A 461,373-nucleotide genomic window follows, 5' to 3' on the forward strand; every position below is an offset into this window, starting at 1 on the left:
AGTTTGTCCTTTGTCTGGAATTTCATAGCCGACTTTTTCCAATTCAGCATTTAGAGTAATAAATAATTCACTTATAACCGAAAAATAATTTCTATCTAGTTTGTGAAGGTTGTCCTTATACCTTAAGTAAAAATTAGGATATTTACTTCTATCAATTTTTCCATAAAAACCTTTCTTTCTAATTGAAGGGATAACTTCTTCGAATAACCAGTCTTCAAACTTTTCGGCCGATTCTAATTTCGATTTCACTGTAAGCCTATAAACATTTGGCTCATTGATTAGCGTTACTTTTTGGTTTCCTCTTTGAGTCGGGATGTCGTGTTTCACGACACCTTTAATTTTACAGTGCCTACCTATAGCATCTCTGCCGTTGGAATAACCCAACACATTAGTAACGTCAGCCGCTACAAACCATATTTCTCCTTTAATTTCTAATGTCCTAATCTCGTTAAACAAATGTTCTTCTTCTGATTTAAATTTGAATATTTCTACTTGCATTTTTTTAATTTTAAGTTATTATTTACATTATGCGTAAACCCTTTTTTTTATGTTTACACGGATATCTATATGGTTATTCATAAGTAATTCAGATTCATAAAGCCTGAAAAACACTACGAGTTTAAACCATTAATTCGTTTATGGAAATATTTAACTTGGTAGAAATATTCAAATTTCGTTTCTTTGCAGAACGAAAGCGAGACGAGTTAATCTCATTTCTATTTTTTCATACAATATTAGGGGTGTGATCCAAATTTGTATTAAAATAAACCAAGAGGAATGTTTCACGATGTTCCTTTTTTTTATGTCTTTTTTCTACTCTTCATCTTTTCATTTAATTAAACATACTTTTATCATCAATTCAGCTATCATTTCCTAAATAGGTGTGTTAAAATAAATTATTAATAAAATTTATTTTAATACACTGTTTTTCAAGTGATTAAACCAATAATATTATTTTAAAATTTCGCCTAAAAAAACCACTCTACACTATATAGAGTGATCTTTTAATAATTAACGCTTATGTATTTTCCCTAGCTGTTACCCTTCACAGCTAGTACATTCCTTCTTTTGCTTAAACTTCTGTGCAGCATTCATACTATGTTGGTAGTACAATGATTTTACACCTAATTGCCATGCAGTAACATAAAGCTTATTAATATCCTTTACAGGCATATCTGGATGCACCATAATGTTTAATGACTGTGCTTGGTCAATATGATTTTGTCTATTAGCAGCTTGATAGATAATAGTCATTTGATCTATTTCTGAGTAAGTTTTAAACACATCCTTCTCGTGATCTGTAAGACCATCTAAGTGCTGTACTGAACCATCGTAATCTCTAATGCTTCTCCAAATTTCTGATGTATTCATTCCTTTTTCTTCTAATAGAGCTGTTAAAAAAGGATTCTTAATCGTTGTTTTAATTTTAGCAATATCTTTTACATAACTATTAGACCATATTGGCTCAATACCTTGTGATACTTGACCTAGAATAAAAGCTGAAGATGTTGTTGGTGCTACAGCATTTAAAGTGGTATTACGTCTTCCGTAACCTTTTAAGACTTCTGGCTCACCAAATAACTTTGCTAATTCTTCTGAAGCCTTAACCGATTTTGTTTTAATTGTTTTAAATATTTCACTATTTAAATCAAAAGCTTCCTTGCTATCAAAACCAACCATTTTAGATTGTAATAATGAGTGCCATCCTAAAGCGCCTAATCCTAAAGCTCTATTTTCTTTTGCGAAATTGTAAGCCTTCTCCATAAACATAAACGTCTGTCTGTCATCTCTATCTGCAGAATCTCTATAAACCTCTAGCTTAGTGATAAATTCTTCTAAAACAGCATCTAGGAAATAAACCATAGTTTCTACTGCGTCAGTATCTTTCCACTTATCATAATGTAATAAGTTTATAGATGATAATACACATACAAAAGACCATCTTTCGTTGGTTGGCAACATTATTTCAGAACATAAATTACTTGCGTAAATTTCATGTTTATTTTCTCGGTATACTTCTGGAGCATTATTGTTAGCATTATCCTTAAAGAAAATATAAGGATATCCTATTTCGCCTCTACGTTGTAATACTTTGGCCCAAATAGCACGCTTATCTGTATCACCATCAATCATTTCTTGCATCCACTCGTTACCTACAGTAACACCATGCGTTAACTCTTGAATTGGATTCCCTTCTGTTCCTATTTCTAAAAACTCATGGATATCATTATGTTCAATTGGTAAATAAGGAGAAAAACGACCTCTTCTTACAGAACCTTGACTAACTACATCAACCATTTTTTCAAACAATTGCATAATATGTACAGCTCCAGAAGACTCTCCATTATTTTTTACTGGTGCACCTCTATGACGAAGTTTACCAAAATAACCAGAAGTACCACCTCCTAGTTTAGACATCATACCTACTTCAGATTGTGTGTAAAGAATATCACCCATATCATCAGATATATGCGAACCAAAACAACTAATTGGCAAACCTCTCTTTTTACCAAAGTTAGACCAAACTGGCGATGCTAATGAATAATAACCTTCTGCCATATAGCCATAAAACTTATCTGCAAAACCATCAATACCTAAAATCTTTTCTGCGTTGTTCGCAATTTCTCTAATTCGCTCTTCAGGTGTTGTGTCTTCAGTAAGGTAACCAGATGCTAAGAATTGACGACTATGGTCTGTTAACCATTTAATTTCTGGCTCTGACTTTGCTTCTTTTATAGCTTCTTTTCTGGCTTTTAATAATTCATCGTGATTTGAGGTTTTTGTAGTTTCTAAATTTGCTTTTAGTTCAAGGTCTGGATTAATGTGGTCGTTCATAATTTAAAATAGGTCGTCGCTAGTTATACTTTTTGTTCTTTTGCTATAGTTGATAGAACGTTTCACGAAGAAATCTCCATGTTTCGTTCCTATAATTTCATCATCAAACCATTCGGTTTGCTCTAATAGTGTGTCGTTTACATCAAATACTTTTTCAATGCCAATACTTTCTAATGAATTATTGAATCTATTTTTAATAAATTCATTAATCACATCTTTTGGTAAAAATTCTAATTCACCTGCTTCAAAAATCCAATCCACAAGTTTACTTTCAGATTTAAATGCTTCTTCACAAAGTTCTCTTACTAAAGCACTGTGCTCTGCATCAAACCATGTTGGGTTTTCTTCTTTAATAATTCTTATAATGTCAATACCAAAATCACCATGAATTTGCTCTTCTTTTGAAGTTGCTTCTACAACATTAGAAACTCCTTTAAGCATGTTTTTATGCTTATTAAAAGCCATAATAATTAAAAATTGAGAGAATAAAGACACATGCTCAATAAAAAGAGAAAACAATAAAATTGATTCTGCATACTCCTTATTATCTTCACTTTTAGCGTTTTTTAAAGCCGTTTCTAAATAATGAACACGTCTCATTATTACTGGCTTTTTCTTTAAGTGCTTAAATTCATTGTTAAGACCTAATATTTCTAATAAGTGCGAATAAGCATCATGGTGACGTACTTCACTCTCTGCAAATGTTGCACCTACTGCTCCAATTTCTGGCTTAGGCATTTTATTATAAATCTCTCCCCAAAAAGATTTTACTGCAACTTCAATCTGCGAAATTGCGAGCATTGTATTTTTAATAGCATTCTGTTCTACAACAGTTAATCTTGTTTTAAAATCTTGAATATCACTTGTGAAGTTAAATTCAGAATGAATCCAATATGAGTGTCTTATCGCATCAACATATTCATTTAAAGCAGGATACTCATAAGGCTTTAAATTAATACGTTTTTCAAAAATATTTGTTTTTCTGCTTCTGGCTTGTTCATCTCTATACAGTATGTATGCCTTAGCAACACCTGGAAAAGAACTAACCATTAACTTTTCTTCTACAAGATCTTGTACTTCTTCTACAGTAGGCAAGTAATTATGGTCTAAACCTTTTCTTTCTAAAAGCGTTTGTAAAACATTTACAGAAATTTTATTCGCATCTTCTTTTGATCCATTACCAACGGACATCATTGCCTTTTCAATAGCATTAGAAATCTTATTTAAAACAAACGGACTTGTTTCATAATCCCTTTTTATAATCTGCGTAATTTCCATAAATTTTTAGTTTAAAGCCTAACAGTCATTAGAACGATTTTAACCGTTCAAAACCATATTAATAAATCCGTAAAATGTGTTTTATTTTTCCCTAACAAGGAATAACTGAGACAACGTTTGTATAAAATTCAGTTTCTAGATCGAAAAAAATTAGAATGAATGATAATATTTTGTCCTGAACAAAGATTGACATTTGTTGTTAAAAAAGAAAGGGTATGTTATAAACGTTTTCAACAAGTTTTTAACAAACTCTTGTATCGCCCATAAAACGTACATTCTGCATAAAAACTGGTTAACCAATTGATTTACAGTAATTTAAAATAATTTTTAAATTTAAAAAAATGTAGGTTTTATCGTGTTAAAACTAGGCCTAGCAGTGAAGTTTATTAGTGGTGATACTTATAAAATAATGTTAAAATTACAAACAAAAAAGAGCACTGTTTAAGTGCTCTTTTTCCCCTAATAACTAACTTTAAATTAATGCGCATCAATTTTTTCACAAATTGATTACAATAATTAACACTGAAATGAAAAATCAGATTTTCTAAATCGTAATTTTATCAAATTAATAGCTTGAATCCGAAAAAGCAAAACCCTCATTGTGCTTATATACATTCGATTTCATAACTCAAATATCATTATAATATGCTTATAATCATGATTCTAATGTATGATTGGTAAAAAATAATGTATAAATGGTTTTACCTATTTATTCAAATTAATATTTAGCATTCTATACACAAAACTATGCATTGCACACATCTTTACACCCAAAATATTTATTATATACATATATTTATATGAAATAAAAGCACCACATGTTAAAAGCAGTAATTGTAGACGATGAACCTAAGGCTATCCAAAGTTTAATTTGGGAGCTTAGTAATTTTAAACAGGAGGTTGAAATTATGGCATCTTTTTCAAACCCAGATGAAGCCCTAAAGTTTTTAAACTCTAATACTCCAGACTGCTTGTTCTTAGATGTGCAAATGCCAACTATTGGTGGGTTTCAATTTTTAGAACAAATAAATCACTCCGATTTTGCCGTAATTATTACTACTGCTTATGATGAGTATGCTATTAAAGCTTTAAAGCACGAAGCCATAGATTACCTTTTAAAGCCTATTGATTCTGACGACCTAAGAGAGAGCATCTATAAAATTAAAAAACACAACGAGCGCAGCATTAACTCTAATAAATTAGAGCGAATGCTCACAAATTTTAATTCTCAACACGACAAAAAACGGATTACAATAAACACAGATGGTAAATTGCTTTTTTTAGATGTTGATGATATAGTCTACATAGAATCAGACGGCAACTACAGCACATTATTTTTACAGAATCAAAAAAAAATTGTAGTTACCAAAAAACTTAAAGAGGTAGATGCTATTTTACCTGAGCACTATTTCTTCAGGATTCATAACTCCTATATTATTAATTTGAATAAGATTAAGGCATTTATAAAAAACGAAGGCTATGTTATTATGGATAGTGATCAAAAAATTCCTGTAGCACGTCAACGAAAATCAGATTTTTTAGAAAAACTCTAACCTATGAAATCTTTGTACCCAAAGCAAGTATTTTGTCTCTGTTTAATTATCTTACTTATCAGCTTAAATAGTAGTGCACAGCAATTATCATTTGAAAACTCACTATCATTTGTAAACAAAAATCATCCCACTCAATATTCTCAATTAGATTCAATATTAAAGCCGTTTGAACAAGACAGTTTAAAAATGAAACATCTACTCGCAGTTTCTGCAAAGAATCGTAATTACGAGGCCTCATGTTATGCGCTAAATGCTCTTGGTATTGTTAATAGAAATATTTCTAATTACGACTCGTCTATACGATACCATCAAAAAGCTAAAATATATGCAGATTCTGCTAAAAGCATAGAATTAAAAATCATTAGCCTTAATATGATTGGTGTTGCTTACCGAAGAATGGATATTATTAAACCAGCACTAGATTACCACACTGAAGCTCTAAAAACCGCCTATTCTGTTGAAAGCCCTTCACAGACTGTAAAACGGAGTATTGCTGTATCACAAAATAGTATTGGTAATATATATATGGCATTGAAGCAATTTGATTTAGCCATTACCCAATTTAAAAAGTCTCTAAAAATTGAAAAGGATGGCAATAACAAATTAGGACTTGCCATTAACTACCACAACATAGGATATGCAGAGGAAGCAAAAGGCAACCTAGAAGGTGCTTTGACTAATTATCAAAAATCATTAGAATACAATAATGCTATAGACTCTGAAATAGGACGTGTAATTTGTTTCAATAGCCTTGGTGCCATTTACTTAAAACAAAAAAAATACGATGAAGCAGAACCAATTATAAGAACAGCTCTTGATAAAGCCTTAAACCTAGATGACCAGTTCTATATTGCATCTTCGTATCTCAATTTAGGTACATTACAATATAATTTAAAGAACTATGAAACATCGGAAAAAAACTTAAAGAAAGCACTAAATATTGCTAGTTCTTATAATCTTAGATCCTCAGTTGCCGAAGCTAGCAAAATGCTGTCTAAAATTAATGAGGAATATAAAAATTACGAAGTTGCTTTAGATTACTATCATCAGGCCGTAGACATTGAAAACACCATCTTAACCGAGCAAAACTTACAATACGTTAACGACATTGCTGTAGAATATGAAAATGTAAACAAGAATAATCAAATTAAAGCTTTGGCTTTAGAAAACGAATCGGTTAGACTTCGATTAGAGCGTAATAAAAATATACTATTATTTACTTCTCTACTTTTGGTCATTATAGGAACCATTTTATATATCATGAACAGGACCAAGGCTTTAAAACGCGATAAACATATTTTAACTTTAGAGCAAGATATGTTGAGAAGTCAAATGAATCCTCATTTCATTTTTAATTCGCTCAATTCCATAAAGCTTTACATTATTAATAACGAAAAAGAAAACGCTGTTTATTACCTCAACAAATTCTCTAAACTCATTAGAAAGATTTTAATGGCTTCAAAAGAAAAAGAAACATCGCTTAATGATGAACTTGAAACTATGAAACTTTATATGAACATAGAGAACATCCGTTTTTCTAATGAAATAGATTTTAAAATTAATGTAGATCCTTCTATAAACACTGAAATCACTAAAATCCCTTCTTTAGTTCTTCAACCTTTTTTAGAAAATTCCCTATGGCATGGCTTATCTTCTAAAGACAGTAATAAGAAAATAGAACTAAATGTTAGTAAAACGTCTTCAGATTTCATTAATGTTGAAATTATTGATAATGGTATTGGTAGAGCTGCATCACAGAAAATAAAAAAACAAAAGAAACTACAACGAGACTCTGTAGGTATTGACATAACAAAGGCGCGATTATCAAACTTCTCTGAATCTTTTGAAAACTCATACACTCTAAAAATTGAAGATTTATATGAGAATAATCTACCATGTGGTACTAAAATAACACTGCAAATACCTACAAAAAAATTAAAGGAAAATATTCACAAACTAACCTCCAAAAGCGCTTAACATAGAACCATATTTGGTAGTATCAATAGAAAAGTCTGTTTCTTCTAAGCCAACGCACTCCATTGTCATGTTGTTTTTAGATTTCTTTTTGTCTTCATAAATCATTTCCATCATTAACCCATTTTCTGTGTACTTTTTCATAATGTCTGCATCAAGCCCTTTTGGTAAGTTTTTAGAATTAGAAGCAAATGCGCTACTCAGACTTACAGGAACATCATCCGTAATGTAAAATGTAATTTTCATTTTATCATTCTCTGTAACGTAGCCTTCACATTCATAGCCATTGATAGTTTTAGAATCTATTTCAGTAAATGAATAATCAGACATATCATCATTAGAGCTAATATCTGATGCTTTTAATTTAGTCTTTTGTACTACCTTTTTTCCCATCATTTCCATAAACATTGCTGTAATTTGTAGATCAGAATCCATTACCATAAAAATCTCTGAGTCTGAACCAGATTTAGACATTTCTTCGCTGTTAAAACCAAAATAAGATTCATCTTCATTAAGATAATAATCAAAAGTAATATCGCCTTTTTTATGGGTCATTTTTAATTTGTAGATATAATCAAATTCATATGAATCTGGAAGTTCTACTTTACTTGCTTTACCAATTTGAGAGAAGGCAGTTTGAAGCGTTAATAAACAAAATATAAATAGTAAGTTTTTAGAAATAATTGAAGTTTTCACTAGGTTTATTTTTTAGATTAATTACTCTGAAATTAACAATTAAAATCTATATATCAGAAGTTTATGTATAAACAGAGGCCAATATTGTATAATCGGAAGATAAATTTACCACTCTTATTAAAAGAACAAATTAAGATGGAACACAACTAATTGGAAAATATTAATCACTTACGATTATAACCATCGGCAACTTTCTCTAATTCAGCATACCAATCTTCTCCAAATTTTCTAATTAAAGCTTCTTTTACAAATTTGTAAATTGGCACTTGTAATTCTTTCCCCAAAGTACAAGCATCATCGCAGATTTCCCACCTATCGTAATTAACACCAGAAAACTCAGTATATTCTCTAACTCTTATAGGATATAAATGACAAGACACTGGTTTTTTCCAAGTAATCTCTCCTTGGTTATATGCTTCTTCAATGCCGCAAAGTGCCGTTTTTTTCTCATCAAAAATAACATAAGCACAATCCGCTCCATTAATTAATGGTGTCTCCAAGTCACCAAAAGCAGTAACAACAGATGTACCTTGTGCTTCAATAGCTTCAATGCCTTCTTTACGTAAAAATGGTTTTACTTTAGGATATATATCTTCAAGTATTTTTACTTCATCTTTATCTAAAGGCGCACCTGCGTCTCCATCAATACAACAAGCGCCTTTACATGCTGAAAGATTACAGACAAAATCCTTTTCTATGATGTCTTCTGAGACAATAGTTTTTCCGAGTTGAAACATGTTGTAAAAATACTTAAACTTAAACTATTTCAAAGTTGAAATGTTATTTATCATCAATTAATATTGCATATCTCCAATAATGTCGCACCTTTGCAAAAAATTTGAGACCCTAAAGGTTTTATTTGATTTTAAAGCACTAAAAAACAGCAGTTTAAAGTCTATTTTTATATTCTAAAACACATTTTAATATGGAATTACAATTCGATTTTAAAGAAATATTTACAGCCTTTATGGTACTTTTTGCAGTTATTGATATTATAGGTAACATTCCTATTATTATGGATTTAAGACAAAAAGTTGGTCATATACAAAGTGAAAAAGCATCTATCATTGCTGGTGTCATTATGATTATATTTTTATTTGTAGGGAAAAGTCTCTTAAACCTAATAGGTATTGATGTCAATTCTTTTGCTGTAGCAGGTGCATTTGTAATCTTTTTTATTGCACTAGAAATGGTTTTAGGCGTAACTCTTTATAAAGACGATGACCACGATGCTATGACGGCTTCTGTGTTTCCATTAGCGTTTCCTCTAATGGCAGGACCTGGTAGTTTAACAACATTGTTATCTTTACGTGCAGAATTTGCGATCGAAAACATTATTGTTGCTGTTATTTGCAACGTTATTTTAATTTACATTGTATTAAAGACTTCATCTAAAATCGAAAATTTTATTGGAGCTAATGGTATTAAAATAATAAGAAAAGTTTTTGGCGTAATTTTACTAGCGATTGCTGTAAAATTATTTGCTCATAATATTAAAGAATTGTTATCTTAAAAAATTAATCATGAAAATTTTCACAATTATACTAACTGTAATTGCAGTAGCACTTATCATTTTTAATACAACTAAATTAAATTTTGATGCTCTATTAACTGGAGAAAGTCAAACGGCATTAATCACAATTATTACAGCACTTTGTGCAATTATACTGTTACAAATTTTAAGGATATCTAAAAAAATAGAGAAACTTTCAAAAAAAAACAGAGCCTAAATAACTAATTTAAAACTTAGTATTTAGGCTTGTAAAACTGGTGTTCTTATACTAGTTTAACGATGTATAAGTGACATCAAAAGAACCTTCGGTAAAAGTATATGTAGTACCACCAGCTAAAAGAGCCTCTCCTACAAAATTAAATGTACCAGAAACTTTTCTGGCTTCTACATTATGTGCCGTAATGGTTAAACTACCCTCTGATGATATAAAACCATCACCATTACTATCATCATAGCTTGCTACCAATTGTAAACCCTCTACAGTGTATGAATCGCCTGCATTTGCACTAATAGGAAAATTAATAACAACATTATTACCGTTAGCCTCACTACCAGAGATAGAAATTGTGGAGCCTTGAACTGTAATAAAACCGTTTACAAATTCAGGATTGTAATCTGAGCCATTAATTTTTGAATAAAAAGAATTATCATTAACAGAATTTGGAGACGAATTATCATTATCTCCACAAGACGCTATGACAATTGCTAATACCATGCATAAAATTGATTTTAATACTTTCATTTTAAAATAGAATTTAATTTAACTAATTTATTTATTAATGAAAGTTTTCTAAAAATGTAAACATCATAATATTAGATATCCAAATTTAATTTCATTGCAATTCTTTTTCTCTAACTTTGAGTTTACTTTTTAGCTTATGTAACATTAATGGAAAAAGAACCTACACTAAAAGATCTTTTGAAGGATAAGAATAATAGCTTTGAACTGCTTTATAAAAATTATAAAGATGATTTCATTGCCTTTGGTAGAAAGTTCTCATTAAAAGAAAATGAAATAATAGATATTTATCAAGAGAGTTTTTTAACACTTTATGAAAATCTATTGAATGGAAAAATATCAGAATTTACAAGTAGTATAAAAACCTACTTATTTAGCATAGGGAAGTTTAAAATATATGAATACCTGAGAGCTAACTCTAAATTAAAAATTATAGATACTCCAATTAATGAGGAGATTACACTTGATGATTTAACTTTAGAAAATGAACTATTATCAGAAAGAGAACAGCTAATAAAAGCTAATTTCAAAAAATTAGGAAAGAAGTGTCAACGTATTTTAGAACTTTTTTATTTCAAAGGAAAAACATTAAATGATATTAAAGAAATTGAAAACTACGACAACACAGATGTCGTAAAAAGCTTAAAGTCGAGATGTTTAAGAACACTAAAACAACTCGTAAATGCATAGATATGAAAAGAGAAGAATTTATAGCACACTATTTCGATGGTACTCTCAATACCAAACAAAAAGCCTTGTTTATTGAATTAATGACAAATGATAATGAATTTAAAAAGCAAGTTGAATTTGAAGAACAGACGAAAACCGCTATTATTTCTGTAAAAAAAGACGAGCTTAAACAAAAGCTAGAACTATTAGAATCACCTAAAAAACAGTTTAAATTTTATGCTATTGCAATTGCAGCATCATTAATTATTGCATTAGGCATTTTTAGCTTGCTACAACCATCAAACCGCGTTACTAATGAGCAACTATTTGCTAATTATTTTGAGCCTTACCCAAATATCATTTCGCCAGCATCTCGAGGCAACCAAACTAAAAATGCCAAAATTGAGGCTTTTAACTATTACGATGCTAAAAACTATAATCTAGCCTCTCAAAAATTTGAGGCATTGTATAAATCTACCAACACGCCTTATTATTTATTTTATCATGCCATTTGTCAATTACAATTAGGCAAAACCGACAGTGCAATTACTCTTCTTAAAAAACGAGAAGGTGTTACAGATAAATTGAAAATGCATACTAATTGGTATTTGGCCTTAGCTTATTTAAAAACGAATAATACAACAGAGGCTAAAATTTTACTACAAATTATAAGCGCAGAAAACTCGTTTAAACACAAGGCTGCCAAAGATATTCTTAAAAAAATAAAATAAATAAGTTTACTTTTTATCATCATTGTCATTAATAAGAAACCAACAACTTATTAATGCTACATTATATGAAAAAACCACTACTTATTCTAAACCTCAATTTTTCAAAAGTGTAAAAACTGACTCTTCAAAGTATGTAATTACATCGCAACTGCTTTGAGCATTCAATAAAGATTAAAACCTCCTATTTTTTTTTAAAATCAATTTATTATGAAACACTTATACATCCTAATATTTTCAAATGTACTTTTCATTATATCCATAAATGCACAAGCTAGTTTTTTCAAGACTGTAAGTACCACAAGTGAAACTAACCGCACAGTAAGTCCTGGAATAGAATTTAACGGATATCATTATTTTACTGCAGCCACCTCAACATACTTAATGCGTACAACACTTTGGAAAACAAATGGCACAGCAACTGAGACCATAGATTTCATTGATAATGAAGATGACATTTACAGTGCTCAAGCAATGTTTGTGTTTAACAATGAACTCTATTATTTAATAAATGAACTCGGTATTTCTAAAATCTTAAAAACAGACGGAACTACAAGCGTCACATTCTTAGAAGCAACAAATGAATCTCCATATTTAGCTATAGAGAATAGAACAATGGCTGTACTAAATACTAATTTTATTTTTAGTCATGGCTCACAAGCAACAGGCTACGAATTATATATTAGCGATGGAACACCGAACAACCATACTATGGTTAAGGATATTAATCCAGGCTCAAATTCTAGCGCTCCAATTTACTTCTCTAAAATAGCTAATAACAAAGTAGTGTTTATAGCCAACGATGGCAGTAATGGCAAGGAAATTTGGGTAACAGATGGCACAACTACTGGCACTAATTTAGTTAAAGACATCAATCCTAACGGTAATGCCTCTATAAACGGGTTAACAAGCTTCAATGGTAAAGCTTATTTTCAATTAGGAAATGATATTTGGGAAACCGACGGAACAGAAGAAGGTACTATAATCTTCCTCAACCTTAGAGGCCATGATAATTCTGAAACGCCTTTTCATATTTATAAAGATCATATGTATTTTACAGCTTACGATGCTTCATTTAACAAAGTAGATCTTTGGAAAACAGATGGAACTACAGCTGGAAGCACAATTTTAGTTAGCAATCTTAATTATGCTGATGTATTTAAAGGCACAAACGACATCTTATTTTTTGCTGCTCAAGATGATACACATGGTTATGAACTCTGGCGTACTGACGGAACTGTTAGCGGTACACACTTAACAAGAGATATCGTTCCAGGAATAGAAGATGGATTACTATCTAACTTATCTGAAAATGACCTGGGAAACGGAGGTGATCAACTTTATTTTCAAGCAGTATATTATGACGACGACGGAAATACAGATCCAGATTTACATAGAGAATTATGGACATCTGATGGAACGACAACAGGAACAGTTTTACACACAACTATAAATCAAACCTCAACAGGTAGCTATCCAGAATCATTTTTCAATATTAATGACAAACTCCTTTTTAAAGCAGACGTTACTCCAGAAGGTAATTTTTCAAATCAAGGTCTAAATTTATGGAGTGTAGATACCAACCTGCTATCGGTTTTAGAGCAAGAAAATATTTCAAATAAATTAAAAGTATATCCCAACCCAAGTTCAAACTCTATTGCTATTTCTAATAAAGACAATATTAATGAAGTAGTTATCTTTTCTATGGATGGTAGAGAAATCAAAACTATAAATTCAAATTTTGGATATATTTCTATACACGATTTATCATCTGGCACTTATTTACTGTCTGTAAAACTTAAGGATGGGAAACATAGCACTTTAAAATTTTTAAAGCAGTAATTCACAACTTTAAAGTTTTAGACTTGGCGATTAAGATTTCGGTTTTAATCGCCTTTTTATAATAAGAATGATTATTAATAGTATAGCAGAACAAATAATGCCATAAGTCCACGATAAATTGGTTGGTTCAATAATTGCCGAAGTATCACCTGTTAATATAAAACCTGCCCAATAATAAGGGTGCTTTAAATTGGGGTCTTCAGTATTGTTTAAGTAATGTAGTTTAGCATTTTTAAGGGCTACATTCTTTTGTTGTCCTTGTTTTAAATTCTTATAAAACTCCTTCATTATTAAAGAGGTTTCTTTATCAGGAACTCGCCATAAACTTGTTAAGGTAGCATCACTGCCTGCATATTGAAAAGCTCTAGAGAGGCTTAAAACCCCTTCAACTGGATCTATGTCTCCATAAGCAGTGCTACAGGCGCTCAGTGTAGTAAGGTTAGACGACAATTGTAGGTTATAAATATCTTTAATACTCATATAATCTGTCTCTTCGCTTCCTGAGAATAATAGCATTGCCTCCTCATTAGATTCTGGATTAGCAACGGTAGCATGCATCGCTAAATGCACCAATGTGTAGTCATCAACATGCGCAATAAAATTCCCTTTATTTGCATCTTTACCACTAAATAAACGACCATCAAATAATTGTGTAATAAAATAAGCTTCTTCATAAGCATTTGGTAGCTCATAACTACCAGAACGCTCTACATTAGCTATTACTTTAGAATTACTACTATTTTTACTAGAGTATTTTGGTGCGTAAGCAACAATAGAGATCTTATCTGCTTTTTTATTTCGCTTTGTATCTAAAGCTAAAGATGAATTATAACTTATGGCTTTCTCACTGTTTAAAAAGTCGGAGCCTAATAGAGTTTCAAATGGCAAAAAGTTAAGCTCTTCATGAGGTATAATTTTTATTATAGAATACGGCTCAGAATCATCAAAGACTGGCTTTAAATAAGTCTTAATAGCATTAATTTCATTAAATATCTCATCTTTTGATATTATTGATTTTGTAAAGTTATCAATAAGATTATTCAACGTTTCTCGTTCTCCAAGTTTATAAAATTTAAGTTCTTCATTAGTTATTAAATATGCATAAATTTTGGTCTCTGTTACATAAAATCTTAAAACTGCTGAAGCGCTAACCAAAGAAGAACGATAAGTCTCTAAATCAAAACTCGGTGAGGTGTAAAAAACATATTTTGGATATTTTTCTCTGATTATTGAATTAACACTATCTCTATAATTAACAAATTTTAAATACGTTTCATTTTCAGTTATACTAGTATTGTTTACTTTATTTTGATATTGCTTTGTAATTTTAAAGAGTTTTCTAGTTGCCTTTTCACGTTGATCAATCAATAGTTTTAAATCACTATCTCGATTCATAACTATATCCTTATTTTCATTTTTCTGTAGCATTTCAAGAGATTGATTTCCCTCTAAAATTCTGATAATAACGTTATCATTCTCTAAGGATCTTACTCGAGTGGCTAAAATACCTTCATTTATTTCTTTAAGTAATTTAATCTCATTAGGATTGAAACCTTGATTTAACTTTAGTTTATTTAATAAAATTGCTGCTAAAATATAAAGTTGATTACTCTTAGGTTTTAAATAGTCTAAATTAGATTGAGAATAAGTGTTAAAAATATCTGCCAATTTCATTAAACGTTGAATAGTATTTGAGTCTGCTATAATATTTTTAATATCATCATTGTTAGACAGCGCTTTGTCGAGATTATTAATTTTTAGTTGACTTAAATAAACTTTTAGTAGGCTATCTACTTTTTTGAAATCTTTATCTAAAAGATAATTTTCAATCGTATAAATTTCAGCACTCCTAATATTATGAAGCGAATTTAATTCTATAGCTATCGTCTTAAATTTCTTTAAATAGTAATAAGCACTATCACTCTGTTTTTTGCGATTATAGAATGTGATTAAGCCATCGTAAGCATTCAATGGATTTATATGCGCATCATAGTCTAAATGACTAATTAAATCTATTGCGCTATGAAATATTTGTGGAATTTCAGGATCTTTTGGATTAATATTCTCGTGTAAATATCCTTGAATTTGAAGCGCATTTGCCATATTACCTATAGCCAAAAAGTACTCTTCTGTATTTGGAGGAAACTGCTTTAGAGCTATAGCATATAATCTTTTTAGCTCATCTAGCTCTTTATAAAATTTATCTTTTTCTTTTGATTTAGAAAACAAATATAATTTTCTAAAACTTACAAGAATATCATCAATAATATCTACTGGTACCATATACTTCTCATAAAGGTCTAGGAAAATATGCGCCTTTGGTAAGTCTCCCATTCTGATGTATGTACTTGTCATCATACCTAACAAATCTGCTTTATAGAGATTGTAATTTAGAATATCATCATGCTTTTCTTTGACAAGTTTTTCGGAATATCTTAATATTCTTCTCTGCATATCTCCATCTCCCAAATGGCGCGCACATAATAAGTATGGTGTTTGCATATTTATTTTAGAAAGTAATAGAGATTCCTTTTTCTCTTTAGAAGAATCTTCCTCAAGGCTGTTATCAATAATATTAAAAGCTGGAATAAAAACACTTTCGATAGCTTTATCGCATTGACCAGTGTATAATAATTGATTAATCAGTACACTATAGGTCTCTAGTATCAATTCTATATCTAAGTCATTTTCTGTATTACAAAAAGTTATAAAATCTTCCATGCATTTTATAGCATTGGCATGATCACCAATATCTTCGTAAAATCCCCAAATATCTTTATAAAGTTTGAAAGCATAGGTGATATCTTTCTGCTCCACGTTCTCATAACTTATAAGTATTTTTTCAGCCAATGTCATAATTGAATCTATGGGCAAATTTGATCTTCTTTTAATAAGATATTCATTATACAATTTTTTAGTAAACACGAGATTTGTACTATCCTTCCTATTTCCTTGTTTATAAGTTAAATTTACGGCTATGTTAGTTTTAAAAAACTTTTCACGTTTCTCTGTACTTTTATGACTGTAAAAAGTCATTAAAATGACTAAACAAAATATAAATGAGAATAAGTTCTTTATAAATTTCATAATCTCTATTTGTTAGGTATAATGAATTAAGAATAAAAATAAGTTATGTTTCATATAACTAAAAATTAATTTTATAATCTATTTCTATGTTCAACACACTAATTATTGGCGCTGGTGCAGCAGGTTTATCTTGTGCATTAGTATTAGGCTCTGCAAAAAACAAACCTTTTGCAGAAAACAAACACATTGCAATTATAACCCATCAAAAAACATCGCACTTGCAAAATGCATTATTTAATAATGTTCTTGGATTAAAACCAGGAACTTTAGGTGCAGATATTCTAAATGATGGTTTAGAGCAATTGACTAAATTATATCCTCACGTCAACCAAATTCATAAAGAAAAAGTACTGTCGGTAACTAAGCAAGATGAGCACTTTATTATTGAAACTAATAGAAATAGTTACACTTCTACCATTGTAGTTGTTGCTGTAGGATATACCAGCTTAATGCATATTGATGGTTTAAAACCTTATATAGAACCACATCCTAGAGCTGTATTAGAAAAAGATAGAATCTGGTTAAAAAACACAGACCATCGTATTGATAAAAACTTATATGTTGCTGGTACGTTAGCAGGTTGGCGTAGTCAATTTGCTATAGCTAGCGGAAGTGGAGCGCATGTTGCTACTGATATATTAACACTATGGAATAACGGTAAGCATACTAAAGTGCACGATAAAATATAGGATTTAATCTTGTGTGCTATCTGGATATTCTGTACTAAGTAAAATAACTTCTTGTACCATAATATCTTCCTTATTAATTATTTCTTCAAAAGCATTATCATCAAATAATTGTCGTGCTAATGTCGCCTTTATTATGCGTCTTATTTCGTCGTTATAAGCTACAAAAGTGATATTTGTTCGTTCTCTTTCGTTGACATACTCCTCAAATCTTACAACAATATCGTCACTCACTTCAAAATTATTAATAAAGTCATATTTAGAAACATCTTCATATAAAGCTCTAGCCTTATCTAGTTCTTCAAATACAAAATAACCAAAATGTCCTCGTCTTCTCAGGTAATTAATGGTTTCATTATCAAATAAACGGTCTACAGGTACAAATACGTCTGGTATGATGCCTCCTCCTCCATAAACTACTTTTCCTTTAGGTGTTGTAAATTTCAACGAATCGTCAACCTCAATACTTTCTTCTTCTGCTAATTCACCTGTTCTTAAACGCTTGTAATATTCGTTATAATAATCTTCATTTCCACCGTTTACATAAGGTCTTTGTATAGAGCGACCAGTTGGTGTATAATATCTAGAAACCGTTAATCTAACTGCACTTCCATCACCTAAAGACATTTCGCGCTGTACTAATCCTTTTCCATAAGAACGTCTTCCCACTATTGTTCCCTTATCGTTATCTTGAAGTGCGCCTGCAATTACCTCACTCGCAGATGCCGAATTCTCATTAATAAGAATAAAGATTTCACCGTCTTCAAAATCGCCTCGCCTTGTAGCATACGTACGTTCCTCTCTTCCCTTTTTATCTCTAGTAAACAATATCAATTTATCATCTTCTAAAAATTCGTCTGCAATTTGCTCTGCAATTCCTAAAAAACCACCAGGATTATCTCTAAGGTCTAAAGTTAATTTAGTTGCACCTAAATCTTTAAGTTCTTCTAAGGCATCTTTAAATTCTGTAAATGTAGTTTCTGCAAAACGATTCATTTTAATATACCCTAAGTCGTCAGTAAGCATATAAGCTGCATCTATACTTTTAATTGGTATTTCTTTTCGTTTTATTTCAAACTCAAGCAAATCGTCTTCGCCCTTTCTATAAACCGTTAAGTTCACATAGGTGTTTTTTTTGCCTCTTAGCTTTTCACCAATTAAATCGTAATCAAATTTTTCACCATAAATAGTGTCTCCATTAGCGTACAGAATACGATCGCCACTCATAATACCAGCGCGTTCACTCGGACCTCCTTCCGTAGGTTTTATGACGGCAATGGTATCTTTATACGGATAAAAATTAATTCCTATACCTACAAAATTACCTTTCATATTTTCGGTAATTCGTTCTAAATCTTCTTTAGGTATGTATGATGAATGTGGATCTAAATTGTTCAATATGCCATTCACTGTAACATCAACAATACTATCTGTATTTACCTCTTCTACGTATTCGTAATCTATATAATCAATTAATCTGTTGAGTTTATCTTTTTTGCTATTTGTTGAAAAAAGATTATCTGAAGTATCTGTAAAATTTAATCTTCCACCAATAATAACACCAGCTGCAATAGCAACACCAATAATTAGTGGTATGTATTTGTTTTTTGTAGCCATATTTCCCCTATGATTGGGAATCTTCTTTTAAATCTTCAATAAATTCTAATTCAATGCCCGCTTTTTCAAGAAACTTAATCCCAGAATCATCCTTATAACCTTGATGGTAAACTACTCTTACAATACCTGCTTGATGAATTAATTTACTACATTCTTTACAAGGCGATAATGTAATGTATAACGTAGCTCCTTGACAAGATTGTGTGGACGAAGCTACTTTAAGAATAGCGTTAGCTTCAGCATGTAATACATACCATTTTGTGTATCCTTCGTCGTCTTCGCAATAATTTTCAAAACCTGTTGGTGTACCATTGTAACCATCAGAAATTATCATTCTATCTTTTACAATAAGCGCGCCAACTTGTTTGCGTTTACAATGAGATAATTTTCCCCATTCTTTAGCAATGCGTAAATAAGCTTTATCGTAACGTAATTGTTTAGTGTCTGGCATTAAAAATATTCTTAAAAAAGTACACTTGTAAGGAACGAATATAAACGCTTAGTATTTTATAACCAATTTACTCTCCTTAAATTTTAACCAAACTTTAAGTATTACTGAATAATTCGCTACCAATTATCATAGGAATCACTAAACCTGCCACTACTGAAGAAAGCACCAAAACCCAATCGCGTTTAGAGACTCTAAAGATGGTTTGGCATAAAAAACCTATAAATAAGACAATAAACACTATAATAACTTGGGCTAATTCAATACCAAGTGCAAACTCAACGAGGAGTTCTAATCTATTTTCACTTTTGCCAGAAAACATTTTAAACTCTCTTGCAAAGCCCAATCCATGTATAATACCAAAGAATAATGTTGTAAAAAATAATAAGCCTGCTTTGGTGGATTTTGATTTCTTTCCTGAAGTAAAAATGTTATAAATCGCAGCAGCCAATATGGTTACAGGTATTAAAAATTCAACTAATTTTCCGTTAACACCTACAATACCATAAGCCGCTAAAACTAAAGATAGTGTATGACCTAAAGTAAACATTGAAACAAGTAAAAGTACACGCTTCCAATCTTTAAAAAGGTAAGGTACTGCTAATACCATTAAAAAAAGTACATGGTCGTAACCATTGATATCTAAAACATGGTTCATGCCATATTGAACATTAAACCAAAAATTATCTAACATAATTAATTCTTTGGGATTCCTCAAAGTTACAATTAAAACATAATATGATTTTGTTAAATAAAGTGAATATAATTTGCTTTTTGTCGTTTTCTTTCGGAATATTGTACTTCACAAAGTTCAAATAACTTATTGAGATGTTATCCAGAAAGGCAGAGGGATTAGACCCATTGAAGCCTTAGCAACCCTTAAACTTATTAAGAAGGTGCTAAATTCTACGTAATTAACGATTCATTTATCGTTTAATTGGATAGATAACCAAGCCTAATTACCTCATCATGGTAATTTAATTTCTTATAACATTTTTTTATTTACACGTCTTCATAAAGACGATTTGATTTTGAATTATTTAGTAAAAAATAAAATGAGTTCAAAACACATAGAAACAGAAGCCATAAGAACCCAAATTGAGCGTTCACAATATTTAGAACATTCTAGCCCATTGTATTTAACATCGAGCTACGTTTTTGAAGATGCTGAAGATATGCGCGCATCATTTGCAGACGAAAAAGAACGCAACATATACAGTCGTTACTCTAACCCAAACTCTTCAGAATTTGTAGAAAAAGTTTGTAAAATGGAAGGCGCAGAACGTGGTTATGCATTTGCTTCTGGTATGTCTGCAGTGTTTTCTACTTTTGGAGCTTTGTTAGATTCCGATGATCATATTATTTCATCTCGAAGCATATTTGGTTCTACACAAACCTTATTCAATAACATTTTACCAAAGTGGAAGATTTCAACTAGCTATTTTAAAATTGATGAATTAGATGATATCGAAAGCCTAATTCAACCGAATACCAGAGTCATTTATGCTGAGAGTCCTACAAATCCTGCAGTAGATATTTTAGATTTAGAACGTTTAGGCAACATTGCAAAAAAACACAACCTTTTATTTATTATTGATAATTGTTTTGCAACGCCTTATTTGCAACAACCTATAAAGTTCGGTGCAGATTTGGTAATCCATTCTGCTACAAAATTAATGGATGGACAAGGCAGAGTTTTAGGAGGAGTAACCGTTGGAAGTGCAGAATTAATTCAAAAAATATATTTATTCGCTAGAATCAGCGGACCAGCATTATCACCTTTTAATTCATGGCTGTTATCTAAAAGTTTAGAAACCTTACCTGTTAGAGTCGATAGACATTGTGATAATGCTCTTAAAGTGGCAACGTTTTTAGAAAGTCATGATAACGTGAAACTGGTAAAATATCCATTTCTAAAATCACATCCACAATATGAATTGGCAAAAAAACAAATGAAATTAGGTGGAAGCATAGTGGCCTTTGAAATTAAAGGCGGCATTGAAGCCGGAAGACAATTTCTAAATTCTATTAAGCTATTATCGCTTTCTGCAAATTTAGGAGATACAAGAACTATAGTGACACATCCTGCATCAACAACACATGCTAAAATACCAGAAGATATCCGTTTAGAAACAGGAATCACAGCTGGCTTAATTAGAATTTCAGTTGGCTTAGAACATCCTGAAGACATTATTAACGATTTAAAACAAGCATTAAACTAATGGCAAATATTAAAGACGAATTACAAAAGCGAATCTTAGTTCTCGATGGTGCCATGGGAACAATGCTTCAGCAATATAGCTTCTCTGAAGTAGATTTTAGAGGCGAACGCTTTAAAGATTACCCATCGCCTTTGCAAGGGAACAATGATTTATTATCCATAACGCAACCCGAAGCTATAGCAACAATTCATGCTAAATATTTTGAAGCTGGAGCTGATATCGTTGAAACCAATACCTTCTCTGGGACTACCATTGCCATGGCTGATTACGACATGGAAGATTTAGTGTATGAGTTGAATTTTGAATCTGCTAAAATCGCGAGAGAAGTTGCTGATAAATTCACAAAAGAGAATCCTGAAAAACCACGTTTTGTAGCTGGAAGTATTGGACCAACAAACCGAACAGCAAGTTTATCACCAGACGTTAACCGACCAGAATATAGAGCTATAACCTTTAACGAATTACGCGTTGCTTACAAACAACAAGTAGAAGCTCTAATTGATGGCGGTGTTGATATGCTTTTGGTTGAAACTATTTTTGATACGCTTAATGCTAAAGCTGCTTTATTTGCGATTGAAGAAGTCAAAGAGGAACGTCATATTGATATTCCAATTATGGTTTCTGGGACGATTACTGATGCTTCTGGTAGAACCTTATCTGGGCAAACCGTTGAGGCATTTTTAACCTCAGTATCTCATATTCCGCTATTAAGTGTGGGCTTTAATTGTGCACTTGGCGCGCAACAATTAAAGCCATATTTACAACGCTTATCAGACGAAACTGAGTTTTTCACTTCAGCACATCCCAACGCAGGTTTACCAAACGCTTTTGGAGAATATGATGAAACACCAGAACAAATGCAAAGCTATATTGAAGACTACTTAAAAGATAATCTTATCAATATCATTGGCGGCTGCTGTGGCACTAGTCCTGAGCATATAAAAGCGATTGCTGATGTAGCTCAGAAATATAAACCGAGAAAACTTGTCATTCCTGCATAAGCAGGAATCCACTTTGAAAAGACTCACATGACTCAAAATAAAAAATACCTAACACTTTCTGGTCTTGAACCTCTGGTTGTGACGCCAGAATCAAACTTCATTAATGTAGGTGAACGTACCAACGTCACTGGTTCGCGTAAATTTCTTCGACTAATAAAAGAAGAAAAATACGACGAAGCCTTAGAAGTTGCACGAGACCAAGTAGATGGAGGCGCACAAATTCTAGATGTAAACATGGATGAAGGGATGTTAGATGGTGTTTATGCCATGACAACCTTTTTAAATCTCATTGCATCAGAACCCGATATTTCTCGAATTCCGTTGATGATTGACAGTTCTAAATGGGAAATTATAGAAGCTGGCTTGCAAGTGGCGCAAGGTAAATGTGTCGTTAATTCTATCAGTTTAAAAGAAGGCGAAACGCTATTTAAGCATCACGCTAAACTGATAAAACGTTATGGCGCTGCTGTTGTGGTTATGGCTTTTGATGAAGATGGCCAAGCTGATAATTACCAGAGACGTATTGAAATTTGTAAACGTTCGTATCACATTTTAGTCAACGAACTAAAATTTCCTGCTCAGGACATCATTTTTGACCCAAATATTTTTCCGGTTGCTACAGGTATGGACGAGCATCGCAGAAATGCGCTCGACTTTTTTGAAGCTACCAAATGGATTCGTGAAAACTTACCACATGCCAACGTTTCTGGAGGTGTGAGTAATGTATCTTTTTCATTCAGAGGAAATAATGTGGTACGCGAAGCGATGCATTCCGCATTTTTATATCACGCAATTAAAAACGGCATGAACTTAGGGATTGTAAACCCAACGATGCTTGAAGTTTATGATGAAATTGATAAAGATTTATTAGAACGCGTAGAAGATGTTCTCTTTGATAGACGCGATGATGCTACTGAGCGTTTATTAGATTTTGCCGAATCTGTAAAAGGTCAGAAAAAAGAGCAAGACCATAAAGTACAAGAATGGAGAAGCGACCCTTTACAAGATAGAATTACACACGCTTTAGTAAAAGGAATTGATGCTTTTATTTTGGAAGATGTAGAAGAAGCACGTTTAGCTTCAAAGAAACCTATTGAAGTCATCGAAGGGCATTTAATGATTGGTATGAATGTGGTTGGCGATTTATTTGGAAGTGGTAAAATGTTCTTACCGCAAGTGGTAAAATCGGCAAGAGTAATGAAAAAAGCCGTGGCTTATTTGCAACCTTTTATTGAAGCTGAAAAAGATGGTAAACAAGAATTCGCAGGTAAAATACTAATGGCAACCGTAAAAGGCGATGTGCATGATATTGGAAAGAATATCGTGAGCGTAGTTTTAGGTTGTAATAATTATGAAATTATTGATCTTGGCGTGATGGTGCCACCAGAAAAAATTATTGAAACAGCTATAAAAGAAAACGTGGATATCATTGGGTTGAGTGGTTTAATTACACCTTCGCTTGATGAAATGGTTTATGTGTCTAAATCACTAGAGAAACAGAATGTAAAAATCCCATTAATTATTGGTGGCGCAACAACCTCTAGAGCACATTCCGCTGTGAAAATCGCACCACATTACAACAATACTGTGGTTCATATTAATGATGCATCAAGAGCGGTAACCGTTGTTGGAGATTTACTTAAGGAAGACAGTAAAATCTATAAAAATCAAATTAGAGAAGAGTATGATGCCTTCCGAGAGCAATTCTTAAAACGTACCAAGAAAAAGGATTATTTAACGATTGCTGATGCTCGTAAAAACAAATTCAAAATTGATTGGAATACTTCTGAAATTGTAAAACCTGAACAATTAGGGATTCAAATTATAGAAGATTTCGATATTAATAAACTTGAAGAGTTTATTGATTGGTCACCACTTTTTAGAAGTTGGGATTTACATGGTAAATATCCAGCCATTCTAACAGATGATATCGTTGGGGAACAAGCCACAGAATTATTCGCAGATGCACAAGTGTTATTGAAACGTATTTTTGATGAAAAACTGCTTAAAGCCAAAGCAATTTTTGGGCTTTTTGAAGCCAATACTGTAAATGATGATGATATTGAGATTTCATCTGTCAGTTCGAGCGCAGTCGAGAACAAAGAACAAACCTATAAATTCTTAACCCTTCGTCAACAATCCAAAAAATCAGAAGGCAAACCCAATATTGCTCTAGCTGATTTTATTGCACCAAAAACAACCAACAAACAAGATTATATGGGCTGTTTTTGTGTCTCTACAGGTTTTGGAACCGCAGAATTAGCAGCACAATTTGAAGCAGAACACGATGATTATAATTCCATTATGATAAAAGCTTTAGCGGATAGATTAGCCGAAGCCTTTGCCGAATATTTACACAAGGAAGTAAGAATAAAACATTGGAATTATGCCAACAACGAAAACCTTTCTAACGATGAATTAATTAAAGAAAGCTATAAAGGTATTCGCCCAGCACCAGGTTATCCTGCTTGTCCAGACCATTTAGAAAAGAAAACCATTTGGGATATTCTAAAAGTTGAAGAAAACATTGGCGTAAAACTTACAGAGAGTTTAGCCATGTGGCCAGCGGCAAGTGTTAGTGGTTACTATTTTGGTAATCCTGAAGCTCGATATTTTGGTTTAGGAAAAATTAAAGAAGACCAAATTGAAGATTATAGTAAACGCAGAGAGATCTCGAATGAAGAGGCAACAAAATGGTTGAGTCCTAATATTGCGGATTAACTGTCATTCCTGTGAAAACAGGAATCTACCGATAAATATATTATTAATTAAAAAGATTCCCACTTTCGTGGGAAGTAAACATGAAAGTAACAGACCACATAAAAAATGCTAACGGAAAAACCTTATTTTCTTTTGAAATAATTCCACCTAGAAAAGGAAATAGCATACAACAACTCTATAATAACATTGATCCATTAATGGAATTCAATCCACCTTTTATAGATGTGACAACTTCGAGAGAAGAATACCTTTATATTGAAAAACAAGGGCTTTTAGATCGTAAAATTACGCGTATGCGTCCAGGAACTGTTGGTATTTGTGCAGCAATAAAACACAAGTACGATGTAGATACGGTTCCACATGTACTCTGTGGTGGCTTTACAAAAGAAGAAACAGAATACTTGTTGGTAGATTGCCATTATTTAGGCTTAAATAATGTAATGGCTTTACGAGGCGATGCTATGAAACATGAACAATATTTTAAAGCTTGCGATGGTGGTCATCAATTTGCAAAAGGCTTGGTTAGTCAGATTCAAAATCTTAATAAAGGTCAATATTTACACGATGTTCTTGAAGCCGATGATAAGTCTGATTTTTGTATTGGTGTTGCTGGTTACCCAGAAAAACATTTAGAAGCACCTTCATTAAAAACAGATTTAAAACGTCTTAAAGAAAAAGTAGATGCAGGAGCAGATTACGTAGTAACCCAAATGTTTTTTGACAATAAAAAATACTTCGAATTTGTAAAAGCTGCAAAAGCCGAAGGGATTAATGTTCCTATAATTCCAGGTATAAAACCTTTAGCTGTAAAACGCCATTTACAACTATTACCACAAGTGTTCAAAATTGATTTACCAGAAGATTTAATTGATGCTGTAGACGATTGTAAAACCAATCTAGACGTGAGACAAGTTGGCGTTGAATGGGCAATACAACAATCGAAAGAATTACAAGAAGCTGGTGTACCTGTGCTTCATTATTACTCTATGGGAAAAAGTGATAACGTAAAGGCTATTGCTTCGGAATTATTTTAATATTAGGCTTTTTTCTTAGTTACAACATTTAAGGTTAAACCTGTAACTATTAATAATACGCCTACAATACTCCAGATGGTGTACACTTCTTTAAACCAAATGAGTCCTATAATTATTGTGAAGATCACTTCGAGATATTTTAAAGGTGCTACTTGGTTTGTTTCTCCAGCTTGTAAAGCTTTGGTCATGTACAACTGTGCAAAATAGCCAAAAACGCCAAGACTCATTAGAATAAGCCATTCTTTACCTACAGGCGTTATCCAATTATTAATTGATAATAAGCCACCAATTACTGCAGAGATTATCATAAAATAATTCACGATTACCACAGGATGATCTGCATTACCTATTTTACGAATAAAGATGTAAACAAATCCCGCAAATAAAGCTGAAGTTAACGCTAATAATACACCAACAATTTCTATATCTGAATCATCAAAACCTTTTAAAATTAAAACACCTGCAAAAGCGATTGTAAAAAAGAGCCACTGAATAGGTTTAATCTTTTCTTTTAAAATAAATAACGCAAAAACAGTCGCAAAAATTGGAGCTATATATCGTAGGGAAACTGCTGTTCCCATTGCGATGTATTTTATAGACATAAAAAACAAGGTCATAGAAATGAGCCCAACAAGGCTCCGCATAATCATTAAACCTCTTTTATTTCCTAGTAATGAAATCTTATTTTTCAGCAAGAAAGGAATTGTAAAAAACAAAGAGCCTAACGCTCTAAAAAATACAATTTGATATACGCTAAAATCTTTCAGTGATTTTACAAATACATTTAATAATGTAAATGCGAGTGCACTTATTACCATGTATTGAATTGCTTTTTTCAGAATATAAATTTTTGAGGATTATGATTAATTTCTTAGAGACAACAATTTAAATAAAAAAAGGTAACTCAATTAATTAAGTTACCTTTTTTAAAAAATCAAAAATTCTAATTACTCAATTACAATTCGTTTAGTCACTGATTTAGAACCAGCGTTAACTTTTAATAAATATACACCAGAAGCCATCTCTGAAACATTTATTGAATCATTTACTAAACTTGAAGTCGAAAGTACTTTTGAACCAAGAATATTATATAATTCAACAGAATCAATTTGAGTTTGATCTCCTGATTTAATTGTTAAGTTTGATGTTGCAGGATTAGGATATACCTTTAAGCTAGAAGAAAAGAAATCTTGTGTTGAAAGTGCAGTTGTATTCACTAATTGCAAGTTGTCCATTCTAACTTCAGAATCTCCATTCATCCAACCTTTATCTTTACTAGAATCTCCATGAGTAGCTGCATCATATACACCAACGGCTCTTACAAATAAAGCAATACTTGTTTCCGTTCCTGTATTAAAAGTAACTTGTGCAATATCATTTGCATCCGTATTTCCTGGAGGTACTGATGTTGAATACGCTAATTGATTTGCAGTATTCTCAACAGATGCTACGGTTTCATATCCAAACCCATCTTGTGCAGCAGTTGCTGGCAGATCATAAGCTGGTGTGTAACCATCTATGTACGCGCTTCCTTTCAATACAATCACTTCAATATAAAGTGTTGTAGTTGGGTCAATTTTATAAGTGTACTCTAAATCTAAAGTATAATCACTTCCTGCTACAACTTCAACTTCTTGATAAATTCCGTCAGACTCAAAGTCATCTAGTTTTACTACGTCGTTTCCACTTAAGGTAGAAGATTCACCCTGGTCTGCTATATCTTTATTGATCCATCCTGCACATGCACAATCTGAACCAGAAGACTTTGGTATATTATCAAACACAGCATTGTGGACTGTAGGCTGTACTTGAGCAAAGCCAAAAGCACAAATTAAAAAGGATAAAGTAAAAAGTAGTTTTGTTTTCATAATTGTTGTTTTAATTTATTAGTTTTAGTTTGAAATCTATTAAATTAAGGCTTGTTAGTCACCTTAACCCCAATTGGTTTACCAAATTGGTAAACCAAATATAATAAAAAATCATAAGCGATAACGTTTTCGATTGTAGAATTCTTAATAAATGTATTTATTTTAACATAGAGCAGTAATTATTTATAGGGAGTTTTATTTATTACGCATATAATTAACAAATAAATAGATTCAATTCAGCACTGTGTAATATGTACATCAAAAAAATATCTCTACATTATAATTTAGTTTACTCATTAAAAGACAGTGTAATGAATTCAAGAATAATTCTGATTATGATAATTTTTAATTTCATGAATTTAGTTAGAGCACAAGTTGTATTGAGTGCGGATGGACCTGGCTCTACCTATGAAATTATTAATAATGTTTTCGCACCTGGATATAATGCCGTAGAAGTTCCTGATTGTGAACACACTAATTTTGGTAGACATATTGATGAGATATTTGACACTGAATTAAATACAAACGTATTTCGATTTATAGCACACAAAACACCAGATAATGACAGATGTATTAACTTTGATCGACAACGAACCGAAATTAAGACGTATAGTTCTTCTCCTGATAATTTAAAAGCCATAGAAGGTGAAACGGTAGAATACAAATGGAAATTTAAATTAGATATTAATTTTCAGCCTTCTTCGAGTTTTACACACTTGCATCAAATTAAATCAGTGGATGGTGCATATGCATCTATTCCACTTATTACACTTACAGCTCGTAAAGCTAATCCTGATAGAATAGAACTTCGTTATTCAACAACAAATAGCCAAAGTACTATAGTAACGGTAGAATTAGATAATTTTAGAGGGCATTGGATAGAAGTTACGGAGCAAATAACCTATGGCAACAATGGAAGATATGCTATTGATGTTGTCCGTATTTCAGATAATTCTAATCTATTAAGTTATAATAATACGTCAATGGATACTTGGCAAGATGGTGCATCATTTGCAAGACCAAAATGGGGCATCTATAGGAGTCTAAATAATAGTAATGATCTCAGAGACGAAAATGTACTTTTTAATGATTTTAGTATTGAAGAAATTGATCTCCTATCTAACCCAAATGTTGAATTGGAAAATACTGAATTGCAATTAGTGCCTAATCCATCTCAAAATAGTGTCACAATAAAAAAATTAGAAATTAATTACTTTGATACTATCCAAATGTTTGATAATACAGGGAAAGAAATTGAACTAACCTATCGTTTAAAAAATGAAGTCATAGATCTGTCTGGTTTAGAAACAGGAATATATTTCATTTGCCTATCTCGAAATAACGATGGGTCTAAAATTTTAAAGTGTATAGTTGAATAAATGTCTTTAAAAATTGCAAATTTAGCCCTTAAGTACATTTAAAATACTTTGATTAGCCATAGACTTAATTTCCTCTAAAGGTTGATTAAAACTAACATTTAACAGCTCAACTGGAAAAATATCACTTGAATATTTAGATTTTTCTTTAGTCTCTTCAGATGATATTAATATAATACCATCAATAGAGCCATCACTTAAACTTTTGATATAATTTAATTCTTTAGAGCTAGAATCAAAAGATTGATAAAAGAAGATTCTATAGCCTAATTTTTCCGCAGATTTCTGTAAATGACACAATGCGTAATTGTAGCGAGGTTCCGTAACTTTTGGTAGAATAACTGCAATAGAACCTGTTTTTTGCATTCTAAGAGAAACAGCATAACTATTAGGAACATAGTTATGCTGTTTTGCTATATTTTTAATGGCGTCTCTTGTAGCTTTACTAATTTCAAGTTTATTATTCAGTGCTTTTGATACCGTAGATATTGAATATCCAGATATAGAAGAAAGCTCTTTTATAGTTACGCCAGACGACTTCAATTGTTATGATCTTAAATCTTTAATAATACTTAATGCATTTCTTGTATCAGATTCAATCTTTGCTAAATCATAATTACCATCTGCACCTTTCGCTATTAATTTTGAACCCATACCTACACAAGTTACTCCAGCTTTAAACCAACCTTCTAAATTTTCTCTTGTTGGAGAAACACCTCCTGTAGGCATTATGCTTGTCCATGGTTGAGGGCCTTTTATAGCTTTTACGAAATCTGCTCCGTATATTCCACCTGGAAACAATTTAACAACTTCACAGCCTAATTCCTCCGCTCTACAGATCTCAGTTAAAGAACCACAGCCTGGAGACCATGCTACTTTTCTTCTATTACAAACTATTGCAATATCTTCTCTTAATACAGGTGTTACAATAAAATTCGCACCTAAAGCCATAAAGCGTGACGCTGAAGCTGCATCTGTAACTGAACCGACACCCATTATCATACCTGGTAATTCTTTAAGAACCCACTTGTTTAGTTCTCCAAAAACTTCATGAGCGAAATCTCCTCTTGCTGTAAACTCTAATAAACGCGCACCACCATCGTAAGTTGCCTTTATTACTTTTTTACCTATTTCTAAATCTGCATTATAAAACAAAGGCACCATACCTGTCTGTTTCATAACATTCGCAACTTCTATTCTTGTATAATTTGCCATAATTTTATGTTTATTTTTTTTAGTTCCAGTTTAATATTTTTTTGAAATCATATGCCTCTGGATTAGCTATATATGCTTTCGCTTTTTCATAATCTTTTTCTTTTAAAAAGAATAAATTATCTATGAATAGTTGTGCCATATCAGAATCCATATCTACTAATCTAGGTGGAATCTTACCATTTTCATCTTCAAAATCCTTTAAAAATAATGGTTTTATATCTCCACTAGAGTTGGCACTAACGATACAACCTGTAACTCCTTGGTCAAATAGTTTTTTAACACCAATACCTAATAACGTACATAAAGTGAGATCAAATGCTATAGGATTACAACATCTTAATTCATAACCAAGCTCAACTGGTCTCGATTTTATTTCTAAACCAATTTCTTTCAATTTAATTTGAAGTAAATAATTAAAAATATGTGATTTACTCACGTTTCCTAATTCGGGATGTCCATGATCATCATACGTAAAATTAATACCCGAATTAATAATTTCCTCCTCATCCATAAAATGAAAAACACCTTCACTTATCAATGCAACGCCATATTCAACACCCATTATTTTACATTTTACAATTGAAGAAATAATCATATTGATCAGCTTATCAAAAGTAATGTTGGTTTTATTGAACATTTCAGGAATTATCATCATCTGGAAATGACATGCCGAAGCAATACCAAAGGCTAAATGACCAGCTGAACGACCCATTGCCGAAACAACAAACCAGTTTTCACTCGTTCTTGCATCTTCGTAAACCGTATTACCAATTCTAACACCTTCATCTTTTGCCGTATGAAATCCGAATGTAGGATTTCTGTCTGGCAAAGGTAAATCGTTATCAATGGTTTTAGGAACATGAATGTGGGCCACATCTAAACTTTGTGTGCCAAGAAATTTGGTTAACCTATTGGCAGTAGATGCTGTATCATCACCACCAATAGTTACCAATAGTTTTACGTTATTTTTCTTAAAAAAATCAGCTCTAAAATCACTATCCTTAGGCTTAAATCTACTCATAATCAAAGTAGATCCTCCACGACTAAAAATACGATCTGCATGATGAAAATCGAAAATTTTCACTTCTGGCTCCTCTGACAATAAGCCTTGATATCCATGATGAACACCTATAACCTCATAACCATCTTTTAAAAAGGTTTTGGCTAAAGTACTTATTACTGTATTTATTCCAGGAGCAGGACCTCCACCACAAATTATTGCTATTGATTTTTTCATAATTTTAAAAGAACGAAATTGAAAATTATCGAGCTACACGTCCTGACGCATCGCCACCCATTAATTTTTCTACTTCTTCAACAGTTACTAAGTTAGCATCACCCTTAATTGTGTGCTTTAAACAAGACGCTGCCACTGCAAAATCTAATGCATTTTGATCGTTTTCAGGATATTTCAATAATCCGTAAATTAATCCACCCATAAATGAATCTCCACCACCTACACGATCAACAATATCTGTAATTTGGTACTGACGTGTTTCAAACATAGTTTTTCCATCATATAAAACACCAGCCCAAGTATTATGAGATGCAGAAATAGAACCTCTTAATGTGGTAATAACCTTTTTAGCTCTTGGAAATTTCTCCATCATTTGCTTACAAACTGATAAAAATGCTTCTGCTTTTACATCGTGACCATGCTTATGAACATCTAAACCTTCTGGATGAATATTAAAATGCTTTTCGGCATCTTCTTCATTCCCTAAAACAACATCACAATAAGATGTTAATTCAGTCATTATTTTTTCTCTATGTGCATCATCACAGAACGTCCAAAGTTTAGCTCTATAATTTAAATCGGTAGAAATAGTTACTCCCATTTCACTAGCGATTTTTACAGCTTCTAAACATGCATCTGCTGCACCTTGAGAAATTGCAGGTGTTATACCTGTCCAATGAAACCAAGCTACATCTTTAAATACTGCTTTCCAATCTACCATTCCTGGTGTGATTTCTGAAATGGCAGAATGTGCTCTATCATAAACGACTTTAGAACCTCTACTTACAGCACCAGTTTCTAAGAAATAAATTCCTAAACGGTCACCACCATAAATAATTTTATCTACTCCAACTCCTCTTTTACGCATTTCCATCATAGCACATGCTCCAATATCATTTTTTGGTAAACGTGTTACAAAATCGACTGGTACACCATAGTTTGCTAATGATACTGCTACGTTAGATTCTCCTCCACCGTAAATAGCATCAAAACTATTTGCTTGTGAAAATCTTAAAAATTGTTGAGGTGCTAATCTTAGCATAATTTCTCCAAAAGTGACTACTTTTTTCATTCTGAATATTTGTTTATTTAGTTATAAATTTATGTTTGGTTAATCGTTTAAGCAATTGATTTAAAAAATAAAATCAAAACGTTCTAATTTTGATTTTTTTGGTTAAAACAGTATATTTGCTTAATCGATTAAGCAAATATATAAAAACTTGGGGAATAAAAAAAGAATAACAATAAAAGACATTGCAAACGAATTAAATATCTCACCAGCTGCGGTATCTAAAGCTATGCACAATGATTCCCGAATAAGCGAAAAAACGAAGCAAGCTGTAAAACGCGTTGCTAAAGAATTGGATTATCAGCCTAATCATTTAGCAAGTGCACTAAGAAAAGGAAAGAGTAATTTAGTTGGAGTTATTGTACCCAAAACAAATAGTAACTTTTTTTCTTCGGTCATTGAAAGTATGGAAACCGTTCTCAATAAAGCGGGTTACAGTATTATAATTACACAATCTAATGAATCTTTTGAAAAGGAATGTAAGAGTATAGATACCCTTTTATTCACACAAGTAGATGGCATAATTGCTTCCATGGCTAATGAAACTGTTGATCTATCTCATTACGAAAAAATAAAATCGAAAGGAATCCCTTTAGTCCTTTTCGATAGAGGAGAGAATGATCTCAATGTAGACTATGTAGGAATTAATGATTACGATAGTAGTCAAATTATAGTAAAACATCTCGTTGAAAAAGGATGTAAACGAATTGCACATATTGGAGGATTTAGAAGAACACGAATATTTAATAACAGAATTAAAGGATATGTTGATGCACTTATAAAGCACAACCTTCCCATTGATGATAGCCTTATCATTGAAAGCTCTCTGACCCTTGAAGATGGACGACGCGAAATGGAACATCTTCTTAAATTAGAAAATAGACCTGATGCCGTATATGTAGCTAGTGATTATGCTGCTCTTGGCGCATTACAAGTATTAAACGAAAATAATATAAATGTACCTGACTCTGTAAGGTTAATTGGTTTTGGAAACGAACCGTTTACCTCATTAGTTAGTCCTTCAATTACAAGTGTTGCACAACATAGTACCGAAATTGGGAGAATTGCAGCTGAAACTTTTTTGAAACATGTATCCAATGATGTGCTTAAACAGAGTCTAAATAAAATTATTCTTGATGCAGAACTCATTGTTAGGGATTCTTCAAATTAAATTTTTGAATTTACCCATATTCGTATTGTTGAATATTATCAAATCCTAGAATTTACATCAATTTTTAATCATGAAAAAAGCGCTATTATATTTCTATAATAGCGCTTAATATTTTAAAATCTATTTTATTAGATTCCTAATGCTTGTCCTCCACCAATTTGGATAGTTTCAGCAGTTATAAATGCTGCATCCTTACTAGCTAAGAATGAAATTACACCAGCAACATCTTCAGGTTGACCAAGTCTACCTAACATAATGTTATTTGCCCATGAAGCAAAAACTTCTGGCTTTGTTGCTTTAATTTGAGCATGGAATGGTGTATCAATAGTACCTGGAGATACCGCGTTTACTCTAATTCCGTATTCGGCTAAATCTTTTGCTAATGCTCTCGTTATCGCATGAACACCAGCTTTAGAAGTACCATAGATACCTGCACCTGGTCCACCTGCTGTCCATCCAGCATTTGATGTATAGTTAATTATTGATGGGTGCTCTCCATTTTTTAAATATGGGATAGCTGCTCTTGAAGCAAAAAATACAGAATCAAGATTAAGAGCCATAACAAATCTGTAAAAATCAGTTGTCATTTCCTCAAAACGAGATCTTCCACCTAATCCACCAGCATTGTTTACTAGTACATCGATTCTACCATATTTATCACCAATCGCCTTAATGTTAGAAGTTACAGCTTCATCACTAGTTACGTCAAAACCATAGTACTCTGCAGTAATACCTTCATCAGTAAGTTGCTTTACTCTATCTGCACCTGCTTCATCTTCGATACCATTTAATACAACAGTATATCCATCTTGACCTAATCTTTTTGCCACTTCAAATCCTATTCCTCCTGTTGCTCCTGTCACAACAGCTACTTTTCCTTTATTGCTCATGTTTAATAAATCTTAAATTATTCTTGTTTAATTTTATGTTCTAATTGTAATTATGCTTTTGGTTTTAATGGTTCTATTTTAGGGCATAAAAACCAAACGGCTACTAATGCTATAATAGCTAATGCTCCACCAATTAAAAATGCAGGCGTATAGTTACCACCTGTAGTTATGAATGTTACCAAGATAGTTAATCCTGCGGCACCAAGCTTAGCAGCCATACCTGCAAATCCAGATAATGTACCTACTATTTTACCACTAAAAAGATCACTAGGTAGAGTTTGAATATTACCAATAGCAATTTGAAATCCAAAAAGTAATACAGCCATAATTATTACTGCATTAATAGCACTTCCTGGTGCTTTCAATAGAAAAAAGCAAGGGATCATTATTGCACAACCTAAGGTAATTGTCATCTTTCGAGTTTTATCGATTGACCATCCCGCTGATATTCTATTTTTTGCTAATAAGCCTCCGAAAATTGCGCCTATCATTGCACCCACGTAAGGAACCCAAGCAGAGAATGCTATTTCCTTAACATCCATTCCAAAAACTTCAGATAGGTAAATTGGAATCCAAACTATAAACAGCCACCATATAGGATCAATTGCTGCCGAAGCTATAATAACGCCCCAACTTTCTTTATGCTTAAGTAACTCGCCTGTATTTGGTGTATATCCTTCATCGTAGTTACCATCTTTATCAAGATCTTGATTTTTTTGTCCTGAAAGAATATAATCTTTTTCATCAGCTGTTAACCAAGGATGCGTTTTTGGATCACCTTTAACTACATATAACCAAGGTAATAACCATAAAAACCCTAATACGGCTACAACGATAAAAATTGCTTTCCAATCAAAATATACTGATAATAATCCTATTACAGGATATGCTACAATACCTCCAATAGCTGCACCTGAATTAAATATTCCTTGAGCAAGTGCTCTTTCTTTAGTAGGAAACCATTCTGCATTGGCCTTTGCCGCACCTGGCCAATTACCAGCTTCTGCAATACCTAAAATTGATCTAAAAATTGAAAACGTTAATAAACCCTGAGCGAATGCATGTAACATAGTTGCAATAGACCACACACCTATTGAAAGTGCAAATCCTATTCTAGTACCTATCCAATCGAATATTTTTCCAAATAATGCTTGACCTCCAGCATAAGACAAAATAAATACGGTAGAAATAGTACCATAAATAGCTTTATGTCCATCCTTATCCATTTCTGGAAATAAATCATTAGCGATGTCTGGCCATAAAGCACCAAACGCTTGTCTATCAATATAATTTATAACAGCAGCTAATGCAACAAGCCCAACTACCCACCAACGTAAGCCTTTTAATTTCATACTCCCTTTTTTAATTTAAGATGATTATTTAATATTATAACAATATTTATACAGCTCGTTAAAATGCTCTTTCATTTTTTGTTTCGCTAATTTTGGATTTTGAGCCTTAATAGCATTATAAATAGCCTTATGTTCATCAATCCCTACATTAGCTCGATTCTTATCACATACGTGATACTTTTCAAAATTAGTGATTATCTCAGGAGTTATAGTTAACATAAATGTGTTCATTGAGCTATTACCACTAGCTTTTGCAATGGCCAAATGAAACAATAAATCTTCTTGCACTGCATCCTTACCGTCCAAAACTTTTGCAGCATATGCTTCTAATGCATTCTTTATTTCCTTTAAATCTTCATTCGTTCTTCTCAGCGCAGCTAATCTAACAGTTTTAAGCTCTAATAAAATTCTTGTTTCTACTAAAGATTTAAAATCTGGTGTTTCTAGTCTCAAAATATCGTCGATCATTCCATTCATAGCTATGACACCAATGTTTGCAACAAAAGTTCCACTTTGAGGAATAGAATCTAGCAACCCATAAAATTCTAATTTTTGAATTGCTTCTCTAACATTACTTCTAGTAACTCCAAACTTCTCTGATAATGTTCGCTCTGAAGGCAGTTTATCACCAGGTTCAAGATTTTTTAAATTTATTAAATCTCTTATTTTAGAAATAATAGCGTTCTGCGAATCTAAACTTTCCATTTTTGCCAGCATTTCCAATTTCATATCTAAATTTTTAATTTTTAATTACACGATTAATATTGTGCAATATATCTTATAAATATAAGATTATTTAATAGTGCTTAAAGAATTCCACCTGCACAACTAATCAACGGCAGAATTCAATAAGCGACTAACTCAAATAAACTTTAATGACTTACTTCTAATTCGTAAAATCTAACTTTAGCATAAGCGCCTTCATCTCTAGACTGAAAATAGTTTCCTGCTTTAAAGTAATTCTCGAATATTCCCCACTTTTTTATGTGGATGCCCTCGTAAGCTTTATATTCTGTATCATTTAAAATTATCAACATTTTACCATCAGTAACTTGAACTTCTAATGTAAATTTTCTGAAACCAACTTCTTGTTCAAAATTGTATCCTTCATCATTATCCCAAGCATCTTCATGTAAAATTTCAGTATCTGAAGCTGCAAGGTTTTTTAACACTTTAGATTTAATTCTAATTTTACCCTTATCCCAATAAATTTTTAATATTGGTGGTGCATTATTATCGTCCTCACCTATTAAATCTCTCTGTTCATTAGTTAATCTTCCATGGATTTGCATAATAATAACACGATGGTATTTACCTTCATCATCCTTTGTCACTTCCTCCATTTGAATCTTCCCCTTCATATTTGCACCATCTGCAAATGTCCAGTTCACATTATTTTCACCAGGTACCATTTGCTCTCTTAGCTCAGACCTCGTATACTTAGTATTCCTAGTTTTAGATTCCGTTGGCATCGCATGAAATACAATAGCGCCTTTTGTTGAGTCTATGTACATATATGGTTTTGCTATTTCATTATCTGCAAAATCTAAAATCTCTGGCGGATCTATTTCATAAGGTTTTCCTTTTTCATTAGTAACTGGTAATGTAACTTTCCAGTGACTTAAATCAATTTTTGGAAGTTTAACCTTCTTCTTTTTTTTCTTTTTCTTTTTTTTCTTCTTATCAACTTTTTTATCAGATATTTCAGTTTCATTTTCAGAAATATTCTGAGCATCAATACCATTAGTATAGAAGCAAGCGATAAAAATGAAGACTGAAATTTTAATGAAATTCATAATTAATGATTTATTACTCTGAAATTTAATCTAAAGCTGTTATAACAATTGAATCTGTACGAATCTCTTCATCTCCACTATTATATCCAAAGTCTCCACCAGCTCCACCAGTTGCAGGACCACCTAATCCTCTCATAAATAATGCTACACTTGTATTAGCTCCAGAATTAAATGAATATTGATACGATAAGTAACTTGTATCACTAGGATTGTCTTCTACTCTTATCAGAAGATTATTTGCTTCGTCTTCTACTTGCGCAATAGATGTATATCCCCAAAATCCTGAATCACTGTTTCCTTGTGGAAAATCTACCGTATCTGTATAGTAAACAGGTGTATATCCATCTGTATAACCAGTACCTGCTAAAATTCTTAATTCTAACTCACTTGGATATAATCCGCCACTTTCTAAACTCTTAAAAGATGAAACCACTGTTATCAGATAATTAGCATTTGGTACTACTTCGAACTCTTGGTATATAGCATCTGGTTCGTTATTATCAAATTTCAGAACATCTGACCCATTACCTGAACTTGATTCTCCTTGATCTCCTATACTCTTATTTATCCAAGCAGCACATGCACAATCCGAACCTGAAGATTTAGGTAATTTTACAAAATCTGCATTTACCAATGTAGGATCTAAAACTGGTGGTGCTTCTGGCTCCTCTACTACAACCTCCGCGGTGTAAGTATTCACAGCGCCTAATGCATCTGATGCCGTCAACGTTACAGTATATGTGCCTTCGTCTGGATATGTGTTTAAACCATCTACAGATGTTGAACTGTTACCATCACCAAAATCCCATGCATATGTTGTAGCACTTGTAGATTCATTAGCAAAAGTATATGTTAAATAATCTGCTGTAACAGATGCTGTAAATGCAGCTGCAGGAGGTGTTAAATCTTCCTGTGAATTAGCATCTGGCAAATCAAATGCTAAAGAATCAATTGTAGGGTCACAAGCAATTGTAGTAATGCAAGCCACTATGAGTAACGCACCAACTAACTTATTTTTTACCTGTTTTTTTATTCTATTAATATTTTTCATTTTAAAATGTATTAAATTAATATGTTTAGTAACCAGGATTCTGACTCATTAAACCATTACTTAGATTTACTTCATTTTGAGGCATTGGTAATAATAAATCTGATGTTGTATAACCAAATCCATTAAGTTCTGAATAAGCCGAAAGCGTCGTTTCTGCTTCTCCGAATCGTACCAAATCAAACAACCTATGATTTTCAAAAGCTAATTCTACCCTTCTTTCTAATAATAACTCTTCTTTAGTTAAATTAGTCACCACATCTGTAAGACCTGCTCTATTTCGTACTAATTGAAAAGCATTTAATGCTGCCGCATTATTAGTTTCTTGTCCTCCAGCCATAATTGCTTCTGCGTACAACAGCAATATATCAGCATAACGTAAAACAATCCAGTCATTACCTGCCAATTCTGGGTTTCCAGTAAACTCACCTGTGTCTCCTCCATCATCACCATCAGGGAAATATTTAGCACATTGATATCTCACTGAAGTTAAGTGAATAGGATCTTGTCTATAAGTAAATTGTGTTCTGTCACCACCATATAGATCTAAATCTCCTACTAAATCATAAGTTGCATAATTTAGACCACTTGATCTTCCTACAGCATTCATCCATTGTGCAGAAAAGTTTTGACTATCATCAATTGTTTGATACCCAATTGCAAAGATAATTTCATCATTTAATTCTGAATAAAAAACATCATAAAAGTTTACTAAATCAAACTCTTGGCTATTAATAATACTTTCACATAGTATCTGAGCCTTAAGATACTCAGGATTTTCTATTGATAAATAAGCCTTAGCTAATAAACCTTGAGCCGCCGCTTTTGACGCTCTGGTTTTATACGTGTTATCTAAACCATCTTTAGCTGTTTCTAAATCACTTATAATAAGATCGTAAACTAGATTCTTATCTACTCTTATAAATTGAGTATCTGTCTCAGATGCTGTAAGTACATGATCTACTAAAGGAATATCTCCAAACAACCTTACTAAGTTAAAATAAGCGTAAGCTCTAATAAACTTGGCCTCTGCTTCAATTGCAGATGTATCTTCGCTAACGTTTCCTAAATTTTCTAAAACAACATTCGCTCTAAAAATAACTTGATAAAAACTATCGTAATAATTAGCAACTATACCATTGGTTGCAAGTACACTGAAAGATTCAAATTGACCAGAATCAGAAAAATCATCTGCATCTGCAATTTTAGTAGAACTGTTACCACTTCTCATCTCTGTGATATAAAATTCGTATTGTACACCATGATTTTCATCTCTATCGTAACTACCATCTCCCTGTATAGCATCATAAGCTCCAATTAATGCTGATTCAAGCTCTGCTAAAGTTGTATAATAATTATTAGAAGTTGACGCTGAATTTGGTTTTGGATCTAAGAAATCACTACAAGATGATGCCAATACTCCTATAAAAAGGACAGCTATATATTTTACAAATTTCATAATAAAATCGTATTAAATAGTTTATTTATTAATTAAAAGTCTACGTCTAAACCTATTGATATGGTTCTATAAATTGGAGATCCACCTCTTTGGTATCCGTATTGTGTAGGACTTGTTTTATCTAAAGCTTCTGGATTCCAACCTGTATAACCATCCGCTGTTTTATACATTAAATTTTGACCTGATGCATAAACTCTAAATTTAGATATACCAAACTTAGTAACTACATCGCTAGGTAAATTGTAACCAATATTCACATTTCTTAATGCAATATACGATGCATCCTGTATCATACTGTTAGTGAAGTATTTATCTACTAAGAAGTCTGTTTCATATCCTGCTGTTGCAGCTTCTGCATTTAATGTTCTGTTGTTATTATGACTAAACAAATAATGATCTCCAATATTTCTTACTTCTGCACCATGTGATCCTTGAAACATAAATGAAAAATCAAAGTTACCTATAGAAAAATCGTTAGTTAAACTCCAAATTAATTCTGGGTAAGGATTACCTAATATCGTTTTATCTTCATCATCTAAAACACCATCACCATTTAAATCCTTCACTCTAACTAAACCAAACTCGTTACCAACATGTCTGTAAGGTCTATCTCTATATTCAATTGGCACTTCAGAATCTACTACGTATCCATAAAAAGAAGATATTGGTTGCCCTTCTTGATTAATCCATTCTGCTGGTCGTGATGGATCTAAACTCGTAACTTGACCATCTGAATCAGCAAAATCAATTAATGTATTTTCATTCGTAGTAGCTATAATCGACGTTTTCCATGTGAATTTTTCAGAATTAATATTTCTAGTTCTTAACTCAAACTCGAATCCTTCATTCTTTACTTCACCCAAATTAACTAAAGCACTATTAAATCCTGTTGTTGCAGATACTGGATTGTTTAATAATAACTGGTCACTAGTTCTTTGGTACCAATCAATTGATCCTGTAATTTTATTATTTAAGAATCCAAAATCTATCCCTGGATTAATTTCAATTAATCGTTCCCATTTTAGCTCAGGGTTTGCTAGATTTAATGGCGAGTAACCTGTAGTAATTGTTCCGTCGACCACATAAGATGTTAAATCTAATAATGCCAAGTGCGGATAATAATCTTGTAACACATTATCAGAGCTTAAAACCGAACTACTACCTTGAGCATCTGGATTTACACTTCCTGTATTTAGTCTATCATTACCTGTTACACCAAAACTGGCTCTAAATTTAAGTGTTGAAACAAAGTCGCTATCCTCTAAGAAACTCTCTTTAGCAATATTCCAACCTACAGATGCCGCCGGAAAATTACCATATTTAAAATCTGATCCGAAAATTGAACTTCCGTCACGACGCATACTTAAAGATAATAAGTATTTGTCATCATATGCATAAGTTAATCGTGAAATTAAAGACACACCTCTTTTCTTCCATTCTAGCCCATATGTTTCGCCAGATACAATTTCTGTTGCTCCAGAAATTTGTTGTACAGCATCGTTTTCAAAACCAATACCCTTTATAGTAGAAAAGAAATAATCTCTTGTTTCAATTGAATTACCTAATGTCACCCCTAACTCATGTTTACCAAAAGTTTTACTATAATTTAAAAAGTTATCAAAAATATAGTATTGTTCTTTCTGGCTAGTTTCTACCATGTATGCAGAAGCTACGGTTCTACGAGCTAAAGTACCTAAATAATCCGTTCTTTTAGTATCTTGAATTGATCCTGATAAAGTTGTCGTAAAATTTAGTCCTGAAGCTATTTTATATTTACCATATACGCTTCCAAACATCTTAAACTTTTTATCTACTCTGCTTCTCTCTGTAGTTCTACCGTAAGGATTCTGATTTGTACTATTACCAATATTGTTAAGCTCGTCATTAACTAAACCGTCACCATCTAAATCAAAAATTGTGAAATGATCTTGTCTGGCATAATCACCAACTTGTAAACCTGGAAAAGATTCAGGATTTACCATTTGTAATGTCGCTTCAGTATGATAAATAGGCAGCCATGGCTGATGTCTAGCTACATTATGTACAGACTCAGAAAACCTATCTCTATCGGTATATGATGGACTTAAATTTACACCAACAGAAAATTTATCATTTACCTTATTATCAACTTTTAGTCTAATACCATATTTTGTATAATTATCTCCTAACAACACACCTTCATCATCAGAATAATTTAAACTAGCTGTATATTTTGTGCTTTTATTACCACCTCTTAAAGAAAGTGCATGACTTGTAATTGCTCCACCGTCGAAAAAGACATCTTGCCAAGAACGATCTGTACCTGTTTGCAATTGTGCTTGTGTATAAATAGAAACTACACCATTTTCTTCCATTTGCTGCTCTGCCCATTCAGTAGTAGTATAACCATAAGCATCACTTTTTCTGGCGTCTTTAAAACCAGTATATGTATTATAACTAATTTTAGTCTTCCCTTCTATACCAGATTTCATTGTTATCATTATAATACCATTAGATCCTTTTGAACCATAAATAGAAGAAGAGGCGGCATCTTTTAAAATCTCAAAAGATTCTACATCATTCATATTTAAAGATCCTAAAAAATCTGAATCAACAATAACACCATCGACAACAATTAATGGTGTAGAATCACCAGCCATTGAACCAACACCACGAATTGTGATTGTTGGTGCAGCACCAGCCTCACCATCTGTAGCTTGTATATTAACACCTGAAACCTGACCAACTAAGGCATCATCTACCCTAGAAACGGCTATTTGACCTAAATCATCATTTACTACTTTAGAAATAGCACCTGTTGTATGACTTTTCTTTTGTGTTCCGTAACCAATAACAACTACCTCACTCAGAGAGTTATCTGATTCAACCAGCAAAACATCAATAGTCTTTTGACTATCAATTATAAATGTTTGAGTTACATAACCTACATAAGAAAATTGAACAACATCACCCTTAGCTACTTCTAATTGGTATTTACCATCGAAATCCGTAGAGGTTCCTCTGGTTGTTTTAACAATGATGATGTTAGCTCCTGGAATAGGCATATTATCTCCTGCAGAAGTTACGGTTCCGCTTATTGAATACTTTTCTTGTGCGATAAGCGATACACAAAAAAACAAAGCAAAAATCGTTGTTAACCTTATTTTTAAATTCATGTTTAAATATTAGATTAGTTAGTTATTTAGCATTTACCTCACTTTAAACCTATTACTAACTGGTTTACCAGATTGGTTTACCAAATGTATGTTATTTTTTTGTTAAATCAAAATTATTTCTGAGTAATTAAATAGCAGAAGAATTCCCTCAAAAAATAACAGTATATGTACTTTAAAGTCAAGAGATTATACTTAACTAAAGTTATAGCATATACAACAAAAAAATCCCTATGTTTACTTTAAAATAAACACAGGGATAAAAATAATATTTGATCCTAAATTTAATTCGTTAAATTAGGATTTCTATCAATCTCATCCTGTGGGATTGGAGTATCGTAATCAACAGCTGAGTTCCATTCTGGTTTCGCTCCCTCATAACCTGAAGCACTAAAAACCTGGTCTCCTAATTGTCTTCTTTTGATGTCATACCATCTCTTACATTCGAATGCAAGTTCAATTCTACGTTCTTCAAGAACATCTGCAACAGTAATTGAACCAAGATCAGCAGGAACTGCACTAGCTGCTACTGTTTCTTCAACGTAACCACCATTAGTCGTTTCACCACCATTTCTTGCTCTACCTCTTACTTCGTTAAGAAAACCAAGAGCTAATGGGCTTCCTACTTCAACTCCTGCTTCTGCAGCAATCAATAAAACCTCTGCATAACGCATCATAGAATAGTTATGACTTGTTGCTCTCTTACTACCTCTCGCAAATTCTCCTGGATAACGAGAGTACTTTGCCATATAAGGCTGGTTTGCTGCATGCTCATGTCCACTAATATCAAACTGAGTAAAATCTACTGTAGTACCATTAATAGTAGCTTCTGTTTGGAAACTTACACGTGTTCTATAATCATCTGCATCAAATGATTGGTAAACAGCCATTGTAGGCACAGCAACAGACCATCCGTCATCACCTCTAATACCACACATTGGAGATATTTGATCATATGCATTATCTGGAGCTTCTACATTGTTATAATCTAATGCGAAAATTGGCTCTATAGAGTTATCAATTTTATTAGCATTAAATAACGTTTGAAAATCTGGATCTAAAGCATAATTATAAGTCCCTGCATTCTGAATTACTTCATAAGCTTCATCATATGCCATTTGGAAATAAGTCATATCACTTGTTCCTGCTCTAGTTAAATATACTAGTGCTAAATAAGAACTTGCCGCTCCTTTAGAAGGTATAGATCTAGAAGCCTGTGTATTTGGCAACCAAGTTTTAGCCCATTGTAAATCTGCTATTATTCTATCATATACTTCAGATTCAGGTGTATTACTTAGAGAACTAGCTGCTCCGATATCATCAACTGGAGTATCAATGTAAGGAACATCACCAAAAAGTCTTACCAAATGAAAATAATAAAACGCTCTAGCAAAATAAGCTTGTGCCGTAACTGGGTTTTTAACAGCTTCATCAACCGCTACATCCTCAGCACCTGCAATGGCATTATTTGCTGCTGCAATTCCTAAATAAATTCTAGTCCATGGATCATATACCATTTCATTATCACCTGTAATTGTATGTGTATCCATTTCAACTCTACGTGTTTGAGTAGATTGAAGGTTAACCATATCAGAACGTAACATCAATGCAATAGAAAGTTTTCTTCCCCAAATTTCTTCGTTAATAGCATGTGTTAAGGAACCATCTATAGCGGTTTGAATATCCTGAGTAGATGTAAAGAAACCATCTGGCGATAATAAACCAACAGGCTCTTCTTCTAAATCTGAACATCCCATTATTGACAATCCCATTATCAATAACATTAAAATTTTAAAAGTCTTCATAATTTTTTCTTTTTAATTAAAACTGTTTTTTTCTAAAATATACGATTAAAATTTCACATTTAGACTAAAACTCACCGATTTAACTGTCGGGTAATTTCCAAAATCAAAACCTCTAACCGTATTACTTGCTGTATTATTATCACCAGCAGAGCCATAATAGTTAACCTCAGGATCTAAACCAGAATAATCTGTAATCGTTAATAGATTCTGTGCACTAAGTGTTAATCTTAGGTTTTCAATTCCTAATTTTTCAATCATTTCTGTAGGGAAAGAGTAACCAACAGCAATGTTTTTTAATCTGATATAACTACCGTCCTCTACGAAACGAGAAGAAATTTCTCTAAAACTGTTATTCCCTACACGAGGTTGATCAGTGTTAGGGCTAGCAGCCGTCCAAGCACTATTGTAATAATCATAAGTTGTATTAGCATCACCGTTATTTAACTGCACATTAGTCATGTTAAAAATCTCACCTCCTTGAGAACCTTGGAAAAAGACATTTAAATCCCAGTTCTTATACGAAAAGTTGTTTGTAATACCCCAAGTAAAATCTGGGTTTGGATTACCGATAATTGTTTGGTCATCGTTAGTAATATCACCACTTCCATCTATATCAGCAAATAATGGATCTCCTGCTGAAGCTCCTGGCAATGTAGCTGTACCGGCTGGTAACGCACCTCCTTGGAAGACACCTGCATAATCATATCCGTAGAATAAACCTACTTCTTCACCTTCTCTTAAGATAGCCGTGTTATTTACACTAAAATAACTTGGCGCACCATTTTGGAAATAATCATCACCATTAATTAATGTTGTTACAGAGTTTTTATTAGTAGCGAACACTAAATCTGTAGACCAGCTAAAGTTATCGTTAGTAATATTTCTAGTATTTAAAGAAATTTCAAATCCTTTGTTATTTATTTCACCAACATTTTTCAATATTTGATCATTGTAGAAACCTAAATACCAAGGTAATCCTCTATCAACCATGATTAAGTCCTTAGTATCAATGTTATAATAATCTAATGATAAAGAAACTTTACTGTTAAATAAACCTATATCTAATCCAAAGTTAGATTGGTAAGATGTTTCCCATTTAAGATCTGGGTTAGAAGGTTGGTTTGGCGTAATAGCCGGTACAGTTCCACCATTACTAGACGCATAAATACTAGCTAAACTTGCTAACGATTCGTAAGCACCAATTGATGGGTTACCTGTAAGACCATAACTGGCTCTGAATTTTAAGTTAGAGATAGTTTCATTATCACTTAAGAAATCTTCATTTGAAATTTTCCAACCAAACGCAGCTGAAGGGAAAATTGCATACTTTTCATTTTCAGCAAAGTTAGATGCACCATCACGTCTTACTGTAGCAGTTAATAAGTATTTATCATCATAATCGTAGTTTAATCTACCAAATTGAGATTGAATTTCAGTTTCAGTTTCATAGATATCTCCTGATCCACCATTAATTAAATTAGTAGCAGTCCATAAACCGTAGTAAGAGAATGAATCTGATATAGTACCAGTACCTTCGCTGTAAAACCCTTTTCTAACTGTTTTTTGGTAAGAATATCCTGCTAATAAAGTTAAATTACCTTTTCCTATTTCTTTATTGTACGTTAAGTAGTTTTCACTTAAAATAGTTTTAGTTTTATCTTCTGACATGATAGCTCTACCATCTAAGCCTCTACCAGCTGTAACAGCTAAAGTTCTAGGCATGTATATTCCTCTAAACTCATTCTTATTACTTAAACCGAAAGTTGTTTTAAATGCAAGACCTTCAATAATTTCGTAGTTTGCATAAAAATTCGCTCTAAAATCTTCTATTTCAGTATCATCATCTCTTTGTGTAGCAACCGCGTATGGGTTATCTACCTCATCACCAATTAAATCATTTGTTGAAAAAGTTCCGTCATCATTATAGATTCCTTTGTCTGGTGCGAAACGCATTGCTAAAGAAACAACATCATCACCACCCACAGTAACTGATCCATTGGATTGAGTAGATACTCCATCTTTTTTACTCATACGACCGTTTAAGTTAAGACCTACTTTTAACTTATCAGTAACTTGTGCATCAAGATTAGACAAGAAAGAAACTCTCTCGTATCCAGAGTTAACTAAGATACCATCTTGCTGAAAATAAGTACCTGAAGCATAATAATTAACTTTTTCAGAACCTCCTGAGAAAGAAACTTGGTTATTTGAAGTACTACCAGCTCTGTAGATTAAATCTTGCCAATCCGTATCGTAATCTCCTTGTACGTATGGAGTTGTATTACCTTGGTTAGCTCTAATTTGATTTTGGTAATCTGCAAAATCACTAGCATTTAATAAATCTAAGCTATTAGCAGTATTTTGAATTGAATATGTAGAATTAAATTCTACAACCAATTTACCACTTCTACCTTTCTTAGTAGTAACTAATACGACACCATTTGATCCTCTAGAACCATAAATAGCCGTTGCTGATGCATCTTTTAAAACCTGAAGTGATTCAATATCTCCAGCTTGTGGCATTGTACCTCCCACAAAACCATCTACAACAATAAGGGGATCACTACTTGCATTAATTGAAGTATTACCTCTAATATTAATTTTAATTGGTGCTCCTGGCTCACCACCATTATTTGATTGAACAACTACACCAGCTGCACGTCCCTGAAGTGCCTGTTCTGCTTCCAATACAGGAAAAGCAGTTAATTCTTCCTTTTTCAAAGAAGATACAGAACCAGTTACATCACTTTTTTTACGAGCTCCATAACCTACAACAACAACTTCACTTAATGAATTATCATCTTCGGCTAATGAAACATTAACAGTAGTCTGACTATCTATTGTAACAGTTTGAGCTACATAACCAACATAAGAAAACTTAAGAACATCGCCTTTGCTTACTTCCAATTGGTATTTACCATCAAAGTCAGTAGAAGTACCTCTACTTGTATTGACAACAATAATATTTGCACCAGGTATGGGCATATTATCGGATGCTCCAGTGACTACACCTGATACGGTATATGCCTCTTGAGCAAAAGCTACTACACTAAAGAAAAGTGCAATAACAGTAATGAGTTTAAATTTTAAATTCATAATTCATTGTTTAGATTAGATTGTTTTATTATTAGTTTATTTTAATAGTAAAGACTCATATTTTACGTAATAAAATGAGAATCTTTTTAAAGTTTTTTACTGGTAAACCAAATTGGTTTACCAGATTGGAAAACCAAATATATATAAATATTTGTTAAATACAACGTTTTCGTAAAATTTATATGTTAAAATAGTTAATATTTAAGGTAATATAGTAAATAACTTAAGGGCTTAATGGACTATAAGTTTGCTAACAACTATTAGTAAATGGGATAAAATAAATCTTTACGATTCTTTATCTCCAAAATAAGATGGTCCTTCGCCTGTTAAAAAATCTTCTCTCACAGGACTAAAAGTATCAATAAGTTGTCCTGCTTCTAAACATACCGCGCTATGTAATAAGTTTGGCTCTATATATACACCGTCACCTGCTTCTACTATTTGTTTTACACCGTCAATTTCAAACTCAAATTTACCTGACACACAATATGTAGCTTGCGTATGAAAATGTTGATGTGGTGCTCCTAATGCGCCTTCTTCAAACTTTACACTAACCATCATGATTTGATTATCATAACCTAAGAACTTTCTAGAAACTCCTCCTCCTAGTTCTTCCCACTCCATATCCTTTGATACAATATACTTTTCGCTAAATCTTTTCATTTTTATTTAATTTTTGAATTATTGCTTTTTTGAGATTTTTTACAACCCTCTAAATGATATATCTTAATTGAAATAATAAGAACCTGACCATTCGTAATTCTTATCATCAATTTTTACATTATGCTTAACTTCTTTAGACGTATTTGTATTCGAGGTTATAAACAACTTCGTTTTACCATTAATAGTAGTAATTGAAATAGCCGTGTACGCGTCAGAATCTAAAACTGTTTTTATGTCTTTAATATTACTTTTTGAATTTAGAGCGGATTCTGAAACTGCACTATAACTTCCGTGTGATTCTATAACAGAAACAAAGGTTCTATTTTTTGATTTTTTTGCTCTTAGAATTAATGCAGGATCACGACGTAAATTAAATTCTGGATCATTTGCTCCAATTCTTGCGAAGATCAATTCATCTTTAGTATTGGTTACTGTTGTTAATGAATAGAACTTATCATTACTGAACCAAGAAAACTTAGTGTTCTCATCTGAAGCTTTTCCTGATCCTTCTAAATACAAATGCTGATAACCATTTTTTGAACCCAATGGTTTTAATATTTCGGGTGAATTGTATTTAAAATTTGTTTGTAATACTTGTCCAAAATAATAAAATGGAAAGTCATATTGATTTGCAGTGGCAGAAGTCACTTTCATTATGTCTAACACAAATGGTTTCTCAAAATCTTCATCTTTAATGATTGCCATGGTGCGGAGCATAGTTGTTCCTGGATAGGCATTTTTTTCAATTGCACTTACTACTTGAACATTATCATTGTCCGAAGAAAAATATTGTAAATCTGAATGATGTAAGCTTCCTATGTCATATTTACCTGTAAAATGAGAAGTTTCATTTTGCGTTACTGTATTATGTGCAATAGTTTGTTTTGCCCAAGTTTTATTTTCTTTAAGGTAATTACCACCACCTTTTTGTTCGATATTTACAAAACGAGATAATCCATAATCTTGAATTACTTCTTCTCCTTTTTCATATAAAGAATAAGACAATTTATCATAATGTCCGTGGCTAGATCCTTGTGATGCATACTTAAAAACCAATTCAATATCTTGGTTTCTCAATATACCAACACCACCTTGCTTTCCTTCTGGACCATCAGATAAGTTAATTGATTTTTTTGTAAATGGCTTTTCATTTCCATTCTTAATACCAAGGGCAACCGCCAAACCAGAATCGTCTAATAAAACTTTATCTTGTTGCTTTGCTATTGACAATAAACCTGGATCTTGATCTCCAAAATGATAAGATACATCAACTGCAGTTACCAATGCGTTTGTATAATAAGACATTCCTTTTTGACCATCATTTAATGGGAAGAAATCGCCATCAGCATCTGATAAATTCAATAACGCGTTTATAGATTTTAGAAGTACACCTTCTTTATATTCAAATATTTTCAATTCTGGTTTTACGTTGTGCAAACCTTCCGCAAAAACTAAAAAAGGATACATAGCGTAACGTTGATAATATGGCCCTTCATTATAATAACCATCTGGCGAAAAAGGCTCTTCTATGTTTGCTAAAAAACCAGCTTTTCCGTCTTTGTTTAGAAAACCACCATCATCATCTTTTTTAGTTGTGTCTAATTTTAAATCTTTTATTCCGTATAAAGCACGATTGATTAATTCTTCATCATCCATAACTAAACCAATCATTCCGACTGCAGCATTACCCCAAGTACTATGGTTATGAACACGTTGGTAAAATTGCGGACTGTCTACAGAGATATGATCTGCAAATGGTCTAAATAAATTAGTCTCTAGCTTGTTTCTCTCTTCTTCTGTTAAATAATTATATATACAATCGTAAGCCTGACTAACATAGACCAACCAATTAGAATCGTTTAAACATTGCCAGAATAATTTTCCTCTTGCATAAGACCTGGTTTTTGGATGTAATGGCAAAGTTTTATAAAGTGCCTCATATTCCATTAGCATATCTTTTACATATTTGGCATATTTTTCATCATCTAAAATTTGATACAATAAGCCAGCTTTATGGAGAACAAACCAATTTTGCTTGTGTCTAGAATGTGTATAACCACCTGAATAATCTTTAGGAATAGGCACTTCTATACCTGCTTCAATTTCCGCATCAACCTCTTCCTTAACTGCTTCTAAAGATTTATCGAAAATTGGAATTGTTCCTAACTGCGCTCTAATATCTTTTACACCTTGAGCTGTTAAAATAAGTTTTGGATGTTCCTTGTTTGCAATTTTTTCATCGTCATTACCTGTTTGGGTTTTATTCTCATTGGCACATGAAAACAAGAAAAGCATTGATACAATGACAAATGATAAACTGAAGGATAATTTAATTTTCATAATATTATAGTTCTAGAATTGGTTTACCAGATTGGTTTACCAAATATATGGTTATTAGATACCTAAACAAAGTATATTGTTAAAAATTACTTAATTTATAAAGTTAGAAGCATAAAATTATACCTCAGCTAATCTTAATTTATAAATCTAACATTCTTTTAATACCAAACTCTAATCCGCGAAGTTCAGCTAAACCTCTCAATCTTCCGATTCCGGAGTAACCTGGGTTAGTTGATTTTTTTAAATCATCTAACATTTGGTGTCCATGGTCTGGTCTCATTGGTATAGAAGCATCTAACCCACTTGTTTTTGTCCTTCTATCTTCTTCAATTAAAGCGGCTTTTACTATGCTAAACATATCTACGTTGCCCTCCAAATGATTAGCTTCATAAAAATTCCCTTTAGTATCTCTTTGCGTACTTCTTAAGTGTAAAAAGTGAACTCTATCAGCAAACCTTTTAAAGATCTTAACCAAATTATTGTCTTCTCTGACACCCAGAGAGCCTGTACAAAACGTTATTCCATTAGCAATATTAGGTACTTGTTCAAATAAATAAGCATAATCTTCTTCTGTGCTTACAACTCTTGGCAATCCTAAAATTGGCATTGGTGGATCGTCTGGATGAATACACATTAATACATTTTTGGATGCTGCAACTGGAATTATATCATTTAAAAATGAAACCAAATTCTTTTTTAATTGATCTGCATCAATATTACTGTATGTATTTAAAACGTCTTGAAATTGTTCTAAAGAATAACCTTCTTCTGCTCCTGGAAGTCCTGCAATTATATTATTTGATAATTTTTCTCTTTCCGTCTCAGTGAGATTATCAAAATAAACTTTAGCATCCGTTTTTTCTTTTTCAGAATACAGTTTAGAGGCTCCAGGCCTTTTTAATAAATACAATTCAAATGCAGCAAAAGCTGTGCTATCAAAACGTAAGGCTTTAGAGCCATCTTCAACACTAAAATCTAATGACGTTCTTGTCCAATCTAGGACTGGCATAAAATTATAACAGATGATATTAATGCCACATGCTGCTAAATTTAATATACTAGTTTTATAATTCTCAATATACGCTTTAAAATTCCCTGAACGTGTTTTGATGTTTTCGTGTACAGGTATGCTTTCTACAACTTTCCAAGAAAGACCTGATTTTTCGATAATTGCTTTTCGCTCTTTTATTTCATCAATTTCCCAAATTTCCCCATTAGGAATATGATGTAATGCCGTAACGACTCCTGTTGCTCCTGCTTGTTTTATATCTGATAAGGAAACTGAATCATTAGGACCGTACCATCGCCATGTTTGTTCCATAGTATAATTATCTAAAAAAATTAAACGCCACTAAATGCACTAAATCCACCATCTATAGGAATAACAATTCCTGTAACAAATTTAGATGCTTCAGAAGCTAAATAATGAATAGCGCCATTAAGCTCATCTGCATTTCCAAAACGATTCATTGGTGTGTTTTGTATAATAGTATTCCCTCTATCAGTATAACTACCATCTTCATTAGTTAGTAATGCTCTATTTTGATTACCAATAAAGAAACCTGGCGCAATGGCATTTACGCGCATTCCATCACCATATTTTTGAGCCAACTCAACAGACATCCATTTTGTAAAATTGTCTATTGCCGCTTTTGATGCTGAATAACCCATAACTCTGGTTATTGCTCTATCTGCAGCCATGGATGATACATTAATAATTGTTCCTATTTTATTTTGAGCCATCACTTTACCAAAAACTAAAGATGGTATAATACTACCAAACAGATTTAAGTCAATAACTTGCTTAAACTGTTCTACATCAACATCAAAAACAGATTGATTTGGACCAACGGTTGCTCCTGGTTTATTTCCACCAGCAGCATTTATCAGCACATCAATTTTACCATAAGTATCAACAATTTTTTTTGCAACGGTTTGAAGACTATCCTCCTCAACCACGTTACAAACGTAACCTTCTACTTTGGCATTAATACTTTTTAATTTCTGTACAGCGTCGCGTAAAGGTTGCTCTTTGTAATGTAACAAAATTACAGTCGCGTTATTTTCTGCTAAATATTTAGCAATACCACCACCAAGAATTCCGCATCCTCCTGTAATAAGAATTACTTTATTTTCTAAATTAAATAAATTCATTATCTATTTTTTATAATAAAATTAATCTCTATCCCTTAATTTGGAGGATAGCAAAGTAAAATTTTTGAAGCGCTTTTTGACTTAAATGTAATTTCAGAAATTGCTGCAGAGATAAATATTTCATCGCCTTGTTTATAGTCGTAATCTTTTCCATTACATGTTATAATTCCATCTCCTGAATAAATTACAGCAACATAGAAACTAGCATTACCTTGCATCGTATAATTACCATCTAAAAGTAATTCATTTAACCCAAAACAATCGGTATGTTTTTTATTAAACAACGTTCTAAATGTAAATTCATCAGAACTCTCTAAAACTTCTGGTGTAATTTTCCACTCCTTGAGCGCTTGTTCCAAATTATAGGTGTTATAGTGAAAACATTCTAACATGGTTTCTTCTCCAACGCCTTGATGAATTAATTCTGGTCCTATTTTTAATCCAGCAGGTGTTGTTTTCTCAACACGCATTGTATAATCCGTAGGTTCTTGAACTTCCATTAAAAAACAACCAGAACCAATGGCATGAGGAACTCCACCATAAATCATAAAGGCATCTCCTGGTTTTACTTCAATTTTATGTAAACACTCTAACATACCTTGTATGTTTTGAGTTTCAAAATGTGATTTCCAAATTTCTTTAGTTACATGTTCTTTAAATCCCATGTAAACTACAGGTTTTTCTCCATCTATTTCTCGTGTATTTAGCACGTACCAAGATTCTGTTTTACCAAACTCAGAATTTAAAATCGTTTTAGCGTATTTTTTATCTGGATGCACTTGTATGGTTAAGCGCTCCATAGAATCTAACATCTTAATAAGTACACCTGTAGTTCCATATTTTTCTGCTAATTCTTTACCTAAAAACAATTCTGGATTAGAATTAATTATGTCCTTTAATGGTACAACGCCTTGCTCTGTTTCAATTAAAGAAAGTCCTTCGTTTTCTGGTCTACCATTGCCACGTGCTGTAACCGTAGACATAATCCATTGTTCTGGCATTTGGCCATCCTCTTCTGAAGGTGCTTTTTTCCATCTATCAATTAATGCACCACCTTCATAAGTTCTCCAAACTCTATTGGAACGTTGTTTTAATGGTATGTGTGCATAATTTTGCAATTCTTTCATTTTTCTTTTAATTTAAAATTTCTATCACTCCTGTAATACCAGTGTACGATGTGTAAATAGAAAACAACAAAATAAGTCCTAAAAAAATGTTCTCCAATAACGTATTTTTATGTTTTCCCATTAAATCAGATCTGTTACTTAAATATAAAATACCTAAGACTGTAGCTGGTAAAATTACCGCATTAAAAACTTGAGATACAACCATTACAAATATTGGCCTAGCGTTAAAAATTGGCACTACAAGACCCAATATAGAGATTAAAAATACCATTATTCTATATTTTGGCAATGTCATATTTCTTTCAGAATTATTATAATCACAAAGCAACCAAGGTAGCATTAAAATATTTGGAAATTGAGATGAAACACCTGCTGAGATTATACCAATTGCAAATACAGATGTTGCAAAACTTCCGGCTAATGGCTCTAGCAAGCCAATCATTTGTGATGCCGTTGACAAACCAATTCGTTCAACATATAGTGTACCAGCAGCAGCTGCCATTATTGAGGCACTAATAACAAACATTAATGTTACTGATACGATGGCATCATTACGTTGTTTTTTTAGGTCCGATATTTTCCAACCTGCTTCTTTTACCAACGTTGTTCTTATGATGAATAAACCTGAGAAAACAGTCGTTCCAACGAGAGATGCAATTATTAAAAACGGACTTTTATCGTTACCTATAGTTTCTGGAATATTTGGTATGAGACCTTTAATAATATCTATTGGAGGCGGCATCATAATAAAAAAGTTTAAAAGGAAACTTGCCGACATAATGGCCACAATTACTGCTAATGCACGTTCAAAGAACTGAGTTTTTCCATTCCAAAAAATAAAATAGACTAATGCTATAAACGTTATGGCAAAATACACAGGAGAAATCCCTCCGTCTACGACACTTTTTGACCACTCAAAACAAATGTCTGCCACAATACCCATTACACCCATTACACTACCACAAACACCAACGGTTAATGCAACAATGAAAAAAATACCAACACCAGGATGTATATGTTTCCTGAAGGCTTGTAAAGCAGTTTCACCAGTGACTAACGTATATTTTCCATATAAATTAATCATAAAAAATGTTGTCAAACAAGATGCTACAATGGTCCACAATAAAGACATTCCATATTCTGCACCAGCTTTAGCCATAGTTGTCACACTACCAGTACCAATATTTAAACCAAGTAAAAATATACCTGGAAGAAATAATGCCATCCATTTTGAAAATTTATTTTTAAAAGTTTGTTTCATAACTAAATTTCTAATTTGGATTAATAATTAAATACATATACTCACACTTGTTTGATTTCATTCTGTAGGACGCGTGCCTTCACCTACTGTAGCCTCTTTAAACCAAACCTCAGCATAAGAACCATTAGCATATTGTTTTGCTATATCGCCATTGTAAGTATCTGAACCAGTGTACCACACGATGTTATCATCAGGACTTTTACCATTAGTTTGGTTGTATGCACCTTGCTTAAAATAATTGAGTTCTCCGGCATAAGCACTGTCGCGCTCTATACCATCACGACCAATTGAAGCGTATAAGGACCATATTTGATCAGGAATATTTTCTTTTGTTGCAAAATCTGACTTTACTAAGTTTTTAGTGAACTTAATGGTTTCATGACCTTTACTGGTAAACGTTAAGTACATAATTCCTTTATGAACATTTATCTCGTAGCTAAACTCTTTACCCAATGCAATACCATCTTTTGGTTCTTCCGGATAAGTATCTGGAGTTTCTCCAACTACTGACATATCATATCCCCAAACTGCTGTTGAAAAATCCCAACGAGCAGAATTGTCTTCACCATCTGTATTTATTTCGTAGTTCCAAAACACAGAACCTTTAGTATGACCAGGAAATTTCTTGTAAAAAATCTTTATAGGTTCGTTTTCATGACCTTCATCACTATGAATTTGCCCAACCACTACAGAATAAGAGGCTGCTACTCTTGCATCACCAGATGTTGACACATGTTGAACTTTTAAGGTTCCTGTTAATTTACCTCCAATTTCTGGTGTCCAATGTTTTTTCTGACCTAATTCCGTTCTTGTATTACTTGAAGTACGTGATGTAATCCCAGAATTTGGCGATTTATAAACTACCCAATCCGTTTCATCTTTTGTTTCAACATAAAAGAAATCTTCCTTTGAAAAATTTACCAATGAATCATTGAAAGTACCATCTCCTAATAATATCTTCCATTCATCCATAAAAGGAATAACATCACTAGGATAAGTTATCGTTTTCTCAGTGTCTTGCTTTGCTTCTGAAATCGATTTACTGTTCTCTTTACAAGCAACTATTACTAATAATGTTAGTATTGTTAATAGTTGTTTTTTCATTTCAATTTTTTGTATGGTTATAACGTATTAGATTCTTGACTTTCGGAAGAATTTATTAATACATTAACTTCTGCTTCAAGTTTTCTTCAGTTTTTATTTGACCTGAATTAGACAGCGTATTATCAGATTCTACATTGTTCTTTGCGCCCCAAAGAATAGATACAAACTGTACATTGTTATTTTTAAAGGTGTTGTTATTGATATTTACATTTACGATACCTCTGTGATTTAATAACATTCCGTTTTTCTCTTTGGCTCCACAATTGGTAAATGTACTATTTGTTACAAGTAAGTTTCCTCCAATTGTAGACTCATCGTAACCACCTCTGTAATAATCAATAACATTTTGTTTTACGTTGGTAAATTGACAGTTATCTATTGTTAAATACTCCGTATTGTAATCACCTCTATCGTTTGTTTCTTCTGACAATTCAATTCCGTTTTCACAGTTAGAAATTGCTGTGTTTTTAAAGGTAATTTCTTCAGAAAAAGATTGCTTATACACTTTTAAAGCGTAATTAAAATTACTGATTTCAGCATCTAACACCTCTAAGCCAAAGTGATTAGACATATTCTCTTTTAAGCTAGCAAAAGCATATTGAGAACCAGTTCCTTTTAATTTTATTCCTTTTAAGGTTAATTTACCATAAGGCTGTAATTCTATAGCTGGTGTATTTGCTGCTCCTGAATATTCAATTTCAACATTTCCTTTAGATTGAATGGTAATGGAATTATTAATGACTAATGATTTTGAAATTTCATAAACACCTTCATTTAAGACAATGACATCACCACTTTCCGCTTCTTTTAGCTTAGCTGTTAATTCTGAAGCATTTGTTACTGCATGTTTTTTAGATGCTTTAGCTTCAACTTGATCTAAATACCAATCTGCACCATATTTAGACTTATCTAATAAGTTTAAACTAATGTTTTCAGCATTTAAAATAGCACCTATTTGGTTTGATTTTTCTCTAGAGTTATTTAACAAATCAGTTTTAATAGTTTCAAAATCATACCCTTTGTAAACTTCTACATCACCAAAACCAGTTGTTGGCACAGCAAGTTCTGTTCCTATATCTGTTAATGACAGTTCTTTAGTAATTAAACCATGGCTGTTTTTAATTTCTACACCATTGTTATCAATTACGTTACTTGCAAAGGTTACACCATCTGCTTTGTCGTGCTCAATAATTGGGTTGGCATCACCTTTAGAGTTATAAATAACATTATTTACAACTTCGGTTCTTAATGGTCTTGCAGATCTAATTTCAGATTTTGGTAATACATCTGCTTGTGCAATGTTTGTACCTACACCAAATTGCCATGGCGAATCTGAATCTACAAATGTATTGTAAGCCACAACAACATCGGTAACTTGATTATATCTGTTTAATGGCGATTTTGGAATTCCGTTCATAATAGCAATCGGACTTCTAAAATTCTTTCCTTTTATTTTGTAGAATAAGTTATTAATGACCCAATGACCTGTGTTAATAATTCTGATTCCACCATATTGGTCATTAACGCCATCTCCAATAAAATAATTTCCGTCTACAGTAACATAGTTTCCATGACGCGTTACAACAGAACCTTCACTTTTATAAAACACATTATTCTTTATAATATTGAAATTGGTTTTACTCGAAATAATTTCTACTTCACCATTACACTCTTCAAATAAGTTGTTTGCAATTAACGTATTACTTGGCGACATAGACGTAAAACTACTTCCTAACTGAATAGTTTCTCCTCTTGCTCCACCTTTTCTTGGTCTGGGCCCAAAGTGATTATTAACAATTTTGTGATAGTTTCTAATACTTTGGTTTCCTTTTAAATCTACTCTTACTGTTGGTCCTCCATTGGTTTTACCAGCAATGTAACAGTTGCTTAATTCATTATGTTTTCCGTAGAATTGTACCCAAAGATTATCTTGGTCTCGCTCTAGATTATTAAAATCTAAAATAACACAATTGGTTACTTTTGAATGATTTGCAACTTCTTTTTCACTTGTTCTAAAGGCGATAACATTAGTTTTCGGTGAATGTCCGTTTCTAAAAAACAAGCCATCTACTACTAAATAATGACCACTAATTTCTAAACTAGACTCTCCTTCTATAAACACTTTTCCTGGTGTTTCTGCTTTTAAAGTAATAGGACTATCTTCTGTACCTTCTCCTACCAATTTAATTTCGAGATTATTATAAGTACCATTTTTTAATACAATATCGTCTCCTGGTTCCGCATTTTTAATAGCGTTCTGTAATTCTTCACTAGTTGAAACTAATAAATTAGATTCTGTATTTGAGTTCGTTTTTTCTCCACAAGAAATAAGTGTGATTAATAAACTAAGAATGATTAAATAATTTTTCATTTGATGTTGTATTGTGTATTATTAATGTGTGACTTGAAGTTCGTAATATTTTACTTTTGAGAATGCTCCGTCTGCTGTTGAACCTAAATAATTACCAGCTTTAAAATAATTTTCAAAAGGCCATTTGCTCATACTTATATCTTGATAAACCAAAGGCGTTTCATCATTTAATTGTAACTCTAACTTTCCTGTAGATGCTGTAATTCTAAATTCAAATTCTTCAAAACCAACATAACCCATATTGGTTGATGCATCTACCCAAACATCACTTGAGTTAATTAACAAATCATCGCCAGATGTATTCTCATCTACCAATGATTTTTTATAGGCATAGATGTAACCATCTATCCAACGCATTTTAATTAAAGGCGGACCATTATTAGAAGAAAAACTATGAATTGCCATATCGTCTAAAGAAATAATACCATGAATCTGCATTACTATAGTATTATGATATTGTCTGCTGTTACTTTCATTATCTTCAGATATATCCACTACTTTTAATCGTCCTGTCATCGTACCACCTTCATCTAACGTCCAATTTTCTCTTGCATTCTCAGGATTAATAAGTTCTCTTAACTCCGTTCTAGAATATGAACTGTTTGTGGTTGAAACTCCAGGAACTGTGTAAAATTCTATTGATGAATCTGAAGCGTCATCATACATATAAGGTAGAATTGAAGAATTTGTTCTGTAGCCTCCATTAATTAATTCTGAAGGTTGATACTCATCTGGACCACCATTATTATTTTCATCAACAGGTAATGTGACTTTCCAATTAGAAAAATCTATGTTAGCATAGATTACAGGATCATCGTCGGTACTTTCAAAGATAAACTCAACATCTTCATCTTTATCATTTTTAGCACATGCAACTATAAAACCTGAACAAATAAGAGATATAACTATCAATCTTAAACTCATGAATTGCTTATTTACAATTGGTTAACCACTTTGGTTAACCAAAAATAGATTAATTTTTTCTACTAAAAGAATCAATTCGGTTAAATTTGCATACAATAGTGGTAATTAACTAAACAATCAGATTTTAACTGTTCTGGATTACTTCCAGAAAGACTCTATTTCTTCGAGTGACTTCCCTTTTGTTTCTGGAATAAACTTGTACGTTATAATTACGATAATTAAAATAAACGCAATAAAAATGTAATAAGGAAGTGAACCACTCCAAGTTGCACTGTTATTCATTTCACTTTCCATAACAACAGGAAATGATTGCGAAACAACATAATTAGCTGCCCATTGTGCTGCAACGGCAACTGACATGGCTGCGCTTCGTATTTTATTTGGAAACATTTCTGACAGCAACACCCAAACAACTGGTCCCATAGACAAGGCAAACGAGGCAATAAATATTAAAACACCTATTAATGAAATTACACCAACGGCATCTAATTGTAATGAGACTGCTAACAACAAAAATCCTAAAATCATACCAACAGACCCTATATATAAAAGTGGTTTTCTACCAAACTTATCTACAGTGTACATTGCTATAAATGTAAATACAAGGTTTACAAATGCTAATAAAATTTGTTGTTTTAATACATCATCCTTACCAAAACCTAGTGCTTTTTCAAAAATATCTGCACCATAATATAATACAGCATTAATTCCTGTAAACTGTTGCAAAACCGAAAGCACAGTACCTATTACGATTATACCTAATATTGCTTTAGAAAAATAATTAACTTTTATCTTGCTGTTACCTTCTGCTTTTAAAGAATTTTTAATTTCTTCAATTTCTACTAGAGCATCTTTCTCGTTATGTATTTTATTTAAAACTTCTATAGCTTTTTCTTCTTTTCCTTTTAAAGCCAACCATCTTGGACTCTTTGGTATAAAAAACATGAGCACCAAAAACAAGCCACTTGGTATAAGCTCTGACCAGAACATACGTTTCCAACCAAAAGCAATATTCTCTACTTCCGATAGACCATTACCAATAAAGTAAGTTGCTAAAAACACTACAAAGAAGCCTACCACAATTGCTAATTGATAGTAAGTAACCATGCGACCTCTAATGTTACTTGGAGCAATTTCTGCAATGTACATTGGCGCATTCATTGAAGCAATACCAATACCTAAACCACCAATTATTCTAAATACTACAAGTACACTGACCGTTTCTGGTAAAAACGAAGGTAGACCAGATCCCCAAGCTGACAACGAAAACAGAATTGCAGATATGATTAATGACCATTTACGTCCAATTTTTATACTAAGAGGTCCTGCTACAATAGCACCAACAAAACAACCTAAAAGTGCACTGCCAACAACCCAACCTTTTGTAGCTGCATCGAGTTCAAAATATTTACTTAAATAAAATTGAGCACCATTAATAACTCCTGTATCATATCCAAAAAGTAATCCTCCTAATGCAGACACTGCTGCGATTAGAATTAGGTATGTTTTCTTATCCATTTTATAATCGTTGTTTAGTTTATTTAGAGCACTAAATGTAACACAATTATATTGATAAAATTGCTATCTAAACTGAGTAAAATGTTAAATGAATAATTTTTCAGTAAAAAATAGAACCACAACAAAAAAAAGAATGCAGAAATTAGAAGTTTTTTACGAATTACATAAAATAACAAATCATGAATGAGCAGTAAATATGTTACCTGCAGTATATAGCACCTAATATGAGCTTAAGAATAAAAAAAAGGGCTTTAACAAAATTGTTAAAGCCCTTAGTACTCAAGGTGGGAATCGAACCCACACGTCTTGCGACATTGGATTTTGAATCCAACGTGTCTACCAATTCCACCACTTGAGCGAATTTAATTGGTCATGTTCAATACCAAAACTATCTTTGATATCTAATCCAATAACGGATTGCAAAAATAGAAAATTAATTCAGTGAAACAATCAAAATTAACTGAGATTTATACTATTTGAAGTAAAATAATTTTCTAAATTTGAATCGAACTAGAAGCATACCAAACCATCAACTAAACAACTGATACCAAATGTTACCTGAAACTAAAGAAGCTAAATTTTTTGCATGTACTCAAAGTACGGAACTTGCTGAGCAGATTGCTAAAGCCTATGGCGCTAAACTAGGTAATGTGATTACATCTACTTATAGTGATGGAGAGTTTCAACCGTCTTACGAAGAATCAATAAGAGGTACGCGAGTTTTTATTATTGGATCTACACATCCTGGTCCAAAAAACTTAATGGAATTATTATTAATGATAGATGCTGCAAAGCGTGCATCTGCAAGACATATTACAGCAGTAATGCCATACTTTGGTTGGGCAAGACAAGACAGAAAAGACAAGCCTAGAGTTCCAATCGCTGCTAAATTAGTAGCTAAAATGTTAGAAGCTGCTGGTGCAACCCGCATTATCACAATGGATTTGCATGCAGACCAAATTCAAGGTTTCTTTGAGAAACCTGTAGATCATTTATTTGCTTCTACTATATTTTTACCTTATTTGAAGAGTCTAAATTTAGATAATTTAACTATTGCTTCGCCAGATATGGGTGGATCTAAGCGCGCATATGCATACTCAAAAGCTCTAAAAAGTGATGTTGTAATTTGCTATAAGCAACGTGCAAAAGCTAACGTTATCTCACATATGGAACTTATTGGTGATGTAACGGGGAAAAACGTAGTGTTAGTAGATGATATGGTTGATACTGCAGGTACATTAACTAAAGCTGCAGATTTAATGATGGAACGTGGAGCGCTTAGTGTAAGAGCAATATGTACACATCCTATTTTATCTGGTTCTGCTTATGAAAAGTTAGAAAACTCAAAACTTGAAGAATTAATAGTTACAAATTCTATTCCTCTAAAGAGTGAAAGCAAAAAACTAAAAGTTCTAAGTTGTGCAGATTTATTTGCTGAAGTAATGCATCATGTGCACCACAATGAATCTATTAGTAACAAATTTGTAATGTAATTCAGAACCTAAGCTACATTATAATTTCCTAAACAAATAGCAAAACGTTTACCTTGAGAGCATAATAGAATCAACTATTAATTGCTAATCATTCACGTTATCATTTTCAAATTATAGTCTAAATCAAAAAATACTACGTTAATACTAGTATTTTCAAAGAATATGTCTAAATTTGCAGCCCTCTTAAGCAAAATAAGCTTTAGAGTTCAAGCCCTTACAATGAGGGAATTAAATTTTATTAAACAAACATTTTAAAAATGAAATCAATTACAATTAACGGATCTCAAAGAGAAAGCGTGGGCAAAAAGGCAACTAAAGCTCTACGTAATGCTGGTCAGGTTCCTTGCGTTATATACGGAGGAGACAAAGCTTTGCATTTCTCAGCACCAGAATTAGCTTTTTCAAAACTTGTATACACTGCTAGCGCACATACAGTTGTGATTACTTTAGATAATGGTGAAGAGTATAATGCAATAATGCAAGATATTCAATTCCACCCAGTAACAGACAAAATTACACACATTGACTTTTATCAAATTTTTGAAGATAAAGCAATTTCCATGGAAATTCCTGTACGTACAATAGGTTCTTCTAAAGGTGTAATGAATGGTGGTAACTTAAGAATGCCTTACCGTAAACTTAAAGTAAAGGCTATTCCTTCTAAACTTCCAGATTTTATTGAGGTAGATATTACACCTTTAAAAATTGGTAGTAAACTTTACATTACTGAGTTAGAAAACGAAGATTATTCTTTTTTACACCCAGAAAACACAGTAGTATGTCAAGTAAGACGTAGTAGATTAGCTGTGGTTGATGCCGACGATGAAGATGAAGACGAAGAAGGAGATGTACCAGCAACGGAAACTGATGACGTGGCTGCAGTAAAAGAATAGATAAGACCTATTTCAAATATTTAAAAAGCATTCTATTTATAGGATGCTTTTTTTATTTTTACAGAAATTGAAATTATGTGGAAGGCTATTAAAAGCTGGCTTGGTTTTAGTGAAAACATTGTACTAACAGAAGAAGATAAAATGAAAAAATTCTTAATCGTTGGCTTAGGAAACATAGGTAATAAATACGAAAACACCAGACACAACATTGGATTTAAAATACTTGATCATTTAGCAGATTCTAATGATATTACTTTTGAAACCGTAAAGCTAGGTGATATTGCTACACTAAAAGTAAAAGGTAGAACATTAATACTTTTAAAACCTAGCACATTTATGAACCTGAGTGGAAAAGCCATAAAATACTGGTTAGAAAAAGAAAAAATACCATTAGAAAATTTACTAGTTATCACTGATGACTTAAATCTTCCTTTTGGTTCGCTTCGCCTTAAAACAAAAGGAAGTGATGGTGGACATAATGGTTTAAAAGACACGCAAGACAAGTTACAAACGGTAAAATACAATAGGTTTAGATTTGGTATTAGTGATGAGTTTACCAAAGGCAGACAAGTTGATTATGTATTAGGTGAATGGACTGATGACGAAAACACTAAACTGAAAGAACGTTTAAAAATTTCAGCAGAACTTGTTAAATCTTTCGCACTTGCAGGTGTAAGTAATACAATGAATCAATTTAATGGAAAATAAAATGTAGCTTCGTTCTTAAAGCAATTTTTAAAAAATAGCAATACTTTAAAGATTTGAATTCAACACTACCAAAAGTAACAACTATAGGCACATTTGATGGCATACATATAGGGCATCAAAAAATATTAAAACAAGTGGTGCAATTAGCGAAAGCTAAAGGCTATATTCCTGTGGTGTTGACTTTATTTCCTCATCCAAGAATGGTGCTTCAAAAAGACGATTCTATTAAACTGCTTAATACTATTGAAGAGCGAATAGAGTTATTAAAAACCTTTGGAATAAAAGAAGTTATCGTTAAAAAATTTACTAAGGATTTTGCCAATCTTTCCGCCAGAGACTACGTAAAACAAATTTTGGTAGATGAACTAAACACTAAAGAAATAGTCATTGGCTACGATCATCATTTTGGAAAAAATAGAAGTGCCAATATTACTAATTTATTAGATTTTTCTAAAATCTATGATTTTAATGTTGAAGAAATACCTGCACAAGATTTAGAGGAAGTTACTGTAAGTTCTACAAAAATTAGAAATGCACTAAACCAAGGACAGGTTGCCCTAGCAAATTCATATTTAGGTTACAATTTCTTTGTAACTGGAAACGTCATAAAAGGCAAAGGATTAGGCAGAACAATTGATTTTCCTACAGCAAACATTGGCATTATCGCATCCTATAAACTCATTCCTTGTAATGGTGTATATGTTGTAAAATCTAAGATTAATAAAAAATTAGTCTTCGGTATGATGAATATTGGTACCAACCCAACAGTTAATGGAAAAACTCAATCTATTGAAGTTCATTTTTTTAACTTTAATGAAGACATTTATAATTCTGAACTAAAAATTGAATTCCTTAAGCGTTTAAGAAGCGAAGAAAAATTTAAAAATCTTGAAGCTTTAAAAATTCAGCTTAATAAAGATAGGGAAAATGCATTGTCATTTATAAAAGAGCTAGATGACTAAATTATTATTTAAGCATATAGACAACTCCGGACTCATAGTTTTTAGAATCATCTTTGGTTTATTATGTGCCTTAGAAGCTTTTGGCGCCATTTTTACAGGTTGGGTAAAAAGAACCTTAATAGATCCACAATTTACATTCTCATTTATTGGTTTTGAATGGTTACAACCACTACCTGGTAATGGCATGTATATCTATTATATGGTTATGGGATTTTTAGGAATTTGTATAATGTTGGGCTATAAATACAGGTTGAGTATGCTAACTTTTGCGGTGATGTGGACAGCAACATATCTCATGCAAAAATCATCTTATAATAATCATTACTACCTTTTAGTTTTGCTTAGTTTTATTATGGTTGTTATGCCAGCGAACCGCTATGCCTCTATTGATGCCAAATTAAATCCTGCTCTAAAAAGTATCTCAATGCCTAGTTGGTGTAAATGGGTTTTTGTTCTGCAATTATTTATACTATACACCTATGCTTCTTTAGCAAAACTATATCCAGATTGGCTAGATAGTTCTGTGATAGCTATCCTAATGAGAAATAAAGCAAATTATCCTATAATTGGCGAACTATTGCAACAAAACGCAGTGCATTATATTTTGGCATATGGTGGTATATTATTTGATGGCCTCATCATTCCACTATTACTTTTTAAGCCTACCAGGAAATATGCTTTCTTCATTTCTATTTTCTTTCATTTATTTAATTCAATCGTTTTTCAAATTGGCATATTTCCTTATATGTCATTGGCATTCAGTTTATTCTTTTTTGACCCTAAACTTATCCGTAAATTTTTCTTAAAAGAAAAACCATTTTATGATGGGAATGCTATTAGTGTACCTAAATACAAACCCATTTTACTATCCGTATTTACTGTTTATTTTATCATTCAAATCGTGCTTCCAATGAGGCATCATTTTATTGAAGATAATGTTCTATGGACAGAAGAAGGTCATAGACTCTCATGGCGAATGATGCTGAGAGCAAAAAATGGAAGCACTAGATATACTGTAATCAATGCTGATACAGATAAAAAAATTAAAATTAGATTAGATGATTACCTAACCAAAAAACAACAAAGAGGCGCTACTACAAAACCAGACATTATGTGGCAATTTGCTCAACATCTTAAGCAAGATTTTGGTAAAAAAGGAATCTCAGTAAAAGTGTTTGTAAACGCTCACGTAAAGGTAAATGGCAGATCTAGAACTAGACTTATAGACCAAAAAGTAGATTTAGCGAACGAGGAATGGTCGCATTTTAAACATCATAATTGGATATTACCATCAAAACTAGATTAGTTTTATGTCTAACAAAATTCAATTAAAAAAACATAAACTCGATAAAGCCCTAATTCACACGTCAAAATAGCGATAATATAATTTTTATCTGCTTAAATTATTTTTACATTTGTTCCTTGCTCTTACTGAGCTTTATTGGTATAAAAACCTAAATTAAAAGATATGTTACAAGTTGCTTTTATTAGAGAAAATAAAGAAGACATCATAGCACGTTTAGCAAAACGAAATATTGATGCAACCGAAATGATTAATAACGCTATTGCGTTTGATGAAGAACGTAAAGCACTTCAAACTTCTTTAGATAATTCTAAAGCAGAATCTAATGCCCTTTCTAAAGAAATAGGTAATTTATTTAAATCTGGAGAAGTACAAAAAGCAAATCTTTTAAAAGAAAAAACAACGCAATTAAAAGAAGCTACTAAAGGGTTTGAGCAAGAACTCAATGACAAAGTAGAAGCACTCTCTGAGTTATTATATAAAATTCCTAACGTACCAAACACAATTGTACCAGCAGGTAATACTGATGAAGATAATGAGGAGACTTTTAGAGAAGGAGATATTCCTACTCTACACAATGGCGCTTTACCACATTGGGAATTAGCAAAAAAATATAATATCATAGATTTTGAACTAGGTAACAAAATTACAGGTGCTGGTTTCCCTGTATATATTGGTAAAGGTGCAAGATTACAACGTGCGCTTATTGCCTATTTCTTAGACAAAAATACTGAAGCTGGCTACACAGAATACCAAGTGCCACATTTAGTAAATGAAGCGTCTGGTTTTGGAACTGGTCAATTACCAGATAAAGAAGGACAGATGTATCATGTTACCCTAGATAATCTATATTTAATACCAACAGCAGAAGTACCTGCAACAAATATTTTTAGAGATACATTATTAAACGAAAGTGACTTACCAATTAGCATCACAGGTTACACACCTTGTTTTAGACGAGAAGCTGGTAGTTATGGTGCTCACGTTAGAGGGTTAAACAGATTACACCAATTTGATAAAGTAGAAATATTGCGTGTAGAGCATCCTGATAATTCTTACAAAGCATTAGACGGCATGGTAAATCATGTAAAAGACATATTGAAAGATTTAAAACTTCCATATAGAATTCTAAAATTATGTGGTGGTGATCTAGGATTTACATCTGCGCTTACTTATGATTTTGAAGTATTCTCAACAGCTCAAGACCGTTGGTTAGAAGTATCTTCTGTTTCTAATTTTGAAACCTTTCAGGCTAATCGCTTAAAACTTCGTTTCAAAAATAGCGATGGTAAAAACGAATTATGTCATACACTAAACGGAAGTTCATTGGCACTACCGAGAATTTTAGCTGGTATTTTAGAAAATTACCAAACTGAAGATGGTATAAAAATCCCTGAAGCTTTGATTCCTTACACAGGTTTTGACATGATTTCCTAAACCTTAGCAAGTCTAATCAAATTCCATAATTGTTAAAAAAAAGTGTGTTTCGTCGATTTTATAAGTATTTCTTCGGTTTAATTCAATTATTTTTCAGAAATTCGTAATACCAAATTTAGAAAAACCTATTTATGAAAAATTTAAAACGAATTGTTATACTCGTATCATTGATTGCAATGGTATCCAAAGTTTTGTTTTAACTATTTATTCATTTCAAAATAATAAAGCAAAACCACGTCGGAATAACTGAATCATATTTATAAAATAATGGTTAATAGCACATTTATTTTGCTGGTAAAATGCCTAAACGATTTGTTTAGGCATTTTTTTATGACTTTTTTTATAATATCTCGATTTTGCATTTGTTATATTTGATGTAGTACACCATATAAAGACAAATGACAAAAATTTTTATTGCATCGTTACTGACTTTTTTAGTTTTTTCATGTAAAGAAAGCACAACGGAAAAGATTAACACCGAAGACATTAGTATAGAAAACTTAATTCAATCACCTATTGTTAATGACACTTTAAGCGATGAGCAACTAAGTCATATTTCTTATATCCATAAGACCTTCAACGAGGTCTTTCCTGTCTCACTAGAGGAAACCATTACCAATTTTAAAAGGGATGAAAATCCAAGTGAAGAAATATCAATTTGGTTGGCTATGGCTAATGCTTATGAAAGCTTTGTTGCAAAGGATTCTAATAACCTAACCTTAGATGATAAAAAAGAAGTATTTAAAGTAGTATTTATACGATCTATGATGTCTGAAGATGAATTCATGGACAAGGAAATTGATAATTTTAGACTCTTATCTAAAGATGATATAAAATACATTTTACAGCATTATAAATTAGAACCTAAACCAATCGTTATTGCCAAATAAATTTAAAAACTCCATTAAATTCTCAGTATTAAAGCTCTTCAAAAAAACATGCGTCAACAAATTATAGCCATATTATTAATTTTTACATCTTATTTTGGTTTCACTCAAAACAGTGAAATACAAGCAGAAAGCTATTATAAAAAAGGAGAGTTTAGAAAAGCACTTATTATTTACCAAAATCTATATAAAGAAAAGCCAAGAAGTTTAAAGTATGTAGATAAGTTAATAGATATTCATCAGCAGTTAGAAGAGTACAACGAAGTCCAAAATATTATAACAACGCAACTTACCAAGAAGAGAGATCCTGAACTTGTTGTTGCTTTAGGCTATAATTACCAGCTTATAGACAGTCTAGATCGTGCTAACGAACTCTATGAAGAAGCCGTCGCTTTTGCAGAAACAAAACCGTACTACGTTTATACCATTGCAAAAAAATTCGAAGACTATTCACTTTTAGACCATGCCATTCGTTTATATGAAAAAGGGAAAAGTAATACTATAGATAGAAATTACAATATTCAATTAGCTCGTATATATGGAGATCTTGGCAACGTTGAAAAAATGTTTGAAAACTACATCGAATACGTAGAATACAAACCTAATTACTTAAGTAATATTAAGCGTGCTATTAGTGATTTCATTTCAGAAAATAGAGAAAATGAAAACAACTTATATTTAAGAAGGGCTTTATTAAAAAAAATACAGCAACAACCACAGCCGTATTGGTATGAAATGCTCAGTTGGCTTTATGTTCAAGAAAAGGCATACAGCAAATCCTTTATACAAGAAAAAGCATTATACAAACGTAATCCCGAAAGTTTAGATCGTATAATTGACCTTGCTAATATGGCACGCAAAGACAATGACGATGATACAGCCAAAGACATTTTTAACTATGTATTAGAGACTACACAAGATAAAACAACAGCAGTAACTGCGCATCAATATATTTTAGAAATTGACACTAAAAATGCAGACAAAAAAATGTTGATTCAAATTGATGAAACCTATCAAAAACTATTTGAAAACTATGGAAAATCAGCATTTACAATTCCCTTACAATTAGCTTATGGCAAGTTCTTAGCATTCAACAAAAAGGACACAAAAGCAGCCACTGACTTTTTAAAAGAGAGTCTTAAATTAGACATTAGATATTATAGAAAGGCAAAAATAAAATTACTACTTGCCGATATTCTGGTGCTTCAAGAAAAGTTTAATGAAGCTTTAATTTTTTATTCTCAGATTCAGGCAGAAATGAAGAATAGTACCATTGCACAAGAAGCAAGATTTAAAGTTGCTAAAACGAGTTATTATAAAGGCGATTTTGATTGGGCAGAATCACAACTAAAGATTTTAAAATCTTCAACATCACAACTTATTGCTAATGATGCTTTAGACTTAAAACTATTAATTACGGACAATAAATTTGAAGACAGCCTTCAAACATCACTAAAACTATACGCAAAAGCAGATTTATATGCTTTTCAGAATAAAATAGATGATGCTATTTCGCTTTTAGACATAATTTTAGAAGAACATAAAACCGAAAATATCATTGGGCAAGCACTTTTTCAGCAAGCAAAACTATACGAATCAAAGCAACAATATTTAAAGGCTGAAGCCAATTACCAAAACATTCTAACTAATTATGGTGAAGGTATTTTAACTGATGACGCCAAATTTTATTTAGCGGAACTTTATAACACACATTTAGTAAAACCTGAAGAAGCCAAAGAGCTCTACGAAAAAATAATCTTTGAACATCAAGACAGCATCTACTTCATTGAAGCTAGAAAGAAATTTAGGATGTTACGTGGTGATAGTATTAATTAAAATCTACATTACGTTTTGAAAAAGCAAATTCTATTTTTAATATTACTTTATTGCTGTTCCTGCTCAAATAAACCAAAGCTTATTGGAATTCAACCATATGATGAAATTGATTCTACCACTATTAATTCAATTTCAGAAAGTTTAAAACAAGCATATGATGCAAAAATTATTATTTTAACTAACAAAACGCTACCTAAAACCGCATTTATCAATATTAAAAGCCCAAGATATAGGGCAGATTCACTCCTGATAGATTTATCTAAAAATAGACCAGATTCCATAAATTATATCATTGGCATTACCACCAAAGATATATCAACATCTAAAAGAGATAATGATGGCAATATAAAAAAACCTGAATCTAAATATTCAGATTGGGGAATTTTTGGTTTAGGCTATAAGCCTGGCAATAGTTGCGTAATTTCAACTTATAGATTAAAAAATAAGAATTTAAAGATTTTTGATAGTCGAGTACGTAAAATTTCAATTCATGAAATAGGACACAATCTTGGTCTTGACCACTGTTCTGCAAAAAAATGTGTGATGCAAGATGCTGTAGAAACCATTAAAACTGTAGATTTAGCTGGCCTTGATTTATGTACAGATTGTTATAATGAGATAAATTAGACTTTCTAATTATTCTTAATTCAAATTCTACAAGAATCTCTCAATCTTCGAAACTTTGAAACTTTGAAACTTTGAAACTTTGAAACTTAAATAAGTTCTAAATCCATATTTTTGCATCAAAATTCTAAAGCATGATTATATATAACGTTACCCTAAACATTGATAAAAGCGTTCACGCAGAATGGTTAGAATGGATAAAAGACCACATTCCACAAGTATTAGCAACGGGTAAATTCAAAGAAGCTAAACTCACTAAAGTATTAGTGGATGATGACGAAACAGAAACCTATTCTGTACAATATAGAGCACACTCTAGAGAAGCTTTAGATAGTTATTACACAGAACATGCAGAACAATTGAAACAAGAAGGGTTAAAACGTTTTGCGGATAAAGTATTATCTTTTAGAACGGAACTTGAGGTTGTAGATGAATATGTTGTAAATTACAATTAATATCAATTTAACCAGCAACTCTGCTAAAGTCCACAATCATCAACGTATCTTTACAAAACACCAGCTTTACGCATTTGCGTCTTCGCTAAAAAAATAAAATTATCATGACAGTTAAAGCAAAAAAACATCTCGGACAGCATTTCTTAGAAGATGAATCAATTGCTAAAGATATTGCAGATAGTTTATCTTTAGAAGGCTACAATGATGTGTTAGAAATTGGTCCAGGAATGGGTGTTTTAACCAAATACCTTCTAAAAAAAGACACCACTACGCACGTCATTGAAATAGACACAGAATCTGTAGATTACTTAAAAAATAATTATCTCAATCTTGCGGATAGAATCATAGAAAAAGATTTTTTAAAATACGATTTAAATCTCGTTTTTAAAGACAAACCTTTTGCTATTATAGGTAACTTCCCTTATAATATTTCCTCTCAAATTCTATTTAAAACCTTAGAATTAAGACATCAAATTCCTGAGTTTTCAGGTATGTTTCAAAAAGAAGTTGCCATGCGTATTTGCTCTAAAGAGGGTTCAAAAGTTTATGGTATTCTATCTGTTTTAACGCAAGCGTTTTATGATGCAGACTATTTATTTACGGTTCCTCCTACGGTTTTTAATCCACCACCAAAGGTAGATTCTGGTGTGTTATTACTTAAAAGAAAAGAGAATTTTACATTGCCTTGCGATGAAAAATTATTCTTTAGAGTTGTAAAAACTGGTTTTCAGCAACGTAGAAAAACATTACGTAACAGTTTAAAAACATTCAATCTATCGGATAATTTAAAAGCAAATACTATATTTGGGCAGCGACCAGAACAATTAAGTGTTTCACAATTTATTGAACTAACTACACTAATTGAAAATGATTCAATTTAAACTCTAAACTAAGAGTGGAAGACATCCAAGAAAACATACAATTTCAGCTTACTGATGCCCTTATTGAAAAGGTAGAAGTTCTTATCGAAGACGAAAACGATAACGAATTAAAAACCCTTTTAAATGAGTATCACCATGCAGATATTGCCGAAATTCTTGATGATTTAAATCTTGATGATGCTGTCTATGTCATAAAACTTCTCGATTCTGAAACGACTTCAGATATCTTAATGGAGCTTGATGAGGACATTAGAGAAAAAATTCTAGAAAAACTTTCTACCAAAGAGATTGCAGAAGAGGTTGAAGAATTAGATACTGATGATGCGGCAGATATGATTGCCGAGCTTCCTGAAGAACGTCAAGCAGAAGTGATCTCTCAAATTGAAGATGATGAACACAGAGAGGAAATTCAAGAACTTTTAGCCTATGATGAAGATACAGCTGGTGGACTAATGGCAAAAGAATTGGTTAAAGTCTATGAAACTTGGACGGTTGCTGGATGTTTGCGTAGAATTAGAGGACAAGCTAAAGATGTCACAAGAGTACATTCTGTATACGTGGTAGATAAACAAGACAAACTCATTGGAAGACTATCACTAAAAGATTTAATCATTTCTAAAAGCGACATAAAAATTGCAGACATTGCCAAGGACAACGTAGACTGGGTAAATGTTAATGACGATGTAGAAGATGTTGCAAAAGTAATGTCTAAATACGATTTGGAAGCAATACCAGTAGTAGATGACAACCAAATTTTATTAGGTAGAATTACCATTGATGATATTGTAGATGTTTTAAAAGAAGAAGCCGATAAAGATTACCAATTAGCAGCTGGTATTACACAAGATGTAGAAGCAGATGATAGCGTTTGGGAACTCACAAAAGCACGTTTACCATGGTTAGTTTTAGGTCTTTTTGGTGGACTAGGAAGTGTTTTTATAATGAAAGGCTTTGAGGAGGTTATGGAAACCGTTCCCTCTCTATTTTTTTACACACCATTAATAGCTGCAATGGCTGGTAATGTTGGTGTACAATCTAGTGCCATTATTGTGCAAGGTATTGCCAATGATAATGTAAAAGGAAGCATAGGCAGTAGACTTTTAAAAGAAATTGGGCTAAGCCTTATCAATGGTTTTGCTTTAGCCTTATTAGTAATTTTATTCGGTTTTTTAATTAACCAAAACCCAACAGAAAGTTTGGCTATTGCAGTATCTATGATGTCTGTTATTGTTGTTGCTGCCTTAGTTGGCACATTTGTACCAATTATATTAGACAAAAGAGGTATAGATCCAGCGATTGCAACGGGACCTTTTATCACTACAAGTAATGATATTTTAGGTATTTATTTATTCTTTGTCTTATCCGGATTAATTATTGGTTTTTAAAATCAAAAAGAGTACATCAATTAAAAAGTCTTCCTTAATTTTAAGCATTTAATTTAAGGCAAATTAATTTACAATTGATTGATGAAAATATTACACCTAGACTCTAACCATCCACTACTATTAAATCAGCTTAACGATTTAGGATTCACAAATCACATAGATTACACATCTTCTAAAACCGAAATCGAAGCCAAAATTGCAGATTACGATGGCTTTATAATTCGCAGTCGTTTCTCTATAGACCAACACTTTTTAGATGCAGCTAAAAACCTTAAATTTATAGGACGTGTTGGTGCTGGTTTAGAAAATATAGACTATGATTATGCCACAGCAAAAGGTATTCATCTCATTTCTGCACCAGAAGGTAACCGAAATGCGGTTGGCGAACATGCTTTAGGAATGCTACTCTCAATTTTCAATAAATTGAGCAAAGCTAATAACGAAGTAAGACAAGGCAGATGGTTACGAGAAGAAAATAGAGGTTTAGAATTAGATGGTAAAACCGTTGGACTCATTGGCTATGGAAACATGGGAAAAGCATTCGCTAAAAAATTAAGAGGTTTTGATGTAGAAGTATTATGCCACGATTTAAAAGACAATGTTGAAGATGCGAATGCTAAACAAGTGTCTCTAGAAGTATTACAAGAAAAAGCAGATGTGCTAAGTTTACATACACCACAAACCGAGTTAACCATAAACATGGTAGATTCAACATTTATAAACGGATTTCAAAAACCATTTTGGTTAATTAATACAGCACGTGGCAAATCTGTAGTGACCAAAGATTTAGTTTCAGCATTAAAATCTGGTAAAATCTTAGGTGCAGGTTTAGATGTTTTAGAATACGAAAAATCGTCGTTTGAAAATTTATTCTCATCCAATAATATGCCAGAAGCTTTTCAATATTTAATAGAAGCTGAAAACGTTTTACTAACACCACATGTTGCAGGTTGGACGATTGAAAGCAACATAAAACTTTCGCAAACTATTGTAGATAAGATTAAAGCTAAATTTTGCTAACTTGTAGTATTAAAATCATATAATTTATGACCTATAAAGCCGAAACACCAGAAGAATACATCAATCAACTTCCCGAAGACAGAAAAGAACCTATCATAAAATTAAATAAGCTTATAAAAAAACATATGCCTAAAGGCTTAGAAGCAGGTATGAGTTATGGCATGCTAGGCTATTATGTTCCAAAATCAATTTATCCAGATGGCTACCATTGTAAACCTTTTCCGCCTTTACCTTTTATAAATTTAGCATCTCAAAAAAACTTTATTGCATTATATCATTCTGGTATGTATGCTAAAAAGGAATTATACGATTGGTTTGTAGAAGAATATCCAAAGCATTGTAAATACAAATTAGACATGGGAAAAAGCTGTGTTAGATTTAAAAAAATGGAGGACATACCTTATGATTTAATTGAACAACTATTAGGAAAAATGTCTGTTGAAGAATGGATAGAAATCTACGAAAAGGCAATAAAAAAATAATGTTTCCTGCAAGGTTTTAAAACCCTTGTAGATATAAGTTTAATTAGATTCCCTTTTTCAAGGGAATGAAAATAAAATTTCGATGAAAAAAAGAGTTACAGGCATTGGTGGATTATTTTTTAAAACAAAAGATCCTAAAGCAACAAAAGACTGGTACAAAAAACATCTAGGTTTTAATACAGACGATTACGGTTGCACCTTTTGGTGGAAAGATAAGCAAGGTAAAGATTGCTCTACACAATGGAGTCCGTTTGCAGAAGACACCAAATATATTGAGCCTTCTAAAAAAGACTTTATGTTTAACTATAGAGTTGAAAATTTAGAAGAATTATTAAAAGCCTTAAAAGAAGAAGGTGTTACTATAGTGGGTAAAATGGAAGAATACGACTATGGGAAATTTGGTTGGATCTTAGACAACGATGGCAATAAAATTGAACTCTGGGAACCCGTTGACGAAGCTTTTCTATAACGTAATTATAATCTTTAATCATTGACCTATTTAGATATACTTCAGTCTTATAATTTAACTGCGCTGCAATGGATTGCCATTAGTTTCGCAGTTTTTTTATTGGGTTTATCTAAATCTGGTATTAAAGGCATTGGTATTATTCTCATTGTAATATTAGCCTTTGTATTTGGAGAAAAAGCCTCAACAGGTATATTATTACCTATGCTCATTTGTGCAGATATCTTAGCCGTTCTGTATTACAACAGGCATGCAGATTGGGGAATTATTAAAAAACTAATCCCTTGGATGATTGTTGGTGTTTTAGTCGGTGTTTGGGTTGGTAATGATATCTCAGAATATGTGTTTAAAAAGCTTATGGCTGTAATAATCATAGTCTCTGTTTTTATAATGTTATTTCTTGAGAGAATTAAATCTACAGAACCACCAAAGCACAAATTATTTTCTTCAAGTATGGGATTTTTAGCTGGTTTCACAACTATGATAGGAAATTTAGCAGGTCCTGTTGCAAACATTTACTTTTTAACCATGCGGTTTCCAAAAAATGAATTTATTGGCACAGCAGCTTGGTTATTTTTTATCATTAATATCATTAAATTACCCTTTCATATTTTTGTTTGGAAAACCGTTTCAGTAGATTCTTTGGTATTAAATTCAGTATTAATTCCAGCTGTATTAATTGGTTTTTTTATTGGAGTAAACATTGTAAAACTAATTTCTAATGTTAACTACAGACGCTTCATTTTGATTGTTACGGCAATTGGAGGCATTATTATGTTGTTTAGATAATTAGCTATTTTATACTTGAATATATACAACACGCTTATTTTAGTAACTTTACGGTCTTAACTAAAACTAAAATCGATGTCAGACGAAACTAAAAACTTAAGTGATGACACTCTAGATTCTGCAAAAGAAGGAGTACACAACACATCAGAAAAAATTAATGATGCAACCAACGAATTGGTAAATGAGACCAAAGACACTTTAAATACTGCAAAAGAAAAAACATCTGAGTTAGCTGAAAATACCAGCGAAAAACTAAATGACTTTAAAGACTCTGCAAAAGAAACATTTTCTGAAGCAAAAGATAAAGCTGGAAAGTATGCTGATGAAGCTGGCGAAAAATTAGATCAATTCACTGATGCTGCAAAAGAAAAGGCTTCTGAATTAGCCGATGATGCTAAAGAAACTTACAACGAAACGAAAGCAAAAGCTAAAGAATTTGCTAATGAAGCTGGAGAAAAACTTGATGAGTATACAGATGCAGCAAAGGAAAAGGCATCAGAACTAGCTGAGGATGCTAAAGAAACCTACCAAGAAACAAAAGCAAAAGCAAAAGAATTTGCTGGTGAAGCAAGTGAAAAAATAAGTGAGTTTGCTGATGATGCTAAAGAAAAAGCTTCAAAATTTGCGGATGCAGCAGAAGATAAATTTGAAGATCTATCAGAAGACGCTAAGGAAACTTACACTGAAGCGAAGCAAAAAACTAAAGGCTTCTTCCAAAAGTTATTTGGCAAGAAATAAAAACTATTCGCAATTTTTACTAACTTTATAATCTAACCAATACTAATAAATTAAAGAATGTCAGACGATAACAAAAATTTAAGCGATGACCTAGAAGATATGATAGGTGATGCAAAAGAAGGTGCAAAAAAAGCAGGAGATAAGATTAGCCAAAAAGCTAGTGAATTATCTGATGATGCTAAAGAGTTTGCTGATGACGCAAAAAAAGCAGCCAGTGATTTTGCAGATGATGCTAAAGAAGTTTTAAGTGATGGAAAAAATGTAGGTATCATTGCCCATATTACGTTTATCGGTTGGGTAATCGCTATTATTATGAATAGCAGTAACAAAACTGAATTTGGTTCTTTTTATGTTAGACAAATGCTAGGATTAATTATCATAGCTATGGTAACTTCATGGATTCCGTTTTTAAATTTAGTAATGTGGCTAGTATTACTTGTAGCTTGGATTATGAGTTTAGTTGCTGCATTAGGTGGTGAAATGAAACCAACATTTTTACTTGGTAAGCAATTTCAAGAATGGTTTAAAGGCATTTAGAGAGATATAAATTACAAACCCAGAATTAACATTCTGGGTTTTTTATTTACTAATTCCATAATCTAGAGGTAAGGTATCTCCAACACGCTGTATACCCATAGAGCCACTAAAATAAATCCCTTCGATAGGTGAATAATTCCCGTAAATATCCACGTAAAATTCATCAATATCTACCTGTAATTCTGATTGAAAATCTTTATCATACAAAATAGAAACTTTGTCTTTTAAGGTTACTTTTTTTAAATTAGAGTCTACAATTGCATCTACATTAAAGTAAGACCATTCTTTTACAACGAAGCCATCAAAAAAGATGAAATAGTCTTCATCTCTTAAATTCTCGTTATATAAAGATCGCATAAAATGCTGTATAGACCCATTATAAACGCGTTCTCTGTTTTTAATTGTTTTAGGTTTATCTGAGTCCTCTAAATTTCTATAAAATGAAGTGCCGTAATAAAAAACTGACTTCACAGTAAATTCTACAGTATTTAAATTTGCGTATTTAAAGTTAATTTCAAAATCAATTAAGTCATAAGTAATTTCATAGTTAAGCGCTCTGTTTTCTATTTTAAGAGCCACTTTAGAATTTGCGTATAAGGCTTTATTCTTCTTGTCGTATTTTAAGACTAAATCTTCTTCATTTAAAATCTTACATGATTTGCCATACTTTGAGACACCAAGAAATTCTTTTTTAAATAATCTTAATTTTTGTCGTCTTGTTAAACCATCATCATATTCTATATGCACCTCATCTAATGCATTATCTGCTTCAATGAGTTCGATTTTCATATTAGTTTTTAATCTATAATCTGATATAAAAATCTTTTCGTAACCTAAATATGAAATTACTAATGTAGACTGTACTGCATCTGTATAGGTTATAGAAAACTCGCCATTACTATCTGTTGTGGTACCAAGAGTTGTATTGTCAAAATAAATGGCAACAGTTTCAATAGGTTTTTGTGTGGTTTTATCTACAACAGTTCCTGTTAGTGTTTGAGTGAAACAAAACAAGGGTAAAAGAAATACAAAACTGCAAAGTTTAATTGTTTTGTTGCTCATGATTATCCATAAACTTTCGTTCTAATTCCGCTTGAAATTCTTCCATCACAGGCCTTACTGTACTTTCAGGTAAATCAGCAATTTTAATATACATTAAACCATCAACAGCATTGTTAAATAAAGGGTCTACATTAAAAGCGACAAGTCTCGCATTTTGCTTTATGTATTTTTTTAATAAAACAGGAAGTCGTAATGCTCCTGGTTCTACTTCATCAATAATTTTATCAAATTTATTTAAATCCGCTTCAGTTTCGTCAAACACAAATTCTTTATCCGCATCCTGTAACTTTACTTTAAATTCTTTTTTAGGATGAACATATTGCGCTACATAAGGATCGTAATAATGTGATTTCATAAACTCAATCATCAGACTTTTAGAAAAGTTAGAAAACTGGTTACTTATACTTACACCACCTATTAAATATTTATGCTCTGGATAACGCAATGTTGTATGCACAATACCTTTCCAAAGTAAAAATAATGGCATTGGTTTTTGCTGGTATTCTTTAATGATAAATGCTCTACCCATTTCTATGGATTGGCTCATCATTTTATGCAATTCTGGCTCAAAGCGAAATAAGTCTTGTAGATAGAACCCATCAATTCCATAACGTTCAAAAATTTGAGATCCTAAGCCCATTCTATAAGCGCCTGCCATTATATTTTTATCGTTATCCCATAAAAACATGTGGTGGTAATAGGTGTCAAAAGTATCTAAATCAATAGCTTCATTGGTACCTTCACCGACTTCTCTAAATGTAATTTCTCGTAATCGACCAATTTCTCTTAAAATGTTAGGAATGTCTTTTGCAGATGCCAAAAACACTTCATAATTTTTACTTTCTAAGAGTCTACAATTCTCATCCCTTAACTTATCTACCTCAGCAATCATCACTTCTGGTGCTATTGGTGTGACAATACGTTTTGGTAATTTTACGGGTTTTAATTGTGATTGCAGATTGTCTAAAATCTTAGGTTTATCTTCAAAAGTTTTAGATAACATATAAGTTTTTCGTCTCAAAAAATCTGAAAAATCTTTTAAATTACTATGTTCTTTTTGATCTTTTACAGAAATAGGTTTACCAACTCTAACTTTTATTACACGACGCTTTTGTGTTAAAAGTTCTGACGGTAATTTTGCCGTTCTTAGTGTATCACTAATCTTAGAGAGTCTATAAAACAAACGACTATTTTTAGCATGAAAATAAATAGGAACTACTGGAACTTCTGCTTTCTGAATTAATTTCATTGCTGCTACTTCCCATTCTTTATCAACTACTAATTTACCATCACGATAGGTGGAAACTTCTCCGGCAGGAAAAACACCTAAAGGATGCCCTTCTCTTAAATGCAAAATAGCGTTTTTAAAACCTGCAATACTACTCTTTACATCCTTTCGTTCTTCAAAAGGATTTACTGGCATTATATATGGTTTTAAGGGCTCAATTCTATGTAGTAAAAAGTTAGCGATGATTTTAAAATCACTTCGCTGTTCCATCATTAATTTTAACAATAGAATACCATCTATACCTCCAAGTGGATGATTAGAAACTGTGATGTAAGGCCCTTCTTTTGGAAGTCGCTTCATATCCTCTTCTGGGATCTCGAACTTTATCTGAAATTCATCTAAAATACCATCTAAAAATTCAACATTACTGAGGTGTTTATTACGATTATAAACCCTGTTTAATGTTGATATTTTGAGAACTTTCATCAAAATCCAACCAAAAAAAGTACCCAAGAAGCCATACTTATCAGCATGTATTGCCTTAGCGACTTCTTTTGCGGTTACCAAACCAGTATCAGATGATTTACCCATAAAACAAATGTATGAAAGTTTATTTTGTTACAATTTGCACAGTGCCTTGTGTTAATTGCTTTAATAATACTGTTTTATCTTTTTCTAGCTCTTGTATTGCATCGTCATTGTAGTGCCTAATAGTGTATAGACTGACATTATCGTTGCATGTTACATTAAATTTTGCTTTTAAATGCTGTAGTAGTTTTTCTAAATTATCGTATAAATTTTCGATACAAACGGAAAAACTAATTGCTGAATTTTGAATAACATCAACCTTCATTTTATATAAGTGTAATAAACTGAATATTTCACTTATATTTTCTTCCATAATGTATGAAAAATCGAGTGAAGATAATGATATTAATACTTGATTCTTCTTTACAATAAAACATGGAATTTCAGGCACTAAGGCTTGTCCTTTGCTCACACAAGTGCCTGCTTCTTCTGGGTTTAAAAAAGACTTGACGTATAACGGAATTTCCTTTCTTTGTAACGGCTGAAGTGTTTTTGGATGAATTACAGAAGCGCCATAAAAAGCCAATTCTATAGCTTCTCTATATGATATTTGATGTAATAATTGCGTGTTATCAAAATATCGAGGATCTGCATTAAGTACACCTGGAACGTCTTTCCAAATAGTTACACTGTTAGCATTTAAACAATAAGCAAATATTGCAGCTGTATAATCACTACCTTCTCTACCCAACGTAGTTGTAAAATTATTGGCATCACTTCCCAAAAATCCTTGGGTTATATTTAAAACATTAGCATTTAATTTAGAACTAATGTTTTCTTGCGTTGCTTCCCAATTGACATTAGAACGTCTGTAATAATTATCTGTTTTTAAAAACTCTCTAACATCTACCCAATTACTTTTAAGACCTATTTCATTTAAATAATGACTAATAATTGTAGTAGAAATCAATTCTCCGTAACCAATAACTTGATCATAAACATAATTATAATCTGGAGATTTATTACTCTTAAAAAAAGCATTTAATTCATCAAAAAAAGATTTGACATCAACAAATACTTGATGTCTATTGTTTTCAAATAAATCTACCAAAATGTCATTGTGGTACTTAATAACGTCGTGAATAGCGCTTTGTAAATTGGCTTTATTTTCAAAATAATTTTTGACCACCAATTCCATACTATTCGTTGTTTTTCCCATGGCAGAAATTACAACTAATGTTTTCTCATGTCCTGTGGTTTGTAAAACTTTTGCTATATTTTTTACACCATTTGCATCCTTTACAGATGCACCTCCAAATTTATAAACTCGCATACGTGTTTCCCGAATTTAAGGGAACATTTTTAATTAATAATTGATAAATAATTTTCAATTCCTTTTTCATTTAATTGAACTACGTTCCAATCTCTCATTACGTTTGCACCTTTACTTTCGTAAAACTTAATTGCAGTTTCATTCCAATCTAAAACCTCCCAACTTACGCGTTTTACTTTTATCTGTTTCGCGTACTGTACAACCGTATCTAGCAGTAGAGTTCCTAAACCTTTTCCTCTACATTTTTCACTTACAATGAGATCTTCTAGATGCAATACTTCTCCTTTCCAAGTAGAATATCTCGGATAGACTAATGCGATGCCTTCAATAGTGTTATTCACTTCCATAACAAAACAAGTAAATTTTGGATGAGCGCCAAAACCATCATTTTCTAAATCGGAAATACTTACCTCTACAGCATCAGATTCTTTTTCAAAGGTTGCCAATTCTTGAATAAGCTCTAAAACTCTTGGCATATCTTGTTTTTGGGCTAATCTTGGTTGATTCATTTGGTTAATTATAAAGAATACTCAAATATAATTCAACTTAGCAGACATCACAATAATTTTAAAGTACGAAAACGTTATAGTTTGTTAAAAAATGCGATATTTGTATGCTACTAATCAATATATTACTTCATGTCTAAAAGAAATCAAACCTTAGGGGAATTCATAATTGAAAATCAAACATCGTTTAAATATTCTTCAGGAGAACTTTCAAAACTAATTAACTCTATACGTTTAGCTGCGAAAGTGGTAAATCATGAAGTGAACAAAGCTGGTCTTGTTGACATTATTGGTGCTGCTGGTGATACTAATATACAAGGCGAAGATCAACAAAAACTTGATGTATATGCCAATGAGAAATTCATTCAAACTTTAACCAAAAGGAATATTGTTTGTGGTATTGCAAGTGAAGAAGAAGATGACTTTATCACTATAAATAGCCAAGATGAAAACCACCAAAACAAATATGTGGTACTAATAGATCCTTTAGATGGTTCTTCTAATATTGATGTTAATGTTTCTGTTGGAACGATCTTTTCAATTTATAGACGTGTTACACCTTTAGGAACACCTGTTTCTATAGAAGATTTTCTTCAAAAAGGAAGTGCGCAAGTTGCAGCAGGTTACGTAGTATATGGAACATCTACAATGTTAGTGTACACAACAGGCGATGGTGTAAATGGATTTACTTTAAATCCTGCAATTGGATCTTATTACCTATCGCATCCAAACATGCAATTCCCAGAGGATGGAAATATATATTCTGTAAATGAAGGTAATTATTCAGACTTTCCTATTGGAATAAAAAAATACATTAAATACTGTCAGGAAGATGAGAACGAAAGACCATACACAAGTAGATACATTGGTAGTTTGGTTTCTGATTTTCATAGAAATATGATTAAAGGTGGTATTTATATGTATCCTAAGAGTACTAAAAACCCGAAAGGAAAATTACGCTTACTTTATGAGTGTAACCCTATGGCTTTTATAGCAGAACAAGCTAATGGTAAAGCAAGTGATGGATTAACAAGAATTATGGATATAGAACCTACCGAATTACACGAGCGTGTACCATTTATTTGTGGCAGTAAAAATATGGTTGAAAAAGCTGAAGAATTCATTAGAGACAACGCTTAGTTTCCTTGTAATTACACATAAAAAAAGCAACCTAGATTTAGGTTGCTTTTTTTATTTAAAATAGTGTTCTAACTATCTATTCATATTTTTCATTTCTTCAATAAACGTATCAGAATCTACATCATCATGTGCTAATGCCAACGCTTTATCTGCAATGTATTTTACATTCTGAGCATGAAAACCTAAACCAACGCATAACTTCTCTAGTAAACTATGTTGATTTGGACCTTGTATATCATCTGCCCAAACCATACGTGCTAAATCATACAGACGCTCTAAACGCGTTTCGTAAGACAGTGGTGCATTCAGTGGATGTGTTCCATAATTCTCAACAATTTCTTTGTAATCGTGTTCTGTAATATCTAAACGAGTAGCTAAACGATCTAAAAATAATTTTTCAGTATCCGTAATAACACCATCACTCATTGCAACTTTAACTATAGATGCAAAATGGTTTTTATTTCGCTTTTTAAATCCGCTATCAAATAAATTTGAAAATGACATATATTGTTTTATTTATTATCTAATTATTAATTCTGAACAAATATAATTCTATTCAAAGAATTATCAGTATTGAAGACTTCAAAAATTTTATATTTGCAACTTCAAATAAAGAAACTTGAGTAAAGTATCTATCACCCAAACATTCGCACAGACTTTGCAACTGCAAAATCTGCAAACTGCTATTGCCCAAAGCGAAACCAAAACTCATATTAAAGGTCTAGTTGGTTCGTCGTTTTCTATAACAGTTGCTGAAGCATTTAAAACAGCTGATAAACCATTTTTATTAATTTTTGATGATAAAGAAGAAGCCGCTTTTTATCTCAACGATTTAGAACAACTCATCAATGACAAAGATGTATTGTTTTATCCTGGAAGCTACAGAAGACCATACCAAATAGAAGAAACTAATAATGCCAACGTCCTTTTACGTGCCGAAGTTTTAAACCGAATTAATTCGCGTAAAAAACCGTGTATTATTGTTACCTATCCTGATGCGCTTTTTGAAAAAGTAGTAACTAAAAAAGAGCTAGAAAAGAATACGTTAAAAATTTCTGTTGGTAATGAATTGAGTATTGATTTTGTCAACGAAGTTTTATTTGAATACAAGTTTAAACGTGTTGACTTTGTTACAGAGCCAGGCGATTTCTCAGTAAGAGGTGGCATTGTAGATGTATTTTCATTTTCTCATGATGAACCTTACCGAATTGAATTCTTTGGTGACGAAGTAGATAGCATAAGAACTTTTGACGTAGAGACACAACTTTCTACCGAGCGTATTAAAAAGGTCAGTATTATACCTAATGTGGCGAATAAAATGATCGCAGAGCAACGCGAAAGTTTTCTAAAATATATTTCTAACAAAACAGTTATTTTCTCTAAAAATGCATCGCTTACATTTTCTCGAATTGATAATTTTTATGGGAAAGCTGAAGATGCCTTTAAAAACTTATCTGGTGATATAAAACATGCGTCGCCAGAAGAGTTATTTTGTAATTCAGAATTACTTAAAAGACAATTTTTAGAATACTGTTTAGTAGAGTTTGGTTCTGAAGCCGTATTTGCAAAACAACTTATAGCTTTCTATACCAAACCGCAGCCAGCATTCAATAAACAATTTAATTTGCTGATTGAAGATTTAAATGACAATCACAACAACGGAATAACCAACTATATTGCCTGTGTAAGCGAGCAACAAGCCAAGCGTTTTCACGATATTTTTGATGATGCAGAACAAACAGTTCATTATAAAACCGTTGTACTCTCATTGTATCAAGGTTTCATAGATACTGAACACCATATTGCTGTATATACAGATCATCAAATTTTTGATCGTTATCACAAATTCCACCTTAAAAATGGCTACGCCAAAAAGCAAGCTATTACTTTAAAAGAATTAACCAATCTTGAAATTGGAGATTATGTTACACACATAGATCATGGGATTGGAAAATTTGGCGGATTACAAAAAATTGATGTTGAAGGTAAAAAGCAAGAAGCCATAAAATTAGTCTATGGCGAACGCGATATTTTATACCTCAGCATTCACTCTTTACATAAAATCACCAAGTTTAACGGTAAAGATGGAAAACCACCAACGGTTTATAAACTAGGAAGCAAAGCTTGGAAAACCTTAAAGCAAAAAACAAAAACTAAGGTTAAGGAAATTGCCTTCAACCTTATTAAACTATATGCCAAACGTAAATTAAAGAAAGGTTTTCAATACGCTCCAGATAGTCATATGCAATTGGAGTTAGAAGCTTCATTTATTTATGAAGACACACCAGATCAAATTACATCTACTGCAGATATAAAAGCTGATATGGAAAGTGAACGACCAATGGATCGTTTGATCTGTGGTGATGTTGGTTTTGGAAAAACCGAAGTTGCCATAAGAGCGGCATTTAAAGCTGTAGATAATGGTAAACAAGTTGCTGTTTTAGTACCAACAACGATATTGGCTTATCAACATTCACGAACGTTTAAAGAACGACTAAAAGATTTCCCAGTAACTGTAGATTACGTTAATCGTTTTAGAACTGCCAAAGAAAAACGAGAAACTTTAGAAGGCTTAGAAAAAGGGCGTGTAGATATTATTATAGGCACACATCAACTCGCTAGTAAAAACGTAAAATTTAAAGATTTAGGTTTATTAATTGTAGACGAAGAGCAGAAATTTGGCGTGGCCGTAAAAGAGAAATTAAGAACCATTAAGGAAAATGTAGATGTATTAACTTTAACGGCAACTCCTATACCAAGAACGCTTCAATTCAGTTTAATGGCTGCACGAGATTTATCTGTCATTAATACAGCACCACCAAACCGATATCCTATTGAAAGTCATGTAATTCGTTTTGGAGAGGAAACTATAAGAGATGCTGTAAGCTATGAAATACAACGTGGCGGACAAGTATTTTTTATTCATAATAGAATTGAAAATATAAAGGAAGTTGCTGGTATGATTCAGCGTTTAGTACCTGATGCTAAAATTGCCATTGGTCATGGCCAAATGGATGGTAAAAAGCTAGAGCAACTTATGCTGGCTTTTATGAATGGTGAATTTGATGTTTTAGTAAGTACTACCATTATTGAAAGTGGTTTAGATGTACCAAATGCAAACACCATTTTTATTAATAATGCTAATAATTTTGGATTGAGTGATTTACATCAAATGCGTGGACGTGTTGGGCGTAGCAACAAAAAAGCATTCTGTTATTTTATTACACCAGAACATTCTGCAATGACTAATGATGCCAGAAAACGTATTTCTGCTTTAGAACAATTCACAGAATTAGGAAGCGGATTTAATATTGCCATGAAAGATTTAGAAATTCGTGGAGCAGGCGATTTATTAGGTGGTGAACAAAGCGGATTTATTAATGATATCGGCTTTGACACTTATCAGAAAATCTTAAATGAAGCTATTGAAGAATTAAAAGAAACCGAATTTTCAGATTTATATAAAGATGATGGTAAGCCTAAGCAGTATGTAAAAGATATGACTATTGATACTGATTTTGAATTACTTTTCCCAGATGATTACATCAATAATATCACTGAGCGATTAAATCTATATACCAAACTAAACGCCATAAAAACAGAAGAAGAACTCCATAAGTTTGAATTAGATATTATTGACCGTTTTGGAGAATTACCTATTCAAGTTTCAGATTTATTAGATAGCGTACGATTAAAGTGGATTGCAACGAAAATGGGTATTGAAAAACTGATTATGAAACAAGGAAAGATGATTGGTTATTTTGTTCAAGATCAGCAAAGTGGATTTTACCAAAGTCCGTCCTTTACTAAAGTACTGCAATTTGTACAGCATAATGTAGGTAAATGCAAAATGAAAGAAAAACAAACTAGAAAGGGTTTGCGTTTATTACTCACTTTTGAAAACATTAAGTCAACAAAACAAGCATTGGCTGCTTTATCTGATATGCAATGAGTGAAAAAAGCCATTTAAATAATCTATTATTATTAATCGTTGCAACCGTCTTTATAAGTACTTCTGGCCCATTAGGAAAGTTTATAGATATGCCAACGGTTGTAATAATTTTTTGGCGCTCCATTTTAGCCGCAATATTTTTGTTTGCGCTTTGTTTGTTTAAAGGTATTAAGCTCAAAATCAACTCTAAAAAAGATCGGCTTACTTTTTTCATTGCCGCCTTTTTAATGGGCGCACATTGGGTAACCTATTTCTATGCATTAAAATTATCTAATGTTGCTATTGGTATGATTTCAGTATTTACGTTTCCGGTAATAATAGCCTTATTAGAACCTTTATTCTCAAAAACAAAATTAGATCCTATTCATATTTTATTAGGGATTATGGTGTTACTAGGAATCTATATTCTAGCGCCAGAGTTTGATATAGAAAACAATTATTTACAAGGCATTCTATTTGGTTTACTTTCGGCTGTATGTTATGCATTACGCATTTTAATGCTAAAAGAACACGTTACCAATTATAACGGAACTATGCTTATGTTCTATCAAGTGATAATTATAGCAGCATTGCTTGTTCCTGTCCTATTTTTTATGGACACTTCTAATATTACAACACAATATCCTTATGTTTTATTATTAGCTATAGTAACTACGGTCATTGGTCACACTATGTTTGTAAATAGTTTAAAATATTTTAAGGCAAGTACAGCAAGTATTATTGGTAGTTTACAACCTATATTTGGAATCATAATTGCATTCTTTTTCTTGAATGAAATACCAACATTACATACATTTGTTGGAGGCATGCTAATACTAGCAACAGTTATTATTGAAAGTATAAGATCTAAAGCTAAATAATGGCTTAATTATTGAAGTCATTTCCAAGATAAAAAACACCGTGTAATGAAAAACATATTATTTCTATTTTTGATTTTACCTATGCTAACTATAGCACAAAGTGTAAAAGGAACATTCTCGCCTGCAGAAGATTATTCATATGCGTTTTTATATAAAGCAACACCAGAAGGCGCCAATTATATAGACAGAGGGCAATTAGATAAAAATGGTCAGTTTGAAATAAAACTAAGCGACTCTTTAGAAGCAGGTATTTATAAAATTGTATATGCAGTTCCGCCAGAGGAGAATAATTTTGATGTAATCTACGACGGAAAGGAAACCGTTGCCTTTGATTTTAATCAAGAAAGTGGTGTCAACTTCACAGAATCTGAAGAGAATAAACTTTTTGCTTCTTACCTAAAAAGTATGGAAATGGTAAACCATACCATCAGTAACTATTACAATAAAGGTATTAAAGATGAAAAAGGGTTTAACGCTATCTTTAAAACTTTAAATGATACGCAGCTGGCTTATGAAGACTTAGCTAAAGATAAATTAGTGAGCAGTTTCATTATAGCTAATAGTCCATATATGCCTAAAGAATATGAAGATATCTCAACGTATTCTAATAACTTAAAACAACATTATTTAAGTCATGTAAATTTTAGTGATTACTTACTTCAGAGCTCAACGTTTTTAGTAGATAGAGTAAATGCCTATGTTTTTAATATGGTAGATAACCCAACAAATGCCATACTTAAATCTCATATTGATGATGTTGCCGCAGCTATACCTAATAATGATTTAATTATTAAAACAAGCTTACTTGAAATGTTATGGCACCAATTTGTAAGCGGAGAAAATCATGAAGTTGCTAATTATATCACGGACAATCATCTTCTTGAATTAGCAAAATCAACAAATAACAAGGTATTAGAAGAGATGGTAACCTCATTCAAAAACACATCTATTGGTACTGTAGCGCCTAATTTTGATATCACTTCTAATGGACAAGATACTAGTTTACACCAATTAAAAGGGTCGGAATATTATTTACTTGTTTTTTGGAGTAGTGCTTGCGGTCATTGTTTAGACGAGTTACCTAAAGTAAAAGAGATGGTAGCCAACAAATCTAACCTTAAAGTGGTTGCATTTGGTTTAGAAAACGAGGATAACAATTGGGATAAAGAAATTAAAAACTATCCAGATTTTACACACCAGATTGGTTTAGGTAAATGGGAAAACCCAACAGTTAAAACATATGGTGTTTCTGCCACTCCTATGTACTTTCTATTAAGTGCGGATAAACTTATTATGGCTAAACCATACGAGATTGAAGACTTAAAAGTTTTAATTGAAGGTTTGTAGAATCTTTTTTACAACTCTAAATTCAGATTTACATATTTTAATTTAGAAGAACTATATTTCATATTAAACGTTAGGCAACATTTGAGAAAAATCGCAATCTGAATGGAATTAAAACAAATATCAGGACAACAAAGCAGAACATTACTTGAGTTTTACGACCCAAAAGAATGGCCTTCTCAATGGAAAAAAATGCCTGAAATGATGTGTGAATTAATAAAATCGTTAGAATTAATTAAGCACGAACCTGTTTGGGTATTTACATCTCACGCTGAATTATTGTTTACGAATAAAAATGATTATCAAGATTGGCAAGTGCTAGTCAAAGTAATTGAAATGAATGAAAAACAATATTATAAAATCACAGCAACTCAAGAAAGTCCTTGGCATCATTTAACTGGATTTGCGGAAAATCATAATCTAGCATCTGAATTAATTATAGCCGGACTTTCAGTTTCTATTACTGGAAAAAATCGGAATATATTTCTGGACTCAAATTGATTAGAGAAATAAACATAGACGAATTAAAAACGGAATATCTAAATCTGACTAAAATCTGTGCAGAAATAGATTACTCGGACAAAAAATCTGTAAAAAGAAATAATTCTGCTGTTACCAAAATGTATAAGATTGTGCATTTACTTTCGGAAAACAATAACGAAACTGAGATTCTAAACTTTTCGGAATTGCTTAATGTTGAGGAGAACAAAACTAATCTTTGGGTTGCTACACAAATACTTGAAAAACTAAACGTTGACAAAAAAACTGAACAAAACGCATTGAAAATAATAAAAAAAGTTGCTGACGGAAATGGAACTCAAGCAATGGGATTTCAAATTTGGTTATCTGAATATAAATTAAAGAATTGAAAAGAATAAAAAACGTTGCCTAACACCTTGTATAATTAATAAAAAGAAAACGCTCAGAAAAACAAGTGTTTTGTCTGAGCGTTTTGAAACTAAATAACCAACCAAAATTTAGCTTCTTTTGTATCTATATATTCCTAAATACTTCTTGTATTTTCTCTAGTATTCTCTACTCTATTTGTTGTTTGCTTACGCTTTTTAAGTTCGTCTGTCTGTATATTTGATTTACCTTCTGTTGGTGCATCTCTGTAATACTGAATATATCCTCGGCCTTTAAACTCGTAAACTGTACCAGAATTTGAGTGGTACAACTCTATCTTACTATCATTAATAACGCTCAGTTCGAAGAATTCATTGTCAAAGAAATCATAATCTAATGTTAATGTTTTTTGGTACATATTACCAGACATGTTTCCTACACTATAATTCCCAATGAAATCCCAATAAATATTATTGATGTTGTTAATATTAGCATCTTGAGAACTTCTAAAAGTGTCATCATTTCCACCAGATAAGAATTGTAAATAATTTTCATTATCAAAATCATTTAAGGCTCCATAATTGCTTGTATATGTTTTTTCCCATGCTTCATATTCTTGTAAGAAATAATGAATATTGTCATAAAACACAAAATCGTAATCAAAATTAGAACGTTGGTAGCCTTCTAAAAAATATGATGTATCGTTAAACGGATTATACAATTCAATAGTGTTGTAATCTACTTGGTAAACATCGAAACTATCATAACCGTCAATAATATGGTTAACGTCTAAAATCATATCGTAGGCATCATATGTACCTATCTGTACACCATAACCATTCCCTTGACTTCCTATACCAACTAAGTTATTATTAGCATACATTACACCATTTTGAAATGATACTGTAAAAGCTATCTGTAAAAACGGTGTTTCTCCATAACCTTGTGTTTGGTTAATATCAACATACCATAAATCATATGAATTTAATAACTGATTTAATGAAATTGCTGGTTCATCATTATAATGTACGTCTTCTACATAACAAGATGTAAAAAGTGTTGCAACTAATGCAAATCCTAATAGTAATTTTAAAGTTTTCATAATCTAACGGTTTTAGGGTTACATTATGTATAGTTTCAAAACGCGTGCCAAAAAAATAATTGCAGAGGTAATTAGTGGTCTTTTTTGTAAGACATAAAATGAATAACACCAAGCAACACAAAGCTTAATTGCTGATAATCAAAGTAAAATAAAGCAAATTTTAATTCTTTAAATTTTCCTTACATTTGATATACTAAATCGATTTAATTCTATGATTAATACCACAAAATATGCTGTTTTTGGTGCCGGAAGTTGGGCGACTGCCATTGTAAAAATGCTATGTGAAAACCAAAATGAAATTGGCTGGTATATGCGAAGTGTTTATGCAAAAGAACATATTCTAAAAGAAAAACACAATCCTAGTTATTTGAGTTCAGTAGAGTTTCATACTGAACAATTAAAACTAAGCAATGATATTAATGAAATTGCAGATTGGGCAGATATACTCATTTTTGTAATCCCATCTGCATTTATTCATGCAGAGTTAGAAAAACTAAACACAGATATTAGCAATAAAACCATTGTATCTGCTGTAAAAGGTATTATGCCAGAAACAGGAAAATTAGTTGGTGAGCATTTTCATGATGTCTATAATATTCCATTTGAAAACATTGCTGTTATTGCTGGTCCATGCCATGCTGAAGAGGTGGCTTTAGAACGTTTATCTTATTTAACGATTTCTTGTGCTGATGCAGAAAAAGCACAAAACATAGCAGATAATTTATCGAGTAATTATATAAAAACAAAAATTAGTGATGATATCATTGGTATAGAATACGCTGTGATGCTTAAAAACATTTATGCTATTGCTGCAGGTATTGCACATGGTTTAGGCTATGGCGATAATTTTCAAAGTGTATTGATGAGTAATTCCATTAGAGAGATGAAACGCTTTATCAAAAAAATGCACAAGATGAAGCGTAATATTAACAACTCAGCGTACTTAGGCGACTTGTTAGTAACGGGATATTCTGTATTCTCAAGGAACCGAATGTTTGGTAATATGATTGGTAAAGGTTACACTGTAAAATCTGCTCAGATGGAAATGAATATGGTTGCAGAAGGCTTTTATGCGACCAAAAGTGCTTTTGAATTAAATAAAAAGAACAAGAAAAAAACGCAACTTCCTATTATTAATGCTGTTCATGCTATTTTATATGAAGGAAAAGATGCTAAGAAGGTGTTTAAGAAATTGACGGATAAGCTCGATTAGCTTTAGACATTAGCCATTCACTTTTAGCACAATATTAAGTGTGAAATATTCAAGAATTATTTTACTAACACACCTTTTAATTGCATTAAAGGAATAGTTTGTAATGCCTTTTCATTGATGGTGTTTTTTCTAAACACGTAGGTCTTATCGAACATTTGATTACTTTCAAAAAACGTGATTTTAAACTCGTTATTGAGTTCTAGTACCTTTTCTTGAAGATATTCAATTTTAGCGTAGCTTCTTGCAGGTAATTTAGCAATGGTATGTCGCATTAAAGGCGTTAACTTTTTATCGTTGTAACCTCTAGATACAATAAGAACTGTTTCTAAATCTTTATCGCTATTGTTGATGATGTAAGCGTTCCAGTCTTGAGTTTTATATTCTAAATGTTGTTCTTTTACGACTGCAACATGAACATCTTTTACTTCTGGTATTTTAATATCTTTCTTCAAAGCTTATAAGGCTGACTTAAATTGCTCTAAAAAACGGACGTCATTTTCGCTTAACAATCTAATATCACTAATTTGGTTTAATAACATAGCAATACGATCTATACCAACACCAAAAGCAAATCCTGAGTATTCATTAGCATCAATGCCACAGTTTGCCAATACATTTGGATCTACCATTCCACAACCTCCAATTTCTAACCAACCAGTTCCTTTGGTTATTTTATAATCTGTTTCAGTTTCTAATCCCCAAAACACATCTATTTCTGCACTAGGCTCTGTAAATGGGAAGTAAGATGGGCGCAATCTAATTTTAGATTTTCCGAATAGTTCAGTCGTAAAATACTGTAGCGTTTGCTTTAAGTCTGCAAAACTCACATCTTTATCAATATACAAACCCTCTAATTGGTGGAAAAAACAGTGAGAACGTGCTGAAATCGCTTCATTTCTATACACTCTACCTGGCGAAATTGTTCTAATTGGTGGTTGATTATTTTCCATGTAACGTACTTGTACAGAACTTGTATGCGTACGTAATAATATATCTGGATCTGTTTGAATAAAAAACGTATCCTGCATATCTCTAGCAGGATGATATTCTGGTAAATTCAATGCAGTAAAATTATGCCAATCATCTTCAATCTCTGGTCCTTCACTTACGTTAAAACCAATACGCGAAAAGATGTCAATTATTTCATTTTTTACTATAGAAATAGGATGACGTGCTCCAATAGAAATTGGCTCTCCAGGACGAGACAAATCGCCATAAATACCTTTATCTTCCTCTTCACTTTCTAGAGCTTCTTTTAAGGCACTAACTCTATCTTCAGCCGTTTTTTTAAGCTGATTAATAGTTTGGCCAAACTCTTTCTTTTGATCGTTTGCTACATTTTTAAACTCAGCAAAATATTCTTTTAAAAGGCCTTTAGACCCTAAATATTTAATTCTAAAAGCTTCAACCTCTTCTTTAGATTGCGCTTTAAAAGCTTCTGCTTCTGCAATAAGTTCTTTTATCTTGTCTATCATCTTGTGCTGAATTTAATTCAGTATCTCTATAAGAGTCGGCAAATTTAGTTTTTTTTTACGAGTTATTGTAGTTGTATACCTTTGAAACTAGTCTATATATTCCGTTTCTACAAAATAATTTACAATAGCTTCTTTCATTAATATACTTTGCTCTCCTGCTTTTAGATGCGGTAATTGAGCTAAAACTTTATAATGTGGCCAACCGTCATCATCAACAAAATCAAATTCATAAAAACCGTAAGGTTCTAAAATTTTACAAATTGCAATATGCATTAAATCTAACTTATGGTCTTTTTTATATTCTCTATGAAGCTGCCCTAGTTCTTGTACGCCTATTAAGTAAATTATAGAATCGAGATCTAACTGATCTCCATCAGCAAATTGGTTAGAGAGTTTTTCTACCACTAAATTCCATCGCTCTTTTAATTGTTCGTCTCTTGCCATGTTTACGTCCTGCGAAAACAGGAATCCTTTTTATTATTGTTTCAAAACTCAAAGTTATGAGTTGTATATAATTACAACTTTAAGTTCAAAATCGTATCAAGCTTCAAAGTTAATAAACTAAAGTATCTTCAATTACGTTATTATATTAAAATGACAAAATTCACGTACTTTTGTCTAAACCGCTAGTTGTATGAGTATTATTGATATTGTTTTAGCAGCCCTTTTACTATTTGGATTTATTAGAGGTTTATTTAAAGGCCTTTTTGTTGAAGTTGCGTCTTTAGTTGCATTGGTTCTAGGTGTTTATGGCGCAATTCATTTTAGTGGTTTCGCTGCAGAATTTTTAGAGTCTAAGGTTGATTGGGAAGAAAGAACCATCAATATCGTTGCTTTTGCTATTACATTTGTTGTTATAGTTTTGGCTATTGGGTTAGCTGGTAAAGCATTGACCAAACTAGCAGATTTTGCTGCGCTTGGTATTATTAACAAACTAGCAGGTGGTGTTTTTGGAGCGCTTAAAATAGGCTTAATTCTAAGTGTTGTTTTAATTGTATTTCATAAAATGAACAATACGTTGCCTTTTATGGAACAAGAAGATTTAGAAGAAAGTATGCTTTACAAACCTGTAAAATCTTTGGCACCTATGATTTTCCCTAATTTAATTAAGAGTGAAGACGAGCCTATAATTAGCGATGAAGCTTCCTCTTAAAACTCCAACCATAGCTTTAAACACCTATTCTACCTGAAATAATGTTCTGTTTTCTAATTTAAATGATTTGCACTAATATATATCATCAACGTTATCCTTTACCCAATTTAAACAGGTTTTGAAATCTTCGAAAATATGTTCATTCGGGATGAAATCTGGAATAATATCAATACGTTCCATCATATATCTTGGTTGTTTTAGAAGTCCTACAAATAAGACTTCAACATTGTTTTTCTTTAATTCTTGTAGCATATCTTCCATGGCATAAAGACCAGATTGATCCATATATTGCATACGTCCTAATCTTAAAATTACGGTTTTAGCCGTTTGCGGTATCTGCTCTGTTAAAGCTTGAAAATCACTAGTAGAACCAAAAAACAAAGGTCCTTTTACGTGTTTAATAAAAACCTCTTCTTTTAAACTTTCTGGAAATTTACCTTCATCTGCCCACGCTTCTTCTTTTAGAGATTTTACATCAGAGCGTTCTGCCGTTAAATCACCTATCTTTTTCATAAACATTAGCGATGCTATGACTAATCCAATACCAACTGCATAAATTAAATCCCAAAATGTAGATAACACTAAAACAACCAGCATTATTAATACTTCAGAACTTAATTTTAAAGGTCCAAATTTAATATCCTTAGGCAAACTTGGTATTGCTCTTAATCCTTTATAATCCATAACACCAATACCTACTGTAATTAATATACCTGCTAAAACGGCTGCTGGAATTTTTGAAGCTACATCACTCAAGGCTAGCATAATCAAAAGAAGCATAACACCTGCAATCATACCAGATAATTTGGTTTTTCCTCCTGCATTAATATTAACAACCGTTCTAATGGTTGCTCCTGCACCTGGAATTCCACCAAAAACAGCTGCAATACTATTACCAATACCTTGACCAATTAATTCCTTATTTGGTTTATGTTTCGTTTTTGTCATATTATCGGCAACCACACTTGTTAACAAGGAATCTATTGCTCCTAAGAGCGACAAGGTTAATGCTGTGAAAATGTATGGCGTAACACTCGTTAAACTAAACGTCGTAAACATTTCTAATCTAGGAACTGGAATGCCTCCTGGAATTTCGGAAATAGGCCTATAACCTAAGTTGAAACCATAAGCAATTCCAGACATAACAACAAGCGCTACCAACGTACTTGGTATTACAGTGGTAATGCGTTTAAAACCATAAATAATAAATATAGTTCCTAATGCCAAAGCAAGCTCTAGCCAATTAATATGTTTTAAAGCTCTAGGCAACACCTTAATGGCGCCAACAGTACCAGAAGCATCTTTGGCTGCTAAGGTTTGTGATTCAGTTAAAATTTGAGCTGGAGTAATCTGGTCGGACCGTTTTATGGTTTCTTTAAAATTTTCGAGCACTAAAATACCTTCGCCAGCTTCTTCCTTTAAAATATTTTCGAGTATTACTTCCTCAGCTTGAGGCTTAAAATTTTCTACAAATGCCTCATCTTCTTTAGGGTAATAACCTATTGATGGTAATATCTGTGTTAATAGAATAATGACACCAATTGCCGTCATAAAACCAGAAACTACGGGATAAGGAATGTATCTTATATATTTTCCCAAACCTAAAAAGCCCAAGCCTATTTGTATCAGTCCAGCCATTAAAAACACAATTAATATGGCTGGTAAGGCTTTTTCAACACTACCGTCGTTAGCAGCTACAATACCTGCAATGACAACCATACTTACAGCAGTCATAGGTGCTGTTGGACCAGAGATTTGTGTGGCTGTACCTCCAAATAGTGCTGCAAAGAAACTTATAAAAATTGCACCATAAAGACCTGCTTCTGGTCCTAAACCAGACGAAACTCCAAAAGCTAACGCTAAGGGTAAGGCAACTATTCCGGCAGTTATTCCTCCAAATGCATCACCTTTTATATTCGAAAACAAATTCTTCATAACTGATTGTTAGTTTTTATTAAAGTAATCTAAATCTTATAGAACATAAAATTAAAGCGAATTATTTTTTTAGAAATTAACAAAGGCTATTACATTAACTTGATCTCTGCTAGAATTTTCAAAGAATTGGTTCATATAACCTAATTCTAACCTAAGTGCGTCAGAAAATTTATAACCTATACCACCAAATACTCTATTTCTATCAAATACTGAAGATTTTGAATTTAAAAAAATCTCATTGTACATAGAGGCATATAACGGGTTCTCACCTTCTTCTTTATATTGCAACGGAATTTTTACGCCTAAAAAATACCTAAAACGCATTTTATAATCACTCTCCACAAAACGTTGTTCAAATCGGTAACGATGACTAAGAGCTACCTTACCAACTTTTTGCTTAGTAGTATATTGTTGAAATATACGATGTTCATTCACCGACACTTTATCATCTGATTCACCTATATAATTCTCAGATAAAATATAGCCATATCCTAACAAAATATTATCATTTTCAGTAATATTATAGCCAACACCTGTTCTCAAGAGTAATTGCTCTAAGTCGCCAATTGCATTATAATTTCTATACTGAACTTCATTATGGATATTCCATTTAGAGTTCAATTTTTTATTACCAATATAAATTAACCAATTTCCTAAGTTACTATCTTGGCTTAATGCAAAAAAAGGCAGCATTAATCCCAAGATTAATGCTGCAATATTTACTTTCTTTTTCATCTTCCTCATAAAATAGAGTTTTAATAAAAATCTACCTTACCTGAGTGAATATCGTACATAGCGCCAACTATCTTAATTTCTCCTGCTTTTTCCATTTCTGATAAAATTGGGCTTTCAGCATGAATTCTATCAATAGTTAACTCAACATTTTTCTTTGAAACCTCGTTGACGAAATCTAAATTTTTAGACGTTCTTGAGCTTTCATCTTCTGGTGAAGATACTGCGTTCACTGCAGGAGTAATTTTTTCAATTAGCTTAGTTAAATTACCCATTTCTGCATGATCACATGCGCCTTTTATTGCACCACAACTTGTGTGACCTAATACAACAATAAGTTTAGTACCTGCAAGTTTACACGCAAACTCCATACTTCCTAAAATATCTTCGTTAACAAAGTTACCTGCTATTCTTACACTAAAAATATCTCCTAAACCTTGATCGAATACTAATTCTGCTGAAACTCGTGAGTCTATACAACTTAAAATTGTAGCAAAAGGAAATTGACCTTCACTTGTATCATTCACTTGCTCCAATAAATTACGATTAGCCTTTAAATTCTTTTGAAATCTTTCATTTCCTTCTTGCAAAAACTGTACAGCCTTTGCAGGTGTCATAGTGTCTTGTGTTTCTTTTGTATGTGCTTTCATGTGTTTTGTTTTTTTATGTTTTAATATACCTCTTTTTTATTACGCTCTAGATACTAATAACGAAACATTTAGCTTACTCAGCACGTCTTTTAATGGTGCTGGTTTAGTATTGCTTTTGTTTTCTGGTGTTCTATCTACGCATAATAAATTCACATTATTCTTTAAAATAAAGGATGAGAGTGTTGTTAATGTATTAGAATTTTGTTCAAAAATGTACTCTACCATGTCTTGTTTTTTAATAACATTACTATTGGTGTCTACATTTTGACTATTTGTAATTTTAAAAGATTTTAATGGCGATTCTGTATGTGTTATAACATCTTTTGAAAATTCAGTTTCAAAAAATTTATTTGAATCATTAAAAACTCCTAAGGTTAATTTTTTATTAGGTTGTAATACGTTCTTATCTGAAGATATCATTATTGGACCCTTAAATTTTTTTAAAATAAACTTAGTTAAACTATCTCCAATAAATTGAATAGGATTAGCTACTCTATGGCCTACAACAATAACATCTGGCTGATAACTCTCTATTTGCTTAAGAATCTCTTCTTTTATTTTGCCAAAGGCATAACTACCACTAATTTTTAAATCGTAATCTTGTCTGTACGTATTTACAACTGTATCAATCGTTTTTTTGGTTGAATTATGCTCTTCGTTTAAGGCTCTAATAGCAGATAATTGATTGTCTCCACCTACGATATCAATATGTTTTTTAACATGAAATAATGATACTTCTGCATTAATCATTTTTGCTAAACTAACACTGTTATCTAATAGCGTATTTACCGTCTTTTTAAAATCTGAAAGCACTAATATTTTATATTTTGCCGCTTTCATATTCTTAACTTAAACTAATATTAGATTTTGGCCTCAATTGAAAAAACTCAATAAAACTAGGTGGATTTTCTACAATCCCTCGTTTAGAAATTAACTTAATATCAATATTTCTTTCTTTTGCTTTAAATGCAAAATCATCAAGAATTTCAATAATATCATGATCTAAATACCTTGTTTTAGTAACATCGAGTTCTAAATATGTATCTCTTGGTAAACTATCTAATTCTTTTAAAATAGCACCTTTGTTAAAGAACGTTACTTCTTCTGCAAGATCCATTTTAATTCTATGTTTCCCGTTACTCTTATCTTGTATATGAAGGAAGTGAGAGTTTTGGTAGCTTTTTAATAAAATTACAATGATACCTACTAACAACCCTAAACCGATTCCGTATAATAAATCGATAAATACAATTCCTAATACAGTTACTGTAAAAGGGATAAATTGTTTCCAACCTAAATCGTACATCTTTTTAAACAAGGCAGGTTTTGCTAACTTATAACCAACAATGAATAGAATTGCCGCCAATACTGATAAAGGAATTTTATTTAAAAGGGTAGGAATTAAAATAACAGAAATTAATAATAAGAATCCATGAATTATTGCTGATAATTTTGATCTACCACCAGATTGAATATTAGCAGAACTTCTTACAATTACTTGTGTGATTGGTAAACCTCCAATAAGTCCAGAGATAATATTACCTGTTCCTTGCGCAAACAACTCTTTATTCGTTGGTGTAACATTTTTATGAGGATCTAATTTATCTGTAGCTTCCACACATAATAAAGTTTCTAAACTTGCCACTAATGCAATTGTAAATGCCGTAACCCAAATTGCAGGATTGGTGATTGCTCCAAACTCCGGAAAATTAAATTGACCTAAAAAGCTATCAAAATCATCTGGTACTGGTACTGCTACCAAGTGATCCATAGAAATATTTAAACTTGTATCTAACGTTAAAACATAAAAAATTATACCAACAGCCACTGCAACTAATGGTCCTTGAACAATTTGAAAAAACTTTCCTTTTTTAGAAAGTACATTAGACCATAACAATAAAATAACCATAGCGATTAATGCAACAACGGTTGCACCAACACTTACGTTACCACTAATTAATGCATTTATAGCTTTCAAAAGCTCTGTAAATGTATTTTCACCATCTATTTGTAGAAAGGCAAAATCTCCTTGAGGATCTTTGTCCATCCCAAAAAAGTGAGGAATTTGCTTTAAGATAATTATAATTCCAATACCTGTTAGCATGCCTTTAATTACAGAAGATGGAAAATAATACCCAATAACTCCAGCTTTTAGAATACCAAAAACTAATTGAATAACACCTCCTAAAACAACAGCTAATAAAAAGCTTTCATAACCTAAATCTTGAATGGCAGTGAATACAATGGCAGCTAAACCTGCAGCAGGTCCACTAACTCCAATTTTAGAACCACTTAAGGCTCCTACTACTATTCCTCCAATAATACCTGCAATTAAACCAGAGAATAGAGGCGCTCCACTAGCTAAAGCAATACCTAAACATAAAGGTAATGCGACGAAAAATACAACGACACTTGCTGGTAAGTCGTTTTTTAATGTTTTAAACATTTGTTATAATGATTTATACTATTGAATTCTTTTCAATAGTTGATTTAATAATTAATTAGGGACAGACACTGTAGGTCTAACAATACAATTACTAAATAAAATCGGGTGGTGGAGAAATTAAATTGAGATGTGGTATTGAGTAGTTTTTAAAGGTGTACCCAATGAAATTTGTAGGTAAAGGATCTTCAAATAACGATTCTGAAATTTGATGATCTTTATCAAAAAGAAGTTTTGCATTATTATTTTCTTCTTCTTCACTTATACTAAAAAAACACGTAATATCTATAGTATCATCGATAGATGAAATTATAGTTGGTGCCGATATAAGAGCCATAAAAATTATGGTGAAAAAAACGGCAATTCTATATTTCGTACTTTTTTGCATAAGCCGCAAATATAATATGCAATTACTGTTTTTGTGTTAAAAAATCTTTAATAATTTAATATCTTTTGCAGGAATCCATCCTGTTGAGTTATCTGAAAGTTGAATTTTACTCCAATCTTCATAAGATTTTATAACGTGAACTTTGGTACCTTCATGCAACCTAAACACTTCTTCACTTGCCTGGTTAGGATCTGTTTTTACTCTGCTCTCTTGAGTAAATACAATAGCTGGATTATCCTTTTTATCTATTGCTGATTTCTGAAATGCCATAGCAACCGAAAAACAAGCTATTAGTAAACTAACAATGCTCGTTACAAAGGCTATTCGTTTTTTGGAAGTATTATAAGAAAAATGATAAGCCAAAAATATAACTACAAATAATAAAACGCCAGCCACAGCTATTTTCGCCCATGTATCTGTATTAAATGTGTTTACTAAATTATTGATAAGTCTAGAAAAGCCAACTTTAGGAACGCTGTCTATAGCATCTATGGTCATGTTTTGAGCAAACGCTAAATTGTTTTGTATTTCCTTATCATTAGGATTTAGTAGTAAAGCTTTTTCAAAATAATAAATACTAGGAGCAATGTTATTCAGTTTATAATTTGCATTACCAAGGTTATAGTACAACTCCGCAGAATGTTGTTCTGAACCTAAGATAGATTCATATTTATCTATAGCTTCGGCGTATTTACCGTTATTATACAGTGCATTTGCCTCAGCAAAAATAGCGTCATTTTGCGAAAAGCCCATAAAACTTAAACAACATAGAAGTAAGAAGGTAATAGCTCTCATATTATCTCAATTGTTTATCAATTAACGAAATTGTTTTAGCCGCTTTATCATAATCATTCTGCATTGTCACTTGTTCAATTGGCGTGTATCGTGCCAATTCACAATTTTCTAAAATGGAAATAAAATCTGAAACCACAGAGCTTTCAACCTTACGTTCGGTTAACAATCCTTCAATTTTTTCCTTATTAAAATCGCTTGTTTCTATATTCAATTTTGATTTCAAATAATTATGAAGTGCTTTTTCTAAAGCTAAATAAAACGACTCTTTTTGTCCCATCGTTTTTTTAGCTTCACTCAAATACTTTTTAGCTAAACGATCTGCTTTTCTTATTCTATTACCTTGTACATCTGCATTACGTTCATCACGTTTGCGTCTTATAACAATAGCTAAAGGAATTGCTAAGAATGGTAATAAGGTTAATGTCCAAAAGGCTGATGATTGAAAAAATGGCTCTGATTTTTGATCTACCCAATTAGATGACGTTTTAATAAAAGAAAATGTATTTGCGTTGGCATTGACTGTTTGCTTCGTATTTGCTGTCACATTTTCTGCTGTTCCGCTTGTGGCTGTTGGACCGCTTATAACATCTATAATTATCTCATCTGATGTAATACGATTATAACTCTCCTTTTCTGGATCAAAATATGAAAACGAAATACTTGGCACAGGGTATTTACCTTTATATTGAGGCACAATAGTATATGTATCTGAAATACCACCTTGCATACCACCTAAATTAGTACGTACACTTTCTTTATGTTCTGGCTCATAAACTTCTAATGAACTCGGAACCGTTAGTTTTGGTAATTCAAATAACTTTAAATTCCCTTTTCCTTTTACTTCTATTTTTGCTTGCAATGATTCTGAAGCATTTAATTCTGTTTTAGAAGTTGTTACCTTAAAAGAAAAATCACCTACTGCTCCTTTAAAATCTGATGGTTTCCCTTCTTCTGGTAAAGGCTTTACATTTATTATTCTGCTTCCTGCTGTAACCTCTTTTGGAACTTTGGTCATTAGTGCTCTACCAAAAATATCTCTTTTATTTGAAGGTACTTCAGCTGTGATATCCATCACTAAAGGTTCAATTTTTAAACGTCCAGATTTTTGAGGATAAAGTACTGTTTTTCTTAAAACCACATAACGATATTCCTTACCCTTATACTCACCTGTTAATACGTTAAGACCTTTTATTTCAATATTTTGATTCCAAAAATCATTAAATCTAGGAATTTCCTTTTCACGCCAATTACTGCTTACACCAATATCTGGTGACACATATAATTTATACACAACGGTTATGGCTTCATTAAGATAAGGATTAGAATTAGAAACCTCAGCCACCAAATGAATATTTTCTGAGGCTGCATCTGAGGCTGCAGTATTTCCATTAGGCTTACTTACAGCTTTAGTAACCTCTATTGTTATAGGAAAGGTTTTATAAGTTTCGCCATCAATCTCAATCTTAGCTTGTTTAATTGTGAATTTTCCTCGTTTTTTTGGAGCTAAAAAGTAACTGTATGTTTTATTATAAGAGCGTTGACCATTTCTAGAATAATTACTTACTGAAGTATTAGGACCACCAACAACATCAAAATCTGCAAAACTTGGAGGATCAAAATTATCGCCATCTTGATTCATCTCAAAATCGATTCTAAGTCGCTCATTAACGCCTAATTTCTTCTTACTGACTTTAGCTTCAAATTTTACTTGTGCAGAAGCTACACTTGCTGCAAGTATTAAAAATAGTATTGATATGTGTTTTTTGATGTACATAATGTGGACGACTCTAAATTTTTGTTTTAAGATTCAGTTTATTTAAATCAAAAATTGTAATTCTATAATCGTAACTCGTTTTACCAGTCTTTCTCTGTTTTTACTTTAACGCCTTTTTGTTTCTCGGCATTCATTTTTTCTTGAACCTTTTGCTCTTGATTTTGCATAGCTTCGAGAATATTCTTTACCTGTTGAGGAGACATTTTTCCTGGCTGTGGTTTCGGTTTCTGATTTGGATCTTTATTGTCTTTATCTCCTTTACCATCATTCTTATCTTCGTCTTTAGGCTTACCGTCCTCATCTTTTTCCTTGTCACCATCCTTTTTATCTTGGTCGCCTTCGTCCTTTTTATCTTTATCGTCTTTATTTTCGTCTTCTTTCTTTTGCTCGTCTTCCTTATCTTGTTCTTCGTCTTTATTCTCGTCTTCCTTGTTATCTTCACCTCCTCCATCGTTTTGCTGATCTGCACACTCCTTTGCTAACGCAAAATTATAACGTGTTTCTTCATCATTTGGATTATTTCTTAATGCATTTTTAAAAGCTTCAACGGCTTCTTTACAAGCTTCGTTTTGCATTAAAATATTACCCATATTATGAAATGCTCTGTGTTTTTCATCTTTAGTAGTTGCATTCTTAGCTGCTTCTTGACTTCTAAATAAGGATTCTTCAAAATTACCTTTTCTAAAATACGAGTGCGATAAGTTATAGGCACCAACAGCTTTATTTGGTGCTTCTGAAATGGCTTTTCTATATTCCATTTCTGCTTCTATATAATTATCTGAACCTACAAGCTCATTAGCTTTATAAACAAGGTCTGTTGCGCTTTTTTCTGCTTTTAATTGTAACTCGTCTTGATTTTGTGAAAAACCAAGTCCACCAATTAAAATTGTAATAATGAATATATAAAATCTCATATTGTAATAATTTTAAAAAACGATCTCTAAATTACTAAAGCCTTTAACGACTTAGCGTTAAAGAAATTCTAAAAATTTTCATTGAATAAGTTAAGTTTTTTCAACCATGCTGTCTTTCGCTCCAAGAAAAATATATCAATAAACAATAAAAAGATGCCTAATCCAAGAAACCATTGAAATTGATCTTTAAAATCTGCTATTTGCTTAGACTCAAATTCTTGCTTATCCATTTTTGCTAATTCACCTGTAAGGGTTTTAACGACCTCAGACGTGTTGCTGCCATTAATATAAACGCCATTCGCTTCTGATGCAATCTCTTTTAAGGTTGTTTCATTAAGACGCGTAATTACGGTTTCGCCTTGGTTATCTTTTTTATAATTTAAGATAACTCCATTACGTTTAATAGGAATTGGACCTCCTTTTAGGTCACCTACGCCAACGGTATAAATTCTTATGCCTTGCTCTGCAGCTTCTTCTGCAACATCCATAGCATCACCATCATGATCTTCTCCATCTGAAATAATAATTAACACACGGTTGGCTTGATCTTCATTATCAAAATACGTTTTTGAAAGCTGAATAGCTTCGCTAATTGCCGTTCCTTGTGAAGATAGCATATCTGTATTCATGTTCTGCAAAAACATTTTTGCAGAGGCATAATCTGTTGTTATAGGCAATTGCGGAAATGCTTTACCTGCATAAGCGATAATACCAACTCTATCACTAACTAAACTGTTAATGATTTGCGTTACCAATTGCTTAGATTTATCTAATCTGCTTGGTGCAATATCTTCTGCTAACATACTTTTAGATACATCTATTGCAAATACTACATCTACACCTTCACTACGTACAGTTTCTAATTTTGTTCCTATTTTGGGGTTTACTAAAGCTAATGACAAACAAGCAAAAGCACCACAAAGTACTATTATCTTTAATATACTTTTAAATAATGATTGATTAGGACTAAGGCGTTTTAACAATGCAGAATCCGCGAATTTTCTTTGTGCAGAACGTCTCCATAATTGTAAAACTACAAATAGCAAAATTATTACCGGAATTACCAGTAACGTCCAAAACCATATTGTTTCATCGAGTCTAAACAAAGCTTCTAAATATTGTGTTTCTTAATAATAATTCTATCAATAATAACAAACCAGCTAAAAGAATGAATGGCCTGTATTTTTCATCGTAATTGTAATATTTCTTTTCTTCAATTTCGGTTTTTTCGAGCTTATTAATTTCGTCGTAAATCTGAGCCAACTTGTCGTTATTAGTCGCTCTAAAATACTTTCCACCTGTTTCTTCGGCTATTTCTTTTAACAAATTTTCGTCTATTTCTACTTGTGCTCTACCGTATCTAAAAGTTCCGTTAGGATTAAAGCCAATTGGAGATAAAGCCATTCCATTTGTTCCTAAACCTATGGTGTACACTTTTATTCCATATTCTACAGCTAATATACTTGCTGTTTTTGGATCTATCTGTCCTGATGTATTTACACCATCAGTCAACAAAATGATAACTTTACTTTTTGCTCTGCTATCTTTTAACCTATTTACAGAGGTTCCTAAACCCATACCAATTGCGGTACCACTTTCTATAATCGTATTGTATTTTATATCTCTTAGCGAACGTTGTACTATTGATTTATCACTAGTAATTGGCGTTTTTGTAAAGGCTTCACCTGCATATTCTACCAAACCAATTCTATCATTTGGTCGCCCATCAATAAAATCTGCTGCTACTTCTTTTAAGGCATCTAATCTATTTGGTCGTAAATCTTTGGCTAACATACTTGCAGACACATCAATTGCCATAACAATATCAATACCACTAGTTGTTTTTGTCTTTGTTGATACATCTACAGTTCGTGGTCTTGCCAATGCTGTAATTAAAAGTGCCAAAGCAATTAAGCGTAAGGCAAATAATAAGTGCTTAAATTTTGTCCAAAAAGAAGAGGTGTTTTTAAATCCTTTCGTACTCGATATTTTTAACTCAGCAGTTTGTTTGCTGTGTTTTAAAACATACCAAATTATGGCTAGTGGTAAAAGCAACAACAGCCAAAAAAATTCTTTATTTAAAAATTGTATTTGCTCTAACATTAATTCTCTTTTTCTTCTTCCGCTGGTTTTAACTCAATAGAATCTGTAATACGCTCAATAATATCTTCAGCATAGGCATCATCTGTTCTCCAAATTAAAACGATCTGTTGAATAACGTTCTCTGTGGTAAAACTAAAGAGTGTATACTCTCCTTTTTCAAAACTATTAGGTGTTATCCCAGGGAACTGAGCTGTTCCATACGTTTTAACGCCTTCTGCACCATTTGGCGTTACAAATTTTTCATTTTTGGTAATAATATTTTCGACACCACTTGCTTCCCAAGATTTTAAGTTACCCTCTACAACAGTTTCAATATTTATTGCTTTTTGCTCATCTGGATTTTCGCTTTCTGGCTTATTCAATAATGTTGTACTTGTTAGAATATAGAAACGCTCTATTAAACTTCCGTAGCCAAAAACGCTCATTTTAGCTTTACCTGCTAATACTTCTGGTAATTTAACTTCTTGTCGTTTTAAAACCCTTGGTGTTTCAATCCAAATAGGTGGAAATCCGTAAGCACTTTCTACCCATTTGCCTTCTAACAGCTCTTTACTCTCGTGACCTATTATTGTATCTTTTACATAACCAAAACCATATTTCATTCCAAAACCAACAAGAGTTGCTAAGATTAAGAACACGGAAATACCTACTGTAATCCAGATTTTTTTACGTTTCTTTTTACGCTCTTGTTCTTCCTTATATTTTTGGTCTAATAGTTTTTCTTCCTCAGATGGTTCTGGCAGGCTAATTTTTACATTATCTATAGCTTTATCAATGGTTAATTTGTCCATTTCAGCAAGCTCAATATCTGGCGCAGATTTTGCAAACTTCACTAAATCTGCACGTTGTAAAATTGATTCTATATGTAGAATGGTCTCCTTAGATAAAGGTACCTGATTACCATCTTTTAATAGGTTTAATCTCTTAATAAGTTCTGCTGTTGTACTCTCGAGCGCTCGATCATAAACTTTCTCATCTAAGTATTTTCTGATAATAAAGGTTAATTCTGAGTAATATTCTTTTACCTCTGAGCGTATTAAGTAATCGCTTTCATCGAGTTTTTTAATCGCTAATTTTGCACGGTCATATGGTGGTAATAGGGCAATTTTAGCTTCTTCAGAAAGCGGTTTTTTTCGCCAAATAATCCAATACAACAAAAATGCAACTAACGCTATTATTGCTAACGCAATTAAAAGCCACTTCCACCAATTACTTGAGCTTTTGTTTACTTCGATAATAGGTTTTATATCGTAAAGTTTTTGTTTTGAAGTGTCAACCTCAATGGTATTTACAACGACTCTTAGTGAATCCGTTAAGAAGGGTTTTTCATCAATAATGATTTTTTGTCTTGGAATGGTATAAACACCAGAATCAAACTGTGTTAATTTATAAACTCTAGATAACAAGAATTTTGAGTCTTGTTTTATAGTATCTATCTTTAAAGCTTCTACAGATTCTAATGGTGTAAATGTTTGCCCTTCAGGAAAAACAACGAGTGATAACGAATCTGCTTCAACATTTATTTGATAATTGATTTGCTCACCAATTCTAATTTTTGTGGTATCAACAGCAGAAGTTACTTGAGCAGACATTACAAAAGAAGACAAGAAACAGAATATAGAAAATAGCCCAATTACTGAAGATTGTAAACGGCATACAGATGCACTATTACTTTCTACTAATATACTTGCTTTATACTTTATACTTTTCACTTCTTTCTTTGTTCTTTTCTCTTTAACCTTAACACTTCACACAAATAATTACCTTTGCTTAAAATATCCCAGCAATTTCTTCACATAACTTTCGTCTACTCTACAATCTATTGCTCCAGAACCAGACTTAGCAAAACTTTCTTTAAAATAATGTACCTTTTCGTTATAAAATTTACTGTAGTTCTGTCTTACTTTTTTAGAGGCTGTGTTAACTAACATTACTTCACCAGTTTCTTCATCTTCCATTTGTACCATGCCAATGTTAGGAATTTCGGCTTCGTGTTTATCGTAAATTCTTATGCCTGTAATATCGTGTCTGCCTGCTGCTATTTTTAAATTATGTTTATAATCATCTGCTACAAAATCTGAAAGCACAAAAACAATGGCTTTCTTCTTCATTACATTAGATAAAAACTTTAGGGCTTCAGAGACATTAGTCTCTTTACTTTTAGGTTGAAATTCTAATAACTCACGGATAATTCTTAGAACATGAGAACGTCCTTTTTTTGGTGGAATGAATAATTCAATTTCATCTGAAAACAAAATCAAACCTATTTTATCATTATTCTGAGTAGCAGAAAAGGCTAATGTTGCAGCTATTTCTGTTACAATTTCATCTTTAAATTGATTTTTTGTTCCAAATAATTTACTGCCAGAAACATCTGCCATAAGCATCATGGTAAGCTCTCGTTCTTCTTCAAAAACTTTTATGTGAGGTAGATTAGTTCTTGCGGTTACATTCCAATCTATATTTCTTACATCATCGCCAAACTGATACTGACGTACTTCAGAAAAAGTCATACCACGACCTTTGAAAGTCGAATGATATTCACCTCCAAATATATGATCAGACAAGCGACGTGTCTTAATCTCTATTTTTCGTACTTTTTTAAGTAATTCCTTAGTGTCCATTATTTAGTAAACAGTTTTCTGTCGCAGTTTTCAGTTTAGTGCGGTTGTACCTTTTATATTTAGTATCAGTCTTCAGTAAACAACTCCTCACTATGACTGACTAAATATTAAAAACTCATTTATGGTACTTCGATCTCGTTTACAATCTTATTAATAATATCTTCAGAAGTAACATTTTCAGCTTCAGCTTCATAAGTAATACCTATTCTATGACGTAAAACATCATGCACAACTGCACGTACATCTTCTGGTATTACATAACCTCTTCGTTTTATAAAAGCATAACATTTAGCAGCAGTTGCTAAGTTGATACTTCCACGAGGTGAAGCACCAAATGATATTAAAGGTTTTAAATCTCCTAGTCTATATTTTTCTGGGTAACGCGTAGCAAAGATGATATCGAGAATATACTTCTCAATTTTTTCATCCATATAAACTTCTCTAACTGAGTTTTGAGCGCTTAAAATCTGAGCAATAGACACTACTGGGTTAACTTTTTCGTAAGACCCTTTTAAATTGGCTCTTACAATCATTTGTTCTTCTTCAATTTTTGGATAATCGATAACTGTCTTTAACATAAAACGATCCACTTGTGCTTCTGGCAATGGGTATGTTCCTTCTTGCTCAACCGGATTCATTGTTGCCATTACCAAAAATGGTTTATCTAAGATAAAGGTTTCATCACCAATAGTTACTTGTTTCTCTTGCATCGCTTCTAACAAAGCAGATTGCACTTTTGCAGGTGCTCTGTTAATCTCATCTGCTAAAACAAAATTGGCAAAAATTGGTCCTTTTTTAATTGTGAAGTCATTCTCCTTCATATTAAAGATTAATGTACCTACAACATCTGCAGGTAACAAATCTGGAGTAAACTGTATTCTACTAAAACTAGCATCAATTGCTTTAGATAATGTATTAATGGCTAACGTTTTTGCTAAACCAGGAACACCTTCTAATAAAATATGCCCTTGACCTAATAAACCAATTAGTAAACGCTCTACCATGTGCTTTTGCCCTACAATAACCTTATTCATTTCTAAGGTTAATAAATCGACAAATGCACTTTCTTTTTCAATCTTTTCATTAATTGACTTTATGTCAACTGTACTCGTTTCTTCCATTATTTTAAAGGGTTTAAGAACAAAACTAATGTAATACCATTTTGAGATATTTACAACTAGTGACTTATTAATTTTTTAGAGGATGCAAAATGTTAAAATTTTTCGTGGCATGCTGTTAACAATTGGTTAAAAAAAATGAGTAACACCGAAGTATCACTCATTTTAAGAATTAATTATGGGTTAGGGCTAACTAATCCTAAAATTTTCTGATTTCAGTTTGTAGCTTAGGATCTAAAATCAAAGTGTTTTCTTCGCTATTGAATTGCACAGATTGATCTAAATCTAATTCTAAAATCACTTGGTAAATATGATTCCCTTCAAATTCTCTTTGTACTAAATTAGAAGCTATAGTATTTTCATCTACCTCTAAATTAATTATTACGTTATTAATATCCATAAAGTTAGTATCACCAAGTACTAATTTTATTTCATAAATGTAACTAGGATCAATTTCTATGTGATCTACTAATAACAGTTCAGTATCAGCTGCTAAGTCAGATATGTTATGAGTTCCTGTGTTAATGGCATTTAAACTTACCCAAGAGTTAGACGAATTATTATCAACTCTTATTTGCACATCTTCAATATCGAGAAAAACCTTACTAAGCTCATCTGTAGTACTTTTTAAGCTTACTGATATCGCTGCTTTGTTCTCACTTCTACCTAAATCATCTTTGGTGCAACTAGAAAAACTTAATGAAATTATTAAGAATAGGACAAAATATTTTATTGGTTTCATAGATTTCATGATTTGGGCTAATGAATTATTCTCCCTCAATAATATTGAATTATTAATGTTTTCAGTATTTTTATGCTCCAATTGCAAAAAAAACCATATAAACTGACAATTAAGTGACATATTCTCGATTAATAGCAGGCACCATGACTTGGGGAAGTTGGGGAAAACAACTCTCAAAAAAAGAAATGGCAGCCTTAATGAACTTCTGCACTGAAAACCAAATAACTACCTTTGACCATGCTGATATTTATGGTGCATACACCACAGAAGCAGACTTTGGTAAAGCATTTGCTGAATCTGGTCTAAAACGCGAAGATGTACAACTCATCTCTAAATGTGGAATTCAATATGTTTGTGATAACCGAAATAACAAGGTTAAGCATTACAACTATGGCAAAGACTATATTATATGGTCTGTTGAAGAATCTCTTAAGCATTTAGCAACTGAATACTTAGATTTATTACTACTTCATAGACCTAGCCCTTTAATGGTTGCGGAAGAAATAGCTGAAGCGATAACAATTTTAAAGAAAGACGGTAAAATTAGAGATTTTGGTGTATCTAACTTTACGCCATCTCAAATGGATATGATTGGTTTACGGATGGATATCGATGTCAATCAGATTGAATTTTCTATTACAGAACACTCCTCAATGCACAACGGCACTCTAGATTTCATGAAAACAAATGGCATTAAACCAATGGCTTGGTCTCCTTTAGGTTCTGTGTTTAGAGAAGACACTGAACAAACCAGACGCATTCATAAACAATTAGGTGAGCTAATGGATAAATATAGCGCAACCGAAGATCAACTATTGTTGGCTTGGATTATGAAACATCCTGCAAATATTCACCCTGTAGTTGGCACAACCACAAAAGAGCGTTTAAAACAAGCCATTGAAGCCTCTAAAATCAATTTAGAATTAGAAGATTGGTTTTTAATCTTAACAGTTGCGCAAGGACATAAGGTTCCTTAATAAAAACATGCTTAACTCTTTATTAAATAAAGACTTAATAAGTTTGTTGCTCATATATTGGTGGATAGGTAAATAAAATTTACTCAGGTTTTCTATGGATAATCATTTAAATTAGTATTCCTAATACAACCTTCATCATATATGAGCAACAGTATTTTACCTCAAAAAGAAACTAAAAAGAGCTATTTAACCGCATTAATAACAGGAGCAACCAGTGGAATTGGCAGAGCTACAGCTCACGAATTTGCTAAGAACGGTATTAAACTTATACTTTGTGGACGTAGACAAGAGCGACTAGATAGTGTACAGAAAGCATTATCTAAAGAAACTATTGTACATACGCTTAATTTTGATGTGCGAGATAGACAACAAACTTTTGAAGCCATCGCGTCTTTACCAGAAGAATTTCAAGACATTGACATACTAATTAATAATGCCGGAAATGCACATGGATTAGACCCAATACAATCCGGAAATTTAGACGATTGGGATGCTATGATGGATATTAACGTAAAAGGATTGCTATATGTAAGTAAAGCTATTATTCCAAGAATGACAGAACGGAAATCCGGACATATAATTAATATTGGATCCTCAGCCGGAAAAGAAGTTTATCCAAACGGCAATGTATACTGTGGTAGTAAGCACGCTGTTTTAGCAATAACAGAAGGTATGCGAATTGATCTAAATCCTTTTGGAATTAAAGTAGGTGCTATTAATCCTGGCTTGGTAGAAACCGAATTTTCTAAGGTTAGATTTAAAGGCGATGCTGCTGCAGACAATGTCTACAAAGGTTATAAAGCATTACAACCAGAAGATGTTGCCGAAGTTATTTACTTTGCAATCACTAGACCAGCACATGTAAATATTGCAGATGTTCTTATGTTTTGTACAGCGCAAGCAAGTTCCACTATCGTTAATAAAGAATTATGATAAAGTGGCTAGAGGATTATTGGCGAGCTTTAGTTTCGGAATATACTGATGATGCTTTAATAAATTCACTTTGGCAAGACATTAAATTACATTACACTTCCAAAAATAGAAATTACCATAATTTATCGCACTTACATAATATGTTTCTTCAATTGGAAGCATTTGAAACTAAAATTGAAGATTTAGAGTGTTTAAAATTTGCCATTTGGTATCATGATATTATTTACAAATCTACCAATAAAGACAATGAAGAGCGAAGTGCTACTTTTGCCGAAAACGCCTTAATGTTATTAAATTTTGATGATTCTAGCGTAAAAAAGGTAAAAAAACTCATCCTTTCAACCAAAAAACACAAATTACTTCTAACTGAAAACATGGATAATGCATACCTTTTAGATTTAGATTTATCCATTCTAGGAGCGGATTGGGAAATTTATAAGTTATACATTCAAAACATTAGGAAAGAATATAAGATCTATCCAAATATAATCTATAAACCTGGACGAAAGAAAGTACTTCAACATTTTTTAGAAAGAGATTCGTTATATTTTACAGAACGATTTAAAACAAAATTTGAAAAACAAGCACGAAACAATTTAAATAGGGAAATTAAAATGCTTTAAAAAAGAGATTCCCACTTTCGTAAGAAGCAAACATGATTAATAAAAGACTACTCATAAAAAATCTATTGGCTCATAACGATGAGAACAGCTTTTATGACAAAAAACGAAAGATTGACATAAGCCAAAAAGAAGGAAAAGGTAAGTTTTTAAAACATATTTGCGCACTTTCTAACAGCAATCCCAAGAACAACTCTTATATTGTAATTGGCGTTAAAGATGATGACAACAACATAATTGGTGTCGACTTTTTTGATGATAGTAAAATTCAAAACCTCATAAACGCTTATCTCAACAATCCACCAATTGTAGAATATGAGAATATTCCGTTTCCGCATTTACCAGATGATAAAGTTGTAGGACTAGTAACCATAAGACCAATAGATGTCATTACTTCTCTTAAAAAAAACATCTGGAAATATTATGGTGGCTCTGTATTTTTTAGAGATGGCAGCATTAGCATGCCTAAAGTTTTTGATATTGAAATTAAAGATGTTAATTCTAAAATAGTTTCAGCCATTGAAAACCATGCACAAAATAATATAGAATTAACGTTGGATGGTGTTTTTGATTTTATGAACAAGCGCCAAGATTATAATCCGCAATACAAAGTTTTTAAAGAATACTTTGTGTTATGTTGGTCTGGCGACAAAAAAGTGGTTAAGAACGAAACCTTCTTCTCAAGGGTTGATATTGAATTAATAAATGAACAAGTACGACTCTTTTATTCTACTCTAGATGAAGATTCGATTTCTTATAATGAAGATCAATTTAAAATTATAGAATACGTAAAACTAGGATTACAAAACTCATACAAATATTACAAACTCGAAGAAAAAACGATTCGGTTTGAAAATAACGCACAGTATTCTATTGAAGCAAATCTTATTTTTGAACCACCACAATTTGATAGAAAAGTTTTGCATCATATTTATAATTCTAATAATACAATTCTAGAAAAACTCGAAAAAAAACGAGAATTAAACCAAAACGAAAACGAAGATTTAAAGAATTTAGCGGCAAGTTATTTAATCTGTTACCTCAACGGATTTAATGATGCATTAATGAAATTAGAAATCTTAAAACCGTATGTAAAAAGCTACAATTCAGAGCTGTATACCTCATATAAAGAAACTATGCGAATTTTCAGAAAAGTGAAATATAATTAGTTCGTCGGAAATAATGGGTTTTTAACCTTGTTTTTATGCACCTTATCGGAGACCTATTAAAAACCATACTGATTATACATTTTTTTTAACCATTCATCAAAAAATTTGTTGAGCAATGAATTTATTATACATCTTTGTATTGCTATTAATCAATTACTAAACCTTGTTTCTATAAAGCCTAAAGCTGATATTGAAACAAGGTTTTTTTTATGTCTTATATGAATTTTAGTGATTTTTGTTCTTTAGGAATGATTCCTTTTGCAGATACATTCATCCAATTTTTTAGAATTGTTGAATAAATAGATCTAAAATCTACACTATATTTTAAATCACCATTATCGTCTAAATCACTTAAACTCGCTAGGTTATTATAGAAACCAGCTTGTTTTAAATTTTTTCCAATTATAAAAACATTATTTGCTGATCCATGATCTGTACCATTAGCGGCATTCTGTTTTACACGTCTACCAAATTCAGAAAAAGTTAAAATCAAAGTATTTTCAAACGCGTTGTTTTGTTTTAAATCATTTACAAAAGCAGAAACACTTTTAGCATATTGAGAGAGTAATTGGGTTTGTTTTTTATTTTGATTAGCATGCGTATCAAAACCACCTAAAGACGTGTAAAACACCTTCGTATCTAGACCAGAATTGATGAATTGGGCTACATTTTTAAGTTGTTTTGCAAAATTGTTTTGAGGGTAATCTTCACTAGATGATTTTACGTTGGTATTTTCAAAAATATAATTAGCGGATGACTTCGCCTCAATCATAGTTTGATATAAGTAACCTAAATTATGTTCGCTCAAGTGCGCATCGTTATAATGACTTAAAACATTTTTAAAATAAGGATCTTTAGCCGTGTTGTACAGCACTTTATAATCGTTTGTAGCGATACCGTTAAAATATTCTCCTTTCATAGCCAAACTAAGTTGCTCGTCCATTTCCATTGCATTGTACGGCTTTTCACCATGTTGATCTAAGTAACGACCTATCCACCCACTTTGTAAATACTCACCTGACCCACTTGCTGTTTGCCAAATATCCATGGATCTAAAATGTGACCTTACCGGATTTGGGTAACCAACATTATTAATTATAGATAATTCGCCGTTATCAAACAAAGAACGTAATGGATCGAGACTTGGATGAAACCCTAAATCATCGTTAAGCTTAATAATATCTTTTGTTATTGCTAATTGTGGTCTGGCATTATAATACAAATCATTATTGTGCGGAATTATAGTATTTAACCCATCGTTTCCTCCTGCGAGTTGAACTATCACCAAACGTTTATAGCCTAACTGATTTGTGGCAACATTTTCGAATGCTTTTACAAAATTTGGCACAAAAAACAAACTGCTTGCTAAAGCGGAATTTTTAATAAATTTACGTCTATCCATAATTATAATCGCTTTAACACATTTGATATTCTGGCAACGACATTAACTGAATGCAATACTCCTTTTTGGAAGCTTTATTCAGTGTTTTTAAATAGTCAGCGGTTCCTTTATTAATGCTTCCTTGAATAATAAAGTCCTGAAGGTTCTTGGAGCTTACGTTTTCAAAATCTGATAGAAATGTATCCCAAGCTGCTGTGATTCTAAAAGGTAATTTTCCTTTGTTCTTTCTTAAATAATTTCGTTTTAAATCATCTGATATATCTGTATCTCCTTCTTTTAGTGAAATCATTGCATTATTCAACATTACGGAAGGTAATTTTAAACGTACCATAATTGTGTTTGCATCTATCCAAGCTTTATCTCCTTTCCAACCAGCGACATTAGGTGGTGACAACAAGGTTTGACCTAACAATTTCTGTATTTTTAGTAAATCCTTTTCTCTTTCGTATTTAATTGGAATTATATGTGACATACCAACCAAATACTCTATTGGAGATTTTATTTTTACACCAATATTAACCTCATCATAAAACCAATCTGAAAGGAACACAAAACGCATTAAATTTTCAATATTGTAATCCTTAAAAAACACATTTGCCATTTCCTCAATATGCTTTTTATTAGGTTTTGGGTTAACAAAATAGCGATAGATTTTAGTAGATATGAAAATAGCACATTGTTTATCTTCAAGTATAATATCTACTATATCATCTCCTGAAAAATTTCCTGTTTTACCGAAAAATGTTTTTAAATCCTCATCGTGATGCTTAGGTCGCATTCTAAAGTTACCATCAAAATCATGATTATAACCTGTAAAGGCTCTAGCACTTTCTTTTATATCCTTCTCAGAGTAATGACCTTCACCTAAAGTGAACAGTTCCATTAGTTCACGTGCAAAATTCTCGTTAGGTTGATTTTTTCTATTATGTTTTCCGTTTAAATACTTAAGCATTGCTGCTTCTTTTGATATAGCTTTTACAAAGGTTTTAAAATTACCTAAAGCATGTGTTCGTAAAGTATTATTAAACATTTGGGTAAAAATGACATGATTCTCTTTACACACAAAATGATTGGCCCAAAAAAGCGTCATTTTTTCCCTTAGCAGCTCCTTAGATTGCCCTAATCGATCAATCCATGCAACGTTAAGATTTTTAAGCTTTTCACGACTCTCCCTTCTAATTTTTTGAGCTAATTTAGGATTGTCTTTTAATTCTTTTTGAGTAACACCACTCATGAAAGAAAGATCAATCTCTAATGGCGTTATTGATTGAGAATCTACAAATATTTGTTCTACAACGTGAATTCTACTTTTAGGCAACAAATTGATAGTGTTTGGATTACTACCAAAACCTATACGCCAATACAAATGCTGAAATTCTGCTGCTGTCATATCTTATAAGACTAATTAATTACCAAAAGGTTTAACTGAAAAAAACCGCTTCTATAAAAGAAACGGTTTTTAGACTTAAATATTTTGACGTGATCATTTACCACCATCAAGTTCATCTTGCCACTTTAATAGCTCTGCCCATTTGCCTTCGTAAGCAAACTTTGCTTGTGCAGGCCATGTTCCCGGCTTATGTACTTTAAAACGATCACCACCACTATCTAACACAGATTGACATTTCTCTACACTACACTCAGATAATGCTTTCCATGTTTTTACATCATGGTTATGAAATAATTCTTGGATTTTTGGTCCAATACCCTCAACAACTGTTAAGTCATCTTGTTTTATTTTTTTACCAAAAACAGCCTTTGCTGCATCGGCATTAAACGGAATTAAAGCAACAGCAGGAGCGGCAAACGAAGCCGCCAAATTAGCATTTTCTGTTTTCGCTGAGGTTAAATCTGCCTGCAAAAGAGAAGCCCTATTTTTAGACGCACTTAAGTCTGCCTCTAATGCTGTTCTTGCTTTTCTACATGTGGCTAAATCTGCTTCTAGCTTAGCAACTCTTTCTTCACAGTCATCACAGTTTCCTCCTCCTAGAAGTTTTCCAAGTAAATAGCCTAGTAGCGCACAAATAGCACCTACAAGTAATGGGATTAATATACACCAATTCATAATTTATAATATTTTAAGTTAGTTAGTTTATTGTTATTACGGTCCGTCTGTTTTTAGCTTGACCATCTTTGGTACTGTTATCTGCAATAGGACTATTTGGTCCTTCTGAAGACGTTTCTATATTAGTCCCTAGAATGCCATTTCTTACTAAATAACCTTTAGCAAAGTCTGCACGTTCTTGTCCTAATCGCATATTTGTTGCAGCACTACCTGTATTATCTGTATGACCTATAGCCTGTATTTTTAAACCAAGCTTATCTACACAATGAGAAATAACCGCAATCTTTTTACGCTGTTCTGCTGTTAAATTTATCTGAGCTTGACCTGTATTAAAATATAATACAATAGGGTTTTTTCTAATCGCTTCACAAGCTGCCTCTAATGCTTCGTCTGTAGCATCACTTTCTGCTGTTAACATACCGAATTCTAAAGGACCAAATAATGTATTAGTATCATCAGGAATGATACTATCATTTAATTTCCCTAAAGTATTTATCTGCTTCGCTGATATTCCTTGAGATACTAAATAGTTCTTCACTGCATTTGCTCTTGCTATTCCTAAATTAGGAAATGCAGAATCATTGGTTTCATCACTTTTATAATAACCGGTAATATCGATTGTTTTTAAAGGATTAGCTGCGAGATAATCTTTTAATCTCATCACTTCTGAAGATACATTTTCTGAAAGTGGATCTAAGATTGAAAAATTAGAGGTTTTAAAATTAAAGTTATCGTTAATTTTAATGTTGAAGTCTCCATTGGCATCAGATAGACTAAGGCCATTTTTGGTTACTGACTCCATTTCGGGTTCTGGCACTACAATATTGGTTTCTGTACTCGTTTCTGTAACATTGTCTGGAGGGCAACAATAACAACTATCACATAAATAACAATACAATAAGGTTCCAATAATAATAGTAATCAAAATACCTAAAAGGTAAGCTGTTTTTTTACTCATTGGTTAGTGTTTTTAGTTAATTGACTGTCAAGATATTAAAAAATTTAACATCTTTAGTCAATTATATGAAACACAATTCTTAAATGAGTCACAATAATCTAGTTTTTTTGGTCTATAAATCGCGACACCAAATCTCTTTTACCTAAAAGAAACATAATTCCAAAACCAATTGTATTATATGATCCAGTTTTAAAAAAAGAATCTAGTTCTTGAGGTGCATTTATGTTTGTCTTAATTCTTCTAAATGAATAATCTACGTAAAAAGCAACGTGCGACTGTATTTCATAAGTCAAATACAATCCATAACTAGACATGGTGCCAGAGTCTCGCTGAATACCTTCTCCTAAATTAAAATCACTGTTTATAATATCTGACTCACCAAATAAGGCAGCATTAATACCTAATCTAAAACCTGGAGCAGGTAAAAACTCATAACCTATGTAGAGAAAATTATTCTCAATTCTACTTTTATTATAGTTCCCAACCAGTTCTTTATTTTCCACTTTAAAATAACTTATAGAGTTATTATACTCCATAAAAAATTGTTTGTACACATATAATTTAATCTTCAAATCATAACCGCTACTTCCGCTATACGCACTCCCAATAAAATTATTGCCAGTTGATATTGGATTTTGATATCCAATAGAAAACCCAAAATATTTTTGCCGTTCAACTGAACTTAAAATACTTGATTTCTCTTCTGCTTCATACTCTTTATCACTATCCTCTTGTGAAAAGGAAAGACAACCACTTAGCAAACAAAAACTAATAAAAACCTTTTTAATAACTAAATGTAAATTCATAATTCGATTGATCAATGGTAAAAGTTTCAGTGATTTCTGATTGGTTATTAATAGAATATGTAAATTCTATGATTGTACCCAAAACAGTATTTAAACTATGCTCTACTTCAGTATTGTTATCATTTAAAAACCCAAAATCTAATAAATCATTATAGCAATAACTTTGGTTCTCATCAAAACTGCCTTGTTCATAATATTCTACACAATTGATATTTGTGTATTTAAATCTATAATCTAATGTCGTTCCTTCTCCACTTGTTCGTGTAATATTGTAATTTAAAGTTCCCAACGCTTTTAACTCAATAATGTTAAGATCATAAACTAAACTTGGTGGAACATAATTAATTGTACTTGTATAATATCTATATTTTGACAGCTCATCTTCTGCGTCAATTTCTATAGAAAACTCATCATCTAAATCTAAAACTGAAGTTACAGAGAACTCGCCACTTTCATTTGTATAACCTCTTCCTAATACATACTCATCAAAACCAGAGCTCACAAAAATACCACGAGGTCGTCTTGTATAAACACTTATTATCGCATTCTCTACTGGATCACCTGCTTCATTTATAACTTGGCCTGTTACTAAAATCCTTGTATCATCCTCAAACCGATCTACGCAACTAAAAGTTGATAAAAAAAGACATAAAACGGGAAGAATTATTAATTTTCTTTTCATGTTTATATTTTAATAATAAATATGTAACTACAAGATGAAAAATATAAGAAATGGTTGCGTCTCACAGCGTTAAAAATAAAAAAAGCCGCTTCTTACGAAACGGCTTTTTTTTCTTAAATAGTTAAGAGTAATTTACAAATCAAATTTAATTCCTTGAGCTAAAGGCAACTCGTCAGAATAGTTAATTGTATTGGTCTGTCTTCTCATGTAAACTTTCCAAGCATCAGAGCCAGACTCGCGTCCTCCTCCAGTTTCTTTTTCACCACCAAAAGCACCTCCAATTTCTGCACCAGATGTTCCAATATTTACATTTGCAATACCACAGTCTGAACCAGCATAAGACAAGAATTTCTCTGCTTCTTTCATTTCGTTAGTCATAATGGCTGATGATAAGCCTTGAGCAACACCATTTTGTTTAGAGATCGCATTTTCTACCTCTCCAGAATATTTCATTAAATATAGAATTGGTGCAAATGTTTCGTGCTGTACAATTTCAAAATGATTTTCTGCTTCGATAATTGCTGGTTTAACGTAGCAACCAGATTCGTAACCTTCGCCTTCTAAAACGCCACCTTCTACTAAAACATTTCCACCTTCTGCTTTTGCTTTTTCAATCGCAGCTAAATATGTGTTTACTGATTCTTTGTCAATCAAAGGTCCAATATGATTTTTTTCATCTAAAGGATTCCCTATGGTCAATTGTCCATAAGCACCAACAATGGCATCTCTTACTTTATCGTAAACGGATTCGTGTATAATTAATCGTCTCGTTGATGTACAACGTTGCCCACAAGTTCCAACAGCACCAAAAACAGCACCAGGAACAACCACTTTTAAATCTGCAGTTGGTGTGATTATTATCGCATTGTTTCCTCCTAATTCTAATAATGATTTTCCGAAACGTTCAGCAACTGTTGCACCAACAATTCGTCCCATTCTTGTAGAACCTGTAGCAGACACTAGAGGAATTCTAGAGTCTGTTGTCATCATTTCTCCAACTTTATAGTCGCCATTAATGATACAAGATATTCCTTCTGGTAGGTTATTTTCTTTTAAGATACCTGCTATAATATTCTGGCAAGCGATAGAACACAAAGGTGCTTTTTCTGATGCTTTCCAAACACAAACATCACCACAAATCCATGCTAAAGCCGTATTCCAAGCCCAGACTGCAACCGGAAAATTAAAAGCTGAGATAATACCAACTACACCTATGGGATGCCATTGCTCTCTCATGACGTGACCAGGACGCTCTGAAGGAATCGTTTGTCCATTTAGTTGACGTGATAAACCTACTGCAAAATCACAGATATCAATCATTTCTTGTACTTCACCATAACCTTCTTGTAAAGATTTACCCATTTCGTAAGACACCAATTTCCCTAAGGGTTCTTTTAAGTCTCTTAGCTTATTCCCAAACTGACGTACTATTTCGCCACGTTGTGGTGCAGGCTTGTCTCTCCAAGATAAAAATGCACGTGTTGCAGCATCCATTACCTTATCGTAATCTGCTCTTGTCGTAGATTTTACTTTGCCAATTAATTGGCCATCTACAGGAGAATAACTTTCAATAATCTCTCCATTAGAAAAATTATCAGAGCCTGTTGAAGTACCTTCATTTAAATCCTTAACACCTAACTGATTTAAAGCGTCTTTTATTCCGAAATCGGTAGCAATTGCTTCCATATATGATTAAATTTTATGAATTATTAAATTTTGACACGAAGTTACTAATAAAAACTCAATTTTAACCGTAGCAATTGTTGCAAATAGTATTAATTTATATAAGGTTGAGATTATGGTTTTTTTTACAGCTTTTATCTCAGATAAAAATGCTCTTTTTAAGATTATTAAAAAATGTAGCCTCTTTATATGTAACAATTTAATATCTTTAAATACAAATAGTTAACCAACCTCAACTACAACCATCAACCTAATTTACTTTCAACCTAAAAGAAAGTAAATGATAACATTATTTCGTCGTTTTAGACAACGGCTTCTAACCGAAAACAAATTTTCGAAATACCTGATCTATGCCATTGGAGAAATTATCCTTGTGGTAATTGGTATTCTCATTGCACTAGGTATTAATAATAACAACAACTTCAATGCGCAAAGAAAGGTAGAACGCGAATATTTAACGTCTCTTCAATCAGAATTTGAAATTAATCTACAAAAAATAAACACTTCAATTAAAGTCAATGAACAACGTGTACAAACCTTAGAAAAGGTTTTAACCTTATTCAATGACAATGTACTCGATACTATTAGACCACAGACAATCTCTCAATTACTTGGACCTATTTTAGGTAGTGATATTCAATATGTACCAGCTACAGGAGTGTTAAATGATATTATTAGTTCTGGTAAACTCAATCTAATTTTAAATAAAAACTTAAGAAAAGATCTAGCCTCTTTTGAAAGCACTATAAACTATTTAAGCACCCAATTAAACGATGCCGATTTTACACAACGAAAATTAACCAGTCTTTTTTTTAAAAACGGAAGTGCTAAAACTATTGTTATGGATTTAAAAATGATTGATTCAGAGTTGCAATCCATATCTGCAAAAACAAATAATAAGGACATCTTCACTTCTATTGAATTTGAAAACTATTTAGTGGATTATTATTTATTAGCTAAGGCTACAAATGGTCCTCGATTATTTAGCGGCATTAAATCGCAAATAGAAAACATATTAAAAGAAGTTGAACACGAATTAGAAAACACTGAAAGCTATTAATTGAATATAAACATCATGAAAACTAAAAAACCAAACTGGACTAAAAGTGAATTACAAGTTTACATTATGCTACTCTGTGCTAATGCAGATAAAACCGAAACTGAAGAAGAATTAGATATGATACAAAAGAAGACTAGCAAAAAAACATTTTTAAAAATGCATAAAAAGTTTCATAAACACGCTTCCAAAAAGCGACTAGATAAAATTGAATCTTGCATTGACAATCACAATTATAGCCAAATGGAATTAGCTGCTTTTAGACGAGAAATGTATAAGATATTTTTTTCGGATTGCAGTTTTAGTATGATGGAAGAACGTTTAGACATGACCTTAGATAATATACTTTACTAATGATTAAATTTTTTAGAAAAATAAGATTCAACCTTTTAGAAAAACGCAAATCTAGCAAGTACTTTAAATACGCCATTGGCGAAATTTTCCTTGTGGTTATAGGCATTCTCATTGCGGTAGGCATAAACAGTATTTATAATGCATCCCAAAATGAAAAAAAAATAAAAGCTATCCTTACTCAAGTACAGCAAGATTTAAAAACAGACATTATAGATGCCAAACGTATTTATAACGTTTATATCGGAAAAGATTCACTATTTCAAAAAATAATGAATGATTCCATCACTTTTGAGGTGTATAAAAAGAATCCATATCCATTGCCAATTACTGGAAATTATGTCTCTTTCAGTAATAAAAAAGGCGGTTATAATCGATTATTAAATAACCTGGAAAATTTACCCGAAAAATATAATTACCTTATTCCTTATTTGAATAATTTATACGTTGAAATTCAAAACGAAATCGACGATTACAACACCTTTATTAAAAATACAGTGATGATAGATGGTCGTAAAGACCTAATGGCAAACCCAAAAATTGCCGACTACAGTATGGGAAGATATCTTGATGAGGCGATGGCCTATTATTTTAACGACCCATTTCTTAAAAACAAATCGTCAATATACATGAACGATTTAGGAAACATCTCTAATGCCGCTAATGAATATAGAGTTGAGAGTATCATACTCTATAAAAAAATAGATTCCTTATTGGATAAAACATCTACTGAATATAATGAACCGTTTATGCTATGCCCTAAAAAAGAAAGCATAAAAGATTTTTTAGGCGATTACAAAGGTGCTTCAGCAGCACTTGGTGTAACAGTCTCTGTTAGTATGGAAAATGAACGATTAGTATTGAAATCACCAATTATGCCAGACGTAAAGCTATACTGGCATGAGGGCGATTATTATTTTATTAAAGAAGCTAGTGTTATTGTTAAATTGTATAAAAACAAGCAAAACCAGGCTATTATTGAATTTAGTGGCTTTGGAGGGAATGATAGATTTATAAAAAACAACAAAGAAACTTCTAACTAAAAGGATTCCCTAATACAAGGGAAATAGATATGATAAAATTCTTTAAACATATTCGTAAATCGTTACTCATGGAAAACAAAACTTCCAAGTACTTGAAATACGCCCTTGGAGAAATCATCCTCGTGGTTATTGGGATTTTGATTGCCCTTTCAATTAATAACTGGAATGATCGACGCAATAATGACATCAAGGAATACAAGTTACTAAATGAAATGCACGATAATCTCAAAAACGATTCAATAGATATGGCGGGCAATATAGTGCGCAACACAAGAGTGCTTCATTCTGCAGAAGCAATTCAATATCAACTTGAAAACAACATAGCCTGGAACGATTCTATGGCTACACATTACAGCCATTTAAACACCTACACAAGTAAGATCGCTATTGTTAAATCGAGTTATGAAAATCTCAAATCCATAGGCTTTGATCTCATCAAAAATGATAGTCTTCGTGGTAAAATACATGAGTTGTATGCACAACAATATCCTTTTGTAGAGCGTATGGAATCCGAACATATGGAAGCAATGAAATATTCTTTACTATTACCACAATTAACATCAAAAGTTAAGAGCGTTTCTAAATGGAAAGCTAAACCATTAGATCTAAATACACTCGTCTTTGATAATCAATTTAAAGAAACAGTTATTTTATTCATAAAGGCGCAGGAAGGATTTATTGGCTTGTATAAATATCTACAACAATTACAGTCTGAACTTATTGAGATGATTGAGAAAGAAATTGCAATTAAAACATTACCAAACTAGCAATCAATCCATGATAAAATTCTTTAGAAAAATTAGACAAAATCTACTCGCAGAAGATAAAACTGGCAAATATTTTAAATACGCCATTGGCGAAATATTCCTCGTGGTTATTGGTATCCTCATTGCACTTCAGATTAATAACTGGAATGAAAAACGGCTTCAAAAACTCACATTAAGTAACTACTACAAACGCATGCATGAAGAGTTAGAAAGTAGTCGTGATGAACTAGACAATTTTATCATTGGAATTGATAGTTTAGTAATGCTAAATAGAAAAACACTTGAAATATTAAGTTCTAACAACAAAGATTCTATACCAACGCTACAAAAAACCTTAGGTGCATTAGGCACAGCTTGGGTCACTAATTTTAATTATCCAATTGTTGAAGAATTTATGAATGAAGGCTATTTAGCTAAAGTAAATAACACCAAAATTAAAGATGAGTTGCAAGCATTTAGTATTCAACTGAACCGTTTTAATAGTCTCGATACAGGCATTGTTGATCAATATTCTTTAACTATAGAACCTTTTATTAACAACCATCTTAATTACTCACAAATTGCTCTAGACATGTATAAAGAAAGCCTCGTACCTGGAGGACCTGAAACTGATTTTGAAAAGCTATTTAATAATTTAGAAGCATGGAATATTATAACACTTAAGTTAGAGATGCTTGTTTATCAAAAGTACGCTTTGCAAGAATTTAAAGCCATGAGAGAGCGCCTAACCAACTTATTAAATTCAGAGCTAAACTTGAAACCATGATAAAATTTTTTAGAAAAATAAGATACAACCTAATGGAAACAGGCAGAACAAGTAAGTACTTTAGATACGCCATCGGAGAAATTGTGCTTGTAGTAATAGGAATTTTAATTGCCCTGCAAATTAATAATTGGAACGAAAACAGAAAAAATACCCAATACGAACAAAACTATCTGCAAAGAATTCTATCTGATTTAAACAAAGACCAAAAAGAACTTGAGATGCATTTTAATACAGACACACTAAAACTAGATGCATTTACTCAGATAATGCGTACGCTAAGGACCAATTCAATTAAGTTAAACCAACAAGCTTTCTTAGGAGCTTTAAGTAACACTCAGAAAACCAACTGGTTTGAAGGAAATGATGTGGTATTCAGTGAAATGAAATTTTCTGGTAAGCTAGCGCTAATCGCTTCGGAGGAATTAAAAGAAAGTATACAAAGCTATTATAAGCAAGTAGAAGAAGTTATAAAACAAGAAAACACCTACGTTGCCATACAAACAGACACCTATTACAGCATGGGTAATTATATAGACAATGCCTTTATATATGAAGCTTCATTAGCACCTAGATGGAATTCAAATACTAACGCGGTAACTTATGAAGACATCATTAACTTTTATGATAATTTTAATGAAGATCAAAAAAAAGAAGGACTCAAAGATTTAACAACACTAAAAGCAAACATTGTGTACAGTAACAATGTTAGAAATACCCTTTACGTAAAAGGTAAAGCAACAATTAAACTCATTAATGATTATTTAGAAAAGAAGAAATAATAAAAGTAAAATCTCGTAGACCTTTGGTTATGATAACCGCTTGCGGAAACTTTAAAAACCTTTTATATGATTAAGTTTTTTAGACACATTAGAAAAAAACTACTCTCTGAAAACAAATTCAGTAAATATCTAATTTACGCCATCGGAGAGATAGTATTGGTAATAATAGGTATTCTCATTGCTTTAGCCATTAACGAAAATGCAAAAGACAAAAATAATTTAGAATTACGTAATCTATATGTAAATCAACTAAATGATGAAGCCAATCGTAACATAGACCGACTAAAAGAGCTTCATGATTTTACGATTATAATGCTTAAAGAGGTTGATACATTAAGCATCATATTATACACAAAAGACTACGATAACCCAAAATTGCCAACAAAAGCATTTCTTCTAATGGATACAGACTATCTTAACCCATCAACGGTAACCTACGAAAACTTAAAGTTCTCTGGTGATCTAAAATTGTTTGATGATTTAAGCTTGCGCAACTCTATATCAGAAGCTTACGAAACATTAAATGAAGTTAAAATTTCTGAAGATTTAGATTTTAGCGGATTTGAAGATTATTATTTTAATTTTTTAATTAAAAATGTGAGCTTTTTTGAAATGCAGTTAACCGCAAAAAATTATGCAAAAGAAATCCATTTTCAGAATTATATTTTAGCCCGACGAACCTCTTTAAATCTAAATAAAGAAGCCTATGAGCGTTCAATAAAATCCTTTAATAAACTAAAGTCTGTTTTTGCAGAATTAAAAGATGAAAAATAAATATAGAAAGCACAACAATATAAATCTTATTCATGCCCTAAGGCTTGAGACCAAACACTAACAAATGATAAAATTCTTCCGAAAAATCCGCCAAAACTTACTCTCAGAAAACAAAACTGGAAAGTATTTTAAATATGCCATTGGCGAAATCATCCTTGTGGTTATTGGAATTCTCATTGCGCTTCAAATAAATAATTGGAACGAAAAAAGGAAAACTAATACTGTTTTAGAAAATTACTACCATCAAATTATAACAGACTTAGCCAAAGACTACAATCGCATGCATTATGATATCAACACTTTGGAATCAAATTACTTATCATCATACAACGAATTTGTAAAAAAATTACCATCTCAAAACAGTCCAGAAGCCATTATATTAAGTTCCCTAGAACTTGAATACACTACAACTGCTTACACTAATTTTAACACCAATACTATAGAGACTTTACAAGCCACAGGTGATATAAAATTAATACCAACAGAAATTAGAAATAAACTCATTGAACTAAAAAATGACCAAGACAGATCTTATAAAGCGAGTAATAATAATTATGATAATTTTTTAAATGAAATAAGTAGAGCTACAGTTTTAGGCTATAATCCTAATCTTATTTCATTTAATGGAAAGAACACATTAAATGAGCAACTTTATAAAGATTTAGAAATAGAAGATAATTATTCAGAAATTGCTCTAATTATAGTGTCATCCTATTTTGCCAAAAACATAGGAGAACTTGATACCTTTAGAAATTTAAAATCTATACAAGAAGATGCTAATAATCTATTTTTATTAATCAATGAGGAATTAGGCAATCCGTACAAGGATCTTGAAAGGGTTGTAACGGAATTTAAAACTTTAGATAAACTTGTAAATACAGGTAAAACAGCAGACGAGATTATTGCAGTTATAGAAGCCCAAGATAGAGACAATCCGGATTATAACATTTCAGAACGCTATATAAATTCTTTAGGTTATTATTACTTAAATACATTCAAAAAGCCAGAAGATGCTATAAAAATTTTTAAACTCAATATAGAGTTATACCCAGACTCTTGGAACCCTTATGATAGTTATGGCGAGTGCTTAGTACGTATGGGAGATTTAGAAAATGGCATTAAAAACTATAAGAAATCACTAGAATTAAATCCAGAAAATGAGAATGCAATAAAAGTACTTAAGGAATTGAAAGTAGAAAATTGAAGAGGAATAAATAAAGTGTATTAACTGCTATAAATCATTGAGTGTTTTGGCTAATTCCATAAAATAATTAATTATTCATTGTATCGTAGCACGTTTTTATTTTTGTAGTAATTTGAATGTTGCTTTCCTCAACTTTTTATTCAAATTAAATGTCAAAGCAACTCTGTGGTTACTTACATTCTTTAAATTTTCATCTTTTAATGCAATTCCATATCCATATGTCAAATTAACCCATCCACCAAGGCTAAATCCTAATTCAGGTAGAACTCGAAACTCTGAATTGCCATTTTGAAAATAATTAACAGCCGAAAGTCTCATTGTAAAAAACATGGGTGATATTTCATATCCAATTTTTGGTGCTATAGTAAAGTTTTCGTTAGTCAGAAAATTTGATTCAAATCCTAACCTAAATCCACTAATTCCAACAATAGGGACTTTAGATTTAAAATCTACAGTTACTTTTCCTATTAAAACATTTACATCGGCAAATAAATTTCCTTGTAAAATAAGACCTGGTGAAAAAGCAAAATCAGTTTTAGATTCAGTTAGGCTTTTCTCTTCTTGAGAATAGCAGAGAAATGAGCTTAAAATCAAAAAAAAGAAAGTAACACTTTTAATCATTGCTCAATTTTTACTTAAAGGTATATCAATTTAAATCTATAACTCCTCATTTACTTCTATCTATAAAACAAAAATCTACAAAAATTTTATATTAAGCAGTTATTTGCTAAATTACATCTTATACGATGTAGCCATAAACATACAAACACCTATGTTATCTTTAAACACGTGTTTAAAGGATAAAATTTATGATATCTCGTAGAAATCTAATTGACACATAGAATAACCACAGATAAGAATCTGTATTTTTAACTCAAAACCCAAAATTTATATGAAGTCATTTTTACCTACACTTTTCTTGCTATTTGCTTTTAACTTAACCTTTGCCCAATTAGGTTTTGAAGCACATTACGTATATGGTGAAGCCTCCTACAACGAATCACTTTGTGTAGAGGACATAACAAATAATGGACATTTAGACATTATTTACTCTACAACTTATGCAGGTAGTGGTGACAGCGTAAAATTTGTTACTAATGTAAATGGCGAAGGTAGTTTTTCCTATCCATCTTATATCTCTAGTTTAAACTTTGCAACCTCTATATATGCTGCAGATTTAGATGGTGACAATGATTTAGATATTATTACAGCAAACTCATTAGAAGATAAGGTCTCTTGGCATAGAAATGAGTACAATGGTTTTGTATATTTTGATACTGATGCTGAGGAGATAATAACAGAAACTCAAAATGCACCTTCTTCTGTATTTGCAGAAGATATAGATGGTGATGGTGATTTAGATGTCCTTGTAACTTCTGCTTATGATGATACTGTGGCATGGTATGAAAACACAGATGGCTTAGGTAACTTTGGAGCTAAACAAGTTATCTTTAATAATGCAGATGGTGCAAATTATATTGAGAGTGCAGATGTTGATGGCGATGGAGATATGGATATACTTGTAGCCTCAAACTACGACAACGTAATAAGATGGTTTAAAAATACCGATGGGCAAGGCACTTTTGTATTAGGCGAAGTTATTACCACATTTGTAAGTTATGTTTATAAAGCTACGTTTGCTGATGTAGATGGTGATGGCGATTTAGATGTACTCTCGGCATCTTCTAGTGATAGTAAAATTGCCTGGTACGAAAACACAGATGGTCTTGGTTCTTTTGGTGCACAACAAATTATTAGTACCGAATTAAGCTTTCCGAAAGAAATTGAAAGTGCCGATTTAGATAATGATGGCGATCTGGATATTATTGCATCCTATGGTAGCTATGGCGGAACTGTTGAAACTGCTGAAATAGTTTGGATCGAAAACCTAGATGGACTTGGTACTTTTGGAAGTATACAAAGTATTAGTGGTCCTGGTCATGGTGCTCATACTATTTCTGTAAAAGATATAGATGAAGATGGTATTCTAGATATAGCTTTTGTCAGTTCTTTTGATATGGGTTGGTATAAAAACCTTGGTATTTCAAGTAATGAAATTTCAGGATATGTAAAACTAGACACTAACCTCACTGGTTGTACAAATCCTAATATTGACATACCTAATATATTTATAACAACCACAAATGGCACAGAAACTTTGACATCAATGACCTTAAATAATAGTTTGTATCAATTATTTCCAGGTGAAGGCGATTATACGACAACTATTGCCTCTCAATTACCAAGTTATTTTAATGTATACCCAAGCTCGTACGACTCCTCTTTTACAGGTTATAGCAGTACTGATACAGCCAATTTTTGCTTGCAACGTTCTGGTGTTGTAGATGATTTAAGTATATCGCTATATCCATTATCTGACCCTAGACCAGGATTTGATATTATTTACAAACTCGTCTATCGTAATAACGGTAACACACAATTAACTGGTAGTGTAACATTAGACTTTGATGATGAAAAAATACAATATATCACTGCGAATGAAAATGTTGTTCAAGATTCAGATACCTCATTGAGTTTAAGTTTTACAGACCTCAGCCCTTTTGAAATTAGAACCATTGATTTAAGATTTAATGTTTTTCAGATACCAACAACTAATATTGACGATGTTATAGAATTTACAGCAACCGTAAATCCAATAGCAGGAGATGAAACACCAGATGACAATGTTTTTCTCTTCAAAGATCTTGTAATTGGTGCTTATGACCCTAACGATATTAGAGTTTTAGAGGGTGAAACTGTTCATATTGATGATTCAGATGAATATTTACATTATATCATTCGTTTTCAAAATACAGGTACTGCAGAAGCAATAAACGTTAATGTAGAAAACACATTAGATGACAAACTAGATTGGACAACCATGCAGCTAGAATCCTTAAGTCATGATGGTCGGGTGGAAATAACGAACAACACGCAAGTTAATTTTATATTTAACGATATCAATCTACCAGATAGTACTAACGATGAACCTAATTCCCATGGTTATATTGCTTACAAAATAAAACCAATAAATTCGGTTCAGATCGCTGATATTGTTAATAATACAGCAGACATTTATTTCGATTTTAATCCTGCAATAACAACAAACACCGTATCTACAGAATTTGTTGAGCAACTCTTTAATGCAGATTATGATATAAATAATTTCTCAATTTTTCCGAACCCAACTTCTGGTTTAATAAATATATCTAGTAAAACAGCATTACTTACAATTTCAGTAATTGATATAAATGGTAGAAATCTAAAAGAAATTCAATTTAACAATCACACATTGAATACTGAACTCGACTTATCTCATTTAAAAAGTGGCGTTTATTTTTTAAATATAAATTCAAACCTTAAAACAACCAATATTAAAGTGATGGTTAAGTGATAGCGTTTACTTCATGAAAATTGAAACAATAAGCGAATAAAATATTTAAAGCCAAATACTAGCCGATTTTGATTTAGTTAAAGGCACAAAAAAATTAATTTAGGGGTACCAAACTAGAAACTATCAGTTTACACTTTTCAAATGATGCTCAATTAGAAAGTGCCATTATATAATGCGCAACCTATACAAAACTTATAAATAGTAAGGCTGTGAGCTTAACACAACGTATCCTTGAGATTTTAGACTTAATAGAGCAAAATTGAGATTAATACTGCTATTAAGTCCTCTAAAAGATAATTGTAAATAATTACATATTATTTACAAATATCAATACTAAAACAATCCTAATTTACTCCCTTCATTTCATAACAATTCTTAACTTTAAGAACAATTTAACAACCAGCCAAAGTCTAAACCCATAAAAATCACAGTACTTATTTAACAAGAATGCACCTACCCTTCTTTTTTAAATCGTAGTTTTACTCTTTAACCCATCAACATCATGAACATTAAAAAGCACCTCGTCCTACTCCTAATTGTCATTTCTGCATTCTCTTGTAAGGATAAAACTATTGAAACCGATAATGTATTTAAGTACAGAAATTATATAAGTTATACCACTTCTGGATTAGTTTCTATTGCAGAACCCATAAAAATTAGTCTTTCTGATACGGTTGCTGGATGGGAAATTGATAAAGTATTACCAACAGATCTTATAAAAATTACACCGCACGTTCAAGGCGAATTAAAAGCCATGAACAATCACACTGTGCTTTTTACACCAGACGAAAATTTAGAACCAGCTACAGAATACACGGTAAAAGTAAAGTTATCTGAGGTTTACGATGATATTCCAAAGGAGTTTGAAGATTATACATTTCAGTTCAAAACCATTACACCAAGCTTTAATATTACAACGCAAAACTTGCAATCTTACAGTAAAGAATGGCAATACCTTTTTGCGGATTTAAGATCTGCAGATGTCATATCGCTTGCTGATGCTAAAAAGTTAGTTTCGGCATCTCAAAACTCAAAAAATTTAAAATTAGTTTGGAATGAGGAATTAGAATATTCAAAATACTTCGAGTTTAAAATAGACAGTATCAATCGTTTAGTTGAAGACAGTAAAATTGATATCGCTTGGGATGGTTCTGCGATAAAAGCAGAAAACAAAGGCGAGAATTTTTTAACCATTCCAGGAAAAAACAACTTTGTCATTGTAAATACAGAGGTTGTTCAAAGTCCTGAGCAATATTTATCCCTAAATTTTTCAGACCCTTTAGTAAAGCAACAAAACTTTGCTGGTTTAATTTCAATTCAAGGTGTAAAAAATCCAAAATATATTGTAGATGGCAATGTGTTAAAAGTCTATCCAAACACTAAATTAGTTGGCACAATTCAGGTTGATGTTTTTAAGGGTATCAAAAATACAGATGGCTTCAAATTAAAAAAACCATTTTCAGAAACGATCACTTTTGAAGAAATTAAACCCGAAGTAAGACTCATCAGTAATGGAAGTATTCTTCCAAATTCAAATAACTTAAAATTCAATTTTGAAGCTGTTAACTTGAGTAAAGTCGATGTGAGGATTATTAAAATATACGAAGACAATGTGCTTCAGTTTTTACAAGATTATAACATTGGTAGCAATGATCAATATGCTATTAAAAAAGTAGGAAGGCGCATAGCTAAGGAAACCATAACTTTAATTCAAGAAGACAACCAAAACACCGGTAAATGGAAAGCCTACAGCATAGATTTATCTAAATACTTATCAGCAGATCCTGGTGCTATTTATCGTGTAGAATTGAGCTATAAAAAGTCGTACTCGTTATACAATTGTTCTATAAAAGCTGAAACCACAAATGTTGATGAAGATGATTACTACGACGATTATTATGGCGAAGATTATTATACCTCAGAAGAGCTCACTGAAGAAGAAGAAAATTATAGGGAAGAACTATATTGGGACAACCTAAATTATAGCTACAGAAACAATAATTACCGCTGGAGAGATAGAGATAACCCTTGCACAGATTCTTATTTTAACTACGGAAACCGTGTTGTATCTCAGAACTTAATAAGCTCAAACCTTGGTGTAATTGTAAAACAAGGAAACGACAATAACTACATGTTTGCGGTTACTAATATTTTAAATACAGATCCAGAAAATGGCGCTAAAGTAACCTTATACAATTATCAACAGCAAGAACTTGCAGAAGGTATTACCAACCAAGAAGGTATAATAAAAATTGATGCAAAAAACAGAGCTGCTTTTGCAATTATATCTAAAGGAAAAAGTGTTAGTTATGTAAAATTACATGATGGCATGTCTTTATCTCTTAGTAAATTTGATGTGTCAGGAAGCAGATTAAAACGCGGATTAAAAGGTTATATCTATGCAGAACGTGGTGTTTGGAGACCAGGAGACAGCTTGTTTTTAACATTTATGCTTAATGATAATGCTAACAAATTACCAAAACGTCATCCTGTAAAATTAGAAATCACTGATCCTGTAGGTAAATTAGTTTACAGAAAAGTCTCTGTAGATAATCTTAATAATTTCTACGATTTTATAGTACCAACTTCAACAGATTATAAAACAGGAAATTATAATGCTAAAGTATCTGTTGGAGGCGCAACCTTTTCAAAAGGTTTAAAAATTGAAACGGTAAAACCAAATAGACTTAAAATTAGAATAGATTTTGAAAACGAAATTTTAACCAACAATAAACCTCTTCAAGGCGACTTAAATGTCAGTTGGTTACATGGTGCACCTGCAAAAAATTTAAAAGCCGAAGTAAAAGCAAAATTCACATCATCGTATACAAGTTTTGAAGGTTTTAAGGATTACGTTTTTAACGATCCTACAAGAACATTTAATTCAGAAGAAACTAATGTTTTTGAAGGTAATTTAGATGAAGATGGAAACGCAAAAATTAATTCAAAATTAAATATTGGTAAAAATGCACCAGGCATGTTAAGAGCGCAATTTTTAGTAAGAGCTTTTGAGAATGGAGGCGATTTTTCTCTAGATGCTTTCTCAATGCCTTACGCACCTTACGAGAGTTTTGTTGGCTTAAAATCGCCAAAGGGAAATAATTATGGCTCATTCTTCACAGACGAAAATCACACCTTTAATGTCGCTACTGTAACTGCAGAAGGCAAACCTGTACAACGTAAAAATCTCGAAGTTAAAGTTTATAAGGTTGAATGGCGTTGGTGGTGGAATTCTTCTTACGACAACTTATCGAGTTACGTATCGAGTAATTACCATAGACCAGTTCAAACATTTTCTGTAAACACAGATGCGAATGGCAAAGCAAATTTCAAACTTAAAATTCCTGAAAACGAACGTGGTCGTTATTTAATTAGAATAGTAGATCCTGTAAGTGGACATGCCACAGGAAGAACTGCATATTTTTATAAAAATTGGTGGTCCACAAACCCATCTAACGATAAAGAGGCAGCTAAAATGTTGGTATTCTCTACAGATAAGGAAAACTATAATGTTGGCGATACGGCGAAGTTAACCTTCCCTTCTGGCACTGAAGGAAGAGCATTAGTTAGTATAGAAAATGGGACCGAAGTATTACAGCACCAATGGGTAAAAACTAAAAAAGGCGAAACAACAGTTGACATTCCTGTGACATCAGAAATGGCACCAAATGTATTTATTAATATTTCATTATTGCAACCACATGCTATTACATCTAATGATTTACCAATTCGATTATATGGTGTTATTCCGATGATGGTTGAAGATCCATCTACAAAATTAGAACCTAAAATTGAGATGCCAGATGTTATAAGACCAGAACAATCTTACGAGATAAAAGTGTCTGAGAAAAACAACAAAGCTATGACTTACACTATCGCAGTTGTTGAGGAAGGCTTGTTAGATTTAACCCGTTTTAAAACACCAAATGCTTGGGATAGCTTCTATGCTCGCGAAGCTTTAGGTGTAAAAACTTGGGATATTTTTGACGATGTTGTTGGTGCTTACTCTGGTAGTATTGATCAAGTTTTTGCTATTGGAGGCGATGGCAGTGCAGCAGGTGGAAAAAACAAAAAAGCCAATCGTTTTAAACCTGTAGTAACGTATTTAGGTCCATTCCTTTTAGGCGAAGGCAAAACCAAAACACATCAACTTAAAATGCCAAATTATATTGGTGCAGTTAGAGCAATGGTTATTGCTGGTAATAACACATCTGAAGCTTACGGAAGTGCAGACAAATCTGTACAAGTTAAACAGCCGTTAATGGTATTGGCAACCTTACCTAGAAAGTTAAGTCCAGGTGAAAAAGTAACATTACCTGTTACGGTTTTTGCTATGGAAGATAAAGTGAAAAACGTTAATCTGTCTTTAAAACTTAGTGATGGCATAACCGTAAAAGGCGAATCGTCTCAATCCTTAAAATTTAGTAAACCAGACGAAAAAATGGTATATTTTGAATTGGATGTCACTAAAGCTAAAGGTATCAATACCATTGAAGTCATCGCAACAGGAAATGGCGAAAAATCAACCTATAAAGTTGAAATTGATGTAGAAAACCCTAATCCATTTACGTCTAAAGTCATTGACCATGAGTTAGAAGCTAACGCAAAACAAACAATAAATGTAACCACATTTGGTGTATCAGGAACTAACTCAGCAACGGTAGAATTTTCAACTTTACCACCAATGGATTTTACACGCAGACTACAATATTTAATTCGCTATCCACATGGTTGTTTAGAGCAAACGACATCTAGTGTTTTCCCTCAATTATTTTTAGCAGATATTTTTGATTTGTCAGCAAAAAAGAAAAAAGAACTTCAAAGTAATATTGAAAATGGTATTAAACGATTAGGTAATTTTCAGCAACCAAATGGTGGCATGAGTTATTGGATGGGAGAAAACACAGCCAATGATTGGAGTACTAGTTATGCAGGTCATTTTATGATTGAAGCAGAGAAAAAAGGATTTGTTCTGCCATTAACTTTTAAAAGTAATTGGTTGGCTTACCAAAAACAAGCAGCTAGAAATTGGCGACCAAGCTATAAAATTTATCATTCAGATTTAGCACAAGCGTATCGTTTATACACGTTGGCTTTAGCAGGAAGTCCTGATTTAGCAAGCATGAATAGATTACGTGAGTTTGAAGAAATTTCAAACGAGGCCAAATGGCGACTAGCAGCGGCTTACGCTTTAGCAGGACAAAAAGAGGCTAGTGATGCTATTTCTAAGACAGCAAATATCAATTTTCAGCCACCTAGATCTAATTATTATACTTATGGTTCGGTGGACAGAAATAGAGCCATGGCTTTAGAAACGATGATTATTACTGGCAATCCAAAGGCTAGAGATTTAGCTAAAACAATTGCTAAGGATTTATCTAGCGATAATTGGATGAGTACACAAACCACAGCATATAGTTTGTTAGCAATGGGAAAAATGGTCATAAAAAATGGTGGTAAAGATTTAAAACTATCGTACAGTATTAATGGAAAATCGGAGACTATAGATACTAAAAATGCTATTGCTCAACGTAGTATTCCTATTAAAGATGGTACTAACCAAATTTCAATTAATAATGCCAAAGATAATTTGGTCTATGTTAGAGTCGTAAGTTCTGGTAAGCTAAAATTAGGTAAGGAATTAGCAAAGCAAAGAGGTTTTACTATTTCTACAATCTATAAGGATCTGCAAGGCAATAAAATTGATGTAAGTAAATTACAGCAAGGGCAAGATTTTGTCGCAACAGTTAGTATTTCAAACTTAACAAACGACTACGTACGAGATGTTGCATTGACACAAATTTTCCCATCTGGTTGGGATATTGTTAATACAAGATTCACAGCTTTTGGAGACACTACTGTAAGCCAAGCGCGATATACAGATATTAGAGATGATCGTGTCAATTTCTATTTTGATATAAATAAGAAAGGAAAATACGGTACTAAAACATTTACTGTTTTACTAAATGCGTCTTATTTAGGCACCTATTATTTACCAGGCACACAAGCAGAAGCCATGTATGATAATGATTATTTGGTTCGTAATAAAGGCGAATGGATCACGGTTGAGAAGTAAACAAATTCCTGCGAAAGCAGGAATCTCATTCTATGAATAAAGAGATTTTAAATAGCATATTATTTTTAAGTTTCTCAATCCTAATAGGATGTAAAAGTGATAATGTTGAAGGAATAATTCTAGAAAACACATTAGTGGTTCATCAGAGTTTTTCTGAAAACAGGAGAATGGAATCATTAATTAAATCTTCTTTAGACAAGGAATCAAATGCGTTTAATCAGTTGATTCATTTTCCAAATGGAGGAGGAGAAAGTTCTTATAATTTTGGATTTGTAATTACTCAAATTATATATAAAAACAATGATGATGAAATCATAAAAATGATTCGTAATTATGATAAAAAAGATATAAAATTATTGGAAAGCTATATTGCAGTTGGGCTGGAGTATGGAGATAACAATTATGATGGAAATATGGACGAATCCAATATTAAAGACGAATTTCCGAGATTATTTAATTTCATAAATAATAGAATATACTGAAACAAGTTCAGCATGACAAATTAAATAAACTAAAACACTTGTCGGTCGACAGACAAGAATCCTAAAATGAAAACCGCTAAAAAAATGTTTAACCCAAAAACAAAAAATTATGAACAATTTAAAACAGATTTTAGCGATCGCAATGCTTGTAAGTGTTGCATTTGTAACAGCACAACAAACAGCATATGTTGCTGCTGAAAGTGGATTATCTCTTAGAGACCAACCAGATATTAGCGCAAAACTTTTGAGTAAATTATCCTACGGCGAAGCCATTGGTGTTATTGAAAAAACAGATAAAGATTTAGTAGTCGTAGAGGCTGGAGAAAAAATAAGTGGTCAATGGGTAAAAGTTGAAACTAGAAACCATATTGGTTATGTTTTTAACGGTTACTTATCGGCAACAAAAATTTCTAAAACGATTAGAATAGGATTAGAAAAACTAAATATTGAAATAAAAAATCTAGCCACAAGTGACAACAAAAGAATTCACAAGCTAAAACAACAAGATTCATTAAGGATAAATGTAGATAAAGGTGCCACACCAGAACAAAAGCAAGTTGTTTTGGTCGAGAATGACTATAAACATGTGAGTATTTTTCAACGTTATGAAAATAGCATATCCTTTATGAGTGCAGATAAAAAATGTGACACAAATGAATGGAAACATTTTGACTCTGAATGGAAACCTATAAAACAGTTAAGATCTAATACATTCGAAACTCTAACATATACTGAAGACGATTGGAAAAAATTTATTAAAACATCAATTGAAGACTTAAAAACAGAAGTTATTGACAAATGTGGAGACAAATGGCTAGCGTACGTTGAGAATATAAAAAACGTGAAAAATTATCCTGTTGCTGTATCCACAAACCGAATTTTTCTTAAATTTATTATCACTGATTTTGAAGATAATATCACAGAAAAAATAATTGAATTTGATATACCAAAAGGTTATTAATAGAAAAACTTATTTAGAGACCTGCAAAGTTTTAAAAACCCTGTAGGTCTTTTTCTTTATAATTTAATTTCTTGAAATATTAATACATTACAACATGACGAACGACAAACCATACTACGCTGTAATTTTTACCTCAACACAAACTGAAAACACAGAAGGTTATACAGAAATGGCTGATGAAATGGAAAGTTTAGCTAAAAAGCAAAATGGGTTTTTAGGCATCGATTCTGCAAGAAATGAAGTTGGCATTACAGTAAGTTATTGGAAAGATTTAGAAGCAATTAAAAATTGGAAAGCTAATACTGCGCATCTGTTTGCACAGCAAAAAGGACGCAATGAATGGTACAATTGGTACAATGTGAAGATTTGTAAAGTAGAACGTGAATATGAGTTTTTAAAATCCTAAAAACCGTGTTAAGTGTATTTATTTTTAAATTCTAGAACGTGGTCAGGATCTAAAAAAACTTTTAATAAATCAGCGTTTTAAAGTAAAATGACCAACATATTTTTTGTCATCTAAAACGATGCGATACCAATAATCTGATGTTGGTAATTTAGCATTATTAAAAGTTCCATCCCAAAACCCATTACTGTTTTTTACGGAGTACAACAACTTACCATAACGATCAAAAATTGAAACCTCTGAAGTTGCAAAATACTGAGCTACATTAAATATAAAAACATCATTAATACCATCGCCATTTGGCGTTATAAATTTTTGAGTATAAAAGTGAAAATACTCTTGAGTGACCACAAAATCGCAACTATTAGATTTTATGTATATAGTATATAATTCACTTTGTACGTTTCCAAAACTATTAGTGTATTGATAATTTATGCCATCAATAGAGTACACATAATCTCCATCATTAATAAGACTTACAATAATAGAACTTCCATCTGAACTCACACTTTCAATCTGTGGAATTTCAATTAATGTAACGATAAAATTTATAATTTCGGTAAGGCAACCATCTGTTACCTCAACAGTATAAATGCCCTCTGAATCAATTATAATAGAAGACGTTATTTCTCCAGAACTCCATAAGTAACTCGGATTGTCAATAGTTGAAATAGCTTCTATTTCTATCGTTTCATCTTCACATAAAAACAAAAACTCTTCGCTGTATACTAATGGTTGTTCTCCTAGTATTTCCCATTCACATATAGATGAATTAAAAGCTGTCGTTTGCCAGCAAAACAAATCTACAGGTGCATTGGGTTGCTCTCCTATAATTTCCCATTCGCAAACTAAATCATTAAAGGTTGTAGATTGCCAACACTCTAAATTTGTAGGTTGTACTGGCTGTGTTCCAGAAACCTCCCAAACACAAGCTGAAGAATTAAAAACTGTAGTTTGCCAACATGCAACAATTGGCTCTTCTGGTTGTTCTCCCGTAATTTCCCAATCGCAAATGGTTTCATCAAAAGCTGCCGTTTGCCAACACTCTAAATCTATAGGTTCGTTAGGCTGAGTACCTGTTATATCCCAAACACACGTTATATTGTTAAATGTAGTTGTTTCCCAACATTCTATTGTTGGCTGTATTGGTTGCGTGCCTGAAACTTCCCAAACACAACTTACTGTATTAAAGGTTGCTAATTCCCAGCATTCTGTTGTTGGTTCTACTGGTTGCACACCAGTTACATCCCAATCACAAGTAGAATTATTAAAGATAACGGATTGCCAACACTCCAAATTTGTTGGTGCTAAAGGTTGAGATCCTGTTATCGTCCAACTACAAGTAAGATCACTGAAGGTAGCGGTTTCCCAACATTCTGTTGCAGGTTCAGGTGGTGCTTGATTAATAATGATTTCATAAACATCAGAAAATGTTATACAATCATTATTATTTAAGTTAGAAGGATATTCAGCTACTTTAGCTCTATAATACGTTGTTGTTATAATGTCAATAACTGAAATTGAAGCACTCGTTTCACTCGGAATGTCAACCCAATTAAGATTATCCGTACTGAACTGCCACTGATAAAAATGGTCATTAAATACAACATTGTCTGGTGCAGCGGTAATAATTTCTGAATAAGGCGTTTGTGTACTACACAGTGTAACAGAATTACTGCTTGTACCATCGTTAACATCAATAGAATCGCCACAACTCTTAAATACTATGTCATCAATAGCCAAATCATTACCGCAGCCTCCTGGTGCATTATTAATCATTTTTAGCACTACTGATGTTTGCCCTATTGTAGATTGAAAAACTAATGCATATTGATTCCAGTCCGTTGCAGTTGTTCCAAATATATTTCCAGTAGTACCTGAAGCTAAAAGAGTGGTTTCTGTAGTATCCCAAATTTCAAAACTTACATTGATAGGAATAGCTCCTGCACCACAAAAACCATTTGGAGGTGTTAAATTTACGAGCCACGAAGAAAATTCATATGTCGTATTTTCACAAAGTCCATTTATGGTAGTTTTGTAAAACTCTCCTGCTGAGAAACTAGAATTAACAATGAGCATTCTTCCGTTCGTATCATTTTCAGTATGATCAGTAACAGTAAACCAATCGAAATAATTAGATGTGCTAGACACTGTATAAAATCCATCATTTGGATTTTGATTACCAGCGTATGAATACGTTGTAGTACCTGCAGGTAAAGCTATGTTTTGTGCTCCTGTACCAAATGTTTCTGTAAAAATTGGATCACCTGAATTCCCTTGACAAAAACCTAATTGTGCATTCGCAGTTTTAAATGCAAAAATTATGCAAAAAATTATGACTACCTTAAGACTTATAAATGATTTTCTCACGTATAAATATATAGATAACTTTGTCTAACAAAATTCATTTTTCTTCTAAATAAAAGTAAAAACTACAATTGTATAGGTTATGTATAGGTTAATAAGATACTTTAAACAAAATAAGATTAAATCTGTAGTGGTTTTAGTCTTCATTGTATCCTATTATTTCTGTTTACCTCAACAATTATTTAAAGATCCAACGGCAACTGTAATAACTAGCGAGTCAAATGAATTATTAGGTGCATTGATTGCAGATGATGGTCAATGGCGTTTTCCTGCAAATGACAGTATACCAGAAAAATTTAAAACTTGTATTCTTCAATTTGAAGATGAATATTTCTACAAACATCCTGGTTTTAATCCAGTTTCAATATTTAAGGCTATAAAAGGTAATATCAGTTCTGGTTCTGTAAAAAGAGGTGGCAGCACATTAACGCAACAAGTTATTAGACTTTCGAGAAAAGGACAATCGCGTACATACTTAGAAAAGGTAAAGGAAATTATTTTAGCCACGCGATTAGAGTTTAAATTATCAAAAGAAGAAATTTTAAACTTATACGCAAGTCATGCTCCATTTGGAGGAAACGTCGTTGGGATAGACGCGGCATCTTGGCGTTACTTTAATAGAAATGCCTCAAACTTATCTTGGGCAGAAAGTGCCACTTTAGCTGTTTTACCTAATGCACCGAGTTTAATTTATCCTGGAAAAAACCAAAAACACTTGTTAGACAAACGCAATCGATTGTTAAAAAAAATATACAATAATGGCACAATTGACGAGCTTACTTATGAGCTTTCCATTGCAGAAGGTTTACCACAAAAACCATATCCATTACCACAAATTGCACCACACCTATTGCAAAAAGTAGCAAAAGACAGTAGAGGAAAACGTATTAAGACAACTATAAATATAGCGTTACAAGAACAAGCTAATACCATAGTAAAGCAACATTATAATCTACTAAAGCAAAATGAAATTTATAACATGTCTGTTTTAGTATTAGATGTAAAAACTAGAAAAGTATTGACGTATATAGGTAATTCTCCTACAGATAATGCGCATCAAAAAAGTGTAGATATTATAGACAAACCTCGAAGTACTGGTAGTATTTTAAAACCATTTTTATACGCAGCAATGCTAGATGCTGGCGATTTATTACCAAATACTTTAGTTGCGGATGTGCCAACACAGTTTGGTAGCTATCAACCCGAGAATTATAATCAATCTTATGATGGTGCCGTTTTTGCAAACGAAGCTTTATCCCGTTCACTTAATGTCCCTATAGTGAGGATGCTACAAGAATTTGGTCTAGATCGGTTTTATCATTATCTAAAAGCATTAAAACTAAAAGATTTAAAATACAACGCTAATCATTATGGTTTATCTCTAGTTCTTGGTGGCGCAGAAAGTAATCTTTGGGATTTATGTAAAAGTTATGCTGCAATGGCTTCGACTTTGAATCACTTTAATGACAATTCTAGTCAGTATTTTACAAATGAATTTTGCCAACCGATTTACAATTCAAATAATACTATTGACTTAGGAAAACAAACCACTCAAAAAGATGTTTTTGATGCTGCATCTATATATCTCACTTTTGAAAGCATGAAACAGGTTAATCGACCAGAAAGTGATGAAAGCTGGGAATATTATGATTCTTCTCAAGAAATTGCATGGAAAACAGGCACCAGCTTTGGTTTTAGAGATGCATGGGCAATTGGCACAACAAAAGATTACGTCGTTGGTGTTTGGGTTGGGAATGCTGATGGTGAGGGACGTCCTGGTTTAGTTGGTGTACAAACCGCAGCACCAGTTCTGTTTGATGTTTTTGATTTGCTACCAAAAACCAATTGGTTTGCACAACCATATGACGAAATGTTAGAAGTAGACATTTGTAAAAAAAGTGGCTATAGAGCCTCTTCAATTTGTGATGATACTGAATTACGATTTATACAAACTAGTGGAAAAAAAACAGAACCTTGCCCTTATCATAAAATTATACATGTAGATGCTACTGAGCAATTTCAGCTAAATTCCTCTTGTGAACCTGTTTCACAAATTAATACCAAATCATGGTTTGTATTACCACCTTTACAAGCCCATTATTTCAAAAATAAGAATCCATTCTATAAACCTTTGCCACCATTTAGAGCAGATTGTGCAACGTCTGTAGATGTTTCCATGGAATTTATATACCCAAATCAGCAAAGTACTATTTATTTGCCTAAAGATTTTAACGGAAAAGTGAACGATTTAATACTTAAAGTAGCCCACTCAAAACCAGAATTAGAAATTTACTGGTACATTGACAGTGAGTATATTGGCAGCACTAAAGACATTCATGATATGGCTGTTTTACCAACCTCAGGAGAGCACGTAATTACAGTAATGGACGAATTAGGAAATAGTTTGAAACATAAAATTACAATTTCCAAATAAACGTGTTAGCTTTCAAATTACTACTTTTGCAGAAATCAATCAACTTATTCTTTATGGAAACACTTCAATTTTTACATTCAAAATGGGCTTATTTAGTTCTAATCGTTTTAGTACTTGCCACAATCAATGCACTCATTAAGTTTTTTGGAGACAAAGAGTTTGATGCCAAAGATTTTAGAATTTCTTTGTTTGCACTTATAACAATGCATATTCAGCTACTTTTAGGTATTATTTTATATTTCACAAAAGGCTATTTCTCTACTATAGAACAAGTAGGTGGTATGGGTGAAGTAATGAAAAACTCAGCATTAAGAAACTTAATTATTGAGCATCCATTAACAATGATAATTGCTGTGACATTAGTAACTATAGGCTATTCTAAACACAAAAAGAAACTGACTTCTAAACCAAAATTTAAAATGTTAGCTATTTTTTATACTATAGCTTTAGTATTAGTTTTAGCAAAAATCCCTTGGAGTATTTGGTTTTAGAATTTAACGAAACCGCATAAAAAAGCGTCTAGAATTAAATTCTAGACGCTTTTTTATTACGTGAGACTATTAATTTTTTGTCTCAGTTTCCATTTTCTCTACAGGTTTAGTTTCCTCAGCTTCTTTTACTAAATAAATATAAACTGGAAAATGATCACTAAAGCCATCGGTAAATCCACCATCTGCAAAACTTCTTAATGGATATCCTTTGTATCTGCCATGTTTGTTGCTTAAATAGTGTTTATTAAATATTCCTGACTTGTAATAACGAAATGAAGAATAATCTTTATCTAAAAAAGGTTTTGTTACTAATACCTGATCAAATAAACTCCAAGCATCTCTATATCCTGTTGTTCCTAATCCTTGTTTCTTATATTGGTTCTCAAACGGATTATAGATCCCTTTAAGTGGAACTTTTTTCTTATCTGCTGTGGTTTTAAGCGCTTTTTTGAAACTTGCATTTGTTGGGTCATCATTATAATCACCCATTGTAATTATCTTAGCGTAAGGATCTATAGATTGTAATGAATCCATAATTCTTTTATTTAGCTTTGCAGCACCAACCCTTTTAGATCTACTACGTGCCTCTCCACCACTTCTAGATGGCCAGTGATTTACTATAATATGCATTAAGTCACCTTCTAACTTACCTGAAACCAGTAACTGATCTCTAGTAAAAACACGTTTTCGTGTTAAGTCATCATATATAAGAAGTTCATGAGAACTCGTCTCTATAGGTGTAAAAAGCGCTTTTTGATAAAGTAATGCGACATCAATACCTCGTTTATCTGGCGATTCATAATGAATAATTCCATAATCTTTATCTAATAACTGAGGATCATTAACCAAATCCATAAGAACTTGTCTATTTTCAACTTCAGAAACCCCAATTATTGCAGGTGTATTTCCTGTAGCGTCAGAGCCAATATCAGCAACCACTCTCGCCATGTTTTTAACTTTATTCTTGTAAACCTCTCCACGCAATGATTCATTCATTTCCATTATAGGACTTGCTTCATCATATTTTGTAGGGTCATTAATAGTATCAAAAAGGTTCTCTAAATTATAGAAAGCTACCGTGTGAATTTTAAACTTCTTTTTTTCTTGAGCATTTAAATTAACAAATGCTATAACAGATAGCACAAGTAATCCTAGTTTTAATTTTTTCATTTAGCGTATGTTATGTTAACATTAATAACGTTACAAATCTTAAGCCAAAAGTATATATTTATTATAAATAATGTAAATTTGCACGCCTTAAATAACTATTTTTTAATCTACAAAGACTATTAACTTTAAAATTAAGTATGAAAAGAAGTTTAATTATTTTATTATTTGGAATTTTCTCTTCCTTCACAATGATGGCTCAGAATACCATTATAAAAGGTAGTGTTAAAGACGCTGTGTCTTTTGAACCAATTCCGGATGTAACAATTACAATTGAAGAAACTCAACAATCCACTTTAACAGATGGATTGGGTGAATTTATTTTTTCAAGCAATGTACCATTGGGAGAACAAGTTCTTAAAATCTCTAAAACAGGTTACGAAACAAAGCGTTATCCTATTATTGTTAATGAAGGTGGTGTTGTAAATATTACCGACATGACTTTAGAGATAGATATTACTGGAGCGCAAGATTTATTTACTATCACTTTATCAGACGATGAATTAAACGATGATACAAGTGGAGCAGATAACATTTCTGGTTTATTGTCTTCTTCATTAGATGTTTTTCAAAGAACTGCGGCTTTTGAATTTAGCTCTTCATTTTTTAGAATTAGAGGTTTAGATTCAGATAATAGTTCTGTTTTAATGAACGGAATTGAAATGAACAAGATGTATAATGGTAGACCTCAATGGAGTAATTGGGGCGGATTAAATGATATGATGCGTAACCAAGTATTAGCTACTGGCTTATCGGCTTCAGAATATAACTTTGGAGGTATTTTAGGAACGTCTAACATCATTACAAGAGCATCTAGTTACAGAAAAGGAAGTCGTATTACCTATTCTTCTTCAAACCGAAGCTACACAAACAGAGCTATGGTTAGTTATGCTTCTGGCTTAATGGAAGGCGGCTGGTCTTATGCTTTTATGGTAGGTAGACGTTGGGGAGAAGAAGGTTACCAAGATGCTACCTTATATGACTCTAACTCGTTTTTTGGGTCAGTTGAAAAGAAAATTAACGACAAGCATAGCATTAACTTCACATCTATATACACACCAAATAGAAGAGGTAAATCTTCTGCAAACACGCAAGAAGTTTACGACCTTAAAGGAATTAAATACAACGAATTTTGGGGTAATTTAGATGGTGAACAACGAAACTCACGTATTAAAGAAGTTGAAGAACCAATCTTAATGTTAAATCATTATTGGGATATTAATAGTAAAACAACTTTAAATACTAATGTTGGTTACCAATTTGGAAAAATAGGAAATAGCCGATTAGATTATGCTGGTGGCGTAAATCCAAGTCCGGCATATTACCAAAACCTACCAAGTTACTTTTTAGAAGATGATGATTTAGCAGGTGCATATGAAGCTCAACAAGAGTTTATTAATGACGGTCAAATAGATTGGGAAAGAATTATTGATGCTAATTTAACTAACAATATTTCTGGAGCAAGCGCTGCCTATGTATTGTATGAAGACAGAAATGACGATAAACAATTAACGTTAAACACCATTTTCAACACAGAGTTAAATGATAATATACTTTTAAATGGAGGTATTAATTACAAAAGATTAGATTCTGAAAATTTTGCTCAAATCATTGATTTATTAGGAAGCACAACAGGAGCATTGAATGTAGATTCATTTAGCCAAAATCAATTTGATTTAAACAATCCAAACCAAGTTGCATTTGAAGGCGATAAATTTAGATACAACTATAACATCTATGCAAACGAACTAAAAGGTTTTGCTCAAGCTCAGTTTAAATACAATAAAATTGACTTTTTTGTAGCAGGTAGTATTACAAAAACGGATTACCAACGTGAAGGTCTATATAAGAATGAAAACCAGATTTCATATATTGATGGTGTAGAATACGATAATTCATTTGGTAAAGGAGATAAATTAGAGTTTACAGGTATAGGCGCTAAAGCCGGCTTCACCTACAAAATCACTGGTAAACACTTATTAAACTTTAATGGAGGCTATATTACTAAAGCACCTTCAATTAGAAATACGTATACAAACTCTAGAGAGAGTCATGATTATGTAGGTACTATAAATGGTGTTGACAATCCGAACATTAATATCACTGAAGAAAAAATTACATCTGTAGATGCGAGTTATATCTTTAGATCTCCAATTGTCAAAGCAAAATTAACAGGTTATTATACGACGTTAGAAGATGCAAATGAGATTTCATTCTTTTTCACTCAAGGTAGTACAACAGGTTTTATTCAAGAGGTTTTATCTGGTGTAAACAAAGAACATTTTGGTGGAGAATTAGGGATTGAAGCACAGGTTACACCAACAATTAAATTAAAAGGTGCCGCTTCAGTTGGTCAATATACTTACAGTAACAACCCAAATTTATACGTTACTTCAACCTCAGATGATTTTACAACTAGTGAGACAGATGAAAATGGTAATTTAACTGACACTGTAAATACATCTGGAGTAGTTAGTACTTCAAATTTAGAAAACTATAAAGTAGCTGGTGGACCACAAACAGCTTATTCTGTAGGTTTTGAATATAGAGATCCTGATTACTGGTGGTTTGGAGCAACAGCTAACTTCTTTGATAATGCTTATATTGACATAAGTCCTTTATCTAGATCTACTGAGTTTTACACAGATGTTGATGGTTTACCTTATAATGACTATGATCCAGAAGTAGCGGACGAGTTATTAAAACAAGAAAAATTTGCTAGCTATATGGTCATAAATTTAGTAGGTGGTAAATCTTGGAAAATAAAAGACAAGTATATTGGATTCTTTGCTAGTGTAGGTAATTTATTAGACAAAGAATACAAAACAGGAGGATTTGAGCAAGGAAGAAGAGCTGATTATAGAGCTCTTAGAGATGACGTTAGCAATGACACAAGAGTCTTTGGTTCTAAATATTGGTATGGTAGAGGCGCAAACTATTTTTTAAATGTGTATCTTAGATTCTAAAAAAAAGAAAAATTAATAAACAATATTACAATTATGAAATGTGTAACATTCATGAATTTAAAAATTACAAACAAAAACGCTATGAATAAAACGATTAAATTATTATTGGTTTTAATGGCATCAATTGCCATTACATCTTGTGTACAAGATGACGATTATGATGTTCCTACTAGCTTAGGAAATGAAGAAAATGAAGCATTGAATGAACTATTAGCTCGTGTAGATAATGGACAAGATGATGAAATTCAAATGAAAACAATCACCGAAGTTAGAGCTTTAGCTGTACAGTATGAAGCTATTGAAATAGCATCCGATATTATGGTAAAAGGATATGTATCTTCTAGTGATGAAACAGGAAACTTTTATAAGGAATTCTTTATTCAAGATAGTCCTTCAGATCCTACTTCTACACTTAAAGTTGTATTAAACCAGGCAGATACATATAACCAATTTAACCAAGGTAGAGAGGTTTATATCTATTTGAAGGATTTAGTAATTGGTGAAACTAACACTGGTGATGATGTAATTACTATTGGAGGAAAAATTGATGATTTTGATAATGACGTTCTTGCAATGACAGCAAATCAAATTCCTTCGCACCTTTTTAGATCAAGCGTAACTGAAACACTTACACCTGTAGAGTTAAATCTTTCTGAAATTACAGAATCTCACTTAGGAATGTACGTTAAGTTAATTGACGTTCAGTTTCCTGTAGGATTAGCTGGTTTACCTTATGTAGATCCAACTGATGATTACGATTCTTCTAGACCTATTGAAAGCTGTGGAGAATCTGCAACGTTTGTAATGGAATCTAGCACATTTGCTAACTTTAAAGACATTACATTACCAACGGATGGAAAAGGTTCTATTGCTGGAATTATCAACAAAACTTATGATGGATACGATTTAGTATTACAACTTAACACTACTGACGATGTTGTTATGGATGGTGTTCGTTGTGATCCTTTATTTGTTGAAGCATTTGAAACTGATTTTTTAACATGGACTAATTATAGCGTAACTGGTGCTCAAGTTTGGTCTCCAAACACTTACGGTAACCCAGGAAAGTGTGCAGCAATGTCTGGATATGCTGGTTCTAACCAAAACAATGAAGACTGGTTAATTACACCTGCAATTGATTTATCTTCAGTTGGTGGTGCTGTATTAACGTTTCAAACTGCAATGAATTATACTGGCCCTGTATTAGAAGTATATATGTCTACTGATTATGCTGGTGGAAACCCTAATGATAGTGGATCTTGGACACCACTTTCTGCAACTTTATCTTCTGGTAGTTGGAACTGGACAGATTCTGGAGAGATAGACGTATCTGCAGCAGCAGGAGAAAATTTATATATCGCTTTTAAATATACCTCTACAACGTCTGGTTCTGCAACTTACGAAATAGACAATGTAAAAGTGATAGCACAATAATATTTAAAATTAATATTTTTAATCAAAAAACCTGCTAACATAAATTGGCAGGTTTTTTATTTCACAATTTATTCTTACATGTTAGATACCTTATACATTACAATCTTTAATTACTACAAGAAAACGCTTGGTAAAAACAGCTTAAAGATTGCCTTAATTTACATTAATCTCCTTGAGATATCTATCATTCTAGCGTTGTCTGCATTTTTTATGGCATTTGCGAAACAAATGAAAATGCAAATAATGTCTAATACTAAGTTTTGGGCAATACTAACTATTGTAGCTCTATTTATTGTATTTAAAAATTGGATGCGTTATAATGGAAAGAAAAGAACCATTTTAAATGCAAAATCTAAGCGGGTAAAAACATCTATAATCGTCTTATGGTTAGTTCCAATAGCATGTTATTTAATTACCTTTATTCTTTTGCAAGTGTAAAATTCTAACAACACTTTAATAAAAAAAAGCTACCAAATTGGCAGCCTTTTTTTTATGGATATTTTACACTAATTTTATTTAGCTTTCTTTACTTCACTGCAGCACTTCTCTTTGCAATCTTCCTTACAAGCTTTCTTTTCTACTTCTGTTTTATTAGCGCATTTTTCTTTACAAGCCTTCTTTTCAGCTTCAGTCTTATCTGCACAACATGATTTTTTCTCACTACCAAAAGACTCTACTTTCTGCATGTCTTTTACTATATATGTCTTTGAAACCTTACCTACAGTTTCTTCTAAAGATTTAGGAGTAACCTTAGCATCATCATACTCTACCATAGCTAAACGCTTATCAAAATCTACTTTAGCAGATTTTACACCTTCCATTTTAGCCATTTTCTTTTCAATGGTTTTAGCACAACCCATCGCACAAGTCATACCTTCAATACCAAACTCTACTTTTGCGTAAGTTGCATTAGGATCTAATGATTGAGCGACATCCTTTTCAGAAACTTCAATACCTGCAGTGATAACTTCTGGTTCAGATTCATTTTTACATGATGTAAAAACCAATGCTATTATAGCAACCAAACTTATTGTCTTAAATGTATTCATAGAATTAAACTATTATTATTTTGGTTAAAACTAATAAATAATGACGAATCTTGTGAGATAATTAACGAATTTTGTGATTAATTGAGTAACCCTTACTATGAAAAATTTAAACGTTAAGTGGATATATTTATTAGTGCTTTCTATTATTTGGGGAAGCTCATTCATCTTAATAAAAAAATCGTTAATTGGATTAACTCCGTACCAAATTGGTGCCCTTAGAACGTTATTTACAGGGATTCTTTTACTCGCTTTTGGATACAAAAAGCTAAAAACCATACACAAATCTAAATGGAAATGGCTTTTACTATCAGGATTATTAGGCTCATTTATTCCTGCCTTTTTCTTTGCCATAGCAGAGACAGAAATTGACAGTGCAGTAACTTCTATATTAAACTCACTTGTGCCACTTAACACCATATTATTGGGTTTTGCTGTGTTTAAAATAGCATCTAACAAACGACAAGTATTAGGTGTCATAATAGGTTTTATTGGTACTGCTATTTTAATATTAAAAGGCTCTGAACTTAATCCTGATCAAAATTATCTATATGCTGGCTATATAATAGCGTCTACACTAATGTATGCAGCCAATGTAAACATTATTAAACGCTATCTTCAAGATGTAAAACCTCTAGCAATAGCTACAGGCAATTATGTATTTATTGTAATTCCGGCGCTTATTGTTCTAATATTTAGTGATTTTTTTACTATTGAGCACTTTAAAAATCCTGCTTTACCTGAAGCATTGATGTACATTACTATTTTATCAGTATTTGGCACTGCATTAGCTAAAATATTATTCTTTAGGTTAGTACAAATGTCAACACCTGTATTTGCATCTTCCGTAACTTATATAATGCCCATTGTAGCTTTAGTTTGGGGTGTATTAGACGGAGAATCTTTCAATAGTATTCAGTTATTGGCATCACTACTTATTCTTTTTGGAGTCTATTTAGCAAATAGAAAAAAAGCATAAAAAAACCGAAGCTTTCACTTCGGTTTTTAGATATTTAACAATTGGTATTCTTAATTAAAATCTGCATCAGTAACACCTTCGTTTAACTTAGCTTCTAAGAGCTTAAAAACAACCAATTGTCCCATTTGAGAACCTTCTCTTGTACCTGGAAATTTAATCCCTTCAAATTCTTGGTAGTCTTTTAAAAACGTTTCTTGAGATTGAGATTGTCCTTGCATAGACGTTGTTTGAATCTCTTTCACTTTTAATCCCGATTCTACATCGTAGAAAAATGTTAATGAAACTGCTTCACCTGGAAACTGCACTTTGTAAGCTTCCTTACCATCAACTTTCTCCACACCTGTTATTTTAGCTGTTTCAGAATTTAATAGATTTAATTCAGTTATCAAACCACCTAATTGTTTCATATCATTTGCCATTCCTGGAGGAAGTGGATTTTTATTAATTGTAACAGCATCTTGTGTCGCTAAGATGGCCATCATAGGGTTTCCATTCATATATAACGTCTGCGAAAGTTTACCACTCATTCTCTTTTCTTCACTTATTACGGCAGAACCTTGTACACTTGCTTCGTACTTCAGTAAAATTGAATTTAAAGCTTCAATCTTATCTTTTCCACCGATAGCATCAAAATATTTATTTAATACAGAACTTACGTTTACACCTTCTGGTAATTTAACTTCGAATTTTGGCTTTTTTGTAGCATTAGCATATTTATCGAAATATTTAATAGGTATTTCTGTCTTCTCTAAATTTTCTAATACTTCAGACCCATTACCAACAACAATAATTCTTAAGTTATCTGCTTGAAAGTATTTATTAGCGACACGCATGATGTCTTCTACAGATACATCTTTAATTTTTTGAAGATATGTAGAATAAAAATCCTGCGGTAAGTTATTTAATTTAATGTTTAAAGCATAATCAGCTATAGTTTGTGGACGCTCTAATGCCATTACAAAATTTCCAATATACTTTTGTTTAGCATCTTTTAAAAGTTGTGCGTCTACAGGCTCTGTTCTAATCCTTTTTATTTCTTTTAAGGCTTCAACCACAGCACTATCAGTAACTTCATTTCTTACTTTTGCTGTAGCATTAAAACGAGATGCACCATATCTACTATTTCCTAATCTAGAATAAGCACCATAAGTATAACCCTTATCTTCTCTTAGGTTCTTAAATAAGTAGCCTTCTCCACCACCACCTAAGATATTATTTGTAATTAAAGCCGCGTGATAATCGTCATCACTCATTTTTAATTTTACATTGTTAGTAATAGAAAGGTTAGATTGTGTTGCATCTGGTACATCAACAAAATTAATTTGTGTGTACTGAACATTAGGACTAGGATTTGGTACTACAGAATTTACATCAACAGACTTCGTCCAATCCTTAAAGTATTTTTTTACTTGCTTCTTTACATCTTTATATTCAACATCACCAATAACCACTAAATAAGCACTATTTGGATTGAAATATTTTTCATAAAAAGCTACAACATCACCAAAAGATACATTATTAATAGTTTCTTCTGTTACAAACTCACCATATGGATGTTTTTTACCATAAGATAAAGCCGATCCTACTCTACCAGCTATGGCATCTGAGCTTTTTTCCTCACTTTTTAATCCTTCTAGTAATTTAACTTTTTCTTTTTCAAATTCTTCTTCAGTTAATAATGGATTAATAGCTGCGTCAGATAACAATTCTAATATTCTATCTGAATACTTTGTTAAAGAACTCGCATAACCACCAGTAAAACCAAAGTTTAAATTTGCACCTAAAAAGTCTACTTCTTCATTAAATTCATCTTTTGATATAGATGTAGTTCCGTTACCTAACATACTACCTAATAAACTCTCAACACCAGCTTTATCTCCTGTGGCAATTGGTTTATTATCTATTCTAAGAGAATATGTTACTTTAGGCAACTTATGATTTTCTACAACCAATACCTTTAAACCATTCTTCAATTCAAATTCCTTAGGCTCTTCAATTGTAATTTCTGGTTCAGGACCAGCAACAGGTGGCTGAGATCTATCTATCTGTGCACTTGCACTAATAGTTATAATAAATAATGCGAAAAACGCTACTATTTTAGTTTTCATACTTAATGTTGTTTTCATATTATTGATCTTCTTTTTTTGGAAGGTATTGTACTTCTACTCTCTGATTTGGGCTTAAATATTTTTTAGCCACTGACTGTATTTCTTCTCTAGTAATTGATCTGTAAATCTCTAATTGATTATTAATGATATTTACATCACCATATAATAAATAATAACTCGCTAAAGAACCTGCTATACCAGCTACACTAGAGTTAGAATTAACAAAGTCATTTTCAAATTGATTTAGTAACTTATTATAGTCACGTTCGCTGATAAGTTCATTCTGAATTTTTACAATTTCTTCATCCATATCAGCTAATAAAGTTTCTAAACTAACGTCTCCTGATGGTAATGCAAATAATGCAAAAATGTTATAATCTACTTGACCTAAGTTTACCGCCTGTACAGTTAAAGCTTCTTTCTTTTCATCAATTAATTTTTTGTATAACACTGAACTTTTTCCGCCACTTAAATAACTAGATATCATATCTAAAATATAGGCTTCTCTTGTAGACTGACCAGGTAATCTATAAGCTGCAATAATTGCAGGAATCTGAATATTTTTATCGTAAGCCACCGCCTTTTTAGTTTCCGTAATAGGCGCTTCCATTTTAAAATCACGAACTACTTCTGGTTTTTTCTTTACAGCGCTAAAGTAATCTATTACCATTGCTTTGGTCTTCGCGTAATCTATATCACCAGCAACAACTAATACAGCATTGTTTGGTCCATAATACTTATCAAAATAAGCATTAAACTCTTCTAAAGTTGCAGCATCTAAATGATCCATTTCACCAATTACAGTATCTTTATAAGGATGTTCACTAAAAAGGTTTTCCCCAATTGCTTTCAATAAACCACCATATGGTCTATTGTCCATACTTTGTCTCTTTTCCTCTTTTACAACTTCATTCTGAGTATCTACACCAACTTGGTCAATTACTGGGTGAAGCATACGCTCTGACTCTAACCATAAGCCTAATTCTAACTTATTAGATGGAAATATTTCGTAATAATATGTTCTATCATTATTGGTATTGGCATTAAAAGTTCCGCCATTTGCAGGAATAATTTTCATAAATTCTCCACGCTCTATATTTTCAGAACCTTCGAATAAAAGGTGTTCAAAAAAGTGAGCAAATCCTGTTCGTTCTCTGCTGCCATCTTTTCCTCCAACATCATACATTACAGATGTTATTACAACAGGCGCTGTATTATCTTTGTGCATAATAACGTGCAAGCCATTGTCTAAATCAAATTCTTCAAATTCAACTTTTTGTGCTATTGCCTGATGGCTAATAAACAACAAAGAAGCCAAAGCCATAAAATAGTTTTTCATTGTAGTTTTGTTTAAATTAAAATGTTTTAAGTGTTAGTCTTTGCGTAATGTAATTTGTTACAACTAGCCTAACAAAAATACATAATGATTGTCTCATTTTATAGTAAATAATTGTGAAAACTATCAGAATCATACAATGAATAGTCATTTTAGATTATCAACTTTTAAAAATTTAAAGTTAAAACCTCTTGAAAACCCCAAAAACGTTTGTATATTAAGAATATAGGCGTATATTTGCATCCGCTTTCTGAGAAGGAAAGTGATTTGATTATAAACAAATTAATAAAAACGTTACGCTATGTACGCAATTGTAGAGATAGCAGGGCATCAATTCAAAGTTGAAAAAGACCAAAAAGTTTTTGTTAACCGTTTAGCAACAGAAGAAGGTAAGAAAGTAGATTTCGACAACGTTCTTTTAATTGGTGATGGTAACAATGTAACTGTAGGCGCCCCAGCTATAGACGGAGCACAAGTAAGTGCTAAAGTCTTAAGTCACCTTAAAGGTGATAAAGTAATAGTCTTTAAAAAGAAAAGACGTAAAGGTTACCGTGTAAAAAACGGACACAGACAATCTTTAACTGAAATCGTAATTGAAGGTATTACTACTTCTGGAGCTAAGAAAGCTGCTCCAAAGAAAGAAACTAAAAAAGCTGAACCTAAAGTAGAAGCGAAAGCTGCTGCTCCTAAAGCTAAAAAAGCTACAGGTAAAGCTGATGATTTAAAGAAAATTGAAGGTATTGGACCAAAAATCGCATCTACGTTAGTAGAAGCAGGTATCGCTACTTTTTCTGATTTAGCTAAAGCTACACCAGAAGCAATTTCTGAAATCATTGCAGGTGTTCGTGGAAATCACGTTACAGACACATGGCCAGCACAAGCTCAATTAGCTGCTGATGGTAAGTGGGATGAGCTTAAAAAATGGCAAGACGAATTAGATGGTGGTAAAGCATAATTGCTAAATCACTTAAGTATAACAATATAAAACCTTAAGATCATGGCTCATAAAAAAGGAGTTGGTAGTTCGAAGAATGGTAGAGAATCAGAATCGAAACGTTTAGGCGTTAAGATATTTGGTGGACAAGCTGCTATTGCTGGAAACATTATCATAAGACAACGTGGTAACACACACCATCCAGGTGAAAACGTTTACCAAGGAAAAGATCACACTTTACATGCTAAAGTTGACGGTCTAGTAAAATTTACTAAGAAAAAAGACAACAAGTCTTACGTTTCTATAGAGCCTTTTGAGGCTTAAGAAATATAATTTCTTAACAAATTTAAAAGTACCTATTTTTTAGGTGCTTTTTTGTGTTTAATAACAATATGATTATAAAAAAAGTATGTTAGATTAACATACGCTCACTTAATTTGTTGTTTAACCAAATTAAGCGACAAACTTGTTAAGAATAAAATCCTTCCTATTTGTTTTTTTCACTTTTATAGCACTGAGTTATGCCCAAGATTCTCATCCTATAAATGATAAACTTTATCAATTAAAGAGTGAATTAGAAATAGCTAAAAAATCTAAAGACTCCACTAAGATTGCAATCACTTATATTAAGCTTGGTAATTTTTTTCAGCAATTAGGCTTATATAGCGAAGCCATTAAAAACTATCAATTTTTTCAGAAGACTTATACTAAAAAAGATACGTCCCTTGTTAATGTTCAAAATGCATTGGCAAATATTAATTTAGATTTAAAAAAATATAAAGAAGCTAAAAAACATACTTTAGCAAGTCTAGAAATTTCAAATGAGCTGAACTATATTAAAGGTAAAGCAAATGTGCATGCACTATTAGGAAGTATAGCCGAAAAACAGAAGGATTACAAATTAGCCTTAAGGCATCAAAACAAAAGTTTATCTATTTTTAAACTGTTAAAAGATAGTACAGGCCTTGCCATTTCTAACGAAAACATTGGCAGCATTTATGAAGATTTAGAACATTACGAAAAAGCGAAGTCCTATTTTAAAAAAGCAAAACGTTTTTCCAATTATTGTAATTCTGATATTCGTATTAATATAATTAACAATTTAGGAGACGTCAACAGAAAAACAGGCAATTTTGATAAAGCAATTCGTTATACAAATCATGCATTAAAACTTTCTAAAACCACCAAAAATGAATCACAACTAGAAAGCGCTCTTAAAGATTTATCTAGAACTTATGCAGAGTTAGGAGATTATAAGCGTGCTTATGAATATCTCAACAATCAAAGCGTCGTTAACGAACAAGAACTAAAAAGAAAAAATATTGAAGTAGTAAGTACAATGGAAGTACTTTATGAGGTTAATAAAAAAGAGGCTCAATTACAGTTATTAAATAAACAAAATCAAATAAATAAGGTACGACAATACATCATCCTAGTTTGTACACTATTTATAATTTTAGCATTAACGCTTGCCTTTCTGTATTGGAAAAAAAGAAGAAAACACGAAAAACGAATTTTAGAATATAGACAACAGCTACTTCAGGTTGATTTAGATAAAAAGACTGCTGAAGAAATTGCCTTAAAAAAAGAAATAGAAACTAAAGTTTCATCACTAACCAATTACAGCCTAAATATTGCCCATAAAAACAAATTATTATCTGATGTTTCTAAAACCCTTTTTAAACTTAAAGACAGAAATATTAACCTTGTTAAATCAAAATTAAAAGAGGTTATTAAAGAAATTGATACTGATTTAGCAAACCATAATGAATGGACTGAACTTATGGGATATTTTGGTCAAATTCATCCAGAATTCTTTGAAAACATCAAGCAAATAACGTCAGTAAAGTTGTCATCTTCAGAAATGCGATTAGCAATGCTACTTCGGCTAAATTTATCTTCAAAAGAAATTGCAAACATTTTACATATTACGTCAGATAGTGTGAGAATAGCTAGATATCGACTCAGAAAAAAATTGCCAATTAATTCTAAAGACGATCTTCAGTCCTTTCTTCAAAATTTATAACACATATTTCCTATTTATGTTTTACATGTTATGAGATTGTAAATGTTGCTCTCTTATATAGCCATTTTAAAGGGTTTTATTACTTTTTGTTAACATATTCTTCAGGTTCAAAAAGTCGTATAAACATAGCTTTGTACAAAACAAAAACCAACTAATAATGAAACATTACATTACCCTTTTATTATTAATAACAGTAACCTTTTTTAGTTATTCCCAAACTGGAAATGTACAAGGTGTTATTACAGATCATAATGGACTAACCGTTCCTGGAGCCACACTTGTAGTAGATTCTACTAATAAAGGTGTCGTATCAGACTTTAACGGAAAATATACAATTGTAGATATACCAGAAGGTGTACAAACCATAACCGTAAAATATCTAGGTTATGCAGATGTAACTAACGAAGTCATAGTGATAGCCAATACAACAACAGTCTTAAATTTTATACTTAACTCTGAAGACACAGCGTTAGATGAAGTATTAATTTCTGGATTTGGATTAAGTGGGCAAGCAAAAGCGCTTAATACACAAAAGAATAAACTGAACATTACTAATATTGTTTCTACAGATCAAATAGGAAAATTTCCAGATGCAAATATTGGTGACGCCGTAAAGCGTATTCCTGGTATTACAATGCAAGTAGATCAAGGAGAGGCTCGTACAATTGTTATTCGAGGGTTAGCACCTCAATTAAATTCTGTAACGCTTAATGGAAGTAGAATTCCATCTGCAGAAGGCGACAATAGAGAAGTACAGATGGATTTAATCCCTTCAGATATGATCCAAACCATAGAAGTAAATAAAGCAGTTACACCAGATATGGATGCCGATGCTCTTGGTGGTTCGGTTAATTTAATAACTAAAACTTCTCCTCAAGGTTTTCGTCTATCAGCGACTGCCGGATCAGGTATCAATTCTATCTCTGACAAAAGAATATTAAATGGTTCTTTTTTAGTTGGTGACCGATCTAAAAATGACAAATTTGGTTGGGTAATATCGGCCTCTGTAAACGATAATGATTTTGGAAGCCATAATGTGGAAGCAGAATGGACAGACGAATTTGAATATAATGCTGGTGACGAAGATAATTTAGTAGAAGTAGATGTAAACCCATATGCTAATGTATTTGAAATTAGAGAATACAAAGTGCAACGTATTAGAAGAAGTTTTTCTGCAAATTTCGATTATAAATTAAACGACAATAATAGTATCTATTTTAAATCTATTTATAACTGGAGAGACGACAGAGAAAACAGATTACGTTTAGAACATGAAATTTTAGATGGTAAGGATATAGGAGCAGGTGATTTTACAGTAGATACTAATGGAAACCTTACCAGCTTTCTTGTTGAAGCTAAACGCCAAACAAAAGGCGGTATTGACAATGACCGAAATAAAAATACGCGTCTAGAAGACCAGAGAATGCAAAATTATAGTTTAGGAGGCGACCATTTATTAGGCAATGTTCAATTCGATTGGATGGCATCGTTCTCTAAAGCTTCAGAAGAGCGTTTAAACGAAAGGTATATTGAATATGAAAGTGAATATGGTGTTGCATTTAATAATAACGAAGACAAACCACTATTTACACCATTAACTGGAGAAGGTAACTTTGAAGATTTTGAATTTGGTGAGTTATCCGAAGAAAATCAATATACAGAAGAAAAAGACTATAACATTTCGGTTAATGCTCAAATACCATTATCTATTATCGATGGTAAAGATGGAAGTTTAAAAATTGGAGCCAAAGCCAGACTAAAAAATAAAAATAGAGTCAACGATTTTACAGAATATGGTGACGAATCTGGAGCTCTAGAGTTTTTAGGCTCAGTTCCTACAAAAGATTATTCCGACTCAGATTTCCTTGCTGGCAGCCAATATCAAATTGGAAATTTTGTTGATACTGAATTTTTAGGAAGTTTAAATCTAAATGATACCGACCTTTATGATGGTGAAGATTTACCAGAAGAATACATTACAGCAAATTTTGATGTTGACGAAAATGTATACGCAAGTTATGCAATGCTTAATCAAAATTTATCTAATAAATTTAGTGTTTTAGCTGGTGTAAGATTAGAACATACGTCTATTGATAGTGATGGAAATGAGCTAGAATTTGATACAGATGGTGATATCTCAGGAATTAATGTTGTTAAAGAAAGCAATTCTTATACTAATATATTACCTGGCTTACATCTTAAGTACAATGTTTCAAACAATACTATCTTAAGATTTGCCTGGACAAACACATTGGCAAGACCTAATTATGTAGATTTAGTGCCTTACCGTGAAATAAATAACGAAGACGAAGAAATCTATTTAGGAAACTCAGAATTAGACCCAACAACATCAATGAACTTTGATATTATGGCAGAGCATTATTTTAAATCTGTTGGTATTATTTCTGGTGGTTTATTCTATAAAGACCTCCAAGATTTTGCTTATACGTTTCAAACCGAAGATGAAAATGGCTATGAGGTTTACCAACCTTTAAATGGTGACGAAGCTTCTGTTTTTGGTGCTGAATTTTCATTTCAACGTCGTTTAGATTTCCTTCCAGGTTTTGCAAAAAACTTTAGTGTTTACTTAAATTACACATATTTAACATCTAGTACAGAAGGTATAAGAAATGAAGATGGTGAAGAACGTACAGATTTAGATTTACCACAAACAGCTCCTAACATGTTTAACGCCTCTTTAGGTTATGCAGCTAAGAAATTTAGCATACGCTTATCTGGTAACTACTCTGATGCCTATATCGATGAAATAGGTGGTAATGCTTTTGAAGATAGATACTACGATGAGCAATTTTTCTTAGACTTAACAGCTAACGTTGCATTGAATAAGAATTTAAGTTTATACCTAAACATTAATAATATTACTAATCAACCCTTACGTTATTACCAAGGTGTAGCAAGCAGAACTATGCAAATGGAATATTACGAAAAGCGTTTAACTTTTGGATTGAAATATGATTTATTTAAAAAGTAAAATGATGAAGAAAGTAATATTATTAGGCATTTTTACATTAACATTAGTGTCTTGCGGAAACAAACTACCAGAAATTGCGCCAACGCTTGTAACAGAAAAGTTACCACACGATAGTGATGATCCTGCAATTTGGGTTAACCATAAAAACCCAGAAGCAAGTATTGTATTTGGTACTGATAAAGATGACGTTAATGGCGGAATTTACGCCTTTGATTTAGATGGAAAAATAATAAAGGATAAAAGCATAACTGGCATCAGTTACCCAAACAATGTTGATGTAGAATACGGCTTTAAAATCAATGATTCTACAACAATAGATATCTTAATGTTTACAGAGCGCGAAAAAAATCAAATACGTTTGTATTCCATTCCAGATATGAAACCTTTAGATAACAATGGTTTCAAAGTATTTACAGATGAAACCATTGTTGAATATAAAAGACCAATGGGAATTTCATTGTTTAAGAACCCAAAAACAGGTAACATATCAGTTTTTGTAAGCAGAAAATCTGGTCCAACAGAAGGCTACCTTTATCAGTATGGTTTAGCTTCAGATTCTACAGGTGTACATGCCAACCTATTAAGAAAAGTTGGTAAATTTAGTGGTACAAAAGAAATAGAAGCGATTGCTGTAGATGATGAGTTAGGTTTTCTCTATTATTCAGATGAAGGTGTCGGTATTAGAAAATATTACGCTGACCCCAAAATGGGAGATGAAGAAATAGCATTATTTGGTGGCGAATTTTTTAAAGATGATATTGAAGGTATTGCTATTGCAACCTACCCAAATGGAAAAGGTTATATTATTGTATCTAATCAACAAGACCATACTTTTAATTTCTTTAAACGAAGTGATAATAGCTTTGTTAAAACCTTAAACTTAGGTACTATTGAAACTGACGGTTGTGATATTGTTACAAAGAGTTTAGGAAAAAAATTCCCTAATGGTTTATTTGTATCTATGAACGATAAAAAAGACTTCTTCTTTCACGCTGTAGATTCTTTAAAGTTGAAATAGGAATTCCGTATTTAAATATTAAAAAGCCTTTCCTCTTATTCGGAAAGGCTTTCTATTTATACAATCTCCATCTTCTTCAACAAAAAGCTAGCATTCATATTTTGGCAAACACCTTGCTTTAGTTTGTAATCAAAAAAGAGTTCATCATTTATAATTTCTGCATCGAAGTAATAGTTTTTCACGGCTTCAAGTTCAGTTTCAATTTCTGTGAGACTTAAATCATGTGTAGCTATAATTCCTGTAGCATTTTGTTTTACTATCTTTTCAACAAATTTTCTTGAGCCTATGGCTTTATCTGTACTATTGGTTCCTTTTAAGATTTCATCTAAAATGACGAAGTAGTTCTTATCATGTTCAATAGTATCTACTACAAATTTTAAACGTGTAAGCTCGCTAAAGAAGTACGAACTATCATCGGTTAACGAATCTGTTGTTCGCATACTTGTAATAAGTTTTATAGGCTTGTATTTACTTTGTTTAGCACAAATAGGCAAGCCAACATTAGCCATAACGATATGAAGCGCTACAGTTCTTAAAAATGTACTTTTTCCGGCCATGTTTGCACCTGTAACAATGAAGAATTGCTCTTCTTCAAGTTTTAAGTCACTATCGACTCGTTTTTCAGAATTTAAAAGAGGATGTCCTAAACCTTCTGCTAGCATGGTTACAGGCTCTTCAGTTAAAATAGGATAAGTAAATTCTTGATGATTAAAGGCATAATTACCAAAACTATTAAATGCGTCAAAAAAGGTAACCACCTCAAACCAATCTTCTACTTTACTACCATATTGTGTCATCCATTTTTCTACATTATAACTACTTCTTATGTCTATTAATGAAAAGCCGTTACCAAAAATTGCAGAGATTAGATTGTTTCTATTATCTAAAGCATCGAGTGTTTTAGAGAATTTTGAAAATATTTCTGAAGCTTTTAATCCTTCTGATTGAATACGTTTTTGCTTCTTTTGTAATAATTCTGACTTAAATTCAGTAGTTTCAATTGCATTTAGCAACAAGGCATATTGTCTAAAGGTATCTTTTGCTCGTCCTGTATGCTGAGCCAAAATGTTTATTTTCTTTAAATACAAACCTGTAATCCCTAAGCCCAAGAGCAACCAGTAACCAGCTATTGAAATCGGAATAATCTCAGCAATTCCAAGACCAATAAGCACCACAGAAGCTATAGTAAAACCAATAGTTAGCCAGTACTGAGCTTTTCCCAAAAAGGGTTTGTAATCTTTTAACCACGTGATAATAGATTTTGCGGAATGCTCAATTTCTACACCTTGTGCAACAGCTGAATAATTTTGTCTCCATTCCGACAGAGCCGCTAATTCTTGTATAGCCTGTTGTCGCTCTTCAATATTTGTAATATCATTAGCGAGTAAATTTTCAGTCAGTTTTTGCGTGCCCTCTTTTATTGCTGTTCTATTTATATATTGAAAGAAAGACCCTTTACCGAATAAATCAATATCTAGACTAAAATAATGTTTTGGATTTTGAAATTCTTCGCCATCTAACCTTTCGTAAAAATCGCCATTTGAAATCTTTATTTCATCTTGATTGATGGCAATAAGTCGTTTATGAAGATTTCTTTTTGCTTTTAAATCTGTATATCTTGAAAGCAAAAAAAGAAAACTTGCTATTCCAAAAACACCAATGCACAAGGCTAGTTGCCAATTTTGAAACGTAAAATAAACACCTATTGCCGTAAGCACAAAAATTGAAAGTCGTAAAATACTATACAAACTGAGTTGCTTAAAAATACGTTTAGATTCCGTTTGATTGGTTTCTAATTGCGCTTTATAAAATGTATTTGGGTTTTGCATAGTGCTAAATTATAGGCGAAATATAGTAAAAGTAAAAATCCCAAACATAATTATGCTTGGGATTTATATATCATTTAACGTCTTCTAATTAACGAAGACTACATTGTTGTTAACCTTTTAGTGTTGCGGCTAAATACTCACGATTCATACGTGCAATATTCTCTAAAGAAATACCTTTAGGACATTCCACTTCACATGCTCCTGTATTAGTACAGTTACCAAAACCTTCTAAATCCATCTGTGCAACCATGTTTTGTACACGATCAGCTGCTTCCACTTGCCCTTGTGGTAATAGAGCATACTGTGAAACTTTTGCACCAACAAATAACATGGCTGAAGAGTTTTTACACGTTGCTACACATGCACCACAACCAATACAAGTTGCCGCATCCATAGCCTCATCTGCTGCATGTTTAGAAATTGGAATAGAGTTAGCATCTTGAGTATTACCTGATGTATTTACAGAAATATAACCACCAGCCTGCTGAATTCTTTCGAACGATGTTCTATCTACCACTAAATCTTTAATGACAGGAAATGCAGCTGCTCTAAATGGCTCGATGGTAATAGTATCTCCATCATTAAACATACGCATGTGTAACTGACATGTTGTAATACCTCTATCTGGTCCATGTGCTTCTCCATTGATGTACATAGAACACATTCCACAAATTCCTTCACGACAATCATGATCAAAAGCTACAGGTTCTTCCCCTGAATTTACTAACTGCTCATTTAAAACATCCATCATTTCTAAGAAAGACATATGTTCTGAAATATCAGTTACTTTATAATCTACCATTTGACCCTTTGAACTAGCGTCTTTTTGTCTCCAAATTTTTAATGTTAAATTCATTCCTTTTCCTGACATAACTTTCTTATTTGTATGAACGTTGTTTTAGTTCAATATCATTAAACTCTAATTCTTCTTTATGTAAAACAGCATCAGCTGGTTCACCTTTATATTCCCAAGCAGAAACAAATGCAAAATCTTCATCATTACGTTTAGCTTCCCCTTTCTGAGGACCATCTAATTCCGCAGATTCTTCTCTGAAGTGTCCTCCACAAGATTCAGCTCTTACTAAAGCATCTTTTGCGAACAATTCACCTAATTCTAAGAAGTCAGCAACACGGCCAGCTTTTTCAAGCTCAGGATTCATTTCATTTGCTCCACCAGGAACTGAAACTTCTTTCCAGAATTCTTCTCTTATGGCTTTAATTTCTGCCATAGCTTCTGTTAAGCCTTGTGCGTTTCTAGACATTCCTGCCTTGTCCCACATGACCTTTCCTAATTTCTTATGGAAGTAGTCTACAGATTTTGTTCCTTCATTATTAACAAAGAAGTTGATTCTTTCTGTTACTTCTTTTTCAGCTATATCAAATTCTTCAGTATCCGTTGAAATTTTCCCTGTACGAATATCATCAGCTAAATAATCACCAATTGTATAAGGTAATACAAAATAACCATCTGCTAAACCTTGCATTAAAGCTGAAGCTCCAAGTCTGTTGGCACCATGATCAGAGAAATTAGCTTCACCAATACAGTAACAACCAGGAATTGTAGTCATTAAGTTATAGTCAACCCAAACACCACCCATTGTATAGTGTACAGCTGGATAAATCATCATTGGTGTCTCGTATGGATTTTGATCTATAATCTTCTCATACATTTGAAACAAATTCCCGTATTTAGCTTCTACAATAGCCTGTCCAAGTTCTTTAATTTTTGCAGGACTTGGATTTTGTATATTATGAATCTTAGCTTGCTCTTTACCATAGCGTTCAAAAGCAGAAGCAAAATCTAAATAAACTGCTTCACCTGTAGCATTTACTCCATAACCAGCATCACAACGCTCTTTTGCTGCTCTAGATGCAACATCTCGCGGTACTAAATTACCAAATGCAGGATAACGTCTTTCTAAGTAATAATCTCTTTCATCTTCTGACAAATCAGTTGGTTTTTTACGACCTTCTCTAATTGCCAAAACATCTTCCATGTTTTTTGGCACCCAAATACGTCCATCATTACGCAACGATTCTGACATTAATGTCAGTTTAGATTGGTAATCACCAGAACGTGGAATACATGTTGGGTGAATCTGTGTGTAGCAAGGATTTGCGAAATACGCTCCTTTTTTATGTATTTTCCAGGCTGCAGTTGCGTTAGAACCCATAGCGTTTGTTGATAAGAAATATACATTTCCGTATCCACCAGAACCTACTACAACAGCATGTGCTGAATGTCTTTCTATTTCACCAGTAATTAAATTACGAGCAATAATACCTCTTGCTTTTCCGTCTACAATAACAACGTCAAGCATTTCGTGACGGTTAAACATTTCAATTTTACCACGAGCAATTTGTCTATTCATTGCAGAATAGGCTCCTAATAATAATTGTTGTCCTGTTTGACCTTTAGCGTAGAATGTTCTAGATACTAAAACACCACCAAAAGAACGGTTATCTAATAATCCACCATAATCACGTGCAAAAGGAACACCTTGTGCCACACATTGGTCAATAATATTAGAAGAAACTTCAGCTAAACGATAAACATTTGCTTCACGAGAACGGTAATCACCACCTTTTACAGTATCGTAAAATAAGCGGTAAGTGGAATCACCATCACCTTGGTAATTTTTTGCTGCATTAATACCTCCTTGAGCAGCAATTGAATGTGCTCTACGAGGCGAATCTTGATAAGCAAATGCCTTAACATTATATCCTAATTCTGCTAAAGTTGCAGCAGCAGAACCACCAGCAAGACCAGTACCAACAACGATAACATCAATATGACGTTTGTTAGCTGGGTTTACTAAATCAATTTTATTTTTATAATCAGTCCACTTATTTTTAATTGGACCCTTTGGTACTTTTGAATCTAAAGCCATATTAGATATTTTTTAGTGAGTAAAGTGATGGAATAACGCGATGAAAATAAATCCTAATGGAACTAAAATCGCATAAGCTTTTCCGAATCCCTGTAATCCTTTTGTGTATTTGTTGTTTGCACCAGTAGATTGAAATGCAGACTCAAAACCATGTAATAAGTGCAGTGCCAAAAACACAAAACCTACTATATAGAGTGCAACTCTCCAGATAGGAACAAACTTTTCTTGTAACTCGTGAAAATATCTAAACTCACCATTGTGCATTCCAGACATATCACCAACGATATACTTAGTATTAATCTCTGGAATCCAGAAATCAATAACGTGTATAATCAAAAACGCTAGGATAAATCCGCCACTCCAAATCATGTTTCTGCTCATCCACGTAGAATTGGCAGCGCCATTATTTTTAGCGTACTTAACACCGTTTGCTTTCTTGTTTTTGATTTCTAATACAAAACCCATTACAAAGTGAAAAATCACTCCAATAATTAAGATAGGTTGAATAACATACTGAATTACCCAAAATGTTCCCATAAAGTGCGATATCTCGTTAAAGGTATCTGGACTTATCACAGAAAATAGGTTAATCACAAAATGTTGTAGTACAAAAATCATGAGGAAGAGTGCCGAAAGTGCCATGGCAAACTTTCTTCCAATCGACGAATTTAGAATTCCGCTCATTGTAGTTCTAATTTATTTTAGTCTAACAAAGATACAGCGCAAATGACTTTTAGGCAACTGCGCTGAGTGATTATTAATTTATTTAGAATGAATTTAATCTAGGACCAAATTATTTAATTTCTAATTTGGTTTTGGCATTATCTATCCTTATCTCATAAACACCTTTTGGTAGATAAATTTTCTTATTTCCTGTTTCTTTAAATTCAATATTTTTGTCTTCTTTCATTAAAGCTTTTTTTCCTTTTTCCGTAAGCTCTAAATTATAATCTAAGTAGTTAAAACCTTTGCCAATAGCTATTGATCTTGAACTTAATATAGTACCTTTTTCAGAGACAATTTTTAAAGTTTTTTGACCAGCAGTATGACTAAAAAACTTAATGGTAGTTTCTGGTATATAAGCTTCAGACCAAGGGCTCCAAGAACTTCCCCATCGACGAGAATATTTAATAGGCTCTATCTCCATAAATGAAATATTATTATCAGAATCTTCAATATTCATCGATTGAAGCGCTTCAATATTAGTTTTATAAATGCTTCTTCCGTGTGTTCCTATCAATAAATCTTTAGCTTCAGGTTGAATAACGATGTCATGCACAGCAACATTTGGAATACCATTTGAAAATGCTTCCCATAATTTTCCTTTGTTAAATGAAACATACGCACCATTATCGGTTCCTAAAAATAATAGATTCTCTTTTGAAGGGTCTTCTCTAATCACGTTGACTGGAGACGACGGAATATTACTGTTTATTGCTTTCCAAGTTTGTCCATAATCGTCACTGACATAAACATAAACTTTAAAGTCATCCCAACGATATCCATTTAAAGTGACATAAACACGTTCTTTTTTATGTTGAGATGCAACCACTCTACTAACCCATAAATTTTTTGGTAGGTTATTTGAAATTGTAGTCCAGCTTCCTCCTGCATCTTTGGTAACACTAACAACACCATCATCACTTCCTGTATAAACTAAGCCAAACTGAAATGGACTCTCACTAATAGTTGTTAAAGTACCATAAGCTACGTTTCCTTTTTTTCCTCCATTGGTTAAATCTTTACTTATAGCTTCAAAATCATCGCCTTTATTCATAGAACGCATCAATTTATTGCCTCCTAAATATAAAATGTCTTGATTATGTGGTGATAACAATATTGGTGTTTGCCAATTGAAGCGATAAGGCGTTTCTCCTAAGGTATGTTTAGGCTGAATATATTTACGCTTACCTGTTTCACGATTAATTCTAAAATAATTTCCAAATTGAAATCCTGTGTAAACAATATTTGCGTCTCTGCTATCTACTTGAATTTGCATGCCGTCGCCTCCCATTATTGATTCCCATGGATATTGACCACTTTGGTGCCAGCTTTTATCTTCTCTTGCATTATGTGCACCAACCCAAACACCATTATCTTGCAAACCACCATAAACATTATATGGTTTTTCATTATCTACATTAATAGCGTAAAATTGACCTACACTAGGCGAATTTAATTTCACCCAACTCTCACCATCATCATAACTCATGTTTAGTCCTCCATCATTTCCATTAATAAGATGACCTTGCATTTTAGGGTTTACCCAAAGTGCCTGATGATCTGCATGTACATTTTCGCGGCTAATGGATGTAAACGATTTACCAGCATCTTTAGATTTAAGAATAGGAACTCCCATTATATAAATGCCATTAGCATCTTGTGGATCTACTCTTATTTCTCCAAAATAATAACCGTAACTATAGTATAAACCATCTATATAATCATCGTGTGTTTTTTTCCAAGATTTTCCACCGTCTGTGCTTTTATAAACCTCAGCTCCAATAACTGGTGTATCAAAAAGTAAAGCATTTGCATCTTCTAAATAATGTGCTAAATCAATTGGCTTTACCGTCCCACTACTTACGAGTTGCTTAACGTTGGATGCTCTATATTTTTCTTGAAATCCATTGGTTTTTAAATAAGCATTTAGTTTTTTGTCTTCAAGCTTCATAAAAGCCTCAACACTCATGGTTTTAAAATCTTCTTTTGTTAATCCTGAAGATTTACTCTTTTTAGATTGAGCTTTTCTATGAAACTGACTATCGTGAATAGTATAAATAGTGTTTTCATCATAAACTGCAATTCCTATTCTACCAACACCTTCTCCTGTTGGGAATCCACTTTTTTTAATTGATACTTTTGTCCAAGTAGCTCCTGCATCTGTACTTTTATAAATTGCAGAGTTATTTCCATTTCCTGTAAAATTCCATGCCTTTCTATCTCTAGTCCAAGAGGAAGCAAACATTATATTAAAATTATCTGGCGCATGTTGTACATCAATAATACCGCTCATATTATCCACAAATAATGTTTTAGTCCAAGTTTTACCGCCATCTGTAGTTTTATAAATGCCACGCTCGTCGTTTGGCGAATACAAATGACCAGTCACTCCAATGACAACTTCATTAGGGCTTTTAGGATTTATAAGAATACGACCAATATGATGTGAATCTGGTAAACCAACATTCTGCCATGTTGCACCATTATCTGACGATTTTAAAATTCCAATACCAGCATAACTAGACCTTGAGCTGTTATTTTCGCCTGTACCAACCCAAATGGTTCTGTTTTTCCAATCTACTGCAATATCGCCAACATTTTGAGTATCTGAACTGTCTAAAATCGGCGTAAACGTTGTCCCATTATTAGTAGTATGCCAAACACCACCTGATGCATAACCAACATAAAATTCTGAAGGTTCATCCGGATTTACATCTACATCTACCACACGACCACTCATAACAGTTGGTCCTATATTTTTAAAAGGTACATTTTTGACTAAAGATGTTTCTTGCATTTTTTGCTTTTCAATTAAAGCATCTTTAATGGTTTCTGCAGAAGTAGCAGGTTGCTGAGAAAAAGTAAAAAAAGAACTTAAAAATAAGGCAAACGAGAGGAATTTGGACATAATTATTGTGGTTGGATTTTTAATGCTATGAAATTAAGCATTTCAAAACGAACCGTCATAAAAGACTCTTAAATTTTAACAGATTCTAGTCTTGGACTTTTGCTTGCATTTTTAGTTTCATTACCTTTGAGATTGAACTGAAATTAATAACCATACACATTTACAAAGAATTCATTTTTAATGAACACCTTGTGATTACCTATAAATTTTACAATCATGAAATACGATTTAATAGACTCAAAACTCTTCATAAAAAATCGCAAAAATTTTGCTTCGCAAATGAAGCCTAATAGCTTAGCTGTTTTTAATTCTAACGATATTTATCCCATTAGTGCAGACAGCACCATGCCTTTTGAGCAGCACAGAGATATTTTTTACTTAAGTGGTGTTGACCAAGAAGAAAGTGTTTTGGTGTTATTTCCAGATTGTCCAAATGAAGATTTTAAAGAAGTTTTATTTGTTAGAGAAACTAATGCGCATATCGCAGTTTGGGAAGGCGAAAAATTAACTAAGGAAGCTGCATTTAAAACTAGTGGAATTAAGACCGTTTTATGGCTTCAAGATTTAGAGAAAACAATCGCTGAACTTTCTACATATTGCGATACATTCTACATCAACACTAATGAGCATTACAGAGCTAATGTAGAAACTGAAACTAGAGAAGACCGTTTTACAAAATGGTTATTGGCTAAATATCCTGCGCATAGCGTTGCAAAAAGCAATCCTATTTTACAACGTTTACGTTCTGTAAAAGACCAGATTGAAATAGATTTAATGCAGCATGCCTGTAATATTACTGAAAAAGGATTCAGAAGAATTTTACCATTTGTAAAACCTGGTGTTTGGGAATATGAAATTGAAGCTGAATTATTACATGAGTTTGTTAGAAACCGCTCTAAAGGGTTTGCATATACGCCAATTATTGCAAGTGGAAACAACGCTAATGTTTTACATTATATTGAAAACAACCAAGAATGTAAAGCTGGCGATTTAATCTTATTTGATATTGCTGCAGAATATGCCAATTATAAAAGTGATTTATCGCGAACGATTCCAGTGTCAGGAAAATTTACAGACCGACAAAAAGCGGTTTACAATGCTGTAAATCATGTTAAAAAAGAGGCTACAAAATTATTAGTGCCTGGTACGCTCTGGAAAGCATACCACGTAGAAGTTGGTAAAATTATGACAGACCAACTATTAAACCTTGGCTTATTAGACAAAGCTGATGTGCAAAATGAGGATCCAAAATGGCCAGCGTATAAAAAATATTTCATGCACGGCACAAGTCATCATATCGGATTAGATACTCACGATTATGGTTTACTGCACGAACCTATTAAAGCCAATATGGTATTTACGGTAGAACCTGGAATTTATATTCCTGATGAAGGTTTTGGTATTCGTTTAGAAGATGATGTCGTTGTGCAAGAACAAGGCGAACCATTTAATTTAATGGGAAATATTCCTATTGAAGCTGAAGAAATTGAGGATTTGATGAATGCTTAATTCTAATTAATAACAAAAAAAAAAGCGCTTTTTAAAAAGCGCTTTTTTTTATTTATATCTCTACTGTAGTAGACTCAAAAACATAACGTTGTAGTTTCTGTAAGGTTTCTAATTTATCACTAGAGTTTACTAACAATGAAATATTGTTATTACTTCCACCATACGCAATCATTCGTACATTAACGTCTTGCAGTACTTGAAAAAGTTCTGGCGTATCAGGATGATATATAATATGATTACCTACCAAACAAACAATACTCATATAATCATCAACCTCAACGGTTGCAAACTTCTCTAGTTCTTCAGTTATAGCTTCTAAATGCGTTGTGTTATCAATGGTCAATGACACCGCAATTTCAGACGTTGTAATCATGTCGATAGACGTTTCGTACTTCTCAAAAATTTCAAATACTTTCTTTAAAAATCCGTGTGCCAATAACATACGTACTGACTTAATTTTTATTGCTGTAATTCCATCTTTTGCTGCAATAGCTTTTATGCCTTCGCCATGAATTTTATTTGTTATTAATGTTCCATGCGCATTTGGTGCCATTGTATTTTTTAATCGCAAAGGAATATCTAAATTACGAACAGGCATTACGGTTTGTGGATGTAAAATCTTGGCTCCAAAATAAGCCAACTCAGCAGCTTCATCATAAGACAAATGCGATAATGCTTTGGTATCATTTACAAAACGAGGGTCGTTGTTATGAAAACCATCAATATCTGTCCAAATTTGAACTTCTTCAGCTTCAATGGCCGCACCAATAATGGTTGCTGTGTAATCACTACCTCCTCGTTGTAAATTTGCAATATTTCCATCAACATCTAAACAAATAAAACCCTGTGTTATATAAACATCAGCGTCATTTTTATTTTGCATTAAACGTTCTAAATTCTGTTTGATGTAGAAATTATCAGGTTCATTTGCTCTATCAATTCTCATAAACTCTAAAGCAGGTAAAAGCGCAGCACTGACTCCATGTTGTTGCAATAACTTACTAAACATATAAGTTGAAAGCAACTCTCCATTAGCTAAGATTGAATTATGAAGTAATTCTGAATGCGATTGAGAAACATTATCTAATAATGACACAAAAATAGAATTGACATAATCAATAACATCTTTTTGCAAACCGTTATCTTGTATTAAGTTAGAAACGGTTTCTTTATAGGTTTCGTTTAATTCTATAATCTGTTTTTGGGCTAACTCAGTATTCCCTTCTTTTATTAAATCAGAAATTTCTACCAAAGCATTTGTTGTACCAGACATTGCAGACAGCACCACAATTTTTTTACCATTAGTACCAATGATTTCTTTTACATGGTTCATGTTTTCTACAGAACCAACAGAAGTACCTCCAAACTTATATACTAACATAACTTTTTAAATATTTAGAGAACAAATGTAGAGTTGACATTTGTAATAAACATAAAAATTAAAAAAATAGTTGCTTTTTACACAAATTGTTAATTATATAACAAAATTATCTTTTGAAATATTTACTATTCGGAATGAAAGAGATTCCAAAAAATGAAATTACAGCAGGTAAAACCCATCCTAAACTATAGTTTGCAAAAGGAATATAGCTGGTTATTGATTTTAATTCTTCTGATGGACTCATAAAACCTATCACATCTGGAATACTAAATAGAAGCGTCATTATAACTACAACTCTAAAGACCAAAGGTGTCGCCAATTTCTGAGGCAAAACGTTCAATAAAATTAAGACTATAGTGATAGGATAGATTAATAACAAAACTGGTACAGCCACAACAATTATAGAGTTAAAATCTAATTGACCAACACCAACACCCAAAACACATGCTAATATCGCAGTGATAACATACACCAACTTAGAGTCGTTAAGTAAACCTTTAAAATAATCTGCTGTACCTGCAACAATACCAATAGCTGTTGTAAAACATGCCAATGAGATAAGAATACTTAAAACAGTATTCCCAAATTTACCTAAAGACGAAATACTAATAGCTCGTAATAAGTTTGCGCGTTGCATATCATTACTCAACGCTCCATTTACCGTAATATCTGAACTATAATAAGCTCCAATTGCTATTAAACCTGCATATATAACAAACAGCCCTACACCTGCGATAATACCAGATTTTCTAATTAACGTACGTTTAGATGCATAGGCTTCAACAGCCATGTTATCAAAATTTAAAGACACAATGATAACTGCTCCAACAACGACTGCTCCAATAGCATCAAAAGTTTGGTATCCTTCTAATATTCCGGTAACAATTGGTGTTTCAAATTGTGAAGTTCCTGTATTAAATTCTGAAGAAAATAAAGCTATACCAATAACAGCCAATAACATGATGACGATAAATGGCGTTAGAAATTTTCCGATGAGATTTAATATTTTTGAACGATTAAGCACAAATACTAATACTAAGGAAAAATAGATGGCACTAGTTAATAATGGACTCGTACCAAAAGCTGGAAAAACCGCAATCTCATGAGTGGCAGCTGCTGTTCTTGGCGAAGGAATGGCCACAGCAATCACATAAATTAGAATACAATAGATTAAACTAAATGTAGGCGATACTTTTTTACCAAAATCAAATAATGTTCCTTGAAGTTTAGCGTGAGCAAGAATTCCTAAAATTGGAATCACTACTGCTGTTATCATAAAACCAATAGTAACCCAAAACCAATTTTCGCCAGCTTTGTAACCCAATAAAGGTGGAATTAATAAATTACCAGCTCCAAAAAACAAGGAGAACAATGCAAAACTAGTAACTAATAATTCTTTGCGTTTTATATCCACTATTTTGTCTTCTTGAGTTTTAAATCTTCAAAATCGAAACTAAAATCTGTTATTGGTGCAATGTATTTCATAGTTGCTGAAACAGCTTCTTCGTTCTCATTGAATGTAAAATTCACATATACATCTGCATCGTAACTTCTATCATTCCATTTTGCAACAAAAGTTGTTGCATTTAATGGTAATAATTCTCCAAACAATCTTGAGGAACGTTTACTCTTTATAGCATATCCTTTTTTTGCTTGATGTGAAATTATAACATCTCCAAACCAATCATCTGTATACGTACCAACTATATGTTCTGGTTTTGGTAGGGTTTTAAGTTTTTGGGCTTTATATATTTTAGTGTAAACATCAGCTTTTAAACTATCGTTATATTTTATATAATCAGCATTTCGTTTTCCGTATTTCTCTAACCAATTTCGGTTTTCATAACCCAAATAGGCATCCTTGATAGTATTGGTAATGGTATTAAAAGCAGAACCATTCATTTGGTTGGTTAATACTACAATCCCTAAATCTAAATCTGGAATCATAGTAAACTGAGTTACCGTACCCAATAAACCACCTGTGTGATATACTTGTTTGTGTCCGCCTTTTACATCAGTTAAAAACCAACCGAGTCCATAACCTTTAAAATTAGAATTATAAGAATCATTAGGATACACATTTAAAGGTGTTTGTAATTGCCACAGTTGATGAAATTGTTCTTTGCTTAGCAAACGTTCTCCAGTATTGGTTACTGCATCATTCATTAAAAAAGCTGCCCAAGTTAACATATCTGGAACGTTACTTACAATACCACCTGCGGGATTTGCAGTTTCACTCCAATCATGCGGAATTTGCACAACCTTACCTTCAGCCATAGTGTGTGCATCAATAATATTAGATTTATCTGTAACACGATTATAAGAGGCCTTACTATTAATCATTCCAACCGGTTTCATAATTTTAGTCTCTATAAATTCTTCCCAAGACAAACCACTTACACGTTTTAATACTTCGCCAGCGATGATAAACATGTTGTTATTGTAGGCAAATTTGCTTCTAAATGAAGTTTCAGGTTCTAAGTATTTAACGTTATTGATGACATCATTAACACCAAAATCACTGCCTTCCGGAAAAAACATTAAATCGCCAGCACCTAATCCCATGCCACTTCTGTGAGTTACTAAATCTCTAACCGTAAAATTTTCCGTAACCCAAGCATCGTGCAATTGAAATTCTGGTATATGTTTTCTTACCTTATCATCCCAATTTAATTTCCCTTCATCAATTAACATTGCTAAAGCAAAGCACGTAAAACCCTTACTATTAGAAGCTACACCAACTAAGGTTTCATCATTCATACCCTTTTTATTGGTTAATGAACGCACACCATGTCCTTTAGAATACACAACCTTTCCATCTTTATAAATACCAACAGAAATTCCTGGAACGTCAAACGTTGTTAAGGTTTCTTGAACGAGTTTATCTAAGTGCGCTTCTTCAATTTGAGCGTTTAATAGATATGCAGAAATAAAAAATATGGTTAAAAAAAGACGTTTTAAAATCATCGAATTCAATTTTCAGGTTTGATTATTTTCAAAGATACTAAAATGTTATAAGGGAATTTAGAAGAGAAAACAATTGCAAAAATTATCTTTGCCATATGACACTTAGCTACAAGAATAGTAATATTAATTACACCATTACAGGTATAGGTAAAACCATTGTTCTACTTCACGGTTTTTTAGAAACTTTAGAAATGTGGAATGATTTTATTCCTCAATTATCAAGTACCAATCAAGTAGTAAGCATTGATTTACTTGGTCACGGCAAAAGTGATTGCTTAGGTTATGTGCACACAATGCAAGATATGGCCGAAGTGGTAATTGCAATTTTAGACCACAACAACATGAATAAAGCAAAAGTTATTGGTCACTCAATGGGTGGCTATGTGGCATTAGCAATAGCAAAACTTAAACCAAATCTGTTAGATGGTTTGTGTTTAATGAATTCTACCTTTGAAGCCGATGATGCTGAAAAAAAAGCACTCAGAACTAGAGCCAATCAAATGGTAAAAACAAATTTTAATAACTTGGTAAGTATGTCTTTTGCGAATTTATTTTCAATTGAAAGCAAAATGAAATACAAGACTGAATACAATAATGCCTTAAAAATAGCATTGAAAACACCTGTTCAAGGTTACATTGCTGCTTCAGAAGGCATGAAACTTAGACCAGACTATTTTGAGGTCTTTAAAAGTTTAAAATCGAAAAAAATAATAATCATTGGGAAGAAAGATCCCTTGATAAATGGAGAAAGAATAAAATCTCAAATTGAAAATACGGATATCATTTACCACGAACTTTCTGAAGGGCATATGAGTCATATTGAAAATAAATCAGAATTATCTTACTTATTGATGCGTTTTGTCGAAAAATAAACCCTTTTAACGTTTTGTTTTTGCTTTTTTCCATAAGTTTACATTCCTCTTAACAAATAATTTGTAAACAATTTATTATGAAACTTACAAAAGTATATTGCGATTTATTTGGTCATAATTATAAATTAACCAAAAAAGTAACTCATCATGTAAAAGAGTACACATGTAGCTGTTGTAAAAAACAATTAACCACAAGTAGTACAGGGAAACTTACGGAGTTAACAGAAAAACGTCAAGAAATCAATCTAGCATTAGAACGTATTTATAATAACAGAACAGTACGTTTACAGCAAAAACTAATCAGTTCGTCGATTTATTAAGTGTTGATAACTTATTAGCAACTTAAATTCATATATTTCTACACCCTCAATTATATTAATCCCTCTATAATTAAGAATTAATGAAACACGTTTATTGCTCATTATTTGGTCACGACTATAAAGTCTCCAAAAATGTTACTTATCATGTAAAAGAGTATAAGTGTAAAAACTGCAAATCTGAAATGACTATCGATGGTGATGGGCATTTTATTCCACTAACACCAAAATTCAAAGAAATCAATGCTGTTTTGCACAGGGTGCATAACAAACGTTTAGAAAAGGGTCGTAAACTTTTTATGATTGATCTTTAAGTGCATTCCAACCTTTTGCTATTATAGGAATCTTTTCATCTGCTCTCGTTACGAGATGCATACCTCTATCTTCTTCTGTTATATAACCAATAACGGTTAAATTAGGATTGCCTTTTATTTTAGGAAAATCTTCTTGAGCCACTGTCATTAACAATTCATAATCTTCTCCTCCATTTAAAGCAATCGTAGTGCTATCAACATTAAATTCCTCGCATGTAGAGATTACTTGAGGATCTAAAGGAATTTTGTTCTCATAAACATCAGCTCCAACTTTACTTTGTTTACATAAATGTAAAATTTCAGAAGATATTCCGTCACTAACATCAATCATACTTGTTGGCTTTACCTTCAGTTCTTTCAATAATTCCACAATATCTTTTCGAGCCTCAGGTTTTAATTGACGTTCTATAATGTAAGTATACATTGATAAATCTGGCTGATTATTCGGGTTAACCTTAAAAACTTCTTTTTCACGTTCTAAAACTTGTAATCCCATGAAAGCACCTCCTAAATCACCAGTAACCACCAATAAATCGTTAGGTTTAGCTGTGGATCTTAAAACCTCATTTCCTTTTTCAACTTTACCAATTGCTGTTACGGAAATTATTAATCCAGAAGTTGAAGATGTTGTGTCTCCACCTATTACATCAACATTATATATTTTTGCAGCAGTAGTAATACCTGCATATAATTCTTCTAACGCTTCTAAAGAAAAGCGATTAGAAACCGCAATTGATACCGTAATTTGAGTAGCCATGGCATTCATAGCATAAACATCAGATAGATTAACGACGACGGCTTTATAACCAAGATGCTTTAATGGTGCGTAGCTTAAATCGAAATGCACACCTTCCACTAATAAATCGGTTGATACAACAATTTGACTCTTACCAAAATTTAAAACTGCAGCATCATCACCAATTCCTTTAATAGTAGATTTTTGCGTAATTTTAAAATGATCTGTTAAATGCTCTATAAGTTTAAATTCACCTAATTCACTCAAAGGTGTTCGCTGTGGGTTTTTATCTTCAATCATATTGCAAAAATATTATGCTTTTTTTTAATAGTATGTATTAATAACATTATTTATAACTATTTCTCCGATTTTGTAGTGAACCACCTCAATTCCTTATAACTATGTACTAAAAATAGCCAATTGCTCATTATAAATAAACCTAAAATTATCCTTCAAAATTGACTAAAACACTCAAAAATCACAAATCACAATGCATTTCATCGAAAATTTAAGCATTTTAACTCTTTTTAATATTGATTTTATAAATTGGTCATCCCAAGTTTAGATAATTAATAGAATGAAACCTACATCAACAGAGTTATTACCCTGTGCCATCTTTGGGCATAATTATGTGAGATCTAAAACCAATATAGATTATTCATTAGAACTCACTTGCACGCATTGCGATGCTGTGGTTAATACGGATTCTCATGGAAATTTTGAAAATAATACAGTTCACAATTCACAGTTAAAAAACACGCTCCAAGAGCTATATAGACTTACAAAACGGTTTAATAAACTCAAAGCAACTTCTTAGCTAAATTTTATTCGCACAACTTCAATAGACAAATCTTATCAAATCATATACTAATATAATGTTAGTGCCTATGGTTTAACCTTTGTTATATCGTATATTTGCACTCAATTTAAACCAATTTATTTTAGAACAAAGTAAACTGGTATCAGAACAAATTTATTAAACGATATGATTAAAGTCTCAGATCACGCTAAAAAGAAAGTCATAGAGCTTATGACAGATGACGGCTTCAACCCAAATACAGACTACGTTAGAGTAGGCGTAAAAAGCGGTGGATGTTCTGGCTTGTCTTATGATTTAAAATTTGACAAATCACAAGCAGAAGAGGACAAGGTTTTTGAAGATAACGACGTGAAAATTATTGTAGATAAAAAGAGTTTTTTATACCTCATTGGTACAACTTTAGAATATTCAGGTGGATTAAACGGAACTGGTTTCGTTTTTAATAACCCTAATGCCAACCGAACTTGTGGATGCGGTGAATCTTTTTCACTTTAAAATTAAAACGAAGACATGTCAAAATATACAGAAGACGACTTAAGGGAAGAGCTAAAAACCAAAGAATACGAATACGGTTTTTACACAGATATTGAATCTGAAACATTTCCTGTTGGGCTTAATGAAGAAATTGTAATTGCTATTTCTAAGAAGAAAGAAGAACCAGAATGGATGACCCAATGGCGACTTGAAGCATTTAAAGTTTGGAAAGAAATGGAAGAGCCAGAGTGGGCTAACGTTCGCTATCAGAAACCAGATTTTCAAGGGATATCTTATTATTCTGCACCAAACAGTAAACCAAAGTACGATAGTATTGACGAAGTAGATCCAGAATTATTAGCCACTTTTGAAAAACTTGGTATTTCCCTAGATGAGCAAAAGAAATTAGCTGGTGTTGCTATGGATGTCGTTGTAGATTCAGTTTCTGTAGCTACAACTTTTAAAAAGACTTTAGGCGAAAAAGGCATTATTTTTATGAGTATTTCTGAAGCCATTAAAGAACATCCAGAATTGGTAAGAAAACATCTAGGAACAGTAGTTCCACAAAAAGATAACTTTTACGCAGCTTTAAATTCTGCTGTATTTAGTGATGGTAGTTTCTGTTATATCCCAAAAGGTGTACGTTGCCCAATGGAATTGTCAACGTACTTTAGAATTAACCAAGCAGGTACAGGACAGTTTGAAAGAACACTTGTTATTGCTGATGAAGGCAGCTATGTATCTTATTTAGAAGGCTGTACAGCACCAAGTAGAGACGAAAATCAATTACACGCAGCTGTTGTAGAGTTGATAGCATTAGATGATGCCGAAATAAAATATTCTACTGTACAAAACTGGTTTCCAGGAACTGCTGAAGGAAAAGGTGGTGTATTTAACTTTGTTACTAAAAGAGGACTTTGTGAGAAAAATGCAAAAATCTCATGGACACAAGTTGAAACAGGTTCTGCAGTAACATGGAAATACCCTTCTTGTGTTTTAAAAGGTGATAATTCAGTAGGCGAATTTTATTCTATCGCTGTAACAAATAATTATCAGCAAGCCGACACTGGTACTAAAATGATTCACTTAGGTAAAAACACAAAATCAACAATTATATCTAAAGGAATTTCTGCTGGTAAGTCACAAAACTCTTATCGTGGATTGGTTCAAATTAATTCTAGAGCTGAAAATGCTCGTAATTTTTCGCAATGCGATAGTTTGTTAATGGGTAACGAATGTGGTGCACATACCTTCCCATATATTGAAGCGAAAAATAAAAGTGCCATGATTGAGCACGAAGCAACTACAAGTAAAATTGGTGAAGACCAAATATTTTATTGTAATCAAAGAGGTATCGATACTGAAAAAGCAATTGCGTTAATCGTTAATGGATTTAGTAAAGAAGTCCTAAATAAATTACCGATGGAGTTTGCTGTAGAAGCTCAAAAATTATTAGAAATAAGTCTAGAAGGTTCTGTTGGATAGTAACAATGGACATTAGCCTTCGCAGGAATGACAACATATTATGAAAAAAGTACATTTAATTATCATTTTAGCTTTAGTGATGTTCTCTTGTAAGAACGAACCTAAGCAAGACATTGACCTCGAAGAAAACCGAGCAAAATCGTATGACGAAAATGATGGTTTTATAACCATGAAAGGAGACTACGTTTATTTTGAAGACGCAGCAGTTTTACAAACGGCTAGTGAAATTTATGGTGTTGTCATTGATGATAACTTACAACTTTTAGAAAAGGAAGTTAAGCCTCTAAAGAAAGAATCTACAGATATGGTTTCTGTAACTGTTAGAGTAAGAAAATTTAAAAAACCAGAAGGCGAAGAGGGTTGGCCTTTTAGAGTTGAAATAAAAGAAATATTAAAGGTGGAAACACTAGACCCAGATTCAAAAGACGTTATAAAATTAGCAAAATAAGATTATGTTAAAGATCAATAACTTGCACGCAAGTATAGAAGACAAAGCCATATTAAAAGGTATTAATCTAGAAGTAAAAGCAGGAGAAGTTCATGCTATCATGGGACCAAACGGTTCAGGTAAAAGTACTTTAGCTTCCGTAATTGCTGGTAAAGAAGAATACGAAGTTACAGAAGGAAATATCTTATTAGAAGATGAAGATATTGAAGAATTAGCTGCTGAAGAACGTGCTCACAAAGGTGTGTTTTTATCATTTCAATATCCTGTAGAAATCCCTGGAGTTAGCGTCACTAACTTTATGAAAACTGCAATCAACGAAACACGTAAGGCTAAAGGTTTAGAAGATATGCCTGCCAAGGACATGTTGAAAATGATTAGAGACAAATCTGAGCTTTTAGAAATTGATCGTAAGTTTTTATCACGTTCTCTAAACGAAGGATTCTCTGGTGGAGAAAAGAAACGTAACGAGATTTTTCAAATGGCCATGTTAGAGCCAAAATTAGCCATCTTAGATGAAACGGATTCTGGTTTAGACATTGATGCACTTCGTATTGTAGCCAATGGTGTCAATAAATTAAAATCTAAAGACAACGCTGTTATTGTAATTACCCACTACCAACGTTTATTAGACCATATTGTACCAGATTTTGTTCATGTTTTATACAACGGAAAGATTGTAAAATCTGGAGGAAAAGAATTAGCACACGAGTTAGAAGCTAAAGGTTACGATTGGATTAAAGAAGAAGTTAACGCATAGCGCTCTGCGCTAGTTGCAGTATTCAGTCTCAGTTTGTAAGTGCTAACTCAGAACTGATTACTCAATCTTTTTGTAACTTCTTTAAATAATAACATAGGACACAGATTACGATCCCAGTTTATACAACTAAAACTGCGACTGAAACCTGAAAACTGAACAAGAATGAGTTTAAAAGAAAAATTAGTATCGTCATTTATGGCATTTGAAGACACAGTAGATGTGCACTCTTCCATACATGATATTCGTACTGAAGCCATAAAGACGTTTGAAGTAGAAGGATTTCCAACTAAGAAATTAGAAGATTGGAAATACACATCCTTAAATTCTGTTTTAAAACAAGATTACAGCGTATTCCCTAAAAATGAAAATGCGTTAGAATTTAAAGATATCAAGAAGTATTTTATTCATGAAATCGATTCATATAAAATCATCTTTATAGATGGTAAGTACTCTTCGCATTTATCACAAACCACGCATGATGGTTTAGACGTTTGCTTAATGTCTGCTGCGCTTACAAAACCAAAATACAAAGTAATTATTGATAATTACTTCAATAAAATTGCTAGTAAAGATGGTTTATCTTCTTTAAATACGGCATTTTCACAAGAAGGTGCATATATCAATATCCCAAAGCATAAAGTTGTAGATAAACCAATTCAAATTATTCATTTTTCAACAGGAAATGAGGCTGCAGTAATGTTACAACCACGTAACTTAATTATAGTTAACGAGAATGCACATGTTCAGATTATAGAGCGTCATCAGAGTTTAACAGACAATCCTGTTTTAACGAATTCTGTAACTGAAATCTTTACTAATAAACGTGCTATTGTAGATTATTACAAAATTCAGAATGATAAGCAAAGTGCGTCCTTAATTGATAACACTTACGTAAATCAGAAACAAGAGAGTTTAGCCAAAGTGCATACCTTTTCTTTTGGTGGTAAATTAACGAGAAACAATCTTAACTTTTATCAAAATGGAGAACGTATAGATTCTACCATGAAAGGGATTACCATTATTGGAGATAAGCAACACGTAGACCATAACACATTAGTACACCATATAGAACCAAATTGCGAAAGCCACCAAGATTACAAAGGTATTTTTGATGACAACGCAACAGGTGTATTTAACGGAAAAGTGGTTGTTGAAAAATTAGCACAGAAAACCAATGCGTTTCAAGCTAATAACAACATTTTAATGAGTGATAAAGCAAGTATCAACACGAAACCACAGCTTGAAATTTTTGCAGATGATGTAAAATGTTCTCACGGCTGTACTATTGGTCAGTTAGATGAAAGTGCTATGTTTTATTTACGTTCTAGAGGAATTCCAGAAAAGGAAGCACGCGCTTTATTGATGTTTGCATTTAGCAACAACGTTATGGATTCGGTTAAAATACCAGAACTTAAAAATAGAATTACCTCTATAATCGCTAAGAAATTAGGCGTTAACCTTGGGTTTGATTTGTAAATAGTTTAGAAAAAAACTGTCTGGTTCTGGAAACCTTACAGGTCCAAATATTATATAAAAAAGGATTGCTATTTAGCGATCCTTTTCTTTTTTAAATACTATCTCCTTCACAGTGCCATCACAAGATAAAAACATACCTGTAACTTTGTCATTTTCATCTTTTAGAAAATGATAAAGTGTTCTGTCATTATTTCCAAAGTCATTTAACTGAACAGCATGCAAACTAATATTTCCATTTCCTTTATAAGTTAATTTCAGTGTTTCATCTTCAATGAATAAATGATAGATTACATCTAACTCTTCAGAATAAAATTTACCTGTAAAATGAGAAATATCAACCGATTCAGCATCTATAAATTTAGCGTGTTCAAAATAAAATGGCGTTCCACCAAATGAAATAATCATATCGTGAGATGCACTAGGTGTGAAATCAAATTTCACATTCTGGCTTTGTGCTCTGTGAAATTTATTTTCGTCATACTGCACAAGAGCAGTAGACGTTCTACCCATAGAACCTATAGATTTTAAAGAATCCTTTTCTACAAAAATTTTCATAGTCATATCACTGTTGATTTCTTTGTATTCGCCAATAAATTCTTTAAACTTTTGTGCTTTGAATACCATTTCCTCTTCCTCTTCCGTTTCATTTTTAATCCTTTCGTCATTTTCTATCAAAATATCTAAAATTTGATACGCTATTCTTGGTGCATCTATCTCTTGTGAATTTGTTAGAACTATTATTCCTATTTGCTTTTCTAGAACTGTAATTAATTGTGAACGTCCACCAAAACCAAATCCATTGTGATTTAAAGTTTCATAACCTTTATAATTATCTAACATTAATCCACGAGCATATTTCGCCTTCTTTCCTGAAATTAGAGTTTCAGGCGTTTTTAAAAATTCTGCTAAAGGTTTAAATTCTAAAATCTGGGTATTTAGCATTTGCATCCAAATAGCCATGTCATTTACTGAGGAACCCATGCTTCCTGCACCATAACTCAATTGATCATTAGTATTAAACTTGTAGCCAACTTGATTTCTTTTATATCCAACAGCTTTATTTTTTATTGGTTTTCCATGTTCAACTCTTACAAAAGTTGAATTCATTTTTAATGGATTCAATATTTTATGTTTCAAATATTCATTCAGGTTTTGCCCTGAAATACGCTCAATAATTATGGCTAACAAATTATAATTGGTATTAGAATAACTTACTTTTTCGCCAACTAAATGGTTTAAATTTTTCTGTTTAATGGCTAAATCTAAAACCGAATTGTTATCATAATATTGAGTATCGTAATCAAAACCAGCTAAGTACATTAACGTATGATAATTACGAATGCCACTCGTGTGGTTCAGTAAATGTTTTATCCTAATGGTTTCTTCGTACTCTGGAAATTCAGGCAAATACATTCTAATATCATCATCTAAATTGATTTTACCATCATTTGCCAAAGCCCAAATAGCCGAAGCTGTGAATTGTTTTGCTATGGATGCTAAACTAAAAACTGTAGAATCTGAATTCTTAATGTTATAATCTAAATTTGAAAGCCCAAAGCCTTTAGAATAGATAGATTGCCCTTGATTAATCACCTTTATGCTCAATCCTGGCTTATCATTAGAAACATAAGATGCTAATAATTCATCAATTTTTTGATTTGCATTTGTTTGCGCTATCGAACATAAAAAGACAAATAGACAAACGAACAAACAAGTCTTTCTTATGTTTAACATTGCTTATATTTTTGATAAAAATAAGTAGGAATCAATCCGAAATTAAGAAATAGAAAGCCAATAAAAACAATGATACCTCTATATGGCCAAGTCAAAAACTCGAACATAGCACCAATACCGAGAATAAAAAAAGTAATAAATCCGAGGATGTAGAATGATTTTTTCATGATAAATGATTTATGAATATTTATGAATAGATTTTTTATAAGCTGCATAAAAATGAGCAGGAAGTATCACAAGTACTGAAACTATAATTGCACCAAGTAGATAAGCATTTGCATAAGGCCAGTCCATAATTTGAAAAACTAAGCTGACTACCAATAATAGGATGACTAAAAATCCAACAGAGAATTTCACCTTATTTACAGTAATGATTTCTTTAGCTAATTTTTGATGATTAGTTTCCAATTGTAAATTCTGAAAACTAGTGTAACCACCAAATTTCTGTAAGGCTTGCTGATACAGTTTATTGAAATCATCGGAATCTTGATTTTCTATAAATGTGCAGATATGGTCTAGTAAATCATCCCTTAATTCAATGTTTTTCACACCGTATAAAGACAAACTGTTCTCAATAAACGCGATATGCTTTTCTGATAATTCCATGATTATATCGGTTTTGGATTAAAAATTAAATTTAAGGTTTCAATAAAATCATTGATTTCTTCAGTTACAGTCTCTACCATCTTCTTCCCTTCTTTAGTTACTTTATAATATTTCCTAACACGCTTACCGATAAAAATTTTTTCCGTTTCTAAGACCTTTTTCGCTTCAAGCTTATGTAAAATCGGATACAAAGCACCTTCTGAAATATCTATTTTCCCTGAAGTCATCATTTTCACTTCTTGTGTAATCTCGTAACCATACATTCTACCCTTTTCATTTATAAGCTTTAAAATGATCGGTTGCAATGTTCCTTTTGTTAATTCTTTACTATACATATCACAAATATACATTTTATAAAAATGTATCCTAATAAAATGTATGTTAAAAAGTTTAATGAATACTTATAAGTTTTTCTTTAAGAACAATGCGTTGTATCTTTGTAACTAGGAATTAAGCCCATGTTAGACGTACAAAAAATAAGAAAAGACTTCCCCATTCTCAACAGAACAGTTAACGGGAAACCACTCATATATTTCGATAATGCAGCAACTTCGCAAACACCACAACAGGTTATTGACGTTATTGTAGATTATTACAGTAATTTCAATGCTAATATCCATAGAGGTGTACATAGTTTAAGCCAAGAAGCGACTGATGCTTATGAGCAAGCACGTATTAAAATTCAGAATCACTTTAATGCGAAAGAAAGTCATGAAATCATATTCACTTCTGGTACAACGCATAGTATCAATTTAGTTGCTAACGGATTTTCTTCTCTTTTGAAAAAAGGCGATGAAATTATAGTCTCAGCATTAGAACACCACAGTAATATTGTGCCATGGCAAATGCTTTGCGAGCGTACAGGTGCAAGTTTAAAGGTGATTCCTATGAATGAAAATGGCGAATTAATCCTTTCTGACTATGATGCACTTCTAAATGAAAACACCAAATTGGTTTTTGTTAACCATATTTCAAATGCCTTAGGGACTATTAATCCTATTGAATATATTATAGAAAAAGCACATGCGGTTGGAGCTGCTGTTTTAGTAGATGGTGCACAATCTTGTCCGCATATTAAACCAGACGTTCAAGCATTAGATGTTGATTTCTATGTGTGTTCTGCACATAAATTATGCGGACCTACAGGTGTCGGCATGCTTTATGGGAAAGAAGCATGGCTAAACAAATTACCACCTTACCAAGGTGGAGGCGAAATGATTGCAGAAGTTTCTTTTGAAAAAACAACCTACGCAGGTTTACCTCACAAATTCGAAGCTGGTACACCAAACATTTGCGGTGGTATTGCGTTTGGAGCTGCCATTGATTACATGAATAATATTGGTTTTGAAAACATAGCCAAATACGAACAAGAACTTTTAGACTACGGATCTGAACAATTACAACAAATTGAAGGTTTAAAAATCTACGGTACCGCAAAAGAAAAAACCTCTGTAATTTCTTTTAACGTTGGGACTATTCATCCTTATGATATAGGAACCATCTTAGACAAAATGGGAATTGCTGTGCGTACTGGTCATCATTGTGCGCAACCCATTATGGATTTTTATAAAATTCCAGGAACCATTAGAGCATCCTTTATGTTTTATAATACCAAAGAAGAAATTGACGCTTTTATTGTAGCCTTGAAGAAAGCGATTATGATGCTCTCTTAGACTTTGGCATTAAATATGTAACTTACAGTAGTAAACACTTTATAGATGAAAATTTTACTAAGTTTATTTATGCTTTTAACAACGTTGAATTCTTGTGATTCATCAAAAAAAGCGATTGAAAACAGCAAAAAAATGCAAACCTCGCTCTCTGGAACTTATTACATTGTAAATGTTAAAGACATGGATGTGTCTTCAAACAAAATCACTATTAATTTTGATGAAGCATCAAATAAAGTTACTGGATTTGCAGGTTGTAATAGCTTTTTTGGCAATTACACATTAGAAAATAATACGCTAACTTTTCAAAATATTGGTGCGTCTAAGAAATTCTGCCCAGGAACGGCTTCAGTTGTAGAACGTCAATTTTTAAAGGCTTTAAATTCAGTTAACTCATATTCTATTAACGAAAATTCCATTTCATTTTCTATTGATGAATCTATTCTTATAAAAGGAAGCAATGTAATGGCTTCTTCAAAAAAAAGTACTGCAACAACTGAGGTTAATGATAAGACTGCAGTAAAATATGTTACGAGTTCTAAAACGACATATAATTTTGTTTCAATTTCAAAAACAAACGTTTTATTATCAAATGACAAAGGCCTCCAAGATATTAGCACATTTTCAACTGATGCCAAAGATTGGAATGCAATTACTGAATTAATAAACGCAATAGATGTTGAAACAATTCAAGATTTAATTCCGCCTTCTACAAGTCATCAAACAGATGGTGCTTTGCACGCATCTTTAGCCATAATTATTGGCGATATCGAATATATGACGCCAACATTTGATCATGGTAATCCTCCAAGTGCTATAATGGCTTTAGTTAATAAAGTGTTATCCATTAAAGAAAACACGGATTAAAACTAACGATTTCGTAATTTTGCACAAAAGAATGAGACTATGACTATTGAAGAAGTACAAAACGAAATTATTGACGAGTTTTCTATGTTTGAAGATTGGGAGGAACGCTACCAGTATATGATTGACCTCGGAAAGGACTTACCTTTAATTGAGGAAAAATATAAGACCGAAGATAATATAATCAAAGGTTGCCAAAGCAAAGTTTGGGTCCATGCCAATATGGATGAGGAAAAGGTAAACTTTACTGCAGATAGTGATGCCATAATTACAAAAGGAATCATTGCTATTTTGATTAGAGTTTTTTCTAACCAACATCCAAAAGATATTCTCGAAGCAAATACTGATTTTATAGATCAAATAGGCTTAAAAGAACATTTGTCACCTACAAGAGCCAATGGCTTAGTTAGTATGATAAAACAATTAAAAATGTATGCCATAGCATACCAAACACAACTTAATTAATTAGATTTTTTTTATAAAAATCTAATATTTATTAATATCACTCCTATTTTTATAGGAACAAAAAATATAATTTGCCATGAGCGATGCAACCATAGATACAGCAGTTTTAGGAGAAAAAATTCTTAGAGTACTAAAAACCATATACGATCCTGAAATCCCAGTAGATATTTACGAACTTGGTTTAATTTACGATGTTTTTGTAAACGAAGATTTTGAAGTTAAAATTTTAATGACGTTAACTACACCAAACTGCCCTGTTGCTGAAACATTGCCATTAGAAGTTGAAGAGAAAGTTAAATCACTTAACGAAGTCAAAGATGCTGAAGTAGAAATTACTTTTGATCCACCATGGACGCAAGACTTAATGAGTGAAGAGGCTAAGTTAGAACTTGGAATGTTGTAGAGCCTAATTGTTTAAGAACTTTCAATCAATAAAATATTATCCTAGTAATCATTGAGTATATAGTTATTAAGATTTATGAAAGGAGAAATAATTAACAGAGTCACAAATAGTAAGCTAAAAGTTATTGACTTAGAAGATTACTATCCCGAAGGAAGGCGCATTCTTTTTGATATAAAAGATTGGTTACTTGAAGGTTTAGTACTAAGGGAAAAAGACTTTAGAGTATTTGTTGCAGAACATAATTGGTCACAATACCAAGATTGTTTTGTTGCTTTGCATTGCTCTACTGATGCAATTGTACCAGATTGGGCGTACATGTTAATCTCAATTGAGCTTCAATCATATGCTAAATTATCCCTTATTGGTTCTTTATCAGATTTAGAAACGGTATTATATAATGATATTATTTCAAAATTAGATCTTTCCATTTATAATAACTTACCTGTAATTATTAAAGGATGCTCTCACAAACCTGTGCCTTCCAACGCTTTAATTTTGTTAACCCAAAAACTAAAGCCAATTGCAAAATCTATTATGTTTGGAGAAGCATGCTCTTCCGTGCCTTTATTCAAGAAAAGTAAAAAATAAAAGTGACCTTAATAAATTTCAAGTGTCTTAAGAATGGTGATTTAATTGAAAAAAAAGAACTAAATCTAATAATCACTTATATTTGCAAATTAATTACAAATTATTTTATTAAAATTTAATCCATTATGAACAAGAAATTACTTTTTTCCCTTCTTTTATTATTTGCTGTAACTACGGTTGCATTTGCTCAAACAAAAGAAGAATTGGAAGCTCAAAAAGCTGAAAAACAAGCTGAAGCTGACAAATTTCAAGGAGAAGCAAACGCTTTACAAGCACAAATAGATGCTTTACCAGGCTGGAGAACAGGTGCTTTTGGTACCATTGGTGGTAGCCTTTCTAATTTTAGCAATTGGTACGGTCAAGGAACTCCAGATTTAGCTTCTGGTAGTTTTGGTATTACATTAAATGCATTTGCTAATAAAATTGAAGACAAATATTTTTGGAGAAACTCTTTATTAACTAACTTAAACTGGATAAAGTTTGATGACAAAAATGATGATGACGATGACGATAGCTTCAAAAACGGTACAGACGTTTTCAACATCTCATCTCTTTATGGTAGAAATTTAAGCAAAACATGGGCTATTTCTGGGTTAATGGAATATAGAACTACGCTTTTAGACAACTTTAATGATCCTGGGTATTTAGACGTTGGTGTTGGTGCTACTTGGACTCCTATTGAAAACTTAATAGTAGTGATTCACCCATTAAACTACAACTTTGTATTTGCTAAAAATGATGCTGTTTTTGAATCTTCTATGGGTGCAAAAATTGTTGCGGATTATACTAGACAAATTGGAGCAATAAACTTTAAGACAAACTTCTCTACATTCCAGAGTTACAAATCTAGTGAATTATCAAACTGGACATGGACTAACTCGTTTAGCTACACACTTTGGAAAATGATTGGTGTTGGTTTTGATTTTGGTTTAAGAAGCAATCAGCAAGAAGCACTTAATTACGCCTTCAATCAATGGGATCCAGCAGGAACTGACGCTGAACCAACATTTGATAATCTTGATAACAAGTTACAGTCATATTATACATTTGGTTTAAGCTACAAGTTCTAAATCAAACTTATTTAGAATAAAAAAAGAGGTCTTAATGAGACCTCTTTTTTTATTTATATAGTTTTAATTTAATAGTTATTCTATATCCTCAACATCAGGATATAAGAAGTGATTATAAGGAAATCGTGTTACATGTATTTCTCTTACTTCTTTATAAACTCGTTTTCTAAACTCTTCCATGTTCTCCTTATTTAATGCAGAGATAAATAAAGTATTATCTCCAACTCTATTCATCCAAGTTCGTTTCCACTCGTCAATAGAATAATTTGCTTCCGTTCGTTCCGCAATCAAATCATCGTCATCAAAAGGCTCTGGCTCATAAGCATCAATCTTATTAAAAACCATGATAGTAGGCTTATCCTTGCTTTTTATATCGTCTAAAATCTGATTTACAGAATTTATATGTTCTTCAAAGTTGGTGTGCGATATATCTACAACGTGTAATAATAAATCTGCCTCGCGTACTTCATCTAACGTACTCTTAAAAGATTCTACTAATTGGGTTGGTAATTTTCTTATAAAACCAACAGTATCACTAACTAAAAAAGGTAGATTCCCGATAACTACTTTTCTTACTGTTGTATCTAAAGTTGCAAATAATTTATTCTCAGCAAAAACGTCACTTTTACTAATAACATTCATCAAAGTAGATTTCCCAACATTGGTGTAGCCAACCAAGGCAACACGCACCATTTTTCCACGATTACCACGTTGTACAGCCATTTGCTTATCAATGGTTTTAATCTTGGATTTTAATAATGATATTTTATCACGTACAATACGTCTATCTGTTTCAATCTCAGTTTCTCCAGGTCCGCGCATACCAATTCCACCTTTTTGTCGTTCTAGGTGAGTCCACATACCTTTTAATCTAGGCAACAAATATTCGCATTGCGCTAATTCTACTTGCGTTCTTGCATAACTCGTTTGGGCACGTTGCGCAAAAATATCTAGGATAAGATTAGTTCTGTCTAAAATTTTACAATTTAGAATTTTACTAATATTTCGCTCTTGAGCAGGTGATAATTCATCATCAAAAATTACTGTTCCTATGTCATTTTCCTTAACAAACTTAGTGACGTCTTCCATTTTTCCCGTACCAATAAAGGTCTTAGGATTAGGCATACTCATTTTCTGCGTGTAACGTTTTACAACCCCACCACCTGCAGTATAGGTCAAAAATTCTAATTCGTCTAAATACTCTTTAGAGGTCTCCTCATCTTGATCTTGAGTAATGATACCAATTAAAACGACTTTCTCTAAGGCAATATCTTTTTTTTCTATCATAAATTAATTAAAGTACAAAGTTAAACAATTGAATCATTTCAATGTAACATTATAAAAACCTATATTTAATCCATGATTAATAATCCTGAAATTTACACTTTAGCGTTTTATAATATTGAAAACTTATTTGATACCAAAAACGACCCTTTAACTCATGATGATGATTTTTTACCGAATTCCTTAAAACGCTGGACACCGAAGCGTTATCAAAAAAAACTATTGAAATTAGGAACAGTAATTTCTAAAATAGGAAACGAGAACTCTAATTCCGCTCCTGACATAATTGGTTTAGCTGAAGTTGAAAACGAAAAAGTAGTAAAAGATTTAGTTAACAGTAAAAATCTTATTGAGGAAAATTATAGCTATATACATTATGATTCTATGGACGAACGCGGAGTTGATGTAGCGCTAATCTACAAAAGCGATCGTTTTCAAGTTATAAATTCTGAAACATTTTCAGTTTATCTAGAAAACGACAAAGGAGAACAAGATTATACACGAGACGTATTGTTAGTACAAGGTCTATTGAATAACGAAAATATTAACGTAATTGTAAATCATTGGTCTTCAAAAAGAGAGGGTGAAAAAGAAACTGAATTTAAACGTATTGCCGCAGCTAACGTTGTAATATCAATAATTAAAAAACTAAAAGAAGAAAAACCTGAAGCTAAAATTATAGTAATGGGTGATTTTAATGATAACCCAAATAGTAAAAGCATACTATCACTGCAAGAACAAGGTAATTTATTTAATCCTTTTAAAACGGTTTGGTCTAGAAGTAATGGCAGCCTAAATCATAATTTTCAATGGAATATGTTTGATCAAATTTTATTTTCAACCAATTTTTTTGATGTTAGTAGTTCTTCATTAATTTATCACAACGCTGAAGTGTTTAACAGTAAGTTTCTTACTCAATATAAAGGTAAATTTAAGGGACAGCCATTTAGAACCTTTGTAGGTAGAAAATATACAGGTGGATATAGCGATCATTTCCCTGTTTTCCTTCAATTAAAGACTTCTTAAAAAACAGCCAAACCATTTGTCGATTATAACGGTAGTTAATCTATTATAACATTGTTAACATCTTGTTAATAGCCATTTTTTATATATTCGACTTCACATTGTTTTAAGCGTCTAACCAACGTCAAACTTGTGCTTTACAGCAAAATTTTATCAAACACCAATAAATTCTCTTACAATATACTGATTGTGAGAGCATTAAATAATTCTTAACAAACCGATTAATAATGAAAAAGATTACTCTATTTTTAATCATGCTTGGGTTTATTTTCACAGCAAATGCCCAGTATAATTTCCCTCCAATAGTAGGGCCTACAAACGTGGCCTCAGGAACTCCTGTTACTATTAACTTAAATGATGCAGCAAATACTGCTGCGGTACCAGCATCCTCAACGGGATCTTACAATTCATTTTCAGTTTCAGTAGATTGGGTTGTTGGAGGTGGAAACCCTTGGTCTTCAGAAGCAGACTTAACGGTAACAACAACTTCAGGTACAATTACTATAGATCCACCTACTACAGGAGGATTAACTAGTAATGCAAGTACTACATTAACTTTTGTTGGTGAATTTACTGCAATTTATGATCCTACTGTAGATGGGTTTATAGATTTAGTAATGAATCAAAGTTTTGGTGGTTCTGATGCAGATTGGGAAAACATAGTTGTTACTTTATTTGAAAGTCCAACATGTATTGACCCTTACGATATTAGTTCTTCTAACGTTACTTCTAATTCAGCGATCTTGGATTGGACGGCTGGAGATTCTGAAACAGATTGGAATATAGAATATAACAGTGGTACAGATTTCACACCTGGTAATAGCGAAGAAGAGAATGCAATTTCTGTAACTGGTTCGCCTAACACAACATTAACAGGTTTAACACCCGCAACAACGTACTATATCTATTACCAAGCAAATTGTGGGCCTGGAGACGAAAGTTTATGGGTAGGTCCATTTATCATGACTACAGAGTGTGTAACTTTTATTGCACCATATACTGAAGGTTTTGAAAACGCAGGAGATATACCATTATGTTGGTCTAATGGAGGTGCCGAAGAATGGGAGTATGCTGATGACCCTGGATTTGACCATATTGGAGACAATGGTACAATGTTAGGAAGTACCACTACAAATAATTATTTTGCATTTGTCGATTCTTCAGGAACTGATGATCCGAGTACTTTAACAACACCATTAGTAGATGTTAGTGGCTTAACAGCACCTGCACTTTCATTTTATGAAATTAGTGATAATGAAGGAAATGCCAACAGTACTTTAGACGTAGAAGTTTGGGATGGTGCTGCATGGAACATGATGGCGACCTACAACACTAACACTTCTGGCTGGGAACTTAAAGTTATTGATTTAAGTACGCTTACTATTACTGGAGATGTACAAGCAAGGTTTATCTTTTCGGAAACAGAAAGTGGAGATTTTTATGATGACATTGCAATTGATGATGTTACATTTGATGAAGCTCCAACATGTTTCAATCCAACAGCTTTAATGGCAAATGCTATCACTTCTAATGGAGCGGAATTAAGTTGGTCTCAAGACGGAACAGTCGCATTATGGAATATTGAAATAGTTACGGCAGGTACACCTGCTACTGGTACGCCAACAGATGTAGGTATTACAAACCCATATACGGCTTCAGGATTAAGTGCAGTTACGAGCTACGAATATTATGTACAAGCTAATTGTGGTAGTGAACTTAGTGGTTGGGCAGGACCTTTTGCTTTTGAAACACTTTGTGATATTTTTATTCCAGATTACATTCAAAATTTTACAGATATACCAGCTGACTGTTGGGAAGAAGCAGATAGTGGAGATGCAACTACTGGACCTATGGATTTAGGTGCTGGACTTTGGGCTGCAGATGGATTTTTAAACAATGGAACGACAGGTTCTTTTAGAATAAACATATATCAAGGCGATGTTAGAAGTGACTGGATTATTTCTCCTCAATTTGATTTAACAGGTGGTCCTTTTCAAGTTGAGTTTGATTTTGGAATAATGCTATTTGCAAATTCTACAACAGCAGGTACTTTAGGTTCTGATGATACAGTTCAATTATTAATGACAAATGATAATGGTGCCACATGGATTTCTCTTTTAACTTATGACAACACCTCAGTTGTTCCTGTTACTGGTGAACATCCTGTTGTTGATTTAACAGCATATAGTGGACAAATAGTTCAATTTGGAATTTTAGCTTCTGATGGAACTGTGAATGACCCAGAAGATGTTGATGTATTTGTTGACAATTTTAGAGTAAGAGGAATCCCTACTTGCCCAGAACCATCAGACTTAACTGCAAATAATTTAAGTTTAACTTCAACTGAAGTTGGTTGGACAGAGAATGGAACTTCAACATCTTGGAATATTCAATATGGTGAAGCTGGTTTTGCTTTAGGCACTGGAACAATTGAGCCTGGAGTAACTACTAATCCTTATATTCTTACAGGTTTAAATCCAGATACAAATTATGAGTTCTACGTATCAGCAATTTGTGGACCTGGTGATGAAAGTTCTTATTTTGGTCCTTTTGATTTCTTTACTGGATATTGTGAGTCAATACCATCAAGTAACGATGGAACTGGTATTAATTATGCCAATTTAGGAGTGACGACATTTACGAGTTTAGGTGATTTGACTTATGAAAATCATACAACACCAACAGTAAACGTTTTCCAAGGAATTAATACAAATTTAGAAATAGAGTTTGGTCACAGTTTCACTTACGACGTTAATGTTTGGATTGATTTTGATGACAATTTAATATTTGATGATACAGAACTTGTTTTCCAAGGAGAATCTTCCGGTGCAAGTACACCTCATTTAATGGATGCTTCATTTGTGATGCCAGTTACGGCACCTATTGGAGAACACAGAATGCGTGTTGGATCGGCTGACTTTGGTCAAACCACTCCTGATCCTTGTTATGATGGATCTTGGGGTGTAACATTAGATTTTACAGTTAACATACAACAATTGAACTGTACTTTAGCAGAAGCCGATTATACAGTAGTACCAGATTGTGATAACGATCAATTTTATATTGAAGTTAATGTAACAAGTTTAGGAGATGCTACTTCTTTAGCTCTCACAAACAGTTTAGATGCTAGTTCAGTTCAAGCAACGGCAACAGGTGTTTATCAAGTTGGTCCTTTCCCTTTTGGAAGTTCAGCTAAGGTTTTTGTAACGAATGAGCAAGACAATAACTGTGTAATTAGTAGTGAAACATTTGAAGTTTTAGCATGTCCACCTGCTAATGACGATTGTTCTACAGCAATAACGGCAGTGGTTAATGCAACTAGTACTTGTGATATGGTTACTTCAGGAACTATATTGGCAGCTACGCCTTCGGGTGTACCAGATGGAAGTTGTACTGGATCTCCAGACGATGATGTATGGTTTACTTTTGAAGCACTAGATGAAATTCAAATTATCTCTATTGTGAATGTTGTAGGTGGTACAACAAATATAGACCACGCACTTTACGAAGGTTCTTGTGGAAGTTTAACAGAAATTTACTGTACTGATGATGATGCTACTGTTACACCATCTTTAGTTGTAGGAAATACTTATTATATCCGTGTATTTAGCGGAGGAAGTCAACCAGAAACATCAACTTTTGATTTATGTATTAGACCTGCACCAACAAATATCATTTGTGACAATGCCGAAAACTTCTGTTCTGTTGGAGGTGCCTTAACAACACCAAATATCATTGGAATTCCAAGTACTGGCCAAGTTGCTTGTTTAGGATCTATACCAAACCCAACTTGGAATATTATTCAAGTAGGGGACTCAGGACCTATTGAAATTCAAATTGAACAAACTGATGAAAACGGAAACGGATTAGATGTTGATTTTGTTATTTGGGGTCCATTTACATCAGTTAATCAAGCATGTACGGACATATTATTAGAGGATTGTCCAACTTGTCCTTTCTCTAACAATCCTGATACAGGTTTCTATCCTTTAGGAAACATTGTTGATTGTAGTTATTCAGGAGCGTCAATAGAAAATTTATCTATTGATAATGCACTTAGCGGAGAAATCTACATGTTACTAGTAACTAATTTTAATGGTGGAGCTGGTAATATTACCATAGAACAAACTAATGCTGGTGCTACTGACAACGGAACAATTGAAGCTGAAATCGATGCACAAATTGCGAGTGATGAAGTTATAATAGATCCTAACAACGACCCAACAGAAATTGATGAAGTATCAGTTTGTGGATTTGATTCTGTGACTATATTAACAGATTCTCCTTTTGCAGATGAATTTGTTTGGTATAAAAATGGTTTTGTATTAGATGGAGAAACGTCTTCTTCTCTAGTTGTAACAGAATCGGACAACTACCAAGTACAAGCATTTGATAATCAATGTGGTTCTGAAGCTTTTTCTCAGATCGTAGTTATTAATCTATATGAAGATCCTGGTACTATTGCACCTCAAAACATTACAGTATGTGATGGACCTGAAGCAGATGGATCTGAAATATTTGACCTAGAAGCATTAACAACTTCGTTAGGATTAGGTGACGACTATACAGTATCATATTATACGAGTACAGCGAATGCTAACCAAAGAATAGATCCTGTATCAACTTCATACACATCATCTGGTGAGACATTAATTATGAGAATTGAAGATGCCGATGCAGTAACTAACGATTTCCTTGGTTGTCGTCAATTATCTCAAGTGGAATTAATTGTAAACCCAAGACCAACTGTAAATCAACCAGCAGATTTTGTTATCTGTGATGATTTAGATGGAAATGTTGATGGTGTTACTACTTTTAATTTATTATCTATCAATGATGAAGTTAATACAGATGCCAATGTAGAAATTACATATCATATATCTCAAGCAGATGCAGATGCAGACGCAAGCCCTCTCGCAAGTCCTTACTCAAGTAGTGGAGAAACAATTTTTGTACGTGCGGAGAATACAGATAATGGTTGTTACAACACAACATCGTTTAACTTAGAGGTTAATGTTGTTCCTTTAGCATCTTTTGATTCAGAATTAACATACGCAGTTTGTCCTAATGCAACTGTACCAATAACTATTGGTATTGTACCAACAAACTTTACAGCTGCCGATGTTACAGTTAATTGGTCTTTAGATGGAATTGCAGTAAGCGGAAGTGGATTAACTTTAGATTCAGTATTAATTGCAGGTGAATACGCTGCAACAATAGAGTTTAACGCAACAGGCTGTATCAATACAATTTCAGTTGAGGTTATAGAGTTAGAATCGTGTGTATTCCCAGAAGGTATTTCTCCTGGTGTTTCACCTGGTCAAAATGACACATTTGATTTAACAAGTTTTAATGTTACGAAACTTGAAATATTTAATAGAAACGGAACACTTGTATACTCTAAAAACAACTATACTAATGAATGGTATGGACAAACAAACGACGGAAAAGAATTACCTGTAGGAACATATTTCTACACGGTAGTTTATGAAGGTGGTGCTATGTCTAAAAGTTCTTGGGTATATATTAACAGATAATCAACTAACAGAATCAACTTATTATAATGAAAAAACTCTCTATTATAGCGGTTTTGCTTTTAGCATTTCAAATGCATGGGCAACAAGACCCTCAGTACACGCAGTACATGTATAATATGAATATAATAAACCCTGCTTATGCAGGCTCAAAAGAAAATCTTTCTTTTGGATTATTATACAGAAACCAATGGTCAAAAATTGATGGTGGACCAGAAACAGGAACATTTTTCGGACATTCACCTGTCGGCGAAAATATGGGTCTTGGTTTATCTGTAATATCAGATCATATTGGTCCAGTAACCGAAACGAATGCGTACGTAGATGTATCCTATACATTGCAATTAGGAGGAGAACATAGATTAGCTTTTGGTATTAAAGCCGGTGCTACCTTTCACGATATAGGATTAAATACAGGTGTTGAAGTGGTTGATCCAACAGATCCATTCTTCGCTCAAGATATAAGTGAAACGACGCCTAACATTGGAGCTGGTTTCTTTTATTACACAGAAAAGTATTATTTATCATTATCTGTACCTAACTTATTATCTTCTGTTCATTTAGATAATAACGGATTAAAAATCGGATCAGAAACACAGCATTACTTCTTTACGGGTGGTTATGTGTTCGATCTTTCTCCTAATACAGAACTTAAACCATCATTTATGGTAAAATCTGCTTTTGATGCGCCAACATCATTTGATATTAATGTTAACGCTAGATTTTATAAAAAGTTTGAAATTGGAGCATCTTATAGACTCGATGATTCTGTTGCTGGTATGATGAATTTTGCATTAACGCCATCCTTAAGAGTTGGATATGCTTATGACTTTATTTCGTCAGATATTAAAGCGTATGCACCTGCATCACACGAGGTCTTTTTATTATTTGACCTTAATTTCCCAAAACGTGTTTCTCGTTCACCAAGATACTTTTAATCAGTTAAGCTAAACAATTATGAAAAACTTTAAAACATTATTATTTATTACGTTGATGAGTAGCTTTTGCTTAACTGCTCAAAACGCTAGCACAAAAAAAGCAGATAAATACTTTGCACGATTTGAATTTGTTAAGGCTGCTGAAAGTTATAACGAATTAGTAGAAGAAGGTAAGGCAGATACATATGTATACAGTCAATTAGCTGAAAGCTATTATAACATCTTTAATACCGAAGCCGCAGAACGCTACTATGCAAAAGCATTGGAGACATCAGATCAACCAGAAATGGTCTATAAATACGCTCAAATGCTAAAAGCAAATGGAAAATATGCTGAATCTAATACACAAATGGACAAATTTGCAACAATGCGTCCAGCTGATGATAGAGCAACTGCATTTAGAAAAAATCCTAATTACCTTCCAAAGATTTTAGAGCAAGGTAAAAAGTTTAACGTGCAGAATTCAGATTTTAATTCTACTCAGTCTGACTTCGGTGGAACATTACAAGATAACAAGTTATATATTACCTCTAGTCGTAACGACAGTCGTAAAACTTATGGGTGGAATGATCAGCCTTTCTTAGATATTTATACTATCAATAAAAATACTGATGGTTCTTATCAAGAAGCTGAATTAGCTAATAATAAAATTAACACAAGATTTCATGAAGGACTTGTGTCGTTTTCACCAGATGGTAATACTATGTATTTTTCAAGAGAAAGTTATTTTGAAAAAGCGTATGAAAAAGATTCTTTAAGTAGTACACGTTACAGCCAACTTTATTTATTTAAAGCTACTAAACTTGGTGATGATTGGGATACTGTAGAAAGTTTATCTGTAAATAGTCAAAACTACTCTGTTAAAAACCCAACAGTAAGTAATGATGGTAAAACATTATTCTTCGCATCAAACCAACCAGGTGGATATGGAGATTTTGATATTTACAAAGCTGCTATTAATGAAGATGGTACTATTGGTGAAGCTATTAACTTAGGTCAAAAAGTAAATACTGAAGGACAAGAAATGTTTCCTTATATCAGTAGTAATAACACATTATACTTTTCTTCAAACGGTCATTTAGGTTTAGGAGGGTTAGATGTGTTTTATACTAAAGAGATTGATGGAAAAATGGCGCCTATTAGAAATGTAGGTATTCCTATTAACAGTAATGCAGATGACTTTGCATTTATTATAGATGAAGAAGCCGCTGAAGGTTATGTATCTTCTAACAGAGAGGGCGGAAAAGGAAGCGATGACATTTACGAATTTAAAAAATTACAACCTTTATGTGATGTTTTAATTTCAGCAACGGTTTTAGATGATAAAACACGTGAGCCAATAAGTGGTGCATCAGTGTCATTATTTGATGATGAAGGCAATAAAGTAGTTTCTAAAACAACGAATGAAGAAGGTATTGCAGAATTTATCGTTGAGTGTGATAAAGATTCTGAACTAGAAGTAGTAATGGAAGACTTTGAAAGTAAAAAAGTACCAGTAAAAGGAACCAACGATGAAGAAACTAATGTTCAGATTTCCTTAGATCCTATTGAGAAAATTATTGAAGCTGAGCAGGTTGTACTATCACCTATCTACTTTGAGTTTGATAAATCTAATATAACAGCAGAAGGCGCTTTTGAACTAGATAAATTAGTTCAGATTATGAAAAAATATCCTGAAATGGTTATAAAAGCAACTTCTCATACAGATCAGAGAGGTTCAGAAACCTATAATGCTAATCTTTCTGATAGAAGAGCAAAAACTACTGTTCAATATGTAATTTCTCAAGGAATTGATGAAGCTCGTATTTCTGGAGAAGGTAAAGGAGAATCTGAACCAAAAGTAGATTGTTCAAATGGTTGTACAAAAGAACAACATGCTGATAATAGACGTTCTGAATTTTTAATTGTGACTCAAACTGCTGCTACAGAGTAATACACAACTAAAAAACTATAATTTATTAAAACCTATTCAATTCATTGAATAGGTTTTTTATTTCCATGATTTAAAGGGATCTTTGCTTAATTGAGAATTGTAATATCGTATATCACCAGTAACCTCACTACCTAACCAATGTGGTTTTTCAAAAAACTCGTTTTCAGAGTTTAATTCTACCTCTGCAATACACAAACCCTCATTGACGCCAGAGAAAACATCTACTTCAAAAATGTGTTTACCAAAAACAACTTCATAGCGTATTTTATCAATAATTCCATCTTCACAAAGGGTTAACAAATTTTCTGCTTCTTGTTTTGAAATTTCTTTTTCCCACTCAAACCTAGATAATCCATTAGATGTAGATTTTCCTTTTATGGTTATAAAACCGCTATTTTTTTTTAATCTTACCCTAACAGTCCTCTCCTTGTGGCTATTTAAAAACCCTTGTTTTATGGTATAACTTGCAGAAGCCTCAGTTTTAAAAGCTTCAGATTTCACTAAGAATTTGCGTTCTATTTCTATCATTAGAAGATTAAAAATTATTATTTCCAGCCATTTATTGGCTAAATTTACACTATGCCTAACGATTTACCAATTAGAAAGATAATTCATGTAGATATGGATGCATTTTATGCGTCTGTAGCTCAAATGGATAATCCTGAATTGCAAGGAAAACCAATAGCAGTTGGTGGTGGAGGAACTAGAGGTGTAATAAGTGCAGCAAGTTATGAGGCCAGAAAGTTTGGCGTAAAGAGTGCCATGTCTGGTCGTTTAGCCATAAAATTATGTCCAGATTTAATCTTTGTAAAAACCGATTTTGCACGTTACACGGAAATCTCAAAACAAATTAGAAAGATTTTTTTAGATTATACGGACTTGGTAGAACCCTTATCCTTAGATGAAGCTTATTTGGATGTAACAGAAAACAAAATTGGGCTTCCTAGTGCCACTTTATTAGCTCAGAAGATAAGAACACGTATTTATGCAGAAGTAGGCTTAACAGCTTCAGCAGGTATATCCATCAATAAATTTATAGCCAAGGTCGCAAGTGATTATAATAAACCAAATGGTCAAAAAACAGTAAACCCTGAAAACGTGTTACATTTTCTTGAAGAATTAGATATTAGAAAATTTTATGGTGTCGGTAAAGTAACCGCAGAAAAAATGTACCAAAAAGGAATTTTTACAGGAAAAGATTTAAAGTTGAAATCAGCAGAATATTTAGAGGAACACTTTGGTAAATCTGGTCGCCACTATTATCAAGTAGTTCGTGGTATACATAACAGTGAAGTAAAACCTAATCGCATTAGAAAATCATTAGCCGCAGAACGTACTTTTAGCAAAAATCTATCCTCAGAAATTTTTATGCTCGAAAAATTAGACCATATCGCAGAGGAAGTGACCAAACGATTACATAAAAGTAAAGTCGCAGGTAAAACAATTACATTAAAAATTAAGTACAGTGATTTCACATTACAAACTAGAAGCAAAACTTTACCATACTATGTCAGTGAGAAAGCCATTATTTTAGAGGCAGCGAAAGACTTATTATATCAAGATTCCCTAAATAATTCTGTTCGACTTTTAGGTATATCATTATCTAATTTAAATACAGAAATTAAAAAAGTAAAAAAAGAAGATACGTCTGCGGTTAGTGTGCAATTAAAATTTGAATTTTAAAGATTAAAAAATGATTAAAATAAATGACAACGTTATTAACAAACAAGAATTTTTAAACCTAATCAATAACAAGCAAAAGATTCAAGCTATTAAAAAATTAAAAGAAACAACAAATTTAGGTTTAAAGGAATGTAAATATATAATCGATAATTTAACGATGAATCCCAATTATTACGATGGACAAACAATTTCAAAACCAACTATAACATCATTAAAAGATAAGAATAAACTATCTCAACGAACCAAGGGCAGTCATGTTCTTTCTAGCAATTCTTCCAACTCAAAAACTTATATCTTACTAATTCTAATAGTAATCATTACTGTATTATTATACATGTATTTTAACAAGTGAATATGACAACTAATTTTAGTACATTAAAAAAGAGCGGCTGAATATATTCAGTCGCTCTTTTAATATTTAATATGTATTAATAATTAAAAACTACAGCTTTCAATTTCCGAAACACGCAAGGTGTTTACCATACCTTTATCTTGTATTGGCATAGCAGCTAAACTAATTAGCATATCACCAACATCTAAATAGCCTTTTTTACATGCCATGGCATTTACATCTTCAATTGTTTCATCTGTACTTACAAATTTGTCATAATAAAATGCAGTAACTCCCCAAAGTAGACTTAACTGAGTTAATATTCTCCTATTTGAAGTAAATACTAAAATATGAGCTGAAGGCCTCCATGCCGATATTTGAAATGCAGTATATCCACTATTAGTTAATGTAGAAATCGCCTTCGCATTAATTTCATTTGCCATATTAGCAGCATGATAGCAAATCGCTTTCGTTACATAACGCTTAGTACGAATATGTGGTGGCGATTGTGGCACTTCAATTAAAGGTGAATCTTCAACACTACGTATTATATTAGACATTTGTCGAATCACTTGAACAGGATACTGACCAACAGATGTTTCTCCAGATAACATTACAGCATCTGCACCATCCATAACGGAATTTGCAACATCATTTACCTCTGCTCTTGTTGGCGTAAGGCTTGTGATCATTGTTTCCATCATTTGTGTAGCAATAATTACTGGAATTCTTGCGCGTTTCGCTCTTAACACTAATTGTTTTTGTATAAGTGGTACTTCCTCTGCAGGAATCTCTACACCTAAATCTCCACGTGCAACCATTAAACCATCACAATAAGCAACAATTTTGTCGATATTTTCAACAGCTTCTGGCTTTTCAATTTTTGCGATAATAGGAATTTTTTGATCACTATGCTCATTAATTAAACTTTCCAGTTGCATTAAATCTTCCGCATGGCGGACAAATGATAAAGCAATCCAATCTACTTTTTGACTAATTGCAAAAATTGCATCATCTATATCTTTTTCTGTTAAAGCAGGCTGAGAGATATTTGTGTTAGGAAGGTTAACACCTTTTTTAGATTTTAAAGGTCCTCCTTGAATAACTCTTGCTTTTACTTCAGACTTTTTATCCGTTGAAACAACTTCAAAAATTAACTTTCCATCATCTAATAAAATTCGCTCACCAGCTTTAGCATCTTGAGGAAAGTTATCATAGGTCATATAAACGCGCTCTTTTGTTCCTTCAAAACGCTCACCAGTTGCAAAAATAATTTCATCACCTTCATTTACAACAACTTCACCTTTCATTACACCTACACGTAATTTAGGACCTTGTAAATCTCCTAAGATAGATGCATTGTAACCAAACTCTTCATTAAGTTCTCTAATCATTTTTATGCGCTCCTCAACATCTTTGTAATCTGCATGAGAAAAGTTAATCCTAAACACATTACATCCTTCATCTAGCATTGCCTTTAGCACTTCTTTAGTGCTAGTTGCTGGACCTAATGTAGCTACTATTTTTGTTTTTTTATTTGACATCGATTCAAAAAATTAAATTGTCTTTCGACTTTATTTGTAACGGATTTACCGTATAACTCGTTATTATTTGCGGAATAGCTTGTAGTTTATTTAGTATAAGTTTTTCTTGTACATTATTTATTTCATCTGAAATTTTTAAAAAAAAATCAACTTTCTTAAATTCTGTAATTAGATTAAAGGTTTTTAAAACTTTTTCTGGCTTATCAAATAAAGTTCCACTACTAGATAAACTTACTTCTTCCTTTTTACATACATTAGAAATTAAATTCCATTGTATATATTCTGTTTCATTATCCCATTCAAAAATGCTATATGAAGACTCTAAATATTTAAAGTCAATATCCTTTTCTTGGCGTGCTAACTTAAGCTCTAAGTGTTTATTGAGCAAATAAGCTAATCGATAATCTTCTAACCTACAATGAATTGCTATTAATTTATAGGAATCATCATAAAAATCATCTACCTGAAGTTTGTGTAAAGCCATATGTTTACAACTTTGATACTAATTCAATTTTTAATTCTAGAATTAAAAACCTTAATGTTTAATTGGCATAATGATGTAAATATAGTACAATAAAAGCTTAGTTTTATTAAGAAAGGGTTAATCTTATTTAAGAAAATCTACGAAAACGTTATCGTAATTTTTAAGAATTAAAAATACTTAATGAAGTCTGGTTATTTCATTTTGAAACGCAAAAAACGCACGTTTTGATGCTTTTTCCTCTGCCTTTTTCTTAGATGTTGCTCTGGCTTTAGATACCACCTTTTCATTTATTGAAAGTTTTACAGAAAAATGTTTAAGTTCATCGTTTCCTGTGTCATCATAGACCTGATAGTCAAACGTGTTTTTTTCCTTTTGGCACCACTCTATTAATAAGCTCTTATAGCTAATTACTTTACCTTCTAATGTTTCAATATCTACGTGTGGATGTATAACACGTTTGTAAATAAATTTTTCACAAGTATTATATCCTTTGTCTAAATAAATAGCACCTACAAGAGCCTCAAATAAGTTACCGTGAATATTATCTCCAAAATTTGAAATCGGAATTCTACTTTGTACTAAATCTATAAGTCGTAACTCTTCACCCAACTTATTTAAATGCTCTCTACTCACAACTTTAGATCGCATTTTGGTTAAATACCCTTCATCTCCATGAGGTACTTTTTCAAATAAATACGCAGCAATTACAGAACTAAGCATGGCATCGCCAACAAATTCTAATCTCTCGTAATTGATTGCATTACCCAATTCGTCCTTGATATTCATTGAGCGATGCGTAAATGCTTTTATATAAAATGACTTTGATTTTGGCTTAAAACCAAGGATTTCTTTAAGTAATAAAAAAAAATTCCCGTCTTCTTGAGAACGGGAATTTAATATGTTACGAATGAAGCTCATTCGGGATTTAGTCTAATTTTTTGAATACTACACAAGCGTTATGACCGCCAAATCCAAATGTATTACTCATTGCAATTTTTATATCTCGTTTCTGAGGTTTATTGAGTGTTAAATTTAATTCTGGATCTATGTTTTCGTCTACCGTTTCGTGGTTAATTGTTGGTGGCACAATACCATGTTGCATAGCCATAATTGAAGCAATGGCTTCAACAGCACCAGCAGCACCCAACAAGTGACCAGTCATAGATTTAGTAGAATTAATATTTATGTTTTTAGCATGACTGCCAAATACTTCTGATATAGCTTTTAACTCGGCAACATCACCTAATGGTGTAGATGTACCGTGTGTATTAATATGATCTACATCTTCGGGATTTAGGCCAGCATTTTCTAAACAATTTTTCATTACCGCAACAACACCAATTCCGTCAGGATGTGGCGCAGTCATATGATATGCATCTGAAGATAAACCACCACCTACAACTTCTGCATAGATTTTAGCTCCTCTTGCCTTAGCATGTTCATACTCTTCTAAAACAATAGCTCCTGCTCCTTCGCCTAATACAAAACCGTCTCGATTTGCATCAAATGGTCTAGAGGCCGTTTTAGGGTCATCGTTTCGAGTACTCATTGCGTGCATAGCATTAAATCCTCCCATACCAGCTATAGTTACTGCAGCTTCACTTCCGCCTGTAATAATCACATCACAAGACCCTAAACGTATAGTGTTTAAAGCATCGATCATTGAATTTGCAGAAGATGCACATGCAGATACAGTAGTATAATTTGGACCCATAAAACCATATTTTATAGATATGTTTCCTGGTGCTATATCAGCAATCATTTTTGGTATAAAACGTGGATTAAATCGAGGTGTTCCGTCACCAGCAGCATAGTTTAAAACTTCATCTTGAAAAGTTTCTAAGCCACCAATACCAGCTCCCCAAATTACTCCAACTCTTAATTTGTTTATCGCTTCTAGGTCTAGTTTTGAGTCTGCAATTGCTTCATCTGAAGCAACCATTGCATACTGCGAAAACTTATCCATTTGTCGCGCTAATTTTCTATCAATAAAGTCAGTAACTTCAAAGTTTTTTATTTCACAAGCAAATTGTGTTTTGAACTTTTCAGCATCAAAATGTGTTACAGGTGCAGCACCACTTTTGCCACTAATAAGACCTTCCCAATATTCATCTTTGGTATTTCCTATTGGTGTTAGTGCACCTAAACCTGTTACTACAACTCGCTTTAATTCCATAAAAATAAAGTTATTATTTAGCTTCTTCTATATAAGAAACAGCTTGACCAACTGTTGCAATATTCTCAGCTTGATCGTCTGGGATTTGAATATCAAATTCTTTTTCAAATTCCATTATTAATTCTACAGTGTCTAATGAATCCGCTCCTAAATCGTTTGTGAAGCTAGCTTCAGTTACAACCTCGTTTTCATCAACACCTAATTTATCTACGATAATCGCTTTTACTCTTGATGCAATGTCTGACATAATTTTTTAATTTTAAGTTTTAATTAGATGGCAAAAATAAAAAACTTTATTTGAATTTTCATCTTTACCGATAAAATGTGTTTTTAATTTTAGTAAAAATAAAGATAAAGTATTTGGTATTTGCTACTAATTGTTAATTATTATTCTTTTTTTTGTTTGAATAATTGAAGAAATATACCTGTAAATGAAACGTGTAGTAATTTTTGCGTCCGGAAGCGGCTCTAATGCTGAAAATTTAATAAAGTTTTTTCACAACAGCGATAATGCGTCTGTTATTCAGGTACTAACTAACAATCCTCATGCCAAAGTTTTAGATCGTTGTAAAAAACTGAAAGTTAGCGCCTTATCATTTAATAGAATTGCGTTTTCAAAATCTGATGATGTCTTAAATATACTAAAGGCTTCGCGTCCAGATCTTATAGTATTAGCAGGATTTCTATGGAAGTTCCCAGAATTTATACTAAAAGAGTTCCCTAATAAGGTCATTAACATTCATCCTGCATTGTTGCCTAAATATGGAGGAAAAGGAATGTTTGGTATGCATGTGCATGATGCTGTAGTTAAAAGCAAAGAAACCGAAACTGGTATTACCATACATTATGTAAATGAAAATTATGATGAAGGTGCAATTATTTTTCAAGCAAAATGTAAGGTTTTACCTATGGATTCTGCAGAAAATGTCGCTCAAAAGATTCATTTGTTAGAAATGGAGCATTTTCCTAAAGTAGTAGACAAATTATTATTATAAAACATAATTAATAAATTATAAGTCAATATGCCTTCGAAACTGTGAAGGGTAAAATTTAAGATTCATGTTTTCATGAGAACTGAATGATGAGTAAAAAGAAAAAAAAATATTATACCGTTTGGAAAGGACATAAAACTGGTGTTTTTGAAAAGTGGAACGATTGTAAAGCTCAAATAAAAGATTTTCAAGGTGCGCAATACAAATCTTTTGCAACCTTTGAAGCTGCTAAAGAAGCATTAAAAGGGAATTATTTTGATTATATCGGAAAATCAAAATCTTTTAAAAGTGAACTCTCGGAAGCGGAATTAAAAAAAATTGGGCAACCCAATTATAATTCTATTTCAGTAGATGCAGCTTCAAGTGGCAATCCTGGTATAATGGAATACAGAGGTGTAGACACTAAAACAAAAAAACAACTCTTTATTCAAGGCCCTTTTGAACAAGGGACTAATAATATTGGTGAATTTTTAGCCTTGGTACATGGTTTAGCTTTTTTGAAACAACATAAGAGTGAGCGTATAATGTATACAGACTCTAGAACAGCTATGAGTTGGGTACGAAAAAAAACATGTAATTCTAAATTAGAGCGAAATGCAAAAAACAAACCCGTTTATGATTTAGTTGATCGTGCGGTACAATGGTTGAAAACCAATGAGTATTCTACAACAATTGTTAAATGGGAAACTAAAGCTTGGGGAGAAATTCCTGCTGATTTTGGCCGAAAATAGATCTCATTAGCTTTATAAAATTTAGTATTTCACAAGGAATATATTTTACGTAAATTTGCAACTTAATTCAAACGTAGGTAATGAGTAAATTAGTGATTGTAGGTACTGTGGCATTTGATGCTATTGAAACCCCTTTTGGAAAAACTGATAAAATTCTTGGTGGTGCAGCAACTTATATAGGTTTATCTGCTTCAAATTTTAACGTTGATTCTGCTGCAGTTTCTGTAGTTGGAGGCGATTTTCCTCAAGAATATTTAGACCTTTTAGCAAATAGAAATATTGATATTGAAGGTGTAGAAATCGTTAAGGACGGTAAAACGTTCTTTTGGAGTGGCAAATACCATAATGACATGAACTCACGTGATACTTTAGTTACTGAGCTTAATGTATTAGAACATTTTAATCCAATTGTTCCTGAAAACTACAAAGATTCAGAAGTTGTTATGTTAGGCAATTTACACCCACTTGTACAACAAGGTGTATTAGACCAAATGACTAAAAAACCAAAATTGGCCATTTTAGACACTATGAATTTCTGGATGGACATTGCATTAGATGATTTACTTTCTGTAATCAAGAATGTTGATGTTATTACCATAAATGATGAAGAAGCAAGACAATTAACAGGAGAATACTCATTAGTGGTTGCTGCAAGAAAAATTCACCAAATGGGACCTAAATATGTAGTTATAAAAAAAGGAGAACATGGCGCATTATTGTTTCATGATGACAATGTGTTTTATGCTCCTGCACTTCCTTTAGAAGAAGTTTTTGATCCTACAGGTGCTGGTGATACTTTTGCTGGTGGCTTTGCTGGCTATTTAGCAAAAACAGGAGATTTCTCTTTTGAAAATATGAAAACAGCAGTTATCTATGGATCCACACTTGCTTCGTTTTGTGTTGAAAAATTTGGAACAGAGCGAATGCAGAATTTAACGGATAAAGAAATTTATAAACGATTAGACCAGTTTAAGAGTCTAACACAATTTGATATAGAATTAAGTTAAAAAAACGCGCTCAAAATTGAGCGCGTTTTTTTATTCTAATTATTTAAAGACTAAACACTAACAATAGCAGATTACACAACATGAGCGATGCTTTAAAACATGAATGCGGAATTGCACTCATTAGACTTTTAAAACCTTTAGAATATTATAAAGAAAAGTATGGAAGTGCTTTTTATGGTGTTAATAAAATGTATTTAATGATGGAAAAACAGCACAACCGTGGACAAGATGGTGCTGGTTTTGCAAGTATTAAATTAGACACAAAACCTGGCGAGCGTTATATTAGTCGTGTACGCTCTATTGCGCAACAACCGATTCAAGACATTTTTGCCCAAATTAATGAACGCATTAATGATGAATTGACAAAAAATCCTGAATATCAAGATAATGTAGATTTACAAAAAAAGCATATTCCATATATAGGTGAAGTATTATTAGGTCATGTACGCTATGGTACATTTGGTAAAAACAGTGTAGAAAGTGTTCATCCATTTCTAAGACAAAACAACTGGATGCATAGAAACCTTATTGTTGCTGGTAACTTTAACATGACAAATGTTAATGAGTTATTTGATAACTTAATTGATTTAGGTCAGCATCCTAAAGAGAAAGCAGACACCATTACTGTAATGGAAAAGATTGGCCATTTTTTAGATGATGCTGTTTCAAAAATTTACCGAGATCTTAAAAAGGAAGGTTACAATAAAAACGAATGTTCTCCTTTGATTGCAGAACGTTTAAAGGTAAGTAAAATTCTAAAACGAGCAGCAAAAAACTGGGATGGTGGTTACGCTATGGCAGGTTTATTAGGTCATGGTGATTCTTTTGTTTTAAGAGATCCTGCTGGTATAAGACCTGCATACTATTATAAAGACGATGAAGTTGTTGTTGTAGCATCTGAGCGTCCTGTAATTCAAACGGTATTTAATGTTCCTTTTGATGCTGTTAAAGAATTAGATCCAGGACATGCCATTATTACTAAAAAATCTGGAGCAACTAAGATTAAAAAAATATTAGAACCGTTAGAGCGCAAAGCCTGCTCCTTTGAGCGTATATATTTCTCTAGAGGTAGTGATGCTGAAATTTATCAAGAACGTAAAAAACTAGGTCGCTTACTAATGCCAAAAGTTCTTGACGCCATTGATAACGACACCAAAAATACCGTTTTCTCATACATTCCCAATACTGCTGAAACTTCGTTTTTTGGTATGATAGAAAGTGTAGAAGATCACCTCAACGAAAAGAAAACAAAATCCATTTTAAATGGTGGAGGGAAATTATCTGCAGAAAAAGTAACTGAGATTTTATCTGAATTCCCAAGAATTGAGAAAATAGCCATAAAAGATGTAAAACTGAGAACGTTTATTACTGAAGATAGTAGTAGAGACGATTTAGTAGCACACGTCTATGACGTTACCTATGGGGTAATAAAACCAAATGACAACTTAGTTATTATTGACGATAGTATTGTTAGAGGAACTACGCTTAAGAAAAGTATTATTAAAATGATGGATAGGTTAAATCCTAAAAAGATTGTTGTGGTATCTTCTGCACCTCAAATTCGCTATCCAGATTGTTATGGTATTGATATGGCTAACTTAGAATCATTAATTGCCTTTAGAGCAGCGTTAGAGTTGCTAAAAGACAATAATCAATATAATATTATTGATGACGTTTATAAAAAATGTATTCGTCAAATCAATTTAAAAGATGTTGAAGTAATAAATTACGTAAAGGAGGTTTATGACAATTTTACTGACGAACAAATCTCTGATAAAATTTCAGAATTATTAGGTGACGAATCTATAAATGCAGATGTAAAAATTATTTTTCAACCTGTTGATAACTTACACAAAGCATGTCCTAAAAATTTGGGAGATTGGTACTTTACAGGCGATTACCCAACACCTGGAGGTAATAGAGTTGTTAACAGAGCTTTTATCAATTTTTATGAAGGAAATAAAGAAAGAGCGTACTAAATAGCAGTCTGAATAAGCATTTTAACCGAAAAAAACGACATTATATCCAAAAAAAATGCATTTCATCCAATATTTAGGTTCGTTTTAACAAATAAAATATACATTGGTACCACCATAACATAAGTAGGTTAAGTTCATGGTAGATTTGGGGCAAAAAAAGGTGAACTTCGTTCACCTTTTTTTATGGACTAATTTTAAAGTCTAAATTTCTTAAACCCCTCTATTTTTCACTTATCAGCAAACAAAGCATAAGCATTCCACGCTTAGACTAATATATAGGTCGTTTATCCAAAAAATTGATTGCATAGGTATTGTCCTCTTATATTTGATTCACCATAACATAAGTAGGTTAAGTTTATGGTAGATTTGGGGCAAAAAGGGTGAACATCTGTTCGCCCTTTTTCATACCCAATTCCCAATTAAAATTATTTTTGAGCATAAAAAAAACCGAGTCTTATAAGACTCGGTTTTTTTATATAATACCTTTAACTTACTTAGCTTCAGCATATCGTCTTTCAACTTCATTCCAGTTGATTACATTAAAAAATGCTTCAATATAATCTGGTCTTCTGTTTTGGTAATTTAAATAATAAGCATGCTCCCAAACATCTAATCCTAATATAGGAGTACCCTCGCAAGTAACACCTGGCATTAATGGATTATCTTGGTTTGGTGTAGAACAAACTTCTACTTTCCCTCCTTTATGCACACACAACCAAGCCCAACCAGAACCAAATTGCGTAGCTGCAGCTTTAGAAAAAGCATCTTTAAACGCATCAAAAGAACCAAATTCTGCTTCAATAGCATCTTTTAATTCTCCAGACAAACGCCCTTTTCCTTCAGGATTCATAACTTCCCAAAATAATGAGTGATTATAAAAACCACCACCATTATTTCTTACACCTCCATTACTCATATCTAGGTTTCCAAGGATATCCTCAATTGATTTCCCCTCAAGATCAGTTCCTTCAATTGCGGCATTTAATTTATTTGTGTAGCCTTGGTGATGTTTAGAATAGTGAATCTCCATTGTACGAGCATCAATATTTGGTTCTAAAGCATCATAAGCATATTTTAATTTCGGTAGTTCGAAAGCCATAATAATTATATTTTTTATTGATTAATAATTTCTTTGATCTCAAATTTACAATTTTGTGCGTGATTTTCTCTTAATAAACTATTAAGATTCCCTATTTTGGTATAAAAATTTTCTCTTGCATAATTCAACTTACAAAATATACGATGCATCAGCAGGTAGTGGCAAAACATATACCTTAGCTAAAGCCTATATAAAAATACTTGTTCAGGCTAAAAACAACAATCAATTTAAATCTATTTTGGCCATTACATTTACCAACAAAGCCGTTGGCGAAATGAAAGAGCGAATTATTGATATGCTAAGGTCTTTTTCATTAGAGGAAAGCTTATCAAATCCGCATCCTATGTTTGATGCAATTTGCAAAGAATTAGACATTAAGCCTGAATATTTACAAAAAAAATCTAAGAACATTCTAAAACACATCATCCATAATTATGGAGCATTTGACATTTCTACTATTGATGGTTTTACACATAGAGTAATTAGAACATTTGCTCACGATTTAAATTTACCTATAAACTTTGAAGTAGAACTTGACCAAGATAGGCTTCTCAACGAAGCGGTAGATAGTTTGATTTCTAAAGCAGGAAACGACAAAACGTTAACCCAAGTATTAGTCGACTTTGCAATTGAAAAAGCAGATGATGATAAGAGCTGGGATATCAGTTATGATTTTAATAAAATTTCGAAACTTTTAGTTAATGAGAATGATCTTTCTGCAATTAAAACTTTTAAAAACAAAACACTTGAAGATTTTAAAAATCTAAAGCAACAATTATCTAAAGAGATTCTTCAAATTGAAGAAAATATCATAAGTAAAGCAAGTTCAGCATTAACTCTTATCGAAGAATCAGGATTACAATTCAACGATTTTAGCAGCAGCTATCTTCCTAAATATTTTGAAAAATTAAGTAATAAGAATTTTGAAGTTGGTTTTGAAACCGCTTGGCAAAATAATTTAATAGAAGGACATACCATATACCCAAAACGCGTATCTGATGATGTAGCTTCAACTATAGAAAGTATTCAACCGCAATTGGCTAAAGATTTTATCTCCTCAAAAGCTTCAATTTTTGAATTAAAGCTTAAAAAGGGATTCTATAAAAACATTACACCGCTTTCAGTATTAAATGCTATAAAAAAAGAGTTAGATATTTTAAAATCGGATCAGAATAAAATGTTGATTTCAGAATTCAACACTATTATAAGTGAAGAAATAAAAACACAGCCTACACCCTTTATTTATGAACGTTTAGGTGAAAAATTCAAACATTATTTTATTGATGAGTTTCAAGACACCTCTAAAATGCAATGGGAAAATTTAGTACCTTTATTAGATAATGCACTTTCTGCAGCTAATGGTGACGCAATGCTCGTTGGTGACGCCAAACAAGCCATTTATAGATGGAGAGGTGGTGATGCAGAACAGTTTATAAAACTAGGTAACAAAATTAGTAATCCTTTTCAAATTGAGCCAGAGGTATTGTCTTTAGAGACCAATTATAGAAGCTCAAAAGCCGTAATTGAATTTAATAATTCTTTTTTTGATTATTTAAGCACTACGGCATTTAGTGAAGTTACCTACGCTGATTTATTTAAAAAGGCAAAACAAAACACTCACAATTCTTCTGAAGGTTACGTAAGCCTGAATTTTTTAGATCCAGAAAAAGAAGATGACATTAATGAGTTATATGCCATAGAAGTTTTAGCAACTATAAACGAATGTTTGGCTAACGGATTTCCATTAAATGATATTTGTGTTTTGGTTAGAAAACGAAAAGAAGGTGTTGCAATTGCGAATTACTTAAATGAAAAAGGCATTAAAATTACATCTTCGGAAACGTTATTATTAAAAAATTCTGACAAGGTTAATTTTATTAATTCATTTTTAAAATTATTAATTCAACCTACAAATGATAGCTTAAAAATTGAAGTCCTTTCATATTTGGCTGAGCAGCTTCATATTGAAGATAAACACCAATTTTTCACTTCGTACATTAAGGGAAGTCTGGATGATATGTTTTTAGAATTAAAACAGCTAGATATCTATATTGATAAAAACCAATGTCTCCAATTGCCTTTATATGAATTGGTAGAGCATATTGTAAGATGCTTTAATCTTAATATAGACTCTGATGCTTACCTTCAGTTTTACTTAGATGTTGTATTAGAATTCACTCAAAAACAAAATGCAGATATTGCTGGTTTTATTAATTATTTTGAAAACAAAGCAGAAAAACTAAGCGTTGTTACACCAGAGAATATGAATGCTGTTGAGATAATGACCATTCATAAGTCTAAAGGATTAGAATTCCCTGTTGTTATTTTTCCGTTTGCTGATCTTAATATATATAGGGAATTAGAACCAAAGGTTTGGTTTCCGGTTGAAGCTCAAAACTATAATGGTTTTGATACCTTATTACTCAACTATAATAAAGACGTAGAGCACTTTGGAGAAATAGGAACAGAGATTTATAGTGTACACCAATCGCAATTAGAATTAGACAACCTCAATTTGCTCTATGTGGTTTTAACAAGAGCCGTTGAGCAATTATATATTATTTCTAAAAAGGATATAAGCTCTAAAGGTATAATTAATAAAGACACTTATGCTGGTCAGTTTATTTACTTTCTAATTAGCGATAATAAATGGAATGACAATCAATTAGAATACAGTTATGGAACCTTAAAACCTAACGAAGATGTTTCAAAAAAGAACGGTACGTCCATTCCTCTTAAATTAATTTCGGTTCCTAAAGAGGATCATAACCTAAAAATTGTTACCAAATCTGGATTGCTCTGGGACACCCAACAAGAATCTGCCATTGAACGCGGTAACTTGGTGCATTTAATTTTATCGAAAATAATAACTATTGGCGACATTGATTCTGCATTTAAAGATTTGTTGATCTCTGGCGATATTACCACTAAGAATAGCGAATCATTAAAAAAATTAGTTTTAGAAGTTTTAAACCACCCTAAATTAGAAACATACTATAAAGACGATTTTAAAACCTACAACGAGCGCGACATCATTACAAATACTGGTCAACTTTTAAGACCAGACCGATTAAATATCAATTCGAAAAATGAAGCTATAATTATAGATTACAAAACTGGTGATGCTAAAGAATCTCATTCATATCAACTTAACAATTATGAAGCGGTTTTAAATGGAATGCAACTCCATGTAACACAAATATTATTGGTGTATATAAATGATACAGTTGAAGTTCTAGAAGTCTAATTATTCATAGTACCTTTGCAAAACAATCAAAATTTACAGTCATGTACGGAAACATAAAAAATCATTTACAAGAAGAAATAGAATCTATAAAAGAAGCTGGCCTTTTCAAAGAAGAGCGCATAATAACGTCTCCTCAAGGTGCCGAAATCACTTTAAACACGGGACAAAAAGTTTTAAACTTTTGTGCTAACAATTATTTAGGCTTGTCATCGCATCCAGAAGTTATTCAAGCGGCAAAAGACACTATGGATACACACGGATTTGGTATGTCTTCAGTTCGTTTTATTTGTGGCACACAAGATATACACAAAGAATTAGAACAAAAAATAGCCGATTTCTACGGCACAGAAGACACCATATTATACGCAGCTGCTTTTGATGCTAATGGTGGCGTTTTTGAACCGCTTTTAACCAAGGAAGATGCTATTATTTCAGATTCTTTAAATCACGCTTCAATCATTGATGGTGTCAGATTATGTAAAGCAGCAAGATATCGTTACCAAAATAATGATATGGCAGATTTAGAAACACAGTTAATTGAAGCTAACGCTAATGGTGCACGTTTCAAAATCATTGTAACTGATGGTGTATTTTCAATGGATGGCTTAGTAGCACCTTTAGACAAAATCTGTGATTTAGCAGATAAGTATGATGCCATGGTAATGATTGATGAATGCCACGCAACAGGTTTTATTGGAGAATCTGGTATAGGAACTTTAGAAGAAAAAGGTGTTTTAGGCAGAATAGATATTATTACCGGAACATTAGGTAAAGCGATGGGTGGCGCAATGGGTGGTTATACCACCGCTAAAAAAGAAATTGTAGAATTGTTACGTCAACGCTCTAGACCTTACTTGTTCTCAAATTCTTTAGCACCAGCTATTGTTGGTGCTTCAATTAAAGTTTTTGACATGTTAAAGAATGACACCTCCTTAAGGGATAAAGTAGATTGGAATACCAAATACTTTAAAAAAGGAATGAAAGAAGCAGGTTTTGATATTGTAGATGGAGATTCTGCTATTGTTCCAGTAATGTTATATGATGCAAAATTATCTCAAAATATGGCAAATATGTTATTAGAAGAAGGTATCTACGTTATAGGTTTCTTCTACCCTGTGGTTCCAAAAGATAAAGCAAGAATAAGAGTACAACTATCAGCGGCTCATAACCAAGAACAACTTGACAAAGCCATCTCCGCATTCATTAAAGTTGGGAAAGCATTGAATGTTATCTGATATACTAAATATATTATCTCAAACGAGTAAAATTAGGGTTATGAACGTAATAATTTTATACTTTTGTCTTTGTTAATAACATTTAACAACTTACTTTTGCATACAATTAACACTTAAAATTTAAATTAATTACAATATGAAAAATCTTAGCAGATTATTTTTTGTTGCCGTGCTTATTGCAAGTTTTAGCACTTCTAATGCTCAAGACAAGAACAATCCATGGTCTATTACAGTCGGAGCTAACGCTGTTGACTTTTATCCAGTTGGAGAAGATACTCCACAAGGAGATTATTTTGACGAGTACTTTAACGCAGAAGATCATTGGAACGTATTTCCATCTCTTTCTACGATTGCAGTTTCAAGATACCTTAGTGATGGGTTCACATTCACAGCTACAGGTTCTTTAAATAAAATTGATAAAGTAGGATCTAACGTTGACGCATTTTCTGGAGCAGAATCAACAAATAGAGTTGATGACTTAAGTTATTATGCTTTAGATGGTAGAGTATCATATAGTTTAATGGAAGTAATTAACTCTAAAGTTATCGACCCTTACGTTGGTATTGGTGGTGGTTACACTTGGTTAGACGATTCTGGTGCAGGTACATTAAACGGTTCTTTAGGACTTAAATTTTGGCTTACTGAGCAAATTGGTATCGATGTACAATCTACTTACAAGCATGCTTTTGAAGATAACATGAAAAAGCATTTCCAACATTCAGTTGGTGTATCATTTAAATTTGGTGGTACTGATACTGATGGCGACGGTATTTATGACAAAGACGATGCTTGTCCAGAAGAAGCTGGATTAGAAATCTTTAATGGTTGTCCTGATTCTGATAATGACGGTATCCAAGATTCTAAAGATGACTGTCCTAACACTGCTGGTTTAGCAGAATTTAATGGATGTCCTGATGCCGATGGTGATGGTGTAATGGATAAGGATGATAAATGTCCTAATGTAGCTGGTTTAAAAACTTTAGCTGGTTGTCCAGATGCTGATGGTGACGGTGTTGCTGATGGTTCTGATAACTGTCCTAACGAAGCAGGTCCTGCTGCTAATAACGGATGTCCTTGGCCTGATACTGATGGTGATGGTATCTTAGATAAAGATGATAAATGTCCTAGCGAAGCTGGTACAGCTGCCAATAACGGTTGTCCTGAAGTTAAGCCAACTGAAGAAGTAATGAATACTTTAAATGAGTATGCAAGAACAATCTTATTCCAGTCAGGTAAAGCTAGTTTCCAGAAATCAACTGATCAAGTATTACAAGCAATGACAGCTATCTTAAAAGAATACCCAAGAGCAGATTTCTCTATCGAAGGTCATACAGATAGTCAAGGTTCATCTTCAAGTAACCAAGCGTTATCAGAAAGAAGAGCAAATGCAGTTAGAGATTATTTAATTTCTAATGGTATTGCAGCTGATAGATTAACAGCAGCTGGTTTTGGTGAGTCTACTCCAATTGCTAACAATAGAACAGCAGCTGGTAGAAAAGAAAACAGACGTGTAGAAGTGAAGTTGAAAAACTAATCACAAATTACATTCTAAAATAAAGTTGAAAAACGCTCCGAAGTTCGGAGCGTTTTTTATTTTTATAAAATGATTGGTTTTATAAAATCCGTATTAATAGATCTTAAACAAAAAGAGTTAAATCTAGAAGATTTAAATTTTATCCTTCCCAGTAAACGTGCTGGTGTTTTTCTTAAACATCATTTATCTACGCTAATAGATCAACCTATTTTTGCACCACAAATCGTCAGTATTGAAGAATTTGTAGAAGACTTATCTGGTCTACAAAATTTACCAAATACAGACTTATTATTTAGACTCTACGAAACGTATATAAAAATTACACCTAAAAACGAACAAGAAACATTCGATTCTTTTTCTAAATGGGCTCAAATCTTATTACAAGACTTTAATGAGATAGATCGTTACCTTATACCACACGAGCATATCTTTGATTACTTAAAAGACATTCAAGAGCTTAATCACTGGTCGTTAGAAACTAACCCAACAGAATTAGTGAAGAATCACTTAAAGTTCTGGAAACAGCTTAAAAACTATTATATAGCCTTTGTAGAAAACCTTTTAAAAATTAAACAAGGTTATCAAGGACTAATTTATAGAACGGCCGTAAAAAACCTAGATTCCTATATTGAAAGCTCTAATAAAACTCATGTATTTTTAGGATTCAACGCTCTCAATACAGCTGAATCTACAATTATACAAAGTTTATTAAAAAATACAACCTCTCATATCTATTGGGATATTGACAAGGCTTTTATAAATGATAACATCCATGATGCAGGTTGGTTTACGAGACAACATAAAAATCAATGGAATTACTTTGAAACTCATCCGTTTAATTGGACTACCTCTCATTATTCTGAAGTAAAAAACATTCAGGCCATCGGAATCCCAAAACTTGTTGGCCAAGCAAAATATATAGGTCAAATATTAGAGGACATCACACAAAAAGACAATAATTTATCAAAAATAGCCGTAGTTTTAGGCGAAGAGCAATTATTATTACCAGTTCTTAACTCTATTCCCAGTAACATTAAAAAACTAAATGTTACTATGGGTTTACCGTTAGAGTTTGTGCCTTTAGCTTCTTTATTTCAGCTATTATTTTCGGCCCACAAAAACAACTTAAAGCAGTTTTATTTCAAAGATGTGATTAGTATTCTATCGCATCCAACTGTTTATCCATTGTTTGAAACTGAAACGGGTAACATTTCAAGTAAGATTGTACTTCATATTCAACAGCAAAATTTAGTTTATTTAACAGTTACCGAATTAAAAAATATAGATAATTCACATTCCGAATATTTAGACTTACTTTTTAAAACTTGGAATAATTCACCAAATATTGCATTAAATCATTGTCTAGAACTGATTTTAAAAATGAAATCGTATTACAACGATGACAAACAAAAATTCAGTCTTGAGTTAGAATATTTATACCGTTTTAATACCTTATTCAATCAGATTAAGGAAGTCAATAATACGTATCAATATCTCAATTCCATTGTAGCATTACAATCCATTTATAAAGAACTATTAAGTTCAGAAACTTTAGATTTTAAAGGCGAACCGTTAGAAGGGCTTCAAATTATGGGAATGTTAGAGTCTCGAGTTCTAGATTTTGAAACTGTTATCATCAGCTCTGTGAATGAAGGCATTTTACCATCGGGAAAAACTAATAATTCCTTTATTCCGTTTGACGTTAAAACAGAAAATAATCTACCAACCTTTAAAGAAAAAGATGCCGTTTACACCTATCACTTCTACCGACTACTACAACGTGCAAAAAACGTTTACATTTTATATAATACAGAAGTAGATGCACTAAAAGGTGGCGAAAAAAGTAGGTTCATTACCCAATTAGATATTGAAGGGATTCATGACGTTCAGCACAAAATAGTTTCCCCAGAAGTACCAATTGTAGAGCAAAAGTTACAAGAAATAATAAAGACACCTGCCGTTATAGAGCAAATAAAAGTTTTATCTAACAAAGGTTATTCGCCATCCTCATTAACCAATTACATACGTAATCCTATAGATTTCTATTACGATAAAATATTAGGTATTAAAGAATTTGACGAGGTAGAAGAAAACATTGCAGCCAACACTTTGGGTTCAGTAATACATAATTCTTTAGAAGATTTTTACAAACCAATTGAAGGTTCTGTTCTTACCTTAGAGCATCTTAAAATGTTTAAGAGCCAAGTTAAAGCGATGGTTACAAAACACTTTGAAACGCTTTATAATAAAGGTGGATTTTCAACCGGAAAAAACCTCATCATTTTTGAAATTGCCCAACGTTACATCACTAATTTCCTAAATAAAGAAATTGAAAGTGTAAAACAAGGCCACGAAATAAAGATACTCTCCATTGAAGCCGATGAACATATAGAAATTAAAATTGAAGGTTTAGATTTTCCTGTTAAACTTAGAGGAAAAGTAGATAGAGTTGATAGCTTTAATGGTCTTACACGAGTTATAGATTACAAGTCTGGTAAAGTGACTCAAAATAAAGTAGAAGTTGTTGACTGGGAAGATTTAACCACAGATTATGATAAATACAGTAAGTCTTTTCAAGTGTTGTGCTACGCATATATGATGAAACAACAAAACCGCATTGAATTACCAATTAATGCTGGCATAATTTCATTTAAAAATTTAAATGAAGGTTTCTTAAAATTTGGAAAAAAGCCATCATCAAATTCGCGATCTAAAGATCAACTTATCACTCAAGAGACTTTAGATAATTTTGAAATTGAACTAAAAAAATTGATTCTTGAAATATGTAATCCTGAGATTAATTTCATTGAAAAAGAACTCGACTAATGAAAATCGATAAGAACATAATTCTAGAAAGAGACAACAAAAAACCAATATTAATTGATACTTTTTATTCTGAAAACATAGAAAATCAATCTGTTGTTATTTTTAGTCATGGTTATAAAGGATTTAAAGATTGGGGAGCTTGGGATCTTATGTCTGAAACTTTAGCTAAAGCTGGATTCTGTTTTATTAAATTCAACTTTTCTCATAATGGTGGTACTATGGACAATCCCATAGATTTTCCTGATTTGGAAGCTTTTGGAAATAACAATTATACTAAGGAGTTAGACGATTTAGATGCGGTTATAACCTGGACTCAAGATTATTTCAAAAGCAACTCTAATATCAATATCCAAAACATTTCGCTTATTGGTCATAGTCGTGGTGGTGGAATTACAATCTTAAAAGCCTCAGAAGACCATAGAATTACCAAACTCATAACCTTAGCAAGCGTGTGTGACTTTGGCAAACGCACTGCAACTATTGGTGATTTAGACTCATGGAAAAAAGAAGGTGTTAAGTATGTTTTAAATGGAAGAACTAAACAACAAATGCCACATTTCTATCAGTTTTTTGAAGATTTTAAAGCCAACGAAGAACGCCTTCATATTGAATCTGCAGAGAGACGTTTAAACATACCACATTTAATTATTCATGGCTCTGATGATACTTCCGTAAAAATTGATGAAGCCGAAGCTTTACATCAATGGAATCCTAATAGCGAATACAAAATAATTGATAACGCAGACCATGTGTTTAACACTAAACATCCTTGGAATAAAAGCGAGCTTTCTAATGAATTGAATGCTGTTGTAGACCAAGTAATTGATTTTATAAAAAGGTAAACTTGTCTGTTTACTTCAATCCACTCAACACTAAAACAGGCATTTTAGTACTATGGAAGTCTTTCTTTAAAATGGTATTTTTTTCCCAAAGCTTCTTAAAGAATCCTCGCTTACGCCTAACCACACATAATAAATCTGGGTTATTTTCTTTATGATGTTCCAAAAAGGCCATAAAAGTTGTTGGACTATCTGCATATTTAGTTGATGAGACAAGAGACTGTAACTCATCATTAACATCAAAATCGTGTTTTTTATGATGTGGTGTTTTTACTAAAAGTAAAGTGACAGCAGCATTAAATTGAGCTTTTATCGAAGCCAATGGATAAAGCACATTGTCTTTTTTTATAATTGCCGATTTTAAAGCTATCAATAACTTTTCAAATGGTTTAAACGTATAGCCTTCTGGCACAATCAAAGCCGGAATCTGCGTTTGCTTTATAATTTTTCCAGACGTCTTCCCTAAATAAACTTCATCTTTTATTGAATTAGTTCTTGGCTCAAGAATTATTAAATCTACCTTCAATGCATCACAAACTTTTTCTAAGGTATCAATTAATTTTCCCTTAAAAGTTCTAATAATCACATCAACACCTTTAGTGTCAATAGAGGATACATGTGTTTCTAAAAAAGATTTAGATTCAGCCTCTAAAATAGGATCTATTTTAATCATTGTGCCAGCCTTAGTATAAACATTATATATTTGAACTACATATACTTTTGCACCAAATGCTTTAGCAAAATCTACGGCATACTGTAAATGCGATTGTGCATTTTTTGAAGACCCAACAGGAACTAATATCGTTTTCATCTGAAATAATTTTAAACAAAAATAAACATTAAAAATGATTCGTAAAGCACATGAAAAAGATATAGATTCTATTTTGTTACTAACAAAAGCTTGTGCTAAAGCTATGATAGCAAATCACATTTACCAATGGAACAGTCGTTATCCGAATAAATTCGCATTTCAAAATGATATTAACCGAAAGGAACTTTATGTATTAGAAATCAATGGTAAAGTCAATGGAACTATTGTTATTTCTACATATATGGATGCAGAATATGAATCAATTAAATGGATAACTTCAAACCAAAACAACATTTATATTCATCGTTTGGCTGTACACCCAAAATATCAAGGTAATGGTTATGCTCAACAACTAATGAGTTATGCAGAACAATTTGCCATTGAAAACAACTATACCTCTATAAGATTAGACACCTTTTCACAGAACAAAAGAAACCAAAAGTTTTACGAACTTCGCGGGTATAAACGATTAGGTGATATACACTTCCCAAAACAGAGTGAATTTCCCTTCCATTGTTACGAATTGATATTGTGAGCAGATCTATAACTTTAAAACAGATAAATACGTTAGCTGTTCCCGCAATTATTGCTGGAATTTCGGAACCTATTCTGTCGTTAACCGATTTGGCTATAATTCGCAACATGGAATTTAATGCCACAGAATCTTTAGCCGCTATTGGTATTGTGAGTACATTTATGTCTATGCTCATTTGGGTTTTAGGACAAGCACGCAGTTCTATTTCCTCTATCATTTCTCAATATTTAGGCGCAGGAAATGTAGAAGCCGTTAAAAACTTACCAGCACAAGCTATATTTGTTATTACAAGTTTAAGTCTTATAATTATTGCTATTTCTTTTCCATTAGCATCTCAAATATTTAAGCTTTACAACGCTTCAGGAAGCATTTTAGAATTTTGCGTTGATTATTATCAAATTCGTGTATTTGGATTTCCTTTTACACTTTTTACTATTGCTGTTTTTGGGACGTTTAGAGGTCTTCAAAACACTTACTACCCAATGTTGATTGCTATTTCTGGTGCTGTTTCAAATATTATTCTAGACTTTGTCTTAGTTTACGGAATTCAAGATTTTATTCCAGCATTGCATATTGAAGGTGCTGCTTACGCGAGCGTTATTGCTCAAATAATTATGGCTTTTCTTTCTGCGTATTACTTGCTTAAAAAAACGAATATTCCATTATTGGTTTCATTTCCATTTAATCACGAAATGAAACGTTTTACACTAATGATTCTAAATTTATTTATAAGAACACTGGCTTTAAATGCCGCTTTATATTTTGGGACAAGCTTTGCCACCAAATATGGCGAAAGTTACATAGCAGCCTATACTATTGCTATAAACCTTTGGTTTTTTGGTGCGTTTCTTATTGATGGTTATGCTAGTGCTGGTAATATTTTATCGGGTAAACTATATGGTGCTAAAAATTATAAAACACTAATTGAATTAAGCAATAAACTCATTAAATATGGTATTATTGTTGGCTTATTTATAGGATTAATTGGTGCTCTATTTTATTATCCTTTGGGTCGTTTATTCAGTAACGATGAATACGTTTTAAAAGAATTCTACAATATATTTTGGATTATTCTAGCCATGCAACCCTTATGTGCTTTAGCGTTTATTTTTGATGGCGTTTTTAAAGGTCTTGGTAAAATGAAATATTTAAGAAACGTGTTGCTATTCTCAACATTAGTTATATTTATTCCTGTTATATATTGGACAGATGCCCAAAACTATAAACTTACTGGCATTTTTATAGCATTTACACTTTGGATGATAGCTCGTGGTTTACCCTTAATCATAAAATTTAGGAAAACATTCAAAAGCCTTGCTCAAAACACTTAAATTTGTTCGAGAAATTAAATTTCTATAAATGAGTTTTCTAATTGCCTTAATTCAAAATACCAAAATAGACGAAAAACTGAAGCAGGCGCCAGATGACAATTACAGTATTGGAGTTTTTATTGGCACGCTATTACCTTTTGTGGTTTTAGTTATTATAGCTTTTGTCATTTATAGATATAACAAAAACAGATATAAAGATAATTAGTATGGATATTCTTAACTTTTTAGGCGGAAACGGCTTGTTTTTAGTCCTAGGATTGGTGCTAATAATTGTATATTTCTATAACCGTAATAAAAGACGATAATGAGTAAAATTCGTATAACAAAACAGTTTTCATTTGAAGCAGGTCATGCGCTTTATGGTTATGATGGTAAATGTAAAAACCTGCATGGTCATAGTTATCATTTATTTGTTACCGTAATTGGTGAACCTATTATTGATCATTCTAATGTGAAATTTGGAATGGTGATAGATTTTGGTGATCTTAAAAAGATTGTAAATAAAGAAATTATTGATGTTTTTGATCACTCAATGATTTTTAATAAAAATACACCACATTTAAACTTAGCTGAAGAACTAAAAAATCAAGAACATCATATTATACTCGTAGATTATCAACCTACAACAGAGATGATGGTCATTGATTTTGCTGAAAAAATAAAGAAACACTTACCAGAGAACATAGCATTACATTCTTTAAAACTGTCTGAAACATCAACGAGTTTTGCTGAATGGTACGCTTCGGATAATGAATAAAACTCATCACATAACACTTGCTGAAGGAAAAAAAATCTACTTCTCATCAGATAATCATTTAGGTGCACCAACACCTGAAGCATCAAAACCTCGTGAAAAAAAATTTGTAGCTTGGTTAGATGAGATTAAAGAAGATGCTGCTGCTATTTTTCTACTAGGCGATTTATTTGATTTCTGGTTTGAATATAAAACAGTGGTCCCAAAAGGATTTACGCGAACTTTAGGGAAATTAGCTGAAATTACAGATTCTGGAATTCCAGTTTATTTCTTTGTAGGGAATCATGATTTATGGATGAAAGATTACTTTAAAACAGAATTAAACATTACTGTTTTTCATAAACCACAAGAATTCTCTTTTAACGATACAACCTTTTTTATTGGTCATGGTGATGGTTTAGGCCCTAAAGACAAAGGCTACAAACGCATGAAAAAGGTGTTTACTAATCCCTTTTTTAAATGGCTGTTTAGATGGATGCATCCAGATATTGGTTTAAAGATTGGGCAATACATGTCTGTAAAAAATAAAATGATTTCTGGTGATGATGACGCTAAATTTTTAGGTGAAGACAACGAGTGGTTGGCTCAATATGCCAAACGTAAACTTGAAGACAAACACAGAGATTTCTTCATTTTTGGTCATAGACATTTACCGCTTGAAATTCAACTTAACGAAACGTCTAAATACGTGAATCTTGGTGATTGGATTCAGTATTACACCTATGGTGTTTTTGACGGAACTACTTTTGAATTGAAGAAATACTAAACGACATCCTCTTTTTCGTGCTCCTCAATATCGTGTTGTAAATCTAGAGTTCTTAAAGGTTTATTCTTAAGTCCTATAACGGAAACAACAATAAGTGTTACAGTTCCGCCAAGCACAACGGCTAAAGGTGCGCCAAATAATCTGGCTGCTATTCCACTTTCTACAGCACCAAGTTCGTTAGATGACCCAACAAACATAGAATTAACAGCACCAACGCGTCCTCTCATATGGTCTGGCGTTTTTAATTGTAATATAGTTTGACGTACAACCATAGAAATTCCATCAAAAACACCAGCAAGGAATAAAGCTACAACACTAAGCCACATAAATTTTGAAGCACCAAAAACGATCATACAAAGACCAAAGCCAAAAATTGAAATCAATAATTTTTTTCCTGTGCTTTTTGCAATAGGAATGTATGTTGTAGCTAACATGGTTAAAATACTTCCTGAGGATAATGCAGCGTGTAAAATACCTAAACCTTTTGGTCCTGCATCTAATATATCTTTTGCAAAAACGGTAAAAATAGCAACAGCACCACCAAACAATACGGCAATCATATCTAAGGTTAATGCTCCTAACACCACTTTGTCATTAAACACAAAATTGAGTCCTGCTTTAAGACTCTCTTTTACGGTTTCGGTATTTCCTTGATTTAAAATTGGTTTTTTGGCAATTCCAAATACTAACAGTAAGGACAGCATAACCAATAAGAATATAATACCAAGCGTATAATGAACACCAATCCAAGCGATTAAAAATCCACCTAATAATGCTCCAAAGACACTAGCACCTTTCCAAGTACTACTGCTCCATGTTGCTGCGTTGGGATAAATTTTCTTTGGAACGAGTAATCCGATTAATGAAAATATAGTTGGGCCAAAAAACGCTCTTAAAACACCACCAAAAAACACCAAACCATAAATACTGTATAAAATAGTATTGGTTGTCCATGAGGTTTCAATTTGATTAGACGTCAACCAAAACAATCCAAAACTTATAAATGAAAACAGTGCAATACATAGTGCAAAAAGATTTCGTTTTTCTTTTTTATCAGCAATATGACCTGCAAAAGGTGCTAGAAAAAAAGCAGGTAAAAACTCGCATAGACCTATTATGGCAAGACTCAATTTGTCGTTAGTCATTGAATACACTTGCCATTCAATTACAACAAATTGCATAGACCAACCAAAAACTAAGGCAAATCTTACTAATAAAAAAATGTTGAATTCTTTAATTCTTAATGCTGCGTAAGGGTCGTTTTTTGCCAATTTTTAGTCTATTATTTTAAACGTTACACGTCTATTTTGCTGTTTTCCTTCTTCCGTATCGTTGGTTGACAAAGGTTGCGAACTTCCATAGCCAAAAGATTTTATTCTTGAAGTATTTAGACCTTGTAAAATTAAATAATCTGCCACAGCTTTTGCACGTTGCTCAGATAATTCTTTATTTCTATTTTCTATAACTGTATTGTCTGTATGGCCGTAAATTTCAACTTTAAAACTAGGATTACTTTTTAAATGTGAATATAGCTGATTAAGTTCTTCTTTTGATGCCACTAGTAATTCTGCTTTATCAATATCGAACAATACATTTTTGAACGTATAGATTTCATTGGTTTTAAGTTTTGGTTCTTTAGTTTTCTCAATTATTATTCCTTTTTCTTCTTTTACTAAGGGTTCAATAGAAATGTCGTCTATGTAGTAATAGGAAAATTGATGTTTAGCTTTAGTTGTTTTTAATATTTCCTGTAGTTCTGTCCTTTTATTATTATTAAAATTTCCTATTAAAAAATGAGTTTCATAGCCTTCAGCAATAAATTCTAGGGAAACTTTTGTCCAATTAACTCTATCATTATAAAATAATTCAGAATCAGTAGAATGTAAACGAAAACGTTTATTCGTGTGTTTTTTAGGGTTAATATTGGTTTCAGAAATGGCTTTAAAACTTTTCGTAGACAACACCAACTTCTGCTCTGTAAATAAAACTTGAATACCTTTTAGAGCATCTGTTGAATTCTCAGCTAAACTGATATAAAATGTAAGCTTATAAGCTTTGCCTTCTTCTAATAATTCACTTAACTCTCCTTGAACATATTCTCTATAGTTATCTGGTGAAAACGCATAAAAACCGGCATAAGATTTGCCGTCTTTGGGCATTTGATAACCAATGTAATTATGAGACCCAACAGCTTTGCTGCAAGTACTAAAAAAATCAGTGGATCCTAAATTTGGAATAGACCAACCTGTTACATTTCTACTGAATTGCCCAATGATTTCTGGACATCTTTCATAATCTTCAAAACTTGGATTAAGAACAAGATTTTGACTCGATGAAAGAAGACTAAAGAATATGAAAAAAGTGAAAATTAAATGTTTCATGTTTTATCAACGAATAGGTAATCTATTGTATTTTATAGTTGATAGGTCTTGAAAAGCCTTAAACGAATTTCTTAGGCTTTAATATCCTTCAACTTTAATTGTAAACTCACATTACCATTCCAGTGATTTTCGTCAATAGAATACGCTGCGCTGAATGGCCTTTTAGTTTTTATAATATCTATTTTGTCGCCTAAACCAAATCCAATACAAACCATCTTATCATTAAAAGATTGCGTAACAGTTAGCCTAATATGCTTATCATCTTCTCCAACACATTTTCCCCAACCTGTATCTTTTAGGTTTTGCGACATAAAGGTTGGCGACATATTACCTGGTCCATATGGTGCAAATTGCTTTAAGATACGCATCAATTTATCATTGATTTCTCCTAATTCTATTTCTAAATCAACTTTGAGTTCTGGTGTTAGTAGTTTTGGGTCTATAGTTTCTTTTACAACACTTTCAAACTTTGCTTTAAAGGCTTCGTAATTTTCTGGCAGTAAGGTTAAGCCTGCTGCATATTTATGACCTCCAAATTGTTCTATATGTTCTGAACATGCTTCTAATGCATTGTAAACATCAAATCCTTTTACAGAACGTGCAGAAGCTGCTAATTTATCGCCACTTTTTGTAAAAACTAAAGTTGGTCTGTAATACGTTTCTATTAAGCGCGAAGCTACAATACCAATGACACCTTTATGCCAAGTTTCGTCATAAACTGCGGTTGTAAAGCCTTCTTGTTCGTTATTTTCTTCAATTTGAACTAAAGCTTCTTGCGTAATGCGCTTATCGGTTTCTCTTCTATCTGTATTAAATTGGTCTATATCTACAGCATATTCTGCTGCTAAATTAAAATCTGTTTCTGTTAACAATGTTACAGCATGGTTGCCATGTTTCATTCTACCGGCTGCATTTATTCTTGGTGCAATGATGAAAACGACATCTGTAATGGTTAAAATATCCTTTTTAACTTCAGCAATAATAGCTTTCATTCCTGGTCTAGGGTTGGTGTTTATAACCTGTAGGCCAAGATAGGCCAATGCTCTATTTTCATCTACAATAGGTACAATATCTGCACCAATTGCTGTAGCAACCAAATCTAAATACTCAACTAAATCTTCTGCGGTTTGTCCTTGGTTTGCTGCTAAAGCCGTTATTAATTTAAAACCGACTCCACAGCCACATAATTCTTTAAAAGGATATTCACAGTCGTCTCGTTTTGGGTCTAAAACTGCTACTGCATCTGGAATTTTATCTCCTGGTCTATGATGATCACAGATAATAAAATCAATCCCTTTTTCTTTGGCATAAGCCACTTTATCTATGGCTTTTACACCACAATCTAATGCTATAATTAATGTAAAATCGTTATCGTCTGCAAAATCAATACCTTTATAAGACACTCCATAACCTTCGTCATAACGATCAGGAATGTAGGTGGCAACAGAATCAATTCTTGTTTTTAAATAGGAAGACATTAAGGCTACAGAGGTTGTTCCATCTACATCATAATCGCCATAAACCATTATGTTTTCTCCTGCGTCAATGGCTTTTTCAATACGAGCAACGGCAACGTCCATATCTTTCATTAAATATGGATCATGTAAATCACTAAAACTTGGCCTAAAAAATGTTTTGGCTGCTTCAAACGTATCAATGCCACGTTGCAATAGTAAAGTTGCAACAACATCATCAACACCAAGTGCTTTTTTCATTTCAGAAACTTTTACAGCTTCAGGTTTTGGTTTTAACGTCCAACGCATTATTATTAGAGAATTTTAGTGTTTAGTCATCATCACTTTCAAACAGAAAGTTAGTATAACCTAAGGTAATATTTTCTGTATGTGTAGTTGCAGCATTATAGAGACCTGCTTTTAAATAATAGCCATTAGAAATACCTGTATCATTTACCCAATCAGTTGTTGGGTCGGCTTCAAAATCCTCGTCTATAAGAACCGCTTCATCTTGCTTAACCATAATACTAACTATGCCATTGTTTTTTTCTAACGTCACATTAAGAGGAAATTGCGAATAATTGCCATTATTTACAAATGGAAAATCAACCTTACTAAACGTGGTCTCACTAGAACTTACTTCTGGATCTTTACGGATTACGGTTTCAAGTTTATCGTTATGTAATTCTAATCTAAAAAAGGGTTTATTAGAATTACCTCCTCTGTTATGTACTTGCGCAATCGTCATACCTTCTGAAGGAATGTTGTAATAAATCCCTTCAAATTCCATTTTAGAATAAGATGTTAAAGGCCCTTCTGTAATTTGTTTAAGCTCGGCACGACGTCCTTTGTCTAATTGGCAAACTAAGTTTAATTCCTCCTCATCATCTTCCATGTAAAAATAAGGTTCATCAGGAAGTGCGTTGTCAAAAACGGTGTCTAAATCATCTTGATTTGTACTGCAAGGCGGACTATCACAACCACCAGTATCCCAACTGTGTTCTATAACTAAATCTTCATTAAACACAAAACGCTCATAAAGGTCTGAAGGATCATCATCATTAGGATCATCATCCGTCATACCTTGTTCATCGTCAGTTCCGTTAGATGTATTATTATCTGATGAGCAACCCATAAACAGAAAAATACATACAACTAAAATATGGCTTATTTTGTTAAGTTGTGTTATCATAATACGCATCGTTTAATTATAAATAAAGACTATCTAAAGCAATCTATGATAGGCTTCATTATTTGTTATGAAAATGTATTTCAGTCTTTACCGTTGCAAATTGTCTAAACATTTCCATTACACCACAGTATTTTTCAACGGATAAATTCACGGCACGTTCGCACTTTTTTTCATTTAAATCTGAACCATAAAAATGATAATCTACTTTCACTGTATGGTATATTTTAGGATGCTCATCTGTTAAATCGCCAGAAACTTCCATTTTAAAATCATCAATTTCTACTTTCATTTTATTTAAAGTAGATACTACGTCTAAACCTGAGCAACCTGCTAAAGAAGATAACATCATAGCTTTTGGTGCCATACCAGAACCTGTACCACCAAACTCTTCAGACGCATCCATCATTATAGAAGGCCATCTTGGGTTATCAGATTCAAACGTCATGTTTCCTCTCCAGTGTGTTGTTATTTTATCGGCCATTTTCTTTTAGTTTAAAAATTAGAACTCTTATCTTGTTCATTCAAAAATACTACTAAAAAAATAACTATGGCACTAGTAACTCCTTTGTCTGCAGAGCACGATTTAGAAACAAAAGAATTAGCAGAATTCTTTAACGAAACCCTTGGCTTTTGCCCTAATTCTGTATTAACCATGCAACGCAGACCTGCAATAAGTAAAGCATTTATTAATTTAAATAAAGCTGTAATGGCAAATGAAGGTAAAGTGACCTCAGCCTTAAAACGAATGATTGCTTGGGTAAGCAGTAATGCGACAGGTTGCAGATACTGCCAAGCCCATGCTATTAGAGCAGCAGAACGTTATGGTGCAGAGCAAGAACAATTAGATAATATTTGGGAATACCGAACACATGCTGCTTTTTCTGAAGCAGAACGTGCTGCATTAGATTTTAGTTTAGCTGCAAGTCAAGTACCAAATGCTGTTAATGCTGAAATAAAAGAGCGTTTGTACCAACATTGGGACGAAGGTGAAATTGTTGAAATGTTGGGTGTTATTTCACTATTTGGCTACCTCAACCGATGGAATGATTCTATGGGAACTAATATTGAAGAAGGTGCTGTTGAAAGTGGTGACAAATATTTAGGCAAACATGGCTTTGAGGTTGGTAAGCATAATGGTTCTCAGTATTAGATTATATTAATACACTTTAAAAGTTATTAAAACCTTGCTTCTTCATATGATGTAAAAGCAAGGTTTTCTATTGAGTACACTTTACTCATTGAAATGGCAAGTTCACTCATTCTGTATTTCTAAATATCATCTTCAAACATACATTTGAGTAAACCAACGCGCTTACTCATGTATAATACAGCCATTAAAATTTTATTTATTCTCTTATTATTACCACTTTTTAGCATTGCTCAAGAAGGTATTGTTACTGGTACTTTAACTACGGAAGACGATGGATTACCATTACCAGGCGCATCAATTATTGTTAAAGGAACGACTAATGGTGTTACAACTGACTTTGATGGTAATTACAGTATTTCATGTTTAGTTGGCGATATTCTAGTTGTAAATTACATAGGTATGACGCCAAGAGAAATTAAGGTAACAGCCAGTATGTTTGGTGCAAAAAACACCGTTTATGTTACTAGAATACCTATTAGACCGATAAACAGTGATGCTTATGCCAATGCAGTAAGTGGCATTAAAAAGGACGAATTAAAAACACCCAATATTGAAGACACTAAATACAGTTACAATACAAAAAACATCTATAATTCCTTGTTGCGTATTAAGGCTATTGATATAAAACCTAATGCTGTTAATCTAACCTATTTTAATCCTGATATATATTTTGAAATTGCTTTAAACTCTGCTTTAAGTTTTCAATTTGTAAAGGATAATAACTTACCTGACTTACAAACAAAATTTAGTCAAGGTGCAACGCAAAATGGCGAATTTACTTTCTTAGGACCAGAAACTGGCAACTATTTTTCTTATGGTCCGGAATTAGCACAACTAGAATTTGACGGTTCTAACTACAATTTTGATTCAAATGGACAATTGGTTGCTTTAGGTAACGGAAATGGCCAAAAAGCGAAATCTTATAAGAACTCTGTTTTTAATACAGCTATAAAAAGATCTCAAAATTTAAACCTTAATGTAGAGTCTGAAAATTGGAGTACCAATCTTAACTACACTAACAAAATTTCTAAAGACATTTTTGGACGTCAACGTACCAAAACAGATGAGCTAATGTTAAGCTTTAAAACTACAAAGCACAGAACAGGTAAACTAAACTGGGACACTTTTGTTAAATATGGAAAACGCAATAATAACCAACCAAACATCAATGGTTTTACCAATAATCTGCTTTTAAACGCTTTGGTAACACCTACAAGTTTTAGCAATTATCAAGGCAGTTTGTTGCCAAACAATACCCAACGAAGTTTTAGTCCTTCAAGTTATAATAATCCTGAATGGCTTTTTAATAATCATAAGAATTACGATGATAATGATTTATATGTAATTAGTCTTCAAAATGAAATTGAGCCTAGTGATAATTTCAAAATTCGAAGTCATATAAATTATAAAACTACCAAGAACGAACAAAGCTTTGGAGCTGTTGCTAACACAATAGGTTTTGAAAACGGCTATTTAAGTAAAAAACATATTAATAGAAACACATTTAACGCAACTCTATTACTAGATTACGAGATAGATCTAGGAGAATTTAACCTAAATCTAAATTCTGTTACAACCTATAGCCATCAAAATCTTAAGTATCAATTTAAAGAATCTGAAGGATTTAGTGAATTTTCATTTTCAAATCCAAGTAACACAACCGAAGTAAACAATTCGCTTTTTCAAAATATTTTAAGACTGAAACAATTTGTAGAATTTTCGCATTCTCATGGTACTAAGTTGAGTTTTAGTAATGATTCTTATGTATCATCAATACAAGGAAATAAGTTGTTTTTACCAACATCTATTTTAAGCGTAGATGTATTAGACCTTATTCATATTTATGATTTTCGATACATCTATTTAAGCGCAAGCAGTGCTTTTGATGTTAGCGGATTACCTTTATTCTACACTAATCAAAGCCACAATAGTTTAGGGTTATCGCCTTCTGAAAGTTTAACTTATACCAGCAATACAGACCTGTTTACAAATAAAAGTATAGAACTAGAAAATAACCACGATTATGCATTTAATGCCGAAATTGGGTTCTACGCTTTGGGTATCAACTGGGATTTTGAAGCCAGTTACTTTGGCTCTCTAACAGAAGGTAGTGTGTTTCCTGTTTTGGAAAATAACAATTTTTCGCTTAAAAACATTGCTGATATTAGTAATAAAGGTTTTGAATTCAATCTTGAATTTTATAAATATTTCGATGAATTAAAGTGGATTCCTAGACTACGATTTTTTACAAATAACACGGAAGTAAAAAAATTATATGATACACAAACACGAGTTCCTATCGATGGTTTTAATTCCGTTTCAAAAAACCTAATTGTTGGCGAATCTGCAGGTGTAATTGTAGGCACAGCATACCAAAGAGACGAACAAAATAATATTGTTATTGATGCTAATGGTTATCCTATTGTTGATGCTGAACAACAAATTATTGGTGATCCTACACCAGATTTCACACTCGGATTTTCTAACGCATTACACTGGAAAAAACTAAAATTAAATCTAGTATTCAACTACCAAAAAGGAGGTGATGTTTGGAATGGCACACAAAACGTGCTCAACTATTTTGGTGTATCTCAACAGTCTGCAGACCAAAGATCCATCACAAACTATATTTTTAACGGTATTACAGAGCAAGGTACACCTAACACAACAACGGTAGATTTTTATAATGCAGCAAATGGTATTGAAAACAACCGTTTTGTAAGGTATGGATTTGATGGTGTTGCAGAAACAGCTATAGAAGACGCTAGTTTTTTCAACATTAAAACAATCGAACTTTCTTATGATTTCGTAAAAGAATATGATTCCTTTTTTAGACAATTTGAAGTCGGATTGTATGCTACAAATTTATTCACGATAACCAAATATAAAGGCGCTACGCCGTTTTCAAGTCTTTTTGATACTAACTCTGGCAATAACCTCAACTTTTTTAATACACCTATAATTTCTGAAGTTGGGTTTAGAGCAAAACTTAAAATATAGTAACGATGAAATATATAAAACAACATATCAAAATTCTAACATTAATAGTTTGCATTGGTATATCCTTTTTATCATTTAAAGCTTACAAAGCCATTAATAATCCATTAGAAAAAATCTATACACAAACCGATAGACCCTTCTACTTCCCAAGTGAAACCATTTGGTTTAAGTCTTATGTGGTTGGCACAGATCATACCATTTCAACCTTAAGTGATATTATGCATGCAGAACTTATTTCGCCAAAAGGTGCGGTTGTAAAATCATTAATATTAAGCATAAACCAAGGTTATGCCTATGGCGACTTTGATATTGATAAAAATTGGGTTGGTGGAATCTACACGCTTAAATGTTACACCAACTGGATGAATAATTTTGGCGACGATGCCTTTTTTACTAAAAAAATTACAGTACAAAAAGTTGTAAAACCGAATCTCCTGATGCGTTTAAAATTTGAAAAAGAAGGCTATGGGAAATCGGCTAAGGTTATCTCTAATTTTGAAGTAAAAGATTTAAAAAATAATCCTCTAGCTCATACTAACATTACATACACAGTTAGTGTAAAAGGAAAAATAATAATTACCAAATCTGACATTACAGACCAAAAAGGGCAACTTAAACCAACGTTTACGCTACCTGAAAATTTAGAATCCTCAGATGTTGTTTTAAATGTATTAGTTGATTATAAAGGCACAACAGAATCTATCTCTAGAGCTGTACCCGTTGTTCTAAATACCTTAGACTTACAATTTTTACCTGAAAGTGGAAAAATAATAGCAGGTACTTTAAACAAAGTTGCTTTTAAAGCACTTAATGAATTTGGAAAACCTGTAGATGTAAAAGGAAATATATTAGACGAGAATAATGTTGTAGTTTCAAATTTTGAAAGTTTTCACGATGGTATGGGAAGTTTTAATTTTAATCCTAAAAAAAGCACAACATATTTTGCTCAACTCACAGAACCATTTGTCTCTGAAGAATTAATTCCACTTCCAAAAATTCATGACAATGGTGTACGGTTTTCTGTAATTACAGATAGTCTTTTAACTCAGGTTCATCTATTCTCAACCTATTCTACAAATTTATTTCTTGAAGTTTCTAATGCCAATGGTTTGCTTACAAAGAAGAAAATTTCTAACCATCAAAATCTGGTTTTAAACACTGAAGATTTTCCAATAGGAATTACAAAATTCAGCATTAAAAACGAGTTTAATAGCATCTTTGCAGAACGCTTGGTGTTCATCAATTCGCACAAGCAATTGCACATTGATCTTACTTTAGATAAAGAAACTTACAATACGAGAGAAAAAGCTAAGCTTATTATTAAAACCTATGATAGTAACAATAAGCCAATTCCTGCAAACTTATCTCTAGCCATTGCAGATCATAAGTTACTCTCATTTGCAGATGATAAACAAGATCATATTTTGTCTTATCTACTATTGTCTTCAGAATTAAAAGGAAAGATACATAATCCTGATTTTTACCTCAATCCTAATGAAGTAAAATCGAAGAAAGCTTTAGATTATTTAATATTAACTCATGGTTGGCGAACGTATATTGATCAACCAAAAATCACTTTAGACAATGCCGAATTTTTACCCGAACAAAGCGCTATTCAATCTGGCATTGTACTTAACAAAAAAGGAAAACCAACAGCTGCCAATTTATTACTTTTTGATGATAATGGAACTAAGGTACTCGTTTTTAAAACTGCAGAAGATGGGTCTTTCAATTTTAAATATCAGAAAAACCGGAGTCTAACTTTATTAGCTTATAAAGACAATGGAGAAAGCTTAGTCATAAAAAAAACAACTCTAAAAAAAGGCAATTACGGCAATGAAACTGAAAATAATAACACAGAAAACAAGGATGGTTTTAAAGCTTTTATAAAAAACGAAAAATTATTAAAGAAACCTATAAAACAAAAAGCAATAGCGCATATTGGTTTAGAACAAGATGATAGTAGTCTAGATGAAGTAGTGGTCGTTGGTTATGGTACAATGAAAAGGAGCCAATTATCTGGTGCTATTGCACATGTCAATGCTGAACAAATTGACACTAATAGTTCTGTCATTAATGTATTATCAGGTAAGATTGCTGGTGTAAATATAGTAAATGGAAGTGGTCAACCAGGAAATTCACCGACAGTGAGAATAAGAGGTTTCGGCTCACTATCGGGAAACAATGAACCATTAATTGTTATTGATGGCGTTCCTTATGAGGAGTCGGTTTTTGCAGATTTAGATTCTAACCAAGTTTCTTCCGTTACAGTTTTAAAAGATGCTGCAGCAACCTCGTTATATGGCAGTAGAGGCGCTTATGGAGTCATCGTTATTTCCACAAAAGATGGGCTAAGTTATGGTCGTAAAAAGAGATTAAACAACCATAAATATAATAACTACGCAGTGCATCAATTCTATAATTTCAATACAATATACACCCATACGCCAAACACCTTTTACATGCCAAAATACGAAGGCACAGCACTACCTGAAGAACGTACAGACTTTAGGCAAACCATATATTGGAATCCAGTTGTACAAACAAATGCTGAAGGTTTGGCTGAACTAGAGTTTTATAATTCTGATGCCATTACATCTTTTAAAATTACAGCTGAAGGTATTGGATTCAATGGACTTGTTGGTAAACAAGATAAATTATATGCGACCAAAAAAATGTTGAATGTAGATTTTAAAGCACCAAATTATATGGTTTTAAATGACATCATTTCATTACCAATTACCATTTCTAATGACACCGAAAAAACACTAGAAACTAAACTAGAAATTATACTTCCTAAACATTTAAAATTAGTAGAATCTTTTAAAGATAGCGTAACTATTAAAAGCCATAGTGCTGTTACAAAAATCATTAAAGTTATTCCTATTGAAAAAGGTGAAGCTATTGAGATTGCCATAAGAACAATGTCTGAAAATTATAAAGATGTGGTAAAAAAACAAGCCACCATTTTAAGTCCTTACTTTCCAACAGAATTATCTTTATCTGATTCAAAATCTCAAAGTTTTGAGTTTCAACTTAATCATGTGGTTGAAAACTCGCTCTCTGCAGAATTTAATATTTATACTGATGTGATTGGTGATGTAATGAATGGTATAGAAGCATTAATTCGCGAGCCTCATGGCTGTTTTGAACAAACATCTTCATCTACATATCCTAATATTATGGTATTAAAATATTTGAAAGAATCAGGAAAAAGTAATCCAGAAATTGAAGCAAAAGCTTTAGATTTTATCAAAAAAGGATACAAACGACTCATCAGTTTTGAAACCTCGGAAGGTGGTTTTGAATGGTTTGGAAACACACCTCCTCACGAAACATTAACCGCTTATGGTATTTTAGAATTCACAGAAATGAAAGCCATTTACAAAGATGTAGATCAAAAAATGATTGATAGAACTGTACAATGGTTACTTAGCAGAAAAGACGGAAAAGGTGGATTTAAGAAAAGTGAAAAGGGTTATGATAGTTTTGCGAGTTCACCATCTGATGTTGCAAATGCGTATATCATTTACGCATTAAGCGAAGTAAAAATCGAAGCAGATCTTTCTTTAGAATATACAACAGCTTTCAATGATGCTATTAAAAGTAATGACACCTATAAAATGGCATTATTGGCTATGACGAGTTATAACCTCAATAAAACTGAAAATGCTCAAGTCTTAATTGAAAAAATTAAAAACAATATAGAAAATAATGGCTTTGAAAAATTGCCTGTAGAAAATACCATTACAAGATCTTATGGCAACTCAAAAAATATTGAAACCACAGCGCTAACTTTATTAGCATTGATGCGAGAAGCTACAACGGCAGACATTTTAATTACAAAAGGTATTGATTATTTGGTTAAGCAAAGACAGTATAACCGTTTTGGCTCTACACAAGCCACTGCAATGGCCTTAAAAGCACTAATTAATTATACCAAGATGCAAAATCAAAAAATGATCAATGAAAATGATAGCATTACCTTATTGATTAATGGAAAATCAATAAAAAGAAAACTAGAAATAACAACAGATGGAAAAATTACTATCCGAAATATTGAACATTATTTTTCAACTGGTAAACAAAACATAGCTGTTAAATTTAACAATCCTAAAACCGAATTTCCATACAGTATAAACCTTACTTGGGACAGTACATTACCTAACAGTTCTGACCAATGTCCTTTACAACTTAAAACTACAATCTTGGAAAACGATTATGCGGTTGGTGACAATGTAAGTTTCTCAATTAACGTGACCAACACAAAAGCAGAACCACTCGCTATGACAACAGCTATTATTGGGATTCCATCTGGTACAACGGCACAACCTTGGCAACTAAAAAAGCTATTAGAAGAACATAAAGCAGCATACTACGAAGTTTTTGACAACTATTTAGTGTTTTACTGGCGAGAATTTAGAGCCTCAGAAACCAAAAATATAAGACTAGATCTAAAAGCAGATATTGCTGGCAATTACCAAGCACCTGCAAGTACTGTTTATTTGTATTATGGTGACGAGAACAAAACTTGGATTTCTGGGAATGAATTACAGATTGCTGACTAAATAACTTTGTCACTCCTGCGAAGGCAGGAATCTAAATTGATAAACGTTTAAAGTGCTTCGCTTTTAAATAAATTAGATTAAAACCTTACTAGAAATAGTGAGGTTTATTTAATTATGCCACACACAAAAGGGACAGTTTTACAATATGGTAAAATTGTCCCCTTTTTATTTTAAAAAAATCAACCACCATTCGATTCATCTTTAAAAATTATTTGAACCAAAACCACACAAACAACTGTTTAACAGATATTTAATTCCATGTTTTTACTGTCCTTTTTTTTTAATAGTGTCAATAGTACCTTGCAAACGAAATCATAGTTAATTGTAAACATGTGTTATAATTTAGCTTAAATAAACTATCAATGGAAATATTTAAATTCACAATCGTATTTATAACCTTAATAATTAGTGTCTGTTTCGTAATATTTCTAATATGGGTTCTTATAATGGTTCGTGAACTAAGAGATACACCTAATCAGAAGATTGAAGCATTAGGTAATTTTTTTAGTAAGATTCCTGTGGAAAGGTTCTTCAATCTACTATCAAAGAAAAACGTAAAAAAGAAATATAAAGACTAGTATATTATGCATTATTCCCAATAACTGGATAAGTCAAAATTCTTTACCGCTTCAATAATTCTTCTATCTTCTTCTGCAACTCATCCACAACCAACTCCTCAAACCAAGGATTCTTACTTCGCCAAAAACGATTCGTAGGCGATGGATGCGGAATCGGAAAATATTTGGGCAAATAGTCCTTGTAATCGCCAACACGCTCTGTCAAGTTTTTTTTATCTTTTAAATAATACTTCTGTGCATAAGCGCCAATTAAAATAATTAACTCAACATTTGGCATTTTTTCTAATAATGGCGTATGCCATTGTGGAGCACATTCTGGTCTTGGTGGTAAATCTCCTGTTTTTCCTTTTCCAGGATAGCAAAATCCCATAGGTATAATGGCAAAATTTTCTGTGTTGTAGAATTGCTCGTCTGTGACATTAAGCCATTGTCTTAATTTTTTCCCACTTTGGTCATCCCAAGGAATTCCGGAATTGTGAACTTTTGTTCCAGGTGCTTGGCCAATTATTACAATTTTAGATTTAATATGAGCGGTAGCAACTGGTCTTGGACCTAATGGTAAATGTGCTTTGCAAATAGTGCATTGGCTTATGTTATGAAGTAAATCTTCCAAAGGAAATAAATTTAATTAGATCCTGAAATAAATTCAGGATGACAACGAATTACTTCTTTTTTAGTGGGAATTGTTTAAAGCTTAAGCCTTCAAAACCTGAAATCATGAAATTTCTAATGTTTTGGTGTCCTGTTCCGTTTGGTTCTTTTAAAACATCTTCAAAATAATAACTTCCAAAACAAGCCAAGGTTTCTTTTTTGGTTAAATTCTGGTCTTTTGCAAAAGCAAATAACTTACAAGAACCTGAGTTTTGACCTTCGTCATTTTCTAGTGTTCCATTAGTAAAAGCACTTGGTGTAAACACATAATTTTCTTCTATTACTGTCATTGTTTCAGAAAAATCCGTTGACTCTAAATTAGACTTCAATTTATTTATAAATTCGTTTAAAATCATATTATTTGCTTTTTCCTCCTACAATTATAACTATTTCACCTTTTGGCGGTTTGTTAGTGTAATGTTCTAAAACTTCTTTTGCCGTTCCTCGTATAGTCTCTTCGTAAAGTTTAGTTATTTCTCTAGACACAGAAACTGGTCGGTCTTCTCCAAAATATTCACAGAAATGCCCTAAGGTCTTCACCAACTTGTGTGGACTTTCGTAAAAAATCATGGTTCTGGTTTCTTCAGCGAGTAGTAAAAAACGTGTTTGCCTCCCTTTTTTAACCGGCAGAAATCCTTCAAAAACAAACTTATCATTGGGTAAACCACTATTTACTAAAGCTGGTACAAAAGCTGTTGCACCCGGCAAACAATCTACTTCAATATTGTTTTCAACGCATGCTCTTACTAATAAAAATCCAGGATCTGAAATAGCTGGTGTGCCAGCATCACTAATAACTGCAATGGTTAAACCAGCTTTTAATTTTTCAATTAAATGATTAACCGTTTTATGCTCATTGTGCATATGATGGCTTTGCATCTGTGTAGTGATTTCAAAATGCTTTAAAAGTTTCCCTGAAGTTCTGGTGTCTTCAGCCAAAATTAAATCCACGTCTTTTAGAACCTCAACAGCTCTAAAAGTAATGTCTTTTAAATTTCCTATTGGTGTTGGGACAAGGTAGAGTTTGCTCATCTAATAAATTTGTTAACTAAATTTCCCTTCTACCAACTCCATAAAACGCGTTTCAAATTCCTCTTTTCCTGCCCAATTATTATAGTCTGGTTTAACCATATCTAATATTAATTGTTTTGTTTCATCTAAAGAATGCATCGTGTTAATCTGAGAAATCACACGATCATAATCTTCATTTTTACCATCAAACAAATGTTTAATAAATGCCAACTTATCATTGAGACCAATATTAAGTCGTTTCCCTTTTAACTTATCATTTAATGATTTCTTAGCAGAATCTGCCTCTCGTTTTTTAGCGTCTTCAATGGGTTCAAATTCTGGGATTTCTTCAAAACCAGAAGTAATGTTTTCAAATTCAACAGATGTTGACGTTTTTATATCATTTGGTAACGCTTTTTCTAATAGTGCATCTTCAGGTTCAGATTCTTTTGGCATATGTTCAAACATATCCTTTATTTTGGTCATCACAGGTTCCATAATGCCATCATCTTCAACCTCATCTACATTAACATAGGTTCTGTCTTCAACTTCTATATTATCACTTACCTTATTATTAAAAGCGGTATCTAACATGTCAAAAAACGAAGAGTCGTTACCAATGGTTGGCATATTCTCTTCAAAATTTTCTTGAGCAAATTTTAAAACCGTTAACTTTTCATAAAGCTGAGAAACTTCCGCATGCAATTGATCTACATCCTCTCTTCCTTTTAATTTTAGAATCCTATGTGCAATGCTAACTAATTCTGATTCTAATTTCTTTTTCATCTTTTCGTAAGTTTTACTTTTGATTTTTAATAAATTTGCGAGACCTTTATAAAAATCGAAGACGCACTTCGATTTAGTGCTAAAATTACAAAATGTTTCTCGAAAATACAGTAAATCAGAAAGAACAATTTGGGTGGATTGAAGTCATCTGCGGATCGATGTTCTCTGGCAAGACCGAAGAATTAATTAGACGACTTAAGCGCGCACAATTTGCAAAACAAAAGGTTGAAATTTTTAAACCTGCTGTAGATGTGCGTTATGATGAAGAAATGGTGGTTTCTCATGATGCCAATGAAATACGCTCAACACCTGTACCTGCTGCTGCTAATATTCCTATTTTAGCAGACGGCTGTGATGTGGTTGGTATTGACGAAGCTCAATTTTTTGATGATGAAATTGTTAGAATTTGTAATGATTTAGCCAATAAAGGCATTAGAGTTATTGTCGCTGGTTTAGATATGGATTTTAAGGGGAATCCTTTTGGTCCAATGCCAAATCTTATGGCAACTGCAGAGTATGTTACTAAAGTACATGCGGTTTGTACTAAAACAGGGAATTTAGCACAATACAGCTACAGAAAAGCATTAAGTGATGATTTAGTTTTACTTGGCGAAGTAGACGAATATGAACCTTTAAGTAGAGCAGCTTACTATAAAAGTATGCAACGCGATAAACTTAGACAACTTAAAGTAAATGATGCCGAAGAAATAGATTCTAAAGACCAAATAAAAGATGTCTAAAGCCTTAGAAACTGTTCTTGAAATTGATTTAAGTGCGCTTACTCATAACTTCAAATACTTAAAGTCTAAACTACAGCCGCAAACCAAATTTTTAGCTGTAGTAAAAGCATTTGCTTATGGAAGCGATTCCGTAGAAGTAGCAAAACACCTTGAAAAACTAAACGTAGATTATTTTGCCGTGGCTTATGTAAAGGAAGGTGTTGCACTTAGAGATGCAGGTATTGAGACGCCAATATTAGTGCTTCATCCACAATCTATAAATTTTAGAACGCTTATTGAGCGTTGTTTAGAGCCTAGCATTTATAGTACACATGTTTTAGATGAATTTATTAAAGTGGCAGAAGCACAAGCTCAAAGTAATTATCCAATTCACTTAAAATTTAATACAGGTTTAAATCGCCTTGGGTTTAAAGAGAGTGATATTGAAACAATCGTAGCTAAACTCAAAAAAACAGTATCCATAAAAGCAACTTCTTTATTTTCTCACTTGGCTGCAAGTGAGGATCCCAAAGAAGCAGACTTTACAACGCTTCAAATTAACAGGTTTAAAACTATCGCAAATTTATTTGAAAAAACATCTGGCTTAACACCTTGGTTGCATTTATGTAATACCTCTGGCATTATTAATTATACTGAAGCCCATTTAGATATGGTAAGATCTGGTATAGGACTATATGGTTTTGGCAATTCTGCAGAAGAAGACAAAAAACTTAAACCTATTGCGAGTTTAAAATCCGTAATTTCTCAAATTCATAGTATTGAAAAAGATGAAACCGTAGGTTACAACAGAGCTTACACTTCTATTGGTACAGAACGTACAGCAACCATACCAATTGGCCATGCAGATGGCATTAATCGAATTTATGGTAATGAAAATGGCTATGTAATTATTAACAACAAAGAAGCTCCAATTTTAGGAAATGTCTGTATGGACATGATAATGGTTAATGTTACCAACATAGATTGTAAAGAAGGTGATGAAGTTATAATTTTTAACGCAGACTATAAAGCAAGCAGCTTATCTAATTCTGCAAAAACCATTTCTTACGAAATTATAACCTCTGTTTCTCAGCGTGTTAAACGTATTTTTTTAAGGTAATTTTACATTTTTTTAACATGTTGTGACTTTTTCTGCTAACTTTGTGTCTCAACTAACACATTAACTAACTATTAAAAAACATTAAATTATGTTAAAAGAATTTAAGAATTTTATCATGACAGGCAACGTTGTAGAATTTGCAGTTGCTGTTATCATGGCTGGTGCAATTGGAGGCGTTGTTACAGGATTTGTAAACAACATCGTTATGCCAGTTGTAGGTCACTTTTCTGGTGGTATGGACTTCGCAGATAAGAAAATCATTTTAGATGAGGCAATCGTTGATGCTGCAGGTGCAGTTACAACTCCTGAAAACGCAATAATGTGGGGAAGTTGGATCAATACAATCATCAACTTATTAATTGTAGGTTTAGTTATGTTCTTTATTGTTAAGGCATATAACAAAACTAAAGCACCAGTTGAAGAGCCAGCTCCAGCAGGACCTTCTGAGCTTGACATCTTAAAAGAAATCAGAGATTCATTAAAAAAATAAAAGACGTATAGCGTCATCGCTACACTCATATTTTTTAATTAAACCCAGACTAAAAAGTCTGGGTTTTTCTGTTTTTAGACTTTTTATTGCTAAACCAATAATTTAAACGCCTTATTTTTATCACATTTTTAAGACTATTTACAAGGTGTTACTTGAAGAAATACTCTAATTTTGAGACCTTTGAAAAACAACAATTATTAAATTCGTAAATCTCACTTATTAAAATCATTCTTGCCATTAAAGATGGTAAAATTGCGAATAATACGTGAATCTCTTATTAACAATAAATAAATACAAATGAAAGTAGCTATCGTAGGTGCAACAGGCTTAGTAGGAAATGTAATGCTTAACGTTTTAGAAGAACGTAATTTCCCTGTAGATGAATTATTATTAGTCGCTTCTGAGCGTTCAGTAGGTAAAAAAATAAAATTCAAAGGAAAAGATATCTCTGTAATTAGTATTCCTTCTGCTATTGAGGCAAAACCAGATATTGCATTGTTTTCTGCAGGTGGATCTACATCATTAGAATGGGCTCCTAAATTTGCCGAAGTTGGTACAACTGTTATTGATAATTCTTCTGCTTGGAGAATGGACCAAACCAAAAAATTGGTGGTTCCAGAAATTAATGCAACGGAGTTAACTAAAGCAGACAAAATTATTGCTAACCCAAACTGTTCTACTATTCAAATGGTAATGGCATTAGCACCATTACATTCAAAATATAAAATTAAACGAATCATTGTTTCTACATATCAATCTGTTTCAGGAACTGGTGTAAAAGCGGTTGAGCAAATGGAAAATGAAATCGTAGGAAAAGAAGGCGATATGGCTTACCCTTATCCTATTCATAAAAACGCAATTCCACATTGTGATGTTTTTGAAGATAATGGTTACACCAAAGAAGAAATGAAATTGGTTAATGAAACTCAAAAAATATTAGGTGATCGTTCAATCGCTGTTACTGCAACTGCGGTAAGAATACCAACGGCTGGTGGACATAGTGAAGCTATAAATGTAGAGTTTGAAAACGAGTACGATGTTGCTGACGTTAGAGCACTTCTAAATGATACAGATGGTATAACTGTTCAAGATAATTTAGAAACAAATACATACCCAATGCCAATGTATGCTCATGGAAAAGATGATGTCTTTGTTGGACGAATTAGACGTGATGGCTCTCAACCAAATGCCCTTAATCTGTGGGTTGTTAGTGACAACCTTAGAAAAGGAGCTGCTACAAACACTGTACAGATAGCAGAATTTCTTGTAAAGAATGAATTAGTATAAGAAAGGTTATTAATTAATTGAAACTCAAAATAGCGATAAATTCGTGTGTTTCAACTAATTATTTAATTACTTTGTTATAATTGTTTTTATATTGCACTCCCCTTTTACCTTTAATATTTTCGTCTTTAGGCCCTAACCTGAAGACGAAAATATTATATTTGAAATAATGAACCATTTATTTCAATAAAACCTAATTTATGAAAAAATTACTCCTAGTTGCTTTAGCACTATGTACTGTTGTTTCATGTAAAAACGAAACCGAAAACGTGAAACCAATTTCTATAGATTATCCTGAGACTAATAACGTAAATGTTGTTGATACTTTATTTGGAGAAGCCATTGTAGATCCTTATCGCTGGTTAGAAGACGATAAGAGTAAAGAAACTGAGGATTGGGTAAAAGCTCAAAATAGTGTGACTTTTGGTTACTTAGACAATATTCCTTATCGAGAAGAGCTAAAAGAAAGACTTACCAAGCTATGGAATTACGAAAAAATTGGCTCACCTTTTAAAGAAGGAGATTATACTTATTTCTACAAAAATGATGGTTTACAAAACCAATATGTTATTTATAGATATAAAACCAACGCAGATCCTAGTACAGCAGAAGTATTTTTAGACCCAAACACCTTTAAAGAAGATGGTACAATATCTTTAGGAGGTACAAGTTTTTCTAAAGACGGAAAAACATTGGCTTATGCTATTTCTGAAGGTGGAAGTGATTGGCGTAAGGTTTTAATAATGAATACAGAAACTAAAGAAATCATTGAAGATACTTTAGTTGATATAAAATTTAGTGGTATGTCTTGGTATAAAAACGAAGGCTTTTACTACTCTAGTTACGACAAACCTATTGGTAGTGCGTTATCTGCAAAAACAGATCAGCACAAAGTTTACTACCATAAGCTTGGAACAAAACAATCAAAAGATCAATTAATTTTTGGTGGTACACCTGAAGAAAAACACAGATATATTTATGGTGGTGTAACTGAGGATGATCATTATTTAGTGATTTCTCCTCGTGTTTCAACTTCTGGAAATAAACTCTATATAAAAGACTTAACCAAAACAAATGCACCATTAATTGAAATTTTAGGGCACACAGATTCAGATACTAATATTATTGAAAATGTAGGTTCTAAACTTTATATAATGACAAACTTAGGAGCTCCAAATGAAAAAATAGTTACTGTTGATGCGTCTAATCCAACACCAGAAAATTGGGTAGATTTTATTCCTGAAACCGAAAACGTATTAAGTCCCTCAACTGGTGGTGGTTACTTTTTTGCAAATTATATGGTTAATGCAGTTTCTAAAGTATTGCAATATGATTACGATGGTAAATTAGTCAGAGAAATAGAATTACCTGGTGTAGGAAGTGCTGGAGGATTTGGAGCAAAGAAAAAAGATGCAGAGCTATATTATTCGTTTACAAACTATGTAACGCCTGGAAGCATTTACAAATATAATATTGAAAAAGGGACTTCAGAATTGTTCAGAAAACCAGACATCGATTTTAATCCGGAAAATTACACGAGCAAACAGATTTTTTATAAGTCTAAGGATGGTACAAAAGTACCAATGATTATAACACATAAAAAAGGCCTTGAACTTAATGGTAAAAACCCAACCATTCTTTATGGTTATGGTGGATTTAATGTGAGCTTAACTCCAAGCTTTAGTATTGCTAATGCCGTTTGGATGGAACAAGGTGGTATCTATGCAGTGCCTAATTTAAGAGGTGGTGGAGAATATGGAAAAGCTTGGCATGATGCAGGTACTAAACTTCAAAAACAAAATGTGTTTGATGATTTTATAGCAGCAGCTGAATATTTAATTTCAGAAAATTATACGTCTTCAGATTATTTGGCAATTAGAGGAGGCTCAAATGGTGGCTTATTAGTTGGCGCTACAATGACACAGCGTCCAGATTTAATGAAAGTTGCATTGCCAGCTGTAGGTGTTTTAGATATGCTTCGTTATCACACATTTACTGCAGGAGCAGGTTGGGCTTATGATTATGGAACTGCTGAAGACAGCAAAGAAATGTTTGACTATCTCAAGGGCTATTCACCAGTACATAATGTAAAAGAAGGTGTAAAATATCCGGCAACAATGGTAACTACAGGAGATCATGACGATCGTGTAGTACCAGCACACAGTTTTAAATTTGCTGCAGAATTACAAAGTAAACAAGCAGGAAACAACCCAACTCTTATAAGAATTGAAACCGATGCTGGTCATGGTGCGGGCACACCTGTTAGCAAAATTATTGAACAGTATGCAGATATCTATGGATTTACACTTTACAATATGGGATACGAAGTGTTGCCAACTAAAACAGAAGAAAAAGTAAAAGGGTAATATTAACTAGCTATTAATTAAAACAGGGTCATTGTCACTTAAACCACTTCATAAACAACTCAAAGAAAAGAAAATAAAGTTTCTTTTTACGGATTATTACGATACTATCCTACATAGAAAAGTACATCCAAATTACACACAGCGTATTTGGGCGAAACTTATGATTAAGGAGATGGGATTGTCTGCCTCTATAGATGAGCTTTACTTTACTAGACAGGCATCAGTAAAATATTTAATAAAAAAACTTAGTCTTGAAGATGTTGAAATTCCGTACAAGGCCTTACAAAACGAAATTTGTAAGCGTTTAATTAATGCAGATATTATTTCTATACATGAAAAAGAGGAATTTCTATCGCTTTTTGAAGCTGCAGATGTTAGGGCAGAATCTAGTGTACAGTATTTAAATCAAGATGTTTTAGATACATTGAAGTATTTTAAATCTAATGGTGGTAAAGTAATATTGGTTTCAGATTTTTATGGTTCTAAAACTTTATTTGAAAAGCTATTGTCCCATCATGGCATTTTAGATTTGTTTGACCATGTTTACAGTTCAGCAGAATTAGAAAAAAGTAAACACAAAGGAACAATCTACGAACCTATATTATCAGAATTATCTATTGATGCCAATGAGGTAATGATGATTGGTGACAATTTAAGAAGTGATTATACTAATGCGGTTAAAAATGGACTTAACGCTTATCAACTTCCACATAAAAAATATCTAAAAAAGAATAAACGTAACAACTTTGGCAACGATAAAAAACGTCTAAATAACATTGTAAATAAGGTTTACAAAAAAGCCCAAAACAGTGCGTCAATTCCTTACACGGAATATATAATGCATTATCATACGTTTGTTGAACGAATGTATGAAACTGCTAAAAAGCAAAATTTAAAAGACTTATTCTTTCTATCACGAGAAGGACAATATCTTAAAAAACTTTTTGATTCTTACCAAGACTATACGTTGCTAGATGAAAGTAAAAAAATAAATACCCATTACTTAAAAATATCGAGACAAGCATCACTTCAAATAGCGCTAAAAGAACTTGAAGTTGAAGATTTTGGATATTTAAGAAAGAAATATTACAACCTTTCGTTAGAGGATTTTCTGTTTACAATTAATTGCCCGGAAGACTTAACCGCTCAAATTATTTCTGAATTAAAACTTGACGGGAAAAATGTTATTGAACAGTTTTTTAAGTCTTCATGTTTTGAAAATTTAAAACTAAACGAAACCTTCATTACATATTATAATACCCATAGAAAAGAAAGTCATGAAGCTTTTAACGCGTATATCAATTCTTTTAATTCTGATATAGGAACTAACGGAATTGCACTTGTAGATATTGGTTGGGGCGGAACGATGCAAGAATCTATTTATAAGTTTTTTGAAGGTAAAATTCCAGTAACAGGATATTATCTCGGACTTGGAGAGATTTATGATATTCAACCAGGTACTAAACGTTATGGTTTAAACTTTTCATTACTTCCATTTGTTGACTATAATGATCGTATTTTAATGGCAAACATGCAGTTATACGAGCAATTCTCAGCTGCTGACCATGGAAGTGCGTTAGGTTATAGATTAAATGCAGACAACTATTCTTTTGAATATCATAAACCAGAAGAAAAATGGCTGTATGACAATCATATAAAGGCACATCAGGAAGAGATGCTAAAGCTTCATAAAACACTTTTACCAACCTTAGAGCCTTTATGTTATAGTCAAGAAGAAATGCAAGATGCTATTTCTAAAATGGCATTAAAAGTAGGCTTGCTTCAAAAAACTAAGAAAATTAAGTTCTTAAAAACGTTAAGTCATGGTTTTTATCAAAATGTTGGAGACAACAAAGTCGGTATTACCTACCGACCACCAAAAATTAAAAGTCCGGTAAAAAGTATTATTAGTTTTTTAATGACACCCGAAAAATATTTTAGGTACTTAGTAAAACTAAAACCATTACTGTATAGCAAAAGTAAGATCGTCGCTTTTTTTGCACCTATGTATTTAATTTATCTCTATTTTAGATTTAATAAATATCTTAGATTTAAAGTTTTAAACCGTTTCTTTCTTCTGAAATATAATGTGTTTAAATAAACCTTTAATTAGTACTTAATTTTCAATTTTTTGATTTAATAATTAAAAATTCGCTAGAAAAAGCTTAGGTTTAGTTTCTATTTACACTTTTAATGGTAGGATATTTATATATTCAACTGTCTCATTAATGTTGTAAACAACAGCGAATGAAAAAAAATTACTATTTCTTATTGCTTATTGTATTGTTAGTATGCTCTTGCGAAAAAGACGATGGTTTATCTCCAATTGATAACCCTTCTATCGTTCATTTCGATTTGGAGAATATGCCTTATCAATCTCTTTCAGAATATCAATTTTTTCTAAATGAATTAAAAAACCTTGAGCCTTCACCTGGTGTTATTCCATATACTTTAAATTCATCTTTATTTAGTAATTACGCTCAAAAAAAGCGTTTTTTATGGATGCCTAATAACAGCAAAGCATCTTATATCGCTGATGATCAAAATTTACAGTTTCCGGTTGGCGCTATTTTAATCAAAAACTTTTATTACAACAACGTTTTGCCCGAGAACAACACTCAGATTATTGAGACGCGATTAATGATTAAAAAACAAGAAGGTTGGATTTTTGCAAATTATAAATGGAACACAGCGCAAACTGAAGCCATTTTAGACATGGATGGAAGCACAATAGATGTACAATGGCTGCTAGACAATGAGGTACAATCTGTTCAATACAGAATTCCATCTGGCCCAGAATGCCATACCTGCCATAAAGTATTAGAAACACCTAAACCTATAGGTCCAAAACCAAGAAACTTAAATTTAAGTTACAACTATAGCGATGGTTCTTCAAATCAATTAGATAAATTAGTAGATCTTGGTTACTTAGAAAATACATTGCCTAATATTATAGACAAATTACCAAACTATAACGATAGTGATGAAACATTAGAGCTACGTGTAAGAGCATACGTAGATGTTAACTGTGCTCATTGTCATTCCGAAGAAACACATTGCGCATACAGACCCTTACGATTTGATTTTTCTGATACACACAACCCAACAAATTTAGGTGTTTGTGTAGAAGCAGATACAGATCTTGGTTTTGACTTAGGTCATATTGTAGAATCTGGAGATGCAAGAAATTCGGTATTATATTATAGAATAAGTTCTGTAGAACCCTCAGACAGAATGCCACTTTTAGCGCGTTCTTTTGTTCATAAGGAAGGTGCAGAATTAATTGAAGAATGGATTAACACTTTAAACTCTAACTGCAACTAAAAACACTGATATGAAAAAACCATTACTATTCGCAATTCTTTTAGTCTTATTTTCTACTATTGGCTTTGCGCAGCAAATACAACAATCCGCAGATTGGCCAAACAGTCAATGGACGTTATCTGGTACTTATGATGCTAATTACCTTTATGAAGATCCCACAGGAACAAGTGAATCTTTTTCTTTTGATGATAATCTTGCTGGTGGTTCATCCGTAAATAATGTTGCTGTAGAGTCTCCAGTAATTAATTTAAATGCCGCTTTTACAGCTAACGAAACAGAATTATTTGTTTCGTTTCAATATGTGCTAAATATTTATCAGGCAGAAACTTTACATCTTCAATATTGGGATACTGACTCTAGTGAATGGGTTAATTGGGGAAGTCAATTATCTGAAAACTCACCTAGTACTGTTAATTTTTGCAACGGCACGCCATCGTCTTATATCAGTGATGAATTAGATATTTCTAATTTTTCTAGCACTCAATTATCTGGATTTAAATATCGAATATTTTACAATGACAATACATCCTTTGGTTGGGGATTTTGTGTTAATTCTGTAAATATTATTTCTAGTGTACCACCTGCATGTCCGAGTATAAATTCATTGACCATTAATAATGTAACTGCAACATCGGCTGATGCAAATTGGATAGCAGGAGATACTGAAACCAATTGGGAAGTAGCAGTATATCTTGCGTCAGAGCCACTTCCATCTTCTGGAGTACCAACGGCTTCAAGCCTTTATACTATTACAAATTTATTACCTGAAACCGATTACATAGTTTGTGTAAGAGCCGATTGTAATGTGGAAGGTTTTAGTGGATGGGAATGTCAAAATTTCACAACTGGTGTAGACACATCTGGTTTTCCTGTAATATTTACAGCAAACTCAATAAATACAACAGGATCTTACGATATTGCATTAGTCGATTTAAATGGCGACTTTTTAGACGATGTTGTATCAGTTAGTTCAAGTAATATTAACATACACTATCAATTATCCTCAGGTGGATTTAATGTTGTAAATATTGCTACCACTATGGCAGATAATGCGCCTAATTGGAGCTTAGCGGCTGGTGATTTTGACCGTAATGGCTTTAATGATCTCGTTTATGGCGGAGGATCTGGTGTAACTTTTATGAAAGCCAACAGTACTGGTACTGGTTATTCTGAAATATCAGGCGCTGATTATGTGTTTTCTCAGCGTTCTAATTTTGTAGACATTAATAACGATGGTCACTTAGATGCCTTTGTTTGTCATGATGTAGATGCTAACGTTTATTATATAAATGATGGGTCTGGTAATCTAAGTTTTTACCAAGGTAGAAGTCCTGGTGTAGTACCAAATGGCTTAGGATTAACACCTGGTGGAGGAAACTACGGAACAGTATGGATAGATTTTGATAACGATAGAGATATGGATATGTTTATCGCAAAATGCAGAGGTGGCTCTACAACTATTAGTACAAATGAGTTATGGCGAAATGATGGTAATGGTATTTTTGTTAATGTAGCAGATACAGGTTGGTACGACTCTAATTATCCAACAGATGGACATAATAATTCTTCTAATCTAGGAGATAATGTACAAACATGGTCTTCTGCTTGGGCAGATTTTGATAATGATGGCGATATGGATGTATTTGTAGGAGCGAGTAGTTCTACTAATGGAAATTCAAAATTAATGCGAAACAATGGCGACGGTACATTTACTGATGTTACATCTGGTTCTGGCGTCTTAGATGCACAAATGGGAATTGAGAATGCACCGGCAGATTTTGATAATGATGGATTTGTAGATGTCTTATCTAATGGCGACATTTTATTTAATAATGGCGATTTTACGTTTACAAATTATTCTGAAAACATGCCTTCAAGTGGAGCTATTGGTGATACCAATAATGATGGTTTTTTAGATGTATTTAGAAACGGAAATATTTTTATTAATAACACCAACGCCAACAATTGGGTTAAAATAAACACCATTGGTACAATGAGTAATATTAATGGTATTGGCGCTAGAATTGAAATTGAAACCGCTTTAGGTACTCAAATTAGAGATGTAAGAAGTGGAGAAGGTTTTGAGTTTATGAGCTCATTAACTGCGCATTTCGGAATAGGAACTAATACAGCTATTAATAGTATTACAATATATTGGCCATCTGGTAATGTAGATTTTATTGAAAATCCGGCAATAAATACAACACATAACATTACTGAAGGTTCTGCACTAAGTGTTATTGACGAAACACTAACAGATCTTACCATATATCCTAATCCCGTAGAAGACGAATTAAATATTGAAACTACTGCAGATATTACCAATAAAATAGCAACAGTTTTTGATATTAATGGTAAACGTGTTCTTAACCTAAAATTGAATTCAAACTTAGTTGATGTTTCAAATTTAACAAGTGGAGTTTACTTTCTAAGATTAGAATCTAACGGAAAAATTATGAAACGAAAGTTTATAAAGAAATAAACCTTCATATTTTAAATATTAAAAGAAACCGTTTGAGAAATCAAGCGGTTTTTTTATGCAAATAAATTTTTTGAAAGACATATCTTTGCATTATGCTTCAAGTAAAAAATGTCACTTTTGGATATTCTAAAACTAAGATTTTAAAAGCGGTTGACTTTAAAGTTGAAGCTGGAGAAAATCTTGCCATAATTGGCGAAAGTGGCTCAGGAAAAAGTACACTTCTCAAACTAATTTATGGCGAATACGATTTAAAACAAGGTCATATTTTTTGGAAAGATGAAGAAATCTTAGGTCCAAAACACAATTTGGTTATTGGTTACGATTTTATGAAATACGTGACTCAAGAATTCGACCTTATGCCTTTCATTACGGTTGAAGAAAATATAGGTAAATACCTCTCTCGTTTTTATCCTGAAGAAAAACAAAAACGTACAAAAGAACTTATAAAAGTTGTAGAACTTGAAGCTTTTGCCAACACCAAAGTAAAATTACTAAGTGGTGGACAAAAACAGCGTGTAGCTATAGCGAGAGCTTTAGCCAAACAACCCGAAATTCTTCTACTAGACGAACCGTTTAGCCATATTGATAATTTTAAAAAACAATCGCTTAGACGTAGTGTTTTTAAATACTTAAAAAACAATAATATTGCTTGCTTGGTTGCCACACACGATAAAAATGATGTACTAGGTTTTGCAGACCAATTACTCGTTATTCACGATTCTAAAATTATAGAAAAAGACACACCACAACATATTTACAATAATCCAAAAACACCTTTAATAGCCTCGTTTTTTGGGGAATTTAATGTCATTGAGCCTTTTGGTATTGTATATGCCAATCAAATTAAAATTGTAGCACAATCCGATTTAAAAGCAGTAGTAAAAACGGCTTATTTTAATGGTAGTAATTGGCTAATTGAAGCTGAATATAAGTCGGCATCTATTTTTATTGAACATTCTCTGCAAATAGAATCAGGTAACGAAATTTACATTTCAATTGCCAAATAAATCTTCTCGCTCAGCGTAACTCAAACCATTTGGTAATTCTATAGATGAAAATTCTAAATGCAAAACGCGTCTTCTTTTTTGCACTGTTGTTTCCGATGAAGCATGCAGTACTAATGGTTTTAATAACTGAACACCACCAGAAGCAACTTCACTGACAAAAGGAATAGAATTAGTGCTAATTAATTTAATGTCTTCAGTACTCAACTGCTTGTTATGAGAACCAGGAATCACTTTCAGCGCCCCATTTTTTACAGTAGTATCGTCTAAATGTATACGCATAGAAAACGTGTTTTTAGAAATCGCTTCTGGAGGACGAACGCTAATCACACCTTTTTTGTTTGTCCAAGACGTAAACCCTTCTGTTTCTATTTTTTCTAATACATTGATAGGCACATCTTGATGCCAAGTGACGTACCAATTATCTTTTGGCGATTTATCAAAATAAATGGCCTTAGTTAAAAAAGCATTTTTATCTATTGATTTTATCAGTTTTTTAAAATTCTTGTTGAATAAAATTTCTTTCAGTTCTGGCATCTTATTTAATACTTTTCGCATACCAAATGTTTGCTCGTTGTGTGCTCTAAAATAAGTATCAAACCTAGTTTTTAATTTTCTAATATCGCGTTTAGTGTACACATGGTTTAATATTCCGAAACCTTTGTGTTCTAATCGTTTTGCAATTGTTCTTAGGCTTTTATCATTAATTTCAGTTTCATAAGCATCAATAGCATCATATAAACGTTCTTTAATGTTTCGTTTTAAACGCTCTGGTGCAATAACTTTTATGCCTTCGCCTAAACCTAAAATCTCTTTTTCTAATTCAAAATTTAACTGTACATCTAAAGAAATAGTCACACCATAATAATCTCTACTCACTTCTTTTTGCGAGTGATGAAATGGCTTAGTCAACACATATGGTGCTTGTTTATGGTTTACATAAAGTAGAACGTTTTCTGGTTGTAAATTTGGACTCACAGAAACACCAATAGCGTTGTTATAATATTTTTCAACATCAAAACTGTGGTCAATTACATAGGGCTTATCACTTTTTTTAATGGCAATAATTCTATCTAAAGCCAAATTCATAATGCCTTCATTTTTCTTTCGTTGACCAATTAAAAACCATCGGTTTCTAAATTCTTTTAGAAGATAGGCATGAAATAAAAAAGTGTTCTCTTTTCTAGCTTTAAAAGACTGATAGGTTATTTCTATCGTTTCTTTCTTTAATATAAATTGGTACAGCTCATCTAAAAATTCTAAGCCTTTTAAATTATCGTTCTTTTCAAAATCTATTAACGATTTCTCATGCGTTTTTTGTGTATAAACATGGTCTTCTAATTTTTGAACCATACTACCTAATTCCGAAAAATGCGAAAATCCTTGAAACTGTTTTAAAAACGAAACAGCCTCTGATAATTTCGTTAAATCTTGGTTTGATATTGGACTATTGGTAATGCTATAATCGGCATCCTCGTATTTGTAAAACTTTCGGTCGTAAACTACAATTGGGGCATTGTAACCTAATTTGTCGCTACGCATCATTTGCAAATCTAATTGCACAGTACGTTTGCTAACATCAATGTCTTTGCCTTCGTATTCGTAAAGCGCATCAGAAACGGCTTCTATTAAATCATTAAGTGTCCATTGTCTAAAATGATTCTGAAGACATTTATCAATGGTTTTATATCTTATTAATGCGTTTTTATTTACTGCCATAATTATTGATTACATGTATTACAATACAGATTTTTAACTCCATCTTTTCTTAAATTCTGAAAATCTTTATCTATCCATTTGCACCATCTTTCTTTATTAAATTTAATGGCTCGTTTATGAACCCTTACTAACAAGCTTTCATCAGAGTCATTTTGATAAGCAACAAATGTTTTTACAAATACAAAAGCTGAGCTTTCGTCTAATTTGTTATTGTCAAATCTTTCTGCAAGATTATTAATAGTTAAATGATACATACTCCATCTATTGAAGAACAAACTTAAGTCTGTTTCATCTTCAATATTTTGCACTTGACTTCTAAAATAATCTGTAATGAACTTGAAAGATTCTTCAATTTTAGAACTAAAGTTTATTTGAGCATAATACTGAATACTCGCCATATGGTAGTTTAAAAACAAAGGATTTACTTTATCTTCATTTTTATAACTTTCAAATAAAGGTTCTACCTTTTCAGGATGCATAACTTTAGAAAAGTCATCTAAATTAGTATCCCAATCACTTAGTAATCGTCTTGAAGTTATTGAGTAAAGGTTAAGTAGATTTTTTTGAGCAGCTTCAGATAATAACTCAGGTTTAGACAACCAATTTCTAACAAAAAACACAATATTATCTAAGGAATAAAAGTATACGTTCTTTAATAGTAATGCTGATACATTTTGCACCAATTCTGGTTCATCAAATAAATTATCTAATACAAATTCTTCATTTAGAAAAAGATTGCTTTCCTCTTTTAAATACATCTCTGCCAATACTTTATTTACTAAATCATAGTTTTCATTTAATATGGCATCTACTAAGTTATAATGTAGCACTAATGGGTCGTCTATTTTCCAATTTCCATTGAGGTAAATAATTGCTTTAGAACGTCGTTGTAAGCTGAGTGCTTCTTTCCAGAATTCATTTTTATTATCAGCTAAATATTGTTTTATTTTAGGTTTATGGTTACCTAAAGTATTTTCTAATCCCAATAATTCGGTTTGGTAATAGCATAATTCCCAATTTTCCTTGGCATCAATCTTAAAGGCTTCAGGTTTAATATTTAGTTTACCTTTTAAATAATTCTTTATATAATCCGCACGTTTACTGTGAAGCATGTTGTTCGTTTTTGAATTACCATCTACAGAGGTATAACTCTTTATGTCTATTGAATGAATCTGCTCAGGTTCAATCTCAAGCATTGGATTTGTAACCGGAATGATTTTTCCGCTTTTAAAATCAAAACTCACTTCATAGATGCCATTTACACCCTTCGTTTTTAAAGCAACTTTAGGTGTGTAAATCTCTGGTTTAATATCTCTTAACTCATACCTTTTGCTTGGTATATGACAAGGAACGTTGTAACTACATTTTTTTCCGTCTTTAATTAAAATAATGTTTGCACTGAGTGTTTTACCTCTAAGATGTTCCGGAATTTCTCCTAGAGATACAATTATCCTTTTTGGGTTTTCTGCTGTGTTATTCGCAAATAACTCATCTCTATAAACAGGTTTTAACATTACACCTTCGTAAATATCGGAAGCATCTAGTCTATTTTCTTGGCCACACATTAATTGATTTCTATCTATTAAATCTATAGCGAAACCATCATTTTTATTTTCAATAATTTCATGAAGATTTTCAACACTATGATAACCCATTATCACTTCATTATTAATAATTGTTAATCCATTACCAATGTTTATTATAATATTACTTTTATTTCCTACAAGGTCGTCGCAAGTAGCATCAGTGCTCTGAACAGCAAATGCATTATCAGAAAGTTGACCATCAATTATATAACCTTTTTTACCAAAAACATGTGTCGCAAAAACACGTTTAGTAGTTGTATGATAGCCAAATCCAAAATCGGCATAGTAAAATGAATCCGAAATCATATTGGCATAATGACCTGGCGAATTACGCCAAGACTTAAACATCTCGTAAGCCAATCGTTCTAATTCAGATTTATTTAATGGTAGTTTTTTAGGTCTTGTATACAGAATGTTCTCACCAATATTAGTAAATGACTTATTGAAATGAAAAACGCGCTCTTTTGGATTGGGAAAATCAGTATTATACTCCACATGATTAAGCGAATTACGACTAACCATATAATCCGTATGTAGTTGTGCTGCTTTGGCTAAATCAGGATGTCTTTTAAGTGGATGTTTCCCTTTTGCCTTTCTTAATACATTAATTTTTTCCGTTAAAAGTTCTGATAATTTTTCTTTATCTGATGCTTTTAATTGTGCATTTACACATTGAAAACTACATAAAAATAGAAGACAAAAACATAGAATGTATTTCATATAATTGAGAGGGTTTAAAACTTAAATCACTAATTACACCACAACTTTAATGCCTGAGTAAAACAACTTATATTTTATTATAGCGCCTTGTCTAATTTAAAATAAAAAAAGCACTGCGCAAAAAGATTGCGCAACATCTAAAGACATTTGTTTAAAATTAATAAAATGGAAACTTTAAAGCTGAAAATATTCGAAGTATTAGTTAATGATATTAGCATTAAAGAATTTGAAACATGGTTATATCAATCAGATTTATTAAATGAAAATTTAAAAGAAAACTCACTAATATTTGAAGTTATAACTATCAATTACAGAAAAGAGACTGCGCTAAAAGAACTTAAAAATATTGCTTCAACTCTATTTGATGAAAAGCACTTAGTTGCTATGAAAATTGAAGTGAATTGCAGAAAAATAGTGAACTCAAACACACCAAAAAATACAGAAAAATATGTCTTTAACATTATTGAAGATTTTAATTTTGAATTGGAATCAACGGTATATGAAAAATTTTATAGTTTATATTACTCATTCAATGGTTTTGACTACACAAATTTCACAAAAGGTTCACTGAAGGACATAAATTCTAGAACAATTACTTACGCAAAAACCGTCTTAGAAAACTTAAAAAACTGCAAATCTATTGACGACAAAAAAGAAGTTTTGTTCTTAGATTTACTTGACAAAAATCAAGCAATCAACTACATAAAAACGCTGCCAAAAACTAGAAAACCAACTATAAAACAAAAATTATTTGCTTTTTTCAAAAAAAGTTAATACTTCGTATTAAGGGCATGAATTTTCTGAAACTGAAAAATTAAATTTTGTAAAGTCGAAAAAAAAGCTAAATATTTGCATCGCATTTCAACCAAAACACACGTTGAATTAAAAATTAGAAACTATGAGTTTATTTATAACATATCAAAACTGTCCAGAAGGAATACCGCCTTTTGTGATGCTTCGTGATTATCGTTAGATAAACTTTTCAAATTTATAAATGAAAAATCCGAAGCCAATTAAAAACTGTTTCGGATTTTTTGTTTTCAGTCATTAGCAAACCTGCTAAACACATTTCCACAAACAGTTATTACAAAAATATTATTCTGTCACTTCGAGAGCAATCGAGAAGTCGCACATTAAAACAAATTTTAAATGAAACATACACAATTCACATAGGCACAGATTCCTAATTGGGAGTAATTAATTGGAATCATTAAAATAGACAAAACAATTGTAAATATGTCTAATGAGACCAAAGCATATAAAAGGGCAAAAGGAAAAAGAAGTCCGTCGGTTATTAAAACGTCAACGTGAAATTTGGAAACTTCAGCGAGACCTAGGTTATATAAAACTAAAAGAACCTATTCGTCACGGTTGGTATAAAGAAATTGTTATAACAGAAAAAGTAGAGCGCTATAAAAACAAGGCAGCGATTCTAGAACTTTATAACAAAATTGAAAGGTATTATTGGGGAAGAACAAAAGAAGAAGCTGAAAACAAATGGCTAAATCAAACGTCAAAACACCTTATATACAAAGGGTTTCCAACAATTAGTAAAAAGCAATTTAATAAGCTAAGATATAAGGCACAATGCATGTGTACTTCGTTTCAGTTTAGAAACGAAAACAAAAAGTTAAGAATTAGATTTTATATACGCATCCCAAAAGGAGCCTATAAAATTAAATATTCTAGAGCTTATATCACACACCGAAAACGTATTGACCCAAACCTTATTAGTGAAGATGAATTTATTGATTCGCAACTATTGAGAAAGGGATATTACAACATTAAAGAAGCTTTTTATCCTTGGAAAGACGATTGGAATTTAACCAATTACAAACAAGAAAAATTAAAAACAAAAAGACATCTCAATGAGCTCAAAAAATACGCTCTTAATGATGTCATCAACGAAACTATATCATGGGAAAACCATTAACAAAAACTAAAATAATACAAATAACCTCTGGTCGAGGTCCAGCAGAATGCTGTTGGGTTGTCGCTCAGATTCTAAAACAATTTTTAGAAGCTGTAAAAGACAATGGCATTGATTACAAAATATTACAACGCGAAAAAGGCATTGAAAACATGACGTTGCAATCTGTGACAATTCAGCTCAAAGGCAAAAGTCTAAATGTATTTTTAAGTCAATGGATAGGCACCATTCAATGGATAGGCATTTCAAAATTTAGACCAAATCACAAACGCAAAAACTGGTTTGTTGGTTTGTACGAAGTAAGCAAAAGCGAACAATTTGAAATTCTTGAAAAAGATATTACCTATCAAGCCACTAAAAGTTCTGGACCAGGCGGACAACATGTAAACAAAGTGAGTTCTGCTATTAGAGCCATTCATCAACCAACCAAAACACAAGTGCTGGTTATGGATAGTCGCTCTCAACATCAAAACAGAAAAATAGCAAAAACACGCTTGCAAGAAAAAGTAACAGAACTACAATTAGACGCCTTAAAATCTGGTATAAAAAACCAATGGAAAAACCACTTATCAATAGAAAGAGGAAATCCTGTGCAGGTTTTTAAAGGTTCCGATTTTAAAAGAAATGTAGTTGTAAAAGATTTTAAAAAACAACGATACGCGCTAATAAACGAATTGCGTAATCAATTAAATAATTAAAACCATGGACACTAATTTATTAAACAATTACGTACTAAAAGCTATAGATGCTTATCCATACGAACTAGAAGAAACTGTAGAAAATCTAAACTACGCCTTATCCTACGAAGCCGATAATGCTTATGCTTTGTATTTAATGGGTCGTTTACAAGCCGAACAATTTGGTGATTACGAAAAAGCCAAGCAGTATTATGCAGAAGCTTTGGCTAATAAACTAGATTTTCACAAGGTGTATTCAAAATACATTCTGGTGTTAATGTGGAATGAAGATTACCAAGAAGCTCAAAAATTAATTGACTTTGCTTTAACCGTAAAAGGACTAAACAAAGGCGAAGTTTACTTATTTCAAGGGCAACTTTATGAGATTCTTCAAAAATATAAGAAAGCATTAAAAGCTTTAAAGCTCGCAAAAAAGCACGTGTACAATAACAGCTTTACAAGTTTCATCGATTCTGAAATTAAAAGAATCAAAAACAAAATGAAACCGAAAAAGACTAAAAAGTCTGAAAACAAAAAGAAGAAAAAAAAGAAAAACAAATGATTGTCATTTCTGCGCAGGCAGGCATTCACAATTAAAAAATTAGAATTATGAAACGACAAGAATTACTAAAACGATTCCTAACAGGAACAGACAAAACAGGACGCTTTATAGTAAGTTCAAAAATTACAGGTATAACCTATTTTATAGAACCCATAGACAACGGAAAACCAGATAAACTTTGGGGAGACGTTGACCCAGCAACAAATAAACTCACTGGAGATTATGGAAACAAAGCTATTGGAGCTGTAAAAGAACAAGACTCTTTAATCACTGAAAATAATGGGTTTACAAACATTTTAACCTTCAAAGGAAGTCCCTTAGGCGTAATAGATAGTAGAGATAAAATGTATGAACGCAATAAAATTTAAAAAATATTTTACTACGCAAAAACATTGCGCAATGATATAAAATATTTGCAGAGTAATTAATAAGAAGTCTTTTTGGAATCAGACTTTAAAGTAGTGCTCTGCCAGAACGAGGCATCTGGCAGAGCTTCATAAAAGTTCTTTAAAATTATTAGGAAGCATTGAGCAATTGGTTGGCTCGCCCGACTGTAAATCAGGTCTTTTTAAGCGTGTAGGTTCGAGCCCTACTGCTTCCACATCAAGCAAGTCTTGTTAAGTGTTTCGGTATAGCACTATTGTATAAATCCTTACCAATTGGTATGAGGTTTTTATATTCAACTTGACTTGATACCAACGGGTTATTTGGTAAATAATAACCACCATCTATGTACACAGGTTCGAATCCTGTCTTCTCTAACGGGAAGTAGCTAAAGCGGTTATAGCAATAGATTCAATATGTAGGTTCGAGTCCTACCAAACCGAGTTTCGGTTTGTGGCGGAATTGGTAGACGCTCTGTATTTCGGTTACAGTTTGAAATGGACAGAAAATCCATCATTGATTAAAGAAGGTCACTTTTAAAAATAGACTACCAAGTGCGCCACACTTTAAATGGCAAAAACAAAGTGAACTAAAACTCGCGAGTGCAATACGTTGCAAATGCAGTCTAGAAACACCTTGAAATACTGATGTATCAAAAGTTGCTTTAAGTTTTCTTTTAAAGATTCATTTTTCAATAAACGATTCAACAATGGTTGCTTCAAAATTGATAAATCATCTGAAGAACAAAGCTTAAAAATCCTTTAAATCGCAAGTATTTTCGTAGTTAGAAAGATGGTTTTCTTTCGCTCTGTTAGTGAAACCCATTTTTGAAAAGTCTTTGGACGAATTCAAAAATGATGGCTGAACTAATCCCGCTGAAAAGCGGGATCTTTTGAATAGTCATTCTCACAAAGAGAATTCTATTATAAATGTTTAACCGTTCTGAAATAAAAAAGAAAAACTTCAGAACAAAAAATTAGAAATCATGTATAGAGTAAGAATTCATGCAGGTACAGTAGGTTTAGTGTTTAGAAACGGTAATTACGCTCGCGTTATTACAGCAGGAAAACATTGGATAAATTTTAGAGAGCAAGTCTTAAAATACGACTTATCACAAGCTTTCAGTGCACCAAAAGCATTAGAAATCTTGCTTAAAGATGAGACTTTAGCCAACATGTTGCACGTTGTAGAAGTAAAGGATAACGAAATTGTTTTACTTTACGAAAACAACAACTTTAAAAGCGTATTAAAAGCAGGTCGTTACACCTTCTGGAAGGGTTTAATAAACTACAAATTTGTCACTGCAGATTTAAGTAAAATCGAAATCACAGAAGACATCAAAAACGTCTTGTTCAGCAATATGCAAATGCGTCAACACATTAGAACGTTTGAAGTTGCAGCATACGAAAAAGCAATTATGATTGTTAATGATGAGTTTGTTAAAATCTTAGAACATGGTACTTACCATTTCTGGAGAAACGAGCAGACCATTAAAATATCTAAAGCAGATATGCGTCAATTGCAATTAGAAGTTGCAGGTCAAGAATTGTTAACCAAAGACAAAGCAACCGTTCGTATTAATTTCTACGCACAATACAAAGTTACTAATGTAGAAACGGCGTTAATGCATAGTAAAGACTACGAAAAGCAATTGTACATTATTTTGCAATTAGCATTGCGCGCATTTGTTGGCGCTTACACCTTAGACGAATTGTTAGAGCAAAAGGAAACGATTGCCAAAGCGGTTTTAGAAGATGCAAAAACACAAGCCAACAAGTTAGGTGTAAATGTGTTGCACGCAGGTTTGCGAGACGTTATTTTACCAGGCGACATGAAAGAGATTATGAATCAAGTATTGATTGCTCACAAAAAAGCGCAGGCTAATGTGGTCACAAGACGAGAAGAAACAGCCTCAACAAGAAGCTTGTTAAATACCGCGAAATTAATGGAAGACAACAGCATGTTGTTCAAGTTAAAAGAGATGGAATATGTTGAGAAAATTGCCGACAAAATTGGAGAAATTACAGTAGCCGGAAACGGAAACGTTATTGAACAATTAAAGGATATTTTCTCTGTGAATAAGTAGTGTTATGGCGTTACCCTCTTTCGCTAGCCAACGTCGCTAAAAGCTATGAAGGCTGTAGAAAAGCTTCAGAGGGTCGCGCTTTCCACTATATCTTTTTTAAAAAAAATAAAAAAGGATGCCGTTGCAATCGCTAACGCAGAGCAAGCTAAGGGCTTTATCACAGCAACGAGCATTTAAACACAAGAAAGACAAACAAAACAAAAGTTAAAAACTTAATTAAGTAAAAACTCAAGCCCTATATCAATTCGTAGAATTGAACGTCAAGACGCAGAATAGATGAAGAAAAGCTTCGAAATCAGGAGAACGCAGTTCGACGCGAAGTTTTCAAATCGGTTTCAGTTTGCAAAACTGAAAATTCCTTGGCTTGACCGTGATTTTTTGGTTCGTTTACTCGTGAATTTTCATTTTATGGAACTCGTGATGTGCTTCGCAGTTTGCATCAAGGCAAAATGAACGTAAAGAAAAAAATGAACGAAAGGCAAAAAACAATACCTACCAGGTTTTTGAAACCTTGCAGGATAAAAAAACAACTACGCAAAAACAATGCGCAATACACTATAATATTTGTAGTGTTATTAAAATAGATTCTGAAACAAGTTCAGAATGACAAAACAATAAAAATGAAAACAAATACAAAATTAACCGGTCAAGATTTATTAGCCTTAGGTTACAGACAAGGCAAATGGATGAAAGACGCCTTAACTCATATCAACAAAAATGAATTAGAAGGCGACGCCTTAAACACATACTTAGCGCAATTTAAATCGCCAGACCCAATAGAATTACATAAAACGCCAATTGAATTTTCAATCAACATTAAAGCAGAAAACGAAGAAGAAAAAGACAATGTTGATAAAGTGATTAATTCCATGCAAACCTTAATGAAAACACCAACATTAGTAGATGGTGCTATTATGCCAGATGCTTGTCCTGCTGGGCCAGATGGAACAATTCCAGTTGGAGGTGTTGCAGTGGCCAAAAACGCCATTCATCCAGGAATGCATAGTGCAGATATTTGCTGTTCGGTAATGCTAACCGATTTCGGGAAAGCAGAACCAAAAGACATTTTAGATGCAGCACATGCTATAACACATTTTGGTCCTGGTGGACGCGATAGAGATTCACAATTTAGATTTCCAAAGGAATTATTAGACGCTTTTGAATCTAACTTTTTTTTGAATGATGGGAACATGCTTCAAATCGCAAGGTCTCATTTAGGAACACAAGGCGATGGTAATCATTTCTTGTTTGTTGGAACCTCTAAAAAAACAGGAAACACCATGTTGGTAACCCATCATGGTTCAAGAGGTCCTGGAGCAAGACTGTACACCAAAGGCATGAAAATTGCCGAACGTTTCAGAAAAGAATTATCTCCAGATACGAAAAAGCAAAATGCTTGGATTCCGTTTGAAACCGAAGAAGGACAAGCGTATTGGGATGCCTTGCAGATTATAAGAGATTGGACAAAAACCAATCACGAAGTATTGCATAATTCAGTAGCTGAAAATTTAGAAATTAAAATTGAAAACAGATACTGGAACGAACATAACTTTGTCTTTAAGGATGGCGATTTATTTTACCATGCTAAAGGCGCAACACCTTTAGATGCTAAGTTTATGCCAGATATTACAGGACCAAGATTGATTCCGTTAAACATGTCTGAACCTGTATTAATTGTTGAAGGAAACACCACAACTACTAATTTAGGTTTTGCACCACATGGCGCAGGAAGAAACGTGAGTAGAACACAGCATAGAAAAAGCAAAACAGGTACAACCATGCAAATCTTTAAAGAAGAAACACGTGGATTAGATATTAGATTTTTTTCAAAAGAAATTGATATTACTGAGTTGCCATCTGCTTATAAAAACGCCAAAGCGGTTAGACAACAAATGGACGAATTTAATCTAGGAAAAGTCATTGATGAAGTAGTGCCTTATGGTTGCATTATGGCTGGCGATTGGCAGAAAAATGCACCTTGGAAGATTAGGCGAGAGAAACGTAGAAACTCAAAAAAGAGAAATTAATCTTTAAAAATAAGACCTGCTAGTTTTCAATATCGAAAGCTTTCGGGACTGCAAGGTCTACAATTTAACCTTAGAAAGGGAAAAAGTGGGCTGACTTCGGTTGGTCTGCTTTTTAATTTTAAAAAACCTCTACTACCTTAAATTCATTCCCTCTAAAAACCATAGCATCATCAACACCTTTAGACAATAACAATTTTGCAATTGGCGTTGCGGCAGAAATGGCAAAATACTTTGTATTATCCACAATTAATTCACCTGCACTTACAGCAATAAAATAATTGGCTTGTGTTGTTTTTATTACAGAACCTAATGCTACTTTTTGGTGTTTAGCTTCGACATTTATTTTTTGAAGGATTTGTTTTTGCTTTTCAATTTCTGCTAATTGATGACCTGCTTTTTCGCGTTCTAATTGCAACATGGCTCTTCCAGTTTCATGCTTATCACCAGCACTACTTTTGGTTTCGGACGTTAGAGAAATTTGAATTTCAGTTATCGTATTACTGATAGCTTCAAAACGAGCATCTATAAAAGCGTGGCATTGATTGTATAAATCTTGTTTAACGTTCTTTGTCATTATGATGTCGCATTGGGTTATAAAGTGTTATTTCAAAATTAAATATTATCACTATTTAGAATGTCTTCCGTTTCCTTTTTTTGGAGTCCAAAGAAAATTTGGGAAACAATGTTTATATCCTCATTTTTACCTGAAAGGTTTCCCTTTATTTTAATCTGGTTAGTACCTTTTACTTGGCTTGCTTCTATATTTAAAACATCTAATAAAGAAAATAGTTCGTTGGCTCTTGGTATTTGAATATCATCTTGCAATCGATTAAAATTCGTATTAAATTTAAAAAAACTAGAGCTGTTTGTTTCATTAGTATCAACATGCGATTTTGCGGTATTAAAATACATTTTGCTATCTCGCTCTTCTGCATAAAAGGTGTAGTAAGGTATACTTAATAAAACGCTATTTACTATTGCACCTTGATTTATAAGATATGTATTTAGACTTTCATTTTTCTGAATCCCTAAGTCAATCGCAATTTTTGGCACTTCTTTTTCTTGTAGTTTTTTTACTTCTATTTTTTCAAAATTATCATCATACTTGTAACTTATAATAGTATCGTTTTGAAGTGTTCTTCCTTTAATTCCTAAACTAAAAACTCCATTTGATTTGTTTACTAATTGAGACACCTCTAAATTGTTTTTAGTAAAAAATGACAGGTTTTTTAGTCGATTTGTCAATGAGGATTTATGTTCCTCCTTGTTAAAATTAGCATCAAAATATAACTCTAATGAAGCGTCTTTTAAACCAGAATATGAATTGTTAGTTTTATAAGCATCTGTATCCTTTGTGAAAATATCGCCGCCTATTACGGCTTTGTTATCTTCAAAATTTAAGGTTATTAAACTTTCTTTATTTACAAACACAATATGGTCTGTTGCATCACTTAATTTCTGAATAAGACTATGATTCTTGTCTGTGATGAATTTATCTTTTAAGAGGACGTCTTCAAAAACTGTTTCTAATTTATGTAAAGGTGTATCTAAAGTTAAAGCTGTGGCAATTTTTTCTGAGTTCCAAGCTAAAATCAGTTTAGACTTTTCTAAAACTAGTGTTTTATAACCTTTTTCGTCACTTGTAATGGTACTAGATTTTTCTTTAGCATATTTTGTTATATACTTTTCAAAAGCCTCTGAATCTTCAATTTTAAACGTGGTAAAAAAGGTGTTATCAATACTTTTAATGGTATAAAAGGCTATTGAATATGGCTGTATGTCTACACCTATATCGTCATCTTTTTTTGAATCGTCTTTATCCTTGTCTTTGTATGATTTTGTGTTTTCCCAATAATAACTTGGCGATGTTAAGGCATCTAAAACTAGTGTTTTTGTAATGTTATGTACGCCAACTTTTATAACAGTTTCTGCATCTTTATGGATAACATTTAGTAAAACAGATGTTTTCTTAAAATGGGTATAACCAAAATACCCTAACAATACTAATAGAAGTATTGATAGGGTTATTTTTAGGAATTTTTTCAAAAGTATTTGAGTTTAAAAATTAATCCATTAACGCATTAATCATATTTAAAAAATAGGCTAAACTGTTGCTATTTCCTTTTTCTGGTGTGTTTAAAATCATCTCACCTTCCATAGCGTTATTCTTAACTTTTCCTGTTTTAAAAATGACATCTTCTGTGTTTTCTGCAATAAAATCTATTCTTTCTTTAAAATCATTAGGCATAATTTCTCTTGGAAATGTAGCTGCGATTTCTTTACCATTTACATAGATTGCACTAGAGTTCTTTTTAATTAGGCTTTTATGTTTCCCGCTCACTTTACTATCGAATTTTCCGGTTTTAATTGCAACCATATCTTCAAAAGATGTTCCTAAAAGAATAGCATCATCCTTAAACATTACATTTAAAGCAAAAGGTAATTCATTTGTATTTAGCTGGTAAATTCCGTTAGCATTTAAAGTAACTTCGCCTCTACTTTCCTTTACTGCTATTTTCATTAATTTATGAAACAAATCACCTTCAGAAGACGTTACCATCATTAAAAAACCTGGTAATGTTTCCTTTTTAGTTTTAGTTACTTCTTCTCTTTCATAGTTTTCATCGTACTCATAAGTTGTATATGTTAATTCTCTTTCTTTCATTTCTGTAAGAACGAAAAGCATATCGCCTCTTAATATTTTTGCCGCACCTTCTTCATCTAATAATAAGGATAAAATGTCCATACCAATTGGCAAAAATTCTGCAACTTCGTTATCGTCATAACCTTCAAACATTTTGCTCATCATCTCCGGATAAGCTTCTAAAATGCCTTTTGTACTCATATTCACAGAAAAATATCCTAACATTTTATCTTCATTAAAGTATTTAAAAAAGTTAGAATTCATTTTACCATTATACATAGCCTCTGTGTATTTGGCCATTTCATTATTCATGGTATAATTTGTTTTTAGAGACACATGATTTTTCTCAAAATTAAGCTTAGAGCTAAGAGACATATCTCCATAAAACTTTTGAAAACCATTGTATAATCCTAAATAATCCGAACCTAAACCATAAGAAGCTTGTTGTAATATATCTGAATAAATAGAACTAAGATCACCAATCCAAGCTGTAGCTTCATCTTTACCATTGCCAACTGCTTTTACATATTTTGTATTTTTTAAAATAGAACCATTAGCATAATTTGCTTGCATTGTTGCTTTTGCATAGGCAATTAAAGCTTTATCGCTTATTAATTTTTTGGCTTCTCTCTCCTTCCTTAAATTCTCGTAATAATCATCATTATAAGAAGACGGCTCGTATTCCGTTGATTCTATAACCGTTTCTTCTATTTCTACTTCAGCAGATTCCATAACGATTTCTTCAACTTCTGTTTCTTCTATAACCGTTTCGTCATCACTTACAAAAGAATCTATAGTTAGCTTCTCAACACCATTTTCTGCATTGGTTGTTAAGGTTATGGTTTTGTATTGAGAACCCGATCTGCTTTTACTATTAAACTTAACTATAATTTCACCAGATTCACCAGGACTCATAGCAGTAACTGGATACTCTGGTACAGTACAACCACAACTAGCTCTTGCATCTGTGATAACTAAATCTGCATCACCTGTGTTTGTGAATTTAAAGGAATGAGAAACTTCGCTTCCTTGAGAAATGACTCCAAAATCATGATGATTTTCTGCAAACTCCATTACTGGATAAGAATATGCTTCATCTACCACGTCTTCTACTACAGCTTCTTCTATGCTGTAATCGTTATAACCATAATAATCGTTGGTGTATGTTTCTTGAGATAATGTAAATAGCAATACATTATCATTCCACATCATTACCATATTGTCATAAGAATCTACAAAATAAGACAAATCCCCTTCTGTAATTACATTCTTCTTTTCTCGTTCTGGCATTAATTTTTCAAAACCAGATTTATCCTTTAGAGGTACTAAAAAATTATGTTTTAAACTCAAAGAATCAGACGTCATAAAGTAATAAAAACTACGTTTTAAATCGAACCCTAATTCATTTAGGTTAGATACTTGTCCGTCAGTTTCTTTAATCATTTCTTTCAGGAAAACTTTTCCAATTTTTGAATTTTCAAACTCAGCTACAGAGACTAAATCAGTTACATTTTTTCCTTTTATAGCAATAACTGCTTTAGCATCCTTTGGTATTTTAGATATTAAATCTTGTGCGCCAATAGTTAATGTAATACAGAATAGATAGGTAAATAGTAATATTTTTTTCATGTGATAAGTTGGATTGGGTAGTTTTATTATTTAGATAATTGAATTGAATTTGTAATGTTTTTTTCTCCTAAGATTAAAGACATTAAATCTACTTTTAAGAAGACGGCTTTTTTATTAGGAGATACTTTTGCATTTGAATTAGAGACTTGTTCTACATCATTCTCAAACCTGTAAATACTTGTATAGTTAGCATCGTCAAAAATTTCACGATCCTCACTCTTTAATTTATAAAAGCTTCTTTTAACACTCTCATCATAAGAAAATGTGCGTTTAAAACTGTTAGCACTATAGGAGAAATTGGTGGTATTAAAATTTGTTTTACTCTTTTTGTTGTGCTTACTAATTAAGTCTTTAAACACAGCATCTAAATTAGCTGTAGAGCTAAAATCACATGAAATAGTAAAAATATAATTATCAAAGTCTGAAGTCGTCTTTATGTTAGAAATACCCTCTATAGTTTTAAGGTGACTTTTTGCCTCTTTTAAAGCCAAACCTATATCTTCTTTTGAAGGCACTTTGTAACCATTAACACTATCCAAAAGCATTATGGATGCAATTTTAGATTTACTTTTACTTAAATTAAATGTTACCAGCATTTCGCCACTTCCATCTGCATTTAATTTAATTTCTTCGAGAATTTCAAAACAACTCGAAAACTGGGTTAAGCTTACTATAATTATAAAGAAATTGAAAAATCTTTTCATGCTAAGGTCTCGATTTTAATGGGCTAAAATTGTATTACAGGACAAAACTGATTTCAAAAATAGTAATAATTACAAGGGCTTTAAGACTAAACCGAATAATAATCACTAATATGTCTAAGAAATGGCCATCTCGTTACAAGCATACTTAAACTTTACACTTTATTTCTGTTTCTCTTTAGATTTTGAATACTTTAAAACTCCGAAATATCCCATTTGTTTTACAATCCAAGATTTTCTACTTTCTATATATGTTGTTGCCGGATTTGCTTTATATCGTAAAGGACTTGGCAAAACTGAAGCAATAGCTGCCGCCTCATATTTAGATAAATTCGAAGCTGATTTTTTAAACCAATACTGAGCGGCTGCTTCTGCTCCATAAATACCTGGACCCATTTCTATACTATTTAGGTAGACTTCCATAATGCGTTCTTTTGTCCAGATTAATTCAATTAAAAATGTAAAATAAGTCTCCAATCCTTTACGCAACCAACTTCTATTAGGCCATAGAAATACATTTTTAGCAGTTTGTTGAGAGATGGTACTTGCACCTTTAAGTCTTTTGCCTTTTTTATTATTCTCGTAAGCTTTCTCAATAGCTTTAAAATCGAATCCATTGTGCTTTAAAAAGAACTGATCTTCGCTACAGATGACGGCTTTTTGTAAATTAGTTGAAATCGCTTCAATTGAAACCCATTTATGCTCCCAACCTTTATCGTTTACATCCGTTTTTTTAACATTACGAATTATCATTAAAGGAGTTACTGGTACAGCAACCCATTTAAATAAAAAAACCAATCCAATAGAACAGATAACCAACCAAATAAGAATTTTAAAAATAAATCTAAATAGTCGTTTTAATAATTTCATTACCATTAATTATGCTAAATCTGCTAATTCCTTACCTACTAAACTACCAATCGCAATTCCCATACCTCCTAAACGCACGCCGCAAAACACATGATTAGATAGTTGTTGTACAATAGGATTTTTTTGTTTTCCAACACCCATAATGCCAGACCATCTATAGTCAATTTCAAAATTTGTAGTTGGCAAAATAGTTGTTTTTAATAAGTCTTCAAGCTTATTTTGAATAATTTCTGTTTGCGCAAATACAGTGGTTTCTTCTGTTTTAAAATCTAAGTGTCGTCCACCACCAAGTAATACTCTATTATCTATATTTCTAAAGTAATAGTAACCTTGGTCCAAATGAAACGTACCTTTAATATGTAAATTATCTATAGGTTTTGTGATTAAAACTTGTGCTCTTGCTGGTTGCACTTTTTCTAAATTAAGATGCCTAGCGAACCCATTGGTTGCAATACATAAATTCTTGCTTTTTAATTCAAATTGGTTCGTTTTTATTGTTACTGCATTGACATCTTCAGCATAAGATTCAACCGTTATGTTATTCAGAATTTTTATGCCCAAAGACTGCACTTTTTTCAATAAAGCACTCATCATTTTTCCGGTATCAATTTGTCCTTCAAATGGATTAAAACAATAGTCTGATTTTATATTTTTAAAGCCAAAATCATTGTCTTTAAACAAAAACACATTCGCATTATAAATTGGGAACAAAAGTTTATTAATGGCGCTTTGCTCACTTTTACAAGTATCATAAAGTGTTTTGTCTAATTCTAAGAATAATTCGTAACCACCTAAATTCTGATAATCAATTGTTTTATCTCCTAAATTTTCACGAAGAATTTGAAGTCCATTTATTCGTTTTTTAATCAATTCTAAAACCTCTTCTTTCGAATGAGATTGTAAATCATCAATAATCTCGCTTAGGCTACCAAAACAAGCAAAACCTGCATTTTTGGTACTTGCGCCTTGTGGAAGAATTCCTTTTTCAAGAATTAAAATCTTTGATTTAGGAAAACGCTGTTTTAATTGTAAAGCACAATTTAGACCTACAATGCCACTACCAACAATTGTAAAATCAATGTTAGTTAGCCACGTTTTTGTTTCCCAATACGATAAATTCATAACGACATTATTTTCCATAAAAAAAGCTCCTAAAATTAGGAGCTTTTAAAGTATACATAATAATTTTATTCTACTATAATTTTCTTGGTCACTTTTTGTGAACCGTCAGAAATCATTAGCATATAAACGCCAGCCTGAGCATTACTAAGTTGAATAGTTTCCTCAAAACGACCTGTATTATCATAAACATTTTTATAAATAGAACGGCCTCTAATATCATAAACATCTATTGAAATAGCGTCTCCAGAAGTAGGATTAAACCCTATATTGAATTCTCCATTATTTGGATTTGGATATATGCTTAAATTGTCTAATTCATTTTCTACCACACTTAAAGATTCTGTACAGAATTCCATTGACCAATTGTTTAAAGTACCTGTATCACCATTAAAGAAATCAACCAAAACAAGTGTCCAATCGCCATTCATATCTAAGCCATTAAAACTGCTTAAAGCATTTTCTGGAGCTGCTAAACCAACAGTTGGGCTAGCACAAGTAATTGCCGGTTCTCCATCCTTAAACGTTATGTCAATATCTCCAAAACCTGTTGTGTTACAATTTCTATTCCAAATATTTACAAAATTTACACCGTCAGGATGTTGTAATTGTAATAACAAATCACCAATATAAGAATGTGTAATATCTACGGATACTCTTAAATCTGATATTGTACCAGAATCTGAAACGTTAATTGTATTACCTACAGCAGTTCCTGCCGAGTTAGCACCTGCACCATCTGGTATAGCTAAAGTTAAAGCACCAGACGCAAAAGTTGTACAAATTATATCTACGCCTATAGCAATACTATTGCTATTCACGTTAAAAAAAATGCCGTTTGCAGCCTCAACCATAATTCTACAGTTAGAAGAAGATACATTTGGTACCGTAATATTTTGCGAGCCATCGTTTGGCGTATTACTTGCTAAAACAGTATCAAAATTTAAACCACCATCTGTTGATAGTAATATATTAACATTTGCTTCATTAACTCCATTTGCTGTAGTACCAGAAACATCCCAAGTTACGGTTTGAGACGTACCAATTTCCCAAGAAATTCCACTTGAGTTCTGAGACGTCACAGTAAAAGGCCCAGCAGATGTTGTCACTGTTGCAGTCATATTATCAGAATCTGTTTGTCCTCCACTTGCATCATTATCTCTAACGGTTAAAACAAAATTTAAGTTTCTATTTACTGCGGCTAATTTTTCCCAATCTGTAGATACACCTCCATCAGTTATAATATCTGAAAGTCTTGGAATATAACGTGTAGGATTTGATGTCCCAGGAAAAGTTCTTACTAATGGTCCAGTAGTCGTTGTTTCTGTTGGCACACCTGCTGATCCTAAATCATATTGTTCCCAAGTGTAAGTTAAAGAAGCTGTTCCATCTACATCAGTTGAAGCGCTACCATCTAATTTATATGGTGTACCTTGAGGAATAGTATAATTTGAACCTGCATTAGCTATTGGTTCTGAGTTCCCTGTTGCTGTTCTATTTACAGGACAAGAACCTGTACCTGTGACGTGATTCCATATTCTAAAAATACTATTCTGATGAAAATAATCATCACTACCTATTTGTACATTATCTGATCCGCAAATACCAGCATATGCCATAATTGTAGATCCGCTCCCTGGTTCATAAGCATTAGAGGCAGATCTGTTACCTCCAGCACAACTACCAACAGATCCATTAAAAGTGTGTGGCGCACCAAATTGATGGCCTAATTCATGAGCTACGTAATCAATATCAAAAGAATCACCAACAGGCTGATTAACACCAGTTACTCCTCTTGCCTTGTTATTGTTATTACAAGTAACGCCTAAACCTGCTAATCCACCAGCTCCTGTACTAAACGTGTGTCCTACATCATAATTTCCAGAACCAATAGTGTTACTAATTTGAGTTTGACTTTGATTAATTAAAGCGTTAGTACTATCATTACTAAATGGGTCTGTACTACCATCTGTATAGATTATACTAGTGTTATTAGAAACTAACGTCATGGTAATAGATAAATCTCTTTCATAAACACCATTAACTCTATTAATTGTTACCACAATTGCAGCCATAGCATCGGCTACAGTGCCGCCATGAAATGCAGTGTATTCTCCTGTACAAGCTACAGCAAGTCTGTAATTTCTTAACATACCATCATCAGCATTTTTGGCTAAAGATGTAGCTTCTGTATTATACAATCTTTCATCGTCAATAACACCACATTCAAAATCTGAATTTAACTCTTCAAGATTTTGTCTAGAATAGACAGTATAAATATTTCCATCCGCTGAAAATGGGTCAATAAATTGTGTTCCATTCGCTGTATTTAAAAACATAGCATGAAATCCTTTAGATGTTATACTAAATCTAATAATCTCTGAAGGATTATCAATTCCTTGACCAGCATATGTTCTGGTATTAGGATATTCTGCCTGAAGCTCTGACTCCATCATAGGTGTTTCAAATACTCTATAATTTTTAAGTTCTCCATTAGAGTTTGGAAAACCAATTATTGTATTTCCTTTTTGTTGCCTGTTACCAACATTTTGCAATGTTAACTTTAATTCATCCAGATTTAATTTGAAGAACTTTTCAGTCTTTAATGTAATCTTTCTAAAAACTTGCTCAGATTGCATTGCTTTGTCTTCACTAACGCTTGACCATAATTCGTTAGAATTCTGAGCATTAACAGACATAGAGAAAAACAATACACACAATAGTGTTGTTTTAATTACGTAAATTTTATTCATAGTTATATTTTTTTACAATCCTTAAAGTTAATTGTATTTATTCGATTATCAAAAAATGCCTAAATCTCATTCAATTGAAGCCGTTTTTTTAATAAGTAAAGGGCTTAAATAAAAAACCCAAACTTATTCAGTTTGGGCTTATTTTTAGTCTTCAATTGCATCTTGCAACTTAAAATCTTCCATAAATTTAGTGGTATAATTACCAGCTATATAATCTGGATGATCCATTAATTGCCTGTGAAAAGGAATGGTTGTTTTTATACCTTCTATTACAAATTCATCTAAAGCACGTTTCATCTTATTAATAGCTTCTTCTCTCGTTTGAGCTGTTGTAATAAGTTTCGCAATCATAGAGTCATAATTTGGTGGTATGCTATATCCTGCATAAACATGTGTATCTAATCTAACTCCATGACCACCTGGTGCGTGTAGTGTGGTAATTTTTCCTGGAGAAGGTCTAAAATCGTTAAACGGATCTTCTGCATTTATTCTACATTCTATAGAGTGTAATTGTGGTAAGTAATTTTTACCAGAAATTGGCACACCTGCTGCAACTAATATTTGCTCACGAATTAAATCGAAATCAATAACTTGCTCTGTAATTGGATGTTCTACTTGGATACGTGTATTCATTTCCATGAAATAGAAGTTTCTATGTTTGTCTACAAGAAACTCAACTGTACCAGCACCTTCATATTTTATAAATTCGGCAGCTTTTACAGCCGCTTTACCCATTTTAGTTCTCAATTTATCTGTCATAAACGGAGAAGGTACTTCTTCCGTTAATTTTTGATGACGTCTTTGAATTGAGCAATCACGTTCAGATAAATGACAAGCTTTTCCACGAGAATCACCTACAATTTGGATTTCTATATGTCTAGGCTCTTCAATAAGCTTCTCCATATACATATCGTCATTTCCAAATGCTGCTTTAGATTCTGATCTTGCAGATTCCCACGCATTTTGTAAATCTTCTGGTTTCCAAACGGCACGCATACCTTTTCCACCACCACCTGCTGATGCTTTTAACATTACTGGATAACCGGTTTCTTCTGCAAGGATTACACATTCTTCATAAGATTGAATAACACCTTCACTTCCGGGAACACATGGTACACCAGCTGCTTTCATTGTTGCTTTTGCATTGGCTTTATCACCCATTCGATCAATCATCTCTTCAGATGCTCCAATGAATTTTATTCCATGCTCTTCACAAATTTTTGAGAATTTTGCATTTTCAGATAAAAACCCATAACCAGGATGAATAGCGTCTGCATTTGTAATTTCTGCAGCGGCAATAATATTTGATATTTTAAGGTAAGAATCTGTACTAGAAGGAGGCCCTATACAAACAGCTTCGTCTGCAAATTTAACATGAAGACTTTCTGCATCTGCCGTAGAATAAACTGCAACAGTACGGATACCCATTTCTTTACAGGTTCTAATAACTCTAAGAGCTATTTCACCTCTATTGGCAATTAGTATTTTTTTAAACATGTCTTTTGAGTTTAAGAGTTTATTGTTTAGCAACAAATGCTTAAATATGTCTATTTAAACGTATACTAAAACTTCTAAACCTAAAATTTATGAAGGATCAACTAAGAATAATGGCTGATCAAATTCTACTGGTGATGAATCATCCACTAAAACTTTTACAATTTTTCCTGATACTTCAGACTCTATCTCATTGAATAACTTCATAGCTTCAATAACACAAAGAACGTCACCTTCTTTAATATCTGTACCAACTTCTACAAAAACAGGCTTGTCTGGAGATGGCTTGCGATAAAAAGTACCAATAATTGGCGACTTTATAGTAATATATTTAGAATCTTCTGTTGCTACTGGTGCAGCAGCAGGAACTTCTTGAGCTGGTGCAGCCTGTTGTACTGGTATTTGTTGTTGTAAAACAGGAGCAGCTTGCATAGGTACTTGCTGCACAATTGTAGTGTCATCTGAACCTGTTCTAATGGTAATTTTTACATCATCCATTTCTAACTTAACTTCACTTGCACCCGATTTAGCTACAAACCTAATTAAGTTTTGTATTTCTTTTATATCCATAGTTTTTAGATATTTTTAGTTAGTTAATTGTTTAGGAATTATAAGCCCATTTAAAATAAATTGAGCCCCAAGTAAATCCGCCACCAAAAGCAGCAAATATAATATTATCACCTTTTTTAAGTTGTGATTCGTAATCAAATAATAATAATGGTAATGTTGCAGACGTAGTATTACCGTACTTCTGAATATTCATCATTACTTTTTCTTCTTCTAAATTTATTCTATTCGCAGTTGCATCAATAATACGTTTATTAGCTTGATGTGCTGCCAACCACTCGATATCATCGTTTGTAAGATGATTTCTTTTCATTATTTTTTCTGCTACATCTGCCATATTAAAAACAGCATTTTTAAAAACCGTTTTTCCATCTTGAAAAATATAATGTTTTCCTTCTTTGAATGTATTTTCGTTTATTGGGTATGAAGAACCTCCATAAGTTGCCTGAAGAAAATCTCTTCCTTCACCATTACTTCTTAGTAGTTCATCTTGCAACCCTAAACCTTCTTCGTTAGGTTCAAACAGAACTGCGCCTGCTCCATCACCAAAGATGATACATGTTGCTCTATCTTCATAATTAATAAATGAAGAATTTTTGTCTGCACCAATAAGAAGAATTTTTTTATATCTACCAGACTCAATGTAGGCAGATGCCGTTGACATACCGAATAAAAAACTCGAACACGCTGCTTCTAAATCGTAAGAAAATGCATTAACGGCTCCTATTTGAGTTGCTGTATACGATGCAGTAGCAGCAGCTTTCATATCTGGAGTTGCTGTACATACAATTACTAAGTCAATCTCTTTAGGATCTAATCCTTTTTTCTGTATTAAATCTTCTGCTGCCTTAATAGCTAAAAAGGAAGTCCCTTTTCCTTCTTCTTTAAGAATTCTACGTTCTTTAATACCAGTTCTTGTAGTAATCCATTCGTCATTAGTTTCTACCATTGTTTCAAGAACTTTGTTCGATAAAACATATTCTGGTACATAGCCTCCGACTGCTGTAATTGCCGCTGTGATTTTACTCATTGTTAGGATTTAGAAAATTAAAAGTATAGAAAATTGACAAAATTTGATCTGTTTTATTCAATTTTTATCGATTTATAGCAAATAATAACGCAAATTAAGTGGTTTTTGCGCTATTGAAAAAATAATAACAAAAAAAACGCTCCCAATGGAGCGTTTTCTTGTATGCATGCATAATACTTATGCTACGTTTTCTTCTTCAACAGATTTGTCAATTAATATTTGACCTCTGTAATATAATTTACCTTCGTGCCAGTGTGCTCTATGGTATAAGTGTGGCTCACCAGTTGTTGGGCAAGTTGCTATTTGAGGTACAGAAGCTTTATAATGTGTTCTTCTTTTATCTCTTCTTGTTTTCGATATTTTACGCTTTGGATGTGCCATTTTAAATGTTATTTATCCGTTAATAGTTTTTTTAAATTATTCCAACGAGGATCAATTTCCTCAGATGATTTTGTTTCATTATCCTGTTTAGGACTTAATTCTTCTAATTTTGAAAGTATATCTGATTGCAATGTGCCATCTTCTATACCTGGATGAATTCGTTTTATAGGAACCGCCAAAATAATAAGTTCATATATATACTGAGCCACATTTATTTCATATTCTCCATGTGGTACGATTAATATATCTTCATTATCATTGTTATACTCATTTCCAAACTTAACAACTAGTTTAAAATTGTCATCAATTGCTTGGTTATAAGGTTCGTTTGTAACATCACAATTAAGATTAATTGTACCTTTAGCCGAAAAATACAACTCCAATAATGTTGATTTTTTTTCGAATTTAAGGTCAATTTTAACATCAACTGCGTTGAATTCGTCGTATTCAAAATGCTTAAAGAACGTGTTATCAATTTGATAATCAAAATGATGCTCTCCTATTTTTAAACCTACAAAAGGTATTGTATAAGATTTTAATGCCTTCATCATCACTCTCAATTTGAGCCTGCAAATATATAAAATTTTAATTATTTAAAGCCTAGATATCAACAAATTTTGTTTATAACTATCTCGACTGCTTTTTTAACGGGTTTTTACTGAACTGATCATACTCTTTACGACTCCTAAAAATTTGTATTGCAGTATTAATGGCATGCTTCAATGAACCTTCATCTGCAATCCCTTTTCCTGCTATTTCATATGCTGTTCCGTGATCTGGTGATGTTCTTACTTTATTTAAGCCTGCTGTGTAATTTACACCTTCTCCAAAGGCTATTGTTTTAAATGGAATTAAACCTTGATCATGATATGACGCTAAAATTGCATCAAATTTCTTGTAGGTATTAGATCCGAAAAAGCTATCTGCTGAATATGGTCCATAAACTAAATTGCCTTCTGACTTAATTTTCTCTAATGCTGGTTTTAAAATTTTATCATCTTCATCTCCTATGACACCATTATCACCTGCGTGAGGATTTATAGCCAGTACTGCTATTTTTGGTTTTCTAATTCCGAAATCTTGTTTCAAAGATTTTGAAACCGTATTTATTTTTTCGTTTATTAATTCTTTCGTGATTTTTTCACTTGCTTCTTTAAGTGGAACATGATCAGTTAAAAGACCTACTCTAAGATCATTTGACACCATAAACATTAAACTTTTTCCGTTTAAAGCTTTTGCTAAATAATCTGTATGGCCAGGAAAATTAAATTTTTCGGATTGTATGTTGTGTTTATTTATAGGAGCAGTTACCAATACATCTATTAAACCATCTTTTAAAGCGTTAGTTGCAGCCTCTAAAGATTTAATTGCATATTCTCCAATTTTTTTATCTTCTTTACCAAAATCTATTTTAACTGGTTCGTCCCAAACATTAACTACATTCACTTTACCTGCAGCAACTTTATCAGGAGAATCTATATTGAAAAAATTTATTTTACTCTTAAAATGACTTTTAAAAAACTGCATAATTTTACCTGACGCGAAAATCACTGGCGTACTAAGCTCTAATGTTCTTGGGTCTTCGTAAGCTTTTATAATAATCTCTGGACCAATACCATTGAGGTCTCCTACTGAAATACCTACAATTACTGATTCTATTTGCTTCATATATTATGTACTAAATATTTATAGAAATTAACAAAATTATAATCTATAAGATGCGTTTTCTTTTAGATACAACGTTTTCTCGTAAAATGGGATTAACTTTGTTGCTGCAAATTTAAACTAAATAAAGTACAATTTATGTTCACAGGGATTATAGAAAATTTAGGTATCATTAAAACATTAAAGAAAGACAGTGGAAATCTTCATATCACTGTACAATCCTCAATTACTGGTGAATTAAAAATAGATCAAAGCGTAGCACATAATGGTGTTTGTTTAACGGTTGTTAAAATTGATGGAGATCAATATACGGTTACGGCAATTAAGGAAACTTTAGATAAAACGAATTTAGGGCATTTAAAAAATGACGAATATATTAATCTTGAACGTGCAATGAAGCTTGGTGATCGCTTAGATGGCCATATTGTTCAAGGTCATGTAGATCAAACTGCCAAATGTATAAGTGTTAATGAAAATGATGGAAGTTGGGAATATACTTTTGAATACGACCAAGCACTTAATAATATAACTATAGAAAAAGGTTCTATCACTATAAATGGCGTAAGTTTAACTGTTGTTAATTCTAAAACCAACCAGTTTTCTGTTGCTATTATTCCTTACACGTATAATCATACCACTTTTAAATCCTTAAAAATTGGTAATAATGTAAACTTAGAATTTGATGTTATTGGGAAATACGTAAAACGACTTAACGACCTAAGAAACTAAGCTGTTTTTTTAGATACCGTGTACGCTTTGTAAGCACCAAAACCAAGAGCTAAAACAAATAAAACGATAATACCATTATCAATAGGTAAACCTGGTGGTGGTGGTGGAATAGGTGGTGGTGGTGCAGTGCTTTGCGCCATAGATGCGAAACCTACAAAAAAAACTAAGACAGAGGCTAACATATTTTTGTTTTGCATTCTATTATTTAATGGTGTAAAAGTATTAAAATTATTCAGTTTACAAAATTAATTTAACTAAAAAACATCTTTGAATGGTAATTATTCTCGATGAAATACCAAAAAATGAAGCTGTTTTAGGGAAGATACTTACATTTTCCGTGGTATTTCACGCAAATATAATATTAATTTTTTACCCAAAACACTACTAATAGCAATTACTTTTCAATAATTTCTACGCTTATAATTTCAAATTTAAAGAAACTTCATGTTTAATCAATACTTAAACACAAATTCAAAATATTTATTATAGGTAAGAACAAAAAAATATTTAATTGTTTGAAAATTAATATTTTAAATTTTAATATCTTGAAACACTTCCTTAATTTTTGCTTCGCCATATTTTCTTTCTAAACGTCTTATGGTAAAGTGAGCAGTTGCCATGTTCTGAAAATGATCCACAAATACATAATTCAATCCGCCTCCACCTATGGCTCCAATAACAGGAACAGCTTGCGCTAAAAACTTTTCACTTATAAGTAAACTAAGACGCGTGGCAATACTAGATAAAAAGTTCCCTATAGCATTTGACCCTAAAATGCCAGCGCCTTTTGCTAAACTATCTAGTGTGATTTTAATACCTGAAGCAGAAACATTATTTATGGTAGAATTTAAAGCTAATCTAGTCGTATAATAACTTGCCTCTAAATCATCATCATTTTTAGAACCACCACCTAAGGCAAAGACTTGCAAACAAGCCATTTGTCCTTCTAGCGTATAAATATCCTCTCCTTCACTACGCGCAATATCCATTATACTTCGCATTAAAAACTTAGTTGTTAAAGTTACCTCTGAAGCAAATATAGCAGTACCAAAACCAGTAGATGAACCAAAAAAACCACTTATAGCTCCCGTACTGGTAACAATACCTTTATAGGTGTTTTTAGATGGCTTTTTAAACGTTTTGTTTTTCTGTATTGTAAGCAAATTAGCTTTCACTATTTTCAATAATACAGATTCCGTAATTTTTTGAACTTTTAATAAAATTTTTTCTGGCACAAACTTTATTCCTGTTTCAACGGTATTACCAACCTTATTTACATTTCTAATCGCCCAACTTAAGTTGTGCATACTCATTTTCGCTTTTATTAAAGCGTCATTGTCTTCTGACGAAATTGTATTTGGGACTATATCCATTATTTTACGTTTACCTTAATATGTCGATACTTTGCAGTAATCGTTACATTAGCAATAACTGTAAATTAAGAAAACCTCTTGATTTCTCAAAAGGTTTAACTTAATTCTTGGCTTAAATTCAAAACTCCATTTTAACAACACTAAGAACTATTACATAGTTAAAACTAGTTCTAAATTCAGAAATAAATCAGTATCCAAAAATTATCGATTAAAGAAACTTAGGCTTAATAACCAGCATTGCCCAAGCCCAATTTTGACTTCCTGCTGCGGCATCTTCAGTTACTCCTTTTAAATCATACATTCCATCACTAGCAAACATTTGAGAATATCCCAATACCAATGCATATCCTTTAAATTTTTGCTTAAATACCAAATCTACTTCTGTACCTAAAGATTTTTCTCCACTTGCCAACTCTTGTTCGCCACTAAAATTTAAAGCTTTCACTAATAAACTAGATTTTTCACCTAATTTAAAATTTGCACTCGCATGTATATCTACTAAACCAATTGAATTTGCATGATTACCTACGTAGAAATAATCCATAAATCCATTAAACTTGTGGTTTGTTCCGTATAAAGGAAAGAACGCTCCTGTTTCACCCGCATCGCCATCATTCCCACTAATAACCTCAACACCAGCTCCAAAAGTCACTTTGTCTGACGATTTATAAGTTAAGTCTAAACTCAGTAAATGAGCACCTTTAATATCTACTTCACCTTGTCTTTGACCTGCCTGTAAGTAAGCATTAGCTGCCACACCTAATTTCCCTGAATTATACTTTAAATGTGTACCAATCGTCTGTAAACTACTTGTTCCATCTGCGGTTGTTCCGTCGTCTTCATATTCTTGAAAACCATTATTCATTAACAATAAACTTCCAGAAAATTTAGACCATTTTTTACTTAAATGTAGCATTTGCATGGTTTTATACGAGAAAAAACCAGTAGTATCGTAAGATGTTCCTGCAGAAACAAAACCTGTTGGGTTACTATAGTCTTGGTTGAAAGCTAAAGCAAAATCTAATTTAAAGCTATCTTTAGTATACTTGAGTAAAGCTGCATCATGGTTTCTTCCTTGTTGTGCCCAATCTAATCCACCTAAAATACGTTGATCATCATAAGACAAGGCTTGACGACCAATTTTAGTTGAGAAGCCTTCACCTAATTTAATATCTGCCCATGCTTCAAATATTGCAAAAGAATTATTTTGATCATATGGTAAAAGCTGTCTGTTTTCTCCCCAAACCATCACGTCTTGTAAACTTAAATAAAACTTATAAGCGTCTGTTTTAAAGCCCGCATTTAATCTTACTCGAGTTGAAATTCCGAATCCCGCATCTGCATCATCAGCAATTAAACTTCCAAATCCGTTTCTATATTCTGTACGAGGTCTAAACTGACCATCTAAACTAAATTGCGCCTGAGCAAATTGTATGAATAATGCTACAAAGGCTAATAAGGCATATTGTTTTTTCATGATTCTTGTTTTTAAGTTTGAATTATTTTTTGAGTTTTTAGGTATCATTTTTTGGTTGTTTTAAGGTTGTAGTCGCCCTGTACTGCTGAAAAATCCTCTTTTTCAATAGCCTATTTAATGCTGATTAAATGTTTTGTTATTTACTTATTAGTGCTCTAAGAAGTCTATTAAGTGTTTTCTGTATTTGTAGTAATCGTCGTGCTCTAAGACTGATTTTCGAGTTCTAGGTCTTTCAAATTCTATATCTAATATATCTCCAATTTTTGCTTTAGGTCCACTTGTCATCATAACCACTCTGTCTGCTAGGAAAATTGCTTCATCAACATCGTGCGTAATCATAACAGCTGTAATTTTTTCCTTGTTCCAAATTTCAATCAGAATATCTTGAAGCTCTCCTCGCGTTAAAGAATCTAACATCCCAAAAGGCTCATCTAATAGCAGTACTTTAGGTTTTATGGCGAATGCTCTTGCAATGCCAACACGTTGTTGCATACCTTGTGATAGATCTGAAGCTCTTTTATTAAAGGCATCTTCTAGTCCTACCTTCTGTAAATAATATTTAGCTATATCATTTCGTTGTGCTTTTGTAGCATGAGGAAAAACCTGATTCACTCCTAATAACACATTTTGTAAAGCCGTCATCCAAGGCATTAAACTTGGTGCCTGAAAAATAACACCTCTATCTGGTCCTGGTCCTTTAATCTGTTTTCCTAAAACTGAAATACGACCTCCCGAAATAGGATTTAAGCCGGCTATCATTGAAAGCATAGTTGTTTTACCACAACCTGAATGGCCAATAATAGTAACAAACTCTTCTTTTCTAATTTGAAGATTTAAATCTTCAAGAACAACATAATCCCCTTTTGGAGTTGGATAAACTTTCTTGAGGTTTTTTAGATCTAACATCACTTCATTAGAAGGAAAAAGACCATTATCAGTAATAATATTAGACTGGTTTTGTTCAATTATAGTACTCATAATATTTTATATTTAAACTGATTAACAAAATCTTTTGGGCTTAAATCCGGTAGTATTATTTCTTCAATAGAATCTGATTTTCTTTCCTCACCAATATCCATTAAATATTCAATGATTGCATTACGAGTTTTCTTGAAGTTTGCATTATCATTCAATTCCGTTTTATCTCGTGGACGCTCGATATCGATTTTAAATTCTGGTCCTAAAGTTGCATTTGGTCCTGGACGTAATGGAATTATGCGGTCTGCCATGTAAATGCCTTCATCTACATCATTGGTAATTAACAAAGCTGTTCGTTTTTCTTTTCCCCAAATATTTAAAATTTCATCTTGCAAATTACCTCTTGTCAAAGCATCTAATGCTCCTAAAGGTTCGTCCATAATAATCATTTCTGGTTTCATTGCTAATGCTCTCGCAACCGCAACACGCTGACGCATACCACCAGATAATTCCTTTGGGCGTTTATTAATTGCTGGTGTTAGACTAACCATTTCTACATAATCAGCCACAATCTCTTGCAATTCTTTTTTGCTCTTTTTAGGAAAAGCTTCCTTTACTGCCATATAAACATTTTGACCAACGGTTAACCAAGGCAACAACGAGTAATTTTGAAAAATAACACCTCGCTCATGACTTGTTCCAGAAACTGGCTCTCCTTTAAAGAGCACCTCGCCTTTTGTTGGTTCTATTAATCCATTTATAAGGTTTACTAAGGTTGTTTTTCCACTTCCTGTAAAGCCAACAATGGCAACAAATTCCCCTTCCTCTATGGATAAATTTATATTAGATAAGACTTCGGCTTCGGTATCACCTTGACCGTATGTTTTATATATATTATTTAATTCTAAGTACGCCATTTTAATTCTGTTTAATGGTTGATTTGCTAATAGTTAAACCAATTTCACGATTAACTATTCAAACAATTCCATATTATTAAATAGCATCTGTTTTATCAAAAGACACCCAATTTTGTATGGTTAACATCAATCGATCTAATAGGAAACCAATTATCCCAATGACAAACATCGCAACAATTATTTTTGCATTAGAGTCATTTGCTCCATTCTGAAATTCTTCCCAAACAAATAATCCTAAACCAGGACTTTGGGCTAACAGCTCAATAGCAATTAATACCATCCAAGCTACAGACAACGTGATTTTTAACCCTGTAAAAATTAGAGGTAATGATGAAGGCAATACAACTTTGAAAATTTTCTGAAAAGACCCCAATTTCAATACTTTAGCAACATTGATGTAATCTTTATCTACAGAAGAAACTCCCATTGCCGTATTAACTAAAGTTGCCCACATTGAACACAACCCAACACTAATGAATGAGATCGTAAAAGAACTATCTTCGTTAGAATCTATTAACAATGTTTTTACAATCATAAACACAAGTAAATACCATACTACTGGAGAAACGGGTTTAAAAATTTGAATAAACCAGTTAAACGCACTTTTTAAAGTAGGACTTAGTCCTATAAAAATTCCTAACGGAACTGCTATTAATAAAGCCAATAAAAAGCCAGCAAAAACTGTTTTTAAACTTCTAAATATTTGATCCACAAAAGAAGGTCTTCCTGTATAAGTAATTTCATCTAATCCATCTGCCACACGTTTTTCATTTAAAGCGGCTGTCTTTTCTTTGAAAGCAGCTTTATCTGCAGCTATAATATTGTGATCCCTTAAAAGAGATTTATAAGAATCCCATACTTGAGATGGTGAAGGCAAAGTATTTGGCTTACAACTTACATCTCCAGAAGCTATACAAGCCTCCATAGCATCTGCTGCAGCTTGACCTTGGTCTGTTAAAGCTTTTTCAATTTTAAAATCTGCTTCTTTATTATAGAGCGCCTTTGCTCCCATATGCCAAAGCCCAATAAATAATAAAATAGAGGCAAGTGGCACAATAGTTTTACGTAGTAAGGTTTTAAAGTCTTCCTTATCTATGTTACCTGTAAATAAATCTTTAATAGTACTTAAAAAGCCTAATCCTATAAATTTAGTAACCTTTCCTAATGTTAAACTTTGCTTCATAACTTATTATTTAAAAAATACTTATCTTAATTATTGTGCTGCCTTATCCTTGTTTCCAATTTTAAAGCTATTGATATACGAAATAGGGTCTTTAGCATCATACATAGTACCATCAATAAAATCTGTTGTAGCTGGCTTATAACCATCTGTTGTAGGTATATCTGTTGCTGGTATGTTTCCTTCTTCTACTAAAAGTGTTGCGGCTTTTTTCCAGATATCTGGTCTGTATATATCTTTAATTGTACTAGCATACCAATCTGCAGACTTTGCTTCAGGAATTTGTCCCCATCTTCTCATTTGAGTTAAAAACCAAATACCATCTGAATAGAATGGATATGTTGCATTATACTTATAGAATACATTAAAATCTGGCATATCTCTTTTGTCACCTTTTTCAAATTCAAAAGTACCAGTCATTGAATTCGCTAAGACAGCTTCATCAGCACCTACGTACTGGGACATAGATAAAATCTTTACCGCCTCTGCTCTATTACTTGGCTCATCTAACCATTTTCCTGCTCTTATTAATGCTTTTGTAACAGCTATAGCCGTATTTGGATTTTCTTCAACAAACTTCTCTGTCATTACAAATACTTTCTCTGGGTTATTTTTCCAGATATCGTAATTCGTTACTACAGGCACGCCAATTCCTTTGAAAACAGCTTGCTGATTCCATGGCTCACCTACACAATATCCAAAAATAGTACCTGCTTCTAAGGTCGCCGGCATTTGTGGTGGAGGCGTTACAGATAATAAAACTTCTGCATCAATTTGTCCTTGCACGTTATCAGCAGTATACATTCCTGGATGAATACCAGCAGCAGCTAACCAATATCTAATTTCATAATTATGTGTAGATACAGGAAATACCATACCCATTTTAAATGCTTTACCATCCGTTTTATATTGATCAATAACAGGCTTTAACGCTTCTGCTTTAATCGGATGAATTGGTTTACCGTCTGAATCTTTAGGAACATTTGGCTTCATTTTAGACCAAACATCATTTGACACTGTGATACCATTTCCGTTTAAATCCATTGAAAAAGCAGTAACCAATTTAGCTTGACGACCAAAACCTGCTCCTGCAGCAATAGGTTGACCTGCTAACATATGTGATCCATCTAACTGACCATCGATAACACGATCTAAAACATTTTTCCAATTAGACTGCGCTTCAACTGAAACGAATAAACCTTCATCTTCAAAAAAGCCTTTTTCCTTTGCAATTGCCAAAGGTGCCATATCTGTTAGTTTAATAAAACCAAAGGTTAATTGTGGCTTTTCAATTTCTAAAGTTTTTGTTGTTGAAACCTCAGCAATTTCTTTTTCTACAGTTTCTTTTTTTTCACTTTCGCCACAAGCAAATAATAAAACTGCTAGTGATAAAATAAATGTAGATTTTGATAATAATGTCTTCATATCTATGTTGATTTTGTAGTTAATCTAAGTATTAATACTTATATGAGACAAATATAGAAGCGAACTTTTAAACAACACATGCAAAACACTAGTATAAAAACGTTTTTTCCGTAGCTCACGCACCACCTTAAAACAAATCAAAAACTGTAGTTTTACATATTATTATTATAAACAACACAACTACAAATCATTATAAATCAAAAAAAATACTTAGATAAAATTAATTACCTAAGTATTAACTATAAAGATTAAGCTTATTTATCTAAGTAAAAGTTATAATTATTGTATTTAAATATGAAGTTTTGGCGTTGACCATTAATTAATTTCGAAGAATTTGAGCTAAATACTAAATCAAATACCAACATAACGTTAGATTTTAATTACTTAGTATTTACCAAAATATAGAGTGGATTGTAGTTATTTGATGTTAACTATTTAAAAAATAATTGTGTTCAGAGATTTCATTTCTAAGCTGCTCTACGTCTACTATACCAATACGTTTGCCAATTGCAAAGATTAAATTTTCTTTCTTAAGTGCAGATATGGTTCTAGTAACCTGCTCATCTGTTGTACCAGCAAAACCCGCGATTTCTTTTCTGCTTAGTTTTAAATCTAGTAAACCTTTATGATTTGTGCCAAATTTTCTATTTATATATAATAACGCATCAATAACTTTTTCTCTAACTGTCATTTGTGCAATGGCTTTAACTTTAGATTCCGTCTTATTCAATTCATAGGCATAAAACAACATAAGATCATAGGTTAATTCAGGGATCTTTTTAAGCATCAGCTTTAATGTTTTATCGGTAAAATTACATAGTATAGAATCTTCTAAGGCGACAGCTCCAATAGAATACTTTTCACGAATACCAAATCCACGATGCCCAATTATCTCTCCATTAGTTACAAAACGAAGAATCTGCTCTTTTCCGTAAATTCCTGTTTTTAACACTTTAGCCTTCCCTTTATTCATAAAGAATAAACCATTTGTTGGAGCGCCTTCCATAACAAATTGCTGACCACTTTTACAAACAATAGTGCTTCTATCTTCCATAAATTCTTGAATTGAATCTAATTCGATATTTTTCTTAATCAAACAATTTTGATTAGCACAAGTTTTACAATGTATTGCTGGTACAGCCATAATTAATTCAACAAATTTAAAACTCGCGTTTTTATGGACGTTTGCAAGAATACTAAATGCTTATTTTCTAACAATTCAGTATTAATACGTATTAAGTTTTAAAAATTCATATTACAACAATATTATAAAACTAAGTATATATACGCAATATTATAGCAACAAAACTACGTACGTATTTGTTTTATTATGCATTCCTTAAATAGGGCTACAAAGAAATTACAATTACTCAAAAAAGAACCTTGAATATTAAGAGTATCGTATTTTATTACTTTAAAGTATAGCGCATTGACTACAAACACTTAATAATCATTTAATTACAACACATTAGACACAATAAACCAAACACATCATAACAAATTCTACAACAGATTATTACGAAAAATAAGAATTCAACCATCGCAATTCTGATTTTTCGCGCTTCTTTTTAATCAAATTGGTATTTAAGTGAGGATAAATTTTGATTTTCGCAAAAATACGTATTACAACATCAGATATGCGTTTCTATGTATAATTTATTACGTATTTATACTTAATTTTGAGTTTGATATGTAAATCCAAATGTTATGAAAACTATAGTTGTTATAGGAAACGGAATGGTTGGCTACAAGTTTTGTGAAAAATTTGTTACTAAGGAAGGACATGAAAATTATAAAATTATTGTGTTTGGTGAAGAACCAAGACCAGCATACGATCGTGTTCATTTAAGTGAGTTTTTTGAAAACCAAGACGCTAAAGCCTTAGAAATGGCTCCAAGATCATGGTATGAAGAAAACAATATTCAACTTATTACAGATACTCGTATCACAGATATACATAGAGGTAAAAAAACAATTACTAGTGTTAGCGAAGAAGAGTTTCCTTATGATTATTTAGTTTTAGCAACGGGCTCTTCTGCGTTTGTTCCACCAATAAAAGGTGTTGAAAAAGAAGGCGTTTTTGTTTATAGAACTATTGAAGATTTAGAGCGCATGTTGAGTTATGCTGCTAAAATTAAAGAAAACAACCCAAATGCAAGAGCTGCAGTACTTGGTGGTGGATTATTAGGTTTAGAGGCCGGAAAGGCTGTTATGGATATGGGCTTAGAACCTCATATTGTAGAATTTGCTTCTAAATTAATGCCAAGACAATTAGACTTAAGAAGTAGTCAAGTATTACAGTTAAAACTAGAGTCCATTGGCTTAAATATCCACTTAAGTAAAGCAACAAATCAAATTTTAGGAGATGATGGCTTTATCACAGGAATGGAATTTGGAGAGGATGACAAGTTAGATGTTGAGATGTTAATCATTTCAGCAGGTATACGTCCAAGGGACGAACTCGGTAAGACTTGTGATTTAGAAATGGGAGTTCGTGGAGGTATTGTTGTTAACAATAAAATGCAAACTTCTGACCAAAATATTTTTGCCATAGGTGAAGTTGCACTTTATAATCATATGATTTATGGTTTGGTTGCACCTGGTTACGATATGGCAGAAATAGCAGCTAGTCAAATATTAGGTCAAAGCGATGTTTTAATGCCAGATGAAATAGACATGTCCACCAAACTAAAACTAATAGGTGTAGACGTTGCTAGTTTTGGAGAACCCTTTATGCCAGCATCTAAAGGACATTCCATTATTTTTGAGAACAAAACACAACATTTATATAAAAGAATCAACGTAAGCCTTGATGGAAAATCTCTACTAGGAGGCATATTAGTTGGTGATGCAGCAGATTATAATATGCTACATCAAATTTACTTAAACGGCATGGCAATCCCAGAAGATCCTGCCCAATTAATTCTTCCTGCCAGTGAAGGTGGCGCCTCTTTTGGCGATGTTTCTGATTTGCCAGATGAAGCACAAGTCTGTTCTTGCGAGAGTGTTACAAAAGGACAAATATGTAGCGTTATTGAAAACGGAGACGCTACAGATGTAGCTGGTGTTGTAAGTTGCACAAAAGCTGGCACAGGCTGTGGTGGATGTAAACCAATGGTAACTGACCTAACGAACTCTACATTAAAAGCGTTAGGTATTGAAGTAAAAGAAGGTGTTTGCGAGCATTTTGACTTAAGCAGACAAGATCTTTACAAAATCATTCAAGTTAAAGGGTATACTAATTTCAATGAAGTCTTAGATAACCATGGCAATGGTGGTCATGGTTGCGAATTATGCAAACCTCTTGTAGCTTCATTGATGGCAACAATTAATGCTGACACAGCAAATAAAGAATATGCTATACAAGATTCTAACGATAGATTTTTAGCGAATATTCAACGTAACGGAACCTATTCCGTAGTACCAAGAGTTCCTGGTGGTGAAATAACGCCAGACAAGTTAATTGCATTAGGTCAAATTGCGAAGAAATATGATTTATACACCAAAGTAACAGGTGGTGTTAGAATAGATTTATTTGGAGCAACACTACAACAATTACCCTTAATTTGGAAAGAACTCATCAGTCATGGATTTGAAAGCGGACACGCTTACGGTAAATCTCTACGTACCGTAAAAACTTGTGTTGGCTCAACATGGTGTCGTTATGGTATGGACGAAAGTGTTTCTTTCGGAATTGAGCTAGAAAACAGATATCGTGGTATACGTGCGCCTCACAAAATTAAAGGAGGTGTTTCTGGCTGTATACGAGAATGTGCTGAGGCACGAGGAAAAGATTTTGGATTAATCGCTGTAGAAGGTGGATGGAATTTATATCTAGGAGGGAATGGTGGTGCAAATCCTCGACATGCTGAATTATTCGCAGAACAAATAGACAATGAAACTGTTATTAAATACTTAGATCGCTATTTAATGTTTTATATGCGTACGGCAAAACCTTTGCAAAGAACTGCTGCTTGGCAAGAACGATTAGAAGGCGGCTTAGATTATCTTAAAGAAGTGATAATAGAAGATAAACTTGGTATTGCTGAAGACTTAGATAATGAAATGCAAACATTGGTTAATAAATTTGAATGCGAGTGGACCCAAGCCGTAAATGACCCTGAAATGATGAAGCGTTTTAATCATTTTATTAATAGTGACGAAGAAGATGACAACTTAGTATTTATTCCAATGAGAGAACAAAAAATGCCTAAGGCTTGGTAATATTTAAAACAAAAAACTATGGATTCAATTCTAGAAAATTATAAAACTGTACAAGTTAAAAGCGTAAAAGTTTGGTTTAAGGTCGCTTCGGTAAACGATTTCCCTACGGATGGTGGAGCCTGCGTAAAATACAAAGACAAACAAATTGCTGTTTATAATTTTAAAAGAACCAACTCTTGGTATGCTTGCCAAAACCTTTGCCCTCACAAACTAGAAATGGTTTTATCTAGAGGAATGATTGGAGATCAAGGAGGTATTCCCAAAGTTGCTTGCCCAATGCACAAAAAAACTTTTTCTTTAGAAACAGGAGAAAATCTTAATGGAGATTTAGGTGCCATAGCCACTTACCCTGTAAAAATTGAAAATAACATTGTGTATATTGGATTTTCTGAATAGATTTAGAAATTACATTAAATCCTTCTCTTTTGAAAACTAAATTTGAAAAAGCAATTGCCTTAATAGATCAAAAAAATTCTGAAGACCCTAATTCTATCGCGTATGAAGGCAAAGAATTTCCTAAAGAATTGCTATACTCACAGCGCATGATGAGTAAACTTCTTGACGTAGACGCTAATGCTTCTGAAGAACTTCAAATAGCCATTAGAGCGCAACATATTGGTCGTTGGCAAATAGAACGAAAATCATATCCTATGGATAAAATTGGATATTTTCAATGGCGAAATGACCTCAAAAAAATGCATTCAGAAATCACGAGTCAAATTTTAAATAGTGTTGGTTATGACAAACCATTTGTTGATCGTGTTTCATTTTTAATAAATAAAAAACTAATAAAAAAAGATACAGAAACGCAATCATTAGAAGATGTTGCATGTTTGGTTTTTTTAGAATATTACTTAGAGGATTTTATAGCAAAACATACTGACGAAAAAATTATTGATATTCTTCAAAAAACTTGGGGAAAAATGTCAGCAAAAGGGCAAGAATTAGCGTTGCAATTAGACCTTTCTTCAAAAGGACTCTCCTTAGTTAAAAAAGCATTAGAATAAAACTCAAAAACAATGACAACCAATGTTGGCTCATTAGATAATCATACTTTTAGTAAGCTTAGGCGATTATATATCATTGCGCTAAGTGCTATTGCCTTGTCTGTTTTTATTAGCCAAATATTTGTTAGAAATTATTTAGATGATCAACAAAGTGATTCTACCGTCATTAATGTTGCTGGTCGGCAAAGAATGTTAAGTCAGAGAATCACAAAAGAAATTTTGTTAATCTCCACTGAAAAAAATATTGAAGAAAAAAATGAGCTAAAAAACCAGCTCATAAAAACACTAAGTTTATGGGAAACTTCTCACAACGGATTACAAAAAGGAAGTGACAGTATTAATTTACCAGGAGAGAATAGCCCAGCCATTATTGCCATGTTTAAAAGGGTTAATCCTTATCATCAATCCATTTTAAAAGCAGCAAATTCCATTATACAAACGGTAGAAGCTAACCCAGAAACAGCAAATATTTCTTTGTCCAAAAACATTGAATTAATTAAAGAAAATGAAGCCCCTTTTCTGCAATTAATGGACAAAATAGTAAACCAATACAATGCTGAAGCCAACACAAAAGTAGATCGTTTACGTAACTTAGAATTAATTTTAGTCATCATAACTTTAGCGATTTTGCTAGGTGAATTTATCTTTATTTTTTGGCCTTCAGCAAAATTTGTAAAAGCAACTATAAAACGTTTATTAAAGTCTGAAACACAGGCTTTAAAAATTGCTCGTGATGCAGATATTTTAAGAGAAAAAAACGAAAATTCAGTTAAAGAATTGCGGAAATTAAACGAGGTAATGGATAGAACACTTCTATTCGCCAGAGTAGATGCTAATGGTTTAATTATTCATATTGGTGACAAATTCTCAAGATTATTCAAGCTCTCTCATTTTACACAAGGGTTAAAATTATCTGAAATCATTTCTATACACAAAAGTGAACAAAAAGTTATAGATGATTTATTAGCTTATAATAGTAAAATTGGATGGCAAGGTGAGGTAAAAGCCACTAAAAAAAATAATGAAACCGTATGGCTAGAAATGTATATTATTCCATTTTACAGCGTTAATGAAAAATCTGAATTCATAATTATTTCTTCAGATATAACTTCTAAAAAAAATGCACAATTAGAAGTAGAAAAACTTTCTAACGAGCGCTATAAAGAGCGCATGAATCAACAAAAGTTAATTGCAAGTAAAATCATAGAAAACCAAGAAAAGGAACAAAATAGAATTGCAAAAGATATTCATGATGGCATTGGCCAAATGCTTACAGGTTTAAAATTTAATTTAGAAAGCATAAATCCTAATGATATAGAAAAAGCAGCAGTTAAAGTCGAGTATTTAAAGGAATTGGCCTCAAATATTATTCAAGGCGTAAGAACAGCAACGTTTAATCTTGCACCTCCAGAATTAGGGGATTATGGCATTATTCCTGCGCTAACCAAACTTACTAAGGAGCTTAATAAATTCACAAATAAAAAAATAGAATTTTACAATAAAACGAATTTTGACCAACGATTAGATTCATTAATTGAAATCAACATTTACAGAATAACACAAGAAGCCATAAATAACGCAATAAAATATGCCCAATCTAGCCATATAATAGTAACGCTGTCACACAGCACCAGTATACTAAGTATTATCATAGATGACAATGGCGTTGGTTTTGACACTAACAATAGTAAAAATCCATCTAAGGAGTCTGGTGGTATGGGAATGATGTTTATGAAAGAGCGTATTTCTTATATAAATGGCCGATTTTTTGTAGATTCTTCACCAGAAAACGGAACGCGCATTACGCTTAATATACCTATATCTAATTAGGTATAATTACTTAAAAAATACTATTTTTGTGTTATCAAATTACTAAGTATTTATGAATAACTTAAATATAGTTCTTGTTGATGACCACGTATTGGTAAGAGATGGAATAAAAGCACTTTTAGAAGAAGAGCAAGGAATCACTGTAATTGACGAAGCTTCAAATGGTCTCGAAGCGCTTGAGGTTTTAAAAAATCAAAAGCCCAATTTACTCGTTGTGGACATAAGAATGCCAAAGATGAACGGTATTGAGGTCGTAAAAGAAGTAAAAAAAAATTATTCAGGTATAAAAACATTAGTGCTTTCAATGCATGATTCTGAAGAATATGTATTAGATGCTATTCAGGCTGGTGCAGATGGTTACCTTTTAAAAGGAGCAAGCAAAGAAGAATTTCTTAAAGCATTACAAACTATAGCTTCAGGCGGAAAATATTTTACAGGTGATATTTCTGCTATCATTGTTAATAATCTTACCAATAAGCGCACACCCTCTGAAAGCCCAAAAGAAATGATAGTTGAAAATCCATTTCAATTAACAAAGCGAGAAAAACAAATTCTTAAGTTAGTTTTAAAGGGGAATAGTAATAAGGATATTGCAGCCGAATTAGAAGTAAGCAAGCGCACTGCCGAAGTACACCGTTTTAATCTTATGAAAAAACTGCAGGTAAAGAACCTTATTGAACTATCAAATAAAGCGGCAGAATATAATTTCAATTAGATATTTTTGACGCAATTAGCAATTTAAAGCACACTTTGTTGTGTTATTATAGAAAATTTGCGAATACATTCCTTTTTTGATAAAATTATCAAAAACACTTAGAATTTAAGATTTAAACTACGTATTAATACTTACTTTTATAACTGTTAACTCTATTAATTTCCAAAATTGGTAATTCATTAGAAGGTAACCTCGTTATCAACAGTTCTCATTAAAAATAAGTCTTGTGCAGCAAAATCAAATTAAAACAACGTGTTCTTATTGTGGCGTAGGTTGTGGAATCATTGTAAAAAAAGATTCAAATGACAATATCACTGTTGAAGGAGATAAAGAGCATCCTGTAAATAAAGGAATGCTATGCTCTAAAGGCATGAATCTTCATTATGTAGCTAAAGACACTTCGGACAGGCTTTTGTATCCCCAAATGAGATGGAGTCGGTCTCATCCTCATGAACGTGTTTCTTGGGATTCTGCCTTAGATAGAGCTGCTGGTGTTTTTAAATCTATTATTAATAAATACGGTCCAGACAGTGTAGGGTTTTATGTTTCCGGACAATGTTTAACCGAAGAATACTATATAGCCAATAAACTTACCAAAGGTTTTTTAGGCACCAATAATATTGATACTAACTCTAGATTATGCATGAGTTCTGCCGTTGTTGGCTACAAAAAAGCATTTGGCGAAGACTCTGTCCCAATTTCTTATGAAGATATTGAATTAGCAGATTGCTTTTTCATTACAGGCGCAAATCCTGCGTATTGTCATCCAATTCTTTTTAGACGATTAGAAATGCATAAGGAAAACAATCCTGACGTTAAAATTATTGTTGTAGACCCAAGAAAAACAGACACTGCAAATTTTGCAGATTTACACCTTCAAATTATTCCAGGAACGGATATTGTTCTTAATAATGCCATAGGAAGACGCTTAATTGACCGAAAAAAAATTGATAAAAACTTTATTAAAAATCATACTGAAGATTTTGAAAAATATAAAAAACATGTGCAATCTACCTCGCTTAAAGAAGCTGCACATATTTGCGGTATAACTGTAGATGAAATAAAAAAAGCAGCTACAATGATTGGTAATGCTACCGGTTTTGTAAGCATGTGGACCATGGGACTTAATCAAAGTGCTATTGGAACTTATAAGAATTTCTCATTAATTAATTTATCCCTTATTACAGGTCAAATAGGCAAACCAGGTTCTGGGCCTTTTTCTTTAACAGGCCAACCAAATGCAATGGGAGGAAGAGAAGTTGGAGGTATGGCAAATTTATTAGCCGTTCATAAAGATTTATTAAACGAAAAAGATAGAAATGATGTAGCTGAATTTTGGAATGTAAATAAGATATCTCCAAATCCAGGACTTACAGCAACCGAAATGTTCGACGCCTTAGAAAGCGGAAAAATGAAAGCCATTTGGATTATTTGCACCAACCCAATGGTAAGCATGCCCAATTCTCATCGTATTGAAAAAGCTCTTAAAAATGCCAAATTTGTTGTCGTTCAAGATATTTCAAAAAACGCAGACACAGTAGACTATGCAGATTTAGTACTTCCTGCTGCTGCATGGTTAGAAAAGGAAGGTACCATGACCAATTCTGAGCGTCGTATATCGTATTTACCTAAAGCTCTCGAAGCACCAGGCGAAGCAAGGCCAGATGTAGAAATTTTATGTGATTTTGCAAACAGAATGGATTTTAATGGCTTCAATTATAATTCTACAAGCGAGATTTATCAAGAATACTGCGCCATGACTAAAGGTTCAAACATTGATATTTCTCATCTTAATTATACAAGATTAAAAAATGAAGGCACCTTTCAATGGCCAGTTCCCTCGTCTGGACATAAAGGAACACCTCGACTTTTTGAAGACAAAAAATTCTATACACCTTCTCAAAAAGCAATTTTCAACATTCCTGCGACAACAAAAAACACATCTGAGCATCCAAATTTAGAATTCCCTTTAATTTTAACAACTGGAAGAATAAGAGATCAATGGCATACCATGACAAAAACGGGTAAGGTCTCTAGATTAAAAACCCATTACTCTAGTCCTGTTTTAGAAATTAACAATGCAGATGCCTATGTTAACAAAATTAAAGATGGTGATGTTGTAGAAGTTAGAAGTGGAAATGGTGTTGTTAGAGTACGAGCTAAACTCACAAACAACGTTAGACTTGGCGTTGTGTTTTTACCAATGCATTGGGGAAAACAACTGCAGAGTGACCTAAATAGAGCTAACAATTTAACCAATACGCTCGTTGACCCTATATCAAAAGAACCCGATTTTAAATACACTCGTGTTTCTGTTTCAAAATACAAAAAACAAGAAGAAAAGATTATTGTAGTTGGTGCAGGTGCCGCTGCTTTTAGATTTGTTCAGAATTATCGCGATCATAATGAAACGGATAAAATCAGTGTATTTTCAAAAGAAGATAATCCTTTTTACAATCGTGTTTTACTTCCGGAGTATGTTACTGAGGAATTATCTTGGGAGCAACTTCAAAAAATAAAAGATCTTGAATTAGAAAAACTAAAAATAGATTTATTTGGTAATACATTTATAGTTGAAATTGACAGAGTTAATAAATTAGCTATTGACAATAATGGTAATACACATCCTTATAATAAGCTCATATTGGCAACTGGTAGTCGTGCTTTTGTACCAAATGACGTACAACTAAAACTGCCAGGAAGGTTTACACTAAGAAGCAAAACAGATGCTGACAGGTTTAAATCTTACCTCAACGCAACTAACTTACCTGCAAACAAACAACACGTAACCATTGTTGGAGGAGGCCTTTTAGGGCTAGAACTCGCTGCAGCTTTAAAACACAAAAATGTAAATATTACCATTATTCAAAGAGGCTCTAGACTTATGGAAAGACAATTAGACCAATTGTCTAGTAAATTACTTGCTATGCATGTACAAGAATTAGGTATTCAGGTCTATTTTTCTAACGAAGTAAGTACGGTTTTTAATGACGAGGACACTGACGAATTAGGAATAACACTAAAAAGTGGAAAAGCATTTAAATCTAACGCTATTGTATATGCTATAGGCACTAGGCCAAATATAGAAATAGCAAAAACTTGCGGAATTACTTGTGGTCGAGGCATTAAAATAAATCAACATTTACAATCCTCAGACCCAAATATATTTGCTATCGGTGAGATTGCAGAATTCAAAAGCACCTTATTAGGTATCACATCTGCAGCAGAAGAACAGGCAGCCATATTAGCTAACTTTATTTTAGGAGATATTAGTAGTATTTACAAAGGCTCAGTAGCTATGAATATATTAAAATTTAGCAATTTAGACCTTTGTAGTATAGGTAATATATCTGTGCCAGAAAACGACCCAAGCTACGAGGAAATCATTTTTACGGACATGAGTAAACGCTATTACAAAAAATGTATAGTTAAGGATGATTTGTTAGTTGGCGCCGTTTTAGTTGGTGATAAAAATGAATTTGCAGAATTTAAAGGCCTTATTGAAAGTAAGGTAGAATTATCTAATAAAAGAGATTCTTTATTAAGAGGTGCTTCAAATGATAAACCCGTTTCAGGAAAACTAATTTGTTCTTGTAGTCAAGTCGGTGAAGGTAATTTAGCCGAAGCTATTACCAATGGTTGTACTAACTTCACAGATCTATGCAAGCAAACTGGTGCTGGTCTTGGTTGTGGCAGTTGTAAAACAGAGGTTAGAGAAATTCTCAATGCCCAAAAAGAATTAGTATGATAAACAGACTAACGAGATTGATTATAAAAGGAGGTGTTTTGTCTCCAGCAGAATTAAAACTAATTTGTCAATCTGCAGAGGATTTAGGTTCTGATGTGATATCATTTGGTTCAAGACAAGATATATTATTTCCAGATGACCTAAATAGCGAAAAAACAGAAACGATTGAAGGTTTTCAGATGGTTAATCCCAAAAGAGACCATTCAGAAAATATTATGTCGTCTTATGTTTCTGCAGATATTTTTCCAAATACTTCTTGGCTTACAGGAGACAAGTATTTGTATGTGTTAGAACAATTTAGAAATGAACATCGTTTAAAGATAAATATTACAGATCCAAAACAACGTTTAGTTCCTTTATTTACTGGACACCTTAATTTTATTGCTTCAGAACAAGAAGATTATTGGTACCTGTATATTCGTTTACCTTTTTGGAAAAAAATGGAAATCTACCCTGTTTTAATCTATAGTTGGGACATGGCTAAAGTGGCAACAGTTATAGAAAACCTTCTCAAAGAAGAACCTGAAACAATAGACATGATTTTTGATTTGGTTAATGATGCTATTCAAACGAATAACATCACTATAGACAAGCAATTACACGTACCATTCCATCCATTTCCTTATTACGAAGGCATGAATAGAATTGGTGGCGACAAATATTGGCTAGGTTTATATTGGAGGAATAACCGATACGATCTAGACTTTTTAAAAGCCATGTGCGATTTATGTTCTGATTGTAAAATTGGAAAAATATCTATCACGCCATGGAAATCTTTTATTGTAAAGGATATACCTGTGAGTGCTAAATTACATTGGGAAAAATTTCTAGGAAAACATGGTATCAATGTTAGGCATTCTATGCTCGAGTTAAATTGGCATTTACCTGTAGCTAATGATGATGCTTTAAAACTAAAGAAATACTTAGTTGACTATTTTGACACTAACGATATTAGTACCTACGGCTTAACTTTTGGTATTACTGAATATACTAGAAAAGCCTATTATTTTACCTCTATTGTTATTGAGAAAAATACGCCTCCTACTGGTTTAAAAGATTTTAAAATACGAGATACCTACAACTTATTATACGCTAAAAATTTCGACCCAAATACTAGAGATTATATTGTGCACGTACAAGAAGTTGACAAAGCAGAATTGCCAAATTTACTGATGGAACTGAGTCGGTTATATTTTGAACAATTAGGTTCTGACACAGATGAAATAAAAACTTTAGAAGACACTGAAGAAGAAATTGAGTTTGAAGTGTACCAATGCAGGGACTGCTTAACAGTTTACAACCAAGAGTATGGCGATATTACTCAAAATATTGAACCAAATACAGCTTTTGAAGCTTTAGATAATAATTACACATGTTCGCTTTGTGATGCACCAAAAAGTCATTTTGAAAAAAAGATTTTTACAAAAAAAATAAGTTAAATTACTAACCTCCAATAGTAATCATACTTCTATTGTTAGAATGTTGTTTTGGGTCATTTAATTGCTCAAAACTATTCATTCCACCTCGTTTTGGTAATTTTTTATAAATGGCTTTTGCTATAAACTCTTCAATAGATTCTTGGTTTCTTAAAGCGGTTAAAATATCCGTTTCATTATTAGAAAATAGGCAGTTTTTAACTTTGCCGTTGGCTGTTAGCCGAATTCTATTACAACCATCACAAAAAGGATTACTCACAGAACTTATAATTCCGAATTCGCCGTTATGACCAGAAATTTTATAATCTCTAGATGTAAAGTTGTTTTCATTTTCAAGCTTTATCAAATTCTCAGCTCCAAAATGATTTGTGGTTTGTTCTAAGATATCTTGTTGTGTAACAAGTTTTGATTTATTCCAGTTATTACCATCAAAAGGCATAAATTCTATAAACCGAATTGAAATTGGCAACGCTTTCGTCAGCTCAATAAAATCAACAATTTCATTATCATTAAATCCTTTAATTAAAACAATGTTTAGCTTTACTTTAAAACCATTTTCAATTAACAAATGAATATTTTCGTAGGCTTTAGCAAATTGATTTCGTCTTGTGATGTGATTGAATTTTTCAGCATCTAAAGTATCTAAACTCACATTGATGTTTTTGAGTCTGTAAGTTTTAAAATCGTCAATAAATCGGTCAACTAAAATACCGTTAGTGGTAATGGAAAGTGTTGTTTTTAGAGAAGATAAACGCTTCAAAATGTCTCTAAAATCTTTCCTTACCAAAGGTTCGCCTCCTGTTAATCTAATCTTATCTACACCATTCGCCACAAACACTTTTGCAATTTCATAAACCTCTTCTGCATTCATTAAATGTTGTCTTGGTGTTAATTGCACACCTTCAGATGGCATACAATACGTACAACGTAAATTGCATTTTTCGGTCAACGAGATTCTAAGGTAGTTGTGTGTTCTACCTAAAGTATCTGTTAAAATGGCGTTTGGTTGTTGCATTATTAATGTTGCTGACCTTTTAGTATTTTAAAAACATGTGTTAAATGTGGAAACACAGCATCCATAGATTCTTTGGCGCCATTTGTTGAACCTGGTAATGCCAATATTAAACTGTCTCCAATAGTACCGCAAACACTTCTAGACAACATGGCATAAGGCATTCGGTCTTGTCCGTAACTTCTAATGGCTTCTTCTACACCAGGAATTCGTCGTTCTAAAATTGGCTCTAAAGCTTCAGGTGTAACGTCTCTGTACGATAAGCCTGTTCCACCTGTAAAGATGACTAGATTAGAGGTTTCAGAATACAGCATGGCTTTGTTTCTAATGGCTTCTATTTCATCAGGAATGATATCATAATTACTAATTTCAATGTCACTTTGCTTCAATTTTTCAATAATGGCTTTTCCTGCAAAATCTTCTTTTTTACCCTCGGAAATAGAATCTGAACACACAATAACACTCGCTTTTAATTGTGAACGATGCTTGGTTTTAAAACTACTTTTTCCACCGCGTTTTTCAACTAATCGTATGTTTCCTATTTCAATGTGTTTGTCAATTGGTTTCAACATATCGTACATGGTTAATGCCACAACCGAAGCGCCATGCATAGCTTCTACTTCCACACCAGTTTTATAAATGGTTTTTAAGGTTAAGCTGATTTTTACTTCTAAACCTTCAATTTTATAGGTAATTGCCGTGTATTCAATTGGTAACGGATGACAATCTGGAATCACATTGTGCGTGGTTTTTACAGCAAATAGACCAGCCGTTTTTGCCATCTCAAACACATTACCTTTTGGTACTGTATTATTTTGAAGCGCATCAATAGTTTCTTGCTTGCTCACTTTTACAGTGGCTTCTGCTGTTGCCACACGAAGTGTTTTGATTTTATGCGTAATATCTACCATTTTAATTATTTATTAACCTTCCATTGGTGCGATTCATCTTCAAAAATTTCCTTTCCAAATATGGGCACTTTCTTTTTTACAATATTGACTAAATACTCTGTAGCTGCATACACTTCTTTACTGTGTTTTGCCGAAACGAAAACGAAAAAACAGACTTCGCCAGCTTTAATTTCCCCCAAACTATGGTAAATATGCATGCATGTTAAGTTGAATGTCTTAAACGCTTTTTCTCTAATATCGTCTAAAATAGGATGCGCCATCTCTTCGTAACACGTAAAGTCTATTCCTGCAACGGTTTTATCATTTACAACGTCTGCTCGCACTTGCCCTAAAAAGATATTGTGCGCACCAATACTGTGCTTAGTTTGATGTTTTTCTATAGAATTGGCTATAAATGCTGGTGTAATTGGTCCGTTAATAAATACTTTTTTCATTGTTGATCTTTTGTTGCATTGAAATTACACCACCTTCAATATTTTTTACATTTTGAAATTGATGGTTTTTCAATAGTTTAATGGCTTCTAAACTGCGTTTTCCACTTTGGCAGTAAACCGCATAGTTTTCGTTTTTATTTAAATTTTTAATCTTCGATTCTAGAATTGATAAGGGAATCTGAAGACCATTTGAAAGTTCTAATTTTGGGGTTTCGTGCAATTCTCTAACATCTATACATATGACGTTCTGAGAAATAGCCTCATTTACACAAACGGCTTCTATTTTATGGGTTTTATATTCTGAATTAAAAAAGGCTTCATCAATACTTTTTGTTTCAGACTTTTTGAAATTGATACAATTCTGAGAATTATTTAAGGTGTTATAAACCAAAAGTTGTCCTGATAGAACGTCGCCTGTTTCTAAAATCATTTTTATAACTTCATTCGCTTGAAGCATCCCAATTAAACCAACAGTTGTTCCTAAAACACCAGCCGTTTCGCAATTGGATACTTTCGCTTTATCGTTTTTAAACAAACATCGATAGGTTGGTCCATTCTTATAATTGAATACCGAAACCTGACCTTCAAACCTATAAATAGAACCGTAAACAAAGGGTTTATTTGTAATTATACACGCATCATTAATTAAATAGCGCGTTTGTATACTGTCTGTGGCATCGATTATTATATCGTAGTTTCTAAAAAGCTCTAACGCATTCTCTCCAGACAAATAGTAATTATAAATTTCAATATTTACATTAGAATTTAAAGCTTTTAATTGTTGTTTTGCAACAACGACTTTTTGCTGAGTAATAGACGTTTCTGTATACAGAATTTGACGTTGCAAATTGGTTTCTTCAATGGTGTCTCCATCAATAATTCCGATGTGTTCAATGCCAGAAGCTGTTAAATACGGCAAAATTGCACAGCCCAAACCACCAGCGCCAACCACTAAAATTTTTGCGTCTTTTAGTTTTTGCTGACCTGTTGCACCAACTTGTGGTAATTGTATTTGTCTATTATATCTTTCCAAAATTAACCTCCTGCAAATGGTGGTAACAATGCAATTTCATCGTTATCACTTAATTTAATTGTACTATCTATGTCTACTAAATTTTGATTTAATGCTACAGAAACATCAAACGTCTTTAGGTTATACTTTTCATTTAAAAGCGCCAAACAATCTGAAATTTTTAAGTCTGAAACCGTAAGTTGTTCCTCACTGCATTTTGTAGCTTCGGCAATTGCGCCATAATATTTTATAACAGCCATATTACTTTTTTTTGTTAACCAAGTCTCTTGTAACCTGATTCATTTTTTCTACTTTTTCTTCAAAATTCCCTTTAATGGTTTTTCTAAACTCATTGAGATTAAGCACCATTTCGTTGATATCTTCCGGAATGACATCTTCTAAAAACTGTCTAATACGTTTTGCCGTAGTTGGCGATTTCCCGTTAGTAGAAATCGCAATTTTTACGTGTCCTTTGGTAACAATGCCACCTAAATAATAATCGCATTGGTCTGGTGTATCTGCAATATTTACCAATAAATATTTGGCTTTAGCTTCGCGATTTATTTGCAAATTCACATCGAGATTGTCGGTACAACCAATAACCATATGTCGCTTTTCTAAATCTGAAATATCGTAAGCTTTCTCAGTAAGTTTAACCGTTGAATGCTTACTTGCCAAATCTCTTAACTCTTGCATAAATTCTATAGAAATGACTTCTACATTCGCATTTGGGCTCGATTTTAAAAGAAAAGAGAGTTTCTCTAAACCAACATTTCCACCACCAACAATTAAGACATTGAGTTGGTCTACTTTTACAAATATTGGGTATAATTCGTTTCTTTCCATACTATGGATTTAAGTTTAAATTTTGATATATAAAATCGTCCTCTATAAACGATTCTTTAAAATAAGTCAATGCACTTTTATGACCATTAACCACATCGCCAATAATGATAATTGCAGGACTCGTTAGCTGTTTTTCTTCTACAATAGCTTCAATAGTATTTATAGTGCCAACACCGGAATTTTCATCCTTTTTTGTACCATCTTGAATAACTGCAATAGGCAAATTCTCACGATTGTTTTGCTTGTAAATTGAAACAATCTCAGCTAGTTTTCCCATTCCCATTAAAATTACAACCGTTGCTGAAGATTTAGCCGCGAATTTTACGTCTTCAGATAATTTTCTGTTGGATGTTGTGCCAGTAATAACCCAAAAACTTTCAGTAACGGTTCGTTGTGTTACAGGAATACCAATCGCAGCAGGAACAGCTATTGCAGACGTGATTCCTGGAATAATTGCGGTTCTAATGCCAAAGGTTTCTAAATAATCTGTTTCTTCTTTTCCTCTTCCAAAGACAAAAGGGTCGCCTCCTTTTAACCGAACGATATATTCATATTTTTCAGCGTATTCTACTAACAAATCATTGATTTCATCTTGCGAATAAGCATGTGCACCTTTTCGTTTACCAACAAACAATTTAACTGCATTTGGCGCATGTTCTAAAATAGATTCGTTTACCAAGGCGTCGTACAAAACAGCTTTTGCTTTTTTGAGTGCTTTAACTGCCTTTAGCGTTAGCAATTCTGGGTCTCCTGGTCCAGCGCCAACCAATACAACCTTAGGTCTTTTATTTGTGTGTTCTGTCATTATTTTAATTGGCTTAAAGCTGTTAATTCTTCTTTTGTATTTATGTTTTTTACGGCTATTTTATCTTCAGGTTTTATCTGAATGGTATTATAATCCGTCGTTTTTATAAGGTCTAAAAGTTTTAGTTTATTTTCTGAAATTGCAGTTTTAAAAAGAGACGTTACTTGTTTTGAATACATTCCGATTAATGGATAATCGCTTTCATCATCTTTTAAATAGGTAATTGAATGGTCTTGAAAATTATTCAACAAATAAGTATTTAAAACAGCGGTTTTTATATTCGGGATATCACAACTTAAAATCAGATTGAATTCGTTATCTGAATGATTTAATGCTGAATAAATGCCTCCAACAGGCCCTTTGTTTTCATAAATATCTGCAATTAACGGAAATCCAAATTGCTTATAATTTTCATTTTTTGTGACTAAAACTATAGTTTCACTTATTGGAAGAACAGCTTCAATAATATGTGTTACAAACGGTTTGTCTTCATACAAAACAAGTCCTTTTTCTTCTTGCATTCGCGAGCTTAATCCGCCACATAAAATATAAACTGATATGTTGTTTTTAGTGCTCATTTATATCAATGTCAGTTTAAAACAAGCTATTAATAATACAATGGCAAGTATGTTTCTTAAAACCGTATTCGGGATTTTATGACTACCATAAACGGCACCTAAAAAGCCTCCAACAAGTGCGATAGGAATTAATTTGAAGGATTCTACTGAAATGGAATGATTAAACGCATAACCAGAAATACCTGCAACGGAATTCACAAAAATAAAGAGTGCGGAAATTGCTGCAGCTTCTTTCATGTTTCCCCAACCTAAAAGGATGATAATTGGACTTAAAATAATGCCACCTCCTATACCAATCATTCCTGAGAATAAGCCAATAAAAAAACCAATTCCTAAGGCGAAAGGGGTTTTAAATTCAACTTTAGTGGTTCTACTTTCTTTAGAAGAAAACACGATTCTGAAAATTGCAACCAATAAAAAAACAGCTAAGATTATTTTATACACTTGCGCATCGATAGTGATATAGCCTCCTAAAAATGCAGCAGGAATAGATGCCACTGCAAAAGGGTAAAACAGTTTCCATTTAAAATGATTGTGCTTTTTAAAATACCAAAATGAGATTCCGGAAATGAATATATTTAAGATTAAAGCTGTCGGTTTTATATAGTCTACAGGAAATGAAAATGCTGCCATTAAAGCAATGTAGCCACTTGCGCCTCCATGGCCAACACTTGCGTACAGAAATGCAATGCCAATTAAAGCAATAGAAAAAATGACCCATATTTCTGTTGGCATTATCGTCATAATTCTAATTTCTTGTATTCCTCTTCTAAAAAATTAATACAGTTTTGGTTTAAAGTTTCAAATTGAAGGATTAACGATTTTCCATAGTCAGTAACTTGAGTTCCTCCTCCATTTTTACCTCCAATATTTTTCACTAAAACCGGTTGTTCTGCTAGAGTTTCAATCTCATTGAGTAAATTCCACGCTTTTTTATAAGACATTTTTAACGCTTTTGCTGCCGCACTTATTGAGGCTGTTTCATCAACTTGCTTTAATAAATTTATACGTCCGAAACCAATAAATGGTTTGCCTTCTTTCTCAATCCAAAGTCTAGATTTAATCTCCATTATACGTCAAGTTTTATACATGTAACCTCATCTCCTATTTTAACCTCAGCAGTTTCTGATGAAACACAAATCAATACATTGCTCATTGCGTAGGTGTATAACATCGCTGAACTCTGACCTTGAAGCACCTCAACAAATTCGTCTTCTAAATTAGCTTTTAAAAACAGTGTTTTTTGAGATGGATTTTTTATCGCTGATTTACTTTTTGCTATTACTTTCTGTAAGTGATTATTTTTATAACCACACATTTTTCTTAGTAATGGAAGCGCATAAATATAGAAACAAGTCAACGCAGAAGCAGGATTTCCTGGTAATGCAAACACATAAGTGTCTCGTTTTTTGCCAAACCACAATGGTTTGCCTGGTTTTTGGTTGATTTTGTAAAACAACTCTTCTACATCATTTTCTAATAAAGCTTCTTTTACAAAATCGTAATCGCCAACTGAAATTCCACCAGAAACTAATAAAATATCGTTGGCATCTAAAGCATTTTTTATACTCGTTTTAGTTGCTTGGTAATCGTCTTTTACAGCGATAATTTCAATCTCTTTAATTCCTGCTTTTTGCAAGGCTGCTTTTAGCATTACGGAATTGCTTTCGTATATTTTTCCGATTTCTAAATCTGTTCCTGGTTGTTGTAATTCGTTACCAGTAACTAAAATTGCTACGCTTGGTGTTTTACAAACCGAAACCGTTGTTATACCCAAACAGGCTAAAAAACCTATAGCTGCTTCATTTAGTTTAGTTCTTTTTTTTAAAGCTAAATCTCCTATTTTAATTTGCTCGCCCGTTTTACGAATATTAGCAAATTTTGATGGCATTTTTTTAATATGAATAGATGCCTCTAAACGCTCAACATGCTCTTGCATAATAACCGTATCTGCGTTGTCTGGCACTAATGCGCCTGTGAAAATCCGAACAGCTTCCGTTGGTTTGAGGACATAATTAGTAGAATCTCCTGCTTTAGATTCGTCCACCACAGTATATGTTTCTTCTTTTGAAAATTGAATAGCATAACCATCCATTGCAGATTGTCTAAAGGGTGGCATGTTTATAGGCGAAAACACATCTTCAGACAAAACTGAATTTAATGCATCTTGAAGCTGTACTTTTTCAAAAGAAAATGCACTTGGAAAACTATCAATTATATCTAATGCTTGTTTAACTGAAATCATGTTAATTAGAGCGTTATATCTTACCAAACATAACGAATATTTTATATTTAAAGTACAGGTTACTCATATTTTTGTTAAAAAAAGATAACACCCTCTATATACTGAAATAAAACTAGTCACTTTTTAGAGAATTTGAACCTCCTATTAACTGAAAAAACGTACCGCTATTTAAAAATTTCAATGTTACATTCTTTAGTTGTATTACGCTACGTACAAGTGTTTTTACAAGAATTGAGCACGTTTATGATTGAATGAAGCAAGTTGAAATCACTGCAGACACTTATTTTTGAGCAAAGAAACTTAATAGTTAAAATATTATGAATAAACCCTCACTCTTTAAATTAATTGTATTAATAATTACTGGTATAAGTAGCCTTCAATTAAGTGCTCAAACCAATGGAACTTATACTAATGACGGTGGATCAGGAAATGGATTATGGACGTTAGACACAAACTGGACTGCTAGCACAATAGCAGATGCATCAGGAGAAGCAACTATTCAAACTGATGTTGCTTTAAATGGTATGACTGTCGTAGAAGTAGGGTCGGTTAATATTACCACTAACACTGCCCGCACATTTTCTAGTGGTACTTTGCAGCTAAATGGTTCATCTAGTGATTATATCATTAGGTCATGGCCTAGTAATGGAACGACCCTTGACTGTGATGTCATTATAAATGCCAATAACAAGCAATTTCTTATCAGAAATACAGTTAATTCAAAACTAATCTTCTCAGCTGGTTACACTTTAGATCTAGGAAGTAACAGAGTAGATATAAATAACCAATCAGCTAATCCTGTAGAAATTAATGGAAATGTGAGTGGAACGGGTAGTTTTCTTGTTGAAGATGCAGGTTCTAATGGAGGAATGATTTATGCAGCTTCTTCTGATTTTACAGGCTTTTCAGGTAATCATACGACCATTAACAATCCTATTATTTCAAATACTAACTCCGAAATTGTTAAAAGTGGGAAACAAATTCAAGTTAGAAATTCAGGGTCATTTACCGTAAACGTGGCAAATACAATTAATGGTAGTATTAGTAGACATAAAAATGGAATTGGTTTGGTTGGTACCGTAACGTTTAACGCCAATCAAGAAAGCATGGAACAGCTTAAAATTGATCGTGAAGAACTAGCATTAGACTTTGGTGCTGACGTTACATTGGTGCAATTTTCGTCTTATGATACTTCGCCTTCAACTGGAATTCATGGTAGAGTAGATTTAAGAAATTATTTTTCAGGTGTTCTTAGAATTGGAATTTCGGATACTGAAGTATCTCAATCCCTATTAGATACTTGGCTTATTGATGGCGTAGAACCAGCAGATGGTACCATAACGCAGGATGCATCAGGTTATATTAGAGTACCAAGAATTGCTTCGACTACAGCCAACCCTATTGATTGGGAAAACGGCTCTTCTTGGATAGGTGGAGTTGTTCCAACAGCTACAGATAATGTTATTATACAAGGCAATATTCAAATAAATACGGACGTGGTTGTTAATGATTTTGCAATTATAGAAGTTGGAGCAACAGAAAGAGTAAAAGTTGAAGCAGGACATTCTTTAACTATTAATGGAGACGCCATTACTAAAAACAACCTTTTTGCATATTCTACATCTACAAGTTTTGCTAGTTTAATTTTCAATGGAACTGTAAACGGTGATATTCGATATTATAGATATGTAAATGGAGTTTCAGATGGCAATGACCTCATCTCTTCTCCTGTTGATCAAAATTTTTCAACATTAGCTAATAATAATTCAGCTGAATTGGTTTCAAATACAGCACCTAATGAGAACCAAAAATTATTTGGTCCTTTTAATAATGTAAACGGTGTTTACGAAAACTGGGTAACAACTGATGGAGAAATTATAACACCAGGTGAAGGTTATAGAGCCGGAACTATCAATGGAAGCACCATTTATTTCAAAGGAACAGTGCCAGATTCTCCAGTAGCCAACGTGCCAGTTACACTTACAGATGGAGGAGATCCAACGTATGGCCCTTGGAACTTAATAGGAAATCCATATCCTTCATATTTAGATTTTGGTGTCTTTTGGACCGAAAACGAAAGTGTATTAAATGGTGGTAGTGGAGCTTACAAAGCAATTTACGGCTATGATGCAGATGATTCTGACGGCAGCAATTATACCATTTGGAATGCAATCAATACAACTTCTGATAAAATTACACCAAGTCAAGGATTTTATGTTAGAACAGTTTCAGGTGGAACTGTGACTTTCACTCCTGCGATGCGAACGCATGGAACTTCTGAAGATTTTATTGCTGGTAGATCGTCAACATTAAATCCTGTATTATCCGAATTGTTTTTATCTAATGGAGCAAATAATTATAACACAAAAATATACTTTGCTGAAAACCAAACACGTGGCTTAGACCCTGGATATGATGCCGGTACTTTTACAAATTCAACAAGCGGTATATACACTAATCTTGTCGAAAATCATGCAGGTGTAGAGTTCGCTATTCAGGTATTACCTTACGATGATTTTAATGACATAATAGTTCCTCTTGGCGTTAATAGTGAGTCTGGCACACAATTAACAATTGGTTTAAATACTGAAACCACAACAATCCCTTCAAATATTAACGTTTATCTTGAAGATAACGCTACCAATACCTGGACGTTATTGAATAATAGTGATTATGTATTTACACCATCTGATGAATTAAACGGAACTGGTAGATTCTATATCCATTATTCAACAAATGCACTATCCGTAGATGATAATTTGTTAAATGGTTTACAAATATATTCTAACCAATCATCTAAAACCCTAGTGATTAAAGGACAATTAAATTCTGAAACTTCAGCCGTATTATATGACATGCAAGGTCGATTAGTATTTCAAAATATTTTGAATGCGTCAGACACTACAAACACTATTAACGTTGGCAGCCTAAAAACAGGGGTTTATATAGTAGAGTTAATAAATGACACTCAAAACCGAACTCAAAAAATTATAATTAATTAAAATAGAACAGACTTCTAATTTTAAGACTAGTTCATAAAATAAAAACCGTAATATCTTGTTCATATTACGGTTTTTTCTATTATTTAGTTTTACTGAAAATTATTTAGTTCATGCAGACAAACCTCAAAGCACTATATTTAAACAAAATCAATATGTATCTAAAATCCATGAAAAGTTCATTTGCTCAAAATGTTGCCTTACTATTATTACTTACAGCGGTTTTCAGTTGTAAAAGTGAAGTAAAGCAAGACCTTAATAAAACAGATAAAATTAATCCTGTAGAAACACTTGCAATACCTGATGCTCCCGAAGGCATGGTATGGGTAGAACAAAAAACCTTTTTACAAGGTGCCAAAGATGCTGATCAATACGCCATGCCGAGAGAAAAACCAGCGCATTGGGTTACTGTTGATGGTTTTTTTATGGACATTACTGAAGTTACCAATAAGCAATTTAAAGCTTTTGTTGAAGCCACCAACTACGTTACTATTGCAGAACGTGAAATCGATTGGGAAGAAATGAAAAAAGAACTACCTCCAAATACACCAAAACCTCACGATTCTATTTTACAACCAGGTAGTTTAATTTTCAATAAAGATGTAAACGCCGTTGTAAATATGCAGAACTATGGCCAATGGTGGACATGGAAAACAGGAGCGGATTGGAAACACCCTGATGGCCCAGAATCAACTATTGAAGATAAAGATGATTACCCAGTAGTCCATGTAGCCTATGAAGATGCTTTAGCGTATTGCGAATGGGCAAATCGACGTCTGCCAACCGAAGCGGAATGGGAATCTGCTGCCCAAGGAAAAAACACAAACACCATATTTACGTGGGGAAATGATGCTGCTCAACTCGATGTGAATGCCAATACATGGCAAGGTGTTTTCCCTACAAGAAACGAATCCATAGATGGTTTTGAATTTATTTCACCTATAAAATCGTATCCACCAAATAGTATTGGACTTTACGATATGGCTGGAAATGTATGGGAAATAACCAGTGATTTTTTTAATGTAAATTATTATAACGAATTAGACAGCTCTAAGACTATTGAAAATCCTACAGGAGCTGAAAGACATTTTAACCCAGATAATCCTTATCAAGTAGAACACGTGATGAAAGGAGGCTCTTTTTTATGTCATGCCTCTTACTGCGCAAGCTTTAGAATATCAGCTAAAATGGGTGTTTCTGTAGATTCCGGATCCGATCATATGGGCTTTAGAACCGTAGCAACACCAGAGATGTTGAAGTCTGAAGATTAAAACGACTATTTCACATATAACACTAAAAAAAGGGAACGTTAGCTTTCCCTTTTTTTTATTATATAACATGATTTTTATAGCGCTTATGTCGTAAAGCGAAATCTACTGAAAGATTAGTCTATCACAGAAAAGCCTTTAGAAACTCTAGTAACTCTCATATAAAAAGCACCCCAATCTTCACCTTCTTCAGTGGTAAACCAAGCACTCATATCCGTTTCACCCTCAGTAAAGTTACCTGTAAAGCTTATCACTTTAGCATCTTTATCTACCGCTTTGGTTTGCTCCCATGCTCCAATTTTTACACCACCAGATTTGAAATTCATAGTTCTACCATCTGCAATAGCCTCGGTAGAAATAGTACCTGCCTTACCTTCAACAGTGGCATTAATGGCTAAATTAGCTTCAAAAGGCCATCTACTCAATTCAATAGTATAGGTTCCCGATTGCTCAAAGGCTACAGTAAACTCGCCTCCCATAGGGTTCTTTTTTGCTTCTCTAATAAAATTCTGATTCCATGGAATTTTAGAATCGTGTACATGGGTATCATGACAGGTTAATTCAATAGGATTCTGCTGATCTGACCCTAAAACTATAATAGGAAACTGGTTAAATTCTGTTGAAACAGAACTCCACCATTCGTTATAATATCCACGCATTTGCTCCACTTTCTCTGGGAACTGTGCGGCCAAGTCATGCTCTTGTCCTGGATCTTTAGACACATCATACAATTCCTTCCCGTTAACCAATCGCATTTTGTCTGCCATCACGGCACTTTTTCGCCATTTAATAGGGCTCTGTACACGTTGCGAATCAGTAATAAGATAATCTCTTCCAATGCTCTCTTCTTCACCTAAAATAAGTGATGAAATATCAGAACCATCGATTTCCTTTTGGCGTTCTGGTAATTCTAAATCACACAACGTGGCTAAGGTTGGTAAGATATCTAAATGCGCCGTAAGCGCCTTAACATCTCTTCCACCTTCAATATTTTTTCCAGGATACTTAATAAAAAATGGCACACGGTGTCCACCTTCATATTCACTGTTTTTTGTGCCTTTCATTCCTGCATTATAACCGTAAAGTTGCCCTTTAACTTTCTTATATCCTGAAGCCGTTCCGTTATCAGTCATAAATATAACAATGGTATTATCTGCGATGTTTAAGTCTTCTAATTTCTTCTGAAGTTTCGCGACATTATCATCCACGTTGGTAATCATTCCGTAGAATATTTTTTGAAACTCCGGAATGTCTAAATCTTTGTATTGGTTATAATAGTCCTCAGGAACATTATATGGTAAGTGTGGCGCATTTGTAGAGATATACGTAAAAAATGGTTTATCCTTATGCGTTTCAATATAATCTATAGCCTCATCAAACCATACGTCGGTACAATAACCTTCGTACTTTGTAGGCAAACCATTTTTAAAATAGGTATCATCAAAATAATCATTATCCCAATAATCTGGTGTTTGGCCTACTCCACCTCCACCATGAGTGATGGTGTATTCAAACCCTTTATCTTGAGGTCTAGAAGGATAAGTATCTCCTAAATGCCATTTTCCAAACATCGCGGTTTTGTAACCATTTTCTTGAAACACTTCGGCCATAGTCACCTCATCATCTCTTAGAATTGACACGCCACCTATGGTATGCCAAACGCCAACTCTATTAGCATATCTTCCGGTCATTAAACCAGATCTTGAAGGCGCACAAGTAGGCCCAACATGAAAATCGGTTAACCTTACCGATTCATCATGAAGTTGATCTAAAGCTGGTGTTTTCACCAAAGTGTTACCATGAGCACCAAGATCTCCATAACCTTGATCGTCTGTAATAATAACAATCACATTAGGCTGCTTTGTTGTTTTCTTAGTTACTGTTTTTGATGATTGAGATGTACATGAAAATGCAAATCCCATAAGTGCCATTAATACTATTATTTTTTTGTTCATTTCAATACTAGTTTTTGAAAGTCTATGGTGTTATTAAATTATTATTAAGCGTTATTTAGTTATTCTGGAAGTTCTTTTTTCCATTCGTACCAAAGCTGTTTGAACTCATTAACACGTTGTTGATTCGCTATAGCGACATTATTGTTTTCCTTTGGATCTTTAGAAATTTGATAGAGTTCTTCTCTTTTTATTTTGTCGTTAAACAATAGTTTCCAATCGTCTTTTCTAACCGCTCCTTGTGCCCAATGATTGGTATTTTCTCTAGGGAAACGCCATTCCCAAAATAATGGTTTTGTTCTTTTAAAACTATTGTTTTCTATAATTGAACTGATATCTTCTCCGTCAATAGCATAATCGTTTGGTAATTCGGTTTGTGCTAAACTGGCAAAGGTTGGTAATAAATCTACAGTTGAAAGCACACTGGTAGAATCTACTTTATTTTCTTCAACATGATTTTTCCATTTTACAATAAAAGGCACTACCACACCACCTTGAAAGATATCGACTTTCCGTCCTTTTAAACCTGCTGTAGAACCTGCTTCTTTAGAAGGTCCCCAACCTGCAGGACCATTATCACTTGAGAAGATAATTAGTGTATTCTCATCTAATCCAAGCTCTGAAATAGAGTCTAATAAACGCCCGATATGATAATCGGCATCCTTTAAAACCGCATAATAGGTTTCTTTACTTGGCGACAAGCCTTTAAACGGTTCGCGCTGTGCATCGGAAGGCCATAATGGTGTATGCGGATCTTTTAACCAAAGGTTGACAAACATCGGTTGCTTCCCTTTATTCTCCTTTATAAAATCTATGGTTTCGTCTACAGCTATTCTGCTTGAACTTTGCACCCAAAGGGTATCTTTATCCATAAATCGTGTGGTTGGCCATTTTTGATCGCCTTTCCAAGTGGGTCCGTTCCCGTTCCAAACTCTTGTTTCATCATAACCATAGTCTTTTGGTTCTGGTGCTGAAGGATCGCCATGAGGTTTACCACCACCTCCTAAATGCCATTTCCCAAAATGTGCTGTTTTATAACCTGCATTTTGTAAAGTTCGCGGTAGATAAACCGGAAGGGAATCGTTTAAATAATTTGGCATATGACGTTTGGCATTAACTTCGTTTCCTGCAAAGTGTGCATGAACACGATGTCTTGCCGGAAAATGGCCTGTTAAAACCGAAGCTCGACTTGGGGAACACACACCACTTGTCACATGAAACTGGGTGTATCGTGTGCCTTCAGCTGCCATTTTATCTAAATTGGGCGTTGCAACTTCTTTATTTCCGTACACACCTAAATCACCATAACCCCAATCATCTGCAAAAATAAAAATGATGTTTGGTCTTGCACCTTCTGTTTCAGCTACAGTGGCATTATCAGCTTCAGTTTTCGTCTTCGTTTCAATACAAGAACTCATGATGATGGCCACCCATAAAAGTGTGATCTGTTTTAAATAACGCATTCTCATTTCGGTATTAATTTTCAAACGTTTCTTTTTCTTGTTCGTCACGTAATGCTGCAGCTAACTCCTTCACCTTTTTAGGGAATTGAGATGCTAAATTGGTGCTTTGTACTATATCATCTTTAAGATTGAATAGTTGCACCGTATCCTTAGCGGTTTTAAAACGTTGTCCTTCTTTAAACCATTTTGGTATTCTGGTATGATAACCATCTTTATTATTAATGTATAACCAATCTCCTTTTCTAATCGCATATTTAGAGGTCCGAGTATTGTGAACAATTGTTTCTCTTACGGGTTCATCGGTATTGGTTAGCCATACTTCAGAAAAATTAAAACTATCATGCTGAAACCCTTTTGGCAAATCACTTTTTGTAATAGACGCTAAAGTATTTAAAAGGTCTATCTGACTAAATAATTGCGTACTCTTAGTTCCTGGTTTAATATGATTGGGCCATCTTACAATAAAAGGCACATGATGACCACCTTCATAAACATCTCTTTTAACACCTCTAAAAGGACGCGAACTATCGTGGTCGTAATTTTTAATACGGTCGTAAGCATAGCGCTCTGACCCATTATCTGACGTAAAAATAATGATGGTATTGTCATCGGCATTAATAGCTTTTAAAGCCTTTAAAATTTGCCCGACCGCATCATCAGTCTGATATACAAAATCGCCATAAGGGCCTGCATTACTTTTTCCTCTAAATGCTTCATTCGGAATTATTGGTGCATGTGGAGAAGGAAACGCCATATACAAAAAGAAAGGATCTTTGGCTTGTTCTTGATTTTTAATAAAAGTCACAGCCTTGGTCGTCACCGTTGGTAAAATCTTGTAAAAATCCCAATCTTCAACGGCAGGTCCTGGTCGTAGTTCCCAATTCCCTTCTAATGCAAAATCTTCTTTAGGATGCTGTAATGTTATTGTTGGTGCTTCTGTTACTTTATCATTTTCTATCCACGTGTAAGGGGGGAAATTAATAGTACCATCACCAAAATAAGAATCAAAACCAACTGACAACGGTCCGTTAGGAATAGATTTTCCCCAATCGTAAGCATGTGCTGGCCAAATTTCAACGTCTTTTTTGCCATGCTTCGCTTTTTCTTTTTGAGTAACTGCTTTATTTCTAATCGCTTCCCAATTCCAACCCAAATGCCATTTACCAATAGCTGCGGTATGGTAACCGTTAGTGTTAAGAATACGAGGTAAGGTTACTTGATTTTCCTTAAAAACAGATTCGCCCATGGCATGTACAATATCATTGAAATCTCTCCAATGGTAACGACCCGATAATAAGGCATATCGACTTGGTGTACACACTCCTGAAGAACTATGCGCTTCTGTCATTAACAGCCCTTCTTTTGCTAATTGATCTAAATGAGGTGTTGGGATTTTAGACTGCGGATTTTGAATCGCTAAATCACCAAAACCCATATCATCAGCATAAAATATGATGATGTTGGGTTTATTAACTTGAGTTGTTGGTTTTGTATGTTCTTGACAAGCCGTTAAGCACACCAACAGTATCATATAAAAGTAGGCGCTCGTCTTCATGGTTTTAGCTTTCTTTTTTCCAGTCAATGGTGGCTTTCTTGTTTTCTAAATCGACCCAAATACTAGCATGCTCATAATTTCTAGTTAAAATCCAACCGTTCACTTGCATCACATCTAAAGGCTTACCTAAAGGTTTATCAAACTCAGGGTACCATTGAAGTGATCCCATACTTAAGCGATAGCCCCAATTATAACTAATATAAGAATGTTTTTGTGCACCGGCTAAAAAAGAAGCTAATGCGAAAGTTAGATGCTTTTTAGATATTTCTTCTTTTTCCTTTTCAGATTTAGCCATAAATTTTTTGCTTAACCACGCATTTTCTGGCCATGTCTTAAACACCACAATTTTTCCACTTTTACCTGCTTTTTCCATTTCTTGAATATCCTTAAGCATACTTTCTTTGGATTTGCTATTAAAATATCCAAAATGCTCAATCATTATGGCATCGGTATAATCTGGAAAATCATTTTCGCTATTTCTAACAGGCGTAGAACGAATACCATTATAAACGATTAATTTATCATTACCAATTTTAGCTCTCGTTTCTTTAATTAGATCTTTTAAGCCTTGTTGAATTGAGTCAAATTTTTCAGTTCCCCACAATTTTTTATTTCCAGGATTGGTCACTTGGACTAAACCGTCAAAGAAAACACCATCTATATTTTCATTATTCAAATTGTCTTTAGCGACATCAGACCACCAATTTCTAACCTCAGGATTAGACAAATCATATCGTTTAATTCTTTCGTTTTTTAAGTCTAACTCTCCAGTTTTTGTTTTAAGCCACCAATCAGATTTTGTTTGATAATCTTCATGCGCTTTATACATCTTATAATCCAAAAATGCATTCCAATAAAACACGACTTTCATGTCTGGATTAAGCGCTTTTAACACTTTTGCATCTGCCGCAATAGTTTCTTCAGAATATTTGTATTTTGGAAAGCCATGAGCCTTTTCTAATACTGTAAAATTGGAATGCAAAGCAATAAATTTGGCTTCCTTTTTAGTTAAAAGATCCCCTTTTTTTCCAAAGTGAAATGCAACAGGAACCTTATCCCAACTAAATTCTGGATAATGCTTATCGTCTTGAGAAAAGGCTGTTTGAATTAAAAACAAACCCATTAAAAGTAGACTTTTGTGTAGAAACGAAAACTTCATGCTATTTCTATTACTTAATTGGTAAAATCTTAATCGATTTTAAACTTGAGGTTTGTACATCGCCTTCAACTAAAGACGTCTTTATGATATGATTTCCTGCTGTTTTAAACTCTAATATCCCCATTCTGCGGTACGCGTATTTATCAGTAGCCGCTTGTTGATTTTGAACCTTGACACCCTCATCTGTTGTGGTTTTCCAAACTAAACGTCCTTTACCTTTATACTCTAAATCTAGATAATAATAGCCAGGTTCTTGAACATTTACGTCCCAACAAACCATACCATTTTCTTCCCAATTACTGACTTGATTAGCATGTTTCCATTCGCCAAATTTTTCCATCCAGCGTACGTTTTTTTGCTCTGCACCTTCTACTATACCAAACTCGGTTAACAACCTTGTTGGAACATTTGGATAAATCCCTAAATGGGTTTCTACAACTGCTGATTTATCCTTAAGTTCTACTTCTATTACTGAAATTAATTCTTCTGGCGCTTTAAATGGCACGTCAATTACCAACCAATCGTTTTCCATTTCATAGGTTAAAGCACTGCTTTTATTACCATCTAAAAGTGAGATTTTCTTCACTTTAGATTTTAAACCTGGCAAATATAATTTACCATTTGTAGGCCACTGCCCTACAGATAAATAAAGCGACTTATCATTTGTTGTAACATCTCCCCATGGTAAAGCATAACCCCAAGGCGAACTTCCGGCATCATACACAACTTGTGGATATTTTTGTATCCAACGCCCAGATTCTTGTAAAAACTCGATGCCTATATTGGGAATCGCACCATTACTATCTGGACCCACATTAAATAAATAAGATCCTCCACGAGCGACTGTTTCTATAACACGACCTAAAATCTTCTTTGGGCTTTTAAAGTTGTTATCATACCAGGCATATGACCAAGAATCGTTATTGGTATCACATGTTTCCCAAAGTCCTTCTACATTACGCGTTGGCACTTCCATATCTCCAATACTAGCATAGTCTCCCATACCATAACCTACACGACTACACATCATCGCATTAGGTTGTAATTCTCTTACCATATCTGCTAATTCTACCACATACTGTTTTGGCATATCACCAGGCGTATCAAACCAAACGAAGTCTATGTCTCCATAATTAGTGCATATTTCTTTTACTTGAGGTTTACACTTATTATAAAAATAATCCTTGAAATCTACTTTATTTCCGTTTTCATCGACTTCTGGACCTCTAGTTCCTCCTGGTGCCGTCCAATCTTGATTATGAGAATAATAGAATCCGAACCCAAGGCCTAATTCTTTACAAGCCGCAGATAACTCATGCATTGGATCTCTACCAAATGGAGTAGCGTCTACTATGTTAAAATCACTAGCTTCAGAGTCGAACATAGCGAACCCTTCATGATGTTTACTGGTGATAATAATATATTTCATACCTGCATCCTTAGCCAATTGTGCTATTTGTTTAGCATCAAATTCCACAGGGTTAAAGGTTTTAGCCGTTTCCTTATATTTTTCTGGTGCGATATTGGCCACACGCTTGCTCATTAACCATTCGCCAATGCCATAATAGGTTTTGTCTTCCCATACACCACCAAGATTTGAAAATAAACCCCAATGAATAAACATACCGTAGTTACCTTCATCAAACAACTTTGCTTTCCCACTTTTTAAAGCATCACCAGAAACTGTAGTTTCTCCCCACATTTCTTCCATTCCCTTTTTGTTTTTGTCTTGAGAATGAATATTTGTAATACCTATAAGTATTACCAAAACGGAAAAAATTAAATGTCTATTCTTAATCATATGCCTATTATTTTAATTCTTTTGACCTGAGGTTCAATCAATTATTACTTCTAGATTACAATCTATATCTTAAGCCAATTTTCCAAGTTGGAGTTCGGGTGTAATAAGACGTAAAATTTTGCGGATCGTCACCAATATATCTTCGAGTGTCTTCTCCGGTAAGATTACTTACACCTGCACTTGCTTGTAAGCCTTTTATAATGTTATATTTTAAATTGATTCCTAGAAGTGTAGTACCTTCAGTATAATGTGCTTCATCTGCACGTGAAGAACCTATTCCTCCTAAATTACTTAAATAATTACTTCTATGAGCAACGGTAAATCTCAAGGAGAAACCATATTTTTCATAATAAGCAACAGTATTAAAATTATGTTTTGAAGTCCCTGGAAATCCATTAGTGGCATCACCAACGGCTCCATCAAAATTACTTTCAACAAAAGAATAATTGGCTCTTACTCCGAATCCACTTAAAAATCCTGGCAAGAATGTAAAATGCTGATTAAACCCTAATTCAAATCCATAAAGTTGCGCATCAGTTATATTAACAGGTGTAGAAATATCAAATAATAAATCTTGTTGATTAGCTGGTAATTCTACTCCCAATGCTTCTACACCAGGATAGGCTTGGTCATTTAGAGTTTGCCTTCCAATATAATTTTTAATATCCTTGTAAAAGATACTGGCAATAACGGCACCTCCATTTTTACTATATAATTCAAAGGTGGTATCATACATCCAAGCGGAGTAAGGCTTCAATTCTGGATTCCCAGAAGTAATAGTACCTCTGTATAAACTTGTTCCTAAATTAGGTTCGTAATCTGGTGAACTGGGATCAAATATAGCAGATTGAGGATCTAAATACTCCACCTCATTACTTGGCATCATATCTCTATATTTTGGTCGTGATGCACCTTTGGCAGCACTTAATCTTATATTAAAGTTTCTTTTTAATTTAAAATTAGCATTAAAACTAGGTAGTACGTCCCATCTTGAGTTTTCTACCTCATGATATAATGCACCATTGACAACATTGCTAGTTTCAGCAATAGGATCAAATACTTCTACTCCAGTAAAACCTCTAGACTCATTTATTGTATTAATGGCTCTCACACCAAAATTTAAAATTACAGGCACATTTCCTAAATTTGCTCTGGCATCAACTTGCCCATAAGCAGAATAACTTTTTTCTATAGCTCCATAAGATTTTGAAGGATTAAATTGTAGATCATCAACATTAGAGACGATTTCATCCATTGGTGTATCAAAATTAAAAACGCTTCCACCATCTAAATTATTATAGCCTGGAGTTAAATCTAATACCGCATTTCCAGGAATATTAATCCATTGATCTAAGCCTGTTCCTCCACCTAAAAAATTACCTGGAACATAATAATTATCAATAGAAATAAGATCTGTAAATTGCTGTTGTTGCGCGTCTGTATAGTCACCATATATATCATCTGCATTTGCTTGAGCTTCTCTTGCTTCAAAATCCGTTATTGCTGCTCTAGCTCCTAGAGTAACTTTTGCTTTTTTATTTAATTCATACTCTAAATCTAATCTTGATGCATAATTATAGCCTTTGGTTCTAATATGACGCTTTGCTGCCGATATTAGAGAAAATTGAGTTGGGTCTAAAATTTCATCTGGTATTCCATATTGAGGAAGATCTCCTCTTAAATCCAAGCTAAAAACACTGTTATCATAATCTTGACCTCGCAATCTAGACGTTATTTGGGTTAAATTTTGGAAAAAATCTAAATTAGAATATGACATATCAAAACTAAGATTCCACTTATCTGATTCCGTATATTTAGTGTTTAATCCGATAATATTATTTGTAGTGTTATTATTATAAAATTGATTTTTGTTTTGGATATTTACTCTTGAATTCTCCGCACCAGCGGCATCGATAAAGGCTAAATTATTACCATTAAAAATAAGACTTCCTGGTGTAAAGAAATTTTGCGAGCCTAACAAACCATTATTGTTACCACCTGCGGCCATTGACATTTGAAATTGTTGTCTATCTGAAGCGGCTCTTAATCGTGTTAAAGTATAATCTAATAAAAATTCTAATTTCTCGGTTGGCTTATATTGAATTGCTGTTGAGATCGCCAATTGTTCTCTACTATCGTTTCTTAAAACATTATTAAGTGTTGCTGGGACTAAAATATCTTCGTAAATATTTTCACCAGCTTCAAAAGCACCGTTGCTATCAGTATCTTCATAAAACGTTACATTTCTATACCCTCGCATACCTGCTTCTTCACGTTGCCTAAAATCATCTGCATACACTATGGAAACAGCAGCACCTAAATTATCGCTTATTTTTCCACCAAATACTCCTGAATATCTTTGATCAAAATCTATATTCTCAAAATCCGCTTCACTATCTCCTCTTAAATTAACACTAGCAAAATATTTTTTACCCTTTTTATACCTTTTATCTAAAGGTCTTAAGGTTTGAAAATCCACAGAGCCTCCTATAGCTGTTGATAACTCTTTGGCTTGAGTAGTTTTATGAATTCGTGCTCCATTTATAATTTCGGTCGGTATAACGTTTAAGTTAAATTTACGAAAATCTGATTTACCTTCATTTCCTGCCGAGATTGGCGAACGCCCATTCATTGTAATTTGAACAAATTGTGGACCAATACCTCTAATAGAAACCCGATCACCAGATACACCATCGTCGTTACGTTCTATTTGCACACCTGCAACTCGTTGCAAGGCATCTGTTATGTTACTATCTGAAAAACTCCCAATATCTTCAGGTGTTATAGCCTCAATAACCGTTGTCGCATCACGCTTTTCCTTAACGGCCCTTAATTGTGAACTCCTTATACCTACATTAAGGACGACTTCATCTAAAGCCTCAGAATCCACTTCCATCTGAACATTAATTACACTTTTACCGCTTGAAGAAATTTCTACTGTTTTATAACCTAAATAATGAAACTCAAGAATGGCATTTGAATTTTTTAATGTAATAGAATATTCACCATCCATATTAGACATGACACCATTTTTAGTCCCTTTTTCAATAACACTTGCTCCTGGCAATGGTACATTCTCCTTATCTGTGATTTTACCTGTTATTTCTTTGTCTTGAGCAAAACCAAATGCACACTGCATTACTAATATTAAAAACAATAAACCTTTAAAATTATTTTTTTTCATGACGTGATAAGTTAGTTTGTATGACTACAAATATGTACCAATTAACGTTAATCAACTTGCTCAGTTCGTTTTTAAATTTTCTCAAATCAATCAAAACCCTTCCTACCTATACCTTTCAACAAATTTGAAATTTTACAGCAACAAAATGACAGATTAGAGAAGCGTTTACAAATTAGTAAATTGTTACTTTGTATAGTATCATATTAGAAACTATATGGCTTTTAAATCCTATATTATTATCCCCTTTTTAATCTTAAACACGAGTCTTGCTTTTGGTCAAATTACAACAAGTTCAAAAACCATTGAGGCGAATTGGGAATCTATGGTAGCCAACTATAACGTACCAGAATGGTTTCAAGATAGTAAAATAGGCGTATGGATGCATTGGGGAATTCCATCTTCAATCGATGAAAATAGACCTGAAGACGGATCGCATTACGGCAGACGCATGTATGGGGATGAAGATTATGATGCAAGAAATGAACCGGACAGATTGCGCACCGTAAGATTATCGGAATGGCATGAAAAACGTTACGGATTACCTTCAGAATTTGGTTACGAAAATTTTATCGCAAATTTTAAAGCTGAAAACTTTGACGCTAATGCTATTGTGAAATTCGTTAAAGATTGTGGTGCACGTTTCATAATGCCTGTCGCTACACATCATGATAATTTTGACATGTATGATTCCTTCTTTCCTTGGAATGCCGTAAAAATGGGACCAAAAAGAGATATTCTTAGAGAATGGAAAGATGCCGCTTACAAGCATGGTTTAAAATTTGGTGTTTCTACACATTTATACTGGTCACCACGCTTTTTTAGAACCGCAAGAAAATTTCAAAAAGAAGGCACAGAAGCTTGGGACTTTTTCAATATGGACTATGACACCTATAAGTTTGCTAGCCAAGATAGCTGGAACCAACATTGGTACAAACGCTCTTGGGATTTAATTGAAAAGTATGATCCCGATATGTTTAACAACGATTCGCCATATCCTAAAATAGGTTCAGGTAAAGGCTTAGGCGTTAAACTATTTTCAGCCTATTTAAACCGAGATTTAAAAGAAAACAATGGCAAACAAACGACCGTTTTATCTTTTAAAAACACCAAACAAAACAAAGCAGCGTTTACCTATAATTTAGAGCGTGGTATGTTTGGCGAACTACAAGAACACCCTTGGATTTGGGCTACCGATATATCAGGAAGTTGGTTTTACCGAAAGAACTCGTTTACCAGAATGTCCTTAGCGGTTTTAATTGGGAATGCTATTGATGCTATTAGTAAAAATGGTGCCGTTATGATTAATATTGCTTTAAAAGGTGATGGGACCATTCCTGAAAACCAAGAACAAATGCTTAGTGCTTTTGGTGCTTTTGTTAAACATAACCAAGAAGGCATTTACAATACTAGACCTTGGAAAACCTTTGGCGAAGGTCCTCTAGAGATTATAACCAAACGTGCAGGAGAAAATCTAAAACCCTTCTCTGAGAAGGATATTCGTTTTACCACAAAAGACAACAATATTTATGCCTTTGTCTTAGCACCACCAACCAAAGATCTTTTAATTGAAACTTTAAAAACTGACGGACTTTTAGAAAAAGACATAAAAGAAATACAATTATTAGGAAGTGATCAAGTCATTAGTTGGAAGAGAGATAATGAAGGTTTATTAATATCGTATAACTTTACAACGCTACCAAATCAATCAGCAATATGCTTTAAAATAATCACGGAATAATTGAAATTTAGAAAAAGATTAATGCATTACAAATCATCCATTTTATTGCTTTTACTAGCCGGTTTTTTAATGACCTGTGCTTCACATCAGCAAGAAAACATTATAGAAAAACAGAAATTACCTGACTTTTCTTGGGATACAATGCCCTTGTATATGCATTTACGCAAATCAACAGCCTTCAATAGAGAAGAACTAAAATACCTTTCAAAATTCCCTTTAATTACCTTTGAAAAAACAACAGGAAGTAAAACTTACGGATCTGCAGAAAAAGGAACTCTAAAAGCAGCAAAAGCGGTAAAAAAAATAAATCCGGAAACCACAATTTTGTATTATAAAAATGTAGTCGTTAATTGGGGCGGCTATAAGGAAGACAAAGCCTTTTTAAAACAACATCCAGAGGCGCTGTTGGTAAACACTAATGGTCAAAAAGCTTTAATGCCTAATAAGAGAACAGGTTTTTTTGATATATCCAAAGATTACGTTCGTTCGTATTGGTTAAATCATGTGAAAACCATTACTGAAAACCCTTATATTGATGGTGTATTTCTAGATGCTAATATTAAAGTTTTAGCACCAATTTTTTTTAGTAATCGTGTTGGCGAAGCAAAGCAAAAAACTATTGAAACGGGTTACTTAAAGATGATGTCCGATTTAAATACCCAATTAGGAAATCACAACTTATTGCTAGCGAATATGCTTCGTGTACGTCCGGATTTTAAAGATTCAGGTAGAAACTATATGAAATTCTTTGATGGCTCTTATATTGAAGGTTTTGAACACGAAAATTTTGGCATGACTTATGAAGATTATCTTGCCAAAGGTATTGAAGCAGTTCAAAAATCAGCTCGAGAAGGTAAAGTCATTGCCATGTCTCTTGGTATTGGTAAAGCTTTAGAGAATGAAAATGTAGGTATGGATGATGTAAGAGCGCGCTTAACTAACGATGATGATCTAACGAAACGTATAGACTATCTATTGGCTATTTTTCTAATTTGTGCCGAAAAACACAGCTACGTCTACCCTCATGATGGCTATGACGTTAACAAATCTGCAGTCTGGTTAAAAACTTTTCCGCAGTACAACAAAAAATTAGGAGCGCCAAAAGACTACGCGCAACGCGATGGCTACATTTATACGCGTGCTTTTGAACACTTGGATGTGTGGCTAGATATTAAAAACCAAACCGCCCAATTACACTGGAAATAAACTAAATATTTATACATAAAAAATGAAATCACTTTTAACAACGCTTACTATTTTATTGTGTTTTACTAATTATGTCATTAGTCAAAACAAAAGCAGTATAGACAAACCTAATATTGTTATCTTTTATGTGGATGATTTAGGTTGGCAAGATTCAGAACTGAATGATTTAGATGAGCCTACACCATGGGAAACACCCAATATGGTCGCACTCGCAAAAGAAGGCATTAATTTTACCAATGGCTATTCGCCTGCACCTACTTGTGCACCATCTCGAGCAGCAATGCTTTCGGGATTACATCCTACTAAAACAGGTGTAACTCATGTAAGTGGAGGCACCTTACCTAAAGCGACTAAACGCTCTAAGTATCTAACGCCATTTTATCCTGTTGGTTTAATGCCAGAAAATTTCACTATTGCAGAAGCATTAAAAATGAATGGCTACAAAACAGGTCATGTTGGTAAATGGCACGTTGGTGCACTTGACATTCAGAAATCAACCAAACAAGGTTTCGATTTTGCATACGAATCTAGAGGTGCACACCAAGGGCCTAAGAGAGAAAAGAACCGGATAAACAATTTTGCAACCCACGAGGAAGGCGATCCTTACCGTTTAAGTGATGAAAAATATCCTCCGTTTACCAAATCATCGCCTAAAGGAATTTCATATCCAAAAGATATGGTAACAGATAAAGCTCTTGAATTTATTTCAACAAGTAAAGAAGAACCGTTCTTTTTATACTTAGCACATTGGTTGGTACATGCGCCAATTCACACGAAGAACAAGGAATTATTACAATATTACAGTGATAAATTAGGGATTGAAATGCCTACAAAAGATATCCCTATTAAAACAGGAGGCCAAACCAACCCATTTTACGGTTCTATGGTGACCACTTTAGATTGGAGTTTAGGACGTATAGTAGATTTATTAAAAACCACCGACGATCCAAGACATCCTGGTAAAAAATTAATTGAAACGACTTATATTATTTTCTCTTCAGATAACGGAGGTGTTGAAAAAGCCAATGGCGATATCGTTACAGATAATTTCCCGTTAGATCAAGGTAAAAAGTATGCGCAAGAAGGTGGTATTAGAGTACCTTTGGTTATTGCTGGTCCGCAAATTCCTAAAGGAAAAACTAAAGATGTATTGATTAATCAATTAGACTTTTTTCCAACAGTATTAAACCTTACCAACAGTACCGTGCCTGAAAAATACAGTTCAGAGTTTGATGGTTTAGATATTTCTGAGATCTTATTAGATAATGAAAAAAAAGTAGCAGATAAAAACGGAAACGCTAGAGAAGATTTATGGTGGCACTTTCCACATAACACGGATTCTCAAATGCAATCTGCGATAAGACATGGTGATTATAAGTTATACAAAAACTTAATTCCGGGAACCTATGAATTATACCGTTTGTACAAAAATGGTAAAAGAGAAGATTTAGAAGAGAAATTTGATATTGCTAAAGACAACCCAAAAGTGGTTAAAGACTTAGCAGCAAGATTAGAAAAATATCTAGAGGAATATAACGCACAATTCCCTTATAAAAATCCTTCAAAATTCAAGGCTGAAGAAACTGCGTCTATACCAGTAATTGTAACCGATACCTATGATGCGGAATCGCGTAAAGCAACAATAACTTTAGAAAAAGGAAAATCTGATGTTGTAGAACCTTATGTTTTAATTCGAATTGCTAATAAGTCGGCATTAAAAAAGAAAGGAAAGCTAAAAAAGCATTCTACAACCTTTATTAAAGTGCCTTTAGAAGCGAGCAAAAACAATTTAGAATACACCTACACTGCACCTGAAAACATCATGGAATATGGGTTTGTTTTAATTGATGAAAATCAGTTTATGGTTCAAAGTGAATTCCGTAGAATCAACTAAAAAAATAAGCTATAAAATGAAACACAATAAATTAATCGCAGCCCTAGTTTTTCTAGCGTTCTTTTCCTCAAACTATAGTCACGGTCAGGAAAACGATTTAATAAAACCGAACATCATCATTTTTTATGCAGATGACTTAGGTTGGCAAGACGTGCAAATCAATGATTTAGATGAGCCTTGTGCTTGGGACACTCCAAACATTAAAAAGTTAGCAGAAGACGCCATTAATTTTACTAATGGTTATTCGCCTGCACCAACTTGTGCGCCTTCACGATGTGCCATTTTAACGGGATTACATCCTGCAAAAACAGGCATAACGAATGTAAGCGGTGGGAAAATTCCAAAAGCGCATAGATCGTCTCAATATATTAGTCCTTATTTTCCTGAAGGTTTAATGCCAGAACATTTCACTATTGCGGAAGCTTTAAAAATGAATGGTTATAAAACAGGACACGTCGGAAAATGGCACGCAGGACACTTAAAAATTCAAAGTTCTACCAATCAAGGTTTCGATTTTGCGCACGAATCTCGTGGTGCACACCAAGGCCCGAAAGGTAAAAATAATAGAACCAATTTTTTTGCCACGCATGATGAAGACGACAAATACCAATTGAGTGAAGAAAAGTACTTTCCTTTTACTAAAGCATCACCTAATGGTATTTCGTATCCTAAAGATGCGGTTACTGAAAACGCCCTTCAATTTATTAAAGACAATAAAGAAGAGCCGTTCTTTTTATACCTCGCACACTGGATGGTACATTACCCAATTCACACTAAAAACCGTGAATTATTACAGTACTATTGCGATAAATTAGGCGTAGACTTCCCAACCGAAGATGTTCCAATGACCTCAGGAGGCCAAACCAATCCTTATTTTGGAGCGATGGTAACCACCTTAGACTGGAGTTTAGGACGTGTGATCGATTTATTAAAAACTACAGACGACCCAAGAAATCCCGGCAAGAAATTATACGAGACGACTTATATCTTTTTCTCTTCGGATAACGGAGGCGCTGAACAGCGTAAAACAGAAATCATGTCTGATAACGCGCCTTTAGATAAAGGTAAAAAATACACCGAAGAAGGTGGTATTAGAGTGCCAATGCTTATTTCTGGCCCAAACATTTCCAAAGGACAAACACAGGATGTTTTAATCAATCAGTTAGATTATTTCCCAACGATATTAAATCTTACCAACAGTGAAATTCCTTCAGAATACAGTGCTGATTTTGATGGTTTAGATATTTCAGAGGTTTTATTTGAAGGAAAAAGCGAGGTCAAAGATAACGACGGAAAGGTTAGAGAAGATTTATGGTGGCACTATCCTTATGGTCTCGAGCATCAAAACCAATCGGCTATACGCTCTGGAGATTATAAATTGTATAAGAAATTTATGACTGGCGAATATCTGTTATATCGCTTATATAAAAATGGCAAACGACACGATTTAGAAGAGCAACACAATATTGCTAAAGACGAACCAAAAATTGTAAAAGCTTTATCTGAAAAATTAGAACAATACATCAAAGATTACGATGCTAAGTTGCCATATAAGGAGCCTTCAAAATTTAAAGGAGATAAGAATGTTGCTGCTATTCCTGTGATTACAACAAATACATTTAACGCAGCATCTCGTAAAGCAACCGTACAAGTAGAACAAGGAAAGTCTAATGTAATTGAAAGCTATGCGCTTGTAAAAATTTCAGATCCTGTTAAAAGAACAAACAAAGGCAAGAAGAAAAAAGTAAGGTCTACCTACTTAATAGTCCCTGTAAATATTAGCAATAATGGATTAGAATTCAGCTATTCCGTTCCGGAAGAGGCCATAGAATACGGACTTATTTTAATTGATGAAAACCGTTTCATGGTAAAAAGTGAGTTTCAAAAAGTTAAATAAGTAAGTGTTGAAGATGAAAATAGGAATCATAAAATATAGCGTTATATGCTATTGCTTGTTTTTCCTATTTTTTATTCAAACCACTGATGGGCAAACGTTTCCTAAAGCCTTAAAAAATAGCAGACCAAACATCATCTTTGTAATGACCGATGATCAAGGTATGGGCGATTTGTCTTGTACGGGAAATGAAGTCGTAAAAACCCCAAACATTGATGCGTTTTATCAAAAATCAACGCGTTTTACAGAATATCATGTAAGTCCTACTTGTGCACCAACGAGAGCTGCAATTATGAGTGGTCGGCACGAATTTAGAGTTGGCGTTACACATACTATTTTAGAACGTGAACGTATGGCTTTAGATGTATATACGCTACCTCAAGCCTTGCAATCTGTAGGCTATAAAACCGGATTATTTGGCAAATGGCATTTGGGAGATGCTGATGATTATTTGCCTCAAAACAGAGGTTTTGATGAAGTATTAATGCATGGAGGTGGTGGAATTGGTCAAGTAAATCTTGGAGATTTTCCACCGAATAAAGACAATGTGTATTTTGATAATGTTTTGCTTCATAATGAAACCATTGTAAAAACTAAAGGCTTTTGTACAGATGTGTTTTTTGATGCCGCCATGGCTTGGATCAAAGAGAACATAGATAATAAACAACAGTATTTTACCTATGTTTCTTTAAATGCACCACACGCTCCTCTGGTTGCACCTGAAAATTATAAAAAGCGCTTTTTAGAGTTAGGCTATGATGAAGGCACTGCGAGTAGATATGGCATGATTGAAAACATCGATGATAATTTCGGAAGGTTAATGAGCAAGCTTGAAGAGTGGAATGTTTTAGAAAACACCCTAGTTATTTTTACTACAGATAATGGAGCTACACATTTAAGAGGTACTTTAAATGGCGAAAAGGTAAAACATTTTAATGCCAACCTTAAAGGTGGAAAAAACTCACCAAACGAAGGTGGCGATCACGTGCCACTTTTCATGTATTGGAAAGGTGTTTTAACCGAAGGTAAAGACATTAACCAACTTACCGCACATATCGATTTATATCCAACCTTTTCAGAATTAACAGGAGCTCAATTACCAGAAACCATGCAACGTTTAGAAGGGTTATCATTAATCCCATTATTAGAAAACACGGTAAGCATTTGGGAAGATCGTTTACTGTTTACACATTGTGGACGCTGGAAAACAGGAATGGTAAACAAAGCCAAATACACTAAAATGGCGATAAGAAGTCAGCAATGGCGTTTTGTAAATAATGCCGAATTGTATGATATAATTAATGATCCTGGAGAGCGTCATAATGTTGCGGCAGAACATCCAGATGTGATTGCAAAATTTCTAGAACCTTATAATGAATGGTGGTCCAATTCTATTCCTTTGATGATAAATGAAAATAGAAAAAGAGTAAAGGAACAACCACTTCATATAAAGTATTATAAACAACTAGAAGCCGAAGGAATTCCAAATTGGAATCCAGAAGATACAATTACAGAAAAAAACTAGGAAACAACAGGTAATAATTTCGAATATATATAAAGCAGTTTAAATTATTTAAATAAGACATATTTTAGATTGAATTAGACATGACATTATAATGAAAGAAACTGCAAATTAGTAACCTTGAAAACTTTTATTTCGTAGCAAAGCGATTTAGATGTATAAAGCATTTATTAATTACAAAAAGCATTGCAAAATCATGACTGAAACTATAAACAACAATTTTTCTAAAGATCTTAACTTTCTAAAAGCGCATACCAACATCATTGTGTTGCAAGAAGGCGAAAGTGCTTTAGCTATAGCACCACAATTTCAAGGTCGTGTAATGACCAGTACGACGAACGTATCAGAAGGTCCTAGTTTTGGTTGGATTAACAAAAAAGTCATTAAAGCCGGTTTTTTACCCGAGGAAGAACGCAAAGGTCGCTTAGAAAATCAGATTTATGTGTTTGGAGGCGAAGAACGCTTTTGGTTAGGTCCTGAAGGCGGACAGTTTTCGCTCTTCTTTAAACCGGAAGACAATTTCGATTTTTCAAATTGGAAAACACCTGCTGTTATAGATACCGAAGCATTTACCTTGGTGTCTAAAACGAATAATACGGCAACATTTAAACACCAGTGCGAATTAGTAAACAAAAGTGGCACCGTTTTTAAAATGGGAATTGGACGTTCCATTTCTATTTTGAATAAAGTGTCGATACAAAATATTATTAATAAACCATTTTCAGACAGCATTGCATTTGTTGGCTATCAAACCAACAATCAAATTACAAATATTGGTAAAAAACCTTGGCTTCCAGAAACAGGATTACCTTCTATTTGGCTTTTAGGTATGTATAAACCTTCACCAGAAACCACAGTGGTTATTCCTTTTAAGGCAGGTGAAGATGATGATTTAGGATCAAAAGTAAACGACACTTATTTTGGTAAAGTTCCTGAAGTTTATTTAGAAGTCAACAATGATGTTTTATACTTTAAAGGTGATGGAACCAAACGAAGTAAAATTGGGGTCAACTCAAAACGTTCTAAAGGTATTGCCGGAAGTTACGATGCTGTGGGCAAAGTTTTAACCTTAGTGAAATATAATGCGCAAGATGCTTCTAACGGTTACGTGAATTCAGCTTGGGAATACCAAGAAGAACCCTATGCTGGCGATGTGATAAATGCCTATAACGATGGCGAGCCAGAACCAGGTGTTGCACCTATGGGACCGTTTTATGAACTTGAAACCTCATCACCTGCTGCTGCTTTAAAACCGAATGAAACGATGGTTCATATTCAAACCACCATTCATTTACAAGGTGATGAAGATGAACTCAGTGACATTGCTGAAGCCACTTTAGGTGTGCGTGTAGATGCTATTTTAAAATCGTTAGAACGATGAAAAACAACAAAGTATTTAAAGTTTTTTCGCTAAGTCTATCGCTTTTAGGATTACTTGTTCAGTTTTCTAGTTTTATTCCAAAGAACACAACAGAAAAACCTAAGACTAAAAAGCCTAACATCATCTACATTCTAGCTGATGATTTAGGTATTGGCGATCTTAGTATTTACAATGGAAACAGCAAAATACAAACACCGCATTTAGACCAAATGGCTAAAGAAGGGATGCGATTTACCGATGCACATACCTCATCTGCAGTTTGTACACCAACACGTTACGGCATTTTAACCGGACGCTATAATTGGCGAACCCCTTTAAAGGAATTTGTGACTTGGGGAAACTCACCGAGTTTAATTCAGAAAAACAGATTAACCGTTGCGCAACTACTCAAAAATCAAGGTTATAAAACCGCTAACATTGGTAAATGGCATTTGGGTCTAAACTGGAGCATGAAAAATAATAGTTCTGAATTTGATCATTATTCAGAGCGTTCGGACCGTTTAAATTTTAAGGCTATTGATTATAGCCAACCCTTAAAATTCGGCCCTTTAGATATGGGATTTGATTATTCGTTTATGATTGCAGCATCTTTAAATATGCCACCTTATGTGTATTTAGAAAATGACAAGGCCACGATGCTACCAACAGATAAAACCGAAAGAAATAGAAAAATATATCCGTTTAGTAGCTGGATAAAAGGAGACATTGCAGACGATTTTAAACACCAGGAAGTTTTACCTAAAATAGTTGACAAATCCATTTCATTCATAAAAGAGAATGCCAACGAAGACCAACCGTTCTTTATGTACATTCCTTTGCCTTCGCCTCATAATCCTGTGCTTCCCATTGCACCATGGAAAGGCCAAAGCGAGATTGGTAGTCCTTATGCCGATTTTGTAATGATGATTGACGATTTAATGGGCACTATTTTTGAAACCCTAAAAGCACAAGGCATTGACGACAGCACCTTAGTGGTTTTTGCTAGTGATAATGGCTTTGCCACTACCAACGATTTAAAAACCTTGAGACAAAAAAAACACAGTCCTAGTTATGTGTATAGTGGTTACAAAGGCAGTTATTTAGAAGGTGGTCATCGCGTTCCGTTTTTAGTGAAATGGCCAGGTAAAATTAAACCAAATTCCATTTCTGATGCTACTATATGTACTACAGACTTTATGGCTACTTGTGCCGATATCGTAGATTATGAATTTAAAGATAATGAAGCAGAAGATAGTTTTAGCATGTTGCCTTTACTAACCAATGAAGGCACTTATTTAAGAGACGCTACGATTCATCATGATAAATATGGTGTTTTTGCTATTCGGAAAGACGACTGGAAACTTGTTGTAGCGCCTAATTCTGGCATTATGGCTTCCGGAAAAACTAAGATTCATAAAGGTGTTCATTCAGAAGTAATACTTTATAACTTAAAAGAAGATATCAAAGAAAAAAATAATGTAGCTGATCAATTTCCTGAAAAAGTGAAGGCACTAAAAACCATTCTCATTAAACAGATTAGAGATGGCAGAAGTACCCCTGGGAAAATTCAAGAAAACGATGCTATACCTGGCGAATGGCCGCAAGCCGCATTTGCCTTTGAAAACTAATTTCAATTAAATTAACCCATAAAGCCCATGTACATTTTAAGAGTTCTTATCATCTGTGTTTTAATAACATCCAGCAAATCCAATACAGAAGCTACACAACAAGATGTTACAAATAAAACCAAGGCGCCTAATATTGTCTACATTTTAGCTGATGATATGGGTTATGGGGATCTTTCGGCTTTAAACTCAGAATCTGCCATCCAAACGCCATACATGGATAACATACTAAAAAATGGCGTTCATTTTACAGATGCACATTCCAATTCGTCTGTTTGCACACCTACGCGCTACGGCATAATCACAGGACGTTATGCTTGGAGAAGCCCATTAAAAAAAGGCGTTCTACATGGTTACAAACCGGCTTTAATAGAAGAAAGTCGACCAACAGTTGCATCATATCTTAAAAGTAACGGTTATACAACGGCATGTATTGGGAAATGGCACATAGGTTTAGATATGCAACCCAAAGATGGAGCGCAAAAAGTCATAGCAAAAGACGGCATTAGTAATGTAGATTTTAGTAAACGCATAAAAGACCCAAGCGATTTAGGTTTTGATTATTCATACACCATGCCAGCATCTTTAGACATTCCGCCTTATGTCTATATTGAAAACGGAAAAACGGTAGAGTTACCCACAGAATATACCAAAGGTAAAAATGAAGGTAGAGGTGTGATGTGGCGACCAGGTGAAAAAGCACCCAATTTTGTATTTGAAGAAGTACTCGATCATTTTACTAAAAAATCGGTGTCGTTTATCAACGAACAACAAGATGTAAACGTACCTTTCTTTCTTTATTTTCCTTTAACCGCACCGCATAAACCTTGGTTACCTGTTGGTGAAGCCATTGGAAAATCTAAAGCAGGACTTTATGGAGATTACGTCACTATGGTAGATGATGCTGTTGGCGCTGTTGTTAATGCTTTAAAAGAATCAGGTCAATTAGAAAACACATTAATCATTGTGACTTCAGATAACGGCTCTAGTTGGACTGAAAGAGATCAAGAAAAATATCCACATCGCGCCAATTACATTTACAAAGGTCGAAAAGCCGACATTTATGAAGGCGGTCATCGCGTTCCATATATAGCACAATGGCCAGGCGTCATTCCTGCAGGATTAGAATCCAATCAATTAATGTGTACTACAGATTTGTTTGCCACATTATCAGGTATATTAAATCAACCTAATGTGGAAAATGCTGCGGAAGATAGTTACAACCTTTGGCCAGCTTACACATCGGATGTAAAAACACCAATTAGAGAAGCTATTGTTCATCATTCTATTTACGGTATGTTTTCCATTAGAAAGGGGAAATGGAAATATACGCCACAATTAGGTTCTGGTGGTTTTACAAAGCCAAAAAATGTTGAACCAAAACCTAATGAAGCACCAGGCACCTTATATGATATGATGAATGATCCTGAAGAAAAAAACAACCTCTATAACACACATCCAGAAGTTGTTAAAGGATTAGACCAGCTTCTAGAAACCTATAAAAATCAAGGCTTCAGTAATAAATAAGAATTTCAGTAACATGACTACATTAATGGGGCTTAAAATAAATAGACTTTTGATGATTGCTTTTACCATAGTGTCGGTGTGGCATGGCTTTTCACAATCCGATGATGTATCCAATGGTGCTTACAAAGCTTTTTTACTTCAGAAAACGTGGCAAAAATTAGACCCAGATCATAATCAGAAGTTTACGGAATCTGAAGATAAAAGACAATGGAGGCGTTACAAACAATATGATGTGAATAAAGATAGCATACTCACTCAAAAAGAATTTACCAGTAATTTCCGCATTCCTTATTTAAAAACCGAAGGTAAAAGGAAATTAAATGTCTTATACAAAACCACAAAAGAGGACGATTTATACTTAGACATTTACTATCCTAAACACATTAAGAAGGATGAAAAATTACCCGTTGTTTTCTACACCCACGGAGGAGGTTGGGCGGCAGGAAGTAGACATGGCGCTGCCAACGCATCTTTTAAAACCGTACATATGGCACTTTTAAAGGAAGGGTTTTGTGTGGTGTCTGTGAGTTATAGATTAGTAGAAAAAAATGGCACAACGGCAATGCGCGACTGTGTTATAGACAGCAAAGACGCCCTTCGTTATATCTCTAAACACAGTGAAACTTTAGGGATTGATAAAAACAGATTTTATGCTTTTGGGGATTCCGCAGGAGGACAAATTGCTCAAATGCTGGTATTGAGTTCGCCAGATAGTCTCATTGGAGATAAAGATTTAGCAAAATACGATTATACAATGGCTGCAGGTGTATCCTGGTATGGCCCTACCGATTTTGAAAACACAAGCCTGTTTAATCCGGATGATAGACCAAATTTTAAAGATCGATTTAGCCCAAGAATTTTAAAGTCCGGTACTAAAAAAGAAGATGCTTTGTCCTTGTATAGAGAAATGAGTCCTGTAAATTATTTAACTAAAGATAGTCCACCTTTATTATTACTGCAAGGCGATTGTGACAACACCATTCCTGTAAAACATGCGTATTATATGGAAGAAAAAAATAAAACTATTAATGCGCCCATCACGATTCAAATTGTAAAAAACTCGGGACATAACTGGCGAAAAGTAGGAAAACCCATTCAACCAACACGAGATGAGATTGTGCAAACCACCATTGACTTTTTTGTAGCACATTTAAAATAATTTAGAACCTGTTGAATAGCAAATTATAAAGATTATCACTTCTTTTTCTTAAAAAAAATAAGGTGGATTAAAGCAAACAAAAGGGGCGTTTAGGCAATTCATTGGATGCGTTTTCTTTTATTTTTACTAAATAATAAATAAGCAGTTAATCATGAAACCCATACAAATTATATTACTCGCCATATTATTCCTTTCATCTTGTTCTAAGCAGGATGATCAGCCAATAGATGATCAGTCAATAACTGAAGAACCGGATCCAACACCAGAATCAAGAGCAGAATGGTTAAGTGGTTCTTGGGGAGTTACCTTTCCTATTTATGGAGGTGAGCGATTAGATTCTGAAGTCGCTGGAGGTTATGATTACAGAGCTGGTGCGCAACAAATTATTGATGAATTACCTGCAACAGGCCACATTATAACTAATCTTTCTAATTTTGCAAAATCATATTATTTTACTTTAAGAGGGAATGAAAATGTAGATATCGCTACAGAAATAGACGAACTTTTAGTTCCAAGTCTAGAAAATGAACAAATAATCTTTGATGTTCTTCAAAATTTTAAAGATGTGGGAAAGAAAAATATTCTATATATCTCTACCAATTATTTTGATAGATTAGGACCAGAGGAATCAGATGATGAAGACTTTAATGCAGCACATACAGCATGGATAACATATTACACAAATGAATTTGAAGGAAATGAATATGCTGCATACAGAGACCTAGTACAAGGATTTATTTTACGCATTAAAGATTATGCTGATGGCTATTGGCTAGACACTACCGCAGAACTAGACGATGATGGTCATATAGAAGATTTTGTTCAAATGATTAGAGATGCAGATCCTGATGCTGCTATTTCAGCATCTCCTAACGGAGCATATTTCACAGATGAAAACAATGAGTTTATAAAAGTAGATTCTGACGGTGTTGATGATACAGATGATAGAGATTATAAAATTGTAAGCTTCGAAGGTGTAAATAACTATCAAGATTTTACTAGTGGCCATGTAACACCTTTAGGACAAGGAGCACCTCCTAATTCATGGGCTTATGAAGAGTTTACAATGCCAGCAATGGTTGCCAATCCTTGGGACGAATATGATGGAAAAGTAATATTAAAACATGCATGGTTTCCGGTAAGAGACAAATGGCACGTATCATCAGCAAATTTAATATTTGGTACCGAAGATGCTTATAGATTTACAAGAACACTTAAAGATGCAAATGCTGGCGTGACATTTGCAACTACTATTGATGATGTAAATAACAAAGGATATATGATGGCAGAAGAAATGATAATTATGAAAACTATTAACGATAGATTGCTTTCTAATCCTATGCCTGACTTTGAACCTTATGTTAGGCCTGAAGGAGCTTTTTTAGTGGGTGAGTAAAGTTGTGATAAGTTATTTTAATAAGTAGTAAAAAGTTAAATAATGATGAATAGAATGCGTTTTTTTTATGTGAAATTTGTTTTTGCAATGTTTATGTCGATGACTTGGTCAGGATATGCACAAGAAAAATCAAAACAACCCAATATCGTATTTATCGTATGTGATGATTTAGGTTATGGAGAAGTACAAGCACTTGCTCCAGAAACAAGTAAGATTAAAACACCAAGTATAGACCAATTGACACGAGAAGGTATGGTGTTTACCGATGCGCATTCTGGTTCTGCTGTTTGTACACCAACGCGTTATGGTATTATGACTGGGCGTTACAGCTGGCGTACAAAACTACAAAGAGGCGTGGTACAGGGTTTTGCCCCTAACCTTATTAAAGAAGACCGTCCGACCATTGCCAACTTCCTAAAAGATCAAGGGTATCATACGGCTTTAATTGGAAAATGGCACTTAAATTTTCAATACATAGATCCAGTTACAAAAACAGCCATTGAGAAAAAATCTAAAAAGCATTTACCACCTGTAGGTGCCACGATTCCTGATGGCCCTATTAATCGTGGGTTTGATTATTACCACGGTTTTCATCATGCTAAAGACATGAAAGCAGTTATTGAAAATGATAAAGTCATTCTCTATGATGATGAAATTAACATGCTACCACGTTTAACAACAAAATCTGTAGATTATATTAACCAGCAGGCAAAAAATAAAGAAGGAAAACCGTTTTTCTTATATGTGCCTTTAGGCTCACCACATACACCAATTTTACCTTCAAAAGAATGGCAAGGCAAGAGTGGTATGGGCGATTATGCCGATTTTGTCATGCAAACCGATGCCACTGTGGGTGCTATAACAGATGCTTTGGAAGCTAACGGATTATCAGAAAACACCTTAGTGATTTTTACGAGTGATAATGGAACCTCTAAAGCTGCAGATATTGAAGGACTTGCGGCACAAGGCCATATTGTAAGTGCTGGCTATCGTGGTTCAAAATCCGATTTATGGGATGGAGGTCATCGTGTGCCATTTATTGTAAAATGGCCAAGTAAAGTAAAACCAAACAGTACAAATGACGATTTAATTTGTTTAACCGACATCTTCGCTACCTTTTCTGAAATCACAGCTGTTCCTGTACCAAGTAAAGCTGGAGAAGACAGTGTAAGTTTTTTACCCGCTTTACATGGCGAAGCTATTAATAGTACGCGCGCTGGTGTCATCCACCACTCTATCACAGGCCACTTTGCTTATCGCTTAGGCAAATGGAAATTACTATTGGCTAAAGGTTCTGGTGGTTGGTCGTCTCCACGAGAAAAAGAATCCGCAGACATGCCTAAGGCACAATTGTATGACATGGAAAATGATCCTGCTGAAACCGAAAATTTATATACAAAACGTCCTGAAATTGCAGAACAATTATTAGAGCAATTAGAATTAGACATCAAAACAGGGCGCAGCACCAAAGGTGAGTTTTCTGAAAATGATGTGGACAAAATTGTGCTTTGGAAAACAAAACCAAAACGTAAAAAATCTAAGAATTAATCAACCTACTTTCATGAAATTTAGTCTTTCTAGTATTAGTGTATTCTCAATTGTTTTATTGTTTTGTTCATGTACAACTGCCCAAACCCCTTATAAAACAAGTGATGGTAGTACTTTTGAAACAAAATCGTTTTATCCGAAATTTAGCTGGGAAACGACACCGATGTACTATATGTTTGGGGATCCAAAACGCGTTTTACATCCAGAAGAAGTTGAATTTATTGCGGAACGAACAGACTTTATTTGTATTGAAAAATCGCATGGTCATGGGGATTTAGGAGCTGCAGAATTAGGCGCAAAACATGAAGTCGCAGCATTTAAAAAGGCAAAACCAGATATGAAAGTGCTTTTTTATTTTAATTCAGCTTATGCTTGGCCTTTCACTTCTTACAATGAGAATTTTACGAAAGAAAACATTAATAATTACCCAGAACTAAAGGCCTTCTTAATAGAAAATCCTGAAACCAACGCCTTAGAAGAACGAAAAAACGTTTTTTATTTTGATGTTTTAAATCCAGATTTTCGGGAATGGTGGGTAAATACAGTCGCAGAAGCGGTTGAATTTTCTGGTGCTGATGGTGCGTTTATAGATCAAATGCATGGTTTTGCGTGGTTACGCCAAGATAAAGCACAAGACGTTCAAAAAGCCATGGGAACTATGATGAAAGCCCTTAAAGAAAAACTAAGGCCTGATAAAATACTATTAGGGAACAATGCAAATGCTAAATTGGCACGATATGTATTCCCGTCTATAGATGCCAATATGTTTGAACATTATGGTGATAAAATGTTAACCAAAGAAAAACTGCTTACTGATTGGGAAGACATGCTTAAAATTTCTAAAGCTGGAAAAATGTCAATATTTAGAATTGGTGTCGAGTACGATAGTGTAGCGATCGCCAATCCTTCTTATTATAAAGGCAAAAAGAGAAATGAACGTTATGCAAAACTCTCTAAAGAGAAATTAGAATATTATCACGCTTGTTATTTAATAGGCGCGCAGCCCTACTCTTATTTTCAATATGGTTGGGGTTGGCAATTGGCGCATGGCTCTTTAATGGAATATCCAGAATTGCAAAAACCATTAGGTGCTCCCAAAGGTGCATATCATAGAACCTCAGCAACAGGTTGGGAGTTTACGCGCGAATATGAACATGCTTCCGTTTGGGTGAATACGGAAACTAGACAAGCTAAGATCACTTGGCATTAAAAAGTCCTTAGATACCACAACATTATAGTTAAAAAAAAACTCAGCATGGTTAATCTATACTGAGCATTTAAGTTTAGGTCGTTTTACCGACGATATAAAATGAAGTAATTCCTTATTTTACTTGAACATCAAAGACTTTACTTTCGTAGTTTTTAACCGCTGTTACTTTTAGTGTTTTTCCCTTGCTCGTATTTACAATTTTATATAATTCTCTAACGCCTGGAACATCTACACCGTTTACTTTCTGAATAACCCAACCTTTGGTTAGGCCAGCATTTGTCCACATACGACCTCTTTTCTTAATTAATTTAATATAACAACCATAATTATAACCTCCATTGGCATCAATTAAATCTGGGTCTTCTCCAATATTTATCATCGTGGCTCCATAGACGTCTTTTTGCAGCGCACCTCTTTCTTGTTCAATTTCCCCTTCAAATTTCCCTGCAAGTAAAGTACTTAACCAGCTTGGGTAGGTTACTTGGTCTACTTTTGTAAATGTAGCTTCCGTTGTAAATCCAGAGGCAAGTCCTTCATCAGTAAACGTTATCGCTTTTACAGTAGTGGTTTTAGTTACTGTAAAAGGTGCTGTATATGGTATCGATTTTAAGGTAGGTTCAGAACCATCTGTAGTATAAAATATTTCCGCTTTATGTCCTGCTTCAACATCCGCTTTTAAAGTGACAGTTTTCGATGTTTCAAAATCTGCTCCAAATGGTAAAATACGTGTCATTTCATGACCAAATTTATCCATAGGAAAGTTTTTAAATCCTTGTTTTAATACTGGTGAATCTTCTTTCACTTGATAATTTCCATTTAAAGGATCTACAAAATGAGGGTTTCCTATATAAGAATCTACATCGTATCCCTGTGCTTTCCATAATGTGATATCAAAGGTTTCTGCTAAATCAAAATTGACTGGATAGTTCACGTTCCAATAAGAATTATGATTATAATTTTTACTCCATTCTTGATCATCAGGTAACTTTACAGTACGTATAAAATTTCTTGTAGGTGCTTTTTTTCCTGGCACTGTTCCTGCAATCACAAAAATATTTTTATAGATTTCATCTTCTGAATCTTTTGGCCATGCATGCCAACCAGAAGGAACAGCGCTTACGGTAATATTATTAAAGACTTTACGTGCCATACCATCTCTTAATTTAATAGAAGAGCCTAGACTAAGATTGTTGTAAATTTCAAAATAACTAGAACCATCATCAAGGTCAATCGTCCAGTTACCTGCACTTATAGATTTACGATAATTAGCAATACGATTATTTCTTATAATAGTATTGTCAATGGCATCTAATCGGGTTAGCTTAGTATCAAAATTCCCTGTTTTTCCTGGCCTTGTTTTCCATTGTCTTTCACGACCCCAAGAATTAAAAGGTCCGTGCTCTCCAGTTTCCCTTACTGTTTCCCAAATATCATTATGTTCAATAATATGTCCGCCCCAAGTACCATCATTAATGCAAATTCCAGCACGCGGACAGTTGTAAATGGTATTGTGTGCAGCTGTTATTTTATGACTCATAGCAATAAAGACACCTGCAGTTTACTTTCCAACAGTACCAATATCATGCATTATGTTATTTTCTGCAACACAATTCTTAGGATAGTCAGGTGTTTTAGGACCTGGTTTTAAGTCCATATTCTTACTCATTTCTATCCAATTTTTATCGTCTAAATCAACATCATCCCATGTTAGATAGTTTCTTACGGCTGAGGGTGATCCAACAAAACAAATAGCACTTTCTCCTGTGTGCACAAATCTAGATCTTACGACTTTGTTATCACGATTATAAGCACTCATAAAAACAGCGTTTCCTCCTAAATATTCAAAATTACAATCTGAGATTTTACAGTTTTCGGTACCCTCTAAATAGATAGCACCTCCTCTGTGAATAGCCCAATCTCCACGAGCTACAGGTTCATACATGTTCATAAAGGTGTACCTAGATTGTGTAAAAGTGAAACCTTTTATCTGAATGTTTTTGACAGGAGCATTCGTATCACCTTTTATTTGAATCAAATCTTTTAGAATAGGAATTTCTATATTGGCTGTTGCTAAATCTTCTCCTTTAAAAGGATAATAATAAAGCGTATTGGTTTTGTTATTAAAAAACCATTCTCCAGCAACATCTAACTCTTCAAATATGTTTTCTACAAAATAAGCTGATGAATGCTTGCCTTTACCACCAATGCCATAATCTCTCTGCATTTGAAAACCGCCTTCGCCAAGGTGTATCTTTTGTGATTTCCTATCAATGCTTTTTATTCTATACTGCATATTTCCCCAGTTATGACTTTGGAATGCATGTACAATACCGGTTTCTGGGTTTGCCCACTCTTTATTTGAAAAAGTTTTAGCATCATATCCAAACCATTTGTCTAATCGTAAATTTGAACCACCTTTTACATGAGCATACCCTTTTCCATCACGTAAAGGATTGTCATAATCATAATTAGGAAAACGTGCTCTTATCTGTCTATCATTATTGATGAATAATTGATCTACAGATAGTCCTTGAGGTAATTGAGTTTGGTAAATACCATTTTTGTATGCGGTCCATTTTAAACCTTCTATTTTTTTAGACCCTTTGATACTTACTTTAGAATTAGGTAAGGCAGAAAATACAACCGGATGTTTAGCTGTTCCGCTATAAGCACTACTTAACTGAATCGTTTGGCTAAGATAATAGTCACCTGTTTCAAACCATACTGTTACAGCTTCTTTACCTGCGTATTTTTCAACTTCTTTTAGTGCTTTTTCAAAACTTAGGTAGGGACTAGCCTTTGTCCCTTTATTTTTATCATCACCATGAGTAGAAACATAAATTTCTTTAGCCATAGAATAACTCTGAAATAACAGAACAGTTATGAGAGTTAATACGCAGTTCTTTTTATTCATAATTTTGCTATTTAAGTCAAAAAAATCAGTTACTCAAATATAAATGCTGCTCTAAATTTATACTTGCTTTAATTAGTCCAATTTTTGCTATAATCTATAGTATTTGATTTAAAAAACACAGGATTCATAATTCTAGGTACAATATGAATGATATAAGTATAAATTTATAAAACATACTTGTTTTATAAATCCGAAGTAATTCCATTAAAGTGAAAAAATCATGACCTTTGCAACAGTTCTTAATTTCGAAAAGGATATACTAATGTAGTATTTAACTCAATTATGATAAAACCAATTAAATTTTCAAAAGAACTTCTCCTTAAGTAAGAAAAATAGATATTGCATAAACTAGCAATTGGATTTATAAAATCTCTTTTCTTCGAATTTTAACTCGCATAGTTCCTTCAATAGGTTTTTCAGAAACCAGTATTAAATAGCCTCCTCCACCTGCTCCAGCTAATTTCCACGCAAGTGCTTTGTCTTTATATTTAGAAATCTCTGCATCTATTCTTGAGTTGACCATTGCAGGAAACATTTTGGTTTGAGCATTAAATGATTTTAGAAATCCATTTGCAAATTTTTGCAAATCTTTATTTTTAATAGCCTCCCAAACAATATCAGATGAAGCAGCAAGTGATTTTACATTTTCTGTATTAATATTCGTGTCTTCTAGAAGTTCTAATCCTTGTTCTCTTGGCCAAAGTAGTACCATATGAAGACGTTCTTCTAACCAAGAAAGGGTAGTTTCAGAATGAATAGACTCAAATTTTGTTGGCCAATAAGCGTTGTCGTAATAATGTCTCACTAATCCTGGCATGCATATTCCTATAGCATCTTGTGCTCCAGAAATTAAAGTTGAACCAGGTGTATTTTCAAATTTAAAAAGTATTTCAGCTAATTTTTCTGGCTTATCAAAAGGCAAATAATGCGGCCATATTTTTTTAGCAGCATTTCTAGTTGAGGTAGACATGCCACAACGTTCGTTATACTCAATAATAGGTTCTAAAGATAATGTTATTGCCCATCCAGGATGATATTTTGATACATAAGGTTGATCTATCCATGTGCCTGCTAAGTCTATTCTATAGGGTAATGAGCAATTTCCGGTTGTTCTAATAGCAGTCGTTGAGCGCGGCGGAAGATCTGTATCTGGAACACGTTTTAATATTTTTAATTCAATGCCTAAGGAATTACAAAACTCTTCTTTCATAGCAGAAAAACCATCTTCGTTAACTACAAAAAGGTCTGGGTTTAATTTTTCTAGTTCTGTTTTGAAATCTAAAATTCCCGAACCTGTATTCACGAAAACTTCTTTGACATACTTTATAGAGTCAATCATATAAACTCTTTCTTGTTCTGAAGTAATTGTTTTACGCCCTTTTAATTTTTCTATTGTTGCATCAGAACCAATTCCAACATATAAATCACCATAAGTAGCAGCTTCTTTAAAAAACGCGACATGTCCGCTATGTAACATATCAAAACAACCCGAAACAAATACCTTTTTTTTCATCCTTAAAACCTATTATGTTAGAAAATGCTAGGCTAAATATACCTAACTCTATTACAGTCCAAATTTCATGTATTTTTCTCTAAAATAAGATTAATCAATTAAAAAAAAGTTAGCCTAATTTATAAAACAGTTTAACATATGATATACTTGGCTAAATTATTGCATATCACTATAAAAGTATGTGCCATATTTTAGTACAATGCAGAATTACAGATAATAATTGAAGGATTAGAGAAGCACTTTCAAGTGTTTATAAAATATATTTGTTATTCAACTTTATATAATGGTAATTTATTAGATCCTATTCGTAACTATGTTTAAATTAAAACTTAAATCACATGTCTTATGTTTGTTAATTCTTGTGTCGAGCACTTTATTTGCACAAAATAAACAAGTTGATTTTAAGGTCAATTTCGAGTCCTTTTTATCTAAACATGATATGCTTTGGGATATTATGCCAGACAAATGGCAAACTGCACCCTATTCTGGAAATGGAAATGTTGGTTTTTTGTTTTATCAAGGATCAGAGGAAGCAGACAATGTGATTTCACTACATATTGGAAGACATGATTATTACGATCATAGAGAAGCCGAAACAAAAGCTGAAGAAATGCTTTGGATCAAACGCAGTAGATTACCATTGGGTCATTTTAAACTAACATCTAAAGGAAAAATTACAGGTGTTGACATGCGTTTGGATTTATGGAACGCCGAACTTAAAGGAACCATAACGACCAATCAAGGGTCTTATAACATTAAAGGGTTTACACACAGCACTAACGATATTATTTATTTTGAAACGGATGCCAAAAACGAAACTGTAGAAATCACATGGCATGCCGAAGCCCCTATTCCACCAGTTTACGAAGTTCTAAAAAAAGGTGGTGGTCCAAAAGGTGGTACTTGGGATAAAATGAGAGCGGCGAATTTAGAAATGGCGCCAAAACCAGAATTCAGTAAAAAAAATGGTTACAATTTCTGCTATCAAGCCTTATTTGATAATAGAGGAGAAACCACTACAGGTTATAAGATAACTGGTAATGCTTCTAAAAAACAACAGTTAATAGCAAGTGTGCATCATACCTTCCCAGAACATAATTCATTAGACATAGTTGTTAAAAATTTAGAAACTGCTGATCATCTTATTAAAGAAAACAATTTTATATCCACACATCAACAATGGTGGCACCAGTATTATCCGTTAAGTTTTATAAGCATCAACGATGCCGAAAAGGAATCCTTTTACTGGATACAAATGTATAAATTAGGCTCTGCCTCTCGTGGTAACGGACCAATTTTAGATTTAATGGGACCTTGGTATAACAGAACATTTTGGCCAATGGTTTGGGGAGATTTAAATGTGCAACTCATCTATTGGACGCATTTAACAACTAATAGAATGTCTATTGGTGAATCTTTACCCAACAATATTGACAAGTACACAGAAAACTTAGAAAACAATGTGCCTAAACATTGGAAAAACAGTGCGGCCGTTGCGGCTTTAATGCCTCAAGATTTAATTGCTTTCAATGGTGGGAAAGTTCCAGATATGTTGGCGTGGATTTTAAATGATTATTGGCTGCATTGTCAATTTGCAGGTGATGATGAGCGTATGCGCGATAAGTTATTTCCAATTTTAAAAAAGACCGTAAATAGTTATTTAAACTATATTAAAGATAATCCTGTTGAAGCTGAAGATGGCAAAATTCATATTAAATACAGTTGGTCGCCAGAATACAAACCAGGACGTGGTCAGGATATCAACTTTACCTTGGCTTTAATTCGTTGGAGTTGTCAAACCCTTATTGACATTGACAATCAACATCACATAAACGATCCGCTTAAAAAAGAATGGCAACATTTGCTAGATAATTTAGTGGAGTTTCAGATTGATGAGAATGGACTTATGGTTGGAAAAGATAGACCTTTTGCGAATCCTCATCGTCATTATTCACATTTACTCGCTTTTTATCCATTAATGGTAATTACACCAGAAAAGGAAGAAAACAAAAAATTATTACGCACCTCATTAGACCACTGGTTAGATGTTACATTTAATAGTGGTAAAAAGATTAAAGCCATGCCAGTAACCGGTTATACGGCTACAGGAGCGTCTTCTATGTATGCCAATTTAGGCGATGCCGAAAAGGCCTATTATTATCTCGATTTCTTAATTAAGCACAAGAATATTTCATCCACCACCATGTATTCTGAAGGAAAAATAAATCCGGTAATTGAAAGTCCTTTGTCTTTTGCCACAAGCTTACACGATATGATGCTGCAAAGTTGGGGCGAAAAAATTCGTGTTTTTCCAGCTAGTCCTAAAAAATGGAAAGATGTAGCCTTTCACGATTTTAGAACGCAAGGTGCCTTTTTAGTAAGTGCTAAAAAAATAGAAGGCGAAACGGAATTTGTGTCGGTTAAAAGTTTAAAAGGCAACATATGTACTGTTCAAGTTGATTTCGAGAATCCAAAATTTTATAAAAATGGAAAATCAATTTCAGTGGAGGAATCTTCAGAAGGCTTTTATACAATCGATTTAAAAACCGATGAAACGGTTATTATTACTTCAAAATCCTTAAAAGAAACTGATTTAACTATTGAAGAATTACCAAAATCGGAAGCTGAACAGAACCTTTTCGGTTATGGAAAGAAAACAAAACGTCTACCAGGTCATAACTATTACAGTTCTTATTAATTTATTATGAAACGAGCATGCTAAAAATATCATTACCCAACAGAATGATTAATAGCGAACAGCATGTGACCGCTAAAAAACAATAAATATAATCACATGAAACCCTTTTTATACAGCCTCTTTATACTCTCGTCATTCTTCTCATGCACAGCGCAAGAACAACCTAAGAAACCAAATATTATTTTCGTGTTTTCAGACGATCAACGCTTCAATTCGTTAAGCATGACAGGCGATCCGATAACGGAAACCCCAAACATTGATCAGCTTGCAAATGAAGGCGTCTTTTTTAATAACGCTTATATTACTAGCCCTATTTGCGGACCTAGTAGAGCAAATATTTTTACGGGCCAATGGGAACGTAGAAATAAAATCGGCTTTAATTATATATCTAAAAATATCATTACGGAAGACACCTATAAAAAAAGCTGGCAAGTGCTTTTGAGGGAAGCAGGCTATTCTACTGCATTTATTGGTAAGAGTCACACTAAAATTGGTGATAAACACAATACACCATTAAACGAAAACACGGATTTTGCTTATTATGGCAATGGTCATTTAGGATTTTATCCTGCAAAACGCCATAAGCAATTTTCAAACCTTAAAAATGAAACGCAAATTGAAGGTATGCTCGAGGCCACTAAAGCCTACTTATCACAAGATGATACTTACGATTATTTTTATGAAAATGCACAACCTTCCATAAAAAAACAACTGAACAAAAGAGATCCCAACAAACCTTTTTCGGCTTGGATTAATTTAAATCTTCCACATGCGTCTAGTATTGGTGGAATGGGCACGCAGCCAAACGATCCGGAATATTACAAATCAAAATACGAGGATGTAAAACATAATATTGAACTGCCTGAAGGTTATCCGCAAGACATTAGTTTACCTGATAATGTTTATGCCACAAAGGATTTAATGAAATATTATGTTACCTCAAAAAAAGGGAAATTATTAAATGAAAAGCTCAAAATGGATCGTGCGGTCTATGCTATTGACTTAATGCTTGGGGAATTACGCAAATTCTTAAAGGAAATCGGTGAAGCAGAAAACACTATTATCGTGTTCTGTTCAGACAATGGTTTATTCTTAGGCGAACACGGCCTAGGCGGAAAAACCATTTTATATGATGAATCTGTGCATGTGCCTATGATTGTGTATTCGCCATTTTTCAAGGACAAAACCAAAGGAAAAGTTATTGAAGACTTGGTGGTTGGGCAAGATATTCCTGCCACTATTTTAGAGCTATGCGGTATGGAAACACCTGTATCCTACCAAGGCAAAAGTGTACTGCCTTTAATACATAATGAGCCTATAGACTGGCGAGAAGATATCTTCTTAGAAAACCTATTTACAGACCAAGGCTACCCTAGACAAGAAGCGGTGAGAAGTAAACAGTTTAAATATATTCGTTCGTTTAGTAAGGATAATGATCGCTCTAAATATGTTCCTAATCAGACCGTAGAAACTAATGAAAAACCAATTTATGAGGAACTATATGATATTATCAACGACCCTAAAGAACAAAACAATTTAGTTGGAAACAAAGACTATCTAGAAATTTTAAACCAATACAGAAACCGATGTAAAACATTAGTGTCGGAACTCAACTAATTTAAATTACCATCTAAACAATCGTGTAAAAAGATTTTGCTTTTGCAAGAGAGGATATATATTTCATTTCTATAATTTGAAATCCACTAAAGTTCAAAACACTAGCTTAGTACGCTATTTAACAACTAAACGTACTTATGCATAAAAAGAGCAAGCATTTGATAGAATAAAGAACCGTTTTTTCGCATAAGTATAAGATATTTGAATACATATTAATACTAATTTAAACGTTATGAAAACTATCAAGTATATTTCAGCTATTCTCTTATTGTTTAGCCTATCCTGTTCATCTGATCTAGATTATGACCCAGTTGTGATTCCCGAATCAGTGACATTTGGTATGAACGAATTTGGTACAGTAGATTTCAAAACCGTTGAAGGTATAGAAATAGGAGTAGACACATCTGTAGAATTAGAGGCATTACATGGAGAACCAGAAGAAATAACTCAAGAGGCAGATGGTTTAGTTAGATGGCAATATTTATCTGAAGGCATAGGATTTGGTGTAAACACAACAACAGATATTATTGATAAAATATATTTATATTCTGACTTATACGAAGGTTATACTATTAATTATCCGCGTGCACTTGAAGAAGATTTGCAATTTGAATTTGGAACATTAAAAGCAAAACATCCTCCCCTTAGAATTGATGATGCTAATGGCAATGACTGGCCTTACACAGCAGAGACGCTTATAGAAGCAACTGATGGTCAAGTAAACGGTGTGTATTCTTTCAACTTTGATAACATTGGCAGGTTCATCTTTATTTCTGACAGTATCGATAATACTGAAGGATTTGTAGTACAAATCATTCTAGAGTCTGAGGATTATGGTAGTGGTGTTGGTAATGATAATCCAAGTATATTATTTGATGACGCTGGTGAAAATAGTCAAACCTTTAATGTAGGACAAGAAGATGAAGATGATCTTAATCAAGATATAATTACCATAGGTGGTACAGGTGTACTTGTAGAAAATAATAATTTCATCGGTGTTTCTACTATAGATGCTAGTGATGATGGTGCCACTGCCGTTTTCACTTTTGACTTAACTACAAATGCAACTTCTGCATTTGATGCTACTTTAAATTTAGAATTAGCAAAAAGAGCAAAAGGTAGTGTTACCGGAACAGTTTCTGTGACAGGTTATCCAGACACACCTTTTTCTTATGCGGCTACATCAACAGAAAATGGTGGTAGTGCACCAGCTCTCGATTTTGAATTTGCATCGATGCTTTCACTTGTTTCAGGCACACCACTAACTGTTACTATTACTCTAGATGAGATGCTAACAGAAGGTAATACAACAAATCCTATTTTTAGGTTATCAAAAGTAACTGTTGAAAAAGAAGGAGATACTAATCCTCCTGCACAAGGCACTTGGCTTGATGTGGATAATTCAATTACAAACATAACATTATCAACAACTTGTACTGACTGTTCTGTATCAACAGTGACAAATCCAGATACAGCAGATACAGAGGCTACGAATGTTACAAATTGGACTATAGGTTCTACTTCTGGAAGTGGAAATAAAAGCCTTAGTTTTGATTTCAACGAAGGAGAAGGTGTTGCTCTTACTGACTATCCTAATTTAATAGTAACCGTACGTATGTATTGGCCGAATTTTAATGACATCAGTAATTTTGATAGTAATGAACGTGTTAGATTTTACTTAGGTGATGGAACAGCTTCACAACAAATACAAGGTAATTTTGTTGAATCAAACGAAAGTGAATGGCATACTATGGTATTCGATTTTACGGGATCACCATCAGGTGCTGCCCTAACTTCTGATATCATTAGTGGAGAAATTAGATTAATAGGAAATAACTTTACAAATTTAGATAATGGTCTTGAATTTTATATAGATACAATTACTTATGAAATAAATTAAGTGTCATTAAAATAATTAGACAACATGATAATAGAAAGTCCTTAGTTAAAAATTTAACTTAGGACTTTTTTTTGGTTTAAAACAAATAACCTTACACATTACAATTACAAACTTTATATTATGTTGATAAAAGACATAATTAAGAATTAATTATTTAAGGTAACCGTGTAAAATATCTGTAACAGAAAGATAAGTTCTTTTAGTTAATTCAAATGATGCTTTAGAGCAATTATTTGACTATTTTAAGAAACGAGATTCCCTGTTCAAGATATATCTTTGATTTAATAATCAGAAGCTAACTTAATTAATAATGAAAAAGTCTTTACCTATTTTCTTTTTTTTGATTTCTTTCGTTCAAATATCCAACGCTCAATTTTTATGGTATGAGAACGAAACTAACACCTATAAAATTGAACAGGAGAGTACAACATCCGCAACATTTTTGAGAGCGGTATCAAATCCAGAAATTTCAGGGAATAATACTAATACTAATGTTTCACAATTTAATAGGGAAGCAGGTCAAGAGAGTTTTTTACAATTTGATGTTTACAACGCAGTAACAGATTTCTCAGGATATTCTGTAACATTTAAAGCTTATATCGATATACCTACAGCATCCTTAACAGCAACTAACTCAAAAATAAGTGTACACTTTTCTAATACCACGGTAAGTGCAGAAAGTGCTGTAGAATTGAATTTTACAGTTGGACAAGAATGGGAAACTTTCACCTTTAACTTTAACGGCACTTCAATACCAACTGAAGTCATCAATGCTGATGGATATCAATTTATTAAAATAGGATTTGCAAATGGCACAAGCTCTGTTCCGGCAACAACCTATTATATAGATTCTATAAGTGGTTCAACAGATCAGGTTGTAGATGTGGCATCACATCCAGCCAATTGGTTATCTGGTTCATGGGGAATTACCTTTCCGGTTTATGGAGGCGAACGTTTAGACTCTGAAGTGGCTGGCGGCTACGACCTTCCTGCTGGCGCTCAAGAAGTGGTGGATGAATTGCCAGCAGTAGGTCACGTGATTACAAACTTGTCTTATTTTGCTCATTCTCATTATTTCGCGCTTAGACAGAACAGCAATGTAGATGTCGCTGCTGAAATTCATGAAGCATTAGTGCCTAGTGTAGCCAATCAAAACATCATTTTTGAAGTCATGCAAACATTCATAGATGATGGTAAAAAGGTAATTTTGTACATCTCTACCAATTATTTAGATAGAGCTATTAACGATGGCGCAGATATTGAAGCCGCTTGGATCAATTACTACACAAACAATTTTGCAGGCGATGAATATGCTGCCTACAAGGATTTAATTGAGGGTTTTGTACTAGAAGTTAAAGATTATGCCGATGGATATTGGTTAGATACCACCTCAGAACTTCTCAATGATGGCCATTTAGAAGATTTTGCTCAAATGATTAAAAATACCGATCCGACTGCAATTATCGGAGCACAACCTACAGGGCTTTATTTTACAGATGAAAATGGCAACAATCTTTTGGTAGATTCTGATGGTATTGATGATGAAGATGAAAGCGACTATAGAATTATAAAGTTTGAAGCCAATAGCACCTATCAAGATTATACCAAAGGGCATGTTACACCACTTGGTCAAGGAGCACCACCAAACTCTTGGGCTTATGAAGAATATACCATACCTAATATGGTAGAAAATCCATGGTCTATGTACGAAGGGAATACCGTATTAAAACACGCTTGGTTTCCTATTAGAGAGAAATGGCATGTCTCTTCTCATCCCATAGTCTTTGGTATTGAAGATGCGTATAGATTTACTAAGCGCTTGGTGCAAGCTAATGCTGCTCTAACTTTTGCAACAACTATCGATGACACAGGAAATGATAAAGGTTATATGATGGATGATGAAATGTTCATCATGAAAGCCATTAACGACAGACTTTTATCTATTCCTGTTGCGGAATGTGAACCTTATGTGAGACCTGAAGGCGCTCACTTAGTGGGTGAAGCACCTTTGTCAGTGATAAATTATAATCCGTCAGATGTAAACTTTTACCCTAACCCTGTGACCGATCTTTTAACCATTAACCGCATGACTACAGAGGTCAACTACATCACTGTTTTTAGTACCATAGGCACGAAAATGATGGAAAACGTATGGAATAATGGTTCTACAACAACACAACTAGACTTAACATCTTTAGATTCAGGTATGTATTTTGTAAAACTTACCGATGGAAAAAAACTCAATATTACTCGAAAAATATTAGTATCAAACTAACCCTAAACTATTAAAAAACTAATAATATAAAGCTCTAAAAGATTTATGAAACACCTAATTTTATCATGTATTCTTGTCGTGATTACGGCAAGTAGTTTTTCACAAGATAGACCGAACATTATCTTCTTATTATCCGATGATCAAACCAGTATTGCAACAGGTTGTTATGGTAATGATCAGGTAGTCACACCCAATATGGATGCCTTAGCTGAAGAAGGGGTGTTATTTGAAAATCATTATAATACAACAGCAATTTGTATGGCAAGTAGAGCCATTATTCTTACCGGAATGTACGAATATAAAGCAGGATGTAACTTTGAACATGGCCCCTTACGTAAGGAAAAATTTGCAAAATCTTATCCTGTTCTTTTGAGAGAACAAGGTTACTATACTGGTTTTGCAGGCAAATTTGGTTTAGCAGTTTCAGATGATGGTGACGGAACAAGTCATAACAAATGGGGGTCACTTCCTGTAGATGATTTCGATAATTGGGCAGGTGGCTTAGGACAAACAAGTTATAAAACATCTAAGAATAAATACATGGCAAAATATGCCGAAGAATATCCGCATAGTACTAGAGCTTATGCAGCTTGGGCAGAAGATTTTATTATTGAAGCCAAAGCCTCAGGTAAACCGTTTTCTATGTCCATTAGTTTTAAGGCACCACACATGCCTTTTTCACCAGACCAATATTTTGACTATGTTTATAAAGACAAAACATACAAGAAACCAGAAAATTATGGTGAAGAGAATGCAGAACATATAGCGCCTCAAGCAAAAACAGGACGACAATATAATAGTTACGATTTTTGGCGAGATTCTGAAGAAAGCTACCAAAAAACCATTAAAAATTACAACCAATTAATCCATGGCGTTGACTATGCTTTAGGTATGATAAGAAAAACCTTAGAAGAGCAAGGTATTGCAGACAACACTATCATTATTTTTACAAGTGATAATGGCTATAGCTGTGGAGCACACAGTTTTGGAGGAAAAGTTTTACCTTACGAAGAAGCATCAAAATCTCCACTTATCATTTACGATCCTAGAGTACCAAGTAAAAAAAGAGGTGTCCGTCGTGAAGCGATTACCGCAAATATTGACATGGCTCCAACCATTTTAAAATATGCAGGTATAGAACCACCAGAAAACATGGATGGTGAAGATTTAAACCTACTAATTAAAAAACCAAAGAAATTTAAACGCGAAACGGTGGCCCTTACCAATATGTGGGGCAATGATGAAATACAAGCTATGGGAGTCGTTTCTCAAGATTGGAAATACATCTTTTGGCAGTATGAAGATGATCGTATGAATCCTACAGAAGAACTTTATCACATTGGAGAAGATAAGTTAGAAATGACGAATAAGGCAAGTGATCCTTCAGCCAAAAAACATCTCGAAAAAATGCGTGCTGTTTATGATGAACATCTCGAAAAATTACGAAAAGAAGCGACAACAGATAATCGTTATCAAAAATATGGTGTGCTATTTGATAGAAAGGCGACTGCTGAAGATAAAAAACCTTATTTAATTGGTACTTATGAAGAAGTATTAAAAAGATCAAGCAACAAGAAGAAAAAGAAGAGAAACAAAAAGAAGAAGAAAAACTAAAGACATTCCAAATAAATAAATCCAATAAATTATTACCTCAATACAATGTATAAAATATTCTTACTTTCAATTTGTGTACTGTTTAGCATCCCAACAACATGCAGTAGTCAAACTCCTGTAAAAACAGATAACGAAAGACCGAGCAAACCTAATGTATTACTGATTGTAACTGATGATTTAGGTTGGCAAGACGTAAAATGTTATGACGTGGATGAACCTTCACCATTTGAAACTCCAAACATTGATCAACTCGCTAAAGAAGGTGTAATGTTCTGGCAAGCCTATTCACCTGCTCCAACGTGTTCGCCTTCGAGAGGCGCAATATTATCTGGTAAGCATCCTGTTAGAATAGAACGCACAAACGTCAGAGGTGGTCATCCACCTCTACCGTTTAATCATGGTTCTACTTTAATTAGTCCTTGGATGCGAGGTGCTTTAGATGCTTCAGAAGTAACCATTGCAGAATCACTTCAGACTAATGGTTATAAAACAGGGCATTCTGGTAAATGGCACGTAGGTGCTGCACGATCAGATGAACCTTTACCAAAACAGCAAGGTTTTGATTTCTCAAAACATGGCTTTGGATCTCATCAAAGAATGAAGGATAGAACAACAGGATTTGCAACTACAGATCCTTCAGATCCATTTTATTTAGACGAAGAAGGGTTTCCTTTTGATGATATTACTCAAGATGGTATTGACTTTATGGACCAATCTAAATCAGATCCCTTTTTTCTTTACTATTGTTCGCGTTTAGTACATACACCTATTCACACTAGAAGTGAGGCATTGCTAAAGAAATACTATGAAAAATTGGGTATAGGATATCCAAGAGAAAGCGACGTTTGGGATGAACAAGGTCAAAGAAATGCCTATTATGCTGCCATGGTTGAAACCATAGATCATTATACGGGTTTATTACTTAAATACCTGAAAGAAACAGAAGATCCAAGATGGCCAGGGCATATGTTAGTTGAAAACACTTATGTTATTTTTACTTCCGACAATGGTGGCATGGAACGCCATACAAGAGAAATTATAACAGATAATTATCCTTTAGATAAAGGAAAAATAAATGCCAAAGAAGGTGGTGTTAGAGTACCACTTATTATAACAGGACCTAATATTGATTCCAATGTTGAATCTAATGTCATCGTAAATGGAATTGACTTCTACCCAACCATATTAAGCTGGACAGGCACTAAAAAACAAAAAGATCAAATTCTTGATGGTGCTGATTTATCTGCTTTATTGGATAAAGACCCAACCGACTCCAAATTGGTAATTGATCCTTGGACAGGTGAATCAAGAAACACCATGATGTGGCACTTCCCTAACAGTTCAATGCAATCTACACTGCGTGTAGGTGATTACAAATTGGTGCGTAACTATACCGACACTAAGGAAAGTATGACTTTAGATTTGTATCAGCTTTATGAAAATGGTTCTAAACGTGTAGATATTGAAGAATCAAAAAACCTTGCCGCTTCAATGCCAGAGAAAGCGAAAGCAATGAATCAATTGTTACAAGAGCGCTTAGATCAACTTAACGCAAGATATCCATTCTTAAACCCAACGAGTAAAAAATCATTACCAAACCAATCTAAAGTACCTACCGTTGTAGATCACGGATCAAAAGACAATACCGTTTGGATAGAATTTAAAAACAATGGAGCTCAGGTAACTAGTGCAGAACTAATTTACACTACAAATGGTGGTATAAAAGGTGAAATCTGGTTTCCTGCAACTATGACGCTAAAAGGCAATAAAGCATCTGTTACCTTACCTAAAGGCACAACTCATTATGTCTTTAACTTAGTTGATGAAAATAACTACTTAGTTAGTTATCCAGATGCTGGTTATCAAAAATTAACGAAAGTTTTCGCAACAAAAGCCATTGTGGTTAAATAGCAACTCACTTTAAAAATAAAAAAAGCATCAAGGCATTTACGTTTTGATGCTTTTTTCATTTTTACAATTATATGTTTTTCATCTATCTATAATTGTAATATACTAATGAATATAACATATAATGAAACTAAAAGAGGGATATGAGTAAAGTCTTGATTGAAATTAGAAAACCAAAACCGACCAGGATATCTATTTTTACAAAAAATAAAGTCATTATGAAAAACACTACATTGCTCTTTTTGTTCAGCGTACTTTTAGCACCGCAACTTTATGGACAAGTTATAGACAAGCCAAACATTGTAATCTTCTATGTAGATGATTTGGGTTGGCAAGACACTAATCTTAATAATGTTGAAAACCCGGTGCCTTGGGCAACACCTAAGATGGAAGCTTTAGCTGCAGATGGCGCTAAATTTTCTCAAGCGTATTCGCCTGCACCAACTTGTGCACCTTCTAGAGCAGCAATGTTAAGTGGAAGGCATCCCATAAAAACTAAACTTACGCAAGTTTCTGGTGGTAAATTACCCGGATTAACGAATGCGCAATCTGCTAATAAAATAATAGGTCCCTATTATCCAAAACGATTAGATGTTAATGAGTACACTATAGCAGAAGCTTTAAGTGCAAATGGATACCATACAGGCCATATTGGCAAATGGCATGTTGATGGAGCTAATGGCTTTCCTGTAGCTGTAGATCAAGGTTTTAATACTGAATTTACAAGTAGAGGAGTACAACAAAATATGGGTGATCGATATGATGTTTCAAATTTTGGTGGGAATGATTCAAATTACCCTTTAGATGCTGATGGCATACCATATGATTCTGTAACAGATGAAGCTGTAGCGTATTTAGAAGATAGAGTTGCTGCTAATGGCGGAGCAGGAGAACCTTTTTTCTTATATATGGCGACTTGGTTAGTACACACACCTATACAAACTAGAGATTTACCAATGTTGCAAGCCATAACGCAAACATTAGTTGATGCAGGTGAAATAGATGCAGCCGATGTTGGTCCAGATGGTATACCAACGGAGACAACACCTTTAACTGCAGCTGGAGAACATAATCCATTTTATGGTGCAATGGTTCAAACCTTAGATTGGAGTTTAGGTAAGCTCGTTGATTATTTAAAGGCAACTGATGATCCAAGGCATCCTGGAATGAAATTATTTGATACAACTTATGTTATTTTTTCTTCAGATAATGGCGCTTCAGAACAAAATAATGCGGCTAACGGTTTTGAAGTTGTGGCGGACAACTATCCTTTAGACGAAGGAAAAACAAGTTCTAGAGAAGGTGGTATTCGTGTACCTATGATAGTAACTGGACCTGATATACCAATAGCTGAATATAGTAATGTTGTTAATGGTTTAGATTTTTTTCCTACAATTTTGTCTTTAACAGATACAACTATAGCTAGCGCTCTTAATGATGATTTAGATGGTGCGGATTTAAGCGATTTACTAAAAGGAAATAATACCATAGTAGAGCAAACAATAGGAGGTACAACAACGGAAAGAACAGATCTTTTTTGGCACTATCCTAGTGTTGGTAGTGATATTAAAGCAAAATCATCTATAAGAAGAGGTGATTATAAGTTATATAAAAATTATGTTGATAATACTTACGAAGCATACCAATTGTATAATGGAGGAGATACTTTTGTTGACATAAATGAACAAACAGATGTCATTAACACTATGGATCAGACCATTAAACAAGATATGATTAATACATTAGAAGCCTATTTAGCAAATAATGATGCAAGAATTCCGTCATGGAATCCTGATTATTCAGAACCAGATGGACCTTTACCTAATCAACTGCTTGTTCCAGATTTTACTGACGTCAGTTACAACGAAGAGACAGGCGTTGCAACAGCAATAATAGCTAATAGTTCAGGTGAAGCGGAAATTAGTTATGGTTATTTATTGTATAGAACAAATGAACCAAATGTAGAATGGATTGAAGCTGAAGCGGTAACTGTAAATGGTAATATTGTTACGGCTAACGTACCTGATGATGCCTCTGGAATTGTGTTCAACTTAAGAGATGAAAATAATTTCTTAGTATTATCTGAAGAACTTGAGATTGTTAATATCACTAAGATTACACTTAATACGGTTGACGAAGTACAGTTGTTTGAACCGGAAGAAACGGATGTTTATGGGGAACTTATTGGAGCTGCTACTGCAAATTCGGCATTTATACAAATGAGAACTGTTGGTGGTGGCGATGGTTTTAATATCAATGTAAAGGCTGATCAATCTGTGTTATGCGAAAAAGTTGTATTTCATATTAGGTCTCGTGAAGGCGATACCGTAAATTTTGATGTTACCATTGGTACAGATACCCAAAGTTTTGAATATACGAGTGTTAGCGATACCGATGACTTATATTACGAATTTGATGTTCCCACTACTTTTACGGAATCTGCACAAGCCATGGAGCTTTTGGTAACTGATTTGGTAAATGCTGATCCAGCATTACCACCAAGATTTAGGGTTTATGATATTTCATTTCATTTAGATTTAGATAGTTTAGGAGTGGAAGATGTTGCAAATAATCTTCAAAATTTGTTAGTGTATCCTAATCCAGCAAAAGGTGTTTTTAGCCTAAATAAACCTGTAGAATCGGGTGTTTTGTATAATGTATTAGGTGAAAAATCATTAGAATTTTCAAATCAGTACCAGAATATAGACATATCAGGAATTAATCCAGGTTTATACTTCTTACAAGTATATGACCAGTATGGTAATAAGACAACCTTAAAATTGATGAAGAAATAAAAAAACTTCTTTTAAAAAAAGTATAGGTCGCTATATCTATTTGTTTTTACTTCCTAACCTGTAAGTATAACTCAAAATGACATAGCGACCTAAGCTTTCTGAAGTTGTTTCTTCAAAATAATTGGTCGTACTTCGACGTTCAAAATCTACGTTTTTATCGAGCAGGTCGATTAAAACTAGTTTAAATATATGCCTATTTTCTATGGTGTAGGAAATAGCCATATTCCATATAGGGAGAAAAAGATTGGTGTCAAATTGATTATCTGAATAAACGAAATAATCAAACTGTGTGTTAAAATTTAGTTTTTCAATGACATCATAATCTATTGCTGAAAAATAGTGTTGCTTTACGTACGTTCTGTTTAAATCTTCTTCTAGTGAGAAAGAGGTATTGTTTATACTGTAATTAGACCCAAGTTTTAAGTCTATAAAATTCTTATTGGCGTTTTCAAAAGATAAACCTAATGACAAGTCTCTTGCAACTACATTGTTTAGTTGTAAATTAATCATTGAAGTATAAGAATCATAATAAATATTATTCTTAATTATGTAACGAATTCCTAAACCCTTTATCTTTTTACTAAAATCAAATGACGTTGTTAATCGTTTTCTAGTGCCACTATTGATATAACTTCTAGTTTTAATAAAATCTTCGTCAATTGCTATATTTGAGATAATAGCATCTTGAGAAAGTTGATATCTTATTCTACTCGTAAAATTTAATGATGATTTATAGTTGTAAATATTAGCTGTAAATAAAAAATCATCATTTTTTTCGGTTTTCAGGTTTGGATTTCCTTTTCTAATAAAGAAAGGGTTTAGATCATTAATAACTGTTGAGCTTTCTGCTGTTCTTGGACTACGTATTTTCCGTTTATATACCAATCGATACTTTACTCCTTTTTTAGGTTTATATTGCAACGTAGAAAAAGGGTTCAAGTAAAATTGGGTGCTATTAAATTTATCCTCAGTGATAACACCAAAAGAACGCTCTAATTCTTGAAACTCTATACCTGCTAAAATATTTAGTTTTTTAGTACTGTAATTGTAAGCTACTTGGTTTTGATAACTGCCTTCTCTGTTGTTGTATCTAAATGCTAAAAGCTCTTGAGCATTATTATCGGTTATTATTGTTTTATGTTGATAAATGTCTTCATTCTGATTTAAAATACTTAGATAAGACTGAAATTTGATATAATGAAAACCACCCAAAGGTTCTGTATATTTAAAATTAAACTTATAAAGACCATTATTAAAAACTTCATCCCTTATGGCATAAATTTCACTGTTAGATGAATTATTACTAGAAACATTTCTAGTAATAAAAGTAGTTTGTTCATTATCTTTTGCTCTATCGCTTATTGTAGTATTAAAGCCAACACTAAAACTACGTCCCATCTTTGGCAATTTTTGATAGAAGTTGATGTTAAAATTTAAAGAATTCTTAATGTTTTTATTATTATAATATTGACTATTTGTAGTTTCTATAACATCTACATCATTATAATAAAAACCATCTCTGGTTGAATTCTGAAAGGTTTCATCTGAGATTAAACGGCCTTTAATTCTTAGACTATTTGATTTATTAGATCTATTGAGATAATTAAAATTGAAGTTATGATTTTTTGAAACATTATTATATTCATTGTTTGCTTCGTAATCAAAGTTATTAGTGTTTGAGAATGAAACTCTTTTAGATCGTGATGTGCCTCTATTATCAGAAAGGTTGTAAAAATAATCGGCATTGAATGCTTCTTTCTTTTTAAACTCATGCCCCAAATTTATTCCACTCACAGCTGTTTTTAAATAACCACTTAAATTTTGTGATTTATTTGCGTTGCTATAGTCATCATCAGATTCATCCGTAATACCATCCGCATTTGCCAAAAACCCTTGAATATTAGATCCTGTAATATTAATATTGTTGTATTTACCAATAATAGATAGCTGTGTTTTTGGGGAAAATTTATTATAATTCAGGTTGCCAAAATATCGTTTATCAAATCCTATGCCTGCAGATGTTTTTCCGAATCCTTGATTTTTTTTTGATTCTTTTAGAGTAAAATTTATAACAATTTGTTTATTGCCATCATCTATGCCTGTAAGTTCTGCTTCATCACTTTTTTTGTCAATGATTTCAACTTTTGAGATAGCGTCTGCCGATAAATTTTTTAAAACAATAGCAGGATCACCTCCAAAAAACTCTTTTCCATCTACATAAATCTTAGTTACCTGATTACCTTGTGCGACAACTTTTCCATTAGAATCAATCTCTACACCTGGTAATTTTCTCAATAATCCTTCTAAATTATCGTTTGGGTTTACTTTAAAAGCTTTAGTATTAAAAGCAATGGTATCTTCCTTTATCTGAATTGGGATAACTGCAGATAATGTAACAACATCTAATTGGAAAGATTCTTCTGTAAGTATAACATTACCTAAGTCTACAAGTTTATTATTGTAACGAATATGTTCAAAATGCGTTACATAGCCCAGATAAGAAAATTGAAGTAATACCGACTCTGTTGATTTATCAAAAAATTCGAATCCTCCTTTAATATCTGTAAGTGCATAATCTATTAATGTAGAATCCTTTTGTTTTAAAATTGCTACAGAGACCAGTTCTAAAGGCGTTTTGTCTTCGTTGGTAACGATGCCCTTAATTAGTGGTGAAGACTGACTAAAAAGAACGTTAGACAAAGTTAGAAATACTACAATTAAAATTTTTGACGAATTCATGTATTAGTAAAATCACTTAGATTTTAATGTAAGGCATTGTTTTTATAGTAATAAATCAGTTTTTTAGTCTTTACTTTAAGCTGTGAGTAAATATAAATTTTATAACCGCAACTTTATGACTCTATGAAATAGAAAAAGAGTTCCTCAGTAAAACTTACCAAAGAACTCTTTTAATAATAATTTGCGAATAATTGATAAGCTTACTCTTTAACTATCTTCATAGTTTGCGAACCTAATTCTGTTTCAATATTTGCAAGGTAAATACCTGCCACTAAATCACTAATATCATAATTTGCTTGTTCGTTAAATGTCTTTATTAAACGACCAGTAATGTTATAAAGTGTTACACTTTCTATAGTTGTATTTGATTCAATTTTGAAGTTATTTACTACTGGGTTTGGAAAAATACGTGTTTCAATGTCGTTATTTGAAAGATCATCAATACCTAAAGTTCCATCTTTTTCAAGTATAACATCTTGTATCCTAAAAATTGGGTTTGTTGTATTATCTACATTAAGCATTTCTTCAAGTGTAATAGTAACCGTAAGTGGCGAACCTGAAACAAGTGAAATAATTTCTCCAAACTGAAAATTGATCTCGGGAGAAGCGCCACCAGTAGTTCCATCAGACGCATAAGCAAATGTTGTATCTGAATATCCTGTTACAGAAACTGTACCATTAACACTACATCCTCCTCTTTTTTCCAAAGTTAAATTAAGTGGTGTAAGTATAGCTGTAGCTGAATTAGTAGTAACAGTGAAAATAATCGTACCTGTTACACCATCATTTGTATTAGAATCCCCTAAAATACCTAAAAAGTTATTGTTAGTTGCTACCGTTCCACCACCCAATGCAGTAACGATGGCTGGGTCATTAATATCATCTGCATCTTGTTGTCCTACAGTAAATATTTGAAGATCCGCACCTGCAGCATCAAATGAAGCTTCGCTGCTCAGCTGTGCAAAAGAAAATGTTAAAGCTCCTAAAAAAGCGATTGTAAAAAGTAATTGTTTTTTCATAATATATGTGGTTTAAAAATTAGTTAGTCAAAGTTAAGTTTATGCAGTGATTTTAATTTGCTGAATTCATTCTAAACCATACTCATTTCTTGTAAAAAGGCTAAACCTAATCTGAAAAACAAGTATTTATGATATTATCAGTATTGATTTTAATTTTTTAAATTCTAGATCAAAACAAATTTAGTTATTACGTAAAGCGTAATTAGAATACTTCTTTTTATTCTTTTTTAGAGATTTGTTAGACGGCATTTCTGGATAACTGACTAAGAAATTATGAGCATCAATTAAGTTAATTAAATAATGGGTTGTTCCTTTGGGTAAAATAGCAGTTATTGTTCCATCTGTGTTTATTTCTGCATCGGTTTTAAACCACTCCTCGTAACGAAGCCCTCCATTAATTGTGTATAATAAATTAGCCTTTATCACCTTAGCGCCATTTTCTTTGTATTTAAAATTAACTTGGTTATTTTTTTTAGACACAAATAATACAGTAGGAACCGTTTCTTTATGTTCTAAATCTCCTTTATAATATGGATTGTAAGATGGGTAGCTCGCGTTCATTTCTGTTAAAATTTCAGTCAGTCGCTTGTTCATTTTTATTGTTATCTCAGGACTTGATGTTGCTAAATTATTAGCCTCCTCAATATCTGTGCGTTCTGCTTTACCATTAATGGTTGTATATAACTTGTATAGTTCAAACTCTGGAGTATTAGGATTATTTTTAAAATCATAGTTTCTAATAAATTTATAATCTCCGTCACGCAATGTACTTTGGTAAGAAGCGTGTGGAAAGTGCCACATCATTGTCGTTCTTTCTTTTCCGTTATTATCTAGAACTAATTTAGAATCGGTAGGATCTGTTAACAATAAGTTAGATAAGTCTGAACCATCTAAATGCTTGTCTTTAGGTTTTTCAAGCCCTATTAAAGATAGAATTGTAGGATAAAAATCAAGCCCGTTTAAAACGACATCTGATTCTACTCCACTATCTATTCCTGGTCCAGAAATAAACAAAGGGACTCTTGTACCACCTTCTTTGGCATTTATCTTCCCTTTATCTAAAGGGTAATTATCTGTTACTATATCACCATGTGCTTTTTCCATACCACCATTATCTGAAGTAAAAATGATATAGGTATTTTCACTTAATTTATGACCAGGCCACCTTGGGTCATCGGTTGTTTCTAAATAGTTAAAAACTTGTCCCACATAATGATCTAACATTTCTACCATTGCTGCATAATAAGGATTGTTCTGTCCTTTTACTTCCCAATGCTCAGGATCTGTTGGATATGGAAGTCCTAATTTTTTACAATATTTTTCTAATAGAGCTTTACTCCTTGTGTGTATTGGTGCATGCACTAAATATGTGGCATAATATAAAAAGAAAGGGTCTTGTTTATTTTCTCTTAAAAAATTTAATGCATCTTCATTATTTTGATGAAAAGGAAAGCCGTCCTCATCTAATTGATAAGGATCTGATGTCGCCGAACTTGCAAAATCAGTTAGTCTATTTGGTTTTTGTGGACTTGTTGCGCCACGATTAGCTGTTGAGATATCAAAACCTTGGTCTTCTGGTTGTGGAAATGCAAAGTGATTAATTGCCATGTGCCACTTTCCTGCATGGCCAGTAGTATATCCATTTTGTTGTAGCACTCTTGCTAATGTCATTTCATTTGCTGGCATACGGCCACTATACCAAGGATCCATAAGCCGTTGTGTACTTTTGTTAGCATGCACTGTCGGTGGAGCACCACCAACAACATGTGTTTTTTGAGCTCTTGCAGGATGTGTTCCGCTCATTATTGCACATCTACTGGGAGCGCATGTTGGAGCTGGTGAATAAGCCTGCCAAAACTGTACACCTTTTTTCGCTAATGCGTCAATATTTGGTGTTTCGTAGGGAGAAGGCTTGTCAACGTCATAAGCCTTTACATCTTGCCATCCTAAATCATCAGTGAGCAAAAGCAAGATATTGGGTTGAGGTCTATCTGCATTAACTATTTCAGAGCTTGATACTTTTAAGTTTTTTATATTACAGCTAATACTGACACTTATTACAACTGTAAAAATTATAAGGTATTTGTATCTCATTTTTGTTAAGTTTATTTCGTCTTATACTATGCTTCTAATATTATCTTTCTTAATAATTTTTAGATAGGCTTTCGTTATTTCGCTAAATAACAAAACTATTAATTCATACCCTGTCTCAAATAGTTTTAAACTTTGCTTAGATCAATCTGTTTGACTACTAAATTCAACTTAATCTTATACATTCAGCATTCTATATTTTAGTATAAATGTCAATTATCGACCATATTAAGTGGATTATAGAAAGAAATAGGGCGATAAGAGAAAATATTACAGTAGTATCTTAATTATCTTTCAAAAAATTTAAGACGTTAATTTTATGATTCCAATATTTAAAATTATTGCAATTATTATAAGACTTAAAAACAACATTTTTGAAAACTAAATACCCTACTAATATGATACATAAATTATTTACAAAAAGAGAGGTGCATTATAAAAGCACTTTGCTTTTAGCGTTGTTATTTTTGGTTTCTTTTTCTTATGCTCAAGTAGGAGTCGGAAACACAAATCCACAAGCGGCTTTAGATATTACAGCATCTAACCAAGCATCACCATCTAATGAGGATGGTATTTTAATCCCTAGAGTTGATGATTTTCCCGCAACAGACCCTACAGCTGCCCAAAATGGTATGCTTATTTATCTTACCACGACAGTTGGACCTGACACAAAAGGGTTCTATTATTGGGACAATGCTGTGACAGATTGGATAAGATTTTCAAGTATTGAAAGATTAAATGATCTATCTGATGGAAAATCTGATGTAGGTGGTGCTACTCCTGGTTCTTCGATTTTTATAGGTATAGATGCAGGGCTAAATGATGATGGTAATCACAATCAAAATGTTGGTGTAGGTTTTAACGCATTAATGACAAATGTATCTGGCGATGCTAATTCTGCTTTTGGATTTCAAGCATTAACTTTAAGTACTACGGGTTTGAATAATTCTGCTTTTGGTTTTAGATCTCTAGCTACAAATAGCACAGGACGAAGAAATTCTGCTTATGGTAGGGGTTCTTTAGAAGGAAACACTACTGGTAGTTTTAACACTGCTTTAGGAACACTAGCCTCTGCTAGCAATACAGCTGGTGGAAATAATGTAGCCATAGGTGATTGGGCACTGTTCTCTAATGTAACTGGAGGTGCTAATACCGCAGTTGGTAAAGAGGCCTTATATACTAATACTGCCGCACAAAATACTGCGGTTGGTTTCCAAGCTTCATATCTAAATGCAGGAGGGGAACAAAATACTAGTGTAGGATATCGGGCGCTATATTCAAATGTTTCTGGTGAAAATAATTCTGCATTTGGTCATGGTGCACTTAATTCTAGTACAGGAAATAATAATTCTGCGTTTGGAGTTAACGCTTTGTCTGGCACCACAACAGGTACTTCTAATGTTGCTATTGGCGCAAATGCAGGAAGTGGCAATACTACTGGAGAAGACAATGTTCTTATTGGTTTTAATTCTGGCCTTTCTTTAACAGGAGGAATTAAAAATGTTTTTATAGGCAAAAACACGGGACGTGATGCAACAGGAAGCAATAACATTTTTATTGGCGATAATGCGGGCTTACACAATAGTTTTGATACGGTTGATAATACGTTGGTAATTCAAAACGCAAGTGGTCCGACTCCATTGATTTATGGAGAGTTTGATAACGATATAGTAAGAGTAAATGGAGAATTGCAAGTAGCGGATCCTAGCGGGACCGGATTTGCATTTCCGACAATAGATGGTACCGCAGATCAAATTTTGGTAACAGATGGCGCTGGCCAATTAACGTTTGAAGATCAAGCACCTGATGTTTCTATGTTTCCTATTATTAGAGCTACGCTTAGTGCCAACCAAGCGCTTACTGCTACAGGATCTCAAAAAATTGCTTTTGATACGGTTGGGTTAAACCCTACTGGTTCAACCGAATTTAACACCACTGCTAACGAATTTGTAGCAGCATCTACTGGTGTTTATAGAATAGATGCTAGCTTTCATAGTACCACTTCCCAAACTAATACAGAATATTATGGAATTGTGGTACATATAAATGGTACGCCATATCAAGAGTATTCTGTAAATCATTATTATAATGGCACAGATTCCAGTCAAGTAGCAAGACAAATTTCATGTGTTGCGAATGTAACTTTCGGTCAATCAATAGAAGTTTATGTAATTAACAACCAAACGGGTGTTACGTTAGATTCATCTTCTACTAAAACACATGTTACAATTCAAAGGGTTAGATAATACACATTACAAATAATTTAGTATGAAAGCTTCTTGTTGTCAAGAAGCTTTTTTTGGTATTCTGTATGGAAATTTAAAATACATTTCTTATTAAGTTGTTTTAATAAGTTAAACGACATTATTCAATTACATCGCAGAAACAAATAGAAGTGAAGCCTATACATTGTTTTCTCTTATTGTTACATTAGAGTTAATGGCGCAGAATAAGTAGCGTTAGATGTAAATAACTGTAATAATTCCATAATCTAACAAATACCTTATTCAATTCTTTATTCGGAATTATATAAAGTATAGAGAGAAACTTTCCCTTTTGTATAAGAGATTATGTTATTCCACAAAAAAAATATCCTTTAAAAGTATTCATAAATACTTTTAAAGGATATATAATTTAAGGTCTAATTCAATAAGTGTTTACTCTATAAACTTGATTCCTTTAAGGAAGCCTTTTACAGAGCTCATAATTGTAGAAGTAATTAATTTTTCTTCTTCTTTTTCCCTTTTCCTTTTCCTTTCCCCTTATTCTTTTTAGAGGCATTTTTTATTTCTTTAGCACGTTCGTCTCCAAAAGCTTCCTTTAACGCTTTACCATAAGTTTTGTTATTTTCTTTTCTTTTTGCTTTTAGCTCATCCGATCCTTTTTCGTACGTTTCATTAATTTCTAAACTCGCTTTTGCGTGTGCAGTGTTTAATGTTCTTAAAGTTTCTTTTTCTTCAGCAGTAAGTGTTACTTTACTTTCTACACGCTCTATGTAAGCATTAACTTTTTTTTCTATTTTACTATCTAGATCACTTTGAGCAAATAATGAACTCGATAATGCGATACTAAAAACTAGGAATAATATTGATTTTTTCATAATGTTAAAATGGTTTAAAATTAATTAATTGAATAACAAATTTAGTTTATACTATTTTTAATAGCATTCTGCAAATCATCATTTAATTGCTGAAAACTATCATTTTTGCCTTTTTGAGTATTCTGATGGCGAAATCCCATGTAATTTTTTAAATGAAGTAGAAAAATAAGAATTAGACTCTATACCTATTTGATACATCACTTCTGCAACGTTAAAACCACTATTGCTATCTAATAACTCAGCTGCTCTCTGCAACCTAAAATTACGTAAATAAGCATTAGGGACTTGCCCAGTAAGTTGCTTCAGTTTTCTATAAAAATGTGATGAACTTAAACCAGCTTCTTTAGAAAGCTCTTCCACACCAAAATTTGAATTTGATAAATTATTCTCTATAATTTCCGTGATATTCTCTAAAAACTCCAAGTCTCTTTTAGAAAAACCTAATTCCTTTTTGTTTTTTGGTGGCACACTATTTTTTGAAAAATGAGTTTTTATTTTTACATTATTTTCTATAAGTTTCTGCAATCGAAGTTCTAAATGCTTTAAAGAAAATGGTTTGCTTATATATTCATCTGCCCCAAACTCTAAACCCTTAATTAAATCGACATTGTCACCTAAAGCTGTTAATAATAATACTGGTAGTTGACAAGTTTCTGGATTGGCTTTTATCCGTTTACATAATTCAAAACCATCCATTTCTGGCATCATTACATCACTTATAATTGTACTGAACTCCGTTTTTTTAATTTCCTCTAAGGCCTCTACTCCATTATTTGCTATGGTAATATTATAGGTGTCTGATAATGCATTATTAAGAAAATCTTGTATGTCTAACTCATTTTCAACTACTAATATATTATGCTGTTTTTTATTGTTTTTTTGACTATCCTTTTCTTGAATATTATTGGTTTGTAAAGGAACCCAATTTTTTATGAATGACTTTTTTTCTTCATTCACTTCAATAGCCACATCTTCAACCGTAGAAGAAGGAATCACAACGCTAAAACGTGTTTCCTTATTAGGTTTACTTTTTACAGAAATGCTTCCATTAAATAATTCCACCAAAGATTTACAAAATGATAATCCAATACCTCCTCCACTAACATTTCCATCTTGATTTCCTAATTGATAAAAACGTTCAAAAATGTTATTTAAACTTTCCTTCGGAATTCCTTTTCCGGTATCTATCACATCAATTTTTATGTTCTTAGCCTTATCTTCAAAAACAATGGACGCATTGATACTTATAGTTCCTTGAACTGGTGTGTTTTTGAAAGCGTTAGAGAGTAAATTAAAAATTATTCGTTCCAGCTTTTCTACATCAATAATAATTTCTTCATTTGGAGAACTTATTTTATAATGAAAATTAATATTCTTTTCTAATGCATAATTTTCAAAAGCCTCAGTTGTTGGGTATAAGAAATCCCCTAAAGTTAACTTAGTGTAGTTTAAATTTAGATAACCCTGTTCCGCCTGTCTAAAAGTGATCAACTGATCTATTAAACTTAAAAGTCGATGAGTGTTTCTTTTAATGATTGCTAAGAAGCGTTCACTTTCTGGATTGTTATTATTTTCAATTACCCTATCTAAAGGTCCTGAAATTAGTGTAAGAGGTGTTCTAAACTCATGAGATAAGTTTGTAAAGTATTTGAATTTTCCTTGGTTGATAACCTCTACCCTATTCTTGTCTAATTGCTCGTAAATCAATTTTTGTTTTAATTTTTCGTGCTGGACGAAATAAAACACAATACCGACACCAACACCTAAAAAGATTAGCACCAACAGTGTGTAACTCCACCAGGTTTGATACCAAAGCGGCAAAACAATTAATGTTACAGTTTTAGTTGAATCGCTCCAAATACCGTCTCCATTTGCAGACTTCACTTTTAAAGTGTAAGTTCCATCAGATAAATTAGTATATGTTATGGTAGATTTACCCTCATCTGTTTCTACCCAATCTTTGTTGAATCCTTCTAGTTTATAAGCTAATTTATTTTTAGCAGGTGCAGAGGTGTGTTCAGCTACTAAATTAAAGGATATAATACGTTGACTTTTGCAAATCTCAATTGTATCTGTTTCTGAAATTGCTTTGTCTAGAATAGTAATGTTATTTAATTTCTCACCAATTTTTACGGGTTTATTATTTACCAATAATGACGTTATTAATACGCGTGGCGAATGATTATTTAAAGCAATGTTCTCAGGGTCAAAAATAGTTAGTCCGTTTAGTCCACCAAAATACATATATCCTGATGAACCCAAGGTGTATGCTGATTGTCTAAAGTTGTTTTGAATTAATCCATCGCTAACATCAAAAATATTTAATTTGTTGGTGTCTGTACTAAACCTTACCAATCCCATATCTGTACTGAACCACATATTTTCACTGTTTTTTTGTGGTAATATGCCATAAATTACATCGTCTGGTAAAACATCGTTTTTTCTGAAATACTCTATTTTCTGAGGATTATTTTCACTATCTAAAGTTAATTTATTTAAACCTCCACCAAATGTACCTATCCAGATATTTTGCCTATTATCTTCAAAAAGTGTAAAAACTCGATTTGAACTTAGCATAATATTCCCTTTGTTGGCAGTATTTGTATTAAAATGATTTATAACTTCAATATTTCCATCGACATATTTACATTGCTTCAGGCCCTTATCTGTACCAAACCATAACTGACCATTGCTATGTTGTAAAAAACTTACAACTCTATTTGCGTCTAATTTTAAACGAGATTTTATAGTTATTTTTGGCTTCCTGGTACCATTAAAGGCTTTCCAAGGATTCTCAATAACCAAAACTCTATTTCCAGAAAGCACAAAGTCTGTATCATTAATCTGAGTAATATTCCGAGTTAAAAACAATGAAGAACTAACTCCATTTAATAAAAATTGTATCTCCTTAAAATCGTTTTTTATTGGGTTGTATACCACTACTTTTTTGTCCGTACCAATCCAAATATAATTTCTTTTATCTTGATAAATACACCTTATAACATCATTAGATTCTATAGGTAATTTAGATTGTAAATCTTCAAATTTAATTTTGTCAATAGTATTGGCATTTATGGCATCTATACTTCGAAATAATTTTTTGTTATAACCAGAAACCCAGACTTTACCACTGCTATCTTCCAAAATTGAAGTAATTAAGTTATCTCCAATCGAAAACTTGTCATAAGGATTGTTAGAATATGAATAAAAAGGCTTTTGATAAAGATCTAGTTTATTAATACCTCCTTGAGCTGTACCTACCCAAAGCACATTAAAACTATCTTGATAAACCGTATTAATCTGAAGACTACTGATACTATTTTTATTCTTTACGTCATAATTGAAGTGTTTAAAAGAATTTAGAATAGGGTTAAATTTGTATAATCCATTTCCAATGGTTCCTATCCATAAAACATTATCATTATCTCTAAAAAGGCTATTAACAAAAATCGCAGAATCTTGATTAGGAACTTTAATTTCTTTGACCAAATAATTAGCATTTACATCTAAATTGGTGCTAAATAGTCCTTTTGTGGTTCCAACCCAAAAAATATTGTCCACCTTAATAATTTCAGTAATGTCTTTATCTTTAAAAAATTCGAAGTTATTTAAATTAGGAGTTTCCGATTTTAATGGTAGTGGATCAGACTGACACCTTACTTTTTTCAAACCATCAGTTGTTCCTAAAATTATTGAATTATTCAATCCAAAAGTAAATGTATTTACTTCTATAGGTTTTCCATTTAAATCTAAAATGTTTTCTGATACTTCAAAAACACCTTTTTTGATATCTTTTAGTTTGCAACGAATTAATTCTTTTGAAGAAGACACCCAGACATAACCATCATCTCTAGATGCAATTTTATTGACATTAATATTCGATTTTAGTGGCACGGTAAAAAACTGTTCTAACCAAGGAATATATATATTAACCCCAAAATTAGTCCCTATCCAAAGAATACCATCTTTATCATTAAATAAATAAGTTACATTATTGCTAGAAATGGAATACTCATCTTTTGACTGGGCACTATATGTTTTAAACTCATAACCGTCATAACGTATTAATCCGTTTGGTGTGGCATACCATAAAAATCCATATTTGTCTTGTGCAATAGCGTTGACTGTATTTTGATTGAAACCCTCACTATTAGAGATGCGTTCAAAATTTTGAGTATAAGCGTATTGCGTAAATAGTATTATTATGACACTAATAAGGCATATAATTCTGCGCATGTTATTTATTAAGTTTGACTCAAGAATATAAGCAATATAATTTATTGCTTTATAAATTCAAGTAATTTTTTTACCATAAATGGGCTTCCACAATAAAATGGTGCTCGCTCATGTATTTCTGTAGGAATAATATCTAATGTACCTTGCTTACCGTCAGTTGCAATACCATTAGCTTGTTCCGTTAAAAATGCTATTGGGTTACATTCATAAAGCAACCTTAGTTTTCCATCTGCATTAACAGTACTATTAGGATAAAGGTATATTCCACCTTTTATCATATTTCTATGAAAATCTGACACTAAAGAGCCTATATAACGTTGTGAATAAGGTCTATCTTCTTCAACTTCTTGACAGTATTTTATATATCGTTTTACCGATTCTGGAAAATGACTATAATTCCCTTCATTAACAGAATAAATAGATCCTTTTTCTGGAAAATTCATATTAGGGTGTGATAAATAGAAAGACCCAATTGCTGGATTAAGCGTAAATCCATTAACACCATCACCAGTGGTATAAACCAACATGGTAGAAGTACCATAAACAATATAACCTGCCGCCACTTGCTTTCTGCCAGGTTGCAAAAAATCTTTTTCTTCTACAGGTGTACCTTGCGGTGTGATTCTTCTATAGATGGAAAAAATAGTACCAACAGAAACATTAACATCTATATTAGACGAGCCATCCAAAGGATCCATAAGAACCACATATTTACCATTAGATGCTTTATCACGACCTTCAATAGTAATAAATTCGTCATTTTCTTCTGACACAATGCCGCAAACAATATTTCTATTCTTTAAGGATTGAATAAATGTATTGTTAGCGAATACATCTAATTTTTGTTGTTGTTCTCCTTGAACATTCATATCGCCAGAATCTCCAAACAAATCTACTAAACCAGCTTTATTTACCTCATGATTAACAACTTTAGCAGCTAAACGTAAGGCATTTAATAGACTTGATAATTCTCCACTGGAAAAAGGAAAAGAAGATTGGTTTTTTATAATAAACTCTCCTAATGTTGTTTTCTGATGACTCATAGTAGTTGATTTAGATATATGATTTCATCATTAAAGCAGCACCTAAAGCACTTTCATTTTTACAATCAGAAATTTTTATTTGGATATCAGGGTTCAACAGCTCTAGAAACTTAATAAATATAAGGTTTTTATTAAATCCACCTGAAATATAAACATCTTTAATAACTGTATTTTCATCAGAAATTAAATTAATACCTTGAATTACTTTTTTGCTCATTTCAAAAATTATTTGATAGTAAGCGGCTTCATAATTGTCGTAATTTGTCAATAAATATGGATGTGCTTCAAAATCAGTATCAATTCCTTCAGATAAAAATACTCGTGCATCTGTATCTCTGATTTCATTGCATAAAACTTCATTTAATTCTAAGTGTAAATGCGTATCAATATCAACTTTAAAATAGGTGCTTAACGCATCAATATACACCTCGTGAATTTTTCCAAGAAACTGCATGGACGATTTTATTTGCTGTTTCTGAGGGGTCATAAAACACAAACAGTTGTTCTTTAATTGATGTTGCGTTAAATTTTCTTTGCTAAAAGGATTCATTGCTATAATCCAAGTACCTGTTGACAATAGAATAAATTCATTGTTTTTTTCAGTTTCCAATATCGGAATTATTGAAGAAGAACTATCGTGCAATCCGGTTCCGATAGCAATTTCTCGTCCATTAAAAGTAGCTACAATTGCTTCTTTACCATTTTGTGGTGTGGGTAAATTTAAATTGTAATCTGACACCCACTTATGGTATTGCATAGTATCAAAATCCCAAGTCGCGGTATGCGCTCCTACAGAGGTAAAATCGGCAGTTATTTTTTTTGTAAAAAGGTAGCTTAAGTATTGTGGATAATGCAGAATTGAAACGACTTGGCTCCAAAACTCAGGTTTTTCTTTTTGTAATTTTAAAATTTGAAGTCCAGTGTTTAACATGCCATAAGCAGGCGATGCTGTTCGTCTAGAAAATTCTTCCTGACCTCCATATTGGTCATAAAACTCATGATATTCATCTAAGTTTAGTGGCTTCAAATAGTTGTATAATGGTGTTATTCTATTGCCTTTTTCATCTAAATAAATAAGACTTGCTCCATGGGTTGAAAAGTTGATGGCCTTAATATTATATTCCTCTTCTGATTGTATTCTTTTTATTTCATTTTGAATCCATTTTTCAATCGATTCTATATCATCGCAAGGATCTGCATCTTCATCCGTAATTTCATCAAATCGTGTTGAATTGCTATAAACGACATCCAACGTTTCATTAAATAAAAGAATTTTTTTATTGGTTTTTCCTATATCAATTACAGCAATTACATTCACCATCTCAATTCAAATTTTATAAAAAAAGGTGTTTGACTTTCATATGGTCAAACACCCTTTTTTAGTTATTCTATTTAGTTTTTAAATCCGTATAACGGACCATAATTTTCACATGCTCTATAATCAGCTCCTTCTATGTTTTCGCCAAAAGCAGACCATGCACTTGGTCTAAACACGTCGTCTTCACTAACGTTATGCATATTTACTGGAATACGTAACATCGCAGCTAATGAAATTAAATCAGCTCCAATATGTCCGTGAGAAATCGCTCCGTGATTCGCTCCCCATTTCGCCATTACAGTATAGACATCTTTAAAGCAACCTGATCCTGTTGTTCTTGGTACAAACCATGTTGTAGGCCAAGTTGGATTCGTTCTCTCATCTAATACTTCATGAACATCTTCAGGTAATTCTACACTCCAACCTTCTACTATTTGTAAAACTGGTCCAATCCCTTTTACCAAGTTTAATCTACACATTGTCATTGGTAACTCTCCAATTGTTTTAAATTGTGAAGAGAATCCTCCACCTCTAAAATATTCAGCAATTGCGGCTGGCCATTTGGTATTATCTAAACATTTTTGAACCTCTTCTTCTGTAATATCCCAGAATGGTTTCATGGTTGGATTACCATCAGCATCGGTTTGTTGTGCTGTAGCATCTAAGGTTGTAGAACCAGAATTGATTAAGTGGATAATTCCGTTTTCTGCAATTCCTGTTAGTTTTTTACCTGTTACACGCTCTACAGATTCTGGACTCCAATACGTACGAACGTCTGAGAATAATTGTGCTTTATTAGTTAATAAATGTCCAAACAACATAGAAATTGCGTTTAAACAATCATTTTCTGTAGCGAAAGTGTACGCTTGTCGAATACCATTCCAGTCAAAAGACGAGTTTAAAATAGACTCTGTGAAATCGGCATTCGGTTGGTAATCGGTCCACTGACGTTGCCCTTGGAAACCTCCCATTATGGCATTTCTACCTTTAGATTCTTCACCGAAGCCCATGTCTTTCAACTTTGGGTTTCCGTTCATTAAATCTTTACAGATTAAAGTCATTTTAACAACTTTTTCCCATTCAGCATCTTTTACTTCCGCTGATTTTTGAGCTTCAGGACTGTTATAATCTTTGCCTTCTTTACAGTTTTCTTTGGTCCAAGCTAATGCTTTTTCATATTCGTCGTGATCGTATATACCTTCATCAATACGTCTTAATAACTCTACAGACTCCACAAATTCTGCTCGCACACCTAAGTAATCTTGTAAAAAGTTAACATCTACCATAGAACCTGCTATTCCCATAGAGCTGTATCCTATTGATAAATAAGACTTACCATTCATTTGTGCAACGGCTAAACCTCCTTTTACAAAACGTAATATTTTTTCAGATACATCTTGAGGAATGGTTTGGTCGCCTCCATCTTGAACTTCTTTACCATAAATTCCAAAAGCCGGTAATCCTTTTTGAGAATAGCCTGCTAATGCTGCCGCTAAATATACAGCACCAGGTCGTTCCGTTCCGTTAAAACCCCAAACGGCTTTAGGTGTTAAGGGGTCAGTGTCCATTACTTCAGTTCCATAACACCAACATGGCGTTACTGTTAAAGACACTTCAACACCTTCTCTTTTAAATTTATCTGCACAAGCTGCCGCATCTGCAACACCACCAATCGTAGTATCAGCAATAACAACTTCTACTTTCTCTCCACTTGGAAAACGTAAATTATCTTCTATTAATTTCGCCGCAGCTTTAGCCATGTCCATCGTTTGAACTTCTAAAGACTCTCTTACGCCTAATTCACGTCCGTCAATCACAGGACGAATGCCTACTTTTGGTAATCTACCTATTAATCTACTCATGATTTATATTGTTTTTTATTCTATGTGAATTGTTCTAACTCTGTTAATTGCTCATTTGAAAGTCCAGCTGGTTTAAAACCTGCCGCCCAACACATCATTAACATTTTAGCGCCTTTGTTTGCTACATCTAAAAAGTCCCATGCTTGCATTACATCTGGAGCTGTTGCGGTTGCACCATGCTTTTCCCATAAAGACACGTTTCTAGTTTTAAATGCTTCCATAGTTACTTCTGCCAATGCAGCTGTACTAGACAAAGCATATGGAGTACAATGAATTCCTTTAGGTACAAAAACCTTAACTTCTGGACACATTGCCCATATTTGTCTGTTTAATTCTTCTTCATCGTCAAACAATTCATGATGACTCATACATATTAATTCTAAAGGATGTGTATGCACAACCGCTAAATTTTCTGGATGATGAATAGAATTAAAAAGGTGAATGCTTGAGTGCGAAATCAATTCACATGTTGGACCAAAGTTTTCTCGTTTCCCTCCCCAAATAATAGAATAAGCAGTAGCATCTTCATTGATGTAAAGAATACAAGAGGCCTCTTCAAGCTTATTTACTAAATCTCTCAAATAGCAACCTGTACCTGTAATATAGATTACAAATCCTGCTGCGCCTTTTGGAAATTCAAATGGTACTTCTGTTCCAATACCTTGCACTTCTTCTTTAGAAAAGTATGAGGTTAAGTTCATAGAAATATTACCTGCATTACGCTCAGCCCACTCACGTTGCCATAAATAACCTGCAACTTCGGATACTTTTTTTAATTCTGCTTCTACTTGTGCTGGAAGTTTTATCGTTTTCATTTGTATATGTTTTTTGCTTTTTATTTGTCAAATGGTATATCCATATTAATCATAGCATCTCGTTCTGCACTTTGGTTATGAATGGCTTATATTATTTTAACTAAAATTATTGTAACAAAAATAGAGGCACTATACTCCTTATTAAATATTCAAAATCTGTATTTTTGTATCTAATTCAAACATTGACACTGCATGAAGTTTGTAAAAAACATTGAATTAGGTGACCCTTCTGCAAATCATCAAAACTTTATTGATCTGAAATTAAAGATGTTATGTTGTAGATATTGGTTGTTAGATTTATGGGATTGTCATGAAATGGTTTTTCCGTTTTGGAGGCTATATTGGAATAAAAACACAGGCGGCCAATTAATTCACCAGGAAGTTGTTTATGAAATGGATCCAAATCATATCTATATTATTCCTCCATTTACATCTTTTTCATCGCGCTATACAAAAAATCACAGCTATAATGAAGGCATTCATGTTTCCGGAAAACAATTAAATATTAAACACAATGAAGCTGAGTTAGAGAATATGTTTCTCATCCATTTTTTTGCGCACTTCAATTTAGGTGTTCCTTTTGACAGTGTCTATCCTGGCATTTTAAAAATTGAATTAACAGATTATCTAAAGGATCGGTTACATTATTTAACCAATCGCTTAAAGATTGAAAATAAAAACTTTAAACTTACCTTTAATTTAAAATTACAAGCTTTTATTAAGGAAGCACTTACTAATATTGGACCTGAATTGTGGAAAACTATTAATATAGACGAGCGAGTCTTAAAAGTTATTCGCTATATAGAGGTTAACCTTGATAAAAAGTTGAGTAATACCGAAATGTCATCACTTGTAAATATGGCTCCAAATTCGTTTGCTCGATTGTTTAAAGAAGAAATGAATGTTACTTTGCATCAATTTGTTCAGAATAGAAAAATCGCAAAATCTTGCGAATTATTTGAACATACAAATAAGTCTATTGAAAATGTAGCATTTAACTTAGGCTTTTCAGATCGCTATCATTTTTCCCGTGTTTTTAAATCCGTTACAGGATTAACACCTGCATCTTATAAATCTGGGAAATACACCTAAAATTTCTTTATTAAGCATTCTTAAACTTAAGTTTAGTTAGGACTGTTTTAATGCTATGAAGATTTTGAGCAAGTAATTGACGGATTTGAGAAACGTTATTCATTCTATTTATTCATCCTTTGTAGAGACCAATTATTTCGGTCTTAGGTTCTCATATTTCTATGACAATATAAAATTTTTCATTACAAAATATTGTTGAATACTTAAAACAGAAATCTTTCAATGTTTAAATTATACATATTATTGATTAATATGGATAAATTCTAAAAACACATTGTTATATAAGTTTGTTAACCACATTGACCTATAAGAATTCACTACTTTGTTTAATTCTAACAAAATATTTGAATTTATTATACATATCACAACATAAACTAAACGTAAACACTCATGAAAGAATTTAATCAATTTATAAACGGAAAGTTTGTAAAGTCTACTTCTTCAGAAGTAACAAAAGTACTTAACCCTTGTACAGAAGAAGTATTGTCAGAGATACCACATGGATCAGTTGAAGATGCCAACAAAGCATTAGATGCAGCAAAAGAATCACAACATGCTTGGAAATCTCTAACAGCTATTGAGCGCGCTGGTTATTTAAATAAAATGGCTAATGTCATTCGTGAAAATCGTGTGTTTTTAGCAGAGACTTTAGCAGCAGAACAAGCTAAAGTAATGGGATTAGCACAAGTAGAAATTGATGTTACAGCCGATTATTTTGATTATTATGCAGGTTTTGCGAGACGAATAGAAGGAGAAATTATTCAGAGTGACCGTAAAAAGGAACACATCTTTTTACACAAAGCACCAATTGGAGTTGCCGTTGGTATCTTACCATGGAACTTTCCATTCTTTGTAATGGCAAGAAAAGTTGCAGCATCATTAATAACAGGAAATACTTGTGTTATTAAACCGAGTTGTATAGCGCCAAATACAATTATGGAGTGGGTAGATTTAATTCAAAAAATCGATTTACCTGCAGGAGTATTAAACTTTGTGTGTGGTTCTGGACCAGTTGTTGGTAACGCATTGTCTAAAAGTCCAATTACGGGTATTATTAGTTTAACTGGTAGTGTTTTTGCAGGCCAGAAAGTAATGGAAGCCGCTTCTGAAAATATTACTAAAGTATCCTTAGAATTAGGAGGTAAAGCACCTGCAATTGTATGTGCCGATGCCAATTTAGAATTAGCAGTTAATGCTGTTGTTGGCTCAAGAATTATATATAGCGGACAAGTTTGTAATTGTGCAGAACGTGTGTATGTTGAAGAATCTATCCACGATCAATTTTTAGATATGGTTACTGCTAAAATGAAAGCTATAAAGGTTGAAGATGCTTTTTCTGATAACAATCCTGATATGAGCGCCATGGTTTCTAAAATGCAACTAGATAAGGTAGCTGAAATGGTAGATTTTGCTAAAAAAGAAGGAGCAGAAGTGTTACTTGGTGGAAATAAATCGACTCAGTTTGACAAAGGCTATTTTTACCAACCTACGTTGTTAACTAACGTAAGACAAGACATGCAAATTATTCAAGATGAAGTTTTCGGTCCTGTTTTACCTGTAATGAAATTTAGCACTTTAGATGAAGCTATTGCATTAGCAAATGATTCTGAATATGGATTAACATCATCAATTTTTTCAGAAAACTTCAATAAAGTAATGCATGCTGCAGAAGAATTGCAATATGGAGAAACTTATATAAATAGAGAACATTTTGAAGCAATTCAAGGGTTCCACGCAGGATGGAAGAAATCTGGAATTGGTGGTGCTGATGGAAAACATGGTATGGAAGAATACCTTCAAACTAAAGTGATTTATGCTCAATACAGATAGAAATTAATAGCAGATTATACTAGCATCGTTCATTTTTAGATTTTAACTTGAATGGTGCTTTTTTTCACTGAAACAAAAAACCTAGCTAAATGACAAATTCAACAAAAATACCAGTAGTATCTAAAGAGGTTATTGTGCCATTTGTACTCATCACTTCTTTATTTGCACTTTGGGGTTTTGCCAATGATATTACCAATCCTATGGTCGCCGCGTTTGGAACCGTAATGGAAATTTCAACCGCCAAAGCGGCATTAGTGCAATTGGCATTTTATGGTGGTTATGCTACAATGGCCATTCCTGCTGCTCTTTTTGTTAGAAAATATAGCTATAAAAAAGGAATTCTATTAGGTTTAACACTTTATGCTGTGGGAGCTCTTTTATTTTTCCCAGCCGCCAAATTTGAGGTTTTTGGATTCTTCTTAGGGTCTTTGTACATTTTAACATTTGGATTGGCTTTTTTAGAAACTACAGCCAACCCTTTTATACTTTCTATGGGTGATGAACGTACAGCAACCCAACGTTTAAACTTAGCCCAAGCTTTTAATCCTATCGGTTCTTTATTTGGGATGTTTGTAGCATCGAAATTTATACTTGTCGCTTTAGATTCTGATAAACGAAATGAAGCTGGTGAACTTATTTTTAATACACTAGATGAAGCGCAAAAAGCCCTAATTAGAACCCACGATTTAGAAATTATTAGAAACCCATATGTTATTCTTGGTTTTGTGGTTATCGCAATGTTAGTTGTTATTTCTATTACTAAAATGCCTAAAAGAACTGTTAGCGCAAACCCTACAAGTGCTGCATCATCATTTAAAAGATTATTTAAAAACGGAAAATATAAGGAAGGCGTTTTAGCCCAATTATTTTATGTAGCTGCTCAGATTATGTGTTGGACATTTATTATTCAATACGCAGGAAATCTTGGGATACCAAAAGCAGAAGCTCAAAATTACAATATTGTAGCCATGGCTATATTTTTATGTAGTAGATTTATAAGTACTTTCCTAATGAAGTATGTCAATTCTAGAAAACTACTCATGATTTTTGCGCTATGTGCTATGGCAACCATGTCTGGAGTTATCTTAATTGAAGGTATTGTAGGTCTGTATTTATTAGTGGCCACTTCAGCATTTATGTCATTAATGTTTCCAACCATTTACGGTATTGCATTAGACGGTTTAAGAGCAGACGACACTGCGATTGGTGCAGCTGGTTTAGTTATGGCAATTGTTGGAGGCGCTTTAATGCCAATTTTACAAGGATTAATGATAGATACTGATCAAATTGGACCATTATCTGGTGTTAATTTTTCTTTTATTTTGCCTTTTATATGTTTTTGCTTTATAGCAATTTATGGTTATCGAACTTTAAAGATTTATAAATAGGAAAGCGCAATTAAAACTTTAGAAATTTTAAAATGGAAATAAAAATAAATCCCAAATATCCTTCAGTAACAGATTTAAGAAAAAGAGCGATGGTTAAAATGCCAAAATTCGCTTTTGAATACTTAGATGGTGGATGTAATGAAGATATAAATTTAGATAAAAATCGTACTGATCTTCAGAAAATTGAATTGATGCCACAATATTTATCAAAATTTGACAAATCTAATTTAAAAACAGAATTGTTTGGGCACACTTACGACGCTCCTTTTGGAATTGCTCCTGTTGGTTTACAGGGTTTAATGTGGCCAAATTCACCAGAAATTTTGGCAAAATCAGCTTTCAGTCATAACATTCCTTTTATACTAAGTACAGTAACCACATCTAGTATTGAACGTGTTGCAGAATTAACCGAAGGAAAATCTTGGTTTCAACTTTATCATCCTGCTGAAGAAAAAGTAAAGAGAGATTTATTAGATAGGGCGGCGCATGCAGGAACTGATGTTTTAGTCATTCTAGCAGATGTACCAACATTTGGTTACAGACCTAGAGATGTTAGAAATGGCTTAGCCATGCCACCATCTATGAGTCTAAAAAATATTATTGAAGTTTTTAGAAAACCAGATTGGGCTATTCAAACTTTAATACACGGACAACCCGCTTTTAAAACGATGGAAAAATATATGCCTAAAGGACTAAGTTTAAAAAAATTAGGTGAATTTATGGATGTTACTTTTTCTGGTCGTTTAAATGAAGACAGAATAGCGTCTATAAGAGATCAATGGAAAGGGAAATTAGTTATTAAAGGTATTGTAAATGAAATAGATGCTCAAAAAGCGATTAATTTAGGTGTCGATGGATTAATTGTATCTAATCATGGTGGGAGACAATTAGATGCTGGTCAATCTTCAATTGTACCCATGACACATTTGGCAAAAAAATTTAAGAATGAGATAAAAATCATGGTAGACTCTGGTTTACGTGGTGGTCCAGATATTGCAAGAGCAATGGCAAATGGAGCAGAATTTACATTTATGGGACGTAGTTTTATGTATGGTGTTGGAGCATTAGGAAAAGAAGGAGGAAACCATACTATTTCTTTAATGAAACGCGAATTTCAACAAGTTATGGAGCAACTATGCTGTGAACGTGTTGAGGATTTACCAAAACATATAGTAATTAAATAATCTTAAAATAATAATTGTCATTAACATACAATTATTCCTAGAAGAAAAGCCGCTGTAGGGAGCGGCTTTTTTTTATTTAATATCCTTAAAGTAAACTTTTAAATAATGGTTTAAGGTTTACTTCATTAAGAATCTACTCAATATAAAATGATTTAAAAGCTCCGCGGTTTTAGACTTCAGGTAAAAACCTCTTATTCAATAATTTAAAATTATTCATTGTTTGTTTGAAATAAAAAAAGCCTCACATTTCTGTAAGGCTTCATTTAAAAAGTGGTCCCACTTGTATTGACATTTTTAGAGCAATAGAGCGTGTTATTTACTCATATAGCATGATTGCGTCAAAATTATTAACCAAAAAAAGTAATATTAAGGATTATTTATGTAGAAAGGTTTGAGCATCAATCATAAAACTATCCCAAAACACTACTCAATTTAAACATCGGTAAATACATAGCAATCAAAATAACACCAACTAAAATACCAACAATCAAAATAATAAATGGTTCTAAAACTGTAGATAGTAATTTAGACTTTTGCTGTACTTGAGTATTATATTGTGTATTTAAACGTTCAAAAATAAACTCGTTTTGATTGGTTTCTTCAGCAACTTTAACTAATGCTATCATTTTATCTTCAAATAGTTTATGTTGACTCAAACTTTTACTTAATGAATGGCCTTGTAAAATACTTTGCTCAACAGCCTCTAAAGCATTCTGTAAAGGGTAAAAGTCTATCATTTGTTTTACCAATTGAATACTATTGATTACTGGTACCTTAGAAGCCGTCAATAAGGCTATGGCTTGGGTGAATTGAGATAAGTAAACAGTCTTTACAAAATCACCAATAAATGGAATCTTTAGAATCATATTATCTTTCAGTTTTTTAAACCCTTTTTTCTTGTTGAAAAATGTTCTAGTAATGATAAGACCTATTATTATAGTTACTAGCAACCATCCATAAGATTTAATGAATTCAGAAGTGCTAATAATAAATTCTGTGATTGCAGGAAGTTCTACTTTTTGCTGTTCAAAAATATCTTGAAACATTGGCACAACGTAATAGAGCATAAAAGCCACAACTAAAGTGGCCGTTGTTAATATGATACTTGGATACGTTAATGCACTAACTAAGTTTCGTCTTTGCTCATTTTTTCTGGCAAAGAATGCTCCCAACTGTTCTGTCACTAATTGAAGTGTACCTGTCTCCTCTCCAATTTTTAAAGAATAATATTCATACTCTGTGAATTGTTTCTTTTGCCTTACAGCTTCGGATAAGCTTAATCCTGAAATAATATCTTTAGATATTTCTCTAAGTAATTGTTTATTTAGTTTCTTTTTTTGTGAATTTTCAACAAGCTCTAAGGCATTTTTTAATGTAATACCTGCTTTAATCAATACACCAAGTTCTGTATAAAAATCTTCTTTTATTTTATTAGAAAATGTACTTCCAAAAAATGTAATTTCTTTCTGCAAAAAAGATGATGAAACTTCTCTCTCTTCTAACTTTTTTACAGCTTTAGTAATATTATCTAATTGAAATGCCATTAATCCATATAATTTGAAGCATCATTCTTTTTATATATGAATAGCACTTGATTTTGATAATCCCTTGAAGTCACTAATTTAATAGCATCCATTTTACCATTTAATACTTTTTCTCCATCAATTAAAAACAACTTGTTTTGTAACTGAATATTGAAAGTATCCGTTTCTTTAATAATCATATTGTCATAAAACTGATAGCTAACTGAATCTATAGGTGATGAAAAATTAATCTCATTTTCTAGTCCATTATAACTTACCTTAGAATATCGGTTAAAATCTAAATTTAATACTGCTTCCAACTTGTTTAACTCAGTAGTCTTTTTGAAATTATGCTGGATACTATGCATATGCCTTTGGACTAAGTTTAAAACAGAAAACGCCATTCCAACTACAATACTCGTTAAAATAAGTACTATAATCATTTCGCTTAACGTAAATGCCTTTATTTTCTTATTCAGTTTCAATAATTTCTTTTAAAATGATTTTTGACGTATTTCTATTTGTAGCTTCAAATTCAACAATTAAAATGTTGTTTTCTTTATAATTAACAACAAGTATTTGCCATTCCTTAAAATCTTCATTATAAGGAATTTCAAGTTTATCATTTTCATATAAATATTGTAATTCCGAGAGATGTGATTCTATATCTCTGGTATTGTTTTTAATGGAATTAGAAAAGAGATTGTTCAATATCAAACTCGAAATCATAAATATGATGACTATCAATACTGTGGCTACCAAAGTCTCCATTAAAGTAGATGCTTTAATTTTTTTCAGTATAACCATTTAGCGATTCCTTTTTTTGAATTTTCAAACAAAAGCCCAATATATTCTTGTGGTAATTCACTAGCTATTATAGACCCATTATAAATGTGGTTTTGATAAACCGAACCCGATTGTTTGGCTATAAAATTATTAGCAAAAACACTACCTTTCACACTTCCCTTTAATTCTAAATTTTTATTACAGTAAACTTCACCAATTATTGTGGCTTTATCTTTTAGTTCTACTTGGGCTTTGAAATTATTAATAGTAGATGCGTCTATATAAACAATCATTCCCTTTATAATTGTGTTACTATTAACAGTGATTTTATTTTGTCCTTCATTAATATCCTTTTTATCAGCTTGTATTAGCTGTTTTTTATTTATTACAAGAGCAGATGGATAACCTAACTCAACATGTTCACCTACTATTATATTTTTGGAAGCAATGGCCTGAAAATTTCCTTTTACATTATTTTGGATTTCTATTTCTGGCGCAATTAGTATGACTTCTTTCAACACACATGAAGAATCAACTACTATTTTTGTTTTAGACTGAACAATGATATTTCCAATTAAAGAAAGATTACCAAGATAAATCTCGCTACTTGAAAACATAAATTTTGTAGGCTTAAAAAAAGAATTTTTATACGTTTCATTATCTTTAATTTCCAAGAATTGACCTTCTTTTGCATTAGAAATTATATGTTCAATATCTGTAAATTGCTTATTAGATTCTGAGAAGAATTGAGGCAAATTCTGCGCTATTCTACTTTCTCCATAAATTAACTTTGATCCATAGTAAAATTCCCCAGAAATTGTACCTGGTTTTACACCTTGTCTAGGTAGGTAAACCAAACCATTAATTTTGGTATCCTTTACAAGTACCAAAGGCTTATTATTATCTTGGAGATATAAGGCTAATCTATCTTTTTTTGGTTGCATACCTCCAATTATTGCTACTTTTTTTATTGTATTATTTTTTATTTTTGAAATAGAAATTACTTTTTCAAAAACACCCCAAAACTCACAATGTACTTTTAAGCTTTTATAATCTTCATCTTTTAAATCAATAGAAGTTGTATCGTTTAGTCTTATACTATTATCAAGTGAATAGATAATTCCTTTATTTGTAGTCTGTACGGTTTCAACAATAAAATCCTTTTGTATTCTGAATCGTTTATGGGTTTGAACCAAAAGAATAAAAGCGGTAAGCAACAAAGCAATAACTATTGCAATAAATAGGGTTAATTGTAATGCGCCTGCCTTTAACTTTAACCAATACATTATTGACGTTTTATAGTTTTATTTTTACTTCTATAACGGATAGTAATTTCTTTTTCGTTTCCTTTTATCAATTTTACACTATCTGCTGATTGTCCTTTTTTTAGAAGATATTGATTTTTATTTACATTAACAATAAATACAAGACCTGAAGAGTTTTGTTTCCTTATCAATCCGCTATATACAATAAGTGGACTATTATCTTTTTCATTTTTGATTAATCTAGCTAGCTTTGTAGAAGTTTTATTCTTCTTATTTCTTAGTATTCCTAAAAAAGGATCTCTTTCTATATTCTCAATAGAGAAAGTATCTATTTCAATATTAGTTTTTGGATTAAAAGAAACATCAAATTCATCCTGAGTTATCTCAGCCAAGTTTGGACTGACACCATTAAGAATCTTATATCCAATAGTTCCCCATACCGCAATAACTATCGCTATTAATATGTATGTTTTAGTTTTATTCTTCAATAGAAAAACTTTGAGTTGTGTAATTTGTTTCGTATTCTGAATTCTGTGCTTTAACACGCCATTCATAATCTTGAACTTCTAGACTAGACACTGAGAAACTCGTTGAACTCACTATTTCATTTTCTATTATTTCAATGGCATTTTCAAAATCTGGGGTAGCAATTTGAAACACATATTCTTCAGCATTTAATACCACCTCCCAAGAAAAACTAACCGTATCTGTAGTAGAAAAAATAAGATTATCTGCAGGAGCCAATAAACTAATTTCCTCATTAGAAATGTCAACCTCATCAGTTTCTGTAATGCTAAAACTTTGAGTTGTATAAAGGGTTTGATAACCCGAATTCTCGCCTCGTATACGCCATTGGTAATTACCTGCTTCTAAAGCTTTTGAAAAACCTGAAGATGTCACTAAAGAATCTACTTCAATAGCCGATGCATTTTCAAAATTTGGTGCAGCAATTTGCAATCTATAACTTTCTGCTTCTTCAACTTCATTCCACGAAAAAGTAATCGTTGTATCTGATAAAACTGAAGCTTCCGTAGGCGCTAAGACAGTGACTATTTCATTTGAAATATCTTCGACTTCAATAATATCATCACAGCTAAAAACAAATAACAATACTAAAATTAATACTACTCTCTTCATTTACCTATAATTTGTAATAATTTATTTTCTTTTTAGCCCGCGTGGCAGATCTGTATGTTTTATTAGGACACCTATTTGTGCTTTCTACAATATCTACAATTTCCAACTGATGTTTATCATTTTCCTGCCAACAGAAATTTGAAGCTTTGTATGCGAATATTACACCTTCATTAAAACTTAAAACCGTTTGCAATTCTCCTTTTTTATAAGTCTTTAAAGCATAAGACTTAACACCTGTCGCTTCTAAAAACACTTCATCTGCATTTAATAATTCCTTTAATCTATTTTTATCTAAAGCTATTGAAATAGAGGTTATTAAATGAGCATCTTTCTTATTAAAAATGTAGTCTTTAATTTCTTTATTTATTTTTGAATTGAGTGCATTCAAAATACTAACTCTATCTGATAATTCTAATTTTAGAAATTGAGGTTTGTTTAATAACGAATCTGAATAATCAATTGAAAATTGAGTGTTTTGATTTATTGCTGCTTTAGAAAAAAATTTATATGTAGACTTATTAAAGTGTTGAATATTCCATTGAACTTTTAATGGATGATTATATACTGGTATAGCTGTATGGTTATAATCTCGCTCTAGAATAAATTGTTGATCTTCTCCAATCATACCTAACATTATATTTTGAGTAGTAGTAACCTGATTATCATCACCTACAGAAATAGTTTTACAACTATATATTAGAATCAACAATAAAATAAATGTTATCTTTCTTACCATATTTATATTTAAATATTTACCTGAATCTAATGGCTGTTTAAAATTAAAGAAAATTACTAGGTTTCCTATCTTTTCAATGTAAAATGTCCTTTATAAGTTTTACCATTTTGGCGTTGCAATACAAACCAATAATCACTAGTAGGTAACATATTTCCGTTATAAGTCCCATCCCAACCAATATCAGTTGGTTTAAGTTTCTTAATTAGTTTACCGTAGCGATCGTAAATATAAAGTACATTAGTTGGCTCTTTATCAGAATTAATAATTTGCCAATATTCATTAACGTTATCACCATTAGGTGTAAAAAACTTAGGGTGGTATAATAAGAAAACCTCTTCTGCTGTAGTACCACATCCTTTTTTATCTCTTACAAAAACGGTATAGTTATCTATACTTAAATTAGTAAATACATTATGGTCTTGATAATTAAACCCATCTATTGAATACTCATAATCTCCGTAACCTTCAACAAACACAGAGATTTCGTTATTATTTTGCGTGCAATCTACAGTTTCAACACTAGTTATTAATGCTCTATTTGAAATGATTACACTAACTGTTTTATCAGTACTACAAACTAGACTACCATAATCATTAGTCGCAGTAACGGTATAATCACCCGGCTCATCAACCGTAATTATTCGTGTTGTTTCACCTGTAGACCAATTGTAATAATCATAACCAAAGTCTGCAATAATCCGCATTGGCTTCGTTAAGATTAAAATTACTAAACCCATCTAAATCGTCATCACATTGTCTTAATTCTACTAAAGGAGCAACAATTGGATTTTCATAAACCGTAATGGTTTTGGCATCTAAAGAGTTTTCGGAACCAGAAGTTACTGAAAGCGACACCTCATAGTCTCCTGCAACAGCATACGTATGCGTAGGGTTTCCATCTGTAGACGTAGTACCATCTCCAAAATCCCAAATAAGACTATCGTAGGCTTGTGATATATTTGCTGTAAAACTTGAGGTATTTCCTTCACAAACATCTTCTGCCTCAAATCCCACATTAAAAAATGATTGCATAAATGTAGGTAAACCCAAAGTTGACTCTCTACCCAATAAATAGACACCTTGGTCAACATAATTACAATTTAAACCAAGAGTATTAGGATTATTAATTACACCCAAATAATAACGAAAAGTTCTAGCCACATATATCTTTCCATCTGGTGCTATTTGCATAGACGTAAAACCTTCACCAGGTAGTTCTATTAGTGGAATTATTGAAGCCATTATATCCGCTTCTGTTATCTGTTGTAAATCAAATTGATAAAGACCTTCATAACAAGCGACATACAAAAACCTTCCACTAGGTGAAAACTCAATACCGTAAGAGCTAACAATATTATCTATAGTTATGGGATTACTAATAACACCCGTTGCGTTATCAAAATCAAAGACTTGCACCTCACCTCCTCTTGCAACAGCTAGTCTATTACCGTTTGGAGATATTCTAATTTGCCCTGTGATTAAGAAAAAACCTGTTTGAGATCCTACAGCACTAATTACAGGAGATGTATTAACGCCTGAAGCAGTTACTTCATAAGCAAGAAATTCGTTACTATCGTGACGATGACTTACTACCCAATACCCATCTTGATTTTCATTTAATATGGCAATAACTTTTTCATGCACTACAGGTTCTAATTGTATGTTTTTTACATCAGTAACTGCTCCCAAACCATTGTCTAAGGTCATATCTACTTCTGAATAACTTAGACCATATGCGTTAAAACTATTCCAAATATCTACAGTAAAAATATAATACTGATCTGGCTCATCTGGTTTGGGTACCACAATTGCAGAATGTGTACTAGATGGATTACCACCTAAATCGGTACCACTTTGCATAATAGCATGATTGCTATTATATACCGTAATACCATCTGTATAGAAGAGAAGATTACCATCTGTATTAGATATAGCGGCACAACCTTCATTAGTATCTAATGCTCCATCGAGTAAAACTGTTGGAGAGCCAGAATTAAAGTCTAAGCCAGCATTTCTACCAAAATACCAATTATTGGCTTCGCCTTGGGCTTCGGCAAATAAAGAAAGTAGAAAGAAAAATAAAAGACTAAGTTTTTTTAACATGGTTCATTTATTAGCTATAACCAAGTTACTAATTATATAGGAAGTCCTACGAGTTTTTGTAAGTAAAATGGCTTTATTTTAAATAAATTTATTTTATAAGAAAAATTACACATAATTAAGCTTTTCATTCTCTTTGTCAATCGTTTAAAAAAATTAAATATTTTGTAATAAAAGTGCTACAAATTATAGATTGGTACAACATTTTAACTAAAGAAAAATATAATGTAAAGTGCTATGAGGTTTAGTCCCTCAAAAAACAATGTTATCTATAACTTTATTTGCATTATGTCTTGTTAAATCTCTAAGTAAACCAGAAGGATCATAGTTTGTAGACCTAAAAAACAAATGACAATGACTTGGCATAAAACAATAGGCATATAACTCCATCCCTTTTTCTGCTCAGCAGTAACTTATGCTATCTGCTAAAACATCAAAGTATACTTGTCTTGTAAAAACGTCTATCCAATTTACATTTGCGAAGGACACAAAATATAAACCTGCTTTGTTATGGAACTTGTAGTTTCTGCTCATAGTTAAATATAATAAATGTTTTAAACTAAAAACGCTACCGCTAAGCTGTGCTTAGTAGCCGTAAAGAAACTACAACGTTGCAACTTTTTGTAAAAAACAAAAGCCATGACTTTTGTTGTCATAACTTTTGTGCTTCTTACTCATACTCGCCACTAGTTACAAACTAGCGGTAGCTGGGGTAAAATTCAGTCTATTCTTTAAACTAAAAAACCACTCTTGTTACAGAGTGGCTTTATTTTTTATTGCTTTACTGTATGTAAAGCTAATGACGGCATCTTTAAATTATTTTTGATTAAAAGTTTTTGTACTCCTAATACTATCTGATTTTATTTTTATTAGTTTTTTATCCCTTAAAGAATATACCGTTTTTATAGAATCTATTATCTCACTATAGTTATTTTCATCTACATAAGCATCTATCATATTGTTAACTTTTAGCTGAATTAAAGTCTTATCTTCATCCTTAAAGGTGGATTTATATTCAGAATATAAACCTGCGGTATCATCATATATTCCTGTTAATATTAAATTATTAATATAGCTCCCTTTTTCATCAAAATAGAACATCTTCAAAGAAGTCATCTCATCTTCATATATTATATAAAAAATACCATTGCACAAGGAAGATTCTATACTTTGCATATAAAAAACTTCATTGACAGGTTTATTGCATTTATCAGAAAAAAAACTGTTATAATCTTTTTTCAACTTTTTTAAATTAACTTCTTTTATTTTCTTAATATCAAAATCTCCAATAGATAAATAACTCATTGATTCACAATAAAATAAAAAGTCATTTTTACTTTTGCCTAATAAGAATACATTACTGGGTTTTTCAGAAACACTTAGTGCCTCCTCATCTTTATGATTCTCTAGGGCTATATTTTTAGATGTAATAAGTTTTTCCTCTAAATTTTCTTCTTTTTTTGTCTTTTCAGCACAACTAAAGCAAAATATTACTAGTAAAAATGTTAGTACTATATTCTTCATAATTAATTCTATTTTAAAAGCCATTTCCACTATCAGGTCTTGGTGTTGGCGGCACTATTGGCATTGGACTAGGGTTAGGTGTTGGACTAGGGCTAGGTGTTGGTATTGGTATTGGTATTGGATTTATCGTTCCGCTAGGTAATATAGGAATCGGTGTAATTGGTGCTGGTGTTATAGTAACAACAGATGACACTTTAGGTCTATTTGCTGCTATCTGAGCTGCTTCTTTGGTTTCCATCATATCAAAATTCTCCAGTTTAATTCTATTGCTCTCACTCACAAATGCTCTTAGCGCATCTTTGTATTCAGTTTCTGTATTATAATCTAATCTACTCGGTTCTGATGCTGGTCTACCTGCACCTACAAAATCTAATTGATATTTTGTACCTTTCCAAAGAGTGCCATCAGAACTAGCATTAGACTTACCATTGATACTTACTCCACCTCCGTTAACAGTTGATTGTATAATATGTAATGTGCCGTCAGAGTTAATTCGGGTTACTATTCCAGTATGGGATATTCTAGTTGTACCAGGTTTTCTCCAAAAAAGAAAATCACCTGCTTTAATTTGAGATGGACTTGTAAGCCATATACCATTACCTTGATAATAGCTAGCTTGACTTCTACTATCTCTCCCAGGATTATAACCATCTAATAATGCTATTTCTAGAGCAAATTCTGAACAATCCACATAATCATCATTATAGGCTGCTGACCCTGAAACCATTGCGTATGTTCGTTTATCATTCTTTGCAGATTTTTTTGCTGCTTGAATTCTATCACCAGGTCCCATAGGTAGCATACCTGCAACATCAATAAAAAGAATAGGGTTGTTAAAAGCATACGAGTAAGTAGAAACTCTGGGCATAAACTCAGCTAGCGGGTCAATACCAAACCATCTACCCAAAGCAGCATCATAATTTCTCCAACCAAAATCATATGAATTCAACCCAAGTTCGTCCTGCATTTCCATCCCATTAAATCCAAATTTCTCCCCAATAAAGTTGGCATTCGCACTCACGACATTGTTATATCCAGATTGGGTCATGCCGAATGGGTAATAATTTTTCTCGCTGATTATTTCAGTTGAAGCGTCTATACTTCCATTCCCATCCGAGTCTGCATATGTAAGTCTAATATTCCCTAAATGGTCTTTATATTGATATACATAATTGTATGTACCACTATTATTAGGCTCTATATATCCTTCTGGATGAGTGAAAAACTTTAGCTGAGAAGGTTGTTCGCTAAGATTTCCATTCTTTTCATAAATAAAACCACCTGCATATTGCGTAGCTTCAACACTAATAATATTTTTAGAATAATAAGTATCTACACGTTTCTCTAATTTAACGCCAGTTGCGTCATAAACATAGGAGATAATACCATTATGGTCTTCACTTGTAAATAGAGGGCCATTTATCTCTACCTTGGTTGGTAAATTAAAATAATTATATTCTATGTCTGTAATACCTTTATTCAAATCTTGGGTCATGTTTCCATTAATATCATAAAGATAATCATTTTCACCAGAATTGCCATCCTTAAAACCATCGTCTGTACCATTATCGTTTACCGAAACCAATTTATTACTCTTTGGTGCATAAGTATAAACTAAATCATCAATAATATCCACTTGGTTATTAGAGTCTTGTAAGCCCATACGCGTCAAACGCATTATATTTCCATTTTTATCGTATTTAATACCCTCTTCTGTAGCTGCTGCATCACTAGCTGTTATTATACTATAGTCCTCATATTGACCTAAATAATCAACTAATTCGTAATCCCCATGGTAGTTTGCTAGCTTAATTCTATTTAAAGCATCGTAACTATAATCATAACCTCTAAGGTTATTATCATTGGCAGTTTCCCAATAGGTTTCACTGATGTTTCCATTGAACAATGCAGTTCCTTCTAAAGGATTGTTATATCTTAATTCAAAATTAAACAAATCATTATCAGAATAATTGTCATTGTTTATAGTTTTAAGCCATCCTCTTATATTATAGCTATAATCTACAGACTGTAATCCCTGAGATTCCTCTGGAGCTGAAGAAGCTGCCACACCACCGACATCTTTACGCTTTAATTGCCCTAATTCATCATAATGATTATTTACAATAAGTTCTTCGTTATTTTCAATTATTTGAACTTGGGTTAATAATCTACCTACATGATCATAAGTAAACCTATCTTCGATAGTAATTGGTGAATTGCTATCTTTAATATGAGTACTTGCAGTCTCTTCTACATTACCCACAAAATCTAATTGGCTTGATACGTTATCTATGGTATTAAGATACGCATTGTAACTTGTCACATAAATTGGTCTTGCTTTGTTATCATAATAACTAATCGTAGTTATCCAAGAATCTGTATCTAAAACACGTACTTTGCTCCCAGTCGCTAACGTTTTTGTATTTGTAGCGGTAGTTTGGCTATACGTATTTTGAAAACCACCTAATTCAGATGGTATATTAAAATTATAATCGTCGTAATAATTGATGGTCAATATTTCCTGAGCTCCGTTGTTTGGAAACGCATCTGCCGTATAATACACAGCTGTATTATCAGACATAATAGTCGCAGAAGTTGTTTTAGATTCATATTGCGTAATATGATTATTAACTAAGGTATTTTGTATATAATACCTATCGTTTCTACCATCCTTATAAGTACCCGTATAAACAACACGACCAAAAACATCGTATTTTGTAAATAGCCAAATACCATCTAAACGCTGTTTTCCATCTTGAGTTAGTATAGGCATATCTAATTTATTATATACAATATGCTCCCAATCTTTACCTGGTATCTTTTTTTCTATAAGTCTATTTCTAGAATCGTAATGATAGATATAACAAAGTCCTTCTATAGTTTCTAGTTCAATAATAGAATCTGTTAGAATTGGGGAAGAAAATAGATTACCATTAAATATTGTAAAAACACCTTCGCCTCTTGCATACAAAGTATTATCCTTTAAGTAAAACTCATAGCTAAAGCCTTGTCCTGAAATTGACCCTAGACTTCTATCTGTAAGTCGTCTTTTTAAGTCTAAGGCTATTGATAAATCACTGTTAAGCGATAAACTTGTATTACTGTTTACATTAAAATTGAGCGTTACATTATCATCATCATCTACTAAAACCTGTAAACCTCCTTGTGCGCCATACTCATTCTCTAAATAAACATTTAGAGGGCTTAAATTATTTTGTTTAGCATAATCTCTAAGTTCATCATCAAAATTCTTCGCAAAATCAGCGTCTACAGCACTTAGCATTGGCCACGTATAGTTTAACCGATAACTAAGCGTTTGAGTTGAACTATAGCTCTGATTTATAGCAGATAATTTACCTTCACCTTCAATATAAATACTATTATTTTTAATACTAAAATAATATGCGTAATCAGCCCCTATTAACTCACCAAGTTCAGTATCTTTATAGTTTCCGTATGCTTTTAAAGATAATAACTCTCCTTTTTTAAGATCCAATGCTTCTAAAACAGAAAAACTGATGTTTAAGGTTACTAAATCGCTATCTGAAAAGGTTGTTACTGTAAAACCACCTTGTCCATTATAAGCATTCTCTATATCTGCATTTAATATAGAGGCATTACTATAATCACTTAATTCTTTATTATATTGTTCCGCAAATTCTGCATCTACATTAGCCAAATTTACCCATGAGTAGTTGGTTTGAGAAGCCACTCTAAATTGTTGATCTCCTAATACTAATATCTCATCTGAAGCTTCGGGTGGCAGTACATATGTAAGATTTCCATAATCGTCATAAACGTAATAAGTATCATGTTTTTCATTATTTACATAAGTACGTTTTAAAACAACCTGTCCATGATTGTTTCTAAACTCTTCTGAAGTGTGATCTTTATTATAAAGTTGATTTATTTGCCAATTTTCGTCCTTAGTTATAATTTTGTTCAGTTGCTTTTCTGAATAAAACCCGTCATAAATTAAATTGGTTTGTTCTGTGTCATCATTAGAATGATATACTGAGAATTGTTTTACTTCATCAAAACCATTGGTTTTGAGTGATAATTTCACTGTGTGTCCATTATTTGATTCCCATGCCGAACCTGGAGAGCCTTGTTCTAAAACTCTGTTTAATGGAGAGTCTTCAAAAATATTTTCTGAATAAGCATTTATTGTTGTAGAATTTATTTGAGACTCAGGGAATTCATTTAAATAGTAATCATTCAAATTATTTAAAACTGTACTATTGTTAACATAATCTAGGGAACTATTCCCAGATGTGTAGGCATATGGCAAATAGTTTTTGGATTGTCTCCCAAACTCATCATAAACAATTGGTGTTAATATATTTTCTCCATTACCCCCTCCATGTTTTATTATTGATTGTTTCGCTCTACCTAAGCCATCATAATAAGTAATACTTTCATTTTTATCATCATCCGTAACATTTAAATTTATAGCTTCTGGACTTTGAAATGGCTGTTTATAGGTAATATTTAAAATATAATTTTCATTACTCGTTACATCAACATGACCTATTTCTGCATCATCGCAAAATGACTGCAATTGAAAGGCGTCTCCGTTAGAAATGGTTTCATCTTCATCTGAAGTTGCTGAGTTAGACGAATAAATAACAAAATAGTAGCTACTTCCATATTTATAAATTTCGTTTTGTTGAAGTTTTTGAATTAAAGAAATATTATATTTTGTTCCTTCTCCTGGTCCCGCATCATAATTACAATAATTAACAGCTTGTTCTATGGTAGTACCAACATTAATCATTTTATGATATTTATAAGTTGAATTGGTACATGGGTTTGATATAGAAGCGTAATTACAGAATTGAGCTGGCTCAACAGATAAGGGGTAAGAAGAAGATCCTAATGTATAATCTTCATCTGAACTTTGAGAATCATACGCGTTTTTAACATAATAGTAAGTTCCGTTTATTCTATATACCTTATTAATCTCAAGTTTAGACTGTAACCAGAGATTATATTTTTCTCCAGAATCACTAGGAGCTATGTTACAGTAATTAATCGCACTAGTCTCATTACCAAGGTATACCAACTTATGGTTTTTATAACTATCTACACAGGCTTGTGCCTGAGTCAACTTTGTCGCGCCTATAAGAGAGAAGAACAAAAATATATAAAGAATATGCTTTTTCATTGCGGTTTAGTTTTTATAGTTATATCTGTTTTCGCTTAAAATATTTCCGTCATTATCTTTAACAAATTGTAATCGATTAAAATCATCGTAAGTATAATATGTAGTATAACCTCTGGTATCTGTAATACTAGTAACACCTACTAAGGGGGCATAAGTATAGCTCGTGATTTCTACATTATAACCATCGCTTACTAAACTATCTCTAATGTCGTTTTGCCAACTAATCATTGATGCCTCACTTTCATAAGCTATAACTTCATCTAACGTTTTACCTGTGTTACTCTGTAATGAAGTATTAACTTGAGAATATGTTACATTGTCAATGGTCATAACAGTATATGATTTATTATAATCCCAAAGCGTTACATGATAAACATCATCTTTAGTACGATACTGCGTAATATTGCCATATTCATCTCTTAAATCCACAACAGTTCCCTCTTCTAAACCTCCACTTCCTTTACTAGTTAGCACTCGTTTTTTGGATATATTATTATATCCAAAGTCGCTATATTCATTCTCTTTAGTAATCAAAATAGTCCCTTCCTTTTTTATTTCTTGTCTAATTGGAGTATCTATTCTATGATTAGATAATAATGTAGGTACGTTCGGTAAAGTATAAGCTTCGTCGTCATTTGGATAGAAAGTCCTAGTTTCATAACTATCCCCTTTACTATCTGTAAATTCAGTTCTAGTTAACAAACTATTTTCTGGGTGATTATCATAATACATTTTATCTATCTTTTCGTGAAAACGAGTATCATCACCCTGATCATAACTTCTTGTTATGACTTCACTTAACTGTGCTTCCGCATTTGTTATATAATGATATTTAGCCCATGCGAACCAATTTTGATTCAAATAATAATTATTACATAGAGTCTCATAATTTCGAAATACAATACCATACACCATTTCATCTTCATCTCTAAAGGTCTCGTATAGAAATAGTTTTTCTTTTAATTTTAACCCATCCTCAGAATAAACAGTAACAGATTGTTTTTTGTCTCTAAAATATTCCAGACTACTTTCTGACCTGCTCATTGGCGGAAATGGAGATACTGCATAACCCAAAGTACCTTGGTTATTATCTAGAGGTGAATATGATGGATTAGTGTCGTTTGTTTCTAAATTACCTGTAAACATTGTTCCTAAACCATCAGCATAATTAGGACTATAAAAAGAACATTTTTGTCCATTAAAAAATCCATTTGGGTTTGTAGCGATATTTCCATAAATTGAGGAAGATTGAAATCCCTTTTGAATTTCTGTCTGATGAATATCATAAGTAGTAGGCTCATAAAATTTATGCTCAACACGGCCATTTCCTTCAATGTATTCAACAACATCTGTATACAAAACACTAGAACCGTTTGAATTCTCAGATTTATTAAAAGAATGAGAACCTCTCTTGGTATATTTATCCCAATGGTCATAATCTGTAATTACATAATTTTGATCACCAAAATCTGGATTTGCTTCACCTGAAGTAAATGTTATTGGGGCAGGGGCAAATCCTGAAATATTAGGAAGGTTTGAAGGTGTATAGTTTACCGACCTATAAACACCCATATAATTATAAATTGTGGTACCTGGTAATCTAAAATAATTTGTAGCCACACCATAAACCGGATTAACATAGAGTTTCCCTGATGATTGTTGACTCCCCGAAACATTTCTTATATAGTCATAGCTCTTAACTATATCAGTTCCATCACCATCATTATGCTTTACGCTCTTAATACGAAGCCCTCCACCCTTAAATGTTTGCTGAGCCTCTTCATCAAAATATTCATTCGGCTCAAAACTGTACTCCCTAAAACCTTTAGTTGGAAAAATCACTTTCTTTAATGTTCCAGCCAAAATCGCTTGATCGTTTACATCTCTATTAGCACCTGGCAAAATATACTCTAAACTTTCATTAGTATTTGGATAAATTCTGTAGCGCTCCATAGCACTCTTATTTGGATAGACATAAAGTTGCGGTATTAAACTATTAGCATTATTCGCATTGAAGTAACCCCAAAAATCTTGTTGATAAGAAAATCTTGAAGGAAGCGTAAAAGCATCATTATACTCAAAATCATAAGCGTCCTTTACTACCGTGCCATGTCTTTCAACAATTTTATCTAAAAAAAGTCGTTTACACCATTTTGCATCTAAAGCATTTGAACAGTCTGAAGCTGTGGTATAACTGTACTCTAAATCATAACTAAATATTGTTTTATTCGAAATTTTTGATATAACATTGACGGAACCAAGGGTGGAACCTCCATCAGAATCGAGTCTTAAAGAACCTGTTTGAAATGTAACTTTCACATTATCCGTCTCTATTTCACTTATATACTTAGAAGAAACTTCGTAGCGACTTCTTCTATCAAAATTTGTATCATCTAAAATTTGATATTTATTTCTATCTTCATCTGTACAATTTCCTGTTTCACAGAAACCAAGATAAACGGGGTTTTTTGGTTTATCTATAATTAATTGATCATTGTAAGCAAACGCCATTTCTTGGTCACTGGGTGATACTATCTTAGACAAATACCACGCAGTTATATGTTCAGCTTGTGGCTCCTCATTTTCTAGAATTGAATTATCAACATCTGGATTATTAGCCCCTTGGAATGCATCAATGTTAAGCATATATTTTTTATGTATAGTTTTAGTTTTTTCGGTGTCCGAATAATTAAAATAATACTTATAACCCGATGGATTGGTAACAACAAAATCAGTTATAATCTGCTTATAATCAGTTAACATAAGTAATGAATTAAAATAGCTCACTTCTCCCCCTTCATCAAGTTCATATTGAACAGAATAGTCTAATAAATCTTGTTTAGTATATTCTATTTTATAGTCATTTAATCCAAGAATTTTTGGTTCACCATTTTCATTAAACACAAAACTAAATTGCTCACTTCCAACACTAAATGTATACACATCTGGCTCCAAGTCCCTAACTAACCCGAAAGCACTTCTGTAATCCATAAATAAACGACCAAATCCAAACGGATTTGTTATATTCTGTGTCGTGGTAGTTGTAGTCGCATTATAATGACTAAAATGTTCTGACTCTGGAAACTCTTTTATTCTTGACCCTTCTTCCAAATCATTATTTAACCAACCCAGATAAGTTGGCACACCATGATAAGGATCAACTGCAGGCACAACTGAATATAGGGCATCATCTGGCAAATCCTTTACAGTTCGGGTAATAGCTCCTGTTGCAAATAAATTCCAGCCTGTACCAACCCAAGATGCTTTGCTATCAACTTTCACATTGTTTGGATTATAGGAAAGTACAATAGGAAAACTTAAACCTCTATCCTGTATGGTATATAAAGGAATATTAATATTCACACCTCCAGTATTAGATACATCTGGATATTGAACATTATTTTTAAAACCAGATGCTGTAGGAGAATTAATTGAAGTAGCCACATTATCTGAAAATAATCCATCTTGAGAATTTGCAGAATTTGTGCCTGAATTTTCTAATGGACTTTGAGAATTTGCATTTAACGAACAAAAACACAAAACTAATAGATTGAATAAGACCTTATACATATTAAAAAAATTAAAAGACAATACCATAAAACAACTTCTTTAAGAGCTGTAAACCTACTCAATTATAAAAAATTAAATCAAAACAAAACCTTACAATTAGTAATGCAAAACATAACTAATTGTAAGGTTTTTAGTTATTTAAAAATATCTTAAGACATAATTCAATACTCAAAAACTCTATAAACCGTACTTGACACTAATATTTTAGGACTTCAACTAATTCTATTCAAAATATTAGGAAAAAGCGATATTTATCAATAGTTTTAATCACGAATTTTCCTTCAAAATTCAAATTTTAACTTATAGTAATTCCTAACTACATGATTAAAAAAAATCTAAATATTTTCTTAGTAGACGACCACCCATCAGTCATTGAAGCTTACTCTAATTTTTTGAAACAATTTGAAATTATGAATCCTAATTTCAAACTCAATATCTCTACTGCAATGTGTTTTGACTCAGCTACCAATGCCATTAGCAAGATTCATCAAAACAAAAACGATACTATAGACGTTGCATTAATAGACATGCGACTTCCAAGATTACAAAACGGAAAATACAGCTCTGGCGAAGACCTTTGTATTATACTCAAGAAAATATTTCCAAAAATAAAAACCATAATTATTACAGGTCATTACGAAACTCTAATACTGAGCAATGTTCTTCAAAATGTAAATCCTGACGCTATGATTCTTAAAGGCGACGTACAAAGTAAAATAATTTTCGATGCCTTAACAAAAGTTCTAAAAAATGAACCTTATTATAGTATTAGCGTACTAAATTTATTACGAAAAAAAATATCAAGCAATATTAGCATTGAACCAGTAGACAAATTAATGCTCTATGAATTATGGAAAGGTACAAAAACAAAAGACCTAGTCAATCACTTACCTCTATCGATGGGCGCAATAGAAAAACGAAAACGAAACTTAAGATTAAAATTCAGCGCCAACCAAAAAGACGACGATATGCTTATTAACCTCATTTTAGAGAAAGGATTTTTATAAGCAAAACGAAACATTACCAAAAGTAAGGCAGAATTTTACAAACTATAATTCTCTAATAGTATATTTAGCTTTAATTCTTTATAAATGAAAGTAAAAGCCTATAATCTTCAAGAAATATTAGTAGTATTAGTTATTATTGGCATACTTCTATTATTAGCTTTACCAAATCTAATGCCTTTGATTAGTAAAGCAAAAAGTACAGAAGCCCAGTTGCAATTGAGCCACATTTATAATTCCCAAACTACGTATCTTTATATGTATTCAAAATATTCTTTTGAATTAAGTGAAATAGATTTTGAAGCCCCAAAAACAGTGAATAAAAATGGCAGAGCTAATTATAACTATGAAATTCTAAGTGCCACAAATAATAGCTTTAAAGCTCGCGCAACAGCTGTAACTGATTTTGATGGTGATGGCGTATTTAATGTATGGGAGATTGACGAAAACGGCGCACCCAAACAAATTGTAAAGGACTAAAATGGTCATTATTAAAATCATTTTAATAGTAGCACTAATAATGGTATTTATACAGGACAGAAAAGATAGGAAAGTATATTGGTTTTTATTCCCTTTTATAGCATTTGCCTCAGGAGTTCTATTATACAATAGTATACTGCCCGAATTATTTTATATGAGTATAATAATAAACGTGTTGTTTATTATAATACTCATTGCAGTGGTTTTTTTGTATTCAAAATTCAAATTGAGAACAACTATCACTGATACCTTTGGACTAGGAGATGGTCTTATGTTTATAGCATTAGCATTTACGTTTTCAAGTATTTCTTTTATTATTTTATTTGTATTTGGGCTTATATTCTCACTTATGATTCATGTGATTTTCAAAAATAAATCCAGATATAATACAGTACCTCTTGCAGGATATTTAAGCTTATTTTTTATGATAACATATATATCATATTGGTTAGGTATCACACCAAACATTTACACTATATAATTGACATTAGATTACAACATATCAACTTCTTTATTGCAACTAATTACTAGTGAACAGGCTTATCATTATCGTATTATCCCAATTGAAGCGAAAAATGGAACGTTAAAATTTAAGTCCGATAAAATATCTAAAGACCTTAAACAAGAATTACAGATTGTTCTCAATAAAAATATTGAATTGATTGAAGATACTTCAGGAAACATTCAACAATATTTAAGTGTCAATTTTAGACAAAGCAATCAAAACCAAACCGAAGATTTACATTACAGTACGGATTTTTTAGAAAAACTATTATTTACAGCCAAAGACATTGGCAGTAGTGACATTCATTTTGAACCTTATGAACATAAGTGCCGCGTACGTTTTCGTTTAGACGGTAAACTGAAAGAACAGTTTATAATTCCGATTCAGGAATATCCAATCATTGTAAATAAACTTAAAATAAAAGCAGGACTAGACATTTCTGAAAAACGTTTACCACAAGATGGTCGTATTACAATAAAAACAAATACGAATGAATTTGATATACGTGTTTCTTCCTTACCAACACTTCACGGTGAAAAAATAGTATTGCGTATTTTAAGTAAAGATGCTAATCATATTCAACTAAAAGAATTAGGCTTTACTGAAGAAGAACTAAAAACCTATAAAGAAACTGTTAAAAAACCAAATGGAATCATTTTGATTTCCGGTCCCACAGGTTCAGGTAAGACCACAACCTTATACGCCACTTTAAAGTTGTTAAATGACGACCAAACCAATATTTTAACAATTGAAGACCCTATTGAATATACACTTGAAGGCGTTAACCAAGTTCAACTCAAAGAAAATATAGGGCTTGATTTTGCGAGTACTTTACGTACTTTTTTACGTCAAGATCCTGATGTGATTATGGTTGGTGAGATTCGTGATGCTAAAACAGCGAATATGGCTATTCGTGCTGCCTTAACAGGCCATTTAGTATTATCAACCATACATACCAATTCTGCTTGGTCAACAATTTCTAGATTAATTGACATGGGAATTCCTTCATTTTTAATAGCCAGTACTTTAAATGTAAGCGTAGCACAGCGATTAGTTAGAAAACTATGTGATAATTGTAAAGAAGAAACAAACATCTCAAAGGGGTTGTTCCCTTCGAATTTTGAAATACCAAAACACTTTACAACTCATTTTAAAGCTGTAGGGTGTAATAATTGCTATCATACAGGGTATTCTGGCAGAAAAGCCATTTACGAAATCATTCCAATAACAAAAATATTAGTAGAACATATTAAAGATAATGACTTACAAATTGATGATTACATTAAGGAAAATGATATTTCGACCTTAAAAAACAATGCCTTTAAACTAATTGAAGAAGGAATAACATCAATCGATGAAGTTTATGCTTTACTTTCTGATTAACCTCTAGAAAATAAGCTTATTGAAATAATTTCCAACATAATGGAAAGCGACATGAAAAAAATATTATACATACTATTACTAGTTAATTTCACTTTTGTCTTTGCACAAAAGGAAGATCAACGTATTCAAAAAATCAGGAATCAATTAACGGCTTTATCAACTGAAAATGCTGGACTAACTGAAAACTTAAAGACAGAAGTAAGCATTAACAATATTACACTTTCTAATTTCTTACTTGCTATTGCTGAAGTCCATAAGTTAAATTTGAATGTATCCCAACAACTCAACCAAATTTCCATTTCACCTAAATTTCCTAATGTAATTGTCACAGATCTTTTAGTCTATCTATGTAAGGAATACGATTTAACTATCGATTTTACAGGAAGTATTCTTTCAGTAAAGTCTTACCAAAAAGTGCCGGAAGCGCCAGAAGAACGCGTTATTCCAATATCTTATAATCAAAAGAACAATACGATTTCATTTGACGCTAAAGCGGATAAATTGTATGATTTATTTAAAGGAATTATGGACAAAACAGGAAAAAATCTAGTTTTCTCTCCTGGCCTTGAAAATAGAGTAATTACAGCTTATATTCAAAATATTCCTTTTGAAGCTGCAATGGATAAACTAGCGTTTTCAAACAACCTTTACGTAGAAAAATCTAAAGATGGCTTTTTTGTATTTGAAGACAATACAGAAACTGTTATTGCAAATGCCGATACCTCCAATCCACCAAGGCAACGACCAATAAGACGTCGGAATTCAAATTTCTATTTTAAAATATTAGATTCTGAAAAACAAATTCTTGAAGTAGATTTTGTTAATACACTAGTTGCAGATATCGTTAATGACATAGGCAATGAACTTAACATTAATATATTTACAGCAACACCACTTAGTGAAGCTGGAGAAATAACTTTTAAAACAGAACATATTAGCTTCGATGATTTATTAGTTAAAATATTTGAGTCTAGTTCAAAAACCCCATCCATTTCTAATAACACATCAACCCGACAGACTGATAACACTCAGAATAATTCAGGAGACATCAATAATATATTTACGTTTAAAAAAGAAGGCAACGTTTACTTTTTTGGCACAGAAAAACAGTTGAGTGTTCGTAATGTTGAAATTGTTTATTTGCAATACCGCTCTGTAGAACTATTATCAGATCCACAAGGTGGAAGTTCAATGAACAACAATTTTAATAATAACTTTAGAACAAACACCAATATCATTGGCCAACCAAATAGTAATAATAACTATTCCTCAAACCAAAACAGAGGTAATTCTAACTTTCAAAACAATGATAACAATGGGAATTCAACTTTTGGCAACTCAAACGCAAGTAATGCGGACTTGTTGAGTATTATTCCTGAAGAGATAAAAGAAGGACTAGAATTTAAAACTGATATTGAGCTCAACAGTTTTTATGTTACGGGCCCTAGTGCAAAAATAAATCGATTTAAAACATTTATTAATAAAATAGACAAACCAGTACCTGTAATATTAATCGAAGTTATGATTATTGAAGTCAACAGAAATTCTACGACAGACACAGGTGTTGAATGGGGAATCGGTGAAGACGCCGTTACTACGCAAGGAAATGTCTATCCAAGTACTGATTTAACTTTAGGAGCCCAAACTGTTAATAAAATAATTGGTGGATTTAATGACTTTAGCGGCTTTAATATAGGTAAAGTTATCCCTAATTTTTTTGCAACCATAAAAGCAATGGAAACCAATGGTGATTTTAAAATATTATCTACTCCAAAGCTCGCAACATTAAATGGACATCGCGCAAATTTCTCTAATGGTCAGACATCTTATTATACAATTACAGACCGAAACATCATTGGTGTTGAAAACCCTGTTACCAATGAGATTGTAAATTATGTTCCCATTGAAGCAGAACTAGGCTTAACCATAAAACCTTCAGTGTCTGGTGATGGTCATGTTTTATTAGATATTAGTGTTATTCAATCTAGTTTTGGAGCTCGTATTGCTGAAGATGCTCCACCAGATATAAACTCCAGAACTTTTACGTCTATTATTAGAATGCAAGATCAGGACATAGCTATACTAGGAGGTCTAGAAGAGAACTATAAGAGTAATTCAGGCTCAGGTGTTCCATTTTTAGCTAGAGTTCCAATAATTAAATACTTATTCAGCAGACGAACAAGAACGGCTAGAAAATCTAAATTATCAGTTTTAATTAAGCCAACAGTTATTTATTAATGCTAGATAAGATACTTAATTATTTGAAATATGGAAACCGGTTTTGTGGTATTGAGCATTATTCCAGTAATGGTAGGGATATTCTGCAACTATGTGTTTTAAAACAGTCTAAAAATGAACTGAACATAGAATTAGCTGCTAAATTTGAAACTACAGAAGAAGCGTCTAAAAAACTTTCTAAAAACCAACATGTTGTACTCGTTATTAATACCGACAAAGTACTTTCTAAAACTATTGAAAGTGAACAAAATGATGCTTTAAAAAATGTTTACAAGGCATTTCCTAACATCAATTTAGATGACTTTTATTTCGAAGTACTCTCGGAAAACAATACTCATTTTATTTCACTATGCAGAATAGACTATATAGAATCGATACTTAAAGATTATTCAGAGAAAAACATTCATATAATTGATATATCGTTTGGCAATACAATTATTTCTTCAGTAAAGCCATTTACAAATAGTAGAACAATTCATACATCAAATGCTATAACAACTATTAAAGACAGTTATATTGTCCAAATTAAAAAAGATGAAGTAGAACCTAACAACTATGATGTTAATGGTTTAACCGTGTCTAATGATCAAATTTTATCATTTTCAGCTGCTTTACAAGGGGTACTAAAAAATAGTACTACCAAAACAAATTTTGAAGAGAAAAAATCAGCCTTACTAAACGATTTTAAACAAGTTCGCTTTTTTTCTCAGTTCTTAAAACTTGGAGGTTTATTCATTTTGGTACTTCTACTCGTTAATTTCTTTTTCTTTAATCAATATTTTAATAAGGTTAATGATTTAAAGCAGGTTTCCGAAATCAATCAATCCACCAAAGGTCAAATCCTTAAACTCGATGAAATAGTTTCAAAAAAGCAGAAAATGGTTGATGATTTATTAAAAAGTAATGGATCAAAAAGCTCGTTTTATTGTGATCGAATTATGCAAAGTTTACCTCAATCTATTTTGCTTTCAGAATTTAATTATCAGCCCTTATTAAAACGGATTAAAGTAGATAAAGCTATTGAATTAGAGCGTAATAGTATAAGTGTTTCCGGCGCATCAAGTGATAGTGATGCGTTTTCAAAATGGATAGCCCTTTTAGAACAGGAAGACTGGATAGATAAGGTGGAGATTATTGATTATGGCTCAACTGCCTCGAGTGTATCCGATTTCCGCATTAAAATAGTTTTGAGCAATGAGTAAGAAACAGAAGAACATAGCGTTAATCATTGGTTTTGTTGTTGCCTTAATACTCTGCCATCAATTGGCAATAAGCAATACATTAGAGCAAAAAAAACAATATAACAGTTTGAAGTCACAAGAATTATTGTTTAAAAATGCGCCTAAACAATTATCATTATTAAAACAAAAAGAAGTGTATTACGATTCCCTACTAACCAAATACCAATTGGATGGTTCTTCCATTCAAAATAATCTTTTAAAGGTTATTAATGTATTTGCGAATGACAACAACCTTAAAGTCGTTAGTTTTTTAGAACCTCACTCCATTACTAAAAATGACCTTACAATTAAAACTTACGAATTTGTTTTGGAAGGTAATTATAATGCTATTAATCAGCTAATCCACCAATTAGAACAACAAACCAAATTTGGTGAGGTTATTAATTTGCATTTTGAAAAAAAGAAAAATTTTAGAAGTGGTAGGTATTATTTGCAGGCTAGGGTTTTGTTGCGGAGTTATGGGTAAAGATAAAGTGAGGTTTTATTGCTTAAAAAGCTATCCTAAAAACCCAGTGCTATCTATCTCTAAAACCGTGTTGTCATCATTATAATTCCTAGCACTTGAATATTTCCATTCCGTTGGATTGGTTACAAAACCAGTCTCTACTGGATTGTTATGGACATAATCTATTTTTTGTTTGATAACTTGGTCACTCCATAATTCTATTGGTTTGTTATGGTGTTGCCAAAATTGGTATTTGGTAGTGGTTGCGTTCTTTTTGCCTGCTCTTTCAAATAGCCATAGTAGTAATTCTTTTCTACTCTCCTGCGGATTATTTTCTATCGCTTCTATAACTTTCTTTGCCGTATGTCTTTTAAAATCTCTAAGTAATCCTGAAGGGTTATCGTTTGATGAACGAAAAACCAAATGACAATGACTTGGCATAAAACAATAGGCATATAACTCCATGCCTTTTTCTGCTCTCAATATTTTACACTATCTGCTAAAATATCAAAATAGATTTGCCTTGTAAAAACATCTATCCAATTTACCGTTGCGAAGGACACAAAATATAGACCAGATTTGTTATGGAATCTGTAATTTCTGCTCATAGCCTTAAAAATAATAAAAACTTATAAATGCTACCGCTAAGCTGCGCTTAGTGGCCGTAAAAAAACTACATTATTAATCTTATGGTAAAGAACAAAGCCATGATAAAATATCACAGCTTTGTGTTGATTACTCATACTCGCCACTAGTTACAAACTAGCGGTAGCTGGGGTTTTATTGCTTAAAAAGCTATCCTAAAAACCCAGTGCTATCTATCTCTAAAACCGTGTTGTCATCATTATAATTCCTAGCACTTGAATATTTCCATTCCGTTGGAATGGTTACAAAACCAGTCTCTACTGGATTGTTATGGGTATAATCTATTTTTTGTTTAATAACATGGTGACTACATAATTCTATTGGTTTGTTATGGTGTTGCCAGAACTGGTATTTACTTGTAGTTGTGTTCTTTTTGCCTGCTCGCTTAAACATCCAGAGCAACCATTCTTTTCTACTCTCGATTGGATTGTTTACTATTGCTTCTATAACTTTCTTTGCAGTATACCTTTTAAAATCTCTAAGCAGACCTGAAGGATCATCATTTGATGATCTAAACACAAAATGCACATGGCTTGGCATAATACAATAAACATATAACTCCATTCCTTTTTCTGCCCTACAGTAACTTATACTATCTGTTAAAATAGCAAAATAGATTTGTCTTGTAAATACATCTATCCAATTTATGGTAGCAAAGCTCACAAAATACAAACCTGCTTTGTTATGGAATTTGTAGTTTCTACTCATAGCCTTAAAAATAATAAAAACTTATGACTGCTACCGCTAAGCTGTGCTTAGTGGCCGTAAAAAAACTACATTATTAATCTTATGGCAAAGAACAAAGCCATGAAAAATATCATAGCTTTGTGTTGCTCTCATACTCGCCACTAGTTATAAACTAGCGGTAGCTGGGGGAAGAAGAAGAATTTTAGAAGTGGGAAGTTTTATTTACAGGCTAGGGTTTTTATTCGGAGTTTCGGGTAGTTATTTCTTTAAATTATATAAGTTTAAAAAGATTGCTTAACTATATTTTAAACTTTTCCAATATCAAATTTTTATGGTCAACTAAACAAACGACATAGCTAAAACCAGATTTCTACAAGTAATAAAACAAAAGCTATAAAGTTTATCATTTTAGCTTTTACTCTATTTATTTCTTACCCTTTAGTCACTAGTTACAAACATGCGGCAGCTAAAGATTTCAAGGACCAGTGTTTCATACCTACTGGGCTAGCAACAAGGTCATGACTTTTCAAATTACAGCTTTTTTTTAATTACTCATTTCGTAACTAGTTGAAAACTAGCATTACCCCATCTATCAGTAGCTGACAAGTTATACTTTCTAGGATCTTTATACATTTACTTCTTATGATGTAAATGTATAATTCATTACCTATTTCTTTATTTCAAATAGGTTCATAATATAAGAATTTTACCTTTGATGAATCTGAAGTTTTTATTCTAGAATCAAAAACTGCAGACCATTTTGAAATAGGTATTTCAATTACATTTTTCCAACCATCTTTAGAAGTAACTATATTATTGGTAACACCCTTTATTTCTTGCAAAGACGACCCAACTCGTATTCCTTCAACTGTAGAATACAGTTTATCCTTACAAATTATAGAAATTATTCTATCCTTATTGTCATTATAACATAAATCAAACAAACAGTTATTAATACTAACCGTCTCACATTCAGATAGAACTAAACCACCAAGCAAATAATTCACTTGTTCATTAGTATCAACTATTTTATAATCAAGAACATTATCAGCATATCCAAACTTATCATTCTTTTCTTTACAACTTAAACTTAACAACGAAAAAACAATTATCAAAATTTTATATTTGCAACTAATTACCATAAACTGATTCTTTTAATTTTTCTATTTGAGATTGATTAAATACTTTATCATCAGTACTTTTTCTGAAGGTCATATTTCTTAACCAAACCTTTAATGACTTTGTCATTTTATGAAGCGTCACAGGTACTGGCTGATCAATAGTGGTTATTTCCATTCCACCTAAACCAATCGAAGCAGTATTTTCGTAAGTTCCATCTGTGCAAGTTACAGTAGTACTATGTACGAAATGATTATTTCCTTTTGTCTCTTTCACAGGATCGTGTTGAAATATAATATCCCCCGTTTTCATATCACCTTCTTGAATTTCAACGTAGGAATCACCTTTTAATATTGTAGGCACTTGAGCAGGATTTATCCAAAAATCTCCATCAGCAAAAGTAACTCCATGGCAATTCGTATCAGCACCTGAGTTAGAAGTAACATTTCGATAAACCTTAATTGGGGTTTCATCATCAGCAAAGATATAACCTATTTCAAATACTAAATCCTCTTCTCCATCTTCTCCATGATAAAATACCTCTAGCTCTCCGTTAGTTACATAAATAACTTCCCCATCTTCATTTCTTCCAATATCTGCCCCTTCCGCATAACCAGAAACATTAATACCATTGCCATCAAAACTAGCACTGCCTCCATAATATGTTGTTGAACCCCATTTTTTATCAAACTCAGCATTATCATCTTTATCAATATCATCACTTTTAGTTGAATTTGCACCACTAGGATCTGCCCAAAATACAGGATTATTATCAAAAGCGGTATATGTACTCATAGAGTGATGCGTTATCGGATCTATAGAGGTCCAACGGGCAATCGCAGGATCATATTGCCTCATGTCCATTTCGTATAAATTTAAGCCTAAAGCTTCTTCAAATTCTTTTCCGTTGTATTTCCATTTTTGAGCTAAACTAGATGAAGTGACTACATTATTATAGCCTTGGTGTTTTAAACCAAAAGGATAGTAATTGTTTTCTTCTACTATTTCTAAAATTGGGTTAGATTCGCTACCTATGTTTTTATAAGATAATCTAACATTACCCAAATTGTCTGTATATTGATATACATAATCATAACCACTACCATTACGTTCAATATAACCTTCTGGATGACTGAAAAAACTTAATTTAAAAGGCTGCTCAAGGTTTCCGTTTTTTACGTAAATAAAATTACCAGAATATCTTGTGGTTGTCACATCAGTAATACTCTTATAAAAATATGTAGATATTCGTTTTTCTAATTTTACACCTGTAGCGTCATAAACATACTTTATATTCCCGTTAATACCATCGTTAGTGTAATTTGGGCTATACATATCAATAGACATGGGTAGGCTTAAATGATTATATTCTATATTAGTAATACCTTTGTTTAAATCTTTAATCATATTACCACTATTGTCATAAAGATAGTCATTTCCTTGTGAATTACCTTCCTTAAAACCATCCTCGGAAGCTAAATCTGTTAAGTCGGATAATTTATTACTTAATGGTGCATAACTATATATTAGGTCATCTATAACATCTATTTGGTTAGTCGCAACTTGCAGTCCCATACGCTTTAAACTATATATATTGCCATTTTTATCATAAGTAATATCAGATAAACTATAATTTTCAAATTCACCAGATGCCATTTCTAGTTCATAATTCCCATGATACGTGGCTGATTTTATACGATTAAGTGCATCATAATTATATTCATAACCTCTTTGTTTATTATCATTAGCTGTTTGCCAAAATATTTCGCTTATATTTCCGTTAAATAGGGCTGTATTATTTTGCTCTGGGTTATTATAATTAAGCTTTAATCCAAAAAGATCATTATTTGAAGTAAGACCGTCGTTTATACTTTTAAGCCAACCTCTTATATTGTATTTATAATCTACAGTTTGTAAACCTGTAGAATTTAAAGGGTCATTAGAAGCTTCTCCTCCTACTTTTTTACTTTCAATTTGCCCTAATTCGTCATAAGTTATTGAGCTTATCAGTTCCTCCGAATTACTATCAACAGTTTGTGTATGTGTCATATTACGGCCTGCGTGATCGTAAGTAAATTGATCTACGGTTGTTATCGCGTTGTTTCCACCATTTACATGTGAGCTTTCAGTCTCCAAAACCTTTCCTAAGAAATCTAAATCTGTTTTAATAAAATCCGTGGTATTCAAATAATCGTTTTTACTTGCAACATATAAGACTTGAGCTTTATCATTGTACTGAGTGATTGAAGTAGTCCAATAATCTGTTGTTAAAACCCTTACTTTACTACCTGTTGGCAGTGACTTTGTATTCATATCTATTGCATCATCAAAAACTGATGTGTTATCCGCTAAGAGGAGGCTCTGTGTATCAAAATTGTAATTGTCATAATAATTAATTGTATGAAGTGAAATATCACCAGTATTTGGATAAGCGTTATTTGTATAGTATAATTGAGAATTAGGATCAGTACTAAAAGTCATAGGAGTACTAGCTTTTGATTCAAACAAACTAAGGGTGCTTGTATTTAGACTACTCTGTATAATGGACCTAGTGCTATTAGTTTTAATTACGCCAGTATATGCCACTCTACCTAGAGCATCATATTTTATAAAACTCCACTCTTTTGGGGATTGAACAGACTGATATCCATTTTGCGTCATAATTGGTCGATCTAATCTATCATAAACCACATACTCTGCACTTTTTCCAGGAGTTAATTTCTCAATAATTCTATTTTTATCATCGTAAATATATTTATAGCATAAACCTACAACACTGGCACTGTTAACTGTTGCTGGATTTGGTGTTGTCATTACTGTATTTATCATACTTACCTCACCTTCACCTCGTATAAAAAGGTTATTATCTAGAATAGAAAATGTATAATAATAACCATTTCCAGAAATACTTCCAAGCTCCCTATCGATAATAGATCGTTTCATATTTAAGGATGCAACAATGCCATTTTTTAAAGCTAAAGAAGATGACAAAGAACTATTTATATTTAAGGTAACTATATCGTTTTCATCTATAGAGATATTTAAACCTCCTTGTCCTCCATATGAGTTTTGTAAATTGACATTAAGAATATCACTATTGGGATAAACCTCTAATTGTTTTTCATAATCAGCGGCAAACTCTGGATCTACCTCCACATAAGAAGTCCATGGGTAATTATATGAATATGAAAGCTTAATATTACTATTAAAATTTTGACTAATAGCACTAAATTCCCCTTTTCCTATTCCGCTTTTTTCAATAATTATTTCATTTCCTTTTATAATAAAAGTATATACAAAATCTGCTCCCTCAATGCGACCAAGTTCTGTATCTTTATAATTCCCATAATCTTTGAGTGATGTTAAAACGCCTTCTTTTAATGCAAATGCGTTTGTTGCAGAAAAACTTATATTTAATGTTACTGCTTCGCTATCTGCAAATGTTGTCACAGTAAAACCGCCTTGTCCATTATATTCATTTTCTATATCTGCATTAAGTATATCTATGTTGTTATAATCACTTAGTTTTTTATTGTATTCTTCTGCAAAGTTTTTATCTACTTCTACCAAATTAATCCATGAATAATTGGTTTGGGAAGCCACACGAAACCCTAAATCTCCTTCATCTACTATTTGATCGGAGGCTAAAGGTGGAACTACATATACTAAATTCCCAAAATCGTCGTAAACGTAATAAGTGTCATGAGTTTCACCATTTTCAAAACTTCTACTTAATAATGTTCTTCCTCTGTAATCTTTAAAAACTTGCGTAGTGTTATCATCACCATCAGAGATATTCCAATTTTCATTTTTTGTAATGAATTTATATAGTGGAGGTCTATAATTATTTTGAGATTCATCTACTTCATAATACCCATTATATATTAAAGAGGGATTACTTGTATTAGTTGTAGATGAGTACTGTACTTTAAACCACCTCACTAAATCATCATTAGACATTAATTTATATTCATTTTTTATCGTGTGCTCATTTGCAATTCCTTCTAACCAATCATTACCAGGAGCAGACTGTTCCACAACTAAGTTAAGTGGTGTCCCATCAAAAAATGTTTCGCTGTATGGGTTTAGAGTGTTTTCGTATTTTGAAGTGTTATAAAACTGTTGAGTTCTAGCTAGTGCATCAGTTCTATACATTCCGAAATTAGAGTCTGTAGATGCATAAGGAAGATATTGTTTTGACTGTCTTCCAAACTCATCATATTCTATATGATTAATTATGTCTTTAGAGTTTGGAGATAGCTTTACTGCAATTTGTTGAATTGGTCTTCCTAATCCATCATAATAGATAATACTTTCATTTTTTAAATCATCTGCTACACTTCCATCCGTTGTTTCTGTTTGATATATCGTAGTTTTAGAATAGTTCTCTGATGTCGTTTGAGCCAAAGCTATCGTTGACATTAGTATTACTGTTAAATTTAATAGTAACTTTTTCATGTCTTTATTAGTTTTGAAGTTTATAATTGTACTCATTTTCACTTAAAAGATTGAGATCTTTATCTCGGACAAATTTTAATCTATGAAAATCATCATACTCGAAAAACGCTGTTTCACCTCTTTCATCGGTAATACTTGTTACGCCTGTCATATGGTCATAAGTATATGATACTACATTACTTATTTCTTGAGATTGATTTAAAACTGCAATTCGCATTTTATTTAACCATAACCTTAAAGTATCTTCTGTGCTATCATTTGTATCTGCATTTGATAAACCTATTACATAAGATAAACTTTGTCCAAATTCACTTTGAAGCATCGTGTTTACTTGGTCGTATGTTGCACCATCAACAATAGCAATTGGGTACATATAATTATAGCCATATATTATGGCTTTATACAAACCACTCTTATCTTGATATTCAATTATGTTTCCATTAGCATCTCTACGCGTAATTACCGCAGATGGAGTTACTGAACCTGTTTTACTAAAGGTTTCAATTTTTTCCAATGCAAGAATGTTGTTTCCAAAATCTTTATAATGATGTTCTTCTTCACCGATTACAGTATAATCTCGATTTTTAAAAACAACCTTTAGTGGTGTGGCTAACCTGTTTTGAGTAATCAACTCATTAATATTTGGTAAATGATTAATGCTAGGTATATTTAAAGATTGATCGGAAGTGGTGGTATTTGCATATACAATTTGCTTAACCATTTGATAATCGTATCCTTCGTAATTGAGTTCTAAACATAGTTGATCTCCATCTTGAGTAGTATCATCACAAGTACTTTGACTTTCTTGAATTACTAAAGGATATTGGTCATCATAAAGATACTTTTGCATAGTTACTATTGGTTGCTCATTAGAACCATTTGCGTAATCTTTAGTAACAACAGACTCTAATAAGTGTCTTGCTATAGGTAAATTAATCACTTCTTTGTAAGCGCCACAACCCTCTTGGTAATCTGGACGAAATATAGATCCATCAGAATTATAACATCCCCATGTGTTATACGTAGAAGCTTTATTTAAATAATCTAAGGGTATATGTGTAAATTCCTTATGAGTATAATTATATTCTTTTGAAAACCTTATATCGCCAGATTGGTCATATACTATCTCTGATCTAATTTTGCCTCTTTTATAATCCAAATCAACAAACAATGAAGGGCTACTAATAATGCTCCATGCATTACTATATGCATTCGAATTAGTAAAAGTTTTGGTCGAGCTTAAATTAGCATTTGTTGAATACAAATAGGATGTATAACCATTAGCAACTCTATCTCTAACTTTAACTAAACTATAACCTACAAAGGAACCGTTATTAAATTCTACTTGAGATTGAGGTGTCATAAATGTGTCTATCCCAAAATAACTTGTAAGCTCAGAGAATGAGCTTGGACCGCTATAAGGATTCCAGTTTCTGTTTTTTAACCTAAAAACAGCGTAGTCTGGCATCCTCCCAATAGTTCCTGTATTATATTCATAATCCAAAATTTGCTCAAACCCGTTGCCATCTGTTATACTCTGAGATTTAATTCTCAACCCACCACCTTGTCTTTCACCATAATAATTGAATGTATTAAGTTCGTATTCATATGAATTACTTCCTCCAGTAGGAAACTGAATAGAAGTTAAAGTGTATGTTTTTGCATGATTTTCATTTGCCTCTAAAGAAAAATTACCAGGTAATACAATAGCACTACTGCTATAAAATGGTGTTATATTATTATTTTCAAAATAATATTTAGGAATTGGATTGCTTATTGAACTGTTATAAGACCCATTACTGTAACCAAGAAAATCATGAGCATAAGATTCACGAGGCGGCATTTCTACGGTAGTATTATACGTAAATACATGACCTGGAAGTTCTTCTAATGAGTTTAATGGATTAACATCATATACTCTATCTAATCGAAGACGTTTACTTTGAGGAGTATTACTTTCTATTGAAGATTGAAAATAATCATAATCTAATTTAACATGTTTTACTACAACATCATTAACATCTCTTACTATTACCTCAGTTAAAGCTTTATCACCTGTGTTATCTAATCTATCTAAGCCATAAATAAATTCTACTTCGCCTCCATGATATATAATTTTCTTTAATCTCTGAGTCACAGGGTATACTGTATGACTTTTATCTCTTGATGTTAAATTTGATAAATCTGTACCACCACCATAAGAATTCACTTTAGAATCTATATCATCATAAAAATAATTTGAATATTGCTCATACTCAAAACTTATCGTTTGACCTGTGGTTGAGTCAAACATCTCATCTAACCTAAAAGATTCAAACTTATATGAGAGGAAAGTATCAAAAGCGCTTTGGAACCTTGACAAATCAGGTGTACCAAAGCTATATTTTATACCATTTAATGAAGTTATATCTAAATTAGTAATTCCAAATCTACTTGTTGTTATATCACTTCCTGTAGAATCACTCAAATAATTAAGCGAAACCATCCCTAATGTCTCATTGATTAAATTCCCTTGATGCTCTAATTCAATTGGATCTGGAGAACCGTTAAGAAAAATAAAACCATTATCGTCAAGAATACTATAATGCCTTTTATGAATATAATTTGTTGATAAACCTGGTGCACTAACAGAAAAAACATCTGGTTCAGCGTCATTATACCTATTTAGTTCTGGAGTTGAGCTAACAAAAGGGGCTAAACAACCTAACCATCCAGATGGTGTAATATATGTTCCTGTAGAATTATTTGAAATTGGTCCAGGAGAATAAAAATCATCCATGCCTTTTACTATTTTAGAAACAACACCTCCAGCATTTAAACTCCAATTTAAACCTACATTAGAAGCCATGTCATTAACTTTAACACCAGATGTATTGTAAGACAGTGAAATTGGCACACTCATAGAGCCTGCTACCACTTGATATATTGGAATATTAATATTGGCTCTACCTGTATAGTTTGATACAGGAACAAATGTACCCTTTTGAAAAGCTGCTACATCTGGTGGTTGAACTGTTGGACTTCCCATTATTTGAGAAGCTTTGTAAATATTAGAATTTAGATTGTCCCCATAATAATCATCTTGAGCAATAGAGATATGAAATTGTGTGAGCGTTAAAACCGCCAATAAAAATTTAAGCTTGTTCATGGTGTCTCGGATTATAAACTTAGTATTAATTTCTTACAAAACTAAGCTAAAACGTACAGAAACAGACTCTTAAAACCATACTAAAAGTAAGGTAAAACCTTACTTTTAGTATGGTTTTAAGTGGTCCTTTACAGCCTAATGAATGTCACCTAGAACTATATTATGCTCTTCTAGTGATAAGAAGTTAACATGACCAACAAATTGTCTTTCAAAAAAGAGAAATTCAAAAACTCTACTAACCTTAAAGTTATAAGCTAGCTTTAATAAAAAAATATTATACTTAATATAAGTCCAGCTGATTAAAATGTTGGTCTGTTTTCTGGATTTCGATATCGCTCATCTCTTAATTCAGCATAGTAACCAGACAATTGATATGATTTAGCATGTTGAGTTTGTTTTACAAATGATAAATTGAGTTTAATCATATATGGTGTACGGTAATTTTGTACAACAATAGATTCGGTATTACCATCAATTGGTACGGGATTAAATTGCCTAGTCTTGAGCTTTCTTTGTGCTTCAAATTTATTTGAGCCTTCAAGAATTTGTTCAAATTGGAAATCTGAGACATTATCAGTTGAATAAAGTGTCTTATTTGCATGTAAACTGGTTAGTCTATTAAGGTTTTTAACATCTTCCTCATTCATAAGGATATTACTAAACTGCTTTTTATTTCCTATTTTATATACTTTTGGATCATACATGACTAACATTAAATCTGGGGCTATAGGATAAAAAACTTGTAGACCTTTACTTGCTATACCTGTATGACTATATGGAAATTTTCTAAACTCTAAAAACTGGTTATATTTTGAAATTGGGTTATCGCTTGTTATCAATTCTTTTGAAGTTCTATTCTCTAAAAGTTTGATTTGCATGTCCATCATTATTGGTAAACTCTTAAGAAGTATACTTAGACTTTTTTCAATTGCATCATCATAGGCAAAGAAGTGCTTATCAAATTCAAAATTGGCAAATTGTTGCTCAAATCTCATTACTGTCTTTAAAGATACATCAACCATTTCGTTATACTCATCAGCGTTTGCCCTAGTGCGATAGGCTTGTAGAAGCATAAATGTCCAAATCCAATAATAATCAACAGACTTGTTTTTTGGTAAGGACCTCGATTGAATTACTCTGTTAAGAACATCTGCTGTTTTATCTTCAATATTACCAAACCATTTTTCTCTTTCTAAATCTTTACCATAAAAATAAGACTCTTGTGCTTGCCCCTCTAAATCAACCTTCTGAATAATTTGTCGTGATTCCTTTATACAAAGTTTTATATACTTATTACTACCTTCTACAGTGAAAAATCTTAGATAAAACTTTGGTACGTAATGTTGCTTTTTGTATTCTGGCATGATTTAAAACAAATTTAAATTAGTGCATTATAATCCTGCTCTGCAATTCTATTCCTATTGGGTTTTGTTTGGCAACTAAAAATAAAACAATTTGCTTAAATCCATTTAAAATTAAAACGTTATTAATTATCGTAGATCTATGGTTTTCCCACAGAAAGCACATAGTTTTTGCCATTGTGTCCTCATACTTAAAATCTACTCTTACAAAACCATCTGAGACTTTTAGTTTATCTAATACTTGTCTGTAACGTAAATACCTATCAACTATAGCAATTCCTTGTTGAAGAACATGTAAACCTGGTTTTGTCTGCAAAATAAGTAGTAGCTTGTAAATAATCTCTTGACCATTAGATTTCTTATCTATCAGTTGAATATCCTCTGTAATTACTTTTTTAAAGAAGTCTAAGTAGTCAGGGGTTTTCCATAATTCAGTCATTGAATCTGACAAACACATTAAAGAATCCCAAATTTCATTCTGTCTATATCTTCTTCCATGTGCATAACTCCATGTTACACAATCATTGGTATAGGCAATCATTAGTTTCCACTCCTTAAAGAAATTGTTATGGTTTTCTTTGTTTTCTATATTTTTTAAAAAAAAGTAAAAACAGAATTTAATTACCCAAGAGCTTGCGAAGTGACCGTATTGCAAAATTTGCTTCCAAAAGTACTCTGCCTTAATCGTGTCTGTGGGTTTTATTTGTGAAACCAAGTCAGATATGTTTTCCAGAGCCCATAAATGGAATTTATCTGGAAAGTCATCTTGATAGTTTAAATTTTCATCAATATCCCCAAGCTCAAATACTAATTGGTCTGCGATTTGTTTATAGAGATTCAAAAGGTGTTTTCTCTCTTTATCATTTGCTTCGTGAATTTTAGGCATCGAACTAAAAGCATGTTGTAACAATTCTAGATCAATCCCAGGCTTATTTCCCAGTGTCATATCATCATAATGCCGACCTCTTCTTTTTTCCTTAGGTTCAATTAATCGTAATTCAGACCAATCTATTAAAATCTTATTTATTTTATCATCTCCAAATTCTTTTATTAGCCTATCCCGATGCTTCTCTAGTTTAAACTCTTCATCATCCGATACTTTATCCACTTGAGTAGAATTATAATCTCTATATAATACAGTACTCCAAAGTATTGCTAAATTTTGGATTTCTATAAAGTTTTCATCAGACCATTTAAGATATTTAGAAAGTAAAACAAATAATAATTGTATCGTATCATATCGAGCTTTAGTTAATAGAATACCTATTTGTCTTTTTAACTGCTTATTACTTAAATCAGGAATCCACAACATCACTAAAATATTAGCAGTAAACTGTGACCATGAATACCCTGTTTCAGCTTGAGGCATTTTTGATATATCAAGTGAATAATTTTTTAGCATACTGACGATATATTCAACTATCCATTCTAAAAAATCTGGATTTCTTTCAATCCATATTTCTTTATTTAATACTAAAATTGCTGCTCCCCCCATCACTAATTGATGCTTTCCAGACATCCGATAATAAGGATTATCATCTTCTATATTCGAATATGCCTCTATTTTTTCCCATAATTTTTCACAATCCTCAAGCGAATATTTTTTCTCTTGTTTTAACTCTTGAAAACACTTAACGGGGAAATTAAAAGAATCATTGCCCTCGCTTAATTGTTCTCTTACATTCTTATATTTTTCAACTAAATGTTCAGGTTCTATATAATCATAGTAAAAACGACCTTTATGCTCTATAGACTTATAGTTATTATGATTATAAAAAGAAATCAACTTATTTAAATACACATCGTCATTGTCTTCAGATTGAATTTTAGTCAATGCTTTTTTCCAAGAGTCAGTTATTGAAATATAATAATCTTGTAGATTTTCATTATTTAAGAATAGTGATAGAGATACACTTTGAATCGAGGTCTTTCTATGTGGCATTAAATGCCATTCTTTTGCCAAATCCCATGTAGATTTACTAAAAAAATTAGAACCAATCATTTGGTGACCTTCGATACTGTGCCCACCATAATCTAGAGAATTTTCCCATTCATAAAAATTAGAAACCTGAAGCAAAGGTTTCAACTCACTTAAATATAATTTGCTTGAATATTTTCCAATGGAATTTAAGACCCCAAAATATGCAACAGAACTGCCCTTATTTAAAATTAGATTGACATATTCAGCAATTGATTCGTTAGAATTAACCCTGTCATATAAAAACTTCTCAAGTGCCATTAAGGCACTGACAATACTATGAGGCGCACCATTAGCATCTCTAAACCAGAAATAAACTCTCTCATCACCAACAAAGTTTAACGATTCCTTATTATAGATAAAAGATAGTTTAGGGATTTCTACGTTATTATGTCTGTAGGAATTAGTCCATTGTTCTGTAGCAAAATTTATTAAAGAAACAATTAATTCAACTCCGGCTATTGGTTGATGGTTTAAGAAATATAAAAAGGGCCCTCTAGTATAAAAAGGTGGGAACCAATTACGTGGCTCATTTACATCTAGATTATAGTCGTGTCCATATCCAAAAGAAATCTCTTTAGGAGCTTCAATAAATAGTGCAAGAAGTATCTCTTTCGCTTTATTAGGAAAACTATTAATAATAAAACTCAGTGCATTTTCATCAATACATATCTTTTCGAAGGCAACATCTACTCGCTCATATGGACCATCTGGCCATTGTATCCTGTCTCTAATTTTAGCATTTGCAAAAAGAGAACCATTTCCTCTAATAGAGTTAGAATGTTTGTTTTGCTTTTTTTCTGACTTTTCAACTTTAATACGTTTGCACAATTTTAGTGCTAATTCAATAACTTCATCAGGATACTCATTGATTCCTGCTAAAAAAGCCGCATAAATATGTTCATCAACATCATCTTTAACATAGCCACGGTTGAGTTTAAACTCAAACATCCAGTTAGCAATATCCAATGCTATTTCTGAACACTCTTTTCTATGCAGAAAGTTTAATGGTGTATACTCCAACCACATTCTAGTTATCGTGGCAGCTTTCTTCCTAGATATATTTATAATATCCTTTTTTTTGAGATGAATAAAACTTAATACATCGCCCCAATATAAATGATTAGGTGTTCTACTATATGTGGATGCCTCAGCGAGACTATATCCTCCAATTTCTTCAGCTAGTTTTAACACATTCTTATTAGGCAAGGTCGCCTTTAACAAAAATTGGTCTAGAAAACGGTTAAACAGATGACCCTCATTTTGAGTGAAAAAATCCCAAAGAGCCATTAAATGCGAAAATATACCCGAAGAAAAAATAATTGATTCTAGAAGTAAGTCTTGTATTATTTTCTCATTCGCTTCGGAAGTTGTTAGTGATTCAAATAACTTTATCCACTCTGAGGCATCACTATTGTTTTCCAAGAGATATATTCCATATAACCTTATAGCCTTACACCAAAGTGGCGAGAACAAATCTTTAGTAAGCAGAAATGGTTTTAAATTATCTTTATTTGCACGGATTAGTTTATATCTAGCCCAATCACCAAATAAATCATGCGTTAAATATAGTCGATCTTCAATTTCAACAAAAATCTTACCCTCTTTTAATTTATCCAGTGGAGATATATCTGAAATACTAAAATCTGAAACAGGAATACTTACGGATAATTTTTGCGCTTGTTTTTCAGAAAAATCTTGAATAAATCTTGAACAAGAAGCTCCAGTTGAATCGATTTCTTTTTTCCAAATCCAATCGATAATAGTAGATTCCCCTACAACATCATCATCTGTTAAACTTGTTTTAACAGTTAGATTATAAGCTAATAGGTCTAAATATTTTAAATTATTTAAAATCGGAGCTAAATGGTTATGTTTAAATAAGTCTGATAATATGGGAAAATGCTTTTTAATCTGAGAAATATAACGATGTGTATTTGCTTTTAATTTATAATCAACTATATTTAAAGTCATATTTATTGTATGAAGCCTATCTAAAACATCTTCATAATCTTCTATTTGACAAGTAAATACCGTTTTCCATAGAGAATTGGAATTACTAGCCGCTGAGAGTATAGGAAAAATTAAATTGAGTTCTGCTTCTTTAAAAAACCGATCTATACCATCAATGAATAGGTAACAATTAGACTGTTGAACTTTATTAAAGATGTCAGTTAAGCTATGTTGTATTCCAAAATGACCTTCTAACTTTTGGTTTTGTATGCTTTGAGCATCAATCCATATAAACTTATCACTTGAATTAAGCCTTTGTTGAATATATTTTTTTATTAAAACTGATTTGCCATAACCAGATTTTCCAAGAATAAAAACCGTTTCATTATTTTGAATTAGTCTATGTATATCTTCCAACTCATTCAAAGTTGAAAAACTAACTTTATTCCCAATTTTATCTTGTATAGACTCAATTTTCAGTATACTTATTTCATGTATTTTACTCCAGTCGCTACTATGATTTGTAAACCCTTTAAGTTGAAAATAATCTTTAAGCTTCTTAATTAATTTTTGATAATCTAAAAAGCCCGACAATGGAGCTAACTCTCCTCTTATAACGCACAAATTTTTGTACAATTGTTGCGCGGCAATATCACTAGGCTCCAATAAACAATTATTACAAATCTCAATAATCTGATTTTCATGAATAGAAATTGCATCTTCAAAATCAGATTCTACTAATAGAATCCTACTTAAAATTTTCGCGGTTTCACTTTCATCAATATTCTTGGTTTGAGCAATATCTGAAGGACAGTAGAAACCCTTGTACAATTTCTTTAATTCTTTAGAGAAAGCCTGGTCTTCTTGATTGATTCTCTGATGTAATGATTTAGCATCATTTTCTTTAGAAAACCTAATTAAACTATTCAAGCCTTTAGATACTTTAGGATGTAATTTTGAATTAATAATGCATAAGTAATCCTTTGATGAATCAAATACATCAGAAGCAATATTTAAATATTCATTCCAAATGTCGCTTAACAATTCGTTGTTTGGTCCCTCACTATTTATTTGAATATTGCTTTTACTAGATATTGGGATTTTTATTTCTATACCATCGCTGTCTTCTGTCGTTATTAATAAGTCCTCTAATAACCACCCATCAACTTTAACTTGATAATCGATTCTTTTAATTTTTCCAATCTCTAAAGTAAAAGGATACTTATCTGCTAAAAAATGAGATATAAACCATGCTGACACTTTATCTTCAAAAACGAAGCCACCTCCTCCTGTCTGCTTAGAAGTTGCAGTTTTTCTGATGCCAGATGATTGAGGTTTTTTTGCCATGCCAAAAAGAAGTTATAGTATTAACAAATATAACTTTAATAGAAATAATAATTTAACTATAGAAGTTGGCCGCTGAGACTAAAAAAGACCTTATACGTACTACATTTGTTTTTTGATTTTGAATCTAGAAAATTAAAAAATCAATTTATAATTCAAGATATCCAATTATAAGTTAACTCTTCATAATACTTATTACTATTGAGCAAAATCATTGGGATTTTATAAGACATATCATTATTAAAACCAAACTCAAAATAAATTGCATATTTACTGAATGGAGGTTTAAAACGTTCCATTGTCTCATCATACAATTCAACTTGAAATTTAAAGGCTCTTCCTTGTGGGATTTCGATTTCATCATTTAACTCTGTATTTATTGTTTCTCCATCAAGTGGCATTTTAATTTTATACTTTATAATCGGTCTCAAAATACTAGGAAGTGGGATATGAGGGCCAGCTAAACCTATTGGTAACTTTTTTACACTAAGAGCAATACGGGTTAATAGAACTGTTTTGAGAGATTGGTTTATAAAGCTGAAATTAAAAATTGGAAATAGCGATTTCAAGTATTTAGCTTCAAAAGAAAAAGGAACATTATCATAAGGAATCCATCCGCAATTATCAGAATCTACAGAAACTGAGATAAATTCTATTTTTGACGCTCTATTATTAATATTTCTTTTAGTATTAATTACAGTTTGCTTTGAAATATCTTCTTTTGTAATTTTTGAATGACACGTTGGGCACAAAAGCAACAAATTATCAATACTGTTATTTGATGGGTCTTCATCAACATGATGTATTTGAAAGTGTCCAACATCTGTATTGTCACAGAATGGGCAAGAGGAATTAATCTCTTTTTGCAGTTCTGCTTTTACTTTATTTTTTTGCGGAATATGGCTTCTTTTTTTCTTCATGAGAAGATCTGGATTATTTGGAAATACATTATAAAAACTAATATAAGCAGAATTTTATTTTAGCATATAATTGAGCTCTTTATTTACTAGTGATTAAAAACTAAGTATTAATGCCAGTTATTTCAATTGTTAAGTGGTCCACAAAGTATTAACCTCGTTATTCCCATTCCTCAAATCCAAGCATTTTGGGTCTTTTCAATACCCATTCTCCATTTGGGTTTTGAACATGGGTTATATCTAAAATCTTATTACCGTCTTTAAACTCACAAGTAATAATTACTTTTTGGCTCTTACAATATCCTGTTCGATGTTGATATTTCTTTAGTAGTTGGTGTTCCTTAAGTTGTTTCGTCCAATTTGTGATACTTTCCTCACTAGCATTTAATCTTTTTGACGTGAAGCTTCTTTTTGCAAAGTACTCTCTTCGGCCTTTGCTGATCGAATTATATTCTCCCCACAGTAACTTTGCTCCAGTATTTAACTCCTTATGATTATAGATTTCAAAAGGCAAGAATATTTCTCTTTTATCCTTAGGCTTATGCTCTTTATGTTTATCAGTTAAAGTGTATTTAGTTTTATCTTTTAACAAGTATCCTTTTTTAACAAGATTCTTTCTACAGTACGAAATAATGTTAGGATGAAGATTAAATAGTTGACCTGTTTTTGAATTGGTAAGCTTAGTATAACCTTTCTTAGATTGATAGGTATAATCTAATCCGAGAATTAGTTTCTCATTAAATGATAATTCATTATTTGAAAGTATTGTTGCAGGAATTTTTAGAACAAGTTGCTTGTTCCTTTCAAAATAAAGATTGTTGTACATCTTAATAATAATTTTTAAAAGGAAGCTGTCGACCCTAAATGACGCTTCCTTTTTTATTTTATGATATAACTATCACTAACTTTTGTTAATTCACCAATTTTGCATTTCATTTTTGATAATCTTGCCATTGTTTTCACAAAACACACCAATTTTGCACTTCATTCTTACCAATTATCCATTTCATTTCACACCATTTGTGATTTTCAAATACACCAATCTTGCACTTATAATTAAATAGCTAGTTAAAAAAAGAATTAAAGAAAAGAAGTGGCGAATAACTTGTTGTAACGCCTTCGGCTAACAACGGCCAGTCATTCGCTTTTCATTTTTATCAATAAAAACTAATAATCACTCGCTAACATTAGCGTACAGTAATTGTCTAGTTTAGAATACTGGTTACTTTCAATCATTTGTTTATTCAATTGATCGATGAAAAATAATTTGCAATCTTGCTCAACATGATAAAAGGACTGCAAATAATCAATACCCTTATGTTGTTTAACCAAATCCTGTGTAAATGTGTAGATCTCAAATATTTCATCTGCGGTCAATAGGTTTTGAACAGACTGCGTAATATAGAATGTTCCTTTGAAGAAATATTGCCCATCAGTTTCCTGAAGTTTATACTCTAAGTTATTTCTGAATGTGTGACTACTGATAAGATAGCCTAGGTCTTCTTTGGAATAGCTTAAGTGTTCAGCAATTGCTTCATTTGTATAACTCAATTCCTTTAATTGTAAATACACATTATAATCTGCAATGTCTCTTTGTTGTGGTGTTTCTTTATGTAAATCCATGGTAAAAGTTTTTGGTAACCTTCACCATTTTTACCCATAAAAGATAACTGTTGCATATCTATTTTGATAGGCTGGTCTTTATCGCTTAAAGCTTCAACGACTTGCAAGTTCGCTTTTCAAGAGGTTATGTCGTATTTCTTTTATACGTAAATGAAGAATAATAGACCTGCTTTATTTGCCAAAGTTTCTTTGAGTGCCTTCCTCTTTAATAAAAAGACACTGAAAGAAACTTTTATTTTTTGAATATCTCGTTCTTGAATATTGAGGTTTCACATTGAATAGTATTGGAATCCATAATATTAAAAACCAAAATACCTTCATGGGATTCTACGTATATCTTATTGTCTTTAACTTCGTATTTTGATGCTGGCATCAACTTTCCTATTCTTCCCCCAAATGAAGCTACAGTGCCATCAAATGACACACTCTCAATTATAGTATTTTTACTTACCGCATTATAAACACCCTCTATTTGATTATTTGAATTGCAACCAAATAATATAACAGCTAATAAAATAATTATGATTTTTTTCATCATCATTATATCAATCCGTTAAAAGCAATGTGGACTTGAATTGTGCCGTCCTCATTTTGACTAATCTTAATATAATCTCCTGCTAAATTCCCGTCATAATAACTCTTAATTTCTACAACCCTAATACCATTATTAGTCTGCTGTTCTGCGGTAACATAACCTCTAGGATCTTTGTCTTTAATCTTTTGAAACTGTTTATTATTCAAGTCAAATGATAAATTATAACTATTGATAACCATTTGTGATATATCATTAAAAGACATATTAGAAAAGGTAAAATAATAGAAGCCATCAATCCCTTCATAAATCAAATAGTCAAGAACTACTCTCTTATTGTCATTGCAAAATACCGTTTGATGAGAACTTGTTTTATAATCATATTCACTAGCCTTGTCAAACTGTTTTATATCAACTCGTACAATCTTTTTTTCTTTACATAAACTATAGGTGTCTCTAATCTGTTTTTCTAAAGGATTGATATATTCTATGACTACATTTGAATCGGTATTTTCCTCAGGTTTTTTCCTTTGATTAATTTGCTGTTGTACAGTTTTGGGTAATTCATCAAATACCGTTTTTTGATATACTACACTTGCTGTTTCATCGACCTCTTCTATTGTCCTATGATATTCAAAATCATCGTCAAAATAATAATTCTCAACACGTTTATTTTTATAGTGATTATCATATTTGTTTTGAAGTGCTTCTAATTTCAAGGAAGGAAATTGTAGAATGTTCAATATATAGACATCATCTTCCATAACAAACCTTTGTATGGCATCTACCTTTAGTAATAAGTCATAAAATGTTTGGTCATTTTGATAAATAATTATCTCTTGTAAATCACCTTTTTTATACACCTTTTCCATTTCCCAATTAGGATTGTCTTTAATTAGATGATGAAGTAGGTAAAGTGTTTGTGATGAAGATTGACCTAGTTCAACTTGGGAATAGACACTTAATTGAAACACGATAAAAACAAAGAAAATAATCTTATTCATGATTGGATAGATTTTAGTTTCTACCAGTTCCAAATAGAAGATTTGACAAACGAAAAAGCGTGGAACTTTAGCTTACCGTCAAGGAGGTACTGGTATACCCAATGCACAAATAAACCAAGCCCACGCCAAAGCGTGAGCGTTGAGTCCATTCATCTTGTGCATCTTAAAAATTACCAGTTTTCCTTGACAAGAATAAATAGCTAACGCTATATCTTTAATATTTTCAACCGTAAAGTTAATAAACTATTTACGGTTATTTATCATTTTAATGGTCATACAAATAAATTTCATTTCTTTTTAGATGTATGACTTTACTCGAATTTTTAAACACTAGGTTCTATTCCTTTTTCGATTAAGTATTGTTTACCACTATCGTATTTAGAAAATTTACCAATGCAAATACCCTTAACATTTTTTGATTTCAAATAATCAATACAAGTAGGGTATTCGATAATTACTGCTTCTAGCGTTTTATGACATAAATTGACCTTAATTAGTTTTAAAAAACCAATTGACGATTCTTTACTTGTAACATATTTTTCAAAAAGTTAAAGTTTTTTAGTGTCATCGGTCAACGAGTTCCATTTCGGTTTTAGGCGTTTGGGGTGATATACGCCTTTAGTTCCCATATTCTGAACCCGTTCATCAATAATTCTAATCAATTGCTTTTTAGATAATGATTTAGTTTCCTTTGGTTCGATTTCAATACCTGTCAATTCAATATTTGGGTCTATTTGTTTTTCTGTTTTAGACTCAAATATCCTATGTCCCAACCTAAAATGTTATGGTTTAACCTTGGTGACACCTAAGCCCAATACAGTTGTCGTATTTAACTTTATATATGGGATGTCCCTATCTTCTAGGTATGCAACAAAGTCATTTTGTCCCATAATTTTAAAATTGGTTCTTTTTCCGTTCATATTGTAGTGTTTTTAATGATTCATATATTGTGTTTTGTTCCGTCTCCTTATTTATTCTATGCTGCTCTGAGATACCAACCTATGATGACTGCTCTAGGTACCTAAGCATGATTTCTGCATTCTCATCCTGTGAAACCTTTATATAGGTTGAGAATGCTCTTTCTGTTTTATGTCCTGTAATTTTCATAATTACACGAGAAGGTATTCCACGCTTAAACATATTGGTAGCAAACGAACGTCTAGCAGTATGTGTGGTTATTAATTCATACTTTTTATATGCTTTTTCGTAACGGTCACGTCCCTTAGTTCGTACCTTTAAAAATGTTTCATTGATTTTAGCACGTCTACCTATTTCCTTGAGGTGTTTATTCATTGTCTGGTTAACACATGATTTTGGTAAGCTATTTAGATTGTCCTTATATTTTTCCATGATCGTTTGTACAACATCCATTAGAGGGATAGTAACCCATTCGTTAGTTTTAATGGTTTTAATCTTAAAAGTCTTGCCAACAATGTGTTCTTTCTTGAGCTCACTGAAATCACTGAAACGTAATCCTGTATAACATCCGACTATGAATAAGTCTCTTACTCGCTCAATCGATTTGTTATAGCTTAAATCGAGGTCTATTATACACTGTAATTCATCCTCACTTAGGTAGATATTATTGACTTCTTCTCTAACTGTTTTAAAATTCTTGTTTTTATACATCAAATGTGAATTATACCCTTTATCCGTAGCATCATTTAATATGACCTTTAAGTTTTTAATCACTCTTCCAAAACCATTATTCAAAAAACCCTGTACACCAGTATAGAACTCTTGGAAGTCATAGTAGAAATCCATATCAAAGCTATGCCAATCTAATTGCGTTTGTGAATATCTCTCGTACTTTCGTAACTGATTCAGCACAGTTCGGTAAGTTTTTAATGTTCCTTGACTTTTACTTTTTTTGCTAATTTTAACGTAATGTTCTGAGTATTCAAAAAACGTGTACTGTGTTTTCTTTTGTTGCTCAACCTTTGTTTCATTGTAAAGTGACTTGACATAAGTTGTTGTTGGATCTTCACCCTTTATTAAAAGCCCATTTACGATATCGTCTATTTTCTGTCTGATTGTATTTAGATATATGTTAAATCGATCAGAGCCTGGATAACTTCTTTTAACCTTTTGGTTTTTAGCATCCCAATACTCATCTCTAATATTTTTGTGCGTAGTGAAATATGTTACTTTTTTCTTATGAGAATACCTATACATTACCATAGATTCTGGACTATTGGTTTTCTTTTGATGTTGTGATTTGTTTAATACAGATTTTAACGTTGCCATAATTTTACAATTTTATGGGATCAACCATACGCCTTATTTTAATAGAAGGTCCCTAATTTTGATATGAATTAGTTATCTTTTTTGGTGTTGCGCGTTATAGGTAGTTTCTAGCTCCAACAAGGATTTTTTGCGTTTACATTTTTGAGAAGACGATAATTCCATTTTTTTCAATAGGTTAACTGTTTTAGCGTAAATAGGAACACCAAATTCTTGCTCAACATTTTTAAGTGTAGCGAATAGAATGTGATTTATTGAGTTATCTATAGGTAGATATCGGTCTTCACTTCTAATAAGCAAATGATCTAAATGTGTATTTAGGCCTTTATTAAATGATATGAATGTTTTAGGTAGACACAAATCTTCTACTTTTAAATGCGTCGGTTTTAAATCTTTGATTTCGTATTTAATCAAACACTCATTTGGATATTGACTAAGCGAAAACGTCTTCTTGCGTTTAGCATTTACAATAGGGTCATATATTTTTAAATGAAGACCTCTAGTATTGCCAAACATTTTCATTGTTGTAGTGGATTTCTCTAACCTAAAATCCTGTAGTCCGATAAGTGAGTTAATATAATCCTTTGAAGAATTTTCAATCTTTTGATAAGCACCAAACTCTAATTCTATCACTTTTGCCTCTATCAAATCAATACCTAATAGGTCTGATAACGATTTCATAGCTTTTAGTAAATCTAGTGCGTCAAACTCCTTAAAATTATGCCCATAAATGAGATACGGTATACTTGAACGAATAGTGATGTTTTGTCCGCCATCAATGAATAGATCAAAATTCTTGTCGAAAAATCGACCATTAGAAGTTAATGAATAATGATTATTTAAATTTTTATTAGGTTTTAGTGCGTCCCTATTTAAGAGACTTGAATTAACGTTATATAGCTTAAACTTAATAAAGTCATAGTGATAGTTAAATAGTTTCATATTATTCGAGTTTAATGAGCCATAGCCCAGTTATGTCCTTTATCTAAACCAACCTCTAATGGTATAGACAATCTAACCACGGTTTCCATCGTATTTTTAACTAAGGTTTCCATAACCTCCATTTCGTCATCGGGTACCTCAAATAATAATTCATCGTGGACTTGAAGTACTAATTTTGATTTTAAGTTTTTGGTTTTTATTTGCTCGTCACAGGCAACCATGGCCATCTTAATAATATCCGCTGCTGAACCTTGAACGGGTGAATTCATTGCCAAGCGTTTGCCTGCATTACGTTCCGATAGTTTACTCGATGATAGTTGTGGAATCGGACGTCGTCTTCCATATATAGTTTCAGAATAGCCGTGTTTATCAGCGAAGTCTATTAAATCATCCAAGCAAGTTTTTACACCACTAAACCGCTGAAAATATTTGGACATAATATCCTCTGCTTGTTCTTTGGAATGGTGCTTTCCTGTTATTTCGGTTAGTGTTGCCGATAAACCAAAAGCAGTTTTACCATAGATTAATCCAAAATTGACGCTCTTTGCAATGGAACGTTGTTCATCAGTTACTTCTGAATATTTAATATTGAACACTTCCGAAGCAGTTAATCTGTGTACATCTAAATTCTTCCCATTAGTATCTTTGGTGGTGTATGCTCTTAGTAGATATTTATCTTGACTCATATCAGTAACTACCCGAATTTCAATCTGAGAATAATCGGCACAGATAAACTGGCAACCTTTTTTGGGGATAAACATCTCTCTAAACCTTGATTCCAGAATTTTAAGTTCGTTGGTTTCATCTTTTTTGAGTTTTGGGTTAGGTATATTTTGTAAATTAGGTTTACTACAACTGAATCTTCCTGTAGAAGTCCCAATCTGATTAAATTGACCATGAAGTCTTTTAGTTATTGGATTAACATTATGCAATTGTTTACAGAAGTTTATTAGACTAATGGTTTTACGATAATCCAACAATAATGGAACTATCTCATGTTGAGCCGTTAACTTTTTTAAGTGTGATTTGTCTGTGGAATAGCACCCATTTTTACCTACTTTATCTACTTTAGGCTGTAGTTGAAGTGTTTCGAACAGTAGCTTATGCAACTGCAAAGGGCTTTCCAGATTGATTTCCTCTTCTGCAAATATCTGTATTTGTTGTATTAAGGTTTTATTGAGTTTGCTTAACTGCTTAAGAGTTTGTTTACATTTTTTAGTGTCTATCTTAACTCCATCCAACTCCATCTTCATCACAACATGAAGCGTTTTGTATTCTAGGTCTAGTATATCTTGATTCATCTAATTATTGATTTAATTTATTAGTGATAAAATGGTATAATTGATAAGTAAGGTCAGCGTCTTCACAGGCGTACTTAGTTAACTCTTCAGTAGGCACTTCAGTAATTAATTTATCTCCTGTCATTTGCTTGAAGTTGATTTGTCTATACCCTAAATGCAATTCTGAAATTTCCTTTAAGCCATGTTTTTTTCGATTAGGATCTAAAAAATGGTCAAGTATCATAGTATCTTCAATATGTCCTAATACTGGTATTCCAAAGCGATGTAAGAATTTAAGGTCGAATTTAGCATTGTGGAACACTTTAGTAATATGCTCTGCCTTTAAAAAAGCAAGTAACGGTTCTATAAACAATAATGCTTTAGCCTTATGCTTTGGAAAGACAATATTATAGCCCGTGCACTTTTTAAACGTCAATGACATACACACAATATCATTCTGAAAACAATCAAACCCTGTCGTTTCCAAATCAACAGCTAAAATCTCATTTGGATGATCCTCAAAATGTTTTGTCATCTTGTTAACCAAACGAGTCATTTTATTGGGTGTATCGACTGTTTTATAATCGGTTTTAACATTTTCAATTGTTAATAATATTTGTTCAGCTTCTTGCGTAATAATTTCAAAGAATGCCTTAGAATTTGAAGGCGTCTCCTGATAAGATAAATTCTTGTATTCACAGTATTTCTTTAGTTTTACAGTGAATGTGCGTTGTGTTGGAGTATAGCGTCTATCAACATAGCCACCATTTTTAAATTCATTGAAAAGCTCTTTCTTATGATGCTTCGGTTTTTCAGCAAACTTTTCATCCAAGAAGTCTAAAAGGTCAGCGCCTAATTCACTAATAAGTCTTCGCTCGATTAGGTTTACCGGTTCAGCCTCAACTAGTCCATGGTTTAAGTAATACCGAATACAAAAGATTATGAACAGTGTTACTTCATTCCATTCAAATTCATCCCAATCTTCAAAGAACTGTTGTTGAAATTCATCGTATACTGTTAGATGAGATCCATAATGTTCTGAAAGCTCTATTTCATATTTTCGTCGTTCGGTACTATGCCCAGAAGGTGCCTTAATCATAAAATTTGATGACAACACTATTTTTGGAGAACGCTCAAAAGGAATTTCAATCTCATGTTTGTACTTTCTATTTATAGTAAAGTTATCTGTAACACGACCATACATACTCTCAAAATTGAAGTTAGCCTTGACATCATTAATTGAAATGATATTAGTATTTGCCGTTGCTCTTTGAAAAGAAAATTGATTGTTACTACTAAAGTCTTTTCCTGGTAGTTCACACAACTCCCTAAAATAACTCAACGACTTAATCAATAGACTCTTTCCTGTGCCTCCATGTGCTGTATTAAGCTCATTAATCGATTGATCTAATAGAATAATAGCTTTAGTGTTCGATGCCTTTTTAAACCGATGAAGCAGATAGCCGATTAAAGATAAAAATGCTTTAGATCGCTGTATTTTTTTATCCGATATATTGTAGATGAATTTGGAAAAATTGGTATTACGAAATAGCTTCTTAACTTTTTTAGGATTGAAATGTCTGTTGATAATTTGTTCTTGGAATACATAACCATCTAGATCTTTGTAATCAATAAGTTCAAAACCGTCCTTGGTAATCTTTGCCACGGTATTCTTGAAATATAAAAAACAACTATCTACAGTGTCAAAATGAGTGTTAATGATAGCGGTAGGTAAAAATTTAAGGTTAAGCGGACTGAACAATTGTGGTGTCTTATTGATCCAAGCACTTTCAATTTGATCTATATAAAGACCGTCAATTACATTATTCTCGGAGTTATCCTTTAACCATTTTTTAGCCAAAGAAATAATTTCTGAATGGTCTTTGATCCTATAAACAATATTATCTTGAATTCTTACCATCTGATAAACACCATTAACAAGTGCGTAACGAAACCCAAGCTCTCCTAAAAATCTGATGAAATTTAATGTTGGTACTTTAACTTTACCTGCATCTTTACCTTCTTCAATGACAAACCATGGTTTGGAAGTAATTTGAAGTACTGATGGAAATATGTGTTCCATAACCCTACTGTTTTATAGATTTAATGAATTGTTCTACTTCAGACAGTTTGTAGCGTTTTGCCCCATCAATATCATAGACAGGGAAGTCTTTGTGTCTGCGTTTGACTTTGTAGAAATGCGCTGTAGAAATTTGAAGCGCTTCGCACAACTCTACATCCTTTAAAAGTTTTTCACTCGGTATTGGCACTCCAACTAGAGCATTAGACTGCTTAGATAGTGCATCGACAACACGCTGTGCTATCCGACTTTCTAATTCCGAAAAAACTTTAAAAAAATGATATTGTAGTGCGTCTTGCTCCATAACTTTCTGTGTTATGAGGCAAATTTATTATGAAGTTAGGCGCGTCTGCCTTTCTCGTAATATTTACGAGTTTTTACACGTTTTACGAAAAGTGGATTTATTTTCTGATTACAAGGTTAGATCCGTAACTCTTTAAAAAGTTATCTAATCCCTTTTTGTGTTTTGAAGCTGTATCCCTAATTTCTGGGAATGCGTTATACATTATTTTAACAAACTCAACATTTGTTGGTTTCTCATCCTTCAACTTTGAATACCATTGTTGTTTTTCAGGTGTAAGATTGTCAAAGCTATTGTTATGGTCTAGTATACGTTTTTCGGAATGATATTTATAGTAATCGTCATATTCCTTTTTAACTAAACTAATTTGTTCTTTAATGTAGGTAAGGTTTTCTAATTCAATATAAAGAAGTTTGATTGGATATAAGTTATTTCCAAAATCAAAAGAATTAACAAATAAGGCTTCGGCTTGTTGTTGAGTCATTACCTCTTGCATTGCCTTTAGAAAGTACTCCTTCAACTTATTATGCTTAAAATAAAGAGGAAGCCTATAGTTGATAATACCTTCATTAAAAAAATCTCCATATTCATCAAAAGCGACTTTATATTTCTTTAATTGATTTAATCTCCTATGTGCTGTTTTCTCATAAGAAATGAGGATTGCTACCAGTTGCTGCTTATTCTTGTAAAGCTCTTCCTTAAAAGCGTGAAATAGTTGTTCCTCACCTGCTTGTGTATGTTGAAATTCTTTTTGTTGAAGCCACTTATTGAAGAAGGTGTAACGTTTAGATCCATTAAAGTAGTATTTGAGATAAAGGCAAATGTAATGTTGTTCCCCTGCATTAAAACTCCAGAATTTTTGCTTGAACAGTTCCCTGTCAAGTCTATTTTCAAACAACTCATTAATGAAGTTAAAAACATTAAATGCTGATTTTGGAGGGAGTTCAGTGATTGCGTTATTAATTCTATCGTAACTACTCATAATGGAAAAACGGGACTTCTGTGAGACTATTTAATTTTGAATTATAGTCAAATGTAGTTAATTCGGGTAATTGCCAAAAACAGAAACATCGATAAGCTCTTTAGACATGATACTTTTAAACAACTAAAGGAAACCTGACTTTTATCAAATCTTAATCACAAAATCACAATATTATTATTTTAGAGAATAAACACAATCTCTCGGAAGTCAATAATAGCAGGTGTTTCAGTAAAGGATTGAGCATATACTTGAGCTCAATAAAAAAAGCCCCGAACATCTTACTGATAATCAAGGCTTTACAAGTGTTGAAAAGTGGTCCCACTTGGGCTCGAACCAAGGACCACCTGATTATGAGTCAGGTGCTCTAACCAACTGAGCTATGGGACCAATTAACATTGCTGTTAATTTTACTCTTATTTAAAAGAGTGTGCAATATTACTACATATTTTAAAACTCTACAAGAAAAATAAATCGTTTTAGTCCTTTATCTCCTGACATAGTTCTATTAGAACGCCATTTGTAGATTTTGGATGCAAAAAAGCAATTAATTTATTGTCTGCTCCCTTTTTAGGTTCTTTATGAATCATAGTAAAGCCTTCTTCCATTAATCGTTTTATTTCATCTTCAATATTATCTACTGCAAAAGCGATATGATGAATACCTTCGCCTTTTTTTTCAATAAACTTTGCAATAGGACTTTCTTCATTAGTAGCTTGAAGCAGTTCTATTTTATTTGGTCCGCATTTAAAAAAAGATGTTTTTACACCTTCACTTTCTACATCTTCAATTTTATAATGTTTTTCTCCGAATAAGGATTTAAACAACTGATTAGAATTTTCTAAATCTTTAACAGCAATACCAATATGTTCTATTTTTTTCATCTTTAATCTACTGAAGCAGTTCTATTTTCAATTTTTAAGTGTAATTGATTCATAAAATCAAATTCTACCATCAAAAATAAGATAATCCTTAAATATCATCTACTTTTGCAGAAGTTTAGTTAGAATAGGCATTATGGAAGAATTTACACAAAGACAAAAAAAAATTGGAGGCATCCTTCAACAAGACTTAGCGCAAGTATTACAAAAAGCAGCCACAGATGGTGGATTGCGTGGTGTAATAATATCAGTAAGTAAAGTAAATGTTACTACAGACTTATCGGTGGCTAAGGTATATCTTAGTATTTTTCCAAACAAAGAAGCACAGCCGTTATTAGAAGGCATTAAATCTAATAAACCACTTATTAGGCATGAATTATCGCAACGAACACGTCATCAATTAAGACGAATGCCACAATTAGAGTTTTTTATAGATGATTCATTAGAATATATTGATGGCATTGAACGTTCTCTTAAAGGTGAAGACAACCCTCTAGAAAACCCAGATTTATTAGGTAAGCGCAAAAAGTCTTAAGTGAATTTTCCTTTATATATAGCAAAACGATATTTGTTTTCAAAAAGCAGTAATAATGCCATTAATATAATGACATTGATTGCTTCAGGAGGCGTCATTATTGCATCAGCAGCACTTTTAATTGTGTTGTCTGTTTTTGCTGGTTTAAAGGATTTTAGTCTACAATATTCTTCTTTTGTTGATCCAGATTTAAAATTGATACCTACAGAAGGTAAATCATTTCAATGGACAGAAAAAGACAAAGCATCACTAATTAAAATCGATGGTATCGATTCCTACTCTAAGATTGTAGAGGAGCGTATTTTCATAAAATCTGACAATAAAAATTTAGTTGCCACTCTAAAAGGTGTTGATGAAAATTACCTTAAAGTTACCAACATCGATTCTATGGTTACAAAAGGTAATTGGATTACACCAGGAACTAATGATGTTGTTTCGGGTTGGGGAATATCTAATAATCTATCATTCGGAATTTTAGATTACTTACAACCTTTATCATTATATGTGCCTAAAGTTGGTGTTGGCCAAGCAAGCACGCCTCAAGGGTATTACAATTCTGTGTATGTAACTAATGTTGGATTATTTGAAATAAACGAAGAATTAAACAATAAATATATGTTTGCCGATATTGAATTGGCAAGACAACTTTTAAATTTTGCTGATAATCAATTGAGTGCTGTTGAACTAAAATTAAATAATGATAGCGACGAAGATCACATAAGATCACAACTTAAAGCAACTTTTGGCGATAAGTTTATCATTAAAAACAGAGCTGAATTAAATGATGCTCTATTCAAAATGTTGAATACAGAAAACCTTGCTATTTACCTCATTTTTACGTTAGTCATAATCATTGCATTATTCAATGTAATTGGTGCCATAATTATGATGATTTTAGATAAAAAGAAATCTCTCAACACGTTATTTCATTTAGGTACAGAAACCAAAGCGATTAAATCTATTTTCTTTCTACAAGGTAGTTTAATGACTATTGTGAGTGGAATTATAGGTGTTGTGATAGGTATAATCGTAGTGTTTGTACAGCAGACTTTTGAATTGGTTATGCTTACACCTGACTTAGCTTATCCTGTACGTCTTAACTTCTTCAATGTTATTTTGGTATTAGTAACCATTTTTGCTTTTGGTATAATGGCATCAAAAATTGCATCCCAACGTATTACGCCTAGCTTAATTAAAAGCTAAAATTGAAAGACGCCTTCAAACCAAACTAGAATAACTTTTTGATACTTAAATTAGATTAAGACGTAAACTGATGGTCTGCAAACTTTTCTAAAACCTCATCAAAAGCCGCAAATACATCTTTAGAGTCATCACTTGTAACCATTTTCATTCGGTATTCTTTAAAGTGCGGAATTCCTCTAAAATAATTGGTATAATGTCTTCGGGTTTCGAATACGCCAAGGGTTTCTCCTTTCCAGTCTATAGCCATTTGCAGATGTCTTCTGGCCGCTTCAACACGTTCTGGCATTGATATAGGTGCTAAATGCTCTCCTGTTTCAAAAAAGTGTTTTACTTGTTTAAAAAACCAAGGATTTCCTATAGATGCTCTTCCTATCATTGCGCCATCCAATCCGTAAGAATCTCGCATTTCCGCAGCTCTTTCTGGTGAGGTAACATCACCATTTCCAAATACAGGAATATGCATACGTGGATTATTCTTTACTTCTGCAATTGGTTTCCAATCTGCATCACCTTTATACATTTGGGCTCTGGTTCTTCCATGAATTGAAATGGCAGCACAACCAACATCTTGCAAACGTTCTGCAACCTCAACAATTTTAATAGAATTGTCGTCCCAACCTAGACGCGTTTTTACAGTTACAGGTAAATTGGTGCGTTTAACCATTTCTGCTGTAAGCTGTTCCATAAGACAAATATCTTTTAAGATGCCAGCTCCTGCGCCTTTAGACACTACCTTTTTAACCGGACAACCAAAATTAATATCTATTATATCTGGTTTAGATTTTTCTACAATATCAATGGTTTGCAACATGCTTTCCATATTGGCACCAAATATTTGTATACCTACAGGTCGTTCTTTTTCGTAAATATCTAATTTCATTACGCTTTTTGCCGCGTCTCTAATTAAACCTTCACTAGAAATAAACTCTGTATATACTACATCTGCACCTTGCTCTTTACATAACGCTCTAAATGGAGGATCGCTTACATCTTCCATTGGTGCTAAAAGCAATGGGAAATCTGGTAATTCTATGTCGCCTATTTTAACCAATCTATATGTATTTAATCGTCGCCTAATTCTGTTATTTTTTTCTCGTAGAGTTTTTTACTCTCAACAACGGCAACATTCAATTCTTGCATAATGCCATCTACTCTATCTTCAATACTTTTCATTTGTCCGTTTATAGAATCAAACGAATTTAAAGCCGCTGCGACTTCTAAAGCTTTAACCACCTCAACAGCATCTTTATGTAATAGTCTTAATTTACCTATAGCCTCAGATGTATTAGACAAAGTAACATTATACTTTGTTTTGGCCTTATTTATAGCTTTTAGCAAGGTGTTTCTACTTTTCTCATCACTTAAACTATTGGTTTGCGTTTCCATGGCTGTAAATAAGTTTGAAGCTTTAGTTTTTAAATCTTCGTATTCCTTATTTAGATTGTTAACGCGCTTGTCTACTTTCTCCCAATCGCCATACACCTTAGCAAATTCTTTATCTTCATTTTTTGCGTCTTCTAAAGCTAATTTTAATTCCCCTAAAGATTCTAAACCTTGAGATACCTTTTTATTAGCCACCTCCTTTTTACTTTCAAAATCTGAGACTTGAGATTTAAACTTGTCTTTTAAACGAATTAAGTCTTCAGGACTTTTGTCTTTCCAACAAGAACTAAAAACGATTAGTAAAGACAGTATAGCAAGTGATTTTTTAAACATAACAAATATGATAAGATTAATTTGGCTGCAAATATACAATGAACCTTGTAAAACCCAATGTTTTAGAAATTGTATTATTATGGCTTGTATTAACCAAATTGAACATATTATGTATATTTACAGCCAAATCTATTATTATGAAAAATAACCTACTTACATTATTCATAGCATTTGTGGTACTCTATAGTTGTGACGTTGTGGACGATTTAACCAAGTTTGATTTAGACTATCAAACGAATTACTCCATTCCGGCAACAACACTAATTGACTCACCTTTTAGTCTAAATACGCCAGATGTTACAACAGAATCAGACTCCTCATTTGAAAGTAACAACACGCACAAAGATTTAATTGAGAGCATTAAATTGAAAAGTTTAAAACTAACAATCGACTCGCCTGAAAGTGGTAACTTTAATTTTCTAAAAGAAGTACACATTTATATTGATGCTGAAGATTTAGAGGAATTAGAAATTGCTAATATCTTTAATCTTGAAAACACAGACGATAATACAATTTCTCTAGATGTTTTAGGACAAGAACTAAAGTCTTACATTAAAAAAGACAGTTTTAATTTACGTGTAAAAACTATTACAGACGAAACCATTAGCCAAACACACGACATTACAATAGACACCAAATTTAGAGTTGATGCTGAAATTTTAGGTGTTTAAAAAATTCAAATACCTTGCAAATTCCATTTGAACCTATAGTATTTGGATACCAAATAAATATACATCTCATATTAGAGTATGCTGCATTTTTTATTGGTTTTAGATACTATGTGTTTTTAAAACGAAGGCAAACCGATGTCATTTCTAACAACAATCGTTTATCCATTATTCTTGGTGCAGCTTTAGGTGCTTTAATTGGCTCACGCCTTATTGGCATTTTAGAAAATCCGCTTGTTGAATTCTCTCAACAAAACTTGCTTCAATTGCTAAATACCAAAACCATAATGGGTGGATTATTTGGTGGTTTGCTCGGTGTAGAGTTGGCTAAACATATTATTGGCGAAAAACAATCGTCTGGCGACTTGTTTGTGTTTCCTATAATTTTTGGCATTTTTATAGGAAGAATTGGTTGCTTTTTATCTGGAGTTAATGAATTTACTTATGGAAATGAAACCTCATCCATCTTTGGTATGGATTTAGGAGATGGTTTACTTAGACACCCAACGTCACTTTACGAATTGGTGTTCTTGATTCTTCTATTCATTATTTTAAAGCGAACTAAAAGCCATAATAATTTAAAAAATGGAGATCTCTTCAAAATTTTTATGTTGAGTTATTTTGGCTTTCGTTTTTTTATGGAATTTCTAAAACCAAATGTTTTTTACCTCCTAGGACTAAGCACTATTCAACTATTATGTGTAATTTGTTGGTTGTATTACTACAAATTCATCCTACGAAACATCAAAAATGCCAGTTAGAAACTATACTTATTACGATTTTACTTTAAGCTTATGTCCTGAATGTTTAAAACGTGTAGATGCCAAAATTGTATTTGAAAACGGTAATGTCTATATGCTAAAACGTTGCAAAGAACACGGCAACTCTAAAGTGCTTATTGCAGATGATATTGAATATTACAAAAACATAAGAAACTACAACAAACCTAGCGAAACGCCTTATAAATTCAACACTAAAACAGATTATGGTTGTCCTTACGATTGTGGTTTGTGTCCAGACCACGAGCAACACAGTTGTTTAACAGTCGTAGAAGTTACAGACCGTTGTAATTTAACTTGCCCAACCTGCTATGCTGGTTCTTCACCAACTTATGGAAGACATAGAACGCTAGAAGAAGTTAAAGCCATGTTAGATACTATTGTTAGGAATGAAAAAGAGCCAGATGTGGTACAAATTTCTGGAGGTGAACCAACCATTCATCCTCAGTTTTGGGAAATTATGGACTATGCAAAATCATTACCTATTAGACATTTAATGTTGAATACTAATGGCATTAAAATAGCTAAAGATTTTGCCTTTGCCGAAAGACTTAAAACCTACGCTCCTGATTTTGAAATTTATTTACAATTTGATTCTTTTGAAAACAGTGTTTTAAAAGAATTACGAGGTGCAGATTTAAATGATATTAGAAAGCAAGCTTTAGAAAATTTAAATAAGCTTAACTTATCTACAACTTTGGTTGTAACACTTCAGAAAGGCTTAAATGATAATGAAATAGGAAAAATAATAGACCACGCATTAAAACAGCAATGTGTTAGAGGTGTAACCTTACAACCTACGCAAATTGCTGGTCGTTTAGATAATTTTAATCCAGAAACGGATAGAATGACTCTAACTGAGGTACGACGAAAAATAATGGAACAAACTGATATCTTTAATCCGGATGATCTATTGCCTGTGCCTTGCAATCCTGATGCTTTAGTTATGGGTTATGCCTTAAAACTAGGTAACGAAGTTTTACCACTTACTCGCTATATTAACCCAAATGATTTATTAGATAATAGTAAAAACACTATTATTTATGAGCAAGATGAACAGCTTCAAGATAAAATGATTGAATTATTTAGTACTGGGAATTCCGTTGAGGTTGCAGAAGAAAACTTAAAATCAATAATGTGTTGTTTACCAAATATTGATGCGCCAAATTTAGGGTATGATAATTTGTTTAGGGTTATAATAATGCAATTTATAGATGCCTATAATTTTGATGTACGCGCCATAAAAAAATCGTGCGTACATATTGTAGATAAAGACAATAAAATTATCCCTTTTGAAACCATGAATTTGTTTTACAGAGATGATAAAAAAGCACGACTAGAAGAACTTAGAAACGAAATATAGCTATGACAACATTATTGATTGAAGCAACGGGAGGAATGAATTTAGATGGCTTAATAATATTAATTGTTGCTATAATGTTTGGTCCTGCAATTTTACTAGCTATTATTGGCTTTGCAGTACTCAAAAAAAACAAAAAAGCAGCTAAAGTTTTATTCATTTTAGCTGCTGTATATGTTATTATAAGTTTAGGAATTTGTGGCAGTATGATGATGTGATATTAATACCCAAAGTCCGTAACAACCAAGAAATATCTCTGCAAAAGCGCCAAATTGATATCCAAAAGTTGGTGTGCCATCTATAAGCCAACTCAAAATTCTTCCAAAGCCTAATCCTATCATAAAAATGATATTGGAAGTCAATGCCAGTTTGAAAAATTTAGCTTTAAAAATCCCTAAAATCCAAACTATTGAAAACCCTAAATATAAACCCATAACGGCTTTAAACTGGTTATGCTCATCAATAGTATTCAAATGAATATCAAACTCTGAACTTGGATTGAATCCGTAAACAAAAGCAATTGGTACAACAATTAACACCGAAATTACAAGATGAACTTTAGTAATAATTGCGTTTTGAGTTATCTTCATTAATATGGTTTTTTCAATGTTTTATTACCTGAAAGACCTATTAATATAATTATCGCAAAAACAAGTCTTATTGTTTAGTCCAAACAGAGGTAGAGACTGTTGTGCTAGATGTTACTGTACCTGTTGTAGGTTCTGTTTGAGATACTGTTTCGTCTTGTGAAAATGTTAGTGTTTGGCCATCAGCAGAAATATCAAATGTTCCTGTTTGTTCGCCTTGTAATGCACTATCATCCATGCCTTCAAATTCAAATTCAAAAAACGATCCATCTACAGTCATAACATTTCCGCTTGTAGTATACGTTCCACTTCCACTGACATTCTCTAATGTGTAAGGCTCTGACTGAGCAATTTCTCCATTTACAACAATACTGGTATCATAAGTGTAATTTCCACTTGTTGTAAAATTACTTTCTGTAAATGTTAGCTCGTAATTTTCTTCAGTACTTTGTATATCAATATCAGACGTAAAACTTTGTCCATTAAAATCTGTAGACGTTTCTAAGGTAACACTAAAATCAGTTAAATCCCAAGTGCCTATTAATGCTACATTAGTATTATTTGGTCCTGAATCTATACCATCATCTATAGGTTCGTCTTCACAAGTAAATGCTGTTAACAAGGTAAAAAGACAAAATAGAGATAAAAGTTTTTTCATAATATTTGGGAATTTAATTAATGTTAAACCACAAATCTACATTATTTTTTTGAGTCTATTCCTTTCCAATTGGTTCCTATAAAGTTTCTATCATCATAATCTTCAGATAAAACAACATAAAAATATTGTGATAAGTAATAAACCTCTGTGTTTCGCTTGGTCTTTTTTAAATCTCCGTTATCCTTAGATTGAATTTCTACTTTATGATTTTCATAGTTTTCATTAATTAGGATAACTTGTTTGGTTTTCCAAGGTTCGCTATGACACAAAATTTTTAAAGGGTTTAAATATAGCAATCCAACTAGAGTTATTGTTGGAATAGCGTTTCTCAATATAGGTTCAGAACAATTTGCTTTTAGTTCCATAATAAGCATAGGAATAGGTAAAAGTAAAATGCTGTAATAAATGAAACTTTTAAAAAAGATTAGTTTTGATTGAAACAAATCGAATACATCTCCAATAAAAAAGAATAATATAACATAGAAAATTACTCGTGTTATTTTTAACATTCCTACATGCTCTACTTATTAAATCAAAACTAAGTTTCTTCTAAAACTTAACCTTTGTATTAATAGTTTCTTTGCCTCTTAATACAGTAATTGCTGCTTCATCGCCTTTATCAAAAATAGATAACGCTCTCATATAACTCATCATATCAGTTACAGTACTATCACCTAATTTAATAACCACATCCCCTTTTTGTATACCAGCATTAAAAGCTGGTGTTTCTTCTCGCGTGCCATCAATGCGCATACCTTTACCGTCAAATAAATAATCTGGAACAACACCTAAGCCTACCTTAAATCGAGGTGTTTCTTCGCTTTCATTTTTTGTTTTTCTAAATGCTAATTCGCCATTATCATCTAAATCGGTAATAATATTGAAGATGTAATCTGAAATTAAATTCATGCCATCATAATTCAACTTTTCTGAATCATCACCCGGTTTATGATAATCTTCATGCTGACCAGTAAAAAAGTGCAACACCGGAATATCAATTAAATAGAAAGACGTGTGATCACTTGGTCCTACTCCACTTTCGTTTTCAACGATTTTAAACTTATCGTTATTTGCTTTAATTGTTTGTTTAAACATTGGTGATGTACCTGTTCCGTATACAGCTAAAGTACTATCCGCTTTCATTCTGCCAACCATATCCATATTAATCATATAATTAATAGATTCAGATTCAATAGTTGGGTTTTTTGAAAAATAATTAGAACCTAACAATCCCATTTCTTCTCCAGAAAAAGCCATGAATAAATAGTTGTTTTTATCTTTTATTTCAGCCTGATCATTTCTCACTTTTAATCGGCTTGCCAAATTTAGCATTACTGCTACTCCACTTGCATTATCATCCGCACCATTATGGATTGCTTTTTCTTCGCCTCTAAACAAAGAGCCTTCACCACCATATCCTAAATGGTCGTAATGCGCACCTATAACAATTGTAGTTGTCGCTTTATTATCTATAAAACCTATAACATTATGACCTGTAATTGTGCTATCTGCATTAGTTGTAAATTCTACTTCACTATGAGGATCTGTTTTAGGTTTAAACGAAAATGATTGCAAAAACCCTTCAGTTCCTTTAGGTTGTAGCCCAATATCGATATAGCGTTTAATAAGGTATTCTGAAGCTAAAACTTCACCTTGCGTACCTGTTTGACGACCTTCTAACTTATCATCTGCCAAAAATACTACGTCTGCTTTAATGTTATCCTCAGCAACTTTGGGCTCGTTTTTACAAGCTGATATTCCTGCTAAAAGGAATAAAAAAAGTAATTTTTTCATCTGTAAACCATATTTTTGCACAAAATTAGGCATTAAAAGCCATTTATTATAATCCTATATTATGTACAGAATCATTGTTATTTTACTTCTACTTGTTACAATTTCGTCTTGTAAAAATGAAAGATCTGATGCTTCAGGTTATTCTACAGATACTACCTCTGGAGCGACTAAAAAATACGATTCATTAATCTACCCAGAAGAAACCCATTTTAAATCTATTAGACAAGTGACTTATGGAGGCGATAATGCAGAAGCGTATTGGAGTTTTGATGATAAACAATTAGTGTTTCAATCTAACAACGCAAAATGGGGCGTTGGTTGTGATCAAATGTTTTTAATGAATGCAAACGAAACCTTTACAGATAGTATTGCACCACCAATGCTAAGTACCGGAAAAGGGAGAACAACATGTGCATATTTCTTGCCAGACAATAAACATATTATCTATGCGTCCACGCATTTAAAACAAGACGAATGTCCTGATACGCCTCTTAAAAAAGATGGGAAATACATTTGGCCAATCTATGACAGCTATGATATTTTTGTTGCCGATTTAGAAGGTAATATTGTAAAACAATTAACCGATGAGATTGGGTACGACGCAGAGCCTACAGTATCTCCTAAAGGCGATAAAATTGTATTTACCTCAACCAGAAGTGGCGATTTAGAATTATATACCATGAATATTGATGGTAGTGATGTTAAACAAATAACGCATGAATTAGGTTACGATGGAGGCGCATTTTTCTCGCCAGATGGTAGTAAATTAATTTTCCGTTCGTCTCGACCAAAAACAGAAGAAGAAATTAAAGAATACAAAGATTTATTAGCTGAAGGTTTAGTACAGCCAACAGAGATGGAACTTTATATCTGTAATGCAGATGGTTCTGATTTAAGACAATTAACCGATTTAGGCAATGCTAATTGGAGTCCATTTTTTCATCCTTCTGGAGATAAGGTATTATTCTCTTCTAACTTTGAGGCAAAACGCGGTTTTCCTTTCAACTTATATTTAATAGATATCGATGGAAAGAATTTAAAACGTGTAACACATGGCGAAACGTTTGATGCGTTCCCTGTGTTTTCTAATGATGGTAAATATTTAGCCTTTTCTTCTAATAGAAATAATGGTGGTGGACGCGATACTAATCTGTTTATTGCAGAATGGCGCGATTAGCGATTTTCTGAAATACACAAATTGAGATACAGACTTATTTATTGCAGAATGGCAGGATTAAAGTCTTTCGCGTTCTTCTGCATCTGTAGTACGTTCGTTAGTAGACAACTTAGTATTACCAAATTTGTAACGGAAACCTAGTTTTATGAATCTATTATCAATATCCACAGAGCTGTAACTAGATTGGTTTAAATAACGTGTTTTAGATTTAAAATCTTGAAGATCAAAGAAATCTTCAACAGCAAAAGTAATTACACCCTTTTTCTTTAAAATAGTTTTAGAAACACTTAGTTCTGAGACCAACCTATCATCTATGGTTTGAAATTGCTGTAAGTTTTTACCAACCCAAGTGAAGGTTAAACTGGCATTTAAACTTTGGTCTTTTAAAAATGCAAAACTATTAGATAACACACTGTAATTAGACCATTGATTTTGCTCAGCAAAACCTTCTATAAAACTGGCTTCTTCAGCGATATTATAAAAAGAAGTTACAAAATATAGGTCCCAATGTCTTGCTGGTGCAGCGATATATTCTAAATCAAACCCATACTCTACTTTGTTCTCGAGATTGGTTGGTGTATAAGCAATTATATTAGTGTCATTATCTTGTCTAGGTAACTCTACAATATCGCCATCAAAATTTTTGTAATATCCTGAAATGGTAAAGTTCTCTAAAAAGTTAACACCTAAATAATAATAATCTATGTATGTTGGATTTAAATTAGGGTTACCAAGAACCACATTGCTCTCATTTAAAAAGAAAGTAAACGGGTTTAAATCCTTGTAACTTGGTCTTGTAATACTTCGTTTGTAATTAGCTGTTACATTAACTGATTCTGAAATTTGATGTGATAAACTCGCATTAGGAAACCAATTTAAATAATCTTGCTTATTGGTTTCGTCTAAAGTAACAGATGTACCTTCAATATTACTCTGTTCTACTCTAAGACCAACACTTAATTCCCATTTATCCCAAGATTTTGAATAGTTTGAATAAGCTGCTAATACATTTTCATCATATTCAAAAGCATCTGTGTTATCTATATTTATAACTTCAGTTCCGCCAACAATATCAAACCTTGTAATGTCGCTTTCTGTATTTATGTGAGAGTATTTTGCTCCAATATCTAAACTCGATGTTTCATTTATAGGCAAACTGTAATCTACTTTACCATTGATAATATTGGTGTTTTGGTTGGCGTCTGTATTAAACTCTGAGCTATCTTCAAAAGTGTTATCAATATCATAATTATTGGTAAACACGTTTTGATCTCGATTGTAATCATAGATCGTATAGTGACCATTTAATGACAGGCTTGCACCACTTTCAAAACTATGTCTGAAGTTTAAATCTGTACCAATGTTATATTGTTTATCTCTAGATAAATTATCTGTAGTAAAACGATCTTGAAGGCTTAAATTCTCATCAAAAATATCTGTTTTGTTTTTAACCAAATACTTATAAAAAGGCGTGTAAAGACCTGTACTTGTAAGGCTCAATGTATTATTATCATCAATATAATAATCAAAATTAAGATTTAGATTATGTGTTTGAGACCATGTGTTTCTGTTAATATTAGATTTCCAAATTTGGTCAATTTCGTAAATAGCTTCTTCGTCTGGATTAGGATTTGTATTTTCTAAATAATTAATAGTATCATCTTGATCTCTATTTACTTTATTTTGAGAATAACTATAGTTTAAGTTAAGATTGATTTTATTGTTTTTAAAGTAATGGCTCGTACCTGCATTATATCTCGGAAAAACTGCTTGAGTATAATTAACAAATGCACTTCCTCTATAACCTGTAACTAGGTTTTTATTCATTATTATATTAATTACAGATCCAGAATCTGCGTCATAACTTGCTGGCGGATTTGTAATTACCTCAACCGATTTTATACTGTTTGCAGGCGCACTTTCTAATAATGTTATGAGCTCATCAGATGTGAGTTGTACACGTCTATTATTTATAAAAACTGTTGCAGGTGAGCTTTTAATATTTATACTACCCTCAGAAACAATAATACCAGGTGTACTTTTTAAAACACCAAGTGTAGAACCTTCTGTTAAAGCCGTATTTTCTACATTAAATACAAGTCGATCTGGCTTACGAGTTATAGTTGGTTTTTTTGCAATGACAGTAACTTCATCTAAACTTTCGGAAATTGCTTGAAGCTGAATTTTTGCTAAATCTAAGTTTCCTGTTAGTATAATTTTTTGTTCAAATTCTTCAAAACCAATGAAGCTAATTTTTATTACATATATTTCGGTAGAAAGGTTTGTTATATTAAAAAAACCTTCATCATCTGTAGATGTCCCTTTTAAAAAAGACGTACCGTCTTCACTAAGTATGACCACATTAGCCAATGAAATAGGCATATTGTTGGAATCCACTACTTGTCCAGATATTGATGACTCTTGAGCCCAAATAGCAGAACTAAGCAAAACAAAGATTAAACAAATGAAGTAACGACTACTAAATACCATTCACAAAAATTGAGAGGCAATATATTAATAGTTTTTTACTTTTTGTTGTGGTTTTGACGTAAATAGCAGCGTTTAATTGTAATAATTGATAGTTTAAAGCACAAGAAATCGATTATATTTGCAAATTAGATATTAGAACTCGTTTTTGATGAGTTCATTGCCTTTAAAATAGACATGAAGAACATACGTAACTTTTGCATTATTGCACATATTGACCACGGAAAGAGCACCTTAGCAGATCGCTTACTAGATTATACAGGTTCTGTGACTGCTAGAGAGCAACAAGCCCAACTTTTAGATAGTATGGATTTGGAGCGCGAACGTGGTATTACCATAAAATCACATGCCATACAAATGGATTATGAATTTGAAGGCGAGAAATATGTTCTTAACCTAATTGATACACCTGGTCACGTAGATT

General features: G+C 32.5%; 363 protein-coding genes, 3 tRNA genes, 2 pseudogenes and 1 riboswitch (2 of these 369 running past the window's edge). Of the genes and pseudogenes, 171 read left to right on the top strand and 197 right to left on the bottom strand.

The window, feature by feature from the left end; all coding sequences use genetic code 11:
• The 3 genes from ACJBCC_RS02660 to ACJBCC_RS02670 all read right to left on the bottom strand — a co-directional run.
• Window positions 1-498, bottom strand: partial view of a Bro-N domain-containing protein gene (locus ACJBCC_RS02660; RefSeq protein WP_407556325.1) — the 5' portion only. The gene continues 273 nt to the left of window position 1, outside the view; 498 of the gene's 771 nt are visible here — the first part of the coding sequence; it begins with the start codon at window positions 496-498; its stop codon lies beyond the left edge, outside the window.
• A 540-nt stretch (window positions 499-1,038) separates the two neighbouring features.
• A complete protein-coding gene (locus tag ACJBCC_RS02665) occupies window positions 1,039-2,835 on the bottom strand; it encodes a ribonucleoside-diphosphate reductase subunit alpha (RefSeq protein ID WP_407556326.1) in 1,797 nt (598 codons plus the stop codon).
• 3 nt (window positions 2,836-2,838) lie between these two features.
• A complete protein-coding gene (locus ACJBCC_RS02670) occupies window positions 2,839-4,113 on the bottom strand; it encodes a ribonucleotide-diphosphate reductase subunit beta (protein WP_299098520.1) in 1,275 nt (424 codons plus the stop codon).
• Window positions 4,114-4,931: 818 nt separating this feature from the next.
• Here ACJBCC_RS02670 and ACJBCC_RS02675 point away from each other — a divergent pair.
• Together ACJBCC_RS02675 and ACJBCC_RS02680 are read left to right on the top strand one after the other, a co-directional pair.
• Complete coding sequence (locus ACJBCC_RS02675; protein ID WP_299098519.1) at window positions 4,932-5,666, top strand: LytTR family DNA-binding domain-containing protein; 735 nt, start codon at window positions 4,932-4,934, stop codon at window positions 5,664-5,666.
• Between the two features lie 3 nt (window positions 5,667-5,669).
• On the top strand, window positions 5,670-7,643 hold the full coding sequence (locus ACJBCC_RS02680) for a tetratricopeptide repeat protein (RefSeq protein ID WP_299098518.1): 1,974 nt from the start codon (window positions 5,670-5,672) through the stop codon (window positions 7,641-7,643).
• Here the strand turns inward: ACJBCC_RS02680 and ACJBCC_RS02685 are convergent.
• Both ACJBCC_RS02685 and ACJBCC_RS02690 read right to left on the bottom strand, forming a co-directional pair.
• The gene (locus ACJBCC_RS02685; protein ID WP_299098517.1) at window positions 7,623-8,336 is read right to left on the bottom strand and encodes a DUF4412 domain-containing protein; all 714 of its coding nucleotides are present in this window, start codon (window positions 8,334-8,336) and stop codon (window positions 7,623-7,625) included. The two genes, ACJBCC_RS02680 and ACJBCC_RS02685, sit on opposite strands and share 21 nt — an antisense overlap.
• A 164-nt stretch (window positions 8,337-8,500) precedes the next feature.
• Window positions 8,501-9,073 carry a DUF3109 family protein gene (locus ACJBCC_RS02690; RefSeq protein ID WP_299098516.1) on the bottom strand — a complete coding sequence of 191 codons (573 nt, stop codon included), beginning with the start codon at window positions 9,071-9,073 and terminating at the stop codon, window positions 8,501-8,503.
• 188 nt (window positions 9,074-9,261) lie between these two features.
• Here ACJBCC_RS02690 and ACJBCC_RS02695 point away from each other — a divergent pair, with 188 nt between their 5' ends.
• The gene (locus ACJBCC_RS02695; protein ID WP_299098515.1) at window positions 9,262-9,849 is read left to right on the top strand and encodes a MarC family protein; all 588 of its coding nucleotides are present in this window, start codon (window positions 9,262-9,264) and stop codon (window positions 9,847-9,849) included.
• A 10-nt stretch (window positions 9,850-9,859) separates the two neighbouring features.
• Window positions 9,860-10,066: a hypothetical protein gene (locus ACJBCC_RS02700; RefSeq protein ID WP_407556327.1), complete on the top strand. Its 207-nt coding sequence runs from the start codon at window positions 9,860-9,862 to the stop codon at window positions 10,064-10,066.
• Between the two features lie 51 nt (window positions 10,067-10,117).
• Here ACJBCC_RS02700 and ACJBCC_RS02705 read toward each other — a convergent pair whose 3' ends face one another.
• The gene (locus ACJBCC_RS02705) at window positions 10,118-10,591 is read right to left on the bottom strand and encodes a DUF6252 family protein (RefSeq protein ID WP_299098513.1); all 474 of its coding nucleotides are present in this window, start codon (window positions 10,589-10,591) and stop codon (window positions 10,118-10,120) included.
• Window positions 10,592-10,738: 147 nt separating this feature from the next.
• Between ACJBCC_RS02705 and ACJBCC_RS02710 the strand changes: the two genes are divergently transcribed.
• From ACJBCC_RS02710 to ACJBCC_RS02720, 3 genes are all read left to right on the top strand, one after another.
• Window positions 10,739-11,278 (top strand): RNA polymerase sigma factor, encoded by a 540-nt coding sequence (locus ACJBCC_RS02710; protein WP_299098512.1) that lies wholly within the window; start codon window positions 10,739-10,741, stop codon window positions 11,276-11,278.
• A gap of 2 nt (window positions 11,279-11,280) precedes the next feature.
• Window positions 11,281-11,988 carry a tol-pal system YbgF family protein gene (locus ACJBCC_RS02715; protein ID WP_299098511.1) on the top strand — a complete coding sequence of 236 codons (708 nt, stop codon included), beginning with the start codon at window positions 11,281-11,283 and terminating at the stop codon, window positions 11,986-11,988.
• Between the two features lie 207 nt (window positions 11,989-12,195).
• On the top strand, window positions 12,196-13,827 hold the full coding sequence (locus ACJBCC_RS02720; protein ID WP_299098510.1) for a T9SS type A sorting domain-containing protein: 1,632 nt from the start codon (window positions 12,196-12,198) through the stop codon (window positions 13,825-13,827).
• A gap of 30 nt (window positions 13,828-13,857) precedes the next feature.
• Here ACJBCC_RS02720 and ACJBCC_RS02725 read toward each other — a convergent pair whose 3' ends face one another.
• Window positions 13,858-16,914, bottom strand: a complete 3,057-nt coding sequence (locus ACJBCC_RS02725) for a CHAT domain-containing protein (protein WP_299098509.1) — start codon at window positions 16,912-16,914, stop codon at window positions 13,858-13,860.
• Window positions 16,915-17,000: 86 nt separating this feature from the next.
• Between ACJBCC_RS02725 and ACJBCC_RS02730 the strand changes: the two genes are divergently transcribed.
• Window positions 17,001-17,603 carry an FAD-dependent oxidoreductase gene (locus ACJBCC_RS02730; protein WP_299098508.1) on the top strand — a complete coding sequence of 201 codons (603 nt, stop codon included), beginning with the start codon at window positions 17,001-17,003 and terminating at the stop codon, window positions 17,601-17,603.
• Window positions 17,604-17,606: 3 nt separating this feature from the next.
• Here the strand turns inward: ACJBCC_RS02730 and ACJBCC_RS02735 are convergent, their stop codons facing one another.
• The 3 genes from ACJBCC_RS02735 to ACJBCC_RS02745 all read right to left on the bottom strand — a co-directional run bounded on the left by ACJBCC_RS02735 (window position 17,607) and on the right by ACJBCC_RS02745 (window position 20,359).
• Window positions 17,607-19,217: a S41 family peptidase gene (locus tag ACJBCC_RS02735; RefSeq protein WP_299098507.1), complete on the bottom strand. Its 1,611-nt coding sequence runs from the start codon at window positions 19,215-19,217 to the stop codon at window positions 17,607-17,609.
• 7 nt (window positions 19,218-19,224) lie between these two features.
• Window positions 19,225-19,668, bottom strand: coding sequence for a dCMP deaminase family protein (locus ACJBCC_RS02740; RefSeq protein WP_299098506.1), 444 nt, complete (start codon window positions 19,666-19,668; stop codon window positions 19,225-19,227).
• A 94-nt stretch (window positions 19,669-19,762) separates the two neighbouring features.
• On the bottom strand, window positions 19,763-20,359 hold the full coding sequence (locus ACJBCC_RS02745) for a HupE/UreJ family protein (RefSeq protein ID WP_299098505.1): 597 nt from the start codon (window positions 20,357-20,359) through the stop codon (window positions 19,763-19,765).
• A gap of 134 nt (window positions 20,360-20,493) precedes the next feature.
• A riboswitch (SAM riboswitch) is annotated at window positions 20,494-20,617 on the top strand.
• Window positions 20,618-20,720: 103 nt separating this feature from the next.
• On the opposite strand from ACJBCC_RS02745, the gene ACJBCC_RS02750 reads away from it, so the two are divergent.
• From ACJBCC_RS02750 to metF, 4 genes are all read left to right on the top strand, one after another.
• The gene (locus ACJBCC_RS02750) at window positions 20,721-21,887 is read left to right on the top strand and encodes a trans-sulfuration enzyme family protein (protein ID WP_407556328.1); all 1,167 of its coding nucleotides are present in this window, start codon (window positions 20,721-20,723) and stop codon (window positions 21,885-21,887) included.
• Window positions 21,887-22,888, top strand: a complete 1,002-nt coding sequence (locus tag ACJBCC_RS02755) for a homocysteine S-methyltransferase family protein (RefSeq protein WP_299098503.1) — start codon at window positions 21,887-21,889, stop codon at window positions 22,886-22,888. Before ACJBCC_RS02750 ends, ACJBCC_RS02755 begins: the two co-directional genes overlap by 1 nt.
• Window positions 22,889-22,915: 27 nt before the next feature.
• Entirely contained in the window at window positions 22,916-25,609 is a 2,694-nt protein-coding gene (gene metH, locus ACJBCC_RS02760) for a methionine synthase (RefSeq protein ID WP_407556329.1), read from the top strand.
• Between the two features lie 80 nt (window positions 25,610-25,689).
• Window positions 25,690-26,643, top strand: coding sequence for a methylenetetrahydrofolate reductase [NAD(P)H] (metF, locus tag ACJBCC_RS02765; protein WP_299098501.1), 954 nt, complete (start codon window positions 25,690-25,692; stop codon window positions 26,641-26,643).
• 2 nt (window positions 26,644-26,645) lie between these two features.
• Here the strand turns inward: metF and ACJBCC_RS02770 are convergent, their stop codons facing one another.
• Together ACJBCC_RS02770 and ACJBCC_RS02775 are read right to left on the bottom strand one after the other, a co-directional pair.
• Window positions 26,646-27,485 (bottom strand): DMT family transporter, encoded by an 840-nt coding sequence (locus ACJBCC_RS02770; protein WP_367179555.1) that lies wholly within the window; start codon window positions 27,483-27,485, stop codon window positions 26,646-26,648.
• A 105-nt stretch (window positions 27,486-27,590) separates the two neighbouring features.
• Complete coding sequence (locus ACJBCC_RS02775; protein ID WP_299098499.1) at window positions 27,591-28,511, bottom strand: T9SS type A sorting domain-containing protein; 921 nt, start codon at window positions 28,509-28,511, stop codon at window positions 27,591-27,593.
• A 353-nt stretch (window positions 28,512-28,864) separates the two neighbouring features.
• Here ACJBCC_RS02775 and ACJBCC_RS02780 point away from each other — a divergent pair, with 353 nt between their 5' ends.
• Complete coding sequence (locus tag ACJBCC_RS02780) at window positions 28,865-29,890, top strand: T9SS type A sorting domain-containing protein (protein WP_407556330.1); 1,026 nt, start codon at window positions 28,865-28,867, stop codon at window positions 29,888-29,890.
• A gap of 21 nt (window positions 29,891-29,911) precedes the next feature.
• On the opposite strand, the gene ACJBCC_RS02785 is transcribed toward ACJBCC_RS02780, so the two are convergent.
• Genes ACJBCC_RS02785 through ACJBCC_RS02800 form a run of 4 tightly spaced genes read right to left on the bottom strand, consistent with a single transcriptional unit; the run spans window position 29,912 to window position 33,411 of the window.
• Window positions 29,912-30,430, bottom strand: a complete 519-nt coding sequence (locus tag ACJBCC_RS02785; protein ID WP_299098497.1) for a LacI family DNA-binding transcriptional regulator — start codon at window positions 30,428-30,430, stop codon at window positions 29,912-29,914.
• A gap of 3 nt (window positions 30,431-30,433) precedes the next feature.
• On the bottom strand, window positions 30,434-31,102 hold the full coding sequence (locus tag ACJBCC_RS02790; RefSeq protein ID WP_299098496.1) for a bifunctional 4-hydroxy-2-oxoglutarate aldolase/2-dehydro-3-deoxy-phosphogluconate aldolase: 669 nt from the start codon (window positions 31,100-31,102) through the stop codon (window positions 30,434-30,436).
• Between the two features lie 19 nt (window positions 31,103-31,121).
• Window positions 31,122-32,339 (bottom strand): 6-phosphofructokinase, encoded by a 1,218-nt coding sequence (locus tag ACJBCC_RS02795; RefSeq protein ID WP_407556331.1) that lies wholly within the window; start codon window positions 32,337-32,339, stop codon window positions 31,122-31,124.
• A gap of 25 nt (window positions 32,340-32,364) precedes the next feature.
• Complete coding sequence (locus ACJBCC_RS02800) at window positions 32,365-33,411, bottom strand: sugar kinase (protein WP_299098494.1); 1,047 nt, start codon at window positions 33,409-33,411, stop codon at window positions 32,365-32,367.
• A gap of 148 nt (window positions 33,412-33,559) precedes the next feature.
• Here ACJBCC_RS02800 and ACJBCC_RS02805 point away from each other — a divergent pair, with 148 nt between their 5' ends.
• Entirely contained in the window at window positions 33,560-34,579 is a 1,020-nt protein-coding gene (locus ACJBCC_RS02805) for a LacI family DNA-binding transcriptional regulator (RefSeq protein ID WP_367179554.1), read from the top strand.
• A 128-nt stretch (window positions 34,580-34,707) separates the two neighbouring features.
• On the opposite strand, the gene ACJBCC_RS02810 is transcribed toward ACJBCC_RS02805, so the two are convergent.
• From ACJBCC_RS02810 to ACJBCC_RS02905, 20 genes are all read right to left on the bottom strand, one after another.
• Entirely contained in the window at window positions 34,708-35,469 is a 762-nt protein-coding gene (locus ACJBCC_RS02810) for an SDR family NAD(P)-dependent oxidoreductase (RefSeq protein ID WP_299098493.1), read from the bottom strand.
• A gap of 50 nt (window positions 35,470-35,519) precedes the next feature.
• Window positions 35,520-36,821, bottom strand: coding sequence for an MFS transporter (locus tag ACJBCC_RS02815; protein ID WP_299098492.1), 1,302 nt, complete (start codon window positions 36,819-36,821; stop codon window positions 35,520-35,522).
• A gap of 24 nt (window positions 36,822-36,845) precedes the next feature.
• On the bottom strand, window positions 36,846-37,550 hold the full coding sequence (locus ACJBCC_RS02820; protein ID WP_299098491.1) for a FadR/GntR family transcriptional regulator: 705 nt from the start codon (window positions 37,548-37,550) through the stop codon (window positions 36,846-36,848).
• A 143-nt stretch (window positions 37,551-37,693) separates the two neighbouring features.
• Window positions 37,694-38,617, bottom strand: a complete 924-nt coding sequence (locus ACJBCC_RS02825; RefSeq protein ID WP_299098490.1) for a polysaccharide lyase family 7 protein — start codon at window positions 38,615-38,617, stop codon at window positions 37,694-37,696.
• A 25-nt stretch (window positions 38,618-38,642) separates the two neighbouring features.
• Window positions 38,643-39,668, bottom strand: a complete 1,026-nt coding sequence (locus ACJBCC_RS02830; RefSeq protein WP_299098489.1) for a PKD domain-containing protein — start codon at window positions 39,666-39,668, stop codon at window positions 38,643-38,645.
• A 25-nt stretch (window positions 39,669-39,693) separates the two neighbouring features.
• On the bottom strand, window positions 39,694-41,124 hold the full coding sequence (locus ACJBCC_RS02835) for a RagB/SusD family nutrient uptake outer membrane protein (RefSeq protein WP_299098488.1): 1,431 nt from the start codon (window positions 41,122-41,124) through the stop codon (window positions 39,694-39,696).
• 32 nt (window positions 41,125-41,156) lie between these two features.
• A complete protein-coding gene (locus ACJBCC_RS02840) occupies window positions 41,157-44,279 on the bottom strand; it encodes a SusC/RagA family TonB-linked outer membrane protein (protein ID WP_407556332.1) in 3,123 nt (1,040 codons plus the stop codon).
• A 281-nt stretch (window positions 44,280-44,560) separates the two neighbouring features.
• Window positions 44,561-46,081: a RagB/SusD family nutrient uptake outer membrane protein gene (locus ACJBCC_RS02845; protein WP_299098486.1), complete on the bottom strand. Its 1,521-nt coding sequence runs from the start codon at window positions 46,079-46,081 to the stop codon at window positions 44,561-44,563.
• Window positions 46,082-46,126: 45 nt separating this feature from the next.
• On the bottom strand, window positions 46,127-49,177 hold the full coding sequence (locus ACJBCC_RS02850; protein ID WP_299098485.1) for a TonB-dependent receptor: 3,051 nt from the start codon (window positions 49,175-49,177) through the stop codon (window positions 46,127-46,129).
• Between the two features lie 285 nt (window positions 49,178-49,462).
• Window positions 49,463-49,840, bottom strand: coding sequence for a cupin domain-containing protein (locus tag ACJBCC_RS02855; protein ID WP_299098484.1), 378 nt, complete (start codon window positions 49,838-49,840; stop codon window positions 49,463-49,465).
• Between the two features lie 63 nt (window positions 49,841-49,903).
• On the bottom strand, window positions 49,904-52,180 hold the full coding sequence (locus ACJBCC_RS02860) for an alginate lyase family protein (RefSeq protein ID WP_407556333.1): 2,277 nt from the start codon (window positions 52,178-52,180) through the stop codon (window positions 49,904-49,906).
• Window positions 52,181-52,319: 139 nt separating this feature from the next.
• Complete coding sequence (gene uxuA / locus ACJBCC_RS02865) at window positions 52,320-53,501, bottom strand: mannonate dehydratase (RefSeq protein ID WP_299098482.1); 1,182 nt, start codon at window positions 53,499-53,501, stop codon at window positions 52,320-52,322.
• A gap of 20 nt (window positions 53,502-53,521) precedes the next feature.
• Window positions 53,522-54,334, bottom strand: coding sequence for an SDR family oxidoreductase (locus ACJBCC_RS02870; protein ID WP_299098481.1), 813 nt, complete (start codon window positions 54,332-54,334; stop codon window positions 53,522-53,524).
• Window positions 54,335-54,369: 35 nt separating this feature from the next.
• Complete coding sequence (locus tag ACJBCC_RS02875) at window positions 54,370-55,461, bottom strand: type I phosphomannose isomerase catalytic subunit (RefSeq protein ID WP_407556334.1); 1,092 nt, start codon at window positions 55,459-55,461, stop codon at window positions 54,370-54,372.
• Between the two features lie 7 nt (window positions 55,462-55,468).
• Window positions 55,469-56,722 carry an Nramp family divalent metal transporter gene (locus tag ACJBCC_RS02880; protein ID WP_407556335.1) on the bottom strand — a complete coding sequence of 418 codons (1,254 nt, stop codon included), beginning with the start codon at window positions 56,720-56,722 and terminating at the stop codon, window positions 55,469-55,471.
• A 57-nt stretch (window positions 56,723-56,779) separates the two neighbouring features.
• Window positions 56,780-57,826, bottom strand: coding sequence for a polysaccharide lyase family 7 protein (locus ACJBCC_RS02885; RefSeq protein ID WP_407556336.1), 1,047 nt, complete (start codon window positions 57,824-57,826; stop codon window positions 56,780-56,782).
• Between the two features lie 55 nt (window positions 57,827-57,881).
• Window positions 57,882-60,197: a chondroitinase-B domain-containing protein gene (locus ACJBCC_RS02890; RefSeq protein ID WP_407556337.1), complete on the bottom strand. Its 2,316-nt coding sequence runs from the start codon at window positions 60,195-60,197 to the stop codon at window positions 57,882-57,884.
• A gap of 21 nt (window positions 60,198-60,218) precedes the next feature.
• The gene (locus ACJBCC_RS02895; protein WP_407556338.1) at window positions 60,219-61,121 is read right to left on the bottom strand and encodes a polysaccharide lyase family 7 protein; all 903 of its coding nucleotides are present in this window, start codon (window positions 61,119-61,121) and stop codon (window positions 60,219-60,221) included.
• A gap of 138 nt (window positions 61,122-61,259) precedes the next feature.
• Window positions 61,260-62,639: a sugar porter family MFS transporter gene (locus ACJBCC_RS02900; RefSeq protein ID WP_407556339.1), complete on the bottom strand. Its 1,380-nt coding sequence runs from the start codon at window positions 62,637-62,639 to the stop codon at window positions 61,260-61,262.
• A 276-nt stretch (window positions 62,640-62,915) separates the two neighbouring features.
• Window positions 62,916-62,997 (bottom strand) — tRNA-Leu (locus ACJBCC_RS02905).
• 193 nt (window positions 62,998-63,190) lie between these two features.
• Between ACJBCC_RS02905 and ACJBCC_RS02910 the strand changes: the two genes are divergently transcribed.
• From ACJBCC_RS02910 to ACJBCC_RS02995, 18 genes are all read left to right on the top strand, one after another.
• The gene (locus ACJBCC_RS02910) at window positions 63,191-64,132 is read left to right on the top strand and encodes a ribose-phosphate pyrophosphokinase (RefSeq protein WP_407556340.1); all 942 of its coding nucleotides are present in this window, start codon (window positions 63,191-63,193) and stop codon (window positions 64,130-64,132) included.
• Window positions 64,133-64,389: 257 nt separating this feature from the next.
• Window positions 64,390-65,025: a 50S ribosomal protein L25/general stress protein Ctc gene (locus tag ACJBCC_RS02915; protein WP_299098473.1), complete on the top strand. Its 636-nt coding sequence runs from the start codon at window positions 64,390-64,392 to the stop codon at window positions 65,023-65,025.
• Between the two features lie 75 nt (window positions 65,026-65,100).
• On the top strand, window positions 65,101-65,733 hold the full coding sequence (gene pth, locus ACJBCC_RS02920) for an aminoacyl-tRNA hydrolase (RefSeq protein ID WP_299098472.1): 633 nt from the start codon (window positions 65,101-65,103) through the stop codon (window positions 65,731-65,733).
• 53 nt (window positions 65,734-65,786) lie between these two features.
• Window positions 65,787-66,695, top strand: coding sequence for a bifunctional riboflavin kinase/FAD synthetase (locus ACJBCC_RS02925; RefSeq protein ID WP_407556341.1), 909 nt, complete (start codon window positions 65,787-65,789; stop codon window positions 66,693-66,695).
• Window positions 66,688-68,001, top strand: coding sequence for an HTTM domain-containing protein (locus ACJBCC_RS02930; protein ID WP_407556342.1), 1,314 nt, complete (start codon window positions 66,688-66,690; stop codon window positions 67,999-68,001). Before ACJBCC_RS02925 ends, ACJBCC_RS02930 begins: the two co-directional genes overlap by 8 nt.
• A gap of 162 nt (window positions 68,002-68,163) precedes the next feature.
• Entirely contained in the window at window positions 68,164-69,435 is a 1,272-nt protein-coding gene (serS, locus tag ACJBCC_RS02935; RefSeq protein WP_407556343.1) for a serine--tRNA ligase, read from the top strand.
• Window positions 69,436-69,833: 398 nt separating this feature from the next.
• The gene (locus tag ACJBCC_RS02940) at window positions 69,834-70,325 is read left to right on the top strand and encodes a hypothetical protein (RefSeq protein ID WP_407556344.1); all 492 of its coding nucleotides are present in this window, start codon (window positions 69,834-69,836) and stop codon (window positions 70,323-70,325) included.
• Between the two features lie 48 nt (window positions 70,326-70,373).
• The gene (locus tag ACJBCC_RS02945; RefSeq protein ID WP_407556345.1) at window positions 70,374-72,158 is read left to right on the top strand and encodes a hypothetical protein; all 1,785 of its coding nucleotides are present in this window, start codon (window positions 70,374-70,376) and stop codon (window positions 72,156-72,158) included.
• 15 nt (window positions 72,159-72,173) lie between these two features.
• Window positions 72,174-72,785, top strand: coding sequence for a matrixin family metalloprotease (locus ACJBCC_RS02950; protein WP_407556346.1), 612 nt, complete (start codon window positions 72,174-72,176; stop codon window positions 72,783-72,785).
• Window positions 72,786-72,916: 131 nt separating this feature from the next.
• On the top strand, window positions 72,917-73,237 hold the full coding sequence (locus ACJBCC_RS02955) for a DUF4286 family protein (protein ID WP_407556347.1): 321 nt from the start codon (window positions 72,917-72,919) through the stop codon (window positions 73,235-73,237).
• Between the two features lie 104 nt (window positions 73,238-73,341).
• Window positions 73,342-74,118, top strand: a complete 777-nt coding sequence (gene rsmA / locus ACJBCC_RS02960) for a 16S rRNA (adenine(1518)-N(6)/adenine(1519)-N(6))-dimethyltransferase RsmA (RefSeq protein ID WP_299098464.1) — start codon at window positions 73,342-73,344, stop codon at window positions 74,116-74,118.
• A gap of 14 nt (window positions 74,119-74,132) precedes the next feature.
• On the top strand, window positions 74,133-75,503 hold the full coding sequence (mgtE, locus tag ACJBCC_RS02965; RefSeq protein ID WP_407556348.1) for a magnesium transporter: 1,371 nt from the start codon (window positions 74,133-74,135) through the stop codon (window positions 75,501-75,503).
• Window positions 75,504-75,584: 81 nt separating this feature from the next.
• Complete coding sequence (locus tag ACJBCC_RS02970) at window positions 75,585-76,523, top strand: 2-hydroxyacid dehydrogenase (RefSeq protein WP_407556349.1); 939 nt, start codon at window positions 75,585-75,587, stop codon at window positions 76,521-76,523.
• A gap of 26 nt (window positions 76,524-76,549) precedes the next feature.
• The gene (locus ACJBCC_RS02975; RefSeq protein WP_299098461.1) at window positions 76,550-77,005 is read left to right on the top strand and encodes a DUF1801 domain-containing protein; all 456 of its coding nucleotides are present in this window, start codon (window positions 76,550-76,552) and stop codon (window positions 77,003-77,005) included.
• 82 nt (window positions 77,006-77,087) lie between these two features.
• A complete protein-coding gene (locus ACJBCC_RS02980; RefSeq protein ID WP_173279455.1) occupies window positions 77,088-77,474 on the top strand; it encodes a VOC family protein in 387 nt (128 codons plus the stop codon).
• Between the two features lie 21 nt (window positions 77,475-77,495).
• Window positions 77,496-78,260: a sulfite exporter TauE/SafE family protein gene (locus ACJBCC_RS02985; RefSeq protein WP_407556350.1), complete on the top strand. Its 765-nt coding sequence runs from the start codon at window positions 77,496-77,498 to the stop codon at window positions 78,258-78,260.
• A gap of 75 nt (window positions 78,261-78,335) precedes the next feature.
• Window positions 78,336-78,998, top strand: a complete 663-nt coding sequence (locus tag ACJBCC_RS02990) for a hypothetical protein (RefSeq protein ID WP_299098458.1) — start codon at window positions 78,336-78,338, stop codon at window positions 78,996-78,998.
• A gap of 57 nt (window positions 78,999-79,055) precedes the next feature.
• The gene (locus ACJBCC_RS02995) at window positions 79,056-79,535 is read left to right on the top strand and encodes a YtxH domain-containing protein (RefSeq protein ID WP_299098457.1); all 480 of its coding nucleotides are present in this window, start codon (window positions 79,056-79,058) and stop codon (window positions 79,533-79,535) included.
• Between the two features lie 42 nt (window positions 79,536-79,577).
• Here ACJBCC_RS02995 and ACJBCC_RS03000 read toward each other — a convergent pair whose 3' ends face one another.
• The 4 genes from ACJBCC_RS03000 to ACJBCC_RS03015 are packed head-to-tail and all read right to left on the bottom strand — an operon-like array spanning window position 79,578 to window position 84,195.
• Entirely contained in the window at window positions 79,578-80,597 is a 1,020-nt protein-coding gene (locus tag ACJBCC_RS03000; protein ID WP_407556351.1) for a carboxypeptidase-like regulatory domain-containing protein, read from the bottom strand.
• Window positions 80,578-82,416 carry a GNAT family N-acyltransferase gene (locus ACJBCC_RS03005; RefSeq protein ID WP_407556352.1) on the bottom strand — a complete coding sequence of 613 codons (1,839 nt, stop codon included), beginning with the start codon at window positions 82,414-82,416 and terminating at the stop codon, window positions 80,578-80,580. The genes ACJBCC_RS03000 and ACJBCC_RS03005 overlap by 20 nt, the downstream gene beginning before the upstream one ends.
• Before the next feature lie 19 nt (window positions 82,417-82,435).
• The gene (locus ACJBCC_RS03010; protein ID WP_407556353.1) at window positions 82,436-83,686 is read right to left on the bottom strand and encodes an aspartate kinase; all 1,251 of its coding nucleotides are present in this window, start codon (window positions 83,684-83,686) and stop codon (window positions 82,436-82,438) included.
• Between the two features lie 29 nt (window positions 83,687-83,715).
• Entirely contained in the window at window positions 83,716-84,195 is a 480-nt protein-coding gene (locus ACJBCC_RS03015) for a GNAT family N-acetyltransferase (RefSeq protein WP_407556354.1), read from the bottom strand.
• A gap of 129 nt (window positions 84,196-84,324) precedes the next feature.
• Here ACJBCC_RS03015 and fbp (ACJBCC_RS03020) point away from each other — a divergent pair, with 129 nt between their 5' ends.
• On the top strand, window positions 84,325-85,332 hold the full coding sequence (fbp, locus tag ACJBCC_RS03020) for a class 1 fructose-bisphosphatase (RefSeq protein WP_407556355.1): 1,008 nt from the start codon (window positions 84,325-84,327) through the stop codon (window positions 85,330-85,332).
• A 72-nt stretch (window positions 85,333-85,404) separates the two neighbouring features.
• Here the strand turns inward: fbp (ACJBCC_RS03020) and ACJBCC_RS03025 are convergent, their stop codons facing one another.
• Window positions 85,405-85,836 (bottom strand): TerB family tellurite resistance protein, encoded by a 432-nt coding sequence (locus ACJBCC_RS03025; RefSeq protein ID WP_407556356.1) that lies wholly within the window; start codon window positions 85,834-85,836, stop codon window positions 85,405-85,407.
• Window positions 85,837-85,951: 115 nt separating this feature from the next.
• Between ACJBCC_RS03025 and mfd the strand changes: the two genes are divergently transcribed.
• The 5 genes from mfd to ACJBCC_RS03050 all read left to right on the top strand — a co-directional run bounded on the left by mfd (window position 85,952) and on the right by ACJBCC_RS03050 (window position 92,357).
• On the top strand, window positions 85,952-89,284 hold the full coding sequence (gene mfd / locus ACJBCC_RS03030; RefSeq protein ID WP_407556357.1) for a transcription-repair coupling factor: 3,333 nt from the start codon (window positions 85,952-85,954) through the stop codon (window positions 89,282-89,284).
• Window positions 89,281-90,144, top strand: coding sequence for a DMT family transporter (locus ACJBCC_RS03035; RefSeq protein WP_407556358.1), 864 nt, complete (start codon window positions 89,281-89,283; stop codon window positions 90,142-90,144). The genes mfd and ACJBCC_RS03035 overlap by 4 nt, the downstream gene beginning before the upstream one ends.
• A 45-nt stretch (window positions 90,145-90,189) precedes the next feature.
• On the top strand, window positions 90,190-91,491 hold the full coding sequence (locus tag ACJBCC_RS03040) for a TlpA family protein disulfide reductase (RefSeq protein ID WP_407556359.1): 1,302 nt from the start codon (window positions 90,190-90,192) through the stop codon (window positions 91,489-91,491).
• Between the two features lie 102 nt (window positions 91,492-91,593).
• Window positions 91,594-91,989 carry a hypothetical protein gene (locus ACJBCC_RS03045; protein WP_407556360.1) on the top strand — a complete coding sequence of 132 codons (396 nt, stop codon included), beginning with the start codon at window positions 91,594-91,596 and terminating at the stop codon, window positions 91,987-91,989.
• Window positions 91,986-92,357, top strand: coding sequence for a hypothetical protein (locus ACJBCC_RS03050; RefSeq protein WP_407556361.1), 372 nt, complete (start codon window positions 91,986-91,988; stop codon window positions 92,355-92,357). Before ACJBCC_RS03045 ends, ACJBCC_RS03050 begins: the two co-directional genes overlap by 4 nt.
• Before the next feature lie 134 nt (window positions 92,358-92,491).
• Here the strand turns inward: ACJBCC_RS03050 and ACJBCC_RS03055 are convergent, their stop codons facing one another.
• Complete coding sequence (locus tag ACJBCC_RS03055; protein WP_407556362.1) at window positions 92,492-93,436, bottom strand: nicotinic acid mononucleotide adenyltransferase; 945 nt, start codon at window positions 93,434-93,436, stop codon at window positions 92,492-92,494.
• A 211-nt stretch (window positions 93,437-93,647) separates the two neighbouring features.
• Here ACJBCC_RS03055 and ACJBCC_RS03060 point away from each other — a divergent pair, with 211 nt between their 5' ends.
• The gene (locus tag ACJBCC_RS03060; RefSeq protein WP_407556363.1) at window positions 93,648-94,649 is read left to right on the top strand and encodes an NAD(P)H-dependent glycerol-3-phosphate dehydrogenase; all 1,002 of its coding nucleotides are present in this window, start codon (window positions 93,648-93,650) and stop codon (window positions 94,647-94,649) included.
• Window positions 94,650-94,705: 56 nt separating this feature from the next.
• Here the strand turns inward: ACJBCC_RS03060 and ACJBCC_RS03065 are convergent, their stop codons facing one another.
• The 3 genes from ACJBCC_RS03065 to ACJBCC_RS03075 all read right to left on the bottom strand — a co-directional run bounded on the left by ACJBCC_RS03065 (window position 94,706) and on the right by ACJBCC_RS03075 (window position 96,568).
• Window positions 94,706-95,101 (bottom strand): hypothetical protein, encoded by a 396-nt coding sequence (locus tag ACJBCC_RS03065; RefSeq protein ID WP_407556364.1) that lies wholly within the window; start codon window positions 95,099-95,101, stop codon window positions 94,706-94,708.
• 3 nt (window positions 95,102-95,104) lie between these two features.
• Window positions 95,105-96,124 (bottom strand): phenylalanine--tRNA ligase subunit alpha, encoded by a 1,020-nt coding sequence (gene pheS, locus ACJBCC_RS03070; protein WP_407556365.1) that lies wholly within the window; start codon window positions 96,122-96,124, stop codon window positions 95,105-95,107.
• Window positions 96,125-96,211: 87 nt separating this feature from the next.
• The gene (locus ACJBCC_RS03075) at window positions 96,212-96,568 is read right to left on the bottom strand and encodes a hypothetical protein (protein WP_407556366.1); all 357 of its coding nucleotides are present in this window, start codon (window positions 96,566-96,568) and stop codon (window positions 96,212-96,214) included.
• Window positions 96,569-96,758: 190 nt separating this feature from the next.
• Between ACJBCC_RS03075 and ACJBCC_RS03080 the strand changes: the two genes are divergently transcribed.
• Window positions 96,759-97,277: a CvpA family protein gene (locus tag ACJBCC_RS03080; RefSeq protein WP_407556367.1), complete on the top strand. Its 519-nt coding sequence runs from the start codon at window positions 96,759-96,761 to the stop codon at window positions 97,275-97,277.
• A gap of 72 nt (window positions 97,278-97,349) precedes the next feature.
• On the opposite strand, the gene ACJBCC_RS03085 is transcribed toward ACJBCC_RS03080, so the two are convergent.
• From ACJBCC_RS03085 to ACJBCC_RS03155, 15 genes are all read right to left on the bottom strand, one after another.
• Window positions 97,350-99,212: a SulP family inorganic anion transporter gene (locus ACJBCC_RS03085; protein ID WP_407556368.1), complete on the bottom strand. Its 1,863-nt coding sequence runs from the start codon at window positions 99,210-99,212 to the stop codon at window positions 97,350-97,352.
• A 69-nt stretch (window positions 99,213-99,281) separates the two neighbouring features.
• Entirely contained in the window at window positions 99,282-99,956 is a 675-nt protein-coding gene (locus tag ACJBCC_RS03090; protein WP_407556369.1) for a DUF2490 domain-containing protein, read from the bottom strand.
• A gap of 11 nt (window positions 99,957-99,967) precedes the next feature.
• A complete protein-coding gene (locus ACJBCC_RS03095; RefSeq protein WP_407556370.1) occupies window positions 99,968-100,594 on the bottom strand; it encodes a carbonic anhydrase family protein in 627 nt (208 codons plus the stop codon).
• A 39-nt stretch (window positions 100,595-100,633) separates the two neighbouring features.
• Complete coding sequence (locus ACJBCC_RS03100; protein WP_407556371.1) at window positions 100,634-101,434, bottom strand: universal stress protein; 801 nt, start codon at window positions 101,432-101,434, stop codon at window positions 100,634-100,636.
• A 4-nt stretch (window positions 101,435-101,438) separates the two neighbouring features.
• Window positions 101,439-103,040, bottom strand: coding sequence for a SulP family inorganic anion transporter (locus ACJBCC_RS03105; protein ID WP_407556372.1), 1,602 nt, complete (start codon window positions 103,038-103,040; stop codon window positions 101,439-101,441).
• A gap of 91 nt (window positions 103,041-103,131) precedes the next feature.
• Window positions 103,132-103,374 (bottom strand): hypothetical protein, encoded by a 243-nt coding sequence (locus ACJBCC_RS03110; RefSeq protein ID WP_407556373.1) that lies wholly within the window; start codon window positions 103,372-103,374, stop codon window positions 103,132-103,134.
• A gap of 87 nt (window positions 103,375-103,461) precedes the next feature.
• Window positions 103,462-104,220: a tetratricopeptide repeat protein gene (locus ACJBCC_RS03115; RefSeq protein ID WP_407556374.1), complete on the bottom strand. Its 759-nt coding sequence runs from the start codon at window positions 104,218-104,220 to the stop codon at window positions 103,462-103,464.
• A gap of 1 nt (window position 104,221) precedes the next feature.
• The gene (locus ACJBCC_RS03120; RefSeq protein WP_299098433.1) at window positions 104,222-105,994 is read right to left on the bottom strand and encodes a BatD family protein; all 1,773 of its coding nucleotides are present in this window, start codon (window positions 105,992-105,994) and stop codon (window positions 104,222-104,224) included.
• 80 nt (window positions 105,995-106,074) lie between these two features.
• Window positions 106,075-106,908, bottom strand: coding sequence for an aerotolerance regulator BatC (locus tag ACJBCC_RS03125; protein WP_299098432.1), 834 nt, complete (start codon window positions 106,906-106,908; stop codon window positions 106,075-106,077).
• Between the two features lie 68 nt (window positions 106,909-106,976).
• On the bottom strand, window positions 106,977-108,014 hold the full coding sequence (locus tag ACJBCC_RS03130) for a VWA domain-containing protein (protein WP_299098431.1): 1,038 nt from the start codon (window positions 108,012-108,014) through the stop codon (window positions 106,977-106,979).
• Window positions 108,007-109,011, bottom strand: a complete 1,005-nt coding sequence (locus ACJBCC_RS03135) for a VWA domain-containing protein (RefSeq protein WP_299098430.1) — start codon at window positions 109,009-109,011, stop codon at window positions 108,007-108,009. Before ACJBCC_RS03135 ends, ACJBCC_RS03130 begins: the two co-directional genes overlap by 8 nt.
• Window positions 109,011-110,696 carry a hypothetical protein gene (locus tag ACJBCC_RS03140; protein ID WP_407556527.1) on the bottom strand — a complete coding sequence of 562 codons (1,686 nt, stop codon included), beginning with the start codon at window positions 110,694-110,696 and terminating at the stop codon, window positions 109,011-109,013. The genes ACJBCC_RS03135 and ACJBCC_RS03140 overlap by 1 nt, the downstream gene beginning before the upstream one ends.
• Before the next feature lie 75 nt (window positions 110,697-110,771).
• Complete coding sequence (locus tag ACJBCC_RS03145; RefSeq protein ID WP_299098428.1) at window positions 110,772-111,635, bottom strand: DUF58 domain-containing protein; 864 nt, start codon at window positions 111,633-111,635, stop codon at window positions 110,772-110,774.
• Between the two features lie 119 nt (window positions 111,636-111,754).
• On the bottom strand, window positions 111,755-112,756 hold the full coding sequence (locus ACJBCC_RS03150) for a MoxR family ATPase (protein WP_299098427.1): 1,002 nt from the start codon (window positions 112,754-112,756) through the stop codon (window positions 111,755-111,757).
• Window positions 112,757-112,952: 196 nt separating this feature from the next.
• Window positions 112,953-113,495 carry a DUF4382 domain-containing protein gene (locus tag ACJBCC_RS03155; RefSeq protein WP_407556375.1) on the bottom strand — a complete coding sequence of 181 codons (543 nt, stop codon included), beginning with the start codon at window positions 113,493-113,495 and terminating at the stop codon, window positions 112,953-112,955.
• Window positions 113,496-113,608: 113 nt separating this feature from the next.
• Here ACJBCC_RS03155 and ACJBCC_RS03160 point away from each other — a divergent pair, with 113 nt between their 5' ends.
• From ACJBCC_RS03160 to ACJBCC_RS03175, 4 genes are all read left to right on the top strand, one after another.
• Window positions 113,609-114,472, top strand: coding sequence for an aldo/keto reductase family oxidoreductase (locus ACJBCC_RS03160; RefSeq protein WP_407556376.1), 864 nt, complete (start codon window positions 113,609-113,611; stop codon window positions 114,470-114,472).
• A gap of 141 nt (window positions 114,473-114,613) precedes the next feature.
• Window positions 114,614-115,405 carry an SDR family NAD(P)-dependent oxidoreductase gene (locus tag ACJBCC_RS03165; protein WP_299098424.1) on the top strand — a complete coding sequence of 264 codons (792 nt, stop codon included), beginning with the start codon at window positions 114,614-114,616 and terminating at the stop codon, window positions 115,403-115,405.
• Window positions 115,402-116,028, top strand: coding sequence for a hypothetical protein (locus ACJBCC_RS03170; protein ID WP_299098423.1), 627 nt, complete (start codon window positions 115,402-115,404; stop codon window positions 116,026-116,028). Before ACJBCC_RS03165 ends, ACJBCC_RS03170 begins: the two co-directional genes overlap by 4 nt.
• Window positions 116,029-116,060: 32 nt before the next feature.
• Window positions 116,061-117,194, top strand: coding sequence for an ATP-binding protein (locus tag ACJBCC_RS03175; protein ID WP_407556377.1), 1,134 nt, complete (start codon window positions 116,061-116,063; stop codon window positions 117,192-117,194).
• A 214-nt stretch (window positions 117,195-117,408) separates the two neighbouring features.
• On the opposite strand, the gene ACJBCC_RS03180 is transcribed toward ACJBCC_RS03175, so the two are convergent.
• From ACJBCC_RS03180 to ACJBCC_RS03210, 7 genes are all read right to left on the bottom strand, one after another.
• The gene (locus ACJBCC_RS03180) at window positions 117,409-118,596 is read right to left on the bottom strand and encodes a DUF1501 domain-containing protein (RefSeq protein WP_407556378.1); all 1,188 of its coding nucleotides are present in this window, start codon (window positions 118,594-118,596) and stop codon (window positions 117,409-117,411) included.
• A gap of 13 nt (window positions 118,597-118,609) precedes the next feature.
• On the bottom strand, window positions 118,610-119,986 hold the full coding sequence (locus ACJBCC_RS03185) for a DUF1800 family protein (RefSeq protein ID WP_407556379.1): 1,377 nt from the start codon (window positions 119,984-119,986) through the stop codon (window positions 118,610-118,612).
• A gap of 93 nt (window positions 119,987-120,079) precedes the next feature.
• Window positions 120,080-120,661: a hypothetical protein gene (locus ACJBCC_RS03190; RefSeq protein ID WP_407556380.1), complete on the bottom strand. Its 582-nt coding sequence runs from the start codon at window positions 120,659-120,661 to the stop codon at window positions 120,080-120,082.
• Window positions 120,662-120,683: 22 nt separating this feature from the next.
• Window positions 120,684-121,619, bottom strand: coding sequence for an OmpA family protein (locus ACJBCC_RS03195; RefSeq protein ID WP_407556381.1), 936 nt, complete (start codon window positions 121,617-121,619; stop codon window positions 120,684-120,686).
• Between the two features lie 98 nt (window positions 121,620-121,717).
• Window positions 121,718-122,425 carry a hypothetical protein gene (locus ACJBCC_RS03200; RefSeq protein WP_407556382.1) on the bottom strand — a complete coding sequence of 236 codons (708 nt, stop codon included), beginning with the start codon at window positions 122,423-122,425 and terminating at the stop codon, window positions 121,718-121,720.
• Window positions 122,403-123,107: a hypothetical protein gene (locus ACJBCC_RS03205; protein WP_407556383.1), complete on the bottom strand. Its 705-nt coding sequence runs from the start codon at window positions 123,105-123,107 to the stop codon at window positions 122,403-122,405. Before ACJBCC_RS03205 ends, ACJBCC_RS03200 begins: the two co-directional genes overlap by 23 nt.
• Before the next feature lie 132 nt (window positions 123,108-123,239).
• A complete protein-coding gene (locus ACJBCC_RS03210; RefSeq protein ID WP_407556384.1) occupies window positions 123,240-124,793 on the bottom strand; it encodes an aldehyde dehydrogenase family protein in 1,554 nt (517 codons plus the stop codon).
• A 277-nt stretch (window positions 124,794-125,070) separates the two neighbouring features.
• On the opposite strand from ACJBCC_RS03210, the gene ACJBCC_RS03215 reads away from it, so the two are divergent.
• From ACJBCC_RS03215 to ACJBCC_RS03250, 8 genes are all read left to right on the top strand, one after another.
• Complete coding sequence (locus ACJBCC_RS03215; RefSeq protein ID WP_407556385.1) at window positions 125,071-125,850, top strand: DUF6090 family protein; 780 nt, start codon at window positions 125,071-125,073, stop codon at window positions 125,848-125,850.
• A gap of 15 nt (window positions 125,851-125,865) precedes the next feature.
• Complete coding sequence (locus tag ACJBCC_RS03220; RefSeq protein ID WP_299098415.1) at window positions 125,866-126,201, top strand: hypothetical protein; 336 nt, start codon at window positions 125,866-125,868, stop codon at window positions 126,199-126,201.
• Entirely contained in the window at window positions 126,201-127,241 is a 1,041-nt protein-coding gene (locus ACJBCC_RS03225) for a hypothetical protein (RefSeq protein ID WP_299098414.1), read from the top strand. Before ACJBCC_RS03220 ends, ACJBCC_RS03225 begins: the two co-directional genes overlap by 1 nt.
• Before the next feature lie 68 nt (window positions 127,242-127,309).
• Window positions 127,310-128,008, top strand: coding sequence for a DUF6090 family protein (locus ACJBCC_RS03230; protein ID WP_407556386.1), 699 nt, complete (start codon window positions 127,310-127,312; stop codon window positions 128,006-128,008).
• A 10-nt stretch (window positions 128,009-128,018) separates the two neighbouring features.
• Window positions 128,019-128,774: a hypothetical protein gene (locus ACJBCC_RS03235; RefSeq protein WP_407556387.1), complete on the top strand. Its 756-nt coding sequence runs from the start codon at window positions 128,019-128,021 to the stop codon at window positions 128,772-128,774.
• Complete coding sequence (locus ACJBCC_RS03240) at window positions 128,771-129,553, top strand: DUF6090 family protein (RefSeq protein ID WP_407556388.1); 783 nt, start codon at window positions 128,771-128,773, stop codon at window positions 129,551-129,553. Before ACJBCC_RS03235 ends, ACJBCC_RS03240 begins: the two co-directional genes overlap by 4 nt.
• Window positions 129,554-129,619: 66 nt before the next feature.
• A complete protein-coding gene (locus ACJBCC_RS03245) occupies window positions 129,620-130,327 on the top strand; it encodes a hypothetical protein (RefSeq protein ID WP_407556389.1) in 708 nt (235 codons plus the stop codon).
• 64 nt (window positions 130,328-130,391) lie between these two features.
• The gene (locus ACJBCC_RS03250; RefSeq protein WP_299098408.1) at window positions 130,392-131,531 is read left to right on the top strand and encodes a DUF6090 family protein; all 1,140 of its coding nucleotides are present in this window, start codon (window positions 130,392-130,394) and stop codon (window positions 131,529-131,531) included.
• Between the two features lie 96 nt (window positions 131,532-131,627).
• Here ACJBCC_RS03250 and ACJBCC_RS03255 read toward each other — a convergent pair whose 3' ends face one another.
• On the bottom strand, window positions 131,628-132,152 hold the full coding sequence (locus tag ACJBCC_RS03255; protein ID WP_299098407.1) for a hypothetical protein: 525 nt from the start codon (window positions 132,150-132,152) through the stop codon (window positions 131,628-131,630).
• 271 nt (window positions 132,153-132,423) lie between these two features.
• On the opposite strand from ACJBCC_RS03255, the gene ACJBCC_RS03260 reads away from it, so the two are divergent.
• From ACJBCC_RS03260 to ACJBCC_RS03280, 5 genes are all read left to right on the top strand, one after another.
• Window positions 132,424-134,925, top strand: coding sequence for a T9SS type A sorting domain-containing protein (locus tag ACJBCC_RS03260; protein WP_407556390.1), 2,502 nt, complete (start codon window positions 132,424-132,426; stop codon window positions 134,923-134,925).
• A gap of 502 nt (window positions 134,926-135,427) precedes the next feature.
• The gene (locus ACJBCC_RS03265; RefSeq protein WP_407556391.1) at window positions 135,428-141,001 is read left to right on the top strand and encodes an alpha-2-macroglobulin family protein; all 5,574 of its coding nucleotides are present in this window, start codon (window positions 135,428-135,430) and stop codon (window positions 140,999-141,001) included.
• A gap of 32 nt (window positions 141,002-141,033) precedes the next feature.
• Window positions 141,034-141,483 carry a DUF1374 domain-containing protein gene (locus ACJBCC_RS03270; RefSeq protein ID WP_407556392.1) on the top strand — a complete coding sequence of 150 codons (450 nt, stop codon included), beginning with the start codon at window positions 141,034-141,036 and terminating at the stop codon, window positions 141,481-141,483.
• Between the two features lie 109 nt (window positions 141,484-141,592).
• Entirely contained in the window at window positions 141,593-142,444 is an 852-nt protein-coding gene (locus tag ACJBCC_RS03275) for an SH3 domain-containing protein (protein ID WP_407556393.1), read from the top strand.
• Window positions 142,445-142,538: 94 nt separating this feature from the next.
• Complete coding sequence (locus ACJBCC_RS03280) at window positions 142,539-142,850, top strand: antibiotic biosynthesis monooxygenase (RefSeq protein WP_299098403.1); 312 nt, start codon at window positions 142,539-142,541, stop codon at window positions 142,848-142,850.
• A 69-nt stretch (window positions 142,851-142,919) separates the two neighbouring features.
• On the opposite strand, the gene ACJBCC_RS03285 is transcribed toward ACJBCC_RS03280, so the two are convergent.
• Window positions 142,920-145,217: a T9SS type B sorting domain-containing protein gene (locus ACJBCC_RS03285; RefSeq protein ID WP_407556394.1), complete on the bottom strand. Its 2,298-nt coding sequence runs from the start codon at window positions 145,215-145,217 to the stop codon at window positions 142,920-142,922.
• Between the two features lie 79 nt (window positions 145,218-145,296).
• Between ACJBCC_RS03285 and pbpC the strand changes: the two genes are divergently transcribed.
• Window positions 145,297-147,648 (top strand): penicillin-binding protein 1C, encoded by a 2,352-nt coding sequence (gene pbpC, locus ACJBCC_RS03290; RefSeq protein WP_299098401.1) that lies wholly within the window; start codon window positions 145,297-145,299, stop codon window positions 147,646-147,648.
• Window positions 147,649-147,701: 53 nt separating this feature from the next.
• Window positions 147,702-148,139 carry a hypothetical protein gene (locus ACJBCC_RS03295; protein ID WP_299098400.1) on the top strand — a complete coding sequence of 146 codons (438 nt, stop codon included), beginning with the start codon at window positions 147,702-147,704 and terminating at the stop codon, window positions 148,137-148,139.
• A 69-nt stretch (window positions 148,140-148,208) separates the two neighbouring features.
• Here the strand turns inward: ACJBCC_RS03295 and ACJBCC_RS03300 are convergent, their stop codons facing one another.
• Entirely contained in the window at window positions 148,209-149,309 is a 1,101-nt protein-coding gene (locus ACJBCC_RS03300; RefSeq protein WP_299098399.1) for an endonuclease/exonuclease/phosphatase family protein, read from the bottom strand.
• A gap of 137 nt (window positions 149,310-149,446) precedes the next feature.
• Here ACJBCC_RS03300 and ACJBCC_RS03305 point away from each other — a divergent pair, with 137 nt between their 5' ends.
• The 3 genes from ACJBCC_RS03305 (at window position 149,447) to ACJBCC_RS03315 (ending at window position 154,144) form a co-directional block, all read left to right on the top strand.
• The gene (locus tag ACJBCC_RS03305; protein WP_299098398.1) at window positions 149,447-152,272 is read left to right on the top strand and encodes a carboxypeptidase regulatory-like domain-containing protein; all 2,826 of its coding nucleotides are present in this window, start codon (window positions 149,447-149,449) and stop codon (window positions 152,270-152,272) included.
• Window positions 152,273-152,353: 81 nt separating this feature from the next.
• Window positions 152,354-153,706 (top strand): DUF5689 domain-containing protein, encoded by a 1,353-nt coding sequence (locus ACJBCC_RS03310; RefSeq protein ID WP_299098397.1) that lies wholly within the window; start codon window positions 152,354-152,356, stop codon window positions 153,704-153,706.
• A gap of 78 nt (window positions 153,707-153,784) precedes the next feature.
• On the top strand, window positions 153,785-154,144 hold the full coding sequence (locus ACJBCC_RS03315; RefSeq protein ID WP_407556395.1) for a hypothetical protein: 360 nt from the start codon (window positions 153,785-153,787) through the stop codon (window positions 154,142-154,144).
• Between the two features lie 74 nt (window positions 154,145-154,218).
• Here the strand turns inward: ACJBCC_RS03315 and ACJBCC_RS03320 are convergent, their stop codons facing one another.
• Entirely contained in the window at window positions 154,219-154,755 is a 537-nt protein-coding gene (locus tag ACJBCC_RS03320; RefSeq protein ID WP_299098395.1) for a cation transporter, read from the bottom strand.
• A 97-nt stretch (window positions 154,756-154,852) separates the two neighbouring features.
• Between ACJBCC_RS03320 and ACJBCC_RS03325 the strand changes: the two genes are divergently transcribed.
• Entirely contained in the window at window positions 154,853-155,731 is an 879-nt protein-coding gene (locus ACJBCC_RS03325; protein ID WP_407556396.1) for a DMT family transporter, read from the top strand.
• 50 nt (window positions 155,732-155,781) lie between these two features.
• Here the strand turns inward: ACJBCC_RS03325 and ACJBCC_RS03330 are convergent, their stop codons facing one another.
• Window positions 155,782-157,839 (bottom strand): pitrilysin family protein, encoded by a 2,058-nt coding sequence (locus ACJBCC_RS03330; protein ID WP_299098393.1) that lies wholly within the window; start codon window positions 157,837-157,839, stop codon window positions 155,782-155,784.
• Between the two features lie 19 nt (window positions 157,840-157,858).
• Window positions 157,859-159,178, bottom strand: a complete 1,320-nt coding sequence (locus ACJBCC_RS03335) for a pitrilysin family protein (protein WP_299098392.1) — start codon at window positions 159,176-159,178, stop codon at window positions 157,859-157,861.
• A gap of 298 nt (window positions 159,179-159,476) precedes the next feature.
• Here ACJBCC_RS03335 and rplU point away from each other — a divergent pair, with 298 nt between their 5' ends.
• The 5 genes from rplU to ACJBCC_RS03360 all read left to right on the top strand — a co-directional run bounded on the left by rplU (window position 159,477) and on the right by ACJBCC_RS03360 (window position 166,145).
• Complete coding sequence (rplU, locus tag ACJBCC_RS03340; RefSeq protein WP_299098391.1) at window positions 159,477-160,130, top strand: 50S ribosomal protein L21; 654 nt, start codon at window positions 159,477-159,479, stop codon at window positions 160,128-160,130.
• A gap of 42 nt (window positions 160,131-160,172) precedes the next feature.
• Window positions 160,173-160,433, top strand: coding sequence for a 50S ribosomal protein L27 (rpmA, locus tag ACJBCC_RS03345; protein WP_013869859.1), 261 nt, complete (start codon window positions 160,173-160,175; stop codon window positions 160,431-160,433).
• 142 nt (window positions 160,434-160,575) lie between these two features.
• Window positions 160,576-162,135: a tetratricopeptide repeat protein gene (locus ACJBCC_RS03350; RefSeq protein WP_407556397.1), complete on the top strand. Its 1,560-nt coding sequence runs from the start codon at window positions 160,576-160,578 to the stop codon at window positions 162,133-162,135.
• Window positions 162,136-162,292: 157 nt separating this feature from the next.
• On the top strand, window positions 162,293-165,127 hold the full coding sequence (locus tag ACJBCC_RS03355; protein WP_407556398.1) for a TonB-dependent receptor: 2,835 nt from the start codon (window positions 162,293-162,295) through the stop codon (window positions 165,125-165,127).
• Between the two features lie 4 nt (window positions 165,128-165,131).
• Entirely contained in the window at window positions 165,132-166,145 is a 1,014-nt protein-coding gene (locus tag ACJBCC_RS03360; RefSeq protein ID WP_407556399.1) for a phytase, read from the top strand.
• 56 nt (window positions 166,146-166,201) lie between these two features.
• Here ACJBCC_RS03360 and ACJBCC_RS03365 read toward each other — a convergent pair whose 3' ends face one another.
• The 5 genes from ACJBCC_RS03365 to ACJBCC_RS03385 form a co-directional block, all read right to left on the bottom strand.
• Window positions 166,202-167,974, bottom strand: coding sequence for a MutS-related protein (locus ACJBCC_RS03365; protein WP_407556400.1), 1,773 nt, complete (start codon window positions 167,972-167,974; stop codon window positions 166,202-166,204).
• Window positions 167,975-168,083: 109 nt separating this feature from the next.
• The gene (locus tag ACJBCC_RS03370; RefSeq protein WP_299098762.1) at window positions 168,084-168,830 is read right to left on the bottom strand and encodes a succinate dehydrogenase/fumarate reductase iron-sulfur subunit; all 747 of its coding nucleotides are present in this window, start codon (window positions 168,828-168,830) and stop codon (window positions 168,084-168,086) included.
• Between the two features lie 22 nt (window positions 168,831-168,852).
• Entirely contained in the window at window positions 168,853-170,865 is a 2,013-nt protein-coding gene (locus ACJBCC_RS03375; protein WP_299098385.1) for a fumarate reductase/succinate dehydrogenase flavoprotein subunit, read from the bottom strand.
• A gap of 12 nt (window positions 170,866-170,877) precedes the next feature.
• Window positions 170,878-171,549 carry a succinate dehydrogenase cytochrome b subunit gene (locus ACJBCC_RS03380; RefSeq protein ID WP_407556401.1) on the bottom strand — a complete coding sequence of 224 codons (672 nt, stop codon included), beginning with the start codon at window positions 171,547-171,549 and terminating at the stop codon, window positions 170,878-170,880.
• Between the two features lie 109 nt (window positions 171,550-171,658).
• On the bottom strand, window positions 171,659-174,496 hold the full coding sequence (locus ACJBCC_RS03385) for a VPS10 domain-containing protein (protein ID WP_407556402.1): 2,838 nt from the start codon (window positions 174,494-174,496) through the stop codon (window positions 171,659-171,661).
• A gap of 216 nt (window positions 174,497-174,712) precedes the next feature.
• On the opposite strand from ACJBCC_RS03385, the gene ACJBCC_RS03390 reads away from it, so the two are divergent.
• The gene (locus ACJBCC_RS03390; protein WP_299098382.1) at window positions 174,713-176,005 is read left to right on the top strand and encodes an aminopeptidase P family protein; all 1,293 of its coding nucleotides are present in this window, start codon (window positions 174,713-174,715) and stop codon (window positions 176,003-176,005) included.
• Window positions 176,006-176,057: 52 nt separating this feature from the next.
• Here the strand turns inward: ACJBCC_RS03390 and ACJBCC_RS03395 are convergent, their stop codons facing one another.
• The 3 genes from ACJBCC_RS03395 to ACJBCC_RS03405 all read right to left on the bottom strand — a co-directional run bounded on the left by ACJBCC_RS03395 (window position 176,058) and on the right by ACJBCC_RS03405 (window position 180,353).
• On the bottom strand, window positions 176,058-177,386 hold the full coding sequence (locus ACJBCC_RS03395; RefSeq protein ID WP_299098381.1) for an aspartate kinase: 1,329 nt from the start codon (window positions 177,384-177,386) through the stop codon (window positions 176,058-176,060).
• Window positions 177,387-177,492: 106 nt separating this feature from the next.
• Complete coding sequence (brnQ, locus tag ACJBCC_RS03400; RefSeq protein ID WP_407556403.1) at window positions 177,493-178,800, bottom strand: branched-chain amino acid transport system II carrier protein; 1,308 nt, start codon at window positions 178,798-178,800, stop codon at window positions 177,493-177,495.
• Window positions 178,800-180,353, bottom strand: coding sequence for a serine hydrolase (locus ACJBCC_RS03405; RefSeq protein WP_407556404.1), 1,554 nt, complete (start codon window positions 180,351-180,353; stop codon window positions 178,800-178,802). Before ACJBCC_RS03405 ends, brnQ begins: the two co-directional genes overlap by 1 nt.
• 95 nt (window positions 180,354-180,448) lie before the next feature.
• Here ACJBCC_RS03405 and ACJBCC_RS03410 point away from each other — a divergent pair, with 95 nt between their 5' ends.
• On the top strand, window positions 180,449-181,225 hold the full coding sequence (locus tag ACJBCC_RS03410; protein WP_407556405.1) for an alpha/beta fold hydrolase: 777 nt from the start codon (window positions 180,449-180,451) through the stop codon (window positions 181,223-181,225).
• Window positions 181,226-181,302: 77 nt separating this feature from the next.
• Window positions 181,303-181,545 carry a hypothetical protein gene (locus ACJBCC_RS03415; protein WP_299098377.1) on the top strand — a complete coding sequence of 81 codons (243 nt, stop codon included), beginning with the start codon at window positions 181,303-181,305 and terminating at the stop codon, window positions 181,543-181,545.
• Between the two features lie 294 nt (window positions 181,546-181,839).
• Here ACJBCC_RS03415 and thiL read toward each other — a convergent pair whose 3' ends face one another.
• The gene (gene thiL / locus ACJBCC_RS03420; protein WP_407556406.1) at window positions 181,840-182,892 is read right to left on the bottom strand and encodes a thiamine-phosphate kinase; all 1,053 of its coding nucleotides are present in this window, start codon (window positions 182,890-182,892) and stop codon (window positions 181,840-181,842) included.
• Window positions 182,893-183,169: 277 nt separating this feature from the next.
• Between thiL and ACJBCC_RS03425 the strand changes: the two genes are divergently transcribed.
• The 6 genes from ACJBCC_RS03425 to sufD all read left to right on the top strand — a co-directional run bounded on the left by ACJBCC_RS03425 (window position 183,170) and on the right by sufD (window position 188,052).
• Window positions 183,170-183,409 (top strand): hypothetical protein, encoded by a 240-nt coding sequence (locus ACJBCC_RS03425; protein ID WP_299098375.1) that lies wholly within the window; start codon window positions 183,170-183,172, stop codon window positions 183,407-183,409.
• 168 nt (window positions 183,410-183,577) lie between these two features.
• Window positions 183,578-183,907 (top strand): iron-sulfur cluster assembly accessory protein, encoded by a 330-nt coding sequence (locus tag ACJBCC_RS03430; protein ID WP_299098374.1) that lies wholly within the window; start codon window positions 183,578-183,580, stop codon window positions 183,905-183,907.
• Window positions 183,908-183,922: 15 nt separating this feature from the next.
• Entirely contained in the window at window positions 183,923-185,371 is a 1,449-nt protein-coding gene (gene sufB / locus ACJBCC_RS03435) for a Fe-S cluster assembly protein SufB (protein ID WP_407556407.1), read from the top strand.
• Window positions 185,372-185,411: 40 nt separating this feature from the next.
• Window positions 185,412-185,819, top strand: coding sequence for a hypothetical protein (locus ACJBCC_RS03440; RefSeq protein WP_407556408.1), 408 nt, complete (start codon window positions 185,412-185,414; stop codon window positions 185,817-185,819).
• A 4-nt stretch (window positions 185,820-185,823) separates the two neighbouring features.
• A complete protein-coding gene (gene sufC, locus ACJBCC_RS03445; protein ID WP_299098371.1) occupies window positions 185,824-186,576 on the top strand; it encodes a Fe-S cluster assembly ATPase SufC in 753 nt (250 codons plus the stop codon).
• Window positions 186,577-186,738: 162 nt separating this feature from the next.
• Complete coding sequence (gene sufD, locus ACJBCC_RS03450) at window positions 186,739-188,052, top strand: Fe-S cluster assembly protein SufD (protein WP_299098370.1); 1,314 nt, start codon at window positions 186,739-186,741, stop codon at window positions 188,050-188,052.
• Window positions 188,053-188,124: 72 nt separating this feature from the next.
• On the opposite strand, the gene ACJBCC_RS03455 is transcribed toward sufD, so the two are convergent.
• The 4 genes from ACJBCC_RS03455 to ACJBCC_RS03470 are packed head-to-tail and all read right to left on the bottom strand — an operon-like array spanning window position 188,125 to window position 190,727.
• The gene (locus ACJBCC_RS03455) at window positions 188,125-189,786 is read right to left on the bottom strand and encodes a serine hydrolase domain-containing protein (RefSeq protein ID WP_407556409.1); all 1,662 of its coding nucleotides are present in this window, start codon (window positions 189,784-189,786) and stop codon (window positions 188,125-188,127) included.
• Window positions 189,780-189,953 (bottom strand): hypothetical protein, encoded by a 174-nt coding sequence (locus ACJBCC_RS03460; RefSeq protein ID WP_299098368.1) that lies wholly within the window; start codon window positions 189,951-189,953, stop codon window positions 189,780-189,782. Before ACJBCC_RS03460 ends, ACJBCC_RS03455 begins: the two co-directional genes overlap by 7 nt.
• 10 nt (window positions 189,954-189,963) lie before the next feature.
• Window positions 189,964-190,392 carry a hypothetical protein gene (locus ACJBCC_RS03465; RefSeq protein WP_299098367.1) on the bottom strand — a complete coding sequence of 143 codons (429 nt, stop codon included), beginning with the start codon at window positions 190,390-190,392 and terminating at the stop codon, window positions 189,964-189,966.
• Window positions 190,393-190,394: 2 nt separating this feature from the next.
• On the bottom strand, window positions 190,395-190,727 hold the full coding sequence (locus ACJBCC_RS03470) for a PadR family transcriptional regulator (RefSeq protein WP_299098366.1): 333 nt from the start codon (window positions 190,725-190,727) through the stop codon (window positions 190,395-190,397).
• 123 nt (window positions 190,728-190,850) lie between these two features.
• On the opposite strand from ACJBCC_RS03470, the gene ACJBCC_RS03475 reads away from it, so the two are divergent.
• From ACJBCC_RS03475 to ACJBCC_RS03500, 6 genes are all read left to right on the top strand, one after another.
• On the top strand, window positions 190,851-192,065 hold the full coding sequence (locus ACJBCC_RS03475) for an aminotransferase class V-fold PLP-dependent enzyme (protein ID WP_299098365.1): 1,215 nt from the start codon (window positions 190,851-190,853) through the stop codon (window positions 192,063-192,065).
• Window positions 192,066-192,110: 45 nt separating this feature from the next.
• Complete coding sequence (locus tag ACJBCC_RS03480) at window positions 192,111-192,929, top strand: META domain-containing protein (RefSeq protein WP_299098364.1); 819 nt, start codon at window positions 192,111-192,113, stop codon at window positions 192,927-192,929.
• A 39-nt stretch (window positions 192,930-192,968) separates the two neighbouring features.
• Window positions 192,969-193,391, top strand: coding sequence for a SufE family protein (locus tag ACJBCC_RS03485; protein WP_299098363.1), 423 nt, complete (start codon window positions 192,969-192,971; stop codon window positions 193,389-193,391).
• 76 nt (window positions 193,392-193,467) lie between these two features.
• A complete protein-coding gene (locus ACJBCC_RS03490) occupies window positions 193,468-193,794 on the top strand; it encodes a DUF59 domain-containing protein (RefSeq protein WP_299098362.1) in 327 nt (108 codons plus the stop codon).
• A gap of 75 nt (window positions 193,795-193,869) precedes the next feature.
• Window positions 193,870-194,382: a DUF2480 family protein gene (locus ACJBCC_RS03495; protein ID WP_299098361.1), complete on the top strand. Its 513-nt coding sequence runs from the start codon at window positions 193,870-193,872 to the stop codon at window positions 194,380-194,382.
• A gap of 125 nt (window positions 194,383-194,507) precedes the next feature.
• A complete protein-coding gene (locus ACJBCC_RS03500) occupies window positions 194,508-195,452 on the top strand; it encodes a DUF3078 domain-containing protein (RefSeq protein ID WP_299098360.1) in 945 nt (314 codons plus the stop codon).
• Window positions 195,453-195,527: 75 nt separating this feature from the next.
• Here the strand turns inward: ACJBCC_RS03500 and hflX are convergent, their stop codons facing one another.
• Entirely contained in the window at window positions 195,528-196,739 is a 1,212-nt protein-coding gene (gene hflX / locus ACJBCC_RS03505; protein WP_407556410.1) for a GTPase HflX, read from the bottom strand.
• Window positions 196,740-196,811: 72 nt separating this feature from the next.
• Here hflX and ACJBCC_RS03510 point away from each other — a divergent pair, with 72 nt between their 5' ends.
• From ACJBCC_RS03510 to ACJBCC_RS03525, 4 genes are all read left to right on the top strand, one after another.
• Complete coding sequence (locus tag ACJBCC_RS03510; RefSeq protein WP_299098358.1) at window positions 196,812-197,762, top strand: endonuclease/exonuclease/phosphatase family protein; 951 nt, start codon at window positions 196,812-196,814, stop codon at window positions 197,760-197,762.
• Window positions 197,763-197,986: 224 nt separating this feature from the next.
• Complete coding sequence (locus tag ACJBCC_RS03515; RefSeq protein WP_299098357.1) at window positions 197,987-203,296, top strand: fibronectin type III domain-containing protein; 5,310 nt, start codon at window positions 197,987-197,989, stop codon at window positions 203,294-203,296.
• A 26-nt stretch (window positions 203,297-203,322) separates the two neighbouring features.
• Complete coding sequence (locus tag ACJBCC_RS03520) at window positions 203,323-204,231, top strand: type IX secretion system membrane protein PorP/SprF (RefSeq protein ID WP_299098356.1); 909 nt, start codon at window positions 203,323-203,325, stop codon at window positions 204,229-204,231.
• A gap of 19 nt (window positions 204,232-204,250) precedes the next feature.
• Entirely contained in the window at window positions 204,251-206,164 is a 1,914-nt protein-coding gene (locus tag ACJBCC_RS03525) for an OmpA family protein (RefSeq protein WP_299098355.1), read from the top strand.
• A 57-nt stretch (window positions 206,165-206,221) separates the two neighbouring features.
• Here ACJBCC_RS03525 and ACJBCC_RS03530 read toward each other — a convergent pair whose 3' ends face one another.
• Window positions 206,222-206,692, bottom strand: coding sequence for a CYTH domain-containing protein (locus ACJBCC_RS03530; protein ID WP_407556411.1), 471 nt, complete (start codon window positions 206,690-206,692; stop codon window positions 206,222-206,224).
• Window positions 206,693-206,743: 51 nt separating this feature from the next.
• Here ACJBCC_RS03530 and dinB point away from each other — a divergent pair, with 51 nt between their 5' ends.
• Complete coding sequence (dinB, locus tag ACJBCC_RS03535; protein ID WP_299098353.1) at window positions 206,744-207,847, top strand: DNA polymerase IV; 1,104 nt, start codon at window positions 206,744-206,746, stop codon at window positions 207,845-207,847.
• Between the two features lie 10 nt (window positions 207,848-207,857).
• Window positions 207,858-208,199, top strand: a complete 342-nt coding sequence (locus ACJBCC_RS03540) for a ribosomal protein L7/L12 (protein ID WP_367179553.1) — start codon at window positions 207,858-207,860, stop codon at window positions 208,197-208,199.
• Window positions 208,200-208,282: 83 nt separating this feature from the next.
• Here ACJBCC_RS03540 and pyk read toward each other — a convergent pair whose 3' ends face one another.
• From pyk to ACJBCC_RS03565, 5 genes are all read right to left on the bottom strand, one after another.
• On the bottom strand, window positions 208,283-209,722 hold the full coding sequence (pyk, locus tag ACJBCC_RS03545) for a pyruvate kinase (RefSeq protein WP_299098352.1): 1,440 nt from the start codon (window positions 209,720-209,722) through the stop codon (window positions 208,283-208,285).
• Between the two features lie 4 nt (window positions 209,723-209,726).
• Window positions 209,727-210,206: an IPExxxVDY family protein gene (locus ACJBCC_RS03550; protein WP_299098351.1), complete on the bottom strand. Its 480-nt coding sequence runs from the start codon at window positions 210,204-210,206 to the stop codon at window positions 209,727-209,729.
• Window positions 210,207-210,383: 177 nt separating this feature from the next.
• Complete coding sequence (gene rnc, locus ACJBCC_RS03555) at window positions 210,384-211,124, bottom strand: ribonuclease III (RefSeq protein WP_299098350.1); 741 nt, start codon at window positions 211,122-211,124, stop codon at window positions 210,384-210,386.
• Between the two features lie 7 nt (window positions 211,125-211,131).
• The gene (fabF, locus tag ACJBCC_RS03560) at window positions 211,132-212,382 is read right to left on the bottom strand and encodes a beta-ketoacyl-ACP synthase II (RefSeq protein ID WP_299098349.1); all 1,251 of its coding nucleotides are present in this window, start codon (window positions 212,380-212,382) and stop codon (window positions 211,132-211,134) included.
• 13 nt (window positions 212,383-212,395) lie between these two features.
• Window positions 212,396-212,629, bottom strand: a complete 234-nt coding sequence (locus ACJBCC_RS03565) for an acyl carrier protein (protein ID WP_013750595.1) — start codon at window positions 212,627-212,629, stop codon at window positions 212,396-212,398.
• 184 nt (window positions 212,630-212,813) lie between these two features.
• Here ACJBCC_RS03565 and ACJBCC_RS03570 point away from each other — a divergent pair, with 184 nt between their 5' ends.
• The 4 genes from ACJBCC_RS03570 to ACJBCC_RS03585 all read left to right on the top strand — a co-directional run bounded on the left by ACJBCC_RS03570 (window position 212,814) and on the right by ACJBCC_RS03585 (window position 217,091).
• A complete protein-coding gene (locus ACJBCC_RS03570; RefSeq protein WP_299098348.1) occupies window positions 212,814-213,377 on the top strand; it encodes a phosphoribosylglycinamide formyltransferase in 564 nt (187 codons plus the stop codon).
• An 86-nt stretch (window positions 213,378-213,463) separates the two neighbouring features.
• Entirely contained in the window at window positions 213,464-214,105 is a 642-nt protein-coding gene (locus ACJBCC_RS03575; protein WP_299098347.1) for a ribonuclease H family protein, read from the top strand.
• A gap of 80 nt (window positions 214,106-214,185) precedes the next feature.
• Window positions 214,186-215,112: a PfkB family carbohydrate kinase gene (locus ACJBCC_RS03580; RefSeq protein ID WP_299098346.1), complete on the top strand. Its 927-nt coding sequence runs from the start codon at window positions 214,186-214,188 to the stop codon at window positions 215,110-215,112.
• An 80-nt stretch (window positions 215,113-215,192) separates the two neighbouring features.
• On the top strand, window positions 215,193-217,091 hold the full coding sequence (locus ACJBCC_RS03585; RefSeq protein ID WP_299098345.1) for an amidophosphoribosyltransferase: 1,899 nt from the start codon (window positions 215,193-215,195) through the stop codon (window positions 217,089-217,091).
• A gap of 490 nt (window positions 217,092-217,581) precedes the next feature.
• Here ACJBCC_RS03585 and ACJBCC_RS03590 read toward each other — a convergent pair whose 3' ends face one another.
• Window positions 217,582-218,190, bottom strand: a complete 609-nt coding sequence (locus ACJBCC_RS03590) for a superoxide dismutase (RefSeq protein ID WP_299098344.1) — start codon at window positions 218,188-218,190, stop codon at window positions 217,582-217,584.
• A 115-nt stretch (window positions 218,191-218,305) separates the two neighbouring features.
• Between ACJBCC_RS03590 and ACJBCC_RS03595 the strand changes: the two genes are divergently transcribed.
• The 5 genes from ACJBCC_RS03595 to ACJBCC_RS03615 all read left to right on the top strand — a co-directional run bounded on the left by ACJBCC_RS03595 (window position 218,306) and on the right by ACJBCC_RS03615 (window position 227,874).
• A complete protein-coding gene (locus tag ACJBCC_RS03595; protein WP_299098343.1) occupies window positions 218,306-221,437 on the top strand; it encodes an exodeoxyribonuclease V subunit beta in 3,132 nt (1,043 codons plus the stop codon).
• 41 nt (window positions 221,438-221,478) lie between these two features.
• Window positions 221,479-222,672, top strand: a complete 1,194-nt coding sequence (kbl, locus tag ACJBCC_RS03600; protein ID WP_299098342.1) for a glycine C-acetyltransferase — start codon at window positions 221,479-221,481, stop codon at window positions 222,670-222,672.
• Between the two features lie 136 nt (window positions 222,673-222,808).
• Window positions 222,809-224,206, top strand: a complete 1,398-nt coding sequence (locus ACJBCC_RS03605; RefSeq protein WP_299098341.1) for an OmpA family protein — start codon at window positions 222,809-222,811, stop codon at window positions 224,204-224,206.
• A 69-nt stretch (window positions 224,207-224,275) separates the two neighbouring features.
• The gene (locus ACJBCC_RS03610; protein WP_299098340.1) at window positions 224,276-227,032 is read left to right on the top strand and encodes a PD-(D/E)XK nuclease family protein; all 2,757 of its coding nucleotides are present in this window, start codon (window positions 224,276-224,278) and stop codon (window positions 227,030-227,032) included.
• Window positions 227,032-227,874: a S9 family peptidase gene (locus ACJBCC_RS03615; RefSeq protein ID WP_299098339.1), complete on the top strand. Its 843-nt coding sequence runs from the start codon at window positions 227,032-227,034 to the stop codon at window positions 227,872-227,874. The genes ACJBCC_RS03610 and ACJBCC_RS03615 overlap by 1 nt, the downstream gene beginning before the upstream one ends.
• 10 nt (window positions 227,875-227,884) lie before the next feature.
• Here the strand turns inward: ACJBCC_RS03615 and ACJBCC_RS03620 are convergent, their stop codons facing one another.
• Window positions 227,885-228,682, bottom strand: a complete 798-nt coding sequence (locus ACJBCC_RS03620; RefSeq protein ID WP_299098338.1) for a universal stress protein — start codon at window positions 228,680-228,682, stop codon at window positions 227,885-227,887.
• Window positions 228,683-228,716: 34 nt separating this feature from the next.
• On the opposite strand from ACJBCC_RS03620, the gene ACJBCC_RS03625 reads away from it, so the two are divergent.
• From ACJBCC_RS03625 to ACJBCC_RS03645, 5 genes are all read left to right on the top strand, one after another.
• Window positions 228,717-229,217, top strand: coding sequence for a GNAT family N-acetyltransferase (locus ACJBCC_RS03625; protein WP_407556412.1), 501 nt, complete (start codon window positions 228,717-228,719; stop codon window positions 229,215-229,217).
• Window positions 229,214-230,548: an MATE family efflux transporter gene (locus tag ACJBCC_RS03630; protein ID WP_407556413.1), complete on the top strand. Its 1,335-nt coding sequence runs from the start codon at window positions 229,214-229,216 to the stop codon at window positions 230,546-230,548. Before ACJBCC_RS03625 ends, ACJBCC_RS03630 begins: the two co-directional genes overlap by 4 nt.
• A gap of 28 nt (window positions 230,549-230,576) precedes the next feature.
• Window positions 230,577-230,753 carry a hypothetical protein gene (locus tag ACJBCC_RS03635; protein ID WP_299098335.1) on the top strand — a complete coding sequence of 59 codons (177 nt, stop codon included), beginning with the start codon at window positions 230,577-230,579 and terminating at the stop codon, window positions 230,751-230,753.
• A 99-nt stretch (window positions 230,754-230,852) separates the two neighbouring features.
• The gene (locus ACJBCC_RS03640; protein ID WP_407556414.1) at window positions 230,853-231,305 is read left to right on the top strand and encodes a 6-pyruvoyl trahydropterin synthase family protein; all 453 of its coding nucleotides are present in this window, start codon (window positions 230,853-230,855) and stop codon (window positions 231,303-231,305) included.
• Complete coding sequence (locus tag ACJBCC_RS03645) at window positions 231,298-232,068, top strand: UDP-2,3-diacylglucosamine diphosphatase (RefSeq protein ID WP_407556415.1); 771 nt, start codon at window positions 231,298-231,300, stop codon at window positions 232,066-232,068. Before ACJBCC_RS03640 ends, ACJBCC_RS03645 begins: the two co-directional genes overlap by 8 nt.
• Here the strand turns inward: ACJBCC_RS03645 and ACJBCC_RS03650 are convergent.
• The 5 genes from ACJBCC_RS03650 to ACJBCC_RS03670 all read right to left on the bottom strand — a co-directional run bounded on the left by ACJBCC_RS03650 (window position 232,065) and on the right by ACJBCC_RS03670 (window position 237,576).
• A complete protein-coding gene (locus ACJBCC_RS03650) occupies window positions 232,065-233,339 on the bottom strand; it encodes an MFS transporter (protein ID WP_299098333.1) in 1,275 nt (424 codons plus the stop codon). The genes ACJBCC_RS03645 and ACJBCC_RS03650 overlap by 4 nt on opposite strands.
• A 3-nt stretch (window positions 233,340-233,342) precedes the next feature.
• A complete protein-coding gene (locus tag ACJBCC_RS03655) occupies window positions 233,343-234,449 on the bottom strand; it encodes an OmpA family protein (protein ID WP_407556416.1) in 1,107 nt (368 codons plus the stop codon).
• 71 nt (window positions 234,450-234,520) lie between these two features.
• Complete coding sequence (gene recJ, locus ACJBCC_RS03660) at window positions 234,521-236,212, bottom strand: single-stranded-DNA-specific exonuclease RecJ (protein ID WP_407556417.1); 1,692 nt, start codon at window positions 236,210-236,212, stop codon at window positions 234,521-234,523.
• Window positions 236,213-236,234: 22 nt separating this feature from the next.
• Window positions 236,235-237,095, bottom strand: a complete 861-nt coding sequence (locus ACJBCC_RS03665) for a polysaccharide lyase family 7 protein (protein WP_299098330.1) — start codon at window positions 237,093-237,095, stop codon at window positions 236,235-236,237.
• Window positions 237,096-237,153: 58 nt separating this feature from the next.
• Complete coding sequence (locus tag ACJBCC_RS03670) at window positions 237,154-237,576, bottom strand: OsmC family protein (RefSeq protein ID WP_299098329.1); 423 nt, start codon at window positions 237,574-237,576, stop codon at window positions 237,154-237,156.
• Between the two features lie 66 nt (window positions 237,577-237,642).
• On the opposite strand from ACJBCC_RS03670, the gene ACJBCC_RS03675 reads away from it, so the two are divergent.
• The 3 genes from ACJBCC_RS03675 (at window position 237,643) to ACJBCC_RS03685 (ending at window position 245,813) form a co-directional block, all read left to right on the top strand.
• Window positions 237,643-238,245 carry a carboxymuconolactone decarboxylase family protein gene (locus tag ACJBCC_RS03675; protein WP_299098328.1) on the top strand — a complete coding sequence of 201 codons (603 nt, stop codon included), beginning with the start codon at window positions 237,643-237,645 and terminating at the stop codon, window positions 238,243-238,245.
• 144 nt (window positions 238,246-238,389) lie between these two features.
• Window positions 238,390-241,245 (top strand): carboxypeptidase-like regulatory domain-containing protein, encoded by a 2,856-nt coding sequence (locus tag ACJBCC_RS03680; RefSeq protein ID WP_407556418.1) that lies wholly within the window; start codon window positions 238,390-238,392, stop codon window positions 241,243-241,245.
• Window positions 241,246-241,250: 5 nt separating this feature from the next.
• The gene (locus tag ACJBCC_RS03685) at window positions 241,251-245,813 is read left to right on the top strand and encodes a TonB-dependent receptor plug domain-containing protein (RefSeq protein WP_407556419.1); all 4,563 of its coding nucleotides are present in this window, start codon (window positions 241,251-241,253) and stop codon (window positions 245,811-245,813) included.
• A gap of 621 nt (window positions 245,814-246,434) precedes the next feature.
• Here the strand turns inward: ACJBCC_RS03685 and ACJBCC_RS03690 are convergent.
• The 4 genes from ACJBCC_RS03690 to ACJBCC_RS03705 are packed head-to-tail and all read right to left on the bottom strand — an operon-like array spanning window position 246,435 to window position 248,839.
• A complete protein-coding gene (locus tag ACJBCC_RS03690; RefSeq protein ID WP_299098325.1) occupies window positions 246,435-247,004 on the bottom strand; it encodes a uracil-DNA glycosylase family protein in 570 nt (189 codons plus the stop codon).
• A gap of 49 nt (window positions 247,005-247,053) precedes the next feature.
• Complete coding sequence (locus ACJBCC_RS03695) at window positions 247,054-247,398, bottom strand: HopJ type III effector protein (protein WP_407556420.1); 345 nt, start codon at window positions 247,396-247,398, stop codon at window positions 247,054-247,056.
• A gap of 1 nt (window position 247,399) precedes the next feature.
• Window positions 247,400-248,074, bottom strand: coding sequence for a 16S rRNA (cytidine(1402)-2'-O)-methyltransferase (gene rsmI / locus ACJBCC_RS03700; protein WP_299098323.1), 675 nt, complete (start codon window positions 248,072-248,074; stop codon window positions 247,400-247,402).
• 12 nt (window positions 248,075-248,086) lie between these two features.
• A complete protein-coding gene (locus tag ACJBCC_RS03705; protein WP_299098322.1) occupies window positions 248,087-248,839 on the bottom strand; it encodes a hypothetical protein in 753 nt (250 codons plus the stop codon).
• A 92-nt stretch (window positions 248,840-248,931) separates the two neighbouring features.
• On the opposite strand from ACJBCC_RS03705, the gene ACJBCC_RS03710 reads away from it, so the two are divergent.
• The 9 genes from ACJBCC_RS03710 to ACJBCC_RS03750 all read left to right on the top strand — a co-directional run bounded on the left by ACJBCC_RS03710 (window position 248,932) and on the right by ACJBCC_RS03750 (window position 261,631).
• Window positions 248,932-249,579 (top strand): thymidine kinase, encoded by a 648-nt coding sequence (locus ACJBCC_RS03710; RefSeq protein WP_407556421.1) that lies wholly within the window; start codon window positions 248,932-248,934, stop codon window positions 249,577-249,579.
• Window positions 249,572-250,678, top strand: a complete 1,107-nt coding sequence (gene alr, locus ACJBCC_RS03715; RefSeq protein ID WP_407556422.1) for an alanine racemase — start codon at window positions 249,572-249,574, stop codon at window positions 250,676-250,678. The genes ACJBCC_RS03710 and alr overlap by 8 nt, the downstream gene beginning before the upstream one ends.
• 88 nt (window positions 250,679-250,766) lie before the next feature.
• Window positions 250,767-251,168: a large conductance mechanosensitive channel protein MscL gene (mscL, locus tag ACJBCC_RS03720; RefSeq protein WP_299098319.1), complete on the top strand. Its 402-nt coding sequence runs from the start codon at window positions 250,767-250,769 to the stop codon at window positions 251,166-251,168.
• A gap of 297 nt (window positions 251,169-251,465) precedes the next feature.
• A complete protein-coding gene (locus ACJBCC_RS03725) occupies window positions 251,466-252,455 on the top strand; it encodes an aspartate-semialdehyde dehydrogenase (protein WP_299098318.1) in 990 nt (329 codons plus the stop codon).
• Window positions 252,456-252,652: 197 nt separating this feature from the next.
• On the top strand, window positions 252,653-254,818 hold the full coding sequence (locus ACJBCC_RS03730; protein WP_299098317.1) for a prolyl oligopeptidase family protein: 2,166 nt from the start codon (window positions 252,653-252,655) through the stop codon (window positions 254,816-254,818).
• A gap of 31 nt (window positions 254,819-254,849) precedes the next feature.
• Window positions 254,850-256,919, top strand: a complete 2,070-nt coding sequence (locus tag ACJBCC_RS03735; protein WP_407556423.1) for an HAD family hydrolase — start codon at window positions 254,850-254,852, stop codon at window positions 256,917-256,919.
• Between the two features lie 146 nt (window positions 256,920-257,065).
• Complete coding sequence (locus tag ACJBCC_RS03740) at window positions 257,066-258,142, top strand: hypothetical protein (protein WP_299098315.1); 1,077 nt, start codon at window positions 257,066-257,068, stop codon at window positions 258,140-258,142.
• 10 nt (window positions 258,143-258,152) lie between these two features.
• On the top strand, window positions 258,153-260,624 hold the full coding sequence (locus ACJBCC_RS03745; RefSeq protein WP_407556424.1) for an FG-GAP-like repeat-containing protein: 2,472 nt from the start codon (window positions 258,153-258,155) through the stop codon (window positions 260,622-260,624).
• Between the two features lie 92 nt (window positions 260,625-260,716).
• On the top strand, window positions 260,717-261,631 hold the full coding sequence (locus ACJBCC_RS03750; RefSeq protein WP_407556425.1) for an ABC transporter ATP-binding protein: 915 nt from the start codon (window positions 260,717-260,719) through the stop codon (window positions 261,629-261,631).
• Here ACJBCC_RS03750 and ACJBCC_RS03755 read toward each other — a convergent pair.
• The gene (locus ACJBCC_RS03755; RefSeq protein WP_407556426.1) at window positions 261,617-263,347 is read right to left on the bottom strand and encodes a WYL domain-containing protein; all 1,731 of its coding nucleotides are present in this window, start codon (window positions 263,345-263,347) and stop codon (window positions 261,617-261,619) included. The genes ACJBCC_RS03750 and ACJBCC_RS03755 overlap by 15 nt on opposite strands.
• Window positions 263,348-263,349: 2 nt before the next feature.
• The gene (locus ACJBCC_RS03760; RefSeq protein WP_407556427.1) at window positions 263,350-265,653 is read right to left on the bottom strand and encodes a CAP domain-containing protein; all 2,304 of its coding nucleotides are present in this window, start codon (window positions 265,651-265,653) and stop codon (window positions 263,350-263,352) included.
• A 165-nt stretch (window positions 265,654-265,818) separates the two neighbouring features.
• On the opposite strand from ACJBCC_RS03760, the gene ACJBCC_RS03765 reads away from it, so the two are divergent.
• The 8 genes from ACJBCC_RS03765 (at window position 265,819) to ACJBCC_RS03800 (ending at window position 273,319) form a co-directional block, all read left to right on the top strand.
• Window positions 265,819-266,427: a hypothetical protein gene (locus tag ACJBCC_RS03765; RefSeq protein WP_407556428.1), complete on the top strand. Its 609-nt coding sequence runs from the start codon at window positions 265,819-265,821 to the stop codon at window positions 266,425-266,427.
• 469 nt (window positions 266,428-266,896) lie between these two features.
• Window positions 266,897-267,586, top strand: coding sequence for a hypothetical protein (locus ACJBCC_RS03770; protein ID WP_407556429.1), 690 nt, complete (start codon window positions 266,897-266,899; stop codon window positions 267,584-267,586).
• The gene (prfH, locus tag ACJBCC_RS03775; RefSeq protein ID WP_407556430.1) at window positions 267,571-268,281 is read left to right on the top strand and encodes a peptide chain release factor H; all 711 of its coding nucleotides are present in this window, start codon (window positions 267,571-267,573) and stop codon (window positions 268,279-268,281) included. The genes ACJBCC_RS03770 and prfH overlap by 16 nt, the downstream gene beginning before the upstream one ends.
• Window positions 268,282-268,285: 4 nt before the next feature.
• Window positions 268,286-268,822 (top strand): tetratricopeptide repeat protein, encoded by a 537-nt coding sequence (locus tag ACJBCC_RS03780; RefSeq protein WP_407556431.1) that lies wholly within the window; start codon window positions 268,286-268,288, stop codon window positions 268,820-268,822.
• A gap of 47 nt (window positions 268,823-268,869) precedes the next feature.
• Entirely contained in the window at window positions 268,870-269,190 is a 321-nt protein-coding gene (locus ACJBCC_RS03785) for a hypothetical protein (RefSeq protein ID WP_407556432.1), read from the top strand.
• Between the two features lie 151 nt (window positions 269,191-269,341).
• Window positions 269,342-269,423 (top strand) — tRNA-Tyr (locus tag ACJBCC_RS03790).
• 768 nt (window positions 269,424-270,191) lie between these two features.
• The gene (locus ACJBCC_RS03795; RefSeq protein ID WP_407556433.1) at window positions 270,192-271,292 is read left to right on the top strand and encodes a slipin family protein; all 1,101 of its coding nucleotides are present in this window, start codon (window positions 270,192-270,194) and stop codon (window positions 271,290-271,292) included.
• Window positions 271,293-271,912: 620 nt separating this feature from the next.
• Window positions 271,913-273,319 carry an RtcB family protein gene (locus ACJBCC_RS03800; RefSeq protein WP_407556434.1) on the top strand — a complete coding sequence of 469 codons (1,407 nt, stop codon included), beginning with the start codon at window positions 271,913-271,915 and terminating at the stop codon, window positions 273,317-273,319.
• A 118-nt stretch (window positions 273,320-273,437) separates the two neighbouring features.
• Here the strand turns inward: ACJBCC_RS03800 and ACJBCC_RS03805 are convergent, their stop codons facing one another.
• The 13 genes from ACJBCC_RS03805 to pdxA all read right to left on the bottom strand — a co-directional run bounded on the left by ACJBCC_RS03805 (window position 273,438) and on the right by pdxA (window position 288,175).
• Window positions 273,438-273,893, bottom strand: a complete 456-nt coding sequence (locus ACJBCC_RS03805) for a 3-oxoacyl-ACP synthase (protein ID WP_299098303.1) — start codon at window positions 273,891-273,893, stop codon at window positions 273,438-273,440.
• Window positions 273,894-273,931: 38 nt separating this feature from the next.
• Window positions 273,932-275,365: a hypothetical protein gene (locus ACJBCC_RS03810; RefSeq protein ID WP_407556435.1), complete on the bottom strand. Its 1,434-nt coding sequence runs from the start codon at window positions 275,363-275,365 to the stop codon at window positions 273,932-273,934.
• Window positions 275,366-275,384: 19 nt separating this feature from the next.
• Window positions 275,385-277,592 carry a DUF1573 domain-containing protein gene (locus tag ACJBCC_RS03815; RefSeq protein ID WP_407556436.1) on the bottom strand — a complete coding sequence of 736 codons (2,208 nt, stop codon included), beginning with the start codon at window positions 277,590-277,592 and terminating at the stop codon, window positions 275,385-275,387.
• A 26-nt stretch (window positions 277,593-277,618) separates the two neighbouring features.
• On the bottom strand, window positions 277,619-278,296 hold the full coding sequence (locus ACJBCC_RS03820; protein ID WP_407556437.1) for a hypothetical protein: 678 nt from the start codon (window positions 278,294-278,296) through the stop codon (window positions 277,619-277,621).
• A 159-nt stretch (window positions 278,297-278,455) separates the two neighbouring features.
• Window positions 278,456-279,163 (bottom strand): monofunctional biosynthetic peptidoglycan transglycosylase, encoded by a 708-nt coding sequence (gene mtgA, locus ACJBCC_RS03825; protein ID WP_407556438.1) that lies wholly within the window; start codon window positions 279,161-279,163, stop codon window positions 278,456-278,458.
• Window positions 279,164-279,172: 9 nt separating this feature from the next.
• A complete protein-coding gene (locus tag ACJBCC_RS03830; RefSeq protein WP_299098298.1) occupies window positions 279,173-280,285 on the bottom strand; it encodes an FAD-binding oxidoreductase in 1,113 nt (370 codons plus the stop codon).
• 65 nt (window positions 280,286-280,350) lie between these two features.
• Complete coding sequence (locus tag ACJBCC_RS03835) at window positions 280,351-283,035, bottom strand: reprolysin-like metallopeptidase (RefSeq protein ID WP_407556439.1); 2,685 nt, start codon at window positions 283,033-283,035, stop codon at window positions 280,351-280,353.
• Window positions 283,036-283,179: 144 nt separating this feature from the next.
• Window positions 283,180-284,532: an acetyl-CoA carboxylase biotin carboxylase subunit gene (gene accC, locus ACJBCC_RS03840; protein WP_299098296.1), complete on the bottom strand. Its 1,353-nt coding sequence runs from the start codon at window positions 284,530-284,532 to the stop codon at window positions 283,180-283,182.
• Window positions 284,533-284,619: 87 nt separating this feature from the next.
• The gene (accB, locus tag ACJBCC_RS03845; RefSeq protein WP_299098295.1) at window positions 284,620-285,099 is read right to left on the bottom strand and encodes an acetyl-CoA carboxylase biotin carboxyl carrier protein; all 480 of its coding nucleotides are present in this window, start codon (window positions 285,097-285,099) and stop codon (window positions 284,620-284,622) included.
• A 31-nt stretch (window positions 285,100-285,130) separates the two neighbouring features.
• On the bottom strand, window positions 285,131-286,126 hold the full coding sequence (locus ACJBCC_RS03850) for a beta-ketoacyl-ACP synthase III (protein ID WP_407556440.1): 996 nt from the start codon (window positions 286,124-286,126) through the stop codon (window positions 285,131-285,133).
• Between the two features lie 177 nt (window positions 286,127-286,303).
• A complete protein-coding gene (rpmF, locus tag ACJBCC_RS03855; protein ID WP_157364235.1) occupies window positions 286,304-286,507 on the bottom strand; it encodes a 50S ribosomal protein L32 in 204 nt (67 codons plus the stop codon).
• A gap of 8 nt (window positions 286,508-286,515) precedes the next feature.
• A complete protein-coding gene (locus ACJBCC_RS03860; protein ID WP_299098758.1) occupies window positions 286,516-287,055 on the bottom strand; it encodes a DUF177 domain-containing protein in 540 nt (179 codons plus the stop codon).
• A 79-nt stretch (window positions 287,056-287,134) separates the two neighbouring features.
• Window positions 287,135-288,175, bottom strand: a complete 1,041-nt coding sequence (gene pdxA / locus ACJBCC_RS03865) for a 4-hydroxythreonine-4-phosphate dehydrogenase PdxA (RefSeq protein ID WP_299098293.1) — start codon at window positions 288,173-288,175, stop codon at window positions 287,135-287,137.
• A 135-nt stretch (window positions 288,176-288,310) separates the two neighbouring features.
• Between pdxA and ACJBCC_RS03870 the strand changes: the two genes are divergently transcribed.
• Window positions 288,311-288,901 carry a riboflavin synthase gene (locus ACJBCC_RS03870; RefSeq protein ID WP_407556441.1) on the top strand — a complete coding sequence of 197 codons (591 nt, stop codon included), beginning with the start codon at window positions 288,311-288,313 and terminating at the stop codon, window positions 288,899-288,901.
• Here the strand turns inward: ACJBCC_RS03870 and ACJBCC_RS03875 are convergent.
• From ACJBCC_RS03875 to ACJBCC_RS03910, 8 genes are all read right to left on the bottom strand, one after another.
• A complete protein-coding gene (locus tag ACJBCC_RS03875; RefSeq protein ID WP_299098291.1) occupies window positions 288,898-289,098 on the bottom strand; it encodes a hypothetical protein in 201 nt (66 codons plus the stop codon). The genes ACJBCC_RS03870 and ACJBCC_RS03875 overlap by 4 nt on opposite strands.
• 333 nt (window positions 289,099-289,431) lie before the next feature.
• Window positions 289,432-290,274, bottom strand: a complete 843-nt coding sequence (locus tag ACJBCC_RS03880) for an EcsC family protein (protein WP_299098290.1) — start codon at window positions 290,272-290,274, stop codon at window positions 289,432-289,434.
• 208 nt (window positions 290,275-290,482) lie between these two features.
• On the bottom strand, window positions 290,483-291,751 hold the full coding sequence (locus tag ACJBCC_RS03885; RefSeq protein ID WP_299098289.1) for an alginate export family protein: 1,269 nt from the start codon (window positions 291,749-291,751) through the stop codon (window positions 290,483-290,485).
• 147 nt (window positions 291,752-291,898) lie between these two features.
• Window positions 291,899-292,729, bottom strand: coding sequence for an ABC transporter ATP-binding protein (locus tag ACJBCC_RS03890; protein ID WP_299098288.1), 831 nt, complete (start codon window positions 292,727-292,729; stop codon window positions 291,899-291,901).
• A complete protein-coding gene (locus ACJBCC_RS03895) occupies window positions 292,726-293,586 on the bottom strand; it encodes an ABC transporter ATP-binding protein (protein WP_299098287.1) in 861 nt (286 codons plus the stop codon). The genes ACJBCC_RS03890 and ACJBCC_RS03895 overlap by 4 nt, the downstream gene beginning before the upstream one ends.
• Window positions 293,587-293,662: 76 nt before the next feature.
• Window positions 293,663-294,769, bottom strand: a complete 1,107-nt coding sequence (locus tag ACJBCC_RS03900) for an ABC transporter permease (protein ID WP_299098286.1) — start codon at window positions 294,767-294,769, stop codon at window positions 293,663-293,665.
• A 30-nt stretch (window positions 294,770-294,799) separates the two neighbouring features.
• Window positions 294,800-296,191, bottom strand: coding sequence for a CmpA/NrtA family ABC transporter substrate-binding protein (locus tag ACJBCC_RS03905; RefSeq protein ID WP_407556442.1), 1,392 nt, complete (start codon window positions 296,189-296,191; stop codon window positions 294,800-294,802).
• 427 nt (window positions 296,192-296,618) lie between these two features.
• Window positions 296,619-297,287 (bottom strand): Crp/Fnr family transcriptional regulator, encoded by a 669-nt coding sequence (locus tag ACJBCC_RS03910; RefSeq protein ID WP_299098284.1) that lies wholly within the window; start codon window positions 297,285-297,287, stop codon window positions 296,619-296,621.
• 611 nt (window positions 297,288-297,898) lie between these two features.
• Here ACJBCC_RS03910 and nirB point away from each other — a divergent pair.
• From nirB to ACJBCC_RS03945, 7 genes are all read left to right on the top strand, one after another.
• A complete protein-coding gene (nirB, locus tag ACJBCC_RS03915; RefSeq protein ID WP_299098283.1) occupies window positions 297,899-300,415 on the top strand; it encodes a nitrite reductase large subunit NirB in 2,517 nt (838 codons plus the stop codon).
• Between the two features lie 18 nt (window positions 300,416-300,433).
• On the top strand, window positions 300,434-300,811 hold the full coding sequence (gene nirD, locus ACJBCC_RS03920) for a nitrite reductase small subunit NirD (protein WP_299098282.1): 378 nt from the start codon (window positions 300,434-300,436) through the stop codon (window positions 300,809-300,811).
• Window positions 300,812-300,840: 29 nt separating this feature from the next.
• Window positions 300,841-301,422 carry a DUF4202 domain-containing protein gene (locus tag ACJBCC_RS03925; RefSeq protein ID WP_299098281.1) on the top strand — a complete coding sequence of 194 codons (582 nt, stop codon included), beginning with the start codon at window positions 300,841-300,843 and terminating at the stop codon, window positions 301,420-301,422.
• A gap of 12 nt (window positions 301,423-301,434) precedes the next feature.
• Window positions 301,435-303,252 carry a type IV pili methyl-accepting chemotaxis transducer N-terminal domain-containing protein gene (locus ACJBCC_RS03930; protein WP_407556443.1) on the top strand — a complete coding sequence of 606 codons (1,818 nt, stop codon included), beginning with the start codon at window positions 301,435-301,437 and terminating at the stop codon, window positions 303,250-303,252.
• A 52-nt stretch (window positions 303,253-303,304) separates the two neighbouring features.
• A complete protein-coding gene (locus ACJBCC_RS03935; RefSeq protein WP_299098279.1) occupies window positions 303,305-303,967 on the top strand; it encodes a response regulator transcription factor in 663 nt (220 codons plus the stop codon).
• 226 nt (window positions 303,968-304,193) lie between these two features.
• A complete protein-coding gene (locus ACJBCC_RS03940; protein ID WP_299098278.1) occupies window positions 304,194-307,715 on the top strand; it encodes a nitrate reductase in 3,522 nt (1,173 codons plus the stop codon).
• Window positions 307,712-309,154 carry a rubredoxin gene (locus ACJBCC_RS03945; RefSeq protein ID WP_299098277.1) on the top strand — a complete coding sequence of 481 codons (1,443 nt, stop codon included), beginning with the start codon at window positions 307,712-307,714 and terminating at the stop codon, window positions 309,152-309,154. The genes ACJBCC_RS03940 and ACJBCC_RS03945 overlap by 4 nt, the downstream gene beginning before the upstream one ends.
• 4 nt (window positions 309,155-309,158) lie before the next feature.
• Here ACJBCC_RS03945 and moaA read toward each other — a convergent pair whose 3' ends face one another.
• From moaA to glp, 11 genes are read right to left on the bottom strand one after another with little or no spacing between them, the layout of a single operon-like run.
• Window positions 309,159-310,166, bottom strand: a complete 1,008-nt coding sequence (gene moaA, locus ACJBCC_RS03950; RefSeq protein WP_299098276.1) for a GTP 3',8-cyclase MoaA — start codon at window positions 310,164-310,166, stop codon at window positions 309,159-309,161.
• Between the two features lie 2 nt (window positions 310,167-310,168).
• Window positions 310,169-311,074, bottom strand: coding sequence for a bifunctional molybdenum cofactor biosynthesis protein MoaC/MoaB (moaCB, locus tag ACJBCC_RS03955; RefSeq protein WP_299098275.1), 906 nt, complete (start codon window positions 311,072-311,074; stop codon window positions 310,169-310,171).
• A gap of 5 nt (window positions 311,075-311,079) precedes the next feature.
• Window positions 311,080-311,508, bottom strand: a complete 429-nt coding sequence (locus tag ACJBCC_RS03960) for a molybdenum cofactor biosynthesis protein MoaE (RefSeq protein WP_299098274.1) — start codon at window positions 311,506-311,508, stop codon at window positions 311,080-311,082.
• The gene (locus ACJBCC_RS03965) at window positions 311,489-312,541 is read right to left on the bottom strand and encodes a HesA/MoeB/ThiF family protein (protein ID WP_299098273.1); all 1,053 of its coding nucleotides are present in this window, start codon (window positions 312,539-312,541) and stop codon (window positions 311,489-311,491) included. Before ACJBCC_RS03965 ends, ACJBCC_RS03960 begins: the two co-directional genes overlap by 20 nt.
• A gap of 2 nt (window positions 312,542-312,543) precedes the next feature.
• The gene (locus tag ACJBCC_RS03970) at window positions 312,544-312,780 is read right to left on the bottom strand and encodes a MoaD/ThiS family protein (RefSeq protein WP_299098272.1); all 237 of its coding nucleotides are present in this window, start codon (window positions 312,778-312,780) and stop codon (window positions 312,544-312,546) included.
• Window position 312,781: 1 nt separating this feature from the next.
• Window positions 312,782-313,366, bottom strand: a complete 585-nt coding sequence (locus ACJBCC_RS03975) for a bifunctional precorrin-2 dehydrogenase/sirohydrochlorin ferrochelatase (RefSeq protein ID WP_299098271.1) — start codon at window positions 313,364-313,366, stop codon at window positions 312,782-312,784.
• A 1-nt stretch (window position 313,367) separates the two neighbouring features.
• Window positions 313,368-314,171, bottom strand: coding sequence for a uroporphyrinogen-III C-methyltransferase (gene cobA, locus ACJBCC_RS03980; protein WP_299098270.1), 804 nt, complete (start codon window positions 314,169-314,171; stop codon window positions 313,368-313,370).
• A complete protein-coding gene (locus tag ACJBCC_RS03985; protein WP_299098269.1) occupies window positions 314,171-314,749 on the bottom strand; it encodes a molybdenum cofactor guanylyltransferase in 579 nt (192 codons plus the stop codon). The genes cobA and ACJBCC_RS03985 overlap by 1 nt, the downstream gene beginning before the upstream one ends.
• A complete protein-coding gene (locus ACJBCC_RS03990) occupies window positions 314,750-315,484 on the bottom strand; it encodes a sulfite exporter TauE/SafE family protein (protein WP_367179552.1) in 735 nt (244 codons plus the stop codon).
• Window positions 315,485-315,489: 5 nt separating this feature from the next.
• Window positions 315,490-315,819 (bottom strand): winged helix-turn-helix domain-containing protein, encoded by a 330-nt coding sequence (locus tag ACJBCC_RS03995; RefSeq protein ID WP_299098267.1) that lies wholly within the window; start codon window positions 315,817-315,819, stop codon window positions 315,490-315,492.
• Window positions 315,819-316,994 (bottom strand): gephyrin-like molybdotransferase Glp, encoded by a 1,176-nt coding sequence (gene glp, locus ACJBCC_RS04000; protein WP_299098266.1) that lies wholly within the window; start codon window positions 316,992-316,994, stop codon window positions 315,819-315,821. Before glp ends, ACJBCC_RS03995 begins: the two co-directional genes overlap by 1 nt.
• A 317-nt stretch (window positions 316,995-317,311) precedes the next feature.
• Here glp and ACJBCC_RS04005 point away from each other — a divergent pair, with 317 nt between their 5' ends.
• Together ACJBCC_RS04005 and ACJBCC_RS04010 are read left to right on the top strand one after the other, a co-directional pair.
• Entirely contained in the window at window positions 317,312-319,996 is a 2,685-nt protein-coding gene (locus ACJBCC_RS04005; protein ID WP_299098265.1) for a T9SS type A sorting domain-containing protein, read from the top strand.
• Window positions 319,997-320,163: 167 nt separating this feature from the next.
• Complete coding sequence (locus ACJBCC_RS04010; RefSeq protein WP_299098264.1) at window positions 320,164-321,264, top strand: formylglycine-generating enzyme family protein; 1,101 nt, start codon at window positions 320,164-320,166, stop codon at window positions 321,262-321,264.
• A 113-nt stretch (window positions 321,265-321,377) separates the two neighbouring features.
• Here ACJBCC_RS04010 and ACJBCC_RS04015 read toward each other — a convergent pair whose 3' ends face one another.
• Genes ACJBCC_RS04015 through ACJBCC_RS04040 form a run of 6 tightly spaced genes read right to left on the bottom strand, consistent with a single transcriptional unit; the run spans window position 321,378 to window position 332,375 of the window.
• Window positions 321,378-323,216, bottom strand: a complete 1,839-nt coding sequence (locus ACJBCC_RS04015) for an arylsulfatase (protein ID WP_407556444.1) — start codon at window positions 323,214-323,216, stop codon at window positions 321,378-321,380.
• A gap of 59 nt (window positions 323,217-323,275) precedes the next feature.
• A complete protein-coding gene (locus ACJBCC_RS04020; RefSeq protein ID WP_407556445.1) occupies window positions 323,276-324,700 on the bottom strand; it encodes a sulfatase in 1,425 nt (474 codons plus the stop codon).
• Window positions 324,690-326,231 carry an arylsulfatase gene (locus tag ACJBCC_RS04025; RefSeq protein ID WP_407556446.1) on the bottom strand — a complete coding sequence of 514 codons (1,542 nt, stop codon included), beginning with the start codon at window positions 326,229-326,231 and terminating at the stop codon, window positions 324,690-324,692. Before ACJBCC_RS04025 ends, ACJBCC_RS04020 begins: the two co-directional genes overlap by 11 nt.
• Before the next feature lie 4 nt (window positions 326,232-326,235).
• Window positions 326,236-327,390, bottom strand: coding sequence for a putative glycoside hydrolase (locus ACJBCC_RS04030; RefSeq protein ID WP_407556447.1), 1,155 nt, complete (start codon window positions 327,388-327,390; stop codon window positions 326,236-326,238).
• Window positions 327,391-327,400: 10 nt separating this feature from the next.
• A complete protein-coding gene (locus ACJBCC_RS04035) occupies window positions 327,401-329,191 on the bottom strand; it encodes an alpha-L-fucosidase (protein WP_407556448.1) in 1,791 nt (596 codons plus the stop codon).
• 55 nt (window positions 329,192-329,246) lie between these two features.
• On the bottom strand, window positions 329,247-332,375 hold the full coding sequence (locus ACJBCC_RS04040; RefSeq protein WP_407556449.1) for a TonB-dependent receptor: 3,129 nt from the start codon (window positions 332,373-332,375) through the stop codon (window positions 329,247-329,249).
• Window positions 332,376-332,589: 214 nt separating this feature from the next.
• Between ACJBCC_RS04040 and ACJBCC_RS04045 the strand changes: the two genes are divergently transcribed.
• The 12 genes from ACJBCC_RS04045 to ACJBCC_RS04100 all read left to right on the top strand — a co-directional run bounded on the left by ACJBCC_RS04045 (window position 332,590) and on the right by ACJBCC_RS04100 (window position 350,454).
• A complete protein-coding gene (locus ACJBCC_RS04045) occupies window positions 332,590-334,113 on the top strand; it encodes an alpha-L-fucosidase (RefSeq protein WP_299098257.1) in 1,524 nt (507 codons plus the stop codon).
• Window positions 334,114-335,319, top strand: a complete 1,206-nt coding sequence (locus ACJBCC_RS04050) for a putative glycoside hydrolase (protein WP_407556450.1) — start codon at window positions 334,114-334,116, stop codon at window positions 335,317-335,319. It abuts the gene before it with no gap.
• Between the two features lie 22 nt (window positions 335,320-335,341).
• Window positions 335,342-337,213, top strand: a complete 1,872-nt coding sequence (locus ACJBCC_RS04055) for a sulfatase (RefSeq protein ID WP_407556451.1) — start codon at window positions 335,342-335,344, stop codon at window positions 337,211-337,213.
• 16 nt (window positions 337,214-337,229) lie between these two features.
• Window positions 337,230-339,110: a sulfatase gene (locus ACJBCC_RS04060; protein ID WP_407556452.1), complete on the top strand. Its 1,881-nt coding sequence runs from the start codon at window positions 337,230-337,232 to the stop codon at window positions 339,108-339,110.
• 13 nt (window positions 339,111-339,123) lie between these two features.
• Complete coding sequence (locus ACJBCC_RS04065) at window positions 339,124-340,632, top strand: arylsulfatase (protein WP_299098253.1); 1,509 nt, start codon at window positions 339,124-339,126, stop codon at window positions 340,630-340,632.
• A gap of 193 nt (window positions 340,633-340,825) precedes the next feature.
• Window positions 340,826-342,010: a DUF6786 family protein gene (locus ACJBCC_RS04070; RefSeq protein WP_299098252.1), complete on the top strand. Its 1,185-nt coding sequence runs from the start codon at window positions 340,826-340,828 to the stop codon at window positions 342,008-342,010.
• A complete protein-coding gene (locus ACJBCC_RS04075) occupies window positions 342,007-343,617 on the top strand; it encodes an arylsulfatase (RefSeq protein WP_407556453.1) in 1,611 nt (536 codons plus the stop codon). The genes ACJBCC_RS04070 and ACJBCC_RS04075 overlap by 4 nt, the downstream gene beginning before the upstream one ends.
• A gap of 27 nt (window positions 343,618-343,644) precedes the next feature.
• On the top strand, window positions 343,645-345,141 hold the full coding sequence (locus ACJBCC_RS04080) for an arylsulfatase (protein ID WP_407556454.1): 1,497 nt from the start codon (window positions 343,645-343,647) through the stop codon (window positions 345,139-345,141).
• Window positions 345,142-345,154: 13 nt separating this feature from the next.
• Window positions 345,155-346,300, top strand: a complete 1,146-nt coding sequence (locus ACJBCC_RS04085) for a carboxylesterase family protein (RefSeq protein ID WP_407556455.1) — start codon at window positions 345,155-345,157, stop codon at window positions 346,298-346,300.
• Between the two features lie 151 nt (window positions 346,301-346,451).
• Window positions 346,452-347,696 carry a hypothetical protein gene (locus ACJBCC_RS04090; RefSeq protein ID WP_299098248.1) on the top strand — a complete coding sequence of 415 codons (1,245 nt, stop codon included), beginning with the start codon at window positions 346,452-346,454 and terminating at the stop codon, window positions 347,694-347,696.
• 99 nt (window positions 347,697-347,795) lie between these two features.
• Complete coding sequence (locus ACJBCC_RS04095; RefSeq protein WP_407556456.1) at window positions 347,796-349,244, top strand: arylsulfatase; 1,449 nt, start codon at window positions 347,796-347,798, stop codon at window positions 349,242-349,244.
• Window positions 349,245-349,257: 13 nt separating this feature from the next.
• Window positions 349,258-350,454 (top strand): putative glycoside hydrolase, encoded by a 1,197-nt coding sequence (locus tag ACJBCC_RS04100; protein ID WP_407556457.1) that lies wholly within the window; start codon window positions 349,258-349,260, stop codon window positions 350,452-350,454.
• A gap of 112 nt (window positions 350,455-350,566) precedes the next feature.
• Here ACJBCC_RS04100 and ACJBCC_RS04105 read toward each other — a convergent pair whose 3' ends face one another.
• The 3 genes from ACJBCC_RS04105 to ACJBCC_RS04115 all read right to left on the bottom strand — a co-directional run bounded on the left by ACJBCC_RS04105 (window position 350,567) and on the right by ACJBCC_RS04115 (window position 354,881).
• Window positions 350,567-351,991: a chitobiase/beta-hexosaminidase C-terminal domain-containing protein gene (locus ACJBCC_RS04105; protein ID WP_299098245.1), complete on the bottom strand. Its 1,425-nt coding sequence runs from the start codon at window positions 351,989-351,991 to the stop codon at window positions 350,567-350,569.
• Window positions 351,992-352,012: 21 nt separating this feature from the next.
• Window positions 352,013-353,368, bottom strand: a complete 1,356-nt coding sequence (locus ACJBCC_RS04110; protein WP_407556458.1) for a hypothetical protein — start codon at window positions 353,366-353,368, stop codon at window positions 352,013-352,015.
• 361 nt (window positions 353,369-353,729) lie between these two features.
• Complete coding sequence (locus tag ACJBCC_RS04115) at window positions 353,730-354,881, bottom strand: adenylyltransferase/cytidyltransferase family protein (RefSeq protein ID WP_407556459.1); 1,152 nt, start codon at window positions 354,879-354,881, stop codon at window positions 353,730-353,732.
• Window positions 354,882-355,320: 439 nt separating this feature from the next.
• On the opposite strand from ACJBCC_RS04115, the gene ACJBCC_RS04120 reads away from it, so the two are divergent.
• The 7 genes from ACJBCC_RS04120 to ACJBCC_RS04150 all read left to right on the top strand — a co-directional run bounded on the left by ACJBCC_RS04120 (window position 355,321) and on the right by ACJBCC_RS04150 (window position 369,688).
• Window positions 355,321-357,579 (top strand): glycosyl hydrolase family 95 catalytic domain-containing protein, encoded by a 2,259-nt coding sequence (locus ACJBCC_RS04120; protein WP_407556460.1) that lies wholly within the window; start codon window positions 355,321-355,323, stop codon window positions 357,577-357,579.
• A 96-nt stretch (window positions 357,580-357,675) separates the two neighbouring features.
• Window positions 357,676-359,196, top strand: coding sequence for a sulfatase-like hydrolase/transferase (locus tag ACJBCC_RS04125; RefSeq protein WP_407556461.1), 1,521 nt, complete (start codon window positions 357,676-357,678; stop codon window positions 359,194-359,196).
• A 232-nt stretch (window positions 359,197-359,428) separates the two neighbouring features.
• A complete protein-coding gene (locus tag ACJBCC_RS04130; RefSeq protein ID WP_407556462.1) occupies window positions 359,429-361,096 on the top strand; it encodes a hypothetical protein in 1,668 nt (555 codons plus the stop codon).
• A gap of 310 nt (window positions 361,097-361,406) precedes the next feature.
• Window positions 361,407-363,371 (top strand): T9SS type A sorting domain-containing protein, encoded by a 1,965-nt coding sequence (locus ACJBCC_RS04135; RefSeq protein WP_407556463.1) that lies wholly within the window; start codon window positions 361,407-361,409, stop codon window positions 363,369-363,371.
• Between the two features lie 45 nt (window positions 363,372-363,416).
• Entirely contained in the window at window positions 363,417-364,985 is a 1,569-nt protein-coding gene (locus ACJBCC_RS04140) for a sulfatase (RefSeq protein WP_299098238.1), read from the top strand.
• A gap of 45 nt (window positions 364,986-365,030) precedes the next feature.
• Window positions 365,031-366,896: a sulfatase gene (locus ACJBCC_RS04145; RefSeq protein ID WP_407556464.1), complete on the top strand. Its 1,866-nt coding sequence runs from the start codon at window positions 365,031-365,033 to the stop codon at window positions 366,894-366,896.
• A 215-nt stretch (window positions 366,897-367,111) separates the two neighbouring features.
• Window positions 367,112-369,688, top strand: coding sequence for a sulfatase-like hydrolase/transferase (locus ACJBCC_RS04150; protein ID WP_407556465.1), 2,577 nt, complete (start codon window positions 367,112-367,114; stop codon window positions 369,686-369,688).
• A gap of 36 nt (window positions 369,689-369,724) precedes the next feature.
• Here the strand turns inward: ACJBCC_RS04150 and ACJBCC_RS04155 are convergent, their stop codons facing one another.
• The 3 genes from ACJBCC_RS04155 to ACJBCC_RS04165 form a co-directional block, all read right to left on the bottom strand.
• Window positions 369,725-372,427 (bottom strand): outer membrane beta-barrel protein, encoded by a 2,703-nt coding sequence (locus tag ACJBCC_RS04155; RefSeq protein ID WP_407556466.1) that lies wholly within the window; start codon window positions 372,425-372,427, stop codon window positions 369,725-369,727.
• A gap of 200 nt (window positions 372,428-372,627) precedes the next feature.
• Window positions 372,628-373,446: a T9SS type A sorting domain-containing protein gene (locus ACJBCC_RS04160; protein WP_299098234.1), complete on the bottom strand. Its 819-nt coding sequence runs from the start codon at window positions 373,444-373,446 to the stop codon at window positions 372,628-372,630.
• Window positions 373,447-373,626: 180 nt separating this feature from the next.
• Window positions 373,627-375,540 (bottom strand): sulfatase, encoded by a 1,914-nt coding sequence (locus tag ACJBCC_RS04165; RefSeq protein WP_407556467.1) that lies wholly within the window; start codon window positions 375,538-375,540, stop codon window positions 373,627-373,629.
• 371 nt (window positions 375,541-375,911) lie between these two features.
• On the opposite strand from ACJBCC_RS04165, the gene ACJBCC_RS04170 reads away from it, so the two are divergent.
• Window positions 375,912-377,783 (top strand): hypothetical protein, encoded by a 1,872-nt coding sequence (locus tag ACJBCC_RS04170; protein WP_407556468.1) that lies wholly within the window; start codon window positions 375,912-375,914, stop codon window positions 377,781-377,783.
• A gap of 473 nt (window positions 377,784-378,256) precedes the next feature.
• On the opposite strand, the gene ACJBCC_RS04175 is transcribed toward ACJBCC_RS04170, so the two are convergent.
• The 6 genes from ACJBCC_RS04175 to rhaD all read right to left on the bottom strand — a co-directional run bounded on the left by ACJBCC_RS04175 (window position 378,257) and on the right by rhaD (window position 387,911).
• On the bottom strand, window positions 378,257-378,637 hold the full coding sequence (locus ACJBCC_RS04175) for a hypothetical protein (protein WP_299098231.1): 381 nt from the start codon (window positions 378,635-378,637) through the stop codon (window positions 378,257-378,259).
• A gap of 99 nt (window positions 378,638-378,736) precedes the next feature.
• On the bottom strand, window positions 378,737-382,873 hold the full coding sequence (locus ACJBCC_RS04180; RefSeq protein WP_407556469.1) for a two-component regulator propeller domain-containing protein: 4,137 nt from the start codon (window positions 382,871-382,873) through the stop codon (window positions 378,737-378,739).
• Between the two features lie 41 nt (window positions 382,874-382,914).
• Window positions 382,915-383,916, bottom strand: a complete 1,002-nt coding sequence (fbp, locus tag ACJBCC_RS04185; RefSeq protein ID WP_407556470.1) for a class 1 fructose-bisphosphatase — start codon at window positions 383,914-383,916, stop codon at window positions 382,915-382,917.
• Between the two features lie 10 nt (window positions 383,917-383,926).
• Window positions 383,927-385,237 carry an FGGY family carbohydrate kinase gene (locus ACJBCC_RS04190; RefSeq protein ID WP_407556471.1) on the bottom strand — a complete coding sequence of 437 codons (1,311 nt, stop codon included), beginning with the start codon at window positions 385,235-385,237 and terminating at the stop codon, window positions 383,927-383,929.
• A gap of 71 nt (window positions 385,238-385,308) precedes the next feature.
• Window positions 385,309-387,096, bottom strand: coding sequence for an L-fucose isomerase (locus tag ACJBCC_RS04195; RefSeq protein ID WP_407556472.1), 1,788 nt, complete (start codon window positions 387,094-387,096; stop codon window positions 385,309-385,311).
• A 20-nt stretch (window positions 387,097-387,116) separates the two neighbouring features.
• Window positions 387,117-387,911 carry a rhamnulose-1-phosphate aldolase gene (gene rhaD / locus ACJBCC_RS04200; RefSeq protein WP_299098226.1) on the bottom strand — a complete coding sequence of 265 codons (795 nt, stop codon included), beginning with the start codon at window positions 387,909-387,911 and terminating at the stop codon, window positions 387,117-387,119.
• 192 nt (window positions 387,912-388,103) lie between these two features.
• Between rhaD and ACJBCC_RS04205 the strand changes: the two genes are divergently transcribed.
• The 4 genes from ACJBCC_RS04205 to ACJBCC_RS04220 all read left to right on the top strand — a co-directional run bounded on the left by ACJBCC_RS04205 (window position 388,104) and on the right by ACJBCC_RS04220 (window position 393,405).
• Window positions 388,104-389,003, top strand: coding sequence for a helix-turn-helix domain-containing protein (locus tag ACJBCC_RS04205; RefSeq protein WP_407556473.1), 900 nt, complete (start codon window positions 388,104-388,106; stop codon window positions 389,001-389,003).
• A 390-nt stretch (window positions 389,004-389,393) separates the two neighbouring features.
• Window positions 389,394-390,833 carry an aldehyde dehydrogenase gene (gene aldA, locus ACJBCC_RS04210; RefSeq protein ID WP_407556474.1) on the top strand — a complete coding sequence of 480 codons (1,440 nt, stop codon included), beginning with the start codon at window positions 389,394-389,396 and terminating at the stop codon, window positions 390,831-390,833.
• Window positions 390,834-390,922: 89 nt separating this feature from the next.
• A complete protein-coding gene (gene fucP / locus ACJBCC_RS04215; RefSeq protein ID WP_407556475.1) occupies window positions 390,923-392,221 on the top strand; it encodes an L-fucose:H+ symporter permease in 1,299 nt (432 codons plus the stop codon).
• 32 nt (window positions 392,222-392,253) lie between these two features.
• A complete protein-coding gene (locus tag ACJBCC_RS04220) occupies window positions 392,254-393,405 on the top strand; it encodes an alpha-hydroxy acid oxidase (RefSeq protein ID WP_299098222.1) in 1,152 nt (383 codons plus the stop codon).
• Window positions 393,406-393,815: 410 nt separating this feature from the next.
• Here the strand turns inward: ACJBCC_RS04220 and ACJBCC_RS04225 are convergent, their stop codons facing one another.
• The 13 genes and pseudogenes from ACJBCC_RS04225 to ACJBCC_RS04285 all read right to left on the bottom strand — a co-directional run bounded on the left by ACJBCC_RS04225 (window position 393,816) and on the right by ACJBCC_RS04285 (window position 411,213).
• Window positions 393,816-394,949 carry a type II secretion system F family protein gene (locus tag ACJBCC_RS04225; protein WP_407556476.1) on the bottom strand — a complete coding sequence of 378 codons (1,134 nt, stop codon included), beginning with the start codon at window positions 394,947-394,949 and terminating at the stop codon, window positions 393,816-393,818.
• The gene (locus tag ACJBCC_RS04230; RefSeq protein WP_407556528.1) at window positions 394,949-395,248 is read right to left on the bottom strand and encodes a hypothetical protein; all 300 of its coding nucleotides are present in this window, start codon (window positions 395,246-395,248) and stop codon (window positions 394,949-394,951) included. The genes ACJBCC_RS04225 and ACJBCC_RS04230 overlap by 1 nt, the downstream gene beginning before the upstream one ends.
• A gap of 87 nt (window positions 395,249-395,335) precedes the next feature.
• A pseudogene (locus tag ACJBCC_RS04235) lies at window positions 395,336-395,413 on the bottom strand (prepilin-type N-terminal cleavage/methylation domain-containing protein); the annotation flags it as partial.
• Window positions 395,400-395,699, bottom strand: a complete 300-nt coding sequence (locus ACJBCC_RS04240; RefSeq protein WP_407556477.1) for a hypothetical protein — start codon at window positions 395,697-395,699, stop codon at window positions 395,400-395,402. The pseudogene ACJBCC_RS04235 and the gene ACJBCC_RS04240, both read right to left, overlap by 14 nt.
• A gap of 23 nt (window positions 395,700-395,722) precedes the next feature.
• Window positions 395,723-397,000, bottom strand: a complete 1,278-nt coding sequence (locus tag ACJBCC_RS04245) for a hypothetical protein (protein ID WP_407556478.1) — start codon at window positions 396,998-397,000, stop codon at window positions 395,723-395,725.
• Complete coding sequence (locus ACJBCC_RS04250) at window positions 397,000-397,467, bottom strand: hypothetical protein (RefSeq protein WP_407556479.1); 468 nt, start codon at window positions 397,465-397,467, stop codon at window positions 397,000-397,002. The genes ACJBCC_RS04245 and ACJBCC_RS04250 overlap by 1 nt, the downstream gene beginning before the upstream one ends.
• Window positions 397,457-398,116: a hypothetical protein gene (locus ACJBCC_RS04255; protein WP_407556480.1), complete on the bottom strand. Its 660-nt coding sequence runs from the start codon at window positions 398,114-398,116 to the stop codon at window positions 397,457-397,459. Before ACJBCC_RS04255 ends, ACJBCC_RS04250 begins: the two co-directional genes overlap by 11 nt.
• A 4-nt stretch (window positions 398,117-398,120) precedes the next feature.
• Window positions 398,121-398,852, bottom strand: coding sequence for a hypothetical protein (locus ACJBCC_RS04260; RefSeq protein WP_407556481.1), 732 nt, complete (start codon window positions 398,850-398,852; stop codon window positions 398,121-398,123).
• Between the two features lie 65 nt (window positions 398,853-398,917).
• On the bottom strand, window positions 398,918-399,556 hold the full coding sequence (locus ACJBCC_RS04265; protein ID WP_407556482.1) for a T9SS type B sorting domain-containing protein: 639 nt from the start codon (window positions 399,554-399,556) through the stop codon (window positions 398,918-398,920).
• Entirely contained in the window at window positions 399,528-400,955 is a 1,428-nt protein-coding gene (locus ACJBCC_RS04270; RefSeq protein ID WP_407556483.1) for a PKD domain-containing protein, read from the bottom strand. The genes ACJBCC_RS04265 and ACJBCC_RS04270 overlap by 29 nt, the downstream gene beginning before the upstream one ends.
• A gap of 813 nt (window positions 400,956-401,768) precedes the next feature.
• Entirely contained in the window at window positions 401,769-402,476 is a 708-nt protein-coding gene (locus ACJBCC_RS04275; RefSeq protein ID WP_407556484.1) for a hypothetical protein, read from the bottom strand.
• A gap of 13 nt (window positions 402,477-402,489) precedes the next feature.
• Window positions 402,490-407,643 (bottom strand): DUF6443 domain-containing protein, encoded by a 5,154-nt coding sequence (locus tag ACJBCC_RS04280; RefSeq protein WP_407556485.1) that lies wholly within the window; start codon window positions 407,641-407,643, stop codon window positions 402,490-402,492.
• A gap of 6 nt (window positions 407,644-407,649) precedes the next feature.
• Window positions 407,650-411,213 carry a hypothetical protein gene (locus tag ACJBCC_RS04285; RefSeq protein WP_407556486.1) on the bottom strand — a complete coding sequence of 1,188 codons (3,564 nt, stop codon included), beginning with the start codon at window positions 411,211-411,213 and terminating at the stop codon, window positions 407,650-407,652.
• Window positions 411,214-411,533: 320 nt separating this feature from the next.
• On the opposite strand from ACJBCC_RS04285, the gene ACJBCC_RS04290 reads away from it, so the two are divergent.
• From ACJBCC_RS04290 to ACJBCC_RS04315, 6 genes are all read left to right on the top strand, one after another.
• On the top strand, window positions 411,534-412,220 hold the full coding sequence (locus ACJBCC_RS04290) for a response regulator (protein WP_407556487.1): 687 nt from the start codon (window positions 411,534-411,536) through the stop codon (window positions 412,218-412,220).
• 84 nt (window positions 412,221-412,304) lie between these two features.
• Window positions 412,305-412,697 carry a prepilin-type N-terminal cleavage/methylation domain-containing protein gene (locus ACJBCC_RS04295; protein ID WP_407556488.1) on the top strand — a complete coding sequence of 131 codons (393 nt, stop codon included), beginning with the start codon at window positions 412,305-412,307 and terminating at the stop codon, window positions 412,695-412,697.
• Between the two features lie 481 nt (window positions 412,698-413,178).
• Window positions 413,179-414,585 (top strand): GspE/PulE family protein, encoded by a 1,407-nt coding sequence (locus tag ACJBCC_RS04300; RefSeq protein WP_407556489.1) that lies wholly within the window; start codon window positions 413,179-413,181, stop codon window positions 414,583-414,585.
• Window positions 414,586-414,636: 51 nt separating this feature from the next.
• Complete coding sequence (locus ACJBCC_RS04305) at window positions 414,637-416,823, top strand: type II secretion system protein GspD (RefSeq protein WP_407556490.1); 2,187 nt, start codon at window positions 414,637-414,639, stop codon at window positions 416,821-416,823.
• Window positions 416,823-418,025 carry a hypothetical protein gene (locus tag ACJBCC_RS04310; protein ID WP_407556491.1) on the top strand — a complete coding sequence of 401 codons (1,203 nt, stop codon included), beginning with the start codon at window positions 416,823-416,825 and terminating at the stop codon, window positions 418,023-418,025. The genes ACJBCC_RS04305 and ACJBCC_RS04310 overlap by 1 nt, the downstream gene beginning before the upstream one ends.
• Window positions 418,018-418,530 carry a hypothetical protein gene (locus tag ACJBCC_RS04315; RefSeq protein WP_407556492.1) on the top strand — a complete coding sequence of 171 codons (513 nt, stop codon included), beginning with the start codon at window positions 418,018-418,020 and terminating at the stop codon, window positions 418,528-418,530. Before ACJBCC_RS04310 ends, ACJBCC_RS04315 begins: the two co-directional genes overlap by 8 nt.
• A gap of 30 nt (window positions 418,531-418,560) precedes the next feature.
• Here ACJBCC_RS04315 and ACJBCC_RS04320 read toward each other — a convergent pair.
• The 21 genes and pseudogenes from ACJBCC_RS04320 to mce all read right to left on the bottom strand — a co-directional run bounded on the left by ACJBCC_RS04320 (window position 418,561) and on the right by mce (window position 447,988).
• A pseudogene (locus ACJBCC_RS04320) lies at window positions 418,561-419,117 on the bottom strand (REP-associated tyrosine transposase).
• 187 nt (window positions 419,118-419,304) lie between these two features.
• Window positions 419,305-419,862: an REP-associated tyrosine transposase gene (locus tag ACJBCC_RS04325; RefSeq protein ID WP_407556493.1), complete on the bottom strand. Its 558-nt coding sequence runs from the start codon at window positions 419,860-419,862 to the stop codon at window positions 419,305-419,307.
• Between the two features lie 659 nt (window positions 419,863-420,521).
• Complete coding sequence (locus ACJBCC_RS04330; RefSeq protein ID WP_407556494.1) at window positions 420,522-420,956, bottom strand: hypothetical protein; 435 nt, start codon at window positions 420,954-420,956, stop codon at window positions 420,522-420,524.
• Window positions 420,957-420,972: 16 nt separating this feature from the next.
• A complete protein-coding gene (locus ACJBCC_RS04335; RefSeq protein WP_407556495.1) occupies window positions 420,973-425,418 on the bottom strand; it encodes a DUF6443 domain-containing protein in 4,446 nt (1,481 codons plus the stop codon).
• A gap of 7 nt (window positions 425,419-425,425) precedes the next feature.
• Window positions 425,426-428,566: a hypothetical protein gene (locus tag ACJBCC_RS04340; protein ID WP_407556496.1), complete on the bottom strand. Its 3,141-nt coding sequence runs from the start codon at window positions 428,564-428,566 to the stop codon at window positions 425,426-425,428.
• Between the two features lie 299 nt (window positions 428,567-428,865).
• The gene (locus ACJBCC_RS04345) at window positions 428,866-429,930 is read right to left on the bottom strand and encodes a DUF4238 domain-containing protein (protein WP_407556497.1); all 1,065 of its coding nucleotides are present in this window, start codon (window positions 429,928-429,930) and stop codon (window positions 428,866-428,868) included.
• A gap of 19 nt (window positions 429,931-429,949) precedes the next feature.
• Window positions 429,950-435,205, bottom strand: coding sequence for a sigma 54-interacting transcriptional regulator (locus ACJBCC_RS04350; RefSeq protein ID WP_407556498.1), 5,256 nt, complete (start codon window positions 435,203-435,205; stop codon window positions 429,950-429,952).
• Between the two features lie 152 nt (window positions 435,206-435,357).
• Window positions 435,358-436,122, bottom strand: coding sequence for an HNH endonuclease signature motif containing protein (locus ACJBCC_RS04355; protein ID WP_407556499.1), 765 nt, complete (start codon window positions 436,120-436,122; stop codon window positions 435,358-435,360).
• Between the two features lie 157 nt (window positions 436,123-436,279).
• Window positions 436,280-436,945 carry a hypothetical protein gene (locus tag ACJBCC_RS04360; RefSeq protein WP_407556500.1) on the bottom strand — a complete coding sequence of 222 codons (666 nt, stop codon included), beginning with the start codon at window positions 436,943-436,945 and terminating at the stop codon, window positions 436,280-436,282.
• A gap of 341 nt (window positions 436,946-437,286) precedes the next feature.
• Complete coding sequence (locus ACJBCC_RS04365; RefSeq protein ID WP_407556501.1) at window positions 437,287-437,742, bottom strand: hypothetical protein; 456 nt, start codon at window positions 437,740-437,742, stop codon at window positions 437,287-437,289.
• Window positions 437,743-437,974: 232 nt separating this feature from the next.
• Window positions 437,975-438,277: a hypothetical protein gene (locus tag ACJBCC_RS04370; protein ID WP_407556502.1), complete on the bottom strand. Its 303-nt coding sequence runs from the start codon at window positions 438,275-438,277 to the stop codon at window positions 437,975-437,977.
• Between the two features lie 5 nt (window positions 438,278-438,282).
• Window positions 438,283-439,278, bottom strand: a complete 996-nt coding sequence (locus tag ACJBCC_RS04375) for a hypothetical protein (protein ID WP_407556503.1) — start codon at window positions 439,276-439,278, stop codon at window positions 438,283-438,285.
• Window positions 439,279-439,826: 548 nt separating this feature from the next.
• The gene (locus ACJBCC_RS04380; RefSeq protein WP_407556504.1) at window positions 439,827-440,051 is read right to left on the bottom strand and encodes a hypothetical protein; all 225 of its coding nucleotides are present in this window, start codon (window positions 440,049-440,051) and stop codon (window positions 439,827-439,829) included.
• Between the two features lie 226 nt (window positions 440,052-440,277).
• Window positions 440,278-441,525, bottom strand: coding sequence for a tyrosine-type recombinase/integrase (locus tag ACJBCC_RS04385; protein ID WP_407556505.1), 1,248 nt, complete (start codon window positions 441,523-441,525; stop codon window positions 440,278-440,280).
• A 72-nt stretch (window positions 441,526-441,597) separates the two neighbouring features.
• Window positions 441,598-442,464 (bottom strand): hypothetical protein, encoded by an 867-nt coding sequence (locus ACJBCC_RS04390; protein WP_407556506.1) that lies wholly within the window; start codon window positions 442,462-442,464, stop codon window positions 441,598-441,600.
• 11 nt (window positions 442,465-442,475) lie between these two features.
• On the bottom strand, window positions 442,476-443,765 hold the full coding sequence (locus ACJBCC_RS04395) for a DNA polymerase (RefSeq protein ID WP_407556507.1): 1,290 nt from the start codon (window positions 443,763-443,765) through the stop codon (window positions 442,476-442,478).
• Window positions 443,766-443,769: 4 nt separating this feature from the next.
• On the bottom strand, window positions 443,770-445,827 hold the full coding sequence (locus tag ACJBCC_RS04400) for a hypothetical protein (RefSeq protein ID WP_407556508.1): 2,058 nt from the start codon (window positions 445,825-445,827) through the stop codon (window positions 443,770-443,772).
• Window positions 445,828-445,831: 4 nt separating this feature from the next.
• Window positions 445,832-446,128: a helix-turn-helix transcriptional regulator gene (locus ACJBCC_RS04405; protein WP_407556509.1), complete on the bottom strand. Its 297-nt coding sequence runs from the start codon at window positions 446,126-446,128 to the stop codon at window positions 445,832-445,834.
• A 97-nt stretch (window positions 446,129-446,225) separates the two neighbouring features.
• Window positions 446,226-447,107 (bottom strand): hypothetical protein, encoded by an 882-nt coding sequence (locus tag ACJBCC_RS04410; protein WP_407556510.1) that lies wholly within the window; start codon window positions 447,105-447,107, stop codon window positions 446,226-446,228.
• Window positions 447,108-447,420: 313 nt separating this feature from the next.
• A tRNA-Ile gene (locus ACJBCC_RS04415) sits at window positions 447,421-447,494 on the bottom strand.
• An 89-nt stretch (window positions 447,495-447,583) separates the two neighbouring features.
• Window positions 447,584-447,988: a methylmalonyl-CoA epimerase gene (mce, locus tag ACJBCC_RS04420; RefSeq protein ID WP_299098221.1), complete on the bottom strand. Its 405-nt coding sequence runs from the start codon at window positions 447,986-447,988 to the stop codon at window positions 447,584-447,586.
• A 133-nt stretch (window positions 447,989-448,121) separates the two neighbouring features.
• Between mce and rbfA the strand changes: the two genes are divergently transcribed.
• Both rbfA and ACJBCC_RS04430 read left to right on the top strand, forming a co-directional pair.
• The gene (rbfA, locus tag ACJBCC_RS04425) at window positions 448,122-448,520 is read left to right on the top strand and encodes a 30S ribosome-binding factor RbfA (RefSeq protein WP_299098220.1); all 399 of its coding nucleotides are present in this window, start codon (window positions 448,122-448,124) and stop codon (window positions 448,518-448,520) included.
• The gene (locus ACJBCC_RS04430) at window positions 448,521-449,723 is read left to right on the top strand and encodes an FtsX-like permease family protein (RefSeq protein ID WP_299098219.1); all 1,203 of its coding nucleotides are present in this window, start codon (window positions 448,521-448,523) and stop codon (window positions 449,721-449,723) included. It abuts the gene before it with no gap.
• Window positions 449,724-449,778: 55 nt separating this feature from the next.
• On the opposite strand, the gene dusB is transcribed toward ACJBCC_RS04430, so the two are convergent.
• On the bottom strand, window positions 449,779-450,774 hold the full coding sequence (gene dusB, locus ACJBCC_RS04435; protein WP_407556511.1) for a tRNA dihydrouridine synthase DusB: 996 nt from the start codon (window positions 450,772-450,774) through the stop codon (window positions 449,779-449,781).
• Between the two features lie 11 nt (window positions 450,775-450,785).
• A complete protein-coding gene (locus tag ACJBCC_RS04440) occupies window positions 450,786-451,439 on the bottom strand; it encodes a hypothetical protein (protein WP_299098217.1) in 654 nt (217 codons plus the stop codon).
• Window positions 451,440-451,576: 137 nt separating this feature from the next.
• Between ACJBCC_RS04440 and ACJBCC_RS04445 the strand changes: the two genes are divergently transcribed.
• Genes ACJBCC_RS04445 through ACJBCC_RS04460 form a run of 4 tightly spaced genes read left to right on the top strand, consistent with a single transcriptional unit; the run spans window position 451,577 to window position 454,464 of the window.
• Window positions 451,577-452,110, top strand: a complete 534-nt coding sequence (locus ACJBCC_RS04445; RefSeq protein WP_299098216.1) for a hypothetical protein — start codon at window positions 451,577-451,579, stop codon at window positions 452,108-452,110.
• 14 nt (window positions 452,111-452,124) lie between these two features.
• Window positions 452,125-452,868, top strand: a complete 744-nt coding sequence (locus tag ACJBCC_RS04450; protein ID WP_299098215.1) for a prolipoprotein diacylglyceryl transferase family protein — start codon at window positions 452,125-452,127, stop codon at window positions 452,866-452,868.
• Complete coding sequence (locus tag ACJBCC_RS04455; RefSeq protein WP_407556512.1) at window positions 452,858-454,249, top strand: radical SAM protein; 1,392 nt, start codon at window positions 452,858-452,860, stop codon at window positions 454,247-454,249. Before ACJBCC_RS04450 ends, ACJBCC_RS04455 begins: the two co-directional genes overlap by 11 nt.
• A gap of 2 nt (window positions 454,250-454,251) precedes the next feature.
• On the top strand, window positions 454,252-454,464 hold the full coding sequence (locus ACJBCC_RS04460; RefSeq protein WP_299098213.1) for a hypothetical protein: 213 nt from the start codon (window positions 454,252-454,254) through the stop codon (window positions 454,462-454,464).
• On the opposite strand, the gene ACJBCC_RS04465 is transcribed toward ACJBCC_RS04460, so the two are convergent.
• From ACJBCC_RS04465 to ACJBCC_RS04480, 4 genes are all read right to left on the bottom strand, one after another.
• The gene (locus tag ACJBCC_RS04465; protein ID WP_299098212.1) at window positions 454,435-454,836 is read right to left on the bottom strand and encodes a DUF4345 domain-containing protein; all 402 of its coding nucleotides are present in this window, start codon (window positions 454,834-454,836) and stop codon (window positions 454,435-454,437) included. The two genes, ACJBCC_RS04460 and ACJBCC_RS04465, sit on opposite strands and share 30 nt — an antisense overlap.
• Before the next feature lie 67 nt (window positions 454,837-454,903).
• Complete coding sequence (locus tag ACJBCC_RS04470) at window positions 454,904-455,491, bottom strand: hypothetical protein (protein WP_299098211.1); 588 nt, start codon at window positions 455,489-455,491, stop codon at window positions 454,904-454,906.
• Window positions 455,492-455,532: 41 nt separating this feature from the next.
• Window positions 455,533-456,000 carry a hypothetical protein gene (locus ACJBCC_RS04475; RefSeq protein WP_299098210.1) on the bottom strand — a complete coding sequence of 156 codons (468 nt, stop codon included), beginning with the start codon at window positions 455,998-456,000 and terminating at the stop codon, window positions 455,533-455,535.
• A gap of 40 nt (window positions 456,001-456,040) precedes the next feature.
• Window positions 456,041-457,285: a M28 family peptidase gene (locus tag ACJBCC_RS04480; RefSeq protein WP_407556513.1), complete on the bottom strand. Its 1,245-nt coding sequence runs from the start codon at window positions 457,283-457,285 to the stop codon at window positions 456,041-456,043.
• Between the two features lie 61 nt (window positions 457,286-457,346).
• On the opposite strand from ACJBCC_RS04480, the gene ACJBCC_RS04485 reads away from it, so the two are divergent.
• Window positions 457,347-458,462: a TolB family protein gene (locus ACJBCC_RS04485; protein WP_407556514.1), complete on the top strand. Its 1,116-nt coding sequence runs from the start codon at window positions 457,347-457,349 to the stop codon at window positions 458,460-458,462.
• Between the two features lie 57 nt (window positions 458,463-458,519).
• Here ACJBCC_RS04485 and ACJBCC_RS04490 read toward each other — a convergent pair whose 3' ends face one another.
• Window positions 458,520-460,910: a TonB-dependent receptor domain-containing protein gene (locus ACJBCC_RS04490; protein ID WP_407556515.1), complete on the bottom strand. Its 2,391-nt coding sequence runs from the start codon at window positions 460,908-460,910 to the stop codon at window positions 458,520-458,522.
• 216 nt (window positions 460,911-461,126) lie between these two features.
• Between ACJBCC_RS04490 and lepA the strand changes: the two genes are divergently transcribed.
• Window positions 461,127-461,373, top strand: the 5' portion of a protein-coding gene (gene lepA / locus ACJBCC_RS04495) for a translation elongation factor 4 (protein ID WP_407556516.1). Its footprint extends 1,550 nt past the window's final position; only the first 247 of its 1,797 coding nucleotides appear in the window; its start codon is at window positions 461,127-461,129; its stop codon lies beyond the right edge, outside the window.

The sequence above is a fragment of the Winogradskyella sp. 4-2091 genome (assembly GCF_045765065.1).
Taxonomy (GTDB): Bacteria; Bacteroidota; Bacteroidia; order Flavobacteriales; family Flavobacteriaceae; genus Winogradskyella.

Excerpts from the sequence above, each read along its gene's own strand:
- ACJBCC_RS02665 (WP_407556326.1), bottom strand. The coding sequence starts at position 2,835 with ATGAACGACCACATTAATCCAGACCTTGAACTAAAAGCAAATTTAGAA.
- ACJBCC_RS02670 (WP_299098520.1), bottom strand. The coding sequence starts at position 4,113 with ATGGAAATTACGCAGATTATAAAAAGGGATTATGAAACAAGTCCGTTT.
- ACJBCC_RS02675 (WP_299098519.1), top strand. The coding sequence starts at position 4,932 with ATGTTAAAAGCAGTAATTGTAGACGATGAACCTAAGGCTATCCAAAGT.
- ACJBCC_RS02680 (WP_299098518.1), top strand. The coding sequence starts at position 5,670 with ATGAAATCTTTGTACCCAAAGCAAGTATTTTGTCTCTGTTTAATTATC.
- ACJBCC_RS02690 (WP_299098516.1), bottom strand. The coding sequence starts at position 9,073 with ATGTTTCAACTCGGAAAAACTATTGTCTCAGAAGACATCATAGAAAAG.
- ACJBCC_RS02695 (WP_299098515.1), top strand. The coding sequence starts at position 9,262 with ATGGAATTACAATTCGATTTTAAAGAAATATTTACAGCCTTTATGGTA.
- ACJBCC_RS02700 (WP_407556327.1), top strand. The coding sequence starts at position 9,860 with ATGAAAATTTTCACAATTATACTAACTGTAATTGCAGTAGCACTTATC.
- ACJBCC_RS02705 (WP_299098513.1), bottom strand. The coding sequence starts at position 10,591 with ATGAAAGTATTAAAATCAATTTTATGCATGGTATTAGCAATTGTCATA.
- ACJBCC_RS02710 (WP_299098512.1), top strand. The coding sequence starts at position 10,739 with ATGGAAAAAGAACCTACACTAAAAGATCTTTTGAAGGATAAGAATAAT.
- ACJBCC_RS02715 (WP_299098511.1), top strand. The coding sequence starts at position 11,281 with ATGAAAAGAGAAGAATTTATAGCACACTATTTCGATGGTACTCTCAAT.
- ACJBCC_RS02720 (WP_299098510.1), top strand. The coding sequence starts at position 12,196 with ATGAAACACTTATACATCCTAATATTTTCAAATGTACTTTTCATTATA.
- ACJBCC_RS02725 (WP_299098509.1), bottom strand. The coding sequence starts at position 16,914 with ATGAAATTTATAAAGAACTTATTCTCATTTATATTTTGTTTAGTCATT.
- ACJBCC_RS02730 (WP_299098508.1), top strand. The coding sequence starts at position 17,001 with ATGTTCAACACACTAATTATTGGCGCTGGTGCAGCAGGTTTATCTTGT.
- ACJBCC_RS02735 (WP_299098507.1), bottom strand. The coding sequence starts at position 19,217 with ATGGCTACAAAAAACAAATACATACCACTAATTATTGGTGTTGCTATT.
- ACJBCC_RS02740 (WP_299098506.1), bottom strand. The coding sequence starts at position 19,668 with ATGCCAGACACTAAACAATTACGTTACGATAAAGCTTATTTACGCATT.
- ACJBCC_RS02745 (WP_299098505.1), bottom strand. The coding sequence starts at position 20,359 with ATGTTAGATAATTTTTGGTTTAATGTTCAATATGGCATGAACCATGTT.
- ACJBCC_RS02750 (WP_407556328.1), top strand. The coding sequence starts at position 20,721 with ATGAGTTCAAAACACATAGAAACAGAAGCCATAAGAACCCAAATTGAG.
- ACJBCC_RS02755 (WP_299098503.1), top strand. The coding sequence starts at position 21,887 with ATGGCAAATATTAAAGACGAATTACAAAAGCGAATCTTAGTTCTCGAT.
- metH (WP_407556329.1), top strand. The coding sequence starts at position 22,916 with ATGACTCAAAATAAAAAATACCTAACACTTTCTGGTCTTGAACCTCTG.
- metF (WP_299098501.1), top strand. The coding sequence starts at position 25,690 with ATGAAAGTAACAGACCACATAAAAAATGCTAACGGAAAAACCTTATTT.
- ACJBCC_RS02775 (WP_299098499.1), bottom strand. The coding sequence starts at position 28,511 with ATGAAAACAAAACTACTTTTTACTTTATCCTTTTTAATTTGTGCTTTT.
- ACJBCC_RS02780 (WP_407556330.1), top strand. The coding sequence starts at position 28,865 with ATGAATTTAGTTAGAGCACAAGTTGTATTGAGTGCGGATGGACCTGGC.
- ACJBCC_RS02790 (WP_299098496.1), bottom strand. The coding sequence starts at position 31,102 with ATGGCAAATTATACAAGAATAGAAGTTGCGAATGTTATGAAACAGACA.
- ACJBCC_RS02795 (WP_407556331.1), bottom strand. The coding sequence starts at position 32,339 with ATGAAAAAATCAATAGCAATAATTTGTGGTGGAGGTCCTGCTCCTGGA.
- ACJBCC_RS02800 (WP_299098494.1), bottom strand. The coding sequence starts at position 33,411 with ATGAAAAAAGTAGTCACTTTTGGAGAAATTATGCTAAGATTAGCACCT.
- ACJBCC_RS02810 (WP_299098493.1), bottom strand. The coding sequence starts at position 35,469 with ATGAGCAATAAAGGAAAAGTAGCTGTTGTGACAGGAGCAACAGGAGGA.
- ACJBCC_RS02815 (WP_299098492.1), bottom strand. The coding sequence starts at position 36,821 with ATGAAATTAAAAGGCTTACGTTGGTGGGTAGTTGGGCTTGTTGCATTA.
- ACJBCC_RS02820 (WP_299098491.1), bottom strand. The coding sequence starts at position 37,550 with ATGAAATTGGAAATGCTGGCAAAAATGGAAAGTTTAGATTCGCAGAAC.
- ACJBCC_RS02825 (WP_299098490.1), bottom strand. The coding sequence starts at position 38,617 with ATGAATTTCATTAAAATTTCAGTCTTCATTTTTATCGCTTGCTTCTAT.
- ACJBCC_RS02830 (WP_299098489.1), bottom strand. The coding sequence starts at position 39,668 with ATGAAAAATATTAATAGAATAAAAAAACAGGTAAAAAATAAGTTAGTT.
- ACJBCC_RS02835 (WP_299098488.1), bottom strand. The coding sequence starts at position 41,124 with ATGAAATTTGTAAAATATATAGCTGTCCTTTTTATAGGAGTATTGGCA.
- ACJBCC_RS02840 (WP_407556332.1), bottom strand. The coding sequence starts at position 44,279 with ATGAATTTAAAAATAAGGTTAACAACGATTTTTGCTTTGTTTTTTTGT.
- ACJBCC_RS02845 (WP_299098486.1), bottom strand. The coding sequence starts at position 46,081 with ATGAAGACTTTTAAAATTTTAATGTTATTGATAATGGGATTGTCAATA.
- ACJBCC_RS02850 (WP_299098485.1), bottom strand. The coding sequence starts at position 49,177 with ATGAATTTAAAATTTAAACTCATTACTGTTATTGCACTTTTCTTTAGT.
- ACJBCC_RS02855 (WP_299098484.1), bottom strand. The coding sequence starts at position 49,840 with ATGAAAAGATTTAGCGAAAAGTATATTGTATCAAAGGATATGGAGTGG.
- ACJBCC_RS02860 (WP_407556333.1), bottom strand. The coding sequence starts at position 52,180 with ATGAAAATTAAATTATCCTTCAGTTTATCATTTGTCATTGTATCAATG.
- uxuA (WP_299098482.1), bottom strand. The coding sequence starts at position 53,501 with ATGGAACAAACATGGCGATGGTACGGTCCTAATGATTCAGTTTCCTTA.
- ACJBCC_RS02870 (WP_299098481.1), bottom strand. The coding sequence starts at position 54,334 with ATGAATTTATTTAATTTAGAAAATAAAGTAATTCTTATTACAGGAGGA.
- ACJBCC_RS02875 (WP_407556334.1), bottom strand. The coding sequence starts at position 55,461 with ATGAAAGAATTGCAAAATTATGCACACATACCATTAAAACAACGTTCC.
- ACJBCC_RS02880 (WP_407556335.1), bottom strand. The coding sequence starts at position 56,722 with ATGAAACAAACTTTTAAAAATAAATTTTCAAAATGGATGGCATTATTT.
- ACJBCC_RS02885 (WP_407556336.1), bottom strand. The coding sequence starts at position 57,826 with ATGAAAAAACAACTATTAACAATACTAACATTATTAGTAATAGTTGCT.
- ACJBCC_RS02890 (WP_407556337.1), bottom strand. The coding sequence starts at position 60,197 with ATGAAAAATTATTTAATCATTCTTAGTTTATTAATCACACTTATTTCT.
- ACJBCC_RS02895 (WP_407556338.1), bottom strand. The coding sequence starts at position 61,121 with ATGAGTTTAAGATTGATAGTTATATCTCTTATTTGTTCAGGTTTTATA.
- ACJBCC_RS02900 (WP_407556339.1), bottom strand. The coding sequence starts at position 62,639 with ATGGATAAGAAAACATACCTAATTCTAATCGCAGCAGTGTCTGCATTA.
- ACJBCC_RS02910 (WP_407556340.1), top strand. The coding sequence starts at position 63,191 with ATGTTACCTGAAACTAAAGAAGCTAAATTTTTTGCATGTACTCAAAGT.
- ACJBCC_RS02915 (WP_299098473.1), top strand. The coding sequence starts at position 64,390 with ATGAAATCAATTACAATTAACGGATCTCAAAGAGAAAGCGTGGGCAAA.
- pth (WP_299098472.1), top strand. The coding sequence starts at position 65,101 with ATGTGGAAGGCTATTAAAAGCTGGCTTGGTTTTAGTGAAAACATTGTA.
- ACJBCC_RS02930 (WP_407556342.1), top strand. The coding sequence starts at position 66,688 with ATGACTAAATTATTATTTAAGCATATAGACAACTCCGGACTCATAGTT.
- serS (WP_407556343.1), top strand. The coding sequence starts at position 68,164 with ATGTTACAAGTTGCTTTTATTAGAGAAAATAAAGAAGACATCATAGCA.
- ACJBCC_RS02940 (WP_407556344.1), top strand. The coding sequence starts at position 69,834 with ATGACAAAAATTTTTATTGCATCGTTACTGACTTTTTTAGTTTTTTCA.
- ACJBCC_RS02945 (WP_407556345.1), top strand. The coding sequence starts at position 70,374 with ATGCGTCAACAAATTATAGCCATATTATTAATTTTTACATCTTATTTT.
- ACJBCC_RS02955 (WP_407556347.1), top strand. The coding sequence starts at position 72,917 with ATGATTATATATAACGTTACCCTAAACATTGATAAAAGCGTTCACGCA.
- rsmA (WP_299098464.1), top strand. The coding sequence starts at position 73,342 with ATGACAGTTAAAGCAAAAAAACATCTCGGACAGCATTTCTTAGAAGAT.
- ACJBCC_RS02970 (WP_407556349.1), top strand. The coding sequence starts at position 75,585 with ATGAAAATATTACACCTAGACTCTAACCATCCACTACTATTAAATCAG.
- ACJBCC_RS02975 (WP_299098461.1), top strand. The coding sequence starts at position 76,550 with ATGACCTATAAAGCCGAAACACCAGAAGAATACATCAATCAACTTCCC.
- ACJBCC_RS02980 (WP_173279455.1), top strand. The coding sequence starts at position 77,088 with ATGAAAAAAAGAGTTACAGGCATTGGTGGATTATTTTTTAAAACAAAA.
- ACJBCC_RS02990 (WP_299098458.1), top strand. The coding sequence starts at position 78,336 with ATGTCAGACGAAACTAAAAACTTAAGTGATGACACTCTAGATTCTGCA.
- ACJBCC_RS02995 (WP_299098457.1), top strand. The coding sequence starts at position 79,056 with ATGTCAGACGATAACAAAAATTTAAGCGATGACCTAGAAGATATGATA.
- ACJBCC_RS03000 (WP_407556351.1), bottom strand. The coding sequence starts at position 80,597 with ATGAGCAACAAAACAATTAAACTTTGCAGTTTTGTATTTCTTTTACCC.
- ACJBCC_RS03005 (WP_407556352.1), bottom strand. The coding sequence starts at position 82,416 with ATGGGTAAATCATCTGATACTGGTTTGGTAACCGCAAAAGAAGTCGCT.
- ACJBCC_RS03010 (WP_407556353.1), bottom strand. The coding sequence starts at position 83,686 with ATGCGAGTTTATAAATTTGGAGGTGCATCTGTAAAGGATGCAAATGGT.
- ACJBCC_RS03015 (WP_407556354.1), bottom strand. The coding sequence starts at position 84,195 with ATGAATCAACCAAGATTAGCCCAAAAACAAGATATGCCAAGAGTTTTA.
- fbp (WP_407556355.1), top strand. The coding sequence starts at position 84,325 with ATGTCTAAAAGAAATCAAACCTTAGGGGAATTCATAATTGAAAATCAA.
- ACJBCC_RS03025 (WP_407556356.1), bottom strand. The coding sequence starts at position 85,836 with ATGTCATTTTCAAATTTATTTGATAGCGGATTTAAAAAGCGAAATAAA.
- ACJBCC_RS03035 (WP_407556358.1), top strand. The coding sequence starts at position 89,281 with ATGAGTGAAAAAAGCCATTTAAATAATCTATTATTATTAATCGTTGCA.
- ACJBCC_RS03040 (WP_407556359.1), top strand. The coding sequence starts at position 90,190 with ATGAAAAACATATTATTTCTATTTTTGATTTTACCTATGCTAACTATA.
- ACJBCC_RS03045 (WP_407556360.1), top strand. The coding sequence starts at position 91,594 with ATGGAATTAAAACAAATATCAGGACAACAAAGCAGAACATTACTTGAG.
- ACJBCC_RS03055 (WP_407556362.1), bottom strand. The coding sequence starts at position 93,436 with ATGAAAACTTTAAAATTACTATTAGGATTTGCATTAGTTGCAACACTT.
- ACJBCC_RS03060 (WP_407556363.1), top strand. The coding sequence starts at position 93,648 with ATGATTAATACCACAAAATATGCTGTTTTTGGTGCCGGAAGTTGGGCG.
- pheS (WP_407556365.1), bottom strand. The coding sequence starts at position 96,124 with ATGATAGACAAGATAAAAGAACTTATTGCAGAAGCAGAAGCTTTTAAA.
- ACJBCC_RS03075 (WP_407556366.1), bottom strand. The coding sequence starts at position 96,568 with ATGGCAAGAGACGAACAATTAAAAGAGCGATGGAATTTAGTGGTAGAA.
- ACJBCC_RS03080 (WP_407556367.1), top strand. The coding sequence starts at position 96,759 with ATGAGTATTATTGATATTGTTTTAGCAGCCCTTTTACTATTTGGATTT.
- ACJBCC_RS03085 (WP_407556368.1), bottom strand. The coding sequence starts at position 99,212 with ATGAAGAATTTGTTTTCGAATATAAAAGGTGATGCATTTGGAGGAATA.
- ACJBCC_RS03090 (WP_407556369.1), bottom strand. The coding sequence starts at position 99,956 with ATGAGGAAGATGAAAAAGAAAGTAAATATTGCAGCATTAATCTTGGGA.
- ACJBCC_RS03095 (WP_407556370.1), bottom strand. The coding sequence starts at position 100,594 with ATGAAAGCACATACAAAAGAAACACAAGACACTATGACACCTGCAAAG.
- ACJBCC_RS03100 (WP_407556371.1), bottom strand. The coding sequence starts at position 101,434 with ATGAAAGCGGCAAAATATAAAATATTAGTGCTTTCAGATTTTAAAAAG.
- ACJBCC_RS03105 (WP_407556372.1), bottom strand. The coding sequence starts at position 103,040 with ATGTTTAAAACATTAAAAAACGACTTACCAGCAAGTGTCGTTGTATTT.
- ACJBCC_RS03110 (WP_407556373.1), bottom strand. The coding sequence starts at position 103,374 with ATGGCTCTTATATCGGCACCAACTATAATTTCATCTATCGATGATACT.
- ACJBCC_RS03115 (WP_407556374.1), bottom strand. The coding sequence starts at position 104,220 with ATGAGAGCTATTACCTTCTTACTTCTATGTTGTTTAAGTTTTATGGGC.
- ACJBCC_RS03120 (WP_299098433.1), bottom strand. The coding sequence starts at position 105,994 with ATGTACATCAAAAAACACATATCAATACTATTTTTAATACTTGCAGCA.
- ACJBCC_RS03125 (WP_299098432.1), bottom strand. The coding sequence starts at position 106,908 with ATGAGATTTTATATATTCATTATTACAATTTTAATTGGTGGACTTGGT.
- ACJBCC_RS03135 (WP_299098430.1), bottom strand. The coding sequence starts at position 109,011 with ATGTTAGAGCAAATACAATTTTTAAATAAAGAATTTTTTTGGCTGTTG.
- ACJBCC_RS03145 (WP_299098428.1), bottom strand. The coding sequence starts at position 111,635 with ATGGACACTAAGGAATTACTTAAAAAAGTACGAAAAATAGAGATTAAG.
- ACJBCC_RS03150 (WP_299098427.1), bottom strand. The coding sequence starts at position 112,756 with ATGGAAGAAACGAGTACAGTTGACATAAAGTCAATTAATGAAAAGATT.
- ACJBCC_RS03155 (WP_407556375.1), bottom strand. The coding sequence starts at position 113,495 with ATGAAACCAATAAAATATTTTGTCCTATTCTTAATAATTTCATTAAGT.
- ACJBCC_RS03165 (WP_299098424.1), top strand. The coding sequence starts at position 114,614 with ATGAGCAACAGTATTTTACCTCAAAAAGAAACTAAAAAGAGCTATTTA.
- ACJBCC_RS03170 (WP_299098423.1), top strand. The coding sequence starts at position 115,402 with ATGATAAAGTGGCTAGAGGATTATTGGCGAGCTTTAGTTTCGGAATAT.
- ACJBCC_RS03175 (WP_407556377.1), top strand. The coding sequence starts at position 116,061 with ATGATTAATAAAAGACTACTCATAAAAAATCTATTGGCTCATAACGAT.
- ACJBCC_RS03180 (WP_407556378.1), bottom strand. The coding sequence starts at position 118,596 with ATGGATAGACGTAAATTTATTAAAAATTCCGCTTTAGCAAGCAGTTTG.
- ACJBCC_RS03185 (WP_407556379.1), bottom strand. The coding sequence starts at position 119,986 with ATGACAGCAGCAGAATTTCAGCATTTGTATTGGCGTATAGGTTTTGGT.
- ACJBCC_RS03190 (WP_407556380.1), bottom strand. The coding sequence starts at position 120,661 with ATGAATTGGTGTATATTAATCCCATTACTTGTAGGTGCTATTTGTGCG.
- ACJBCC_RS03195 (WP_407556381.1), bottom strand. The coding sequence starts at position 121,619 with ATGAGTAAAAAAACAGCTTACCTTTTAGGTATTTTGATTACTATTATT.
- ACJBCC_RS03200 (WP_407556382.1), bottom strand. The coding sequence starts at position 122,425 with ATGAATTTACATTTAGTTATTAAAAAGGTTTTTATTAGTTTTTGTTTG.
- ACJBCC_RS03205 (WP_407556383.1), bottom strand. The coding sequence starts at position 123,107 with ATGAAAAGAAAATTAATAATTCTTCCCGTTTTATGTCTTTTTTTATCA.
- ACJBCC_RS03210 (WP_407556384.1), bottom strand. The coding sequence starts at position 124,793 with ATGGAAGCAATTGCTACCGATTTCGGAATAAAAGACGCTTTAAATCAG.
- ACJBCC_RS03215 (WP_407556385.1), top strand. The coding sequence starts at position 125,071 with ATGATAACATTATTTCGTCGTTTTAGACAACGGCTTCTAACCGAAAAC.
- ACJBCC_RS03220 (WP_299098415.1), top strand. The coding sequence starts at position 125,866 with ATGAAAACTAAAAAACCAAACTGGACTAAAAGTGAATTACAAGTTTAC.
- ACJBCC_RS03225 (WP_299098414.1), top strand. The coding sequence starts at position 126,201 with ATGATTAAATTTTTTAGAAAAATAAGATTCAACCTTTTAGAAAAACGC.
- ACJBCC_RS03230 (WP_407556386.1), top strand. The coding sequence starts at position 127,310 with ATGGAAAACAAAACTTCCAAGTACTTGAAATACGCCCTTGGAGAAATC.
- ACJBCC_RS03235 (WP_407556387.1), top strand. The coding sequence starts at position 128,019 with ATGATAAAATTCTTTAGAAAAATTAGACAAAATCTACTCGCAGAAGAT.
- ACJBCC_RS03240 (WP_407556388.1), top strand. The coding sequence starts at position 128,771 with ATGATAAAATTTTTTAGAAAAATAAGATACAACCTAATGGAAACAGGC.
- ACJBCC_RS03245 (WP_407556389.1), top strand. The coding sequence starts at position 129,620 with ATGATTAAGTTTTTTAGACACATTAGAAAAAAACTACTCTCTGAAAAC.
- ACJBCC_RS03250 (WP_299098408.1), top strand. The coding sequence starts at position 130,392 with ATGATAAAATTCTTCCGAAAAATCCGCCAAAACTTACTCTCAGAAAAC.
- ACJBCC_RS03255 (WP_299098407.1), bottom strand. The coding sequence starts at position 132,152 with ATGATTAAAAGTGTTACTTTCTTTTTTTTGATTTTAAGCTCATTTCTC.
- ACJBCC_RS03260 (WP_407556390.1), top strand. The coding sequence starts at position 132,424 with ATGAAGTCATTTTTACCTACACTTTTCTTGCTATTTGCTTTTAACTTA.
- ACJBCC_RS03265 (WP_407556391.1), top strand. The coding sequence starts at position 135,428 with ATGAACATTAAAAAGCACCTCGTCCTACTCCTAATTGTCATTTCTGCA.
- ACJBCC_RS03270 (WP_407556392.1), top strand. The coding sequence starts at position 141,034 with ATGAATAAAGAGATTTTAAATAGCATATTATTTTTAAGTTTCTCAATC.
- ACJBCC_RS03275 (WP_407556393.1), top strand. The coding sequence starts at position 141,593 with ATGAACAATTTAAAACAGATTTTAGCGATCGCAATGCTTGTAAGTGTT.
- ACJBCC_RS03280 (WP_299098403.1), top strand. The coding sequence starts at position 142,539 with ATGACGAACGACAAACCATACTACGCTGTAATTTTTACCTCAACACAA.
- pbpC (WP_299098401.1), top strand. The coding sequence starts at position 145,297 with ATGTATAGGTTAATAAGATACTTTAAACAAAATAAGATTAAATCTGTA.
- ACJBCC_RS03295 (WP_299098400.1), top strand. The coding sequence starts at position 147,702 with ATGGAAACACTTCAATTTTTACATTCAAAATGGGCTTATTTAGTTCTA.
- ACJBCC_RS03300 (WP_299098399.1), bottom strand. The coding sequence starts at position 149,309 with ATGAAAAAATTAAAACTAGGATTACTTGTGCTATCTGTTATAGCATTT.
- ACJBCC_RS03305 (WP_299098398.1), top strand. The coding sequence starts at position 149,447 with ATGAAAAGAAGTTTAATTATTTTATTATTTGGAATTTTCTCTTCCTTC.
- ACJBCC_RS03310 (WP_299098397.1), top strand. The coding sequence starts at position 152,354 with ATGAATAAAACGATTAAATTATTATTGGTTTTAATGGCATCAATTGCC.
- ACJBCC_RS03315 (WP_407556395.1), top strand. The coding sequence starts at position 153,785 with ATGTTAGATACCTTATACATTACAATCTTTAATTACTACAAGAAAACG.
- ACJBCC_RS03320 (WP_299098395.1), bottom strand. The coding sequence starts at position 154,755 with ATGAATACATTTAAGACAATAAGTTTGGTTGCTATAATAGCATTGGTT.
- ACJBCC_RS03325 (WP_407556396.1), top strand. The coding sequence starts at position 154,853 with ATGAAAAATTTAAACGTTAAGTGGATATATTTATTAGTGCTTTCTATT.
- ACJBCC_RS03330 (WP_299098393.1), bottom strand. The coding sequence starts at position 157,839 with ATGAAAACTAAAATAGTAGCGTTTTTCGCATTATTTATTATAACTATT.
- ACJBCC_RS03335 (WP_299098392.1), bottom strand. The coding sequence starts at position 159,178 with ATGAAAAACTATTTTATGGCTTTGGCTTCTTTGTTGTTTATTAGCCAT.
- rplU (WP_299098391.1), top strand. The coding sequence starts at position 159,477 with ATGTACGCAATTGTAGAGATAGCAGGGCATCAATTCAAAGTTGAAAAA.
- rpmA (WP_013869859.1), top strand. The coding sequence starts at position 160,173 with ATGGCTCATAAAAAAGGAGTTGGTAGTTCGAAGAATGGTAGAGAATCA.
- ACJBCC_RS03355 (WP_407556398.1), top strand. The coding sequence starts at position 162,293 with ATGAAACATTACATTACCCTTTTATTATTAATAACAGTAACCTTTTTT.
- ACJBCC_RS03360 (WP_407556399.1), top strand. The coding sequence starts at position 165,132 with ATGAAGAAAGTAATATTATTAGGCATTTTTACATTAACATTAGTGTCT.
- ACJBCC_RS03365 (WP_407556400.1), bottom strand. The coding sequence starts at position 167,974 with ATGCAAAACCCAAATACATTTTATAAAGCGCAATTAGAAACCAATCAA.
- ACJBCC_RS03370 (WP_299098762.1), bottom strand. The coding sequence starts at position 168,830 with ATGAATTTAACATTAAAAATTTGGAGACAAAAAGACGCTAGTTCAAAG.
- ACJBCC_RS03375 (WP_299098385.1), bottom strand. The coding sequence starts at position 170,865 with ATGGCTTTAGATTCAAAAGTACCAAAGGGTCCAATTAAAAATAAGTGG.
- ACJBCC_RS03380 (WP_407556401.1), bottom strand. The coding sequence starts at position 171,549 with ATGAGCGGAATTCTAAATTCGTCGATTGGAAGAAAGTTTGCCATGGCA.
- ACJBCC_RS03385 (WP_407556402.1), bottom strand. The coding sequence starts at position 174,496 with ATGTCCAAATTCCTCTCGTTTGCCTTATTTTTAAGTTCTTTTTTTACT.
- ACJBCC_RS03390 (WP_299098382.1), top strand. The coding sequence starts at position 174,713 with ATGAAATACGATTTAATAGACTCAAAACTCTTCATAAAAAATCGCAAA.
- ACJBCC_RS03395 (WP_299098381.1), bottom strand. The coding sequence starts at position 177,386 with ATGTTAGTATATAAGTTTGGAGGTACTTCTGTTGGTTCTGTAGAAAAC.
- ACJBCC_RS03405 (WP_407556404.1), bottom strand. The coding sequence starts at position 180,353 with ATGATTTTAAAACGTCTTTTTTTAACCATATTTTTTATTTCTGCATAT.
- ACJBCC_RS03410 (WP_407556405.1), top strand. The coding sequence starts at position 180,449 with ATGACACTTAGCTACAAGAATAGTAATATTAATTACACCATTACAGGT.
- ACJBCC_RS03415 (WP_299098377.1), top strand. The coding sequence starts at position 181,303 with ATGAAACTTACAAAAGTATATTGCGATTTATTTGGTCATAATTATAAA.
- thiL (WP_407556406.1), bottom strand. The coding sequence starts at position 182,892 with ATGATTGAAGATAAAAACCCACAGCGAACACCTTTGAGTGAATTAGGT.
- ACJBCC_RS03425 (WP_299098375.1), top strand. The coding sequence starts at position 183,170 with ATGAAACCTACATCAACAGAGTTATTACCCTGTGCCATCTTTGGGCAT.
- ACJBCC_RS03430 (WP_299098374.1), top strand. The coding sequence starts at position 183,578 with ATGATTAAAGTCTCAGATCACGCTAAAAAGAAAGTCATAGAGCTTATG.
- sufB (WP_407556407.1), top strand. The coding sequence starts at position 183,923 with ATGTCAAAATATACAGAAGACGACTTAAGGGAAGAGCTAAAAACCAAA.
- ACJBCC_RS03440 (WP_407556408.1), top strand. The coding sequence starts at position 185,412 with ATGAAAAAAGTACATTTAATTATCATTTTAGCTTTAGTGATGTTCTCT.
- sufC (WP_299098371.1), top strand. The coding sequence starts at position 185,824 with ATGTTAAAGATCAATAACTTGCACGCAAGTATAGAAGACAAAGCCATA.
- sufD (WP_299098370.1), top strand. The coding sequence starts at position 186,739 with ATGAGTTTAAAAGAAAAATTAGTATCGTCATTTATGGCATTTGAAGAC.
- ACJBCC_RS03455 (WP_407556409.1), bottom strand. The coding sequence starts at position 189,786 with ATGTTAAACATAAGAAAGACTTGTTTGTTCGTTTGTCTATTTGTCTTT.
- ACJBCC_RS03460 (WP_299098368.1), bottom strand. The coding sequence starts at position 189,953 with ATGAAAAAATCATTCTACATCCTCGGATTTATTACTTTTTTTATTCTC.
- ACJBCC_RS03465 (WP_299098367.1), bottom strand. The coding sequence starts at position 190,392 with ATGGAATTATCAGAAAAGCATATCGCGTTTATTGAGAACAGTTTGTCT.
- ACJBCC_RS03470 (WP_299098366.1), bottom strand. The coding sequence starts at position 190,727 with ATGTATAGTAAAGAATTAACAAAAGGAACATTGCAACCGATCATTTTA.
- ACJBCC_RS03475 (WP_299098365.1), top strand. The coding sequence starts at position 190,851 with ATGTTAGACGTACAAAAAATAAGAAAAGACTTCCCCATTCTCAACAGA.
- ACJBCC_RS03480 (WP_299098364.1), top strand. The coding sequence starts at position 192,111 with ATGAAAATTTTACTAAGTTTATTTATGCTTTTAACAACGTTGAATTCT.
- ACJBCC_RS03485 (WP_299098363.1), top strand. The coding sequence starts at position 192,969 with ATGACTATTGAAGAAGTACAAAACGAAATTATTGACGAGTTTTCTATG.
- ACJBCC_RS03490 (WP_299098362.1), top strand. The coding sequence starts at position 193,468 with ATGAGCGATGCAACCATAGATACAGCAGTTTTAGGAGAAAAAATTCTT.
- ACJBCC_RS03495 (WP_299098361.1), top strand. The coding sequence starts at position 193,870 with ATGAAAGGAGAAATAATTAACAGAGTCACAAATAGTAAGCTAAAAGTT.
- ACJBCC_RS03500 (WP_299098360.1), top strand. The coding sequence starts at position 194,508 with ATGAACAAGAAATTACTTTTTTCCCTTCTTTTATTATTTGCTGTAACT.
- hflX (WP_407556410.1), bottom strand. The coding sequence starts at position 196,739 with ATGATAGAAAAAAAAGATATTGCCTTAGAGAAAGTCGTTTTAATTGGT.
- ACJBCC_RS03510 (WP_299098358.1), top strand. The coding sequence starts at position 196,812 with ATGATTAATAATCCTGAAATTTACACTTTAGCGTTTTATAATATTGAA.
- ACJBCC_RS03515 (WP_299098357.1), top strand. The coding sequence starts at position 197,987 with ATGAAAAAGATTACTCTATTTTTAATCATGCTTGGGTTTATTTTCACA.
- ACJBCC_RS03520 (WP_299098356.1), top strand. The coding sequence starts at position 203,323 with ATGAAAAAACTCTCTATTATAGCGGTTTTGCTTTTAGCATTTCAAATG.
- ACJBCC_RS03525 (WP_299098355.1), top strand. The coding sequence starts at position 204,251 with ATGAAAAACTTTAAAACATTATTATTTATTACGTTGATGAGTAGCTTT.
- ACJBCC_RS03530 (WP_407556411.1), bottom strand. The coding sequence starts at position 206,692 with ATGATAGAAATAGAACGCAAATTCTTAGTGAAATCTGAAGCTTTTAAA.
- dinB (WP_299098353.1), top strand. The coding sequence starts at position 206,744 with ATGCCTAACGATTTACCAATTAGAAAGATAATTCATGTAGATATGGAT.
- ACJBCC_RS03540 (WP_367179553.1), top strand. The coding sequence starts at position 207,858 with ATGATTAAAATAAATGACAACGTTATTAACAAACAAGAATTTTTAAAC.
- pyk (WP_299098352.1), bottom strand. The coding sequence starts at position 209,722 with ATGTCAAATAAAAAAACAAAAATAGTAGCTACATTAGGTCCAGCAACT.
- ACJBCC_RS03550 (WP_299098351.1), bottom strand. The coding sequence starts at position 210,206 with ATGGCTTTACACAAACTTCAGGTAGATGATTTTTATGATGATTCCTAT.
- rnc (WP_299098350.1), bottom strand. The coding sequence starts at position 211,124 with ATGAGCTTCATTCGTAACATATTAAATTCCCGTTCTCAAGAAGACGGG.
- fabF (WP_299098349.1), bottom strand. The coding sequence starts at position 212,382 with ATGGAATTAAAGCGAGTTGTAGTAACAGGTTTAGGTGCACTAACACCA.
- ACJBCC_RS03565 (WP_013750595.1), bottom strand. The coding sequence starts at position 212,629 with ATGTCAGACATTGCATCAAGAGTAAAAGCGATTATCGTAGATAAATTA.
- ACJBCC_RS03570 (WP_299098348.1), top strand. The coding sequence starts at position 212,814 with ATGAAACGTGTAGTAATTTTTGCGTCCGGAAGCGGCTCTAATGCTGAA.
- ACJBCC_RS03575 (WP_299098347.1), top strand. The coding sequence starts at position 213,464 with ATGAGTAAAAAGAAAAAAAAATATTATACCGTTTGGAAAGGACATAAA.
- ACJBCC_RS03580 (WP_299098346.1), top strand. The coding sequence starts at position 214,186 with ATGAGTAAATTAGTGATTGTAGGTACTGTGGCATTTGATGCTATTGAA.
- ACJBCC_RS03585 (WP_299098345.1), top strand. The coding sequence starts at position 215,193 with ATGAGCGATGCTTTAAAACATGAATGCGGAATTGCACTCATTAGACTT.
- ACJBCC_RS03590 (WP_299098344.1), bottom strand. The coding sequence starts at position 218,190 with ATGGCTTTCGAACTACCGAAATTAAAATATGCTTATGATGCTTTAGAA.
- kbl (WP_299098342.1), top strand. The coding sequence starts at position 221,479 with ATGTACGGAAACATAAAAAATCATTTACAAGAAGAAATAGAATCTATA.
- ACJBCC_RS03605 (WP_299098341.1), top strand. The coding sequence starts at position 222,809 with ATGAAAAATCTTAGCAGATTATTTTTTGTTGCCGTGCTTATTGCAAGT.
- ACJBCC_RS03610 (WP_299098340.1), top strand. The coding sequence starts at position 224,276 with ATGATTGGTTTTATAAAATCCGTATTAATAGATCTTAAACAAAAAGAG.
- ACJBCC_RS03615 (WP_299098339.1), top strand. The coding sequence starts at position 227,032 with ATGAAAATCGATAAGAACATAATTCTAGAAAGAGACAACAAAAAACCA.
- ACJBCC_RS03620 (WP_299098338.1), bottom strand. The coding sequence starts at position 228,682 with ATGAAAACGATATTAGTTCCTGTTGGGTCTTCAAAAAATGCACAATCG.
- ACJBCC_RS03625 (WP_407556412.1), top strand. The coding sequence starts at position 228,717 with ATGATTCGTAAAGCACATGAAAAAGATATAGATTCTATTTTGTTACTA.
- ACJBCC_RS03635 (WP_299098335.1), top strand. The coding sequence starts at position 230,577 with ATGAGTTTTCTAATTGCCTTAATTCAAAATACCAAAATAGACGAAAAA.
- ACJBCC_RS03640 (WP_407556414.1), top strand. The coding sequence starts at position 230,853 with ATGAGTAAAATTCGTATAACAAAACAGTTTTCATTTGAAGCAGGTCAT.
- ACJBCC_RS03645 (WP_407556415.1), top strand. The coding sequence starts at position 231,298 with ATGAATAAAACTCATCACATAACACTTGCTGAAGGAAAAAAAATCTAC.
- ACJBCC_RS03655 (WP_407556416.1), bottom strand. The coding sequence starts at position 234,449 with ATGAAACATTTAATTTTCACTTTTTTCATATTCTTTAGTCTTCTTTCA.
- recJ (WP_407556417.1), bottom strand. The coding sequence starts at position 236,212 with ATGCGTTGGACGTTAAAACCAAAACCTGAAGCTGTAAAAGTTTCTGAA.
- ACJBCC_RS03665 (WP_299098330.1), bottom strand. The coding sequence starts at position 237,095 with ATGATAACACAACTTAACAAAATAAGCCATATTTTAGTTGTATGTATT.
- ACJBCC_RS03670 (WP_299098329.1), bottom strand. The coding sequence starts at position 237,576 with ATGGCCGATAAAATAACAACACACTGGAGAGGAAACATGACGTTTGAA.
- ACJBCC_RS03675 (WP_299098328.1), top strand. The coding sequence starts at position 237,643 with ATGGCACTAGTAACTCCTTTGTCTGCAGAGCACGATTTAGAAACAAAA.
- ACJBCC_RS03685 (WP_407556419.1), top strand. The coding sequence starts at position 241,251 with ATGAAATATATAAAACAACATATCAAAATTCTAACATTAATAGTTTGC.
- ACJBCC_RS03695 (WP_407556420.1), bottom strand. The coding sequence starts at position 247,398 with ATGATTTTAAACGAATTTATAAATAAATTGAAGTCTAATTTAGAGTCA.
- rsmI (WP_299098323.1), bottom strand. The coding sequence starts at position 248,074 with ATGAGCAAACTCTACCTTGTCCCAACACCAATAGGAAATTTAAAAGAC.
- ACJBCC_RS03705 (WP_299098322.1), bottom strand. The coding sequence starts at position 248,839 with ATGAAAAAGAAATTAGAATCAGAATTAGTTAGCATTGCACATAGGATT.
- ACJBCC_RS03710 (WP_407556421.1), top strand. The coding sequence starts at position 248,932 with ATGTTTCTCGAAAATACAGTAAATCAGAAAGAACAATTTGGGTGGATT.
- alr (WP_407556422.1), top strand. The coding sequence starts at position 249,572 with ATGTCTAAAGCCTTAGAAACTGTTCTTGAAATTGATTTAAGTGCGCTT.
- mscL (WP_299098319.1), top strand. The coding sequence starts at position 250,767 with ATGTTAAAAGAATTTAAGAATTTTATCATGACAGGCAACGTTGTAGAA.
- ACJBCC_RS03725 (WP_299098318.1), top strand. The coding sequence starts at position 251,466 with ATGAAAGTAGCTATCGTAGGTGCAACAGGCTTAGTAGGAAATGTAATG.
- ACJBCC_RS03730 (WP_299098317.1), top strand. The coding sequence starts at position 252,653 with ATGAAAAAATTACTCCTAGTTGCTTTAGCACTATGTACTGTTGTTTCA.
- ACJBCC_RS03740 (WP_299098315.1), top strand. The coding sequence starts at position 257,066 with ATGAAAAAAAATTACTATTTCTTATTGCTTATTGTATTGTTAGTATGC.
- ACJBCC_RS03745 (WP_407556424.1), top strand. The coding sequence starts at position 258,153 with ATGAAAAAACCATTACTATTCGCAATTCTTTTAGTCTTATTTTCTACT.
- ACJBCC_RS03750 (WP_407556425.1), top strand. The coding sequence starts at position 260,717 with ATGCTTCAAGTAAAAAATGTCACTTTTGGATATTCTAAAACTAAGATT.
- ACJBCC_RS03755 (WP_407556426.1), bottom strand. The coding sequence starts at position 263,347 with ATGGCAGTAAATAAAAACGCATTAATAAGATATAAAACCATTGATAAA.
- ACJBCC_RS03760 (WP_407556427.1), bottom strand. The coding sequence starts at position 265,653 with ATGAAATACATTCTATGTTTTTGTCTTCTATTTTTATGTAGTTTTCAA.
- ACJBCC_RS03765 (WP_407556428.1), top strand. The coding sequence starts at position 265,819 with ATGGAAACTTTAAAGCTGAAAATATTCGAAGTATTAGTTAATGATATT.
- ACJBCC_RS03770 (WP_407556429.1), top strand. The coding sequence starts at position 266,897 with ATGAGACCAAAGCATATAAAAGGGCAAAAGGAAAAAGAAGTCCGTCGG.
- prfH (WP_407556430.1), top strand. The coding sequence starts at position 267,571 with ATGGGAAAACCATTAACAAAAACTAAAATAATACAAATAACCTCTGGT.
- ACJBCC_RS03780 (WP_407556431.1), top strand. The coding sequence starts at position 268,286 with ATGGACACTAATTTATTAAACAATTACGTACTAAAAGCTATAGATGCT.
- ACJBCC_RS03785 (WP_407556432.1), top strand. The coding sequence starts at position 268,870 with ATGAAACGACAAGAATTACTAAAACGATTCCTAACAGGAACAGACAAA.
- ACJBCC_RS03795 (WP_407556433.1), top strand. The coding sequence starts at position 270,192 with ATGTATAGAGTAAGAATTCATGCAGGTACAGTAGGTTTAGTGTTTAGA.
- ACJBCC_RS03800 (WP_407556434.1), top strand. The coding sequence starts at position 271,913 with ATGAAAACAAATACAAAATTAACCGGTCAAGATTTATTAGCCTTAGGT.
- ACJBCC_RS03805 (WP_299098303.1), bottom strand. The coding sequence starts at position 273,893 with ATGACAAAGAACGTTAAACAAGATTTATACAATCAATGCCACGCTTTT.
- ACJBCC_RS03815 (WP_407556436.1), bottom strand. The coding sequence starts at position 277,592 with ATGAAAAAAATATTACTATTTACCTATCTATTCTGTATTACATTAACT.
- ACJBCC_RS03820 (WP_407556437.1), bottom strand. The coding sequence starts at position 278,296 with ATGAAAAGATTTTTCAATTTCTTTATAATTATAGTAAGCTTAACCCAG.
- mtgA (WP_407556438.1), bottom strand. The coding sequence starts at position 279,163 with ATGAAATTATTAAAACGACTATTTAGATTTATTTTTAAAATTCTTATT.
- ACJBCC_RS03830 (WP_299098298.1), bottom strand. The coding sequence starts at position 280,285 with ATGAATTTATCGTATTGGGAAACAAAAACGTGGCTAACTAACATTGAT.
- ACJBCC_RS03835 (WP_407556439.1), bottom strand. The coding sequence starts at position 283,035 with ATGAATAAAATTTACGTAATTAAAACAACACTATTGTGTGTATTGTTT.
- accC (WP_299098296.1), bottom strand. The coding sequence starts at position 284,532 with ATGTTTAAAAAAATACTAATTGCCAATAGAGGTGAAATAGCTCTTAGA.
- accB (WP_299098295.1), bottom strand. The coding sequence starts at position 285,099 with ATGGATATAAAAGAAATACAAAACTTAATTAGGTTTGTAGCTAAATCG.
- ACJBCC_RS03850 (WP_407556440.1), bottom strand. The coding sequence starts at position 286,126 with ATGAGTAAAATCACAGCGGCAATTACAGCAGTCGGAGGCTATGTACCA.
- rpmF (WP_157364235.1), bottom strand. The coding sequence starts at position 286,507 with ATGGCACATCCAAAGCGTAAAATATCGAAAACAAGAAGAGATAAAAGA.
- ACJBCC_RS03860 (WP_299098758.1), bottom strand. The coding sequence starts at position 287,055 with ATGAAGGCATTAAAATCTTATACAATACCTTTTGTAGGTTTAAAAATA.
- pdxA (WP_299098293.1), bottom strand. The coding sequence starts at position 288,175 with ATGAAGCAAATAGAATCAGTAATTGTAGGTATTTCAGTAGGAGACCTC.
- ACJBCC_RS03870 (WP_407556441.1), top strand. The coding sequence starts at position 288,311 with ATGTTCACAGGGATTATAGAAAATTTAGGTATCATTAAAACATTAAAG.
- ACJBCC_RS03875 (WP_299098291.1), bottom strand. The coding sequence starts at position 289,098 with ATGCAAAACAAAAATATGTTAGCCTCTGTCTTAGTTTTTTTTGTAGGT.
- ACJBCC_RS03880 (WP_299098290.1), bottom strand. The coding sequence starts at position 290,274 with ATGGATATAGTCCCAAATACAATTTCGTCAGAAGACAATGACGCTTTA.
- ACJBCC_RS03885 (WP_299098289.1), bottom strand. The coding sequence starts at position 291,751 with ATGAAAAAACAATATGCCTTATTAGCCTTTGTAGCATTATTCATACAA.
- ACJBCC_RS03890 (WP_299098288.1), bottom strand. The coding sequence starts at position 292,729 with ATGAGTACTATAATTGAACAAAACCAGTCTAATATTATTACTGATAAT.
- ACJBCC_RS03895 (WP_299098287.1), bottom strand. The coding sequence starts at position 293,586 with ATGGCGTACTTAGAATTAAATAATATATATAAAACATACGGTCAAGGT.
- ACJBCC_RS03900 (WP_299098286.1), bottom strand. The coding sequence starts at position 294,769 with ATGAAGCAAAGTTTAACATTAGGAAAGGTTACTAAATTTATAGGATTA.
- ACJBCC_RS03905 (WP_407556442.1), bottom strand. The coding sequence starts at position 296,191 with ATGAAGACATTATTATCAAAATCTACATTTATTTTATCACTAGCAGTT.
- nirB (WP_299098283.1), top strand. The coding sequence starts at position 297,899 with ATGAAAACTATAGTTGTTATAGGAAACGGAATGGTTGGCTACAAGTTT.
- nirD (WP_299098282.1), top strand. The coding sequence starts at position 300,434 with ATGGATTCAATTCTAGAAAATTATAAAACTGTACAAGTTAAAAGCGTA.
- ACJBCC_RS03930 (WP_407556443.1), top strand. The coding sequence starts at position 301,435 with ATGACAACCAATGTTGGCTCATTAGATAATCATACTTTTAGTAAGCTT.
- ACJBCC_RS03935 (WP_299098279.1), top strand. The coding sequence starts at position 303,305 with ATGAATAACTTAAATATAGTTCTTGTTGATGACCACGTATTGGTAAGA.
- ACJBCC_RS03945 (WP_299098277.1), top strand. The coding sequence starts at position 307,712 with ATGATAAACAGACTAACGAGATTGATTATAAAAGGAGGTGTTTTGTCT.
- moaA (WP_299098276.1), bottom strand. The coding sequence starts at position 310,166 with ATGCAACAACCAAACGCCATTTTAACAGATACTTTAGGTAGAACACAC.
- moaCB (WP_299098275.1), bottom strand. The coding sequence starts at position 311,074 with ATGGTAGATATTACGCATAAAATCAAAACACTTCGTGTGGCAACAGCA.
- ACJBCC_RS03960 (WP_299098274.1), bottom strand. The coding sequence starts at position 311,508 with ATGAAAAAAGTATTTATTAACGGACCAATTACACCAGCATTTATAGCC.
- ACJBCC_RS03970 (WP_299098272.1), bottom strand. The coding sequence starts at position 312,780 with ATGGCTGTTATAAAATATTATGGCGCAATTGCCGAAGCTACAAAATGC.
- ACJBCC_RS03975 (WP_299098271.1), bottom strand. The coding sequence starts at position 313,366 with ATGGAAAGAAACGAATTATACCCAATATTTGTAAAAGTAGACCAACTC.
- cobA (WP_299098270.1), bottom strand. The coding sequence starts at position 314,171 with ATGACAGAACACACAAATAAAAGACCTAAGGTTGTATTGGTTGGCGCT.
- ACJBCC_RS03985 (WP_299098269.1), bottom strand. The coding sequence starts at position 314,749 with ATGAGCACTAAAAACAACATATCAGTTTATATTTTATGTGGCGGATTA.
- ACJBCC_RS03990 (WP_367179552.1), bottom strand. The coding sequence starts at position 315,484 with ATGCCAACAGAAATATGGGTCATTTTTTCTATTGCTTTAATTGGCATT.
- ACJBCC_RS03995 (WP_299098267.1), bottom strand. The coding sequence starts at position 315,819 with ATGGAGATTAAATCTAGACTTTGGATTGAGAAAGAAGGCAAACCATTT.
- glp (WP_299098266.1), bottom strand. The coding sequence starts at position 316,994 with ATGATTTCAGTTAAACAAGCATTAGATATAATTGATAGTTTTCCAAGT.
- ACJBCC_RS04005 (WP_299098265.1), top strand. The coding sequence starts at position 317,312 with ATGAATAAACCCTCACTCTTTAAATTAATTGTATTAATAATTACTGGT.
- ACJBCC_RS04010 (WP_299098264.1), top strand. The coding sequence starts at position 320,164 with ATGAAAAGTTCATTTGCTCAAAATGTTGCCTTACTATTATTACTTACA.
- ACJBCC_RS04015 (WP_407556444.1), bottom strand. The coding sequence starts at position 323,216 with ATGAACAAAAAAATAATAGTATTAATGGCACTTATGGGATTTGCATTT.
- ACJBCC_RS04025 (WP_407556446.1), bottom strand. The coding sequence starts at position 326,231 with ATGAAGACGAGCGCCTACTTTTATATGATACTGTTGGTGTGCTTAACG.
- ACJBCC_RS04030 (WP_407556447.1), bottom strand. The coding sequence starts at position 327,390 with ATGAAGTTTTCGTTTCTACACAAAAGTCTACTTTTAATGGGTTTGTTT.
- ACJBCC_RS04035 (WP_407556448.1), bottom strand. The coding sequence starts at position 329,191 with ATGATTAAGAATAGACATTTAATTTTTTCCGTTTTGGTAATACTTATA.
- ACJBCC_RS04040 (WP_407556449.1), bottom strand. The coding sequence starts at position 332,375 with ATGAAAAAAAATAATTTTAAAGGTTTATTGTTTTTAATATTAGTAATG.
- ACJBCC_RS04045 (WP_299098257.1), top strand. The coding sequence starts at position 332,590 with ATGGCTTTTAAATCCTATATTATTATCCCCTTTTTAATCTTAAACACG.
- ACJBCC_RS04055 (WP_407556451.1), top strand. The coding sequence starts at position 335,342 with ATGAAATCACTTTTAACAACGCTTACTATTTTATTGTGTTTTACTAAT.
- ACJBCC_RS04060 (WP_407556452.1), top strand. The coding sequence starts at position 337,230 with ATGAAACACAATAAATTAATCGCAGCCCTAGTTTTTCTAGCGTTCTTT.
- ACJBCC_RS04065 (WP_299098253.1), top strand. The coding sequence starts at position 339,124 with ATGAAAATAGGAATCATAAAATATAGCGTTATATGCTATTGCTTGTTT.
- ACJBCC_RS04070 (WP_299098252.1), top strand. The coding sequence starts at position 340,826 with ATGACTGAAACTATAAACAACAATTTTTCTAAAGATCTTAACTTTCTA.
- ACJBCC_RS04075 (WP_407556453.1), top strand. The coding sequence starts at position 342,007 with ATGAAAAACAACAAAGTATTTAAAGTTTTTTCGCTAAGTCTATCGCTT.
- ACJBCC_RS04080 (WP_407556454.1), top strand. The coding sequence starts at position 343,645 with ATGTACATTTTAAGAGTTCTTATCATCTGTGTTTTAATAACATCCAGC.
- ACJBCC_RS04085 (WP_407556455.1), top strand. The coding sequence starts at position 345,155 with ATGACTACATTAATGGGGCTTAAAATAAATAGACTTTTGATGATTGCT.
- ACJBCC_RS04090 (WP_299098248.1), top strand. The coding sequence starts at position 346,452 with ATGAAACCCATACAAATTATATTACTCGCCATATTATTCCTTTCATCT.
- ACJBCC_RS04095 (WP_407556456.1), top strand. The coding sequence starts at position 347,796 with ATGACTTGGTCAGGATATGCACAAGAAAAATCAAAACAACCCAATATC.
- ACJBCC_RS04100 (WP_407556457.1), top strand. The coding sequence starts at position 349,258 with ATGAAATTTAGTCTTTCTAGTATTAGTGTATTCTCAATTGTTTTATTG.
- ACJBCC_RS04105 (WP_299098245.1), bottom strand. The coding sequence starts at position 351,991 with ATGAGTCATAAAATAACAGCTGCACACAATACCATTTACAACTGTCCG.
- ACJBCC_RS04110 (WP_407556458.1), bottom strand. The coding sequence starts at position 353,368 with ATGAATAAAAAGAACTGCGTATTAACTCTCATAACTGTTCTGTTATTT.
- ACJBCC_RS04115 (WP_407556459.1), bottom strand. The coding sequence starts at position 354,881 with ATGAAAAAAAAGGTATTTGTTTCGGGTTGTTTTGATATGTTACATAGC.
- ACJBCC_RS04120 (WP_407556460.1), top strand. The coding sequence starts at position 355,321 with ATGCTTTGGGATATTATGCCAGACAAATGGCAAACTGCACCCTATTCT.
- ACJBCC_RS04125 (WP_407556461.1), top strand. The coding sequence starts at position 357,676 with ATGAAACCCTTTTTATACAGCCTCTTTATACTCTCGTCATTCTTCTCA.
- ACJBCC_RS04130 (WP_407556462.1), top strand. The coding sequence starts at position 359,429 with ATGAAAACTATCAAGTATATTTCAGCTATTCTCTTATTGTTTAGCCTA.
- ACJBCC_RS04135 (WP_407556463.1), top strand. The coding sequence starts at position 361,407 with ATGAAAAAGTCTTTACCTATTTTCTTTTTTTTGATTTCTTTCGTTCAA.
- ACJBCC_RS04140 (WP_299098238.1), top strand. The coding sequence starts at position 363,417 with ATGAAACACCTAATTTTATCATGTATTCTTGTCGTGATTACGGCAAGT.
- ACJBCC_RS04145 (WP_407556464.1), top strand. The coding sequence starts at position 365,031 with ATGTATAAAATATTCTTACTTTCAATTTGTGTACTGTTTAGCATCCCA.
- ACJBCC_RS04150 (WP_407556465.1), top strand. The coding sequence starts at position 367,112 with ATGAAAAACACTACATTGCTCTTTTTGTTCAGCGTACTTTTAGCACCG.
- ACJBCC_RS04155 (WP_407556466.1), bottom strand. The coding sequence starts at position 372,427 with ATGAATTCGTCAAAAATTTTAATTGTAGTATTTCTAACTTTGTCTAAC.
- ACJBCC_RS04160 (WP_299098234.1), bottom strand. The coding sequence starts at position 373,446 with ATGAAAAAACAATTACTTTTTACAATCGCTTTTTTAGGAGCTTTAACA.
- ACJBCC_RS04165 (WP_407556467.1), bottom strand. The coding sequence starts at position 375,540 with ATGAGATACAAATACCTTATAATTTTTACAGTTGTAATAAGTGTCAGT.
- ACJBCC_RS04175 (WP_299098231.1), bottom strand. The coding sequence starts at position 378,637 with ATGAAAAAATCAATATTATTCCTAGTTTTTAGTATCGCATTATCGAGT.
- ACJBCC_RS04180 (WP_407556469.1), bottom strand. The coding sequence starts at position 382,873 with ATGCGCAGAATTATATGCCTTATTAGTGTCATAATAATACTATTTACG.
- fbp (WP_407556470.1), bottom strand. The coding sequence starts at position 383,916 with ATGAGTCATCAGAAAACAACATTAGGAGAGTTTATTATAAAAAACCAA.
- ACJBCC_RS04190 (WP_407556471.1), bottom strand. The coding sequence starts at position 385,237 with ATGGTGAATGTAATTGCTGTAATTGATATAGGAAAAACCAATAAAAAA.
- ACJBCC_RS04195 (WP_407556472.1), bottom strand. The coding sequence starts at position 387,096 with ATGAGTAGATTAATAGGTAGATTACCAAAAGTAGGCATTCGTCCTGTG.
- rhaD (WP_299098226.1), bottom strand. The coding sequence starts at position 387,911 with ATGAAAACGATAAAACTTCCAGCACAAGTAGAAGCAGAATTAAAAAAA.
- ACJBCC_RS04205 (WP_407556473.1), top strand. The coding sequence starts at position 388,104 with ATGAAGTTTGTAAAAAACATTGAATTAGGTGACCCTTCTGCAAATCAT.
- aldA (WP_407556474.1), top strand. The coding sequence starts at position 389,394 with ATGAAAGAATTTAATCAATTTATAAACGGAAAGTTTGTAAAGTCTACT.
- fucP (WP_407556475.1), top strand. The coding sequence starts at position 390,923 with ATGACAAATTCAACAAAAATACCAGTAGTATCTAAAGAGGTTATTGTG.
- ACJBCC_RS04220 (WP_299098222.1), top strand. The coding sequence starts at position 392,254 with ATGGAAATAAAAATAAATCCCAAATATCCTTCAGTAACAGATTTAAGA.
- ACJBCC_RS04225 (WP_407556476.1), bottom strand. The coding sequence starts at position 394,949 with ATGGCATTTCAATTAGATAATATTACTAAAGCTGTAAAAAAGTTAGAA.
- ACJBCC_RS04240 (WP_407556477.1), bottom strand. The coding sequence starts at position 395,699 with ATGGAGACTTTGGTAGCCACAGTATTGATAGTCATCATATTTATGATT.
- ACJBCC_RS04245 (WP_407556478.1), bottom strand. The coding sequence starts at position 397,000 with ATGTATTGGTTAAAGTTAAAGGCAGGCGCATTACAATTAACCCTATTT.
- ACJBCC_RS04255 (WP_407556480.1), bottom strand. The coding sequence starts at position 398,116 with ATGAAGAGAGTAGTATTAATTTTAGTATTGTTATTTGTTTTTAGCTGT.
- ACJBCC_RS04260 (WP_407556481.1), bottom strand. The coding sequence starts at position 398,852 with ATGGTAAGAAAGATAACATTTATTTTATTGTTGATTCTAATATATAGT.
- ACJBCC_RS04265 (WP_407556482.1), bottom strand. The coding sequence starts at position 399,556 with ATGCGGATTATTGCAGACTTTGGTTATGATTATTACAATTGGTCTACA.
- ACJBCC_RS04270 (WP_407556483.1), bottom strand. The coding sequence starts at position 400,955 with ATGTTAAAAAAACTTAGTCTTTTATTTTTCTTTCTACTTTCTTTATTT.
- ACJBCC_RS04275 (WP_407556484.1), bottom strand. The coding sequence starts at position 402,476 with ATGAAGAATATAGTACTAACATTTTTACTAGTAATATTTTGCTTTAGT.
- ACJBCC_RS04280 (WP_407556485.1), bottom strand. The coding sequence starts at position 407,643 with ATGAAAAAGCATATTCTTTATATATTTTTGTTCTTCTCTCTTATAGGC.
- ACJBCC_RS04285 (WP_407556486.1), bottom strand. The coding sequence starts at position 411,213 with ATGTATAAGGTCTTATTCAATCTATTAGTTTTGTGTTTTTGTTCGTTA.
- ACJBCC_RS04290 (WP_407556487.1), top strand. The coding sequence starts at position 411,534 with ATGATTAAAAAAAATCTAAATATTTTCTTAGTAGACGACCACCCATCA.
- ACJBCC_RS04295 (WP_407556488.1), top strand. The coding sequence starts at position 412,305 with ATGAAAGTAAAAGCCTATAATCTTCAAGAAATATTAGTAGTATTAGTT.
- ACJBCC_RS04305 (WP_407556490.1), top strand. The coding sequence starts at position 414,637 with ATGAAAAAAATATTATACATACTATTACTAGTTAATTTCACTTTTGTC.
- ACJBCC_RS04310 (WP_407556491.1), top strand. The coding sequence starts at position 416,823 with ATGCTAGATAAGATACTTAATTATTTGAAATATGGAAACCGGTTTTGT.
- ACJBCC_RS04315 (WP_407556492.1), top strand. The coding sequence starts at position 418,018 with ATGAGTAAGAAACAGAAGAACATAGCGTTAATCATTGGTTTTGTTGTT.
- ACJBCC_RS04325 (WP_407556493.1), bottom strand. The coding sequence starts at position 419,862 with ATGAGTAGAAACTACAAATTCCATAACAAAGCAGGTTTGTATTTTGTG.
- ACJBCC_RS04335 (WP_407556495.1), bottom strand. The coding sequence starts at position 425,418 with ATGAAAAAGTTACTATTAAATTTAACAGTAATACTAATGTCAACGATA.
- ACJBCC_RS04340 (WP_407556496.1), bottom strand. The coding sequence starts at position 428,566 with ATGAACAAGCTTAAATTTTTATTGGCGGTTTTAACGCTCACACAATTT.
- ACJBCC_RS04345 (WP_407556497.1), bottom strand. The coding sequence starts at position 429,930 with ATGCCAGAATACAAAAAGCAACATTACGTACCAAAGTTTTATCTAAGA.
- ACJBCC_RS04350 (WP_407556498.1), bottom strand. The coding sequence starts at position 435,205 with ATGGCAAAAAAACCTCAATCATCTGGCATCAGAAAAACTGCAACTTCT.
- ACJBCC_RS04355 (WP_407556499.1), bottom strand. The coding sequence starts at position 436,122 with ATGAAGAAAAAAAGAAGCCATATTCCGCAAAAAAATAAAGTAAAAGCA.
- ACJBCC_RS04360 (WP_407556500.1), bottom strand. The coding sequence starts at position 436,945 with ATGTACAACAATCTTTATTTTGAAAGGAACAAGCAACTTGTTCTAAAA.
- ACJBCC_RS04365 (WP_407556501.1), bottom strand. The coding sequence starts at position 437,742 with ATGGATTTACATAAAGAAACACCACAACAAAGAGACATTGCAGATTAT.
- ACJBCC_RS04370 (WP_407556502.1), bottom strand. The coding sequence starts at position 438,277 with ATGAAAAAAATCATAATTATTTTATTAGCTGTTATATTATTTGGTTGC.
- ACJBCC_RS04375 (WP_407556503.1), bottom strand. The coding sequence starts at position 439,278 with ATGAATAAGATTATTTTCTTTGTTTTTATCGTGTTTCAATTAAGTGTC.
- ACJBCC_RS04385 (WP_407556505.1), bottom strand. The coding sequence starts at position 441,525 with ATGGCAACGTTAAAATCTGTATTAAACAAATCACAACATCAAAAGAAA.
- ACJBCC_RS04390 (WP_407556506.1), bottom strand. The coding sequence starts at position 442,464 with ATGAAACTATTTAACTATCACTATGACTTTATTAAGTTTAAGCTATAT.
- ACJBCC_RS04395 (WP_407556507.1), bottom strand. The coding sequence starts at position 443,765 with ATGAATCAAGATATACTAGACCTAGAATACAAAACGCTTCATGTTGTG.
- ACJBCC_RS04400 (WP_407556508.1), bottom strand. The coding sequence starts at position 445,827 with ATGGAACACATATTTCCATCAGTACTTCAAATTACTTCCAAACCATGG.
- ACJBCC_RS04405 (WP_407556509.1), bottom strand. The coding sequence starts at position 446,128 with ATGGAGCAAGACGCACTACAATATCATTTTTTTAAAGTTTTTTCGGAA.
- ACJBCC_RS04410 (WP_407556510.1), bottom strand. The coding sequence starts at position 447,107 with ATGAGTAGTTACGATAGAATTAATAACGCAATCACTGAACTCCCTCCA.
- mce (WP_299098221.1), bottom strand. The coding sequence starts at position 447,988 with ATGAAAAAAATAGAACATATTGGTATTGCTGTTAAAGATTTAGAAAAT.
- rbfA (WP_299098220.1), top strand. The coding sequence starts at position 448,122 with ATGGAAGAATTTACACAAAGACAAAAAAAAATTGGAGGCATCCTTCAA.
- ACJBCC_RS04440 (WP_299098217.1), bottom strand. The coding sequence starts at position 451,439 with ATGTTTAAAAAATCACTTGCTATACTGTCTTTACTAATCGTTTTTAGT.
- ACJBCC_RS04445 (WP_299098216.1), top strand. The coding sequence starts at position 451,577 with ATGAAAAATAACCTACTTACATTATTCATAGCATTTGTGGTACTCTAT.
- ACJBCC_RS04455 (WP_407556512.1), top strand. The coding sequence starts at position 452,858 with ATGCCAGTTAGAAACTATACTTATTACGATTTTACTTTAAGCTTATGT.
- ACJBCC_RS04460 (WP_299098213.1), top strand. The coding sequence starts at position 454,252 with ATGACAACATTATTGATTGAAGCAACGGGAGGAATGAATTTAGATGGC.
- ACJBCC_RS04465 (WP_299098212.1), bottom strand. The coding sequence starts at position 454,836 with ATGAAGATAACTCAAAACGCAATTATTACTAAAGTTCATCTTGTAATT.
- ACJBCC_RS04470 (WP_299098211.1), bottom strand. The coding sequence starts at position 455,491 with ATGAAAAAACTTTTATCTCTATTTTGTCTTTTTACCTTGTTAACAGCA.
- ACJBCC_RS04475 (WP_299098210.1), bottom strand. The coding sequence starts at position 456,000 with ATGTTAAAAATAACACGAGTAATTTTCTATGTTATATTATTCTTTTTT.
- ACJBCC_RS04480 (WP_407556513.1), bottom strand. The coding sequence starts at position 457,285 with ATGAAAAAATTACTTTTTTTATTCCTTTTAGCAGGAATATCAGCTTGT.
- ACJBCC_RS04485 (WP_407556514.1), top strand. The coding sequence starts at position 457,347 with ATGTACAGAATCATTGTTATTTTACTTCTACTTGTTACAATTTCGTCT.